General features: G+C 69.3%; 415 protein-coding genes, 8 tRNA genes, 3 rRNA genes, 30 pseudogenes and 3 riboswitches (2 of these 459 cut by a window edge). Of the genes and pseudogenes, 186 read left to right on the top strand and 270 right to left on the bottom strand.

The genetic code is table 11. The features are described from left to right. The 4 genes from OG953_RS36535 to OG953_RS36520 form a co-directional block, all read left to right on the top strand. Positions 1-727, top strand: partial view of a tyrosine-type recombinase/integrase gene (locus OG953_RS36535; protein ID WP_405689640.1) — the 3' portion only. It extends 461 nt beyond the left edge of the window; the window shows 727 of its 1,188 coding nt (coding positions 462-1,188); its start codon lies beyond the left edge, outside the window; it ends in the stop codon at positions 725-727. 187 nt (positions 728-914) lie between these two features. Beyond that, entirely contained in the window at positions 915-1,550 is a 636-nt protein-coding gene (locus tag OG953_RS36530; protein ID WP_405692266.1) for an ATP-dependent Clp protease proteolytic subunit, read from the top strand. Between the two features lie 7 nt (positions 1,551-1,557). Further along, a complete protein-coding gene (locus OG953_RS36525; protein WP_405689638.1) occupies positions 1,558-1,866 on the top strand; it encodes a hypothetical protein in 309 nt (102 codons plus the stop codon). A 448-nt stretch (positions 1,867-2,314) separates the two neighbouring features. After that, a riboswitch (cyclic di-AMP (ydaO/yuaA leader) is annotated at positions 2,315-2,487 on the top strand. A 3-nt stretch (positions 2,488-2,490) separates the two neighbouring features. Further along, the gene (locus OG953_RS36520; RefSeq protein WP_405689637.1) at positions 2,491-2,964 is read left to right on the top strand and encodes a C40 family peptidase; all 474 of its coding nucleotides are present in this window, start codon (positions 2,491-2,493) and stop codon (positions 2,962-2,964) included. An 83-nt stretch (positions 2,965-3,047) separates the two neighbouring features. Here the strand turns inward: OG953_RS36520 and OG953_RS36515 are convergent, their stop codons facing one another. Further along, positions 3,048-3,683 (bottom strand): LysE family translocator, encoded by a 636-nt coding sequence (locus OG953_RS36515; RefSeq protein ID WP_405689635.1) that lies wholly within the window; start codon positions 3,681-3,683, stop codon positions 3,048-3,050. A gap of 72 nt (positions 3,684-3,755) precedes the next feature. Between OG953_RS36515 and OG953_RS36510 the strand changes: the two genes are divergently transcribed. Then, positions 3,756-4,694 carry a LysR family transcriptional regulator gene (locus tag OG953_RS36510; protein WP_405689633.1) on the top strand — a complete coding sequence of 313 codons (939 nt, stop codon included), beginning with the start codon at positions 3,756-3,758 and terminating at the stop codon, positions 4,692-4,694. 43 nt (positions 4,695-4,737) lie between these two features. Here the strand turns inward: OG953_RS36510 and OG953_RS36505 are convergent, their stop codons facing one another. Further along, the gene (locus OG953_RS36505) at positions 4,738-5,169 is read right to left on the bottom strand and encodes an ATP-binding protein (RefSeq protein WP_405689631.1); all 432 of its coding nucleotides are present in this window, start codon (positions 5,167-5,169) and stop codon (positions 4,738-4,740) included. 204 nt (positions 5,170-5,373) lie between these two features. On the opposite strand from OG953_RS36505, the gene OG953_RS36500 reads away from it, so the two are divergent. Beyond that, complete coding sequence (locus OG953_RS36500) at positions 5,374-6,234, top strand: helix-turn-helix domain-containing protein (protein ID WP_405689629.1); 861 nt, start codon at positions 5,374-5,376, stop codon at positions 6,232-6,234. A 24-nt stretch (positions 6,235-6,258) separates the two neighbouring features. After that, complete coding sequence (locus tag OG953_RS36495) at positions 6,259-6,465, top strand: DUF397 domain-containing protein (RefSeq protein ID WP_114243303.1); 207 nt, start codon at positions 6,259-6,261, stop codon at positions 6,463-6,465. Here OG953_RS36495 and OG953_RS36490 read toward each other — a convergent pair. Continuing rightward, positions 6,458-7,600, bottom strand: a complete 1,143-nt coding sequence (locus OG953_RS36490) for an 8-amino-7-oxononanoate synthase (RefSeq protein ID WP_405689628.1) — start codon at positions 7,598-7,600, stop codon at positions 6,458-6,460. The two genes, OG953_RS36495 and OG953_RS36490, sit on opposite strands and share 8 nt — an antisense overlap. A 142-nt stretch (positions 7,601-7,742) precedes the next feature. Here OG953_RS36490 and bioB point away from each other — a divergent pair, with 142 nt between their 5' ends. From bioB to OG953_RS36470, 4 genes are all read left to right on the top strand, one after another. Continuing rightward, positions 7,743-8,909 carry a biotin synthase BioB gene (bioB, locus tag OG953_RS36485; protein ID WP_405689626.1) on the top strand — a complete coding sequence of 389 codons (1,167 nt, stop codon included), beginning with the start codon at positions 7,743-7,745 and terminating at the stop codon, positions 8,907-8,909. Next, positions 8,902-10,206 carry an adenosylmethionine--8-amino-7-oxononanoate transaminase gene (locus OG953_RS36480; protein WP_405689624.1) on the top strand — a complete coding sequence of 435 codons (1,305 nt, stop codon included), beginning with the start codon at positions 8,902-8,904 and terminating at the stop codon, positions 10,204-10,206. Before bioB ends, OG953_RS36480 begins: the two co-directional genes overlap by 8 nt. 1 nt (position 10,207) lies before the next feature. Continuing rightward, positions 10,208-10,897 (top strand): dethiobiotin synthase, encoded by a 690-nt coding sequence (bioD, locus tag OG953_RS36475; protein WP_405689622.1) that lies wholly within the window; start codon positions 10,208-10,210, stop codon positions 10,895-10,897. An 80-nt stretch (positions 10,898-10,977) separates the two neighbouring features. Further along, on the top strand, positions 10,978-11,655 hold the full coding sequence (locus OG953_RS36470) for a class I SAM-dependent methyltransferase (RefSeq protein WP_405689620.1): 678 nt from the start codon (positions 10,978-10,980) through the stop codon (positions 11,653-11,655). A 30-nt stretch (positions 11,656-11,685) separates the two neighbouring features. Here OG953_RS36470 and OG953_RS36465 read toward each other — a convergent pair whose 3' ends face one another. Beyond that, positions 11,686-12,057 carry a fic family toxin-antitoxin system, toxin component gene (locus OG953_RS36465; protein ID WP_405689618.1) on the bottom strand — a complete coding sequence of 124 codons (372 nt, stop codon included), beginning with the start codon at positions 12,055-12,057 and terminating at the stop codon, positions 11,686-11,688. Then, on the bottom strand, positions 12,054-12,281 hold the full coding sequence (locus OG953_RS36460; protein ID WP_405689616.1) for an antitoxin: 228 nt from the start codon (positions 12,279-12,281) through the stop codon (positions 12,054-12,056). Before OG953_RS36460 ends, OG953_RS36465 begins: the two co-directional genes overlap by 4 nt. A 271-nt stretch (positions 12,282-12,552) precedes the next feature. Here OG953_RS36460 and OG953_RS36455 point away from each other — a divergent pair, with 271 nt between their 5' ends. The 9 genes from OG953_RS36455 to mug all read left to right on the top strand — a co-directional run bounded on the left by OG953_RS36455 (position 12,553) and on the right by mug (position 21,976). After that, positions 12,553-15,282 (top strand): SpoIIE family protein phosphatase, encoded by a 2,730-nt coding sequence (locus tag OG953_RS36455; RefSeq protein ID WP_405689615.1) that lies wholly within the window; start codon positions 12,553-12,555, stop codon positions 15,280-15,282. Continuing rightward, positions 15,266-15,475, top strand: coding sequence for a hypothetical protein (locus OG953_RS36450; RefSeq protein WP_405689613.1), 210 nt, complete (start codon positions 15,266-15,268; stop codon positions 15,473-15,475). The genes OG953_RS36455 and OG953_RS36450 overlap by 17 nt, the downstream gene beginning before the upstream one ends. A gap of 87 nt (positions 15,476-15,562) precedes the next feature. Further along, complete coding sequence (locus OG953_RS36445; protein ID WP_405689611.1) at positions 15,563-15,988, top strand: GNAT family N-acetyltransferase; 426 nt, start codon at positions 15,563-15,565, stop codon at positions 15,986-15,988. Positions 15,989-16,162: 174 nt separating this feature from the next. Continuing rightward, entirely contained in the window at positions 16,163-17,500 is a 1,338-nt protein-coding gene (locus OG953_RS36440; protein WP_405689609.1) for a hemolysin family protein, read from the top strand. Continuing rightward, a complete protein-coding gene (locus tag OG953_RS36435; RefSeq protein WP_405689606.1) occupies positions 17,497-18,516 on the top strand; it encodes a hemolysin family protein in 1,020 nt (339 codons plus the stop codon). Before OG953_RS36440 ends, OG953_RS36435 begins: the two co-directional genes overlap by 4 nt. 190 nt (positions 18,517-18,706) lie before the next feature. Then, on the top strand, positions 18,707-18,949 hold the full coding sequence (locus OG953_RS36430) for a LysE family translocator (RefSeq protein WP_405689604.1): 243 nt from the start codon (positions 18,707-18,709) through the stop codon (positions 18,947-18,949). Positions 18,950-19,042: 93 nt separating this feature from the next. Then, positions 19,043-19,891: an SGNH/GDSL hydrolase family protein gene (locus OG953_RS36425; RefSeq protein WP_405689602.1), complete on the top strand. Its 849-nt coding sequence runs from the start codon at positions 19,043-19,045 to the stop codon at positions 19,889-19,891. Between the two features lie 59 nt (positions 19,892-19,950). Further along, entirely contained in the window at positions 19,951-21,393 is a 1,443-nt protein-coding gene (purB, locus tag OG953_RS36420; RefSeq protein ID WP_405689600.1) for an adenylosuccinate lyase, read from the top strand. A 19-nt stretch (positions 21,394-21,412) separates the two neighbouring features. Continuing rightward, on the top strand, positions 21,413-21,976 hold the full coding sequence (gene mug / locus OG953_RS36415) for a G/U mismatch-specific DNA glycosylase (protein ID WP_405689598.1): 564 nt from the start codon (positions 21,413-21,415) through the stop codon (positions 21,974-21,976). 208 nt (positions 21,977-22,184) lie between these two features. Here mug and OG953_RS36410 read toward each other — a convergent pair. Further along, positions 22,185-22,373: pseudogene (locus tag OG953_RS36410) on the bottom strand (ABC transporter permease); the annotation flags it as partial. Between the two features lie 69 nt (positions 22,374-22,442). On the opposite strand from OG953_RS36410, the gene OG953_RS36405 reads away from it, so the two are divergent. The 3 genes from OG953_RS36405 (at position 22,443) to OG953_RS36395 (ending at position 25,528) form a co-directional block, all read left to right on the top strand. Further along, positions 22,443-23,615, top strand: coding sequence for a histidine kinase (locus tag OG953_RS36405; RefSeq protein WP_405689596.1), 1,173 nt, complete (start codon positions 22,443-22,445; stop codon positions 23,613-23,615). A 4-nt stretch (positions 23,616-23,619) separates the two neighbouring features. After that, positions 23,620-24,270 (top strand): response regulator, encoded by a 651-nt coding sequence (locus OG953_RS36400; RefSeq protein ID WP_405689594.1) that lies wholly within the window; start codon positions 23,620-23,622, stop codon positions 24,268-24,270. A gap of 100 nt (positions 24,271-24,370) precedes the next feature. Beyond that, positions 24,371-25,528 carry an ROK family protein gene (locus OG953_RS36395; protein WP_405689592.1) on the top strand — a complete coding sequence of 386 codons (1,158 nt, stop codon included), beginning with the start codon at positions 24,371-24,373 and terminating at the stop codon, positions 25,526-25,528. Between the two features lie 49 nt (positions 25,529-25,577). On the opposite strand, the gene OG953_RS36390 is transcribed toward OG953_RS36395, so the two are convergent. Both OG953_RS36390 and OG953_RS36385 read right to left on the bottom strand, forming a co-directional pair. After that, on the bottom strand, positions 25,578-26,345 hold the full coding sequence (locus tag OG953_RS36390) for a GntR family transcriptional regulator (protein WP_405689590.1): 768 nt from the start codon (positions 26,343-26,345) through the stop codon (positions 25,578-25,580). 306 nt (positions 26,346-26,651) lie between these two features. Continuing rightward, a complete protein-coding gene (locus OG953_RS36385) occupies positions 26,652-27,536 on the bottom strand; it encodes an RNA polymerase sigma-70 factor (protein WP_405689587.1) in 885 nt (294 codons plus the stop codon). 153 nt (positions 27,537-27,689) lie between these two features. Between OG953_RS36385 and OG953_RS36380 the strand changes: the two genes are divergently transcribed. The 5 genes and pseudogenes from OG953_RS36380 to OG953_RS36360 all read left to right on the top strand — a co-directional run bounded on the left by OG953_RS36380 (position 27,690) and on the right by OG953_RS36360 (position 34,887). Continuing rightward, positions 27,690-28,520: an alpha/beta fold hydrolase gene (locus OG953_RS36380; RefSeq protein WP_405689585.1), complete on the top strand. Its 831-nt coding sequence runs from the start codon at positions 27,690-27,692 to the stop codon at positions 28,518-28,520. Positions 28,521-28,602: 82 nt separating this feature from the next. After that, positions 28,603-29,030 (top strand): annotated as a pseudogene (locus OG953_RS36375) (alkaline phosphatase D family protein); the annotation flags it as partial. 72 nt (positions 29,031-29,102) lie between these two features. Then, a complete protein-coding gene (locus tag OG953_RS36370; protein ID WP_405689583.1) occupies positions 29,103-30,476 on the top strand; it encodes an SWIM zinc finger family protein in 1,374 nt (457 codons plus the stop codon). After that, positions 30,473-33,145 (top strand): DUF6493 family protein, encoded by a 2,673-nt coding sequence (locus tag OG953_RS36365; protein ID WP_405689581.1) that lies wholly within the window; start codon positions 30,473-30,475, stop codon positions 33,143-33,145. Before OG953_RS36370 ends, OG953_RS36365 begins: the two co-directional genes overlap by 4 nt. Positions 33,146-33,453: 308 nt before the next feature. Continuing rightward, positions 33,454-34,887, top strand: a complete 1,434-nt coding sequence (locus OG953_RS36360; RefSeq protein WP_405689578.1) for a GNAT family N-acetyltransferase — start codon at positions 33,454-33,456, stop codon at positions 34,885-34,887. Here the strand turns inward: OG953_RS36360 and OG953_RS36355 are convergent. After that, a complete protein-coding gene (locus OG953_RS36355) occupies positions 34,823-36,097 on the bottom strand; it encodes a trans-sulfuration enzyme family protein (RefSeq protein WP_405689576.1) in 1,275 nt (424 codons plus the stop codon). The two genes, OG953_RS36360 and OG953_RS36355, sit on opposite strands and share 65 nt — an antisense overlap. 59 nt (positions 36,098-36,156) lie before the next feature. Here OG953_RS36355 and OG953_RS36350 point away from each other — a divergent pair, with 59 nt between their 5' ends. Together OG953_RS36350 and OG953_RS36345 are read left to right on the top strand one after the other, a co-directional pair. Then, the gene (locus tag OG953_RS36350) at positions 36,157-36,654 is read left to right on the top strand and encodes an Lrp/AsnC family transcriptional regulator (RefSeq protein ID WP_405689574.1); all 498 of its coding nucleotides are present in this window, start codon (positions 36,157-36,159) and stop codon (positions 36,652-36,654) included. A 48-nt stretch (positions 36,655-36,702) separates the two neighbouring features. Beyond that, positions 36,703-38,388: a DUF885 domain-containing protein gene (locus OG953_RS36345; RefSeq protein WP_405689572.1), complete on the top strand. Its 1,686-nt coding sequence runs from the start codon at positions 36,703-36,705 to the stop codon at positions 38,386-38,388. Positions 38,389-38,469: 81 nt separating this feature from the next. Here OG953_RS36345 and OG953_RS36340 read toward each other — a convergent pair. Next, positions 38,470-38,565, bottom strand: a pseudogene (locus OG953_RS36340) (rhodanese-like domain-containing protein); the annotation flags it as partial. 1 nt (position 38,566) lies between these two features. Continuing rightward, a complete protein-coding gene (locus OG953_RS36335) occupies positions 38,567-39,565 on the bottom strand; it encodes a hypothetical protein (protein ID WP_405689570.1) in 999 nt (332 codons plus the stop codon). A gap of 57 nt (positions 39,566-39,622) precedes the next feature. Here OG953_RS36335 and OG953_RS36330 point away from each other — a divergent pair, with 57 nt between their 5' ends. The 4 genes and pseudogenes from OG953_RS36330 to OG953_RS36315 all read left to right on the top strand — a co-directional run. After that, a complete protein-coding gene (locus OG953_RS36330; protein WP_405689567.1) occupies positions 39,623-39,763 on the top strand; it encodes a hypothetical protein in 141 nt (46 codons plus the stop codon). 397 nt (positions 39,764-40,160) lie between these two features. Next, entirely contained in the window at positions 40,161-41,534 is a 1,374-nt protein-coding gene (locus tag OG953_RS36325) for a hypothetical protein (protein ID WP_405689565.1), read from the top strand. 69 nt (positions 41,535-41,603) lie between these two features. Beyond that, positions 41,604-41,676, top strand: a tRNA-Gln gene (locus tag OG953_RS36320). Between the two features lie 301 nt (positions 41,677-41,977). Next, positions 41,978-42,070: pseudogene (locus OG953_RS36315) on the top strand (Lrp/AsnC family transcriptional regulator); the annotation flags it as partial. Here the strand turns inward: OG953_RS36315 and OG953_RS36310 are convergent. From OG953_RS36310 to OG953_RS36295, 4 genes are all read right to left on the bottom strand, one after another. Continuing rightward, positions 42,060-45,251 (bottom strand): AAA family ATPase, encoded by a 3,192-nt coding sequence (locus tag OG953_RS36310; protein ID WP_405689563.1) that lies wholly within the window; start codon positions 45,249-45,251, stop codon positions 42,060-42,062. The pseudogene OG953_RS36315 and the gene OG953_RS36310 sit on opposite strands and share 11 nt — an antisense overlap. Further along, positions 45,248-46,414, bottom strand: a complete 1,167-nt coding sequence (locus OG953_RS36305; RefSeq protein ID WP_405689561.1) for an exonuclease SbcCD subunit D — start codon at positions 46,412-46,414, stop codon at positions 45,248-45,250. The genes OG953_RS36310 and OG953_RS36305 overlap by 4 nt, the downstream gene beginning before the upstream one ends. 181 nt (positions 46,415-46,595) lie before the next feature. After that, on the bottom strand, positions 46,596-47,543 hold the full coding sequence (locus OG953_RS36300; RefSeq protein WP_405689558.1) for an ornithine cyclodeaminase family protein: 948 nt from the start codon (positions 47,541-47,543) through the stop codon (positions 46,596-46,598). An 81-nt stretch (positions 47,544-47,624) separates the two neighbouring features. Next, the gene (locus OG953_RS36295) at positions 47,625-48,251 is read right to left on the bottom strand and encodes a YigZ family protein (RefSeq protein ID WP_405689556.1); all 627 of its coding nucleotides are present in this window, start codon (positions 48,249-48,251) and stop codon (positions 47,625-47,627) included. A gap of 58 nt (positions 48,252-48,309) precedes the next feature. On the opposite strand from OG953_RS36295, the gene OG953_RS36290 reads away from it, so the two are divergent. Both OG953_RS36290 and OG953_RS36285 read left to right on the top strand, forming a co-directional pair. Continuing rightward, positions 48,310-48,720, top strand: a complete 411-nt coding sequence (locus OG953_RS36290; protein WP_405689554.1) for a CoA-binding protein — start codon at positions 48,310-48,312, stop codon at positions 48,718-48,720. A 73-nt stretch (positions 48,721-48,793) separates the two neighbouring features. Continuing rightward, positions 48,794-49,645, top strand: coding sequence for an aminoglycoside N(3)-acetyltransferase (locus OG953_RS36285; RefSeq protein ID WP_405689552.1), 852 nt, complete (start codon positions 48,794-48,796; stop codon positions 49,643-49,645). Between the two features lie 5 nt (positions 49,646-49,650). Here OG953_RS36285 and OG953_RS36280 read toward each other — a convergent pair whose 3' ends face one another. Beyond that, positions 49,651-50,211 (bottom strand): YbaK/EbsC family protein, encoded by a 561-nt coding sequence (locus tag OG953_RS36280; protein ID WP_405689550.1) that lies wholly within the window; start codon positions 50,209-50,211, stop codon positions 49,651-49,653. Positions 50,212-50,255: 44 nt separating this feature from the next. Then, complete coding sequence (locus tag OG953_RS36275; protein ID WP_405689548.1) at positions 50,256-50,828, bottom strand: helix-turn-helix domain-containing protein; 573 nt, start codon at positions 50,826-50,828, stop codon at positions 50,256-50,258. A gap of 93 nt (positions 50,829-50,921) precedes the next feature. Between OG953_RS36275 and OG953_RS36270 the strand changes: the two genes are divergently transcribed. Continuing rightward, positions 50,922-51,788, top strand: a complete 867-nt coding sequence (locus tag OG953_RS36270) for a DMT family transporter (protein WP_329839981.1) — start codon at positions 50,922-50,924, stop codon at positions 51,786-51,788. 22 nt (positions 51,789-51,810) lie between these two features. Here OG953_RS36270 and OG953_RS36265 read toward each other — a convergent pair whose 3' ends face one another. Then, positions 51,811-52,566, bottom strand: coding sequence for an acyltransferase (locus tag OG953_RS36265; RefSeq protein WP_405689545.1), 756 nt, complete (start codon positions 52,564-52,566; stop codon positions 51,811-51,813). Positions 52,567-52,748: 182 nt separating this feature from the next. On the opposite strand from OG953_RS36265, the gene OG953_RS36260 reads away from it, so the two are divergent. Further along, positions 52,749-53,279 (top strand): gamma carbonic anhydrase family protein, encoded by a 531-nt coding sequence (locus OG953_RS36260; protein ID WP_405689543.1) that lies wholly within the window; start codon positions 52,749-52,751, stop codon positions 53,277-53,279. A gap of 109 nt (positions 53,280-53,388) precedes the next feature. Here the strand turns inward: OG953_RS36260 and OG953_RS36255 are convergent, their stop codons facing one another. Together OG953_RS36255 and OG953_RS36250 are read right to left on the bottom strand one after the other, a co-directional pair. Continuing rightward, a complete protein-coding gene (locus tag OG953_RS36255) occupies positions 53,389-54,048 on the bottom strand; it encodes a DedA family protein (RefSeq protein WP_327276521.1) in 660 nt (219 codons plus the stop codon). Positions 54,049-54,205: 157 nt separating this feature from the next. Next, on the bottom strand, positions 54,206-54,643 hold the full coding sequence (locus OG953_RS36250) for a DUF4442 domain-containing protein (protein ID WP_114243348.1): 438 nt from the start codon (positions 54,641-54,643) through the stop codon (positions 54,206-54,208). Between the two features lie 158 nt (positions 54,644-54,801). Between OG953_RS36250 and OG953_RS36245 the strand changes: the two genes are divergently transcribed. Next, positions 54,802-55,845 (top strand): hypothetical protein, encoded by a 1,044-nt coding sequence (locus OG953_RS36245; RefSeq protein WP_405689541.1) that lies wholly within the window; start codon positions 54,802-54,804, stop codon positions 55,843-55,845. Positions 55,846-55,958: 113 nt separating this feature from the next. Continuing rightward, positions 55,959-56,930 carry an MFS transporter gene (locus OG953_RS36240; protein ID WP_405692264.1) on the top strand — a complete coding sequence of 324 codons (972 nt, stop codon included), beginning with the start codon at positions 55,959-55,961 and terminating at the stop codon, positions 56,928-56,930. Here the strand turns inward: OG953_RS36240 and OG953_RS36235 are convergent. The 4 genes from OG953_RS36235 to OG953_RS36220 form a co-directional block, all read right to left on the bottom strand. Then, positions 56,892-57,737, bottom strand: a complete 846-nt coding sequence (locus OG953_RS36235; protein ID WP_405689539.1) for a spermidine synthase — start codon at positions 57,735-57,737, stop codon at positions 56,892-56,894. The genes OG953_RS36240 and OG953_RS36235 overlap by 39 nt on opposite strands. 22 nt (positions 57,738-57,759) lie before the next feature. After that, on the bottom strand, positions 57,760-58,605 hold the full coding sequence (locus OG953_RS36230) for a patatin-like phospholipase family protein (RefSeq protein ID WP_398632492.1): 846 nt from the start codon (positions 58,603-58,605) through the stop codon (positions 57,760-57,762). A gap of 74 nt (positions 58,606-58,679) precedes the next feature. Then, on the bottom strand, positions 58,680-59,849 hold the full coding sequence (gene tuf / locus OG953_RS36225) for an elongation factor Tu (protein WP_398632491.1): 1,170 nt from the start codon (positions 59,847-59,849) through the stop codon (positions 58,680-58,682). 92 nt (positions 59,850-59,941) lie between these two features. After that, positions 59,942-60,085, bottom strand: a complete 144-nt coding sequence (locus OG953_RS36220; RefSeq protein ID WP_189280386.1) for a hypothetical protein — start codon at positions 60,083-60,085, stop codon at positions 59,942-59,944. A 206-nt stretch (positions 60,086-60,291) separates the two neighbouring features. Here OG953_RS36220 and OG953_RS36215 point away from each other — a divergent pair, with 206 nt between their 5' ends. Both OG953_RS36215 and OG953_RS36210 read left to right on the top strand, forming a co-directional pair. Beyond that, on the top strand, positions 60,292-61,005 hold the full coding sequence (locus tag OG953_RS36215; protein ID WP_405689536.1) for a TVP38/TMEM64 family protein: 714 nt from the start codon (positions 60,292-60,294) through the stop codon (positions 61,003-61,005). A gap of 212 nt (positions 61,006-61,217) precedes the next feature. Further along, positions 61,218-62,090 carry an undecaprenyl-diphosphate phosphatase gene (locus tag OG953_RS36210; protein WP_405689534.1) on the top strand — a complete coding sequence of 291 codons (873 nt, stop codon included), beginning with the start codon at positions 61,218-61,220 and terminating at the stop codon, positions 62,088-62,090. Positions 62,091-62,127: 37 nt separating this feature from the next. Here OG953_RS36210 and OG953_RS36205 read toward each other — a convergent pair whose 3' ends face one another. Together OG953_RS36205 and OG953_RS36200 are read right to left on the bottom strand one after the other, a co-directional pair. Then, complete coding sequence (locus tag OG953_RS36205) at positions 62,128-62,382, bottom strand: LapA family protein (protein WP_405689533.1); 255 nt, start codon at positions 62,380-62,382, stop codon at positions 62,128-62,130. Positions 62,383-62,504: 122 nt separating this feature from the next. Beyond that, positions 62,505-62,774 carry a hypothetical protein gene (locus tag OG953_RS36200; RefSeq protein WP_405689531.1) on the bottom strand — a complete coding sequence of 90 codons (270 nt, stop codon included), beginning with the start codon at positions 62,772-62,774 and terminating at the stop codon, positions 62,505-62,507. 427 nt (positions 62,775-63,201) lie between these two features. On the opposite strand from OG953_RS36200, the pseudogene OG953_RS36195 reads away from it, so the two are divergent. The 4 genes and pseudogenes from OG953_RS36195 to lnt all read left to right on the top strand — a co-directional run. After that, positions 63,202-63,533 (top strand): annotated as a pseudogene (locus tag OG953_RS36195) (MATE family efflux transporter); the annotation flags it as partial. A gap of 229 nt (positions 63,534-63,762) precedes the next feature. Next, positions 63,763-64,626, top strand: a complete 864-nt coding sequence (locus OG953_RS36190) for a universal stress protein (protein WP_405689529.1) — start codon at positions 63,763-63,765, stop codon at positions 64,624-64,626. Positions 64,627-64,695: 69 nt separating this feature from the next. Continuing rightward, the gene (locus tag OG953_RS36185) at positions 64,696-65,193 is read left to right on the top strand and encodes a nuclear transport factor 2 family protein (RefSeq protein ID WP_405689527.1); all 498 of its coding nucleotides are present in this window, start codon (positions 64,696-64,698) and stop codon (positions 65,191-65,193) included. Between the two features lie 99 nt (positions 65,194-65,292). After that, entirely contained in the window at positions 65,293-66,936 is a 1,644-nt protein-coding gene (gene lnt / locus OG953_RS36180) for an apolipoprotein N-acyltransferase (protein ID WP_405689525.1), read from the top strand. A gap of 18 nt (positions 66,937-66,954) precedes the next feature. Here lnt and OG953_RS36175 read toward each other — a convergent pair whose 3' ends face one another. From OG953_RS36175 to OG953_RS36160, 4 genes and pseudogenes are all read right to left on the bottom strand, one after another. Beyond that, complete coding sequence (locus OG953_RS36175) at positions 66,955-67,302, bottom strand: hypothetical protein (RefSeq protein WP_405689522.1); 348 nt, start codon at positions 67,300-67,302, stop codon at positions 66,955-66,957. Between the two features lie 149 nt (positions 67,303-67,451). Next, positions 67,452-68,351: a Gfo/Idh/MocA family protein gene (locus tag OG953_RS36170; protein WP_405689520.1), complete on the bottom strand. Its 900-nt coding sequence runs from the start codon at positions 68,349-68,351 to the stop codon at positions 67,452-67,454. A gap of 42 nt (positions 68,352-68,393) precedes the next feature. After that, a pseudogene (locus OG953_RS36165) lies at positions 68,394-68,870 on the bottom strand (FAD-dependent oxidoreductase); the annotation flags it as partial. Next, positions 68,840-69,037 (bottom strand): FAD-dependent oxidoreductase, encoded by a 198-nt coding sequence (locus OG953_RS36160; protein WP_405689519.1) that lies wholly within the window; start codon positions 69,035-69,037, stop codon positions 68,840-68,842. The pseudogene OG953_RS36165 and the gene OG953_RS36160, both read right to left, overlap by 31 nt. A 35-nt stretch (positions 69,038-69,072) precedes the next feature. Here OG953_RS36160 and OG953_RS36155 point away from each other — a divergent pair. Further along, positions 69,073-69,304 (top strand): annotated as a pseudogene (locus OG953_RS36155) (TetR/AcrR family transcriptional regulator); the annotation flags it as partial. Positions 69,305-69,379: 75 nt separating this feature from the next. After that, complete coding sequence (locus OG953_RS36150) at positions 69,380-69,832, top strand: hypothetical protein (protein ID WP_405689517.1); 453 nt, start codon at positions 69,380-69,382, stop codon at positions 69,830-69,832. A gap of 54 nt (positions 69,833-69,886) precedes the next feature. Here OG953_RS36150 and OG953_RS36145 read toward each other — a convergent pair whose 3' ends face one another. The 8 genes from OG953_RS36145 to OG953_RS36110 form a co-directional block, all read right to left on the bottom strand. After that, entirely contained in the window at positions 69,887-70,372 is a 486-nt protein-coding gene (locus OG953_RS36145) for a hypothetical protein (RefSeq protein ID WP_405689515.1), read from the bottom strand. 136 nt (positions 70,373-70,508) lie between these two features. Beyond that, positions 70,509-71,192 (bottom strand): uracil-DNA glycosylase, encoded by a 684-nt coding sequence (locus OG953_RS36140; protein WP_405689513.1) that lies wholly within the window; start codon positions 71,190-71,192, stop codon positions 70,509-70,511. An 87-nt stretch (positions 71,193-71,279) separates the two neighbouring features. Beyond that, positions 71,280-72,860 (bottom strand): ABC transporter substrate-binding protein, encoded by a 1,581-nt coding sequence (locus OG953_RS36135; RefSeq protein ID WP_405689511.1) that lies wholly within the window; start codon positions 72,858-72,860, stop codon positions 71,280-71,282. 118 nt (positions 72,861-72,978) lie between these two features. Continuing rightward, positions 72,979-73,734 (bottom strand): SDR family oxidoreductase, encoded by a 756-nt coding sequence (locus OG953_RS36130; protein WP_405689509.1) that lies wholly within the window; start codon positions 73,732-73,734, stop codon positions 72,979-72,981. Positions 73,735-73,754: 20 nt separating this feature from the next. Then, positions 73,755-74,516 (bottom strand): 3-oxoacyl-ACP reductase FabG, encoded by a 762-nt coding sequence (fabG, locus tag OG953_RS36125; protein ID WP_405689507.1) that lies wholly within the window; start codon positions 74,514-74,516, stop codon positions 73,755-73,757. Between the two features lie 235 nt (positions 74,517-74,751). Further along, positions 74,752-75,135, bottom strand: coding sequence for a DUF3037 domain-containing protein (locus OG953_RS36120; RefSeq protein WP_405689505.1), 384 nt, complete (start codon positions 75,133-75,135; stop codon positions 74,752-74,754). After that, the gene (locus OG953_RS36115) at positions 75,132-75,986 is read right to left on the bottom strand and encodes a HipA family kinase (protein ID WP_405689503.1); all 855 of its coding nucleotides are present in this window, start codon (positions 75,984-75,986) and stop codon (positions 75,132-75,134) included. Before OG953_RS36115 ends, OG953_RS36120 begins: the two co-directional genes overlap by 4 nt. A gap of 79 nt (positions 75,987-76,065) precedes the next feature. Continuing rightward, on the bottom strand, positions 76,066-76,770 hold the full coding sequence (locus OG953_RS36110) for a site-specific integrase (RefSeq protein WP_405689501.1): 705 nt from the start codon (positions 76,768-76,770) through the stop codon (positions 76,066-76,068). A gap of 2 nt (positions 76,771-76,772) precedes the next feature. On the opposite strand from OG953_RS36110, the gene OG953_RS36105 reads away from it, so the two are divergent. From OG953_RS36105 to OG953_RS36085, 5 genes are read left to right on the top strand one after another with little or no spacing between them, the layout of a single operon-like run. Further along, positions 76,773-80,537 carry a hypothetical protein gene (locus tag OG953_RS36105; RefSeq protein WP_405689500.1) on the top strand — a complete coding sequence of 1,255 codons (3,765 nt, stop codon included), beginning with the start codon at positions 76,773-76,775 and terminating at the stop codon, positions 80,535-80,537. Beyond that, the gene (locus tag OG953_RS36100; protein WP_405689498.1) at positions 80,534-81,097 is read left to right on the top strand and encodes a DEAD/DEAH box helicase; all 564 of its coding nucleotides are present in this window, start codon (positions 80,534-80,536) and stop codon (positions 81,095-81,097) included. Before OG953_RS36105 ends, OG953_RS36100 begins: the two co-directional genes overlap by 4 nt. Next, positions 81,098-83,911 carry a helicase-related protein gene (locus OG953_RS36095; protein WP_405689496.1) on the top strand — a complete coding sequence of 938 codons (2,814 nt, stop codon included), beginning with the start codon at positions 81,098-81,100 and terminating at the stop codon, positions 83,909-83,911. A gap of 35 nt (positions 83,912-83,946) precedes the next feature. After that, entirely contained in the window at positions 83,947-86,970 is a 3,024-nt protein-coding gene (locus OG953_RS36090; RefSeq protein ID WP_405689494.1) for a DUF1998 domain-containing protein, read from the top strand. Beyond that, a complete protein-coding gene (locus OG953_RS36085; RefSeq protein WP_405689492.1) occupies positions 86,967-89,279 on the top strand; it encodes a UvrD-helicase domain-containing protein in 2,313 nt (770 codons plus the stop codon). The genes OG953_RS36090 and OG953_RS36085 overlap by 4 nt, the downstream gene beginning before the upstream one ends. 58 nt (positions 89,280-89,337) lie before the next feature. Here OG953_RS36085 and OG953_RS36080 read toward each other — a convergent pair whose 3' ends face one another. Then, the gene (locus OG953_RS36080; protein WP_405689490.1) at positions 89,338-90,225 is read right to left on the bottom strand and encodes a hypothetical protein; all 888 of its coding nucleotides are present in this window, start codon (positions 90,223-90,225) and stop codon (positions 89,338-89,340) included. A gap of 122 nt (positions 90,226-90,347) precedes the next feature. Between OG953_RS36080 and OG953_RS36075 the strand changes: the two genes are divergently transcribed. Continuing rightward, entirely contained in the window at positions 90,348-90,887 is a 540-nt protein-coding gene (locus tag OG953_RS36075; protein WP_405689488.1) for a winged helix-turn-helix domain-containing protein, read from the top strand. 28 nt (positions 90,888-90,915) lie between these two features. Then, a complete protein-coding gene (locus OG953_RS36070; protein ID WP_405692262.1) occupies positions 90,916-91,410 on the top strand; it encodes a transposase in 495 nt (164 codons plus the stop codon). Positions 91,411-91,506: 96 nt separating this feature from the next. On the opposite strand, the gene OG953_RS36065 is transcribed toward OG953_RS36070, so the two are convergent. Continuing rightward, positions 91,507-93,159, bottom strand: coding sequence for a serine/threonine protein kinase (locus OG953_RS36065; RefSeq protein WP_405689486.1), 1,653 nt, complete (start codon positions 93,157-93,159; stop codon positions 91,507-91,509). Between the two features lie 173 nt (positions 93,160-93,332). Here OG953_RS36065 and OG953_RS36060 point away from each other — a divergent pair, with 173 nt between their 5' ends. Further along, entirely contained in the window at positions 93,333-93,509 is a 177-nt protein-coding gene (locus tag OG953_RS36060; protein ID WP_405689484.1) for a hypothetical protein, read from the top strand. Between the two features lie 16 nt (positions 93,510-93,525). Here OG953_RS36060 and OG953_RS36055 read toward each other — a convergent pair whose 3' ends face one another. Beyond that, the gene (locus OG953_RS36055) at positions 93,526-93,681 is read right to left on the bottom strand and encodes a hypothetical protein (protein WP_405689482.1); all 156 of its coding nucleotides are present in this window, start codon (positions 93,679-93,681) and stop codon (positions 93,526-93,528) included. Between the two features lie 153 nt (positions 93,682-93,834). Here OG953_RS36055 and OG953_RS36050 point away from each other — a divergent pair, with 153 nt between their 5' ends. Beyond that, positions 93,835-94,674, top strand: a complete 840-nt coding sequence (locus tag OG953_RS36050; RefSeq protein WP_405689480.1) for a hypothetical protein — start codon at positions 93,835-93,837, stop codon at positions 94,672-94,674. Here OG953_RS36050 and OG953_RS36045 read toward each other — a convergent pair. From OG953_RS36045 to OG953_RS36025, 5 genes and pseudogenes are all read right to left on the bottom strand, one after another. Beyond that, positions 94,662-95,015, bottom strand: a complete 354-nt coding sequence (locus OG953_RS36045) for a hypothetical protein (protein ID WP_405689478.1) — start codon at positions 95,013-95,015, stop codon at positions 94,662-94,664. The genes OG953_RS36050 and OG953_RS36045 overlap by 13 nt on opposite strands. A gap of 99 nt (positions 95,016-95,114) precedes the next feature. Then, positions 95,115-95,306, bottom strand: a pseudogene (locus OG953_RS36040) (aldo/keto reductase); the annotation flags it as partial. 30 nt (positions 95,307-95,336) lie between these two features. After that, positions 95,337-95,741: a hypothetical protein gene (locus tag OG953_RS36035; protein WP_405689476.1), complete on the bottom strand. Its 405-nt coding sequence runs from the start codon at positions 95,739-95,741 to the stop codon at positions 95,337-95,339. Then, a pseudogene (locus OG953_RS36030) lies at positions 95,738-96,124 on the bottom strand (IS5/IS1182 family transposase); the annotation flags it as partial. The pseudogene OG953_RS36030 and the gene OG953_RS36035, both read right to left, overlap by 4 nt. A gap of 225 nt (positions 96,125-96,349) precedes the next feature. After that, positions 96,350-96,838, bottom strand: coding sequence for a MarR family winged helix-turn-helix transcriptional regulator (locus OG953_RS36025; RefSeq protein WP_405689474.1), 489 nt, complete (start codon positions 96,836-96,838; stop codon positions 96,350-96,352). A gap of 104 nt (positions 96,839-96,942) precedes the next feature. On the opposite strand from OG953_RS36025, the gene OG953_RS36020 reads away from it, so the two are divergent. The 3 genes and pseudogenes from OG953_RS36020 to OG953_RS36010 form a co-directional block, all read left to right on the top strand. After that, positions 96,943-98,013 carry an ABC transporter permease gene (locus tag OG953_RS36020; protein ID WP_405689472.1) on the top strand — a complete coding sequence of 357 codons (1,071 nt, stop codon included), beginning with the start codon at positions 96,943-96,945 and terminating at the stop codon, positions 98,011-98,013. Between the two features lie 51 nt (positions 98,014-98,064). Beyond that, positions 98,065-98,829, top strand: coding sequence for a pentapeptide repeat-containing protein (locus OG953_RS36015; RefSeq protein ID WP_405689470.1), 765 nt, complete (start codon positions 98,065-98,067; stop codon positions 98,827-98,829). A gap of 547 nt (positions 98,830-99,376) precedes the next feature. Beyond that, positions 99,377-99,829, top strand: a pseudogene (locus tag OG953_RS36010) (transposase); the annotation flags it as partial. Positions 99,830-99,982: 153 nt separating this feature from the next. Here OG953_RS36010 and OG953_RS36005 read toward each other — a convergent pair. The 4 genes and pseudogenes from OG953_RS36005 to OG953_RS35990 all read right to left on the bottom strand — a co-directional run bounded on the left by OG953_RS36005 (position 99,983) and on the right by OG953_RS35990 (position 103,060). Then, a complete protein-coding gene (locus OG953_RS36005; RefSeq protein WP_024757633.1) occupies positions 99,983-100,360 on the bottom strand; it encodes a nuclear transport factor 2 family protein in 378 nt (125 codons plus the stop codon). A gap of 280 nt (positions 100,361-100,640) precedes the next feature. After that, a pseudogene (locus OG953_RS36000) lies at positions 100,641-101,240 on the bottom strand (IS701 family transposase); the annotation flags it as partial. Between the two features lie 174 nt (positions 101,241-101,414). Beyond that, positions 101,415-101,819, bottom strand: coding sequence for an NUDIX hydrolase (locus OG953_RS35995; protein WP_405689468.1), 405 nt, complete (start codon positions 101,817-101,819; stop codon positions 101,415-101,417). An 11-nt stretch (positions 101,820-101,830) separates the two neighbouring features. After that, positions 101,831-103,060, bottom strand: a complete 1,230-nt coding sequence (locus OG953_RS35990; RefSeq protein WP_405689466.1) for a damage-control phosphatase ARMT1 family protein — start codon at positions 103,058-103,060, stop codon at positions 101,831-101,833. A gap of 238 nt (positions 103,061-103,298) precedes the next feature. On the opposite strand from OG953_RS35990, the gene OG953_RS35985 reads away from it, so the two are divergent. After that, entirely contained in the window at positions 103,299-103,766 is a 468-nt protein-coding gene (locus OG953_RS35985) for an NUDIX domain-containing protein (RefSeq protein WP_405689464.1), read from the top strand. A gap of 485 nt (positions 103,767-104,251) precedes the next feature. Next, positions 104,252-104,779 carry a helix-turn-helix domain-containing protein gene (locus tag OG953_RS35980; protein WP_405689462.1) on the top strand — a complete coding sequence of 176 codons (528 nt, stop codon included), beginning with the start codon at positions 104,252-104,254 and terminating at the stop codon, positions 104,777-104,779. A gap of 82 nt (positions 104,780-104,861) precedes the next feature. On the opposite strand, the gene OG953_RS35975 is transcribed toward OG953_RS35980, so the two are convergent. The 3 genes from OG953_RS35975 to OG953_RS35965 form a co-directional block, all read right to left on the bottom strand. Then, positions 104,862-105,524 carry a transposase gene (locus OG953_RS35975; protein WP_405689460.1) on the bottom strand — a complete coding sequence of 221 codons (663 nt, stop codon included), beginning with the start codon at positions 105,522-105,524 and terminating at the stop codon, positions 104,862-104,864. A 56-nt stretch (positions 105,525-105,580) separates the two neighbouring features. Beyond that, the gene (locus tag OG953_RS35970) at positions 105,581-105,862 is read right to left on the bottom strand and encodes a hypothetical protein (RefSeq protein ID WP_405689458.1); all 282 of its coding nucleotides are present in this window, start codon (positions 105,860-105,862) and stop codon (positions 105,581-105,583) included. A 62-nt stretch (positions 105,863-105,924) separates the two neighbouring features. Further along, on the bottom strand, positions 105,925-106,305 hold the full coding sequence (locus tag OG953_RS35965) for a hypothetical protein (protein WP_405689456.1): 381 nt from the start codon (positions 106,303-106,305) through the stop codon (positions 105,925-105,927). Between the two features lie 320 nt (positions 106,306-106,625). On the opposite strand from OG953_RS35965, the pseudogene OG953_RS35960 reads away from it, so the two are divergent. Continuing rightward, positions 106,626-107,281: pseudogene (locus OG953_RS35960) on the top strand (alpha/beta hydrolase family protein); the annotation flags it as partial. Between the two features lie 72 nt (positions 107,282-107,353). After that, positions 107,354-107,830 carry a Rieske (2Fe-2S) protein gene (locus OG953_RS35955; RefSeq protein WP_405689454.1) on the top strand — a complete coding sequence of 159 codons (477 nt, stop codon included), beginning with the start codon at positions 107,354-107,356 and terminating at the stop codon, positions 107,828-107,830. Positions 107,831-107,861: 31 nt separating this feature from the next. Here the strand turns inward: OG953_RS35955 and OG953_RS35950 are convergent. Continuing rightward, a pseudogene (locus tag OG953_RS35950) lies at positions 107,862-108,853 on the bottom strand (IS5 family transposase). A 100-nt stretch (positions 108,854-108,953) separates the two neighbouring features. Beyond that, the gene (locus OG953_RS35945) at positions 108,954-109,601 is read right to left on the bottom strand and encodes a cysteine hydrolase (protein ID WP_405689452.1); all 648 of its coding nucleotides are present in this window, start codon (positions 109,599-109,601) and stop codon (positions 108,954-108,956) included. Between the two features lie 112 nt (positions 109,602-109,713). Between OG953_RS35945 and OG953_RS35940 the strand changes: the two genes are divergently transcribed. Then, positions 109,714-110,190 (top strand): pyridoxamine 5'-phosphate oxidase family protein, encoded by a 477-nt coding sequence (locus OG953_RS35940; RefSeq protein WP_405689450.1) that lies wholly within the window; start codon positions 109,714-109,716, stop codon positions 110,188-110,190. Positions 110,191-110,207: 17 nt separating this feature from the next. On the opposite strand, the pseudogene OG953_RS35935 reads toward OG953_RS35940, so the two are convergent. Then, a pseudogene (locus OG953_RS35935) lies at positions 110,208-110,624 on the bottom strand (LysR substrate-binding domain-containing protein); the annotation flags it as partial. On the opposite strand from OG953_RS35935, the gene OG953_RS35930 reads away from it, so the two are divergent. After that, positions 110,612-111,610, top strand: coding sequence for a DMT family transporter (locus OG953_RS35930; RefSeq protein WP_405689448.1), 999 nt, complete (start codon positions 110,612-110,614; stop codon positions 111,608-111,610). The pseudogene OG953_RS35935 and the gene OG953_RS35930 overlap by 13 nt on opposite strands. On the opposite strand, the gene OG953_RS35925 is transcribed toward OG953_RS35930, so the two are convergent. Next, positions 111,601-112,932, bottom strand: a complete 1,332-nt coding sequence (locus OG953_RS35925) for an aminotransferase class I/II-fold pyridoxal phosphate-dependent enzyme (protein WP_405689446.1) — start codon at positions 112,930-112,932, stop codon at positions 111,601-111,603. The two genes, OG953_RS35930 and OG953_RS35925, sit on opposite strands and share 10 nt — an antisense overlap. A 35-nt stretch (positions 112,933-112,967) precedes the next feature. Here OG953_RS35925 and OG953_RS35920 point away from each other — a divergent pair, with 35 nt between their 5' ends. Beyond that, positions 112,968-113,663, top strand: coding sequence for a pyridoxamine 5'-phosphate oxidase family protein (locus OG953_RS35920; protein ID WP_405692260.1), 696 nt, complete (start codon positions 112,968-112,970; stop codon positions 113,661-113,663). Between the two features lie 55 nt (positions 113,664-113,718). Here OG953_RS35920 and OG953_RS35915 read toward each other — a convergent pair whose 3' ends face one another. The 3 genes from OG953_RS35915 to OG953_RS35905 all read right to left on the bottom strand — a co-directional run bounded on the left by OG953_RS35915 (position 113,719) and on the right by OG953_RS35905 (position 116,383). Further along, the gene (locus OG953_RS35915; RefSeq protein ID WP_405689444.1) at positions 113,719-114,675 is read right to left on the bottom strand and encodes a DMT family transporter; all 957 of its coding nucleotides are present in this window, start codon (positions 114,673-114,675) and stop codon (positions 113,719-113,721) included. A 157-nt stretch (positions 114,676-114,832) separates the two neighbouring features. Beyond that, positions 114,833-115,861, bottom strand: coding sequence for an EamA family transporter (locus OG953_RS35910; RefSeq protein WP_405689442.1), 1,029 nt, complete (start codon positions 115,859-115,861; stop codon positions 114,833-114,835). A 63-nt stretch (positions 115,862-115,924) separates the two neighbouring features. Then, complete coding sequence (locus OG953_RS35905; protein WP_405689440.1) at positions 115,925-116,383, bottom strand: nuclear transport factor 2 family protein; 459 nt, start codon at positions 116,381-116,383, stop codon at positions 115,925-115,927. A gap of 103 nt (positions 116,384-116,486) precedes the next feature. On the opposite strand from OG953_RS35905, the gene OG953_RS35900 reads away from it, so the two are divergent. Beyond that, entirely contained in the window at positions 116,487-117,053 is a 567-nt protein-coding gene (locus tag OG953_RS35900) for a TetR/AcrR family transcriptional regulator (RefSeq protein ID WP_405689438.1), read from the top strand. A gap of 23 nt (positions 117,054-117,076) precedes the next feature. Here the strand turns inward: OG953_RS35900 and OG953_RS35895 are convergent, their stop codons facing one another. Beyond that, the gene (locus tag OG953_RS35895; RefSeq protein ID WP_405689436.1) at positions 117,077-117,646 is read right to left on the bottom strand and encodes a Clp protease N-terminal domain-containing protein; all 570 of its coding nucleotides are present in this window, start codon (positions 117,644-117,646) and stop codon (positions 117,077-117,079) included. Between the two features lie 246 nt (positions 117,647-117,892). Here OG953_RS35895 and OG953_RS35890 point away from each other — a divergent pair, with 246 nt between their 5' ends. Both OG953_RS35890 and OG953_RS35885 read left to right on the top strand, forming a co-directional pair. After that, positions 117,893-118,114, top strand: a complete 222-nt coding sequence (locus OG953_RS35890; RefSeq protein ID WP_405689434.1) for a hypothetical protein — start codon at positions 117,893-117,895, stop codon at positions 118,112-118,114. A gap of 61 nt (positions 118,115-118,175) precedes the next feature. Next, positions 118,176-118,607 carry an SRPBCC family protein gene (locus OG953_RS35885; protein ID WP_093893207.1) on the top strand — a complete coding sequence of 144 codons (432 nt, stop codon included), beginning with the start codon at positions 118,176-118,178 and terminating at the stop codon, positions 118,605-118,607. 68 nt (positions 118,608-118,675) lie between these two features. On the opposite strand, the gene OG953_RS35880 is transcribed toward OG953_RS35885, so the two are convergent. Then, positions 118,676-119,290 carry a PadR family transcriptional regulator gene (locus OG953_RS35880; protein WP_405689432.1) on the bottom strand — a complete coding sequence of 205 codons (615 nt, stop codon included), beginning with the start codon at positions 119,288-119,290 and terminating at the stop codon, positions 118,676-118,678. Between the two features lie 370 nt (positions 119,291-119,660). On the opposite strand from OG953_RS35880, the gene OG953_RS35875 reads away from it, so the two are divergent. From OG953_RS35875 to OG953_RS35860, 4 genes are all read left to right on the top strand, one after another. Then, positions 119,661-120,149 (top strand): DUF4265 domain-containing protein, encoded by a 489-nt coding sequence (locus tag OG953_RS35875; protein ID WP_405692258.1) that lies wholly within the window; start codon positions 119,661-119,663, stop codon positions 120,147-120,149. A 342-nt stretch (positions 120,150-120,491) separates the two neighbouring features. Further along, positions 120,492-121,088, top strand: a complete 597-nt coding sequence (locus OG953_RS35870) for a transposase family protein (protein WP_405689430.1) — start codon at positions 120,492-120,494, stop codon at positions 121,086-121,088. Further along, entirely contained in the window at positions 120,985-121,212 is a 228-nt protein-coding gene (locus tag OG953_RS35865) for a transposase (protein WP_405689428.1), read from the top strand. The genes OG953_RS35870 and OG953_RS35865 overlap by 104 nt, the downstream gene beginning before the upstream one ends. 34 nt (positions 121,213-121,246) lie before the next feature. Continuing rightward, on the top strand, positions 121,247-122,101 hold the full coding sequence (locus OG953_RS35860) for a transposase (protein WP_405689426.1): 855 nt from the start codon (positions 121,247-121,249) through the stop codon (positions 122,099-122,101). Positions 122,102-122,141: 40 nt separating this feature from the next. Here the strand turns inward: OG953_RS35860 and OG953_RS35855 are convergent, their stop codons facing one another. Continuing rightward, a complete protein-coding gene (locus tag OG953_RS35855) occupies positions 122,142-122,624 on the bottom strand; it encodes an Imm21 family immunity protein (protein ID WP_331734568.1) in 483 nt (160 codons plus the stop codon). 396 nt (positions 122,625-123,020) lie between these two features. Between OG953_RS35855 and OG953_RS35850 the strand changes: the two genes are divergently transcribed. Next, positions 123,021-124,004, top strand: coding sequence for a hypothetical protein (locus OG953_RS35850; protein ID WP_405689423.1), 984 nt, complete (start codon positions 123,021-123,023; stop codon positions 124,002-124,004). Between the two features lie 645 nt (positions 124,005-124,649). On the opposite strand, the gene OG953_RS35845 is transcribed toward OG953_RS35850, so the two are convergent. Together OG953_RS35845 and OG953_RS35840 are read right to left on the bottom strand one after the other, a co-directional pair. Then, positions 124,650-126,038: an IS1380 family transposase gene (locus OG953_RS35845; RefSeq protein ID WP_405689421.1), complete on the bottom strand. Its 1,389-nt coding sequence runs from the start codon at positions 126,036-126,038 to the stop codon at positions 124,650-124,652. A 162-nt stretch (positions 126,039-126,200) separates the two neighbouring features. Then, positions 126,201-126,353: a hypothetical protein gene (locus OG953_RS35840; protein ID WP_405689419.1), complete on the bottom strand. Its 153-nt coding sequence runs from the start codon at positions 126,351-126,353 to the stop codon at positions 126,201-126,203. Positions 126,354-126,687: 334 nt separating this feature from the next. Between OG953_RS35840 and OG953_RS35835 the strand changes: the two genes are divergently transcribed. The 6 genes and pseudogenes from OG953_RS35835 to OG953_RS35810 all read left to right on the top strand — a co-directional run bounded on the left by OG953_RS35835 (position 126,688) and on the right by OG953_RS35810 (position 132,769). Continuing rightward, complete coding sequence (locus tag OG953_RS35835) at positions 126,688-127,890, top strand: IS110 family transposase (protein WP_405689417.1); 1,203 nt, start codon at positions 126,688-126,690, stop codon at positions 127,888-127,890. Positions 127,891-128,170: 280 nt separating this feature from the next. Beyond that, positions 128,171-128,806: a hypothetical protein gene (locus OG953_RS35830; RefSeq protein ID WP_405689415.1), complete on the top strand. Its 636-nt coding sequence runs from the start codon at positions 128,171-128,173 to the stop codon at positions 128,804-128,806. Between the two features lie 86 nt (positions 128,807-128,892). Next, complete coding sequence (locus tag OG953_RS35825) at positions 128,893-129,054, top strand: hypothetical protein (protein ID WP_405689412.1); 162 nt, start codon at positions 128,893-128,895, stop codon at positions 129,052-129,054. 415 nt (positions 129,055-129,469) lie between these two features. Continuing rightward, positions 129,470-129,601 (top strand): annotated as a pseudogene (locus OG953_RS35820) (XRE family transcriptional regulator); the annotation flags it as partial. Between the two features lie 796 nt (positions 129,602-130,397). Continuing rightward, entirely contained in the window at positions 130,398-131,789 is a 1,392-nt protein-coding gene (locus OG953_RS35815) for an RNA polymerase sigma factor (protein ID WP_405689410.1), read from the top strand. Positions 131,790-132,499: 710 nt separating this feature from the next. Further along, the gene (locus tag OG953_RS35810; protein ID WP_405689408.1) at positions 132,500-132,769 is read left to right on the top strand and encodes a hypothetical protein; all 270 of its coding nucleotides are present in this window, start codon (positions 132,500-132,502) and stop codon (positions 132,767-132,769) included. 398 nt (positions 132,770-133,167) lie between these two features. On the opposite strand, the gene OG953_RS35805 is transcribed toward OG953_RS35810, so the two are convergent. Next, on the bottom strand, positions 133,168-133,491 hold the full coding sequence (locus OG953_RS35805) for a hypothetical protein (RefSeq protein ID WP_405689406.1): 324 nt from the start codon (positions 133,489-133,491) through the stop codon (positions 133,168-133,170). Positions 133,492-133,664: 173 nt separating this feature from the next. Here OG953_RS35805 and OG953_RS35800 point away from each other — a divergent pair, with 173 nt between their 5' ends. Next, complete coding sequence (locus OG953_RS35800) at positions 133,665-133,853, top strand: hypothetical protein (RefSeq protein ID WP_405689404.1); 189 nt, start codon at positions 133,665-133,667, stop codon at positions 133,851-133,853. A 158-nt stretch (positions 133,854-134,011) separates the two neighbouring features. On the opposite strand, the pseudogene OG953_RS35795 reads toward OG953_RS35800, so the two are convergent. After that, positions 134,012-134,155 (bottom strand): annotated as a pseudogene (locus OG953_RS35795) (IS5/IS1182 family transposase); the annotation flags it as partial. A gap of 839 nt (positions 134,156-134,994) precedes the next feature. On the opposite strand from OG953_RS35795, the pseudogene OG953_RS35790 reads away from it, so the two are divergent. Beyond that, positions 134,995-135,423 (top strand): annotated as a pseudogene (locus OG953_RS35790) (RHS repeat-associated core domain-containing protein); the annotation flags it as partial. 79 nt (positions 135,424-135,502) lie between these two features. Then, entirely contained in the window at positions 135,503-135,934 is a 432-nt protein-coding gene (locus OG953_RS35785) for a hypothetical protein (RefSeq protein ID WP_405689402.1), read from the top strand. Between the two features lie 149 nt (positions 135,935-136,083). On the opposite strand, the gene OG953_RS35780 is transcribed toward OG953_RS35785, so the two are convergent. Beyond that, a complete protein-coding gene (locus tag OG953_RS35780) occupies positions 136,084-136,236 on the bottom strand; it encodes a hypothetical protein (protein ID WP_405689400.1) in 153 nt (50 codons plus the stop codon). A gap of 648 nt (positions 136,237-136,884) precedes the next feature. On the opposite strand from OG953_RS35780, the gene OG953_RS35775 reads away from it, so the two are divergent. Next, positions 136,885-137,163: a hypothetical protein gene (locus OG953_RS35775; RefSeq protein WP_405689397.1), complete on the top strand. Its 279-nt coding sequence runs from the start codon at positions 136,885-136,887 to the stop codon at positions 137,161-137,163. A 151-nt stretch (positions 137,164-137,314) separates the two neighbouring features. Here OG953_RS35775 and ltrA read toward each other — a convergent pair whose 3' ends face one another. Together ltrA and OG953_RS35765 are read right to left on the bottom strand one after the other, a co-directional pair. Next, positions 137,315-138,709, bottom strand: a complete 1,395-nt coding sequence (ltrA, locus tag OG953_RS35770; protein WP_405681812.1) for a group II intron reverse transcriptase/maturase — start codon at positions 138,707-138,709, stop codon at positions 137,315-137,317. 709 nt (positions 138,710-139,418) lie between these two features. Then, positions 139,419-140,809, bottom strand: a pseudogene (locus OG953_RS35765) (IS1380 family transposase). A gap of 700 nt (positions 140,810-141,509) precedes the next feature. Between OG953_RS35765 and OG953_RS35760 the strand changes: the two are divergent. The 3 genes and pseudogenes from OG953_RS35760 to OG953_RS35750 form a co-directional block, all read left to right on the top strand. Next, a pseudogene (locus tag OG953_RS35760) lies at positions 141,510-141,809 on the top strand (class I SAM-dependent methyltransferase); the annotation flags it as partial. Between the two features lie 317 nt (positions 141,810-142,126). Then, entirely contained in the window at positions 142,127-142,261 is a 135-nt protein-coding gene (locus OG953_RS35755) for a hypothetical protein (RefSeq protein WP_405689395.1), read from the top strand. Positions 142,262-142,363: 102 nt separating this feature from the next. Further along, positions 142,364-142,732 (top strand): DUF3995 domain-containing protein, encoded by a 369-nt coding sequence (locus OG953_RS35750; RefSeq protein WP_405689393.1) that lies wholly within the window; start codon positions 142,364-142,366, stop codon positions 142,730-142,732. A 169-nt stretch (positions 142,733-142,901) separates the two neighbouring features. On the opposite strand, the gene OG953_RS35745 is transcribed toward OG953_RS35750, so the two are convergent. Further along, positions 142,902-143,339: a VOC family protein gene (locus tag OG953_RS35745; protein ID WP_405689390.1), complete on the bottom strand. Its 438-nt coding sequence runs from the start codon at positions 143,337-143,339 to the stop codon at positions 142,902-142,904. Between the two features lie 211 nt (positions 143,340-143,550). Here OG953_RS35745 and OG953_RS35740 point away from each other — a divergent pair, with 211 nt between their 5' ends. Further along, complete coding sequence (locus OG953_RS35740; protein WP_405689388.1) at positions 143,551-144,372, top strand: PhzF family phenazine biosynthesis protein; 822 nt, start codon at positions 143,551-143,553, stop codon at positions 144,370-144,372. A gap of 123 nt (positions 144,373-144,495) precedes the next feature. Here the strand turns inward: OG953_RS35740 and OG953_RS35735 are convergent, their stop codons facing one another. Further along, positions 144,496-145,275, bottom strand: coding sequence for a CPBP family intramembrane glutamic endopeptidase (locus OG953_RS35735; RefSeq protein ID WP_405692256.1), 780 nt, complete (start codon positions 145,273-145,275; stop codon positions 144,496-144,498). 122 nt (positions 145,276-145,397) lie between these two features. Here OG953_RS35735 and OG953_RS35730 point away from each other — a divergent pair. After that, positions 145,398-146,078: pseudogene (locus OG953_RS35730) on the top strand (VWA domain-containing protein); the annotation flags it as partial. Between the two features lie 51 nt (positions 146,079-146,129). Here OG953_RS35730 and OG953_RS35725 read toward each other — a convergent pair. Then, positions 146,130-147,635 carry a glutamate-cysteine ligase family protein gene (locus OG953_RS35725; protein ID WP_405689385.1) on the bottom strand — a complete coding sequence of 502 codons (1,506 nt, stop codon included), beginning with the start codon at positions 147,633-147,635 and terminating at the stop codon, positions 146,130-146,132. Between the two features lie 483 nt (positions 147,636-148,118). Here OG953_RS35725 and OG953_RS35720 point away from each other — a divergent pair, with 483 nt between their 5' ends. Both OG953_RS35720 and OG953_RS35715 read left to right on the top strand, forming a co-directional pair. Then, complete coding sequence (locus tag OG953_RS35720; protein ID WP_405689383.1) at positions 148,119-148,712, top strand: hypothetical protein; 594 nt, start codon at positions 148,119-148,121, stop codon at positions 148,710-148,712. A 323-nt stretch (positions 148,713-149,035) separates the two neighbouring features. Further along, positions 149,036-149,242 carry a DUF5999 family protein gene (locus OG953_RS35715; protein WP_093897298.1) on the top strand — a complete coding sequence of 69 codons (207 nt, stop codon included), beginning with the start codon at positions 149,036-149,038 and terminating at the stop codon, positions 149,240-149,242. Positions 149,243-149,328: 86 nt separating this feature from the next. On the opposite strand, the gene gcvP is transcribed toward OG953_RS35715, so the two are convergent. Next, on the bottom strand, positions 149,329-152,214 hold the full coding sequence (gene gcvP / locus OG953_RS35710; RefSeq protein WP_405689381.1) for an aminomethyl-transferring glycine dehydrogenase: 2,886 nt from the start codon (positions 152,212-152,214) through the stop codon (positions 149,329-149,331). A 193-nt stretch (positions 152,215-152,407) separates the two neighbouring features. After that, a riboswitch (glycine riboswitch) is annotated at positions 152,408-152,504 on the bottom strand. A 113-nt stretch (positions 152,505-152,617) separates the two neighbouring features. Between gcvP and OG953_RS35705 the strand changes: the two genes are divergently transcribed. Next, positions 152,618-152,986, top strand: coding sequence for a PRC-barrel domain-containing protein (locus OG953_RS35705; RefSeq protein WP_405689379.1), 369 nt, complete (start codon positions 152,618-152,620; stop codon positions 152,984-152,986). Here the strand turns inward: OG953_RS35705 and OG953_RS35700 are convergent. The 13 genes from OG953_RS35700 to OG953_RS35640 all read right to left on the bottom strand — a co-directional run bounded on the left by OG953_RS35700 (position 152,911) and on the right by OG953_RS35640 (position 168,122). Next, a complete protein-coding gene (locus tag OG953_RS35700) occupies positions 152,911-154,371 on the bottom strand; it encodes a DNA polymerase IV (protein WP_405689376.1) in 1,461 nt (486 codons plus the stop codon). The two genes, OG953_RS35705 and OG953_RS35700, sit on opposite strands and share 76 nt — an antisense overlap. A gap of 57 nt (positions 154,372-154,428) precedes the next feature. Continuing rightward, complete coding sequence (locus OG953_RS35695) at positions 154,429-155,046, bottom strand: MerR family transcriptional regulator (protein ID WP_405689374.1); 618 nt, start codon at positions 155,044-155,046, stop codon at positions 154,429-154,431. 168 nt (positions 155,047-155,214) lie between these two features. Next, the gene (locus OG953_RS35690; RefSeq protein WP_006123076.1) at positions 155,215-155,688 is read right to left on the bottom strand and encodes a bifunctional nuclease family protein; all 474 of its coding nucleotides are present in this window, start codon (positions 155,686-155,688) and stop codon (positions 155,215-155,217) included. Between the two features lie 53 nt (positions 155,689-155,741). Further along, the gene (locus OG953_RS35685) at positions 155,742-156,473 is read right to left on the bottom strand and encodes a MerR family transcriptional regulator (protein WP_405689372.1); all 732 of its coding nucleotides are present in this window, start codon (positions 156,471-156,473) and stop codon (positions 155,742-155,744) included. Positions 156,474-156,490: 17 nt separating this feature from the next. Further along, complete coding sequence (locus OG953_RS35680) at positions 156,491-157,279, bottom strand: FHA domain-containing protein (protein ID WP_405689370.1); 789 nt, start codon at positions 157,277-157,279, stop codon at positions 156,491-156,493. A gap of 199 nt (positions 157,280-157,478) precedes the next feature. Further along, the gene (locus tag OG953_RS35675) at positions 157,479-158,258 is read right to left on the bottom strand and encodes a DUF881 domain-containing protein (protein WP_405689368.1); all 780 of its coding nucleotides are present in this window, start codon (positions 158,256-158,258) and stop codon (positions 157,479-157,481) included. 5 nt (positions 158,259-158,263) lie between these two features. Next, positions 158,264-158,596, bottom strand: a complete 333-nt coding sequence (locus OG953_RS35670) for a small basic family protein (RefSeq protein WP_003970459.1) — start codon at positions 158,594-158,596, stop codon at positions 158,264-158,266. Further along, positions 158,593-159,516 carry a DUF881 domain-containing protein gene (locus tag OG953_RS35665; RefSeq protein WP_405689366.1) on the bottom strand — a complete coding sequence of 308 codons (924 nt, stop codon included), beginning with the start codon at positions 159,514-159,516 and terminating at the stop codon, positions 158,593-158,595. Before OG953_RS35665 ends, OG953_RS35670 begins: the two co-directional genes overlap by 4 nt. Before the next feature lie 98 nt (positions 159,517-159,614). Further along, entirely contained in the window at positions 159,615-162,110 is a 2,496-nt protein-coding gene (locus OG953_RS35660) for a sugar phosphate nucleotidyltransferase (protein WP_405689363.1), read from the bottom strand. Positions 162,111-162,224: 114 nt separating this feature from the next. After that, positions 162,225-162,833, bottom strand: a complete 609-nt coding sequence (locus OG953_RS35655; RefSeq protein WP_405689361.1) for a CDP-alcohol phosphatidyltransferase family protein — start codon at positions 162,831-162,833, stop codon at positions 162,225-162,227. A gap of 146 nt (positions 162,834-162,979) precedes the next feature. Then, positions 162,980-163,096: ribosomal RNA gene (gene rrf, locus OG953_RS35650) — 5S ribosomal RNA — on the bottom strand. Between the two features lie 79 nt (positions 163,097-163,175). Further along, positions 163,176-166,300, bottom strand: a 23S ribosomal RNA gene (locus OG953_RS35645). A gap of 296 nt (positions 166,301-166,596) precedes the next feature. Beyond that, a 16S ribosomal RNA gene (locus OG953_RS35640) occupies positions 166,597-168,122 on the bottom strand. Together the 16S, 23S and 5S rRNA genes form the textbook arrangement of a ribosomal RNA operon. 699 nt (positions 168,123-168,821) lie before the next feature. On the opposite strand from OG953_RS35640, the gene OG953_RS35635 reads away from it, so the two are divergent. Beyond that, a complete protein-coding gene (locus OG953_RS35635; protein WP_405689359.1) occupies positions 168,822-169,271 on the top strand; it encodes a PTS glucose transporter subunit IIA in 450 nt (149 codons plus the stop codon). A gap of 76 nt (positions 169,272-169,347) precedes the next feature. Continuing rightward, positions 169,348-171,018, top strand: coding sequence for a phosphoenolpyruvate--protein phosphotransferase (ptsP, locus tag OG953_RS35630; protein WP_405689357.1), 1,671 nt, complete (start codon positions 169,348-169,350; stop codon positions 171,016-171,018). Positions 171,019-171,080: 62 nt separating this feature from the next. Here the strand turns inward: ptsP and OG953_RS35625 are convergent, their stop codons facing one another. Then, positions 171,081-172,007: a hypothetical protein gene (locus tag OG953_RS35625; RefSeq protein WP_405689355.1), complete on the bottom strand. Its 927-nt coding sequence runs from the start codon at positions 172,005-172,007 to the stop codon at positions 171,081-171,083. Positions 172,008-172,074: 67 nt separating this feature from the next. Next, complete coding sequence (locus OG953_RS35620) at positions 172,075-174,051, bottom strand: acetoacetate--CoA ligase (protein ID WP_405689352.1); 1,977 nt, start codon at positions 174,049-174,051, stop codon at positions 172,075-172,077. A gap of 223 nt (positions 174,052-174,274) precedes the next feature. Here OG953_RS35620 and OG953_RS35615 point away from each other — a divergent pair, with 223 nt between their 5' ends. Further along, complete coding sequence (locus tag OG953_RS35615) at positions 174,275-176,626, top strand: glycoside hydrolase family 31 protein (protein WP_405689350.1); 2,352 nt, start codon at positions 174,275-174,277, stop codon at positions 176,624-176,626. Between the two features lie 36 nt (positions 176,627-176,662). Here the strand turns inward: OG953_RS35615 and OG953_RS35610 are convergent, their stop codons facing one another. Beyond that, positions 176,663-177,205: an NUDIX domain-containing protein gene (locus OG953_RS35610; RefSeq protein WP_405689348.1), complete on the bottom strand. Its 543-nt coding sequence runs from the start codon at positions 177,203-177,205 to the stop codon at positions 176,663-176,665. Between the two features lie 57 nt (positions 177,206-177,262). Here OG953_RS35610 and OG953_RS35605 point away from each other — a divergent pair, with 57 nt between their 5' ends. From OG953_RS35605 to OG953_RS35590, 4 genes are all read left to right on the top strand, one after another. Then, positions 177,263-178,069 (top strand): M15 family metallopeptidase, encoded by an 807-nt coding sequence (locus OG953_RS35605; protein ID WP_405689346.1) that lies wholly within the window; start codon positions 177,263-177,265, stop codon positions 178,067-178,069. Positions 178,070-178,185: 116 nt separating this feature from the next. After that, a complete protein-coding gene (locus OG953_RS35600; protein ID WP_327276372.1) occupies positions 178,186-178,533 on the top strand; it encodes a DUF962 domain-containing protein in 348 nt (115 codons plus the stop codon). A 49-nt stretch (positions 178,534-178,582) separates the two neighbouring features. Next, positions 178,583-179,080 (top strand): Zn-ribbon domain-containing OB-fold protein, encoded by a 498-nt coding sequence (locus OG953_RS35595; protein WP_405689344.1) that lies wholly within the window; start codon positions 178,583-178,585, stop codon positions 179,078-179,080. Continuing rightward, the gene (locus OG953_RS35590) at positions 179,077-180,267 is read left to right on the top strand and encodes a lipid-transfer protein (protein ID WP_405689342.1); all 1,191 of its coding nucleotides are present in this window, start codon (positions 179,077-179,079) and stop codon (positions 180,265-180,267) included. The genes OG953_RS35595 and OG953_RS35590 overlap by 4 nt, the downstream gene beginning before the upstream one ends. Before the next feature lie 193 nt (positions 180,268-180,460). Here the strand turns inward: OG953_RS35590 and OG953_RS35585 are convergent, their stop codons facing one another. The 4 genes from OG953_RS35585 to OG953_RS35570 are packed head-to-tail and all read right to left on the bottom strand — an operon-like array spanning position 180,461 to position 184,819. Further along, positions 180,461-181,066, bottom strand: coding sequence for a GTP-binding protein (locus OG953_RS35585; RefSeq protein ID WP_405689340.1), 606 nt, complete (start codon positions 181,064-181,066; stop codon positions 180,461-180,463). Continuing rightward, a complete protein-coding gene (locus tag OG953_RS35580) occupies positions 181,047-181,469 on the bottom strand; it encodes a DUF742 domain-containing protein (protein WP_405689338.1) in 423 nt (140 codons plus the stop codon). The genes OG953_RS35585 and OG953_RS35580 overlap by 20 nt, the downstream gene beginning before the upstream one ends. Positions 181,470-181,478: 9 nt before the next feature. Then, positions 181,479-181,922 (bottom strand): roadblock/LC7 domain-containing protein, encoded by a 444-nt coding sequence (locus OG953_RS35575; RefSeq protein ID WP_327276367.1) that lies wholly within the window; start codon positions 181,920-181,922, stop codon positions 181,479-181,481. Beyond that, the gene (locus OG953_RS35570; protein ID WP_405689336.1) at positions 181,919-184,819 is read right to left on the bottom strand and encodes a nitrate- and nitrite sensing domain-containing protein; all 2,901 of its coding nucleotides are present in this window, start codon (positions 184,817-184,819) and stop codon (positions 181,919-181,921) included. Before OG953_RS35570 ends, OG953_RS35575 begins: the two co-directional genes overlap by 4 nt. Before the next feature lie 402 nt (positions 184,820-185,221). Between OG953_RS35570 and OG953_RS35565 the strand changes: the two genes are divergently transcribed. Continuing rightward, entirely contained in the window at positions 185,222-185,704 is a 483-nt protein-coding gene (locus OG953_RS35565; protein ID WP_405689334.1) for a hypothetical protein, read from the top strand. An 89-nt stretch (positions 185,705-185,793) separates the two neighbouring features. On the opposite strand, the gene OG953_RS35560 is transcribed toward OG953_RS35565, so the two are convergent. From OG953_RS35560 to OG953_RS35525, 8 genes are all read right to left on the bottom strand, one after another. Next, positions 185,794-190,626 carry a hypothetical protein gene (locus tag OG953_RS35560; RefSeq protein WP_405689332.1) on the bottom strand — a complete coding sequence of 1,611 codons (4,833 nt, stop codon included), beginning with the start codon at positions 190,624-190,626 and terminating at the stop codon, positions 185,794-185,796. A 58-nt stretch (positions 190,627-190,684) separates the two neighbouring features. Further along, complete coding sequence (locus OG953_RS35555; RefSeq protein WP_405689330.1) at positions 190,685-191,617, bottom strand: hypothetical protein; 933 nt, start codon at positions 191,615-191,617, stop codon at positions 190,685-190,687. A 178-nt stretch (positions 191,618-191,795) separates the two neighbouring features. Next, on the bottom strand, positions 191,796-193,322 hold the full coding sequence (locus OG953_RS35550; protein WP_405689328.1) for a hypothetical protein: 1,527 nt from the start codon (positions 193,320-193,322) through the stop codon (positions 191,796-191,798). Positions 193,323-193,404: 82 nt separating this feature from the next. Next, positions 193,405-197,061: a hydantoinase B/oxoprolinase family protein gene (locus tag OG953_RS35545; protein ID WP_405689326.1), complete on the bottom strand. Its 3,657-nt coding sequence runs from the start codon at positions 197,059-197,061 to the stop codon at positions 193,405-193,407. Continuing rightward, a complete protein-coding gene (locus OG953_RS35540; RefSeq protein ID WP_405689325.1) occupies positions 197,058-198,233 on the bottom strand; it encodes a glycosyltransferase in 1,176 nt (391 codons plus the stop codon). The genes OG953_RS35545 and OG953_RS35540 overlap by 4 nt, the downstream gene beginning before the upstream one ends. Then, positions 198,230-199,381, bottom strand: a complete 1,152-nt coding sequence (locus tag OG953_RS35535) for a glycosyltransferase family 4 protein (protein WP_405689324.1) — start codon at positions 199,379-199,381, stop codon at positions 198,230-198,232. The genes OG953_RS35540 and OG953_RS35535 overlap by 4 nt, the downstream gene beginning before the upstream one ends. Before the next feature lie 154 nt (positions 199,382-199,535). Further along, a complete protein-coding gene (locus OG953_RS35530; protein WP_405689323.1) occupies positions 199,536-200,954 on the bottom strand; it encodes a HEAT repeat domain-containing protein in 1,419 nt (472 codons plus the stop codon). Between the two features lie 219 nt (positions 200,955-201,173). Beyond that, complete coding sequence (locus tag OG953_RS35525) at positions 201,174-201,566, bottom strand: ankyrin repeat domain-containing protein (protein WP_405689322.1); 393 nt, start codon at positions 201,564-201,566, stop codon at positions 201,174-201,176. A 314-nt stretch (positions 201,567-201,880) separates the two neighbouring features. On the opposite strand from OG953_RS35525, the gene OG953_RS35520 reads away from it, so the two are divergent. Next, a complete protein-coding gene (locus tag OG953_RS35520) occupies positions 201,881-202,075 on the top strand; it encodes a hypothetical protein (protein WP_037696696.1) in 195 nt (64 codons plus the stop codon). Between the two features lie 37 nt (positions 202,076-202,112). Continuing rightward, positions 202,113-203,729: a hypothetical protein gene (locus tag OG953_RS35515; RefSeq protein WP_405689321.1), complete on the top strand. Its 1,617-nt coding sequence runs from the start codon at positions 202,113-202,115 to the stop codon at positions 203,727-203,729. Positions 203,730-203,798: 69 nt separating this feature from the next. Here OG953_RS35515 and OG953_RS35510 read toward each other — a convergent pair whose 3' ends face one another. Then, complete coding sequence (locus OG953_RS35510) at positions 203,799-205,298, bottom strand: PLP-dependent aminotransferase family protein (protein WP_405689320.1); 1,500 nt, start codon at positions 205,296-205,298, stop codon at positions 203,799-203,801. Between the two features lie 102 nt (positions 205,299-205,400). Between OG953_RS35510 and OG953_RS35505 the strand changes: the two genes are divergently transcribed. From OG953_RS35505 to OG953_RS35490, 4 genes are all read left to right on the top strand, one after another. Then, positions 205,401-206,126, top strand: coding sequence for a YitT family protein (locus OG953_RS35505; protein WP_405689319.1), 726 nt, complete (start codon positions 205,401-205,403; stop codon positions 206,124-206,126). Then, positions 206,123-206,887: a glycerophosphodiester phosphodiesterase gene (locus tag OG953_RS35500; RefSeq protein ID WP_405689318.1), complete on the top strand. Its 765-nt coding sequence runs from the start codon at positions 206,123-206,125 to the stop codon at positions 206,885-206,887. The genes OG953_RS35505 and OG953_RS35500 overlap by 4 nt, the downstream gene beginning before the upstream one ends. A 46-nt stretch (positions 206,888-206,933) precedes the next feature. Then, positions 206,934-208,307: an MFS transporter gene (locus OG953_RS35495; protein WP_405689317.1), complete on the top strand. Its 1,374-nt coding sequence runs from the start codon at positions 206,934-206,936 to the stop codon at positions 208,305-208,307. 274 nt (positions 208,308-208,581) lie between these two features. Continuing rightward, positions 208,582-208,956: an RNA polymerase-binding protein RbpA gene (locus tag OG953_RS35490; RefSeq protein ID WP_114243432.1), complete on the top strand. Its 375-nt coding sequence runs from the start codon at positions 208,582-208,584 to the stop codon at positions 208,954-208,956. A 90-nt stretch (positions 208,957-209,046) separates the two neighbouring features. Here the strand turns inward: OG953_RS35490 and fxsA are convergent, their stop codons facing one another. From fxsA to OG953_RS35470, 4 genes are all read right to left on the bottom strand, one after another. Further along, the gene (gene fxsA, locus OG953_RS35485; RefSeq protein WP_405689316.1) at positions 209,047-209,637 is read right to left on the bottom strand and encodes an FxsA family membrane protein; all 591 of its coding nucleotides are present in this window, start codon (positions 209,635-209,637) and stop codon (positions 209,047-209,049) included. A gap of 85 nt (positions 209,638-209,722) precedes the next feature. Then, on the bottom strand, positions 209,723-210,490 hold the full coding sequence (locus OG953_RS35480; protein WP_405689315.1) for a polyprenol monophosphomannose synthase: 768 nt from the start codon (positions 210,488-210,490) through the stop codon (positions 209,723-209,725). A gap of 550 nt (positions 210,491-211,040) precedes the next feature. Continuing rightward, entirely contained in the window at positions 211,041-212,687 is a 1,647-nt protein-coding gene (locus tag OG953_RS35475) for an amidohydrolase (RefSeq protein ID WP_405689314.1), read from the bottom strand. Positions 212,688-212,733: 46 nt separating this feature from the next. Further along, positions 212,734-213,174, bottom strand: coding sequence for an Lrp/AsnC family transcriptional regulator (locus OG953_RS35470; protein WP_405689313.1), 441 nt, complete (start codon positions 213,172-213,174; stop codon positions 212,734-212,736). Between the two features lie 203 nt (positions 213,175-213,377). Between OG953_RS35470 and OG953_RS35465 the strand changes: the two genes are divergently transcribed. After that, a complete protein-coding gene (locus tag OG953_RS35465; protein WP_405689312.1) occupies positions 213,378-213,776 on the top strand; it encodes a hypothetical protein in 399 nt (132 codons plus the stop codon). Positions 213,777-214,230: 454 nt separating this feature from the next. Here the strand turns inward: OG953_RS35465 and OG953_RS35460 are convergent, their stop codons facing one another. After that, on the bottom strand, positions 214,231-215,403 hold the full coding sequence (locus OG953_RS35460) for an acyl-CoA dehydrogenase family protein (RefSeq protein WP_405689311.1): 1,173 nt from the start codon (positions 215,401-215,403) through the stop codon (positions 214,231-214,233). Between the two features lie 267 nt (positions 215,404-215,670). Here OG953_RS35460 and OG953_RS35455 point away from each other — a divergent pair, with 267 nt between their 5' ends. Beyond that, positions 215,671-216,261 carry a right-handed parallel beta-helix repeat-containing protein gene (locus tag OG953_RS35455; protein WP_405689310.1) on the top strand — a complete coding sequence of 197 codons (591 nt, stop codon included), beginning with the start codon at positions 215,671-215,673 and terminating at the stop codon, positions 216,259-216,261. A 293-nt stretch (positions 216,262-216,554) separates the two neighbouring features. Here the strand turns inward: OG953_RS35455 and OG953_RS35450 are convergent, their stop codons facing one another. From OG953_RS35450 to OG953_RS35440, 3 genes are read right to left on the bottom strand one after another with little or no spacing between them, the layout of a single operon-like run. Then, positions 216,555-217,760 carry a cytochrome P450 gene (locus OG953_RS35450; protein ID WP_405689308.1) on the bottom strand — a complete coding sequence of 402 codons (1,206 nt, stop codon included), beginning with the start codon at positions 217,758-217,760 and terminating at the stop codon, positions 216,555-216,557. A 13-nt stretch (positions 217,761-217,773) separates the two neighbouring features. After that, positions 217,774-219,165 (bottom strand): NAD(P)/FAD-dependent oxidoreductase, encoded by a 1,392-nt coding sequence (locus tag OG953_RS35445; protein WP_405689307.1) that lies wholly within the window; start codon positions 219,163-219,165, stop codon positions 217,774-217,776. Continuing rightward, entirely contained in the window at positions 219,162-219,389 is a 228-nt protein-coding gene (locus OG953_RS35440; RefSeq protein WP_405689306.1) for a ferredoxin, read from the bottom strand. The genes OG953_RS35445 and OG953_RS35440 overlap by 4 nt, the downstream gene beginning before the upstream one ends. A 692-nt stretch (positions 219,390-220,081) precedes the next feature. On the opposite strand from OG953_RS35440, the gene OG953_RS35435 reads away from it, so the two are divergent. Next, the gene (locus tag OG953_RS35435) at positions 220,082-220,921 is read left to right on the top strand and encodes an SDR family oxidoreductase (protein WP_405689305.1); all 840 of its coding nucleotides are present in this window, start codon (positions 220,082-220,084) and stop codon (positions 220,919-220,921) included. A 308-nt stretch (positions 220,922-221,229) separates the two neighbouring features. Here the strand turns inward: OG953_RS35435 and OG953_RS35430 are convergent, their stop codons facing one another. After that, positions 221,230-223,050 (bottom strand): glycoside hydrolase family 15 protein, encoded by a 1,821-nt coding sequence (locus OG953_RS35430; RefSeq protein WP_405689304.1) that lies wholly within the window; start codon positions 223,048-223,050, stop codon positions 221,230-221,232. 138 nt (positions 223,051-223,188) lie between these two features. Here OG953_RS35430 and OG953_RS35425 point away from each other — a divergent pair, with 138 nt between their 5' ends. Then, positions 223,189-223,326, top strand: a complete 138-nt coding sequence (locus tag OG953_RS35425) for a hypothetical protein (protein ID WP_405689303.1) — start codon at positions 223,189-223,191, stop codon at positions 223,324-223,326. 202 nt (positions 223,327-223,528) lie between these two features. On the opposite strand, the gene OG953_RS35420 is transcribed toward OG953_RS35425, so the two are convergent. The 5 genes from OG953_RS35420 to OG953_RS35400 form a co-directional block, all read right to left on the bottom strand. Beyond that, positions 223,529-224,503, bottom strand: coding sequence for a methyltransferase domain-containing protein (locus OG953_RS35420; protein WP_405689302.1), 975 nt, complete (start codon positions 224,501-224,503; stop codon positions 223,529-223,531). A 21-nt stretch (positions 224,504-224,524) separates the two neighbouring features. After that, positions 224,525-224,851, bottom strand: a complete 327-nt coding sequence (locus OG953_RS35415) for a hypothetical protein (protein WP_405689301.1) — start codon at positions 224,849-224,851, stop codon at positions 224,525-224,527. Positions 224,852-225,008: 157 nt separating this feature from the next. Beyond that, a complete protein-coding gene (locus OG953_RS35410) occupies positions 225,009-225,272 on the bottom strand; it encodes a hypothetical protein (RefSeq protein ID WP_405689300.1) in 264 nt (87 codons plus the stop codon). Next, positions 225,269-225,805 (bottom strand): HAD domain-containing protein, encoded by a 537-nt coding sequence (locus tag OG953_RS35405; RefSeq protein WP_405689299.1) that lies wholly within the window; start codon positions 225,803-225,805, stop codon positions 225,269-225,271. The genes OG953_RS35410 and OG953_RS35405 overlap by 4 nt, the downstream gene beginning before the upstream one ends. 459 nt (positions 225,806-226,264) lie before the next feature. Next, complete coding sequence (locus OG953_RS35400) at positions 226,265-227,581, bottom strand: MFS transporter (protein WP_405689298.1); 1,317 nt, start codon at positions 227,579-227,581, stop codon at positions 226,265-226,267. An 89-nt stretch (positions 227,582-227,670) separates the two neighbouring features. On the opposite strand from OG953_RS35400, the gene OG953_RS35395 reads away from it, so the two are divergent. After that, positions 227,671-228,651, top strand: coding sequence for an ArsR/SmtB family transcription factor (locus tag OG953_RS35395; RefSeq protein WP_405689297.1), 981 nt, complete (start codon positions 227,671-227,673; stop codon positions 228,649-228,651). A gap of 366 nt (positions 228,652-229,017) precedes the next feature. Then, a pseudogene (locus tag OG953_RS35390) lies at positions 229,018-229,365 on the top strand (trypsin-like serine protease); the annotation flags it as partial. Between the two features lie 402 nt (positions 229,366-229,767). On the opposite strand, the gene OG953_RS35385 reads toward OG953_RS35390, so the two are convergent. Beyond that, positions 229,768-230,634 carry an RNA polymerase sigma-70 factor gene (locus OG953_RS35385; RefSeq protein ID WP_405689296.1) on the bottom strand — a complete coding sequence of 289 codons (867 nt, stop codon included), beginning with the start codon at positions 230,632-230,634 and terminating at the stop codon, positions 229,768-229,770. After that, positions 230,631-231,209 (bottom strand): carboxymuconolactone decarboxylase family protein, encoded by a 579-nt coding sequence (locus tag OG953_RS35380; RefSeq protein WP_405689295.1) that lies wholly within the window; start codon positions 231,207-231,209, stop codon positions 230,631-230,633. Before OG953_RS35380 ends, OG953_RS35385 begins: the two co-directional genes overlap by 4 nt. Positions 231,210-231,723: 514 nt before the next feature. Between OG953_RS35380 and OG953_RS35375 the strand changes: the two genes are divergently transcribed. Then, positions 231,724-231,846 carry a hypothetical protein gene (locus tag OG953_RS35375; RefSeq protein ID WP_405692486.1) on the top strand — a complete coding sequence of 41 codons (123 nt, stop codon included), beginning with the start codon at positions 231,724-231,726 and terminating at the stop codon, positions 231,844-231,846. Further along, positions 231,833-232,288 carry a tyrosine-type recombinase/integrase gene (locus tag OG953_RS35370; protein ID WP_405692254.1) on the top strand — a complete coding sequence of 152 codons (456 nt, stop codon included), beginning with the start codon at positions 231,833-231,835 and terminating at the stop codon, positions 232,286-232,288. The genes OG953_RS35375 and OG953_RS35370 overlap by 14 nt, the downstream gene beginning before the upstream one ends. Here the strand turns inward: OG953_RS35370 and OG953_RS35365 are convergent. Next, positions 232,194-233,561 carry a peptidase C39 family protein gene (locus OG953_RS35365; protein ID WP_405689294.1) on the bottom strand — a complete coding sequence of 456 codons (1,368 nt, stop codon included), beginning with the start codon at positions 233,559-233,561 and terminating at the stop codon, positions 232,194-232,196. The two genes, OG953_RS35370 and OG953_RS35365, sit on opposite strands and share 95 nt — an antisense overlap. Before the next feature lie 175 nt (positions 233,562-233,736). Between OG953_RS35365 and OG953_RS35360 the strand changes: the two genes are divergently transcribed. Both OG953_RS35360 and OG953_RS35355 read left to right on the top strand, forming a co-directional pair. Continuing rightward, positions 233,737-234,366: a uridine kinase gene (locus OG953_RS35360; RefSeq protein ID WP_405689293.1), complete on the top strand. Its 630-nt coding sequence runs from the start codon at positions 233,737-233,739 to the stop codon at positions 234,364-234,366. A 360-nt stretch (positions 234,367-234,726) separates the two neighbouring features. Beyond that, positions 234,727-236,634, top strand: coding sequence for an AAA family ATPase (locus OG953_RS35355; RefSeq protein ID WP_405689292.1), 1,908 nt, complete (start codon positions 234,727-234,729; stop codon positions 236,632-236,634). An 83-nt stretch (positions 236,635-236,717) separates the two neighbouring features. Here OG953_RS35355 and OG953_RS35350 read toward each other — a convergent pair whose 3' ends face one another. The 10 genes from OG953_RS35350 to ribD all read right to left on the bottom strand — a co-directional run bounded on the left by OG953_RS35350 (position 236,718) and on the right by ribD (position 245,284). Next, positions 236,718-237,818: a hemolysin family protein gene (locus OG953_RS35350; RefSeq protein WP_405689291.1), complete on the bottom strand. Its 1,101-nt coding sequence runs from the start codon at positions 237,816-237,818 to the stop codon at positions 236,718-236,720. Beyond that, positions 237,815-239,185 carry a hemolysin family protein gene (locus OG953_RS35345; protein ID WP_405689290.1) on the bottom strand — a complete coding sequence of 457 codons (1,371 nt, stop codon included), beginning with the start codon at positions 239,183-239,185 and terminating at the stop codon, positions 237,815-237,817. Before OG953_RS35345 ends, OG953_RS35350 begins: the two co-directional genes overlap by 4 nt. A 185-nt stretch (positions 239,186-239,370) precedes the next feature. Next, positions 239,371-239,835 carry a PH domain-containing protein gene (locus OG953_RS35340; RefSeq protein ID WP_405689289.1) on the bottom strand — a complete coding sequence of 155 codons (465 nt, stop codon included), beginning with the start codon at positions 239,833-239,835 and terminating at the stop codon, positions 239,371-239,373. 35 nt (positions 239,836-239,870) lie between these two features. After that, positions 239,871-240,719, bottom strand: coding sequence for an ATP phosphoribosyltransferase (hisG, locus tag OG953_RS35335; RefSeq protein ID WP_405689288.1), 849 nt, complete (start codon positions 240,717-240,719; stop codon positions 239,871-239,873). Between the two features lie 81 nt (positions 240,720-240,800). After that, entirely contained in the window at positions 240,801-241,073 is a 273-nt protein-coding gene (locus OG953_RS35330) for a phosphoribosyl-ATP diphosphatase (RefSeq protein ID WP_018524273.1), read from the bottom strand. A gap of 35 nt (positions 241,074-241,108) precedes the next feature. Next, positions 241,109-241,594, bottom strand: coding sequence for a 6,7-dimethyl-8-ribityllumazine synthase (gene ribH, locus OG953_RS35325; protein WP_351084345.1), 486 nt, complete (start codon positions 241,592-241,594; stop codon positions 241,109-241,111). 29 nt (positions 241,595-241,623) lie between these two features. Continuing rightward, a complete protein-coding gene (locus tag OG953_RS35320) occupies positions 241,624-242,928 on the bottom strand; it encodes a bifunctional 3,4-dihydroxy-2-butanone-4-phosphate synthase/GTP cyclohydrolase II (protein WP_405689286.1) in 1,305 nt (434 codons plus the stop codon). Then, positions 242,925-243,569 (bottom strand): nicotinamide riboside transporter PnuC, encoded by a 645-nt coding sequence (locus OG953_RS35315; RefSeq protein ID WP_405689285.1) that lies wholly within the window; start codon positions 243,567-243,569, stop codon positions 242,925-242,927. Before OG953_RS35315 ends, OG953_RS35320 begins: the two co-directional genes overlap by 4 nt. Further along, on the bottom strand, positions 243,566-244,183 hold the full coding sequence (locus tag OG953_RS35310; protein WP_405689284.1) for a riboflavin synthase: 618 nt from the start codon (positions 244,181-244,183) through the stop codon (positions 243,566-243,568). The genes OG953_RS35315 and OG953_RS35310 overlap by 4 nt, the downstream gene beginning before the upstream one ends. Then, positions 244,184-245,284, bottom strand: a complete 1,101-nt coding sequence (gene ribD / locus OG953_RS35305; RefSeq protein WP_405689283.1) for a bifunctional diaminohydroxyphosphoribosylaminopyrimidine deaminase/5-amino-6-(5-phosphoribosylamino)uracil reductase RibD — start codon at positions 245,282-245,284, stop codon at positions 244,184-244,186. 156 nt (positions 245,285-245,440) lie between these two features. Beyond that, positions 245,441-245,571, bottom strand: a riboswitch (FMN riboswitch). A gap of 267 nt (positions 245,572-245,838) precedes the next feature. On the opposite strand from ribD, the pseudogene OG953_RS35300 reads away from it, so the two are divergent. After that, positions 245,839-246,433: pseudogene (locus OG953_RS35300) on the top strand (glycosyl hydrolase family 18 protein); the annotation flags it as partial. A gap of 250 nt (positions 246,434-246,683) precedes the next feature. Here OG953_RS35300 and OG953_RS35295 read toward each other — a convergent pair. After that, positions 246,684-247,874 carry an ROK family protein gene (locus tag OG953_RS35295; RefSeq protein ID WP_405689281.1) on the bottom strand — a complete coding sequence of 397 codons (1,191 nt, stop codon included), beginning with the start codon at positions 247,872-247,874 and terminating at the stop codon, positions 246,684-246,686. Between the two features lie 146 nt (positions 247,875-248,020). On the opposite strand from OG953_RS35295, the gene OG953_RS35290 reads away from it, so the two are divergent. The 3 genes from OG953_RS35290 (at position 248,021) to OG953_RS35280 (ending at position 249,825) form a co-directional block, all read left to right on the top strand. Next, positions 248,021-249,253, top strand: a complete 1,233-nt coding sequence (locus OG953_RS35290; RefSeq protein ID WP_405689280.1) for an MFS transporter — start codon at positions 248,021-248,023, stop codon at positions 249,251-249,253. Positions 249,254-249,484: 231 nt separating this feature from the next. Next, positions 249,485-249,667 (top strand): DnaB-like helicase N-terminal domain-containing protein, encoded by a 183-nt coding sequence (locus tag OG953_RS35285; RefSeq protein WP_405692252.1) that lies wholly within the window; start codon positions 249,485-249,487, stop codon positions 249,665-249,667. Beyond that, entirely contained in the window at positions 249,661-249,825 is a 165-nt protein-coding gene (locus OG953_RS35280) for a helix-turn-helix domain-containing protein (protein ID WP_405689278.1), read from the top strand. Before OG953_RS35285 ends, OG953_RS35280 begins: the two co-directional genes overlap by 7 nt. Before the next feature lie 41 nt (positions 249,826-249,866). Here the strand turns inward: OG953_RS35280 and OG953_RS35275 are convergent, their stop codons facing one another. From OG953_RS35275 to OG953_RS35265, 3 genes and pseudogenes are all read right to left on the bottom strand, one after another. Continuing rightward, entirely contained in the window at positions 249,867-254,234 is a 4,368-nt protein-coding gene (locus OG953_RS35275) for a S8 family serine peptidase (RefSeq protein WP_405689277.1), read from the bottom strand. Positions 254,235-254,647: 413 nt separating this feature from the next. Then, positions 254,648-254,833 (bottom strand): annotated as a pseudogene (locus OG953_RS35270) (SAM-dependent methyltransferase); the annotation flags it as partial. A gap of 687 nt (positions 254,834-255,520) precedes the next feature. Further along, positions 255,521-256,897, bottom strand: coding sequence for a uracil-xanthine permease family protein (locus OG953_RS35265; RefSeq protein ID WP_405692249.1), 1,377 nt, complete (start codon positions 256,895-256,897; stop codon positions 255,521-255,523). A gap of 191 nt (positions 256,898-257,088) precedes the next feature. Here OG953_RS35265 and OG953_RS35260 point away from each other — a divergent pair. Continuing rightward, positions 257,089-257,301 (top strand): annotated as a pseudogene (locus OG953_RS35260) (solute carrier family 23 protein); the annotation flags it as partial. A gap of 44 nt (positions 257,302-257,345) precedes the next feature. On the opposite strand, the gene OG953_RS35255 reads toward OG953_RS35260, so the two are convergent. The 6 genes from OG953_RS35255 to OG953_RS35230 form a co-directional block, all read right to left on the bottom strand. Continuing rightward, positions 257,346-258,278 (bottom strand): GNAT family N-acetyltransferase, encoded by a 933-nt coding sequence (locus tag OG953_RS35255; protein ID WP_405689276.1) that lies wholly within the window; start codon positions 258,276-258,278, stop codon positions 257,346-257,348. After that, complete coding sequence (locus OG953_RS35250) at positions 258,275-260,434, bottom strand: peptidase C14 (protein WP_405689275.1); 2,160 nt, start codon at positions 260,432-260,434, stop codon at positions 258,275-258,277. The genes OG953_RS35255 and OG953_RS35250 overlap by 4 nt, the downstream gene beginning before the upstream one ends. Positions 260,435-260,491: 57 nt before the next feature. Continuing rightward, positions 260,492-261,331, bottom strand: coding sequence for an SDR family NAD(P)-dependent oxidoreductase (locus OG953_RS35245; protein ID WP_405689274.1), 840 nt, complete (start codon positions 261,329-261,331; stop codon positions 260,492-260,494). A gap of 157 nt (positions 261,332-261,488) precedes the next feature. Further along, on the bottom strand, positions 261,489-262,334 hold the full coding sequence (locus OG953_RS35240; protein ID WP_405689273.1) for an amidohydrolase family protein: 846 nt from the start codon (positions 262,332-262,334) through the stop codon (positions 261,489-261,491). Further along, a complete protein-coding gene (locus OG953_RS35235) occupies positions 262,331-263,518 on the bottom strand; it encodes a mandelate racemase/muconate lactonizing enzyme family protein (protein ID WP_405689272.1) in 1,188 nt (395 codons plus the stop codon). Before OG953_RS35235 ends, OG953_RS35240 begins: the two co-directional genes overlap by 4 nt. Next, the gene (locus OG953_RS35230; protein ID WP_405689271.1) at positions 263,518-264,888 is read right to left on the bottom strand and encodes an aspartate aminotransferase family protein; all 1,371 of its coding nucleotides are present in this window, start codon (positions 264,886-264,888) and stop codon (positions 263,518-263,520) included. Before OG953_RS35230 ends, OG953_RS35235 begins: the two co-directional genes overlap by 1 nt. Before the next feature lie 290 nt (positions 264,889-265,178). Here OG953_RS35230 and OG953_RS35225 point away from each other — a divergent pair, with 290 nt between their 5' ends. From OG953_RS35225 to OG953_RS35180, 10 genes are all read left to right on the top strand, one after another. After that, positions 265,179-266,036, top strand: coding sequence for an IclR family transcriptional regulator (locus OG953_RS35225; RefSeq protein ID WP_405689269.1), 858 nt, complete (start codon positions 265,179-265,181; stop codon positions 266,034-266,036). A gap of 208 nt (positions 266,037-266,244) precedes the next feature. Beyond that, the gene (locus OG953_RS35220; protein WP_405689268.1) at positions 266,245-268,395 is read left to right on the top strand and encodes a peptidase C14; all 2,151 of its coding nucleotides are present in this window, start codon (positions 266,245-266,247) and stop codon (positions 268,393-268,395) included. Positions 268,396-268,427: 32 nt separating this feature from the next. Then, positions 268,428-269,684 carry a Gfo/Idh/MocA family protein gene (locus tag OG953_RS35215; protein ID WP_405689267.1) on the top strand — a complete coding sequence of 419 codons (1,257 nt, stop codon included), beginning with the start codon at positions 268,428-268,430 and terminating at the stop codon, positions 269,682-269,684. Between the two features lie 47 nt (positions 269,685-269,731). Next, positions 269,732-270,988, top strand: a complete 1,257-nt coding sequence (locus OG953_RS35210) for an ABC transporter substrate-binding protein (RefSeq protein ID WP_405689266.1) — start codon at positions 269,732-269,734, stop codon at positions 270,986-270,988. Between the two features lie 85 nt (positions 270,989-271,073). Then, positions 271,074-271,979 carry a carbohydrate ABC transporter permease gene (locus OG953_RS35205; RefSeq protein ID WP_405689265.1) on the top strand — a complete coding sequence of 302 codons (906 nt, stop codon included), beginning with the start codon at positions 271,074-271,076 and terminating at the stop codon, positions 271,977-271,979. Between the two features lie 2 nt (positions 271,980-271,981). Beyond that, the gene (locus tag OG953_RS35200; RefSeq protein WP_405689263.1) at positions 271,982-272,929 is read left to right on the top strand and encodes a carbohydrate ABC transporter permease; all 948 of its coding nucleotides are present in this window, start codon (positions 271,982-271,984) and stop codon (positions 272,927-272,929) included. Between the two features lie 6 nt (positions 272,930-272,935). Then, positions 272,936-273,964, top strand: a complete 1,029-nt coding sequence (locus OG953_RS35195) for an NAD-dependent epimerase/dehydratase family protein (protein WP_405689262.1) — start codon at positions 272,936-272,938, stop codon at positions 273,962-273,964. Positions 273,965-273,972: 8 nt separating this feature from the next. After that, positions 273,973-275,028, top strand: coding sequence for a dihydrodipicolinate synthase family protein (locus OG953_RS35190; RefSeq protein WP_405689261.1), 1,056 nt, complete (start codon positions 273,973-273,975; stop codon positions 275,026-275,028). Continuing rightward, complete coding sequence (locus OG953_RS35185; protein WP_405689260.1) at positions 275,012-276,034, top strand: hydroxyacid dehydrogenase; 1,023 nt, start codon at positions 275,012-275,014, stop codon at positions 276,032-276,034. Before OG953_RS35190 ends, OG953_RS35185 begins: the two co-directional genes overlap by 17 nt. A 77-nt stretch (positions 276,035-276,111) precedes the next feature. After that, positions 276,112-276,960, top strand: a complete 849-nt coding sequence (locus OG953_RS35180; RefSeq protein ID WP_405689259.1) for a fumarylacetoacetate hydrolase family protein — start codon at positions 276,112-276,114, stop codon at positions 276,958-276,960. A gap of 28 nt (positions 276,961-276,988) precedes the next feature. Here OG953_RS35180 and OG953_RS35175 read toward each other — a convergent pair whose 3' ends face one another. The 5 genes from OG953_RS35175 to OG953_RS35155 form a co-directional block, all read right to left on the bottom strand. Next, complete coding sequence (locus OG953_RS35175) at positions 276,989-278,695, bottom strand: flavin monoamine oxidase family protein (RefSeq protein ID WP_405689258.1); 1,707 nt, start codon at positions 278,693-278,695, stop codon at positions 276,989-276,991. Positions 278,696-278,743: 48 nt separating this feature from the next. Further along, on the bottom strand, positions 278,744-279,541 hold the full coding sequence (locus OG953_RS35170) for a carbon-nitrogen hydrolase family protein (RefSeq protein WP_405689257.1): 798 nt from the start codon (positions 279,539-279,541) through the stop codon (positions 278,744-278,746). A 288-nt stretch (positions 279,542-279,829) separates the two neighbouring features. Next, complete coding sequence (locus tag OG953_RS35165) at positions 279,830-280,285, bottom strand: Lrp/AsnC family transcriptional regulator (protein WP_114243475.1); 456 nt, start codon at positions 280,283-280,285, stop codon at positions 279,830-279,832. 112 nt (positions 280,286-280,397) lie between these two features. Continuing rightward, entirely contained in the window at positions 280,398-281,855 is a 1,458-nt protein-coding gene (locus OG953_RS35160; protein WP_405689256.1) for an aldehyde dehydrogenase family protein, read from the bottom strand. Between the two features lie 198 nt (positions 281,856-282,053). Next, on the bottom strand, positions 282,054-283,520 hold the full coding sequence (locus OG953_RS35155; protein ID WP_405689255.1) for a GuaB1 family IMP dehydrogenase-related protein: 1,467 nt from the start codon (positions 283,518-283,520) through the stop codon (positions 282,054-282,056). Between the two features lie 306 nt (positions 283,521-283,826). On the opposite strand from OG953_RS35155, the gene OG953_RS35150 reads away from it, so the two are divergent. Then, positions 283,827-284,849: a terpene cyclase gene (locus OG953_RS35150; protein WP_405692247.1), complete on the top strand. Its 1,023-nt coding sequence runs from the start codon at positions 283,827-283,829 to the stop codon at positions 284,847-284,849. Between the two features lie 140 nt (positions 284,850-284,989). Here OG953_RS35150 and OG953_RS35145 read toward each other — a convergent pair whose 3' ends face one another. The 4 genes from OG953_RS35145 to fmt form a co-directional block, all read right to left on the bottom strand. Then, positions 284,990-286,006, bottom strand: a complete 1,017-nt coding sequence (locus tag OG953_RS35145) for a sugar-binding transcriptional regulator (RefSeq protein WP_405692244.1) — start codon at positions 286,004-286,006, stop codon at positions 284,990-284,992. A 164-nt stretch (positions 286,007-286,170) separates the two neighbouring features. Continuing rightward, positions 286,171-286,854: a ribulose-phosphate 3-epimerase gene (rpe, locus tag OG953_RS35140; protein ID WP_405689254.1), complete on the bottom strand. Its 684-nt coding sequence runs from the start codon at positions 286,852-286,854 to the stop codon at positions 286,171-286,173. Between the two features lie 319 nt (positions 286,855-287,173). After that, positions 287,174-288,607 carry an RsmB/NOP family class I SAM-dependent RNA methyltransferase gene (locus OG953_RS35135; protein WP_383975316.1) on the bottom strand — a complete coding sequence of 478 codons (1,434 nt, stop codon included), beginning with the start codon at positions 288,605-288,607 and terminating at the stop codon, positions 287,174-287,176. Positions 288,608-288,680: 73 nt separating this feature from the next. Then, entirely contained in the window at positions 288,681-289,613 is a 933-nt protein-coding gene (fmt, locus tag OG953_RS35130; RefSeq protein WP_405689253.1) for a methionyl-tRNA formyltransferase, read from the bottom strand. A 229-nt stretch (positions 289,614-289,842) separates the two neighbouring features. Between fmt and OG953_RS35125 the strand changes: the two genes are divergently transcribed. After that, positions 289,843-290,391 (top strand): hypothetical protein, encoded by a 549-nt coding sequence (locus OG953_RS35125; protein WP_405689252.1) that lies wholly within the window; start codon positions 289,843-289,845, stop codon positions 290,389-290,391. Between the two features lie 82 nt (positions 290,392-290,473). Here the strand turns inward: OG953_RS35125 and OG953_RS35120 are convergent, their stop codons facing one another. From OG953_RS35120 to pyrR, 14 genes are all read right to left on the bottom strand, one after another. Next, positions 290,474-292,618 (bottom strand): primosomal protein N', encoded by a 2,145-nt coding sequence (locus OG953_RS35120; protein WP_405689251.1) that lies wholly within the window; start codon positions 292,616-292,618, stop codon positions 290,474-290,476. 125 nt (positions 292,619-292,743) lie between these two features. Continuing rightward, entirely contained in the window at positions 292,744-293,967 is a 1,224-nt protein-coding gene (gene metK / locus OG953_RS35115; protein ID WP_114243484.1) for a methionine adenosyltransferase, read from the bottom strand. 241 nt (positions 293,968-294,208) lie between these two features. Beyond that, positions 294,209-295,411, bottom strand: coding sequence for a bifunctional phosphopantothenoylcysteine decarboxylase/phosphopantothenate--cysteine ligase CoaBC (gene coaBC / locus OG953_RS35110; RefSeq protein WP_405689250.1), 1,203 nt, complete (start codon positions 295,409-295,411; stop codon positions 294,209-294,211). Between the two features lie 132 nt (positions 295,412-295,543). Next, the gene (rpoZ, locus tag OG953_RS35105; protein WP_003970369.1) at positions 295,544-295,816 is read right to left on the bottom strand and encodes a DNA-directed RNA polymerase subunit omega; all 273 of its coding nucleotides are present in this window, start codon (positions 295,814-295,816) and stop codon (positions 295,544-295,546) included. Positions 295,817-295,896: 80 nt separating this feature from the next. Continuing rightward, positions 295,897-296,514, bottom strand: a complete 618-nt coding sequence (gmk, locus tag OG953_RS35100; protein ID WP_266363178.1) for a guanylate kinase — start codon at positions 296,512-296,514, stop codon at positions 295,897-295,899. A gap of 38 nt (positions 296,515-296,552) precedes the next feature. Next, complete coding sequence (locus tag OG953_RS35095) at positions 296,553-296,876, bottom strand: integration host factor (protein WP_014157387.1); 324 nt, start codon at positions 296,874-296,876, stop codon at positions 296,553-296,555. Positions 296,877-297,120: 244 nt separating this feature from the next. Continuing rightward, positions 297,121-297,960 carry an orotidine-5'-phosphate decarboxylase gene (gene pyrF, locus OG953_RS35090; protein ID WP_405689249.1) on the bottom strand — a complete coding sequence of 280 codons (840 nt, stop codon included), beginning with the start codon at positions 297,958-297,960 and terminating at the stop codon, positions 297,121-297,123. Beyond that, complete coding sequence (locus tag OG953_RS35085; protein WP_405689248.1) at positions 297,957-299,066, bottom strand: quinone-dependent dihydroorotate dehydrogenase; 1,110 nt, start codon at positions 299,064-299,066, stop codon at positions 297,957-297,959. Before OG953_RS35085 ends, pyrF begins: the two co-directional genes overlap by 4 nt. 65 nt (positions 299,067-299,131) lie before the next feature. Next, on the bottom strand, positions 299,132-302,440 hold the full coding sequence (gene carB, locus OG953_RS35080) for a carbamoyl-phosphate synthase large subunit (RefSeq protein WP_405689247.1): 3,309 nt from the start codon (positions 302,438-302,440) through the stop codon (positions 299,132-299,134). Continuing rightward, entirely contained in the window at positions 302,433-303,575 is a 1,143-nt protein-coding gene (gene carA / locus OG953_RS35075; RefSeq protein ID WP_405689246.1) for a glutamine-hydrolyzing carbamoyl-phosphate synthase small subunit, read from the bottom strand. Before carA ends, carB begins: the two co-directional genes overlap by 8 nt. Continuing rightward, entirely contained in the window at positions 303,572-304,153 is a 582-nt protein-coding gene (locus OG953_RS35070) for a hypothetical protein (RefSeq protein WP_405689245.1), read from the bottom strand. The genes carA and OG953_RS35070 overlap by 4 nt, the downstream gene beginning before the upstream one ends. After that, complete coding sequence (locus OG953_RS35065; RefSeq protein ID WP_266363167.1) at positions 304,150-305,436, bottom strand: dihydroorotase; 1,287 nt, start codon at positions 305,434-305,436, stop codon at positions 304,150-304,152. The genes OG953_RS35070 and OG953_RS35065 overlap by 4 nt, the downstream gene beginning before the upstream one ends. Positions 305,437-305,438: 2 nt before the next feature. Beyond that, on the bottom strand, positions 305,439-306,440 hold the full coding sequence (locus tag OG953_RS35060) for an aspartate carbamoyltransferase catalytic subunit (protein ID WP_405692242.1): 1,002 nt from the start codon (positions 306,438-306,440) through the stop codon (positions 305,439-305,441). Between the two features lie 114 nt (positions 306,441-306,554). Further along, complete coding sequence (pyrR, locus tag OG953_RS35055; protein WP_405689243.1) at positions 306,555-307,139, bottom strand: bifunctional pyr operon transcriptional regulator/uracil phosphoribosyltransferase PyrR; 585 nt, start codon at positions 307,137-307,139, stop codon at positions 306,555-306,557. Positions 307,140-307,361: 222 nt separating this feature from the next. Between pyrR and bldD the strand changes: the two genes are divergently transcribed. Further along, positions 307,362-307,862: a transcriptional regulator BldD gene (gene bldD / locus OG953_RS35050; protein WP_014044812.1), complete on the top strand. Its 501-nt coding sequence runs from the start codon at positions 307,362-307,364 to the stop codon at positions 307,860-307,862. A gap of 159 nt (positions 307,863-308,021) precedes the next feature. Here the strand turns inward: bldD and nusB are convergent, their stop codons facing one another. The 13 genes from nusB to OG953_RS34985 form a co-directional block, all read right to left on the bottom strand. Further along, entirely contained in the window at positions 308,022-308,453 is a 432-nt protein-coding gene (gene nusB, locus OG953_RS35045) for a transcription antitermination factor NusB (protein ID WP_072484538.1), read from the bottom strand. Positions 308,454-308,455: 2 nt separating this feature from the next. Next, a complete protein-coding gene (efp, locus tag OG953_RS35040) occupies positions 308,456-309,022 on the bottom strand; it encodes an elongation factor P (protein ID WP_405689242.1) in 567 nt (188 codons plus the stop codon). A 50-nt stretch (positions 309,023-309,072) separates the two neighbouring features. Next, positions 309,073-310,179 carry an aminopeptidase P family protein gene (locus tag OG953_RS35035; protein WP_405689241.1) on the bottom strand — a complete coding sequence of 369 codons (1,107 nt, stop codon included), beginning with the start codon at positions 310,177-310,179 and terminating at the stop codon, positions 309,073-309,075. Positions 310,180-310,281: 102 nt separating this feature from the next. Further along, complete coding sequence (locus OG953_RS35030) at positions 310,282-311,082, bottom strand: Pro-rich N-terminal domain-containing protein (RefSeq protein WP_405689240.1); 801 nt, start codon at positions 311,080-311,082, stop codon at positions 310,282-310,284. Between the two features lie 138 nt (positions 311,083-311,220). Next, entirely contained in the window at positions 311,221-311,661 is a 441-nt protein-coding gene (gene aroQ, locus OG953_RS35025; RefSeq protein ID WP_405689239.1) for a type II 3-dehydroquinate dehydratase, read from the bottom strand. After that, positions 311,658-313,304 carry a 3-dehydroquinate synthase gene (gene aroB / locus OG953_RS35020; protein ID WP_405689238.1) on the bottom strand — a complete coding sequence of 549 codons (1,647 nt, stop codon included), beginning with the start codon at positions 313,302-313,304 and terminating at the stop codon, positions 311,658-311,660. The genes aroQ and aroB overlap by 4 nt, the downstream gene beginning before the upstream one ends. Further along, entirely contained in the window at positions 313,301-314,485 is a 1,185-nt protein-coding gene (gene aroC / locus OG953_RS35015) for a chorismate synthase (protein WP_114243501.1), read from the bottom strand. The genes aroB and aroC overlap by 4 nt, the downstream gene beginning before the upstream one ends. Positions 314,486-314,633: 148 nt before the next feature. Next, a complete protein-coding gene (locus tag OG953_RS35010) occupies positions 314,634-315,470 on the bottom strand; it encodes a shikimate dehydrogenase (protein WP_405689237.1) in 837 nt (278 codons plus the stop codon). Continuing rightward, positions 315,457-317,178, bottom strand: coding sequence for an endolytic transglycosylase MltG (gene mltG, locus OG953_RS35005; protein WP_405689236.1), 1,722 nt, complete (start codon positions 317,176-317,178; stop codon positions 315,457-315,459). The genes OG953_RS35010 and mltG overlap by 14 nt, the downstream gene beginning before the upstream one ends. A 95-nt stretch (positions 317,179-317,273) precedes the next feature. Further along, positions 317,274-317,747 carry a Holliday junction resolvase RuvX gene (gene ruvX / locus OG953_RS35000; protein ID WP_326769964.1) on the bottom strand — a complete coding sequence of 158 codons (474 nt, stop codon included), beginning with the start codon at positions 317,745-317,747 and terminating at the stop codon, positions 317,274-317,276. Between the two features lie 8 nt (positions 317,748-317,755). After that, positions 317,756-320,425, bottom strand: coding sequence for an alanine--tRNA ligase (gene alaS / locus OG953_RS34995; RefSeq protein ID WP_405689235.1), 2,670 nt, complete (start codon positions 320,423-320,425; stop codon positions 317,756-317,758). Further along, on the bottom strand, positions 320,425-320,787 hold the full coding sequence (locus tag OG953_RS34990) for a DUF6167 family protein (protein ID WP_405689234.1): 363 nt from the start codon (positions 320,785-320,787) through the stop codon (positions 320,425-320,427). The genes alaS and OG953_RS34990 overlap by 1 nt, the downstream gene beginning before the upstream one ends. A 7-nt stretch (positions 320,788-320,794) precedes the next feature. Next, positions 320,795-321,244 (bottom strand): DUF948 domain-containing protein, encoded by a 450-nt coding sequence (locus OG953_RS34985; RefSeq protein ID WP_405692238.1) that lies wholly within the window; start codon positions 321,242-321,244, stop codon positions 320,795-320,797. Between the two features lie 183 nt (positions 321,245-321,427). Here OG953_RS34985 and OG953_RS34980 point away from each other — a divergent pair. Next, positions 321,428-321,766: pseudogene (locus OG953_RS34980) on the top strand (regulator); the annotation flags it as partial. Positions 321,767-321,783: 17 nt separating this feature from the next. On the opposite strand, the gene rpsD reads toward OG953_RS34980, so the two are convergent. Beyond that, positions 321,784-322,398 carry a 30S ribosomal protein S4 gene (gene rpsD, locus OG953_RS34975; RefSeq protein ID WP_030918857.1) on the bottom strand — a complete coding sequence of 205 codons (615 nt, stop codon included), beginning with the start codon at positions 322,396-322,398 and terminating at the stop codon, positions 321,784-321,786. A gap of 188 nt (positions 322,399-322,586) precedes the next feature. On the opposite strand from rpsD, the gene OG953_RS34970 reads away from it, so the two are divergent. Then, on the top strand, positions 322,587-323,285 hold the full coding sequence (locus OG953_RS34970) for a DUF2470 domain-containing protein (RefSeq protein ID WP_405689233.1): 699 nt from the start codon (positions 322,587-322,589) through the stop codon (positions 323,283-323,285). Positions 323,286-323,313: 28 nt separating this feature from the next. Here OG953_RS34970 and OG953_RS34965 read toward each other — a convergent pair whose 3' ends face one another. Further along, entirely contained in the window at positions 323,314-324,672 is a 1,359-nt protein-coding gene (locus tag OG953_RS34965; protein ID WP_405689232.1) for a replication-associated recombination protein A, read from the bottom strand. A 69-nt stretch (positions 324,673-324,741) separates the two neighbouring features. Continuing rightward, positions 324,742-325,377, bottom strand: a complete 636-nt coding sequence (locus OG953_RS34960) for a vitamin K epoxide reductase family protein (protein WP_405689231.1) — start codon at positions 325,375-325,377, stop codon at positions 324,742-324,744. Between the two features lie 15 nt (positions 325,378-325,392). Between OG953_RS34960 and OG953_RS34955 the strand changes: the two genes are divergently transcribed. From OG953_RS34955 to OG953_RS34945, 3 genes and pseudogenes are all read left to right on the top strand, one after another. Beyond that, complete coding sequence (locus OG953_RS34955) at positions 325,393-325,575, top strand: hypothetical protein (RefSeq protein WP_405689230.1); 183 nt, start codon at positions 325,393-325,395, stop codon at positions 325,573-325,575. Then, positions 325,576-325,857 (top strand): annotated as a pseudogene (locus tag OG953_RS34950) (ATP-binding cassette domain-containing protein); the annotation flags it as partial. Continuing rightward, a pseudogene (locus OG953_RS34945) lies at positions 325,841-326,284 on the top strand (ABC transporter permease); the annotation flags it as partial. The pseudogenes OG953_RS34950 and OG953_RS34945, both read left to right, overlap by 17 nt. A gap of 78 nt (positions 326,285-326,362) precedes the next feature. Here the strand turns inward: OG953_RS34945 and hisS are convergent. After that, positions 326,363-327,625, bottom strand: coding sequence for a histidine--tRNA ligase (gene hisS / locus OG953_RS34940; protein ID WP_405689229.1), 1,263 nt, complete (start codon positions 327,623-327,625; stop codon positions 326,363-326,365). A 13-nt stretch (positions 327,626-327,638) separates the two neighbouring features. Further along, a complete protein-coding gene (locus OG953_RS34935) occupies positions 327,639-328,325 on the bottom strand; it encodes an MBL fold metallo-hydrolase (protein WP_405689227.1) in 687 nt (228 codons plus the stop codon). Positions 328,326-328,474: 149 nt separating this feature from the next. Here OG953_RS34935 and OG953_RS34930 point away from each other — a divergent pair, with 149 nt between their 5' ends. Both OG953_RS34930 and OG953_RS34925 read left to right on the top strand, forming a co-directional pair. Beyond that, positions 328,475-329,257, top strand: coding sequence for a peptidylprolyl isomerase (locus tag OG953_RS34930; RefSeq protein WP_405689226.1), 783 nt, complete (start codon positions 328,475-328,477; stop codon positions 329,255-329,257). Between the two features lie 194 nt (positions 329,258-329,451). Next, positions 329,452-330,681, top strand: coding sequence for a DUF349 domain-containing protein (locus tag OG953_RS34925; RefSeq protein WP_405689224.1), 1,230 nt, complete (start codon positions 329,452-329,454; stop codon positions 330,679-330,681). Positions 330,682-330,776: 95 nt separating this feature from the next. On the opposite strand, the gene OG953_RS34920 is transcribed toward OG953_RS34925, so the two are convergent. The 15 genes from OG953_RS34920 to pgsA all read right to left on the bottom strand — a co-directional run bounded on the left by OG953_RS34920 (position 330,777) and on the right by pgsA (position 346,319). Next, on the bottom strand, positions 330,777-333,320 hold the full coding sequence (locus tag OG953_RS34920; protein WP_405689223.1) for a RelA/SpoT family protein: 2,544 nt from the start codon (positions 333,318-333,320) through the stop codon (positions 330,777-330,779). 170 nt (positions 333,321-333,490) lie between these two features. Then, complete coding sequence (locus tag OG953_RS34915) at positions 333,491-334,045, bottom strand: adenine phosphoribosyltransferase (protein WP_405689222.1); 555 nt, start codon at positions 334,043-334,045, stop codon at positions 333,491-333,493. After that, on the bottom strand, positions 334,045-335,148 hold the full coding sequence (gene secF, locus OG953_RS34910; protein WP_405689221.1) for a protein translocase subunit SecF: 1,104 nt from the start codon (positions 335,146-335,148) through the stop codon (positions 334,045-334,047). The genes OG953_RS34915 and secF overlap by 1 nt, the downstream gene beginning before the upstream one ends. Position 335,149: 1 nt before the next feature. Next, a complete protein-coding gene (gene secD / locus OG953_RS34905) occupies positions 335,150-336,889 on the bottom strand; it encodes a protein translocase subunit SecD (RefSeq protein WP_405689220.1) in 1,740 nt (579 codons plus the stop codon). Positions 336,890-337,036: 147 nt separating this feature from the next. Continuing rightward, positions 337,037-337,516: a preprotein translocase subunit YajC gene (yajC, locus tag OG953_RS34900; RefSeq protein WP_405689219.1), complete on the bottom strand. Its 480-nt coding sequence runs from the start codon at positions 337,514-337,516 to the stop codon at positions 337,037-337,039. Positions 337,517-337,680: 164 nt separating this feature from the next. Continuing rightward, entirely contained in the window at positions 337,681-338,742 is a 1,062-nt protein-coding gene (ruvB, locus tag OG953_RS34895; RefSeq protein WP_405689218.1) for a Holliday junction branch migration DNA helicase RuvB, read from the bottom strand. An 84-nt stretch (positions 338,743-338,826) separates the two neighbouring features. After that, positions 338,827-339,453 (bottom strand): Holliday junction branch migration protein RuvA, encoded by a 627-nt coding sequence (gene ruvA / locus OG953_RS34890; RefSeq protein ID WP_405689217.1) that lies wholly within the window; start codon positions 339,451-339,453, stop codon positions 338,827-338,829. Continuing rightward, positions 339,450-340,025: a crossover junction endodeoxyribonuclease RuvC gene (gene ruvC / locus OG953_RS34885; RefSeq protein ID WP_405689215.1), complete on the bottom strand. Its 576-nt coding sequence runs from the start codon at positions 340,023-340,025 to the stop codon at positions 339,450-339,452. The genes ruvA and ruvC overlap by 4 nt, the downstream gene beginning before the upstream one ends. Before the next feature lie 123 nt (positions 340,026-340,148). Beyond that, a complete protein-coding gene (locus tag OG953_RS34880) occupies positions 340,149-340,901 on the bottom strand; it encodes a YebC/PmpR family DNA-binding transcriptional regulator (protein ID WP_327276260.1) in 753 nt (250 codons plus the stop codon). A gap of 61 nt (positions 340,902-340,962) precedes the next feature. Continuing rightward, the gene (gene pdxT, locus OG953_RS34875) at positions 340,963-341,556 is read right to left on the bottom strand and encodes a pyridoxal 5'-phosphate synthase glutaminase subunit PdxT (protein ID WP_266363102.1); all 594 of its coding nucleotides are present in this window, start codon (positions 341,554-341,556) and stop codon (positions 340,963-340,965) included. 6 nt (positions 341,557-341,562) lie between these two features. Further along, positions 341,563-342,483 carry a pyridoxal 5'-phosphate synthase lyase subunit PdxS gene (gene pdxS, locus OG953_RS34870; RefSeq protein ID WP_405689214.1) on the bottom strand — a complete coding sequence of 307 codons (921 nt, stop codon included), beginning with the start codon at positions 342,481-342,483 and terminating at the stop codon, positions 341,563-341,565. Positions 342,484-342,651: 168 nt separating this feature from the next. Continuing rightward, complete coding sequence (locus tag OG953_RS34865) at positions 342,652-343,149, bottom strand: hypothetical protein (protein WP_176740353.1); 498 nt, start codon at positions 343,147-343,149, stop codon at positions 342,652-342,654. Positions 343,150-343,555: 406 nt separating this feature from the next. Further along, positions 343,556-344,716 carry a glycosyltransferase family 4 protein gene (locus OG953_RS34860; protein WP_405689213.1) on the bottom strand — a complete coding sequence of 387 codons (1,161 nt, stop codon included), beginning with the start codon at positions 344,714-344,716 and terminating at the stop codon, positions 343,556-343,558. Further along, on the bottom strand, positions 344,713-345,648 hold the full coding sequence (locus OG953_RS34855; RefSeq protein ID WP_405689212.1) for a phosphatidylinositol mannoside acyltransferase: 936 nt from the start codon (positions 345,646-345,648) through the stop codon (positions 344,713-344,715). The genes OG953_RS34860 and OG953_RS34855 overlap by 4 nt, the downstream gene beginning before the upstream one ends. Further along, positions 345,645-346,319 (bottom strand): phosphatidylinositol phosphate synthase, encoded by a 675-nt coding sequence (pgsA, locus tag OG953_RS34850; protein WP_405689211.1) that lies wholly within the window; start codon positions 346,317-346,319, stop codon positions 345,645-345,647. The genes OG953_RS34855 and pgsA overlap by 4 nt, the downstream gene beginning before the upstream one ends. Positions 346,320-346,586: 267 nt before the next feature. Between pgsA and OG953_RS34845 the strand changes: the two genes are divergently transcribed. Then, positions 346,587-348,812, top strand: coding sequence for an elongation factor G-like protein EF-G2 (locus tag OG953_RS34845; RefSeq protein ID WP_405689210.1), 2,226 nt, complete (start codon positions 346,587-346,589; stop codon positions 348,810-348,812). A 147-nt stretch (positions 348,813-348,959) separates the two neighbouring features. Further along, the gene (locus tag OG953_RS34840) at positions 348,960-350,630 is read left to right on the top strand and encodes a hypothetical protein (protein ID WP_405689209.1); all 1,671 of its coding nucleotides are present in this window, start codon (positions 348,960-348,962) and stop codon (positions 350,628-350,630) included. A gap of 63 nt (positions 350,631-350,693) precedes the next feature. Here the strand turns inward: OG953_RS34840 and OG953_RS34835 are convergent, their stop codons facing one another. After that, a complete protein-coding gene (locus OG953_RS34835) occupies positions 350,694-351,254 on the bottom strand; it encodes an HIT family protein (RefSeq protein ID WP_405689208.1) in 561 nt (186 codons plus the stop codon). Positions 351,255-351,320: 66 nt separating this feature from the next. Here OG953_RS34835 and OG953_RS34830 point away from each other — a divergent pair, with 66 nt between their 5' ends. After that, a complete protein-coding gene (locus tag OG953_RS34830; RefSeq protein ID WP_405689207.1) occupies positions 351,321-351,998 on the top strand; it encodes a potassium channel family protein in 678 nt (225 codons plus the stop codon). A gap of 29 nt (positions 351,999-352,027) precedes the next feature. Here OG953_RS34830 and thrS read toward each other — a convergent pair whose 3' ends face one another. From thrS to OG953_RS34815, 3 genes are all read right to left on the bottom strand, one after another. Beyond that, positions 352,028-354,013, bottom strand: a complete 1,986-nt coding sequence (gene thrS, locus OG953_RS34825; protein ID WP_405689206.1) for a threonine--tRNA ligase — start codon at positions 354,011-354,013, stop codon at positions 352,028-352,030. A 138-nt stretch (positions 354,014-354,151) separates the two neighbouring features. Beyond that, positions 354,152-355,429 carry a hypothetical protein gene (locus tag OG953_RS34820; RefSeq protein ID WP_405689205.1) on the bottom strand — a complete coding sequence of 426 codons (1,278 nt, stop codon included), beginning with the start codon at positions 355,427-355,429 and terminating at the stop codon, positions 354,152-354,154. Then, on the bottom strand, positions 355,429-355,995 hold the full coding sequence (locus OG953_RS34815) for a DUF4365 domain-containing protein (RefSeq protein WP_393695446.1): 567 nt from the start codon (positions 355,993-355,995) through the stop codon (positions 355,429-355,431). The genes OG953_RS34820 and OG953_RS34815 overlap by 1 nt, the downstream gene beginning before the upstream one ends. 192 nt (positions 355,996-356,187) lie before the next feature. Here OG953_RS34815 and OG953_RS34810 point away from each other — a divergent pair, with 192 nt between their 5' ends. Further along, positions 356,188-356,913: a 3'-5' exonuclease gene (locus OG953_RS34810; protein ID WP_405689204.1), complete on the top strand. Its 726-nt coding sequence runs from the start codon at positions 356,188-356,190 to the stop codon at positions 356,911-356,913. Between the two features lie 79 nt (positions 356,914-356,992). Here OG953_RS34810 and OG953_RS34805 read toward each other — a convergent pair. Continuing rightward, positions 356,993-357,064 (bottom strand) — tRNA-Val (locus OG953_RS34805). A 39-nt stretch (positions 357,065-357,103) separates the two neighbouring features. After that, entirely contained in the window at positions 357,104-357,550 is a 447-nt protein-coding gene (locus OG953_RS34800; RefSeq protein ID WP_405689203.1) for an SRPBCC family protein, read from the bottom strand. 83 nt (positions 357,551-357,633) lie between these two features. Between OG953_RS34800 and OG953_RS34795 the strand changes: the two genes are divergently transcribed. Then, positions 357,634-360,198 carry an SCO7613 C-terminal domain-containing membrane protein gene (locus tag OG953_RS34795; protein WP_405689202.1) on the top strand — a complete coding sequence of 855 codons (2,565 nt, stop codon included), beginning with the start codon at positions 357,634-357,636 and terminating at the stop codon, positions 360,196-360,198. 430 nt (positions 360,199-360,628) lie between these two features. Here the strand turns inward: OG953_RS34795 and OG953_RS34790 are convergent. Both OG953_RS34790 and OG953_RS34785 read right to left on the bottom strand, forming a co-directional pair. After that, positions 360,629-360,700 (bottom strand) — tRNA-Val (locus tag OG953_RS34790). A 54-nt stretch (positions 360,701-360,754) separates the two neighbouring features. Continuing rightward, a complete protein-coding gene (locus tag OG953_RS34785) occupies positions 360,755-361,246 on the bottom strand; it encodes a TIGR02611 family protein (RefSeq protein WP_405689201.1) in 492 nt (163 codons plus the stop codon). Between the two features lie 190 nt (positions 361,247-361,436). Between OG953_RS34785 and OG953_RS34780 the strand changes: the two genes are divergently transcribed. Both OG953_RS34780 and OG953_RS34775 read left to right on the top strand, forming a co-directional pair. Further along, on the top strand, positions 361,437-361,850 hold the full coding sequence (locus OG953_RS34780; RefSeq protein WP_003959770.1) for an SsgA family sporulation/cell division regulator: 414 nt from the start codon (positions 361,437-361,439) through the stop codon (positions 361,848-361,850). Positions 361,851-362,197: 347 nt separating this feature from the next. Further along, positions 362,198-362,785, top strand: coding sequence for a CGNR zinc finger domain-containing protein (locus OG953_RS34775; protein ID WP_405689200.1), 588 nt, complete (start codon positions 362,198-362,200; stop codon positions 362,783-362,785). A gap of 4 nt (positions 362,786-362,789) precedes the next feature. Here the strand turns inward: OG953_RS34775 and OG953_RS34770 are convergent, their stop codons facing one another. From OG953_RS34770 to OG953_RS34760, 3 genes are all read right to left on the bottom strand, one after another. Further along, a complete protein-coding gene (locus OG953_RS34770) occupies positions 362,790-362,945 on the bottom strand; it encodes a hypothetical protein (protein WP_327366311.1) in 156 nt (51 codons plus the stop codon). 357 nt (positions 362,946-363,302) lie between these two features. Further along, positions 363,303-364,322 carry a LacI family DNA-binding transcriptional regulator gene (locus OG953_RS34765; protein WP_405689199.1) on the bottom strand — a complete coding sequence of 340 codons (1,020 nt, stop codon included), beginning with the start codon at positions 364,320-364,322 and terminating at the stop codon, positions 363,303-363,305. Between the two features lie 236 nt (positions 364,323-364,558). Continuing rightward, positions 364,559-365,020: a hypothetical protein gene (locus OG953_RS34760; protein ID WP_405689198.1), complete on the bottom strand. Its 462-nt coding sequence runs from the start codon at positions 365,018-365,020 to the stop codon at positions 364,559-364,561. 202 nt (positions 365,021-365,222) lie between these two features. Here OG953_RS34760 and OG953_RS34755 point away from each other — a divergent pair, with 202 nt between their 5' ends. Next, complete coding sequence (locus OG953_RS34755) at positions 365,223-365,738, top strand: DsbA family protein (RefSeq protein WP_405689197.1); 516 nt, start codon at positions 365,223-365,225, stop codon at positions 365,736-365,738. Between the two features lie 13 nt (positions 365,739-365,751). On the opposite strand, the gene OG953_RS34750 is transcribed toward OG953_RS34755, so the two are convergent. From OG953_RS34750 to OG953_RS34740, 3 genes are all read right to left on the bottom strand, one after another. Continuing rightward, the gene (locus OG953_RS34750) at positions 365,752-366,588 is read right to left on the bottom strand and encodes a GNAT family N-acetyltransferase (protein WP_405689196.1); all 837 of its coding nucleotides are present in this window, start codon (positions 366,586-366,588) and stop codon (positions 365,752-365,754) included. A gap of 64 nt (positions 366,589-366,652) precedes the next feature. Continuing rightward, on the bottom strand, positions 366,653-367,474 hold the full coding sequence (locus OG953_RS34745) for an aminotransferase class IV (RefSeq protein ID WP_405689195.1): 822 nt from the start codon (positions 367,472-367,474) through the stop codon (positions 366,653-366,655). Further along, positions 367,474-368,508: a chorismate-binding protein gene (locus OG953_RS34740; protein ID WP_405692235.1), complete on the bottom strand. Its 1,035-nt coding sequence runs from the start codon at positions 368,506-368,508 to the stop codon at positions 367,474-367,476. The genes OG953_RS34745 and OG953_RS34740 overlap by 1 nt, the downstream gene beginning before the upstream one ends. A gap of 163 nt (positions 368,509-368,671) precedes the next feature. Between OG953_RS34740 and OG953_RS34735 the strand changes: the two genes are divergently transcribed. From OG953_RS34735 to OG953_RS34715, 5 genes are all read left to right on the top strand, one after another. Beyond that, positions 368,672-368,744, top strand: a tRNA-Gly gene (locus OG953_RS34735). Positions 368,745-368,781: 37 nt separating this feature from the next. Continuing rightward, positions 368,782-368,855 (top strand) — tRNA-Cys (locus OG953_RS34730). A gap of 1 nt (position 368,856) precedes the next feature. Continuing rightward, positions 368,857-368,928 (top strand) — tRNA-Val (locus tag OG953_RS34725). Positions 368,929-368,947: 19 nt separating this feature from the next. After that, a tRNA-Val gene (locus tag OG953_RS34720) sits at positions 368,948-369,019 on the top strand. 23 nt (positions 369,020-369,042) lie between these two features. Further along, positions 369,043-369,117, top strand: a tRNA-Val gene (locus OG953_RS34715). A gap of 153 nt (positions 369,118-369,270) precedes the next feature. On the opposite strand, the gene OG953_RS34710 is transcribed toward OG953_RS34715, so the two are convergent. The 3 genes from OG953_RS34710 to OG953_RS34700 all read right to left on the bottom strand — a co-directional run bounded on the left by OG953_RS34710 (position 369,271) and on the right by OG953_RS34700 (position 371,007). Beyond that, on the bottom strand, positions 369,271-369,543 hold the full coding sequence (locus OG953_RS34710; protein ID WP_114243545.1) for a zf-TFIIB domain-containing protein: 273 nt from the start codon (positions 369,541-369,543) through the stop codon (positions 369,271-369,273). Positions 369,544-369,611: 68 nt separating this feature from the next. Then, the gene (locus tag OG953_RS34705; RefSeq protein ID WP_405689194.1) at positions 369,612-370,583 is read right to left on the bottom strand and encodes an aminoglycoside phosphotransferase family protein; all 972 of its coding nucleotides are present in this window, start codon (positions 370,581-370,583) and stop codon (positions 369,612-369,614) included. A 214-nt stretch (positions 370,584-370,797) separates the two neighbouring features. Continuing rightward, positions 370,798-371,007: a hypothetical protein gene (locus tag OG953_RS34700; protein ID WP_327276234.1), complete on the bottom strand. Its 210-nt coding sequence runs from the start codon at positions 371,005-371,007 to the stop codon at positions 370,798-370,800. A 606-nt stretch (positions 371,008-371,613) separates the two neighbouring features. Here OG953_RS34700 and OG953_RS34695 point away from each other — a divergent pair. Beyond that, positions 371,614-372,936, top strand: coding sequence for a serine/threonine-protein kinase (locus OG953_RS34695; protein WP_405689193.1), 1,323 nt, complete (start codon positions 371,614-371,616; stop codon positions 372,934-372,936). Positions 372,937-372,940: 4 nt separating this feature from the next. Here OG953_RS34695 and OG953_RS34690 read toward each other — a convergent pair whose 3' ends face one another. From OG953_RS34690 to OG953_RS34650, 9 genes are all read right to left on the bottom strand, one after another. Continuing rightward, positions 372,941-373,759 (bottom strand): TrmH family RNA methyltransferase, encoded by an 819-nt coding sequence (locus OG953_RS34690; protein WP_405689192.1) that lies wholly within the window; start codon positions 373,757-373,759, stop codon positions 372,941-372,943. Between the two features lie 99 nt (positions 373,760-373,858). Next, the gene (gene cobA / locus OG953_RS34685) at positions 373,859-375,121 is read right to left on the bottom strand and encodes a uroporphyrinogen-III C-methyltransferase (protein WP_405689191.1); all 1,263 of its coding nucleotides are present in this window, start codon (positions 375,119-375,121) and stop codon (positions 373,859-373,861) included. A 255-nt stretch (positions 375,122-375,376) separates the two neighbouring features. Then, entirely contained in the window at positions 375,377-378,631 is a 3,255-nt protein-coding gene (gene cobT, locus OG953_RS34680) for a nicotinate-nucleotide--dimethylbenzimidazole phosphoribosyltransferase (RefSeq protein ID WP_405689190.1), read from the bottom strand. Positions 378,632-378,964: 333 nt separating this feature from the next. Then, positions 378,965-380,203, bottom strand: a complete 1,239-nt coding sequence (cbiE, locus tag OG953_RS34675; protein WP_405689189.1) for a precorrin-6y C5,15-methyltransferase (decarboxylating) subunit CbiE — start codon at positions 380,201-380,203, stop codon at positions 378,965-378,967. Positions 380,204-380,310: 107 nt separating this feature from the next. Beyond that, positions 380,311-380,997 (bottom strand): GNAT family N-acetyltransferase, encoded by a 687-nt coding sequence (locus tag OG953_RS34670; RefSeq protein ID WP_405689187.1) that lies wholly within the window; start codon positions 380,995-380,997, stop codon positions 380,311-380,313. Between the two features lie 101 nt (positions 380,998-381,098). Beyond that, a complete protein-coding gene (locus OG953_RS34665) occupies positions 381,099-381,965 on the bottom strand; it encodes a MetQ/NlpA family ABC transporter substrate-binding protein (RefSeq protein ID WP_405689186.1) in 867 nt (288 codons plus the stop codon). A 73-nt stretch (positions 381,966-382,038) separates the two neighbouring features. Beyond that, positions 382,039-382,710 (bottom strand): methionine ABC transporter permease, encoded by a 672-nt coding sequence (locus tag OG953_RS34660; RefSeq protein WP_405689185.1) that lies wholly within the window; start codon positions 382,708-382,710, stop codon positions 382,039-382,041. Beyond that, positions 382,707-383,768 (bottom strand): methionine ABC transporter ATP-binding protein, encoded by a 1,062-nt coding sequence (locus OG953_RS34655; protein WP_405689184.1) that lies wholly within the window; start codon positions 383,766-383,768, stop codon positions 382,707-382,709. Before OG953_RS34655 ends, OG953_RS34660 begins: the two co-directional genes overlap by 4 nt. A 395-nt stretch (positions 383,769-384,163) precedes the next feature. Continuing rightward, on the bottom strand, positions 384,164-384,811 hold the full coding sequence (locus OG953_RS34650; RefSeq protein ID WP_405689182.1) for an HAD family hydrolase: 648 nt from the start codon (positions 384,809-384,811) through the stop codon (positions 384,164-384,166). A 92-nt stretch (positions 384,812-384,903) separates the two neighbouring features. Between OG953_RS34650 and OG953_RS34645 the strand changes: the two genes are divergently transcribed. Both OG953_RS34645 and OG953_RS34640 read left to right on the top strand, forming a co-directional pair. After that, on the top strand, positions 384,904-385,263 hold the full coding sequence (locus tag OG953_RS34645) for a hypothetical protein (protein WP_072484474.1): 360 nt from the start codon (positions 384,904-384,906) through the stop codon (positions 385,261-385,263). Positions 385,264-385,265: 2 nt separating this feature from the next. Further along, positions 385,266-385,703: a hypothetical protein gene (locus OG953_RS34640; protein ID WP_405689181.1), complete on the top strand. Its 438-nt coding sequence runs from the start codon at positions 385,266-385,268 to the stop codon at positions 385,701-385,703. A 25-nt stretch (positions 385,704-385,728) separates the two neighbouring features. Here the strand turns inward: OG953_RS34640 and OG953_RS34635 are convergent, their stop codons facing one another. The 3 genes from OG953_RS34635 to OG953_RS34625 form a co-directional block, all read right to left on the bottom strand. Beyond that, a complete protein-coding gene (locus tag OG953_RS34635; protein ID WP_405689180.1) occupies positions 385,729-386,232 on the bottom strand; it encodes a GNAT family N-acetyltransferase in 504 nt (167 codons plus the stop codon). Continuing rightward, positions 386,223-386,837 carry a sigma-70 family RNA polymerase sigma factor gene (locus OG953_RS34630; protein WP_405689178.1) on the bottom strand — a complete coding sequence of 205 codons (615 nt, stop codon included), beginning with the start codon at positions 386,835-386,837 and terminating at the stop codon, positions 386,223-386,225. Before OG953_RS34630 ends, OG953_RS34635 begins: the two co-directional genes overlap by 10 nt. 94 nt (positions 386,838-386,931) lie before the next feature. After that, positions 386,932-388,146 (bottom strand): glycerophosphodiester phosphodiesterase, encoded by a 1,215-nt coding sequence (locus OG953_RS34625; RefSeq protein ID WP_405689177.1) that lies wholly within the window; start codon positions 388,144-388,146, stop codon positions 386,932-386,934. Positions 388,147-388,380: 234 nt separating this feature from the next. On the opposite strand from OG953_RS34625, the gene OG953_RS34620 reads away from it, so the two are divergent. Then, positions 388,381-389,052 (top strand): lysophospholipid acyltransferase family protein, encoded by a 672-nt coding sequence (locus tag OG953_RS34620; RefSeq protein WP_405689176.1) that lies wholly within the window; start codon positions 388,381-388,383, stop codon positions 389,050-389,052. A 102-nt stretch (positions 389,053-389,154) separates the two neighbouring features. Here the strand turns inward: OG953_RS34620 and OG953_RS34615 are convergent, their stop codons facing one another. Then, the gene (locus OG953_RS34615; RefSeq protein ID WP_405689175.1) at positions 389,155-390,699 is read right to left on the bottom strand and encodes an MFS transporter; all 1,545 of its coding nucleotides are present in this window, start codon (positions 390,697-390,699) and stop codon (positions 389,155-389,157) included. Further along, on the bottom strand, positions 390,696-391,247 hold the full coding sequence (locus tag OG953_RS34610; RefSeq protein ID WP_405689174.1) for a TetR/AcrR family transcriptional regulator: 552 nt from the start codon (positions 391,245-391,247) through the stop codon (positions 390,696-390,698). The genes OG953_RS34615 and OG953_RS34610 overlap by 4 nt, the downstream gene beginning before the upstream one ends. A 92-nt stretch (positions 391,248-391,339) precedes the next feature. Between OG953_RS34610 and OG953_RS34605 the strand changes: the two genes are divergently transcribed. Continuing rightward, complete coding sequence (locus OG953_RS34605; RefSeq protein ID WP_405689172.1) at positions 391,340-391,864, top strand: hypothetical protein; 525 nt, start codon at positions 391,340-391,342, stop codon at positions 391,862-391,864. Positions 391,865-391,887: 23 nt separating this feature from the next. Here the strand turns inward: OG953_RS34605 and OG953_RS34600 are convergent, their stop codons facing one another. The 4 genes from OG953_RS34600 to OG953_RS34585 form a co-directional block, all read right to left on the bottom strand. Continuing rightward, a complete protein-coding gene (locus OG953_RS34600) occupies positions 391,888-392,787 on the bottom strand; it encodes a sigma-70 family RNA polymerase sigma factor (protein ID WP_405689171.1) in 900 nt (299 codons plus the stop codon). A gap of 102 nt (positions 392,788-392,889) precedes the next feature. Next, positions 392,890-393,900 (bottom strand): aldo/keto reductase, encoded by a 1,011-nt coding sequence (locus OG953_RS34595; protein ID WP_405689170.1) that lies wholly within the window; start codon positions 393,898-393,900, stop codon positions 392,890-392,892. Between the two features lie 125 nt (positions 393,901-394,025). Beyond that, complete coding sequence (argH, locus tag OG953_RS34590; RefSeq protein ID WP_405689169.1) at positions 394,026-395,459, bottom strand: argininosuccinate lyase; 1,434 nt, start codon at positions 395,457-395,459, stop codon at positions 394,026-394,028. Positions 395,460-395,547: 88 nt separating this feature from the next. After that, a complete protein-coding gene (locus OG953_RS34585; protein ID WP_405689168.1) occupies positions 395,548-396,741 on the bottom strand; it encodes an argininosuccinate synthase in 1,194 nt (397 codons plus the stop codon). Between the two features lie 208 nt (positions 396,742-396,949). Between OG953_RS34585 and OG953_RS34580 the strand changes: the two genes are divergently transcribed. The 3 genes from OG953_RS34580 to OG953_RS34570 all read left to right on the top strand — a co-directional run bounded on the left by OG953_RS34580 (position 396,950) and on the right by OG953_RS34570 (position 398,557). Then, positions 396,950-397,156, top strand: coding sequence for a hypothetical protein (locus OG953_RS34580; protein WP_405689167.1), 207 nt, complete (start codon positions 396,950-396,952; stop codon positions 397,154-397,156). Between the two features lie 43 nt (positions 397,157-397,199). Continuing rightward, the gene (locus OG953_RS34575) at positions 397,200-397,793 is read left to right on the top strand and encodes a pyridoxamine 5'-phosphate oxidase family protein (RefSeq protein WP_405689166.1); all 594 of its coding nucleotides are present in this window, start codon (positions 397,200-397,202) and stop codon (positions 397,791-397,793) included. Between the two features lie 62 nt (positions 397,794-397,855). After that, positions 397,856-398,557, top strand: a complete 702-nt coding sequence (locus OG953_RS34570) for a L,D-transpeptidase (RefSeq protein ID WP_405689165.1) — start codon at positions 397,856-397,858, stop codon at positions 398,555-398,557. Positions 398,558-398,580: 23 nt separating this feature from the next. On the opposite strand, the gene OG953_RS34565 is transcribed toward OG953_RS34570, so the two are convergent. From OG953_RS34565 to OG953_RS34540, 6 genes are all read right to left on the bottom strand, one after another. Further along, a complete protein-coding gene (locus OG953_RS34565) occupies positions 398,581-399,117 on the bottom strand; it encodes an arginine repressor (RefSeq protein WP_398257381.1) in 537 nt (178 codons plus the stop codon). A 10-nt stretch (positions 399,118-399,127) separates the two neighbouring features. Beyond that, complete coding sequence (locus tag OG953_RS34560) at positions 399,128-400,324, bottom strand: acetylornithine transaminase (RefSeq protein WP_405689164.1); 1,197 nt, start codon at positions 400,322-400,324, stop codon at positions 399,128-399,130. Then, on the bottom strand, positions 400,321-401,235 hold the full coding sequence (argB, locus tag OG953_RS34555; RefSeq protein WP_322108782.1) for an acetylglutamate kinase: 915 nt from the start codon (positions 401,233-401,235) through the stop codon (positions 400,321-400,323). The genes OG953_RS34560 and argB overlap by 4 nt, the downstream gene beginning before the upstream one ends. Further along, positions 401,232-402,386, bottom strand: a complete 1,155-nt coding sequence (gene argJ / locus OG953_RS34550) for a bifunctional glutamate N-acetyltransferase/amino-acid acetyltransferase ArgJ (RefSeq protein WP_405689163.1) — start codon at positions 402,384-402,386, stop codon at positions 401,232-401,234. Before argJ ends, argB begins: the two co-directional genes overlap by 4 nt. Beyond that, the gene (gene argC, locus OG953_RS34545) at positions 402,383-403,411 is read right to left on the bottom strand and encodes an N-acetyl-gamma-glutamyl-phosphate reductase (protein WP_405689162.1); all 1,029 of its coding nucleotides are present in this window, start codon (positions 403,409-403,411) and stop codon (positions 402,383-402,385) included. The genes argJ and argC overlap by 4 nt, the downstream gene beginning before the upstream one ends. Positions 403,412-403,479: 68 nt before the next feature. Beyond that, the gene (locus tag OG953_RS34540; protein ID WP_405692232.1) at positions 403,480-405,339 is read right to left on the bottom strand and encodes a glycoside hydrolase family 15 protein; all 1,860 of its coding nucleotides are present in this window, start codon (positions 405,337-405,339) and stop codon (positions 403,480-403,482) included. A gap of 170 nt (positions 405,340-405,509) precedes the next feature. On the opposite strand from OG953_RS34540, the gene OG953_RS34535 reads away from it, so the two are divergent. From OG953_RS34535 to OG953_RS34525, 3 genes are all read left to right on the top strand, one after another. Further along, a complete protein-coding gene (locus OG953_RS34535; protein WP_405689161.1) occupies positions 405,510-406,007 on the top strand; it encodes a peptidylprolyl isomerase in 498 nt (165 codons plus the stop codon). A gap of 175 nt (positions 406,008-406,182) precedes the next feature. Continuing rightward, positions 406,183-406,644 carry a hypothetical protein gene (locus OG953_RS34530; protein WP_405689160.1) on the top strand — a complete coding sequence of 154 codons (462 nt, stop codon included), beginning with the start codon at positions 406,183-406,185 and terminating at the stop codon, positions 406,642-406,644. 90 nt (positions 406,645-406,734) lie between these two features. Beyond that, positions 406,735-407,478: a Clp protease N-terminal domain-containing protein gene (locus OG953_RS34525; protein WP_405689159.1), complete on the top strand. Its 744-nt coding sequence runs from the start codon at positions 406,735-406,737 to the stop codon at positions 407,476-407,478. Positions 407,479-407,523: 45 nt separating this feature from the next. On the opposite strand, the pseudogene OG953_RS34520 reads toward OG953_RS34525, so the two are convergent. The 4 genes and pseudogenes from OG953_RS34520 to OG953_RS34505 all read right to left on the bottom strand — a co-directional run. Beyond that, positions 407,524-407,889, bottom strand: a pseudogene (locus OG953_RS34520) (serine hydrolase); the annotation flags it as partial. A gap of 75 nt (positions 407,890-407,964) precedes the next feature. After that, positions 407,965-408,540 carry a histidine phosphatase family protein gene (locus OG953_RS34515; RefSeq protein WP_405689158.1) on the bottom strand — a complete coding sequence of 192 codons (576 nt, stop codon included), beginning with the start codon at positions 408,538-408,540 and terminating at the stop codon, positions 407,965-407,967. 59 nt (positions 408,541-408,599) lie between these two features. Next, positions 408,600-408,707: pseudogene (locus OG953_RS34510) on the bottom strand (GNAT family N-acetyltransferase); the annotation flags it as partial. An 84-nt stretch (positions 408,708-408,791) separates the two neighbouring features. Beyond that, positions 408,792-410,249 (bottom strand): PLP-dependent aminotransferase family protein, encoded by a 1,458-nt coding sequence (locus OG953_RS34505; RefSeq protein WP_405689157.1) that lies wholly within the window; start codon positions 410,247-410,249, stop codon positions 408,792-408,794. Between OG953_RS34505 and OG953_RS34500 the strand changes: the two genes are divergently transcribed. Both OG953_RS34500 and OG953_RS34495 read left to right on the top strand, forming a co-directional pair. Then, complete coding sequence (locus OG953_RS34500; protein WP_405689156.1) at positions 410,248-411,186, top strand: DMT family transporter; 939 nt, start codon at positions 410,248-410,250, stop codon at positions 411,184-411,186. The two genes, OG953_RS34505 and OG953_RS34500, sit on opposite strands and share 2 nt — an antisense overlap. 85 nt (positions 411,187-411,271) lie before the next feature. Beyond that, positions 411,272-411,484: a DUF1918 domain-containing protein gene (locus OG953_RS34495; protein WP_405689155.1), complete on the top strand. Its 213-nt coding sequence runs from the start codon at positions 411,272-411,274 to the stop codon at positions 411,482-411,484. Positions 411,485-411,591: 107 nt separating this feature from the next. Here the strand turns inward: OG953_RS34495 and OG953_RS34490 are convergent, their stop codons facing one another. Then, the gene (locus OG953_RS34490; protein ID WP_405692229.1) at positions 411,592-412,857 is read right to left on the bottom strand and encodes a glycoside hydrolase family 10 protein; all 1,266 of its coding nucleotides are present in this window, start codon (positions 412,855-412,857) and stop codon (positions 411,592-411,594) included. Positions 412,858-413,073: 216 nt separating this feature from the next. Between OG953_RS34490 and OG953_RS34485 the strand changes: the two genes are divergently transcribed. After that, positions 413,074-413,934: a 3-hydroxybutyryl-CoA dehydrogenase gene (locus OG953_RS34485; RefSeq protein WP_405689154.1), complete on the top strand. Its 861-nt coding sequence runs from the start codon at positions 413,074-413,076 to the stop codon at positions 413,932-413,934. A gap of 96 nt (positions 413,935-414,030) precedes the next feature. Here OG953_RS34485 and OG953_RS34480 read toward each other — a convergent pair whose 3' ends face one another. The 6 genes from OG953_RS34480 to OG953_RS34455 form a co-directional block, all read right to left on the bottom strand. Next, positions 414,031-414,561: an NUDIX domain-containing protein gene (locus tag OG953_RS34480; RefSeq protein ID WP_405689153.1), complete on the bottom strand. Its 531-nt coding sequence runs from the start codon at positions 414,559-414,561 to the stop codon at positions 414,031-414,033. 87 nt (positions 414,562-414,648) lie between these two features. Further along, positions 414,649-415,998 carry a transcriptional regulator gene (locus OG953_RS34475; protein WP_405689152.1) on the bottom strand — a complete coding sequence of 450 codons (1,350 nt, stop codon included), beginning with the start codon at positions 415,996-415,998 and terminating at the stop codon, positions 414,649-414,651. Positions 415,999-416,349: 351 nt separating this feature from the next. Next, the gene (pheT, locus tag OG953_RS34470) at positions 416,350-418,902 is read right to left on the bottom strand and encodes a phenylalanine--tRNA ligase subunit beta (protein ID WP_405689151.1); all 2,553 of its coding nucleotides are present in this window, start codon (positions 418,900-418,902) and stop codon (positions 416,350-416,352) included. Further along, positions 418,902-420,029, bottom strand: coding sequence for a phenylalanine--tRNA ligase subunit alpha (pheS, locus tag OG953_RS34465; protein WP_405689150.1), 1,128 nt, complete (start codon positions 420,027-420,029; stop codon positions 418,902-418,904). The genes pheT and pheS overlap by 1 nt, the downstream gene beginning before the upstream one ends. A gap of 146 nt (positions 420,030-420,175) precedes the next feature. Next, complete coding sequence (locus OG953_RS34460) at positions 420,176-421,339, bottom strand: ATP-binding protein (RefSeq protein WP_405689149.1); 1,164 nt, start codon at positions 421,337-421,339, stop codon at positions 420,176-420,178. A 138-nt stretch (positions 421,340-421,477) separates the two neighbouring features. Further along, positions 421,478-421,798, bottom strand: coding sequence for a hypothetical protein (locus OG953_RS34455; RefSeq protein WP_405689148.1), 321 nt, complete (start codon positions 421,796-421,798; stop codon positions 421,478-421,480). 16 nt (positions 421,799-421,814) lie between these two features. Here OG953_RS34455 and OG953_RS34450 point away from each other — a divergent pair, with 16 nt between their 5' ends. Further along, positions 421,815-422,345: a helix-turn-helix domain-containing protein gene (locus OG953_RS34450; RefSeq protein WP_405689146.1), complete on the top strand. Its 531-nt coding sequence runs from the start codon at positions 421,815-421,817 to the stop codon at positions 422,343-422,345. Here the strand turns inward: OG953_RS34450 and OG953_RS34445 are convergent. The 4 genes from OG953_RS34445 to infC all read right to left on the bottom strand — a co-directional run bounded on the left by OG953_RS34445 (position 422,342) and on the right by infC (position 424,805). Then, the gene (locus OG953_RS34445) at positions 422,342-423,175 is read right to left on the bottom strand and encodes a TrmH family RNA methyltransferase (protein ID WP_405689145.1); all 834 of its coding nucleotides are present in this window, start codon (positions 423,173-423,175) and stop codon (positions 422,342-422,344) included. The two genes, OG953_RS34450 and OG953_RS34445, sit on opposite strands and share 4 nt — an antisense overlap. A gap of 125 nt (positions 423,176-423,300) precedes the next feature. Beyond that, positions 423,301-423,684, bottom strand: a complete 384-nt coding sequence (gene rplT, locus OG953_RS34440; protein ID WP_405689144.1) for a 50S ribosomal protein L20 — start codon at positions 423,682-423,684, stop codon at positions 423,301-423,303. Positions 423,685-423,790: 106 nt separating this feature from the next. Next, positions 423,791-423,985: a 50S ribosomal protein L35 gene (gene rpmI, locus OG953_RS34435; RefSeq protein WP_030918579.1), complete on the bottom strand. Its 195-nt coding sequence runs from the start codon at positions 423,983-423,985 to the stop codon at positions 423,791-423,793. A 121-nt stretch (positions 423,986-424,106) separates the two neighbouring features. Beyond that, complete coding sequence (gene infC, locus OG953_RS34430; RefSeq protein ID WP_405689143.1) at positions 424,107-424,805, bottom strand: translation initiation factor IF-3; 699 nt, start codon at positions 424,803-424,805, stop codon at positions 424,107-424,109. 342 nt (positions 424,806-425,147) lie between these two features. Here infC and OG953_RS34425 point away from each other — a divergent pair, with 342 nt between their 5' ends. Then, on the top strand, positions 425,148-425,510 hold the full coding sequence (locus OG953_RS34425; RefSeq protein ID WP_093896122.1) for a DUF1844 domain-containing protein: 363 nt from the start codon (positions 425,148-425,150) through the stop codon (positions 425,508-425,510). A 116-nt stretch (positions 425,511-425,626) separates the two neighbouring features. Here OG953_RS34425 and OG953_RS34420 read toward each other — a convergent pair whose 3' ends face one another. Beyond that, complete coding sequence (locus tag OG953_RS34420) at positions 425,627-426,355, bottom strand: SseB family protein (protein ID WP_405689142.1); 729 nt, start codon at positions 426,353-426,355, stop codon at positions 425,627-425,629. Between the two features lie 130 nt (positions 426,356-426,485). Between OG953_RS34420 and OG953_RS34415 the strand changes: the two genes are divergently transcribed. Continuing rightward, entirely contained in the window at positions 426,486-427,397 is a 912-nt protein-coding gene (locus tag OG953_RS34415) for a serine hydrolase (protein ID WP_405689141.1), read from the top strand. A 29-nt stretch (positions 427,398-427,426) separates the two neighbouring features. Here OG953_RS34415 and mycP read toward each other — a convergent pair whose 3' ends face one another. Continuing rightward, positions 427,427-428,626 carry a type VII secretion-associated serine protease mycosin gene (gene mycP / locus OG953_RS34410; RefSeq protein WP_405689140.1) on the bottom strand — a complete coding sequence of 400 codons (1,200 nt, stop codon included), beginning with the start codon at positions 428,624-428,626 and terminating at the stop codon, positions 427,427-427,429. Then, positions 428,623-429,525, bottom strand: coding sequence for a hypothetical protein (locus OG953_RS34405; RefSeq protein ID WP_405692227.1), 903 nt, complete (start codon positions 429,523-429,525; stop codon positions 428,623-428,625). The genes mycP and OG953_RS34405 overlap by 4 nt, the downstream gene beginning before the upstream one ends. A 579-nt stretch (positions 429,526-430,104) precedes the next feature. On the opposite strand from OG953_RS34405, the gene OG953_RS34400 reads away from it, so the two are divergent. Beyond that, the gene (locus tag OG953_RS34400; RefSeq protein WP_405689138.1) at positions 430,105-431,307 is read left to right on the top strand and encodes an amino acid deaminase/aldolase; all 1,203 of its coding nucleotides are present in this window, start codon (positions 430,105-430,107) and stop codon (positions 431,305-431,307) included. Positions 431,308-431,309: 2 nt separating this feature from the next. On the opposite strand, the pseudogene OG953_RS34395 reads toward OG953_RS34400, so the two are convergent. The 4 genes and pseudogenes from OG953_RS34395 to OG953_RS34380 all read right to left on the bottom strand — a co-directional run. Next, a pseudogene (locus tag OG953_RS34395) lies at positions 431,310-431,663 on the bottom strand (DUF2510 domain-containing protein); the annotation flags it as partial. A gap of 81 nt (positions 431,664-431,744) precedes the next feature. Further along, positions 431,745-432,536 (bottom strand): 3-oxoacyl-ACP reductase, encoded by a 792-nt coding sequence (locus tag OG953_RS34390; protein ID WP_405689137.1) that lies wholly within the window; start codon positions 432,534-432,536, stop codon positions 431,745-431,747. 6 nt (positions 432,537-432,542) lie between these two features. Further along, positions 432,543-433,922: an aldehyde dehydrogenase family protein gene (locus OG953_RS34385; RefSeq protein ID WP_405689136.1), complete on the bottom strand. Its 1,380-nt coding sequence runs from the start codon at positions 433,920-433,922 to the stop codon at positions 432,543-432,545. 8 nt (positions 433,923-433,930) lie between these two features. Next, on the bottom strand, positions 433,931-435,298 hold the full coding sequence (locus OG953_RS34380) for a glutamine synthetase family protein (RefSeq protein WP_405689135.1): 1,368 nt from the start codon (positions 435,296-435,298) through the stop codon (positions 433,931-433,933). A gap of 108 nt (positions 435,299-435,406) precedes the next feature. Here OG953_RS34380 and OG953_RS34375 point away from each other — a divergent pair, with 108 nt between their 5' ends. Both OG953_RS34375 and OG953_RS34370 read left to right on the top strand, forming a co-directional pair. Further along, positions 435,407-436,102, top strand: coding sequence for a FadR/GntR family transcriptional regulator (locus OG953_RS34375; RefSeq protein WP_405692224.1), 696 nt, complete (start codon positions 435,407-435,409; stop codon positions 436,100-436,102). Between the two features lie 120 nt (positions 436,103-436,222). Beyond that, positions 436,223-436,993, top strand: a complete 771-nt coding sequence (locus OG953_RS34370; protein ID WP_405689133.1) for a gamma-glutamyl-gamma-aminobutyrate hydrolase family protein — start codon at positions 436,223-436,225, stop codon at positions 436,991-436,993. 86 nt (positions 436,994-437,079) lie between these two features. Here OG953_RS34370 and OG953_RS34365 read toward each other — a convergent pair whose 3' ends face one another. Continuing rightward, entirely contained in the window at positions 437,080-438,003 is a 924-nt protein-coding gene (locus OG953_RS34365) for a LysR family transcriptional regulator (RefSeq protein WP_405689132.1), read from the bottom strand. Positions 438,004-438,073: 70 nt separating this feature from the next. Between OG953_RS34365 and OG953_RS34360 the strand changes: the two genes are divergently transcribed. Further along, positions 438,074-439,225 carry a TDT family transporter gene (locus OG953_RS34360; protein WP_405689131.1) on the top strand — a complete coding sequence of 384 codons (1,152 nt, stop codon included), beginning with the start codon at positions 438,074-438,076 and terminating at the stop codon, positions 439,223-439,225. On the opposite strand, the gene OG953_RS34355 is transcribed toward OG953_RS34360, so the two are convergent. The 5 genes from OG953_RS34355 to OG953_RS34335 all read right to left on the bottom strand — a co-directional run bounded on the left by OG953_RS34355 (position 439,164) and on the right by OG953_RS34335 (position 443,757). Beyond that, positions 439,164-439,871 carry a helical backbone metal receptor gene (locus tag OG953_RS34355; protein ID WP_405689130.1) on the bottom strand — a complete coding sequence of 236 codons (708 nt, stop codon included), beginning with the start codon at positions 439,869-439,871 and terminating at the stop codon, positions 439,164-439,166. The genes OG953_RS34360 and OG953_RS34355 overlap by 62 nt on opposite strands. A gap of 15 nt (positions 439,872-439,886) precedes the next feature. Beyond that, the gene (locus OG953_RS34350; protein WP_405689129.1) at positions 439,887-440,432 is read right to left on the bottom strand and encodes a helix-turn-helix domain-containing protein; all 546 of its coding nucleotides are present in this window, start codon (positions 440,430-440,432) and stop codon (positions 439,887-439,889) included. 165 nt (positions 440,433-440,597) lie between these two features. After that, on the bottom strand, positions 440,598-440,753 hold the full coding sequence (locus OG953_RS34345) for a hypothetical protein (protein ID WP_405692221.1): 156 nt from the start codon (positions 440,751-440,753) through the stop codon (positions 440,598-440,600). Positions 440,754-440,792: 39 nt separating this feature from the next. Further along, positions 440,793-442,700, bottom strand: a complete 1,908-nt coding sequence (locus OG953_RS34340; protein WP_405689128.1) for an ABC transporter permease/substrate binding protein — start codon at positions 442,698-442,700, stop codon at positions 440,793-440,795. Next, on the bottom strand, positions 442,693-443,757 hold the full coding sequence (locus tag OG953_RS34335) for a glycine betaine/L-proline ABC transporter ATP-binding protein (RefSeq protein WP_405689127.1): 1,065 nt from the start codon (positions 443,755-443,757) through the stop codon (positions 442,693-442,695). The genes OG953_RS34340 and OG953_RS34335 overlap by 8 nt, the downstream gene beginning before the upstream one ends. A 334-nt stretch (positions 443,758-444,091) precedes the next feature. On the opposite strand from OG953_RS34335, the gene OG953_RS34330 reads away from it, so the two are divergent. Both OG953_RS34330 and OG953_RS34325 read left to right on the top strand, forming a co-directional pair. Next, on the top strand, positions 444,092-445,000 hold the full coding sequence (locus OG953_RS34330) for a 5'-3' exonuclease H3TH domain-containing protein (protein WP_405692219.1): 909 nt from the start codon (positions 444,092-444,094) through the stop codon (positions 444,998-445,000). Positions 445,001-445,046: 46 nt separating this feature from the next. Then, positions 445,047-445,889, top strand: a complete 843-nt coding sequence (locus tag OG953_RS34325) for a siderophore-interacting protein (protein WP_405689126.1) — start codon at positions 445,047-445,049, stop codon at positions 445,887-445,889. 63 nt (positions 445,890-445,952) lie between these two features. Here the strand turns inward: OG953_RS34325 and OG953_RS34320 are convergent, their stop codons facing one another. Beyond that, entirely contained in the window at positions 445,953-446,636 is a 684-nt protein-coding gene (locus OG953_RS34320; RefSeq protein ID WP_405689125.1) for a MerR family transcriptional regulator, read from the bottom strand. A 153-nt stretch (positions 446,637-446,789) separates the two neighbouring features. Here OG953_RS34320 and OG953_RS34315 point away from each other — a divergent pair, with 153 nt between their 5' ends. Further along, entirely contained in the window at positions 446,790-447,719 is a 930-nt protein-coding gene (locus OG953_RS34315) for a hypothetical protein (RefSeq protein ID WP_405689123.1), read from the top strand. Then, entirely contained in the window at positions 447,716-448,186 is a 471-nt protein-coding gene (locus tag OG953_RS34310) for an ABA4-like family protein (protein ID WP_405689121.1), read from the top strand. The genes OG953_RS34315 and OG953_RS34310 overlap by 4 nt, the downstream gene beginning before the upstream one ends. Positions 448,187-448,195: 9 nt before the next feature. Here OG953_RS34310 and OG953_RS34305 read toward each other — a convergent pair whose 3' ends face one another. The 3 genes from OG953_RS34305 to OG953_RS34295 form a co-directional block, all read right to left on the bottom strand. Further along, a complete protein-coding gene (locus tag OG953_RS34305) occupies positions 448,196-448,975 on the bottom strand; it encodes an ABC transporter permease (RefSeq protein WP_405689120.1) in 780 nt (259 codons plus the stop codon). After that, the gene (locus OG953_RS34300; protein WP_405689119.1) at positions 448,972-449,985 is read right to left on the bottom strand and encodes an ATP-binding cassette domain-containing protein; all 1,014 of its coding nucleotides are present in this window, start codon (positions 449,983-449,985) and stop codon (positions 448,972-448,974) included. The genes OG953_RS34305 and OG953_RS34300 overlap by 4 nt, the downstream gene beginning before the upstream one ends. A 214-nt stretch (positions 449,986-450,199) precedes the next feature. Next, positions 450,200-450,862 carry a helix-turn-helix transcriptional regulator gene (locus tag OG953_RS34295; RefSeq protein ID WP_405689118.1) on the bottom strand — a complete coding sequence of 221 codons (663 nt, stop codon included), beginning with the start codon at positions 450,860-450,862 and terminating at the stop codon, positions 450,200-450,202. A 190-nt stretch (positions 450,863-451,052) separates the two neighbouring features. Between OG953_RS34295 and OG953_RS34290 the strand changes: the two genes are divergently transcribed. From OG953_RS34290 to OG953_RS34265, 6 genes are all read left to right on the top strand, one after another. Further along, positions 451,053-451,637 (top strand): sigma-70 family RNA polymerase sigma factor, encoded by a 585-nt coding sequence (locus tag OG953_RS34290; RefSeq protein WP_405689117.1) that lies wholly within the window; start codon positions 451,053-451,055, stop codon positions 451,635-451,637. Continuing rightward, positions 451,634-452,431, top strand: coding sequence for an anti-sigma factor domain-containing protein (locus tag OG953_RS34285; protein ID WP_405689116.1), 798 nt, complete (start codon positions 451,634-451,636; stop codon positions 452,429-452,431). The genes OG953_RS34290 and OG953_RS34285 overlap by 4 nt, the downstream gene beginning before the upstream one ends. Positions 452,432-452,516: 85 nt before the next feature. Continuing rightward, on the top strand, positions 452,517-453,881 hold the full coding sequence (locus tag OG953_RS34280; RefSeq protein ID WP_405689115.1) for a cryptochrome/photolyase family protein: 1,365 nt from the start codon (positions 452,517-452,519) through the stop codon (positions 453,879-453,881). A 421-nt stretch (positions 453,882-454,302) separates the two neighbouring features. Then, positions 454,303-455,931 (top strand): molybdopterin-dependent oxidoreductase, encoded by a 1,629-nt coding sequence (locus OG953_RS34275; RefSeq protein ID WP_405689114.1) that lies wholly within the window; start codon positions 454,303-454,305, stop codon positions 455,929-455,931. A gap of 244 nt (positions 455,932-456,175) precedes the next feature. Continuing rightward, positions 456,176-457,156, top strand: a complete 981-nt coding sequence (locus OG953_RS34270) for an ADP-ribosylglycohydrolase family protein (protein ID WP_405689113.1) — start codon at positions 456,176-456,178, stop codon at positions 457,154-457,156. 98 nt (positions 457,157-457,254) lie between these two features. After that, a complete protein-coding gene (locus OG953_RS34265; RefSeq protein WP_405689112.1) occupies positions 457,255-457,698 on the top strand; it encodes an SPW repeat protein in 444 nt (147 codons plus the stop codon). Between the two features lie 193 nt (positions 457,699-457,891). On the opposite strand, the gene OG953_RS34260 is transcribed toward OG953_RS34265, so the two are convergent. Then, on the bottom strand, positions 457,892-458,053 hold the 3' end of the coding sequence (locus tag OG953_RS34260; protein WP_405689111.1) for a hydantoinase/oxoprolinase family protein. The gene runs 435 nt beyond the window's last position; 162 of the gene's 597 nt are visible here — the last part of the coding sequence; the start codon falls outside the window, past its right edge; the stop codon is at positions 457,892-457,894.

Raw genomic sequence — 458,053 nt, 5'->3', positions numbered from 1 at the left:
GGCCGTCGTACGGAAATTGGTGCATGTCAACGTCGCCGAGTACGTGAAGATCCCTCGCCGCGCCCGCAAGGAGGACAAGCGCACCAGCAAGCGTCCCGCCCCGTGGAACATCGTCGAGGTCAAGGACTTCCTTCTCGGCATCAAGGACGAACGCCTGTTTGCCCCGCTGATACTCAGCCTCATGGGCCTGCGTCCTGCTGAGGTCGCCGGTCTGCGCTGGGAGGACATCGACTTCGACGCCGAAACGCTGGTCATCGCCAACACCAGGACGATGATCGGCAACGCCCGGGTGCTGGAGAAGGACACCAAAACCGAGGCGGGCGAACGCACACTGCCGCTGCCGCTGCCGGTGAAGCAGGCGATGCTCGCCTTTCAGGTGACGCAAGAGGTAGAGCAGATGTCGATGGGCGCGGTCTATCAGCGCTCTGGCTACATGTTCGTCGACCACCTCGGCCAGCCCCTCACGACTCGCCACCTGCGTGAGGCCGCGTACTCCCTGCAGCGGAAGCTGGAGCTGCGGAAGGTCCGGCTCTACGACGCGCGCCACTCGTGCCTCACGTTTCTTGCCGTCAACGGCGTGCCGGACGTCGTCCTCGCCGCATGGGCCGGGCATGCCAACGCCAACTTCACCAAGCGGGTGTACGTCCGCCCGAGCCCCGAGGACCTCCGCGTCGCCTCGGACCACCTCACTTCTCTACTCGGTTTCAGTGAGGGCGAAGCAGCCTGATGATCAAGACGTCGTGACAGATTGTGAGATACCTGCCCTCGGCGAACAGCTAAAACAGCCTCTGGCCTGGGAATTTTAGTGGATCACTAGGATGTGCTCCCCATCATAACCTTCTGTACGTCCTGTACATTTTCTACAGATGCTTGTGCAGATCCCCGTACAGCCCCGGAGGAAAGGCAACGCCATGCTGCTCCGCCCCACCGCCCGTTACGTGCTGCCCGAGTTCACCGAGCGCACGACCAACGGGACCCGCACCCTCGACCCGTACTCCAAGCTGCTCGCCGAACGGATCGTCTTCCTCGGTACCCCGGTCGACGACACCGCGGCCACCGATCTGATCGCCCAGTTCATGTATCTGGAACACGACGCCCCGGACCGGCCCATCTCGCTCTACATCAACTCCCCCGGCGGCTCGTTCGGAGCCATGTCCGCGATCTACGACACGATGCAGTACCTCGCCTGCGAGGTGGAGACCTACTGCCTCGGCCAGGCCGGTTCCTGCGCGTCCGCACTGCTCGCCGCGGGCGCTCCCGGCCGGCGGCACGCATTGCCCGGCGCCAGAGTCGTCGTGCAGCAGCCCGAGCTCACCGAGCCGGTTCAGGGCCAGCCGTCCGATCTGCAGATCGAGGCACAGGAATTGGAGCGGGTCCGCGAAATGATCACCACACTGTTGGCCCGTCACACGGGCCGCAGCACAGGGCAGATCGCCACCGACATCGAGCGCGACCTCATCCTCGACGCGGCGGGCGCCAAGGCGTACGGTCTGGTGGACCACATCACGGAGAACCGGAAGTCGTCACTCCCGCCGCACAGCGCGAGGTGAACACCCTGTGCATCCACCGGAGTTGCCGCCGCTCCCCGCACTGACGTGCGCCGAGGGGGAGTTCATCGACTGCTATCTCGAAGTCCTGGACCAACTGGGCCGGATCAACCCGGCCCGCGGCAGCGACACCTACGCCGCACTGCGCGCCGCACAGGCACTGGCCTCACGGGCGGGTGCGCTGCGGGACGCCCTCGCATTGATGCATGAGCGCGGCGAGGCGCAGATCCACGCCGCCACCTTGGCGCGGGCGCTGCGCGTGCTGGACGGGGAACGGCGGGCGGGACGCGTCACCGTACCCCCCGCTCAGGCGAGTTGATCAGCCAACTTCGCCTCCGGCCGCGGCCGGGTCCGGCCAACTCCCCCTGCCTTCACCTCCGACGGGGTTTGCTCAGCTCACTCCGACCCCGACCCCGACCCCGACCCCGACGGACTTCGCTCAACTCCCCTGCACGACACGCCCGGCAGGCAAATCGAAATTCCTAGCTCGTTCGGCGTAGGGATTCCCCCTCGCGAGCGACATCTCAACTTGCGTTTTTTTGCGAGGGCAGCGAGCGGAATCCGTCATTCCGTCCCTGGTACGAGACCGGTCCGAGTGACCGGCGCGGTCTTCGAAATCATCAGCCCCACTCGAACGGATCATCCGCGAGGAGACTCACATATCGTCGTTTCCTTTCGGAAATCCGGCAGTCGGTGCGTCAAGATCCCTGGGACGACAAGCCCCCGCCACCGCGGCGGGGCGGTCCGGGCGGACGCCGAGTCCTGCCGCCGTCCGGATGCCTGGTCGACAGAAGTGGATCGGCAGGAGTGGAGGACCCGAGCACAACGGGTCGACCGGAACATCGGTCGACCCTCGGGGTGAAGCCGCCGAGCGCGGCCGGGCAACTTCGCCAGCCCGAACCCGACAGGTCACCCTTCACAGGCGGCTGACGAAGGGTTGCGCATGACTGCGCAGGTTCATGTCCCGTCTCTGCTCGCCCGGGCCGGCACGGCCTCGGTTCTGACACTGGCCGCCGTCGGCGGCACCATGCTTGCCCCGGGCGCCACGCCGCAAGCCCGGGCAGCGACCCTCTCGATGAAGGCACTCAACATCGCCGCGTCGAAGAAGGGATCGCCGTACGGGTGGGGGGCCACCGGCCCCAACCGCTTCGACTGCTCGGGTCTGACGGTCTATTCGTTCAAGAAGGCGGGCAAGAAGCTCCCGCGCACGGCCCAGCAGCAGTACAACAAGACCCGCCATATCTCGGCCTCGCACAGGCAACGCGGCGACCTGGTCTTCTTCCATTACGGCCGCAGCATCTACCACGTGGGGATCTACGCCGGTAAGGGCAGGATCTGGCACTCGCCGAGGACCGGCGCAGTGGTCCGGCTGGAGAAGATCTGGACGAAGGGCGTCTATTACGGGCGGGTCCGCTGATGCCTGTCCGGCGGATCAGGCCCGCGCCCCCGGCCGTGATCCGCCGGACAGGCCCTGGTCCCCGCCGCCGACCCGCTCGTTACTCAGTGCAGCAAGGGGCCGGACACCAGCACCAGCCCCAGACCGGTGAGCGCCGCGCCGCTGCCGCCCTCGATGGCGCGGGCGGTACGCGGCCGACGCAGCCATCGGCCCAGCCGGTCCACCAGGAGGGCGACCGCGGTGAACCAGATCAGCGCAAGCAGCACCACGATCATTGCGAGCAGCAAGGTTCTCGGGAGCGGCGGCTGCCCGTCGGGAACGAACTGCGGCAGCAGGCTCAGGAAGAGCACCGGCGCCTTGGGATTCAGGGCGTTGGTGAGGAAGCCCTGGCGCAGCGCGCCTACGGTTCCCTGGCCCGCTGGTTCGCCCTCGGCTTCCCCCGCCCTGCCCGTGGTGCGGCGCCGTGCCGCGTACAGGGCGCTGATGCCGAGGTAGAGGACGTAGGCCCCGCCGAGCAGCTGAACGGTGCGGAACAGGACGGGCATCGTCACCAGCACAGCGGCAAGCCCGGCGACGGCCAGCGCGGTGTGCACGAGGAGTCCACCGGCAACACCCAGCGCGGTCGCCACCCCCGTTGACCGGGAGGCGAGCGCGTTGCGTACGACGACGGTGAAGTCCACGCCCGGCAGCGCGACCATGCCGGCGGCGACCCCGATGAAGGCGATCAATTGTGCGTCCATGGATCCACCCTGGCCCGGCAGAGCCTTTAGCGTGTACTTGCAATCTTCTGGGTCTGCCAAAAGGAACGCTTAATGTACGACCCGACACGGCTCGCGGCGCTGGTGGCAGTAACGGAGGCCGGATCGATCACCCGGGCCGCCGCCCGACTCGGCTACACCGCGCCCGCGCTCTCCCAGCAGATCGCCAAGTTGGAGCGGGAGGCGGGCGCCGCACTGCTGGTGCGCCACCACCGAGGGGCCCGCCTCACGGCCGCCGGTGAGCTGCTGGTCGGACGCGCACGTCGGATCCTCGACGAGATGGACCTGGCCCGCCACGAACTGGCCCGTCTCTCCGGACTCTCCGGCGGACGCCTCCGGGTCGGCACGTTCACCACTGCGGGCATCCATCTGTTGCCGCCGGTGTTGAGCGCCTTCCGTCGCGCCCACCCGGATGTGGAGCTGGCGGTCACCGAGTACGAGCCGCCGGACGGGGTCGCGGCGGTGGCCGCGGGCGAGGTCGATCTCGCGCTGACCCATGTGTACGAGCCGGCTGCCGCAGCGGCCTGGCCCTCCGGGGTATTCGCCGAACCGCTGCTGGTCGAGGAACTGGTCCTGATCACGGCGGTCGGGCAGATGCTGTCCGAGGCCACCGGGAGACTGCCGGTGACGGAACTTGCGGGGCGGCCTCTGATCAGCAGCGCGCCGACGCATCCACCGCGCCGTGGGGTGGAGCAGGCGTTGGCCGAAGCAGGTGCGACACCCGCCGTGGTCTGCGAGTCGCCCGGCTACGCGCTGGTATGTGCGCTGGTCAGCGCGGGCATCGGAATGGCGGTCGTACCTGAGATGGTGGCCGCGATGTCGTCGACGCCGTTGTCCGTGCGGCGGCTGGAACCCGCTTCGTTCCGGCGGACGATCTCGATGGTGCACCGCGGCGACCGGGCGAGCGCCGCGGCGGCAACACTCCAGGCGCTGTTGCGCAGTGGGTTCGGGCGCGCGGCCTCGGCGCAGCGGTCGGGCGGCGAGGGCGGGTGATCACGCAATCGGGAGACGGGGAGGCGGCGGATCGAAGGGTCGGTCAGCTCTGCACGGGGATGCTCCATGGGAGCGCGATCCAGACCGTCTTGCCGCCGTCGGCAGTGGGGGTGACGGTGAGCCGGCCCCCGCACTCCTTGGCCAGACAGCGAATGATCACCATGCCGCGTCCGTTGTCCTGCTGAACGGCGGCGGGCAGCCGCCGGGGCCAGCGCGGGTGACTGTCCGTCACACCCAGATGCAGCTGTTCCTCCCGCTCCAGCCTCAGGTCCACGGTGAAGGTGGGCGACTGTCCGAAGGTGTGCTGGACGGCGTTGGTCGCGAGTTCCGAGACGATGAGTCGGATGCTGTCGGCGAACTCCGTGTCGATGGCCAGACCCCATTCGGTCAGCACCCTTGCCACATATCTCCGGGCCGACGAGACCGAGACCGGATCGCTCGGCAGAGTGACGCTTGCTTCCTGATGGTCTGCCATGGCGAGCCGTCCCTTTCCCACTTGGACCGACCCGCGACCGGTCCCGGTTGTGCTTCGCGCCAGATTGCCACCGATGCTGGCCTCCGTTACGGCGATCCACCAAGATATGCATATATCTGTCGCTCAATGCGGTGAACCCTGCCACGCAAGACCGTATGCGGGCGTCACACTGTCCGCTCGGCAGAAGAGGGAGGGAGGCCGCAGATGCAGCACGGCCCTGCGGTGAGGCGCCGCAAGCTCGGGGAGGAGCTCCGGAGTCTGCGCCACGCGTCCGGACTGACGAGCCGGGACGCCGCACGGATGCTCGGCTGGCACCAGTCGAAGGTGAGCCGGATCGAGACCGGTGTCAGTGGGGTGCGACCGGCCGATGTGACCCGGCTGCTGGACGCGTACGGCGTGGACGACCCGCAGCTGCGGACGCTCCTGGCGGCGCTGGCGGGTTCGGCGGGCGGTGGCGGCACCGGGTGGTGGCATGCCTATCGCGGTCTGATCCCGCCGCAGTACCGCGACTTCATCAGCCTGGAGTCCCAGGCGCGGACCGCGCGGACCCTGGAGACCTCGGTGGTGCCGGGGCTCCTGCAGACGGCCGACTACGCACGTGCGGTGACCCGGGCCGCGCTGGACGGGTTACCCACCGGCCAGCTGGACTCGCTGGTGGAGGTGCGGCTGGCCCGGCAGGGGGTGCTGCGGACCGATCCGCCACTGCGACTGAGCGCGGTGCTCGACGAGGCGGTGCTCCGGCGCGAGGTCGGCGGGCGCCGGGTGATGAGAAACCAGCTGCGCCATCTGACTCGCGTGGCTCAACTTCCCCACGTAGAACTTCAGTTGCTGCCTTTCTCGGTCGGTGGCTACGCCGGCCTCACCGGCCCTTTCGTTATCTTCTCATTTCCGAACACTTCTGATCTGGACGTGGTAGTTCTCGACCATTTGACGAGTAGCCTCTATCTGGAGCGGAAAGAAGACCTTGAGGCGTACAGCTCGGCCTTCCGCACGATGCAGGCGCACGCGCTGTCGCCGGAGCACTCGTTGGACCTCATCGCCGCGATCGACCGCGACGGTCGGTGACCCCGGACTGCCCGAGGGGGGCTCATGTCGGATTGCCTCGCACAGCACGAGTTACGGTGGCGGCGCAGCAGCCGCAGCACGGGTATGAACAACTGCGTGGAGGCCGCGCCGTTCGGAGACGGGCGGCTGGCCGTGCGGGACTCCAAGGATGTATCCAGGCCACCGCTGCGGTTCTCCGCGGCGGCCTGGACATCTTTCGTCTCCGGTCTGCACCGGGGTTCGGTCAGCTGACGGGAGCGGTCCGCCGTACGATCGCCACGGCGGTGGCGATCTGCTCCTGGGTCAGATCGGCTCGCGCTGTCAGCCGCAGCCGGGAGACACCGTCCGGCACCGATGGCGGCCGGAAGCATCCCACCGCGATTCCCGCGGCGCGACAGTCGGCCGCCCAGCGCACCGCCGCGTCCGCCGAGGGTGCCCGCACCGAGACCACGGCCGCGTCGGGGCGAACGGCGGTCAGACCGGCCTCGGTCAGCCGCTCGTACAGAGCGGTGGCGACCGCACGGGCCCTGCCTGCGCGTGCCGGCTCGCGACGGATCAGCCGCAGGCTCCCGAGAGCCGCGCCCGCCGCGGCCGGTGCGAGGCCTGTGTCGAAGATGAACGTACGGGCCGTGTTGACCAGGTGTTCGATGACCCGGGCCGGACCGAGGACCGCCCCGCCCTGGCTGCCCAGGGACTTGGAGAGGGTGAGCGTGGTGACGATTCCCTCGCCGCCCGCGAGACCGGCGGCGGCGAGCGCACCCCGGCCGCCTTCGCCCAGCACTCCGAGGCCGTGCGCGTCGTCGACGAGCAGTGCGGCGCCCTCCGTCCGGCAGGCATCGGCCAGTTCGGGCAGCGGCGCGGCGTCGCCGTCGACCGAGAAGACCGAGTCGGTGACCGCCAGCGCGCGTCCCCCGTGTGCCTGCAGGGCCTTGCGCACGGCATCGGGATCGGCATGCGGTACGACGGCGGTCTGGGCCCGGGAGAGCCGGCAACCGTCCACGATCGAGGCGTGGTTTCCCGCGTCGGAAACGATCAGCGAGCCGCGGCCTGTGAGCGCGGTGAGGGCGGCGAGATTGGCCGCGTAGCCCGATGACAGCACCAGGGCCGCCTCAAAACCGCAGAAATCGGCCAGCTCGCGTTCGAGTTCGGCGTGCAATGCGGTGGAGCCGGTGACGAGCCGCGATCCGGTCGCCCCCGCTCCCCACCGGCACGCGGCCTCGGCCGCGGCAGCGGTGATCTCGGGGTGCCGGGTCAGGCCCAGATAGTCGTTGCTCGCGAGGTCCAGAAGTTCTGGTTCGGCGGGCCGGGGGCGGAGCGAGCGGACGAGTCCGGCGTCCGCGCGGCGGCGCGCCTCGTCGTCGATCCAGTCGAACGGGGCGAAGGGCATGAGCGGTCCCTTTTGTAGGCAGCTCACAGACCCTAACCGGGCGCGCAGCAGGTCATGGTGTGGCAATACACACACCCCAGACGGGCTCTCTTGTCCGGTTCCTCCTTGGCTGCGGGCGGTGCCGTAGGCCAGGATCAACGCCATGGACCTCCTGAACACGCTGGTGGACAAGGGACTGCGGCGCGAACTGCCGACCCGCGAAGAAGCACTCGCCGTACTGGCGACCTCCGACGACGACCTGCTCGAAGTGGTGGCCGCGGCCGGAAAGGTGCGCCGTCAGTGGTTCGGGCGGCGCGTGAAGCTGAACTATCTGGTCAATCTCAAGTCCGGGCTCTGCCCCGAGGACTGCTCGTACTGCTCGCAGCGGCTCGGCTCGAAGGCCGAGATCCTCAAGTACACCTGGCTGAAACCGGACGAGGCGTCGAAGGCCGCCGCCGCCGGGGTGGCGGGTGGCGCCAAGCGGGTGTGCCTGGTGGCCAGCGGTCGCGGTCCGACGGACCGGGATGTCGACCGGGTGTCGGAGACCATCGAGGCGATCAAGGAGCGACACGAGGGCGTCGAGGTGTGTGCCTGCCTCGGTCTGCTCTCCGACGGACAGGCCGACCGGCTGCGGTCGGCGGGCGCCGACGCGTACAACCACAACCTCAACACGTCCGAGGGGACGTACGGGGACATCACCACCACCCACACCTATGCGGACCGGGTGGAGACCGTGCAGCAGGCGCAGGCCGCCGGGCTCTCGGCGTGCTCCGGGCTGATCGCCGGGATGGGTGAGAGCGACGCCGATCTGGTCGATGTCGTCTTCTCGCTGCGCGAGCTCGACCCGGACTCGGTGCCGGTGAACTTCCTGATCCCGTTCGAGGGCACTCCGCTGGCCGAGGAGTGGAACCTCACCCCGCAGCGGTGTCTGCGCATTCTGGCGATGGTCCGGTTCGTCTGCCCGGACGTGGAGGTGCGGCTCGCGGGCGGGCGCGAGGTGCATCTGCGCTCGATGCAGCCGCTCGCACTGCACCTGGTCAACTCGATCTTCCTGGGCGACTACCTCACCAGTGAGGGACAGGCGGGGCAGGCGGATCTGGACATGATCGCGGACGCCGGTTTCGAGGTGGAGGGAGCGGGGACGACGACGTTGCCTGCGCACCGTGCGCAGGCGGGTGGCGGCTGTGGTTCGCACGACGGCGGGTGTGCACCCTGTGGCGACGCACCCGCAGAAGCCGCTGCCGAGCCCAGCGAGATTCCGGCTGCACGCACGGATCTGGTGGCGGTCCGCCGTCGCGGCGCGGGTACGGATCTCGCCCCCAATGCCTGAGGCCCTCTCCCCGGCCGAACTGCGGTCTCTGGACCGGGCCCACGTCTGGCATCCGTACGGCCCGATGCCGGGGCGCCAGGAGCCGCTGGTCGTGGAGTCCGCGTCCGGGGTACGGCTCCGGCTCGCCGAACCGGCCCACGGGCAGCACGAATTGATCGACGGCATGTCGTCCTGGTGGTCGGCGGTGCACGGCTACAACCATCCGGTACTCAATGAAGCGGCACGCGGTCAGCTGGACCGGATGAGTCATGTGATGTTCGGCGGGCTCACCCATGAGCCCGCCGTGCGGCTGGCCACGCGGCTGGTCGAGATCACCCCGGAGCCGCTGCAGCATGTCTTCCTCGCCGACTCCGGGTCTGTGTCGGTCGAGGTCGCGGTGAAGATGTGTCTGCAGTACTGGCGCTCGGCCGGGCGGCCGGCCAAGCAGCGGCTGCTGACCTGGCGCGGCGGCTATCACGGGGACACCTGGCAGCCGATGTCGGTGTGCGACCCCGAAGGTGGCATGCACGAGCTGTGGTCGGGCGTACTGCCCCGGCAGATCTTCGCGGACGAGCCGCCGGCCGGCTTCGACGCGGAGCCGGATGCCACGTACGTACGACACCTGTGGGAACTGATCGCGGAGCACGCCGACCGGCTGGCCGCGGTGATCGTGGAGCCGGTGGTGCAGGGCGCGGGCGGAATGCGGTTTCACTCCCCCGCCTATCTGCGAGTGCTGCGCGAGGCGTGCGATGCGCATGACGTGCTGCTGGTGTTCGACGAGATCGCCACCGGTTTCGGCCGTACGGGGAAGCTGTTCGCCGCGGAGCATACGGGGATCTCGCCCGACGTCATGTGCGTGGGCAAGGCGCTGACCGGCGGCTATCTGACGATGGCGGCGACGCTGTGCACCGCACGGGTGGCGGAGGGCATCTCGCGCGGCGAGGTGCCGGTGCTGGCGCACGGGCCCACGTTCATGGGCAATCCGCTCGCCTCCGCGGTGGCGTGCGCCTCCATCGACCTGCTGCTCGGCCAGGACTGGGAGAAAGAGGTCGAGCGGATCGGCGGCGGGCTGCGGGACGGTCTCGCCCCGGCGGCGGAGCTGCCCGGGGTACGGGATGTGCGGGTGCTGGGCGCTGTCGGCGTCGTACAGCTCGATCACCAGGTGGACATGGAGACCGCGACCCGGGCGGCGGTACGGGAGGGCGTGTGGCTGCGGCCGTTCCGCGATCTCGTCTACACGATGCCGCCGTATGTGACCGGTGACGAGGATGTGGCGCGGATCTCCCGCGCCGTGTGCGCGGCTGCGCGGGAGGGCTGAGATGACGGTTCTGGTGGTGACGGGTACGGGCACGGAGATCGGCAAGACGGTCGTGACCGCGGCCGTGGCGGCGGCGTGCCGGGATCGCAGTGTCGCGGTGCTCAAGCCCGCCCAGACGGGCCTGGCCCCCGGCGAGCCCGGGGATGCCGCAGAGGTGGCACGGCTGGCGGGCGGCCATGTGACCGCGGTCGAACTGGCCCGGTTCCCCGAGCCGTTGGCGCCTGCCACGGCCGCCCGCAGGGCAGGTCTCCCGCCGGTACGGCCGTACGAGATCGCCGAGGCGGCCGAGAAGCTGGCGACCGAACACGATCTGGTGCTGGTCGAGGGTGCGGGCGGACTGCTCGTACGGTTCGACGACGACGGCGCGACCCTGGCCGACGCGGCACGACTGCTGGGCGCACCGGTCCTGGTCGTGGCGGCGGCCGGACTGGGCACGCTCAACACGACCGCACTGACCTCGGAGGCCCTGCGGGCCCGGGGGCTGGAGTGTCTCGGCGTGGTGGTGGGCAGCATGCCCGCCGAGCCGGACCTCGCGGCGCGCTGCAATCTGGCGGACCTTCCGGTGGCTGCGGGCGCCCCGCTGCTGGGTGCCGTACCGGCCGGTGCGGGGGCGCTGGCGCCTGCCGACTTCCGTGTCCTGGCCGGGAGTTGGCTGGCTGCGGAACTGGGCGGCAATCGGCCGGCCGATTGAGCGGCTGAGCCGCCCGGGACGGGGGGAGAATCGAAGTAGCCGTACCTTTCCGGTCGAGCGCCGTGTCGAGGAGGCCCGTCATGCGTCTGCGCAGCACAAAAATCCCGGAGGACGCGGTGCACCACCCCGTCTTCGCCCGGTTCTACGCCCGGATGAGTGTGGCCGCGGAGACCGGAGCGGGGCTGGGCGCGGTGCGCTCGGAGCTGCTGGCCGGTATGTCCGGCCGGGTCATCGAGATAGGTGCGGGCAACGGCCTGAACTTCGCGCACTACCCGCCCGCGGTGTCGGAGGTGGTGGCCATCGAACCCGAGCGCAGCCTGCGGCAGTTGGCGGTGCGGTCGGCGCTGCGTGCCGGAATTCCGGTGGATGTGGTGCCGGGCGCGGCGGAGGCCCTGCCGGTGAAGAGCGAGGCGTTCGACGGGGCCGTCACTTCGCTGGTGCTGTGCACCGTACGGAATGTGGAACGTTCACTCGCGGAGATCGCACGGGTGCTGCGGCCGGGCGGCGAGCTGCGCTTCTTCGAGCATGTGCGGGCCGATGACCGGGCCATGGCAGCGGCCCAGCGGGCGCTCGACCGTACGGTCTGGCCGCTGGTGACGGGTGGGTGCCACACGGCACGCGACACCCTGGCCGCCATCGAACGGGCCGGGTTCACGGTGGAGACCTACCGCAGGGTCAGAATGCCCGACTGGGGAATCCGGCTGCCCACGTCCGCATGCGTGCTGGGCGTGGCGCGGCGGCCGGCCGTGCTCGACTGACTCATCGGCCACCACCGCGTACCGGCGGTGTCACAGACTCCACTGGCGCAGTTCGTCGGCGATGGCCCGGACGTCCGCCTTGCCCTCCTTCACCAGTCGAGCCAGGTCGCGCACCTGCTCGGGCGAGGTGATGACCTTCTGCCCGGAGGCGACGAGATAGCCGTATGCGACGGCCGAGGAGAACATCGCGTTCGAGTGTTCGAGCGCTGGAACATGGAGCAGCAACTGCAGAAGGGCAGCGGCCCTGGAGTGCGGGTCGCTGTAGACAGGGCTGCCGAAGATCTCGGCCTCATGACGGGCCACCGCAGCCACGAGCGCACCCCAGTCGACGACCTGCGGATCGCCGGGAGTCTTGTGCTCGGCCACCATGAGCAGCCAGGAAAGGTCGATCTGGAGGTTCAACGCGTGCCTTTGCGCTCCGGGCCGAACTCCTCGGCGAACACCGCCTCGTACTGCTTCATGAAGTCGGCCGCGGCTTCGACAAAGGTGTGTCCGACCTCGCCCGCATCCTGCTTCACGAGCTCCTCTATGTAGCGGTTCACGCTCATTCCCCTCTGCAGCGCGCGCTGTCGCGCGGCCTCGGCGGTGGCCTCGTCCACTCTCACGTTCAGCTGAGTCTTGGGCACGGAAACACGCTAGCGCGGGTGCGCTAGCACCGGCAAGGGGAGCCCTCCGGTGCCCCGTACACCGGTCGCCGGTGACCGCATGGCGCAATTCGTCCTCCGCATTCTCCGTCGGCTCTGCGAGGGCGCCGCCCAGGGCAAGGACAACCGTACCGCCGGGATGCGGCGGCCCCTCGGAAGCGGATTGCGACGGCCGTGTGCCCCCACCCGAAAGGCCCTCCCCGGCCTGCCTCGCCTCACGCGCCGTCGACCCTGCGGTGTTAAAAAGGGCAATGTGGCCAGACGTTTCGGCCGATTCCGGAACGCACCGGTTCGGTCACTCACGGAGAAACACCCCTGGAGCCTCGCCGGGCAGGTCTTCGCCCTGCAGGTGGCTCTGGTGGTGCTCCTCGTGGCGGCCGCGGTGCTGGCACTCCTGCTGCAGTCCCGGCACGACACCAACGCAGAGGCGAGACAGCGCTCGATTGCCGTCGCAGAGACGTTCGCGCACTCACCGGGCGTCCTGGCCGCGCTGAAGTCACCCGATCCCTCCAAAGTGCTCCAGCCGCTCACCGAGGCGGCTCGGAAAGCGGCCGGCGTCGACTTCATCGTGGTGATGGACACGACGGGGATCCGCTACACGCATCCCCAGCCGAGCCAGATCGGGAAGAGGTTCGTCGGCACCATCGGGCCATCGCTGGCCGGCCATGTGTACACCGAGACCGTCAAGGGCCCGCTCGGCCGCGAGGTGCAGGCGACCGTCCCCATCTACGACCTCGGTCACAAGGTCGTGGGCCTGGTGTCGGCCGGCATGAAGGTCCAGAAGGTGGCCGGCGCGGTGTCCCGGCAGATTCCGATCATCATCGGCACCGGAGCCGCCGCGCTGGCCGTGGCCACGGCCGGGACGGCGCTGGTGGCCAGGCGGCTGCGGCGGCAGACCCACCGTCTGGGCCCCGCCGAGATGACTCGCATGTACGAGCATCACGACGCGGTGCTGCACGCCGTACGCGAAGGCGTGCTCATCGTCGGCAACGACGGTCGGCTGCTGCTGGCGAACGACGAGGCCAGACGGCTGCTGGATCTGCCGCACGACGCCGAGGGGCGGCACATCTCGGACTTGCCCGGCCTTGATCCCGGCACGGTGGAGCTGCTGACCTCGGGCCGTGCGGCCACGGACGAAGTGCTCCTTGCGGGGGACCGCTTGCTGGCGGTGAACCAGCGACTCACGGCTCGTCACGGTGGCCCCGAGGGCACGGTCGCGACCTTGCGTGACTCCACAGAGCTGCGGGCGCTGTCCGGAAAGGCCGAGATCGCCCGCCAGCGGCTGAGACTGCTGTACGACGCCGGGCTCGGCATCGGTACCACCCTCGACGTGGTGAGTACGGCCGAGGAACTGGCGAAGGTCGCGGTCCCCCGGCTGGCCGACTTCGTCACCGTCGATCTGGCCGACCCGGTCCTGCGCGGGGACGAGCCGTCCAGTACGGGCGCGGACATGCGCCGCGCCGCCGTCCAGGGCATCCGGGATGACCATCCCCTCTATGAACGCGGCCGCCTGATCGACTTCCTCCCCTCCACGCCGCAGGCACGGGCCTTCGGCAGCGGCCGGCCGGAGCTGGTGCCCGACCTGTCCGCCGCACCCGGCTGGCTTGCCCAGGACCCGGAGCGGACACAGAGGATCGTCGAGTACGGCATCCATTCGCTCATGACGGTGCCCCTCCAGGCGCGGGGCGCCATCCTGGGCATGGCCAATTTCTGGCGCTCGGAGAAGCCCCAGCCGTTCGAGGAGGACGACCTGTCCGTGGCCGAAGAACTGGTCGCCCGGGCGGCGGTCAGCATCGACAACGCCCGCCGCTACACCCGTGAGCACGCCATGGCCGTGACTCTGCAGCGCAGCCTGCTCCCGCGGGCCCTGCCCGAGCAGAGCGCACTCGAGGTCGCCCATCGTTACCTGCCCGCGCTCTCCGGGGTGAGCGGCGACTGGTTCGATGTGATCCCGCTCCCGGGCAGTCGGGTGGCTCTGGTCGTCGGGGATGTCGTCGGCCACGGCCTGCACGCGGCCGCCACGATGGGACGGTTGCGCACAGCCGTGCACAACTTCTCCACGCTCGACCTGCCGCCCGACGAGATCCTCGATCACCTCGACGACCTGGTCGGGCGTATCGACCAGGAGGAGGTGGAGGCGACCGCCGGTGCGGTGATCACAGGCGCCACCTGCCTGTACGCGATCTACGATCCCGTCTCCCGCCACTGCGCCATGGCGCGGGCCGGGCATCCCTTGCCCGCGCTGGTCCAGCCCGACGGCAGTGTGTCGTTCCCCGATCTGCCGGCCGGGCCACCCCTGGGCCTGGGCGGTATGCCCTTCGAGACCGCGGAACTGGAGCTGGCGGAGGGCACGCAGCTCGTCCTCTACACCGACGGGCTCATCGAGGACCGCACCCGGGACATCGACGTGGGGATGGAGCTGCTGCGTCAGGCGCTGGCGTCCCATCCCGACCGGCCGCCGGAGGAGAGCTGCCAGGCAGTGCTCGACGAGCTCCTGCCCAGCCGGCCGAAGGACGATGTGGCGCTGCTCATCGCTCGCACACAGGCGATCCCGCCCGACCACGTCGCCAACTGGGACGTGCCGTTCGATCCCGCCGCCGTGGCGGGGATGCGCGCCGCCGTGGCCGAGAAGCTCGACGACTGGGGTCTGTCCGAGCTTGCGTTCGCCATGGAGCTGGTGCTCAGTGAGCTGATCACCAACGCCATCCGCCACGGTTCCGCACCGGTCAAGATACGACTGCTGCGCGACCGCACCCTGACCTGTGAGGTGGCCGACAGCAGCAGTACCTCGCCCCATCTGCGGTATGCCGCTGCATTGGATGAAGGAGGCCGCGGCCTGTTCCTCGTCGCGCAACTGACCGAGCGCTGGGGCACCCGCTACACCCCCACGGGAAAGGTCATCTGGGCGGAGCTGGCACTGCCCCGACCCGGCGGGAGCGTGGACGGCACGGCGTTCTTGAACATTCTTGACTCGGAACTCTGACGGCCTGCACCGGCATCCGAAGTACGAGGGGGTCCAGGCTGTCTTCGACAGTGACGACATCGGCTGGGAACGATGGACCCAGTTCCATACGGTCTTCGTGCACGTGACCAAGTTCGGTGACCTCGACCGATCGGAGTACCTCGCTTCTCAGATCGGCAGCAAGGTACTGGGGGACGCTGTCACCGGCTGGTGAACACGGCAGTGGGCAGATCGGACGCCGCCCGGATCTCCGCGCGGAAACCGTTCGCCGAGCGGGCCGTCCCTCTGCTTGGCTCGCCCCATGAGTGATCTCCACATCCGCTGCGCCGGCCTCGCCGATATCGACCCCGTGTTGCGGTTCTGGCGCGAAGCCGCGGAAGGGACGAGCGTCAGCGACGACCACGACGGAGTGGCGCAACTCATCTCAAGGGACCCCGGGGCCCTGCTTCTCGCAGAGCGCGACAGCCTTCTCGCGGGAACCGTCATAGCCGGTTTCGATGGTTGGCGATGCTCCGCCTACCGGCTGGCCGTACATCCGGACTGCCGCCGGCAAGGCATCGCCACCGCCTTGATGGCAGCAGCGGAACAGCGGTTCGTCTCTCTGGGCGGGCGACGGGTGGACGCCATGGTCCTGGAAGCCAACGAACGGGCGCACCACACGTGGGCTGCGGGTGGCTACCACCGCGAGGATCACTGGCGGCGCTGGGTGAAGCCCCTCACGGACTGACGCGATCACACGAAAGGGCGGACGACTTTGCAGATCCTTTACGATGGGTGGTCTCCTGACCGATCCTTCCGAAAGGTGTGAACGTCCGCCCATGGGCGAGCCTCCCAGTAGTCGACATCGCCGGCACCGAGCGATCCTCCTGCCCCTGCCCGATCATGGGACGGAGGTGAACCGATGACCGAAGTGCTTCTGCTGCTCGTGGCGGTACTGCTCTCGCTCGCCTGCGGCGCCTTCGTCGCGGCTGAGTTCTCCCTGACAACCGTCGAGCGCGGTCAGCTCGAACGGGCCGTGGAGCAGGGTGAGCGCGGCGCGGCGAGCGCCATGAAGGCCGTACGCAGCCTGACCTTCCAGCTCTCCGGCGCACAACTCGGCATCACCGTCACCAACCTGGTGGTCGGCATGCTCTCCGAACCGTCGATCGCGAAGCTGATCCGCGGTCCGGTGGAGGCCGTGGGCCTGTCCCCCAGCGTGGCGTCCTCCCTGGCCCTCGTCCTGGGAACCGCACTGTCCACCGTGTTCCTGATGGTCGTCGGCGAACTCGTCCCGAAGAACTGGGCGATCTCCTCCCCGCTCGCCGTGGCGAAGGCCGTGGCGACCCCGCAGCGGGCCTTCACCGCCATCTTCCGGCCGTTCATCAGCCACCTCAACAACACCGCGAACCGGATCGTGCGCCGCATCGGCCTGGAACCGGCCGAGGAGCTGGCCTCCGCCCGCAGCCCGCAGGAGCTGGTGGCGCTGGCCCGGCACTCGGCGAAGGCGGGCGCACTGGAGGCCGACACCGCGGAACTGTTCGTCCGCACCCTCAATCTGGCGGAGCTCACGGCGGAGAACGTCATGACCCCGCGGGTGCAGGTCACCGCACTTGAGGTGCAGGCGACCGCCGAGGACGTCGCGAACGCCACCCGTGCGACCGGGCTGTCCCGCTTCCCCGTCTACCGGGGCAACCTGGACACCGTCGTCGGCGTGGCACACATCAAGGACGTGCTGGCCATCCCGGTCGAGCAGCGGCACCGTACACGCGTCTCGGAGATGCTGCGCGAGCCCCTGCTCGTACCGGAGACCCTCACCGTGGACCGGCTCCTGGACCGGCTGTCCGGCAAGCTCGCCATGGCCGTCGTCATCGACGAGTACGGCGGGACAGCCGGCGTCGTGACTCTGGAGGACATCGTCGAGGAGGTGGTCGGCGAGGTGCGCGACGAGCACGACCCGCACGAGACGCCGGACCTGGCACCGGCGGGTGAGGACGCCGACGGACGGACCCTGTGGTCGGCCGACGGCGCCGCCCGCCTCGATCAGCTGAAGAGGATCGGACTTCGGGTGCCGGACGGACCGTACGAGACACTCGCCGGACTTGTCGCCACCGAGGTCGGCCGCATCCCTGCCGTCGGTGATTCGATCGAGCTGGCCGGCTGGCGGGTCGATGTGGTGGACGCCTCCGGGCGCCGTGCCGCGCGAGCCCTGCTGCATGCGCCACTGCCCGGCGACGACGAGCAGACGGAGGAAGCACGATGACCGCCGTCCAGCTCTTCATCGGACTGATGACCCTGGTCGTCAACGCCTTCTTCGTCGGCGCGGAGTTCGCGCTGATCTCCGTACGCCGCAGCCAGATAGAGCCCGAAGCCGAGAACGGGAACCGGCGGGCGCGAAGCGTCATCTGGGGCCTCGAACACGTATCGGCGCTGCTCGCGGCGGCACAGCTGGGCATCACCCTCTGCACGCTGGTCCTCGGCATCGTCGCCGAACCGGCCATCGCGCATCTGCTGGAACCCGTCTTCACCGCGGTGGGTGTGCCGCACGGACTGATCCATCCGATCTCCTTCGTGATCGCGCTGTCCGTGGCGACTTATCTGCACATGCTGCTCGGCGAGATGGTGCCGAAGAACATCGCTCTGGCCGAGCCCGTGCGGACCGCGCTGCTGCTCGGACCGCCGCTGGTGACCCTCGCCAGGGCGCTGCGCCCGGTGATCTTCGCCATCAACGCCTTCGCCAACGCGCTGCTGAAGCTCCTGCGGGTGGAGGCGAAGGACGAGGTGTCCGCCACCTTCTCCGACGACGAACTGGCCCGGCTGGTGAAGGACGCCGGGGACGCCGGGCTGGTCGACGACCGCGCGGCCGAGCGGCTGCACCACGCCCTTGAGCTGGGCCGTCGCCCGGTACGTGATGTGGTGATGCCGGTGGAGCGGGTGGTGTACGCGAGGATCGGGACGACGCCGGAACAGCTGGAACAGCTCTCGTACGAGACCGGTTTCTCGCGTTTCCCGGTGATGGACAGCGAGAAGCGGATCCTGGGCTACCTCCATGTGAAGGATGCCCTGGACGCGGCACCGCGCGATGTGCCGTTCCCCGTGTCGGCAATGCGGCCGATCGCCCGGGTACGGGCCGCCACACCGCTCGACGACGTGCTGACCGCGCTGCGGCGCAGCCGCACACATCTGGCGGCGGTTGTGGACGAGGACGATCGACTCGCAGGAATGGTCACGATGGAGGACGTGCTGCGCGAGTTGGTGGGCCGACCGCAGGCACGCTGACCGGTGGGCGGGGGCCGCTGGGGGCCAGGTGCGGGTTCAAGCGCAGGCAGGCTGACCGGTGGTCGGCGGGGCGGGGCGCCGAGGGGGTGGAGGTGCCGGGGGCCGAGGCTCGTGCCCTGACTTCTCCAGGAACCGACGGCTTGCTGCGGGGTGGCGGCAGGACGCCCTGACCAATCTACTCAATCCGAAGATGGGCGTGTTCTACGTGGCCGTCCTGCCCCAGTTCATCCCGGCAGGCGCCCCGCACTTCGCCAAAGGACTCCTGCTGACCGGGGTGCACATCGTGCTCGGCCTGCTCCGGTCGGCGCTGCTGGTCGCCTTCGCCCAGGTGCTGCGGGGCTGGCTGCAGCGCCCGCAGGCCCTTCGGCTGCTTGACCGGATCACCGGGACCGTCATCGCCGGGTTCGGCCTGCGGCTGGCCCTGAGCGACTGAGGACGCGACCGCCGAGAGCGCACTACGACGCTCGGTACCTGGCCGGCGCCTTCTGGAAGGGGTCGGACCCCACCGCGATACGATCGCATCGCCATGGAAATGAATGCCTCCTACACCAGTCTCGTCGCGGTCGGCGACTCGTTCACCGAGGGCATGTCGGACCTGCTGCCCGACGGCTCGTACCGGGGCTGGGCAGACGTCCTCGCCGGACGGCTCGCGGTCCGCACTCCGGGATTCCGCTACGCGAATCTCGCCGTACGGGGCAAGTTGATCGCCCAGATCGTCGACGAGCAGGTCGATGCGGCCGCCGCCATGCAGGCGGATGTCATCACACTCGTCGGCGGTCTCAACGACACGCTGCGGCCCAAGTGCGACATGGCCATGGTCCGCGGAAGGCTCGAAGAGGCCGTGGAGCGTCTCGCGCCCTCATGCAGGAAGCTTGTGCTCATGCGCAGCCCCGGTCGCAACGGCCCGGTGATGGAACGTTTCCGTCCGCGGATGGAGGAGTTGTTCTCCCTGGTCGACGAGTTGGCTGCCCGCCACGGAGCGTCGGTCGTCGATCTGTACGGAGCACCGACCCTGGGTGATCCCCGCCTGTGGGACGTCGACCGGCTGCATCTGACGGCCGACGGCCACCGCCGGGTGGCGGAGGCGGTCTGGCAGACGCTGGGGCTGCCGCCGGAGAACGACTGGCGGACGCCGCTCCCGGCCTCCGCACCTCCGAAATGGGCGATACGACGCGTCGACGACTTCCGCTTCGCCCGCCGGCACCTCATACCGTGGATCGGCCGCCGTCTGACCGGCCGTTCGTCCGGAGACGGGCGGACGGGCGCCCAGTACAGCGCCGAACTGGGGAGAGCGTTCTGGGTCACCCCCGAGGATGCCCACGCCCCTGGCCCGGTGGCGACGTGGCGCCAGGTGGATGCGACTCCGCTCTCGTAGCAACCCACAAACCGGACCGCGGCGTCGGCCTGCACAAACCGCCAGTAGAATCTGGACACGTGACTGCTGTGTCTGCGAAGCCTCGCATCCCCAATGTCCTGGCCGGCCGCTACGCCTCCACGGAGCTGGCCGTCCTCTGGTCCCCCGAGCAGAAGGTGAAGCTGGAACGCCAGCTGTGGCTGGCGGTGCTGCGCGCTCAGAAGGACCTCGGGATCGAGGTGCCGGACGCCGCCCTCACCGATTACGAACGTGTCGTCGGCCAGGTCGACCTGGCCTCGATCGCCGAGCGCGAGAAGGTCACCCGTCACGACGTCAAGGCCCGCATCGAGGAGTTCAACGCCCTCGCCGGCCATGAGCAGGTCCACAAGGGCATGACCTCCCGTGACCTCACCGAGAACGTGGAACAGCTTCAGATCCGGCTCTCCCTGGAGCTGATGCGCGACCGCACGGTGGCGGTCCTGGCCCGGCTCGGCAAGCTGGCGGGCGAGTACCGCGAGCTGGTCATGGCCGGCCGCTCGCACAATGTCGCCGCGCAGGCGACCACGCTCGGCAAGCGCTTCGCGACCGCGGCGGACGAACTGCTGGTGGCCTACGGGCGGCTGGAGGACCTGCTGGGCCGCTACCCGCTGCGGGGTATCAAGGGCCCCGTGGGCACGGCCCAGGACATGCTCGACCTGCTGGGCGGCGATGCCGGGAAGCTCGCCGAGCTGGAGCAGCGCATCGCCGGGCACCTCGGTTTCGCCCAGGCCTTCACATCGGTCGGCCAGGTCTACCCGCGCTCACTCGACTACGACGTGGTGACGGCACTGGTGCAGCTGGCCGCGGCGCCCTCGTCGGTCGCGAAGACGATCCGTCTGATGGCCGGGCACGAGCTGGTGACCGAGGGCTTCAAGCCGGGTCAGGTCGGCTCCTCCGCGATGCCGCACAAGATGAACACCCGCTCCTGCGAGCGCGTCAACGGCCTGATGGTCATCCTGCGCGGCTACGCCTCGATGACCGGCGAGCTGGCCGGCGACCAGTGGAACGAGGGCGATGTGTCCTGCTCCGTGGTCCGCCGCGTGGCGCTCCCCGACGCGTTCTTCGCATTCGACGGTCTCCTGGAGACCTTCCTGACGGTGCTCGACGAGTTCGGGGCATTCCCGGCCGTCGTCGCCCGCGAGCTGGACCGCTACCTCCCGTTCCTTGCCACGACCAAGGTCCTGATGGGTGCGGTGCGCGCCGGTGTCGGCCGTGAGGTCGCCCACGAGGCGATCAAGGAGAACGCGGTCGCCTCGGCCCTGGCCATGCGTGAGCAGGGCGCCGAGCGCAACGAGCTGCTCGACAAGCTGGCCGCCGATGTGCGCATCCCGCTGGACCGCGCACAGCTGGACGCGCTGATGGCCGACAAGCTCTCCTTCACAGGAGCGGCGGGCGACCAGGTCACCGCGCTGATCTCCCGCATCGAGGAGATCACCAAGCAGCACCCCGAGGCCGCCGCATACACGCCGGGCTCCATCCTCTGACGGCCGCCACCGCAGCCGGATGACACCCGAAGAGCTCCAGGCCGCCCGCGACAGCACCGTTCCCGATGTGGTCGCGGGCGGCCTGCGTGTGCTGTTCTGCGGGATCAACCCGAGCCTGATGACAGGGGCAACGGGCCACCACTTCGCCCACCCCGGCAACCGCTTCTGGCCGGTACTCCACCGGTCCGGCTTCACCCCTCGGCAGCTGAAGCCGGCAGAACAGACCGAACTGCTGCGATACGGCCTGGGCATCACCAATGTGGTCGCCCGGGCCACCGCACGGGCGGACGAGCTGTCCACCGAGGAGTTCCGTGAGGGCGGACAGAAGCTGGCAGCCAAGGTCGAGCAGCTGCGACCGCGGTGGCTGGCAGTCGTGGGGGTCACTGCGTACCGCACCGCCTTCGGGATACGAACCGCCCGGATCGGTCCGCAGGATCACACGATCGGCGACGCCCGCGTCTGGGCCCTTCCCAACCCCAGCGGCCTGAACGCCCATTGGAACGCTCAGACGATGGCGCAGGAGTACGGACGCCTCCGCACCTCTGTCGAATGCGACGGCATCAGCACCACCGAAGGATCCTGACTCCCCGGCGCCTGCACGGCGGCTCGACGCCGATGGTCGTGGTTGTGGTTGCGGTTGCGGTTGTGTCCGTGGCAGGAGGCTGGCGCCTGGCCCATCACGGCGAGCGATGGCGGGGCCGTCGCGGAGGGTTGGTGGCGGGACCCGTCCGCAGGAGGCGGATACCGTCGTCCTGCCTCGTTTGCTCCACCTTTGAGGACGTGGCAGCGGGCTATACGTCCCTTCGCCGGATCGTCCACCAGCCTGCCGGCTGTGCGGCCGCTGCCCACGCCGCTGGCACCGCGAGTCCGCTCCACGGTCCGAGACTGCCTTCGGGATTCTGGTGGAGCACCAACTGTCCTGCCCTGTCGGGCAGATATTGTGCCGCGCCACCGACGACGTCGCCGATCACGAAGGAGACGCCCGCCGACCGCGCCGAGGCCTGCCTCGAGGGAGCCACCGGGCCCGTGCGGGCTGACACGATGGCAGCATGTTCCGCCTTCTCCGCCCGCTCGCCACACCTGTCACCTACACCCGGTGGCTGCATCTCCTCATCCCGGGTGCGGTCTACAGCGTGTGGGTGTTCATCTCCCCGGACACTCCGTGGGCGCCCGTGGTCCTCGCTGTGCCAGTGGGGTTGTTGCCCGCCGTGCGGCTGGCCGAGGGTGTTCAGGCACAGCTCCTGCTCACGCCTGCCGAGCGGGGCAGCCCCCACGCGGCGATCTCCGCAAGCGCTGCGGCCACTTGGGCGGATCGCTGGCGAACCGTGTTGTGGCTGGAGATACGACTGCTGCTCTGCGTCGCCGTGGGGTTCTCAACAGTGTGGCTGCCGGCGACCGCGGTTGATCTCGTCCTCACCGCGGCGGGCGACGTCCCGAGCGGCGAATGGCTGGTCCGCGGGGTGGAGCCGCACTGGTGGTACGCCCTGCTGGCGCCTCTGCCCATCCTGGTGCTGCTTGCCGTGGTCGCGGCGAACGGAGAGCTGATCACCGCGACCGCCCGTCGGCTCCTCGGTCCCTCACCGGTGCAGCGGTTGACCGCTCTGGAGGAGCGCACCGAGCAGTTGCTGGAGCGCAATCGCATCGCACGGGAGCTGCATGACTCGATCGGACACGCGTTGACGGTCGCGGTCGTACAGGCGGGTGCGGCCCGGGCGGCTGACGACCCGGAGTTCACCGAGCGGGCACTGGCCGCGATCGAGGAGACCGGCAGGGACGCGCTCGACGATCTGGAGCGGGTTCTGCGGGTGCTGCGCGAATCGGGAACACCGGTGGGGCAGCGGCCGACGCTCTCGGAAGCGGACCGGCTCCTGGACTCCGCGCGTGGTTCGGGGGCGAAGATCGATGCGGACGTCTCCGGTCCGCTGGAGCAGGTTCCGGGGGCGGTCTCCCGCGAGGGGTACCGGATCCTTCAGGAATCTCTCACCAATGTGCTACGTCACTCCGGGGCGGTTCCCGTCCGGGTGCGGATCAGCGTCACGAGCGGCCGGCTGGAGATGGAGGTAACCAATCCGCTCACTGATTCCGTGGGAACGCCGGGCGGTGGGAGCGGGCTGCGGGGCATCCGCGAGCGGGCCGCGCTGCTGGGCGGAAAGGCCAAGACAGGTCCGCACGACGGCGAATGGAGGGTGCACGCAAGTCTTCCGTTGAACGGCCTAGGCTGACCTGATGCCGGTTACCGTTCTTCTGGTCGATGACGAACCCCTCGTCCGCGCGGGGCTGCGCGCGGTTCTTGAGGCTCAGCCCGATATCGAGGTGGTGGGCGAGGCGGGTGACGGCGCCGCAGTGATCCCGTTGCTGCATCAGCTGCGCCCCGATGTGGTGGCCATGGACGTCAGGATGCCGCTGATGGACGGCATAGAGGCGACGCGGGTGGTGCTGCGGACCGTACCGGAACCACCGAAGATCCTGGTGGTCACCACATTCGAGAACGACGAGTACGTGTACGAGGCGCTGCGCGCCGGAGCGGACGGTTTTCTCCTCAAGCGTGCCCGGCCCGCCGAGATCGTGCATGCGGTGCGCCTGGTCGCAGAGGGCGAGTCGTTGCTGTTCCCGGCGGCCGTCCGGCAACTCGCCGCCGAGTACGGCACGAGCAAGGCGCGCGCGGCCATGGACCGGGCGTCGCTGACCGAGCGTGAGGCTGCGGTCCTCCGGCTGATGACCCGTGGCCTGTCGAACGCGGAGATCGCCGCCAAGCTCGAGGTCGGTGTCGAGACGGTGAAGACCCATGTCAGCGCCGTACTGGCCAAGTTGGGTGCGAGGGACCGTACCCAAGCGGTGATCGCAGCGTACGAGTCCGGGTTCGTCGCTCCGAGCTGAGGGCCGCCGGCCCCGGATACCCGTTCCGGCCGGCAGTCGCCCTGCACCCGGGCAGCGAGTACCATCCGCCTGACATGCGCACGAGCTGGGAGGACACACCGTGAGTCGGCTGACCGGTGGGGATCCGTCACTGCTGCGACGGATCAATTCCGCGGTGGTGTTGCATGCCCTCCGGGGCGCCGACTCCCCCACCCTCACGGACCTGACCCGGATCACAGGTCTGTCCCGGCCGACGGTCGAGGGCGTCATGGAGGGGCTCTTCGAGGCCGGACTGGTCGTGGAGTCGTTGCCCGACGGGGGCGAGACCCGACGTCAGGGGCGGCCGGCCCGCCGGTTCCGGTTCCGCGCCGAGGCCGGGCATCTGCTCGGCATCGAGATCGGCCCGCGCCGGATCTCCGCACTGCTGTCGGGGCTGGACGGCCGGATCATCGGGGCGGGCTCACGCGAGGTGTCGGAAACAGCCTGCGCCGACGACCGGCTCGACAAGGTCAGGGCCGTGGTCGCCGATGTCCTGCGGCGGACGGGCGTGGCCCGGAGCAGTCTGCGCGCGGTCGGGGTCGGCAGCCCGGGCATCGTGGAGGCCGACGGGACAGTACGGCTGGGCACCGCACTGCCGGACTGGACCGGTCTGGCGCTGGGTGAGCGGCTGAGGCGCTCCTTCCGCTGTCCCGTCCTCGTGGAGAACGACGCCAATGCCGCGGCGGTCGCGGAGCACTGGAAGGGTGCGGCCACCGAGTCCGACGACATCGTGTTCGTCCTGGCAGGGCTGAGCCCGGGCGCCGGTTCGCTGATCGGCGGGCGGCTGCACCGCGGTTTCGGCGGTGCGGCGGGTGAGATCGGCGCACTGCATCTCCTCGGCAGCGAGGCGACGCCGGAGAAGCTTCTGTCGACGACGGACACGCCATTGGACCCGTTGGACGAGCCTGCGGTCGCCGCCGTGTTCGCAAAGGCACGGCATGGCGATGTCCGGGCGCAGGCGGCGGTCGAGCGGTTCATTCAGCGCCTGGTGCACGATGTCGCGGCGCTGGTGCTGGCGCTGGACCCCGAGCTTGTGGTGATCGGCGGCTGGGCCGCGGGGCTGGACGGTGTGCTGGATCCGCTCCGCCGTGAGCTGGCCCGCTACTGCCTTCGGCCTCCGCGGGTCACGCTGTCGCTGCTCGGCGAGGCGGCGGTGGCCACGGGGGCTCTGCGATTGGCTCTCGACCATGTCGAGGAGCAGCTCTTCGCGGTGGAGGGAACGGTGACGGCCCGCCGCTGAGGGCGACGGGCCGTACGCAGACATGGCAGACCGGCGGAGCCGGTCGTGCTCAGGAGGCCTGGCGCTCCTGGCCGCGATGGCTGATCTCCAGGTCGCCCGAGTCACCGAAGGTGAGTCGGCACGTGTCGGCCCGGTAGGTGGCGACGGAGAGCGCCGCGGTACCGCCCGCCACGAGATACCGGGTGGTGACGACGAGAACAGGGGCGCCGGGAAGCCGGTCGAGCTCCTTGGCGTCGTCCACGCGCGCCGAACCGAGCTCCACCGAACGGTCCTGGCCGTCGAGGCCGAGGCGGTGCAGTTCACGCAGGACGCTGCGGGCCCGGGCGGGGCCGGACGGGGCGTCGATCGCGGAGAGTTCGGGCACGGACGCCGACGGGACGTACAGCAGCTCCGCCGCGACCGCCTGACCGTGGGTGACCCGGATCCGGCGGACGATGTGCACCGGCTCGTCGCCGTCCACGTCGAGCATGGCCACCACTGATGCCGGTGCGACCGCCGTCGTGCAGTCCACGGGTTGCCACGCCTCGCCGACACCGCCGTCGGACCAGTCCCGCTGTGCCGTGGAGACGGCGACTCCGACGCGCGGCGGGGCGACGGTGGTTCCGACGCCGCGGCGGCGCTGCAGCCTGCCTTCGAGTTCGAGCTGTTCCAGAGCCTGCCGGAGCGTGGCTCGGGCGACTCCGAACCGGGCGGCGAGCTCGCGCTCGTTGGGCAGGATCTCGCCCACCGCGAAGTCCGAGTCGAGTGCCTCACTGAGCACGGTCTTGAGGTGCCAGTACTTCGGCTCCTGCACCGTTTTCAGCTGCGTGGTCCCCACCCTGTCCTCCGCAATCGCCCAGCGGCTTTTCCGCGACGTTATTTATTAAAGGTTCCTGTCTTAACGCTGAGACCATAGGACGGGACACCCCCTTGGTCAAGACCAATCCTCCTTCGGTCACGCAGCGAAACGGTCCTCTGCCGCAGAGCGTTCACAGGACGTTCGTGGTGCCGCGAGCCGCCCGCAGCACAAGGCCCCACGGCCGGGCGGACCGTGGGGCTTCGGGCAGGGACGGCAGAGGGATTCCTGGGCAAACCTGAGGCGCTTGCGACGGTTGGGAGCGCGACCAGCCGCCGGGAGGTCCGGCTACACGCCGGCGAGGTTGGCGAGCTTGTCGGGATTGCGCACGATATATACGCACTGAATGAGCCCGTCCTTGACGTCCACCTGGAAGACGGAGTCGGGCTTTCCGCCCAAGAGCACCAGCAGGCTCGGCGCACCGTTGAGCTCCAGGAACCGGATGTCGAGGTCCTGGACCTGGTCGTGGGCCACGGCATAGAGGAAGCGGCCGACCTTGTCGGCGCTCTCGATGACCCGCAGCGGCGCCTTGCACTTTCCGTCGCTGTCGCCGACGAGGCGCACATCGGGCGCGAGCAGGGCCAGAAGCTCCTCGATGTCACCGCCCGCCGCCGCGGCGAGGAACCGTTCCGTGAGGTCACGGCGCTGGGCCGGGTCGACGTCGTAGCGCGGTTTACGCTCCTCGACATGGTGCCGCGCACGTCCTGCGAGCTGCCGCACCGCGGCCTCGGTCCGGTCCAGGGTGGCGGCGATCTCGGCGTACGGGAAGCCGAACGCCTCGCGCAGGACGAAGACGGCCCGCTCCAGCGGCGACAGCGATTCGAGGACGACAAGCACAGCAACCGATACGGAGTCGGCGAGAACCGCCTGTTCCGCGGTATCGGGCACGGCCGGCCCGAAATCGGTGACGAGGGGCTCCGGCAGCCACGGTCCGACGTACGCCTCGCGCCGCGACTGCACCTGCCGCAACCGGTCGATGGCGAGACGGGTGGCGATCCTCACGAGAAAGGCGCGCGGCTCCCGTACATCCTCACGCGATGCGGACGACCAGCGCAGCCATGCCTCCTGCACCACATCCTCGGCATCGGCGATCCTGCCCAGCATGCGGTAGGCAACCCCGGTGAGCACGGGGCGGTGGTCCTCGAAGACGTCGGTCGCGGTGTCGGCTGTCACCCCTCCATCCCAGCCGAGACTCCGCAGTCTGTCCAGCACGAACCGCCCGGCCTCTTGAACTGCAAGCTACTGAGCGGTAATTGTTGTTGACGAGACGTCTAAGTCACCTTCAGGGATGGCCCGTTCATGCCGGATCACCCCGGGAGCACCGGCATGGCCATCACGGTCTCGTTCAGCGTCGACTCACCTCAAGGACCTCGGGCCATGTCCGTCGCGTATGAACGGACCGGTTCCGGGGAGCCGTTGCTCCTGCTCCACGGCATCGGCCACCACCGTCAGGCCTGGGATCCGGTAGTGCCCGTCCTGGCCGTGGAACGGGATGTGATAGCCGTGGACCTTCCCGGTTTCGGTGCCTCCTCGGCACTGCCCGACGGTGTTCCGTACGACCTGGCTAGCTTGGTCCCGGTGCTCGGAGCGTTCTGCGAGGAGCTCGGCCTGGGCCGGCCGCATGTGGCAGGCAATTCGCTGGGCGGTCTGCTGGCCCTGGAGCTGGGCCGCTGGAAGCTCGTGCGGTCGGTGACGGCTCTGTCGCCCGCCGGTTTCTGGACGGAGAGCGAGCGGCGCTATGCCTTCGGGACGCTGCGGGCGATGCGGCGGGGCGCGCTGTCGATGCCCATCCCGCTGATCGAACGGCTCTCGCGCAGCGCGGCCGGACGTGCGGCGCTGACCAGCACCATCTATGCCCGGCCCGGCCGCCGTTCACCCGGTGCCGTTGTCGCGGAGACCATCGCCCTGCGCGAGGCGACCGGTTTCCACCAGACGCTTGCCGTCGGGCGGAGTGTCACGTTCACCGACGACGTGCCGGGGCTGCCCGTGACCGTCGCCTGGGGCAGCCGCGACCGGCTGCTGCTGCGTCGCCAGGGGATCAGGGCCAAGCACACCATTCCCGGTGCCCGGCTGGTGCGGCTGCCCGGTTGCGGACATGTTCCGATGAACGATGATCGGGCGCTCGTGGCGCGCGTCATTCTCGACACCAGCCGCTGATTCGGCACCCCGCGCCGCGCCACTCCGAGGCAGGACGCCCGAGCCGAGCACCACACCGAGCCCGACCAGAAGGCTGCCGCGCGAAGCGGTCGCACAGGGCGATCCCGGAGCCCCGCTCGGCCGTGATCTCCAGATCGCGGAACTGGGTACATCAAGCACCGGCGGATCACCGGCACGATCTGGCTGACGGCCGATGTGCACTACACATCGGCGCAGCACTACGAGCCCGAGCGCGCAGCGTTCAAGGACTTCGCACCGTTCTGGGAGTTCGTGTCCGGACCACTGGCGGCCGGTCGGTTCCCGGCCAATGCACTCGACGCAACGTTCGGTCCCGACCAGGTCTTCGTGCGGGCGCCCGTCCGCGCGAACGTGTCGCCGATGGAGTCTCCGCAGTTCTTCGGCGAGGTCGACATCGACGGCGGCAGCGGCGAGTTGACCGTGCGGCTGCGGGCGCAGGGCGGTTCTGTGCTGTTCAGCAAGGTGTTGCAGCCGGGGCGCGTCGGACAGTGAACCGGCACGCTGACAGTCGGCCCCGGGAAGCGGTCGGGGCCGACTGTCAGTGGTGGGTTCTACGGTTCTTGCATGACCCGATCCGTTCAGGCATTGGCCTACTCACGCCCGTCCGCTCTGGAGTCCTCGCAGGCCGGACAGCTCCTCGGCCTGGAGACCGCCGGTGGTCACACGCGGCGGGGCACCGAGCCCCACCCCCGGTTCTTCTCCGGTTTTCTCACATCGCCGAGGATCGCTGCCCGCGGCCTGCTGGCCGTGGCGGACGTGGCATCCGCGCGCTATTACCAGCGCACCCTGCCCTCGTCGCTCGACCCGGTGGTGACGGGCAACGGTGACCGGTTGCGCTTCGAGTCGTTCTCCGGCTGTTGCGGGGTGTATGCGCGCCTCGATGTGCTGCGGGACGGTCTGGACGGTGCGCAGACGGGTCACGGTACAACGAATGTGGATGTGAACAATCCGCTGCGGGAGGCGCTTTCGCGGATAGCGGGGGACGATCCGTTGCACATGCGGGTGGGCCCGGACGAGTTGGCCGTCACCACCATGGACGGTCCGGTCGTGGAGAAGAAGGTGCCCCTGCCCGACCGGTGGTTGCGCGGCTTCGCCGAGGCGCAGGTGGTGTCCGCCGGATTCGATCTGCGGGCCGAGCTGTCGGCCGCGGAGGCTGTGCGGTTCCTGCGTTCGCTGCCTCGTTCGTCGGGGAATGCCTCGCGCGGCACGCAGTGGGTGGTTCCCGCCGGGAAGACGTTGCGGCCGACGACACGGCCGGTGGCGGGGGCAGTGTGTCTGCCGGGCCCCGAGCGGCTGGCGGCACTGCAGCGGGTGTTGCGTCATGCGACATCGCTGCGGGTGTACGGGCCGGTGGCCGACGGGGCGGCGACCGCGAGCGCCTGGGAGGTGGTGCTGCCGGGCATGCGGCTCACCCTGACGCTGTCGCCCGATGCCTCGCGCGGGTTCTCCGGCGAGGGCGGGGTGCTCGATGCGCTGGCCACCGACGATGCCGCGGCCGACGCCGAGCTGGTCTCCGTGCTCCTGGCCTGGGAGCCGCGGATCGAACCCGCCGATCTCGCGGAGCAGTCGGGTCTGACGGTGGAGCGGGTACGGGCCGCGCTCACCCGGCTGGGGACAGCGGGCCGGGTCGGCTACGACCTCGCCGACGCGGCCTACTTCCACCGCGAGCTGCCGTACGACGCCGACCGGGCCGAGCGGCTCAATCCGCGGCTGGTGGCGGCCCGGCAGCTGGCCGGCTCTGGCGCCGTCGTGCTCGACGGGGACGTGGCGGCCGTGGCCTCGGGAGAGCACCGCTACCAGGTGAGGGAGAAGGACGGGATGCTGAGCTGTACGTGCCAGTGGTGGGCGGACTACCGCGGGCGACGGGGCCCGTGCAAGCACACGCTGGCCGTCCGGATGGTCCGTCGTGGTGCACCGGTCGCCGGAGGCGTGCGATGAAGGAGCTGCTCACCGCGGTACGGGAAGGTCGCAAGCAAGACGTGTCGGCGCTGCTGGCCCGGCTGGACAATGCCGAACGCAGGTCGGCGCTGGCGGAGTTGAAGGCGCTCCGCAAGGAGGCGCGGAGCTGGCACTGGCGCGAACAGGACAAGATCCGGAAGGCCCTGCTGGTGGCCGGGGCGGGCTGTCACACCGGCGCCGCGGGCTGCGCCACCTGGATCGGCGGCCGGGATCTGCTGGGCTGGGCACGGCCCCCGTACCCGCTGGTTCTCGAAGTCCTGGCAGACCGTGACCCCGCCTGGCTCGGTGACGTCGCGCATCGGCTGGCGGGGCGGGCCGCGACGGCGGAGACCACGTACGAGCTGATCGCCGGGCTGGTGAAGATCGCTCAATGCCCGGTGCCCACCACTGATGGCTTCGTGCAGAGCTGGGCCGAGACAGTATCGACCGAACCGTGGCGGCGGCAGAGGACGCGACCGCTGCGCGACATCCTCCGTGCCGACCCGCATCTGACCGTCATGGTGCCGCGGCTCTTCGAGGTGGCGGAACTGCCGCCACAGGTGACCTGGATCGACGAACCCGACAACCCGTGCCACTGGCCCGAGGCGCTGGCCGCCCTCACGGACGAGGGCCTGCTGGAGCGGTTGGTACTCGTCAACGGTTGCGTGACCCGGCTGCTGCGCGGCGGAAAGCCCGGCAGTCTCCGGTTCTTCCTGGCCGTGTTGCGCCGGCTCGCGCTGACCGAGCAGGAGGAGGCCGAGCGGGTCGACGACTGGATCGCAATGGCCGCGGACGGGATCTCCACCGTGGCCGGCCTCGCCCAGGAGGTGCTCGGTCGTCTGGACGAGCGCGGAGAACTGCCCGTGCGGGCCCTGGCGGACATGTCGGGTTCGGTGCTGTTCCGCACCGAGAAAAAGCTGGTCCGGGCCCAGCTCGTGCTGATCGGCAAGGCGCTGCGCCGCGATCCGTCGACGGCCGACGAACTGCTGCCCGTCGTCGCGGAGGCCTTCGGGCATGAGGACATCGCCGTCCAGGAGCGGGCGCTCAAACTCGTGGCGCGGTATCTGCCCGCCGTCGGTGGCGCGGTGCGGGAAGAACTTGCCCTGTCCGCCTCGCTGTTGGGACCTGCGCACCGCACCGCTGCGGCCGAGGTGTTCGGCGACCTGCTGGACAACCGGTCGGCTGCTGAGCCGTACGAGGAGCTGCTGCCACCCGCTCCGCCCCTGCAACATCTCGAACCGGCACCGGTGACGCTGCCCGAGCTCGTCGAGGACGTGGTGGTTCTGGCGAGATCCGCATCGAGGGATGTCACCGCGTTCGAGCGGGCGCTGGACGGGCTGGTCCGCCATGCCCACACCGATCGGTCGGCGCTGACCGACGCGCTGCGTGATGCGCTGGCGGGTCAGTGGTGGCTCGACGACGAACCGTTGCCGGAGGTCGAGCGGCGGCTCCGCTCGGACGCGGGCATCGAGCTCGTTGTGGCCGTACTGCTCGGACGGGTGTCGGAACAGGCCGTGCAGGACGGGCGTGCCGCCTGGACCGGCACCGGGACCTGCGTCCACGCCGCACTCAAGGGGGTGATGGAGGCCCGGCTGTGGGAGGCCGCCGACGTCGTGCTGACCGGCAGCGCACCGTTCCTGCTGGCCTTCCCGACGTGGCACACCGGCTCACTCGACCCTGCTGTGCTGGTCGAGCGACTGCGTACGTACCAGCAGCTCGGAATCTCGCCCGGGGACGCCGACTTCGCCCAGGCCCTGCTGCGCGTACGGCGCGACGGTCAGCACGAGGCCGCGGCGGCGGCCTCCCTGCTCGGCACCCCGGAGGGTGACCGGCTGGCCGCCTGGCTGCAGGCCGACGAGCCGCTCGCGCCTGTGTTCCGGTTCGATCTGGAGAAGCAGCAGTCCTTGGCCCATGGTTGGGAGATGCGACAGCCGGCCGACTGGACGCGGCGCGTCCTGATGGCCAGCAATGAACGCCCGGTCATCCAGCGCGAGTTCCCTCGTTCCTTCCACTGGCTGGGCCATCCGCATACCCCGCGCCATCGCATCTGCTACCACTGGGGCGACCACCCGGGGGCCTGGCTCGCCACGCTGCCCGAGGACGGCGAGACACTGGCCGCATGGCTGCTGCCGACCATCGCAACGTGTGCGACCGATGAACTGAGGGGCGCGGCCCAGCCGCTCACCGCACTCGTCGAACTCGGCGGGCCCGCCTCCGAGGCCACACATCTGACCGTGGCATACGGGCTGGGAGCCCGGTATCCGGAGGACCGACTGTCGGCGGTGGACGCCCTACTGATGCTCGCGGCCCAGCAACGGCTGGACGCGGCGTTGCTCGGCAAGGAGCTGGCGCTCCTCCTCGGATACAACCTGGTGAAGCCCAATCGACTTGCGGACTCCACCCGTACCGCGGCCGCCACCGGCGCATACCGGACAGTGCTCTCCGTGCTGGCCGTCGTTCTGCCGGGGCTGCTGGCGCACAAGAAGGGACCTCGCGGGCTGAGCGACCTGCTCTCCGTGGCCGCCGAGTGCGTGGAGCACTGTGGTGCGACAAGTACCGAGCCGATACCCGGGCTCGCCGAAACTGCCGCGCGCGGCGGATCCTCGCAGCTGGTACGTCAAGCAGCGCGCCTGAAGGCGGCCTGGGAACAAGGTTCGGTACTGGCATGACCGCCCAGGACATCCTGCCGTAACCCGCGGCAACCTGTCCGGGCCGATGGGTTCTGCCCGCGCCGGGCAGGTCCCGTCCGGCGCGACGGCCCCTGTCCGGGCCCGACGCTCGGGGTCCGGGCCCGGACGGGAGCTGCCGCGCCACCGGCTCATGGCCCGGGCCCGGAGGAGGCTGCAGTACTCCTGCGAACCACAATCGATCAAGACATTAATCCGCCAAACCGGATGATAGAGGACTAGATCCACACTTAACCCATCAGTCACAGAGCGTTCGTGATCAGGCAACACCGCTCAGTCACAGTGAAGGCATGACTGATGTGACATCCGCCAAGACTGCCCGCCGCTCCCACCACTGGCGGCGGGACGTGACCGAACTGGCCGCACTGTTCACCGCGGTCGCGGTGGCCGACGCGATCGCCAACCTGATCGGACACCAGCCGGACGGACCGTATCTCCTGATCGCCTCGGCCGTGGCCCTGGCCGTCACAGCCGCGTTCCACACCTGGTGGGCACGTCGCCACAGCCACGCCCCGCCACCGACCCGCAACGACATCATCTCCGACAGCGACAGCCTGTCGCACCGCACCGACGCCGCCGCGACCGTGCTCGTGACCACGCCCACCGCCGCCGGCCCGGCCCTGTCCCCCGAAGGCACGGTGCTGTGGCGAATGCGTACCACCGTTCGGGACATCCCGGGCAGTCTGGCCGCGCTGTGTGTCGCGCTCGCCCGGCACCGGGTCGACATCCTCACCCTGCAGACGCACCCGCTGGCAGAGGGCACGGTCGACGAGTTCCTGCTGCGCGCCCCCGCCCCGCTCCAGGCACAGCAGCTGAGTCGGGCGATCTCCGCCGCGGGAGGCGGCTCCACCTGGATCGAGCGGGCCGACGCGCACGACCTGGTGGATGCGCCGACGCGCATTCTGGGCCTCGCCACACGCGCAGCCCTGGACGCCGCCGAACTCCCCCTCGCCCTGCGTCAGCTGCTCGGCCGCTGCACCATCCACTCGCTGCCCACCGTCTCGATCACCGGCCGCGCAACCGGTGAGACCGCGCCCGCCGAGGGCATGCCGGCTGAGACGGTGATGCGGCTGCGCGACCCGTCCGGCGGCGCCATCACCATCGAACGGCCCTACCTTCCGTTCACCCCGACCGAGTTCGCCCGGGCCCGCGCCCTGGTAGAGCTCGACGCCCGGCTCGGCCCCCGTGCGCCGCGCAGCAAGCAGGTGCTCACTCTTCCCGAGGGCAACGAGATCACCGTGCGCCGCGCGGACGGCAGTGACGTCGAAGCGGCCCGCGCCATGCACGACCGCTGCTCCGAGCACACGCTGCGGCTGCGGTACCACGGACCGGTCCGTGACGCCGACCGTTACCTGGACCACCTGCTGAGCCCTCGCTTCGGCCGCACCCTGGCAGCGCAAACGGCCTCGGGCCGGCTGGTCGCCCTCGGCCACCTCCTCTGGGACGGCGACGAGACCGAGGTCGCCCTCCTGGTCGAGGACGAATGGCAGTGCCGTGGGATCGGCTCCGAGCTCCTCGGACGCCTGGTGACGCTCGCCATCGAGGCAGGCTGCGAGAGCGTCTACGCCGTCACCCAGGCGTCCAACACCGGCATGGTCGCGGCCATGCGTGCGCTGTCCCTGCCGCTCGACTACCAGATCGAGGAGGGCACGCTGGTCATCACCGCACGGCTGGACGCGACTCCGGTTCGTTCGCTGCCGCCGTACGAGCAGGCCGGCCGCTGACACCCTGACGACCGAAGCCGTGAGGACCGATCTCCTTGCGGCCGCCCGCCTCCTGTGAGCTCAGCGCCTGGCACAGATCGGCCCACAGATCCTCGACATCCTCCAGACCGACCGACATCCGCAGCAACCGGTCCCCGACGCCGGACGCCTGCCGGTCTCCCTCATCCACAATGCGGTGGCTGATGGAGGCCGGATGCTGAATCAGGGTGTCCACACTGCCGAGACTGACCGCGGGTGTGATGAGACGTACGGCCGAAATCACCTGGTGCGGATCCCCGTACACCTCGAACGAGACCATCGCCCCGCCAAGCTTCGGGTAGTGGACCCTGACGACACGCGGATCGGCCGTCAGCCTGCGGGACAGTTCGGCGGCGCTCGCGGAGGCCGCCCGCACCCGGACCGGGAGCGTGGCGAGGCCGCGGAGCAGCAGATACCCGGCCATCGGGTGCAGCACCCCGCCGGTGGCGAAGCGCACCTGTCGCAGGCGGGCGGCGAACTCCTCGTCGCAGGCGATGACCCCGCCCATCACATCGCCGTGCCCACCGAGGTACTTGGTGGCGCTGTGCAGCACGATCCGTGCACCGTACTCGACGGGTCGCTGGAGTACGGGCGTGGCGAAGGTGTTGTCGACGAGCAGCGGCACGGAACCGCAGGAGTGCGCGATCGCGCGGATGTCGACCTCGGCGAGCGTCGGGTTGGCGGGCGTCTCCACCATCACCAGCCCGGTGTCCGGACGGATGGCCTCCGCAATGCCCGCAGGGTCGGTCCACGTCACTTCGGTGCCCAGCAGACCGGCGCCGAGAAGGTGATCGCTGCAGCCGTAGAGCGGTCGGACGGCGACCACATGGCGCAGTCCCATGCTCGCCCGGACCAACAGGACGGCGGTGAGCGCCGCCATTCCGCTGGCGAACGACACGGCACTCTCCGTTCCTTCGAGCCGGGCGAGGGCGGTCTCGAAGCGGGCCGTCGTCGGGTTGTCCAGCCGTGCGTAGACGGGCGGTCCTTCGAGCCTGGCTCCGGTGGCGGCGAAGGTGTCGATCCGCTCGGCCTCGCCCCTGGAGTCGTACGAGGGGTAGGTGGTGGACAGATCGATGGGCGGGGCATGCAGGCCCAGGGCCGCGAGATCGTCGCGGCCTGCGTGCACGGCTTCGGTGGCCAGCGCCCTGGAGCGGGTCGTCGTCGAGGGCGCCATCGAGGATTCGGTGTCCATGACACGACTCTGAACAAGCACCGGGTCTTCATGCGAAAGCCCCGTGCTACGTTCGGCAGATGACCGATTCAGTCGTTCTGGACCCGGTGGACCTGCACATTCTGCGACTGCTGCAGAACGATGCCCGGACCACCTACCGCGAACTGGCCGCCGAGGTCGGGGTCGCACCGTCGACCTGTCTGGACCGGGTGACCAGGCTGCGCCGCTCCGGCGTCATTCTCGGCCATCAGCTGCGTCTGGACCCGGCGAAGCTGGGCCGCGGCCTGGAGGCGCTGCTCTCCGTACAGGTCCGTCCGCACCGCAGAGAGCTCATCGGCCCGTTCGTCGAACGCATCAGGACGCTGCCCGAGTCCCGCGCACTCTTCCATCTGACCGGGCCCGACGACTACCTGGTCCATGTCGCGGTCACCGACACCGCGGATCTGCAACGCCTCGTGCTGGACGAATTCACCTCACGCCGCGAAGTGGCCAGGGTCGAGACCAGGCTGATATTCCAGCAGTGGGAGTGCGGACCGCTGCTGCCACCGTCCGCAGGATCGGCCGGGACAGGCAACTGAGACCGAAGAATGATGACGCGGAGGCCCCCGCCGTACGAGGATGTCCGCATGTCAGACATTCCCAGCAGCGCGCTGCCCCGTCAGGTCGCCGACGCCTACGTCGACGCATTCATCGAACTCGACCCGATCGCCGGCACCTATCTGGGTGTCGCGGAGAGCTCGCGCCGCCTTCCCGATTTCTCCCCCGCGGGGCAGGAAGCTCTTGCCGAGCTCGCCCGCACCACCCTGGCGAAGCTCGATGCCGCCGAGCAGTTGCCCGGCGCGGACAGCGATGCCGAGCGCCGATGCGGCCGCCTGCTGCGCGAGCGCCTCACGGCGGAACTCGCCGTCCATGAGGCCGATGAGGGGCTGCGCACGGTCTCCAACCTCGCCTCCCCGGCGCACAGCATCCGTGAGGTGTTCACGGTGACGCCGACCGAGACCGACGAGGACTGGGCAGCGGTCGTGGACAGGCTGCGAGCGGTTCCCGCCGCGCTGGAGGGCTACCGCGAGTCGCTCGCGCTCGGCCTGGAGCGCAAGCTGTTCGGCGGTCCGCGCGCCACGGCCACCTTCATCGACCAGCTCGACGATTGGTCTGGCGACGGCGGGACGGGATTCTTCCAGGACTTCGCTGCCGCCGGCCCGGCGTCTCTGCGTACCGATCTGGACGACGGCGCCCGCCGTGCCACGGAGTCGGTCGTGGCGCTGCGCGACTGGATGCGCGATGTGTACGCCCCCGCGGTCGAGGGCGCGCCGGACACAGTGGGCCGTGAGCGGTACGCGCGCTGGTCGCGCTACTTCAACGGCACCGACCTGGACCTCGATGAGGCGTACGCGTACGGCTGGTCCGAGTACCACCGGCTGCTCGCCGAAATGAAGACCGAGGCCGAGAAGGTCCTGCCCGGCGCGGGTCCCTGGGAGGCGTTGGCCCATCTCGATGTGCACGGAAAGCACATCGAGGGGGTCGATGAGGTCCAGGCCTGGCTGCAGAGTCTGATGGATGAGGCGATCGAGGCCCTCGACGGGACGCACTTCGAACTCGCCGAACGCGTACGGAAGGTGGAGTCCCGCATCGCCCCGCCCGGCGGCGCCGCGGCCCCGTACTACACGGGCCCGTCCGAGGACTTCTCGCGCCCCGGCCGCACCTGGCTGCCCACCATGGGCGAGACCCGCTTCCCGGTGTACGACCTGGTCTCCACCTGGTACCACGAGGGTGTGCCGGGCCACCATCTGCAGATCGCCCAGTGGACGCATGTCGCCGACAGCCTCTCCCGCTACCAGGCGTCGATCGGCGGTGTCAGCGCCAATGCCGAGGGCTGGGCGCTGTACGCGGAGCGGCTCATGGACGAGCTGGGCTTCCTGCCGGACGCCGAGCGCCGCCTCGGCTATCTGGACGCGCAGATGATGCGGGCCTGCCGGGTGATCGTGGACATCGGCATGCACGCGGAGATGGAGATCCCCGCGAACTCCCCGTTCCACCCCGGCGAGCGGTGGACCCCTGAGCTGGCCCAGGAGTTCTTCGGCAACCACAGCGGCCGTCCGGCCGACTTCGTGGAGAGCGAACTCACCCGCTATCTCTCGATGCCGGGGCAGGCCATCGGCTACAAGCTGGGCGAACGCGCCTGGCTGCTCGGCCGGGAGAACGCCCGCAAGGCACACGGCGACGCGTTCGATGCCAAGGCCTGGCACATGGCCGCCCTGTCGCAGGGGCCGCTCGGACTCGACGATCTCGTGGACGAGCTGTCCAAGCTCTGACCCGCCTCTCGCCCCCTCCCCTCCTGCTTTCGGCACTCCTGATAGAGCGGCCGGGAGGGGGCATTCGTCCGGCCCGGCCGGTCAGCAGCCGCAGTCGTCGGAGGCGACCGGTGCGGTGAGCGGGTCGGCGTCGCGCCGCTCGCGCCCCTCCCAGGTCTCGAACTCGAACCGTTCCTGGCTAGAAGGGCGGACAGTCGCTGTAGCCCGTCGGCTCCGGCAGTGGTACGGCGGGGCGCGGCGTCCGCAGCAGCGCCACGGCCTCCTCGACCCGGCCCAGCTCCACCAGCAGCGGGCCGAGAGCCCGTCGGTGGTCCAGGCGGTCCGCGTCCAGGAGGGCGACAGCCTCCTCCGGGCGTCCGGCGTCGGCCAACAGGCCGGCCAGGCTCTTCACCGCGTACGGACTCCCGCCCTCGGGGTGCGCCCGGGCCTCCTCCACCGCCTCGTCGAGCTGTCCGCAGGCGGCCAGGAGCGGGCCCCGCAGCCGGAACAGCTCCCACTCCTCCTTGTCCCGCCGGGCCTTGAGGGCGTCCAGGTGGGCGAGGCCCTCCTCGGCGCGGCCCTCGGCGGCGAACAGCCCGCACAGCAGGTCGACGACCCAGTCCTCGGCGCTGTCCAGCGCGCGCATCACCTCGATGGCCTCGGCGCCCCGCCCGTGCCGGGCAAGCAGCTGCGCCAGCAGTGTCGGCGCGTGCCAGCCGTCGTGCTCCGCATGCCGCCTGTACACCTCGACCGCGCCCGCCACGTCGCCGCGTGCCTCCAGTAGCTCCGCCATATGGCGGACGGCTTCTGGCCGGTCCGCGTCGGCCGCGTAAGCGCGCAGTTCGTCGATCCGGCTGTGCCGCACCAGCAGTTCGGCCAGCGGGTCACGGTTGTTAACCGGCGTGGAACCGTACGTGCGCAGCACCTCGACCGCCTCATCCGTGCGGCCCTGCCCCTCGCGAACGGACGCCAGTAGGTTCACCGCGTTGAACGGCTCCGGGTACCGCCCGCCGCACTCCGGGCTGCCGCACCGCGCGCACGGGCACCTCGGCGCGAGCCGGGCCGTCAGCAGGGCCGCAACCTCCTCGCCCCGGCCCAGGCCGACACCCACCTCGACCAGGGCCTCGGCGAGGGACCAGTCCGCGACGTGCGGCAGGAGCAGCTCGTAAGCCTCCTCCGAGGGCGAGGAGACGGTCAACGAGATCCGGCGGTATGCACTCGTCGTGCCGCTGCGGTACGCGCATGGGAGGCGACGATGACCGCAGGTGGTGAGCAACTGATGGTGAGCGCTGCCGTGCACTCGGCCTCTGGCGAGGTCGTCGCTGCCACAGTGGCCACCGTCCCGGCGAGCGGCGGCCCCGTGGCTGACCAGCACGACACCGCCGTCCTCCCCTGAACATCGACGACAAGGACTGGCTCGATGGATCAAGGCTGAACAAGCCATCTGGCTCCACGAGCACTTCCCTGGAGTCCGCGCCGTCATCTCGACCGTCAACCAGGAGAACCTGCGCATGACAGCGGTGAACCGATCGCTGGGATACCGACAATACGGCAGCTGCAGAACATGGGTACTCCGCCAATATCACGGGCTGGCATGTCCAGCCATTCCCGATGCTTTTACCAGCAGTCTTCCGGAAAACGTGGATGAATGCCGTGCGGAACAGCGAGGCCGTCCTGTCGCAACGCTGGCGTCCGGTCTCAATCCCGCCATTACGGCTCCGGGGCGCGATCCATGGCCACGGCCTGCAGATATCCAGTTGGTCAGTTGGTCAAGGACTGACAAGGTGAGGCTTATGTCGTCGTCCACAGTCGAACAAGTGCTCCGTGAACTGCACGCCTCGCTCACACTGCGCAAGCGCCCGGAGGATGTAGCCCGGCTGATCCAGGATCTTTATGCGGCCCAGAACACCGAGCTCGACGCGGCCACTGAGGCGGCACTCGCCAAGGCCGCCGAGCACTCGCTGCGCAACCTTTGGCACGGCTATACCTCCATGCTGGAGGATTTCGCCCGACCGGTCGGCGCACAGCGCCAGCTCGCCCGTGCGGCAAGCCTGTTCGTGAACGTGCCGGAACTCCCGGACAGTGCGGGAGACGATCCGGAGCGGATCGAGGCAGTGATCCGGCGTGCAGGTGAGTCCATAGGCCGCGCGTACGGGCAGAACGACTTCGGCATGGACCGCCTCGACCGGACCGAGCGAACCGCTGCCGGCCTCGGCGAGGTCTCCAAGCGCCAGTACAACAAGCGCTTCCGTCTTCTGCGCCGCATGGAGGCCAAACTGGCGCGGCTGATCCACGAGCAGCGCCGCCGCAAGGTGACCATGACGGGCAAGGGAGCGCTCGCCCATACATTGCCGTACGGTCTCTTCGTCGCGGACGCGGACACGGCGGCTTTCATCGCGTACATCACAGCGCGGGGCTACATGCGCAGCGTCTTCACCAACGGCCGCCAGCGCCAGGTCTACGACGAGGTCGCCGAGGCACTGTTCCAGCGCTTGCGCGATCATCCTGAGCGGACCTGCTGGTCTGCGGTCGCGCATGTGCATCCCACGGCAGAGGTGCTGGCCGCGGTGTCCGACGAGGACCTCACTCAGCTGTTGGTCCGGTGGAACGGCTTCCTGCGCCAGGTGGCGGAACTGCTGGAGGACGCCTGGAACCGGCATCCCCTGGAGCGCGACACGATGATCGTGCGCCGCGGCGACGACTCGTCAACGTGGAACCAGGCCGCACAGGCATGGAACGCGGCCCGAGCGCACTGGTTCGCAATCCTGTCCGAACTGGGCCAGGAGAAGATCCTGGACCGGGTATGCCCGGGTAAGGTGCCCCGGCTGATGGCTGCCGATGTGGCGTACTGGCATCGCATGAGCGGCGGCGGCCTGCACCCGGACACCTACATCTGGGCAGAGCTGCCGTTGCCTTGGGAAGTACTCCGGGGCGAAAAGGAATGTCCACGCTCGCTGGTCGAGTCAGTCTGCGCCCGGCATCGGGTAGACCCGGTTGTCGGAGCCTGGACCGCCCCCAGGCCGGCGGCTGAGGCTGTGGCCTTCCGTCGGACGCCCGAACTCGTACACGGTGTCGCCGTTGCGGACCCTCTCATGGCCAGCGCCCTCCGGTCGGCTGGAGTCTTCTCCGGCAAGGGCAAGCGCGCTGCGGCGAGAGAGTGGCTGTGATCGACGGTCCCAGGTCCCTCGGGAAATCGGTTGCCCCAATACGGCGGCCCCAGCCATGATCGACGTGGCGACGAGGAAGCTCTGCGGAGGAGCGCCCGGCTCTGATCCCGGGTGGACGTAGGTTCGAATCCTGCCCTCGTCGCCTCTTTCTTGCCGTCCTCTTTGGTCAGTCCTGCTTGCGGCTGGCGATGTAGTCGAGCCAGTCACGTTTGGCGTAGCCGGTCCAGCGGGTGGCGTTGCTGATGCTGGTCCCGGTGAAATCGCGCGAGGACCGATGCCGGCAGGTCGGCGGCCAGGGCGAGGCGAGCACTGTTTCGGCCTGCAAGGGGTCGATTCCGTGTTGCCGGAGCTTCAGGCTGAGGTAGGTGGCGCCGAGGGGGCGCGCGGGCTCCTGTCCGGGGAACAGCCAGGGTGTGGTGCTGGCCGTCTGATCGAGCTGCCAGCAGGAGGTCACGGGGAAGATCGGTGCCCTCGGCTCCGTGACCACGAGCGTCGTCCACTCCTCGCCGCTCCCCCGGCGTGCCATCAGCCGCTGACCTCGCCCGTGGTGCGGTGCCGTACCGCCGATCCGTGCCGCTCCTTCACCACTTCGAGCTGTGCGGGGATACGGCGGCGCAGATCGGCGACATGGCTGACGATGCCGACGCTGCGGTCCCGCTCGCGCAGCGAGTCCAGTACGTCGAGCACCTCGTCGAGGGTCTGGTCGTCCAGACTGCCGAAGCCCTCGTCGATGAAGAGGGTGTCCAGCCGTACGCCGCCCGCCTCGTCGGTGACGACATCGGCGAGGCCGAGCGCGAGGGCGAGCGAGGCGAAGAACGTCTCGCCGCCCGAGAGCGTCGCCGTATCGCGCTCGCGACCGGTCCACGCGTCGACAACATGCAGACCGAGGCCCGACCTGCGGCCTCCGGCGCGGGCATCGGAGTGGACCAGCGTGTAGCGGCCGGACGACATGCGCTGCAGCCGTGCGGTGGCGGCTGCGGCGACCTGTTCGAGCCGGGCCGCGAGCACGTACGACTCCAGCCGCATCTTGCGTTCGTTGTCCGCGGAAGTACCAGCGGTGAGCCCGGCCAGCCGTGCCACCCGGTCGTACTCCTCGCGCAGCGGACCGAGCCTGCGCACCTCGTCCGCGGCGCTGCGCGACAGCCGGTCGAGCTCGGCGCAGCGCTCGCGTGCGGCGGCCAGTGCCGCGGCGGCGTCCCGCACCTGCCGCTCGGCCCTGTCATATGCGGCCCGCGCGACGTCAACCTCGGCTCGCGGGCCGTCGGCTGCTGCTCGGATCGCGGTCTCGGCGAGACGGTCGGCGACGGCGGCCGCCTCGGACTGCCAGGCGTCGATGAGACGCTGGAGTTCGCGCTGTTCGGCATCGGTGAGGAGGGTCGCGGCCGCGGCCTGCGGGGTGTCGAACCCGGCCCGGAACGCGGCGTCCGCGAGCCGGCCGTCGGCCTCCTTGCGGCGCTGTGCGGCCGTCTCCTCCTCCCGTACCGCCTCGGCGGCCGCAGCGAGCAGACCGACCCGGCGCTCCAGCAGCTCGGCGCGCTCGGCGACGCTGCCGGAATCTCCGCGGGCGGTCGCCAACTCGGCCTCCAGTGCGACCTGTTCACGGTCCAGACCTTCCCGCAGCGAAGTGCGTGCCGCGGCCCGGCGCTCGGCCAGCTGCCGGCTCTCAAGGCGGTCGGCCTGTTCCCGCTCGGCGGCTGTGAGGGCCTCGCGCGCCGCGTGCATACCGGCGGCGGTCCGGTGCGCCTCTGCATGCATGCGCGTCAACCGGTCGACGAGTGCGCCGAGTTCGGCGATGGTGGGGTCGGCGAGGGGCTCGGGGGCGGAACCGGGAAGGGGTTGCTCGGAGTCGGCCACATCGGTGGCAACCACCTCAGCCCCGGCCACCGGCTGCCGCGCAGCCGACTCAGCGGCAACAACCCCGGCCATCCGCCCGGACACAGCCGGCTCAGCGGCATCAGCGCCGTCCCTCGGCTGCGGCACGGCCGACTGTGCGGCAACCCGGGCCGCCATGTGCTTCTCGCGTACGACCCCGAGCTCCCGGTCCGCCTCCGTGCGCGCCTCCTCGGCCCGCCGGTACGCGTCGAGAGCCCTCTCCTCGGTGGCCCGGTCGACATGCCCATCGGCCGCGCGGGCGGGCTTGGGGTGGTCGGCCGAACCGCACACCTTGCAGTCCTCGCCGTCCACCAGCTCCGCAGCCAGCTCCGCGGCGATGTCGCGCAGTCGTCGTTCGCGAAGCTCCAGCCACGACTCGTGGGCGCCCGAGGCCTGCTCACGGGCCGCGGCCAGCCGCTCGGCGGCGGCCGACGCCTGGATGGCCAGCGCGTCGCGGCGGCGGGCCGCTTCCAGCCGTGCGCGGACCGGCTCCAGCCGCCCGGCAAGCTGTTCGGCTCGAGTGGCGGCTTCCTGGGCCTCCTCGATGCGTGCCCGCAGGTCGTGGCGTGTCGATTCCCAGCCGGCCAGCCAGCCTCTCGCCTCGTGGATCAGCTCGTCGTCGGCCCGGGCCTGGCGCTCCAGTCCGGCCCGCTCGGCGTCGATCTCCGCGCTGCGCCGCTCGGCGCGCTTCGCGGCGTCGAGCCCGCCGAGCTCCTTGCGCAGCCTTCGCTCCAGTTCCGCCAGTTGTTCGGCACCGGCGTCGGCCAGGGTGTCGGGCAGCAGTGCACGGGCGCGGTCACGGACCTCGCGGGCCGTGCGGTAAGCGCGCTCGGCATCGTCGCGCAGCTCCAGCCCGGGGGCGACGAGGTCCGCCTTGCGGGCCCGCGCCAGCCGTTCGTGGTGTCGGTCGTGGTCGGGGCGGCCGGCTTCGATTGCGGTGGCGCGTCGCTGCGTCTCCTCGTAACGCTGCTGGAGCCCGGCGAGTTCGCGCTCGCTGTCGAGGGCCAGGCGTGCGGCCGACTGCCGGCCTTCGGCCATGGCCAGTACGGACTCGGCGATGTCGAACAGTTCCCGGGAGTTGCTGCGGGCCGTCGCGGCCCACTCCAGCACACCGCCGGCGAGCCCCGGTTCGCCGGGCTGGATGTCGGGCAGCGGCGATTCACGGGAGGCCGGTCCGGCGGCCTGGGCGATCCGCTGGGCGACCGCGAGGATGCGTTCGTCCCCGGCCCTGACCTGTGCTTCGGCGGTACGGCGCAGCTCGGCCAGGCGCTCCTCGACCGCGGCGAACCGGCGGGTGTCGAAGAGCCTGCCGAGCAGTTTGCCGCGCGCCTCGGCATCGGCGCGCAGGAAGCGTGCGAAGTCGCCCTGCGGCAGGAGCACCACCTGACAGAACTGGTCCCGGCTCATCCCGATGAGCTGGGTGATCTCCTCGCCGATCTCCTGGTGCGAGCGGCTCAGCGGCTGCCAGCCGTCGTCGGGGTCGTATTCCCGCAACCAGCTCTGGGCCTTCTCCGTCGTGAAGCCGTTGCCCTTCTTCTTGGGGCGGGGCTGTGCGGGGCGCCGGGTGACTTCGAGGCGCCGGCCGCCGACGGTCAGTTCCAGCTTGACCTCGGTGGAGAGGTCTGCCGGGGCGTGGTCGCTGCGCAGCGAGGTGCCAGGGCTCTGGCGGGCGCCGGGCACCGCGCCGTACAGGCCGTAACAGACGGCGTCGAGGACCGAGGTCTTCCCTGCGCCGGTCGGCCCGTGCAGCAAAAAGAGCCCGGCCGAGGAGAGTGCGTCGAAGTCGATGTCCTGGGTGGCGCCGAACGGCCCGAAGGCGGTGAGGCTGAGCCTGTGGAGTCTCAACGGTTCACCTCGCGCGCGCTGTCGTCCACCCGCACGTGGTCGAAGGCGCCGCGCAGCACCGTTCGCTCCCGCTCGTCCGCTGCGGACCCGCCCCGCACATGTGCCACGAAGTCCTCCGCGATCTGCTGGTCGTCGCGCCCCTTGAGGCGCTGTGCGTACGAGGCGAGCGGGTCGTCGGGGGCCCGGTCGGGTTCGAATACGAGACTGAGTGTGTGCGGGAACCGCTCGATGAGGCGGGCCATGGGCTCGACCGGGCGCACCGGGTCGGTGAGCGTGGCCTCCACCCAGGATTCCCGGTGCTGCTCCAGCGCGGGGTCGTCGATGAGGGTGTCCAGGCTGCCGCGGAGTCTGGCGAGCGGACGGGGCACCGGGCAGTCGATGCGCTCGGCGGCGATCGTTCCCGAGGCGTCGAGGTCGATCAGCCACATCGTCTTGCGGTGGGCGACCTCGGAGAAGGAGTACGCGAGCGGCGAGCCCGAGTAACGGACCCGATCGGTGACGGTCTGGCAGCCGTGCAGATGCCCGAGCGCCACGTAGTCGACGCCGTCGAAGACTCCGGCGGGTACGGCGGCCACCCCGCCGACGGTGATGTCGCGCTCGCTGTCGCTGGGCTCGCCGCCCGCGACGAAGGCGTGGGCGAGCACCACGGACCGGGTGGTGTCCGGGCGGCTCGCGAGGTCGGCGCGTACCCGGTCCATGGCTGCGGTCAGCACCGCCTCGTGCCCGGCGCGCTCCGCCTTGAAGACGTCCTTCACCAGGGCCGGTTCCAGGTAGGGCAGCCCGTAGAACGCCACGTCGCCGTGTGCGTCGCGCAGGACGACGGGTGTGGCGCAGTGGGCGGGGTCGGTACGCAGATGGATTCCGGCCCGCCCGATCAGGCCCGCGCCGACGCCCAGCCTGCGTGCGGAGTCGTGGTTCCCGGAGATCATCACGGTGGGCACACCGGCGGCGGCGATCCGGTGCAGCGCGTCGTCGAAGAGCTCGACCGCGGACAGCGGCGGCACGGCCCTGTCGTACACATCACCCGCAACGAGGACCGCGTCCACCTCGTGCTCGCGCACCGTCGCCACCAGGTGGTCCAGGTACGCGGTCTGGGCTTCGAGCAGGGAGACCCGGTGGAACGACCGCCCCAGATGCCAGTCCGATGTGTGCAGAATTCTCAAGAGCCGACTCCGACCTGCATTGTTCTCTTCCTCCGCCCCCGGGGCCCGTGTCTGCCGCGCACCGTGATCACACCGGGTCGGCACGGACCCTCGTCGTCTGCACCGACCACGTCGACACCGGTGAGCCCCTGTTTCCTCACCGGCCCCAGTCTCCCACCACCGCCGACCGTAGCCGGGGCCTTCAGCCGAGAAGATCGATCCGGGTTCCGACCGAGAGCCGTTCCGCCTGCCGGTACGCGTCCCAGGCGACGGCCAGGTCCTGCCAGGGGAGCCCGACGGGTGCGTAGACGGAACGGGTCGTGGCGGAGGTGCGGCCGGGATGCGCGCCGCCGAGCAGTTCGCCGAGGGTGGCGTCCGCGGCGGTGGTCGGCAGCCCCGCTGCGGCGAGGGCGCCCATCGCCGCGGCCTGCTCACGGTCGTCGACGACGAGGAGGGCAGCGGCGAGCAGGTCGGCGGAGAGTTCCTGCTTGCCGGGTTCATCGGCGCCGAGCGTGGTGAAGTGCTGTCCGGGGCGGCTGTGGGCAAGGCTCAGCACAGGTGTGCGTGACCAGGTGGAGAGCAGGACGACATCCGTGGCCGCAGCGATTTCGGTCGCGGAGCCGAGGACCCGGCCGTGGTGCCGGGCGGCGAATTCCGCTGCGCGTCCCGGATCGGTGTCGTGCACCACGAGATCCCGGAAGCTCCGCAGGCTCCGCAGTCCGCGGACCATGATCTCGGCCTGTGCGCCCGCGCCGACGACGCCCAGCACGGCTTCGCCCGCAGGGTCGGGAGCGGCGATGACATGAGTACCGAGGGCGGCGGCCAGTCCGGTCCGCCACGCCGTGATGGTGGCGGAGTCGAGAAGGGCGAGGAGTTCGCCGTCCCGGCCGCTGTGCAGACAGATCACACCACGCAGCGCCGGCCGGGCGCCCGGGAACTTGGCATTGACCTTGACGGTGTACGCATCAATGCCCGGCAGCAGCCCGGGTATCAGAACCGTCGCCGTGCCCGGGAAGGGAAGATCCGTGCGCACGCGCTGCCCGGTGACCGTCGAGGAATCGGCGTGGCGGAACCCCTCTCGCAGGGCCTTCAGTGAGGCTTCCGGATCGAGGACGGCCGAGAGATCACTGCTGGTCAGGAGTCGGGTCATGCGCCCATTGTCCCGTGGGGCGGATCAGGCCCCGGCAGCACCCGGGGGGCCGGAGACAGCTGTGGGGACGTGGAGACCCGGTCAGGCGTCCCCGTACGCCTCGCCACCCAGTTCCAGCTCGGCCTCGCCCGCTGTCGCGTCCGCCAGCCAGCCGCGGAACGCCTCGACATCGGCGTCCGGCAGCCCGATCTCGATGACGACAGCCTCCGCGTAGCGGACCTCGCGGACACTCCGCCCGGTGGCTCGCAGGTCGTTCTCCAGCTTGCCCGCGCGCTCATGGCCGACGGTGATCGTGGCAAGGCGGAACCGCTGCCGGATGATGGTGCCGAGTTCGTCGAGGGCCTCCCCGACCGCTCCCCCGTACGCCCGGATCAGTCCGCCCGCACCGAGCTTCACACCGCCGTAGTAGCGGGTGACGACGGCGACGACGTACCGCATCTCACGGCGTGTCAGCATCTGCAGCATGGGTACGCCCGCGGTGCCACCGGGCTCTCCGTCGTCGCTCGCCTTCTGTACGGAGGCGTCGGCGCCGATCACGTAGGCGAAGCAGTTGTGGGTGGCGGTCGGGTGTTCCCTGCGGATGCGTGCGACGAAGTCCTGCGCCTCCTGCTCGGTGGCGGCTGGGGCGAGCGCGCAGATGAAGCGCGACCTGTTGATCTCGGTCTCGTGCACGCCCGCTCGGGCGACTGTCCGGTACTGCTCCTGCATCCGGCCACCCTATGCCCCGGCCGGGAATGGTCCGGGGCCACCGTCCGTTGTGCCGATCATGTACGCAGACGCAGAGACGATCCGCAGGATTCTCCGGGACACGGGCGAGACCTGGGCGGTGGTGGGCCTGTCCGACAACCGGTCGCGCGCGGCCTACGGCGTCGCCGAGGTGCTTCAGCGCTTCGGCAAACGGGTGGTCCCGGTGCACCCGAAGGCGGAGCGGGTCCATGGCGAGGACGGCTACGCCTCGCTGGCCGACATACCCTTCCCGGTCGATGTGGTGGACGTCTTCGTCAACAGTGAAGTTGCCGGCGGCGTGGCCGACGATGCGGTGGCGGCGGGCGCGAGGGCGGTCTGGTTCCAGCTCGGCGTGGTCGACACCGAGGCGTACGACCGCACGCGCGCGGCCGGGCTCGACATGGTCATGGACCGCTGCCCGGCCATCGAAATTCCCGCGCTGAGCCGGTAGCCGCAGCATCCCCGTCTCTCGTCCGAATGTGCGTGGTGTCACACTCGGCGCCCGGCTGGGAGAATGACCCGCTGTGAGTACTAGGACTGCGCCGACCGTCCGCCACAGCCGAACAGCGCTGGCCGGGCAACTGTCCGAGCTGGGCGTGGAGCGCAACGGCGTCCTACTGGTGCATGCGTCGATGCGTGCGGTGGGGTCGGTGAGCGGCGGGGTCCGGGCGGTGGTCGCTGCGTTACGGGACGCCCTCGGCAGGCACGGCACCCTCGTCGTCCCGGCCTTCACCCCGGAGAATTCCGACTCCTCCCAGCACTACCTCGACCGGGTGCGCGGTCTCACCGACCGGGCCCGGGACGCCGTACGGGCGAGTATGCCGCCCTTCGACCCGGCGACGTCGGCCGCGCCGTCGATGGGCCGCCTCGCGGAGGCCGTGCGGCTCACCGAGGGGGCGGCGCGCAGCGTCCACCCCCAGACATCCTTCGCGGCGCTCGGCCCCTCGGCCCGGAAACTGGTGGCGCACCACCGGCCCGACTGTCATCTCGGCGAGGACTCCCCGTTGGCCCGGCTCTACGGCCTGCGGGCCCAAGTGCTCCTGCTGGGCACCGGGTTCGACACCTGCACCGCGTTCCATCTCGGCGAGTACCGGATGCCCGCCCCGCCCCGCCGCACCTATCGCTGCGTGGTGAGCGCCGGGGGCCGGCGCCAGTGGTGGGAGTACGAGGACGTCGCGCTGGACGACACCGACTTCGCGGCCCTGGGAGCGGATTTCGCCCGCTCGGACAACGGTGCGGCTGTCCGCATCGGACCGGTGGGGTCATCAACGAGTCGACTCTTCCGCTTCACCGACGCCGTCGACTTCGCGTCCCGCTGGCTGCCGTCACATCGGGGCGGGGTGCCTGTTCAGTCCCTCTGCCGAGCGCACGGCTGAGAACCTCAGACCCTGACGCCCAGACCCTCGACGACCACCGCGCCCGGCAGCGCCGCCAGCGCCTTGCCGGAGACGATCAGCTTGCCCCGCCGGCTGCCGCTGCCGATCAGCACCCATTCCTCGTCGACGACGGCGGGATCGATCAGCAGTGGCCAAGCGGCCGGGAGTCCGATCGGCGTGATTCCGCCGTACTCCATGCCGGTCTCACCGACTGCCGTGTCCATCGGGGCGAAGGACGCCTTGCGTGCGCCCAGGTGCTTGCGGACCGCGCCGTTCACGTCGACACGGGAGTGGGAGAGGACGAGGCAGGCCGCCAGTGTCACTTCGCCGCCGCGCTTGCCCGCCACCACGACGCAGTTGGCCGACCGGTCGAGCAGTTCCGCGCCGTGGTGCTCGACGAAGACCGCCGTGTCGGCGATGGCCGGATCCGTGTCGACGTGGATGATCTGCGCGGCGGGGACACCGCCCCAGCCTTCGCTCACGGCTGCGGCGACGGGCTCGGTGAGCAGGTCGAGGCGGTCGACCGCCGGGCAGGCATTCTCGAAGGATCCGATGGGTGCGCGCATGCACGCAACGCTAACAGCGTCTCGAAGGCGGCCGGTTGACCGTCTCACCGTACGGGCGGGATGGAGATCGCCATGGTGACCTCGGTCGGCTCGGAGCCGTCGTTGCGGTAGGCGTGCGGGTGATGCGCCTCGAACGTGGCGGACCCACCGGCGGGTACGGAGTACGAGGTTCCGTCGACGACCAGGGTGAGCTCGCCCGCGGTGACGTGGAGCAGCTCGACCGTGCCCTCGGGGTGCGGATCGGAGGCGCTGCCGTCGCCCGGCATCAGGCGCCACGACCACAGTTCGAGCGGCCCCCTGGCCTCCGTACCGACGAGCAGCGTGGTGGAACTGCCCGACTCCGTGGACCACATGCGCACCGCCTGGCTCTCGGGCACCAGCCGGACCGGTGAGCCCTGCTCGTAGTCGAGCAGTGTGGTGATGCTGACACCCAGCGCGTCGGCGAGCTTGACCGTAGTGCCGACGCTCGGGTTGGTGCGGGCCTGCTCGATCTGAATGATCATGCCGCGGCTGACCCCGGCACGGGCGGCGAGTGCGTCCAGAGTGAAGCCGCGTTCCCCCCGCCAGCGCTTGAGATTGCGCGCGAGCGACTGGGTGAGCTGATCGAGGTCAGACACGTTCCGTCCAATATTTTGGATGACGGGGTAGAAAATACTGCACTACGGTGTGGTGTACCCAACCGTTCATCGCACTGTACTGCGAGGCGTGCAATGACAGCACTGTTCGCCCTGGCCACCAGCCTGCTCTGGGGGCTGGCCGACTTCGGCGGCGGGCTGCTCACGCGACGTACGCCCGCGCTCACCGTGGTCGTCGTCTCGCAGACCGCCGCGGCCGTGGTGCTCGGCGTCATCGTGATCGCGACCGGCGGATGGAGCGAGGCGGGCCCGCAGCTCTGGTTCGCCGTCGCGGCGGGCGCCGTCGGGCCGGTTGCGATGCTGAGCTTCTACAAGGCCCTGGCGCTCGGCCCGATGGGCGTCGTCTCCCCGCTCGGATCACTGGGTGTCGCCGTGCCGGTGAGCGTCGGGATCGTCGTCGGGGAGCGGCCGGGGCTGCTCCAGTTCGCGGGGGTCGGCGTCGCCGTGGTGGGCATCGTGCTGGCCGGTGGTCCGCAGTTGCGCGGGGCGCCGGTGCAGCGCCGGGCGGTGCTGCTGACCCTGGTGGCCGCGTTCGGCTTCGGGTCGGTGATGTCCCTGATCGCGGAGGCGTCCACGACGGTGACCGGGCTGTTCCTGGCGCTCTTCGTCCAGCGCCTCACCAATATCGCGGTGGGCGGCGGCGCCCTGTACGTATCGGTGCGCCGCGGGGCACGCGCGCTGCCGGAGGAGGGCGGGGCCGCCGTGGTGCTGGCCGCGCTGCCCGCCCTGGTATTCGTCGGGCTCGCGGATGTCGCGGCCAACGGCACGTACTCGATAGCCGCACAGCACGGCCCGGTCACCGTGGCCGCCGTACTCGCCTCGCTCTATCCGGTGGTCACGGCCCTGGCCGCGCGCGGAGTGCTCAAGGAACGGCTGCGTGGGGTGCAGGCGGCCGGGGCCGGTCTCGCCCTGGTGGGCACGGTGCTGCTGGCGACCGGCTGAGTATCCGACGCCCCACCGCCCATCAGTCGCCGGACGGGCCCGATGTCTCGCCCGGTTCCGCCAGGGCCAACAACTGCTCGGGCGTGACGCCCGACGGGATCGGCACCGGAGCTGGGGTGCGCAGCGGCGGTTGCCAGCCCTTCTCCGGATCCCAACTGCGTACGACACGGGCGGGAGCACCGGCCACCACCGCATGGTCGGGCACCTCACCCCGCACCACCGCGCCCGCGGCGACCACCACATTGCGCCCGAGCGTGGCCCCGGGCAGGATCACCGCTCCGGTGCCGATCCAGCAGCCCGGCCCGATGGCGACCGGCTCCATTCGGGGCCACTGTCTGCCGACCGGCTCGTGCGGATCGTCGTAACTGTGGTTCGTGGACGTGATGTAGACATACGGCCCGCAGTACGTGTCCGAGCCGATGGTCACCTTGGTGTCGGCGACGACATGGCTGCCGCGGCCGAGCACGACCCCGTCCCCCAGGGTCAGGATCGGCTCGGATCCGAGGTCCAGGTCCGGCATGAGTCCGGCCGTCAGTGTGACCTGTTCACCGATCACGCAGTGGGCACCGAGCTCGATCCACGGCTCCCCGAAGACCGTGCCCTGCGGGAAGGCCAGCCGGGTGCCTGCGCCGATCCGGCCGAACCGCAGCCGGCCCGGGTGTTCCGCGGTGACCGCGCCCGACTCCTGCACCCAGCGCCAGCCGCGGTGGACGGCCCGGGACAGGGCGCGCCGCCGCCAGGCGGCGAGGGAAGAGAACGTGTTCCTGTTCTTGGGCACTCGCACACGGTAGTCGGCGGCGCCCGGCGTGATCACCGCGGCAGCCTGTGATGTTCACCCCACTCGGCGGCGCTCCACCGCCCGTCGCATACCGTTCCTCTGACGCGATCGAACAGCGGCGCCCGAGTTGCTGCGATCGGACGACCGCGACCGCACAGCACCGGGGCACGGAGGAACGGGCGATGGCAGAGCAGGCGTTGATCACGGGAATGGGCGGCAAGGAGCCGGACATCGATGCGGAGGCCTTCACCGCACCGACATCGGTCGTGATCGGTGAGATCGCTATGGCCGCGGGTTCCAGCGTCTGGTACCACGCAGTACTGCGTGCCGACTGCGGTCCCATCGTCATCGGCGCCGACAGCAACATCCAGGACAACTGCAGCGTCCACGTCGACCCCGGGTTCCCCGTCACGGTCGGCGAGCGCGTCTCGGTCGGGCACAACGCCGTACTCCACGGCTGCACCATCGAGGACGACGTTCTGGTCGGCATGGGGTCCACCGTGCTCAACGGTGCCCGCATAGGCGCCGGTTCACTGATCGCGGCACAGGCGCTGGTCCCGCAGGGGATGCAGGTGCCGCCGGGGTCGCTCGTCGCGGGCGTACCCGCCAAGGTCAAGCGGCAGCTGACCGAGGAGGAGCTGGACGGGATCAAGTTCAACGCGGTGGGCTATGTGGAGCTGGCCAAGGCACACCGTCAGGCACATGAGAGCTGAGCGGAACGCGACAAAACCAAGGAGCGGGGGCGGTCGGACGAACGGAAGCGTCGGCCGTTTCCGCGCGCCCGCACCGTCCCCGGTCAGTCGGTCGCAGCGGTACGACCGGTCAGTCCGCCACCGGTACGGTCCCCGTGTCGGGCGCGGAGACGACCGGCCCCTGTGCCGCCGCCTTCTTGGCCCGGTTCTTCAGCACCAGCATCGAGGTCACGCCGATCAGCACCGCGACCACCAGACCGAGGTAGGAGAACCGCTTGAGCCAGGCCTCGGCGACGACTCCCACCGAATAGACGACGGCCGTGGTGCCACCGGCCCAGACAATGCCGCCGAGCAGGTTGGCGATCAGGAATTTCCAGTACGGCATGTGCAGGACGCCGGCCAGCGGACCCGCGAAGATCCGCAGCAGTGCGACGAAGCGGCCGAAGAACACCGCCCACATGCCCCACTTCTGGAACGACCGTTCCGCCATGCCGATCTGGCTCTCCCCGAAGTGTTTGGGGAACTTCCCGCCGAGCCGGGCGAGGAGCGGCCGTCCGCCCTTGCGGCCGATGGCGTATCCGACCGAGTCACCGATGACCGCGCCCGCCGAGGCGCAGGCCCCGAGGATCCAGGGGTTGATTCCGTCGTGCCCGGCGGCCAGCAGCGCCGCGCTGACCAGGACGATCTCGCCAGGCAGCGGAATTCCGAGGCTCTCCAGCCCGATGACAACGCCCACCAGGACGTAAACGCTGACCGCGGGGACGGTCTCCAGCCATTCCTGGATGTGCAACGCCGGTTCCTCCCGTACTGATCTCCCGTTGCCCGCCGGCCAACTCCTCGGCGCACGGCGGGAATGCTACCTGTCCCGCCAACTGCCCGAACAGCGCGAAAAGCCGCCACGCCCCCCTCATGGGGTGCGCGGCGGCCCTTCACGGAGCCGTCCCGGATCAGGCGTTCGGACGCAGCGTCCAGACGACCGTCATCTCACCGGTCACCGCACCGTCCGCGCGCTGGATCTCGATGACCACGGGGAACTCGGGCCGCTTGCCCTCGTCGAGTTCGGCGACGACATCGGCCACCGGGCGGCCGAGGGTCGCCGTCGCGGTGACGACACCCATGGCCAGCTTCTTGTAACCGATCTCCGCCTTCACCGCCAGCGGCACGGCACGCGACATCTGGTCGCCGAAGGCGGCGATGACGATCGCACCGCTCGCCGACTCCGCGAGCGTGAACATCGCACCGGCGTGGGGTCCGCCGATGTGGTTGTGGTAGTCGGCCTGGTCCGGCAGACGGACCACCGCACGCTCGGCGGTCGTCTCCAGAAACTCGAGATTGAGGGTCCGGGCCATCGGAACCGTCGCGGCGAGCATCTCGCCGACGGTCATCTGTTCAGCGCTCATGACCAGATGTTACTCACGAGTAGATCTGTTTGACCATCCCCGGATCGATCCCCCCATGCCCCATCCACTGATCGCATCCTTCACCGTCCGCTCACGGGGGCGGGCGTAGCAGACCGGCCACCACCCCTCTATCGTTACTCGCCATGTGGCCAGGACAGCAGCCGCCCGGGGGCGAGCAAAACCCGCAGGACCAGAATCAGAACCCGTATCAGCAGCCGGGGTACCAGCAGCCGAATCCCTATCAGCAGCCGGGCTATCAGCAGCCGGGCCAGCCCGGACAGCAGCCGGGATATCAGCAGCAGGGCCAGCAGCCCGGCTACCCGCAGCCGAACCCGTACCAACAGCCGACCGTGCCGCAGTACGCGGTCCCCGGTCCGCCCGGTGGTCCGCAGCCCGACGGCAGCAAGAAGAAGACCACCGCCATCGCAATCGTCGCGGCCACCGCCGTCGTCGTGGCTGCCGTGGTCACCGGCGTCGTCGTGATGAACAAGGACGACGACAAGAACTCGTCGGCGCGCGCCAAGCCGTCCGATTCCGCGTCCTCGCCCGAGGCGAACCCGCGCGGCACCGACGGGGACGCCAAGCCCCTGATCGCGGGCTGGAAGGTCGTCACCAACCCCAAGTGGGGGACCCAGTTCGACGTGCCCGGCGACTGGAAGGTCGGCTCTCCCGGCACGCTCTCGTTCTTCGAGGACGACAAGAAGGGTGACGGCTCGCCCTACATCGGTTTCTCCGCACCGTCGTACTACCAGAGCAAGTGGTGCGTGGACGATTCCGACAAGGACGGCACCAAGGAGGACATGAGCCTCGCCAGTGCCGGCACCAGGGGCGCCCAGGGCGCCACCGACGCGGCCAAGAACGCCCGCAACGAGGCCGGCGACTGGGCGTGGGCCGCCTACGCGCAGCACATGCCGAAGAGCACCATCAAGTTCACCGAGGCCAAGCAGTACACCACCAAGTCGGGTCTCACCGGCCAGGTCGTCACAGCCACCGCCCCGAATGTCACGAAGCGGACGAAGTGCGACAGCGACGGCAAGACGATCGCCTTCACCTTCAAGAACAAGAAGGGCGACTTCGCGTCCTGGATCCTGTACGGAGCCGATTCCGTCAAGGACGAGCTCCCGGACACGACGATCCAGCAGATCCTGAGCACCGTGCGGCTGGTGGACGTCGCCCCATCATCCTGACCGTGTTCGCCGCCTCCGGGAAAGCATTTGGCAGGGTGGGGTCGCAGCGGCGATAGTCCCTTGGTGACTGCCGCTTCCGCACCCCTCATGAGCCGCCCGGCCGCAATTACCGTCTGCTGACCGCCGCCGCGATCATCACGGGCCTGGGTACCCATGGCGCGCTGATCGCGGCGGCGTTCGCGGTTCTGGAGTCGGGCGGTGACGGCGGCGACGTCGGTCTGGTGGCCGCCGCCAGGACCGCACCGCTGGTGCTCTTCCTGCTGATCGGCGGGGCGATCGCGGACCGGCTGCCGCGCCACCGGGTGATGGTCGCGGCAAACGCCCTCAACTGCGTCTCGCAGGCCGCCTTCGCCTGGCTGGTCCTGGCCGGCGATCCGAAGCTGTGGCAGATGATGCTGCTCACCGCGTTGTGCGGCACCGGGCAGGCGTTCTTCAACCCGGCGGCTGAGGGCATGCTGATGTCGAGCGTCAGCCGTGAGCAGGCGAGCCGCGCCTTCGCCCTCTTCCGGATGTCCATGCAGGGCGCGGCGATCGGCGGTGCGGCGCTCGGCGGCGCCCGCCCCTGGGGCTTCGCGCTCGCCGCGTTCGGAGTCGGCACGCTGGGCGGGGCGTTCTTGATGACGCGCTGGAAGCCCCGGCGGCTGCTGCTGGCCGGAACCCTCTGTGTCTTCCCGCTGGCCATGCCGTCGGCGGGACTCGCGGTGCCGCTGCCGGTGGCCGGGCTCTGCGTGGTGATGTTCGTCAGTGGGGTCGCCATCGAGGTGTTCGGGGTCTCGTGGATGACGGCCATGCATCAGGAGATCCCGGAGGAGAAGCTGTCGCGCGTCTCGGCGTACGACTGGTTCGGCTCGGTGGCGATGATGCCGGTCGCCACCGCGCTCGCCGGTCCGGTGGAGGCCCTGGTCGGGCGCAGTGAGGCCCTGTGGGGCTGCGCGGGGCTGATCTTACTGGTCACCGGCGCCGTGCTGTTCGTACCCGAGGTACGCAATCTGACCCGTGCCACCGTCACCACCGAGGTGGTGACAGCCAAGGCGCAGGAGCCGGCCTCAGCCGATGCTGAAGGCTCCGTCGGGCGGCTCGGGTGAGGCGACCGCCTCGCCGTCCCTGACCGGCCGGGCGGCTTTGACGAGCCGGTCCAGCGAGGTCCCGTGCTCGACCCTGGCGGGGAAGGCGTCGGCGGCACAGCGGCGGGTCAGCGTCGCCGTGTCGATGGGGCTTCGGGACGCGACGAGGACGACGTTGCCGAAGCGCCGGCCGCGCAGCACCGCCGGTTCGGCGATCAGTGCGAGTTCCTCGAAGACGGCCGCGAAGGTGGCCAGTTGGGAACGGAGGAAGCCGAAGGGTGCGCCGTCCGCGAGGTTGGCGGCGTAGATTCCGCCGTCGCGCAGCGCCCGGCGGGCAGCCTGTGCGTACTCGACGGTGGTGAGGTGGGCGGGCACTCGCGAGCCGCCGAAGACATCCGCGATCAGGACGTCGACGGAGCCGGGCGGGGTCTGTTCCAGTCGGCTGCGTGCGTCCGCGCCGTGAACGGTGATCCCGCTGCCGTCGGGGACCGGCAGATGCTCGGCGACCAGGGCGAGAAGCCCGAGGTCGGCCTCGGCGACGTCCTGGCGGGAGCCCGGCCTGGCCGCGGCGACATAGCGGGGCAGGGTGAGCGCACCACCGCCGAGATGGAGTACGTCCAGCGGTGCGCCCGGTGCCGCGGCGCCGTCCACGACATGGGCGAGCCGTCGCGCGTACTCGAATTCGAGGTGGTCCGGCGCGTCGAGGTCGACGTACGACTGGGGCGCACCGTCGACGGTGAGCAGCCAGGCCCTGTCCCGGTCCACGTCGGGCAGGAGTCTGGCGGTGCCCTGGTCCACGTCCCGGATGACAGGTATTGACTCGTTCACTCCCCCATTGTGGGGTGCCCGATCAGTTGCTCACGACCGCGGCGACGGCTTCGGTGTGCGCCGCCGACTGGGCGAGCCCGGCACGGGCCGCCGCGGCCCGTCGGCTGGGGTCGAGGGAGTTGCGGCCGAATGCCTTCTTCGCCGCCGCGTCCGGGGTGATGACCTCCACACGGGCGCCCTTCGCGGCCAGCTCGGCCGCCTGCGAGCGCGGCGAGACGATGACCTTGTTGCCACTGGCTGTCGGAGCGATGACGACGACGCGCCCGTAACCTGCGGCGAGATGAGCATTGGCCGGGGAGTGCACCCCGCCGTCGATCCAGGACCGTTCCCCGAAGGTGGCGACGGGCCATACGGCCGGGACGGCGGAGCTCGCGGTGACGGCGTCCACGAGGGGAACTCCGCTGTCCTTGTCGAACGTGTGGAGCTCACCGGTGGCCGCGTCGACCGCGGTGATGCGCAGGGGACGCCCGGGCCAGTCGGGTGACAGGAGACGGCCGGCGATCGCCGCACGCCGTTCCTCCGCCGTGATGCCGAGGTGGGCGTCCTTCGCGATCCGGGCCAGCTTCCGCCCGTACGCCTCGGGGGTACGGGCGGACAGCACGGCCCCCGCATAGCGCAGGAACGTCAGCGCGCCGAGCTTGCCGCCGGTCATGCCCTGCGGATCGGCGAGCTGGAGTTCGTACAGTTCCGGAAGGCCGAGCAGTCCGGAGGCCAGCTGCGCGCCGACCACCGCGCCCGCCGAACTGCCGATGATCAGATCGGCGGTGGACAGGTCCACGCCCGCCTTCGCGAGCCCGTACAGAATTCCGGTCTCCCAGGCGCCGCCCGTGACGCCGCCGGCACCGAGCACCAGTGCTGTGTCTGTCATACCGTCAGTCTTGCTTACGGCACCGGGCCCGCCTCCCGTGGGGTACGGAAGGCGGGCCCCTGGTGCGACACGGCTCAGAGCAGTCCGGTGACGGTGCCCGCGCCGACGGTGCGGCCGCCCTCGCGGATCGCGAAGCCGAGTCCGGTCTCCAGCGGGACGTCGCGGCCCAGCTCGACGGTCAGGTCGACCGTGTCCCCGGGTCGCGCCACCGCCACCGCACCGAGGTCGACGTCGCCCACGACGTCCGCGGTGCGGATGTAGAACTGCGGCCGGTATCCGGTGGTCACCGGGGTGGTCCGGCCGCCCTCCCGCGCCGACAGGACATACACCTGCGCGGAGAAACGGCGGCTCGGCGTCACGCTGCCGGGCGCCGCGACCACATGGCCGCGACGCACCCGGTCGCGCTCCACCCCGCGCAGCAGCAGGGCCACGTTGTCTCCGGCCTCCGCGGACTCCATCGGCTTCCCGAAGGTCTCCAGACCGATGACGACCGTCTCGATGTCCGGGCCCAGCACCGACACCCGGTCACCGACCCGCACAGTGCCGCGCTCGACGGCTCCGGTGACGACGGTGCCCCGGCCGGTGATGGTCAGGACGTTCTCCACCGACAGCAGGAACGGCGCGTCGGTGTAGCGGACCGGCATCGGCACATACGTGTCGACGGCGTCCAGCAGCGCCTCGACGGCCGCGGTCCACCGCGGGTCGCCCTCCAGGGCCTTCAGGCCCGACACCCGTACGACGGGGACACCGTCGCCGCCGTAGCCGTGCGCGGAGAGCAGCTCGCGGACCTCCAGCTCGACCAGGTCGGTCAGCTCGGGGTCACCCGCGTCCGCCTTGTTCAGGGCGACGACGATGTGGTCGACACCCACCTGACGGGCCAGCAGGACGTGCTCGGCGGTCTGCGGCATGATCCCGTCGAGCGCGGAGACGACGAGGATCGCCCCGTCGAGCTGGGCGGCGCCGGTGACCATGTTCTTGATGTAGTCGGCGTGCCCCGGCATGTCGACATGCGCGTAGTGACGGGTGTCGGTCTCGTACTCGACGTGCGCGATGTTGATGGTGATGCCGCGCCGGGTCTCCTCCGGCGCCCGGTCGATCCGGTCGAACGGGACGAACGTGCCGGTTCCGCGGTCGCTGAGGACCTTGGTGATGGCGGCGGTCAGGGTGGTCTTTCCGTGGTCGACGTGGCCCATGGTGCCGATGTTGAGGTGCGGCTTGGTGCGCACGTATGCCGTCTTGGGCATGGCTCATTCCTTGGAATTCGAAGCTGAGAGAGAAGACCCCAGGGACTCGCCGACCCTCCCCTTACGGGGTCCGCCGGACTGTCGGGGGAGGGTCAGCTTCGTGCGCCGCCGATGGGCGCCGCGGCAGCGGAGAACGCTGCCGCTGCGACAAGTGCCGCTGCGGTGACGGGGTTCACGGCAGCCTTCGGCGCGTCCGCGACTGCGGACTGCGCTGCGAGGAAGGCGTACCGGAACATGGGTCCGATCATGGCCGACCGGCACGGCCACGTCGAATGGTTTTCCGGCGGACACTGCAAGCCGGACACGGGAGTTCGGGTTCCGCCCCGCCGTCGCAGATGCCTGGTCCGCGGGACGCCGGCAGCGCGCGGGAGCGATATCGGCCGCCTGGCTCGCACCGTGCACATTGCGGCGATCACCCCCGGGCGTCGGTTAGTCTCCCCGCATGCTCGACCCCGTCCCCGCCGCCCGGCCCACAGGCGGCCTCGCCGTGCGCTGCACGAGGGCGCTGCTCTCGCCCTGGTCCCGGTTCTCGCTGCTCGTGGCGGTGCTGCTGGCCGCCGCGGCGACGATGCTGTTCCTCGAACCCCAACGGTTGCTCGCCACCGGCTGGCCTGCCCAGCTGAGCGGTGGCGCCGCCGCGGTCGTGCTGTTCGGTGTCGCGTACGGCGTGTGCACCGTGGCCTTCGTACCGCGGCCACTGCTCAATCTCGCCGCCGGTGCGCTGTTCGGCTCGCAGGCGGGGCTGGCCGCGGCGCTGGCGGGTACGGTGCTCGGCGCGGGCATCTCGTTCGGGCTGGGCAGGGTGCTCGGGCAGGACGCACTCCGTACGCTGCTGCGCGGGCGCTGGCTCAAGGCGGCGGACGGTCAGCTGAGCCGGCACGGTTTCCGCTCGATGCTGGCGCTGCGGCTGTTCCCCGGTGTGCCGTTCGCGGCGGCCAACTACTGCGCGGCCGTCTCGCGCATGGGGTATCCGCCGTTCCTGATGGCCACCGGGCTCGGCTCGGTCCCGAACACCGCCGCGTATGTCGTCGCGGGCAGCGAGGCCTCGTCACCGACGTCGCCCGCGTTCCTGGCCGCGATGGGCTTCATCGTGCTGACGGGGCTCGGCGCGGCCGTCGTCGCCTGGCGCAAGCGCCATCGCCTCGTCGCCGAGTGATCCGGTACGCGTGGGAGCAGGCACCGGGGCGGTGGGCGGGCGCGGGGGTACGCGTAACGCTGTTCATCTGAGGGCGATACCCTGCCCGCGACCGACCGAAGATCTCCGGGCCCGGCACGGCCCTGCCCTCATTTGACCGCAATGCGCACGTTGCCGACGGCCCTTACTGCCGTCGGTCGATGCACGATCACCTCCGGGATGGCCAAAGCCCCATGAGCTGGTTCGAATCGTTCGTCCTGGGCCTCGTTCAGGGACTGACCGAGTTCCTGCCGATCTCCTCCAGCGCACATCTGCGGCTCACTGCAGCGTTCGCCGGCTGGCACGACCCGGGTGCGGCGTTCACCGCCATCACCCAGATCGGCACGGAGGCAGCAGTCCTCATCTACTTCCGCAAGGACATCGTCCGGATCGTCTCGGCCTGGTTCCGCTCGCTGACCAACCGGTCGATGCGCAGCGACCACGACGCCCAGATGGGCTGGCTGGTCATCGTCGGCTCCATCCCCATCGGTGTGCTCGGCGTGACGTTCAAGGACCAGATCGAGGGGCCCTTCCGCGATCTGCGGCTGATCGCCACCACCCTGATCGTCATGGGCATCGTGCTCGGCATCGCCGACCGTCTCGCCGCCCGCGACGAGGCAGGCGGCAGACACCGGGCCGCCAAGGAACGCAAGACGCTGAAGGAACTCGGCGTCAAAGACGGCCTGATCTTCGGCTTCTGCCAGGCGATGGCCCTGGTCCCGGGCGTCTCCCGCTCCGGCGCCACCATCAGCGGCGGTCTGCTGATGGGGTACACCCGCGAGGCGGCAGCCCGTTACTCCTTCCTGCTCGCGATCCCGGCGGTGCTCGCCTCGGGTGTCTTCGAGCTCAAGGACGCGGGCGAGGGTCATGTGTCGTGGGGTCCGACGATCTTCGCGACGTTCATCGCATTCGGCGTGGGCTATGCGGTCATCGCCTGGTTCATGAAGTTCATCACGACCAAGAGCTTCATGCCGTTCGTCATCTACCGCGTGCTTCTCGGGCTGCTCCTGTTCGCCCTGGTGACGGCAGGGGTGCTGAGCCCGCACGCGGGCGAGTCGGCGGGCTAGCGCCACGTACGCGCGCCCGCGAGGCCCGGGGGCCGGCTCAGCGCTTCGCCCTGCGGTGGGCCAGCAGCCCGCCTATCACCAGCCCGACCAGCAGGGTCACGGTCAGTACCGCCCAGAGCGGCAAGGTGACGGTGGGTATCCACAGCCGGATGCCGACCGATTCGGTGTTCGCGGCGATGAACCAGATCGCAAGACCGATCAGTACCAAGATCCCGATGGTGCGTATCCGCACGTCCCGGCCCTTGACGGAGAGGGTCGGCGGGGCGTGCGGTCGAGACGTCTTCTGTGCCATGAATCCAGTATCGAGCGATTCAGGCGATTAGTCCCGACAGGTCTCATTCATCACGCTCTGTGCAGCGGGCTCGGCCCCGGCCACCGCCACACCATCTCTACGAAATGGCGTGGCGGTGCGGGTCAGAGTATGTCGCCCTGCCAGTCCCACCGGTCGAAGTCGCCGTCCCTGGGTCCGTACTCCGCTCGTCCGCCCGGGCCGAACCGCCCGATCTCCGTGTTCAGCGCCGCCCCCTCGCGCAGTGCCGTCTCCGTCCAGCCGGTCACATCGAGGAGCAGCCCGTCGAGCGGGCCGCCCACCAACTCCCGGTAGGAGTGCCCCGGCTGGGGCCCCGGGTCCGGATCGTCATGGTCGGCGCCGTACACGCGCCGCTGCCGCATCAGCTCGTCCATGGGGGCAGGATCGCATCCGGCACTGACAATCGCAGTGGGCCGGAAGCCTCACGGCCCGCACAGGCGTCAGGCGCGCCTCGATGCCGGTGGTCGTCTGTGCGTTGGACTCGAACAGGAGCCCACGCATACCGGCCGCTTCCGCCGCGGTGACGTCGACCGCGAAATCGTCGATGAAGGGACAGTCCGTGGGCTTCACCTCCAACCGGGCACCAGGTCACTTCGAACGCGCCCGCTTCAGGCTTGCAGATGCCGATCTCGTGCGAGTAGACGATGTCGTCCACCAGATCGCCGAAGCCGTACAGCCTCTGTGTGCGCCCGGCGGGCGTCGTACCGGCGGCGCGGGGCCGGCCGTCGGCGCTGCTGCGGATCAGCGTCGCCGTCAACGCGGGCCTGAACCGGGTTCTGATCCACGGGAACTTCGGGCTGCGGGTCGTTCGGACCTGCCGCGCTCGCCGCGCACACCGCGGTCGACCACTCGTCCACATCGTCTTCCAGGTCGCCGTCGGCCTCTCGCACGCAGCCGGACTCCTGCGGGGTCTCGACGACACCAGGAGCGGTTTCCGCATCACGCTCATCGGCTACTGGGCCGTCGGCCTCCCCGCTTCCTGGCTCCTCGCTCATCCGCTCGGCCTCGACACCCCGGGAATCTGGCTCGGTCTGCTCATCGGCCTGGCGACCACAGCCGTACTTCTGCTCCGCCGCTACTCGGACTCCCTCTCCACCCACGCCAGGCATCGTCGGGCCGTGGCGGAGGCCTGAGTCCGTCCGGGCGGTCCGGGACCCCAGCCGCCGCCTGCCCGTTCACCGCACGGCCACGGGCGGCCGGCCGAGCGATCGACGCCCGTGTTGAAGTGTGTCAGGGCGCGGCATGTTGCGCGTGGTGGCATCTGCCCGGATCTTCCCGGGCAGATGAGGCCGAAAGGCCCTGCCGTAAGACGTCTGCGCGTACCAGCCTGGGACATGTACAGCCGGAACCCGGAGGGAAATCATGACCATCACCGAGCTTCCCGTGATCGCAGCCGTCGACGGCTCGTCGCACAGCCGTGAGGCACTCGACTGGGCCGCCCGCGAGGCCGCCCGCCGGGGGCTCCCGCTGGTGATCGTGCACGCCCGGACGCCGAACCGGCGCACCGGTCAGGAGACACCGCAGCGCGAGGCTGAGGAACTGCTCACCCAGTCCGTGCGAAGGGTGTCCGAGATCGTTCCGGATCTGCACCCGTCGACGCTCGCACCGCTGGACTTCCCCTCGGCGGCACTCACCTCGCTGAGCCGTGATGCGTCGCTGGTGGTCGTCGGCTCGCGCGGTCTGGGCGGTTTCCGGTCCCTGATGCTCGGCTCCAACAGTCTGGCGACCGCCTCAATGGCCCAGTGCCCCGTCGTCGTCATCCACAGCGGACCGTCGGACGAGGACGAAGGGGAGGCGGCCGAAGCGTTTCCCGACATTGTCGCGGGCGTGGCCGCCGACGAGAGCAGTGAAGCGGTGCTGGAATTCGCCTTCGCGACGGCCGCTTCCCGGCCCGGTGCGCGGCTGCGGATCGTGCACGGCTGGACGATGTTCTCCTCGATGCTGTCCGGCGGCCCCGTCTTCGACCGGGACGCGGCGGCAGGTGCGGCCGAGCGGACCCTCGCCGAACTGACCGCCGGCTGGCGGGAGAAGTACCCGCAGGTCGAGGTCGTCAGGGAACCGGTCGGCGGCTCCGCCGCACGCACCCTGGTCACGGCCTCGGCGACCGCGGCGCTGACCGTGATCGGGCGGCGCAAGGGCGGTGAGTCCCTCGGGCTTGGGCTCTCCCCCGTCGCACAGACCACGCTCACGCATGCGCTCGGCCCGGTGGCCGTGGTGCCCTGCTGACGGTTGTGCCGGCCCGTCGTGCGTGCACGCCCCTTGGCCTCGGCCGCCAGGCGGGCAGACACTGACCCGATGACGCAGCGTGTGGATCTCTCGACCGTGATGGACCAGCTTTCCATCGATGCAGTGATCACCGGCTATGCGATGGCGGTGGACGACGGCGAATGGATGGACTACCGGGCCCTGTTCACCACGGACGGCCGCGCCGACTACCGCAGCGCGGGCGGTATCGAAGGGCCTGCCGCCGAGGTCGCCCAGTGGCTCGCGGAGACCATGCGGCTCTTCCCCGTACGCCAGCATCTGATCGTCAACCGCCGGCTCGACATCCAGGACCTGGGCGGCTACCCGGGCGACCGGGCCGAAGTGCGGGCCGACTACCTCAACCCGATGCGGCTGGACAGCACGGCGGGCGGCGAAGGCGGCTCCGGGGCAGGGGCGACCGCGCCGAACTTCGTCTCCGGCGGGAGGTACGCCTTCACACTGTCGCGTACGGGGAACGGCTGGCGGATCCGGACCGTGACCGTGCACGAGAAGTGGCGCGGCACAGCTGACGCGCTCACCCCCTCCTGAGCCGGCCCACCGGTGCTTCCGACCTCCCGCGCCGGGAAAGAACTGCGGAACGGGTGACCACGGGGGACACTGCTGATCAGCAGGACGAGGAGGCGCGGCATGCGGATTCCGGCCGGTCGGCGCGAGCAGTGGGAGCGGAGGCTGCGGTCCGGCCGGTGGCGCGCCTGCGTCGCACTGCTCGCCGGTGCGCTGCCCGCGCTCGCGTTCCCGGCGCCTTCCCTGTGGTGGCTCGCCTATGTCGGTCTGGTGCCGTGGCTGCTGCTGATCCGGTCCGCCGGTACGGGGCGCCGGGCAGCGCTCGACGGCTGGCTCGGCGGGATCGGCTACCTGCTCGCCGTGCATCACTGGCTGATGCCGAGTCTCCATGTGTTCATCGTGGTCCTGGCGGCCCTGCTCGGTCTGCTGTGGGCGCCGTGGGGTCTGCTGGTCTTCCGGGTACTGCGCGCGCCGGTTTCCGTCGCAGCTGCCATGGCCGCGGTCGTCGTCGTGCCGTGCGGCTGGCTGATGATCGAGCTGGTCCGCTCCTGGGAGGGCCTCGGCGGTCCCTGGGGGCTGCTCGGCGCGAGCCAGTGGGAGGTGGCTCCGGCACTCCGCGTGGCATCCGTCGGCGGGGTGTGGCTGGTGAGCCTTGTGGTGGTAGCGGTGAACACCGCCGTCGCTCTGCTGTTCGTGGCCGCCGCCGCCCGTACGGTCGCCGTCGTCGGCATCATGGTGTGCGCCCTGGCCGTGGGGGCGATGGCGCAGTGGGCACCGCAGCCCGAGCGGTCGGGCGTGGCCAGGATCGCCGTCGTGCAGCCGGGTGTGATCGCGGGTCCCCACAGCGTGGAGCGTCGGCTCGCCATCAGCGAGCGGCTGACCGGTGAGCTGGCGGGGCGCGATCTCGATCTGGTGGTCTGGGGCGAGAGCAGTGTCGGTGTCGATCTCTCCCGGCACCCGGAAGTCACCGCCCGGATCGCGGCCCTCTCGCGTCGGGTGGGCGCGGATGTGCTGGTCAACATGGACGCCCGGCAGACCGGCGGACCGAGTCGGACGGGGATCTTCAAATCCGCGGTGCTGGTGGGTCCGGACGGACTGACCGGGGACCGGTACGACAAGATGCGGCTGGTGCCGTTCGGCGAGTACATCCCGGCCCGTTCGGTGCTCGGGTGGGCCACGTCCCTGGGCAAGGCGGCGGGCGAGGACCGACTGCGGGGCACCCACCCGGTGACGATGTGGCTTCCCGGGGCCGCCGGAGGGAGGGGTCTGCGCATCGGGCCGCTGATCTGCTTCGAGTCCGCGTTCCCCGACATGAGCCGGCGGCTGACCCGGGACGGAGCGCAACTGCTGATCGACCAGTCGTCGACCGCGACGTTCCAGCACAGCTGGGCTCCCGAACAGCACGCCTCGCTCGGGGCGCTGCGGGCTGCCGAGAACGGCCGCCCGATGGTGCATGCGACGCTCACCGGCGTCAGTGCGGTGTACGGCCCGCTGGGCGAGCGGATCGGTGCCCCGCTCGGTACGGATACGAGCGGCGCGGCCGTCTTCGATGTACCGCTGGCGTCCGGTACGACGCTCTACGTACGGCTGGGCGACTGGCCGGTGCACGGGGCGTCGGCGGTGCTGGCCGTGTTCTGCGTCTTCGAAGGGGTGCGATCGCTCCGCAGGCGCCACCGGGGCGGGCCGGCCGCTACGAGGGGTGCGGCGGCTCCGGCGGTTGCCTCACCCGCCGAATCCGACGAATCCACCGGTCGCTCCAGGCCGTGAGCCCGGAGACCGGCCGGACTATCCGGGGCCGTTCACGGAGACGATACGGCCCTGGGCGTCGACGGTGAGCGAGATCCGCTCGACCTTGTTGGTCACGGCGAGCACCAGCCACACGGCGCCCCAGAGAAAGCAGGTGAACACCATCAGGATGGCGTGAAGCACGTGGTTCAGCGGCCGGCCCCGGACCATGACGACCTGTGTCTCGGAGCGTGATTCCACTCGCCAGCCGCTCGCGATCCGCTGGTTGACCGCCCAGTCGAGGATCAGCCCGCGCTGCATCGCGTCGGGCGGCCGCCCGTCGGCCGAGTAGTAGCCGGGCGGCGGCTGGAGTGCTCCCCAGCCCTTTGGCTCGTCGTGGGGCCTCACGAGGTCACCTCCACGGGCCGGTGGTCATCTCCCCAGCCTGCATCGGAGCGGGGCCCGACGCATCCCGAGGCCGAAGGGCCCCTGGCCGGACACGGCTCCAGAGCCTGTCCGGCCCTTGACCCGCCGGAAATCCGCCGGACAGACCCTGGCTAGGCGCAGTCCAGGTCGCGCAGGATGCGCTCGCACAGCTCATGCGTCTGCAGGGCGTCGTCGGCGCTCAGCACCTTTCCGGCCCGCACGGCGTCCAGGAAGGACAGCACGCTCTGCTCGATGCCGCGCTGGCGGGTCACCGGCATCCAGTCGCCACGCCGTCGTACGCTCGGCTGCCCCTTGTGATCGATCACCTCGGCGAGGTTGACGACCTCGCGCTTGGAGTCCTGGCCCGAGACCTCCAGCCGTTCCTCGTTCGAGCCGCTGAGCCGGTTCATCGCGCCGACGGCGGTGAATCCGTCACCGGCCAGTTGCAGCACGACATGGTGCATCAGACCGTCGCGGATCCTGGCCTGTACGACGGTGTGCTCGATCGGCCCCGGAGCCAGGAAACGCAGTGTGTCGACGACATGGATGAAATCGTCGAGCACCATGGTGCGTGGATCCTCGGGCAGGCCCACCCGGTTCTTCTGCATGAGGATCAGCTCGCGCGGGTGCTCGGCGCACTGCGCGTAGCCGGGCGCGACCCGGCGGTTGAAACCGACGGCGAGGCTCACCCCGCGTTCGTCGGCCAGGCTCACCAGCCTCTCGGAGTCGGCGAGTTCATAGGCCAGTGGCTTGTCGACGTACGTGGCGACGCCCGCGTCCAGCAGCCGGCCCACGATCCCCGGATGCACGGCCGTCGGGGCGTGGACGAACGCGGCGTCCAGGCCCTCGGCGAGCAGCGATTCGAGGTCGGTGTGGCGCTGCCCGGACGGGATCCGGTGGCTCTCGGCGACCGCGGCCAGGGTGGCGGGGGTACGGGTCTGCAGATGCAGTTCGACCCCGGGCAGGGTCGTCAGAACCGGCAGATATGCCTTCTGCGCGATGTCGCCGAGCCCGATGCAGCCGACCTTCACAGGGGTCTCCCTCTCACTGTTCAGCGCCGACCGGCGCGGTGTTCACCGGTTGAGGGTGCCCCGTCGAGCTCTTCGAGCCGATGTCTGCCGCGGTGACCTGTGCGCGTCCTTCGTCGGGGCAGCATACGTGTGCTGCGGCGGCTGCCAGTCCGCGATGCCGTCGAAGGTGCGCAGGACGAGAGTGGGCCCGAGCCGCGAGACGGTGCCCCGGCCGTCGCGCAGCGCCACGGCCGGGGCACTGGTCAGGCGCATCAGCCGGGAGGCCTGTGCGGCCTTGCGGACGATGGCCGATGTTCGGGGCAGCCGGTCGGCGGTGTACACCGCCGGACCCGCGCCGAGGTCCCTGCCCGGTGTCACATGGTGGGCGAGCACGATCGCGTCCTCGACAGCCTGGTTGCCGCCCTGACCGAGGCTGGTGGGGGCCATGGCGTGGGCGGAGTCGCCGACGAGGGCGGTGCGGCCCCGGTGGAAGGGCGGCAGGGGGTCGGTCAGCTGGTACACGTCGTTGCGGAGTACCTGTCCGGACTCGGCGCCGATTTGGGCGCGAGGGCAATACCGGCGCCCACGGGTTCCAGGGAGGCTGCGCGCTCCAGGACGGTGACCCGCCAGCCGCAACCCTGCAGGGCCACCGCCGCGGTGAGGCCGCCGATTCCGCTGCCGATGACGACGGCATGGGGCTTCTCCATCACCCCTCCCCGAAACTACATCTGCAGTGACAGCCTTCGACGCGACGGGCCGGCAGTTCCGCGAGCCGCTGATGGCGCTGATGACGGCGGCTCGGGTCGGCCGAGCCCGAGCGGCACACCCTGTCCCTGATGGCCTGGTGCGAGGGGCTGATGTTCTCGTGCGCCGCGGGGTCGTACCACCGCTCCGTACCGACCGAGGAAGAGCTGCGTACCGGCTTCACCGAACTGCTGCGCGGGATGCTCGGATCGCAGGCGGCATTGAGCTGACCGGCGTCACTCGTGCGGGCCAATCATGGCTTTCCGGCTCACTCAAAACCGGGTCCGCACAGCAGAGTTGATCAGGTGCAACGAACCCGAATCACCGTGAAGCTCCTGGTCGGCGTGGCGGTCACGACACTGTCCGGCTGTGTGTCCGTGGCGCCGCAGCCGGACGTGCCGTCCCGGCCCGGGACCAGCAGGCCCGCCCAGGATCTGGCGCCACAGATCGTGCGGCCGCCGGTCCACGACAGCCTGGGAGTCGTACCGGCCCCCGAGCCGTCCGCCTCCGCATCCGCCCCGGCGCGTGGCGCACCGCCGGACACCCGCCGCGCCACGCCCCGCGCACCACAGCAACGGAAGCGCCCCGGGGCGGCACGGCTTCGGCCGCGTCAGGCCCCGCCCGCCGTGACCGCGCCCGTCCCGGACCTGCCGCCCCCCGTCACCGGGAAGGACGTCTGCGCACTGGGACGGGGATACGGGCACTGGCCGGCGGGCAGTCCGCAGTCCCGGATCTGTGAGAACACCTACGGCCGCTGAGCCCGGTAGGAGAGAGCCGAGCGGGTGGCCCGTCCGTCGCGGACGGGTCACCCCTCACAGCTCCCGCAGCCTCAGCTCCAGTCGCGCGATCGCCGCGCGGACTCCTCCCCCGTACCCGTCATCCGCCCCGTCGTCCGCGAGCACACCGGACGCGGCGCGCGCCCGGTCCAGATGGATCCGGGCCGCCTCGGGACGGTGGAGCTTCACATAGTCCGCCGCGAGATTGAGATGGAGCGAGGGATAGAACGCCCGCACCGCGAGCGCATCGGAGTGCTGTGCCGAGCACTCGTCGGTCAGGCTGCCGGCCGCGGTCAAGGCCCTCAGGTCCCAGGCCAGCTCATCACCGGGGTCGTCCTGCGTGTCGGCCATGTAGTGGGCAAGGGTGCACCGGTGCAAGGCGTCCCCGTCCTCGCCGATCTCCGACCAGAGCTCGCCGAAGCGATTGCGGGCCTCCTCCCGGTCGCCGCCGTGCAGCAGCATGATCGCCTGGCCGATCCTGGTCAGGACGGCATCCTTCGACGCCTCCCGCTGCTCCGTCACTGCGGCCTCCCTGTCCACGTCCACCCGGTTCCGTTCGACGCTAGCCGCAGCCGCGGTCAATCCCGCTGAGGCTCGGGCGGGCGGCCCGGACCTGTCCACCGGGCGCCCGCCGCCGGCCCGGGCCGAAACCGCAGCGTCAGCCCAGGTCGGGGATGCGCCAGTCGATGGCCTCGTGCCCCTGCGCCGCCACCGCCTCGTTGATCTGCGTGAACGGACGGGAGCCGAAGAACTTCTTGGCGGACAGAGGTGACGGGTGCGCACCCTTCACCACCACATGGCGCTCCTCGTCGATCAGCGGAAGCTTCTTCTGCGCGTAGTTGCCCCAGAGCACGAAGACCGCCGGATCGGGCCGCGAGGCGACCGCGCGGATCACCGCGTCGGTGAACTTCTCCCAGCCCTTGCCCTTGTGCGAGTTCGCCTCGCCCGCGCGCACCGTAAGCACGGCGTTGAGCAGGAGCACGCCCTGCTCGGCCCACGGCATCAGATAGCCGTTGTCCGGGACCGGCAGGCCGAGCTCGTCCTTCATCTCCTTGTAGATGTTCCGCAGGGAGGGCGGCGTCTTCACGCCCGGCCGCACGGAGAAGCACAGCCCATGTCCCTGCCCCTCCCCGTGATACGGGTCCTGGCCGAGGACGAGGACCTTCACCTTGTCGTAGGGCGTGGCATCCAGGGCTGCGAACACCTGGTCGCGCGGCGGATAGACCGGCCCCTTGGCCCGCTCCTCCTCGACGAACTCGGTGAGCTCCTTGAAGTAGGGCTTCTGCAGCTCATCGCCGAGGACGCCGCGCCAGGACTCGGGCAGCAGGTCGGTGTCGGTCACGTCAACAACCTCCGGTAAGTAATCAGTTCTTCAACCGAGAACCTACCGGGGGCCACTGACAACGGACCCTGCGAGCCCTGCCGGGGCCTACCAGCTGGCCTTGCGGTACAGCTCCCACATCTGCATGACCGTCTGCGGGTCCAGGGCACGCTCGCCGCCGCCGATGTCCTCGCCCGCCGCGACGTACAGCTTGCCCTGCCACAGCGGCAGCAGCCGCACGTCGTTGACCAGGATCTGCTGGGCCCGTTCGAACTGCTTGCTGACCGCGCCCCGGTCGCTCTCCTTGCGGGTCTGCGGCAGCAGCCGCTCGGTGATCTCGCTCTTCATGTACGGCACCCCGGTAATACTGTCCTCGCCCACGAAGGGTGCGATGAAGTTGTCCGGGTCCGGGAAGTCCGGGAACCAGCCGCGGCCGAAGACGGGGTACTGGCCCTTGTTGAAGCCTTCCTGGAACTCCTTCCAGGGCTTGCTCTTCAGCGTGATCCGGAACAGCCCGGAGGCCTCCAGCTGTCGCTTCAGCTCGTCGAACTCGAGGGCCGTGGACGAGCCGTACCGGTCGGTCGTGAACCAGAACGTCATGGAGACGGGCTTGGTGATGCCCGCCTTGGCGAGGATCTGCTTCGCCTTGTCCTTGTCCGGATCACCGTAGGCGTCGAAGAAGCTGGTGGTGTGTCCGGCGATGCCCTTGGGGACCATGGAGTACAGCGGCTCGGCCGTCCCCTGGTAGACCTTGGCCACCAGGGCGTCACGGTCGACGAGCTGGGCGATGGCCTGCCGTACGGCCACATTCCCGGTGTCCGGATCCTTGGGGTTGAAGACCAGGAAGCGGATGTCCGCGCCGACCGTCTCGACGATCTGCAGATTGCTGTTCTTGTCCTTGTTGTCTTCCAGGCTGACGACCTCCTCGGCGGTGAGGCCGCGGTAGATCGCGTCGATCTCGTTCTTCTTCAGCGCCGCGACCACGGGGGCGGAATCCTTGAAGTACCGGATGGTCACAGCGTCGTTCTTACGGTTGGCGAAACCCTTGTAGTCCGGATTCTTCACCAGTTCGGCCCGGTTCCCCGGCTTGTACGAATCCAGGAGATAGGGGCCGGATCCGGTGACCTTTCCGTCGCTGCGGACCTTGTGCTTCGAATAGTCGCTGGGCGCCACCAGCGACATCGCTGGCGTGGCGAGGATGAACGGGAATGTGGCGTCCGGCTTGGTGAGATGGAAGACGACGATGTCGTCCCCCTTGGTCTCGACCCGGTCGAGCGAGCCGAGCATGCCGACAGGACCGCCCTTGACCTTGATGGCCGTGATCCGGTCCATGGAGTACTTCACGGCCTCGGCGTCGAGTTTGTCGCCATTGGAGAATTTCAGGCCCTTGCGGAGTTTGCACCGGTAGGCCGTGCTGGTCATGTCGGTGAACTTGCACCATTCCGCTGCATCGGGCTCGGGGCTGGTGCTGCCTGTGGGGAAACTCACCAGGGTCTGGAAGACATTCCGCATCAGTTCCCAGGAGTTGTCCCACGCCGCCGCCGGATCGAGGGTGGAAAGCTCGCTGGTCGTACCGACGACTATCTTCTGCTCCGCTTTCGAGCCACTGTCGGAGAGAAGGCCGCAGCCTGCCAGCAGAGAGAGGGAAGCAAGGGCTGCAGCGGCCTGCAGACTGGCCCGGTAGAACACGTGAACGCTCCTCGATCAGCCATGGGTCGGCAGACCATACCGCAGTGCCCCGTCGGGTCAATCCACAGGCCCGACAGGGCACTTGAGTCAATCAGGGCCAAACCCGCTCAGGCCGCTCTCAGCTCACGCCCGCATTCAGGAGGATCCCGCCGTCGACCACCAGGGTCTGTCCCGTGATCCAGTCGCTCTGGCTCGACGTGAGGAACGCGGCAGCGCCGCCGATGTCCTCGGGGACCCCCAGCCGGCCGAGCGGATAGGCCGCGGCGGCCTCCGCCTCGCGGCCCTCGTACAGCGCCTGGGCGAACTTCGTCTTCACGACCGCGGGGGCGATCGCGTTGACCCGGACGACCGGCGCGAACTCGTGCGCCAGCTGAAGGGTCAGGTTGACCATGGCGGCCTTGCTCATGCCGTACGCGCCGACGAAGGGCGAGGCGGAGATACCGGCGACCGAGGCGATGTTGACGATCGCCCCGCCGTTCTCCTTCTGCCAGGCCTTCCAGGTCCGCTGGGCGAAACCGAGCGCCGAGATCACATTCGTCTCGAAGACCTTGCGGGCGACATTGAGGTCGAGCTCCGCGATCGGGCCGAAGACCGGATTCGTACCGGCATTGTTGATCAGAAAGTCGACACGGCCGAACGCATCCATGGTGCGCTCGACCGCCGCCGCCTGGTGTGCCTCGTCGTGCGCCTTGCCCGCGACGGCGATGACCCGGTCGACGCCCAGCTTCTCGACGGCCTCCTTGAGGGCGTCCTCGCCGCGCCCGGTGATGCACACCCGGTCACCGCGGGCGACGAGCGCCTCCGCGATTCCGTAACCGATCCCCCGGCTCGCGCCCGTGATGAGCGCGACCTTTCCGCTGTCCTGCACAGTCATGATGTCTGCTGCCCTTCGGGTCAGTTGAGCGGTCCGCCGGCGACGTACATGACCTGGCCGGAGACGAAGCCCGCGTCGTCTCCGGTGAAGAAGGCGATGGCGTTGGCGATGTCCTCCGGGCGGCCGACGCGCTGCACGGGAATCTGGGTGGCGGCGGCGGCCTGGAACTCCTCGAAGCCCATACCGACCCGGGCCGCGGTCTGCGCGGTCATCTCGGTGACGATGAAGCCGGGGGCGACGGCGTTGGCGGTGATGCCGAACTTGCCGAGCTCCTTGGCGAGGGTCTTGGTGAAGCCTTGCAGACCGGCCTTGACGGCGGAGTAGTTCGCCTGGCCGCGGTTGCCGAGTGCCGAGGACGACGACAGCGAGACGATACGGCCGAAGTTGGCGTCCACCATGTGCTTCTGGACGGCCTTGGCCATCAGGAACGCGCCCTTGAGGTGCACGTTCATCACGGTGTCCCAGTCGGACTCGCTCATCTTGAAGAGCAGGTTGTCGCGGAGCACGCCCGCGTTGTTGACGAGAATCGTCGGCGCGCCGAGCTCGGCGGCGACCCGCGCAACCGCGGCTTCCACCTGGGCGCTGTCCGACACATCGCAGCCGACGGCAAGGGCGGTGCCCCCGGCGGCGGTGATCTTCTCGACGGTGTCCTTGCAGGCCGCCTCGTCGAGGTCGAGTACGGCGACGGCGCGGCCCTCGGCCGCCAGGCGTACCGCGGTGGCGGCGCCAATGCCCCGCGCCGCTCCGGTCACGATGGCGACGCGCTGCTCGGTGGTGGACATGCTTGGTTCTCCTCGCCCTTGGATCGCGGCTCAGCGGACGTCGGGGCACCCCCGGCACGGAACCTTCGCGTGCGCGGAGCCTTCCCGATAACTGAGCAACCGCTTAGTACCTTCAGCAGACGAGACGCTAGAAGCCCTGGCACTCGGTGTCAACGGCCCACGGCCGCAGGGGCGCATGTCACACCCGGCGGCGCCGCTGCCGCAGTGGCTGCGGGCGGCGCCGCCGGGCGGCGGATCAGCGCACCAGCAGGTCGAGCAACCGTTCGACCTCGGCCTCCGGGTCGGTCGTGAGACCGCTGTGCACGGGGCTCGGCTGGACAACGGTGGAACGCGGGGCGATCAGCCAGCGGAACCGACGGCCTGCGTCGTCGCGGGCCGCCTGGCCCGCGTCCCTACCGCCGCGGCACACACCCTCGACGGCGTGCAGGGCGGCCCGTACACCGACCACATCGGCGGTCGGGTCCAGAGCCTTCAGCTTGGTCTCGTCGAGATGGGTACGGGCGGCGACGAAACCCTGCGCGTGGCAGTAGACGACCACTCCCGCGTTGAAGAACTCGCCGCGCTGTACTCGCGGCACCACGCGCAGCAGCGCGTACTCGAAGACATCGCGCTTGGTCACCGCTGGCCGTCCTTGTCGTTCTTCTTGGTGGGGTGCGGCCAGGGGGTGAGGTGCTCGGTGAGCCAGCCGGGGGCCTGTGACGGCTTGGGCTCGGTGGGGCCCTCCATCGTGATCCGTTCATGGATGGTGGCGGCGCGCGGCAGCAGCGCTTCCACATAGGCGCGGCGCAGCTCGTCGGTGGAGTCGAAGCCGGGCTCGTCCACCAGCCACTCGTCGGGGACATCTGCCGCGACTTCGGTGAGCAGTTTCTCGGTGACCAATGGGGCGAGCTCGGCGGCGGCCGTCGCGATATCGGGGGCGAACGGGGCCAGCGCATGGTCCGATGCGTTGTACGGCTTGGCGGCGGAGGCCTGGGCGCCGGGCCAGTTGTGGTGCCAGATCATGGTGGCGCCGTGGTCGATGAGCCACAGGTCGCCGTGCCAGATCAGCATGTTCGGGTTGCGCCAGGACCGGTCGACGTTGTTGATCAGCGCATCGAACCAGACGACACGTCCGGCTTCCCGGGAGTCCACCTGGTAGGCGAGCGAGTCGAAGCCGATCGAGCCGGGCAGGAAGTCCATCCCGAGATTGAGCCCGCCGCTGGCCTTCAGGAGTTCCTGCACCTCCTGGTCGGGCTCGGCGAGCCCGATGACCGGGTCGAGCTGGATCTGTACGAGGTCGGGAACGCGAAGGCCGAGCCTGCGGCCGAGCTGTCCGCAGATGACCTCCGCGACCAGTGTCTTGCGGCCCTGTCCGGCGCCGGTGAATTTCATGACGTAGGTGCCGAGGTCGTCGGCCTCAACGATCCCGGGCAGAGATCCGCCCTCCCGCAAGGGCGTGACATAGCGGGTCGCGATGACTTCGGTGAGCATTTCCCCAGGCTATACGGCTCAGATCCCTGGAGATCCACGGACCGAGGTCAGGGCCGTACAGCCTGGGGAATCACCCCGATCAGCCCTGGGGAGAATCTGGGGAGTTTTGGCCGACGACCCGCTTTCCGAGGAAACCGTCGATCACAGCCCGGCCCCGGTTCCCCGCCTCCGGCATGAAGTGCGCGTAGTAACCGAGCGTAATCGTCGGCGATGAGTGCCCCAACCGCTGGGCCAGGGTGACGACAGACTCGCCTGCCTCCAACATGATCGAGGCGTAGGTATGTCGCAGCACGTGGAAACCGTCCTTTGGAGCTGCAGCCCACTGCCAGGGCTTGGCTCCCTCGGGCCGCTCGGGGATGACCTCAGCCTTGGCCAGAGCAGGCTTCCACGTATAGGTGTTCCATGTATTGACCGCGATGGCGTTGCCAAATCGCGTGGTGAGCAGCAGCGAGAACTTTTCCGTCGGCCTGTCCTCCCCTGGCCGCCCCCAGGGAAGCTCAACCGCTGCGGGCGGGAAATCCCTCACATGCCTTTTCAGCTCTTCAGCCACGGACGGCGGCATGTCGACGACGCGGGCCTTCCGAGACTTCGGGAGCGCGTAGTACAACTTCCCGTCGATCGTCTGAGTCTGCCGACGAACGTGGAGGACACCACGTGCGTAGTCAATATCATCAGGACTCAGCCCGAAGACCTCCCCTTGCCGGAGACCACACCCCAGGCCAAGGACAACGGCGATCCTGTTCCGCTCATTGATGACATCACGTACTCGGAGGGCAGTCTCCAACCGTGAGTCCAGGGTTAAATCAGGGTTTTCACTCGCAGACCTCCTTCGTATACCGTCTGGCGGGCCGCGACCGGGAGACCTCCGCCTCGTACTACACGCCCGAGTCGCTGACGCAGGTTACCGTCGAGCTGACCCTCAAGCACCGCCTCGACCAGGAACGCGACGCCGGGGGCAACACCGTCAAGACCCGGGCGTCCGAGCTGCTCAAGTACAAGATCTGCGAGCCGGCCCTCGGCTCTGGCGCCTTCCTCAACGAGGCAATCAACCAGGTCGCCGAGGAGTACCTGCGCCGCCGCCAAGACGAGCTCGGCACCAGCATCCCGACAGCCGACGCTCTCACCGAAAAGCAGAAGGCCAAGGCGTACATCGCCCTCCACAACGCGTACGGCGTCGACCTCAACGCGACGGGTGTCGAACTGGCCGAGATGTCGCTGTGGCTCAACACCATGCACCCCGGCATGCGCGCCCCCTGGTTCGGCCTACACCTGCGCCGAGGAAATTCCCTCATCGGCGCCCGTCGTGCCGTCTACGCGGCTGACGACGTCACCGGCAAGGAATGGCTCAAGGCCAAGGGTGCCCTCGCTCCAACCCCGCTGCCGTTCCTTAATGGAAGCGAGCCTCAGCCCCTCCCCCAGGACGCGGTGCACCAGTTCCTGCTGCCGAGCCCCGGCTGGGCGGCGGTCGCGGGCTCAAGGGAGGCCAAGGAGCTTGCGAAGGAGGACATCAAGCAGCTGGCCGCCTGGAAGAAGGGCATCCTCCAGCGTCCGAAGCGCAGCAAGGGCAGTAGAGCAAAGACGGAGCCGGTATCGCAGTTCACCAAGCTGCGGGACGCCGCCCGGCGCGCTGAGTTCCTCTGGTCCCTGGTCGTCAAGCGCATGGAGCTCTCCGAGCAGGCGATCGCCCGCCGAATCGAGGTATGGGGAGCCGACCCGGCCGACCCCGAGTACGGCTTCCTCCAGCGCCCCGACCGGGTCGTGCCCAAGGAGAAGGTCCTCGAAGACCTCTTCAACGCCGCGGACACCCCATACTGGCGATTGAAGAAGATCATGGACGCCTGGTGCGCCCTGTGGTTCTGGCCCGCAGACAAGGCCGGACTGCTCGACGGCACCGTCGGCGAGTACGCGGCGCACTCGATGGTCACCGAGGTGGACAGCCTCTCCCGGCTACTCGACAGCACACCACTGACCGACGAGCGGCCGGCTCCTGCGGCTGATCCGAAACCGTCAGGCTCCCCCACGCCTCGACCGGCACCGCGATTCGTCGAGGCGACAGCTCTGTTCTCGTTCGGCCCCGAGCAGACAACCTTCGAGGACCTTGAGCTGACTGCGGACGACGACGCGGTCGTGGAAGTGAAGCAGGTTGGGCCAACGGCCAGGAAGGCCGCGGCGCCAAGACCCAAGACGACATCGGAGCGGCGGCAGATCGTCCCGCTCAAGGACCTTGATGACTGGTTGGAGTTCCTTGAGGCCATGCTGGGCACGGCCGACGTGCCCGAAGGCACCCTCATCGACAGCTTCACCAGCCTTGACGCCCTCAAGACCTTCGAAGAGACGCTTCCCGGCTTCATGGGAATGGACGCTGGCAACCCGGAGGACCACTTCCCCTGGCTCCGTGAGGTTCGCGACATCGCGGAGGAACAGGGCTTCCTGCACTGGGAGCTGGAGTTCGCGCTCGTCTTCGCACGCGGAGGCGGCTTCGACCTCCAGGTGGGCAACCCGCCATGGGTGCGGCCCCGCTGGAACGAGGCAGCTGTCCTCGCAGAGCGCGAGCCGTGGTTCGAACTGGAGGACAAGGCATCCACGTCCGAGAAGGACCGCCGACGTCGCGAAGTTCTGAAGTCCTCAAATGCTCATCGGTACATCCTCGGCGAGCTGACGAACACAACCGCGCAGGTCGCCGTGTTCGGCTCTCCGCAGATGTATGCGTTGCTCACGGGAACCCAACCTGATCTGTATCGAGCATTCGCGTGTCAGGTATGGGCCCATATGTCAACAGCTGGAACCGCAGGGATTTTGCATCCGGATACGCATCTCACGGGGGAGAAGGAGGGAGCACTCCGGCAGGCAGCGTACCGGCGACTCCGGATTCACGGAGACTTCGTCAACGCAGTCTGGCGATTTTTCCCTAAACCCGTTGGGCACACTACCCACTTCGGGATCCACATTTATGGCCAGCCGCAGGAGATCAACTTCGATCATCTGTCTTGGCTGGTCTCCGTGGACGCCTTGCGGTACTCCGCTGAGCACGACGGTTCGGGGGACGTACCGGGGGTCCGCTACCGCAACGGCGAGTTCGACGAGCGTCCGCACAAGGCCCGCGTCGTCCAGGTCGACACTCCCCTGCTCTCAATCTGGCAGCGTCTGCTGGACGAGGCCGACCACCCCGTCGAGCAGGCCCGCCTGCTGTTTCCCGTCAGCACGGGAGAGGCGGCAGCCATCGAGGCGCTGGCGGACTACCCGCTGCGACTCGGTGCGCTGGCTCCGCAGATCTCACCCGGATACCACGAGAGCGGGGCGAAGAAGGACAACCTGATCGACTACAACCGTCCCGACCCGACCGCGGGCCAGGAGAACCAGCCGGACCGCTGGCGCCATGTCATTCTCAAGGGAACTCAACTGAGCGTTGGAACACCCGTGTTCAAGCACCACGCCGCGAGCACCAACGACCCATACGGCGCTGATCTCGTCACCCTTCCTCCGAACTTCGTACCCGACACCGAGTATGTGCGGCCGGGGGGCAGAAGTCAGGCCTATCTCGCCGCCCAGGACCGCTGGGTCGATCACCAAGCACCGGCCCGGCTACGCGTCAGCAAGAAAGCTGTCGCTCGCGCTCGCGAGCAAATCGCGCGCACTGACGGCGTCCCGGAATCACAAGTCGCTCCAGACAAGATCGATACCGCGCTACGGCAAAGAGCACGTCGTCGTTACGTGACGTTCTATCGACTGGCCTGGAGAGAAATGATCGCTCCAGACACTGAACGTAGCCTGTACGCAACCATCATTCCGCCTGGCGCAGCACATACGAATGTGATTCGCAGCGCGTGGATCCAGGACAACCGCACAACGGTTCTCCAGGCTGGCATGTGGGCGGCTCTGCCCATCGACTACCTTCTGCGTGTAACAGGTACAGGCCACCTCGATGTCGGCCGCGCCAGTGGCTTGCCCGCTCCCCACCCCGATCACCCCTTGGCCCCGGCGCTCCTCCTCCGCACCCTCCGGCTCAACTGCCTCACCCGCGCATACGCCGGCCTCTGGACCGAGTTGTACGACCCGACATGGCCTGCCTACGAGCCGTGGGCGTGTGAATGGCCCGGCCTTCAGGAGCTGCACGGCGTGACCCTGGACTGGCGTGCCGAAACGCCCCTCCGTACCGAGCGGGCGCGCCGGTCCGCCCTGGTGGAGATCGACGCGCTGGTCGCCGTGTGGCTCGGCATGGATGCCGACGCGCTCGTCGCCGCGTACCGGGGCCGTTTCCCCGTGCTGCAGAAGTACGAGGCGGTTACCTGGTTCGATGCCGATGGCTGGAAGATCGCGGGCAACGCCCGCACGATCGGGCAGCGGCAGACGAAGGAGAGCTGGGCGCAGTTCGAGGCGTACCAGGCCAATCCGTCCAACGCCCCGGTGCCGGAGGGCTACACCGCGCCCTTCTACAAGGCGGATCGCGAGGCGGAGATGCGGGCAGCGCACGCCGTCTTCAAGAAGCGGCTCGATGACGCCGTCGCCCGTGGTGAGTGGGATCCGGTCAAGCAGGAGGTTCCGAAGCCGTGAGGCCGACGCTTCAAGCACGCGGGCTCAAGGAGAGCCTGCTGCAGTATCTGTCGACGACGTACGCGCTCACCGACGAGGGCGCGCGCGAGGCCCTGCACCGGTTCCTCGGGGACGAGACCTCGGGGATGTTCCGCGGGCCGTACCTGCGGATCCGCACGCCGTTCACCCTGGCAGGTGAGCAATGGCGGAAGCATCTGGAGTGGCAGCGGGAGGGGTTCAGGCCGTACGCGCACCAAGCAGTCGCCTTCGCGCGGCTGACTTCCGCGCACGGGCACACGCCGCAGCCGACGCTGGTCACCACCGGTACCGGGTCCGGAAAGACGGAGTCGTTCTTGTACCCCGTGCTCGATCACTGCCGACGCGAGCGGGAAGCAGGAAAGACCGGCGTCAAGGCGGTCTTCCTGTACCCCATGAACGCCCTCGCCACCGACCAGGCGCAGCGCATCAACGATCTACTCACCCAGAACACCGAGCTGGCAAAGCTGTCCGCCGGCCTGTACATCGGCGAGCGGGCCGCGACCCAGTACGAGAAGGTGCGTACGCGGCGTTCGGACATATAGATGTCGCCGCCGGACATCCTGATCACGAACTACAAGATGCTGGACCTTCTGCTCCAGCGGGCCGAAGACGCCCCGCTCTGGCGGGAGTCGGACATCCGCTACGTCGTCGTGGACGAGTTCCACACCTACGACGGCGCGCAGGGTACGGACGTCGGGATGCTGCTGCGGCGGCTCGCCGCCGCGGTCGGCGCGACCGAGGACGGCCGTCCACTGGGGAAGATCTGTCCGGTGGCGACATCGGCGACCCTCGCCTCGGGGACGGACGAAGACGGTGTGGCCCGTCTGTTGGACGTTGCGACTCACGTTTTCGGTACAGCGTTCACGGCGGACTCGATCGTCGGGGAGAACCGGCTGTCGGTCGAGGAGTTCATCCCGCTCGGTGATGTGACGATGCAGCCGATGCCGACGCCTGACGAGCTGCTGGCTCTGCCCGATCCGACGAGCGGCGGCGAGGCGCTGCTGGACCTGATCGAGAAGGTGACGGATGTCCGTGACCTCGATCCTTTCGTGCTCGGCGGGAACCTCAAGCGGCATCTGTTCACGCGTGCGGTGATGCAGGCACTGGGCGGTGAGGTGAAGACCAGCGCCGAGGTGCTGGATGTGATGTGGCGGGCCGGTGCGGCCGGCTGGTCGGAGGCGGTTGCCCGGCAGCCGGAGAAGGCCACCGAGGCACTGGCACGGTTCGTCGCGCTGCTGTCGCACGCCCGGGATCCGGAGTCCTCGCCTGCCGAGCCTCGGCCGTTTGTTCATGTCGAGGTGCATCAGTGGGCGCGTTCGGTGTCGCATGTGCTGCGTGGTGTGCTGCCGTGGCCGAAGGCTGAGTTCCGCTGGGATGCGGCGGGCATGGCGGACGCGAGCGCTGCTGATGGCGGCCGTACGGCGCCGGTGACGACGGCCACCTCGGGCCAGAGCGCGAACCTGTTCCTGCCGGCGATCTACTGCCGCGACTGCGGGCGGTCCGGCTGGGCGGTGTTCTCGCCGGAGAGCGATGACCACGACGTCCAGTTCGACACGTACAAGATTCGCCGGGCCTCTCTCGGTCAGGACAAGGCGCGGGTGCGGAACCTGATCGCCGCCACGGACCAGCAGGCCCGCGAGGGCTCCGGCGCGGCGCCGATGACGGCGACCAGCGGCAAGGCGGGCTCGGCTGCGTCGCAGGGGGCCGGTGGGATCCTGATGGTGCTCGACGGCACCCGTAAGCGGCTGCGGCTGCCCGATCCGCTGAACGACTACGACCGGGAGAGCAAGGAACCCCGGCTGACGGCCCGTGACTCGGCCTTCATGCTGGTGAACTTCGGGGAGACTGCGAACACCGCGGCCAAGGAGGACTGGTGCCCAGCGTGCGGTGAGCGCAACGCGATCCGCTACCTCGGAACCGGTGCCGCCGCGATGGCTGCCGCGTCGATCACGCAGCTGTTCACGGGTGGGGAGCTCGACAAGGAGCTTCGCGAGGACAAGACGCTGATGTTCAACGACTCGGTGCAGGATGCCGCGCACCGGGCCGGGTTCGTCGCGAACCGCTCGTACACCTTCTCGCTGCGCGCGCTGCTGGCCGACCATCTGCGGCACGACGAGCCGACCGCGCTGAACGATCTGATCGCGAACGTGGTCGAGGCGACGACGGACAAGGACACCCTGTCAGCGGTGGTGCCGCCGGACCTGCACGGGTTCAAAGGTGTGGACCGGCTGCTGTCCGGGCAGGGCCGCGGCGGGGACTTGAAGACGTGGCGGCTGATCGGCCAGCGGCTGGCGTTCGAGGCGCTGATGGAGTTCGGGTTCCGGTCGCGCAACGGCCGTACGCTGGAGCTGACCCGGACCGCCGCCGCCCAAGTCCGCATCGACAATCCGGTAGCCGTGATCGCATTGGTCAAGCAGCTGCACGAGGAATGTGTCCGTGACGGCCTTCCGCTGGTCGCGCAGGACGATGCCCGATACCTGGCGTTCGTCCGCATCTTCCTGGAGCGACTGCGTACCCGCGGCGCGGTCGCCCACCGGTGGTTGGACAAGTACATCGACGAGGCGGGCACCAGCCGGTACTACATCTGGGGCAAGCGGGCGCCGGGCATGAGGGCGTTCCCCAAGGGGATTGCCGCTCCGGTCTTTCTGCTCGGGCAGACGAAGAACGGCAGCGAGTTCGACTTCGCGACCGGCCGGTTGTCGTGGTACGAGCGGTGGGCCGGGCGGTGCCTTGAGCTGCCGCGTGAGCTCGCACCGGAGCTGTGGAGCCGGCTGCTCCCCGAGCTGGCCGCGATGGGCCTCCTGTCTGTCCGTACCCCGAACGACACCTCGGTGCGGGTTTACGGGCTCAAGCCCGGCAACATCGAGGCCCGGCTCCTGGACGACGAACAGGTCCGGTCCTCCTATGTGCGCTGCCCGGTGTGCTTCTGGGAACAGACAGTCCACCCGTCGCTGCTGGACCAGTGGCACGACCAGCCCTGTCCCTCCTACCGATGCCGCAAGGGCCGCCTGGTGGCCGGCGACCGGCCCGAGGGCCTGGGGATACACCACCGTGACCGTGACTACACGCACGACTACTACCGGCGCCTGTACCGCGGTGCGGGTACGTACCAGGTGGTGACCGCCGAGCACACCGGCATGCTGACGCGACCTCAGCGAGAGAAGGTCGAGGAGGCGTTCAAGCGCGGCGGCGGGTTCAAGGACCCCAATGTGCTCTCCTGCACGCCGACGCTGGAGATGGGTATCGACATCGGTGACCTGTCTGCGGTCGTGCTGGCCGCGCTGCCTCGCAGGCCCGCCTCGTACGCGCAGCAGGTCGGCCGGCCGGCCGACGAACCGGAAACGCCTTCTTGTTGACCATCCCGGACCGGCGGCGTCGTGACCTTTACTTCTTGGAGCGGCCGAAGGATCTGATCGCCGGCACCATCGTCCCGCCCGGCTGCCATCTCTCGGCCATCGAGATCCTGCGCCGCCAGTACCTGGCGCACCTGTTGGATTTGGCCGCCGCAGGGCGCCTGATTCGGGCGGACGGCATCGTGCTGCGCGCGCTACCGCACAAGGCGCCCCGCTTGTTCGGGCCGTCCGGCTCCTTGACCGATCTGGTGGAGCTGGCCATCGACCAGGGCGAGGAGCTAGTCAAGGGGTTCCTGCGGCTGTTTCCCACCGGCGTCAACGACCAGGCCAAGGCCGATCTGGAGGAGTACGCGACGCACGGTTTGCGCAGCAAGGTGGAGGATGCGGAGCGGGAGTGGCGGCGGAGCGAGGACGCACTTCGAGCGCGGCTGCGTGAGATCGACGAGGCGCACGACGAACTACACGACTCCGACCCTGACCAGGCCCGGCAGAAAGCCGAACTGGACGCCGAACGGCGAGGAGTGGGCAGGCGTCTGCTGCATCTGGGCGAGACCTCTGCACAGAATGCGCTGTGCGACCTGGGCCTGCTCCCGAACTACGCACTGATCGACTCAGCGACGACGCTGTCGGCGACCCTGTACGGGGAAGACGGTATCGATCCGAAGACGGGGAAGGTGCGGTTCACCTCCGAGACCCTCGCCTATGAGCGGCCGCGTCGCTTTGCGCTCGAGGAACTGGCGCCGGGCAACACGTTCTACGTCAACGGCTACCGACACGAGATCACGGGGCTGGAGCTGTCCACGGGCGGGCGTCAGGAGTGGCGTACTTGGCGGGTGTGCCCGGGCTGCGGATATGTGCGGACCGAGAACGCCGCAACGGATCGCTCGGCGTGCCCGAGGTGCAAGACGAGTCAGATCGCCGATGATGGCTCCTGCCTGTTCCAGATTGTCGAGCCGGCCACGGTGACCTCACGGGACAAGCGTGAGGACGCCCGGATCCGCGACGACAAGGACGATCGTGACCGCCGCTCGTACACCGTCGTGGACGCAGTGGACATCCCCGTCGAAAAGATCGAGCGGGGCCTGTCCTGGCGACACGACCGTGAGACCTTCGGTGTCGACTACTGCCGCAGTGCGTTGATCCGCCGGATCAACCTGGGGCCGGTCCGCTACGACGCACCCGCCCGCGACGACTTCGCCGGGCACCTGGTGCGGCTGAACCCGTTCCACGTGTGCACCGCGTGCGGGGCGGCCACGGCGGACGGCAGGCCGATCTTCGACCATGACACCGAGCGCCGCTGGTTCCTGGTCCTCTTCGACTCGCTGCCCGGCGGCACCGGCTACCTGGACCGACTCACCGACCGCAACGCCTTCCGTGACACCCTCGCCCGAGCGTACGAGCAGCTCAGGGCATGCCCGTGTGCGGAAGAACAGCGCCGGGCATGCCACCGCTGCCTGCACCGCTACACCCCCGAGCAGTTCCAGGACGACGTCTCCCGCCAGACCGCGCTGACGATGCTCGAATCACTGCTGTTCAAGGGCGAAGGCGAGGACGGCTGGGACACCAGCGAGGTGGAACACACCGGTCTCGTGGGACTGGATGCCCAGGTCGAATCCGACCTGGAGGCCCGCTTCCTGACCGCGCTGCGGGACTGGGTGAAGGTCACGGACGACGCCGCCCTGGACGAGGACGGCCACGCCAGTGGCCACCTGCGGTTCACTGACGGCTCCGACGTGATGCACTGGCGGCTCACTGCCCAGCGACAGCTCGAAGGCACCCGTACCGACTTCACCTTCACGCGCGTGGGCGGCCCGACGCAGAGCGTCCACGTCTATCTCGAAGGCTTCCGGTTCCACGCCAGCCGGGAGCACAACCTCATCGCGAAGAACGCAGCCCAGCGCACCGGGCTCCGCGCCGACGGCAAGGTCGTCTTCCAAATCACCTGGGCCGACATCGACCTGTTCGAGGGCCGTCCGGGGCGGACCCGACCGGCCTGGCCGCCGTACAGGGGCACCGCCCAGGAACAGGCAAAGGCGGCGTACGAGCAGTACGGCGGTAACCGTGCTCACTTCGGTGAAACGGTCTTCGCCAACCCGATCGACACACTGATCGCCTACCTGCGTGACCTGGACGCCACGCGCTGGTCCCGTCGGGCGCGCGCCCTGGTCACCGGGCTCACGGGCGTCCCCGCGACGACCGCCGTCGCCGCGACGGGAAAGCGCAGCGAACTTGTCACCGCGCTGCGCAGTCAGCTCTCCGCCCTCGGGGCCGGCGAGCGGCAGGACAAGCCGGTCGTTCCCAACTCCGCTGACATCGGCCCCGTCCACGTCTTCCGTACCCAGGACGAGCACGGCCTGCCGATCCTCTTCGCGCTCGATGCCGCGGACCCCGAGAACCTGCGGTGGACCGCGCTGACAGCCTTGGACGACAGCGACGCCGTCCTTGAAACGGACGAGCACAAGCTGCGTTGGCGGTCCTGGCTGTACTGGACCAACATCACCCAGTTCCTGTCCTTCGCCGGCGGCGACGGCGTCCAGCTCGCCACCAGCCGGGCCGCGGACTTCGAGGTCGAAGTACTCGCCGTATGCGGCGGACTTGGCGAACTCGACTCCATCACCGCCGAACTCGCGCCAGCACGCGAAGCACGGGCCCAGCCCGCTGCCCCGGAGCACCCAGGCGACTCGGCGGCCGAGGCCGCCCTGCGTCGGATCATCCGGGACAGAGCCTGGGACGAGGACATCCTGGAGATCCTGCGCGAGGACCCTGAGGAGGCTCCCGACCTCCTCCGCCTCGCCGAGACCCTCGCCGACCACGGCAAGCAGGCACCAGTCTTCGGCTTCGAACTGGGCGCGAGCCGCTGGCAGGCAGATTTCGCCTGGCAGATCCCCGGCTTCAAGATCGCAGTGGTGACCGCCCACAACGGGGCCGACGACCCCGAGGCCCAGCGTCGCGATGTCGCGTACGCCGAGGACGGCTGGACCGTACGCACCGCCGCCGACTGGCTCAACCGCCTCGACACCCTGCTCGACCAGCTCCCCGATACGGAAGGCACCACCCGATGACCGCCCGGCTCAGCCTGTACCGCAAGGCCGAACACGAGCTGTACAAGCTCGACCGCTCGGTCACAGCGCAGTTCTACGACTTCTGCCACGTCTTCCGGAACAACTCGAAGCAGCCCGGCCTCAAGCTCAAGAAGCTCAAGGGCGACTCCCGGATCTGGTCGGCTCGCGTCAACGACTCCTACCGTGCTCTCCTCACGCCCACAGGCGTCGATGCCGACGGTATCGAGAGCTGGCTGGTCATCGCCGTCCGCCACCGCAAGGACGTCTACGAGGAACTCCAAGTCGCGGTCAACCGCGTCACCGGCGAGATCGAGTTCGTCGACCTCGCCGTCGTCGGCGACAGCGCCCTACGCCGCGCCGGCATCACCCTCACCCCGGCCGAGCCCGACAAGGCCACAGCACCCGCCGCACCCACCGCAGAGCCCGCACAGCCGCAGACGGACCCGCCGCTGCTCGCCGCCTACACCGCCGGCCAGCTGCGCGAGCTGGGTGTCGCCGATCAGCTCATCGAGCTGGCCCTGGCGGTCACCGACAGCACTGAGCTGGACCAGCTCGTCGAGGGCTCGCCGCTGCTGTCCAAGGACGTCCTGTACGGGCTCGCCGCCGGCATGAGCATCGAGGAGGTCCGCAAGGAGATCACCCAACCGGTCGAGCTCAGCCACGAGCCCGACCTCGGCGACTTCGCCGCGGCCCTCACCCGCACCAAGGTCACCGCCGTCGACGATGACGTGCAGGCCGCGATCGACGAAGGCGACTTCCGTGCCTGGAAGGTGTTCCTCCACCCCACCCAGGAGCGCATCGTCCACCGCCACTACAACGGCCCCGCCCGCGTATCTGGCGGCCCCGGCACCGGCAAGACCATCGTCGCCCTGCACCGCGTCAAACACCTGGCCGAGCAGCTGCCGCTCGGCCTCAACAAGCCGATCCTGCTCACCACGTTCACCAAGAACCTCACCACGGACCTGCGGCTGCGCCTGTCCTCCCTCATCGAGCCCGAGCTCCTCGCACGCATCGAGATCGCCCACATCGACCAGCTCGCCGCCCGCGTCCTGGGAGAGAACACCGCTCCTGGCCGCGGCAGACAGCGCGTGTACGACCACGTGGCGCTGAACGAGATGCGCCAGCTCCTCGCCGAACTCGACGACCGTCGCTGGGAGCCGGAGTTCCTGCTCGAGGAGTGGGAGCAGGTCATCCTCGGCCAGTCCGTCCCCAACCGGTCCGCGTACTTCCAGGCCCGCCGCGCCGGCCGTGGCCGATCCCTGACCCGTCCCGAGCGCAACCACATCTGGAAGCTGATCGAGCAGTTCACCGCCCGCCTCGACAAGCTCGGCGTAGAGACCTGGGGCCAAGCCTCCGAGCGCGCGGCCCGCTTCGAGATCGAACGCGCCGCGAAAATCCGGGCCCGACGTGAGTACAAAGAGGAGGTTGGCGGCAAAGACCTCATTCACCGGGACGACAGCTCTGGCATGCGCTACCTCGGCTACCGCTACCGCCACATCGTCGTCGACGAGGCGCAGGACCTCAGCCCGGCGCACTGGAAAATGCTGCGGGCCATGGTCGACCCGGACCTGCCCAACGACATGTTCATCGCCGGCGATGCCCACCAGCGGATCTACGACCACCAGGTCGCCCTCGGCGCCCTCGGCATCAACATCCGCGGCCGCTCCTCTCGCCTCACCCTGAGCTACCGCACCACCAAGGAGATCCTCGCCGACGCCCTACGTGTCGTCGAACCGAGGAAGTCCGGCCAGACGATCAACTACGACGACCTCGACGACGGCACCGACACCCTCTCCGGCTACCGGTCCGTCCTCCATGGCCCCGCCCCCGCCTTCACCCCGTACGACAGCTGGGACGACGAACTCGCCGGCCTCGCCACCACCCTGGCCGCTTGGCGCAACGAACTCTCAACGGACGACAACGGCTCTCCCCGCGACCCCAGCGGTCACGTCGCCGTCTGCGTCGCCGACCGCGACATGGTCAGCCAGACCATGTACTACCTGATCACCAAGGCCGGCATCACCTGCGCCGAACTCACCAAGGACGGCCCCAAGGGCGACGGCGAAGTCCACGTCGGTACCATGCACCGTTTCAAGGGCCTTGAATACCAGCGCCTCGCCATTGTCGGCGCCAGTGACGGCATCATCCCCCGCACCAGCGTTATCGAGCGCTTTCGCACCGAAGACCCGCCGCGCTACGAGCGCGAGCAGCGCAAGGCCCGCTCCCTGCTGTTCGTGGCGACCACCCGGGCCCGCGACGCGCTGAACATCAGCTGGCACGACAAACCCAGCCCCTACCTTCCGATCTGACCTCGGCGCCGCCCTCCCCACTCGGGGGAGGGCCGCATTGGCAGTTCTCGGTTCGCTCTCAAGCGCGTGAGAGGGAGCTCGCCTCATAGCGCAGCTGATAGGCACGCACTCCGCCGCCGTTCATCCGATAGATCGTGATCGCGGACAGGAACTGCTCCTTGACCTCCATCGTGCGCCGTCGTTCCTTCTCGGCGATTCCGCTGATCCAGTCCTCCACGTGCTCGGGCAGCTTGAACGCCAGTTCGTAGGCGCCCTCCGCACTCAGCGGCGACAGCGTCCACTCCGCCGAGCTGCCACTCCCCCGGCGCCGGATCCGCACCGCATGGTCCGGCATGGCATCCGCGTACTCAACGAACGCCTGCTGATCAGCGGCAGCCAGCGGCAGAATGAACGGAGCCGCCGGGAACCCGAGCAGCAGCTCGGCGTCGCTGTGCTGGCGCAGCACGGCGACGAAGTCCGCGATCGCAGCGCTGGCGGCCTGCTTGAACTTCCCTTCAGGGACCGTCACCGTAGGCAGCAATTGGGCTGGCGAGGTCTCCAACGCCTTTCGCAGCTCGGTACGCAGCCAGGTCATGGGGAACGTCTCGGAGGGGCCCTGGTACTTCTGAGCCTCATGCAGTGTCCAGGCCGTCGTGCCGATGGCGCCGAGCAGCCAGGCGAATGACGCGCCGGACAGGTCCACGAGCGAGATCTGATGGGCGAGTGCGTACTTCTGCGCGTCCGCCGTAAACCCGTTCGCCGAAAACAACGCGTACGAGTACTGGTACCGCTGGCGCGGCCGTGTCCCGGCGTGCGTCATGAAGTTCTCATTCACGTCGTGCAGCACACCGTGAGCGTTCCGCACGATCTCCAGCCCGCAGCGCTCCTTGTGGAACTTGGCCTCCAGGAAGAGCCGCACCGGCATGGAGAACACCGGCGTGAAGGCGAACTCACCCAGCGCATCCACTTGATGCAACGCGCCCCGGCCACGCACCCGCAAAGTGCCGCCGTGAGTCACTACTGAACTTGATTGGGTGATGTCGGGCCGTTCGCCTGACATCGGCTGAGTCGGGTCGGTAGCTGTGGGGCGTGAGATACGCGCAGGGCGGCGGTTTGACCGATGCCAAGAGGGCGGCAAGAGAGCGGATCCGGCTGGAAGCGGTCGGTCACTTCGAGAGCGGCGCGAAGAACCGGGACATCGCGGCCGCGCTGCGGGTGAGCGAGCGGTCGGTGGAGCGCTGGCGCCGTCAGTGGCGTGAGCGGGGTGAAGAGGGTGTCCGGTCGAAGGGATCGCCAGGGCGTCCGAGGCTTTGGATAGACCAAATTGCCAAACTGGAGCGGGAGTTGGAGCGCGGCCCGCTCGCCCATGGCTGGGCTGACCAGCGGTGGACACTGGCCCGGGTAAAGACTCTCATCGGACGGTTGTTCCACGTCGGCTACACGGTGGAGGGGACATGGCGGCTGCTGAAGCGCCATGGCTGGTCGTGGCAGCAGCCGGCCCGCCGGGCGATCGAACGTGACGACGGAGCTGTGGAGTTGTGGAAGAAGGAGGTGTGGCCGCAGGTAAAAGTACGGTGGCGGCCTGCGGGGCCTGGATCGTCTGTGAGGACGAGGCCAGCCAGTCGCTGAGCCGCCACGCGCGAGGTCCTGGGGCCGCATCGGCCAGACGCCGGTCGTCCGCGTCCGGGGCAGGGGTTCCGGACGGGTTTCGATGGCGGGAATGGTCTGCTTCCGACGCGGAGACCGGTCGAGGCTGATCTACAGCTTTCGCGTCCACCGGGGCCGCAAGGGCGAACCCAAGGGATTCACCTGGCAGGACTACCGCGACCTCATCGTGCGGGCGCACAACCAGCTCAAAGGCCCCATCGTCCTGGTCTGGGACAACCTGCGCACCCATCTCATGCCGCAGATGAAGGACTTCATTGCTGCGAACGAGGACTGGCTGACCGTCTTCCATTTCCCGTCCTACGCACCCGACCTCAACCCGCAGGAGGGCATCTGGTCCCTGGTGAAACGGGCGATCGGCAACCTCGCCGCCGCGAACCTCGACCAGCTCGCCGCCGCCGTGAAGCGCAGCCTCAAGAAGACCCAGTACCGACCGCACCTCATCGACGGCTGCCTCATAGGCACCGGCCTGACCTTGACCAGCTGACACGATCAGGTCGACATCACACATTCAAGTTCAGTAGCCGCTCAACAATCCCCACGATGAACGACAGCCTACCGAGTCCGCAAAATGAGATGACTTCTAAATGGGCCAGTGGTTCCACCACTTCATTAGCGCTCCTCTGTCCTTGCTCTTGGCCATGACGATGAAGTACTCATCATGTGCGCCGACGTAATAATCATTCGTAAACGTCCAAGTGATCGTGGAAAATTCCCATACATTCTTGTGTGTGAACACTTCACCAATCGGCTCTCCTTTCTTATTTTCCACCGGACCCCGGTACGGGAAGTCGCTCACGCTCAAGAGAGGGAGCGCGCTCGGGTCGTCTTTTTGCTCGCTTCGCGTTCCGTCATCCTGAACTTCCTTTTCCTCGCTTTTGACAAACGATTCGTATTCGTCTGAGCCCTTCGGAAATGAAGCGACAGTCACGGTGGTTTGGTTGGCTTCGGACTCCGAGATCATCATGCCTGGACCGTACTTTGGTTTGCATGAGAGCGTGGCTTTTGCCCCTTTGATCCGGTAGAGGCTTTTTGCGCTTTCGCAATCCATCAACCCTTTGTCGACGCGGTCCTTAAGGTTTATTTCGTCCTCCTCTTTACTGGGAGGCTTTTCTGTCGGGGATTCATGGGTAGTCGCTTCCCTGCTCGGCTTGTTGTCCGAGGCATGGTTTCCTTCGTCGGTGTTGCTGCTCCAGGGGCCAATCCAGACGATGAATGCTGCAATTCCTGCGACAGCAAGTACCGCTGAACCTGCGGCGAGCTGCTTTCTCGAAGTCCTGGCGGCAGGTGCCGGCGGTGCCGGCGGAGGCGGAACTGCGAGATTACCTGCCGGAATGGGCGAGTGCTTCGGTGCCGATACTGAAACCACAGTGAACTGCTCGGGCAGCCACCCGGCCTCGGGCAGCACCTCGGTCAGGCCGAGCCGGCTGCCCACCTCCCGGCACATGGCAACCACCTCAGTGGCTGTGGGGCGATCAGCGGGGTTCATCGCCAAGCAGCGGCCAAGCAGGGGCCGCAGCGGGGCCGGACAAGCGGTGAGGTCCGGTGCGGTGTCCTGAAGATAAGGAACAGCGGCGAATAATTCCTTCTCGAAGGGGTGGAGTCCCGTCGAGGCGACATGGACAGTCAATCCCAGGGAAAACACGTCGGCGGCCGACGTGGTCGGTGCGTTCCCCTTAATTTGTTCCGGAGCCATGAAGGCTGGGGTGCCGATGCGGGTGTTGGCGCCCGTCAGAGAATCTGAGTCGATAGCTCGTGCGATACCGAAGTCGATCACGGACAAGCCGTTTTGCGTCAGGACGACGTTGCCCGGCTTGAGGTCTCGATGAATGACGCGGGCGGCGTGGATGGTTTCCAGGGCGCTCGCAATGCCGGCCGCCACCCCCAGACATGTTCTGAGCGGGAGCGTGCCATGAGCGGAAATGGCCTGTGCCAGCGATACACCCGGAACGTACTCTGTGGCCAGCCAGGGCATAGGTCCTTCGGTATTGCTGTCCAATACGTTTGCGATATAGTGCCCCCGCACGCGCCGAGCAGCCTGTACTTCCTGTTCGAACCGCTGCCGAAAACGCGGGTCCATCGCAAGGTCCGGGCGCACTGTCTTGATGGCGACCGGTTGTCCCCCGCGCGTGGTCGACAGGTATACGGTTCCCATTCCGCCAGTTCCCAGCCGGCCCTGGAGTACGTACCCCGAGATAACATCCGGGTCCCCTTGAATCATCGGATGCACCACCATGCATTTCCCTCCCGATCTCGCCACGGCTGGACGCGCCACCCTATCCAGGGCAGGGCGTGAGCGTTCTCGTGTGACGAGACGTCACTCTACAGATTCGGAACGACAAATGTGGGTGGTCTACGACGCCTTCTGTCGTGACCGCTGGCCCGTGTACTGGCGCTATGGCGCAGTGAGTGCGGGATCCCTCCCCGTCGGCGTCGAGATCGCACTGGCAACGGGCGATCGGCAACCTCGCCGCCGCGAACCTCGACCAGCTCGCCGCCGTGAAGCGCAGCCTCAAGAAGACCCAGTACCGACCGCACCTCATCGACGGCTGCCTCATAGGCACCGGCCTGACCTTGACCAGCTGACACGATCAGGCCGACATCACACATTCAAGTTCAGTAGCTCCACGGGATCCTGATCCTCGTGTACCAGAAGACGGTAGCCGGAGAACCGCAACAGCCATGCCAGCGACTCCTCCAGCAGATAACCCCGCAACGCGGAATCCTTGACCATGCCCGCCCCTCGCCTCTCGTTCACTCCACGGCCCCTCGTGATCTTCTCACTTCACGCAAAAGCAACCGAACGTGAGGACAAAACCAGACGCAGACCGTCCCTCGTGGGCCCAGAGGAAGAAGAGTGGCAGGTGGAATCTCCCTCGAAGTACGACTGGGACTTGGTACGTTCGGGCGCATGACGCTGCGTTCGGTGGATCTACGCAAGGAACCCGTAGAAGAGGTACTGAACCGTGTGGAGCGATCGCTGGAGGTGCGCCTGGACCAGGAGCCGGTGGTGCGTAAGCGCCGCTCTCTGGGCGCGCGTACGGACCGCGGTACATGGGTGCGCATCGAGCGGCGCGGGCTCGACCGGATCGGGGTTCAGGGTGGGGATGGCACCGCGTCCGCCGAGGCCCTACTCGGGATCGCGAAACCGGCCTGGCTCGCCGGCGTCGCGTGGCGGGACGAGACGGAGCCGGTGATGTGGCGGGCCGACGAGACGGAGCTGCTGCCGGGGCCGCCGGTGGGCAGCGCAGTGGTGACGGAGGATCCGCAACTGTCCGAGGAGTGGTGGGCCGCGATGAACGCCTCCCTGGATGCCCTCGCCTCGCAGCACACCAACCGGTTCGCGACACCGGATACAGAGACCCTCACACAGGAGCTGGTCACGGGAACGATCCACAGTGTCTTCCCTGGCGGCGATACGGCCGTGGTCGAATGGCGTCCCGCCCATGCGGATTTCAACTGGGCGAATGTGACGGGGCCTGTGTTCTGCGTGTTCGACTGGGAGGACTGGGGCATGGCCCCGTGCGGCTTGGACGCGGCGAATCTGTGGGGCGCTTCCCTTGCCGTCCCGGCTCTGGCCGACCGCGTCCGCAGCGAGCGGCGCGCCGATCTGGAGAGCCGGGACGGCAAGCTGATGACGCTGTTCGTCGCTGCGAAGATCCTTGGCCCATACGCCGACCCGGACGATCCCCGGCTGGGGGCCGCCCGGGAGACGGCGGAGCGAGTGGTGAAGGAACTTCAGACGGGTTGACGGCGGGCCTGGAGGAGCTGCCGGTACTCCTGGACCACCTGGTCATCGACCTCGTATGCCAGGGCGTCGATCAGCTCCTGCAGGTGGTCGACGTTGTCCGTTCCGACCGCGACCGCGTCGACCCGGGGCAGGCCGTAGGCGGAGCGGAACGCCGCCTGGACCCTCGTGGCCGACAGGGCATCCCGCAGGAAGATCCGCGGGTCGAACTTCCCCCACACCGCCGCGGTCGTACTGCCGCCGAAGGGGCTCATGCCCCACACCTCCGACGGCCGCCACCGCGTCACGATGGCCTCGGCCGCTTCGAGGACGTCGACACCCACCAGCAGCCCTGACCGGACCATGAGGACATCAGGGCGGGGTGCGCCGAAGTCCACAAGCGGGCGCGGATCCCAACTCGATACACCACACCCCCCGCACAACCCCGCCTGCGCAGCGCCAGCCAGGACCGCGCACGCCTGCGCCAGCATCTCGGCGTCGGGGTGGGAGTGCTCGGGGTTGTGGAGGAGCACTGTGTCCGGTTCCCGTCCCAGGTCCTTCGCAGCCTGCTCGACTCCGGCGCGCAGCCGGGCGGGGGCGAGGGAGTGTTCCCCAGGGAAGTACCCGACCTTGGTGGAGACCGAGAATTTCGGCAGGAGATCGCCGGCCTGCGTCTTCAGAGGGCGTTAAGTCCGTTTCTGGTAGCGGCCGCGTCCGGGTTGCTCGAGGAATCCCTGACGGGCGAGTCGTCCCAGGTGGGAGCGGGTGACGTTGATCGAGGGCTCGTCGGTGGGTAGGCCGAGGTGCTCGTGCAGATCGTGGACGCGGAACACCTTGCCGGGGTGCTCGTTGAGCGCGGTCACGATGCGCTGGTAGACGGTGGCGGTGGTGGTCTGCGCGGGGGCCGGTTCGTGGTCGGGTGGGGTGAGGCCGTCGATGACCTTGCGGGTGGCGGTGAGCTCGGCCAGGCGGGCTTCGGTCTCGGCGAGGGCGGTGGTGAGCCGCTCGATCTGCTCGCGCAGGTTGTCGGCTCGTGCGGCGGTCTCATCGTGTTCGGTCTGCAGCAGCCGCAGGAGTTCGCAGACGTTCACGCGGCCAGCTCCACGTCGTCACGCCATGTGGGGGTAGGGGTGGTGAGGCGGCGGAGCATGCCGGCGGTGGAGGCCCAGTAGACGCGGGAGGCCGCGTTGTCGGGCCGGTGGTCGTAGTCGCGGGCGAGGCGCCGGTGCAGCATGAGGGTGCCGTTGACCTGCTCGACCACCCATCGTTTCGGTTGCGGGACGAAGCCTTTGCCCTTGTCGTCGGGGTTGCGGCGGACCGCCTCGACGGTGATGTCCTTCACCGCCCCGTGGATGATCACGGCGTCTTTGAAGCCCTGGTCGACGAGGACTTTTTCCAGGCGCATCCCGCATCGTTCGGCCGCCTGGTCCAGCAGGGCGATACCGGCCTCGTTGTCGTGCGCGCTCGCGGCGAGGGGGCTCGTGGCCGGTCAGGCTTCATGCCTTTGGACGAGATCGCATCCGACGAGATCGTTAGTGACCAGCGGCGGCAGGTGGCATTCAGCCTCCCGGCCCGGCTGTAGAAGTTCGAAGCCCCGCACATGGGTGACCCGTGCGGTGAGGCGTGTAGAGGCTCGCGGTCTGTTGCACCGAGTAGCCGGTCAGCAAGGCAGACGGGTACCACTTGGAAGCATGCGCCCTTACTCTGGGTGACCGCTCGACTGGGGGTCAGTGCCGCTGGAGGTGTCTGGCGGCGCCTCGCTCAGGGCGCTGTTGAGCGTTTTCAGTGCGGCGATCACCGCGTCGACCTCCGTGTCGGAGAGTGCGGGGAGGATCTGTCGCAGAGTCGGTTCCGCGTCCCGGTTCCTGGCTTCCCGGGCCTGGGCGCGGGCATGGTCGGCGATCTTGGCGACAGTGCGGCGCCGGTCGGCGGGGTCGGCTCCCAGTTCGACCAGGCCCCGCTTGTGCAGCGCCGCCACCACGGTGGATACCCGACTCTGGGCGAAGCCGGTGCGCCGGGCGATGGCACCCACCGGCTGCGGACCGGCGGTGTAGAGCTGCTCCAGCACCAGCAGCTCGGTCGACCCCAGGTCGGAGGCGTCCTTCATCGCCGACGTCGCGGCAGCGGTGAGCCGCCGGCCGAGATGGTGCAGCTCAGCAAGGTCTAGGGAACTGGTCGGCGATGCCACGTACATCCTCCTCAGGAACATCTCCCATGATACATCTCCCATGATGCATCATGGGAGATGCATCTTGGTGGGCGCATTTGCCCCGAGACGCCCTAGGAGGAGACATGACCCGACCGATAGCCCGAGTGCTGCTGTTCCCGCTCGCCATGGCCGCACTGCTGGTCGGCATCTACACCGCCGCCATGCATGCCCCGGCCCCGCACCACCTGAAGATCACGATCGCCGGACCATCTGCGCAGACGGAACCACTGGCCGCTTCCCTGCGCGGGGCTCTGGGCGACGCGTATGACGTCAGCACCGTCACCTCCACCGAACAGGCCCGGCAGCTGGTAGCGCACCGGACCGTGGCCGCCGCCTACGTCCCCACGCCGACTCCCGGTGACCGCAGCGCCGGTACGGCGGGCATCGCCTTCGCCCAACCGCAGCACCCAGACGGCCCCGTGCTCTACATCGCCTCAGCCGCCGGTGCCGCCCAAGTCAACCTGGCCGCCCTGCCGTTCCAGAACGCCGCCGTCCAGCAGCACCAGTTCCTCCAGGTCCGCGACCTGGTCCCGCTCAGCGCCCACGACACCAGCGACACCAGCACCCTGTACGCCGCGATCGGCCTGACCCTCGCGGGCTACCTGTCAGCCGTCATGCTCTCCACCGTGTTCGGCACCGCCCTCACCCTCAAGCGCACGGTGGCCACGCTCGCCGCCTTCGGCGCCGTCGCCGCAGCCGCCGTCTGGCTCATCACCGGCCCCCTCCTGGGCGCCATGCACGGCTTCGCCCCCGCCATCCTCGTCACCGGCTGGCTCACCGTCATGGCCGTTGGCATGGCCACCTTGCTCCTGTCCCGCTTCTGCGGGCGCATGACCGCGTTGCCCGCCGTCGGGATCTTCATGTTCCTCGGCATGCCCGCCTCCGGAGCCGCCCTGCCCATCGAGACCATGCCCGCACCCATCCGCGCCCTGCATGACCTGCTGCCGATGACCTCAACATCCGGCAGCCTGCGCCAGATCATGTACTTCGCCGGCGACGGCATCGGCCGCTACTGGCTCGCCCTCACCCTGTGGGCCGTCACCTGCCTCGCCCTGACGCTCACCTACGACGCCATCAAGGCCCGCCACACCGCCCACCGCAACAACACAGACACCCTGCCCCGGCAGACCGCCGAGCCCATCCCCTCCCGCTGATCGCACCCCCAGCACACATCCACCGCCACACCCCAGAACGAGGACGAACCCGTGACCGAAGCACCACCGCCGTTCAACGACCACAACACCGACCCAGCCGGTCCGCCAGGCGACCCACTGACCCTGCTCGCCACCGAAACCGAACTGACCGGTCTCGACTTCACCGGCCTGGACCTGCGCCCAGCCCTGCGCCGCGATTCGCACCCCCGGACATTCACGCGCTGCACCTTCACCGAAGCCAACCTACGCGGCGCCCAACTCGCCGAGGCCGTCTTCACCGACTGCACCGCCGTGACAGCCGACTTCACCGGCGCCCTACTCGATCAGGCCCACTGGAAGGGCGGCAGCGCCGCCGGCGCCAACTTCACCGACGCCGACTGCGGCGACCTCACCTGCGACAGCGTCGACCTGGCCAACACCAAATGGGGCGGCGCCATGCTCACCGACGCCACCTTCACCGGATGCCGCATGATCGGCGCCCGCCTCACCGGCCACCGCGGACTCGGCCTCAACCTCACCCGCTGCAACCTGGCCGTCGCCAACCTCAACGGCCTGAGCCTGCGCGGCACCCACCTCGTCGGCATCCGCTTCACCGAAGCCGACCTCGGCGGCGCCGACTTCCGCGACTCCACCCTCGAAGACTGCCGACTCGCCGACGCCAACCTACGGGCCGCCACCTTCACCGACGCCGACCTACGCGGCGCCGACCTCGGCGAACTCACCCTCGCCACCGCCGCCCAGTTCCGCGGCGCGGTCATCTCCCCTGACCAGGCCGCCCAAATCTGCGCCGCCCTCGGCCTGAACGTCATCGGCTGATCCCCAATGGCAAGACAGGCACTGGCCTCCCCGGCGATCACAGAACGTCGCGACTCCATGATCGCCAAGACCTGTGCTGTTTTGCTGTCGGGATACCACCACCGTGCCTATCTGCGCGGCCTCTTAATCAGTTATGACGGGCGACCAGAAGATTGACCGACGGAGTCGACATGAGCCCCATGACGGGCAGGAGCACGAGAGTCGCATCCAGCCTTCCTGGCTATAGATGCAACGATCATCAGACAGTCGGGACACCCGCAGGCAAGTCCGTACGAGCGATCGAGTCGCCACTCTTAATCAGCAGTTACGGGGCGTCCCGGAAGGCCGGCCGACGGAGTCGTGAAGAGCCCTTTGATGGGCAGGCTGCTACGAGTCGCATCCGGCCTTCCTGGCCGGACGCGGAGTTTACCGCCCGACCGGGTGCCCACCTGCACGCCCGTACTGTAGCGATCCTGATCGCAGCTCTTAATTAGCAGCGAGGGCGAGCAGCGGCACCGGCGTCCCGGGGCTGCCGCTCATGCCCGATCGAGCCTGCTTGAAGCGTACGGGCTGCTACTCGGTCGGCGACGACATGTTGTGGGGCGTCAACCGCCGCAAGAAAGGCGCCGCGAACACGCTGGCCGCGCTCAAGTCGATCCGCGCCGCCCGGCCCGACGGCGCCCCCATCTACGTGATCCTGGACAACCTGTCCGCCCACAAAGGCACCGACATCCGCCGCTGGGCTACAAAGCACAAGGTCGAGCTGTGCTTCACCCCGACCTACGCCTCTTGGGCCAACCCCATCGAGGCCCACTTCGGACCGCTGAGGCAGTTCACCATCGCCAACTCCAACCACCCCAACCACACCGTGCAGACACGAGCCCTGCACGCCTATCTACGCTGGCGCAACGCCAACGCCCGCCACCGCGACGTCCTGGCCGCCGAACGCAAGGAACGCGCACGCATCCGAAGCGAGAAGGGCATCCGTTGGGGCGGACGCCCCCTCAACACCGCAGCCTGACCAACCGCGAACTTACACAGCCACAGCGCATCATCGGTCCGCTCGTGGCCAAGCGCGGACGACCGAAGCGTTGTGAAGATGATCTCGGCTGGGCAGACCCGGAGCCCCGAACGGGGCCGGTTCAGGAGAAGGACGGCGCCAGAGGCGAATGACTCAAGAGGCGGACGGCTCGATCTCCCCCGCGAAGACGATGACCTGGTCGATGAGGCTCCGCCGCAGATGGACGACGTCCGTTCCCGCCAGGCGGGGGCCTCCATCCGGCGTCGTGAAGACCCACTGGTACCGGGCCCACTCGTCCGGCATGTCCACCGCCGAACAGCGCACCATCGTGCCGGTCCCCGCGGGGTGGCGCCGGATGTCCAGCACGAACCGCTCGACCGCCTCGATCCCCTCACTGCGGCCCAACGGTCCCCAGAAGACCACGTCCGAGGTTAGGGCCTGGGAGAGCAGCGCAGTCACATAGCTGTCGTCCGAGGCGTTGAACGCGGAGATGAACGTGTCGATCGCGGACCGCGCGGTCTCTTCCTGCATGCACCAGTAATACCAGAGTCGCCTCGCGGACCGCGCTCGTCCCGTGAGCCGTCTCCCGACCACGGTAAACCATCCCGGTCACAGCACTAGCGGCCCCCGGTCGCTCGTCGTCCCCGCTGATCCAGGCCAGGGTGGGAGGAGCACCTGGGTCTTTTGCTGATCACGCTGGGCTGGCGGGTTCTCCAAAGTGTGACTTGGGACTACAGGTTCGAGTTCACCTTGGTGACGTTCGCGGCTTGTGGCCCTCGTGGCCCGTCCACGATGTCGAGCTCGACTGACTGTCCGCGGTGACCCAGCCGACGGGCAGGGGCGAGGTGAGAGCCCGCAGGATGATGGCCCGCGCCAGTTCGCCCTTGGTGGCGAACACGCGGTCGTCGGGGACGCCGGCGGCCCGGCAGCGTTCGCGGTCCTCGGTCCAGGACTTGGGCAGGTAGAGCTCGCGGTCGACCAGAGTGTGGCCGCGGAAGGTGGCGTAGGCGGCGAAGACCCCGATCTGGCAATTCTCGGTGCGGCCTGCGGTGCCGGAATACTGGCGCTGGACACCGGCGGAGGTAGTGCCCTTCTTCACGAAGCCTGTGTCGTCGATGATCAGCACGCCGTTGTCCGCGCCGAGGTACTCGGCGACGTAGGGGTGCAGGTCGTCGCGGACCTCGTCGGCCTCCCATCGGCTCCGGGACAGGAGGTGCTGCAGCGCGTCGGGGGTGGCGTGACCTGCGTATTCGGCGAGCTGCCAGCCGTTCTTGCGGACCACCGGACCAAGGAGCCCACGGACGTAGTCCCGCACCCGGCGCCGAGATTCCACGCGGGCAAAACGTCTTCCGATCCGCAAGAGCAGCTCAGCAAGTCCCTCTTCCCACACGCCCGTTGGTTCATCACTCATGCGAGCGAGCTGCCCGGAACGTTGCCACGACAAGCAGCGCGGCCACGCGTTCGTGGGACGGCCCGGCAAAGACCGCCCCACCCCTATTCCAGCCCGCTACACTCCCCACACCCAAGGCGCTGACCAGCGCTAAAGAAGTCCGGCTGGAGTACTAGGGAGCTGACCCATGGGTGCTCACGAGAGCAGAGCCTCGTCGAGGTAGTTTTGCACTGGTTCGAATAGCCCATACGGAACGTACTGCGGGATTTGGCCGTGAGTGGCCCACGCCAGTTCGGCGAGCTCTTCGACGCTCGCGACAAACGCCGTGCCGCTGAGGGGTCGGCATGCGATGTAGTGAATCTCCCGGCCCGTCACAGGGTGAACCCGTTGTCCCAGCACACTGGTCGGGGTCACCAGGAGCCCCGTCTCCTCCTGGGTTTCACGCACTGCAGCCTCTTCGGGAGCTTCGCCAGGCTCGATCTTCCCTGCCGGGAACTGCCACGAGAGTACGCCTTCCGCGACTCGTCGCCGCACGAGCAAGACTCGCTCGTGCTGAACAACGATGGCAGCGGCGACTGCTGTCTGAGTCTCTATCGTCACGGGCATTCCCCCTACCGTCGCACCTGAATCAGCGCGTGAGTTCCACTAGTACGCCAGGCAGCTCCGGACCGTTCGAGAGCGTCCAGCATTCCCTGCTCAAGGCCGACGATGACGTCGGACTTCAGGGTCCGCAGCGCCGCGACGGCCCCCGGGAAGTACGCGGCGAGATCGGCGAAGGGCACCGTGGGGTGCCACAGCTGGTCGCCCACCAGGCGACGGTAGTTGAGGTCGCCCTTCAGGATGGTGAGCGTGGCGCTCGCGAACTCGCCGCGAAGGTTCTCGGGCATCTCCTCGTACGGCAGCGGAGCGCAGAAGAACGGGTGGGTGCGGACCTCCAGGCTTCCTGCCGTCATGGCCTTCCACAGTCGGCCGCCGATCCGGCCGGCTTCGCCGGGCGCCTCGGTGAGGCGATGGAGGCAGTCGACGACGTCAGCCGTCATCGCGTCGGAGACGTAGTAGGGGTAGGGCTTGACGTGAAGCACGACCCGTTCGGCATGCCGGTGTTCGAGGAGGTGGTCGATGAGGAGCAGATCCGGGATGAGCTCTCGTCCAGCGTTGTCCGCCACAACGGCGACTGTGGAGGACGCTCCGGCGGGCAGGAGCTGCCACACCACCGCGCTGTCATCGGCCACCAGCGCGGAGGCAGCGGCGTCACCGATCGCCGGCTCCCCCGCCGAGACGCGGAAGCCGAGATCCGCACGGTTGCCCCACAACGAGGCGTGGAGCAGGGCCGTGGCCCGCTCGTCGGCCGGAGCGCTCGCGAGAGCGTCCAGGGCCAGTAGCTCCTCCTTGACCGCGTCGCCTCGCAGTTCGGCCTGCTTGAACGGCGCGAACGGATCGACTCCCTGCCACGGCCCGGTACCGAAGTACTCGACCGCGCCGAGCAGCCTGCGATAGAAGTAGCTCTCTGCCCACAGGAACGGGGCGTCGTACCACGAGCGCCCGAAGTACTCCTGCCCCCAGTCCGCCCAGCGGACATGGTCGTGTTCCGCAGGGGCAATCGGTTTGACGACGCCGTTGGTGATCTCATCCAGCAGGGCGTCGAGGGCCCCGTGCTGTCGACGTCCGTACGGGAAGGCGTCTCGTACCTGCTGGATGAGGGAAGGGTGGCGCTTGGCCAGCACACCCCAAGAGAACGAGCCGGGCTCGTTGCTCAGGATGACCGGCGCGCTGGCCGCGGCGGCCGGCCCGGAGCCGCGAACGGCCTTTTCGCCCGAGGCGCGGGAGGTCTTCTCTGTCATGGTGTCCACTCCCGTTTCTTCTCGCTCGTCACGGCGAGTCCTCCCTGAACAGCATGCCGAAACGCCCAGCGTAGCCAGTCGTGTTCGGCAGTGGTGCGGCATTGCTGCAGCACTCGGACGACACACCCTGCCCTCGGCCTGCACCATGCTGAGTCCCCCTGAGCCGGAGATGCCCACCGCCACCAGGCGGGCCTCCGCCCGTTCTCTCCTATATCCACGATCAGAAGGAGCCAACGGCATGACCGACATCATCAAACGCAACGCCCGCGCCATCCTCCTCGACGGCGACGAGCTGGTCCTGATCAAGCGCACCAAGCCGGGCAGGGAGCCGTACTGGGTGTCGGTCGGCGGCGGGGTCGAGGAGGACGACACGACCATCGAGGCGGCCCTGCACCGCGAGGTATTCGAGGAGCTGGGCGGCAAGCTGCAACGTGCCGAGCTCGTCCACCTGATCACCGACGAGCTGGAGGGCGGCATCGGAGTTCAACACATCTTCGCCGCGCGCCTGGAGTCGATGAACCTGACCGCACGCACGGGTACGGAGTTCACCAAGCCGGAGCGGGGCGGGTACGAGGTGGTCCGGGTTCCGTTCACCGCCGAGGCCGTCCGGGGGCTGAACCTGATGCCACCAGAGCTGGCCGACTTCATCACGGCGAACAGGGACGCGATCGTCTCCGTCCTCGACACCCCGATCCGCGAGGGATAGCGCGCACATCCTTGGCTTCGTCAGCCTCAACAGCCGACCAGCATGGGCAAGACAACCCATCTCGTGCGGCCGGCCGATGGGTGTGGCGATTTGCCGCAGCTGGGCGCTGTCGCCATGAGCCGCCGACGCCCCAGGAGCCATCCATGCACGGATCGGGCACAGTCGCGACGCCGAGTCTTCCCTGTCTCCGGCAACGGTCGGCCGCACGAATGGACGCATATTAATCAGACAAGCGCGCAGACTGCTTCGAAGCGAAGCAACATAGCGCAGGATCGCCGGTTAGCCAAACCGGCGATGCTGCGCATCATTGATGGTCCACCGCCACTACCTGTCCGTAAGTCGAAAGGCGTCGCCAAGACCAGCATCTATCCAACTCGCCGCGCATCGTCGGCGCTTCACACTGCCGCATAGCTCGTGAGGAACAGGCCCCGGTCGCGCTCCAGATCTTTCGAGACACGCAGTTGGACCGCTAATTCACTGTCGCCGTGGTGGCCGAGTCTTGTCACGTCCTGGGTAGAACCGACAGCGAGTTCGATCTGGATGGCCTGCACATCGGCATCGACCTCAGCACACGATGCGGCGTTTCCCCGCTCACACCTGCTGGTCTGATCAGTTGCTGGCCCGACTCCGCGGTCCACTTACCCGCCATAGCGTTAGAGCCAGATGTTTCCCGCAGACTCAGCACCAATCGGCTGCGCGCAAGCAGCGTCGCCTTGAAAGGGATCGAAGAAGCCGAAATGCACACGCAGAGCAACGAGTTGCAGGGCACGCAATACAGCCCTACGCGCATCCGTGCCACCTGGGACGGAACGGGGAGCGTGGAGGACGCTTCCAAGGCGTTGGGGTTCTCCAGGGCGAAGGGCTACGACCTGGTTCGTCGCGGGGAGTTTCCGTGCCGCGTGCTACGCGTCGGCCGTACCACGCGTGTCGTCACCGCCTCCTTGCTCCGCGTGCTCGAAAGCGGAGAGCCGGAGTACAACGGCGCCCGCAGGACACCATCGACGCCGGCGTAGTCCACCGGGCACAGAAGCCCCGCCGGTATCCCGGCGGGGCTTCCTTGTCGCACGCGCTCTCACAACAGCCCCTATGACTGGGTTACGACTGTATGGCCCTGACCAGGTGGAATACCTCACGGGCGGCGTAGCGTTTGAGGCACCGGATGATCTCGCGGCGGGTCTTACCCTCCTTGAGTCGGCGTTCGCAGTACTCCTGGGTGCGTGGATCGCAGCGCAAGCGGGTCTGCACAATCCGGTGCAGGGCGGCGTTGGCCTGCCGGTCGCCGCCGCGGTTGAGGCGACGGTATTGCCGGGTGCCCGAGGAACGCTCGACCGGGCTGACTCCGCACAGCGCAGCAAACGATGCCTCACTGCCGAGGCGCTCCGGGTTGTCCCCCATAGTGATCAGCAGAGTGGCGGCAGTGTCCGGGCCGATGCCCACCACAGCAAGCAGCTGCGGGACGTGGCGTTCCGCGAGCCGGGCCAAGCGGCGTTCCAGGTCCTGGATCTGTTCGGTGAGTTGCTCGATCCGGTGGGCCAGCAAGCGCAGGGTGGTGCGGGTGGCCTGCAGCACCGTCTCCTCCTCGCCCTCGTCGTTCTTGCTGTCGTCAGCGAACCGTGCACAGGTACGGAAAAGCTCCGGGTTGTTCAGCCCGGCCAGCTCTTCCCGCAGGTCCGGGTGGGCGGTGATGAGGACGGCCTTGAGCTGGTTGATCGCCTGGGTGCGGGCCTTGACCGCCGACCCCTTGGTGAGTTTGTACATCTGGGCTATCTGTACGGGGCCGTCGCCTGTTTTGGCCCGGGCGCGTGCCCGCCCGCTCAGTACCGCCCGGGCGGCGTTCTGGGCATCGAGGGGGTCCGACTTGCCTCGGAGACGACCAGACTCTCCAGGCGGGCACCATCCGCGCCCGGCTGGTCATCGAGGACGAGCACTCCACGATCACCACGGTGGAGGCGGACACCCACTTCGATCTGGACGACTACCAGCAGGGGTACGGCGACGGCGTACAGGAGCCGCTGCGCGAACTTTTGGTGGACGAGGTGTTCAGCAACGAGGACGAGGAGCAGCTGGACCGGACCCTCCTCTTCGCTTCCGCGCAAACGACGCGACAGCTCGCTGACCCCGCATCGTCACTGCACGGGAAACCCCGGAGACGTATCGCCTACGAACACAGCTCCGCCACGACTCGGCTGCGGAGAAGCTCATACTCCTCACGGAGCCGCACGATCTCCGCAGGCCGTTCAATCACAACTCTGCCGACGACTGTCTCATCGGGGCCGAACTGCTCGCGGGTGAGATCGATTTCGATCCCCATGCCCAGACGGTTCCACCAGTGGTAGTCCACTCGCTCGCCATTGACATGAACCTCACCGCGGATCAGGTCACCGCCCAACAGGTCGTGCACCACCAGGGCGGTGACACCGCACTGGTCACGCGCCGGATTGTCCGGGGTCCAGTTCGGACGGTGATCCGGCGTCGTGGTGTCCGCGCCCCAACCGCCGCGAATGGCCCGCTCAAGGTCGTTGAAGTTCCTCAGTGTCATACCGCTCAGCCTTGCAGATGCCTCTGACAGTCACGCGCAATGCGTGGCCTCCCCGTAGCCCGGCCCGTGCCTGGGCAAGGGCCGGTCGGTCCGGATTCCGCCTGTCATGGTGTCTCCATCACTCCCCCATTCGGCTCCACGGCTGACGACGCGCTCGACAACACCCGGTGACTCCCCCGGCAGTTCGCCCGCACCCTCCGCTGCTCGCTCGGAGTGCCCCGACAGTTCGCCGTCTCACCGGACGGCGCCCGGGTGCTCCTCGTACGGACCACGTCCGGCACGGGTCAGGTCAGCCGGCTCCGGCTGTACGAGGACGGTGACGTGAGCTGCGCGGCAGGCCGTATCTGCCGTCGTGGCACCGGCCGGGGGACGCCCAGTTGCCCGTACTGCTCAACCCGTTCGCGGGCCACGGCATGCGAATCATTCTGAAGGTGCGTATCCGGTGGGTCGCGGTCGCCCAGTGGTTCGCCGAACAGATTTTCGCGGTGCTGGTCACGGATGGCCGCGGCACTCCGGGGCGTGGGAAAGCCTGGGAGAAATCGGTATACGGAGACCGGCTGACGGCCGTTCCGGAGGACCGGACCGACGCGCTGCACGCGGCTGCCGCCGTGCTGCGTCACCCGGAGGTCTTCCACGCGGCGGTCGCCTGTGCTGCGCCGACCGACGGCTCTACGACACCCATTGAGAGGAACGGCTTCTCGGCCATCCGGATGTATTTCCGGAGAACTGCGACCGCAGTTCACTGCACTCGGAGGCGGCCGGGCTGACACGCCCGCTCATGCTGGTGCACGGACTTGCCGATGACAATGTGGCCGTCGCCCACATGCTGCGGTTCTCCGCCGCGCTGCTGGCCGCGGGCCGGTCGCACACGGTTCTGCCGTTGTCCGGGTCCGGCCATCTGGTCACCCGGGAGGAGACGGTCAGCAATCTGTTGCTGCTGGAGCGGGACTTCCTCAAGAAGTCCCTGGGGCGTTGAACGCGGGCGTTCCGCTGCGCGTACCCCTGGTAGGACACCGAAGTCATGAACATCGCGGAAGGGAAAGTCAGCATGAGCGCATCGCAGGACCACGAGGTCCGTCCCGGGCGTCGGGCCGTTGTCGCAGCGGTCGGGGCCGTCTCGGTGGCTGCCGTACTCACCGCGTGCGGCAACCAGAAGGACTCGGGCGGTTCGGATGCGGTCGACGCAGGCGGTTCGCATGCGGTCGAGCCGACCAGTGACGGATCCGACGGCGGCGGACCTGCTCTGGCCAAGACCGCCGACATTCCGGAGGGCGGCGGAATGATCTTCGCCGACCAGGACGTCGTGGTGACCCAGCCCAAGGCCGGCGAGTTCAAGGCGTTCTCGTCGAAGTGCACCCACCAGGGATGCGCGGTGTCGAGCGTGTCGGACGGAACCATCAACTGCCCCTGTCACGGAAGCAAGTTCGATGTGGCGACGGGCAGTGTGGCGGCGGGTCCGGCCACCCAGCCGCTGCCCGCCCGGCCGATCACGGTCGAGGGCGACTCGATCACGCTCGTGTCCTAGGGCGTGTGTGAGGTCGTGATCATCGGGTCGTCTATGTGAGGTCGTTGATCCAGATCATGGAGGCCCGGAGGTGGAGGCCGGCGTCGTAGCTCTCGGGGCTCTTGTCGTAGCGGGTGGCGATGCCTCGCCAGGCTTTCAGTTTGTTGATCATGCGCTCGACGGTGTTGCGGTCCTTGTAGAGATCCGCGTCGTGGGTGACGGGCCGGCCGCCCCTGCTGCCTCTGTTCTTGCGGTGGGTGGACTGGTCCTTCTTCTCCGGGATGACGGCCTTGATGCCGCGTCTGCGCAGGTAGGCGCGGTTGGCGCGGGAGGAGTAGGCCTTGTCCCCGGCCACGGCGGCGGGCCGGGTGCGCGGGCGGCCGACGGGTAGCCGGACGCGGACCTTTTGCAGGACGGGGACGAACTGCGGGCTGTCGGCGGCCTGTCCGGCGGTCACCACGATCGACAGCGGCCGACACCTGCGGTCGGAGGCGAGATGGATCTTGCAGGTCAGGCCGCCTCTGGATCTGCCGAGCAGGGCCTGTTTCAGGCGGGCTCTGCGTCTGCGCCGGACGCGTCGCCGTTCTTCCCGCCCGGGGTCGTCTCCGTCGTCCTGTCCGTTCTGTTCCTCGCGGCCGCCCCCTTTTGCCGGGCCTGCTCCTGTTCGCGCACGGCTTCCTCCAGGGCCTCCATGACCTCGGGACCGATGCGCATCCCCGCGGCGTCGTGATGCGCGCGGGCGGTCGTGGAATCCACGCTGACCAGCGACAGGTCCGTCTTCCCCTGCCGGGCGGCCTCAGCGATCAGCCCTTCCAGCAGCGCGGTGAACACCCCCGCGTCCCGCCATACCCGGAAACGGCCGTAGACGGTGGGCCAGGGGCCGAACTCCTCGGGCATCTCCCGCCACTGAGCGCCGGACCGGAAGCGCCAGATCACTCCCTCGAACTGGTCACGCAGCCTCACCGGGTAAGGGCCGTACTCGCCGATCGGCAGGTACGGCTCGATGAGTTCCCACTGGTCATCGCTCAACTGTCGGCGCGTCACACCGTCGTCCTATCGCGATCCACCCCGGCGCGGCAGCAGAATACGAATACTGATCACGACCTCACACACGCCCTAGGGCCGTTCCGGCCTGATCCGCCGATCAGGCCCTGGCCCGCCCTCGGCTCCGCCAGCAGCCGAGTACGTCATCGGTGGTCGTGATGGTGGCGACGAGGGCGAGTGTGTTGCGGATCATCGCGGGGGTGTAGTCGGCCGGCACCCCCGCGATGGCGTCGGACGGCACCACCGCCGTATATCCGAGATTCACCGCGTCGAACACGGCGTTGGGGATGGCGACATTGGCCGAGACCCCGGTGACGACGAGCGTCCGGCAGCCGAGGTTGCGGAGCAGTGCGTCCACATCCGTGCCGGCGATGGGCGAAAGACCGTGCAGTCTGCGCACGACGAGGTCTTCGTCCGCCACCTCGATGGGCGCGGCGATCCGTACCGCCGCGGTGCCCGAGTGCTGTTGTACGGGCAACCGGCCGGCGGCCCGGAAGAGGCGGGCGTTGTCGTTGGCGCCCCGCCCGTCGGGACGTCGTTCGGCCACCGCGTGCAGTACCTGGATCCCGGCCTCGTGGGCGGCTGCGACCAGTCGGGCGACGCGGTGAAGGGCGCCGGAGGACCTGACCTCCTCGGCCAATTCGGGCAGTGCGCTGCCCGGGCCCACGACGCCCTGCTGGCATTCAACCGTCAGAAGCACGGTGGTGGCCGGATCGAGCTGCTCGGCGAGCTGTTCCTTCGACGGCACGGCTGTCCCTTTCGGTGGCGGATCGGGCGCGCGAGGTTAACCGCCATTGCGTGATGAGGGAAGAGGCCCCATGATCTCTGACACAGAGTCAGCTATCGGGAGGGGGCGTCCCATGGCCGCCATTCAGCGACGGGGCCGTCGGATCATGATGACGGACGCGGAACGCGACACCTATCTCGCCGAGCAGCGCACCTGCCGGGTCGCCACCGTTTCCGCGGACGGCCGCCCGCATATCGGCGCACTCTGGTTCGCCTGGGACGGCACCTCGATCTGGCTGTACTCGATCACCCGCAGCCTGCGCTGGTCCCAGCTGCGCGAGGACCCGAGGATCGCGGTGGTCGTGGACGACGGGGTGGAGTACGCGGATCTGCGCGGCATCGAACTCTCCGGCGCGGCCGTCCCTGTGGGCGAGGCACCCCGTACCGGCGAACCGTGCCCGGAACTCGACGTGCCAGAACGGCTGTTCACGGCGAAGTACTTCGGGATGGACGCCATGCCGCACGACGGCCGGCACGCCTGGCTGCGGCTCACCCCTCAGTCCATCACCTCCTGGGACTTCCGCAAGCTCGCAGGACCGTCCGCGACCTGAGGACACCCTTTCCCGTCCTACGACGACGGCACATCCAGCCCCCGACCGGCCATCCGCAGCGCCGCCACCGCCGCCCTGATCGACGGACGCCGGTCCGCGTCGGTCCGCCACACGGCATGGACGTGCCGTCGCATCTTCTGCCGTACGGGCACGAGCCGCACTCCGTCGGGTACCGGTCCTCGGCCCAGCCGCGGCGCCACACAGACCCCCATCCCTGCGGCGATCAGGGCGAGTTGGGTGTGGTGCTCGCCCGCCAGATGCGCGATGCGCGGTTCGATGCCCTTCGAGCGCAGAGTGAACATCAGCCAGTCGTAGCAGAATTCACCCTCCGGCCATGAAACCCATTCGTCGTCGGCGAACTCCTCCAGGTCCACCTCCGCCCGGTCCGCGAGCCGATGACCGGCCGGCATCGCAATGTCCGGTGCGTCCGAGAACCACTCCTCCCGCCAAGCCCTCCGCCCCTGCCCTACCGGCCGGGACGACCGCTCCGGCTCCGGTCCCGGCGCCTGCCGCGCGCCGGGCGCCGGACTGGCGCATCCGGTTCGGGACGCTCTCGCTGATCTGGGGGTTCAGCTTCCTTCTGATCAAGGTCGGTACCGAGGGGTATGCCCCGTTCCAGGTCACTCTCGGCCGCCTCCTGTCGGGCACGGCGGTGCTTGCCGTCGCGATGGCGGTACGGCGTGAGCGGCTGCCGCGCGGCGCCCGCACGTGGGGACACCTGGCCGTCGCCGCGTTCTTCCTGAACGCACTGCCGTTCTCGCTCTTCGCGTATGCCGAGCTGAGTATCCCGTCGACGCTGGCCGGAATCTGCAATGCGACCTCGCCCCTGTGGGGCATGGCACTTTCACTCGTCGCACTCTCCGAGGACCGGCCGACCCGTCGCCGCGTCGCCGGACTCGGGCTCGGATTCCTCGGTGTGCTTACCGTGCTGGGCGCCTGGCAGGGCTTCTCCGGGCTGGACTTCAGCGGTACGGCCATGGCCCTGCTCGCTTCCCTCAGCTATCCGGTCGGCTGGATCTACGTCCGCAGGACGCTGGCAGGCAGCAGTTCGTCCACGCTCGCCCTGACCGGCAGCCAGCTCTTTCTCGGCACCGTTCAGATCGCCCTGGTGACCCCTCTGTTCACATCGGCTCCCGATGGATTCCCGCTGCTCCCGACACTTGCCGTGGTCGCCCTGGGGGCGCTCGGCACGGGCCTCGCGGTGCTGATGCAGTACGGCCTGGTGGCAGAGGTCGGACCGACGACCGCACAGATGGTGACCTACTTCATTCCGGTGATCGCCACCGCGGCCGGAGTCGTCGTGCTCGGCGAGCAGCTGAGCTGGAACACTCCGGTCGGCGCGCTCGTGGTCCTGGCCGGTGCCGCTCTCACCCAGAACAGGGTCCGCAGCGGCAAGGCCAGGACCGAGGCTCAGCCGTAGTTCAGCGGTTTCGCCGGTCCCGCCGCTGCCGCCACCGCATCGGCCAGCGGCCCGATGTCGGCCCCGGTCAGCGGTGAGATGGTGAGCCGGATCCCCTGGGGCGCGGTCACCCGGAATCGCGCCCCGGGCGCCACCGCCCAGCCTGTGTGCAGCAGCCGCGCCACCGCACCGGTCTCGTCACTGACCGGTACCCATACGTTCATGCCACTGCGTCCGTGCGCCTCCACGCCCCGCTCCTCCAGTGCCTTCACGAGCGCGTCCCGCCGCTCTGCGTACGCCCCTGCCACCTCGCCCGAGTCGACCGCACCCGAGGACCACAGGTGCACCACGGCCCGTTGCAGCAGTCTGCTGACCCAGCCGGGGCCCAGCCGTTGCCGGCCCGACACCCGGTCGACCGTGACCGGGTCGCCGGTCAGCACGGCGACCCGCAGATCCGGTCCGTACGCCTTGGCCACGGACCGCACGAATGCCCACCGGTCCGTGGCACCCGCCAGCGGGTACAGCGGCAGATCGACGATGGCGTGCCCGTGGTCGTCCTCGATCAGGAGGACGCCGCGGTGTCCGGCAAGAACACCCCGCAGCTCAAAGGCGCGCCCGGCGCTGATCGCGGCCCCGGTCGGATTCTGCGCGCGGTCGGTGACCACGAGGGCGCGGGCACCGGCGTTCAGCGCGTGCTCGACGGCATCGGGCAGCGGTCCCTCGTCGTCGAGCGCGACGGGCACTGGGCGCAGCCCGAGCGCCGGTACGAGATCCAGCAAGCTGCCCCACCCCGGGTCCTCGATGGCCACCGCGTCACCGGGCTTGAGATGCGCGACCAGGACGCGCTCGATCGCATCCAGCGATCCGGAGGTCGCGACCACGGATCCGGCCGGCACTCCGTCGGCATCCAGTGCGGCGCGGGCGAGCGCGGCGAACTCCGGGTCCACCGGTGCCTGTCCGTACATCCCGGGCCGCCGCGCGTACTCGCCCGCGGCCGCCGCGAACGCCTCCCCCAGCGCGGGCAGCAGCGCCTGATCAGGGTTCCCCTCCCCCAGGTCCCGCACCCCGGGCGGCGCCTCGACCCGGAGCGAACCGCGCGCCGTACTCGCGGGTCGCGGCCGCACCCTGCTGCCCCGGCGCCCGGCCGTCTCGATCACTCCGCGCTCGCGGAGCGTGCGGTAGGCGGCCGCCACCGTATTGGGATTCACCCCCAGCTGGTCCGCCAACTCCCGCATGGGCGGCAGCACTTGTCCGGGCGTGAGCTCTCCCGAACCGACCCCGCGCTCCACACTGGCGGCAATTTCCGCTGCACGCCGCCCGACGATCCGATATTCTCCTAGCACAAACAAGATTATGCACTAGTGCAATGGAGTACGCAATGCCGGACACCGCACCGCCGCAGACCACGGGCCCGGACGCCGCGGCCGGATACCAGCCGACCGAGCGCACCGCCCCGACCCGTTCCCGCGATCGCGCGGCGTACGACCGGGAACTGGTCCACTCGATACTCGACGAGGCGTACGTCTGCCATCTCGGCTTCGTCCGTGACGGCTCACCGGTCGTTCTGCCGACGCTCTTCGGCCGGGTCGGCGAGCGGCTCTACGTACACGGCTCGACCGGCTCCCGGCCGCTGCGGGAGGCCGGCCGGACCGATCCCGGCCTGCCCGTCTGCCTGACGGTGACGCATGTCGACGGGCTGGTGCTCGCCCGTTCCGCCTTCCACCACTCGATCAACTACCGCTCCGTGGTGGTCCACGGCATCGCGCGCACGGTCACCGACCCGCAGGAGCGGCGGGCCGCTCTCGACGCGATCGTCGACCACGTGGTGCCGGGCCGGTCCGCGGACTCGCGGCCCGCCGACGAAAAGGAGCTGGCCGCGACAGCGGTCATCCGTCTGGACCTCCAGGAGGTCTCAGCCAAGATCCGCACCGGTGGCCCCAACGACGAACCCCGCGACCTCGAGCTGCCCCACTGGGCGGGCGTCGTCCCGCTCGCCCACGGCTACGCGGCGCCGCTCCCCTCGAACGACCTCGATCCCGCCATCGGAGTGCCGGACTACATCGCCGCGCTCTGACCCCTCCCGGGGTGGCCGAGCCCGCCGCCGGGTACCCGCCCGGCCACCCCGTCGGTCAGGCCGGTACGGCCGCCCGGCGGCGGGCGTGCGCGGCGCTGCGCGCCTCGGCGAACGCCAGCCCCGCCACGGCCGCGAGGAGCAGCAGTGTCCCGACGACGGTGGCCGCGGTGAGCTGTTCGCGGAGCACCACCACGGCGATGACCGCCGCACTGACCGGTTCGAGCAGCATGATCACGGACACCGTCGCGGCACGCACCGCCGCGGCGCCCGCGAAGTAGAGCGCATAGGCGAGCGCGGTCGGTACCGCCGCCACGTACACCAGCAGCGTCACGACCTGCGCGACCTGAACGGTATGCGGTACGAGCCCTTCGGCCGCAGCCATCGGCAGCAGTCCGACGGCTCCGATCCCGAATGCCCATGCGCTGGTGGCGAGCGAGTCGGCGGCGCCGCCGTCGCGGCCGAGCCATCGGGTCAGCAGGGTGATCGTCGCGTAGCCGGCCGCGGAGAGCAGTGCCAGGGCGACTCCGGCGGGGCGCACGGTGGCCCCGTCGCCGCCGAGCACCAGTACGGCGAGCCCTGCCAGCGCGCCCACCACCGCGGTGAGGCCGCCGCGGCCCAGCCGCTCCCCCATGGTCAGCCGTGCACCGACCGCGATGAGCACGGGGCCCGCTCCAAGGGTGACGACGGTCCCGACCGCGAGACCGGTCGCCTCGACGGCCGCGAAGTACGCGCTCTGGAAGACGGTGAGACCGACGCCGGTCCCCAGGACGCGCAGCAGCCGACGGCGGCGCGGTTCGGCGGGGACGGCCGCGCGTCGGGGCCGTAGCGCCAGCGCGGCGAGCAGCAGCACGAGGCCGCCCAGGCAGCGCCAGAACGACAGGGCGAGCGGGCCCAGATCGCTGACCTCGAAGATCAGCGAAGCGGCGGCCCCGGCAGTGCCCCAGGCAACACCGGCGACGATCAGATAGAAGAGGCTCCGCCCGACGGGCAGGCCGGTAGCAGGGTTCGACACGTGACTTCTCCGGATGAGGACAGGACGGTGGTCGCTCGGCTCCATACACGGGCAGCGACGAACCGCTCGGGACTGCCCGAGCCCGGTCTTCGTCAGGAGTGGCCGCCCGCGCTAGGCGGCAGGCGGCGGAAGTACGGTCGAATGCATGATCGGCACACTACGTCGCAGTACGACCCGCGGACAACTCCTCCTCGGCAGCGGCACGGCCTTCGTCCGATCCCGCAGTGCGCCCCTCGCCCCGTCCGGATGCGACGGGACCGGAGGACGTCTTCGGTGTCGCCGACTGGGCGATGAAGGCACCGATCAGCACCATGGAACCGCCGATGAGCTGCGGCGCCGACAGGTGCTCGCCGAGCATCACCCAGGCGAGCACGGTGGCGATGACCGCCTCCAGACAGGCGACGACACCCGCCACCGCGGGTGAGAGCAGCCGCACCGAGATCACCCCGGTGACGTAGGCGATCACCGTCGATATCAGCACGATCCAGACGAGCAGCAGCCAGGCGGGTACATCCATGCCGTCCATGCCCGCGCTGCCGCCCAGAACCGACCAGTCCATGCCCCAGGGCCGTGCGACCACGGTGAGGACGACCGTGCCGATCAGCAGCCCGTACGCGATGACACCGACCGGATGCGGAGGTTCGACTCCTTCCGCGCTGTCCGCGCTGCCCTGGTCCGACAGGACGAAGTAGCCGACCTGACAGCAGGCGGCGCCGAGCGCGAGCAGCAGCCCGACCATGTCGAAGCTCAGCCCCGACCAGATCTCGACCACGCAGGTGAGTCCCCCGACGGCGAGCATCACACCGACCGCGGCACCCCGGGTGACCGGTCGGCGCTGGACGAAGCGGACCCAGCCGAGGACGAGCGCGGGCGCCAAATACTCGACGAGAAGAGCGACTCCGACGGGGACACGGGAGATCGCAGCGAAGTAGAAGGCCTGCACACCGGCCACGGCGAGCAGCCCGAACCCCAGCAGCAGGATTGGCCGGCTGCGCACGAGAACCCGGTGGCGCCAGGCGACGGGCAGCATGACAAGGGCGGCACCCGCCACCCGTAGCCACACCACATGGAGCGGATCGAGTCCTGCCTCGATCAACGGCTTGGCCGCCACCCCTGAACCGCCGAATGCGAACGCCGAGGCCAGGGCAAGTCCCAGGCTGGCGCTTCTCCCCTGAGACGCGTGCATCGGCACATCATGACAGCTGTGGTCAGTAGCGTCACCCCTGTGACCCCTGACGTGCGCTCTCCGTCAGACGCTCGGCTCCACCGCAGCTTTCGCCATCAGCTCGCCCAGCCCGGCGACGGCCAGTCCATCCATGTAGTCACGGACCCGCACGATCAGTCCGTCATGGACGCGGACGATCAGCACACCGGGCACGGTGAAGGTGCCACTCCCGGTCGGCAGTGCGCCGACCACGACGTGCTCGCCAATGATCACTTCCGGATCGGCGGTCTCGTGGATCTCCAGGTCCTCGATGGCCTCCACCCGGACGGGGCTCGCGCCCCAGGCCGCCCGGTATCCGGCACGCACCTCCTCGCGCCCCTCATAGCGCGAGGGGAACCCGGGGGAGGAGAACGGGAACTCATGCACCGCGTCCGCGGCGTACAGGTCGGCTAGGTCGTCCGCGGACTTGTCGAGCATGGCCTGGTGGTAGCGGCCCAGCACCTCGCGGGGCGTACAGGCCGAGGGCTTCTGCAGACCTGACACGGAACTCACTCCATCCACTACTCACTCCGTTCACTCAACGGATGTTGACCCAATCAACGTACGAGCCCGCCAAGGCTTCGGTCAACGGCTGTAGAGTGAAATCGTGACCGTCCCTCACATCTCTCGCGCCGACCGCCGCCGAGCCACCGAGGCGCGCATCCTCGACAGCGCCCGTGAGTTGTTCGCCGAGCGGGGCTTCGATCGCACCACCATCCGTGCCGTGGCAGCCACGGCAGGCGTCGATCCGGCTCTGGTCATGCAGTACTTCAGGTCGAAACGCGAGTTGTTCACCCATGCCGTGCAGGCATCCCCCGCGCCACCGACCGACACCGACGGCGACGCGCTGGTGGATCAACTGATCGCCACGCTCGGCCTCAAGCTCGGTGGCCTTCCCGACGGCACGCTGGCGATGATGCGCTCCATGCTCACCGATCCGGCCGCAGCCGATCACACCCGCGCGAGCCTCGACCGGCAGATCAGCAGCATCGGCGCGGCGCTGCCGGATGTCGAGGACCCCGAGCTGCGCGCCGCACTGGTCATCACCACCATGGTCGGCGTCACCATCGGCCACCAGCTCCTCGGCCTCGACGCCCTCCGCGACGCTCCCGCCGAGCGCATCGCCACCCTGCTCCGCCCGGCCTTCAAAGCCCTGACCGAACCGCCACGCTGAATCGGCGCCCGCACGTCAGGCCGTCAGCCCCCGGCTCCCCGCCACCCCTGGCCGGACGCCCCCACGATCCGGGCCGCAAGCTGCTCCGCGTCGACGCCGGCCCGCTGCAGCACCTCGACGGCCCGGCACTCGTGGTCCGAGGCCAGTGCCGCCAGCAGATCGAGCCCTCCGACCCGCACGTCGCCGCGCAGCTCCGCCCGCTCACGGGCTTCGGCCATCGCCGAAGCGGCCGAGGGCGACCAGCCCTCCACCCCCGTCTCCCGCACCGCGGAATCCGGGTCCTCGACAACCGGGACAGCACGGGAGTCCTCCACCGCACCCTGCCAGCGCAGCCCGTATCCGATACTGCGCTGGACGAGATAGCCGAGCACCTTGGCCAGTTGGGGTCCGCCCTCGAAGGCCGCCCGCACCTCGGGCTCCGATTCGATGAGGGAGTGCAGCAGATGTGCGGTGTCGATCTGCCGGTCGCCGTCGCGCAGTGCGCGCCTTCGGGCACCCGTCACCACGGCGGCCAGCTCCACAGTGAGTCTGGCGTCGAACTCAGCACGGTTCGGTGCGGGCTGCTGAGGGATCCGCGGCGTCCGGTTTTGCACACCTCTTACCCCATCAGTCCCACCGCGCCGAAGCATCGCCGGAGGGGCCCATTTAGGCATCCCACGCAAGTTGGGCACACCCGAGCGGCTCCTCCTCCTTACGGATGAGATCTCGCCATTCTCGGATCCGATCCGGGAAAACGGCGCGCGCCGCCTTGCACCGCACCCCCGGAGCAACCGCGAGCCTCCCCCGTACGTCCCACAGGCCACACCACCCGTACGGCAGCTGGAAGGGAGTCCGCGGACGTGTCCTGGTTGGTCGCCCTACCGGCGCTCGACGGACGGGAGTACGTATACCGGATCCGCGCACCGGCGGACGCCCTGCGCGCCGATCTCTTCTGGGCCGCGTTCCACTGCCATGACGACGGCCCGCACCCGCGCGCCTCCGACCGATTCGATGCCGCACTGATCTGGCTGGTGGGAGCGGAGGGAACGGACCACACAGATCTGACAGTTCATCAGTATTGAATGTTCACGTCGCTGCGACTACGTTCCGCGACACCGTAACCCGCCGAGAAGGGGTGGTCGCATGGCCGAAGTCAGCGCAGAAGCACGCATCGAAGCACCGGCCGAGAAAGTCTGGGCCCAGCTGACGGACTTCACCGCGTACGGCCAGTGGAACGCCACCCACACCAGTTTCCCCAAGGGCGGCCCCACGACACTCGAACTCGCGGCCACCTACGAGGAGAACATGAAGCTCATGGGCTTCCCCGCCGAGGTGACCTGGACGGTGGCGGAGCTGGAGACCGCGCGCCTGCTGGCCACCAAGGGCAAGGGGCCGATGGGCGTCAACCTGGCCATGCGCTACTCACTGACCCCCGACGGGGACGCGACCACAGTACGCATCGACGGGGAGTTCACCGGCGCTGCGGTCTCCCTGATGGCGGGCAAGCTCAAGGACTCGGCGACCGCCGCGCTCGTCGAGTCGCTGCGCAAACTGGGCGGGCTCGTCGCCGCCTGACCGCCACCGGAGCGGCGGGAAGGGCCTCGCGGCTCGGCCACGAGGCCCTCGGCACCCCGCCCACGGGCTCAGTCCTCGTCGGCGAGAATCAGATAGAGCTTCTTACGGGCGTCATTGATGACCGTGAGCGCCTTCTGGCGCTGATCGACCGAGCCGGTCTTCCAGACCTGACCGAACGCCTCCATCAGACCGAAACCGGCCTGCCGGATCTCGTTGACGCTCTCCCAGTCGACTCCGCGCCCGGCTTCCTCCCAGGGCGCGTCGGGACCCGACTCCGCCTCGGTGCGGCCGGTGTCGGTGAGCGTGAACAGCTTCTTGCCGCCCTCGCTCGCGCTGACGATCAGACCCTCGTCCTCCAACAGCTGGAGGGTCGGATAGACCGAGCCCGGGCTGGGCCGCCAGGCCCCGCCGCTGCGCTCACCGATCTCCTGGATCATCTCGTACCCGTGCATCGGCCGGTCCTTCAGCAGCGCCAGGATCGACGCACGTACGTCACCGCGGCGCGCCCTCCCCCGGCCACTGCCCCGGCCGCGTCCGCCACCGAAGGGGCCGCCCCCGAAGGGACCGCCACCGAACGGCGGACCGAACTGCCCGAAGGCCGCCCGCCGCCCCTCGAAGTCGCCCCGACCTTGATGACCGGGCCCGCAGTGCCCATGTCCGTGCTCGTGTCCATGTGAACGCATCGCTACGCTCCTTCCATCGTTGATCTGTCGCGATGCGTCAACGATATATCGGAACCGATCGCTTGACAAACACCTTGATCGGCCTTCGGTTGACCTGTCTCGGTGAAGGGTGATGCGATCTCAAGCAATCTGCGCTGATCCGCTTCCGTCTCGGCGAAGGTTGACGCTTGCCCGTTCGTCTCAGTGAAGGTTGATCGCCTCGGCGCCGACCGTCTGGGACCGTGATCGATCGCCTGCGGTCGTGTTTTAGAAGCCGATCATCTGGAGGCTGTCCGTCGGCGATCATGGCGGGCTGCCAGCCGGACCCGAAGGCGCCCGCCTTCCGCACTCCGCAGTCCGGTCTGGTGGATGCGAAGTGGATGATGGTTCGGTGACGAACATCAGTGACGACCACGTGAAGGTCCATTTCCGCATGGACATAGACGAGGACGGCTGGCCGCCGGCGAGTGTCGAGAGCCTGTGGGCCGTAGACCTCGGCGACAGTACGGTGCGGCTGGACAACACGCCCTGGTTCGTCCGCGGAGTCGCCAGCGGAGACATCATCAGGGTTCAACCGGATGACGAAGGTGTTCTCTGGGCCGGGGAAACGGTGCAGCCCTCGCAGAACTGCACCATTCGGCTCATCGTGCTGAAGGACGGCGGCTCGGCCGCCGCCCGGCAGAGCGTGCTTGAGGTCTTCCACCGCCTCGGCACGACGGGCGAAGGCATCGAGCAGTTCCGGATGGTGGCCTTGGATGTCCCGCCGCAGGCAGACCTGCCGAAAATCCGCGAGCTGTTGGAGCACGGCGAGACGAAGGAGTGGTGGCACTGGGAAGAAGGGTGTGTCACTACCGCCTGGAAATCCGCTGCGCGAGCGTGAGAACAGCGGTGCCCCGTTCAAGCCTGCGGTGAGCCCAGGGCTGCATCGTTCTCGTGCAGGAACCGGCCGCTCAGGTCCGCACGAAGCAAGGTTGGCTCTGTAGGTGGGTTTCGAGAACGTCTGTTGCTCGGCGGCAGGAACGCTCCTGGTTATGTCCATGAGAACGAGGTTCTGGCACAGATCTTGGGGAGCGGTCGCTGAGCGTCACCTTGGTGTTCGATTGTGAGGGGCTGGGTCGCGTGAGACCGCGTACGCCTGGTCGTCCGGTAGCCGAGAATGACGCTCCGTCAAGTCTTTGGTCGTCTCTGCCGTGGTCGGCCGTGAACGGTGATCGTGCTGGTCATGCAGACCGATGCATCATTCTGGGACTCGCTCGTGTTCGACGGTATCGACGAGGTGGACGTCGAAGCGGTGACCGCTGTCTTCGGCACAGTCGAGGTGGTGGCGAGAGGCCGGGTGGCCGGGGCGGAGTGTCCCGACTGCGGCCGCTTCTCAAACCGGGTGCACGACCGCTATCACCGCAGGTTGAAGGATCTTCCGCTCGCTGAGCAGGGCTTCGTGATCCGGTTGATGGTCCGGCGTTTCATCTGTAGGGCGGCGGACTGTCCGCGCCGGACGTTCGCCGAGCCGTTCTCACGGTTGGCCGCCCCGTACGCACGGTTCACCACTCGGCTCAACCACGCCCTGGAGCGAGTAGGGCTCGCCCTGGCCGGGCGGGCCGGCGCCCGGCTGGCTGGCTGGCTGGCTGGCTGCCCAGCTGGGCTTCGGCGCGGGAAGGATGACCTTGCTACGCAGGGTCATGGCATTGCCCGATCCGCAGTTCAGCACGCCGCGTGTGCTGGGCGTGGACGACTTCGCGATCCGCCGCGGGCAGACCTACTCCACCGTCTTGACCTGCGTGGAAGCCCATCGCGTGGTCGATGTGCTCCCGACGCGTGAAGCCGGGCCGCTGGCCGCGTGGCTGATCCGTCACCCCGGCGTGGAGATCATCTGCCGGGACCGATCCGGCGCCTATTGTCGAAGGTGCCCGGCGCGGTGCCCCCGATGCCCTGCAGGTCGCTGACCGGTTCCATCTGTGGCAGGGCCTCGGCCGGGCCGTGGAGACCTGCGTCGCCGCCCACCGCGACTGCCTGCGCAGCCCGTCGCCCAGCGGCACACTGCTGGAGGCGATCAGCCCAGAGTCCAGTCGGCCGCAGGACGACTGCGAACCCATCGGCCGGCGGGCCGAGCGCAAGAAGGCCGCACACGCCCTGGTCCACCAGATGCTCACCCAAGGCCACTCACGCCGGGCGATCGCCCGGCACCTGGGCTGGGGCCTCAACACCGTGCTCCGGTACGCGACCGCCGCACGCTGGCAGGACACCATCCGCGAGAACCGGCCCCGGTCCAGCAGGCTGGACCCCTACAAGCCCTACCTGGAACGGCGATTTGCCGAGGGATGCACCAGCGTCACCCACCTCCACCGTGAACTCCTCGCCGACAACGCGCCCGTCACCTACCAGATGGTTCGCGCCCACATCGCCACTTTGCGCACGGCTCCGGCCAGCGCGCCGCCGCGGCCTCCGACAGTGCGGCAGGTAACCGGCTGGCTCACCCGTCACCCCACGGCCCTGACCGAGGAGGAACGTACCGCCCTGAAGAATGTCCTGGCTCGCTGTCCCGAACTGGACGTGGCCGCCGGGCATGTCCGTGGCTTCGGAGAGTTACTCACGGGCCGCCTCGGCGCCATGCTCCCTGCCTGGATCGACGCGGTCGAGGCCAGCCAACTACCCGGCCTCACCGGCTTCGCGCTTCACCTGCTCCGTGACCGCGACGCCGTGACAGCCGGCCTCACCTTGGACTGGAGTTCCGGCAGCATCGAAGGCGCCGTGAACCGCATCAAGAAGATCAAGAGGCAGCTCTACGGGCGAGCCGGATTCGAACTCCTACGCAAGATGATCCTGCTTCAGTGACCCTCAGCCACGACTCCCCAGGATCTGTACCAACGTCGGGTCAGGCCAGCTCGACAAATCGGTGGACACGAAAGGACGTCAGGTGATCGGGTTCGACGCTTGCCGAGTCCACCCGGTAGCGGCCAGCACCGAGTTCGAGAGCGGTGCTGGCCGTGAGTGTCCCTACTTCGGTGCCGAAGTAGGCGGCATCGAACATGACGAGCTCGCCAGTAGTGCTCAGTTCAGGCCCTTCCTCCCACTCTGCGGTGAGAAGTCCAACCCGGATGATGTCAGCGACACCTTCCTCGCTCTCCGCGTAGCACCAGCGGACGAGGACTCGGTACTCAGGAAGGTAGGCGGTGGACAGAGGTTCGTCCCCGAGGACGAGCGCCTCGGCTCCGTCGGCCAGTGCGAGGACTCCAACGAGATCCATCACCTCGCAGGCCCGGTCGTAGTCGCCCTCCGTTCCCGACCAGTGCACCAGCGCGGAGCGTGGAACCACGATGAACGGGCCGCCCTCCGTCTCCAGCCACGTCAAAGACACGCCGCCTCCAGCTTCAGGATCTCAGTTTCGTGGCGACAGCGTATGTGCCGGGTCGGACAGGGCGGCCTCATGCCTGTGGTGGTCGGGGTGCGCGGTGACGGGCCCGAGGTCCGCGACTATCCCTTGCAATCGAACGATGCCGTCACCCTCCGCGATCGCTCCCCAAGATCTGTGCCAGAACCTCGTTCTCATGGACATAGCCACGCTCCCCTCCCCCGGAAAGTGATGTTGCCGAGTTCCGAGAACGCCTCAGTGCTTGCTTCAGGACCGTGGTTGCGCTCAGCACGATGTACCGAGGAGAACTCGGCCTGATGTGACCAGGCGCCGTGTGTCATCACGGACGGGCTCGCGGCAATCCGTTCGCGTGGCGTCTTCCCGGCCACGTACGGTCTGCGCATGACCAGGACCACGCCGACCAGACCGGCATCCGTGGAAGCCGTCTTCCCGGAGCTGGCCGCCCACCGAGGCCGGACGACCCGGCTGCACCCCAGGCCGGGACGGCCCGGCATGCGCGACAGCCATGTCGGCGGGCCGATCCTGTGGCCGGACCTCGAACCGTGGCCGGTCTGCCACGAACCACACCAGCGCGAGACCGAGGGGTACGTGCCGGACGAGATCCGCAGCGCCCGGGCCGCGGGCGTGTGGCCGTGGCCCGGCGCCGGAACGCCTGGGCAGGACGGACCGGCGCCGTTCGTGGGGCTCGCCCAGTTCTTCCGCCGGGATGTCCCGGGCCTGGCTGCCGGGCCTGACGGTGCGGACCTGGTGCAGCTCTTCCGCTGCCCGTTCACCCACGGTCCGTACCTGGAGCGCCGCTACCGCCTGCAGTGGCGACGGGCCGAGGAGACCGAGCGCGCGGAACGCTTCCTCGCCGCCCCGCCCGAAGTGCCCCTGCTGCGATGGGAGCACGAACTCCCCGAGCCGTGTGTCCTGCATCCCGAAGAGGTGGACACCTATCCCTGGGCGGAGGACGACACGCTGCCCGCCCCACTGATCGCCCTCATCGACTCCTGGGACGACGCCCAGGCGGCGGAACACGGCCCCGACGCCCCCAGCTACCAGTCCGACCTTTCGATCCCGCCCGGATGGCGGGTCGGTGGCTTTCCCAGCTGGGCGTCTACGGGCCCGATGGCTATCGGCTGCGCATCCTGCGCGACCCCGATGCGGCTGCTGCTGACCGCCGGCGGCGATGAGATGGACGCCGACTCGCACAGCTGGATGCCGCTGGAGGACCGCGACCCGTCCCTGCGAGGGAAGGCCTCGATCCAGGGCGGTCCGTCCATTGCCCAACCCACTCGGCTGCGCTTCGGCCGGGACCGGGACCTGCACGTTTTCACCTGCCCGGCCGACCCCGGACACCCGCCCCAATGGGTGCTTTCCTAGGGCGCTTCAGGGCGACGGACTTGACCAGCGAGCTGGCTGCTGCAGGCTGCCGTCCCACGACACGCGCAGCGCCCTGTTCCTACTTCTCGCCAACATTTCCCACAGCAGCCGTCCGCGGTCGTTCCCAGAATCCGGCAACAACCGTTTCTGCATGTGGCCTACGTAGCCACAAGGTCATCTAGCCACTTTCAAAACACGGCCTAGCTCCGCTGCGGCTGCTCAGGCCAGCCGCGGGACAACCGGTAGCACTTGCGCGAGCACCATCGCCGAGTCCAGCCATCCTTTCGGCGGTCTAGTGGCTTCTGGCACTGTCCGCAGGCCACCGGCTTGAAGAAGATGGATGGGTCAACACCCCCAGACGACCATGTGCGGCAACGGCGGCTGCACCAGCGGCGAGGGGGATCGGTGAGCGATTTCGCTCCTAGTCGCCGTCACCTGCGGATCACGGTCAAGCAGGATCAACCGGTCTCGCTCCAGCCACGACTCAGCCCGGATCCACCGGCTTGATTGTGGTGTGATTGGTTCGGGGTCGTGCAGGGCGTGTCGGGGCTGAGTTGCGGATTCGGGCGTGAGGTGGCTGGTCTGTCCAGCTTTTCCACTTTTCCGCAGGTGTCGGGCCCTTTCGGGCAGGTCGGTCAGGGAGTGTCAGAGGGCTGGTGGCGCGTGCACGATGCTGAAGAGCTGGGTGAAGTCCGTGCTCCAGGGCCAGCGTTCGGGTAGGTGCAGGGTGAGGCGGCGGGCCGAGCGGGCCAGGCGGGCGGGCACGTTGATCAGGTGGTCACGGATGGTGGCGGTGGTCGCTCTGGCATGGAACGTTCCGGCCAGTGCGCCGGCGGCGCGGGTCAGGTTGTGTGCCAGGGCTGCCAGGGCGAGCCACGCGGCATTGGCCTGGAAATGTCCGGAGGGCGCGTGGGCGAAGGCGCTGTTCTTGACATCCGCGATCACCTGCTCGACGACAGCGTGCCGTCGGTGATCACGCTCGGCATTGTTCAAGGAGAGCGGGGAGTCGGTGAACGCGGCGTGGTAGCGCCAGGTGTCAAACAGCGTGCCCTGTCCGGCGGGGACGGCTTCAGCGCTCAGGCGTTTGACGCGGCGCACGATCAGACGGGCGGTGACCTGCTGCTTCTTCGGCTTGGAGGTGAAGGCGGTGTAGCCGGTCTCGGCTATCTCGGCGTCGGAGATCCAGCACTGGCCCTCCTCGTCCCAGACCGCCTGGGGGTACTTGATCGGCGTCCAGGCGTCCTCATCGATGCGGGCGATGGCGGCCTTGACGGAAGCATTCATCCGCACGGTGATGGAGAACCGCGCGCCCAGCGCCCGGCAGGAGTTGACGACATCGGCGCCGTAGAACGCCGAGTCCGCCCGCATCACCAGCAGGCCACTGGCGCCGCAGGCGCGAGCGGTGCGGATGGTCTCGGCGACGAATGCCGCCGCCCCGCGCGCGGAGTTCGATGGTCCCTTGCGCAGCCTCGTGGCGGCGATCACCGGGGCGGCCAGGGGTGTGGAGACGATGCCGAGCAGCGCGTTCAGGCCCTTGACCTTGCTGTATCCGTAACCGGCTCCCTGCTTGGCGTAGCCGTAGGTGCGGCGGATGGTGTCGTCGATGTCCACGTAGGCGACCTGGCCCGCGCCGGGCAGCAACGGCGCGTGACGGGCCAGTTCGGGAAGGAACCGGCGGGCCACAGCATGCAGTTGCTTCACATGCCCGTGCGTGAAGGAACGCAGAAACGACCCCAGCGTGGACGGGGCCCGCACACCGGAGAAAAGGCGGCCCATCGCGCCGTGCCGTAGCCGGTGCATGTCATCGATGCTGTCGGCGCCCGCGACCATGCCGCCCACCAGCGACATCACTTTCGCCGCGGGGAAGGCACCGGTGCCGTCCTTCGAGGCCGGCAGACGGATGTATTCCCCGACCAGTGCGGGCAGACCGCACCGCTCGGCCAACCGCACCACCGGCTCCAGGCCGCCGTACGCGATCAGGTTCGGGTCGTCGAACGCGGATGAGACCGCCGCTGCGGCATGGGAAGATTGCATCTCGGAAGTGCCTTGCTGATCGTGCCTGATGTGGTCCTAGAGAAACCCCATCATCGCAGGTCACAAGGCACTTCTTCGTTCCCCGAGAAACTGTCCACAGACATCAAGCCGGTGGATCCAGGCTGAATCGCACCGTCCGCTCCGGACAGAGTGTTGCTCCGGTCAGTCGTCGGGGGTGGTGTTGACGGCGCCGCATGACCAGCAGTTCCATTTGCCGGGTAGTTCGTAGTGGGTCGTTGTCCAGAACCCTTTGGGGCGGCCCTTGATGTAGTTGGTCTCCCAGCAGTCCCAGCACTCGAACTCGAAGTCCTCCATGTGCCAAGGATGATGCCGCCGAAAGCCGGTTGGGGCTCGATCACGGCAGAACGCGGAGGGTCCTGGGGGCGCCTCTCGCTGACGATCAACCATCCTGGTCCCCCCGTTACCTTCTTCGTGGCCCCGCAACGGGGCTCCCGGCCTCCGGCTCGGCATGACTGTTCCCCCCTGTAGTTCGCATGATCCGGGGGTGGTGTCACCGGGCCGGAGGCACCGGTAGACCGCTGATAGGGGCAGGACCACCAGCTCGCTGGGAGGCTCTTCGTAACGTGGATGCCGGCGACTGGTGCCACGCCAACGAGGCCGGGACAGCACGACCTCGTAAGGGACCAACGTGATCGACACCGGTGATGTGGACGTCTTCCTCGGCCTGGACGTCGGCAAGGGAGAGCACCACGGGACCGCCCTGACCCCAGCTGGCAAGCGGGTCTTCGACAAGCGGCTGCCGAACAGCGAACCCAAGATGCGGGCCGTGCTGGACAAGCTCTCCGCCAAGCACGGAACGGTCCTGGTGGTGGTCGACCAGCCGGCCTCCATCGGCGCCCTGCCCTTGGCGGTCGCCCGCGACGCCGGATGCCGCGTCGCTTACCTGCCTGGTCTGACGATGCGCCGCATCGCCGACCTCTACCCCGGCGAGGCCAAGACCGACGCACGCGACGCCGCGATCATCGCTGACGCCGCCCGCACCATGCCGCACACCCTGCGCGGCATCGAGCTCACCGACGAGACCATCGCCGAGCTGGAGATGATCGTCGGCTTCGACGACGACCTCGCCGGCGAGGCGACCCGCATCGCCAACCGCCTGCGCGGACGACTCACCCAGATCCACCCGCACCTGGAACGCGTGCTGGGCCCCAGGCTCGACCACCCGGCGGTCCTCGCCCTGCTGGAGCGGTTCGGCTCACCGGCAGCACTCCGCAAGGCCGGACGCCGCCGCCTCCTCAGCGTCGCCCGGCCCCTGGCCCCGCGCATGTTCGAACGCCTCATCGAGGACGTCCTTGCCGCGCTCGACGAGCAGACCGTGGTCGTCCCGGGCACCGAGGCGACCGCGCTGATTGTGCCGAGCCTGGCCGGCTCACTGCGAGCCGTTCTCGACCAGCGCAAGTTCCTGGAGAAGCGCATCCAGGAGCTGCTGGACGAGCACCCGCTGTCCAAGGTCCTCACCTCCATGCCCGGCATCGGCACCAGGACCGGCGCCCGCGTCCTGATCGACGTCGGCGACGCGAGCGCCTTCCCGACCGCCGCCCACCTCGCCTCCTACGCCGGGCTCGCCCCCGCCACCCGCAGCTCCGGCTCCTCCATACGCGGCGAGCAACCCTCCCGCCGAGGCAACAAGCAGCTGAAACGCGCGTTCTTCCTGGCCGCGTTCGCCTCGCTCAGCGACCCGGCCTCCCGGGCCTACTACGACAAGAAGATCAACCAGGGAAAGCGGCACACCCAGGCCCTCCTCTGCCTGGCCAGACGCCGGGTCGACGTCCTGTTCGCCATGCTCCGCGACGGCACCTTCTACGAACCCCGACCCGCCGGGTCAGCCTGAATCAACAAGACTCAGGATCCCCGCACACCGGACAGTCGTACTCGTCCCTCGAATCCATGACGACTGGGTGCCCACAGAAGACACAGGGACGCATGCCCTCGTCCGCAGGCACCACCACAGCTGGCTCATCCTCCATGCCGACCACAGTGCCAGCCGATCCCCCCGACAGTCACCAACCCCCTTGACCAAACACATAGGGGCACCCCCCCGAGGATCGAGCGCCGGGACTGCAGTCAAGGCCCTGGACGACCATCTTGCCGGAGAACTCCAGCCGGCCTGCATGAAGGCAGCCCTACAAGAAGACCTTCTCGCGCTCGCGCAGGAGCTCATTGCCGGCGAGGCGCTCCGCTACTTCACCAACCGGCTGGATGAACTCAACCTGCCGGACGTACCCGCCAACCACACCGTTCGCCTGGTCGACGCCGTCGGGAAAGTTTCAGCACACCGCCCTCTCGGTGAGATCTACAACCTGGCGTGGCGCGCGACGCGTGCCGCCGCCGAGGCGACGCAGAAGAACCCCCGAGCGTCGCGGGCGAACATGACCACCTTCGCGGTGAACCAGCTCGAGTCGCTCGCGAAGCGTGCCGTCGACGAGCCCGACTGGTCGATCAAGCCGTTCAGCGAGAACCAGCGCTACGGTGCGGCCGCCATGACCCGAGTTCTGTTCTTCAACGTGCTCGACGCCAACCCCTCGATGCAGCGCTTCCCTCGCTCCGGGCATCTCTTCCCGCGCCCGTTCCGGAGTATGACGACGGCGGTACTGCCGAGCCCGACAGCGCCCCAGGTCCGGAATGGGAAACTCCCGCTGATCTCGCCTGGCTGGGCGCCAACCAGCAATCATGGAACCCTATGGGGGTTCCGCGGCTTCTCAACGCGATCAACAAGAAAGCGAGCGACTCGCCCGACCCGCAGGTAGACGACCGGGTCCTGGCCCGCGGAGCGACACATCTGAAGGTCCTGTACGAGAACCTCATGCCGCACCTCGGCGCACACCATGCGGCCATGGCAGTGTTCGGTGCCGCGCCACTGCTGACCCACCCGCTGAGCTTCACCGACGAGCCGTGCACGAGTGGTGAATTCCTTCAGGAGCTGATGTCAAACTTCCTGGTGAAGATCAAGGAAGAGCAGGATGCCATTGCCCCGACCGACGACGTGCCGGACTAGAAAGCGCATGTACGACGGGATCTCCGATGTGCTGGACGGCATCAAGAGGCGCCGGCGGGCCGCGGCGGGTCCGCCAGCGTCGTCTGGAAGAGCGCGGAAATCAAGATTCCCCAACAGCGTCAGGTACCCAGGCGAGCACAACCTCGTCCGTGCTGGCCGCAGGCCGGTACGGCTGGCCTGGTCCTGCCGTACCGAGCTTGGTTGGGCCACCCCCGGAAGCAGGGCAGGTCGACGAGTGCCGCCAGGACCCCGCTCGAGCAGTATCACCGCATCAAGTGGGCCGAAGTACTTGATCTGGCGGCAGACTCAGCTCGAACCAGACCACTTTGCCGGTCGAGAGGCGTGCCCCCCACCACCTGGCCAGGTGGTTCACGACCAAGAGGCCGCGTCCGCCTTCGTCCATGTCGCGTGCCCGGCGCTGTCGGGGCAGCTGCGGGGCGTCGTCGCCGAAGGACTCCAGGAGCAGTACTTCAAGGACCGCGGTCGCCGCGCCGCCGGGCTCCAGGTGGAGCTCACCGACATCGACTACATCGAGCTCGACTTCTGAAGCAGATCGCGAGAGGCCGGACCCGGCGTGCCGGGTCCGGCCTCTTCGGCGTCCTCGTGCGCCAACACGAGGATGCAAGGTCCCTTGTCAGCAGTGGTTGGAGCCATTCGCATCAGGGGAACGCCGTGCATCGGAGCAACGGTCATCCGGATCGTGACAGCCCACCCACGCAGCGGCAAGTGAAATTGGGACAGCCGTGCACCAACACATACCTCACGGAGAAGCGGGAGTCCGAGGGGGCTCAGCGGCAAAGCTCCCGGTGCAGCTCACAGGCAGGCCACGAGGTTGATGCGCAGCGTCTCAGGGTTATAGCGACTGTCCTATCTTCAGGTCCGACTATTTCTGCTCTGAGACGGCTACGCAACAAAGGCACCCCGGAGAGTAATCAGACTGGCACGATGCTGTGTACATCACATGACGGCGCCAACCGTCTGTGATGGGGATCGAGTTGGAGCCATCCGCATCACACAGTGCCGGCGCGTAAATGCGCCGACGAAACCTTTGGAGAACGCCTTGCTGCCGTACTGCACGACGACGACCTGCGTCATGCCCGCCCCGGCCACTGCTGTCCGGCTGGGTGGCACAGAGGCCGCCGTACTCATCGTGATCATTATTCTTGCTGCCGTCCTTGCCAGAACAGGGACTCCGCCCACCGAAGTCATTGCGTTGCTTACCGGGGCCGGCCTGGCCGGTACAACCGTCACCACACTCACCGCGCGCGGTCCTGAGTCAGCACTCAGGACCCTCGTCCAAAGAATCCTGGGACCCGCGCAGCGGTAACGAACGCCGATAGCCCATGGGTCGCCCGGAAAAAGACATCCCTTACCCAAACAGCGCTTTAGGGAAGCTTGCTACGCACCTTCGTTTACAACGGGCACGTATGGGCCTCGCATACAGCCAGTTGGAGGCGCTCACCCAGGTGAACGCCTCCAACCTTTCGCGCGCCGCCAACGGCATAACGCTCCCCACTCTGGAGGTGGTGCTTGCCTACGACCACGCCTGCGGTGGGGGCACTGGCAATGTCCGTGAACTGTGGGAGATGGCTCAAGCGGAGAAACGGCGGCGCACTCATGGGCCTACTGTGTCTGCGCCGCGCCTGGACCTGGTACGCGACCGCGCGGATCTCAGCGCCGTGCTCGTGAGGGCATACAAGCAATGCGGCTCACCCAGCATGAGGGTCATGGAGCAGCGTGCGAATACCAGGGGGAGGGAATTCGGTCCGCTCTCCCGCTCAAGCGCGCATCGCATCGTCAACCGGCAGACGGTTCCGACCACCTTGCACCAATTACATTCTTTTCTCCACGCATGCGGCATCCCTGACGCAGAGTTCGCGCCTTGGACGCAGGCGTGGAAACGGGCACAAGGCCAGCAGCATGTCGAGCGCTCAGAGAAGAAGGCTCCGGCATCTCCGCTCAGGCAAGTGACGTTGAAGCCCATCGACATGATGCGCTCGGCGGGCTTCAGCCCCGAAGAGGACTACCGGAGCTTCACTCGTCCATGGACCTGCCGCTGTCTGTTGTGCCGTGCGATCGTCCGCGTCCGGCTCTCGGACGCCTCTGAAGGAAACGCTCGCTGCCCTGTGTGCTCACGAGACGGCAGCACACAGACCGCCCGCTCCCATGACGTCGTCGGCCGTCGGCTCCCGGCTGCCACGGCAGCGGATGATTTCACGCTGTTCTTCACGGCGCACAAGCAAAATTTCATGCGTATCGCTGTGGCTCGGCTCCGCAATCTCCACGATGCTGACGAAGCACTCATGGACGCCGCCATAAAGATGCACTTCAATTGGCACCGCATCAGGTCCCATGGCAACCCCATCGCCCTTGCCTACGCGATCCTCAACAGCGCGACCACGGACTTCTACCGGCGACGCGCCCGCCACGCCGCCCGCGAGATCCCCGTGTCAGGCATGTCCCCCACGACGTACACGGCCATGCCCCCCGTCGACGCCGTGCACAATTTCGACGGGCTCGAACGCGCTCTGGCCGGCCTCGAAGGCCGTTGGCCCTTGCAGGCCGCGTGCATCAGGCTGAACTACCTCGCCGACAAGAACCTCACCGAGATCGCCGCCTACCTCGACATCACGGAAGGTGCCGCAAAAACAAACATCCACCTCGGACTCAGGACTCTGCGCGCACTGATGGACCTTCCCAGACCCGGCGCGTCGCGCTTCAAAGACCAGTCCTGATCGTCCGGGCCAACCTGAACGGAGAGCAGGATCCGCGGACCCTATCGACAGGGGAACCCTCCGAGGCTTCGGTCATGACCGAACGCGATGCGCCTCGGCACGTCCCGACGCGAGCACGGCGCGGGCAGATCTCAGCGTGCCGAGAATGGGAGCGGGCTCAGGAACCGGTGACGTTCTGGCGCTTCAGCTGGTCGGGGGCGCCATTCGGCCGGATCTTCGGATCGCCCGTGGTGGGTGGTGCGCCGGTGGCACACCTGGAGAGAGTGGTGTGAGCTGCGTCACATGGCGGTGCAGGTGGGGGCACCGTGTGTAACCGGATGGGCATCTTCCGCACAGAACGCGTATCTCAGAGGTAACCCTGACGGGGCTCCGATTCGGTGAGTAAGGGTGAGAACACGTTGTGTTCTCCCCTTGGTCGCAATGACGCGGCCCGGGGAGCCCCAACTGCCCAATGAAGGAGGCTTCGTGAAGCTCCACCAGACCCGATACGCGCTCGCTCTCGCCCGCGCCTTCCGGACGCTCGCCGTGTGCTTCGAAGCCGTCGTACGACGCTCTGACCGCATCGGCCGACGCGCCTGCGGACCCCGCCCGACACCACTGTCCCTCCGGCCCGTGCGGTTGGCCCAGAGTGAACCTGGAGCCACCCTCGTCCGCCGTCAGGCTCTGCTCCGAACCGCAGCCGCCGGTCCGGGAGCCGCCTGGAGGAGCCAGTGACCGACACCTTTGGCCGGGAATACGACCTGGCCAACCCCGAACCGGAACCCGATCCTGAGCCCGAGCCGGTCAAATTGCCGCCGGACTTCGATGCCTTCTTCCGCATAGCCCTGAACCGGCTGCACGACCCCCGCGACGCGGACGAGGCCCTGAGCGACGCGGCGATGGTGATGTACAAGAAGTGGGAGCGCATCCTCGCCCACCCGAATCCGATCGCGCTGGCGCACCGGATCCTGGACAACAAGCTCACCGACTTCGGGCCTTGACCCAAGGCCGGGTAGTTAACGTTTTCGCAGGTCATGCAAGGGGCGTTGGTGACCATGTCGTGGCGGCTTAGAGCCCGGGGCCGAGCTTGTGGATGAGGCCGGTCTCGGCCCATCTGGAGAGCTGTCGATACATGGTTTCCATGGTGATGTCGCCGAAGTGGGAGGCGATGTCGCGGGGGCGCCAGAGGCGGGTGGGGTCTTCTTCGAGCAGAGCCAGGATCCGGTGGCGGCGGCGATCGGCGGGGGCGGTGTGCCGGTCGTCGCGGGAGACGGCGGGGAGCTGGGGTGCGCTTCGCAGGGCTCGAGGACGCTGATGTCGAGACCGGTGATGGACCTCTCGGCCTCGGCCGCCAACTTTGGGGGAGTAATTGTCAATTCCTGTGGAGCGGTGGTGCGCTTCAGCCTTCCTCAGGCTTCTGACCGTTGGCTTCGAGGAGGCGGCGGAGACGTCGGATCTCGGCGATCAGGCGGGGAATGTCCTGGCGGGCGTTGGCGATGAAGTTGGCGTTCTCGTCCCAGCGTTCGTCCGCGACGTCGACATATCGTGGCTGCTGAACCAGGGTGGCGGCCACGATCTGCCGGTGGTAGAAGTCTGGCCAGCGTTCGCCGGCTCCGGTGTCGGGGACAGTGCTGATGGCGACGAGGCTCATGGCAAAGTCGTCGTCCAGTTGGCGCACGTGCCAGGGGCCGGGAGTCGCAGCACCGGCAAGCTCCTCGATCACGGCGAGTTCCTCGTCGGCCGACTGCCTGGTAGACCTCGGAGCGGGAGAGGATCTCGCCGGTGGCGGGGAAGTCGAGCCAGGACTGCAGGACGGCCGCGGGGTCAGGGTGCTTGCCGAGTTCGTCGTCGCTGAGCAGCCGCAGCACACTGTCGTCTTCGTCCTCGGCGGCCGGGATGGCCGCCGCCGTGTTCAGGAACCGGTCGGGGCGCGTCCGGCTCGGCGACGCGCAGCCGCTGTTCGAGGAGGCCCGGCAGGCGGTGCGCGAGACCCGGGCGCACCACATGGCCGACAACGGTCCGCGCGTCCGCATTGTTGACCGGTGTCAGGCCCTGCTCGACAACCGGGGCCTGCAGTCGTCGTGACTCATGACGGTGAGGAATCGGATGGTGCGTCGTCCGTGCGGCCAGCTCCGAGAGTGCGTCGTGGGGTCTGCGGGGCCGGGATAGGGGCCCCAAGCACTCCACGGGCCCGCAACTCGCTGAGGTCTGAGAGAGTGGCGACGCTTCCACATCTTGAGGCGCCGGCCGCGAAACGGAACTCGGACGGGTCCGCCGGCGCCTTGATACGCCTTGTCCGCCCAACACCGGAGTCCTGCTTCGGTAAGGGCTTCGATGATCCCGTGCTGTCGCGCGGCGGTCAGGTCGTGAGCCGATCCGGGCGTGGCGAGCGGTGTAGCCAGGGTGGTTGGGTTTACTGACGGGCTGCGGAGAGGCGGCCGTCGAAGGTGATGTCGAAGGCGTTGAGTGCGGTCTTCCAGCGAGAGACTGTGGCCCCGCCTACTGGCGGAGCCACAGTCAGGGAGAGACGCAACGGGGCTCAGTGCCGTCGCTGGGAGTGATTTGTCTGGGTCATTTCCGCGTGCAACGCTTGAGGATCATCCGAAATATTTCGCAAACCACGGCCGCAGTGAGGATGACGAAGATTGATTGCTGAGCTATGGAGGCATAGCCCGGCCCGTCAGGGGTGTCCAGAGCCATCGCTCCTACCAGGAGCCAACATCCCAAGAGGGCAAGGGTTCCCTTGCTTTCATTCTCCCGCATCAGAATCGTCCTCTCCACGACCGGTATGTGTATCGGGGATACCAGCGCGGGGTGACACTGTTGTGCACGTATGCAAGCCCGTTCCACACAAACCTCTTGGCATGCCGGTAGGTGTTTCGCCCGTACCAGTAGGTGTCAGCAACGCTGGCCACACCGGTAGCGCCCCATACGCACTTAGCTTTGCCCCATCCGCCCCTGCAAGCTCGCCGAATATTGCGGAGTTTCCAGGCGCTCTTAGCTGAACTGCGCCCCCAGCCCCCCGGCGAGAACCCGAGGCCGAAATTTACGGCTGAGTGCAGCATGTCAGCGCTGGCGTGTCGCTGTCGGTGCTTCCGCCATTTCCTCACCCAGTGCACCGGGTTCCACCAGGCTCGTCCGTCGAGGTCGTATTGGTTGATGGGGTCGCCGGGGTAGGCGTAGCGGTTGTCGCCGCCGCCGTATACGGGGTCGGTGGAGAGGAAGCGTCCGCCTCTACAACCCCACCACCGGACGCTTCCTCTCCACCGACCCCGTATACGGAGGTAACGCCAACGCCTACGAATACGTCCACGCCGACCCCCTCAACAAATACGACCTCGACGGACGGCGATGGGGTTGGGCCAAGCGGGGCTATCGTTGGGCGAAGTCGGGTTACCGGTCTACCCGATCGTTCTTCCACCGCACCCCGAAAAAGTGGATGGTCTTCGGGCAAAGCAACCGACATTTCGTCATGCGGAAGCACAAGCCAGGCTTCCACTGGGGTAACCACCAGAACCGCATCGAGTGGGACAAGCACCACGGCTGGCACTTCAACAGGGCAGGTAGCAAGGGCCACTACAGTGTGAAGCGTGGTTTTTGGAACCTCGGCAAGGACAGTGTGCGCTGGGCCTTGCGCCGTGGCTGGCGCCGCTAGTGTCTGCCGATGTCTTGGGTGGCCGGGTTAAACCGCCGGCCACCCGATCCCTGACCACGCAACACCGAAGGAAAGCACATTGAACTTCACGTCCTCCAGCGACGCCGACATGGAAGTCTTCCTGTCCGTGGTCGGCAAGCATCTGGGCAAGATCGGCGCGGATACCGTGATCGATCTGTATGTGGATGTAGCCATCACTGATCCGGAGTCGAAGCGTGTCTTCGAAGAGATGATCAAGGAGGCAAGGTCTGCTCAGGGGCCGGGATCCGACAGACGTAAGGACCGTCTCATGGCGGTGCCACTCGATCTGCTCTCTGAAAAGGGACTGAAACGCTTCTCACTCCTCGCGCATCGCACCATTGGATGCGAAGCATCTCTGGGCAACGAGCTTGTCTTCTCGACCGTTGAGAACGAGCGTATTGTCTGCCTCGATCTGCCGCAGGCTGACATCGAGGCGCTCGAATCACAGGCTCGACAGGCTGGCGCGGAGTCTCTGTCACACGTCGCCTAGCAACAATGAGGCTTGCTGCCTGAGCATCAGAACCACAAGGAACAGCCCCCGGTCTGGGACTACCCCAGACGCTGTTGGTTAATTCGGTGGCTGGTCCTGCTTCGCCCCGTCGAGCATGAGCTCGGCGGGGCGAAGTGCTGCGAAGCGGCCTAGCCGATCGCGGCGACGGCGGGTGCGATGCGTTCGGCGATCTGGTGGGTGTAGCTGACCGGGTGCCGGTCGGGCAGCACCTGGATCTCGCTGATGCCCAGGGCGGCGTACGCCTCGGCGTCGGCGAGGAACGCGGCCGGCTTGTCCAGCACCGGCCGTTGTACATCACGGTCTTGGTGATGGCGTCGTAGTCGCGGTCCTCCGCGGCGCAGTGGGCGCGCAGCACGTCGAGCTTGTGGGCCACTTCCTCCTGGCCGATGGCGAAGAGATTGCAGGCGTCCCCGTAGCGGGCGACCAGGAGCAGGGTCTTCTGCTCGCCCCGCCGCCGATCATGATGGGCGGGTGCCCGCCGATCGGTTCGGGTACGCACAGCGTCTCGGCCAGCTGGGCCTGCCCCGGGGGCGACCGGTCTTGGTCAGGACTTGCACGGTGGGAGATCCTGCGCGGTCAGTAGCCCTCGAACGGTTCTCAGTATGTCCTTCGATGCGCCGGTGAGCTCATCGTCGCTACGGTTTCCTCGGCGCCAGTGTGGGAACCGTCCACTGCCTGTACGCCCGAGCCTGGGGACACTGCGGCACCTACATCACCATGTGGACCGGCATCAGAGCCGGTCTGGGCACCGCGCGAGGATGGGGCGGAACAGTCCGCCACGCCTGGAAGTGGTGGCGCGGCCGTCGCGGCTAATGTGACGCCCAGCTACCTGCGGTAACCACGCACACTACAGCAAAGCGAGTCGCGGGTGGGCAGAAGAGCCCTCTGCCCACCCGCGAACTCCGCCCAAAAACCCGGGAGAGCATGACATGTCCACATGGCAGATAACGGCCTTCCTCCTCGCTCACTCGTCAGGGGTCCAAAGCCTCAACCACATCGAGGAGTTTTCTGGCACAGCAGAGGAAGCGCAAGAGCGTCTGCTCCAGCAGACGAAGACCTGCACCAATGACGTTTCCAAAGAAGTACGCAGGCGGGTCTTTGCCCATCAGCACAAGACGGCGTACCGCGTTGAGGTCGAAGGAAAATGGTCCACGGAGGAGTACCTCTTGGAACTCTCCGAGCTCGTATTCGACTCTCAACTGCAATGACGCCTAAAGATAACGAGCAGAAGGCTGAGGTTGTTGGGCAGCTGGTTCAGTAGGGTCGGGGACTGGCGCGGTGGCCTGTGAGGCTCCGTTTCCAGCCCCCGCCCGTCAAACCGTGCATGCGCTTCTCGCGCACACGGCTTACCGACATCGTTCACCGGCTGGCATGCACCGCCACCCTGCGCACGTTTCCAGACAGGCGAAAGGCTCCGAGCCTGGCGAACCACGCGCCATCGTGGCGCTTGCCCCACTTTCTGCCCGGGATGCCGCGCTTGCGATTGTCGAAGATCGCGAGACGCTCGTGGACGTAGCTGTCGATCGTGGAGAACTTCCCGGCGGAATTGCCGTTACGGAAGTACGCCGCCCAGCCTCGCAGGACCGGGTTCAAGTCGGCGACCACGGCCGACAGCGACCGTCCCACGTGCCGACGGTCGGTCGCCGCCCGGATCTTGTCCCGCAGCACCCCCATCGCCCGCTGAGACGGCCATCGTTGCAGGTGGAACCTGCCACGGCGGCGCCACGATTCCACCTTCCGGTGGTGGAAGCCGAGGAAATCGAAACCCTGCCCACCCCTGGCGAGATGGACGATGCCGGTCTTCTCCGGATGCAGCTGCAACCCGAGGCCGACCAGCACCGTCCCGGCCAGTTCCCGCGCCTGCACGGCACGTTCCCTGGTCGGGCACAGAATCACGAAGTCGTCGCAATACCTCACCAACACCCCGAGCCGGTGCCCGTCTCGCTGCCATGCCACGTCCAGGACGTGCAGAGCAATATTGGCGAGCAACGGTGAGATCGGTGAGCCCTGTGGGGTCCCTGCTCCTGGTGAGCCGGTCGCCCCGTCCTCCAGAACCCCCGCCCGGAGCCACATCCGGATCAGCTTCAACATCGGGCCGTCCACGACGCGCCGGGCCACCTGGGCCACGAGGGCGTCATGCCGAATCGATCCGAAACAGTCGCGGATGTCGGCCTCAAGCACCCACTCCCGGCCCCGGTTCGCCTCCACGCGCACGCTCTCGCACGCGTCAATCGCGGACCGCTTGGGCCTGAACCCATAGCTGACCGGCAGGAAGTCCGCTTCGAAGACCGGTTCGAGAACCAGTTTCGCGGCGGTCATCACCACCCGGTCCGCCACCGTGGGGATCGAGAGCGGCCGGAACTCTCCCGGCCGCCCCGGCTTGGGGATCAGGACCTGCCGCAGCGGTGACGGGCGATACGTATGCGCCCGCAGTTGCTGCGACAAGTCGTTGAGGAACTCCTCCACCCCGGCGGCGGCCACGGCATCGACGGTCACCCCGTCCACGCCGGGAGCGCCCCGGTTCGCACACACGCCGGACCAGGCCCGCCACAAGACATCTCTGCGGGAGACATGGCCGTACAGGGAATGAAACCGACGTTCAGGATCTTGCTTGGCACAGCGGTAGAGCGTCCACTGCAAGGCACGGACCTTGTCCAAAGGCCGGCCATCCAGTCGTGCGACGCCTTCCTTCCGGCGGGCGGAACTAGCCACTCCGGCACTCACCCGAGCCACCTCCTCACACGCGACACGCATCGATGAAGCAGGGGCCCTTCGCTCCTGACGGGTTGTGTTGTCCCGCCGATCGGCACTACTACGACCCCCTCCGACTGCCTCTCGGCAGCCCGCCACTTCCCGGCTCCACCGGTTATAGGCGGGCCCTGCTTCCCGGGCCGCAGACCCGGGGCCGAGGAGGCCCTCTCCAGTTCCCAGGACAACCTTCCGGCCGTTCCACGCCCCTTACGCCGGGAGGTTCTTCGACGCCCGCTCCAGATTCCCAGGCGTCTTCCCTGGCCTTCGCCCTCTAAGGCACGGGCTCGGCTCCTCCTTGGCCCCGCTCACGCGGGTCGGTGCTGACGACGCTGCAGGCTTCACTTGATGTTGCGGACCGGCCGGTTGCGCACCCCCAAGGGGTGATCGTCGCTCCACTTCGACACCGGCCTCTCGACCGATGCCGGGAGCCCCGCTACCGAGGACTCTGGCGTCTCCTCGGACCGGACTTGCACCGGCTGGCTGCCCTGAACTTGTCGCCCGAATTACATCGAACCTCCTTCGCGTCCGACGTTTCGGACTGCTGGACGTACGCCCGGATCCACCGGCTTGATTGTGGTGTGATTGGTTCGGGGTCGTGCAGGGCGTGTCGGGGCTGAGTTGCGGATTCGGGCGTGAGGTGGCCGCTGGTCTGTCCAGCCTTTCCACTTTTCCGCAGGTGTCGGGCCCTTTCGGGCAGGTCGGTCAGGGAGTGTCAGAGGGCTGGTGGCGCGTGCACGATGCTGAAGAGCTGGGTGAAGTCCGTGCTCCAGGGCCAGCGTTCGGGTAGGTGCAGGGTGAGGCGGCGGGCCGAGCGGGCCAGGCGGGCGGGCACGTTGATCAGGTGGTCACGGATGGTGGCGGTGGTCGCTCTGGCATGGAACGTTCCGGCCAGTGCGCCCAGGCGGCGCGGGTCAGGTTGTGCGCCAGGGCTGCCAGGGCGAGCCACGCGGCATTGGCCTGGAAATGTCCGGAGGGCGCGTGGGCGAAGGCGCTGTTCTTGACATCCGCGATCACCTGCTCGACGACAGCGTGCCGTCGGTGATCACGCTCGGCATTGTTCAAGGAGAGCGGGGAGTCGGTGAACGCGGCGTGGTAGCGCCAGGTGTCAAACAGCGTGCCCTGTCCGGCGGGGACGGCTTCAGCGCTCAGGCGTTTGACGCGGCGCACGATCAGACGGGCGGCGACCTGCTGCTTCTTCGGCTTGGAGGTGAAGGCGGTGTAGCCGGTCTCGGCTATCTCGGCGTCGGAGATCCAGCACTGGCCCTCCTCGTCCCAGACCGCCTGGGGGTACTTGATCGGCGTCCAGGCGTCCTCATCGATGCGGGCGATGGCGGCCTTGACGGAAGCATTCATCCGCACGGTGATGGAGAACCGCGCGCCCAGCGCCCGGCAGGAGTTCACGACATCGGCGCCGTAGAACGCCGAGTCCGCACGCATCACCAGCAGGCCACTGGCGCCGCAGGCGCGAGCGGTGCGGATGGTCTCGGCGACGAATGCCGCCGCCCCGCGCGCGGAGTTCGATGGTCCCTTGCGCAGCCTCGTGGCGGCGATCACCGGGGCGGCCAGGGGTGTGGAGACGATGCCGAGCAGCGCGTTCAGGCCCTTGACCTTGCTGTATCCGTAACCGGCTCCCTGCTTGGCGTAGCCGTAGGTGCGGCGGATGGTGTCGTCGATGTCCACGTAGGCGACCTGGCCCGCGCCGGGCAGCAACGGCGCGTGACGGGCCAGTTCGGGAAGGAACCGGCGGGCCACAGCATGCAGTTGCTTCACATGCCCGTGCGTGAAGGAACGCAGAAACGACCCCAGCGTGGACGGGGCCCGCACACCGGAGAAAAGGCGGCCCATCGCGCCGTGCCGTAGCCGGTGCATGTCATCGATGCTGTCGGCGCCCGCGACCATGCCGCCCACCAGCGACATCACTTTCGCCGCGGGGAAGGCACCGGTGCCGTCCTTCGAGGCCGGCAGACGGATGTATTCCCCGACCAGTGCGGGCAGACCGCACCGCTCGGCCAACCGCACCACCGGCTCCAGGCCGCCGTACGCGATCAGGTTCGGGTCGTCGAACGCGGATGAGACCGCCGCTGCGGCATGGGAAGATTGCATCTCGGAAGTGCCTTGCTGATCGTGCCTGATGTGGTCCTAGAGAAACCCCATCATCGCAGGTCACAAGGCACTTCTTCGTTCCCCGAGAAACTGTCCACAGACATCAAGCCGGTGGATCCAGGCTCATAGCCCACGTGATCCCGCGCGGTCACCGAGTAGTACCAGCCGGCGAATCCCGGCGTTTCCTTGTCCCAACGGAACGGCCGGACAGGTTCGACCGCCTCGAAGGAAACCTGCCAACTCGCTCCCAGAGGGAGCCTGCGACGCTCTCCGTCGCTGAGAAAGTCCAGTTCAAACGCTGCTAACGCCTCATCGCCGTACGCACGCGACAGAGCTTCCACCGCACCCCCAGCCCCCAGGCCAAGCAGGTGCTCAACCTTCGGTGAGATTAGGAGTCGTCCATTCACCTTCGCTGAGAATCGCGGAATCTTCACTGAGACGGGTCATCGGTGTCCCGTCTCACTCCATCGAGTCGCTTTCTCAGAGAACCGAGTCGTTCGGGCTTCTCTCTCAGCGAACCCGGTCGCGCGGCTGAGTGCGCTCAGGGTGCTGGGTGGCGGTACAGGCGGGAACGGATCCAGCAGGGCCGCGGAACAGGCCCACTGGCGGAAGGGGCACTACCCCCACCACCGCTGCTGATCCCGCACCGGTCCCAAGACCCACCGCCTGGCTGTCAGCACCTTCCTCTGGGGTCGCCCGCGTGACCGAGCCCTCCCGCCTTGCAGCGGTCCGGGAGCCGCACAACACCGTCGCTGCCCCCCTACGTGGAACTCATCAAGACCCCGGCGGAGCTGGTTCCGTTGTCACGCGCGATGCCGGCCGCGTTCGTCGAAGTCGTGCAGGCGGCCGACCGCGGGCCGGTCGCAGACCTGGGATGCGGCCCCGGCCTGGTCACGGTGCATCTGCAGACCTGGGAGTGCCCGTATTCGGCATCGACCTGTCCCCGAAGATGATCGAGCTCGCCCGGCAGGCACATTCGGGCCTGAACTTCACGGTGGGCCGGACTCGCCATCACCACGCAACTCGTACAGGAGCCGGACAAAGGAGCGAAGAGGACGATCGCCACCTCTCTGGCTCGGAAGCCCGAACTACCGTGAGCACAAACGCATCTCCAAGCAACCGACGGTAGCGGCAGCAAGGGCATGGTGCAGAGGCCTGGCAGGGGTCCATTCAGGATGCTGATCGGGCGCCACACATGCGACTGCCGCCTGCACCGCCTGTTGGAACCCTGACCCCAAGTCGCCTGACCGCACTGGGTGTTCTGTCCGCTCACGCCCCCTGCGGGTCGGTGACTTGGCACGCGGCATGGGCCTCAGCATGCCCAGCGCCTCCCGACTGGTCGACATCCTGGTGGCCGCCGTCCCGACCGGCACGACCAGCGCGCTCCCCTCCTCGCCCTCACCGGACCGGCACAGCCGTCCTGGACGGCCCCATCACACCTCCGCCGCTTGACAACACCACCCCTTGCCAACCTGACGATTCCTTGAGGATCGCGGCACACCGGGAGCAGCACCGTACGGTCTCCACGGCCCGGGCATTCCTCGGCCACAACTGTTGGGCGATGCTGAGCAGGGAAGGCACATTTGGCCGCTCCCCGACCGGCAAACCTTCTCGGACGTGGTGACCGGCCGCCCGGCCCCGCCCGGCCCCGTGGCGTGCTTCGCGGTGGCAAGCGCGTTGGGGACTGCGGCGCTGTTGGTCGCGGGGCGGTCCCGGCGGAGCCCGGCGCTGTCCCGGATCGGCACGGCCGGCGTCGCGGCCGTGCTCGGCGTGCGCGGTGTGGCCGGGCTCTCGGGGCGGACCGACCTACTGTCCCCGGGATCGGTCTCGGCCCGCTTCCGGCGTCTTGACCGGCTCACCTGTTCGCCGCTGTGCGTCGCACTCGCGGCCTCGACCGCGATCGCCGCCCGGCGCAGCCGGTAGCCGGCTTACCCCAGGGCGAAGTGGCGGCGGCAGCGGTCAAGAGCGGGGGCCGGTACGCAAGATCTGCGGCCAAAACCCCTGCGGTGTCTTCAGCGACACCACCGCAAGCTCCGACAAGCCTTCTGCACCCCAGCGTCGTTCAGCATCCGCAACGGAGCAAAGGCCGCTGTCAGACCAGGCAGAACTCGTTGCCCTCCGGGTCGGCCATCACCACATGATCGGGCCTGCCCTGCAATTCGTCCACGCGGATCACGGTCGCACCCGCAGCAGTCAGCTGCTCCAACGCCTCGACCACACGCGGCCATCGCGCCTCCCAGGGCGTGTCACGACCACCACCGACCTGCACGTCCAGATGAAGTCGGTTCTTCACCACCTTCGACTCCGGCACTTGCAGGAGGGACACACCGGGGCCCACCCCGTCCGGATCGCACAGGTAGGCGCCCTGATCCCACTCGTCCTGCGGAATCTCATGATGCGCAAACCATTCCTCCCAGCTCCCGAACCCTGCCGGCGCGGGCTTTGCCGTATAGCCCAGTGCCAGCGCCCAGAACGCGGCCAACTTCGCCGGGTGCGCGCAATCGATCGTCAAGCTCCACCTGGTCGTCATGAGGCCTCCTCGGTCCAATGTACGAAACGTACCGCCCGCCTCTGACGCACACGGTGCGCCGCATCGAGCCCGGCGCTCAAGGCCTGATGAACAGAGCAGCACCCGGAATCGGTGGCGGACGGTCGACGTCCTTGTCACCGTCCGGGCTTTCGGTCCAGCGACACGGAATTGGCCTTGGTCTGCGGCTTTCCGCCGCACGTACGGTCACGTCATGAGGATCCGAATCGTCGATACGTTCACCGACCGCCCCTTCACCGGCAACCCTGCGGGAGTCCTGCTGCTGGACTCCGACGCCTTTGCCGACGACGAACAGCTCCAGCGGATCGCCATGGAGCTGAACCTCTCCGAGACCGCCTTCGCCCACCCGCTGCCGCCGGGTGGCGACGCGGACTGGGCACTGCGCTGGTTCACCCCGACCACCGAGGTCGACATGTGCGGGCATGCCACCCTCGCGACCGCGTACATCCTGCACACCACCCAGGCGGCGAGCGGCACGGTGCGTTTCGCGGCGCGGTGCGGCATCCTCACCGCGACCGCCCACACCGACGGCAGGGTCACGCTCGACTTCCCCACAGCCCCGCTGGCACAGGAGACCGCCCCGGCCGGGCTGGCCGTCGCCCTGGGCACGGAACCGCTCTCCGTCCACGACACCGGCCCCCACATCGGCGGCCTGGTCGTCGAACTGGCCGACGAGGCGACCGTACGAGGACTGACCCCGGATCTCACCGCACTGACCCGACTCTCCCGACGGGGCATCATCGCCACAGCCGCCGCCGAAGACCCCGCCCGCGGCTACGACTTCGTCTCCCGCGCCTTCTTCCCACGCGTCGGGATCGACGAGGACCCGGTGACCGGCAGCGCCCACACCGCGCTGGCCCCCTTCTGGTCGGCCCGCTTCGGCAGTGACGAGCTGACCGGACTACAGGCCTCCGCCCGTCCCGGTCTTGTCCGCACCTCGCTGCGCGGCGACCGCACCCTGCTGACCGGCAACGCCGTGACGGTCATCGACGGCGAACTGCTCGCGGCGCCCTGAGCCTCCCGATGACAGCGCAGAGGGCGTACGGACCATTCCCGTACGCCCTCTGCGCTGAACACCGCCCACGGACCACTCCCGTACGCCCCGTCGGTGAACACCACCCAGCGATGCCCACCCCACTCACGGTGTGGGAAGCCACCCCACCTTCCCCGCCAGCAGGGCGTATCCGACAAAAGCCCCGATATCGAGCAGTGCATGCGCCGTGACCAGCGGACCGACACGGCCCCAGCGCCGGTACAGCAGCACGAAGACAACACCCATCACCATGTTGCCGATGAAGCCGCCGACGCCCTGATACAGGTGGTACGAGCCACGCAGCAACGAGCTCGCCACCAGGGCCGCCACCGGCGTCCACCCCAACTGCCCGAGTCTGCGCAGCAGATACCCGACGACGATCACTTCCTCCACCACGGAGTTCTGGAGCGCGGAAAGGATCAGGACCGGAAATTTCCACCACACATCGGGCAGTGATTCCGGGACCACGGTCAGATTGAAGCCGGCTGCCCGCGCCGCCAGATAGAAGGCGAGTCCGGCGCTTCCGATACCCGCCGCGACCATCGCGCCGCGCCCCAGGTCCAGCCATGGCCTGGTCCGGTCGAAACCGATGGAACGCAGGCCGACCCCCTCCCTCATCAACAGATGCGCGACGAGGGCGACGGGCACCAGAGCCGTCGCGATTCCGAAGAGTTGCCAGGCGAGATCCAGCCATGGACGCCCTGGTGCGTACGAGCTGTTGAGCGTCGCAGCCTGTTCTTTCAAACCCCCTGGTTTCGTCAGTGATCCGACAAAACTGATCAGGGCAGACACCCCGCTGGCACCCAATGAGAGAGCCAGTACCAGCACCGTTTCGGACCGCAGGATCCGTCGCGACACAGCCTCTTGGGGGAAAGATTCAGCCACGCGCCCCGCCTCCACCTGTACACCTGACTTGAGTTGTGCATTCACACCCCGTCCCGCTCCCCGTCCCGCTAAGGTCTCGAATGCAGGTACGAAGATCATGCGCGACAGGCCGGGGGACGAGGCTCCAGCAGACGCTCGGCATGTGGACGATCACGGTGCAGAGCGCCCGGCTGACGACGGTCGTCGATGCCTCGGGTTCGATGGCCACGATCGTGCCGGGGCGCAACCAGTCCCGGATGGACGTCACGAAGGCGTCCCTGATCCAGGCCCTCAACCAGTTCGCCCCGAACGACGAGATCGGGCTCTGGGAGTTCGCCACCACGCTCGACGGCGAGAAGGACTACCGCAGGCTGCTGCCGACGGGCCGACTCGGGGACCCGGCGAAGGGCGGCGGCACCCACCGCGAGAGGCTCGCCGCGGCCTTCTCCGCGCTGCAGCCGGTGCCAGGCGGCGCGACCGGTCTGTACGACACCATTCTGGCCGCGTACAAGGATGCCCAGGCAACGTATGTGAAGGGCAAGTTCAACGCTGTGGTGATCCTCACCGACGGCTCGAACCAGGACAACCGCTCCATCTCCCGCAGTGCCCTGGTCGCGGAACTGAACCGGATCGCCGCCCCGGAACGTCCGGTGCCGCTCCTCGCCATCGCGGTCGGCCCCGAGGCCGACCGCGAAGAGGTGAACGAAATAGCGAAGGTCACCGGCGGCGGGGGCTACCAGGTCACCGATCCCGCCGAGATCCAGGCCGTGATTCTGCAGGCCGTCATGACGGCCGGGCAGAGCAACCACGCCGCCCGGGAGTAGCACTCGGCGCGGTCCGGAACGGCAGCGGTTGGCGGCTCCCGCCACGACGGGTCACAGTGCGGGGACACCCGTCGGCCAGCTGTGCACGGGTTCGCCGCTGTGCATCAGCTCGGCGTACCGGCGGGTGGTCGCGGCCAGCGCCGCATGCCGGTCGAGTCCGGCCTCCCGTGCCCGGTGGTAAGTGTCCACCTGCCAGGACGCTCCATTCACCCGCCGTTTGCAGCGCTCCTCGATGACCCCGAGGTAGCGGTCGCGGTCCGTGGGCTCGATGTTCCAGGCATCGAGCCCTGCAGCGGCCAGCGGCAGCAGTTCGTCCCGTACGAGCTTGACGGCCGGCACCCGGGTCAGCCCGCCCGAACGCCCGGGACGGGGCCAGATCAGCTCCGCGTCGATGCCGTGACGGCAGGCGGCGTCGAAGTTCTCGGCCGCTGCTGCGAACGGGAGCCTGGTCCACACCGGACGGGATTCCTCGGCAAGCGCCCGCACGAGCCCGTAGTAGAGGGCGGCGTTGGCAATCACATCGGTGACCGTGGGGCCTGCGGGCAGGACCCGGTTCTCCACCCGCAGATGGGGTACGCCGTCGGCCAGTCCGTACACGGGCCGGTTCCAGCGGTAGACCGTACCGTTGTGGAGCACGAGCTCCTGCAGCCGCGGCACCCCGCCCTCGTCGAGCACCCGCAGCGGGTCCTCCTTGTCACAGATCGGCAGCAGCGGGGGGAAGTAGCGCAGATTCTCCCCGAAGAGCTCGTACGCCGAACCGACCCACCGCTCACCGAACCAGGTCCTGGGCCGCACCCCCTGGTTCTGGAGTTCGGGCGGCCTGGTGTCCGTGGCCTGCTGGAAGAGCGGCGGCCGCGATTCCCGCCACAGCTCCCTGCCGAACAGGAAGGGCGAGTTGGCACCGAGAGCGATCTGGACCCCGGCGACAGCCTGGGCCGCGTTCCATACGGCCGCGAAGCGCGCCGGTGTCACCTGCAGATGCAGCTGGACCGATGTGCAGGCGGCCTCAGGAGTGATCGAGGAGGAGGTAGAGACCAATCGTTCCACGCCTTGGATATCGAGGGAGAAAACCTCGCCCCGCGCAGCCACCATTTGATCATTCAGCAGTGTGTAGCGGTCCACGTCCGAGAGGTTCGCCGCAACGAGGTCCTGACGGCCCAGGGTGGGCAGAATTCCGATCATCATGATCCCGGCATCGACCTCCCCCGCCTTCCGATGGGCATATCCGAGGCCGGTCCTGAGCTCTTCCGCCAGCTGATCGAAAACGCGTCCGTCCAGGCGGTGCGGGACTATGTTCACCTCCAAATTGAACATCCCGAGTTCGGTCTGGAAATCACGGCTCGCGATGCGCGGGAGCACCTCCCCATTCATCATCTTCGGCATACCGTCGGAGCCTGCCAGATTCAGCTCGATCTCCATGCCCATGAGGTTGCGGGGGCGGTCGAACCTCCGCTCCGCCAGGAGCCTCTCCAGCCCCTCCAGGCACTGGTGGAGCTTCCTCCGGTACCTCTGCCGATCGGACAGATCAAAGGCGCCCGCCACGACCTTCTCCCCCATCGAAGCGTCCCTCTCTCAAGTGGGCGGCCCGCGGCCCAGGCCGCTCGCATCACGATCGATAATGCCCAGGCCGGGTGATCCATAACGCCCCACGAACGCCGCGCACCCAGTAATCTGAGGGCGGCCGTCCGGGGCACATTCCCTCGGCATGGTGCAGTGCGCAGTTTCCGCCGCCCGGCGCGTGGTGAAAACGCCGACGCGTTTCGGCCGACCGCGTCCAGGGAAAAATCCCTGGCGGTGGCTGCGCCGCTGACGACGAATCAGCAGAATCTCCGCATAATAAAGTCTTGATACCGCCTTGTCGGCAATACCTGCGACGGCTAGTGGAATCACTGCGTGAACACGTGTCGTATAAACTTCGCGGACGAGGCAGAGAGTTGACGCACCGGCCCAGTCACCGGCCTCCTCTGGCCCCGCACGCCGACAGCGCCGTCTGCACCCGCCCACGCATCACCGTGTCTCCGAAGTGAGAGGCGACCCACTATGCCGCTGCATGTTCCCCCGGCTCCCGCGCCCGCTCTGCGCAGCGTTCTCGCGGCACTCGGTTCACCCACCGCAGTCCGCGAGGCCCGCACACCTGCCCTCCGAGCCGCCCAGGGACCACTGAGCCCCGAACTCCCGCTCCCCGTCCATGTACTGGACCGGATCGACCCGAGCGGGCTCGCACCCGCCACCCGGCTTGCCGCGTGGCGGTTCCTGATCCGCAGCTCGGAGCAGGCCGTCGCCGCGGCAGACACCATGCTCACTCCGGACGGCTGGACCTTCTCGCACTTCTTCGAGGGCCCCTACATCGCCTCGACCGAACTCGCCGTGCGCCAGGCCGAGACGGTGACCCCGCACTACCAGCCACGGCTGCTGTCCATCCCGGAGCTCTACATGCTGGCGCTGTGGCTGCACGCCGACACCGAGGCCGACGCCTCCGGCGGGGCACTCGCCCCCGCCGATCTCCTGGTACCGCTGGCACCCGCACCGCCGGGTATCGCGGCGCATCGCCCGCACCGGGTCGCCGATCTGCTCCGCGTGATGACGCTGCGCATCACCCCGGGCGCCGGCCCCCTGCTCGGATCACCGGCCTGACGACAACCGCACCCCACATCACCGCGCTGTGCCCCGCCACCGTCCCTGGTGGTGGGGCACAGCGCTGCGGGGCGCACATCCTGCCCATCTGGACTAGCCCGGTCCGGCCACCCCGAACCACCCGAAGTGACAGTTCGGTTGCGGTGAACCGTCCGGCCGGGTGACACGTCCTTGGAGTAAGGAGAAGTGCTGCTGCGAAATCCCTGCGGATTGACGCCCGTGGGGCAACACTGGGACCGGACCGATCGATACGGGGGGGGGCGGCCATGAAAACCTCATCAAGCCGCAGGACATTCACCACAACGCAGCGAAAGAACCCATCCATGTGCCAGCACCAGCCACCATGCCCGACCGCCGACTCAGCCGACCGGGAAGCCGCCCGCCTGACGGCACACCATCCGGAACAGGGCTGGAGCCTGCTGTGCAACGGCGTCCTGCTCTTCGAGGACACCGGTGAGCTGCTCCCGGACGGGCAGATCATCGCCCCGCACCGGCCCCTGGAGACCGGCCGGGTGATGAAGGCCGCCTGACGCGGCAGGTACGAACTGGGGCCGGCCCGGAGAACTCTCCGCACCGGCCCCGACGCATGTCCGCGTCACGCCCTACCGCTCATGGCTCAGTTGTCGTACTCGTCCAGCGGCGGGCAGGAGCAGACGAGGTTGCGGTCACCGAAGGCACCGTCGATCCGGCGCACCGGCGGCCAGTACTTGTCTGCGGCCGAGACTCCGGCCGGGAAGACCGCTACCTCACGGCTGTAGCCGTGGTCCCACTCCCCGCCCACCATCGCCGCGGTGTGCGGAGCGTTGCTCAGCGGGTTGTCGTCCGCGCTCCACTCGCCGGAGGCCACCTTCTCGACCTCGCCACGAATGGCGATCATCGTGTCGCAGAATCGGTCGAGCTCCGCGAGGTTCTCGCTCTCGGTCGGCTCGATCATCAGCGTCCCGGCGACCGGGAACGACATGGTCGGCGAGTGGAAGCCGTAGTCGATCAGACGCTTGGCAATGTCGTCGACGCTGACGCCGGTGGCCTTGGAGATCGGCCGCAGGTCCACGATGCACTCGTGCGCGACGAGCCCCGCCGGGCCGTTGTACAGGATCGGGTAGTGCGGTTCGAGACGCTTGGCGATGTAGTTGGCGGCGAGTACGGCAACCTGCGTCGCACGCTTCAGGCCCTCCCCGCCCATCAGGCGTACGTACGCCCAGGAGATGGGGAGAATACCGGCCGAGCCCCACGGAGCGGCCGAGATCGGTCCGACACCGGTCTCGGGGCCCGCCACAGGCTGCAGCGGGTGGTTCGGCAGGTACGGCGCGAGGTGCGCGCGGACACCGACCGGGCCGACGCCGGGACCGCCGCCGCCGTGCGGGATGCAGAAGGTCTTGTGCAGGTTCAGGTGCGAGACGTCGCCACCGAACCGTCCCGGCTTGGCGAGGCCGACCAGCGCGTTGAGGTTGGCACCGTCGACGTAGACCTGACCGCCGGCGTCGTGCACCTCGGCGCAGATGTCGGCGACGTGCTCCTCGAACACACCGTGCGTCGACGGGTACGTGATCATGAGCACGGCGAGCTCGTCGCGGTGCTTCTCGATCTTGGCGCGGAGGTCCTCGATGTCGACCTCGCCGTCGTCGGCGGTCTTCACCACGACGACCTTCATGCCGGCCATCACGGCGCTGGCGGCGTTGGTGCCGTGCGCGGAGGACGGGATGAGGCAGATGGTCCGCTGGTTGTCGCCGTTGGCCCGGTGGTACGCACGCACGGCCAGGAGGCCGGCGAACTCGCCCTGCGATCCGGCGTTCGGCTGGATCGAGACCGCGTCGTACCCGGTGACCTCGGCGAGGCGCTCTTCAAGCTCACGGATGAGGGTGAGGAAGCCCTGCGCCTGCTCGGCCGGCGCGAAGGGGTGCAGTGCGCCGAACTCGGGCCAGGTGATCGACTCCATCTCGGTGGTCGCGTTCAGCTTCATGGTGCAGGAGCCGAGCGGGATCATTCCGCGGTCCAGTGCGTAGTCCCGGTCGGCGAGCTTGCGCAGGTAGCGCAGCATCGCGGTCTCGGAACGGTGCTGATGGAAGACCGGGTGGGTGAGGATCTCGTCGGTGCGCAGCAAGCCCTCGGGCAGCGCGTCGGCAGCCGCGGCGTCCAGTGCCTCGATGTCCCCGTCGGCGCCGAAGGCGGCCCAGACAGCGGCGATCTGCGTACGCGTGGTGGTCTCGTCGCACGCGAGGGAGACCAGGTCTGCGTCTACGAGCCGCAGATTGACACCGCGCTCGCGGGCGTCGGCCACGACATCGGCGGCCTTCCCCGGGACACGCACGGTGAGGGTGTCGAAGTAGGCGCCGGTCACGACATCGATGCCGGAGGCACGCAGGCCCTCGGCCAGGATCGTCGCGTAGCGGTGGGTGCGCTGAGCGATCGTCCGCAGCCCGTCCGGGCCGTGGTAGACGGCGTACATCCCGGCCATGACGGCAAGCAACACCTGAGCGGTACAGATGTTGCTGGTGGCCTTCTCGCGGCGGATGTGCTGCTCGCGGGTCTGCAGGGCCAGCCGGTATGCCTTGTTGCCGTCCGCGTCGACGGAAACGCCGACGAGGCGGCCCGGCAGGCTGCGGGCGAACTTCTCGCGTACGGCCATGAAGCCTGCGTGCGGTCCACCGAAGCCCATCGGTACACCGAAGCGCTGCGTGGTGCCGACCGCGATGTCCGCGCCCAGGTCGCCCGGTGAGGTGAGCAGGGTCAGGGCCAGCAGATCGGCGGCGACCGTGACGATCGCACCGAGCTCGTGGGCCTGCTCGATGACGGGCTTGATGTTCCGTACCGCCCCGGAGGCGCCCGGGTACTGCACCAGGACACCGAAGACGCCGCGCTCGGCGACCTCCGCCGGGATGCCGTCGGAGAGGTCAGCGACGACGACCTCGACGCCGGCCGGCTCGGCGCGGGTCTCGATGACGGCAATCGTCTGCGGCAGGGTGTCGGCGTCGACCAGGAAGACGCCGTTCTTGACCTTGCCGACGCGCCGCGCCAGCGCCATCGCCTCGGCGGCCGCGGTGCCCTCGTCGAGCAGCGAGGCGCCGGAGGTGGGCAGCCCGGTCAGCTCGGCGACCATCGTCTGGAAGTTGAGGAGGGCCTCGAGTCGGCCCTGCGAGATCTCCGGCTGGTACGGCGTGTAGGCCGTGTACCAGGCGGGGTTCTCCATGACGTTGCGGAGGATCACCGGCGGGGTGAAGGTGCCGTAGTAGCCGAGCCCGATCATCGGGGCGAGGACCTGGTTGCGGTCGGCGAGGGAGCGCAGCTCGGCCAGGACCTCGGCCTCGGTGCGGGCCGTCGGCAGCTGCAGCGCCTCCGTGCTCTTGATGACATCGGGCACCGCGGCCGCGGTCAGGTCGTCGAGCGAGCCGTAACCGACCTGGGCGAGCATCTTCGCCTGCGCCTCGGCATCGGGTCCGATGTGGCGCTGTTCGAAGGGGATGCCCTGCTCCAGCTGGGAAAGCGGAGTGCGACGGGGGGTCATGGTGGAGGCCTCCTGGTCTGTCACGACCTGCGAGGGGCACCACGGCGTGGGTGCCCGAACGGCCTCCCCCTCTGTCATCTCAACCTGAGAGCTTCACCGGCGCGCCCTGCGGCGTACCGGCTTTCACCGTCGGTGAGGAAGGGAACCGTACCGGCACTGGCCGCACGAAACCCGCCCTGCTTTCCAGAGTGACCTCGTCCGTGCGGTACGGGGGCCTGAGAGATTCCGGGGAGGATTTGCTCCTTCGGCGCCTTCGGATTCGCTCCGGAGGACTCTCCCGCACGGGGTCAGCAGCCATCACCAGCCTACCAGCGGGGTTCGCGGCGGAATTCTCGAGTGGCCAACCCCCCGGATCTGCACTTCTGTAGTGCTTGTGGAGTAGCCGCGACCAGTGGGAGGGACCGTGCAGACCGACATCGATCCGCGCCGCCTGATCGGCCGCAAAGCGTTCGACCGGAAGGGCACCAAGATCGGAACCGTGGACGAGGTGTACCTCGACGACGCGACCGGTGTGCCCGAGTGGGCGGCCGTACGTACCGGACTGTTCAGCCGGGACGCCTTCGTTCCGCTGGAACCCAGCGAATTCGTGGAGGATTCGCTCCGCGTCCCCTTCGACCGTGCGCTGATCAAGGACGCGCCTGACTTCGGCGTAGGCCGCCATCTCTCACCGGAACAGGAACTCCAGCTCTACCGGCACTACGGTCTGGACTCCCCGCCCGAGGAGACCGGCCCGGACAAGGATTTCGGCAGACTGGCCGGCCAGGACGAGTAGTCCACCGGGTTCCGCACCAGCGGCAGCGGATCGGCCGGCTGCAGTTCCGGATCGTCGATGCGGAACGTACGCACCCGGCCGGGCGCGGATCCGGGTTCCTCGAACCGCACCGTCACCCGGCCGACACCGCTGCCCTGCACCCAGCCATGGCCGTAGGTGTCATGACGTACGTCGTGTCCGGCGGGCCAGCGCCGTGCGGCGAGCTGCTCGGCGGTCTCCTGGACCTCCTCCCGCGCACCGTCCACCAGCTTGTTCCCATCGCCCCCCGGCGCTGTCTCCTCCTCGGTGGCTTCCCCGGTTGCGGCCTGCTCACCGGCGGCCTGGGCGAAGAGGTCTTCCTGCGTGTAGTCGGCAAGCCCCGTGACGCCCACCCCCAGGAGCCGTACCCCTCCGGTGGTGTCCACGGCCTCCAGGAGCCGTGCGGCGGCCTCCCGGACCACTGCCGGGTCGTCCGTGGGCCCACGCAGCGTCTCGGACCTTGTGAGCGTGGAGAAGTCGTACCGCCGTACCTTCAGCACCACCGTCCGCCCGGAGCGCCCCGCGCCGCGCAGTCGCTGGACGCATCGGTCGGCCAGCCGTTCCACCTCCGTCCTGACCCGCACCCGGTCGTGCAGATCCGCGTCGAAGGTGTCCTCGACCGACACCGATTTCGCGTCCCGCTCCGCGACCACGGGCCGGTCGTCGTACCCGAACGCCATACGGTGCAGCGAGCCGCCGTGCGCCTTCCCCAGCAGGCGTACGAGCTCCGCCTCACCCGCCTCGACCAGGTCATTGACCGTCGTCATCCCGGCGCGGCGCAGATGGTCCGCCGTCGCAGGCCCGACGCCGGGGAGGATCCGTACCGACATGGGCGCGAGCAGTTCCCGCTCCGTCCCCGGCTCTATGAGCAGCAGCCCGTTCGGTTTCGCCTCCTCCGAAGCGATCTTGGCCAGCATCTTGGAACCGGCGAGCCCGACCGAGCCGGTGAGCCCTGTGACCGCCTTGATGGCCGCACGCAGCTGCTCACCGATCTCCAGCGCGGAAGCGGTGTCATCGGCCGTGCCACCCGCTTCGAGGTCCACAAAAGCCTCGTCCAGGCTGAGCGGCTCGACCAGCGGGGAGAGCCGCCCCAGCAGCTCCATCACCTGGTCACTGACCGTCCGGTAGAGCAGGAAGCGGGGCACCAGATAGGCCGCGTTGGGAGCCAGCCGCCGCGCCTGCGCCGTGGGCATCGCCGAGTGCACCCCGAAGCGCCGTGCCTCGTACGACGCGGTGGCGACGACTCCGCGCGGTCCCAGTCCGCCCACCACGACCGGTTTGCCGCGCAGGCTGGGCTTCGCCGCCTGCTCGGCAGAGGCGTAGAAGGCATCCATGTCCAGATGCAGGATGGTGGGCGCGGCTCTCACATCAATCGATGCTGCCCTACGGCACTGACAATCGCCGCACCCGATTCCCCAGCCAAATCAGCCGGCGCGGTTGCGTCGGCGCGCGAGCTCATCGGTGGGGTTGTTCCCGACCAGCGTCTCGCCGGTGTCCACCCGCTCACCGTGCAGCTGTGACAGGGCGGCGTCGACGTCCTGCCACACCACACCCACGGCGATACCGAAGACCCCCTGGCCGCCCTGGAGCAGATCGACGACCTCGTCGGGCGAGGAGCACTCGTAGACCGTCGCCCCGTCGCTCATCAGCGTCATCCGCTCAAGATCCTGGAAGCCGCGGGCCCGCAGGTGCTGAACCGTGGTGCGGATGTTCTGCAAGGCGACGCCCGTGTCCAGGAAACGCTTCACGATCTTCAGCAGGACAACGTCCCGGAAGCTGTAGAGCCGCTGTGTGCCCGAGCCGTATGCCGGACGCACGCTCGGCTCGACCAGCCCCGTGCGCGCCCAGTAGTCGAGCTGCCGATAGGTGATCCCCGCGGCCGCGCAAGCTGTCGGCCCGCGATAGCCGATGTCGTTGGCCGATGCCACGCCGCCCCCCGCCACCGCCGCCGGTTCAACCGGTTGCCTGATGGTGTGGCCGGCTTTACTCCCCTGCTGCGGATACGGCCCACCCACTGCCGTACCGTCGCCGCTGCTTCTCACGCCGACCTCCGTCCTTGACCTGCCATCTCGAAGGTAGGCAGTCACTCGGGGTGCGTCAACGATCGCCACACTCGGCACGCCGAGTGATAATCACCCTGAGAGTGGTTTCCCGTGTCTTGCAAGCGGGAAGGGCTTGTCGGATGCGCTGACTGCGACCCCGTAGAACGGTTACTGACTGTTGGTACCGAAGTCCTCCGGTGAGATCTGGTCGAGGAACTCGCGGAACTTCTCCACCTCGTCCTCCTGCTCGTCCGGGATGGCGATGCCGGCATCGTCGAGCACCCCGTCACTGCCGTAGATGGGCGTTCCGGTGCGCAGTGCGAGCGCTATGGCGTCGGACGGCCGCGCACTCACCTCGACCCCGCTGGCGAAGACCAACTCCGCGTAGAAGACCCCTTCCCGCAGGTCCGTGATACGGACCTCGGTGAGCTCTTGGCCGACGGCCTCGAGCACATCCTTGAAGAGATCATGGGTCAGCGGCCTGGCCGGAGCCATGCCCTGCTGGGCGAAGGCGATCGCGGTCGCCTCACCAGGACCGATCCAAATGGGGAGGTACCGATCGCCTCCCACTTCACGCAGGAGCACGATCGGTTGGTTGGAGGGCATTTCCACCCGGACACCCACAACGTCGAGCTCGTTCACACAGCAACCCTAGGACGTGCTCGGCAGGTTTGGGTAGTCGGGCACCGACATGATCAGTGGAGCCGGACCCGCAGAGCGGTCTGCACAAGCGCCGAATGAAGCCGTACGGACAGCTCTGCGAGCTCCCTCGCGGTGGCCTCCGCATGCGCTCTGGTCTGCGGATTCCGGTGCCGGCGCAGGGGCGCGACCACTTGCTCGATGAGTCCCGCCTCACGGTCCGCGGCCGCCCGAATGGCACGCAGGTGACGCGGTTCCAGACCGAATCGACCCAAGTCCGCCACAAGCTTGGCCACCGTGACCATTTCCGCGTCGTAACCGCCCTCGGCGGTCGGAGCGACCAGGCCGTACGACTCCCACTCATCCAGGTCACTCTCGGTGACCTCGGCGGCCGCCAGCAGCTCGGCACGGCCGATACAGGCCGCGGTCGCCCGTCCGGAGCCGACGTCGGTCAGATCCCGCGGGTCGCCCCCGGACGGCAGGGTGGACTGTTCGCCACGGGCGAGGGCATCCAGATGCTCTCGGATGACCTTCAGCGGGAGGTAGTGGTCCCGCTGCATACGTAGCACCTGAGCGAGCCGCTCCACGTCGGCCCCACGGAACTTGCGATAGCCGGAGGGGGTCCGTTGCGGCTCGATGAGACCTTCGGCCTCCAGGAAACGAATCTTGGAGATCGTGACTTCGGGAAACTCGTCCCGCAGTTGCAGGAGCACCGTGCCGATGCTCATCGGGCGGTCGTCGGCAGTGGCGGTGCCGTGACCGGCACCGCCCGTCGGTGTTCTCAGCATGGACCTTCCCTGACGGGTCAGATGCCCCGCTGGCTCGCGTAGAAGACCAGCCGGTACTTGCCGATCTGCACTTCGTCACCATTGGACAGGGCGACGGAGTCGATGCGCTCGCGATTGACGTAGGTGCCGTTCAGGCTGCCCACATCCCCGACCGTGAAGCTGCCGTCGGGGCTCCTGCGGAACTCCACATGCCGCCGCGACACCGTCACGTCGTCGAGGAAGATGTCGCTCTGCGGATGACGGCCGGCCGTGGTCAGCTCACCGTCCAGCAGAAAGCGACTGCCAGAGTTCGGACCACGTCGCACCACCAGGAGTGCCGAGCCGAGCGGAAGAGCATCGACTGCGGCCTGCGCCTCGGGCGAGAGGGACGGTACGGACGTCTGCCCGGTGGCCTCCGCCTCGTATGCCTCAAGACCGGAGATGGAGATGGTCGAGGTCGTCTCCGAGGCACGCTCGGGAATTCCACCCCTCAGCGGCGTACCGCAGTTGGAGCAGAAGCGACTGGCCTCGGCGTTGCGATGCCCGCACCTCGAACAGACCGGCATGGACGAACCCTCCTGCCCCGGGGCGAGCCCTCCACCCGTACCTGAGGTTGACGGTTCTGAAAAACCTATGCGGCCGACACCGGCAGGGTCAACAGACGACGCGCCGGAAGCGCCCGAATTGTTACTGCCCGAACCGGACATCTGATCGCGGAAGAGCGGGCGCTCCGAGCCCTGCTCCTCTGCCTGGCCATGGCGCGGTGCGCGATGGCGGGCAGCTTCATCGCGAGCGCTCTTGCCGAACAACTTCCCAAACAACTTCACGGGCGATTCCCCTTGACCGAAATAGACCCGCCCGTGGGGCAGGACGAACCCTGAACGAACACACCTGCCGACCCGGACATCTTCACAACGTCCGTATCCACTCGACAGTTTCCACCACGCACCACCATTACGATGCGGCGACCCCCCGCAACCTCCTGCCCGTGTCCTTCGACCCCTCCGTGGCGCGGCCTCACGAGGATTACGGCCGAGCGTAGTCAGGCCGCTTCGCCGGTCGCAAGACGTCCACGACGATGTCGTCGGCCTGCTCCACATGCACAGTGGCCTGCTCCTTCTCCAGTGTCTGCACCACACCGCCAGGAATGTTCAGCGCCGGCTCCAGATCCTGGGGCTTACCGATCACCTTGAACACGTACGGCGCGGTGATCTTACGGCCGTCAACCTTGATGTTGCCGCCGTCACCGGAGAAGAACGTATTGGCCACCACTCTCACTCCGTTGACCTCGATCGCCTCGGCGCCCGCCGCACGCAACTCCTGCAGCGCGTCGAGCAGCATGTCCGCCTTGATCCCGTCTCCCGGGTCATTGACGGTGAGCGTGATCCCGGGCCCGTGTGCCGCCACGGTGCCAGCGAGAATACCGAGTTGCCGCTGCTTCTCCACCGTCTGCTTACGTGCCTCCTCAGCCTGGTCGGAGCTGTTCTCCAGCTCCGTACGCTGAGCGTCGAGGCGCTGCTTCTCGTCCTCCAGACGCTGTGTTCGGTCGTCCAGCTCATCGAGAATGCGGACCAGGTCCTCCTGGCGGGCACCCCGCAGTGCGCTGTTGTCGCTGTTCGAGCGCACCTGAATGGCCAGCCCGAGACCGAGGACGAACAGCAGGACCGCAACGATGAGTTGGGCTCGCGTCACCCGCGGCGGCCAGAGTCCGGCGATCAGCCGCTGACGTCCGGTGAGCTCCTTGGTGGCGTCGGTCGGCTGCTCGCCGATGCGCCCCTTGTCGCTGGGAAGTTCCTCGTTGCTCATCGGCCTCAGGCCCGGAAGACGTGCCGGCGGATGGCCGCGGCGTTGGAGAAGATCCGGATCCCGAGCACGACCACCACACCGGTGGAGAGTTGCGCTCCCACGCCCAGCTTGTCGCCCAGGAACACGATCAGTGCGGCCACCACGACGTTCGACAGGAACGACACGACGAACACCTTGTCGACGAAGATTCCGTCGAGCATGGCCCGCAGACCCCCGAAGACTGCGTCGAGGGCAGCCACGACGGCGATCGGAAGATAGGGCTCGACCACCGCCGGCACCTCGGGTCGGACCAACAGTCCGACCACGACTCCCACGACGAGGCCCAGTACGGCGATCACGATGTGCCCTTCCCTGTGTCTGCCGCACCACTGCCGGTGTCTGCGGCCTTATAAGGCTCTGCTGTCCGTACGATCAGGCTCGGCGCAACCGGAAGGTTCACCTTCTCCTGGACGGACATGCTCGTCCGGATGTCGAAGGTGTCCTTGAGCGCCTGCAGATACTGGCCGTCAGCACTGTCCTGGAATGCGGTGCTGAGCTGCTTCCCGTTCCCCACCGCCAACAGCGTGTACGGCGGCACGAGCGGTCTGTTGTCGACCAGTATGGCGTCGCCGGCTGCACGGATCGCCGACAGGGCCGTCAGACGCTGCCCGTTGATCGCGATCGCTTCCGCACCGGACTGCCAGAGTCCGTTGACGACCCGCTGCAGGTCCCGGTCGCGGACCCGCCCGGTGTCGGCGAATCCGCTGGTCTCCCTCGGCCCGCCACCGCCCTGGTCAGTGTCCTTGGCGTCGTCGACGACGAGTTTCACTCCGGGCCCCTCCACCGCTGTCGCCCCGGCGAGCAGTGCCACCAGCTCCCCCTGGTCCCCGCCGTGCTTCTCCAACGCCTTGCGCTGGCGTCTGCCCACGTCGTCCCGGAGCTTGTCGACCTGCGACTCAAGGGTGTCGGCCGCCGCCGTCTCCCCGTCGATACGATCGATCAACTCCTGGCGCTCCTTGGCGAGGACCGGCGCGGAGACACGTGCCTGCGCAGCCCCGAGCGTGACCACAAGTGCAGCAAGCACCAGACATGCGGCGAGGCCGAGTCTCGACTTGAGCGTGCGGGGCATGCCCGCGCTCCCGTCGGCCTCCCGACGCGCCGATGCCTCGGCGTATCCGTCGTCCAGGCTGTGGTCCATCACATTGGTCAGCAGCGACATGGACGCGTCGGGGCGCGCAGGAGGCGAGGCGGTACTCCGATCGGGGGGCTGCTGCGACATGCCGCACATCGTCGCACGTCGCCACTGCTACCGCCGAATGGCCCCACCTGTGTGCCCAAAGGCGCCGCCGGACGCCGCCGGGAACACCGGTGGAACCCTCAGTGACCTGCGCTCTCCACGACCGCCGCCCATTCGTCCAGCAGCGCCTGCGCGGAGGCGTCGTCCGGACCCTCAGCCCACAAATGGGTGACCGCTTCGGCAGGGTCCGGCAGCACCATCACCCATCGCCCGTCGGCCTCCACGACCCGTACACCGTCCGTCGTATCGACACTGCGGTCACCGGCGGCCTCCACGACCCGCCGCATGACCAAGCCCTTGACGGCCCAGGGTGTGGCCAGATCACGGCGCAGGACATGGGCACGGGGAATACGGGCATCGATCTGGCTGAGAGTGAGCTGGGTCCTGGCGACGAGCCCGATGAGTCTCACGAAAGCAGCCGATCCGTCGAAGACGCTGCTGAATTCGGGAACGATGAATCCACCGCGGCCGTCTCCACCGAAGATGGTGCCTTCCTCGCGTCCCACACGAGTCAGATCGTCGGGCGATGTCGTCGTCCATTCGACCTGCGTGCCGTGGTACGCCGCGACCTGCTCGGCGACCCGCGTCGTGGTCACCGGCAGCGCCACCCTGCCGCTGCGCCGCTCGGCCGCCACGAGGTCGAGCATCACCAGGAGCGCCCGGTCGTCCTCCACGATCCTGCCCCGTTCGTCGACCAGGGAGAGCCGCTCGCCTACCGGGTCGAACCGCACGCCGAACGCGGCCCGTGCCGAGGAGACGATCTCGCCCAGCCGCACCAGTCCTGAGCGCCGGGTCTCGGCGGATTCGGTGGGCCGTGATTCGTCGAGGCCGGGGTTGATGGTCAATGCGTCCACGCCGAGCCTGCCCAGCAGGCTGGGCAGGACAAGCCCGGCACTGCCGTTGGAGGCGTCGACGACAACCTTGAGACCCGCGTCGGCAATCCCCGCAGTGTCCACGTTCCGCAGCAGCGATCCGGTGTACGAGTCGAAGACGCTGGACGGGAAGTGCAGGTCCCCGATCTCCCCCGGGAAGGCACGGCGGTATTCCTGTCGCGCGTAGACCCGGTCCAGCTTCCGCTGCCGCGCCTGGGAGAGGTCCGCGCCCCGCTCGTCGAAGAACATGATGTCGACCGAATCGGACACGCCGGGGGACGTACGGATCATGATCCCGCCGGCGCTGCCCCGCGCGGTCTGCTGGCGTGCGACGGGCAGCGGTACGTTCTCCAGGTCCCGGACATCGATGGCACTGGCCTGGAGCGCCGAGATCACCGCTCTCTTCAGCGCACGGGCACCGCGGGAGTGGTCACGGGCGGTGGTGACCGTCGAGCCCTTTTTGAGGGTCGTGGCATAGGCTCCGGCGAGCCGGACCGCCAGCTCCGGCGTGATCTCGACGTTCAGAATCCCGGACACACCACGGGCCCCGAAGAGGTGGGCCTGTCCGCGAGATTCCCAGATCACCGAGGTATTCACGAAGGCGCCGGCCTCAATTGTCTTGAACGGGTAGACGCGGACATTGCCCTGAATGATCGATTCTTCACCGATCAGGCACTCGTCTCCGATGACCGCGCCGTCCTCGATGCGGGCGGCCCGCATGACGTCGGTGTTCTTACCGATCACGCATCCGCGCAGATTGCTGTGCTGGCCGATGTAGACGTTGTCGTGAACCACTGCCCTGTGCAAGAAGGCGCCGCTTTTCACCACGACGTTCGACCCGATGACTGTGTGCTCGCGAATCTCCGCTCCGGGTTCGACCTTTGCGTAGTCCCCGATGTAGAGGGGTCCCCGCAGTACCGCGTCGGGATGTACATCCGCGCCTTCTGCGACCCATACACCCGGCGAGATCTCAAAGCCGTCGATCTCGACGTCGACCTTACGCTCAAGAACGTCTGCCTGGGCCTTCACATAGCTCTCGTGGGTACCGACATCCTCCCAGTAGCCCTCGGCGACATAGCCGTAGATGGGCTTTCCTTCCTTCATGAGCTGCGGGAAGACATCACCGGACCAGTCCACGGAGACGTCAGCCTCGACATAGTCGAACACTTCGGGTTCCATGACGTAGATGCCCGTATTGACGGTGTCCGAGAAGACCTGGCCCCAGGTCGGCTTCTCCAGGAAACGCTCGACCTGGCCTGCCTCGTCCACGATGGTGATGCCGAACTCCAGAGGATTCGGCACACGGGTCAGGCACACCGTCACCAGCCCGCCCTTTTCCTTGTGGAAGGCGATGAGGTCGGTGAGATCGAAGTCGGTGAGCGCGTCACCGGAAATAACGAGGAAGGTGTCGTCCTTCAGCGCTTCCTCGGCATTCTTCACACTCCCCGCGGTGCCGAGCGGTTTCTCCTCATTGGCATAACTGAGCTCCATCCCGAGCTCTTCGCCGTCCCCGAAGTAGTTCTTGACCAACGAGGCCAGAAACTGGACCGTTACAACGGTCTCGTTGAGCCCGTGCCGCTTGAGCAACCGAAGCACATGCTCCATGATCGGCCGATTGGCGACGGGCAGAAGCGGCTTGGGCATGCTTGAGGTCATGGGGCGAAGACGAGTGCCTTCGCCGCCAGCCATCACGACGGCCTTCATGTCGGAAACGTCCTCCTTGCAGAGACGACGGTTTAGCCGACTTCGCCCGTCAGGGCACCACCCGGGTCATCAGCGGCGGGCCGGCCACACTGCACGGCTCCCGCATCAACGAGCTCAATCGGCTGCTACATCCGCCTTGACGAGCCGGCGGACCTGAACCACGTAGAGGATCCCTGCCCACCAATAGAGCGTTGTACCCCAACCTGCGAACGCCCATCCGAAAATGGCGGCCAGCGATGCAAGCCAACCACTTCCGTCGCTGAGCAGCAACAAGGGGAACGCGTACATCAAGTTGAACGTGGCAGCCTTCCCCAGAAAGTTCACCTGGGGCGGCGGATAACCGTGGCGGCGAAGGATTCCTACCATCACAAGGAGCATCAGCTCGCGGGCCAGAAGTGCTGCAGTGAGCCAGAGCGGCAGGATCTCCCGCCAGGTCAGGCCGGCGAGGGTCGACAGGATGTAGAGGCGGTCTGCAGCAGGGTCCAGAAGCCGACCGAGGCTGCTGATCTGGTTCCACCGGCGGGCGAGCTTACCGTCGAGGTAGTCGCTGATGCCACTGAACATCAGCACCAGCAAGGCCCAGCCATCGCTTTTGGGGCCGCCGAACACGGGGCGAAGAATCAGCCACAGGAAGAGCGGAACCCCGACAAGGCGAGCCATGCTGAGGATGTTGGGGATGGTGAGTACCCGGTCCGTCTGAACCCGAGTCTCCTGGACCTCCACCCGGGGGCCTCCTGTGTGAAGAACGTGCCAATGATGCCCCCTGACCTTACCCTCAGCCACCGCTGGCAGGTGCACAGGGGTAACGCAAGACCTCGTGAACGCAGAAAAGCCCCGCACCAGAGGTGCGGGGCTTTCCCGTAAAAGGAGTTCGGCGGCGTCCTACTCTCCCACAGGGTCCCCCCTGCAGTACCATCGGCGCTGAAAGGCTTAGCTTCCGGGTTCGGAATGTAACCGGGCGTTTCCCTAACGCAATGACCACCGAAACACTATGAAATTAACCAACACCGGAACACAACACGGCCGTTCGTTATTTCAGAACTAACACAGTGGACGCGAGCAACTGAGGACAAGCCCTCGGCCTATTAGTACCAGTCAGCTCCACCCGTTACCGGGCTTCCACATCTGGCCTATCAACCCAGTCGTCTACTGGGAGCCTTAACCAATCAAGTTGGTGGGAATACTCATCTCGAAGCAGGCTTCCCGCTTAGATGCTTTCAGCGGTTATCCTTTCCGAACGTAGCCAACCAGCCATGCCCTTGGCAGAACAACTGGCACACCAGAGGTTCGTCCGTCCCGGTCCTCTCGTACTAGGGACAGCCCTTCTCAATATTCCTACGCGCACAGCGGATAGGGACCGAACTGTCTCACGACGTTCTAAACCCAGCTCGCGTACCGCTTTAATGGGCGAACAGCCCAACCCTTGGGACCGACTCCAGCCCCAGGATGCGACGAGCCGACATCGAGGTGCCAAACCATCCCGTCGATATGGACTCTTGGGGAAGATCAGCCTGTTATCCCCGGGGTACCTTTTATCCGTTGAGCGACAGCGCTTCCACAAGCCACTGCCGGATCACTAGTCCCGACTTTCGTCCCTGCTCGACCCGTCGGTCTCACAGTCAAGCTCCCTTGTGCACTTACACTCAACACCTGATTGCCAACCAGGCTGAGGGAACCTTTGGGCGCCTCCGTTACTCTTTAGGAGGCAACCGCCCCAGTTAAACTACCCATCAGACACTGTCCCTGATCCGGATCACGGACCCAGGTTAGACATCCAGCACGACCAGAGTGGTATTTCAACGACGACTCCACAACCACTGGCGTGGCTGCTTCAAAGTCTCCCACCTATCCTACACAAGCCGAACCGAACACCAATATCAAACTGTAGTAAAGGTCCCGGGGTCTTTCCGTCCTGCTGCGCGAAACGAGCATCTTTACTCGTAGTGCAATTTCACCGGGCCTATGGTTGAGACAGTCGAGAAGTCGTTACGCCATTCGTGCAGGTCGGAACTTACCCGACAAGGAATTTCGCTACCTTAGGATGGTTATAGTTACCACCGCCGTTTACTGGCGCTTAAGTTCTCAGCTTCGCCGACCCGAAAGTCAGCTAACCGGTCCCCTTAACGTTCCAGCACCGGGCAGGCGTCAGTCCGTATACATCGCCTTACGGCTTCGCACGGACCTGTGTTTTTAGTAAACAGTCGCTTCTCGCTGGTCTCTGCGGCCACCCCCAGCTCATGGAGTAAATCCAATCACCAGTGATGGCCCCCCTTCTCCCGAAGTTACGGGGGCATTTTGCCGAGTTCCTTAACCATAGTTCACCCGAACGCCTCGGTATTCTCTACCTGACCACCTGAGTCGGTTTAGGGTACGGGCCGCCATGAAACTCGCTAGAGGCTTTTCTCGACAGCATAGGATCATCCACTTCACCACAATCGGCTCGGCATCAGGTCTCAGCCTTAACGTGTGACGGATTTACCTACCACACGGCCTACACCCTTACCCCGGGACAACCACCGCCCGGGCTGGACTACCTTCCTGCGTCACCCCATCGCTTACCTAGTACAAGTCTGGTTCGTCGGCTCCACCACTACCCTCAACTCCGAAGAGATCGGGCCGGCTTCACGGACTTAGCATCGCCTGATTCAGTATTGGGCGTTTCAAAGCGGGTACCGGAATATCAACCGGTTGTCCATCGACTACGCCTGTCGGCCTCGCCTTAGGTCCCGACTTACCCTGGGCAGATCAGCTTGACCCAGGAACCCTTAGTCAATCGGCGCACACGTTTCTCACGTGTGTATCGCTACTCATGCCTGCATTCTCACTCGTGAACCGTCCACAACTCGCTTCCGCGGCTGCTTCACCCGGCACACGACGCTCCCCTACCCATCCACACAGGCGTTAGCCCTTAACGTATGAATGACACGACTTCGGCGGTACGCTTGAGCCCCGCTACATTGTCGGCGCGGAATCACTTGACCAGTGAGCTATTACGCACTCTTTCAAGGGTGGCTGCTTCTAAGCCAACCTCCTGGTTGTCTCTGCGACTCCACATCCTTTCCCACTTAGCGTACGCTTAGGGGCCTTAGTCGATGCTCTGGGCTGTTTCCCTCTCGACCATGGAGCTTATCCCCCACAGTCTCACTGCCGCGCTCTCACTTACCGGCATTCGGAGTTTGGCTAAGGTCAGTAACCCGGTAGGGCCCATCGCCTATCCAGTGCTCTACCTCCGGTAAGAAACACACGACGCTGCACCTAAATGCATTTCGGGGAGAACCAGCTATCACGGAGTTTGATTGGCCTTTCACCCCTAACCACAGGTCATCCCCCAGGTTTTCAACCCTGGTGGGTTCGGTCCTCCACGAAGTCTTACCTCCGCTTCAACCTGCCCATGGCTAGATCACTCCGCTTCGGGTCTTGAGCGTGCTACTGAAACGCCCTATTCGGACTCGCTTTCGCTACGGCTTCCCCACACGGGTTAACCTCGCAACACACCGCAAACTCGCAGGCTCATTCTTCAAAAGGCACGCAGTCACGACTGCATGTGCAAGCACATACAGCGACGCTCCCACGGCTTGTAGGCACACGGTTTCAGGTACTATTTCACTCCGCTCCCGCGGTACTTTTCACCATTCCCTCACGGTACTATCCGCTATCGGTCACCAGGGAATATTTAGGCTTAGCGGGTGGTCCCGCCAGATTCACACGGGATTTCTCGGGCCCCGTGCTACTTGGGTGTCTCTCAAACGAGCCGTTGATGTTTCAGCTACGGGGGTCTTACCCTCTACGCCGGACCTTTCGCATGTCCTTCGCCTACATCAACGGTTTCTGACTCGTCTCACGGCCGGCAGACCGTGAAAGAGAGATCCCACAACCCCGCATGCGCAACCCCTGCCGGGTATCACACGCATACGGTTTGGCCTCATCCAGTTTCGCTCGCCACTACTCCCGGAATCACGGTTGTTTTCTCTTCCTGAGGGTACTGAGATGTTTCACTTCCCCTCGTTCCCTCCACACTGCCTATGTGTTCAGCAGCGGGTGACAGCCCATGACGACTGCCGGGTTTCCCCATTCGGACACCCCCGGATCAAAGCTCGGTTGACAGCTCCCCGGGGCCTATCGTGGCCTCCCACGTCCTTCATCGGTTCCTGGTGCCAAGGCATCCACCGTGCGCCCTTAAAAACTTGGCCACAGATGCTCGCGTCCACTGTGCAGTTCTCAAACAACGACCAGCCACCCATCACCCCACCCCTGAGGGCGAGTTCACTGGGGCCGGCAACTGAAGGCGACCTCACGGCCGTACCCTCAGATACCCAACAACGTGCCCGACACAACCGATCCCTTCCCACGTTCCACGCCGAAGCAGTACTAGTGAAAAACAACCTGTCGTGCCGAATAGTCAACGTTCCACCCATGAGCTGACCACCGTCGAACATTTGCCGACGTAGTGGCTCTGGATTCCTTACGGAATCTAGATGCTCCTTAGAAAGGAGGTGATCCAGCCGCACCTTCCGGTACGGCTACCTTGTTACGACTTCGTCCCAATCGCCAGTCCCACCTTCGACAGCTCCCTCCCACAAGGGGTTGGGCCACCGGCTTCGGGTGTTACCGACTTTCGTGACGTGACGGGCGGTGTGTACAAGGCCCGGGAACGTATTCACCGCAGCAATGCTGATCTGCGATTACTAGCAACTCCGACTTCATGGGGTCGAGTTGCAGACCCCAATCCGAACTGAGACCGGCTTTTTGAGATTCGCTCCGCCTCGCGGCATCGCAGCTCATTGTACCGGCCATTGTAGCACGTGTGCAGCCCAAGACATAAGGGGCATGATGACTTGACGTCGTCCCCACCTTCCTCCGAGTTGACCCCGGCAGTCTCCTGTGAGTCCCCATCACCCCGAAGGGCATGCTGGCAACACAGAACAAGGGTTGCGCTCGTTGCGGGACTTAACCCAACATCTCACGACACGAGCTGACGACAGCCATGCACCACCTGTATACCGACCACAAGGGGGGCACCATCTCTGATGCTTTCCGGTATATGTCAAGCCTTGGTAAGGTTCTTCGCGTTGCGTCGAATTAAGCCACATGCTCCGCTGCTTGTGCGGGCCCCCGTCAATTCCTTTGAGTTTTAGCCTTGCGGCCGTACTCCCCAGGCGGGGAACTTAATGCGTTAGCTGCGGCACCGACGACGTGGAATGTCGCCAACACCTAGTTCCCAACGTTTACGGCGTGGACTACCAGGGTATCTAATCCTGTTCGCTCCCCACGCTTTCGCTCCTCAGCGTCAGTAATGGCCCAGAGATCCGCCTTCGCCACCGGTGTTCCTCCTGATATCTGCGCATTTCACCGCTACACCAGGAATTCCGATCTCCCCTACCACACTCTAGCCTGCCCGTATCGACTGCAGACCCGGGGTTAAGCCCCGGGCTTTCACAACCGACGCAACAAGCCGCCTACGAGCTCTTTACGCCCAATAATTCCGGACAACGCTTGCGCCCTACGTATTACCGCGGCTGCTGGCACGTAGTTAGCCGGCGCTTCTTCTGCAGGTACCGTCACTCTCGCTTCTTCCCTGCTGAAAGAGGTTTACAACCCGAAGGCCGTCATCCCTCACGCGGCGTCGCTGCATCAGGCTTTCGCCCATTGTGCAATATTCCCCACTGCTGCCTCCCGTAGGAGTCTGGGCCGTGTCTCAGTCCCAGTGTGGCCGGTCGCCCTCTCAGGCCGGCTACCCGTCGTCGCCTTGGTAGGCCATCACCCCACCAACAAGCTGATAGGCCGCGGGCTCATCCTTCACCGCCGGAGCTTTCAACCCCGTCCCATGCGGGACAGAGTGTTATCCGGTATTAGACCCCGTTTCCAGGGCTTGTCCCAGAGTGAAGGGCAGATTGCCCACGTGTTACTCACCCGTTCGCCACTAATCCACCCCGAAGGGCTTCATCGTTCGACTTGCATGTGTTAAGCACGCCGCCAGCGTTCGTCCTGAGCCAGGATCAAACTCTCCGTGAATGTTTTCCCGTAATCGGGACACACATCACGAGAGCGGAACGATCAGCCGGAATAAGACCGATCGTTCACAGCGTCCTCGCTGTGTAAATTGCCTACCGGAACCGTGAGGCCCGGCAGGACTTTCAAAGGAACCACCAACCTGCCGAAGCAGGCCGGGGTATCAACATATCTGGCGTTGACTTTTGGCACGCTGTTGAGTTCTCAAGGAACGGACGCTTCCTTTGTACTCACCCTCTCGGGCTTTCCTCCGGGCTTTCCCTTCTGTCTTGCATTTCCGACTCTATCAGACTCTTTCGTGTCCGATTCCCGGTCGAAGCGGCCCCCTGCGGAGCAGGAGAATTTTTACTGCGCTTTCCAGTTCTTCGCTTTCGCGTTTCCCTTTCCGGCGAGTCCGACTCTATCAGGCCTTTTCATTTCCCTTGACCAACCTCCTGCAGGCATGCAGGTGCCGATCCGGGTTAGAGTCAAGGCTTAAAAGTCGCCGCCGACCCCCGACTTAAAGTCGTGCTGGGGCCAGGCAGGAGTACGACAGTACAGGCCGCCGGGAGTTGAGGCAAATCGTTTCCGGTACCCCTCTAAGGCCGCGAATCATCAGGACTCAGGCGGAACCGGATTCTTATGACTTACCCTGCTGAACAGTACGCCGTCGCCCACAAGCTGTGACGGCGCCATTCCAGCTCCACCCCTGGGAGGTTCCCCATGACCACTGTGACGTCCCCTCTTGCCGGACGTGCCATCGGGCTCGCTGCCGTACCGGACCCGGTCTTCTCCGGCGCGATGGTGGGTCCTGGAACCGCCGTTGATCCCGTACGCGAGCCGTCCGAGGCCGTATCGCCGGTCGACGGCATCGTTGTCTCCCTGCACCCACACGCGTTCGTCGTCGTGGACGACCACGGGCGCGGCGTTCTCGTGCACCTCGGCATCGACACCGTTCAGCTCAATGGTGAAGGTTTCGAGCTGCTCGTGAACAAGGGGGACACAGTCACGCGCGGTCAGGGCATCGTGCGTTGGGATCCTGCGGGCGTCGAGGCGGCCGGCAAGTCCCCCGTGTGCCCGATCGTCGCGCTGGAGGCCACCGCTGATTCCCTCTCCGACGTCCGCGAGGACGGGGACGTGAAAATCGGCGACACATTGTTCGGTTGGCAGTGACGGACTCGGCGCAGTGAAAGCCGACTGGATATCCACCGCGGAGGCACGGGCCGCCGCACAACCGGGGACGGGTGAAATGGAGACAACGCTGCGAGGCGTCGGTGTGAGCCACGGAGTGGCGATCGGCGAGGTGCGCCATATGGGCACGGCGGTACTCGAACCGCCGGCCAAGCAGATTCCGGCCGAGGAGGCGGAGCGCGAACAGGGGCGCGCTCGCCAGGCTGTGGAGGCTGTGGCGGCCGACCTGATTGCGCGCGGCAATCTGGCCGGTGGCGAGGCCCAGCATGTGCTCGAGGCCCAGGCCATGATGGCTCAGGACCCCGAGCTGATGGCTGATGTGGAGCGGCGCATTGCCGTCGGCAGCACCGCCGAGCGCGCCGTCTACGACGCGTTCGCCGCCTACCGGGCGCTGCTCGCCAACGCCGGGGAGTACCTTGCGGGTCGGGTTGCTGACCTCGACGACGTGCGCAACCGGATCGTGGCTCGCCTGCTCGGTGTGCCGATGCCAGGTGTGCCGGACAGCGACGATCCCTATGTGCTGATCGCACGGGATCTCGCGCCCGCCGACACTGCGCTGCTCGATCCGGCTCTGGTGCTCGGCTTTGTGACCGAGGAGGGCGGGCCGACCAGTCACAGCGCGATTCTGGCGCGGGCGCTCGGTGTGCCTGCCGTGGTGGCGCTCCCCGGCGCCGGTGAGCTGGCCGAGGGCACGGTCGTCGCGGTGGACGGCAGCACCGGTGAGATCTTCGTCGAGCCCAGCGCCGAGAAGCGTGCGGAGATGGAGAGCGCCGCTGCGGCGCGCAAGGCCGCACTGTCCGCTTCGACCGGTCCCGGCGCTACCTCCGACGGCCACAAGGTCCCGCTGCTCGCCAATGTCGGTGGGCCGGGCGATGTGCCGGCGGCGGTCGAGGCCGGTGCCGAGGGCGTGGGGCTGTTCCGTACCGAGTTCCTGTTCCTGGACGACAGCAAGCAGGCACCGTCCGAGGAGAAGCAGGTTGCGGCGTACCGGGCCGTGCTTGAGGCGTTCCCCGAGGGGCGTGTCGTGGTGCGGGTGCTGGATGCCGGCGCCGACAAGCCGCTGGACTTCCTGACGCCGGCGGACGAGCCGAACCCGGCGCTGGGCGTGCGCGGGCTGCGGAGCCTGCTGGACCACCCCGAGGTACTGCGGACCCAGCTGACCGCGTTGGCGAAGGCGGCCGAGGGTCTGCCTGTCTACCTTGAGGTCATGGCTCCCATGGTGGCCGACCGTAAGGATGCGAAGGCCTTTGCCGATGCCTGCCGTGAGGCCGGGCTGCGGGCGAAGTTCGGCGCGATGGTCGAGATTCCGTCCGCGGCGCTGCGGGCACGCTCGATCCTGCAGGAGGTGGAGTTCCTCTCGCTGGGCACCAATGACCTCGCGCAGTACACCTTTGCCGCCGACCGTCAGGTGGGGGCGGTGTCCCGGCTGCAGGATCCGTGGCAGCCTGCGCTGCTCGACCTCGTGGCGCTGTCGGCGGAGGCGGCCAGGGCCGAGGGCAAGAGCTGTGGTGTCTGTGGTGAAGCCGCCTCCGATCCGCTGCTCGCCTGTGTCCTGACGGGGCTGGGTGTGACGTCGTTGTCGATGGGGGCCGCGTCCATTCCTTATGTCCGCGCCACGCTGGCGAAGTACACGCTTGCGCAGTGCGAGCGTTCCGCTTCCGCCGCGCGTGCGGCGGACTCCGCCGAAGAGGCACGGGTGGCGGCTCAGGCGGTGCTGTCGGGCGAGTAGCTCTGCGGCGTCAGTGGTGAAGGGGCTCCCCGCCGATGGTGGCGGGGAGCCCCTTCGATTTGTCAGTGGTGTGATTCCGGTTCGTCCGCGCCCAGGTCGAAGCCCGCGCAGTACTCCACATGTGACTCCGGGGCGACCGGTTCGCCGGTGTCGGCGTCGGTGCAGTAGGCGCTGAAGACCTCACCGGCGGTGAGCGGGACCAGGCTGCCGCGGGCCAGCCGCCAGCCGTGGACCCGGTCCTGGGTGCCGGGGTTGCTCGTACGGAGTACGACTCCCCCGGGCTTGTCGAGGGCGATACCGACGGCGAGCACCGTGACGAACTCGGCTCCTTCCGCTGTTTCGAGGCGGGCGGGTCCCGTGGTCTCGCGCTCGGTGTGCAGGACGGCGAGCAGGTGCTCGTTCTCGGTGTGGGTGCTGCAGACGAGGTGGTGGGTGCCCGGGCCTGCCGTCTCCAGCATGCGCAGCAGCAGGTGGGAGGCCCGGTCGAAGGCGGCGCGGCCGATGTCCTGGCCGCAGTCCGCGCAGTCTCCGAGACCGGCCAGGGTCATCGTGGTGTACTCCCAGGTGGCCTGGCGGACGGCTCGGCTGACGAGGAGCGGGATCAGGGTGTCGATGGGCTGCCCGGCGTACGCGACGGTGGCCCCGGCTGAGGCGATCTCGGCGGTGAAGCGGCTGCGGCTGGCGGGAGCGTCAGGAGCGATTCCCGACTCGGTGCAGAACTCCGCGTACTCCTCCGGGTCGAAGAGAGCGACCCTGGCGTGCATGCCCTGTGCGGCGAGGGCTTTGAGCAGGCCCTCGACCTGCTGCAGATAGACGGTGTGGTCGTCGAACGTGAAGGTGCGGTAGTGCTGCATCGCCGCGAAGTCCTGCTCGTCGGCCAGGAGGCCGATGGTGCTGGGTGCTTCGCGGCGCAGCGTACGTCGCATGGATGTGCCGGAGCGGCTGTACCCGGCGGTCGTGCTGTGCTTGGTGTTCCTGGTGTGCGCCATGACTCCCCCAGTGCGCTGTCGATCATTGCTCACTCAGAGTAATCATGGGCACTGACAATGCGGACGGTCAGGCACGCTTGCGGGCGAGGTCCTCGTAGAAGCGGAGGAGTTCGAGGTTGTCGATCGAGCCGGGATTGACCGCCTTGGCCAGGGCCGTGCCCTGCAGAAGGCGTTTGACCGGAACCTCGATGCGCTTGCCGGTGAGGGTGTGCGGAATGCCCGGGACCTCGATGACCTCGTCCGGGACATGGCGCGGGGACAGGTTCTCGCGGATGGTCTGCTTGATGCTGTTGCGCAGGTCGTCGTCGAGCGCGGCCCCGTCGGCGAGGTGGACGAAGAGCGGCATCCAGTACCCGCCGTCGGGCTCCTCGATGCCGATGACGAGGGATTCGCGGATCTCGGGGAGCCGCTCGACGGCTTCGTAGATGTCGGCGGATCCCATCCGTACACCCTGGCGGTTGAGGGTGGAGTCGGAGCGGCCGTGAATGACGACCGAGCCGCGTTCGGTGATCGTGATCCAGTCGCCGTGGCGCCACACACCGGGGTACATGTCGAAGTAGCTGTCGTGGTAGCGGCTGCCGTCGGGGTCGTTCCAGAAGCGGATCGGCATGGAGGGCAGGGGTGCGGTGACGACGAGTTCGCCGACTTCGCCGATGAGCGGCTTGCCCGTGGGGTCCCAGGACTGGAGGTCCGTGCCGAGGCACGGGGCCTGGAGTTCGCCGATGTGCACGGGGAGGGTGGGGACCGCGCCGGCGAAGCAGCTGCAGACGTCCGTGCCGCCGCTGACGGAGGCGATCCAGAGATTGTCGGCGACTTCGTCGTGGAGCCAGCGGAAACCGTCGGGCGGGAGCGGGGAGCCGGTGGTGGCGACGCACTGGATGCGGGAGAGGTCGAAGTCGCGGCCCGGGTGGATGCCGGCCTTGCGGCAGGCCATGACATAGGCGGCGGAGGTGCCGAAGAGGGTCGCTCCGGTCTGTTCGGCTACGCGCCACTGGGCGCTGACGTCCGGATAGCCCGGGCTTCCGTCGTACAGCACGAGTGTGGTCCCGGTGAGCAGGCCGGAGACGAGGAAGTTCCACATCATCCAGCCCGTGGAGGTGTACCAGAAGAACCGGTCGTCGGGGCCGAGGTCGCAGTGCAGGCCGATCTGCTTGAAGTGTTCCAGCAGGATGCCGCCCTGGGACTGGACGATCGCCTTGGGGAGTCCGGTCGTGCCGGAGGAGTAGAGCACCCACAGCGGGTGGTCGAAGGGGACCTGTTCGAAAACGGGCTCGGTGTCCGCGGATGTGAGGGCGGACCATTCGAGGGCACCTTCCGGGGCCTCGGTTCCCAGCAGCGGGATGTGGACGACGGCGCGCAGAGTGGGGAGTTCGCGGCGAAGCTCCGCGACCGTGTCGGCGCGGTCGTGTTCCTTGCCGCCGTAGCGGTAGCCGTCGACGGCGAAAAGGACGACGGGTTCGACCTGCTGGAAGCGGTCGAGGACACTGCGGGCGCCGAAGTCGGGGGCGCAGGAGGTCCAGACGCCGCCGACGGCCGCGGTGGCGAGGAAGGCGACAACGGCCTGGGGGACGTTGGGGAGGTAGGCGCTGACACGGTCACCCGGTTCGACGCCGAGGGCACGGAGCTCGGCGGCGAGCGATCCGACCCGGCGGCGGAGTTCGGACCACGAGATGGGGACCTGGGTGTGGGTCTCGTCGACGTGGAGCAGGGCGGGGGCGTCTGCGCGCAGGGGGTCGTCCGCAGTTCGCAGCGCGTGTTCGGCGTAGTTGAGGGTGGCACCGGGGAACCACTGGGCGCCGGGCATGGTGCGGTCGCCGATGACGGACTCGTACGGGGTGGAGAACCGTACGTCGAACCAGTCGGCGACGGCCTGCCAGAACGCGTCGAGCTCATCGACCGACCAGCGGTGCAGGGCCGGATAGCCGCCGTCGGCCGGTGCTCCGTACCGCTCGGCCGCCCAGTTCTGGAAGCGGGTGACGGCCGCGGCCGCGATGCGGTCGGGGCCGGGCTGCCAGAGGGGGGCTTCGTAGGCTGCTGCGGTCATGGGGCGGCTCCCTGGCTGTACGGGTACGCGGGATGGGCGTGGGTCGCGCGCACACGTGCTGGGGTGTGCGCGTGAGGCGGCTTTTACGGACGATGCCATGTGATCGTCTTTCGCACCAGGGTTCGCCACCCATGGTCACGTGTCCGGATATGTGGTCCGGCCACGGGTGAACGGAAGTTGAACGGAGCCCGCACCCGCCCTGTCGGGTGGCAGGGTGAACCGCATGAACGGTCGTGACCTGGTGCGCTCGGTGAAGATGGTCGGTTCGGTGCAGGGGCTGCGCGCGGTGCGCTCCTCCTTGCGGCGTCGGAATGCGGATGCGCGGGCGCTGCCGCGGCGCGGCGCGGAGCGGGCGAGAGTGCCGGGACTTGTGGTGGGGGCGGATCCGGGGCCGGGCGGGGGTGTGGTGCGGTTCGCGCGTTCGGAGTTGCGGGTCCGGGTGGCGGTGGGCGGTGCGGTGTTCTGGGGCTGGGACGGCGCGGAGCCGTTGCCGTCGTACGCACTGGCCGGTGCGGCGCCCGAAGCGGATCCGCGGGCCGAGCTGGAACCGGACAAGGACGGCGGCTGGAAGGTGGTCTCGGAGCGGCTGACCGTTGCGGTGTCGCGGCACGGGGCCGTGGAACTGCGTACTCCTGGCGGGGTGGTGCTCCGGCGCGAGTTGCCGCCACGCTGGTGGGAGCCGGTGGCGGGTGGTGCCGCTCGGTGGGTGCAGCGTTCCGAGGTGCCGGCGGACGCCCGGTTCTTCGGGCTCGGCGGACGTGCGTCGGGGCCGCGGCTGCGGGACGGTGTGTACGAGCTGTGGAACACCGATCCGGGTGGGCACTTCGGGCCGAATGACGATCCGCTGTATCTGACGATGCCGGTGCAGATGGTGATCTCCGATGCAGGGACGCATCTGGTGTTCCACGACAACACCTGGTCGGGGCGGGTGACGTTGCGCGAGGGCGAGGAGGGTGCCGGATCCGGCCATGACCGTCCGGGGATGTGTGAGGTACGGATGGACGGGGGGCCACTGCGCTGCTGGGTGATGGCCGGTACGCCGGCCCGGGTGCTGCAGTGCTGGACGACGCTCACGGGTGCGCCCGCGCTGCCGCCGTCCTGGGCGTTGGGTCCGCAGCATGCCCGTTGGGGGTTCGGGAGCGAGCGGGAGGTGCGGCGGATCGTTGCCGGGTACCGGGAGCGGGGGCTGCCCTTGTCGGTACTTCATCTGGACATCGACCACTACGACGCACATCGGGTGTTCACCGTCGACCGTGAGCGTTTTCCCGATCTGCCGGGGCTGGCGAAGGAGTTGCGGGAGGACGGGGTGCGGCTGGTGTCGATCGTCGATCCCGCGGTGAAGGCGGAGCCGGGGGATGCGGTGTTCGACTCGGGTAGGGCGGTCGGGAGCGGCGGGGCGTTCATCCGGGATGCGCGGGGGCGGGCGGTGCGCGGGGAGATGTGGCCGGGTGAGTGCGTATATCCGGACTTCACCGATCCGCAGGTGCGGGAGTGGTGGGGCGGTCTGTACGAGGAGCGGCTCGCGCAGGGGTTCTCCGGTGTGTGGCACGACATGAACGAGCCGGTGTCGTTCGCGGCGTTCGGGGATCCGACGCTGCCGCGGTCGGCGCGGCACTCTCTGGAGGGCCGCGGGGGTGATCATCGCGAGGCCCACAATGTGTACGGGCTCGCGATGGCGCGTGCCGGGTACGAAGGGCTTCGCCGACTGCGGCCGGAGGCGCGTCCCTTTCTGTTCTCGCGTTCCGGTTGGGCGGGGATGCAGCGTTACGGGGGCACCTGGTCCGGTGATGTGGAGACCGGCTGGCCGGGACTGCGGGCCTCGCTGGCACTGGTGCTGGGGCTGGGGCTGTGCGGGGTTCCGTATTCGGGGCCGGATGTGGGCGGGTTCGACGGCTCGCCGTCGCCGGAGTTGTATCTGCGGTGGTTCCAGCTGGGTGCGTATCTGCCGTTGTTCCGTACCCATGCGGCAATCGACGCGGGACGGCGGGAGCCGTGGGAGTTCGGACCGCAGGTGCTTGAGCATGCGCGGGCCGCGCTGGAGGAGCGGGAGCGGCTTCACCCGTACTTCGTGACGCTGGCGCAGCTGGCCCGGCTGACGGGTGCGCCGTATGTGCGACCGCTCTGGTGGGGTGCACCCGGGGAGCGGGCATTGCGGGAGTGCGAGGACGCGTTCTTGCTGGGCGACGCCTTGCTGGTGGCGCCGGTGCTGGAGCGTGGTGCGGATCGCCGGGCCGTGCGGTTGCCGCGGGGGCGTTGGTATGACACGGCGACGGGTGAGATGTACGAGGGGCCGGGGCAGGTGTTGCTCGATGCTCCGTTGTCGCGGGTGCCGGTGTTGGCGCGAGCGGGTTCGGTGCTGCCGGTGCGGGGCGCGGACGGGGGTGTGGAACTGGAAGTGTGGGCTCCGGCCGCGGGGCGCAGTGGGGGCGGTCTGGTGGTCCGGGATGCGGGTGACGGCTGGGAGCGGGCGGAGGTCGAGCGGTATACGTCGCGGCTGGTGGACGGCGAGGTTCGGGTGGAGCGGGAGGGCGAGGAGGGGCCGGTGAACCACCCGGTGCGCGTGCGGGGGTTGTAGGTCGGGTCGCGGTGTGCGCAGGGGCCGTCGGTCCGGTCAGTGGTAGCCGCCTTCGAACCACGTGCGGGCGGCCCGGGTGTGCAGGGGGAAGGCCGGCTCGGTGGGTGTGCGGAGCAGCTGGAAGCCGGAGGTCTCGTCGGTCGGCCCGGAGGGCGGGAAGCCGGCCGCGGGGCGTTCCGGAAGCAGGCCGAAGAGGAGCAGGTGGCCGTCCGGGGTGCTGAGGGCATCGGCGAGGCGGACGTCCTGTTCGTCGGCCTCGATGCCGGTCTCCTCGTGGAGTTCACGTACGACTGCGTGTTTCCAGTCCTCGTCGTGGTCGATGAAGCCGCCGGGAAGGGCGAGGCCTCCGCGGTGGGGCGGGATGGTGCGGGTGATGACGACGAGTCCGGTGCCGTCCCGGTCGGTGACGGTGAGCAGGGCCACTGCGACGGGCAGCGGGTTGCGGTAGGCGGTGTCGCCGCAGACGGTGCAGGTGCGGGGCCAGGCCGTGGGGGACACCGAGGCGGCGTACGGCGCTCCGCAGGTGCCGCAGTAGGAGTCCTTGACCGGCTTGTCGGGGTTGCTCGTGGGCACAGACACGCGCGGACTGTATCCGATCGCCTGCCGGCTTCCCCCACAGTGCTGGATTATGTGCTCATGACAGGTCTCCCTTCCGCTTTCCGTGTCCTGGCAGCCGCTGCCGCCACCCTGCTCGCCGTCACCGCCGCCGCCCCTGTGGCGCAGGCGAAGCCCGAGCCGAAGGCCCCCGAGGAGTTCGTCGCGCTGCGTTCGGTGGATCCGACGATCATCCAGGAGATGCGCTACCCCACCGCACACAACTTCATGGGCGTACCGGTGGACGGCTACCGCCGGCCGCTCTGCATCCTGACCCGGCCGGCGGCCCGTGCGCTGCACCACGCGCAGACCCGGCTGCTCAAGCAGGGCTACTCGCTGAAGGTGTACGACTGCTACCGGCCGCAGCGGGCGGTCGACCACTTCGTGCGGTGGGCGAAGGATCTCGACGACGAGACCATGAAGGGCGAGTTCTACCCCCGGGTCGACAAGACGCGGCTGTTCGCCGACGGTTACATCGCGGAGAAGTCCGGGCACAGCCGCGGCAGCACGGTGGACCTGACGCTGGTGAAACTGCCCGCCGCGCCGACCGGACCGTACCTGCCGGGCCAGAAGCAGGTGCCCTGTTACGCGCCCGAGGCCGACCGTTTCCCGGACAATTCCGTCGACATGGGCACGGGATTCGACTGCTTCGACACGCTCTCGCACACCGATGACCCGCGCGTCCAGGGAACTCGGCGCGCCAATCGACAGTTCCTGAAGAAAACACTCACCGATGCCGGCTTTGTGAATCTGGCCGAGGAATGGTGGCACTACACCTTCAAGCCCGAGCTGTTCCCGGACACCTACTTCGACTTCCCGGTGGCCAGGAGGTCCGTCGCGGGGCACTGACGCGAGCGCGGAGAAAGGGCGGCCGGGACCACCCCCCTGAGTTCCGGCCGCCCATTCTTCTTCTCGGACGCGGATCGACCGTTTCCGGTTGTCACTCAAGCCATTACGGTGCCCGTATGTCACAGCAGACGTTCGATTCATACGAAGAGTTCTGGCCCTACTACGTCGCGATGCACTCCAGGGCCGCCACCCGCTGGGTCCATCTGACGGGCACCCTCACCGGCCTCGCGGTCACCGCGTACGGCCTGGCACGGGGGCGCAAGAGGTACGCGGCCGCACTGCCGCTGATCGGGTACGGGACCGCCTGGCCCGCCCATTTCCTGATCGAGAAGAATAATCCGGCCACCTTCGGGCACCCCGCCTGGTCACTGCGTGGCGACGTACAGATGATCCGGATGATGCTGGCGGGCCGCGACCGGGAGCTGGCAGAGACCGCCGCCAAGTGGCTCGCCGACAACCGCTGACCGTGGCACACTTCTGACGTTCCGTCAGAACTCATGCCGGGGAGGGGTTTTGCCGCAGACGCGCACACCAGTGGTGGCCGGATGGTTCACCGAGGACAGCACCGACCAGGACTTCCGACTGCTGGGCACCCGCTGTTCCGCCTGCTCGTCGGTCTTCTTCCCGCGTCAGGACGTCTTCTGCCGCAATCCGCAGTGCGAGGGCGGTGAGCCGGCCGAAGTGCCACTCTCCCGGCGCGGCACGGTCTGGTCGTACACGGACTGCCGCTACCGGCCGCCTGCCCCCTACCTCTCCGACCCCGACGTGCCCTGGGAGCCGTACACGCTGGTGGCCGTCGAGCTGGCGGCCGAGCGCATGGTGGTCCTCGGCCAGGCCGCGCCGGGGATGGGCGTCGCGGATCTGGCGGTCGGGATGACCGTCGAGGTGGTGCCGGGCGTGTTGAGCGGAGGCGCCGCCGCCGGGACCGATTCGGCCCCGGTGTGGACGACCTGGCACTGGCGGCCGGTGCCGTCCGAGGGCACCGGCGGGGCCGGGGGCGGTGCGGCATGACCGGGGAGGTGGCCGTCCTCGGCGCCGGGATGCATCCGTGGGGCAAGTGGGGGCGCAGCTTCGTCGAGTACGGCACGGTGGCGGCCCGGACGGCGCTCGGTGACGCTGGGATCGGCTGGCGGGACGTGCAGTCGGTGGTCGGCGCTGACACCGTGCGCGGCGGCTACCCGGGCTATGTGGCCGGTGCGACGTTCGCGCAGGCACTCGGCTGGCAGGGGGCGAGGGTCGCCAGCGTGTACGCGGCATGTGCGTCGGGTGCCCAGGCGATCAACACTGCCAGGGCACAGATCCTCGCCGGCCTGGCGGAGGTGGTGCTCGTGGTGGGTGCGGACGCCGCACCCAAGGGGTTCTTCGCCCCGGCGGGCGGCGACCGGCCGGACGACCCCGACTGGCTGCGCTTCCGGGTGCTCGGCGCGACGAACCCCGCGTACTTCGCGCTGTACGCCCGCCGACGGATGGCCGTGCACGGAGACACCCCGGAAGACTTCGCGCTGGTCAAGGTGAAGAACGCGGCAGCCGGTGCGCTGAACCGTAACGCCCGCTACCGCGCGCCCGTGACCGCCGAGCAGGTCGCCGCCTCCGCCGTGGTCGCCGATCCGCTGCGGCTGCTGGACATCTGTGCGACGTCCGACGGCGCGGCGGCGCTCGTGCTGTCCAGCATGGAGTTCGCACGGCGTCACGGGGCCGCGGATCCGGTCCGTATCCGCGCCGTCTCCACCGTGACGCCGACCTACCCGAAGGCCGTACTCGACCTTCCGGACATCGCGACCGATTCGGCGGTCGCCGTGGAGCCGGCCGCGGAGAGCTTCCGCGCCTCGATCGCCCGGGCGGCGTACGAGGAGGCGGGCGTCGGGCCCGAGGATCTGTCCCTGGCCGAGGTGTACGACCTGTCGACCGCTCTTGAGCTGGAGTGGTACGAGGACATCGGGCTGTGCGGTGCGGGTGAGGGCGCCAAGCTCGTACGTGAGGGGGCGACGGCACTCGGTGGCCGTATACCTGTCAATCCGAGCGGCGGACTCGCCTCCTTCGGGGAGGCCGTGCCCGCGCAGGCCATCGCCCAGGTCTGCGAGCTGACCTGGCAGCTGCGCGGCACTGCGGGCCGACGGCAGGTTCCGGGCGCGCGGGTCGGGATCACCACGAATCAAGGGCTGTTCGGCCATGGTTCCGCAGTCGTCGCGGTCCACTGAGCGCTTTCCCATCCGATTTGCAGTGTGCGACGGCCCGTACGGCATCTGTCGTGAACAGCGCTTGCCGTCAACAGGCTTGACGATCCATCACACAGGATGAAAAATCCTTGCCCAGTCAGGCAACAACACGCGGCCCGTACCCCGGTCGGCGGGGGTGCGGGCCACGTTCCCGGCGCTGTGTCGGCCGATGGGCCTACGTCGTTGCGGGCTGGCGGGGACGCTCCGCGCGGGCCACTGCGTGCTCGACGACCGCCACCAGTACGTCCCGTGCGGAGGAGCGGTCGCGCGCGTCGCACATGAGCACCGGCACCTCCGGGTCGAGGTCCAGCGCCGCCTGCACCGTCTCGGTGGGGAACTTGCCGGCTCCCTCGAAGCAGTTGACGGCGACGGCGAACGGAATCGCGCGGCGCTCGAAGTAGTCGACCGCCGCGAAGCAGTCCGCCAGCCGGCGGGTGTCCGCGAGCACGACCGCTCCCAGCGCGCCCTGGGCAAGTTCGTCCCACAGGAACCAGAAACGGTCCTGCCCCGGGGTGCCGAAGAGGTACAGCACCAGGTCCTCGCGGAGTGTGATCCGGCCGAAGTCCATGGCCACGGTGGTGGTGGTCTTCGCCTCCACACCCGCCAGGTCGTCCACCGGGCGGCCCACCTCGCTGAGTCTCTCCTCCGTACGCAGCGGCCTGATCTCACTGACCGCGCCGACCAGAGTCGTCTTGCCCACTCCGAAGCCGCCCGCCACCAGGATTTTCAGGGTAACGGGCTCAACGGGCCGCCTGTTGCGGCTAGAGCGCCCGAAGGCCATTGATCACCTCGCGAAGAATGTTCACGTCCGGCAGCTCGGCCGGCGGAACGGGACGGGTTACATGCACCAGCTCGTCCTCGACGAGATCACCGACCAGCACCCGGACCACCCCGACGGGAAGATCCAGGCCGGCCGCGAGTTCGGCGATCGACTGGGGCATGTCACTGCAGAGTTCGACGATCTCCACATGTTCCGGGGAGAGCGTCTGGTTCCGGCCGGGATCGTCGGCCGCGGGTTCCGGGAAGACGATCGCGATCAGGTCGAGCCGATGACGGGAGGCGCTGCTGGTACGGCCCCGGGTCATCGCGTACGGACGGACCACAGGGCCCGCTTCGGCGTCGTACCAGCGCGATGCCTGCGGGTCCGTGGGCGTTGCCGGAGATCTGGAGGAGTCAGCACTCATGCCGTCCACTCACCCCCCGGCGGTCAGACCGGTCGTCCGGGGGGCGTTGGCCAGGTGGGCGCCGACGCGCTTGACCATCAGCGTCATCTCGTACGCCACCTGGCCGACGTCGGAGTCGGCGTCGGCCAGCACGGCGAGACAGCTGCCGTCACCGGCCGCCGTGACGAAGAGGAACGCCTCGTCGAGTTCGACGACGGTCTGGCGGACCCGGCCCGCGTCGAAGTGGCGTCCCACGCCCTTGGCGAGGCTGTGGAATCCGGAGGCGACGGCCGCCAGATGTTCGCTGTCTTCGCGGGTCAGGTCCTTGGACGTGCCGGTGGCGAGGCCGTCGCTGGAGAGCACCAGCGCCTTGTGGATGCTGGCGACGCGGTCGACGAGTTCGTCGAGCAGCCAGTTGAGCTGGCCTGAGCCCTGGCGTGCGGCATTGGGTGCTGCGGCGTTCGGTGCGGTCATCGACCGTCCCCTCCCGGAGTGGTTCCTTGTGCTGTTTCACCGGGACCGGTCACGTCCTCGGCGTTCTGCCGACGGCCGCGCTGCCAGCCGCGTTGGAGCGAAGCCATGCGGCTGCGTACCTCGTCCGCATCGCGCTCGAAGTCCTGAGACGGTTCCGTCACGGCCGGCTCCGCATCGCGGCCGCCGGAGACTTCGCGAAGCTGCGGGGCGAGGCTGGCCTGCCGGATGCGCCGGGGCAGACCACCCACGGTCTCCCGGGCCGCGCTCGGCGCTGTCGGAGGCGCGGGCTCAGGAGGTGTGGCCGGCTCGGCGGCTTTCCGGAAGCCGGTGGGCTGCCGGGGTTCGGTGGGGTGCCGCGGCCCGGTGGGTCTGCCGGTGTCGACGGCGGAGGGCCACGGGACGGCGGCCGACAGCCTGATCCCGGCGTCCGTGGTGGGACTGCCGGTTTCGGCCGGACCGGGTGAGGAGTCGTGCTCGGCGGTTGCGGGGTGGGCGCGGCCCGCCTCGTCGACCCGGCGTCCGTTGTCGGCGACCAGGGTCGGCGGTTTGCGGCGGGGCAGCGGCACCGGGCCGCCGGGGCGCATCGCCCGTACATCGGCTGCGGACTCCCCTGCCTGGTCGGACGCCTGCTGGTGCTGTTCGCGGTCACCGTCGCGCCGGGGGGCGCGGGCGCGGAAGATGCCGCCGCGTTCACTCTCGGTGTCGCCGATGTCGGAAGCACCGCCAAGCAGAGGGTCGATCAGCGGATCGAGTACGGGGTCGTTCTCGAAGCCCAGCGCTCCGACGGGTCCCTCCAGCTCGACGGGCCCGTCCAGGAGGGCCGGGTCCACGAGGCCGGTGGGGACGGGGGCGAGGCCGGAGGACCTGCCGGTGGCGCGACGGTCCGGCACGCCGTCCCTGCGACCCTTGTCGCTGCCCGGTCCCTGGCCGGCTGCTCTTCCGCCGCTGCCGATCGACTTCTCGGACCGGCGGTCGAGGCGGAACCCGGCGCCGTGCGTCTCCGGAGCGTCGGTGAGCAGCGCCACCGGGATGAAGACGACGGCGGTCGTGCCACCGTACGGAGAGGTCTGCAGCGAGACACGGACGTTCTGCCGCTGAGCCAGACGGCTGACCACGAAGAGACCGAGCCGGTCGGTGTCGGAGAGTTCGAATTCGGGGGTCTCGGCGAGCCTCAGGTTGGCGTCGAGGAGGATGTCGGGAGCCATGCCGAGACCGCGGTCGTGGATTTCGAGCGTGAAGCCGTTGGCGACGCGTTCGCCGTGCACCTGGACCGCGGTGTGCGGCGGCGAGAACACGGTGGCGTTCTCCAGGAGTTCGGCGATCAGATGGGTGAGGTCGGCGACGGCGGGGCCGCCGACACCGATGCGGGGCAGCCGGCGGACCTCGATCCGCTCGTAGTCCTCGACCTCGGCGACCGCTGCCCGTACCACGTCCATCAGCTGGATCGGCTTGCGCCACTGACGGGACGGTGCGGCACCGGAGAGGATCACCAGGCCCTCGGCATGGCGCCGCATGCGGGTGGTCAGGTGGTCGAGGCGGAAGAGGTCCGCGAGTTCATCGGTGTTCTCGGTGCGGCGCTCCATGGTGTCAAGGAGCGTCAACTGCCGGTGCAACAGGACCTGGTTGCGGCGGGCGAGATTGACGAAGACCTCGGAGACCCCGCGGCGCATGTCCGCCTGCTTGACCGCGGCTTCGACGGCGGCCCGTTGCAGGGTGTTGAGGGCCTGGCCGACCTGGCCGATCTCGTCCCGTTCGTACTGGAGGTGCGGCGCCTCGGTCTCGACATCGACCTGTTCACCCGCGGCGAGCCGGCGCATCACGCTCGGCAGCCGTACGCCGGAGACCTCATGGGCGTCCTTTCGGAGCCGGGAGAGGTCACGGATGAGCTCGCGGCCGATGCGTACGGAGACGAACACCGAGGCGAGCAGGGCGAGGAATCCGAGGACACCCGCGACCCCGGCCTTGATCAGGACGCTGTAGCCGGCGGGCTTGCCGCGGTCCTGGAAACGGTTGTTCATCTCGGTGGAGTCGTTGGCAAGCCGGTCCAGGACCGGCGGGGCCACTTCCTGCCAGCGCTCGGCGTCGACCGCTCGCGGGTCCTTGGTGGGACCGCCGCTGATGAGGGTGTTCTCCGCGGTCCTCAGCGCTTCGCTGTCCGGGCTCGCCCAGTACTGCTCCACGCGTCGGCGCTCCGACGAGGGAAGCATCTCGCCATTTATCTCGTAGAGCAGCTTGCGATTGGCGACGAGGTCGGAGATCTGGCGCAGTTCGGAAGCGGTGAGCCGTCCGGCGATGAGTGACGAGGCGACCAGAGCGTCTTCGCGGGAGAGCATTTCGCGGGCTCGTGAGACGCCCACGAGCGCGCGGACCTGCTTGTCCATCGACACGTTCTCCATCGTGCGGAGGCCGGTCAGAAAGCGGTAGCAGGGGTCTATGAGACGGTCGTAGAACTCCATCGCCTTGAGGCGGTCGATGGTGCGTTTCTCGACCGAATCGCGGAGTGCGCCAAGGCCCTCGACCGTGCCGAGGACCGCGTCCAGCTGTGATTCGTCCTCGGGCCGCAGTGCATCGCGGATGTCCTTCTGCCGTGCGCTGTCCCTGACATCCGCCATGACACGGTCGGTGGCTGCTCGTTGGCGTTCCAGCAGAGGCAGAGCGTTGGAGGCCCTGGGGTCGGCAAGGAAGACAAGGGTCTGACGGCGCTCGTCCTGAATGGCACGGACTGTACCCTCCAGAGGATGACCGACCTTCTCCACGATGGTGCTCGCACTCATCAGATGGCCGGCCTCGCGCCCCGTCAGGAAAGTGGCAAAACCCCAGAGTCCGGTGAGGGAGACGAGCGGCACCAGCAGCAACGCCACGATCTTCCTGCGGATGGATTTCCCGCGAAAGCGCATGGCCTCCTCCAGCCCGGCCCCACGGGGCGTTGGTCGTGTTCCGTCAACAAACGGCGCGAGCCTACTACCGACAGTGAGACAACTCGAAGGGATGTCCGGACGATTTTCAGCCGCACTCTCCGGCGTTGATCACGAGTTGTCCCGGTATTCCGGGCAATGAAATTCACGAAAGCGGCAGAAGAGACCTGTCAGAGCATCACACTGTTCGGTACGGCAGTTGGCTGGAATTCTTCGTTCGGTGGTGGGTCGAGGGAATCTTCACAGCTGGTCACTCGTCTCTCTGTACGGGTCAGAGGGAACACGGGGAACGCTCAGGGCAGGACGGTCCGGTCCGCCCGCGTAGAAACGGCGCATGCCGGGCAGCAACCTTGAAGTCGGACATTGGTGGGGAGTTGAGAGTCCTTGGATACGGAAGAGCGTCGGAGTCCGGTGTCGTCGGCACCGGCTGCGACGGCGGTCTCGGCGGCGACCGGCGGGGCGAAGATCCCGTGCCAGCAGCACCGGCAGCTCTGGGTGGAAGAACCTGCGATACGGCGGCGGATGCCGGACCCGGTCCGTAAGGCTGCCGTGCGTGCCGTGCTCATCATGTCGCTGACGATCATCCAGGCCATGGTGGCGTTCCTGTGCACGCTGGCGGGGTCCTGGCTTGCCTTTCCGATGGTGCTGAGCAGTGTGGGCAGCACGGTGGTTACGACCTGGTCGGTGCTGGATGTCTGGGTCACCCGGCAGGTCTGGAATCAGCGCAACGGCGTGGTGTCCGTGCCGAGCAGTTCGGCACGGCAGTTGCGCCGTGAGCGGCGCAGAGCCCGGCGGGCGGCGCGGACCACGCAGCGGGACGATGCGCGGATACGCCGCCGGGGCGCGGGCAGCCTCTCGCGGGCCTGAGCACCGCCCGACCTGTCCCATGGATCGAGCAGGGCTCTCGCGGCCTGCGGCCGCGCTGTCTCCTTACTCGTCGTTCCTGCTCGTCGTCCTTACTCGTCGGACGGGCCCTGAGCGGGAACCCGGGCGGTGTCGGGCGGTGTCGTGGCGCGCTTGAACATGCGGGTGGCGGTGATCTCGCCGTGCACCGCCGTCTCGCCGTTCGGGTCCTGCTGCGGCAGCCCGGGGCGAAGGTGCTCCTCCACGCTGATGTACTTCAGCCCGGCCCGCAGGTCCGCGTCATTGCGCAATCGGATGACCAGCGGGAATTCGGCGAGCGCCGTGGTGTCGAAGAGTCCGGTCGTGTAGAGCAGTTGTACGCCGAGGGCGTCCGACACCGCTCGCTGGAGCTCCAGCAGATAGGTGGCATTGGCCCGGCCGATGGGGTTGTCCAGGAACAGCGTGCCCGCGTGCCGGTGCTGATGCCGGTCGCGGCCCCGGTCGTTGCTGCGCAGTGCAGCCATCGTGCAGTACAGGGCGATGGCTGCGGTGAGCAGCTGACCACCGGAGAAGACGTCGCCCATCTGTCCGACCGGGACGCGTTCGGCACGGAGCACCGCGTCCGGCTTGAGGATCTCCACGGCAATGCCCTTGGGCTCCAGCGCCGCCTGCACACCGCGCAGCAGGAGGGACATGCCGTCCCTGCGCAGATCGGAGTTCTTCTTCAGGGCGGCGCGGGTGGCCTCGTCGATTACCTCGCCGAGGCGCTCGGTGAGCGTCGCCTGATCTGGTTCCTCGAAGCGGATCCGGAGGAACTCCTGGCCTGACCACTCCCCCAGTCCTTCGGGGAGCTGGGAGAGCCGCTGGGCGGAGCGGAGGGTGGTGAGCGCGGACTCCACGAGCCCTCGGAGCCGGTCGACGATGGAGTCGCGGTTGCGCTCCAACTGGGCCAGCTCGTCGGTGAGGACACGGAGCCGGGGTGCGAAGGCGGCGGCCCACTTCTCGGCGTGCTCGGGCAATGCCGCGGCCGGCAGTTCGCGGATCTGCTGGCGGGCGGGGGTGCGCACCTGTTCGTAGCGGGTGGAGTTGGCGTGCCGTACGAGGACGTCGCTCGCTTCCCGTACGGCGCTCTCCGCGGCGGACAGGTCGGCGGCGCAGCCGCGCAGTGAACGGCGGGCCTCTGCGGCGGACTGCCGGGCCTCGTCGAGGCTGCCCGGGTACGGCTCGGGGGCCTCGGTGTCGTCGTCCGCGCCGTGGTCCCTGAGGAGATCGCGCAGGAGTGCCGCGGTCTCGTCGAAGCCGCCTGCGGAGTCCTCGGCGGTGCGGTGGGCGTGCAGCAGCTCGGCGTGGGCGGCGCGGGCGGTGTCCAAGGTTGCGGTGGCGGAGGCCAGTTCGGCCGTGGCGGTACGCAGGAGGGCCTGGGCCTGCTCGGCATCGGCGGGGACCAGCTCGTCGGGGAGTTCGGTGTGATGGGTCTCGCCGTCGACCGGGGCCAGGCGCTCGGCCTCCCCCCGCAGTCGGCCCAGCTGCTCGCTCGCGGTGGAGGTCCTGGTTTCCAGGAGCTGGACCAGGGATTCGGCACGGGCGGCGGCCGCCTGCCTGGAGGGGCTGTCGGCGCCGTCGGTGCCTTCGAGAAGCTGGGCGGCCCGGGTGCGGACCTTGTTGGTGAGCCGGTCCAGCTCGGCGAGGGCGGCGCTCTCGTCGCTCTCCGCGCGGGCCTGTTCGGCGCGCAGGTCGGCGCCGACGCCCACCTTCTCGTACAGCTGGGATGCGGCTCGGTAGGCCTCCCGAAGCGCGGGAAGCGCGGGGCGTGGGGTGTCGTCCTCGGGCTCCGGGAGGTGCTCGGGGGCACCTGCGATCTCGGCACGTTCGGCGCGCAGGGCGCGGGCGGTGCGGCGGGCGTCGTCGGCGGCGCGCTGAGCGGCCCTGCGGTCCTCGTCGGCGACACGGGCCCGCTCCAGGCAGACGGTGGCGCGGGCCTCGGACTCCGCTGCCTCGTCGATCAGTTCGCGCAGTTTCGCCTGCCAGCCCGCGCGTTCGCGGAGCCGGTGGGCGAGGCCCGCGAGGGCGTCGGCGGCGCGGCGAGCGCGCTGGGCGGCCTCCTGGCGTTCATCGCGGACGCGGGCGGTGTCCGCGGCGGCCTCGTCGGCCTCGGCGCGCAGGGCACGGGCTTCGGCGAGTGCGGCCTCTGCCGCCTCGGCGGCCGAACGGGCGGTGCGGGCTGCTTCGGCGAGCTCGGCGAGCATGCCGGGCGGGCAGTCGGCGCGCCAGGAGCCGATGCGGGCAACGAGGGAGCGGTCGGCGGTGAGGCGGGCCGCGAGGGTGCGGATGTCCTCGTCGCGGGCGGCGGCCCTGCTCCTGAGAGCCTGCCGCTCCTCGTCGGCCGCGTGTTCGTCGTGCATCGCCGGGTTCGGCGGAACGAGGAACACCCCTTCCGTGCTCGCGGCCGACCCCGTGCCGGTGGCCGGGACGGGGGCGAGCAGTGCGGCGGCGGTGCCTACAGCGACGGCGGAGCGCGGCAGAAGGGCGGCGCCGCTCAGGACGTCCCGGGCGCGGGCGTGCGAGTCGGGGTCGGTGATGACCACGCCGTCGACAAGTTCGGGACGGGCGGCGAGTACGGCCGCGTGGTCGGCGGGGTCGACAGCCTGGGCGAGGTATCGCCAGCCGGGAAGGGCGGGGATGCCGTGCTCGCCGAGGTATTCGACGGTGGCCAGGACATCTGGGCCGGGCGGCAGCAGTCCGCCGTCGCCGAGTGCGCCGAGGATGCGGGAGTCGTCGGCGGCCGCGGTGCGCAGTTCGAAGAGGCGGCGCTCGGCGGAGGCGATGCCCTGGTCGAGCAGCTCCCGCAGTTCGTCGGCGCTGCGGTCCAGCTCCTGGGCGGTGAGCGGCTGTTCGTGGGCGGCGGGTTGTTCGGCAGTGACGGTGTGCGTGGCGTGGGCGGCCCGGTCCGGCCGGCCTGTCTGGCCTTCCTGACCCGCCTGGCCCCTCTGGCCTGCCTGTTCCTGGTGCCGGTCCTGGGGGTCCGGACTGTGCGGGGCGTCCGGGTCCGTCTCCGTTTCGGCCGCTCCGCGGCGGGGCCGGGACACGCCTGTGCCGTGTGTGGCGGGCAGGCCCAGCAGGTCGGCCAGGCGGTCGTCGGCGGCGATCGACTCGGCGGCCCTGAGCTCGGCCTCGTACGACTGATCCGCGGCCTGTGCGGCATCGGCGGCGCGCGCCGCGGCGAGTTCGGCGCGGCTCTCGGCAGCTGCGGCTTCCCTGGCCAGGTCGGCCGCCGAGCGGGCGGCCTCCCTGGCGGTGTCCCACGCGGCGACGGCGGACTGTTCGGCGTCGCTCGCGGCGAGGGCGGCGCGCGCCGGGTCGGCGTCCGGCGCGGTGTTGTCGAGCCAGCCGGCCCGTACCGCCTCTGCTGTCTCCTGCTCGACCTCGGCAAGTCGCTGGCGCAGATGTCCGGCCTCGCTGCGGGCGCGCTGGGCCTCGGTGGCTGCGGTGGTGGCATCGCGGTGGGCGGTCTCGCCCGCCGTCTGAAGGGTGTCGGAGCGCTCCTCCTCCTCGTTGGCCAGGGTCTCGCCGGCCTCCGCCGCGGTGTGCAGGGCCCGTACGAGATCGGCGGCGGCTTTGGCGCGGGCGGCGAGCGCAGGCGCGGCGTCGCGCTCCGCCTCGCGGATGGCCACGGCTACACGTGCGGAGCGGTCGGCGGCGGCGCGGTGTCGCAGTACCGCCTCGGCGGCCTGCCAGGCGGAGTGCAGAGTGCGGGCGTCGACCAGTTCGCGACGCTGGGCGGCCGCGCCCTTCTCCGCCGCGGTCAGGGCCAGGGAGGCGTGCCGGTAGGCGAGTTCGGCCGCGATCAGGGCTCTGCGGCTGCGGGCCTCCTCGGTGGTGGTGACGGTGTGCGCGGCGCCCGTCACCTGTTGGGCGAGCTCGGCGGTCCGGCCGCGCTCCTGGCCGGCGCGGGCGGAGAGCCTGCGGGCGAGCGTACGGGTGCGGCGCTCGGCGCCCGCGTGGATGTCCCTGGCGCGGGACCGGGTGCCGGCGGCCTCGACGATCCGGCCGAGCAGATCGACCGAGCCCGCGGTGAAGTCACGCTCCGCGGTCAGCTCGGCTCGGCGGCCGAGCTTGTTGCCGAAGCCGCTCACCAGGTCGGCGAGCCCGTCCGTGTCACGGGTGTCCGTGACGGCGCGGAGGAGGAGGTCGGTGAAGTCGGAGTCCTTCTTGACCGCGAAGAGGCCGGCCGCCTCGCCCTCGTCGGCGTTCATCTCGCGCTGGTAGCGGAAGAGTTCGGGGTCGAGACCGAGGTCACCGAGGTGCTCGTTCCAGCGGTCGTGGATCTCTTCCCAGTGCACGTCGAGGTGCTGGTAGAACTTGCCCGCCTCGGTCAGGGCGTCGCGGAAGCCCTTCATCGTGCGCCGTCGGCCCTGCGCGCCGGAGACGCCGTCGACGGGGCGGTGCACGGAGGTGGCCTCGGCGACCGGCAGGGAGTCCAGGCTGAGACCGGGGCCGGGGCGGAAGGAGTACCAGGCCTCGGCGAACTTCCGCGGGTCGTTGGAGACCTGCCGTCCACGCCACTCGCTGACCTTGCCGACGACGACGCACTCGCCGGTGAGGGTGTGCTGCCACTCCAGGGCGACATGCCCGCAGTCGTCGGCGAGCAGGAACTTGCGCAGGACGCCGGAGCTGGCGCCGCCGAGGGTGTTGCGGTGGCCGGGCAGCATCACCGAGAAGATCAGCTTCAGCAGCACAGACTTGCCGCCGCCGTTCTCCAGGAAGAGCACACCGGCAGGGGCGGGGCGGCGCGGCGGGCCGACCGGCTCCTCCTCGAAGAACTCCGCCTGTGCCGGGGCGGGGTTGGGCACGGGCTCGCCCACTCCACGCAGGTCAAGCACGGTGTCGGCATAGCGCGCACCGGCAGGCCCGATGGAGTAGAGGCGGACCCTGGACAGCTCGTACATGGCGGCGGACTCTCGTCGTTCAGACAGCGGGGGAGACGGCGGTGGTGGGGCGGGCCGGTCAGGCGTGGAAGGGCAGACCGGCGTCGGCGACCAGCTCCAGGTCGTCTGGGTCGGGCGGCGGCAGCAGCGTCGCTGTTCCGTCGGTCACCGGTACGACTCCGAGTTCCAGCAGTTCGGCCATGGCGGCGTTGCCGGCCATGTCGCGGACCTGGAGCTGGTAGCGGGCGGTGGTACGGAAGGCGCCTCCGGCGTCGTCCCCGGTGCGCTGGAGGAAGCCGGAGTCGGTGAGGAAGGCGACGGCCTTGCCGACGATGCCGGTGGTGGAGCCGGCCAGCCTTCGGGCGTCCTTCGTGGCTCCGGTGGAGCTGCGCCGGGCGTAGATCCGCCAGGCCGCCTCCAGTCCGGGGGCGTCGGTGGCCGGGTCGGTGTTGTCGCCATGCTCCTCGGCGCGCTCCTCCAGGCGGTGGCACGCCTGGCGTACGAACGAGTCGACGCCGTTGACGGTGATCCGGCCGATGTACGCGTCGTCGGCGAGGTCCTCGGGGCGGGGGAAGGCCATCGCGGCAACGGCGAGGTGCGCGAGCCCGTGCAGGAAGCGGTCGGCGGAGTCGGACGAGGCGCGGCGGGCGTAGTCGCCCATGCGGACGGCGAAGACCGAGTCCTCACCGGCGGTCACGGCCATGCCGGCGCGGGTGGACACTTCCAGGACGACCAGGCCGAGTCCGGTCGCCACTGCGTCGGCGAGCCGGGCGAAAGTGGGCTCCTCCCGGTACCGGCGGAGCAGTTCGGCGTATTCGGCGTCGCGTGCGGGCAGCAGTTTGGGCTGCAGCCCGAAGGCGACGAGCCGGGCGGCGTCGGCTGCGTCGGCCGGGGTGACGGGTGCGGCGGCGGCTGTGGGCCCTGCCGGGTCGGCGGGCGTCGGGCTCTCGGTCGCGTGCGCGGCAGTCGGCTCGCTCCACGCGTCGGCGTGCTGTGCGCGGTGGTCGCTCACGACTGTCGCTCCTCGATGCGGAAACTCTTCGGTACGGGGTGGACGGCGCCGGTTCTCACGGCATCCGTCCTGGGCGGCACCGTCCTGCCCGCGCACACCGCGCGGGCAGGCCGGCGAAGTCCATGGCCGACGTGCGCCGACCCGGTCGGCGAGGCGTGTGCCTCACGGGGCGCGCCGCTCATGACGCCTCCGAGCGGTCCGCGGCCATTCCGACCGCGTCCAGCAGGGCCGTACCCACTATCAGGTCCGCACCGCCGAACTCCGGGTCGTCGAGCTGTGTCCCGTCGTCGACGGAGAACAACAGGCGCTGCTCGCCCTGCCGGTAGGCGGTGCCGACCGGCGGACTCGCGGCGTGCACCGCGAGCAGAGCGACCAGATAGGGCAGTTCGGGATCGCGGCCCCGGGCCTCCGCGAGGAGTCCGGAGAGCCGACGCGGGGCGTCGTGCTCCAGGTCGAGGAGTTCCATGGCGCTCGCGAGCTGCTCCTCGCTGAACCTGCTGTCGTCCGGGGTGGCGATCAGATCGGGTTCGGGCATTTCGGCGCCCAGGTGTTCCCGCTCCAGGGGTGGGGTGAGCAGCATGTCGACGAGGTCGCCCACCCGTACCGAGGTGGGGGTGCGCAGTCCGGTGCCGTGGGCGAAGAACGCGTCCGTGACGCGGATGGCCTGTTCGACGGGGAGCGGCAGCAGCGGGGCGACCAGCTGACCATAGAGATCGAGGCCTGTGCGGGCCGTGGGGGTGGCGAACGCCTGCCGGTCCTGTTCGGCGCGGAAGAGCGGTCCGGCTTCCAGCAGGCGGGACTGCAACTGGGTGTGGCGGCGGATGCAGTCCTTGACGATGTCGACGAGCTCGGCGGCGCGCCGCTTGTGCTCGGGCTCCTCGGCCTCGTCGCGCGCCTTGCGGATGTTGGTGAGGATCGCGTTCTCGTGGCGGTAGCGGTCGGCGACGTGATCGAGTGCTTCGGCGATCATGTCGGGTACCGCGTTGAGCCAGTCGACGGCCCGGACGTTGCGCCGGGTGGCCTCCAGCGTCTTGCGGAGGGTCTCCGCGTACTGCACGGTGCGGTAGCGGGCCTGCTCGGCGGCGAGCTGTGCGTCCGCCAGGCGGCCCCGGCTGATGAGGACCTCCAGCTTCACCTCGGCGGCGATCTGGGCGCTGGTGACGTCCGTGTCGAGGGCGCCGACCAGAACGTTGACCGCCTCGTCGGTGGCCCGGAGATAGACGGTGCCGCCGTATCCCGGGACCTCTTCGATCAGCTTGAAGTCGTAATCGCGACGGACATACACCCCATCGGGGCCGAAAGTGCCGTACACCGCACGGAATCCGCGGTCGACGCTGCCGACATTGATCAGGTTCTCCAGCACCCAGCGGGCGACCCGCTCGTGCTCGGCGGCCGGGCGGCGCGGGGCCTGCGCGGCGACGCGGGGAAGCAGCCTGGTCACTATCTGGTCGTGATCGGCACCCGTGTCGAAGTCCATGTTGAGGGTGACGAGGTCGATCGCGGCGAGTGCGACCTCGGCCATCGCGTAGACGGTGTACTCACCGGCCAGATTCGCCTTTCGCACATCGAGGTCGTGCAGTGGCGCCGTGCAGGCGAGCGCGCGCAGCCGCCGCGAGAGCCCCTCGTCGGCGGCCGGGCCCGGGGCAGGCCGCGGCCCCGCGCTGAGCTGGGGCGCAGCGTTGTCCATGTAGGCAGGCGAAGTCACGCTGCACAGATTAGGTCCTCACACTGACAACGGTCGAAACGGCGCAGAAGCGACCCTTGCCCGGCGCCGGCCGGCGCCGACTTCACAGCCGTTCCCCGGTGCGTTCCGGGCGGTCGTTCCGGCCCGGCTCCGGGGTTCCGTAGCCCCCGCCGCCCGGTGTGCGGAGCACGAGTACGTCCCCCCGCTCCACCTCGGCCGTGTCACAGCCGCGCAGTGGTGTGACCGTCCCGCCGCCAGAGCGCTCGATGTGCTGCTCACCCAGCGCGCCGGGTTCACCGCCCGCCATGCCGTACGGCCGGACCCGGCGGTGGCCGGAGAGCAGCGCCAGGGTCACAGGTTCGAGGAAGCGGATTCGCCGCTCCACACCGCAGCCGCCGTGCCAACGCCCCGTACCCCCGCTGCCGTCCCGTACCCGGAAGCTCTCCAGCAGCACGGGGTAGCGCCATTCGAGGACTTCGGGGTCGGTGAGGCGGGAGTTGGTCATATGGGTCTGTACGGCGTCGGCGCCGTCGAAGCCGTCGCCCGCGCCCGAGCCGCTCGCCACGGTCTCGTAGTACTGGACCCGTTCGTTGCCGAAGGTGAGGTTGTTCATGGTGCCCGAACCCTCGGCCTGGATGCCGAGCGCCGCGTACAGAGCACCGGTGACGGCCTGGGACGTCTCCACGTTTCCCGCGACGGTGGCCGCCGGATGGACGGGGGACAGCATGGAGCCCTCCGGAATTCTGACCTCCAGGGGCTTGAGGCAGCCGCTGTTGAGCGGGATGTCGTCCGCGACCAGGGTTCGGAAGACGTACAGGACAGCCGCCATCACCACGGATTTCGGCGCGTTGAAGTTACCCGGCTGCTGCGGTGAGGTGCCGGTGAAGTCGACGACTGCGCTGCGGGTGGCCCTGTCCACGGTGAGGGCGACCTCGATGACCGCGCCGTTGTCGGTCTCGTAGCGGTAGGCGCCGTCGTGCAGTTCGGCGATGATCCGGCGGACGGACTCCTCGGCGTTGTCCTGTACGTGCCCCATGTACGCGGCTACGACCTCGGTCCCGAACTGTTCAGCCATGCGCCGGAGTTCGGCGATGCCCTTCTCATTGGCGGCGATCTGGGCGCGTAGATCGGCGAGGTTGGTTTCCGGGTCACGGGAGGGGTACGCGGCGGTGGTGAGCAGTTCGCGCGTCTCGGTCTCGCGGAGTCTGCCGTCCCGTACCAGCAGCCAGTTGTCGAACAGCACGCCTTCCTCGTGGATGGTGCGGCTGAAGGCGGGCATGGAGCCGGGGGTGATGCCGCCGATCTCGGCGTGGTGTCCACGTGAGGCAACAAGGAAGCGCAGCTCCGGCTTCTCACCACCGGCCTCGTCGAACACGGGTGTCACCACGGTCACATCGGGCAGATGTGTGCCCCCGTGGTACGGGTCGTTGATGGCGTACACATCGCCTGGCCGCATCGTGCCACTGTTGCGCCGCAGCACCTCCTTGATGGACTCCCCCATCGAACCGAGGTGCACGGGAATGTGCGGGGCATTGGCGATCAGATTGCCGTTCGCGTCGAAGAGGGCGCAGGAGAAGTCGAGCCTCTCCTTGATATTGACGGAGTGGGCCGTGTTCTCCAGGCGCACACCCATCTGTTCGGCGATCGACATGAAGAGGTTGTTGAAGACCTCCAGCATGACGGGGTCGACCCGGGTACCGACAGCCGTGCGATCCGGGCGCGGGCGGACCCTGGTGAGCAACAGATGGCCGGTGCCGGCGAGAGCGGCCTGCCAGCCCGGGTCGACGACAGTGGTGGCATCCGCCTCTGCGATCACGGCAGGGCCGGTCACGGTGTCCGCAGGGCGCAGTTCCTCGCGCCGGTGGAGCGGGGTGTCCTGCCATCGGCCGTCGGCGAACATCCTTACGGTTTCGTGCGGTTGAGGTTCTACGCTCTCACGGGGCGTGCGGTCGGCCGGGCGCGGTTCGTGCTGTCCCGCCGTTCCGATCGCCTCGACCGACACCGCCTCGACGACCAGGGGTTTGTCCATGGTGAACGCATAGCGTGCGCGGTGCTCCGCGGTGAACGCCTCGGCCATGGCGGGTGCGTTGTCCAGGCCGACGGGCAGGCTCGAGTCCGTACCGGCGTAGCGCAGGAGCACGCGGGCGTGCGTGCTGATCGCGCTGTCGGGGATGGCGTCGGCGCGCAGTTCGGCGCGGGTGCGGGCGGCGAGTTCGTCGCAGAGTTCGCCCACCGCGGTACGGGTCGCCTCACTCAGTTCCGCCTCGACGGACTGTTCGCGCATCGCGGTGGCGTCGGCGAGACCGATGCCGTACGCGGAGAGCACGCCGGCCAGGGGCGGTACGAGGACCGTGTCGATGCCCAGGGCGTCGGCAACGGCGCAGACGTGCTGGCCCCCGGCGCCGCCGAAGCCGGTCAGGGCGTAGCGGGTGATGTCGTGTCCGCGCTGCACGGAGATCTTCTTGACCGCGTTCGCCATGTTGAGCACGGCGATCTCCAGGAACCCGGCGGCGACCTCGGCCGCCGTGCGCCGCGTTCCGGTGGCGCGCGCCACGTCCTCGGCGAGCGCGTCGAAGCGTTCGCGCACGAGGTCCGCGTCGAGTGGAAGGTTGCCGTCCGGTCCGAAGACGGCCGGGAAGTGCGCGGGCTGGACCCGGCCGAGCATCACATTGGCGTCGGTGACGGTCAGCGGTCCGCCGCGTCGGTAGCAGGCCGGGCCGGGGATCGCGCCCGCCGAGTCGGGGCCGACGCGGTAGCGGTGGCCGTCGAAGTGCAGGACGGAGCCGCCGCCGGCGGCGACGGTGTGGATGTTCATCATGGGGGCGCGCATCCGCACACCGGCCACCTGAGTGCCCAGTTCGCGCTCGAACTCGCCCGCGTAGTGCGACACATCGGTGGAGGTGCCGCCCATGTCGAAGCCGATGACCCGGTCGAATCCGGCCTGTCCGGACGTACGGGCCATGCCGACCACGCCACCGGCGGGGCCGGAGAGCACCGCGTCCTTGCCCCGGAAGTGGGAGGCTTCGCGCAGCCCGCCGTTGGACTGCATGAACATCATCCGGATGCCGTCGAGTTCGAGGGCGACCTCGTCGACGTACCGACGCAGGATCGGTGAGAGATACGCGTCGACGACGGTGGTGTCGCCGCGTGGTACGAGCTTCATCAGCGGGCTCACCTCGTGCGAGCAGCTCACCTGGGTGAAGCCTGCCTCGCGGGCTGCGGCGGCCACGGCGCTCTCGTGTCCGGGGTGGCGGTAGCCGTGCATCAGGACGACCGCCGCGCTGCGCAATCCGTCGGCCCGGGCCGCCATCAGTCGCTCGGCCACCGCATCCCTGTCGAGCGGTGTGACGACCCGGCCGCGGGCATCGATCCGCTCGGGGACCTCGATCACCCGCTCGTACACGGCCTCGGGCAGCAGGATGCGTCGGTCGAAGAGTCTCGGCCGGTTCTGGTACGCGATGCGCAGCGCGTCGCGGAAGCCTTCCGTAATGACCAGGACGGTCGGCTCACCGCGCCGCTCCAGCAGGGCGTTGGTGGCGACCGTCGTGCCGATCTTCACCGTGCCGACCCGGTCGGCGGGGACCGGGTCGGTGGGGCCGAGGCCCAGCAGCCCCCGGATTCCGGCCACGGCGGCGTCGCGGTAGCGGTCCGGGTCGTGGGAGAGCAGCTTGCGGGTGACCAGGTGCCCATCGGGATCCCGGCCCACGACATCGGTGAACGTCCCGCCACGGTCGATCCAGAAATCCCAGCGTCCGGTCATCCCTCCATACTGACCCGTGGCACGGACAACGGCCCAGACGGCGCAGCCTGTTCCCCCGCCGCCGCACCGGCCGGCTGCACGGCGGCCAGCGCGCTCCGCAGCGCCTCCTCGGCCCGCCGGTCCAGGCGCCCGCCGGTGCCGCACACGCGGTGCTGTATCTCCGCTCCGGCCAGGCACAGCAGCTGGGGCAGCAGATCGGTGCTTCTTCGGGGGCCGGCCAGCCGGTGCCGGCGGTGGCCAGCCAGAGCCATGTGTCGGCGCGGCTCGGGGGCGGCTGCTGGGCTTCGAGCCCCGGCGTGGCGCCGTGTGCCAGACCTCGGGCGGCCAGCAGATTGTGAAATCCGGCCGCGACCGTCCGATGACCGTGTTCGGCCGGGTGGAGACGGTCGGCGCTCCACAAGGAGCGGTCGCAGACCCAGGCCCGGTCCGCCATGTGCAGATGAACGGCGTCGTAGCGTTCGGACAGTGCGTGCACGACGGCGTTCACCGGGGCCTGGCGCCGGGCGAGCGGCCTGCCCAGGGGCGCGGGGAGCCCGAGTACGGCGCCGGGGTGGGCTGCCGCGGACGTGCCGGGCGCGCAGCACCGTACTGCGCCGGTGGGGGCGGCAGCGCCGCAGGTCCACTCCGAGCGGGGCGCGCACGACATTGCGGGCGCCGATGCGCAGGAACTCGCGCTCCGCCCATTGCGTGGTGCACACGATCCGGGTGTACGCGTGGGCGCTGCGCGCGTTGAGGCGGTCGGCCGTACGCCCGGCCGCACCGGCCGGGACGCCCCAGGTGCGCAGCACCCCGTAGGCCGTCTCGTGGGAGACCATCACTGTGGGCACCCTGGCACAGCGCGCCCACTCCCCCGTCCATCGCAGCGTGGTCCGGTCGGAGACCTCAAGACGGTCGGGCCGCAGCGTTTCCAGGAGGCGGCGGAGGCTGCGCCGGCCTGCCAGTACGCGGTAGCCCCCGCTGCCCGGCAGGACCGACCCGGGGAGCGTGATCACCCTGCCCTGCTCCGTCCGCTCGTCGCTCCGTATGTCGCCGGGCACGATGAGCACCGGCTCGTGCCCGGCCGCGAGATAGCCGCGGCCGAGTTCCTCAAGGGCGGTGCGCAGTCCGCCCGATGACGGGGTGATGAAGTTCGCCAGCCGGACGATGACCGCGCGCCGTTCGCGGCCGGTCATGCCGCCACCGCCGTCCGGTCGCGCAGCACCTCGTCGTAGTGGTCCAGGAGTTGATCACCCACGGCCTGCCACGTGCGTCCCTCGACCGTGGCCCGGCCGGTGGCTCCGTAGGCCGCCGCGAGCGCGGGGTCCGCGGCGAGTGCGCCGACTGCCGCCGCCACAGCACCGGTGTCGAACGGCGGGACCAGCAGCCCGGTCCGCCCGTGGTCGACGAGGTCGAGCGGTCCGCCCGCCGCCGGGGCGATCACGGGTACTGCGGAGGCCATGGCCTCCTGCACCGTCTGGCAGAACGTCTCGTACGGTCCCGTGTGCACGAACATGTCCAGCGAGGCGAAGAACCGGGCGAGGTCGTCCCCGGTTCTGCGGCCGAGGAAGACCGCGCCGGGCAGGGCGGTCCGCAGCGATGCATCACTGGGTCCGTCCCCGACGACCACGACCCGGACCCCGGGTGTCGCGCAGGCCCCGGCGAGGAGTTCGACGTGTTTCTCCGGGGCGAGCCGTCCGACGTACCCGACGATCCGCTCCCCGCCGGGCGCGAGACGACGGCGCAGTGCCTCGTCGCGCAGTCCGGGCCGAAACCGTGCGGTGTCGACGCCGCGTGGCCACAGCCGTACCCGGGGCACGCCGTGTTCGGTGAGGTCGCGGACGGCGGCGGTGGACGGGGCGAGCGTGCGGTCGGCGGCGCTGTGCACGGCGCGCATCCGGTGCCAGGCGGTGTTCTCGCCGGTGCCGAGATACGTGCGTGCGTAGCCGGCCAGGTCGGTCTGGTAGACGGCCACGGTCGGCAGCCGGAGCCTGGTCGCGGCTGCCATGCCCCGTACGCCGAGCACGAACGGTCCTGCCAGATGGACGAGTTCGGCGCGGTGCGCGGTGAGGGCGGCCGTCAGCCGCCGGCTCGGGAGTGCCACCCGGACCTGGGGATAGCCGGGCAGGGGAAGTGAGGGGACCCGCACCACGGGGCACGGTGCGTCGGCTTCGAAGGCGTCGGAGAGGTCCGAACGGGGTGTGGTCGTCGCGCCGGCCGTGGCCGGGGCGACGACGAGCGGTTCGTGGCCGCGGCCGGCGAGATGCCGGGCCGTCTGCAGGGTGCAGTGGGCCACACCGTTGATATCGGGCGGGAAGGATTCGGTGACGATGGCGACACGCATACCTGTGTTGTCGCCACGCCGGACGTGTCCGGGTCGACTTGGATCTTTCCGCCCGGAAAACGCCCCATGAGCGTTTGAGCCGAGCGCGCCCCCGACGCGCTGCTCGCCCGTTCGCGCCGCGCACCCCCGACGCGCGCCGCTGTGCGTACTCCGGTCAGACCGCGGGAGTGTCGGGCCCGATCCTGCTGCGTACCGCTGTCTGAACCTCGGCCTCCTCGGCCGGGTCCGCGGCAAGTCGGCGCAGTCGCTCGGCGACCCTGATGTCGCCGGTCTCAGCGTGGAGTGCGGCGACCTCGCGGGTGGTCTCCTCGCAGTCCCACAGGCATTCGACGGCGAATCCGGTGGCGAAGGAGGGGTCGGTCGCGGCCAGTGCGCGGGCCGCTCGGCCGCGCAGGTGCGAGGAGGACGTCTCCCGGTAGACATGGCGCAGTACGGGGGCCGCACAGGCGATGCCCAGCCTGCCCGTGCCGTCGACGAGGGTCCACAGGCGTGGTGCGTCCGGGCCCTCGCCCCGCACGGCCTCGCGGAGTGCTCCGAGGACCAGTGAGGCGTCCTGGGCGCCGCCCCGGCAGGCGAGCACACCGGCCGCGGAGGCGCCGAGCGCGTCGGGCCGTCGGGCCCAGCGCCGGGCACGCTCCACCGCCGCGTCGCCGCACATCCGCTCGAAGGCGGCGACGGCCGCGTCGGCGACGATGCGCGAGGCACCGACCGCTGCGATCTCGATCAGGTCGAGCACGGCAGGATCCCTGGCCTCGACCAGAAAGTGCAGGGCGGCGCAGCGTGCGCCTTCCGGGCCGCTGCGGGCGGCCTCGGTGATCGTGGACCGGTCCTCGGGTCCGGCGACGGCGGTGAGACAGCGGGCGGCCGGGACATGGAGGACGCTGCCGCGTTCGAGTCCCTGCTGGGCCCAGTCGAGGACGGCCTGGACGCTCCAGCCGGGGCGGGGGCCGCCGGGCCGCATCTGCCGCTGCCAGCGGTCGAAGGAGCCCTGTTCGGAGGCGGCCCTGACCCTGGCGCCGACCTCTTCGCGCGGGTCGTCCGCCCAGAGCCGCCAGGGGCGGGGTTCAAAGGCGTCCCGTACGGCGGCGGCCAGCTCGGCGGCCCCCTCCTCAGTGGCCGGGAACCGGCCGAGCACGGGTACGGCGAGGGCTCGAAGCCCCGCGTCGTCGTCACGCAGGGCGAGCTCGTCGAGGGCCCAGGCCCAGTTGGCTCCGGTCGCGGCGTACCGCCGCAGCAGGGCCAGCGCGTCGTCCCGTCCGTACGAGGCGAGGTGGCCGAGCACGGCGAGGGCCAGCCCGGTGCGTGAATCGTCGGTGTCGAGGTGGTCGTCGGGATCGCACAGATGGCGCTCGATCTCTTCGATACCGCCGTCGAGGTCGAGATACAGGCGTGCGTAGTAGAGCGAGCGGTTCTCCACCTGCCAGTCGTGACGCGGATCGCTCAGGACGCAGTGGTTGAGAGCCGCCAGGGCCTCGGGGCGTGGTGCGGCGAGCGCGTGGAGCGTGCCGTCGCCACGGCCCCTCTGCAGCAGGCCGAGCAGAGTGCCGCTCGGCGCTATGAACGGATCAAACATGGAAAAAGCCTCACATCAAGCTGTCGACGCAACCGGGACTGTGCAGTTCCAAGTGCCGGGTGGGGCACTACGCCGCGCAGCAACATGATCGGCCGACCGCCGTCTTCTGCTTGGTGTAGACCATCTTCCTCTGCCTCTCGTCGGTGGCCCGAACCGGGCCCGCGACGTCATGATGACCCAGCCATTTCGCCACCGCGACCACATTTACGGCGTACCCGGTCAGCGGGGGCCGAAGAGTTCCAGCAGGTCGGCCTTGCCGAACATGCGTGCAGTGTCCAGTGCGGAGGGGGTTCCGGCCGACGGGTCGGCCCCTGCGGCGAGCAGCGCCTCGATCACCGCGTCCTCACCCTTGAAGACGGCTCCGGCCAGCGGTGTCTGTCCGCGATCGTTGGCCCGGTCCGGGTCTGCGCCACGGCCGACGAGGGCGGCGACCGCGGCGGCGTGCCCGTGATAGGCGGCGAGCATCAGCAGCGAATCGCCCCGGTCGTTGGTGAGGTTCACGGGAACACCCGCGTCGACATAGGCGGCGAGTGCTTCGGTCTCACCGCGGCGGGCCAGGTCGAAGACCTTCGTCGCCAGCTCGACCACCTCGGGATCGGGGGTTTCGCTCATCGGACGGACCGCCTTCCATCAACCGGATTCACACTGTCGACCTGCTGGGGCGTACGGCGTCGGGGCCGTACGAGTGAATCGACAGGGTACTGCTCAACCGCGCACATGACCCGGCCCGCCCATGGCAAGAGATCACGTCCGGTGACGGCGGAACAGCGCGTGACGTCGAGGTTTTCGCCCTGCCCGCACTCTCGCATGGGCCAAGCAGGTGAAAATGAAGACTTTTCACCCAAATGCAGCTTTTATCGTATAGATACTTCCGGTGAACCTGGAAGGACTCATGGTGACCGTCCCTCTAACCAGGAGAACTTCTCATGATCCTGTCCATGTCAGGCGTAGTCATCCTCGGCATCATCGTCTTCCTGTTCTTCAGGAAGGACGGCCTCAAGGCATCGCACGCCGTCGTCACTGCCATGTTCGGCTTCTATCTGGCAGGCACCGCCATCGCACCGAGCATCACCGCGGGCGGCGCGAGTCTCGCCGGCCTCTTGGGCGGGATCAAGTTCTGACCCTCCGCGACCACTCCCACCCCATCAGGAGACCGACGTGGCCCGGCGACCACTCCCCCGCATTCTGAGCAGCGGCAGCGCCTCGATCACTCGCAGTCGCGAGTTCGCGCGCACGGCCGCCGACAACACCACCGACGTCCTCCATCCGCTGATCATGATCACTCGTGGTCTGCGGCTGCTGGCCGGAGCCGGACGGCAGAAGTGGGCCGCGACACCCAAGGACAAGCGTGGTCCGACGCTGTTCTCCGTCGCGGCCTGCGTATTCGTGGTCGCGCTCATCCCGTACGGGTCCGTGCTCGCCCTGGTCACGGTGATGGGCGCAGCCGCATGGAAGGGCCGGGAGCGGACTCCTGCGAAGACCGGCCCCGACGAGGCGCAGACCGGGCGGTTGCGGTCCCTGTACGAGGCGCTCGTGCCGTACTTCTCCGTGGCCGACGACCCCAGTCCGCTGTTCGCCCACGGTGGCGACTGGGACAAGGTCTTCAGCGGTTACGAGTTCGACAGCAACGGGCGCCTGACCCACCTCAGGGTGACGTATCCCCCTTACTTCACCGACAGCGAAGCCGACTCCCGCATCCGGATCGAGCAACTGCTGCACGCAAAGTCGGGCCGTGGCCGCGAGTACCACTTCGCCTGGGACGAGGAAGGCAACCGGCTCGTCATGAGCGTGCTCGACGCCCTGCCCACCTCGATCGGGGCCCAGCGCTTCGTCACCGCCCCCGGCGAGACCGTGCTGGGTTTCACCGACGGCGACGCGGTGCAGCGCACCGTTCCGGTGAACGACGGCGACGTGACCCGCGACGCACCTCCAGTCGTCTGGCGGACCGGCGCCCGCTCCACCGAGCCGCATCTGCTGGTCGTCGGACAGCCCGGCAGCGGCACCACCACACTGATGCGCTCCATCGCCCTGCAGGCGCTCCAGCACGGCAACATCCTGATCATCGAAGGCAGCGGAACCGGCGAGTACGCCTGCTTGAGCGGGCGCGACGGCGTACTGGCCGTGGAGTGCGGTCTGGCGGGCGCGCTGGCGACCCTGGAATGGGCGGCCCACGAGACGGAGCGACGGCTGATCGCGGCGAACCGGGCCCGGCAGTCCGGCCACCCCGCCCCCGACGACATCAAGCGCCCGCTCTGGATCCTGCTGGACCGGCCCAGCGTCCTCGGCCACCTGGCGGCCGCCGACGGCAAGCCCGACCCCCAGGAACTGCTCCAGGTGCCGCTGCGGCACGGCAGGGCGGCCAACGTCACCGTGGTCATGACCGATCAGTTCGACAGCCTGGACACCCTCGGCGAGACCGTACGGACCCACACCAGGGCCCGGGCCGTGCTCGGCCACTGTTCCCGCGACCAGGTCGAGTCGGTGCTCGGCACGGAGCCGCACACAACGCCGACACCGGACGTCCCGCCCGGCCGGGGGTACGCGCGGCTCGGCACCGGTCCCGTACTGCGGCTTCAGGTCCCGGCCACACCCGATCCGTACGACGAGGCGACCAGCGAGGCGCAGCGGCAGGCGGTCCTCGGTCTGCTCCCCGGGCTGCAGGCGCCGGCCGAGGCGACCACACCGGTCGGGGCGAGCGTCCCGGACCCGGCGATGCCGCCTACCGTGACCGCGGCCGTGGCTGTGGCTGTCGAGGGCATGGCGGTCGCCGACTGAACAGACGGCACAGGGCTGCTCAGGGGTGACGGATCGGCTGATCCGTCGCCGACCGAGCAACCCTGTCGATCAGGCGACGAAGGTCCGCGGCGCCTCCACCCCCGCGCCCGCCCCCGAACCCACCAGCTGGGCCGCCGCCGCGAGCCGTACAGCCGCCTCGTCCGCGACCGGCCCGGCAACCGTGAACGGCAGCCGTACGTACCCCTCGAAGGCGCCGTCGACACCGAACCGGGGGCCGGAGGGAACGCGTACGCCGACCCGCTCCCCCGCCACAGCGAGCCGGGAGCCGGAGAGGCCGCCGGTACGCACCCAGAGGGTCAGACCACCGCGCGGAACCGAGAACTCCCAGTCCGGCAGCTCCCGGCGGACCGCGGCGACGAGCGAGTCCCGGTTCTCCCGCGCCTGTTCGCGCCGGACCTGCACGGCCTGCTCCCAGCCGCCGGTGCGCATCAGCCAGTTGACGGCGAGCTGCTCAAGGACGGGCGTCCCCATGTCGGCATAGGCGCGGGCGGCCACCAGGCTGCGGATCACATCCGGGGCGGCGCGCACCCAGCCGATCCGCATACCGGCCCAGAAGGCCTTGCTCGCCGATCCGACGGTGAGCACGGTGGAGCCTGCCGGATCGAAGGCGCAGACCCGGCGCGGCATCTGCACATCGGCGTCGAGACACAGCTCGTTCATGGTCTCGTCGACGACCAGGACCGTGCCGGCGGAACGGGCGGCTTCCACCAGGTCACGTCGCCGGTCCTCGTCGGCCAGCGCACCGGTGGGGTTGTGGAAGTCGGCGACGACATAGGCGAGCCGCGGCGCCGCGTCCCGCAGCACCTGCCGCCACCGGTTCATGTCCCAGCCGCCGAGCCCCTCCTCCATCGCCACCGGCACCAGCCGGGCGCCCGCCTCCCGCATCAGCTGCAGGATGTTGGCGTAGCTCGGGGACTCCACCGCGATCCGTTCGCCGCGGCCCGCGAAGAGGTGGCAGATCGCGTCGATCGCGCCCATCGCCCCGGTGGTGACCATGATCTGTTCGGGCATGGTCGGGATGCCGCGCTCGGTGTAGCGGTCAGCGATCATCTGTCTCAGTGCGGGCAGACCGGCAGGGTAGTCGCCGTGGGTGTGGGCGTACGGTGCCAGCTCCTCCAGGGCGCCCTGGACCGCCCGGGTCAGCCACGGTTCGGGGGCGGGCAGCGAGGCGCAGCCCAGGTCGATCATCGAACCGAGCGACTCGGGGGGAAGCGGTTCCAGCCCGCGTGCGGGCAGCGGATTGCCCGCGGGCACGGCGGTCCAGCTGCCGGCACCCCGGCGGGACTCCAAGAACCCCTCGGTCCGCAGGGCCTCGTACGCGGCGGCGACGGTGGTGCGGCTGACGGACAGGGCGAGCGCCAGTTCACGCTCGGCGGGGAGCCGGGCGGCCACCGGCACCCGGCCTTCGAGGACGAGCAGACGGACTCCGTCGGCCAGCGCGCGATAGGCGGGCGGCCTGCGGGCACCCGGTCCGGCAGGCCGGGGCTGTTGGGCCTGGAGCTGCCGGGCGAGCTGTGCCGCACCGACTGCCGAAGTCCACTGCGCCATGAAAATCAGTCCACCTTCCTCGGATTGGCCATAGTTGGCGGCCAATCCCCTGCCACAGAGTGACATGCGGCAGTCCACTACCACCACTCCAGGGGGCACTTCTTGTCCATCACCCCTGTCCCTCGCGGGGCGCACCTCACTCGAAGGCTGATTCAGCTGTACGTCGGCCTCGCGCTGTACGGGGCGAGCTCGGCGCTCCTGGTCCGCGCCGGTCTCGGCCTCGAACCCTGGGGAGTGCTGCACCAGGGACTCGCCGAGCGCACCGGACTTTCCATCGGGATCGTCTCGATCATCGTCGGCGCCGCCGTTCTGCTGCTGTGGATACCGATCAGGCAGCGTCCCGGCCTCGGCACCGTCTCCAATGTCTTCGCCATCGGCATCACCATGGACGGCACGCTGGCCCTCGTGCCCGATGTGCACGGCCTCGCCGCGCAAATCGCCGTGATGGTCGCCGGTGTCGTGGTCAACGGTGTCGCGACGGGGCTGTACATCGCGGCACAGTTCGGCCCGGGACCGCGCGACGGGCTCATGACCGGTCTGCATCTGCGTACCGGCCGCTCCGTTCGGCTCGTCCGCACGCTGATCGAGGTGGCGGTCGTGGTGACCGGCTTCGTGCTCGGCGGCTCGCTCGGCGCGGGCACGGTGCTCTACGCCCTGGCCATCGGCCCGCTCGCCCAGTTCTTCCTGCGCTTCTTCGCAATCGGCGGGAAGCCGGCAGCAGCGGCCGCCGCCGGGTCCGATGACGAGGCGGCCGTCGCACCCGAGTCGAGCAGCGTCGACACCACCGTCACCGCCCGGACATCTGAGCAGGCCATACTGCCGCAGTGACCTCTGTACGCCACCCCTATCTGGACCACCCCGCAACAATCCCCTTCGCCCATCGAGGCGGTGCCGCGGACGGGATCGAGAACACCACGGCCGCGTTCCGCATGGCCGCCGACGCCGGGTACCGCTACTTCGAGACCGATGTGCACACCACGGCGGACGGCCGTCTGGTGGCCTTCCACGACGCCACTCTGGACCGGGTGACGGACGCCCGGGGCCGGATAGCCGAGCTGCCGTGGAGCGAGGTGCGGCAGGCCAGAGTGGCGGGCCGGGAGCCGCTGCCGCTGTTCGAGGAGCTGTTGGAGACGTTCCCCGAAGCCCGCTGGAACGTCGACATCAAGGCCGAGTCCGCCCTGGTCCCGCTGATCGATCTGATCCGCCGGGCGGATGCCTGGGACCGGGTATGCGTCGGCTCGTTCTCGGAGACCCGGGTCGCCAGGGCCCACCGTCTTGCCGGGCCCCGGCTCGCCACCTCCTACGGCGTCCGCGGCGTGCTGGGCCTGCGGCTGCGCTCGTACGGAATTCCGGCGGCGCTGCGGGCCGGCGCGGTGTGCGCGCAGGTACCGGAGAGCCAGAACGGCGTCCGAGTGGTCGACCGGCGCTTCGTACGCGAGGCACACGCACGCGGACTCCAGGTGCACGTCTGGACGGTGAACAAACCCGATCGGATGGCAGCGCTCCTCGATCTCGGTGTGGATGGCATCATGACCGATCACATCGAGACGCTGCGTACGGTGCTGAGCGAGCGGGGGGCCTGGGCCTGACGCCGGTCGTGCGAGGTCTCCACGGGGAGAGACGAGGGGGTGCGGGTTGAGCGCCGAGACCGCGGACACCGCTGAGCCGACTGGACTCACGACGGGTTCCGCCGACGCCGCGAGCCGCAGACGTGAACAACGCGGCTGGTATTTCTACGACTTCGCCTGCTCCGTCTACTCGACGAGCGTCCTGACAGTATTCCTCGGCCCCTATCTGACGTCGGTCGCCAAGGCGGCCGCCGACGCCGACGGTTTCGTGCACCCGCTCGGCGTACCGGTGCGCGCAGGATCGCTGTTCGCCTACGCGGTCTCCGTGTCCGTCGTGGTCGCGGTGATCGTCATGCCGGTCGTGGGCGCCGCCGCGGACCGTACAGGGCGGAAGAAGCCGCTGCTGGCGGCCGCCGCCTATGTGGGGGCCGCCGCGACCACCGGAATGTTCTTCCTGGACGGCCACCGCTATCTGCTGGGCACGTTCCTGCTGATCGTGGCGAACGCCTCGATCTCGGTGTCGATGGTGCTCTACAACGCCTATCTGCCTCAGATCGCCGGACCGGACGAGCGGGACGCGGTCTCGTCGCGCGGCTGGGCGTTCGGATACACCTCGGGTGCGCTCGTCCTCGTCCTGAATCTGGTCCTGTACACGGGCCACGACTCCTTCGGCCTCTCCGAGTCCGACGCAGTGCGGATCTGTCTCGCATCGGCCGGCGTCTGGTGGGGCGCCTTCACCGTCGTACCACTGCGACGGCTGCGCGACCGGCGGGTGACGCCGGGCGGCGAGGGGGCGGTCGGCTCGGGGTGGCGGCAGCTGATGGCCACCCTGCGCGACATGCGCCGCCATCCTCTGACGCTCTCCTTTCTGCTGGCGTACCTCGTCTACAACGACGGCGTGCAGACGGTGATCTCCCAGGCCTCGGTGTACGGCTCCGAGGAGCTGGGCCTCGACCAGACGACGCTGATCACGGCCGTGCTGCTGGTGCAGGTGCTCGCGGTGGCCGGAGCGCTGGGGATGGGCCGGCTGGCGCGGGTGCACGGCGCGAAGCGCACGATCCTGGGCTCGCTCGTCGTCTGGACGCTGATTCTCGTCGCCGGCTATTTCCTGCCCGCCGACGCGCCGGTGTTCTTCTATGCGCTGGCCTCGGCGATCGGTCTGGTGCTCGGCGGCAGCCAGGCGCTGTCGCGCTCGCTGTTCTCCCATCTGGTGCCGCACGGCAAGGAGGCCGAGTACTTCTCCGCGTACGAGATGAGCGATCGCGGACTGAGCTGGCTGGGGCCACTGGTGTTCGGTCTCGCGTATCAGCTGACCGGGAGCTATCGGGATGCGATCATCTCGTTGGTGATCTTCTTCGTGGTCGGTTCCGTACTGCTCGCGAGGGTGCCGATCCGACAGGCCGTGGCGGCTGCGGGGAATCCCGTTCCGGAACGGATTTAGACGTTGAAGTGAAAGGCCGGTAGTGTACGCCTTTGGCCTGCCCGGAGGACCGTTACTGCGAGTGGAAGAAGCCAAGCCGTTGGGTGACAACTTCTGCCAGACGTGACAAACCGGGCATTGGCGGGTACTTGAACCCTGGGAAACCTGATAAAGCAGCGGCACGACGGGCGACGCATGACCGGCAACGGGAATCTTTGCCGCCGACCGGACGTTGACCGGATGACGACGACAGCGACACCTGTCCTGTGGGCGACAAGCCCGGGAGGCACGATTCATGAGTGAGCGAGCTCTCCGCGGCACGCGACTCGTGGTTACCAGCTACGAGACGGACCGCGGCATCGATCTGGCCCCGCGCCAGGCGGTGGAGTACGCATGCGAGAACGGACATCGATTTGAGATGCCGTTCTCGGTAGAGGCGGAAATTCCGCCGGAGTGGGAGTGCAAGGCGTGCGGCGCCATGGCACTCCTGGTGGACGGGGATGGCCCCGAGGAGAAGAAGGGCAAGCCTGCGCGTACGCACTGGGACATGCTCATGGAGCGGCGCACACGCGAGGAGCTGGAGGAGGTGCTGGCCGAGAGGCTGGCGGTTCTGCGCTCCGGAGCCATGAACATCGCCGTGCATCCGCGGGACAGCAGGAAGTCTGCCTGACCGCGTAACACCGCAATACGACGGAGCCGCGGGCTGTGACACACCGAGCGTGTGTCACAGCCCGCGGCTCTGTCGCGTCACGGTCCGTTATCAGGGGGTCAGCGGCGGCCGGGGGCCCTCGTCGGGCCGGGAGCCCGGCTGCGTGCCGTCCTGGCGGATGACCTCACCCTGCACGATCTTTCCGTCCGGCCGGTGAATCCGGGCCTGCTGGAAGGCGTCGGAGAGGCTGCCGGGGTTCGCGGCGCGCATGCGGCGCTCCAGCGACCGCTCCGCGTACCGGCCCATCATCGAACGGACCGGCGGCACGAGCAGCAGAAGCCCCGCCGCGTCCGAGATGATCCCGGGGATCATCAGCAGCAGCCCGGCCAGCATCAGGAAGCCGTTGCCCTTGCTGCCCGATGGGGTGGCCTGGGGAGCTGCTGCGGCACCGGGCTGCCCCGGCATCTGCTGGAGCGTCTCGGTGAGGTTACGGAAGGCCCGGCGGCCGGCCCGCTTCATCACCACGGCCCCGAGCACGATCCCCGCTGCCAGGAGCAGCAGCACGGTGAACCCGCCCGCCGTGTCGGCCACGACGGTGAGCAGCCAGATCTCCAGCACCGCCCAGGCGGCGATGGTGAGGGGGACGAAGGTACGGGCGCGTGAGCGCGTGGGGGCGGTCGGGGGCGGTGTGCCGGTCGTCATGGTCCCCAGTGTGCCTGTACAGGCGTCCGATCGGCGTATGGGGGTGATCATGAGCGGCTGACGGGCGCCCGCCGCCCTCGGTGGATCAGGTCGCCTTGCGGCCGAGGACCCGGTTCGTACGAGAGGCGACACCCCAGGAGGTGACCCGCCAGAGCGCCTCGACCAGGATGTCGCGGCTCATCTTCGAGTCGCCGATCTCGCGGTCCACGAACGTGATCGGAACCTCGACGACGTGATACCCGGCGTCGATGGCGCGGCGGGCCAGGTCGACCTGGAAGCAGTAGCCCTGCGAGGCGACCTGGTCGAGGCCGATGCCCTCCAGGGTCTCGGCGCGGAATGCCCGGTAGCCGCCCGTGACGTCCCTGGTCCGCAGCCCGAGGAGGAGCCGGGAGTACGTACTGCCGCCGCGGGAGATCATTTCCCGGGACTTGGGCCAGTTGACCACCCGCCCGCCCGGCACCCAGCGGGAACCGAGCACCAGGTCGGCACCCTTGAGCGCAGTGAGCAGACGGGGCAGCTCCTCGGGCTGATGGGAGCCGTCGGCGTCCATCTCCACGAGCACGCCGTAACCGTGCTCGATGCCCCAGCGGAAGCCCGCGAGGTAGGCCGCTCCCAGCCCTTCCTTGCCCTTGCGGTGCAGCACCTGGACCTGGTCATCGGCCGAGGCGAGCTCGTCGGCGATCTTGCCGGTGCCGTCGGGGCTGTTGTCGTCGGCGACAAGGATGTCGGCTTCCGGCACAGCGGCGCGCATCCGGCTCACGATCGGCTTGATGTTCTCGGCCTCGTTGTAGGTCGGAATGATCACCAAGGTTCTGCCGAGCGGGCCGTATCGCCTCTGACCGCCGTCGTTCACTTACTGCCCCTTAAGTCCGTACGCAGGTGCACACCATATCCAGCGGGCGGGGGCCCGATACCGACGCGGTCGGGCGGGATCGGACACCGCCACGGACAGAAGGAGGGAAGTACGGACAGACCCCCTGACGGGAACCGACGGGAACTACGGATGGGGGCCCAGCGCCCTTCGGGCCGACCTGGGACCCGCTGGCTGCGGGTCGACCTAGAGCCGTTGTCTACTGAACGTCCGGGCCCCACCCGGGTCGCACCTACCGTCCGGCTGAAACCTTCCCTCGCCCCCGAGGCGCGGGCGCTGAACCTGGCTGTCAGTGGTGGTGCGCCGGTGCGGCACACCCCCCCATGACCCAGCGGCGTTCGACGACTGCGTGGAGGTTTAACCGGTCGGACGTCCTGTGGTGGACTCGGCCGAACCTACCGGCCGGTGGGCGCGTTCTGTCAATAGCCGCCTGACCTGCAATGTTTACGGAACTTGCCTGGTCAGTAGTGAAGATCCGCAGGTCGCGACGGAGCGGGGACGTCTTCGATCGGCGGTACGAAATGTCCGGACGTCACTCGTTCGGCCGCACGTAGACATTTTGTCCGAAGACTGCGGTGCTCAGGCAGACCGGGAGCTCGGCGCCCGGGGTGAGGTCCGGCAGGCCGGGCGTTCCCGACCTCGGGTCGGTCGACCAGCGGGCGACCCGGTCGTCCGGGGCCTGGACCACCAGGTCAGCGGTGCGCCAGATCGCATAGTCGGCCGGGGCGCCGGGTACGAGGATCCCCGAGTCGTCGCGGCCGACGGCCCGCCAGCCGCCCCTGGTGTGGGCGGTGAAGCCGGCCCGCACGGAGATCCGGTGCTCGGGCGTGCGATGGAAGGCGGCGGCCCGTACGGTGCCCCACGGGTCCAGCGGGGTCACGGGGCTGTCCGAGCCGAAGGCCAGGGGCACACCGGCCCTCAGGAGCGCCGCATACGGGTTGAGGGTCCTGGCCCGCTCGGCACCGAGCCGCTGCGCGTACATGCCCTCCTCGCCGCCCCAGGCCGCGTCGAAGGCAGGCTGCACGGAAGCGGTCAGACCCAGCTCCGCGAAGGCGGCGACGGTCTCGGGGGTGAGCATCTCGGCATGCTCGATACGGTGCCGGGCGGCCCGGATCCGGGCCAGACCGAGCGTCTCGGAGGCGGCCCGGACGCCCTCCACCACGGCGGAGACCGCCGCGTCGCCGATGGCGTGGAAGCCGGCCTGCAGCCCGGCCTCGGTGCAGGCGGTGACATGGGCGGCGATCCGCGCCGCGTCCAGGTGGGCGGTGCCCGTGTGTCCGGCCGGACCGTCGGCGTACGGCTCATGCAGGCAGGCGGTGTGCGAGCCGAGCGAGCCGTCGACGAAGAGGTCCCCGGCGGCGCCGATCGCACCGAGTTCCCGGATGCGCCGGGCGTCCTTCTCGTCGCCGACCTGCTCGGCCCAGTAGCCGAAGACCCGTGGCCCGCTCTCCTCCGCGGCGAGCTTGAGCAGCGCGACGAAGTCCTCCTCGTCGGAGATGTCCGGGCCGCCGCACTCGTGGACGGTGCCGATGCCGAGCGACGCGGCGTGGCTCAGAGCGGCGCGCTGGGCGTCGGCGCGCTGCTGCGGCGAGACGGCGCCGTGGGCCGCGGAGCGCACGGCGTGGTGGGCGGCGCCGGTCAGCGGGGCGTCGGGGTGGTACCCGGTCAGTTCGGTGACGCCCGGGACCAGATCGAGCAGGGCGGTGGTGACGACTGCGGAGTGCACGTCGATACGGGGCAGGTACACCGGCCGTCCGCCGGCGGCTGCGTCGAGCTCGCCGCGCGACGGCGGGCGTTGCTCCTGCCAGCGTGTGGCGTCCCAGCCGTGGCCGAGGACGACCCGGTCCGCGGGGTGCGCCGCCACGTAAGCGCGCAGGAGACCGAGCGCCTCGTCGAGGGTCCGGGCACCGGAGAGGTCGAGGCCGGTGAGGGCCAGGCCGGTCGATGTGGTGTGGACGTGGGCGTCGGTGAACGCAGGGGTGACCAGCGCACCTTCGAGGTCGATCACTTCGTCGACGCCGCTCGCGAAGGCGTCGGCGGCCCCTTCCGAGCCCACCCAGGCGACATGGCCGCGTTCGACCACCATGGCGGTGGCGAAGGGGTCGGCGGGGCTGTGGACGTCTCCACCGCGCAGCAGCACGGTGCGGTGTTCGCTCTGGGGGGCGGTGCTCTCGGTCATGGGACCAGTCTCGCGCCTGCCCGGACCCGCGCGTTCCGCGGCCCCCTCAGATCTGCGGGGGCCGGGCCTCGTACGGCGTGGAGAGTACGACGGTGGTCCGGGTGGAGACACCGGCCAGCGAGCGGATCCGGGTGAGCAGGTGTTCCAGCTCCAGCGGGGTCGCGACACGCACCTTGAGGATGTAGTTCTCGTCACCCGCGACGCTGTGACACGCCTCCAGCTCCGAGACGCCCGCGAGCCGCTCCGCGATGTCGTCCGGCGCGCTCGGGTCGAAGGGTTTCACCGAGATGAACGCGGTGAGCGGCAGGCCGACGGCCTCGGGGTCGACGACCGCGGCATAGCCCCGGATCACCCCGCGCTGCTCCAGCCTGCGGACACGCTGATGAACTGCCGAGGTGGACAGGCCCGTGGCCTTGCCCAGGTCGGTATAGCTCATCCGCCCGTCCTTGACGAGCAACTCCACGATCTGTCGGTCCAGCTCCTCCATACGGATCAACCTATTGCCCCAGGCCCCTCCAGGCACAGCGGTGAGGGCTCCCGAAGGGCCCCCGCGGCGGTCATGTGACGAATGCCACAGGTTTACGGGTGGGTAGTCGACCCCCTCGTGGTTACGGCCGATGCGCGACGGGAAGTGCTTGCTGTGGTCGAGGCCGTGGCGCCTTGTCGGCCCACCCGAGGGGGGAATTTCCCATGCAGAGCCTGAAGCTCACCGGACGTACCGAACCGGAGCCTGTTGATCCGGTCGAGGACACCGCTCCCGACGCGTACGACATGTTCGAGATGTACCGGGTGATCTGCCCGGACTGCGCGCAGCCGATCGCGCTGCTGGCGGACGAGGACGTACTGCCGGAGCACGCGCTGTGCCCGACTCCGTGGAATCCGTTCGTCCTGACGGTCTGTGCCGGTACCGGGCGCGCGGTGTCCCAGACGCGGCCCGCCGACGAGTCGCTCGGCCTCCAGGAGCAGGAGACGGCCCTGCTGTTGACGCTCCCTCAGGGACTCGACTGGCGAATGCAGCCGTTCTCGCATGCCGGCGGCCCCGGCTCGCGCCCGCTGCGGGTGCCGCAGATGCGGCGCGACGCCGCCTGAGGACCCTTCCCGCACCTGCGCGGGACCGCCCGGACGCATCCGGCGCATCTGCGCTGCACCACGCCGGCCCGGCCGGCGTGGTGCCCGCGGTCGATGAAACTCCGCCCCCGGGGACCCGGCGAACGGGCTCGCGAATCGGCCAAGCAGTGACCCGGGCCCGCCCCGCACCGTTGGCCAGGCATGACCCTGCTGCACTCAACGGCCGGTCCCGGTCACCGCCGTCTCAGCGCTCCGACCGCCGAAGAATCGGTTCCGCAGCCCGGTTCACAGCCGGTGCCGCAGCCCGCGCCTCCCCGGTCCACGCCGCGACCGGCGCCGCACTCCACCGATCCGCCCATCTACCGGTCCCTGCTGCGTCGTTGGGAGGGCACGGGACGGACCCTGCCGGGCCGCCATGACCAGGAGTGGAACCGGATCATGACGACGCCCGTGTGGTCGGAGCGACCGCTGCGGGTCAGCGCGTCTCAGGACCCGCGAGGTGGCGCGCGATGACCATCCGCTGGATCTGATTGGTACCTTCGACGATCTGCAGCACCTTGGCCTCGCGCATCAGCCGCTCGACGGGGAAGTCGAGGGTGTAGCCGTATCCGCCGAGCACCTGGACCGCGTCGATGGTCACCCGCATGGCCGCGTCCGTGCAGAACAGCTTGGCCATGGCCGCCTGGCGCGAGAAGCGCCTGCCCTCGTCGCGCAGCCGGGCCGCCTCCAGGTAGAGCGCCCGGCCCGCCTCGATCTGGGTGGCCATGTCGGCGAGCATGAAGCGCAGGCCCTGGAAGTCCGCGATGGGCCGGCCGAACTGCTGCCGCCCGGTGGCATAGGCGACGGCCTCACTCAGAGCGGCCTGGGCGACGCCGATCGCACAGGCGGCGATGCCCAGGCGTCCGGAGTCGAGTGCGGACAGGGCGATCGCGAAGCCCTGGCCCTCCTCGCCGATCCGCCGGGCGTCGGCGACCCGTACGCCGTCGAAGTTCAGCTGGGCGGTGGGCGAGCCCTTCATACCCATCTTCTTCTCGGGGGCGGCCGCGTTCAGCCCCTCGGCGTCGCCGGGGACCAGGAAGGCCGTGATGCCGCGGGCGCCCTCGGCTCCGGTGCGGGCCAGGACCGTGTAGAAGTCGGCGATGCCGCCGTGGGTGATCCATGCCTTGGTGCCGGTGATGACCCAGTCGTCGCCGTCCCGCACGGCCTTCGTACGGAGCGAGGCGGCATCCGAGCCCGAGGCGGGCTCGGAGAGGCAGTAGGCGCCCAGCAGGCCACCTCCCAGCATCGACGGGAGGTGTTCGGCCTGCTGCTCCTTGGTGCCGTATCCGGCGAGCGCGTGGCAGGCGAGGGAGTGGACGCTGACACCGAGACCGACGGTGAGCCGGGCGGCCGCGAGCTCTTCGAGGACCTGGAGGTAGACCTCGTACGGCTGGTCACCACCGCCGTGGGCGGAGTCGTAGGGCAGTCCGAGCAATCCGGACTCGGAGAGCAGAGTGAAGACTTCGCGCGGGAACCGGCCGGCGTCCTCCTCCTCGGCCGCCCGTGGCGCGATCTCTCGCTGAGCGATGTCGCGTACGAGCGCGACGAGCTGCCTGGACTCCTCGGTGGGCAGACGGCGTTCCACCAATTGCGGGGCACGGTCGGTCATGACGGCGCTCTCCTCCCTGTCGGGCGTTGCGACGGTCGCGCGCGCGGGGTGTGGGCGGCGCCGCCGGGGGGCTTCCGGGCACGGCCCGGAGAAGCACTGCTACCCAACCGATGCCGGTCTCCCGGATTTCGGGAGTCGCTGGCCAGCGGCTGTGGCGGCTTGAGTATGCCCGATCGGACGATATCCGTCACGGGGTGACGGAGCGACTCGGCGGCGAGCGGGTCCATCGCGCTGGAGGAGCAGCGCACCACCCAGGTGCTGCGGACCGTGGTCCACGACACCAGTGTCGGCATCCATCTCTCCTTGTCGGCCCGGACGGTGCTGGAGGACATCCGGGTGACCGGCACGACCGGGCCGGGCATCGTCCTGTCGGGCGGTACCGATCCGCTGCTGCGCCGGTGCCGTACCGCCCGGACGAAGGGTCCTGGGCTGCTCGTCTCGGACCGGGCCCGGGGTACCTTCGAGGACTGCCGGCTGGACTCGGCCGAGGACGCCGCGCTGCATGTACGGGGCTCGGCGTCCCCGGTGCTGATCGGTCTGACCGTCCGGGACTGCGCGCGGACGGGTGTGCTGCTGGAGGAGGAGTCGGTCGCCGAAGCTGGACCGCCTCGAAGTGCTCGACGCGGGCAGCACGGGCGTCCGGACAACGCAGCGGCGCCAACCCGCTGGTGCGCAGGGCCAGGATCGGCGGCGCCAAGGTCCCGCACACAAGGGTGCTCGCCACTGGGCACCTGCGCGTCGAGGATCAGCGTGCGGCGGTCGCCGGTGAGGCGGGCTCCGGTGACCGTGGAGGACTCCATCGAGGTCCACGGGATCGGCGCGGTCGCCGTTGGCGACGGTGACGTCTCTCCCCCTTGACCGGCCACCTGTGTCCCGCACGCGCCGAGGAACAGTACGGCGACAGCGGAGAGCAGAGCGGCCACGGCCGCTCCGTGCGTTCCACCTGATCGCAGGAGCGCTCAATCTCCCTGCACTGCACCGACGTTGCCCCAGGCCGATATAGAGCTGCGATCGGGAAGGTTCACCGGAGGCGGTGGGTTTCGGTCGTCGTACACCCGGTGCCGCCGTGGAGCTGACCGGCCACGAGGTTGACTCTCACCGCGTGGCTCCGGCTTGCACCCCACGCGGTGAGGGCCTCGGCCACAGTCCCATCACCTCTGCTCGATGTGCAGATGAATCGGACCTCGCAGGACCGGGCTGGGCCGGTACGGCGGCGGGTCGGCTACCAGCCTGGGCCGGTCGAGTCGGCGGACCAGTTCGCTGAGTGCGATCTGGGTTTCCAGCCGGGCCAGCGGGCCGCCGAAGCACAGGTGGATGCCGCTGCCGAACCCGAGGTGCTGGTTGTCCTGTCGATCGGGGTCGAAGCGGTCGGGATCGTCGAAGCGGTCCGGATCGCGACTGCCGGAGGCGAGCATGAGCATGATCTGGGAGCCCTTGGGGATGACGGTGTCAGCGATGGTGATGTCGCTGTACGCCGCCCGCCAGGGGATGATGTGGACGGGAGGCTCGTAGCGAAGCAGCTCCTCGACCAGTCGCACGATCAGGTCCGGTTCGTCGCACAGCCGTTGGAGCACGTGCGGGTGGCGCAGCAGCGTCAGCATGCCATTGGTGATGAGGTTGACGGTGGTCTCATGGCCGGCGATGAGCAGCAGGTTGGCGGTGCTGATTATTTCCTTGTCGGTCATCCGCCCATCGGGCCCGTCATCGTTGGCCAACCGTGACAGCAGGTCGTCGCCGGGCCGGTCGTGGCGTGGCTCCAGCAGCCCACCGAGATACTGACGGATGTCCTTGGTGGCCTGCACGCCATCGTTCAGTTTCTCCGGCGGGTCGGTCTTCGGGTCGTAGTCGAGCGAGTCGATGATGGCGTTGACCCACTGGTGGAACCGTGGTTCGTCCTCGCGTGGCACGCCGAGCAGGTGGCAGATCACGGTGACGGGGAACGGGTAGGCGAAGTCGTCGACGATGTCGATCAGTTGCCTGTCCGCGAAGTCGTCGATCAGGCTGCTGACGATCGCGGTCAGGTCGGGTTGCATGCCGGTCACCAGCCCCGGGGTGCGCGGGGGGCCGAAGTGGCGCATCGCCAGGCGCCGTAGGCGGTCGTGCTCGGGCGGGTCGATGTTGATGAACGAGGGCGTGTCCCGCCCTTCGGCCGAGGGCATTGGTCGCGACAGGTTGCGGACGTCCGAGCTCAGGTGCGGGTTGTGGAGTATGTCGGTGATCTCGCGGTAGGTGCTGATGACGTAGCTGCCGTCCTCCTGCGGGGCCACCGGGGTCTTGCGCAGCTCGGCGTACAGCGGGTACGGGTCGGCGCGGGCGGAGTAGTCGAGGATTCGGTGCAGGGTGCTGGTCTCGGTCATGTTGCTTTCCCTCCTACCGGTGGGTCCGCACGGCCGTGACGTGCCGCTCGCTCGGTTCATGGCCGGTGACCACTACGGTGGCGCCCTGGCTGAGCAGGGTGGGGCCGGGGAAGTCGACGGGCACCGGCTTCGCGTCGACAGGTTGATCGGGTGTGGGGCAGGGTGGCGGGAAGGGCGCGGCCGTCTCGATCAGCTTTCGGTAGTGGTCCAGCCACTTCGCGTTGTTGAAGCTGACCGCCGCGGTGACGCGGCCTTGGTAGCCGTACGCGGCGACGAAGCGGTGGTCGGGCACTGAGCCCTGGGTGACAACGACCTCGTCGGCGAAGGTCGGCACACCGACGGACTTGATGTTGACACCGAACTGGATGGACCAGAACGCCGGGATGGCCAGGTGCGGCCAACGGTCCGACTGAGCGTTGACCATGTTGTGTGCCGCGATGTCGGCCTGTTCCACGGCGTTGGCCCAGTGTTCCAGTGAGATGAAGCGGTACTCGTAGACCGGGTGCGGGCAGCGTGCCACGTCTCCGGCGACGAAGACGTCATCGGTGACCAGGCCGTTGAGGTCGAAGGCGCGACAGCCCGAGTCGCAGGCGATTCCCCATACGCCTACCGCCAGTCCTGAGTCCTGCAGCCAATCGGTGTTGCGAATGCCGCCCAGCGCCACCACCGCCACGTCGGCGTCGACGGTGCTGCCGTCGGAGAAGTGAGCGCGGCACAACCGCCCCTGCGCATCACCTTCCAACTGGGTGACCTTGACACCGCAGCGCAGGTCGACGCCGTGAGCACGCTGCATGCCGGCGGCAACGTCACCGATCATGGCGCCGAGCGCCCCGACGAGCGGGGCGGGTCCGAGCTCAGCGACGGTGACCGGAATATCGCGCTCGCGGCAGATGGAGGCGATCTCGGAGCCCGTGAAGCCCGCGCCGATGATCAGTACGCGGGAGGGGCCGGCGGCGAGTGCTTGCTGCAGGCCGTCGGCGTCCCCGCGCGTGCGGACGACGAAGACGCCGTCCAGGGAGGCTTCTGCCCCGACGGGCCAGGGCCGGGCGCGTACTCCAGTGGAGATCAGCACTCGGTCGAAGGCAACCTCGTTGCCGTCGGCGAGGTGCACATGATTGGTCGCCAGGTCAAGGCCGCTGGCGGGCACGCCCAAAAGCCACTGCGCGTCGATGTCGCGACGCCGCGGCAGCGTGGTGCCATCGGTCGGCACCCACCCGGTCAGCACCTGTTTGGACAGGGGGGGCCGGTCGTAGGGCTCACCCAACTCGTCGCCGATCATGGTCAATGACCCGGTGAATCCCTCACCGCGCAGAGCCTCCGCGGCCCGCAGTCCTGCCAGTGAGGCTCCGACGATCGCGATACGGCCTTCGCGCTTGAACCCCTGGAGGGTGTGAGCGCTGCTCATGACAGCGACGCCTCCACCGGCGCGTCCCGCTCTTTCAGCTGCTCGACGAGAATGGCCTGGAGCGGGCAGGCTGCCGCAGCGCGTTCCACCTGTTCGCGCTGGGCGTCGTCGGGGTTCGGGTGATACATCAGCGCTTCCTCGCCGTGCATCCGGAACACGTCTGGGGCAAGGAATGCGCACTGCGCGTAACCCTGGCATCGGGAAAGATCTACGACAACCCTCATGCCGACCCTCCGTTTCAGGGGCTGCAGAGCTGCGGTCCCTGAGGTAACGCCGCGTCGGCCCGCAGAACGCGAGGGTGGGTCTCCGAAGGAGAAATTCGGCTGTTGCCCGCCCCTTCGAATGCGAAGGTGACAGCGGTGCTCATCAAAGGTCTCCGCAGGTAGGACTCGTCGTCTCGAACCTGGTGACCGGTGTCTGCGACACCGCCTGGAGAACCTGACTGTCCTCAACAGCGTATCCCTCGCGTATATCACTCGCATGCCGGAAAGGGGGCCGGCATCAGGCGATGGCCGCGTAGATGGCCATCGCCTGTGCGGGAGGAACGCCCTGAAAGCAATCGTCGCGGGCCCTCAGCCGCAGGCTGCCTCTGATACCCGATGTGACTGGGGAACGTCCGGTTGCCGTGCGTCAGACATGACTGACCGGCCTTGACCGCAGGAACAGCCGGTAACGGCCGAAGCAGCCCGTAACCCGACCGTGTGACGTGCCCGTCCGAAACACGGCTGCGTGGCGCGGCGATCCGTCCGCCCGCGGCACAGAGTGCTTTCGTCTGGTGCGCAGGTCTGCGTCGGCTCCTGTGCGCCCGTCCCGGTGGGCAGGCCGAGCAGCCCCCCTGCCTCATGTGCGTCGTCTGTTCCCGTAGGCGTTTATCGCGCGGGTGGGGGCACCCTTCAAAATCGCCTGAGGAGAGATCGTGGCAGGTAGCGTCGACGAGAGCCGCAGGATCGTGTCCGCGCAACTTCTCAGAGGTCAGAAGGCGCTGGTGACCGGTGCCAACTCGGGTATCGGCCTGGCGACCGCCATCGCCCTGGGCCGGGCCGGAGCGGACGTTGTGGTGAACTACGTCGCCGGCGCGGACGAGGCCGAAAAGGTCGTGACGCAGATCAAAGACTTCGGGGTCCGTGCCTACGCCCACGAGGCCGACGTGTCCGACGAGACCCAGGTGGTCGCCATGGTCGCCCGGATGGTCGAGGAATTCGGCACCATCGACATCATGGTGGCCAACGCGGGGCTCCAGCGGGACGCGGCCGTGACGGAGATGACGCTCGCCCAGTGGCAGAAGGTCATCGACGTCAACCTGACCGGCCAGTTCCTGTGCGCCCGGGAAGCCGCCAGAGAGTTCGTCCGGCGCGGCGTGGTGGAAGAGGTGTCCCGCGCGGCCGGGAAAATCATCTGCATGAGCTCGGTCCACCAGATCATCCCGTGGTCGGGACATGTGAACTACGCCTCTTCCAAAGGCGGTGTGGCCATGTTGATGCAGACCCTCGCCCAGGAGCTCGCCCCCCAGCGGATCAGGGTCAACGCGGTTGCGCCCGGCGCGATCCGCACGCCGATCAACCGCGACGCCTGGTCGAGCCCCGAGGCCGAGGCCGATCTCCTGCGGCTGATCCCGTACCGCCGCGTGGGCGACCCTGGGGACATCGCCAACGCCGTCGTCGTCCTCGCGTCCGACCTGCTCGACTACGTCGTCGGCGCCACGCTCTACGTCGACGGGGGAATGACGCTCTTCCCCGGCTTCGCCACCGGCGGCTGACTGCCGATGCAAGACCGTGTCACTGCCCGCCGGGTGATTCTCCTCGGCGAGGGCACCGGGCCGATCGCCGTCGCTCCCCGCGGCAGTCACCGGTCACGGTGACCCCGTTCGGCCGCAGAGACGCTGTACGGCGCCGCCGTCATCGACATCGTGTGTCGGACCTGTTCTCGGCTGCGGCCGGCAGCACGCGACGTGGCGTGACATCGTCAAAGGCGCTTCGGTAGGCAAAAGCGTGGACGGCACCGACCATGCGGCGGACGCGTTCGCAGAGTTCGGCGAACGCGTCGCCGCTCAGCCGCGGCATGCGGTCAGCGCCCCTGCTCATGGTCGAGCGCCTCATCGAGGGTGACGGCGGCCATGATCAGCGACAGGTGGGTGAACGCCTGTGGGAAGTTTCCCAGTTGCTCCCCACTCGGACCGACTTCCTCGGAGAAGAGTCCGACGTGGTTGGCGTAGGTCTGCATCTTCTCGAAGGTGTAGCGGGCCTGGGGCAGCCGGCCCGCCCGGGCGAGCGCGTCCACGTAGAGGAAAGTGCACAGACTGAAGGTGCCTTCCGAGCCGCGCAGCCCATCCGGCGATGCTGCCGGGTCGTAGCGGTAGACAAGGCTGTCGGAAACGAGCCTGCGGTCCATCGCATCGAGTGTCGCCAGCCAGGAGGGGTCTCTGGGGGCGATGAACCCGACCCTCGGCATGAGCAGCAGCGAGGCGTCCAGGACGTCGCCGTCGTAGTGCTGGATGAATGCGCGCTCCGTCTCGCTCCAGCCGCGTTGCATGACCTGCTCGAAGACGGCGTCTCTTGCCCTGCGCCATCCTTCCAGGTCAGCGGGCCTGCGGAAGGACTCTGCCAGGCGAAGCCCGTGGTCGAAGGCGACCCAGGACATCACCCGGCTGTAGGTGAAGTCCTTTCTGCCGCCGCGGGTCTCCCAGATGCCCTCGTCCGCTCTGTTCCAGTTCTCGGTGAACCAGTCCAGTGTTCTGGCCAGTGCCGTCCACCCGTGGTAACTGGCCTGCTGCGCGATCTCGCCCCCTTGCGCCAGTGCGTACACCGCCTCGCCGTAGATGTCGAGTTGAAGCTGGTCGGCAGCGCCGTTTCCGATGCGGACGGGGAAGGAACCGCGGTAGCCCTCGAATTGATCGAGTGTCTCTTCCGGCAGTTCGGGGTTGCCGTCGATCCGGTACATGGTCTGCAACGGCTCTCCGTCCTTGCCCTCACGTTCGCGCAACCTGTCCACCAGCCAGTGCACAAAGGCTGTGGCTTCCTCGACGAAGCCGAGGTCCAGCATGGCCCGCACGGACAGCGCGCCGTCACGCACCCAGGTGAACCGGTAGTCCCAATTGCGCTCTCCGCCGACCTGCTCGGGCAGACCCGTCGTGGCCGCCGCGATCAAGGCACCGGTTGGGGCGTAGGTAAGGAGCTTGAGGGTGATGACCGAGCGGTGCACAAGCTCGGGCCAACGGCCCCGGTAGCGGGACTGGCACAGCCACTGCTGCCAGAAGCGGACGACCTCCTGAAGCTGTTCTGTCAGCCCGTCGACGGTGGGGAAGGCAGGCACCTCGGCGCCGGACGCGCAGACGGTGAAGACCGCACCGTGGGACTCACCGGCCCTCAGCGTCACCTTGCCGCGCACGTCCTGGCCGTCCCGCTCCAGAGGGAAGGTGGTCTGCAGGTGCCCATCGATCCCCGGAGCCCGGAACAGGGCGCCTTGGCCGTCGAGTTCGAGCTGATGCTCGGCCCGGCCGTAGTCGAAGCGCGGACGGCACTCGAGCGTGAAGTCGACGGTGCCGCGCACGGCGCGTACACCGCGGATCAGGGTGTGGCGGTCCGTGGCGGTGCCGGTCTGGTCCGGAGGCATGAAGTCGACCACTTCGCCCACGCCGTCCGGCGACATGAACCGCGTCACCAGGACGGCCGTGTCGGGGTAGTAGAGCTGTTTGCAGGTAACGTCGGGGTCCTCGGGAGCCAGACTGAAGTACCCGCCGCGGTCGTGGTCGAGCAGGGCGGCGAAGATGCTGGGAGAGTCGAACCTTGGAGTGGCGAACCAGTCGACGACACCCTGCGACGAGACGAGCGCCGCGGTTTGCAGGTCACCCACCAGACCGTGCTCGGCGATGGGGGGATAGCGGTCCATGGCTGCTCCGGAGTCTCGAAAAACACCCCACCATCCACCATCCCTCACCCCAGTCGTCCCCACCAATTGCAGTCTCACGCCATCACCAGTGTCATGTGACGCGAAAGCTACCTCGTACTCCCGCGAGGGCATGACCACATGACACCCGGCAAGAACGAGAAGGAAGCGGGTGCCGCCACCTCGCGGTCGATGGTGGTGTCGGCGCTGATCTCCGCGACCAGCTCGGAGGCGACCAGGACGGGTTCGAGGGTGTCCCAGGTCCCCAGCCGACACTGAACTGGAGATCGGTCCGCAGGTGCGCAGCTGCGGGCGGCCCGGCGCTCGATCCTAGGTGAGCAGCCCGGTCCCGGAAGCGATGCCAACGGGCGCGGCCCCACAGTCCGCGGTCGGTGCTGATGGCCGCGGCCATCAGAAGATGCGGAATGTCACCGCGGCATCTCCCTGCGTGCTGTCGAGGAGATGGAGCTCGGTCCCGACCTCACGGAATCGGGGCGAGGTGCCATGGTGCATCAGGGAGCGTGGAGCGCGCGGCTGCGGCCAGCCGGAACGCGTACACCTGGCGTGCTCCGGACATGGGGCCGAGATAGTCGTGGCCGACCATGTGGCACCAGGCCGGCAGGTCGAGGGGCGCGGCCGGATCCGTCGCGATCACGTGCACCACGGTGCCCGGTGGCGCTCCCTCGATCTGCTTGCGGAGGCGCAGCAGGAGCGTGACGCACAGCAACCCGGTGCCGTCGACGGTGATGTCCGCTGCGGGTATCGGGTCGGGGCTCACCGGGGCAGAGGTCTGGGTGACGCGCCACAGTCGGCGGGGCAGGTCGCCTTCCTCGAACGCGTGGACTTCGTCGAGCGTCCAGCCGTCGGCAAGGAAGTCGACGAGGCGACGGGGAAAGAAGTGCACGGCGAAGCCGCCGTGTTCGTAGATGTCGTCGCCGTGGGCGGTGCCGGCGCCGTAGTGGGCGTCGCCGGTGTGCCGGGCGGTGTGGACGAGTACCCCGCCGGGCCGCAGCACGCGGCGGACCTCGCCCACGAGGGTGTGGATCGCCTCGGTGGACAGGGCCATGCACAGCAGCATGTGTGCGAAGACTGCGTCCACGGAGGCGTCTGCCAGGGGCAGCGGCTCTCGTACGTCGTGGACCGCGATGGATACCCGCTCGGCGACATCCTGGGATCGGGCGGCCTGACGAAGCTGTTCCAGGCCGACGGGGCTGAAGTCGGTGGCCTGGACGGTGAAGCCCTCTCGGGCGAAGTAGAGAGCGTCGCGGCCGTGCCCGGCGCCCAACTCCAGCACGTCCTTGGCTCCGGCCGCGCGGAAGACCTGGGCGGCGTGGACGGCGAGGGCGGAGGGCTCCTCGCCGTACAGGCCCGGGTGGGCGGTGTAGGTGTTCTGCCAGTGCTGCAGCTGTGTCTCCGCAGGCTCCTTGGCGTCGTCGCGCATGTCTGTTCGCTCCACTTGCCGGATTCGACCGTCAGCCTAGAGGGCGTTGGACAGGGCTTGGCGCAGCTGGTCGGTCGCTGGTACGCCGGTCAGACCGTCCGGGGTCGCGTATACCCGACAGGTCAGTCCCGCGGCCCGGCCGGGCTCGGCAAAGGGGTCGCGTCCGTCGATCAGGAACGTGGGCGATCCGGCGAAATGCGCTGCTTCGGCCTCGGCCTGGTCGGCTACTGTGTGTGTCTGGAACGTCACGTCATGCAGGCCCAGCCCGTCAAGCGTCTGGCGGAGCCGGTCGGCTGCGAGCCGGGTGTTCGGGCAGTCGGGTACGACCAGCAGTTCGATCTTCATGGCTTGAGCATTACTCATGTCGGGTCTCCGAGCACCTCGCCGCTCACGAGTGTCCTCACAGCGCACTCCCCCTTGTCCGAAGCAGCAACTGGCCCCGGCTTCCCCGCGGGCCCGAATCTGGGGCAATCATCTCGGCTCCCACTGACAACGCCGGCACGTCCCCAACTTGCTCGCCTCAAGCTGTGGCCCGACCGGTCGGCGTGCCGCGGGTGGCTGCGGTGGCGGGGATCTGGAGCTGAGTACAGAACGCGGTCCAGGTCTTCCAGTCGGCCCGGTAGGCCAGGGTGGTGTTGTCGGGCCACTGTTCCTGGGCGTGGGCGTCACTTGCTGTGTCGAGCGCGGCGAGGCGAGCACGTAGGCCGCCGCCGTATTCGGCGGACAGTAGCGGGCGGATGGGAGCGCCGGTCGGCAGTCGGCCGTCGAGGGTGTGCTCGGTCACACTGCAGCCTCGGGCAGAGCCGTAGCCCAGTTCGTGAGGACAGCGAAGTCATCCGGCAGGAGACCGAGACGCGGATTGATCCAATGCAGAAGCGTGGGCGCGCCATGGTGAGCTGCGAGCCATTCCCGGTCCTCGGGGCCGAGTTCATCGTCTACCCAGGCGAACGGGCGGCCGGCGGCGTACTGCGCCAGTGCTTGAGTCTTCCAGTGCAGGCGTGCGTTGGTTTCCGGTGTCGCGGGCCAGTCCACGAACGGCAGTGTGGGTAGCCCAAGATGCGGACCGATCCACTCGTTCGCCTCTGCCCTCCATGTGGTTGCCCATACCAACTCGTGAGGCAGCGCGAGGAGCTGTGCGCCATGGTCGTGGTTCAGCCACACCCTCAGGGGCTTTGTCCACGGGTTCTCCCAGCCGGTCGGCCGCATGCGATGCGTGCTGTACCCCTCAGGCCGCTTGTGCGATGCAGCGTCGTACGGGTTCAGCGGGCCGTCTACATCCAGGAAGAGCAGTGGGCGCGAGTCTCCGTTGTTCGGCATGTTCTCTCCCCTCGACATGACTCTTGACATGTCTGCTCATCGTGGACCAGATCGCGCGTCCCGGACTGATCTACCGTCAAACTCCTACGTGTGTACGGGCTTGGGCGTCTGAAGACGAGCCCCGGACCGACCACTGCGGCCTCCTCGTTAGAAGTGCGTCTAAGACCGACCGGCAATTGGGGGGTGGGTGAAGGAGCGGGGCCGGGGTGCGTGCATCGCAAGGCGGAGGATTGAGCCATGGCGCATGGGGCCTCCCCTGCTCGAGCGAAGCCGAGAGCTCGGGGAACATGGTGATTGACGACAACGCCACGAGGTGCGTGCCCCAGCCCCGTGACGCCCCCCCAATTGCCGGTCGGTCTAAAGGACTCCTAACACAATGAGCTATCGGGAATGGCTGTCTGTCAGAGAGACGCGGGGGTGGGGTGCGTGACGGCTCGCGGCCGACCCGACCTGCGACGGTTACTGCGCAGGAGAACTACACGCATGCTGTTCGGTGCCGTTCTCTGATCCCGTTGAGCAGTTCGGGACGGGGACCGGGGAGGTGGGCGGGTGCCAGCTGAGAATCCAGCCGGCGGTCAGCGTCGCCGCGCCGCCTGCCAGGGCGATTGCGCCGCCTGTTCCGATGCCTGCGGCCACCGAGCCGAAGCAGACCGGCCCGACGCCCTGCAGCGTCATGTTGCCGGAGCCGAGCAGACCGAAGGCCTGGCCCTGGCCATCCTGCGGCAGGGCGTCCAGGAACGGCCGTTGCAGGCCGAGACCGTAGGCGAATCCGAAGCCGCAGAGCAGCAGCAGACAGGACGAGACGCCCACTCCGGGCTCGGCGGCGAAGCCGACCAGCGGCAGTCCCATCAGCGCAATCAGCGGGACCACCAGTCGCTCCCGGGTGGGTGGCCGTAGCAGTCGGCCCACCAGCAGGTCGCCGACAAGCATGCCGACCGGCAGACAGCCCATCAGCACCGCGTACCAGCCGGGCGCGAAGTGGCGTCCTCCCGCGTAGGCGACGATCAGACCTTCCGCGCCCGCTACGAACGCGGGCGGTAGCCACTGGGCCAGCATCAGTCGTCGTACCGTGTGTCCGCGCAGCAGCAGGCCGGCACCGTGCAGGCTTGCCCGGACGGCCCCGCCATCGCCCCGAGCGCTGCCGGGTGTGCTGCCGAACGCTCCCGGCTGCAGCCGGGGTAGCCGGAGGCGGATAGCGAGCGCGCAGCCGAGGTAAAGGGCGGCGCTTACCGCGAGTGCCCGGTGTGGGCCGAGTACCGCGACGGCCGCACCTCCCAGCGCCAGACCGAGCAATTGCGCGCCGGAGGAGGCGATGTTGTTCAGTGAACGGCCCAGTACATAGGCGTCGCCCTCCAGCGACTGCGCGACCAGCCGACTCGACGCGCCGTGAAACACCGGTGTGGCGAGGGCGACCAGCGCCACGACACCGAGGCTTGCCGCGACCGGCATCCGCACCAGGGCGAGCAGCAGGGCGGCGGCGCACGTCAAGGCGTAGCCGCCGGTGATGAGCGCGCGGGGCGGCAGTCGGTCGGCCAGTGAGCCCAGCAGCAGCGAGCCGAACAGCTGCGGGATGAAGCCGATGCCGAAGGCCAGTGCGCTCAGCAGCGCGGAGCCGGTGGCCGAGAAGACCAGCACCGAGAACGTGGTGATCCGCAGCGCGTCCGCAGTGATCGCGACGGTGCGGGTTGAGAAGAGCAGCCGGAATCGTGGCTCGGCCAGCACCTCCCGGTAGGTGGCACGGTGGTTGCCCTGCGCGGGTTCGGCGGTTGGGGTCATGACGCGCAGCCTCGCCGTGCGCCCACGCCACTCACCAATGATTCGTCGCTGGACGAATCGGAACAGACGTCCTTCGGTAGCATGGCGCGGTGCTCCGCTTCGAAGTCTCCGTCGAGGACCTGCTGCGCAGCCGCTTCGCACTGTCGCCCGCGATGGACCTGTGCTTCCTGCTACGCTCGCTCGCCGGCCAAGACAGGCCGCTGCCGCGAGCCTGGGCCACCCGGCTCCTGCCGGCCTTCGAACGGCTTCGCCGCGAGAGCGAACTGAACGCCGCCCTCGCCCTGCACACCCCGCAATCCGGACCGAACTTCGTCGCCCCGCCCCCGCGCGGCCTCAACCAGACCTGGGCAGACGACCTCGCCATTATCCGGGCCACACCGCTGGAAGCGGCCCGCCACGAAATCGCCACCAACGCGACCGGCCCGTCCGCCCGTGATCCCCGCGTACGCGCAGTGCTGGACTCGACGGACGCCGTCTCCAGGATCGCCGAGGCGATGGACCAGGCGTGGCACGAGCTGCTCGCCACGGACTGGCCGCAACTGCGCGCGATCTGTGAGCGCGACGTCGTGCACCGGGTGGGTGTGATCGGCGAACACGGCTGGGTCACGACCATCGAGAGCCTGCACCCGAGCATCGCCTGGCAAGCCGGCAGTATCGAGATCGGCCACTTCCCCCAAGTCGGAACAGTCCGCCTCGCCGGCGACGGGCTCCTGCTGATCCCTTCGGTCTTCGTCGCGAATATCGCCGCCCACCTGGAAGACCCCTGGCCCAGGACCTTGATCTATCGTGCCCGCGGCACCGCCGCCCTGTGGGGCGAACAGGAGAGCGTCCCCCGACCGGACGCGCTGACCGCTCTGGTCGGCCGGTCCCGAGCCCGGCTGCTGGTGGCGCTGGACGCCCCGGCCAGTACCAGCCACCTCGCCCGAAGCCTCGCCATGGCACCCGGCGCGGTGGGAGACCACCTCGCCATCCTGCGAGGCGCGGGGCTGCTCGTCCGCGCCCGGTCCGGACGGTCGGTGCTCTACCGGCGCACCCCGCTCGGCGAGGCGCTGGTCAGCGGTTCGGGCTGAGGGCTCAGATCAGCACTATTTTTTGAGGCGCCGCCAGCAGATGATTCCGCAGCCGAGGGTGACGAAGGCCTGGTGGATGTCGGCGCGGATTTCCCAGCGGATACGCAGCCGGCGGAACCAGCGCAGAAGTGCGAAGGCCGCTTCGACGACCCACCTTTGGCGGGGGTGTATGTCTCGGACCGGGTGCGGCGGGCCGCCGAGGAGTACGCGGCGCGCACCCTGCGGCTGGCCCTGCACCGCCGCAGTGTCGTGACCGCGGTCCTGGCCACGTGGCCCGCCGATTCGCGGCGGCGCACCGAGGCGGAATGGGCGGCGTTGCGGACGGTGCTGCCTGCTGGGGTCAGTGGTGCGGAGATCCGCAACCGCACCCGGCTCCTTGGCTTCGGCACCGTCGTCGACACGAACGACCTGTCCAAGGCGGTGTTCACCAACAGGCTCCAGCAGCTCGAGACCCGCAGGGGCGCCGAAGCCGAGTGCGCGCCCGGATACGCGGACAAGACCCGGCTGTGCACGATCAGCCGGGTGCCCAACGCCATGGCGTGCGTCGGGGACTCCGGCGGACCGCAGATCCAGCGGGGCAGGGGCGGGCGGTGGGAACTCATCGGAACCACGTCGGGCCCCGGCGCCCCGAGCCTGAACTGCGCGAGCGGGCCGGGTCTCTACAGCAGCGTGCCCGCCTATGCGGGCTGGAACCGGAAGACCATCGGCACGAACGGCTGCCATCGCGCCGCAGGGCCCACGGACACCAGGGCAGTGCAGGAACTCCAGGCTACTCAGAACCTACTGACGGCATCGCGTATCACGATGTCGTGCGTTGGGGGTCGGGTAGGAACGGACCAGGAACTGCAATTCGGTGTCACAAGAGTTGACACTCCCTGGAGTGACGACGAACTCGGCCCGCATCCGCTCGGAGCGGCGCGCGACCTTCAGGGGGCGTGGTCATATCCGGCCGAGAACTCCCGCCAAGGGCTGCGCGGCGCGGTGGCACGCGGGTGCTGTGATGCCGCGCAGGTGCCCGGGTCGCCGGAGCAGGTGATCGACCGGATGATGCCGTCGTGAGTGTTCCGGGCGGTTGGAACCGCCCGGAACACTCACGACACGAGAGCAGCAGCGGCCTTACCTGGCGAGTTCGGCCGGTTCGTCGAGCCGCGTCAGCTTCCGCGGGTTTCGCACCACATAGATCCGGGTGACCCGCCCGTTCTCCACCACGAGGCTCACCGCAGCCGGCTCGCCGTCGATCTCGATCCGGCCCGCGGGCGCGCCGTTGAGCCACACGGCCGTCGCATCGAACCCGGCCACCACCCGGTTCGCGCGCGCGAGCAACTTCGCCACTGGTTCGACCCCGTGGATCGGGGCCGGAGCGGCGGCCACAACCCCGCCACCGTCGGCGATCATGACCACGTCCGGCGCCATGACCTCCATCAGCTCCTGCAACTGCCCGGTTCGCAAAGCGAGCAGGAACCGCTCCACCACGGCCTGCTGCTCCGACCGGCTCACCTGCACCCGCGGCCGCCGTGCCGCCACGTGCTCGCGTGCCCGCCGCGCGATCTGCCGCACCGCGGCCGCGGACTTCCCGATGGCCTCGGCGACCTCGCCGTACGGCATATCGAAGACCTCGCGGAGCACGAACACCGCCCGCTCGGTCGGCCCGAGCGTTTCCAGGACGGTCAGCATCGCGATCGAGACGCTCTCCGCGAGTTCGACGTCCTCGGCAACATCAGGGCTGGTCAGCAGCGGTTCCGGCAGCCACTCGCCAACGTATTCCTCGCGGCTGCGCGAGAGCGTGCGCAGGCGGTTGAGCGCCTGCCGCGTGACGGTTCGGACGAGGTAGGCCCGCGGGTCACGCACCTGCGCACGGTCGACGTCGGCCCACCGCAGCCAGGACTCCTGCAGCACGTCCTCCGCATCGACCGCCGACCCGAGCATCTCGTAGGCGACCGTGAACAGCAGGCTGCGATGGGTGACGAACGGGTCCTGGGTCATGTCGTCGACGCCACGCCGGAGTTCTGCGGACGCGCGGCCAGCGGAATCTCGCAGGCCTCGGAGTAGCCCTGCGACGTGATCCCGTGCGCCGTATTGCACCTGGTCGCCATGTTGGCGAAGCCGATGAACACGGTGAGTTCGACCAGCGCCGCGGGGCCGAGCCGGTCGAGCAGACGCTTCGACAGCTCGTCGGTGACGGTCGGTGGCGTGTTCGTCATGGCCTCGGCGTAGTCGAGCACGTCGCGCTCCAGCGGCGTGAACACCTCCGACTGCCGCCAGCGCGGCACCTGGCTCGCCTTGGCCGGGTCCAGGTTCTGGTTCAGCGCGTGGAAGTAGTTGATGTCGAGGCACCAACTGCAGCCGACCTGTGCCGCGACGGCCATGTGCGCGAACGTCTTGAGGCTCGCGTCGGCCGTGTCCCACGCGCCCACCTTGGCCGCGAACTCCTGGTTGGTCTCGGCGAGCTCGGGGTTGTTCCACAGCACCTCGACGGGCTCGGGCACGGCCCCGAGCTGCTTGATCATGCTTTCGCGGAGCTCGGCGGTGAGCTCGGCCTTCGGGACGCGTAGCGTCATGGTGTTCTCCTTGTACGTGTGCCTGTTTGGCCGTTCGGCATGAAGACACCGCCGGACCCGCGCATGTGACAACCGTCGACACCGCGCATGGATCGTCAGCGCAGGGGCCGCCGACAGCGCCTTCGCCGCGATCGAACTGCTCATGCCGGGACGTGCTGCGGCTCTCACCGGTGCATGGGCGTCGGGGGCCGTACTCTTCGCCGCACTCGCCTGCGCTGGATTCATCCGCTCCGGTATCGGCAGCCACCTCGCACAGTCGGCTGCCCGGCTTGCGGGCAGTGGCGAGCGTGCAGTCATGGTGAGCCTCGGCACCAGCGCGAGCTTCTGCTCGGCGCCACCGCAGCGTCCACGGCAGCGGGCTCCATAGTCCTCGCCGCCAGCTCCTCCGTGCCCGCCGACGTCAGAGCCCGGCCTGGCGGAGCACCCGGAGCACTCGGTCCGATGCGGGGTCGCGAGCGTCGCGGACGAACCGCCGGGGTTGCCGGCCCGGTCGGCGGACGCTCCGGATCCCTCCGTGAGGTCGTTTCTCGCGATGAACGACCATCTGCCGCCAGAGCTGCTGACCCGCCTGGCCGCAGACCCGGAGCCCAGTGCACAGTCGTCGATCAGCCAGCACTGGCGCGATGCCCCGGACTGAAGCGAAAGAAGGCGAGTGGCGCAACATACCCGCGCCCGCTTCCCTTCAGCCCTTCATCGATGGGCTTCCGGTCCGCAACGCGAGTGGCGGCCTGCCGTACCCCGATCTACCGCGCAAGTCGTGGGATCGGGCCATCAGGCGGCTCGGGCTGCCTGAATACAACCCGCACGACTTGCGACACAGATGGACCACCGTGACCTCGACGAGCGGCGTGTCCATCCACGAGGTGTCTCGCCGGCTCGGGCATCGCTCGATCAAGGTCACGGTGAACAAGTACAGCCACCTCACCCAGGACGGCCGGGAACGCTGCCGTCAGGTGGTCGAGGCGGCCGTGGCGCCGCACATGCTCACAGCAGGCCGAGTGACTTCAGAACCCGGCGCTGACTCGGTGCCGGGTGAGCGGGCCAGTAGATGTAGCAGACACCGCCCGTACCGCTTCTGACCTTGCCGTTCGCGTCATAGCGCTTGGTGCGGAGCCAGATCGTCTCCCACTCCTGGCGCTTGTAGACCCGCCGCACGGCCTCGTTGCTCGGCGAGGCCGGGTCGTTCGCGATCACGTCGCCGTCCGAGGTGAACCCCATCACGGTCATCAGGTGGCCGGAGGTCCCGTACCCGGCGCCGGTCAACTCCTCCTTGAGGAACGACTGCGACGTCATGACCGGGATACCCGCCCGGATCAGCTTCTCCAGGTCCGTCAGCGAGCCGAGCCGGGTCACCGCCGCGCTCATGTCGTCGTACGTCGCGGCGTACGCGGCGTTGAACGGCCAGTTGCCGCAGCCCTCGTACTGGTAGTCGTATGTGAACCGGGCGGCATGGCAGACCTGCGGGTCGGCCAGGCCCGGCTTGACCCAGGCAAGCTCCTCGGCGGTGGGCCTGCGCCCCCAGTACTCGATGATCATCTGCGAGGAGGTGGGGCTGCACCAGGCCTCGCCGCCGTTGTCGTACTCCGGGTACTGGCCCGCGTGCACATTCTGCGAGTAGCGCGGCACCGGCAGTTCCCGGGCGAGGCCGGGGGTGCTGGCGGGCACGGTGAAGCGGTCCGGGACGTCGGAAGCCATCGCGCCGAGCCGCCAGACGGTGGGCGTGAGGCGGCTGCCCGAGGGGCGGTGGAGCGTGAGCCGCAGCCGATAGGAGACCAGCCGCAGCCCGCTCGCCGCGTCGTCCACCGAGAAGGTATCGGTCCAGATGGAGCTCTTGCCGTCGGTCTGGTCGTCGACGGACGTCCGGCGGATGTCGGCGTCGCCCGCGGCCCAGCGGCCCATCACGTACCAGGGTGTCGACGTGGCGTCCGAGTAGCGGCCCTGCAGCTCGATCTGGATCCAGGTGCCCGCCGGGGTGTCGGCGTTCCAGGAGGCGATCACCTCGGTCGCCGGGACGGCGGACCGGTGGACCGGCGAGGTCCAGGTCGCGTACTCCCAGTCGGCGGTCCGACCGGTGTGCGGATCGGTGTAGTCGGTGACCCCCACGGCGTGGCCGATCACCAGACCGGGCCGCCCCCCCGCGACGGCGCGTGTCCCGGCGCCGCAACCACTGCGCCAGTCGGTGTACGTGTGCCAGGAATGGTTCTCGACGAGAGAAGCGGTTGCCGAGGGGGCGGAGAGCGGGGCGGCGGGAACTGCGGCGGTTGCGGAGCCGGCGGACGACACCGTGCCGGCGGCGGCCGCTGCCGCGAGCGCGGCGGTCAGCATGGTTCTGCGCGAGGTCGGTCTGTTCATGGGCGAGACCCCCGGTCGTAAGCGGAATGGGGCTGCAAGTGCACGACAGTGGGCCAACTATCGCGGGTAGTGGCCGGGTTCGGCCAGCGATTCGACTTGCGCCAATAAACCAATATTGGTCTGGTCCACTGGCGTGACCTGCGATTGCTTCGGATCGACTCGTAGGCTGGGGCGCATGAACGACCTCACGCTCCTCGCCGCGCGGCTGCGCACCCTGGCGCCGTCCTGCGGACCGGTGCGGCTGATCGCCGTCGACGGCCATGCGGGATCGGGGAAGAGCACCTTCGCATCCCGCCTCGCGGCCGTGCTCGACGACGCCCCCGTACTGCATCTGGACGACCTGGCCACCCATGAGTCCTTCTTCACCTGGGTGGACCGGCTGCGGGAGCAGGTGATCGGGCCCCTGTCGCGCGGTGAGTGCGCGCGCTATGCGCCGTACGACTGGACCGCGCGGACGTTCGCGGCGCCGCGCAGCCTGGAGCCCGCACCGGTCGTCCTGATCGAGGGGGTCGGGGCGGGCCGCCGGGCGCTGCGGCCCCATCTGGCGCGGCTGTTGTGGATGGATCTCGCTGCCGACGAGTCCTGGGAGCGGGGCCGCCGTCGGGACGGACCGGCTCTTTCGGCCTTCTGGGACGGGTGGACGGCGGCCGAGGCGGAACACTTCTCGGCCGATCCCTCGCGCTCCCACGCCGATGCTCTGGTACGGCAGTTGCATGTGGGGTACGAGTGGCTGGAGGGGCCTGACGCGGCAGCAGGAGTGAACCATTCCGTCACAGAACGTGATCACATTGCGCTGCCGTACTGAGTGGTGAGAAATCGGCCTGGAAGTACCTCAACTCTGCTTGACCCGAGGGCGGTACAGGTCTTACGTTCTCAATGTGCGGCTTTTCGGAGCCCTCGCGGACACGAAGCCCCCGGTTGTTCCCCCGTGATCGGGGGCTTCGTTCTGCCCTCGCACCCTCTTTCCCACGCCGGTTCGGCGGATTCTGCTTACCCTCGGTCACGGTCTCCCTTCCGCCTGCGGCGCTCTTAGTCGCACACTCCCTGCGCAGGTACGATGCCTCTCGGTGCGGTCAATTCCCGTCCGTGGCACAGTGATTCAGCGCGCCTCGGCGGGCAGGTCGTGCGGCGGGACATCCTGGGGGCACGGTTTGTGGGGGACCAGATGGACATCGGCACGCAGGGCGCACAGGCCCCGGCCGACCTCGCCTGGCTGCGCGGCGTGGACGCCTACACCATGGGCGCCTACCCGCAGGCCGAAGAGGAGTTCAGGGCTGCGGTACGGATCGATCCCGGCATGGCGGACGGCTGGCTCGGCCTTCATGCGCTGAGGGCCGACACCACGACGGCGCTCCTGAGCATGTACCGCCATCGCGAACGCTTCGGCGAACAGCGCACCCGCCATCGGCGCACGCTCAACTCCTGGTACTGGCTGGGCTGGTGGGTTCAACCGGTGCTGGAGAGCCCGCGCGATCTGCTCCTCGCGCACGCCTCGCACTGGCTGGATGGGCGCCATGTCCCCGAGCTGGACCGTGCGCTGGCCGGTCTGCCGCCGGTGGACGCGGACCCACAGGTGCGCTTCCTGCACGCCTGCCGCTCCTATCTGGTCAAGGACTGGGAGCAGCTCGTACGCAACACCGAGCAGCTGATCGACGATCCGATGCTCGGTATCGAGGCGGGGCTGTTCGGCGGGATGGCGCGGGTGCGGCTGGAGATGTACGGGCAGGCCGAGCCGCTGCTCTCCGCCGCACTGATGCGCTGCCGCAGCGAACAGCCGCAGCGCAAGGAACTGCGCTACTGGCTGGCCCGCGCACACGAGGGCACCGGCCGCAGCGCGGCCGCCCTGCCGCTCTACCGGGCGGTGTACCGGATCGACCCGGCGTTCATGGACACCTCGGCGCGGCTCGCCGCGATCGCGGACTACGACGGCCTCGAAGGCACCGACGAGGCCGCCGGTCTCACCGCCGTGTCGCTGACCGGGTTCGGCACGGACGCCGTGGCGGAGGCGCAGCCGGACGGGGATTCGCTGCTCGGCACCGATCTGGTGGACGGCCGGGAGCTGCGGCCGGGCGGCGAGACCCCGGGACTCGTGGGCATCGGGGTGCCGCCGTCCGACGGGGCACGGCGGAAGACCGCGGTGCCCGGCCAGCCGACAGCCCCCTTCCCGGCCGGGCCCAGCGATCCGGTGCTGCTTGCCGAGGCGCTGGCGGAGCTGGAGCGGATGGTCGGCCTGGAGCCCGTCAAACGCCAGGTCAAGGCGTTGTCCGCGCAGCTGAACATGGCCCGGCTGCGGGCCGGCCAGGGGCTTCCCGTGCAGCCGCCGAAACGCCATTTCGTCTTCTCGGGCCCATCCGGCACCGGCAAGACCACGGTGGCCCGCATCCTCGGCCGGGTCTTCTACGCTCTCGGTCTGCTCGGCGGCGACCATCTCGTCGAGGCCCAACGGGCGGATCTGGTGGGCGAGTTCCTCGGCCAGACCGCCGTCAAGGCCAATGAGCTGATCGACTCGGCGCTCGGCGGGGTGCTCTTCGTCGACGAGGCGTACAGCCTCTCCAACACCGGCTACAGCAAGGGTGACGCGTACGGCGACGAGGCCCTCCAGGTCCTCCTCAAGCGCGCGGAGGACAACCGGGACCATCTCGTCGTCATCCTCGCGGGCTATCCGGAAGGCATGGACCGGCTGCTGGCCACCAATCCGGGGCTCTCCTCACGCTTCACCACCCGGGTGGACTTCCCGAGCTACCGGCCGCTGGAGCTCACCTCCATCGGTGAGGTGCTGGCCACGGAGAACGGTGACGCGTGGGACGAGGAGTCCCTGGAGGAGCTGCGCTCCATCAGCGGCCATGTCGTCGACCAGGGCTGGATCGACGAGCTGGGCAACGGGCGGTTCCTGCGCACCCTGTACGAGAAGAGCTGCGCCTACCGCGATCTGCGGCTCTCCGGCTATGCGGCCGTGCCGAGCCGGGACGATCTGGCCACGCTGCGGCTGCCTGATCTGATGCAGGCGTACGGCGAGGTGCTGTCCGGCCGGGGGCCGGTGGGCCGGGGGCCGCAGGAGCCGCCGCCGTTGTGAGGGCCGGCTGCCGGAGTCACCCGGTGGCCGTTGTCCTCGATCGCCGGACGGACTGGAGATCAGCCCGTCCGGCGGTCGAGACCCTAATGGACCGACGCGGTGAGTTCGCCGGTGACGGCGGCCGTCGTGTCCGTCGTCCGGCGCGGGACCGAGACCCGGTGAGCCGGGTCGCGTACCTCACCGACCAGCATCTCCAGGACGTCCTCCATGGCGACCAGACCGAGGACCCGGCCCGATGCATCGGCGACCTGCGCCAGATGCGTCGCCGCGCGGCGCATCACGGTCAGGGCGTCGTCCAGGGGCAGCTCGGCCCTCACGGTCGCCATCGGGCGCCACACGTGCTGGGGGACGGCCCGCTCACCGTCCTCCAGGTCCAGGACATCCTTGACGTGCAGATAGCCCATGAACGGGCCGCCGCCCTCCGCGCACACGGGAAAGCGCGAGTAGCCGGTCCGTACGGTCAGCTCCTCGATCCGGTGCGGGGTGACGGAGGGGTCCACCGTCACGAGGGAGGCCAGGCTGAGCAGCACATCGGTGACGGGCCTGCTGCCCAGCTCCAGTGCGTCCTCCAGCCGCTCCCGCGCCTCCGGCTCCAGCAGTCCGGCCTGGCCGGAGTCCTCGACGAGCCGGTTGAGCTGCTCGCTGGTGAAGACGGCCTCCACTTCGTCCTTCGGTTCGACGCCGAAGAGCCGCAGCACCAGCCGGGCGCAGGTGCCCAGTGCGGAGGTGACCGGACGGCAGACGCGGGCGAAGCCGACGAGGCCGGGGCTGAGCCAGAGCGCGGTCCTCTCCGGCGCCGCCATTGCGAGGTTCTTCGGGACCATTTCACCGATGACGAGATGGAGGAAGACCACGAAGACGAGCGCCAGCACATAGCCGAGCGGATGGATCAGGCCCTCGGGCAGGTGGACCGCTTGGAAGACCGGCTCCAGCAGATGGGCAACGGTCGGTTCTGCGACGGCGCCGAGGGTCAGTGAGCAGACGGTGATACCGAACTGGGCGGCAGCCATCATCTGCGGCAGGTTCTCCAAGCCGTACAGCACCTGGCGGGCCCGGCCCGACCCTGCTGCCGCGAGGGGTTCGACCTGGCTGCGCCGTACGGAGACGAGGGCGAACTCGGCACCGACGAAGAAGCCGTTCGCCAGCACGAGGAGCGCGGCGAACAGCAGCTGGACGAGGCTCATCGCACGGCCTCCAGGACGCCGTGGGCCACCGATGCCTCGGTGACGGGGTCGGTCACCTCGGCGGCGCGTACGAAGCGGACCTTCTCGGCGCGGTAGTGGCCGACCTGGCGGACGGAGATCCGCCAGCCGGGCAGTTCGGCCCGGTCGCCGGGGGCAGGGATGCGCCCCAGCAGATCGGCGACGAGTCCGGCCACGGTCTCGTACGGTCCGTCGGGTACGTCGAGCCCTATCCGGCGCAGGGTCAGGACCCGGCAGCTGCCTTCGGCGTCCCAGGCCGGGCGGTCGTCCTCGGGAGCGGCGGGGGCCAGTTCGGGCCGGTCGGCGCCTTCGGCGTCGTGCTCGTCCCTGACCTCGCCGACCAGTTCCTCGATGATGTCCTCCAGGGTGACGACCCCGGCGGTGCCGCCGTACTCGTCGACCACCACGGCGATCGGCTGCTCGTTGCGCAGGCGCTGGAGCAGCTGCTCTACGGGCAGTGTCTCCGGCACCAGCAGCGGCGGTACGGCGATCCGGCCCGCCGACGTGCGCAGCCGGTCCTGGGCGGGCACGGCGAGCGCGTCCTTGAGGTGGATCATGCCGACGACCTCATCGATGCGCTCCCGGTAGACGGGGAAGCGGGAGAGGCCGGTGGCGCGGGTGAGGTTGAGGACGTCCTCCGCGGTCGCCGAGGACTGCAGGGCGCTGACCTTCACCCGTGGGGTCATGACGTGCTGAGCGGTGAGTCCGGCGAGCGACAGGGTCCGTACGAAGAGATCCGCGGTGTCCTGTTCGAGGGTGCCGGCCTCGGCCGAATGCCGGGCCAGGGAGACCAGTTCCGCGGGGGTGCGGGCGGAGGCCAGCTCGTCGGTGGGTTCGACACCCAGCAGTCGTACCAGCCGGTTGGCGACGGCGTTCAGCAGGCTGATCACCGGCCGGAGCGCGGAGGAGAAACGGTGCTGGGGGCCGGCGACGAACCGGGCGACCTGGAGCGGCCGTGAGACCGCCCAGTTCTTGGGCACGAGTTCGCCGATCACCATCTGGACGGCGGAGGCCACCATCATCCCGATCACCACGCTGATGCCGGGTACGGCGCCGTCGGGCAGACCGGTCGCGGTGAGGGGGCCGTCCAGCAGCTGGGCGAGTGCCGGTTCGGCGAGCATGCCGACGACCAGTGACGTGATGGTGATGCCGAGCTGGGTGCCGGAGAGCTGGAAGGAGAGTTCACGCAGGGCTTCGACGACGGTGCGGGCCCGCCGGTCGCCCTCGGCGGCGGCGCGCTCGGCGTCCGGCCGCTCCACCGTGACGAGCCCGAACTCGGCTGCCACGAAGAATCCGTTGGCGAGGATGAGAAGGAATGCTGCACTCAGAAGCAGCAGGGGGGTGGTCATGCCGCCGCCTCCGGGGAAGGGGCGGCGCAGGTACTACCGGACGATCCGTCCATTGCTGGAAGGAGTCACTCCTTGGGTCGCAGGAAAGCCCCGCAGGCCTCATGGACCCTCTGGTGCGGGGCGGGGCGCACGGGGCGCCGCCGTCCTCCAGAGTAATCAAGAAGAGGCCCTGCAGGGCAGGGGGCTCAGCCGTTGTCCGTGCCGGTGCCGTGGTTCTCGGCGAGGGCGCGGAGCGTACGGGCGTCGCGGATGGCCTGCTGCTTGGCGATTCCCGGCTGGATACCGAGGGCGGGCATGCTGGTCCCGTCGCTCAGGTCGAGAAAGACCCAGGGGTCGCCGACGCGCAGGTTGACACCGAGAATCTCCGCCCAGGAGAGCCGGCGCGTTCGGGTGAGATTGACCACCGTCACCCCGTCCTCGTTCGCGACGACCTTCGGTCGGCTGAGCAGCGCGAGCACGCCGAAGAACAGCAGTGCGGTGAAGATGAAGCTGGACCGCTCCCCCGCGCTCAGCTGCTCCAGGGTCAGGGCGATGACGGTGATGACGACGAACATCGCCGCCCCCACGGTCAGCAGGACCACCCGGGTTCGGGTCGGCCGGAACGTGACCGGGAGCGTAGGGAGTTCGGACCGGGGCGCGGGGGCGGACATGGTGTTCTTCTGTCTTCCGGGTGGTCGCCCGGCCGTCAGAGGCGGCAGGCGTGGATGGCGGTGGTGAGGATGGCGCGGGCGCCGAGGTCGTACAGATCGTCCATGATCCGCTGGGCCTCCCGGGCGGCGACCATGGAACGGACGGCGACCCAGCCCTCGTGGTGCAGCGGGGAGATGGTCGGCGACTCCAGGCCCGGGGTGAGGGCTACCGCGCGCTCCAGGTGCTCGACGCGGCAGTCGTAGTCCATCATCACGTAGCTGCGGGCGACCAGGACGCCCTGGAGGCGGCGGAGGAACTGCTGCACCTTGGGGTCGTCGTCCGGTGCGCCGGTGCGGCGGATGACGACGGCCTCCGACTTCATGATCGGCTCGCCGATGACTTCGAGTCCGGCGTTGCGCAGGCTGGTGCCGGTCTCCACGACATCGGCGACGACCTGGGCGACACCGAGTTCGATGGCGGTCTCGACCGCGCCGTCGAGGTGGACGACGGAGGCGTTGACGCCGACATCGGCGAGGTGCTTGGCGACGATGCCCTCGTAGGAGGTGGCGATCGTCTTGCCGTCGAAGTCCTGCGGACCCTGGGCCGTGCCCGGCTTGGTGGCGTAGCGGAAGGTGGAACGGGCGAAGCCGAGCTGGAGGATCTCCTCGGAGTCGGCGCCGGAGTCCAGCAGCAGGTCGCGGCCGGTGATGCCGATGTCGAGGCGGCCGGAGCTGACGTAGATCGCGATGTCGCGCGGCCGCAGGTAGAAGAACTCGACCTCGTTCTCGGGGTCGACGAGGACGAGCTCCTTGGACTCCTTGCGCTGCTGGTAGCCGGCCTCATGGAGCATCGCCATCGCAGGCCCGGAGAGTGAACCCTTGTTGGGGACGGCGATGCGAAGCATGAGGCCAGGTTTCCTTTGCGAGGAGGGAGTCTTGTACGGATGTGCGGATGTACGGAGTGCTACGTGGTGCTCAGGTCGTACTCAGAGGTGAGCGTAGACGTCGTCGAGGGAGATCCCGCGGGCGACCATCATCACCTGGACGTGGTACAGCAGCTGGGAGATCTCCTCGGCGGCGGCGTCCTTGCTCTCGTGCTCGGCGGCCATCCAGACTTCGGCGGCCTCCTCGACGACCTTCTTGCCGATGGCATGGACACCCTTGTCCACCAGCTCGGCGGTACGGGAGGTGGAGGGGTCGCCGTTGGCGGCCTTGAGCTGCAGCTCGGCGAAGAGCTCTTCGAAGGTTTTGTTCGCCATGATGGTCCTTAGAGTACGGGGTCCACGCCCCCCACTCAGCGCCAGGGCTCGCTGACCGTGCGCAGCGTGGCGGCGGTGGCGACGGCCGCGGTGACCGCTTCGTGCCCCTTGTCCTCGTTGGAGCCGTCCAGTCCGGCCCGGTCGAGCGCCTGCTCCTCGGTGTCGCACGTGAGTACGCCGAAGCCGACCGGGACTCCGGTGTCGACGGCGACCTGGGTCAGGCCGTTGGTGACGCCGTGGGACACGTACTCGAAGTGCGGGGTGCCGCCGCGGATGATCACGCCGAGGGCGACGATCGCGTCGTAACCGCGACCGGCGAGGACCTTGGCGACCACCGGGAGCTCGAAGCTGCCGGGCACTCGGAGCAGGGTCGGCTCGTCGATGCCCAGCTCGTGCAGGGCGCGCAGCGCGCCGTCGACGAGTCCGTCCATGACCTTCTCGTGCCACTGGGCGGCGACGACCGCCACACGCAGGTCACCGCAGTTGCGTACGGACAGTTCGGGTGCGCCTTTGCCGCTCATGTCTCTCCTACCGCTCGTTTCCGTGATCGTCACTGATTGCCGCAGGTCGACGCCGTGGCGGCGTCGAGCCAGGGCAGGTCGTGCCCCATGCGGTCGCGCTTGGTGCGCAGGTAGCGCAGATTGTGTTCGCCGGCCTGGACGGGCATCGGCTCGCGGCCGGTGACGGCCAGACCGTGCCGCAGGACCGCGGCCGTCTTGTCGGGGTTGTTGGTCATCAGCCTGAGGCTGTGGACGCCGAGGTCCTTGAGGATCTGGGCGCCGGCCGCGTAGTCCCGGGCGTCGGCGGGCAGGCCGAGCTCAAGGTTGGCGTCGAGGGTGTCGCTGCCGCGCTCCTGGAGTTCGTAGGCGCGCAGCTTGGACAGCAGGCCGATGCCCCGGCCCTCGTGGCCGCGCAGATAGATGACGACGCCGCGGCCCTCCTCGGTGATCCGGCGCATGGAGGCGTGCAGCTGGGGCCCGCAGTCGCAGCGCTGCGACTGGAAGATGTCGCCGGTCAGGCACTCGGAGTGGATCCGCACCAGGACGTCGTCGCCGTCCCCGATGTCGCCGTGGACGAGCGCGACGTGCTCGACGCCGTCGGTCGTGGAGCGGTAGCCGTACGCGGTGAATGCGCCGAAGCTCGTCGGCAGCCGTACCTCGGCCTCGCGGCGGACGGTCGGCTCCGAGCTGCGGCGGTAGGCGATCAGGTCCTCGATGGAGATGATCGTGAGGCCGTGCTTGCGGGCGAACGGGACCAGCTGGGGCAGTCGCAGCATCACGCCGTCCTCGCCGGCGATCTCGACGATCGCGCCGGCGGGCCGCAGTCCGGCGAGCCGGGCGAGGTCGACGGCGGCCTCGGTGTGGCCGTTACGGACCAGCACACCGCCGGAGCGGGCGCGGAGCGGGAAGATATGGCCGGGCCGTACGAAGTCGCCGGGGCCGGCCTCGCCTCCCGCCAGCATCCGGAGCGTGGTGGCCCGGTCGGCGGCGGAGATGCCGGTGGTGACGCCGTGCGCTGCCGATGCGTCGACGGAGACGGTGAACGCCGTGCGCATCGATTCGGTGTTGTGGGCGACCATCTGCGGCAGTTCGAGCCGTTCCAGCTCGTCGTTCTCCATGGGCGCGCAGATCAGACCGCGGCATTCGCTCATCATGAACGCGACGATCTCGGGGGTGGCCTTCTCGGCCGCGATGACCAGGTCGCCCTCGTTCTCCCGGTCCTCGTCGTCGACGACCACGACGGGCCGTCCGGCGGCGATGTCGCGGATCGCCTGCTCGACGGGGTCGAGGGTGAGGTCCTCGACGGCGCTTTTGCTTTCGTGTTCCCGGTGCAACCAGGTGGGCTGGGCAGTCATGCCGTGGCTCCTTCCAGAGCGGGTGTCCGCGAACGCAGCCACCAGTCGCGCATGCCCCATAGGACGAGGGCGCCGTACACGACGTAGATGAGACCGGAGAAGGCGAGACCGCTGTGGAAGTTCAGCGGTACGCCGACCAGGTCGACCAGGAGCCAGGCGAACCAGAACTCGACCATGCCGCGGGCCTGGGCGAGCATCGCTACGAGCGTGCCGGCGAATATGTACGCGTCCGCCCACGGGCTCCAGGAGAGCGAAGGAAACGCGGTGAACAGGCCGCCGACCGCGAGGGTGCCGAGTGCGGCGCCGCCCAGCAGGTAGCCGCGCTCGCGCCAGGTGGCGAACCGTACGGCGATGGAGCCGTCCTGGGCCTGCTGCCTGCCCCGGGTCCACTGCTGCCAGCCCCAGACGGCCACGGCGATGACAACGAGCTGCTTGCCGACGCTGCCCGCCTGGTGCACGGAGACATTGGCGGCGACCAGGACGACTCCGGACAGGAGCTGGGCGGGCCAGGTCCAGATCGAGCGGAGCCAGCCCAGGGTCAGCGCGATCAGACCGACTGTGTTGCCGATCATGTCGGACCAGATGATGCGCTGCCCGAAGACGGTGAACGCCTCCGAGTTCAGCCAGTTCAGCGTGGTCACCTCGCCGGCTCCTCGGGTTCCTGCGCGGTATTGCCGAGCAGCCGCTCGACGTACTTCGCGATGACGTCCACCTCGAGGTTGACCGGGTCGCCGGGCTCCTTGATGCCGAGCGTGGTCAGGGCGAGGGTGGTGGGGATGAGGCTGATGGTGAAGTAGTCGGGTCCGGCGTCCACGACGGTCAGGCTGACACCGTCGACGGTGATCGACCCCTTCTCCACCACGTAGCGGGTCAGGTCCGCGGGGAGGGAGATCTTCACGATCTCCCAGTGCTCGGAGATCTTGCGCTCGACGATGCGGCCGGTGCCGTCGACATGGCCCTGGACGATGTGGCCGCCGAGCCTGCCGCCGACCGCCATGGGGCGCTCCAGGTTGACCCGGGAGCCGACCTCCAGGGCGCCGAGGCTGGACCGGTTCAGGGTCTCGGCCATCACATCGGCGGTGAACTCGTGCTCGCCGAAGTCGACGACGGTGAGGCAGACGCCGTTGACGGCGATGGAGTCGCCGTGCTTGGCGCCTTCGGTGACGACGGGACCGCGCAGGCGGAAGCGGGAGGCGTCGCCGAGCTTCTCGACAGCGGTGACTTCACCCAGTTCTTCGACAATTCCGGTGAACACTCAGTTTCCCTTCCGGGCAGGGCTGGGGACAGCGGTGATGCGCAGATCGGGGCCGATACGGACGGTCTCGGTCACATCGAGGCGCAACGCATCGGCGATGGTGGAGATTCCGGCGTCGGCGAGGGCCGCGGGGCCGGCGCCGAGGAGCACGGGAGCGAGATAGCCGACGACCTTGTCGACCGTTCCCGCCGCGACGAAGGCCCCGGCCAGGGTCGGGCCGCCTTCGAGGAGTACGGAGCGGATGTCTCGCCCGTACAGGGCGGTGAGCAGGGCGGGGACGTCCAGGCCGGGGCCGGTGGCGGCGCGCGGCAGCCGCAGGACGGCCCCTTCGGGGAGATGGCGGGCGTCGGCGTCGGCGGCGACGGCGATCAGGGTGGACGCGGTGTCGTCGAGGACGCGGGCGCCGGGGCGTACGGCGGTGGCACCGGTGTCGACTACCACCCTCAGAGGCTGTACAGCGCCTTCGATGCCCCGTACGCCGAGTTGCGGGTCGTCAGCACGGGCGGTGCCGGAGCCGACCACGACGGCGTCGGCCTCGGCGCGCAGCCGGTGGACGTCGGCGCGGGACTCGGGAGAAGTGATCCAGCGGCTGGTGGCGTCGGCGGCCGCGATCCTGCCGTCGAGGGTCGCCGCGTACTTCCACAGGACGTACGGGCGGCCCAGGCGCACCGAGGTCAGCCAGGCCGCGTTGCCCGCCTCGGCCTCGTCCGCGAGGAGCCCCTGATCGGCTTTGACCCCGGCCGTGCGCAGGGTGTCCGCACCGCCGGTGGCCTGCGGGTTCGGGTCGCCGACGGCGTAGACGACGCGGGCGACACCGGCCTCGATGAGCGCCTGGGCGCAGGGGCCGGTGCGGCCGGTGTGGTTACAGGGTTCGAGGGTGACGTAGGCGATGCCGCCCCGGGCCCTGTCGCCTGCGGCGCGCAGGGCGTGGATCTCGGCGTGCGGCCCGCCGGCGCGCTGGTGGAATCCTTCACCGGCCTGCCGGCCTGCGGCATCGAGGATGACGCAACCGACGACCGGGTTGGGGCTGGTGGAGCCGAGACCGCGCGCTGCGAGCGTGATCGCTCGGCGCATGGCGGTGATGTCGGCTGCGGTGTCCACCGGGTCCTCCTGCCTCTTCGGGCACGGACTCCGGGGCCTGTCGACGACGACAGATGAAGCGGGAACGCAACAGGGGGACGCCGAATGCCGAATACACGGATGGATCGGTTGCCCGAAGACCATCCGCCGACGGCGGCGTACCCGTGAAACGGCCCGCCGCGCACTGCCTCCCATCCGGACTTTAACCGTCGGTCCAGGAATCTCACCTGGTCAACCGGCCGCTGGATGCGGACGGGTCGCGGACTATAACCGCCGGTTCGGAATTGCACCGACCCCGGAGTGCGCTGCTGCTGGTACACGATCAGTGTGCCACGCCTGCTCATGGGCCATACGGGTGAGCACCTGTGGAGTGGCTCACAAGGAGCCCGAACGGACTCCGCAACGGGACAGTCGGGCATTAAAGGTCCAGACCTACTGACTCAATGGTCTAGTCCTCTTAATCTCTGCGTCACCTCCGAGGAGCGATCCTGCGGCGTGCGCACACCGCGGGACATCAACACGACCCACCTCCTTGTCAGTTGTGTTCTGCCGAACCTCCCCGGGAGGAACCGAACGTGCTGTCCCCCACCCGTGCGAGAACCACCCTGCTCGCAGCCGACGTAGCCGTCGCCGGACTGCTCATGGGCTCGCTCGCCGCCACCCCGTCGGCCGCCGCCGACCAGGAGTCCTGTCGGCCGGACGGGCTCTACGAGACCCTTGGTGTCGCCGTCCCCCTACTGCTCCGTCTACGACACCGAGGGCCACGAGAAGATGGGCGCCGACCCGCCCGGACAACGCCTCGACCGGCATGACCTGGCCGGGTGTCGCGGGCGCCGAGATGGACCCGGACCTCCCCTACAAGTGCCATGTCAACCTGCTCAACAAGTTCAAGAAGAAGTACCCGAACGTGAAGACCATGGTGTCGGTGGGCGGCTGGGCCGAGACCGGCGGTTACTTCGACGCAGCGGCAAGCGGGTGGACTCCGGCGGCTTCTACTCGATGGCGACCAACGCCGACGGTTCGGTCAACCAGGCCGGCATCGACACCTTCGCCGACTCGACCGTCGCCTTCATCAAGAAGTACGGCTTCAATGGCGTCGACATCGACTACGAGTACCCGACAACCATGAAGGACGCGGGCAACCCGCTGGACTGGACGCCGTCCTCGGGGCCTGCCGACCCTCCCCCGACCGCCCGGCGGTGACCGGTTCACCCCCGGTCACCGCCGGGCTCACCCGCGCTCTGAGAGGGCGGGCCCATGACGGCGATTCTGGTGACCGGCTGAACCGGAACACTCGGCCGGCAGGTCGCGGACCGGCTGCGGGCGGGCAAGGCGTACGCCGGATACCGGCGCGGAGACCATCTGAGCCCCGAACGGGCCGTGGGGAAGGTGACGTTCGAGGAATTTCTCGCCGAGCGGTTCAGCCGGCCGGAGTGAACAGCTCGTCCTGAGCCGCCTCCCGGGCGGCGAGCAGCGCGCCGCGGAGCACCGCGGCGCCGCCGAGACGGCCGGCCCTGACCTCGGTGCGAAGCGGGGACATCGTGGCCAGCCGCTCCTCGACCCGTGCCGCGAGCGCGTCACCGCCCGCGTGGCCGACCTCGCCCGCGAGCAGCACACAGCCCGGGTCGAGGACGGAGGCGATGGCGGCAGCGCCGAGCGCGAGACGTTCGGTGAGGGCGTCCAGGAAACCCTCGCTCTCCCCCTCCCCCGCAAGCGCGGCCCGTACGGCGAATGCGGCGCCCGGCTCCTTGTCCCCTTCGGCCGCGCCCGGGGGCACGTATATGCCGTGGGCGGCGGCCAGTTCGCAGACCGGGGCGGAGCCCACCAGCGAGTGGAACCCGCCGTCGCAGTTGACGGCCGACGGGGTGCCGATCGTGCCGGGCACCGGCAGGAAGCCGATCTCGCCCGCGCCTCCCGAGGCGCCGCGGCGGAGCTTCCCGTCCAGCATGACGGCGGCGCCGACGCCGTGGCCGAGCCAGAAGAACACGAAGGTGTCACGGTCACGGACCGCGCCGATGCGCTGCTCGGCGACGGCGGCGAGATTGGTCTCGTTCTCGACCAGCACGGTGGCGGGCAGCCGCTGCTGCAGCACCCTTACCAGTCGTCGGTGCCAGGCGGGCAGCCCGGTGGTGTCGCGCAGTTCGCCGGTGACCGGGTCGATCAGACCGGGCGCGCCGATGCCGACGCTGTGCAGCGGGGCGGCACCCGCCTCCCTCGCGGTGCGTTCCAGCAGCGCGGCGGCCTGTTCGGCGGCGGCCTCGGTGTCGGTGTCGCTGCCGATGGGCAGAGTGGCCTCAGCGAGCGTGGCGCCGAGGAGATCGGCGACGACCACGGCGACACTGCCGGTGCGTATGTCGAGCGCGGCAAGGTGGGCGCGGTCGGCGGCGATCCCGTACAGCCGGGCGTTGGGGCCGCGGCGCTCGGAGCCGGCCTCACCGACCACCCGGATCAGACCGGCCCCCTGCAGCCGTTCGACGAGGTCGGCGACGGTGGGGCGGGAGAGACCGGTCAGGGTCTTCAACTGCGTGGCCGTCAGCGGGCCGTCCTGCTGCAGCAGTCGCAGGGCGAGCCGGTCATTGATGGCCCGGGCAGTGCTCGGTGATGCGGGCATGCCGGGATCCTTCCAGATCACTGCCGCACGGGATGAAAGGATGGACTATTTATCAGGCAGGGTTCCTGATATTTTACGGCCCGCACTGCGGAGACGGGCGCCGGGGGCGCCGGTGACAGAGGATTCCCAGGGGAGGGCGCGGCGGTATGAGACCGGATTCCACAGAGACGGCCTTCGGCATGGAGCAGGTGAGGCGGGCCAGGTTCGCCGTCGCCGCGGTCTTCGCCGTGCACGGCGCGGTGACCGGCAGCTTCGCCACCCGGGTGCCCTGGATCCAGGACCACGCGGGGGTCAGCGCCGGGCAGCTCGGCCTCGCCCTGGCCTTCCCGGCGATCGGTGCGTCCCTCGCCATGCCGTTGGCCGGTGCGATCAGTCATCGCTTCGGCGCCAGGACCGCGCTGCGCGGACTGCTCGCCCTGTGGACGCTGGCGCTGATCCTGCCCGCGCTGGCACCCAACCTGCTGACGCTGTGCGCCGCGCTCTTCGTGTACGGGGCATCGGCCGGCATGTCGGATGTGGCGATGAACGCCCTCGGTGTCGAGGTGGAGAACCGCCTCGACAAGTCGATCATGTCCGGGCTGCACGGAATGTGGAGCGTGGGCGCCCTGGTCGGTTCGGCGGCGGGCACGGTGGCCGCGCATCTGGGCTCCGACGCCCGGCTGCACCACACGATCGCCGCTCTGGTGCTCACGGCACTCGGGCTGATCGTCTGTCAGGGCGTACTGGATCTGCGCAGCGAGCCGGACGAGGAGCCGCCGCCGCGCTTCACGTTGCCGCCGAAGTCGGCGCTGATCATCGGCGCGGTGGGCTTCTGCGCGGTGTTCGCGGAGGGCGCCAGTCTGGACTGGTCGGCGGTCTACCTCCGGGACATCATGGACACCTCCGCCGGGCTCGCCGCGGCGTCCACGACGGCGTTCGCGCTGACGATGGCGGTCGCCCGGATCGCCGGTGACAAGGTCGTCGACCGCTTCGGGGCGGTCAGGACCGTACGGGTCGGCGGTGTCCTCGCGACGGTCGGCGGACTGCTCGTGGTCGCGTCACCGAACGCGGTACTGGCGATGTGCGGTTTCGGGCTCCTCGGCCTCGGTGTCGCCGTGGTCGTCCCGCTCGCCTTCGCGGCGGCCGGACGCAGTGGCCCGAACCCGAGCCAGGCGATCGCGGGCGTCGCCACCATCACGTACACCTCCGGGCTCATCGCCCCGTCCGCGATCGGCTCGCTGGCCGAAGCGACCTCGCTGGTCGTGTCGTTCGGCCTGGTGACGGTGCTGGCGTTCGGCCTGGTGCTGGGGGCCGGGGTGCTGCGGGCGGGCGACCGCAGGGCCGTGTCGTCCTCGGCCGCCGCCGCTCCGAGCGCGGCGGCGGCCGAGCCGGGCCCCTGAGCCGACGGCTGCACGGGGCACCGGCCGGTCGAGGAACGCCTGCCTGTTCGGAGTGACGATGCTTTGCGCACGAGTCATGTTGGCCTCGGACCCCGTCTTCACCGGTGAGCTGGACCGCTTCGCCGCCGACCTGGCCGCGGCCGACCGCACGGTCGCCGAGATTCGGGACCAGGGCGCAGCCGAGCGCAAGGCGCGGTCGTCACTCCGCTCGTCCGTGCCGAGCAGGCCGTTCTGGGCGCGGTCTTCCCCGGCCAGCTCGACCGGCTCTCGTCCTGGCTGCGCCCGGAACACTTCTCCCGTCCCGCGCACAAGGCGATCTACGCCGCGATGGTCCAGCGGCACCGGGTCGGCGGCTCGAGCCGCATCCGGCGTCGGTGGACGACCCGGGCGATCCGATGGATCGGAAGGTGCTGACCTTGCTGCTCGCCGGGCACACCGACGCGGCGGTGGCGGCTCGGCTCGGCGTCAGCCTGCGGACCGTGCAACGCCGGGTGCGGCATCTGATGAATCTGGCGGGCACCGACTCCCGGATTCTGCTCGGCTGGTACGCACGCGACCGTGGCCGGCTCTGAGTCGCCTCAGGCCGGCCACGGTCGCGGTCGGTACGCAAGAGCTATTCGGAGATCTGATCCGGTATGTGCAGCAGGACAGTGCTCGACGAGGATCCGGTGGGCCCGCCTTCGCCGTAGACCATCAGATCGTGGTTTTCGTTGATGCCGAAGCTGTAGGTCGGCAGGAACCAACCGTCCCCGGGGATCATCGCCGACAGATCCCAGAGCCGGCCCTGCGGATCCCACAGCGCCGAAACCTCGAAGTCGGGCTGCAGTTCCACGGTGCCGAGGATCCAGCCGTCGGTGGTGATCTTCTCCGCCTTGGCGTTGAACCCGTAGTCGGGCAAGCGTTTCATTCCGGCTGCCGGCGTCCAGACGAACGCGTCGTCTCCGCTGGCGCCGACCACCGAGCCGACCTCGTTGACGCCCAGGGCAACCGAGTTGAACTGCCCGGGAAGGGTGCCGAGATCGGTGATCTTCCCGGTTGAGGTCTGCCAGGTGACGGCTCGCGATTGACCCTCAGCGTTGAGCGACGACCCGACCGCAGTGCCTTGGGCGTTGATCGCTCTCGGCTGGGTCTCCGTGGTGTTGTCCGACAGGTGGGCCAGCTTCGCGTATCCGCCGTTTCTGGTCCAACTGAACGGGTCCACGTAGGTGTGTCCCTGTCCGTTCTCCCGGTACTGAAGGCTCGCGAACCCGACGACGGTCCCGCTGTCGCTGATGCCGGTGGCGAACCCGCTGCCGTAGGCCCTTTCCCGCCAATCCGGCAGCCCGAGGTCCGTCACACTGCCGTCGGCCGCCCACGCGGCCGGACGGGTGCCTCCCCCACCACCGTAAGAGAGCATCCCGGCCGCTTCCTGGCGCTCATTCATGTCCAGCGCCGAGCCGTTCTTCGCCGTCCCCAGGGCCAGGTCGGTGAACCCGGCCTCCTTGGTCCAGGTTGTCGGCGTCATGTTGGCGTTGAACTGTCGATCGCCTGCGACAACGCCGCTGTTGGTGAGTTTGGCACCGACAAAAGGCTTTTCCCATTTCACCGCCGCCAGCTTCGGCGCGACGACTCTGTTGATCCTGACCTTCGCTGCGCCGACGATGGTGCCGTCCGTGTTGGCCACTCGGACCCGGCCGATCACCGGCTCACTCGTCCGGGTGACCGCGCTCAGGTCGATGTCGGCGCCCACCGGCATCGACTGTCCCGGCTTGAGCCGGAACGCCTTGTCGGACTGTGCCGTGATGGTCCCGATGCCGCGGGAGAACATCTCCTCGTGATAGTCGAAGGTAACCGGGCCGGACGGGACGTTGGCGCCGGTCACCACCACGTAGTAGGTGCCAGGTGCCGGATCGTCCAGGACGATGCGCTCCACGCCCGGGCCGATGTTCATGCTGGTGGCTGCGATGCCGCGGGCTCCGACGATGTACATGTCGAGATCGGCATCGCCGGAGCGTGGGGTCAACGTCACGTCCAATCGCGTCGACTGCCGCGGCACGTCGACCCGATTCGCCGTGAGCTGTCCGTTCGCGACGGTGGAGAACAGGTTCCGGACGAACCCGAGCTCACCGTCGGTGGCCTTGAGCTTCGCCGTGCCCCAGGTGTTCGTCCCGGTGAACTCGACCGACGCCTTCTGGTGCACGGTGGCCGACGGCAAGGTCGTCACGTCCGGCGCAAACGACATTCCCTGCAACGAAATCGATGCGGCGAAGGGGTTCTCGGCGGTCTTGGAGGTGCGTCGGGCTTCCACGACGAACTCCCAGATGCCCGCCTTCGGCCGCAGCACGGCCCTGGATCGCGGATCGCATCCGGCCGGATCGCTGTATCCGGTGTAGCAGTGATTGCTGGCGTTGGAGTCTGCCGGGATCCCGTCGGGACCGATGGGCAGGACTCGCATCTGGCTGCCCTTGGCCAGTCCGCCAAGGTTCAGCTGCAGGGCTTCGACGCCCTGCGGCACCGCAACCAGGAACGACGTCGCTTGGGCGCGACCAAGGGTTCCGGTCCTGCTGACCTGATATGTCGGGCCGCGCAACGGATCCGCCGCCAGCACGGTAACCGCTACGAACCGGTCGATGCCGGCCGTCGTCGGATCGTCGATCGTCATGATCGCGCTGTGCACACCGGTCGTCGCCGGAGTGGCGGTCACCGTCACGGTGTTCGAGGCGCCGCGCCGCGACGAGAGGGTCTTCGGCGCCCGGAACGTGCCGTCGTTGCCGATCCAGCCGATCCGGCTCCTGGTGCTTCCGGCCTCTCCGCTGGTCCTGGTCACCGTCACCCGGTAGGACTTGCCGGTCGCGACCGGCTGCCCACCCGACCCGGGCAGGCACCGGTTGTAGATCCCGGCGCCGCTGTTCGGCGTGGCCAGATTGCCCGACAGCGCCGTGCACACCGGAGCGGAGACGTCATAGTTGTTGACCCGCACGCCCTTCGAGAGCTGCTTCCAGGCGGCCGGGACGTCGACCAGTCCGGCGCCCTGGGCGGTGGTCGGCACTCCGTCGATGTGTGTCGCCGTTCCTGTCAGCACGGCGCGCAGCGCCGTTGGGCCGGATTCGACGTTCCGGGACTTCGCCGCCGACAGCAACAGGGCAGCGGCTCCGGCCACCTGGGGTGCTGCCATAGAGGTTCCGTTCGCCATGCCGTAGCCGACCGGCAGTGAGTAGCGCGCTTCCGGCACGGCCTCACCTTCCAACCAGCCGGGGATCGAGGAAATCGCCGACCCCGGGGCGCTGACCGCGGGTGCGAGCGCACCGTCCTCGGACGGGCCGTGGGAGGAGAACCCGAACAGTCCCTGCGGTGCATCGACCGCGGAACCGTAGTTGGCCCACCAGGTTTCCTTGCTCACCGAGGCTGCAACGGCCAGCACCGACGAGGAGACCGCCGGGGAGCCGACGGTGTTGGTGCCCGCGCCCTCGTTACCGGCCGCCACCACGATCTGCACGCCGAAGTGGCCGGTCAGCTTGTTGTACAGCTGGGAGATCACGTCGGATCCGTCGTTGAGCGCCGGCAACCCGCCGATCGACAGGTTCACCACATCGACGCCGCGATTGACAACCAGGTCGATCATGCCTTCGGTGAGCGCCGCCTCTGTGCAACCGCCGCCCCAGGTGCAGGCCCGGGACGAGACGATCTGCGCGCCGGGAGCCACACCGTGCATCGCGCCGCCGAACAACGACGTGCCGGCGGTGATTCCCGCGACATGGGTGGCGTGCGACCCCGACGGCAACCCGATGTTCACGTAGTTCGCCACCTTGCCGACGGAACTGCCGCCCAGCGGCGACAGGTCGACGTTGTCGCGGTAGTCCACGACGAACGGAATCCGCTCGGTGACAGCGGTTCGCGGATCTTCGGTACCGAAATGGCCGATCTGCCGCTGCTGGCCGTACGGCAGCATCGCCGGCGCATCGGTGAAGTCGTGGTCGCCGTCGGCATCCACCCACACCTGGTGGGTCTGCGGGTCGTACAGCGCGCCGAACCTATCGGTGGTGGTGCCATTGTTGTTGAGATCGCCACCGAAATCGCTGTGGGTGGTGCTCATCTCGTAGAACAGGCCGAGTTGGAATGATCCCTCCGGGGCCGTCCATGCGGCCCCGGCGTAGTCGAACCGGGGACCAGTCACTGCCTTGCTCATCTGCACCCAGGTTCCATCGCCGTCCGTCACCGGATCGGTGGCCGTCACCCAGTCGACCACCTTCGGCCGCCCGTCGCTGGTTTTCTGCAGGGCCGGATGATCGAGGTCGACGCCGGTGTCGAGCACTCCGACAGTGATCCCGCGCCCGTCCCACTTCTGGTGCGCCGCAACGAAATCGACGGCACCGATGTCGTTGACCGGCATATACGGATTGTCGGCCGGCGTGGTCGCGTTCGGCGCCGCCGGATGAGCAGCCCTCGCCTCGGCTCCGGCCGGGCTGACGGCGTTGCCCAGCTCCGGGCTCGGCACACGGAACGTCTTGTCCAGATCGATGGCCTTCACCACCGGGAGCGCGGCCAGGCTCTGGACCTTGCCGGTCGGGACAGTGGCCCGCACGTAGCCGATCTCGGGCCGGACCTTGCCTACGGCGCCGCCGGCCTTGGCGACGGCCGCCGTTACCTCCTTGGTGTTGCTTGACTTGGCGAGCAGCATCACCGTGACGGTCTTGGTCTTGGTGGCCTGCGCCTGCTGCAGCACCTGGGTGTCGTGGACGCCGAGCTTCTCCGAACTTCTGCCGACGGACGCCGTGGCGTCCAGCGGCTGGAATCCCTTGTCGTCCGTGGGCGGCTGATACGGATCGTCGGCCGCCGGCGACGGCTCCGCAACGGGCACCCGCGGGACGCTCGTCCCCCGTCCGTCGCTCCCCGGACTGTCCGTCGCTGCCGCGGCGATGGGCGGCTGGCCGATCATCAGGACCGCAGCTGCCAACACCGCTGCGCCGATCGTAGTGAGCGGTTGGGGTCGCTTGCGTCTCACGCTGCTCCTTCTGGTGACGTGTCCCGGCTCGGTCGCGAGCCCGTCCCGGAATCTCGCAGTCGGAACCAGTGCGCAGCAATGGGCCGGGCCCGGCGGATTTGTGACATGGCGGCATTCCGCCTGCATCAACCCGCCTGTTGTTGGCGCTACAGCAGCACGGCCGATCATTGAGCACGTTTCAACTTGAAGTTGCTGGTCACGGGGCTGATGTGGACTGGTAATCGGGTGCTCGCGCAGGTCGTGGGCGGCGGCTAGCCATCTCGGATGTGGGGCTGGTCCCGTACCGCACCGGGGCCACATCACCGCGGTCCGGGCGCGCTGTCACGCGCACATCCTTTTCCCGCTGGTGTACGCGGCCGGTGCTCGACACGCTGGTCCTTGCGTACGGACGTACAGACCGCCCGCGCCCGCCCTCACTTGCGGCCGACGCCCGCGTACATCGCAACGTCCGGCGTCGGTGTCTCCGGCCGGCACGCGGAGCACGACACCACCCCGGGCTCGAGTAGCTCCAGGCCGTCGAAGTAGCGCGCGACGGCAGCAGGGGTCCGCTGGGTGAGCTTCGGGGTGCCGTGCTCGTTCCAGAACGCCACTGCCGCGTCTTCACGTGCGTGAAGTCGGCCACCCAGCTGCGGTTCGGCGCCGATGCGACGAAGTCGCGGTCACGGAAGTTGGCGTGGCAGACCTCGCCGATCAGCCCCTTGAGTCCGGCATCCCGGACCCGCCGGGCCGAGGGGGCGGCCTGGCGCTTCTTCGCCGCGTAGTAGGTGGAAGGGGCGATGCTGCAGTCGTGCTCGGTGAGCGTCCTGCAGATCGGCTCGACGCCGCCGAAGCGGTCCCGGTGCTCGTCGATGAACGCTACGAGCGCGTGTGTGGCCGGTCGGTGAAAGTCGGTCCGGGGCGCGGTTCCGGCCTTTCGACCGGTCCGTTTCCCCGGACCGCTTCCCGAACCCGGCGGGCACCTTTCAATGCACCGGGCTCTCCACAAGTCCCGTAGTGAGCCGCGTGTTGGATTTTCTCATCCCGTGACAGGCCAGGGAGTCGGGATAACGGAGCCCCGATACCGGTAGCGGGTCGTTCCTGCCTTCTCGGGGTCGTGCAGCTCCCTGTTCTCACTGGCGGGCCACCATCCGCCGCCGCAATAGCGGTTGCGGAGTTCCTTCCAGGTTGACCGGCGGTGTTTGCGCCGAATCCGCCCGCACCTCGCCCAGCAGGGGGGCGGGCGCGAACGGCGGCTGAAGCAGCGCCGCCCGCGCCCGGCACGTCTCAGTCAGCGCGCGTTCCCCTTCTTACATCGCCGAGTCGTCGTACCTCGTCGTGCCCTCGTCCAGCAGCGCTCCTTGCGGCGCGGCCGCTGTTTTGGAGAGCCAACGGAGGGAGTGGTAGCCGGTGAGCACCAGAAGGGTGCCGAGGGCGATGCCGCTGAGCTCGAAGTTGTCGGTGATCTTCAGCGACACGTCGCCGATGCCGACGATGACGCCGGCTGCAGCCGGAATCAGGTTGAGCGGCTGGCTGAAGTCAACCTTGTTGCGGACCCAGATCTGAGCGCCGAGCAGACCGATCATGCCGTAGAGGATGACGGTGATGCCGCCCAGCACGCCGCCCGGGATGGCGGCCACAAACGCCCCGAACTTCGGGCACAGACCGAAGAAGAGCGCGAAGAACGCGGCGCACATGTAGGCGGCGGTCGAGTAGACGCGGGTGGCGGCCATGACGCCGATGTTCTCGGCGTAAGTGGTCGTGGCTGGGCCACCGGCAACCGTGGAGAGCATGGTGGCCGCGCCGTCCGCGGCGATGGCAGTGCCGAGCTTGTCGTCGAGGGGGTCGCCGGTCATCTCGCCGACCGCCTTGATGTGGCCGGTGTTCTCGGCCACCAGAGCGATCAGGACAGGGAGGGCGACGACGATCGCCGACGCACTGAACGAGGGCGCGTGCATGTCAGGGAAGCCGATCCAGGCGGCGTCCTTGACCGAGCTCAGGTCGAGACGCCAGTGGTCCACAACCTTGCCGCTGGCATCGGCGGAGTGGATCTTGCCCAGGGTGAGGTCAAGGATCCAGGAGAGCGCGTAACCGAAGACCAGCCCCAGGAAAATGGCGATACGTGACCAGAATCCGCGCAGGACGACGAGCGCGAGGCCGGTGAACAGCATCGTGGCGAGCGCCGTCCACTGGTCTTGCGGCCAGTAGGTCCCCGCAGCCACCGGAGCGAGGTTGAAGCCGATCAGCATGACCACGGCACCAGTGACCACCGGCGGCAACACCGCATGGACGACCCGCGCGCCCAGGAACTGGACCACGACACCGACCACGGCCAGAGCGAGGCCCACCACGAACAGGGCGCCGGTGAGTTCCGCCGGCCCACCGCCCTGGCTTCCGATGACAGCGGCGACACCCACGAAGGAGAGCGACGATCCCAGGTAGCTCGGAACTCGTCCGCGCGTGATGACCAGGAACAGCAGGGTCGCGACACCCGAGGCCATGAGGCCAAGGCTCGGATTGAGCCCCATGAGCACCGGGGCGACGAAACAGGCACCGATCATCGAGACGACGTGCTGCGCACCCAACCCGACCGTCCGGGTCCAGGTGAGCCGCTCGTCGGGCTTGACGACCTCGCCTGGTTTCAGATGCCGGCCATCCCCGTGCAGCTTCCACCCGAAACCTGACATTAAGCACTCTCCATTCGTGTACTTGCCGAATGGAAAGTACAAGATCAGCGGTCAACCATTCGCACCACCCCGTGCCGAACCCACCCGGACTGCCATCCGCGTGACCTGTCCCGCTCGTAGAGGACCTACGAGGGGTTGCACGTCGATAATGGTACGAGGGCCCGTTCGTACACCCGTGGTGCAATCAGGTTGCGACGTTCGTCGCCCCGGTGCTCATGGGCCTGGACCCGAACCTGGCGATCATGGTGTCGGGTGTCGCGACGGCCATCTTCCTGCTGGCCACGCGCGGCCAGGTGCCCAGCTGCCTCGGCTGTTCGCTCTCCTTCGTCGGGGCCGCCGCGACAATCCGGGCGAGCGGCGGCAGCAGCGCCGTGGTGACTGGTGCGGTATTCGCCTTCCCTGTTGCTGACGGCGCCCCGGCCTCCTGGAAACAACCGCGCCGTACCAGTCAGAAGCAGTCGCCGTACCAGTGGACCGCGCCGGGCGCCGTGACCGTGGCCCGCACCGAGTCGGCGGTGGCGTGCAGCGGGCGCGCCATGCCCACGTGTTCGTCCACCGACCGGGGGTCCGCCAGCAGGACCGGCAGTGCTGCCCGGACCCCGGGGCCGTCGGGAATCCGGACCCGGGCCCGACTCAGCCCCGCGGCCCGGCCCCGTTCGCCGACGGCGGCGAACAGCTCTCCCAGGCACCCGGGTACGCCCGCGAATTCGCGTACCTCCACGCACTCCCTCTCGTGCTGGGCCACCATCCAGCCGACGAGCGCCCCCGACCCGGGGTCCTCCGCCACGAGCGACCGGTCGACCGGGCCGTACCAGGCGGGCACGCGCTCCGCCCAGTCCTCCGGAGCCCGCAACGAGCTGAGCGGTCTGTTCGCGTTGTACGCATGGTGCAGGGCGGCCACCTCCACGGCGTCCTCCGCGGTGGCCTCGCGGACCCGGAACGCCCCGGGGGCAGCCGGGGGCGCAAGCGTCCCCTCGGTGTACGCACTGCCGAATTCCTGCCATCCCGAGCCCCGGTAGACCCCGGGCGTCCCGGTGAACAGCAGTGACCAGGCGCACTGTTCGGCCATCATGGTGCGCTCCGCCTCCACCAGCAGCCGCCGCACCAGCCCCTGCCCCCGGGCCTCGGGACGGGTGGCGACGCTGCCGATGCCGCCGACCCGCTGCGGGGTGCCGTGTGCGTCGCGGATCAGCCTCGGTACATAGACGACGACCGCGTCGATCCCACCCCCCGGACCGTTCTGCGCGACGAACGTATGACGGTGGCGGTCCGGGTCGAGGGCATGGAGGGCGGCGATCTGCGGGGCGTCGAAGCACCGCTGCCACAGGGCGGCCAGGGCCGGATCGTCGGCCGCCGTCGCGGTCCTGATGACGGCGGTCACAGCGTCAGGTTCCCGTCCGTGCGCACCGAGTCGCTGTTCGCGGGCATCACGCTGCGCTTCGTACCGTCCTCCACGCACGCGGTGTGCAGGGCCGAATCGAGTGCGTCCGGGGCGAGGTGGAGCGTGCCGCCGGTGAAGCGGCTGCCGGTCGCCGCGTAGTGGTTCGTGCCGTCGGCGATGCGCACATGGGCGGTGTCCGGTCCCAAGGCGGCGCTGCTGAGCGCGTTGATGTCCCAGGTCACCTTCCCGGGGCCGACTGCGCGGCCGAGAAGCACCTTGGCCTTGTTGCTGCCGGTGAGGCGGGTGCCGCCGGTGACGGTGATCCGCTGGTCGCGCACGGCGCTGAGTTCGACGCCGGTGTTGTCGTAACTACCGCCGTCGATCCGTAGATCCGCCGATCCGACCGAGAGCGGGGCCGCGTTCTCGGCGCCGGTGACGGTGCAGTCGGTGAAGTGGACGGGCCCCGCACCGCGCAGGATCGCGCCGTCGACGCCCTTGAAGGTACAGCGTACGAAGTGGACGGGAGCGGTGACCGGAGTCTGGACGAGGACAGCGCCCGCGGGCGGCTCGAAGGAGCAGTCGCTGATGGTGGTCGGCCGGGTGGAGCGGGCGGAGCGCTGGGCGACGGCGAAGGTCTTGGCGGTGCAGCCGCGCACCTGGGCTCCGTCGGCGTTGACGGTGAGGGTGCCGGCCTGGTCGAAGGTGGGGCGCGCGATCACCGTGATGTCTTCGAGGGTCAGGTCGGTGATCTTGGTGTTGGCGGTGAACCAGGAGCAGACGTGTCTGCGTACGGTGATCCGCTTCGCGGAAATCCCCCACTGCGAACCGGAGTTGGCTATGTCCATCAGTCCGGAGTTGCCGTCGAAGAGCAGATCGTGCTCGTACTGCCCGTGCGTCGTGAAGGGGTTGCCGCCCGCGTCGTCGCCGTCGCCGTGGCAGTTCACGACGGTGCAGTAGGCGGAGGCGGTGAGGTCGTTGAGATGACGGACGTTGCTGGTCGTGCAGTCCGCGACCCGTCCGTACAGGCAGTAGATCTGCTGCGTGAGATAGCCCGCGCCGCCGTACTCGACGGTGGGCGGGTTCTTCAGGGAGCACTCCTCGGTACGGAACCGGGTGCACCAGCGGCGCATGATGACCGGCCAGAAGGAGCCTGTGGCGTGGATCCCGGAGACGTCGCAGCCGACGGCGTACTCGAAGCTGACGGGGTGGGATCCTGTGTACTCGTCGGGGCCGGCGCCCTCGAAGACCAGATTGCGGATGTGGGTGTTGTGGACCGGCTCGATGCGGGTCCAGGTGAGGTTGCGGCCCGCGGCGAGTTCCCAGCCGTTGAGGTAGCCGATCCGGATGTGGTCCGCGTCGATGATCTCGGTGATCTCGACCAGCTTCTGCAGCTCGCGTTCGTCACCGCCGCCGCCCGCGACCGGATCGACCTGCACGGCCCACCACTGGCCGACCTCGAACGCCCTGGCGTCGGGAACCGGGAAGGTGTCGGTGAGCTCGATGACCTTGCCGGAGAGCACGTGCGCGACGGTGGTGTCGGTGACGGTGCCGCGGAAGGAGAGGACGGCGCCGAAGGGGTTGTCGTGGGTGTTCTTCTCGATGCCTTCGGTGCGCATGCGGTGGCCGCCGAAGTCGAGTTCGATGTGGGAGCGGTCGAAGAGGTGGCGTTTGGTGAAGAGGAGGTCGGTGTGGGCCTCGATGCGGTGGACGCTGTTGTCGGCGATCATCGCGTCGAGGGCGGCGTCGGCGGGTTCTTCGGCGTCGAAGTGGCCGAAGGTGCGGAAGTCGAGGGTTCCGGTGTGGAGCTGGAGCCAGCGGCCGGTCTTGGTGGCGGTGGGTGCGATGACGGTTCCGCCGTTGTGCGCGGCGTCGGACTTCCGGTCCCAGCGCACGGCCATCGTGCCGCCGTCGCCGGGGGCGTGGTAGCCGGCGACCAGGACCTGGGTGCCGTCGTCGAGCGGCTCGGTGTTCAGCGCGCGCAGCTCGGCGACCGTGTCGACACGCAGCACATCGCCTGCGTGCGACGGTGCGGCCTGCGCCGAGCCGGAAGCCACGGCCGAACCGGCCATGACCAGACCGGCCAGCCCCGAAGCCCGCAACAGACTACGACGGGACGAAGCGGAGGACTTGGCTGGGGACGATGCATGGACGGACATGGCGGAGGTACTCCTCGCGTTGTCGATGCGTGCTCGATGAAGACCGGTCGGTCGCACTCAGATCGTGTTGCGGTACGGCGGCATGAATCGCATGCGCGGCATCTGGTCGGCGAGGACTCCCCCGTCGACGACGATGCGCGCCCCGGTGAGGTACGCCCCGGCATCGGAGGCGAGCAGCAGCAGTGCGCCCACGCATTCGTCGGGCTGTGCGTACCTGCCGAGCGGGATGCGCTCGTGGTACGCGGATTCGAAGGCCTCCCGGTCGAAGGGGAATTCGCCGTCGATGGGGGTCTCGACCATGCCGGGGGCAAGGGTGTTGGCGGTGATGCCATGCGGGGCGAGTTCGACCGCCAGGGTCTCGGTGAGCAGTTGGGCGGCGGCTTTGGAGGCGTTGTAGTGGGCCAGGCCCGCCTCCGCCACCAGGGCGTTCTTCGACGTGATGGTGATGACGCGGCCGGCGACGGAGTCCGCCGTCATGTGTTCGGCGATGCGCTGGCTGAGGAAGAAGACTGCGTCGACATTGACCCGCATGATGCGCGACCAGCTTGCGGGGGTGATCTCGTTGAAGCGTTCCAGTGCCGCCGTTCCCGCGTTGTTGACCAGGATGTGCAGCGGTCCTGCCTCGGCGCGTACGGCATCGACGAAGCCGGGCAGCGCGTCGATGTCCGCGAGGTCCTGTCCGTACGTCCGGCACCCGCGGCCGAGTGCCCCGACCGCCGCCGCGGTCTCGGTGACGCCCTCGGCACCGGGCAGGTCGACGAGGACCAGATCGGCACCCGCCTCGGCGAGCCCGACGGCGAAGGACCGGCCGAGGCCCCGGGCGGCTCCGGTCACGACCGCGGTGCGGCCGGTCAGGTCGAAGCGGTCACTGCCGCGGGGCGGGACGGCTGTGGTCATGGCGTGGGTTCCTCCAGGCTGAGAGGTACGGAGAAGGGTGGGCCGCCGCGCAGGGACACAGGGTGGGAGCGCGGCGGCCCGGCTGCCGGTACGGCGCCCGGGTAGCAGGGGGGGGCACCCCGTGCGGCGTATCGGCAGATCTGTGGGGACAGCGCGGTCAGCCGTTCAGGCCGAGCAGCTCCAGCGACGGCCGGTGGATGATCTCCTCCACCGCGTCCGCATCCAGCGGCGGCAGTCCGGGGATGCCGGGGATCCGCGCGATCTCCCGCAGCCCCTTCACCGAGTCGTCGACCGTCGTGAACGGGTAGTCGCTGCCGAACATCAGCTTGTCGAAGACCCCGTAGTCCTGAACCAGCCGGAGGCTGTGCCAGAGCTGGAAGGGCCGGTAGTGCAGGGCGCTGATGTCGGCGTAGACATGCGGGTGCTTGCGGATGACCGCGATGCACTCGCCCTCGAAGGGGTGGCCGAGGTGGGCGAGGACCATCCGCAGTTCGGGGTGCCGGATGGCGACTGCGTCCAGGTGCCGGGGCATCGCCCATTCCAGCGGCGCGTTCGACACGAAGGTGGTGCCGGTGTGCACCAGGAGCGGGAGTCCGTGCCGTTCGGCGTAGGTGTACAGCTCGTCGTACTCCTCGGCGGCCGGGTCGAAGCCCGCGTACATCGGCATCAGTTTGATGCCGCGCAGTCCCAGTTCCTGGTGGCCGTAGCGGAGTTCTTCCTGCCAGCCGGGCTGGGTGGGGTCCAGGGAGAGGTAGCCGATCAGCCGGTCGGGGTGCGCTCCGGCGTACGAGGCGACGGCGTCGTCGTCGACCCAGAGGCCGCTGCGCCGCGCCTTGCCGCCGACGACGATCGTGCGGGTACCCTCGGGTGCCGTTGCCGCGTACTCCTCCCACTTCACCGTGAGGTCGACCTCGCCCGCGTGGGCGCGGGCGGAGTCGGACTTGAACGGGTCGGTGAAGTCGTGGCTGTGCCGGAAGAGATGTGAGTGGACGTCGACGATCATGTCCGGTTCCGCTTCTCCCAGCCGTCCGCGAACATGTTCCAGAAGCGGTGGCTGGGCGGGTGTTCCTCGAAGACCTCGTCGACGAGCTCGACACCGAGTCCCGGAGCGGTCGGCAGGCCGATGTGGCCGTCGACGATCGGGAGGGTGCCCTTGAGTGCGTCGAAGACGTAGTCCTCCAGGAGTCCGTCGAAAGTTTCGAGGATCTTGAAGTTGGGGATTCCGAGCGTCGCGTGCACCGAGACGGTGGTGCAGAGCGGCGAGTTGGAGTTGTGCGGGGCCACGAGCATGCCATGGGTATCGGCGATCGCGGCGAGCTTCCTGACCTCGGTGAAGCCGCCGGCCATCGAGAGGTCGGGCTGGATGATGTCGACCGCGTCGGTGGCGAAGAGCTGCTTGTACTCGTAGCGGTTGTGGAAGTGCTCGCCGCCGGAGATCGGGAACGCCGCGCGCCGGCGCAGCTCCGCGTACCGCTCGATGTGGGTCCAGGGCATCGGCTCCTCGAACCAGCCGATGTCGAAGGGCTCCAGCTCCCGCACGAGGCGGGCGGCGGTCGGCATGGCGAACCGGGCGTGGCCCTCGATGAACAGGTCGACGTCCGGCCCGATGGCTTCGCGGACGGCGGCGACGAGAGCGATGGAGCGGCGCAGTTCGGCGCGCTCCAGCTCGTGCAGCCCGGGGCCGAACGGGTCGAACTTGAGAGCGGTGAAGCCCTTCGCCACGGTCTCCTTCGCCTTGGCGGCAAAGGTCTCGGGCTCGCGTTCGCCGGTGTACCAGCCGTTGGCGTACACGCGTACGTCGTCCCGGCAGGCGCCGCCGGTCAGCCGGTACGCGGGGACGCCGAGCGCCTTGCCCATCAGGTCGTACATCGCCTGGTCGAGGCCGGACAGGGCGATGCCGCCCATGTCGCCGCCACGCAGGAAGTCGCCCTGGTAGACGCGGAGCCAGAGCTCCTCGATGTCGAAGGGGTCGGCGCCGATGAGATGACGCTGTGCGAGGGCCTCGGTGAGGGCGCAGACCTCGCTGACCCGGTAGGGGTGGGTGATCTCACCGATGCCGGACAGGCCCTCGTCGGTGTGCACCCGGACATAACCGAAGTCGCGCCAGGAGGTGCCGAGCATCAGGGTCTCGACCCGGGTGATCCGTCCGGCGGGGCCCGCGGGGCGGGTGCGGTTGACAGTGAGCATCAGCGGGTCGCTCCGCCCATGGTGGAGGTGTTCTCCAGGTCGCGCGCGCCGCCGTCGGCGAGAACGGCCTTGACCGCGGCCTCGGTACCCTCGATCAGACGGTCCACGTCGGCGTCGGTGTGGGCGTAGCTGATATGGCTGCGCTTGAGGTTGAGCGGCAGCTCGAACAGACCGTGGTCGAGGAGCTTGCGACGGTAGCCGACGAACAGCGAGGCGTCGTTGTTCAGCAGGTCCGCGTAGGTACGGGGGGTCTCGCCCGCCATGAAGTAGCTGACGAAGACGGAGCCGTAACCGGTGACGACGGCGGGAACGCCGAGGCGCTCGTACAGTCCGGTCAGTTCGCTGCGGACACGGTCGCCGAGCCGGAAGACGTGCTCGTGGACCGGCTCCTCACGCAGCTTGCGCAGGGTGGCGAGGGCGGCGGCGACGACGGACGGGTGGCCGTTGTACGTACCGGCGAAGAAGGCGGGGGCGCCGGGGCGGGTGGAGAAGAGGTCCATCAGGTCGGCACGGCCGCCGATCGCGCCGACGGGGGCGCCGTTGGCGATGGCCTTGCCGAGGGTGGTGAGGTCGGGGGTGATGCCGGAGATCTTCTGCCAGCCGCCGATGTCGTGGCGGAAGCCGGTGATGACCTCGTCGAAGATCAGGACGCTGCCGGCCCTGGTGGTCTCCTCGCGCAGCGTGGTGAGGAACTCCTGGTACGGCAGGAGCGTGCCGACGTTGTGCGGAACGGGTTCGACGATGACGGCGGCGATGTCGGAGCCGTGCTCGGCGAAGGTGCGGCGGACGGCTTCGCTGTCGTTGAAGGGCAGGACGAGGGTGGCTTCGAGGACCTCGGGCAGGATGCCGGTCGAGATCGGGTCGTGGCCGCCGACCATCGAAGGGGCGGAGATGACGTTGAGGCTGACCGCGTCGTGCCAGCCGTGGTAGCAGCCCTGGAACTTGACGACCAGGCGGCGGCCGGTGGCGGCGCGGGAGACGCGCAGCGCGTGGAACGTGGCCTCGCTGCCGGTGCTGGTGAGCAGCACCTTCTCGAGCGACGGGATCAGCTCGGTGAGCTGTTCGGCGAGGAGGACCTCGCCCTCGGTGACGCCGACACCCATGTGGCCGAGGGTCGCGCCGGCCTCGGCGGTGGCACGGGCCACGTCGGGGTCGTTGTGACCGAGCAGGGGCGGGCCGAACGCCGAGTGGAAGTCGGTGTACTCGCGTCCGTCGGCGGTACGGAACCGTGCGCCGTCGGTTCCGGTGACGACCAGGTCGGTCAGTCCGGGAACGCTGCGCTGACCGCTGTTCACGCCGCCGGGTACGACCTGGCGGGCGCGCTCGGCGAGTCGGGCTCCGGATTCGTTGCCTACCGGGCCTGAACTCATATCGCTTGCTCCTTGCGTCGAGAGTCGTCGGTATTCGCAGGCCCTGCCCGGCCTGTGAGTCCCTGGCGCCATCCGCCCGGCAGTCGCCGCAGGAAGAGGGTGATCCGTGGTGCTTGGGTGGTGCGTTGCGCTTTTTCCGAACGCTGTTCTGTAGAGCAGAACAGTGCCTGGATATTACGTGCGGCGTCAGGGTCGGTCAACCCCTTTCCGGACACCAGAAGGCCCGTTCCCAGGCTTTCTTCACAGAGAAAGCGCAATCCGACCCCCTGGAGGCACTAGGCTGTTCTGCTATGACGAACAGTGCTGCCTCAGAAGAACCGAAGTACTGGGTCAAGAGCGTGGCCAGGGCAGCGGACATCCTCGAAGCGCTCGCCGCCCCCGCACAGGGGAACGGCCTGAGCGTCACGGAGGTCGGCCAGGCCTGCTCCATCTCCAAGAGCGCCGCCTTCGGCATGCTCCAGACCTTGCGTGCCTACGGCCTCGTCTCGGACGACGGCGAAGGCATGAACCGCCGCTACCGGCTCGGCATGAGCCTGGCCCGGCTCGGCGACCGGGCCCGCTCCCAGGTGTCGCTGCGCGGAGTCGCCCACCCCGTCCTGCGCGAGCTCACCCGGACCACCGGCATGGCGTCCAGGCTCGCCGTACCCGAGGACGGCCATGCGGTCGTCGTGGACCAGGTCGAGCTCGACCAGCGCGTCCGGCTCGATCTGCGGATGGGGCAGCGTGAGCTGCCGCACTGCACGGGCCTGGGCAAGGCGCTCCTCTCCGCCGTGCCGCAGAGCGAGGCCGCCGCGGTCGTCGAGCGGTTCGGGCTTCCCCGTCGTACGTCCCGCACGATCACCGACCCGGCCACTTTCCTGTCGCATCTGCGCGACATCGCCCGGGTCGGCTACGCCCTGGACGACGAGGAGGACGCCGAGGGCATCATCTGCATCGGCGCGCCGGTCTTCGACGACCGTTCGGCGTGCGCCGGAGCCATCTCCATCACCGGCCTCAAGCTCGGTCTGCCGGCCTGGCGCTACCAGGAACTGGGCGGCCAGGTACGGGACGCGGCGCGGCGCATCAGCGTCTCGCTGGGCTGGGTCGACGACGCGCAGGACGACACATCCGACACCGACACCTCGCATTCCGACGGATTCGGGTCTTGACCAATCGGCGTAACCCGCCGTAGGTTCCCTGCCAACCGCGGTGACGCTCACTCGTCACCGACGATTTACCCCTTCCGGTCCGCTTCCGACGCCTGCCCACCGCGTCGTGAACATCCGACGACCGGACCCTTTTCAGCCATCCGCCTCATGGCAGTCCACCGCAGGAACGCTCCCTCATTTTCGGCACTTCTCGGAAGGCGAAGTCCGCATGAGCGCTCCGCACCCACACACCTCCGCTTCGTCCCGTCGTAGTCTGTTGCGGGCTTCGGGGCTGGCCGGTCTGGTCATGGCCGGTTCGGCCGTGGCTTCCGGCTCGGCGCAGGCCGCACCGTCGCACGCAGGCGATGTGCTGCGTGTCGACACGGTCGCCGAGCTGCGCGCGCTGAACACCGAGCCGCTCGACGACGGCACCCAGGTCCTGGTCGCCGGCTACCACGCCCCCGGCGACGGCGGCACGATGGCCGTGCGCTGGGACCGGAAGTCCGACGCCGCGCACAACGGCGGAACCGTCATCGCACCCACCGCCACCAAGACCGGCCGCTGGCTCCAGCTCCACACCGGAACCCTCGACTTTCGCACCTTCGGCCACTTCGACGCCGAAGAACCCGCCGACGCCGCCCTCGACGCGATGATCGCCGACAACAGCGTCCACCGCATCGAGGCCCACACCGACCTCCTCTTCACCAAACGCCACCTCTTCGACCGCTCCCACATCGAACTCGACTTCGGCGGCCACCGCATGCGCACCGAAGGCATCGAGAAGAACACCCACGACAACCCCTTCGGCGCCGTCCTCTCCTTCCGCGGCACCGTCACCGACACCACCGTCGCGCACACCCTGAGCGCGGCGATGCCGGATCTCTCGGACCTCTTCGAGGTCGGCGACTCGACAAAGTTCTCAGTCGGCCAGTGGTGGGCCGTGGAGATCAACGCCCTGTCGGGGAAGTACGAGAAGGAGATCCAGCGCCTCGTCCAGGTCACCGATGTCGTCGACCCGACGCACATCCGGGTCAACTACCAGATCGGCTGGGACCTGGCCGCCGGCCGCACCCTCACCTGGACCCGGATCGAGCCCGTCGACCGCGCCCACGTCCGCAACCTCGTGTTCGAGGGCTGGGGCGAGGACGAGATGACCGGCTCACACCCGGTCGCGTACGAGTACGCGGTGCGCTGCGACGTCTCCGGGATCGAGGCCATCGGCACCTTCTGGCCGGTGGTGATGCGCCGCTGGTGCACGTACTACCGCACCGAGCAGTGCTCGCTGACCAACCCCAAGTCCGTCACGTACGGCGGTGCCGGATACCTCACCCAGCAGATCTACTGTCTGTACGGGCACGTCGAGGACTGTCACACCTCCAACGCCCGTCATCTCAACGACTTCACGGCCTCCGCCTACTGCTATGTCACCAACTGCCACGGCGACGGTGACGACGAGGGCCCGTTCGTGACGCACGGGCAGTTCGAGCACGACCTCGTCTACACCGGCAACTCCGGTCTGATGACCTTCGCCAACTCCGGTGCGGCGTGGGGCGGCAGGGCCAAGCGGATCACGGTACGCAGGCACGCCTGCTCCTGGTTCGTGGCCCGCGTCAAGATCACCGATCTGACGCTGGAAGACGTACTGGTCATCGGCAAGAAGTCCCTGGCCGGCTCGGGAATGCTCTGGGTCAACGCCGACGGTGTGCAGATGCGCGGATGTACGGCCTCCGGCCCGCTGATCGTCTCCCGGGCCTCGGACCTGTCCGCCCGCCCCAATGTGATCGCCGACTCCTCGTTCGCCTTCGCGGCGGGCGCGGAGATAACCCAGGCCGGTGTCACCGTCCCGCTCACCCTTCAGCGCAGCACGCTGAAGGGCGTCGACGGCGCGGTCTTCAACGGCACCGGCCCGCTCGTCCTGGACCAGTGCGCCCTGACCGGCTCCAAGGACACCGCCCCGGTCTCGCTCGCACACGCCGACATCACCGTGCTCGGCGGCGAACTCCGCGACACCGGCCTCAAGTTGACCTCGGTGAAGAACCAGCGACTACGCATCGACGGAACGCGCCTGGCCGGCACCAACAAGGACGGCGCCCTGCTGGCCCGTACCGGCTCCGGACGGACCGTCGACTGGCAGCTCACCGGCCTCGACTCGACCGCCCCCGAGGGCACCGCCCATGTGCTGGTCACCGAGGGCCCCAACCGCTACCGGGCCACCGGCTCCACCTTCACCGGCGGCCGGCTCGAACTGCGGCCGGCGGCGTTCAGCGGCAACTCCAGCCATCTGCTGCACACCGGCTGCGTCGAGGACGGCACCGAGCGCACCGCGCTGCCGGACGAGGGCGACCGTGTCGCCCACACCGCGGCCACGCTGCGCTTCTGACCACTTCGCCCATCGATTACCAGGGATTCCCCGTGCCCACGCATACCCCGATCAACGGCCGGCCCGTACGGGTCGCGCTCGTCGGCGCCGGCAACCGCGGTCTGACGTACGCCGAGTGGATCAAGGCGCACCCCGAGCGCGCCGAACTCGTCGCCGTCGCCGATCCGCGCCCCGCGGCGCGGGCCGCCGCCGGTGCACCAGTCGAGTTCGACGACTGGCGGCCGCTGGCCGAGAACCGCATCGCCGACGCCGTCATCGTCGCCACCCAGGACCGTTTCCATGTGGAGCCGGTGCTGGCCCTGGCCGAGGCCGGATACGCGATCCTCGCCGAGAAGCCCCTCGCCCCGACCGAGGACGAGACCCGGCGGATCGTCGAGGGTGTGGAGCGGGCCGGGGTCCTCTTCGCGGTGTGCCATGTCATGCGGTACACCCCCTACACCGACCTGGTGAAGGAGGTCGTGGACTCCGGCGTGCTCGGTCAGCTGGTCTCCCTCGACCATCTGGAGCCGGTCGGCTGGTGGCACTACGCCCACAGTTATGTGCGCGGGCCGTGGCGCAGCGAGAAGGACTCCTCCCCGATGCTGCTCGCCAAGTCCTGCCACGACCTGGACTGGATCACGTATGTCATGGGCGGCCGGATCGAACAGGTCACCGGTTTCGGCGGGCTGAAGCACTTCCGGCCGGAGAATGCTCCGGCCGGGTCCGCCGACCGGTGTCTCGACTGTGCGGTCGAGTCCGCCTGCCCGTACAGCGCACTGAAGCTGTACATGCCGACGCTGCGCGAGAAGGGCGCGGTCTGGCCGGTCACCCATGTCACCGAGGCGACCGACGAGGCCGGGCTCGTGCAGGCGCTGCGCGAGGGGCCGTACGGCGTCTGCGCGTACCGCAGCGACAACGACGTGGTCGACCACCAGGTGCTGGCGATGCAGCTGACGGACGGGGTGACCGCGACCTTCCAGATGGTGGCGTTCACCGAGCAGACGCATCGGCAGACGCGGATCTTCGGCTCGCACGGCTGGCTGATCGGCGACGGTGAGCGGGTCACCGTGCAGGACTTCCGGACCGGCGGGAGCACCGTCCATGAACTCGGCGCCTCCGGTTCGAACGCGGCCGACGGGCACGGCGGCGGGGACGCCGCGCTCGTCGAGGCGTTCGTCACCGCCGTCGCCACCGGTGATGCCGGGGCCGTCCGCTCCGGTCCCGCCACCTCGCTCGGCAGTCATCTCGCGGCGTTCGCCGCCGAACGCGCCCGGCACACCGGCACCGTCCAGACGGTGCCCGCCAAGTGACACCCCCTCTCCCCCGCCCCACCCTCACGTCCTCGGAGGACCACCTCATGTCCCGTCTGTTCACCCGCCGTTCCAGAGTGCGTGCCGTCGCCGCCCCCGTCCTGGCCACCGCGCTCGCCGCCGGTGTGCTGGCCGGCTGTTCCGGCAGCGGCAGCGACGACAACACGGTCACCATGTGGACCTACCCGGTCATCTTCGACGAGGCCAAGAACAAGGCGTACTGGGACGGCCTGGTCAAGGCGTTCGAGAAGGAGCACTCGGGCGTCAAGGTGAAGGTGGAGACCTTCCCGTGGGCCAACCGCGACACCGCGCTGGCCACCGCGATCGCCTCCGGCAAGGGCCCGGACGCGGTCTACCTGATCCCGGACCAGCTGCCGAAGTACGCCAAGAGCATCGTCCCGGCCGACGACTACATGCCGGCCGACGCCAAGTCGGACTACACGGACTTCGCGCTGAAGTCCGTCGCGGTCGACGGCAAGGCGCTCGCCACCCCGATCCTGACCAGTGCCAACCCGCTGATCTGCGACAAGCGGGTGTTCGCCGCGATCGGCGAGAAGAACTACCCGACGAGCTGGGCGGACCTGGAGGCGCTGGCCCCGAAGCTGAAGGAGAAGGGCTACTACGCCACCAGCTACAGCGGTGACACCCAGCAGACGCTGAACATGACCTTCTACCCGCTGCTGTGGCAGGCCGGCGGCGACGTCTTCTCCGAGGACGGCAGGAACGTCACCTTCAACGACGCGGCCGGCGTCAAGGCCCTGACGTATCTGAAGAAGCTCGTCGACGGCGGCTACACCGACAAGGACCTGGTCACGACCACTCCCAAGCTGGAGCAGACCCCGACCGCCAAGGGCAAGACCGCCTGCACCTGGCAGAACACCCCGGCGGACGTGGAGCCGTTCTGGGGCAAGGAGAACATCGTCGTCCAGCCGCCGCTGAAGGACGCCGAGTCGGTCGGTTACGGCACCGTGGGCGCCCTGTCGATGCTGAAGGGCGCCGACAAGAAGAACACCGGCGACTGGCTGAACTTCGTCGCCGAGTCGAAGAACGCGGCCGGTCTGCAGAAGGCCGCGGGCTACTTCCCGGCCCGTAAGTCCGGCGGCGACCTGTACCCGGACGACGCACTGCAGACGGCGGTCGGCGCCACGCTGCCGAGCATGACCGTGGGCCCGCTCCAGGACAAGGCCCGTGAGGTCCAGGGCGTGCTCGCGCCGGAGATCCAGGCAGCGCTGCTGGGCAAGAAGAGCCCGCAGGAGGCGCTGGACGCCGCGCAGAAGGCCGCACAGGCGATGCTCGGCCGCTGATCGTCCGCGGGGCCGGGGTCCGGCCGCACCGGACCCCGGCCCCGCACCCTCCCCCGCAATTCCCCCGTACCGCAAGGAGATCCCCGTGGCAGTCGTCGCGGAACCCACCCGCCGGGGCCGTCGCAGCGGGCCGCAGGCGCGCCGCGAGGCCCGGATCGGCCTGCTCTTCGTCCTTCCGTGTTTCCTGCTCTTCCTCGCCTTCCGGTTCGGTCCGGGCGTCGCCGGTGTGCTGATGAGCTTCACCGACTACTCCCTGACCGGCGGCGGCAGCTTCATCGGGCTGGACAACTTCACCCGTCTGTGGGACGACCCGCTGTTCTGGCAGGCGCTGAAGGTCACGGTCCTCTACACCGTGCTCGCGGTGCCGGGCACGCTGATCGCGTCGGTGTCCCTGGCGCTGATCACCCGCCGCGCGTTCCGCGGCGCCAAGTTCTTCCGTTCGGTGTTCTTCCTGCCGGTCGTCACCTCACTGGTGCTGGCCGCCACCGTGTTCGTCTGGATCTTCTCGACCGGCGGCCCGTGGTCCACTCTGATGGGCTGGTTCGGGATGTCCGAGGGCTCCTGGCTCTCCGACGACGTGCTGGTGCTGCCCGCGCTCGCGATCGTCGGTGTCTGGTCCCGCTTCGGGTACGGGATGCTCATCCTGCTGGCCCGGATGCAGGACATTCCCCGTGAGCTGGAGGAGGCGGCCCTCACCGACGGTGCGGGCCCCTGGCAGCGGTTCCGGTACATCGTGCTGCCGCAGCTCAAGCCCGCCCTGTTCTTCCTCGCGGTGATCGAGACGACCGCCTCGTTCCAGGTCTTCGACGCGGTCTACACGATGACCGGCGGCGGCCCCGCCAACGCCAGCTACACGCTCGTCTTCCAGCTCTACGACGCGGGCTTCAAGTACTTCGACCTGGGTTACGCCTCCGCCATCGGCGTCGCGCTCTTCGCGCTGACCGTGGTGGTCGCGGTGATCCAGCGGCTCGTGATCGGGAAGGACCAGTGACCATGACCGCAGCACCCGCCCAGACCGAGACCCCGCCCGCGCCGAAGGCACCCGCGGCCCCCGACCGGGCCGCGCGCCGCGCCGAACGCAAGCTGCGCAAGCTCTCGGAGCAGGACACCGTTCCGCACGGCATGCGGCCCACCCGGGCCGGCCGGATCGCACGCGCCGCGCTGCTGACGGTGGCCGCGATCGTGACGGTCTTCCCGTTCTACGCGATGGTCGTGCTCTCCCTGAAGCCGTCCGCGGCGGTCGAGTTCCCCGGCAGTCTGCTGCCGTGGCCGCTGACCGGCGAGGCGTACGACACCGTCATGAACTCCCAGGACGTGCCGCGCTGGCTGTTCAACACCCTGATCTACTCGGTCGTCTCGGTCGTCGGCGTGCTGCTGCTCGCCTCGCTCGCCGGGTACGCCTTCGCCAAGAAACGCTTCCCGGGCCGGGAGACGATGTTCTGGTCGTTCCTGTCGATGGTGATGGTCCCGTACCACGTCACGATGATCCCGACCTTCGCGATGATCGCGAAGCTGGGCGGCGTGGACACGTACTGGGGTCTGATCGTGCCGACCCTGGCCAACGCCCAGGCGGTGTTCCTGATGCGCCAGTTCATCCAGGGTCTGCCGGACGAACTCTTCGAGGCGGCCCGGCTCGACGGCTGCAACGAGTGGCAGATCTTCTACCGGATCGTGCTCCCGCTGCTGAAGCCGATCCTCGCCACGCTCGGCGTCTTCGTCTTCCTGTGGCACTGGAACGACTTCCTGTGGCCGCTGATCATCGGCCAGTCCACCGACATGCGCACCCTCACCGTCGGCATCGCCTCGCTCCAGCAGCAGAACGTGCCGCTCAATGTGGTGCTCTCCGGCTCCGTCATCGCGTTCGTGCCCATCTTCGCCGCGTACATGGTGGGCCAGCGCTACTTCACCGAGGGCGTCACCGCGTCCGGAATCAAGGGATAGCTACGAATGTTCACCGATGAGGCCGCTCTCGAAGAGCGGCTCGCCACCCCCTCCCCCGCGCTCGTCGCCGACCTCGGCCGCCTCGAAGGCGATCTGCTGGTACTCGGCGCCGGCGGCAAGATGGGCCCCAGCCTGTGCCGGCTGGCCCGCCGGGCGCTGGACGCCGCGGGCCGCCAGGACGTGACCGTGTACGCGGTCTCCCGCTGGTCCGACAAGTCCGCCGCCGACGAGCTGGAGGCCGCCGGGGTCTCCACCGTGGCCTTCGACCTGATGGACCCGGCCGCCGATCCGGCCGAGCTGCCGGATGCCGGGAACGTCGTCTTCATGGTCGGCGCCAAGTTCGGCTCCGCCGGAGCGCCTTCGTACGCCTGGGCCGTGAACGCCGCGATGCCGGACCGGGTGGCGCGCCGCTGGTCGGGATCGCGGATCGCCACGTTCTCCACCGGCAATGTGTATCCGCTGGTACCGGTCCCCTCCGGCGGCTGCACCGAGTCCGACCCGGTCGGCCCGGTCGGCGAGTACGCCATGTCGTGCCTCGGCCGTGAGCGGATCTTCGGCCATGCGGCGCTGACCCGTGGCACCAAGGTCGCCAACATCCGCCTCAACTACGCGGTCGATCTGCGCTACGGCGTCCTCGCCGACATCGCGTACCGCGTACAGGCTGGTGAGCCGGTCGATGTGACGACCGGTCATGCCAATGTGGTGTGGCAGGGGTACGCCAATGAGGTCGCCCTGCGTTCCCTGCTGCACGCCACCGACGGCGAGGCGTTCACCCTCAACCTCACCGGTCCGGAGACCGCTTCGGTGCGCCGCATCGCCCAGTGGTTCGGCGAGGAGTTCGACCGGGAGCCGGTCTTCGCGGGCGAGGAGGCGCCCACCGCGCTGCTCTCCGACGCGAGTCGCTGCCATGCTCTCTTCGGGTACCCGGATGTCGCTCTGCGCACCCTCGTCGAGTGGCAGGCCGACTGGCTGCGCCGCGGGCTGCCGCTGTCCGGCAAGCCCACCAAGTTCCAGGTCCGTGACGGAAGGTTCTGATCCACTCCATGTCCACTCCCTCCCTCCTGTCCACCCCCGCCCTGGACGCACTCGCCCACGGTGCCGTGATCCCCGCCCATCCGCTCGCCCTGCACGTCGACGGCTCCTTCGACGAGCGTCGGCAGCGTGCGCTGACCCGCTACTACCTCGCCTCGGGCGCGGGCGGGGTCGCCGTCGCCGTACACACCACCCAGTTCGAGATCCGCGAGCCGGAGGTCGGTCTGTTCCGGCCGGTTCTGGAGCTCGCCGCCGAGACGATCGACGCCGAGGCCGGCCGGCCGTTCGTCAAGGTAGCCGGTGCCTGCGGATACACGGCGCAGGCCGTCGCCGAGGCCGAGACCGCCGCCGAGCTCGGCTATGACGCGGTGCTGCTCAGCCCGGCCGTGCCCGGTGCGGACGAGAAGGGTCTGCTGGAGCGGGCGCGGGCGGTCGGCGAGGTGCTGCCGGTGATCGGCTTCTATCTCCAGGAGGCCGTCGGCGGAAGGTACTTGTCACCGGGCTTCTGGTCCGCGTTCACCGATCTGCCGAACACGGTCGCGGTGAAGATCGCCCCGTTCGACCGGTACCGCACCGCCGATGTCGTACGGGCGGTGGCCGCCGCGGACCGCGCCGACGAGGTGGCGCTGTACACGGGCAACGACGACGACATCATCGGTGATCTGCTCACCCCGTACGAGACTGCGGGTGGCACACCACGCTGGTTCGCGGGCGGCCTCCTCGGCCAGTGGGCCGTGTGGACGAACTCCGCGGTGACGCTCCTCGACGACGTCCGCAAGGCGCGCGGCGGGGACCACGAGGCGATGGTGCGCTGTCTGGCGCGTCGCTCCGAGCTGACCGATGCCAACAGCGCGGTCTTCGATGTGCGCGGCGCGTTCCGCGGCTGCATCGCCGGGGTGCACGAAGTGCTGCACCGCCAGGGCCTGTTGGCGAACATCAGGTGCCTGGACCTGACCGAGACGCTCTCCCCCGGGCAGGCGGAGGAGATCAGCCGGGTGGCCGCGGCCTACCCTTGGCTGACCGATGACGCCTTCGTTGCGGAGCACCTCGATGCCTGGCTCTCCTGATCCTGCCGACCGCCCCCGGGTGGTCGTCGCCGTACCGCCGGGCCTGCGGGCCCAGTTCTTCACCACCGAGGTGTGGCGGGAGCTGGAGCGCGCGGCAGAGCTGACGGTCCTGGACAACCACTCCGACCGGGCGGCGGTGGCTGCGGCGCTGCCCGGCGCCCGCGCACTGATCACCTCGTGGCGGGCGCCCAAGGTGGACGCCGAACTCCTCGCATCGGCCGACCGGTTGGAACTGGTGGCGCACACCGGTTCGGCGGTCGCGCCCTATGTCACCGAGGAAGTGTTCCGGCGGGGCATCCTGGTCACCCAGGCGGGTGACGAGATGGCCCGCCCGGTCGCCGAGGTGGCTCTCGCGTTCACGCTCTCGCTGCTCCACCGCATCCAGCGCTTCGACCACGCCCTGCGCGGCGGGCTGGAGTGGGTGGCGGCGAGCGAAGCCCCTCCGCGCCATGAGATCCACGGCAGCGACATCGGCGTGATCGGCGCCTCCCGCACCGGACGTGCCTACATCGCCCTGGTGCGGGCGATGGGGGCACGGGTCAGCGTCACCGACCCGTACCTCTCCGATGCGGACGCCGAGGCGCTCGGCGTGAAGTCCGTACCGCTTCGGACTCTGCTGTCGCGCAGCAGGATCGTGGCCGTGCACGCGCCGGTCACCGAGGAGACCCACAGGATGATCGGCGCCGAACAGCTGGCGCTGATGCCGGACGGGGCCGGACTGGTGAACACCGCCAGGTCGTGGCTGGTCGACGAGGACGCGCTCATCACCGAGCTGGCATCGGGCCGGCTGGATGCGGCAATCGATGTCTTCGACGCCGAGCCGCTGCCCTCCGGCCACCCCTTCCGCTCCCTGCCGAATGTGCTGCTCACCCCGCACCAGGCAGCGGGCAGCGTCGAGTGCCGGCAGCGGCTCGGAATGAGTGCCGTCAACGAGGTGCTGCGGCTGCTCGCCGGACGCCCCCCGGTCCACGCGGTCACCGCCGACGCCCTCACCCGTCTGCGCTAGGGCTGTCCGGCGGATCAGGACCAAAGAGGCCCTGCCCCCTACCCAACCCCCATATTTTTCAGGAGAGTTCACCCGTCATGCGACTGATGCGCATCGGCGAGCCGGGCCATGAGCGCCCCGTTGCCGTCTGCCCCGAGGGCCATCACCACGACCTGTCCGGCATCACCCACGACATCGACGGCGCGTTCCTCGCCGCGCTCGCCGACAATCCGCACCTGGTCCCCACCGAGCCGGCGCTCCCGGAGATCGACATCACCGGTCAGCGGATCGGCGCTCCGGTGGCCCGTCCCTCCGCACTGCTCTGCATCGGCCAGAACTACGCGGCCCACGCGGCGGAGTCGGGTGCCGAGCCGCCCGCGCAGCCGATCCTCTTCTACAAGTCGCCGAACACCGTCGTCGGCCCGTACGACGACGTGCTGATCCCGCGCGGCTCGAAGAAGACCGACTGGGAGGTGGAGCTGGCCGTCGTCATCGGCCGCCGCGCCTCCTACCTGGACTCCCCCGCCGACGCCGCCGCGCACATCGCGGGCTACGCCGTCAGCAACGACGTATCCGAGCGTGCCTTCCAGCTGGAGCAGTCGGGCGGCCAGTGGTCCAAGGGCAAGAGCTGCGCCACGTTCAACCCGCTGGGGCCGGTGCTGGTGACGGCCGACGAGGTCGGTGACCCGCAACAGCTGCAGCTGCGCAGCTATGTGAACGGGGAGCCGAGGCAGGACTCCAGCACCGCGGACATGATCTTCAGCGTGGCGCATCTGGTGCACCATCTGTCGCAGTATCTGGTGCTGGAGCCCGGCGACATCATCAACACCGGTACTCCGCAGGGTGTGGCGCTCTCCGGCCGCTTCCCCTACCTGGGTCCGGACGATGTGATGGAGGTCGAGATCTCGGGCCTGGGCCGACAGCGCAGCGTCTGCCGGCCCGCGTAACACCGAACGGGTCTCGGACCGAGCGGTCTCAGTCCTCCGGGAGTTCGACCGGGGCGATGTCGTCGAAGACATCGCCGGGGCCGGGGTTCGTCGCATCGGTCGCGCCGCCGAACTGGGTCATCACACCCCACACGGCGTTGAGTGCGGTCTGTACGGCGCCCTCGGCCCATCCGGCCGTCCAGGAGATGTCGTCGCCCGCGAGGAACAGACCCCGCCGGTCGGCGGGCAGCCGGTCCTGCATGAAGTGGGTGAACAGCCGCCGCTGGTAGCGGTAGTGGCCCGGCAGATTGGCCTTGAACGCCCCCATGAAGTAGGGCTCGTTCTCCCACGAGACCGTCACCGGGTTGCCGATGATGTGCTTCCTGATGTCGACGTTCGGGTAGATCTCGCCGAGCGACTTGAGCATGACGTCCATGCGCTCGTTCGGGGAGAGCGGCAGCCACTTCAGGCTGTCGTCGCACCAGGTGTACGAGAGGCAGATGACGGCGGGCCGGTCGGGGCCGTCGTCCAGGAGGTACGTCCCCCGGGTCATCCGGTCGGTGAGCGTCATCGACATGGTGTCCCGCCCGGTGATCTCGTCCTTGTCCAGCCAGAACGGCCGGTCGACGGGGACGAACAGCTTGGACGACTCCATGTAGTGGGTGCGCTCCATCGCCGTCCAGTGGTCGATCGGGAAGAGCGCGTCGTCGCAGTCGATCTTCGAGAGCAGCAGCCAGGACTGCCCGGTGAAGATCGCAGCGGGGTAGGTGCGGATGTCACCGGTGGCGTCGGTGACGGTGATCCGGTTTCCGGCGGTGCGGTTCAGCCGGGTCACGGCGGGGCGCGGCTCGCCGTTGTGCAGCGAGGACAGCGACGTGCCGAGCGGCCAGTGGACGATCTTCTGCGGTTCGCGGTCCCAGAGCCGCAGCGGAAGCTGCTGGCTGCCGCCGACGATGCCCCGGTGGTGGTCGTCCGCCTCGGTGTAGACGACGCGCAGGATCTCCAGGATGGAGTTGGGGAAGTCGGTGTCCCAGCCGCCGGTGCCGAAGCCGACCTGGCCGAAGATCTCACGGTGCCGGAACGACTTGAAGGCGTCGGAGTCGCAGAGGAATCCGTAGAAGGTCTGGTTGTCGAGCTTCTGGACGAGCTTCGCCCAGATCTCCCGGATGCGGGGCACATCGCGTTCGCGCATCGCGCGGTTCATGTCGGAGAAGTCCGCGCCCTCCTCCAGACACCGGTTCCAGGCGTCCATCACATCGCGGTAGACCTGCGGCAGATCGGCGATGGTCCGCGCGTAGTGCGACTCACCCTTGAGGTCGACGACGGTGGACGGGGTGGCCGGGGAGAGCGGGTTGGGGAACGGCTTCGTCTCCAGGCCGACCAGATCGATGTAGTGCTGGAGCGCGGTGGAGGACGGCGGGAAGCGCATCGCGCCCATCTCGGCGGTGAGCTCCCCTTCTTCGCCTGCGGCGGAGCAGCCGTCGAATCCGACGGTACGCAGCCGGCCGCCGATCTCGTCAGCTTCGTAGACGACGGGCTTGAGCCCCATCTTCATCAGCTCGTACGCGGCGACGATGCCGGAGAGCCCGCCACCGATGACGGCGACCTCGGTGCCGTGCTCGGTCGCCGGTATCTGCCCGATCCCCGCGGGGTGCGCCAGGAAGTCGTCGTACGCGTAGGGAAAGTCCGGCCCGAACATGGTGATCGGCTCGGCCGCGTCGGTGTGCTGGACGGCGTTGGGCACCGTGGACGTCATGGGGTACGGACTCCTTGCACGAAAAAGGTGGAACGAGGGGTGGCGGGCTCAGACGAGGGAGCCGTAGAGACCGGGGCGGCGGTCGTTCAGATACGGGTTGGCGGCGCGCGACGCGCTCAGGAACTCGGGGTCGACCTCACCGATGACCAGTTCCTCGCCGCGTCCGGCACGCGTGCGGACGGTGCCGTCGGGACCTGCCAGGCAGCTCAGCCCGACGAACTCGAACTCGCCTTCCGGGCCGGTCCTGTTGACGTACGCCACGTACATCTGGCTCTCGAACGCGCGGACCGGTACGACGGACTCGGCGACGAACTGGAAGGGGTGCATCTGCGCGGTGGGCACCAGCAGCAGATCGGTGCCCGCGAGGGCGTGCGAGCGGACGTTCTCCGGGAACTCGACGTCGTAGCAGATCATGATCCCGATGCTTACGCCGTCCAGCTCGGCCTGGACGACGGGCTGCTCGCCCGGGGTGAACCACTCCTGCTCGAAGCAGCCGAAGAGATGGGTCTTGCGGTAGTTCGCGAGCGCCGACCCGTCCGGCCCGATGAGCTGCGCGGCGTTGAAGATCTGCTCGCCCACGCGCTCCGGGTAGCCGTAGAGGACCGCGAGCCCGTGCCGTGCGGCGATCTCGGCGACGGCCCGGGCACCAGGCCCGTCCGCCGGCTCGGCCAGCCGGGGCACGTCGGCCCCGATCGCGTACCCGGTCAGGAACAGCTCGGGACAGACGAGCAGCCGAACCCCGGCGTCCGCCGCCCGCCGTGCGGCTCCGTCGAGCACCTTGATGTTCTCGTCCACGTGCCCGGGTCGTCCGGAGCTCTGGAGCAGGGCGGTACGCAACGGCGGCATGGCTGACCTCGGGCGGTGCGGGCGGGGCGGGGACGTATTGACGGTACGGTCCGCCACTGGAACCGGACAAGGCGCGACCGTTGCGCGTACACCGTCGATCCATTGCGCGCCGACGGCCTGTGGCGGCGATTCATTGCGCTTGACGTCTTTGCAGGTCAAGCAGGTGACACAGGTCTCAGCCCGACGCCTCGTCGAAGACCCGCAGCCCGGGCATCACCAGCCCGCCCGGCAACTGCCGGCCCGTCCGGCGATTGAGGACAAGGCGGCAGCCGGACGCAGCCCGGCACCCTACTCCGGCGACCCCGACGAGTACCGCCGCAACAATGGCGACAGCACGAGCACGGACTTCGTCCGCTCCACATACGGCTCGCCCGCAATCCGCTCGAGCACCTGCTCGAAGTGGCGCATGTCCGCGGCGAAGACCTGCACGATCGCATCGGCCTCCCCCGTCACCGTGGAGGCCGACGCGATCTCCGGATACCGTGCAAGCCCCTGCTTGATCGCCTCCGGCGATGTGTTGCGGCTGCAGTAGATCTCGATGAACCCCTCGGTCTCCCACCCCAGCGCCGCCGGGTCCACCCGCACCGTGAAGCCGGTGATCGCACCCTCGGCGCGCAGCCGGTCCACGCGGCGCTTCACGGCGGGCGCGGACAGGCCGATGAGCGCGCCGATATCCGCGTAGGAGCGCCGGGCATCTTCGGCGAGGGCGTGGACGATGCGTTCGTCGAGGTCGTTCAGGCGCACTTCGGGCGGTTCACTTCTCTGCGATGGCCGACGTCGGGGGCGGCAGGATGCCGCCCCCGAAGTAGACCATGGCCCCGCCCCGCCGGGCGCGCTCAGCGCATCCGGTGACCGGTCAGAACGGGAACTGCGAACGGCCGTGCTGCACCGAGATCCACTTCTGGGTGGTGAAGGCCTCGACCATCGACTCGCCGTTCAGCCGGCCGAGGCCGGAGCTCTTCTCGCCGCCGAACGGGACGATGGGCTCGTCGTGGACCGTGCCGTCGTTGATGTGGATCATGCCGGTGTGGATGCGCTGCCCGATCCGTACGCCGCGCTCGATGTTGCCGGTGTGCACCGCGCCGCTCAGACCGTACGGGGTGTCGTTGGCGATCCGTACCGCTTCGTCCTCACCGTCGAACGGTACGAGGAGTGCGACCGGCCCGAAGATCTCCTGGGAGAGGACGGGGGAATCGGCGGCCAGACCGGTCAGCACGGACGGGCTCACCAGATTGCCGTCGGTGCTGCCGTGCAGCAGGGCCGTCGCGCCGGCCTCGACGGTCTGGTCGACGAGCGAGGAAATGGCCTCGGCCTGCGAGGAGTTGATCAGCGGGCCGATCTGGGTCTCCGGGTCGGCCGGGTCCCCCACCCGCAGCGAAGCGACCTTGGCGACGAACTTCTCGGTGAATTCCTTCTCCACCGCCCGGTCGACCAGGATCCGGTTCGCGGCCATGCAGACCTGGCCCTGGTGCACGTACCGGCTGAAGACGGCCGCGTCCACGGCGTAGTCCAGATCGGCGTCGTCGAGGACGATGAGCGCACTGTTGCCCCCGAGTTCGAGCACGGCGCGCTTGAGGTTCGCCGCGCAGACCGTGGCGACGTGCCGTCCCACCTTGTCCGAACCGGTAAAGGAGATGACCTGCGGAATGGGGTGCTCCAGCAGTGCGTCACCGATCTCCGCGATGTCGGTGACCACGACGTTCAGGAGCCCGGCCGGCAGCCCCGCCTCCTCGAACACCTTCGCCACCAGCGTGCCGCCGCAGACCGGGGTGTTCTGGTGCGGCTTGAGCACCACGGCGTTACCGAGCGCCAGGGCGGGGGCGACCGACTTCAGCGACAGCAGGAACGGGAAGTTGAAGGGGCTGATGACACCCACGACACCGACGGGCACCCGGTAGACGCGGTTCTCCTTGCCCTCGGTCGGCGAGGGCAGTATCTGCCCGGAGGGCCGCAGCGCGAGCTGGATCGACTCCCGCAGGAACTCCTTGGCGAGATGCAGCTCGAAGGCCGCCTTCAGCCGGGTGCCACCCAGTTCCGCGACGATCGCGTCGCTGATCTCGGGCTCGCGCTCCTCGACGACGCGCAGCGCCCTCTCCAGCACCAGCCGGCGGGCATACGGATTGGTGTCGCCCCACGCCCGCTGGGCGGCCTCGGCGGACCGGTACGCCTGGTCCACCTCGTCGGCCGTGGCGACCGTGATCGAGGCGAGCTTCTCCCCGTTGTACGGATTGAAGTCGATGATGTCCCAGGACCCCTTGCCCGGCCTCCACTCTCCGTCGATGTACTGATGGGCCAGGTCAGTGAAGAAGGACATGAGATCCCTTACCACAGAGAGGAGGGCAGCTGATTGCGCTTCATATTACTTACATCTCAATGGGTTTGGAGCGGATCACCATGGTAACCGGGGGCCGGAATCGGACATCCCTGACGTCACGCGAGGACACCCGAAAACGCCGTTGCCCCTCACGGCACGAACGGCCGTGAGGGGCAACGGTGTTGCGGGACTTCGGAATCAACTCCAGCTGGCGTGAAGCGGCTTGCCCTCGGCGTAACCGGCGGCGCTCTGCACCCCGACGACCGCCTTCTCGGCGAACTCCTCCAGGGAGGCCGCGCCGGCGTAGGTGCAGGACGAGCGTACGCCCGCGATGATCGAGTCGATCAGGTCCTCGACGCCGGGCCGGGCCGGGTCGAGGAACATCCGCGAGGTGGAGATGCCCTCCTCGAAGAGCGCCTTGCGGGCCCGGTCGTACGCCGACTCGTCCGACGTACGGTTCTTCACGGCGCGCGCGGACGCCATGCCGAAGGACTCCTTGTAGAAGCGGCCGTCGGCGGACTGCTGGAGGTCACCCGGCGACTCGTACGTACCGGCGAACCAGGAGCCGATCATCACGTTGGACGCGCCCGCGGCGAGCGCCATGGCCACATCGCGCGGGTGACGGACGCCGCCGTCCGCCCAGACGTGCTTGCCGTACTTCTTCGCCTCGGCGGCACACTCCAGGACGGCGGAGAACTGCGGCCGGCCCACACCGGTCATCATCCGAGTGGTGCACATGGCGCCGGGGCCGACACCGACCTTGATGATGTCCGCGCCGGCCTCGATGAGGTCGCGCACGCCCTCGGCGGCGACGATGTTGCCGGCCACGATCGGCACCTGCGGGGCGAGCGCACGGACCGCGCGGACCGCGCTGATCATGGACTCCTGGTGGCCGTGCGCGGTGTCCACGACGAGGGTGTCGACGCCCGCGTCGAGGAGTTGCTCGGCCTTGCCCGCGACATCGCCGTTGATCCCGACGGCGGCGGCGATCCGCAGCCTGCCGGCCGCGTCGGTGGCGGGGGTGTACAGAGTGGCGCGCAGTGCGGCCTTACGGGTGAGGATGCCGACGAGCCGGCCGTCCGCGTCGACCGCGGGGGCGAGCTTGCGGTGGGCTCCGTCGAGCTTGTTGAACGCGTCGCGCGGGTCGATGTCCGCGTCGAGGAGCACCAGATCCCTGGACATGACCTCGGAGAGCTGGGTGAAGCGGTCGACACCGGTCAGGTCATGGTCGGTGACGACACCGAGGGGCCGCTGCTCCTCGTCGACGACCACACCCGCGCCGTGCGCGCGTTTCGGCAGCAGGGACAGGGCGTCGGCGACCGTCTGGCCCGGGGCCAGCACGATCGGCGTGTCGAGCACGAGGTGGCGCGTTTTCACCCAGGAGACGACATCGGTGACGACGTCGATCGGGATGTCCTGAGGGATGACGACGAGCCCGCCGCGGCGGGCGATCGTTTCGGCCATCCGGCGACCCGCGATGGCCGTCATGTTCGCGACGACGAGCGGGATGGTGGTGCCGCTGCCGTCCGGCGAGGAGAGGTCGACACCCTGGCGGGAACCGACCGCCGAACGGCCCGGAACCATGAAGACATCGTCGTACGTGAGGTCGTACGGGACCGAGGGAGAGTCTGTGTAGCGACCGGTGCCGGGCTCAAGAAAACGCATAACGCTTATTTTTTCATACGAAACGGAGCAGGTCGCTTCCAGGAAGACACAGCAAATTGCCCCCGCATTCGTACGTTCCGCCGAAGGAACGGAGCGGGAGTTCCGGGCAAGTGGAACCTGCCTTGCCCGCGGACCCTACCCGTACGGCAACCGAATCATTCGCGATGATCTTCCCTGGACCTGGTGACAAGGGGTCGGGTAGCTTCAAATCCGCAGGTCCCGCGGGTCACGAATACGCCCCGGAGGAACAGGCGGATGGTCACAACTTCCGTCACACGTACGACCGGAGAGGATCACGACCCACCCGTGGAGAGCGAACTGCCGGACATCTACTGCCCGTTCCCCCAGCGGACGAGTCCGCACGTCGGGCACACCCGAGTCCACCTCGACAGCTGGATCCGCAACACCGGTCTGGTACACGGTGATTCAGCCAGGGATCGCTTCGAGCAGGCGGACTTCGGAGCGTTCGTCGGCATGGTGCATCCGACCGCCGACAGCAAGAATCTCGACCTCGTCGCCGACTGGTTCGTATGGCTGTTTCTCGTCGACGACCAGCTGGACGACGGTCACCTGGGCCGCAGCCCGGAGCGGGTGCGGGACGTGGTCGCGGTGATGCGGTCCGTGATCGAGGGCGCCGGTACGGCCACCCTGTCCGACGAGGACCTTCCCGCCGCCGTGGTCGCCCTGGTCGATCTGTGGGAACGGACGACACCGACCACGGCCGCGCACTGGCGCACCCGGTTCGGCCGGCACCTGACCACGTATCTCACGACGGCCACCACCTGGGAGGCCGGGAACCGAGCCGCGGGGGTGGTGCCGTCCGAGGAGACGTACATCGCCAAGCGTCGCCACACCGGCGCGATACATGTCTGCATGGACCTGATAGAGATCGTGGCCGGGATCGAGGCTCCCGAGTCGATCCACAACGATTCCCGGTTCATCGCCGCGCTGGAAGCGTCGTGCAATGTCGTGTGCTGGGCCAACGACGTGTACTCGTACGAGAAGGAGCAGGTGCTCGGCGAGATCCACAATCTCGTCCATCTGGTCCGGCACCACCGCGGTTACGGCAAGCAGGAGGCGCTCAAACACGTCTGCGCGGAGATCGCCACGGAGACGGAGCGGTTCCTCACCGCCGAGGCCGAGCTGCTGGCCGCGTACCCGCAGCTGTCCTGGATGCTCGCACCGTACCTGGACGGGATGCGGAGCTGGATGCGCGGCAACCTGGACTGGTCACGGCAGACCCCCCGCTACAACCCGGCCGATGTGAGCCAGTACGAGGAGCCGGAAGAGTACCTGGAGGCAACGGTCCTGGGCGTGGCCCAGCACTGAACCACCGGACTAGTCGGTCAAGGCCCACTCAATCGCCGGGCGGCAAAATCAACCCCGTCCGGCGGTTGAGGACACAGCGGCCACCGGGCGGCCCCGGCAACGGTCTCCGCGACCACCGCTGCCCGCCTCCCGGCGCCCGCTCAGGCCCCGTCCGGATCCGCCCGCTCCAGCGCCGGCCGCCGCGGCGCCGCCGACTCGGTCAGCAGATAGTCGGCCGCCGCCGTATCCGTCACCAGGCTGGTGACGAGCCCGGACCGCAGCACCGCCCCGATCGCCGCAGCCTTCCGCTGGCCGCCCGCGATCGCCACCACCTCGGGGATCCGGCGCAGCCGGTCGGCCTCGACCGTGATGCATCGCTCCCCCAGGTCCCGGCCGACCCGCCGCCCCTCCTTGTCGAAGAGGTGCGCGGACATCTCGGCGGCGACGCCGAGCGACGCGTAGTGCGCCCGCTCCTCGTCCGTGAGCATGTCGTGGACGGTGGAGATGCCCGGCTCCCAGGAGCCGATGGACACCGCGGCGACCGTCACCTTGTCGAAGTACTCGAAGGCGCGGGCGATACCGGTCTGGTGGCGCAGCGCGGCGGCCGTGGCCGGGTCGGGCAGCAGCATCGGCGCGTAGATCGGGTGGGCCTCACCGCCGGCCACCTGGGCGGCCCGCCGGACCGCCTCGACCGAGCCGCGCTCGGCCGTCCCCGCGTCGTACACCCCGGTGAGCTGCACGACCGTGCACGGCGGCAGCCGGTCGAGCGCCGCCGCCATGTGGATGGTGGACCGGCCCCAGGCCAGGCCGAGCACATCGCCCTCGTTCACCAGTTCTCCGAGGAGATCCGCCGCGACCTCACCCAGGTTCTCCGGGTCCGGTGCGTCGTCCTGCTCCTCCGCGGGAGATTCGACGACAACCGCGTGACGCAGCCCGTAGCGGGCCCTGAGCGCGTCGGAGCGCTCGGCGTCCAGTTCGGCGGGGACGCGGATCTCGATGCGTACGAGGTCGCGCTCAAGAGCCGTCTCCAGGACCCGGGCCACCTTGAAGCGGCTGACGCCGAACTCCTCGGCGATCTGGATCTTCGACTTTCCTTCGAGGTAGAAGCGGCGGGCCATGGCCGCCGCCTGCACCAGCTCCGCGGGCCCCATCCGCAGGGCGGACCGTCCCGCCGACATTGCAGACACCGCGATCTCCTCACTGCTGTTCACACTCTCGATACGCCGTTCATCCTGTCAGATCCGGCGATCCTTGATCGGTCCCGTCGGACCGCGTTCATCTGCCCTTGGCCGGCCCGACCTGCAATCGGGGGCCGGAGCGGGTTCCGGCGCCGGTTTCCGCTTCAGTGGTGGCACGCCCAGGCCGCCGAGGCGGTGGCCGCTTCCGCCTTGGCACGCAGGGTGCGCACCGCTTCCGCCGGGTCCGCGGCCCCGTACACCGCCGAACCCGCGACGAAAACATCCGCACCGGCGTCGGCGCACCGCTCGATGGTGGACTCGGAGACGCCGCCGTCGATCTGGAGCCACAGTTCGAGGCCGTGCTTGGAGATCAGCTCACGGGTGCGGCGGATCTTCGGCAGCATGATGTCCAGGAAAGCCTGGCCACCGAAGCCCGGCTCGACCGTCATGATCAGCAGCATGTCGAGTTCGGGGAGCAGGTCCTCGTACGGCTCGATGGGCGTCGCGGGCTTGAGCGCCATGGAGGCGCGGGCACCCTTGGCCCGGATCTCCCGCGCCAGCCGTACGGGGGCTGCCGCGGCCTCCACGTGAAAGGTGACGGAGCCGGCGCCCGCCTCGACGTACTGCGGCGCCCAGCGGTCCGGGTCCTCGATCATCAGATGGCAGTCCAGCGGAGTGTCCGTGGCCCGGCTGAGCGATTCCACGATCGGCACGCCGAGGGTCAGATTGGGCACAAAGTGGTTGTCCATCACATCGACATGGAGCCAGTCGGCACCTTCGACTGCCTTCGCCTCCTCGGCGAGACGGGCGAAGTCGGCGGACAGGATGCTGGGGTTGATCTGGGCCATGTGCCAAGCCTGCCATGTTCCGCGCCACTTCCCCGCCCTGGTGCGGGCCAAAGCCTCACGGGATCATTACAGTTCGCGGAATCCAAGCCTCCGGCCGTGCGATACGGGCGTTTCAGCCCGCATCGGGCCCTTCGGGGGCGGTACGGGGCCCTGAGGCGGCGGGCCTGCTGCCGGCAGACGGCGGAGGGCCTCCCGCCTACGGGCCGGGCACCGAATCCGGCGGGCGGCCCGTCCGGGCGGCGGCCAGTACCCGTGCCCGGTCGCACATGCCGTCGGCCCCTGGCCGCTCTGCCGGCCTCGCGCGGCCCCCCGGCCTGCCTCAGGCGGTCCGGCGCAGCAGTGCCAGGTACATCGCGTCGGTGCCGTGCAGATGCGGCCACAACTGGACGTCGGGACCATCGCCCAGCGCGGGCACTCCCGGCATCAGCGGGCGGGCATCGACCCACTCCGCATCGACCGGCTGGCCGCCACGCCCCTTGAGCACGTCCTCGACGACGACCCGGGTCTCCGCGAGATGCGGTGAGCAGGTCGCGTAACCGACGATGCCGCCGACCCGCACCGCCTTCAAAGCCTCACGCAGCAGACCGCGTTGCAGCGGTGCGAAGCTCTCCAGGTCCTCCGGGCGGCGCCGCCAGCGCGCCTCCGGGCGACGGCGCAGCGCGCCGAGGCCCGAGCACGGGACGTCCATCAGGATCCGGTCGAAGGTGCCGGGCTGCCACGGCGGGCGGGTTCCGTCGGCGGTGATCACCTGGTACGGGCCGGGGTTGCCGGCCAGCGCGCGCTCTACGAGGCGGGCCCTGTGCGGCTGCTTCTCGGCGGCGAGCAGGGCGGCACCTCGTCCGGCGGCGAGTGCGCCGAGCAGGGCGGCCTTGCCGCCGGGCCCGGCACAGCCGTCGAGCCACCGGGTGTCGCTGCCCTCCAGCGGTGCGTTGGCGAGGGCGGCGGCCACCAGCTGGCTGCCCTCGTCCTGGACCCCGGCCCGGCCCTCCTGCACGGCGGTCAGCGCACCGGGCTCGCCGCCCTCCGCCATCCGTACGGCATAGGGCGACCAGCGGCCGGGCAGGCCGTTCTCGTCACCGAGGGCGGTGAGCAGTTCGTCGGTGGTGGAGCGGCCGGGGCGGGCGACCAGAGTGACCTCGGGCCGTTCGTTGTCCGCTTCGAGGAGGTCCTCGATCCCGGCGCGGCCGCCGCCCAGTGCGTCCCAGAGTGCAGACACGACCCAACGCGGGTGCGAGTGCACGACCGCGAGGTGGTCCTCGGCGTCCTCGTCGTACGACGGGGCGACGCGCGCCACCCAGCCGTCGAGGTCGTCCGCGGAGACCTTCCGAAGCACGGCGTTGACGAACTTGGCCCGCCCTTCGCCGAGCACCACACGGGCCAGCTCCACGCTGGCGGAGACCGCCGCGTGGGTGGGGATACGGGTGCCGAGCAGCTGGTGCACGCCCATGTTGAGCACATCGAGGACCGGCGGGTCGACCTCGCGCAGCGGCCGGTCGATGCAGGCCGCGACGATCGCGTCGTACGTCCCCTGGCGGCGCAGTGTCCCGTAGACCAGTTCGGTCGCCAGCGCCGCGTCCCTGTTGTCGAAGTCTCCCTTGGCGCGGGCCTTCTTCAGCAGCGGAGGAAGGACGAGGTTGGCGTACGCATCGCGTTCGTCGACGGCCCTGAGCGCTTCGAAGGCGAGGAACCGGACGGGGTCCTTCTTGGGGCGGCGATGCGGCTTGGCGGGACGGCGACGCTGCTGGTCGTTCACGTGAAAGGTGCTCCGCTGATGGTGAGAGGGCGAACCCTCCCAGCGTACGTCGCCGCCCAGGCCCGGGATTCCGCTAGATCCCCAGCAGCTCGCCGTGGACGATCCGCACCCCGCGGGCCCAGTCCGCGGCCCGCATCGGCTTCTTGCCCTGCGGCTGGACCCAGAGCAGCTCGACGGCGTGCGATCCGGTGCCCACGTACACATTGTTCTTGGCCGCCGACAGCTCGCCGGGCGCCAGATCGGCACGGTCCAGCACGGGCACCGCCTGAATCACCTTCAGCCGCTCCCCGCGGAACAGCGTCCACGCCCCAGGAGCAGGGGTGCAGCCGCGCACCACCCGGTCGACCCGCAGGGCAGGGGCGGACCACTGCACCTGGGCGTCCTCGACGGTGATCTTCGGTGCGAGGGTGACGCCCTCGGCAGGCTGAGGTACGGCGTGCAGCGTGCCGTCCTCGATGCCGTCCATGGTCGCGACGAGCAGTCCCGCACCCGCGAACGCCAGCCGGGTGAGCAGGTCACCGCTGGTGTCGGTAGGCCGTACCTCTTCGGTGAGGACGCCGTACACCGGGCCGGAGTCGAGCCCCTCCTCGATCAGGAAGGTCGATGCACCGGTCACCTCGTCCCCGGCCATGATCGCGTGCTGTACGGGGGCCGCGCCGCGCCAGGCGGGCAGCAGCGAGAAGTGGAGGTTGACCCAGCCGCGGGCGGGCACGTCGAGCGTGGTCCTGGGCAGCAGCGCTCCGTAGGCGACGACCGGACAGCAATCCGGGCCGATCTCCCGCAGCCGCGCCAGGAAGTCCTCGTCGCGCGGCCGGGCGGGCTTGAGCACCTCGATCCCGGCCTCCTCGGCGCGCTCGGCGACGGGGCTGGCGACCAGGCGGCGGCCTCGCCCGGCAGGGGCGTCGGGCCGGGTGACGACGGCGGCCACCTCGTGCCGGTCGGAGGCGATCAGGGCGTCCAGGGCGGGTACGGCTACCTCGGGGGTGCCTGCGAAGACGAGCTTCATGGGTGGCTGACTGCCTCTCGGGCCGAAACGTACGGTGACGAGCAACGCACAAGTCTATGGGCCGGGCGACCGGGGGGCGTACGCATGACTGCGCGCCCCTTGGATATGCACACGCGCCCCTGCACCGTGACCAGATCCCCGGCTGACGCGTTGGTCAAGAGAGATTGACCGAAGCGAGCCGCCACGATGCGGCCCGATCCCTTTCAATGCCGGTTCGAGAGGCTTCTTCATGGCCGACCACGCAACCCACGACGCCCAAGCGCGGGCCAGCCTGCATCTGTTGGTGCGGGACATCGAGCGGGTCCGGCGGCAGGTGGACGCGCTGCGCACGCTCACCGCCCAACTGGGCAACGTCTACCGTCCGCGCCGCTCCGGCCCGTCCACGGGCTTCGTCGTCTACGGCAGGGCCCCGGCCCCCACCGTCAGGCTGGCCCAGGAGTTGCGGGACAGTGTCGAGACCCTGGTCACCGCGGCAGTGGACTTCGACCGCTCGCTGGGCTTCTCCTGGGACGCGGTGGGCTCCGCGCTCGGGGTCACCAAGCAGGCGGTGCACCGCCGCTACGGCGCCCGCCGCAACGCCCGGCAGCCGGGAACGGCCGAGGCCACCGCGGAGACCGCTGTGCCACGCCCACTGCCCATTGCGCCCGGCTCCGCCAATGCGCCCGCGCTGCCCGCCGTACCCGCCGCACGCTCCATGCCCCCGCAGCCGTCGGTGGACCGCCCGTCCCTGCGCGAGGACGTGCGCCCGGGCATCTTCCCCGGCCCGCGCAACGGCTGACCACCCCACCCCCCCTGCCCCGCCGCGCCCGATGCACGGCGGGGCAGCCGCATCTCCCCCTCCGGCCTCATCCACCGAGCCGTCACCCGATGTCCGGCGGATCCACCCTGATCCGGACCTGCGCACCGCCTCCCCGGGACATCCGCGCCGCCTGCGCCGCCTTCAGCGCGGCCGCAAGCGCCGCCCCACTCCCCGGTGGCACCCTGAGCAGCGCCCGCTCCCAGAACTCCCCCGGCGGTGCGTCCCAGGGCCTGCGGGGCCTGCCTGGCTCGGCGCCCGGCACCGGGACCGGGCCGAGCACCTCGGCCTCCGGCGGCAGTTCGGCGGCCGTGAGAAACGCGGCGAGCGCCTCCGGCGAGCCGGTCACCGAGGCCATCCGGGACACCGGGGGGAAGCCGAGCTCGGCCCGTTCCGCCAGCTCACGGCGGGCGTGTCCGACCGGGTCCCAGCGCACCAGGGCCTGCACGGGCCGCAGCGTCGGCTCGGCGACGATCACCACCGTGCCGCCCTCCGGCTGCCCCCTCACCAGCGAGGCCGCGGCCGTCCAACGGCGCAGCGCCTCCTCGCCGGCCCGCAGGTCGGGGCGCCCGACCATCGCCCAGCCGTCCAGCAGCAGCGCCGCCGCGTAGCCGCCCTCGGCGACGGGTTCGGCGCCGGGGGTGCTGACGACCAGTGCCGGCGCGTCCGGCACCGAGTCCAGGATGTGGTCGCGGCCCGACGTCCGTACCGGTACCGCGGGAAACGCCCGGCCGAGCTCCTCGGCGGTGCGGCGGGCGCCGACGATCTGGGCCCGCAGCCGATGGGAGCCGCAGGCGACGCAGTGCCAGGCGGTCTCGGCCCGCCCGCACCAGGCGCAGTCGAGATCCCGCTGGTCCGGTGCCTGAAGCGGTCCGGCACAGTGCCGGCACCGGGCGGGTTCACGGCAGCGCTCGCAAGCCAGCCGCGGTGCGTATCCGCGGCGCGGCACCTGGACCAGGACGGGGCCGATGCGCAGCCCGTCCCGTACTGTCTGCCAGGCCAGGCTGGGCAGCCGGGCCGCCCTCGCGGCCCCGTCCCGCGCCAGCTCCCCGTCGCCGACCGTACGCACCAGGGGCGCCGCGATGCGCAGCTGCTCCCGGTCCGCGCGCAGCGGCAGCGCCCAGCCGCTCTCCACCAGCTGGGCGGCCTCCACCGTGCAGTTCGTACCACCGAGCAGGAATGCGCACCGGCCGTGCGCGGCCCGCAGTTCGAGCACCTCGCGGACGTGCGGGAAGGGGGCATTGTCGTCGCTGTGGCTGGAGTCCCCGTCGTCCCAGACGGCGACCAGGCCCAGATCGGCGACGGGTGCGAACATCGCGGCCCGCGTCCCGACGACCGCCCGCACCGAGCCGCGCCGAACGGCGAGCCACTCCCGGTACCGCTTCTCCGGTCCGGAGTCGGCGGTCAGCAGCGCATGGCGGCCCTCGCCGAGAAGCTCGGTGAGCGCGGCATCCACCCGCCCCGCGGTCCGGCCGTCCGGCACGACGCCCAAAGCGCCGCGCCCGGAGGCGAGCGTCGCGGCCATGGCCCTGGCGATCTCCTGGGGCCAGTGCGGTCCGGGCAGGGCGGTCCATACGGCCCGGGGCGCACCGCCCTCGGCCAGTGCCCGCAGGAACGCGGGCCCCTGGGCGTACCGCTCCCAGCTCCCCGCCGACGGCGCGGGCGGCGGTGGCAGCGGCTCGGGCGAGGGCTTGGACTCGGCCCGTCCGTTCCTGGGCGGCACGGCGAGCTGCAGCACATCGGCGAGGCTGCCCGCGTAACGGTCGGCGACAGCCCGCGAGAGGGCCAGCAGCTCCGGTCCCAGCACCGGTTCGGGCGACACGACATAGGCGAGCGCGGCCAGGGCTCCCGTGTAGTCCGATTCGGCGAGCCGCTCGACGAGGAACCCGTCGATCAGGCCGCCCCCTTCGCGCCGCCCGCCGCGGACATTGCGCCCCCCTGCCCCGAATCGCACCCGCACCCGCACTCCGGGCTGTGCGTCGGCGTCGAGCTCCTCGGGCACGGCGTAGTCGAAGTACTGGTCGAGATGGAGCACGCCCTTGTTGACCAGCACCCGGGCGACGGGCAGCTCCTTGGCGAGCGCGGCGCCGCGCCAGGTCCGCGGCTTGGCCCGCGGCACGTTGGCCTTCCGTACCGTCTCCCGAATGAGCGCAAGCTGCTCCGGGGCCCCGCCCGCGGGGTCCTCGGATCGCTCGTTGTCGCTGCTCACAGCCAAATTCCTACCAGACACCACTGACACCGGCCCCTGCGAGAGCAAACCGGCGGCCGCACGCGCCGGGGCCCGGACACCGCGTGCGGCGTCCGGGCCCCGGCGTACGGACTGGGGCGGCAGGCTTACAGCCCGGCCGCCGTACGCAGCGCGTCCACGCGGTCCGTGCGCTCCCAGGTGAAGTCGGGAAGCTCACGGCCGAAGTGGCCGTACGCCGCGGTCTGGGCGTAGATCGGGCGGAGCAGGTCGAGGTCGCGGATGATCGCGGCCGGGCGGAGGTCGAAGACCTCGCCGATGGCGTGCTCGATCTTCTCGGTCTCGACCGCGGCGGTGCCGAACGTCTCGACGAACAGACCGACGGGCTCAGCCTTGCCGATCGCGTATGCGACCTGCACCTCGCAACGGGCGGCGAGGCCCGCGGCGACGACGTTCTTGGCGACCCAGCGCATGGCGTACGCGGCCGAGCGGTCGACCTTCGACGGGTCCTTGCCCGAGAAGGCGCCACCGCCGTGGCGGGCCATGCCGCCGTAGGTGTCGATGATGATCTTGCGGCCGGTCAGGCCGGCGTCGCCCATCGGGCCGCCGATCTCGAAGCGCCCGGTCGGGTTGACCAGCAGCCGGTAGCCGTCGGTGTCCAGCTTGATGCCGTCCTCGATCAGCTGCGCGAGCACGTGCTCGACGACGAACTCGCGAATGTCGGGCGCGAGCAGCGAGTCGAGGTCGATGTCGCTGGCGTGCTGCGAGGAGACGACGACCGTGTCGAGACGGACGGCCTTGTCGCCGTCGTACTCGATGGTGACCTGGGTCTTGCCGTCCGGGCGCAGGTACGGGATGGTCCCGTTCTTGCGGACCTCGGAGAGCCGACGCGAGAGCCGGTGCGCGAGGTAGATCGGAAGCGGCATGAGTTCGGGCGTCTCGTCGCAGGCGTACCCGAACATCAGGCCCTGGTCGCCGGCGCCCTGCTTGTCGAGGTCGTCCCCTTCTTCACCTGCGGCGGAACCCTCGACCCGCTTCTCGTACGCGGTGTCGACACCCTGCGCGATGTCAGGCGACTGCGCACCGATGGACACCGAGACGCCGCAGGAGGCGCCGTCGAAGCCCTTCTTGGAGGAGTCGTAGCCGATCTCGAGAATCTTGTTGCGCACGAGGGTCGGAATGTCGGCGTAGGCCTTGGTCGTGACCTCACCCGCAACATGCACCAGACCGGTGGTGATCAAGGTCTCGACGGCGACGCGGGACCGGGGGTCCTCGCGGAGCAGCGCGTCGAGAATGGTGTCGCTGATCTGGTCAGCGATCTTGTCGGGGTGACCCTCGGTGACAGACTCCGAGGTGAAGAGACGGCGGGACACATCGCTCCCTGGGGTTGCAGCGGCTGCTGGCTGATCATTTGGCGGACGGCCGGGAGCTGCGCCCGGCACGGTCCGGAGTCAGTTTATCGGTCGCTGCCGCTCGGCGGACAACGTGTCTCGCCCTTTGGGAGTTCTGTGACCTGCGGCACGACCCGTCACTGTACGAAAATCGCCTCCCGAAAAAGCCATTTGCGCCCATATTTCAGGGGTTTTGGCTTGCGCGATGGCGTGAAACGAGAATTCATCCGAGCCGCGACGACACGAGATCCCAGACCGTGTCGGCGAGCGCCTCCTTGGGACCGAACGGCACCGGGGTCTCACCGCCGTCGGCTGCGAGGACCACCGCTTCGTTCTCCTCGGAGCCGAATGTCCTGCGCTCCCCCACCTCATTGACGACGAGGAGATCGCAGCCCTTGCGGCGGAGCTTCTCGCGGCCGTTGGCGAGGACATCGTCGGTCTCGGCGGCGAAACCGACGACGATCCGGTCCGGCCGGGCGCGTTCACCGGCGACCTCGGCGAGGATGTCGGGATTGCGGACGAGCTTGATGGGCGCGGGCTCCTGACCGTCCTTCTTCTTGATCTTCCCGGTCGCGTACTCGGCGGGGCGGAAGTCGGCGACCGCCGCCGCCATCACGACCACATCGGCGTCCGCGGCGGCCTTCAGCACGGCCTCGCGCAGCTGTATGGCGGTCCCTGCGTGCAGGACGTCGGCGCCGGCCGGGTCCGGCAGACCGGTGTTGGCCTCGATGAGCGTGACCCGGGCGCCGCGGGCGACCGCGGTGCGGGCCAGCGCGAAACCCTGCTTGCCGGAGGAACGGTTGCCGAGGTAGCGCACCGGGTCGAGCGGCTCTCGCGTACCACCCGCGCTGATCACGACGTGACGGCCGGCCAGGTCGGCTTCGACGGGCCCGCGGGCCAGCACCCGGCGGCAGACCTCGAAGATCTCCCCGGGGTCGGGCAGCCGGCCCTTGCCGGTGTCGACGCCGGTCAGCCGGCCCACGGCGGGCTCGATGACGACGGCGCCGCGACGGCGCAGCGTGGCGACGTTCTCCCGGGTGGCGGGGTGCTCCCACATCTCGGTGTGCATGGCAGGCGCGAAGACGACGGGACAGCGGGCGGTCAGGAGCGTGTTGGTGAGCAGGTCGTCGGCGAGACCGTGGGCGGCCTTGGCGAGCATGTCGGCGGTGGCCGGGGCGACGACGACCAGGTCGGCTTCCTGCCCGATCCTGACGTGCGGCACCTCATGGACGTCGTTCCAGACCTCCGTCGACACCGGGTGGCCCGAGAGTGCCGACCAGGTGGCCGCCCCCACGAAGTGCAGCGCCGACTCGGTCGGGACGACCCTCACGTCATGACCGGACTCGGTCAGCCTGCGCAGCAGCTCGCACGCCTTGTACGCGGCGATGCCTCCGCTGACCCCAAGAACGACCTTCGGCTTGTCCACTGCGTCTCCCCGCACTCGGATACGAACACCCCCATGCTGCCTCACCGCACCCGGTCCAATGGTGTCGCCCCGGACACACCACAGGCCCGGCAGCCGTGGCCGCCGGGCCTGTGGTGAAGGTGCAATTCCTGCTTACTGCGCGGGGCCCTCGATGGCCTCGGAGGTGAGCAGGCCCGCGTTGATCTCGCGGAGCGCGATCGAGAGCGGCTTCTCGTGCACGTGGGTGTCGACGAGCGGACCGACGTACTCCAGGAGACCCTCGCCGAGCTGCGAGTAGTACGCGTTGATCTGGCGCGCGCGCTTGGCGGCGTAGATCACGAGGCTGTACTTCGAGTCGGTGGCCTCAAGGAGCTCATCAATCGGCGGGTTGATGATGCCCTCGGGCGTGGTGATGGAAGAGGACACTCTCTGCCTTCCGAAGGGGGTAAAGATCAAAGAAATCTTTGACAGTGCGGAGTTCCGTACTGCCGCGCGTGTCGGCTGCGTCAGTCGCTGTCGGCACGGTGGCCGGAAGCCTCCAGCATCAAGGCTAGCAGCTCACGTGCCACGTCCTCGACGGAGGTGTTGACCAGAGTCGTATCGAACTCGGACTCGGCAGCCAGTTCGATCCTGGCGGCGGCGAGCCTGCGCTCGATCACCTCGGCGGATTCGGTCCCTCGGCCGGTGAGCCGGCGCACCAGCTCCTCCCAGCTCGGCGGGGCCAGGAAGACGAGCTGGGCATCCGGCATCGACTGCCGGACCAGCCGGGCGCCTTGGAGATCGATCTCCAGCAGCACCGGCTCGCCCGCCTCCAGGCGGTCGAGCACGGCACGGCGCGGCGTGCCGTACCGGTTGCCGGCGAACTCGGCCCACTCCAGCAGCTCGCCATTGGCGATCAGCTTGTCGAACTCGTCGTTGTCCACGAAGAAGTAGTGGACACCGTTGCGCTCGCCGGGGCGCGGCTTGCGGGTCGTCGCCGACACCGAGAGCCATACCTCGGGGTGGGCCTTGCGCATATGGGCGACGACCGTGCTCTTGCCGACCCCCGAGGGGCCGGAGAGCACGGTCAGCCGCGGACGTACGTCCGGGGGTACGGGGGACGTCCCCCGGGATGTTGCAGCCATGAAGCGATTATCCAGGTTCTCAGGGGTGCCTGAGAACGTCAGGCGGCGCTGCCGCCGAACTCGCGCTCCAGGGATGCGATCTGGTTGGAGCCGAGACCCCGGACCCGGCGGCTCTCGGAGATGCCGAGCCGCTCCATGATCTGCTTGGCGCGGACCTTGCCCACGCCCGGCAGGGACTCCAGGAGGGCAGAGACCTTCATCTTGCCGATGACGTCGTTCTCCTGGCCCTGCTTGATGACCTCATGGAGGGAGGCGCCGGAGTGCTTGAGTCGATTCTTGACCTCGGCCCGCTCCCGGCGAGCCGCGGCGGCCTTTTCGAGCGCGGCTGCGCGCTGTTCAGGGGTAAGGGGCGGAAGAGCCACGCCTACGTCACCTCGGATGTCGATCTGTCGGATACGGACCGGTGAGGAAGCTGGACGCTCCACACCAGGTGAGCGACGGACAACTTGTGTACGTCGGCTCTCGACGGAGACTAGCCGCCAAGACCGCTCGAGTCAGCGAGAACCAACGAAAAGTCCTGGTCAGCCTCAGCCGACCAGGACATTTCAGGCATAACAACCGAGTTTTTTGGTCAGGATTCAGTCAACACGCTGTTACGTGGCATGTTCACCTACCTGCGACGGCTGCCCGGACCTCGTCCGTGAGCCGTTCGGCGGCTGCGCGCAGCCCCGCGACGTCCGGTCCCTGGCTCAGTACGCCGCGGCTCACACTGGGCACCACATTGCCCACCGCGTCGCCGAAGACACCGGGCAGATCCGCGGGCGTCGCGCCCTGGGCCCCGATCCCGGGGGCGAGCAGGGGGCCGTTGATGGCGAGATTGACGCCCGCGTCCCCGAGCGTGGCACCGACCACCGCGCCGACGGAGCCGAGCGGGGTGGCCCCCTCGTTCTCTGCGGCCATGTGGTCGAGCATCAGCTGGGCCAGCGAACGGCCGTCGGCGGCGGTGGCGCGCTGAACCTCCGCTCCCTCCGGGTTGGAGGTGAGGGCGAGCACGAAGACGCCCGCGCCGGAGAGGACAGCCGCGTCGAGCGCCGGCCGCAGCGAACCGAAGCCGAGGTACGGCGAGACGGTGACCGCGTCCGAGAACAGCGGCGAGTCCTTGTCCAGGAAGGTCGCCGCGTAGGCGCCCATGGTGGAGCCGATGTCGCCGCGCTTGGCGTCCATCAGGACGAGTGCACCGGCCGCCCGCGCCTCCTCGACGGCCTTCTCCAGGACCGCGATGCCGCGCGAGCCGAAGCGCTCGAAGAACGCGGACTGCGGCTTGAGGACGGCGACCCGGTCCGCCAGTGCCTCGACGACCGTACGCGTGAAGTGCTCCAGACCTGCGACGTCGTCGTTCAGGCCCCAGGCGGTGAGGAGCGAGGCGTGCGGGTCGATGCCTACGCAGAGCGGCCCGCGGGTGTCCATGGCGCGGCGCAGGCGTGCGCCGAACGGTTCCGGGATCATGCGGTGGCCTTCCTGGTTTCTGCGCCGACGGCTTCGGCGAGGGTGGCGTACGGGGAGGCTGCCAGGCGCGCGGCCAGGCCCTTGTGGATCGCCCGGGCGTAGAACGGGCCCTCGTAGATGAAGGCGCTGTAGCCCTGGACGAGCGTGGCACCGGCGAGAATGCGCTGCCAGGCGTCCTCGGCATTCTCGATGCCCCCGACACCGACCAGGGTGATCCGGTCGCCCACCCGCGCGTACAGGCGGCTCAGGACCTCCAGGGAGCGTGCCTTGAGAGGCGCACCGGACAGCCCGCCGGTCTCCTTGACCAGGGACGGCGAGGACTTCAGGCCGAGGCCGTCCCGGGCGATGGTGGTGTTGGTGGCGATGATGCCGTCCAGACCCAGCTCGACCGCGAGATCGGCGACCGCGTCGACGTCCTCGTCCGCGAGATCGGGGGCGATCTTCACGAGCAGGGGGACCCGCCGGTCGGTGACGGTCCGGTCGGCTGCCTCGCGCACGGCGCTGAGCAGGGGCCGGAGCGCCTCGGTGGCCTGGAGATTGCGCAGGCCGGGGGTATTGGGCGAGGAGACGTTCACGACGAGGTAGTCGGCGTGGCGGGCGAGCCGCTCGGTGGACTTCACGTAGTCGCCGACCGCTTCGGCCTCGGGCACGACCTTGGTCTTGCCGATGTTGACGCCGACCGTGGTCCGGAAGACCGGCTTGCGGGCGGCCAGGCGCTCGGCCACGGCCGCGGAGCCCTCGTTGTTGAAGCCCATGCGGTTGATCAGCGCGCGGTCCGCCACGAGGCGGAAGAGACGCTTCTTGGGGTTGCCGGGCTGCGGCTCGCCGGTGACCGTACCGATCTCGATGTGGTCGAAGCCGAGCATCGACATGCCGTCGATCGCGACGGCGTTCTTGTCGAAGCCGGCGGCGAGGCCGAAGGGGCCGTGCATCCGCAGGCCGAGGGCCTCGGTGCGCAGCTCCTTGTAGCGGGGGGCGAGCGCGGCGGCGGCGAAGGTGCGCAGCACGGGGATGCGGGCGGCGAGGCGGATCCACCGGAAGGCCAGGTAGTGCGCCTGCTCCGGGTCCATCCGCTTGAAGACCAGCTGGAAGAAGAATTTGTACATCGGGGTGTCCTCGGTGTCCTCACAGAGAGGGGGACACCGTTTCCGGTGTCCCCCTGCTGGGCCTGCTAGTCGCGCGCCGCGGTCAGATGTTCCGCGTGTTCCTGGAGGGAACGTACGCCGACGTCTCCGTGGTTGAGTGCGTCGATGCCCTGGACGGCCGCGGCGAGTGCCTGGACCGTCGTGAGGCACGGCACGGACCTGGCGACGGCCGCGGTACGGATCTCGTAGCCGTCGAGGCGGCCGCCCGTTCCGTACGGCGTGTTGACGATCAGGTCGACCTCGCCGTCGTGGATGAGCTGGACGATGGTCTTCTCGCCCTGCGGGCCGACGCCCTCGGACTGCTTGCGCACGACCGTGGCGTGGATGCCGTTGCGCTTGAGCACCTCGGCGGTGCCGGAGGTGGCCAGCAGCTCGAAGCCGTGGGCGACCAGCTCGCGCGCCGGGAAGATCATCGAGCGCTTGTCGCGGTTGGCGACGGAGATGAACGCGCGCCCCTTGGTGGGCAGCGGGCCGTACGCGCCGGCCTGCGACTTGGCGTACGCCGTGCCGAAGACCGAGTCGATGCCCATGACCTCGCCGGTGGAGCGCATCTCCGGGCCGAGGACGGTGTCGACACCGCGGCCGTGGATGTCGCGGAACCGTGACCACGGCATGACGGCCTCCTTGACGGAGATCGGCGCGTCGAGCGGCAGGGTGCCGCCGTCGCCGTTCTTCGGCAGCAGACCCTCCTCGCGCAGCTCGGCGACGGTCGCGCCCAGCGAGATGCGGGCGGCGGCTTTGGCGAGCGGCACCGCGGTCGCCTTCGAGGTGAAGGGGACGGTGCGCGAGGCGCGCGGGTTGGCCTCCAGGACATACAGGATGTCGCCGGAGAGCGCGAACTGGATGTTGATCAGTCCGCGTACGCCGACGCCCTTGGCAATGCCCTCGGTGGAGGTGCGCAGCCGCTTGATGTCGTAGCCGCCGAGCGTGATCGGGGGCAGCGCGCAGGCGGAGTCACCGGAGTGGATACCGGCCTCCTCGATGTGCTCCATGACGCCGCCGAGGTAGAGCTCGGTGCCGTCGTAGAGCGCGTCGACGTCGATCTCGATCGCGTCGTCGAGGAAGCGGTCGACCAGGACCGGCCGGGTGGGGCTGATCTCGGTGGACTCGGCGATGTACGAGGAGAGCCGCGTCTCGTCGTACACGATCTCCATGCCCCGGCCGCCGAGCACGTAACTGGGGCGTACGAGGACGGGGTAGCCGATCTCGTCGGCGATGGCCTTGGCCTCGTCGAACGTGGTGGCGGTGCCGTGCTTCGGGGCCGGGAGTCCGGCCTCGGCCAGGACGCGGCCGAAGGCGCCGCGGTCCTCGGCGGCGTGGATGGCCTCCGGGGACGTACCGACGACCGGCACGCCGTTGTCCTTGAGCGCCTGCGACAGACCCAGCGGCGTCTGGCCGCCGAGCTGGACGATGACACCGGCGACCGGGCCCGCGAGGGACTCGGCGTGCACGATCTCCAGCACGTCCTCGAGCGTCAGCGGCTCGAAGTACAGGCGGTCGGAGGTGTCGTAGTCGGTGGAGACGGTCTCCGGGTTGCAGTTGACCATCACGGTCTCGTAGCCCGCGTCGCTCAGGGCGAAGGAGGCGTGGACGCAGGAGTAGTCGAACTCGATGCCCTGGCCGATGCGGTTGGGTCCGGAGCCGAGGATGATCACCGCAGGCTTGGTGCGGGACGCGACCTCGCTCTCCTCGTCGTAACTGGAGTAGAAGTACGGCGTCTTCGCGGCGAACTCGGCGGCGCAGGTGTCGACCGTCTTGTAGACCGGACGGATTCCCAGGGCGTGCCGCACCTCGCGCACGACGTCCTCGCGCAGGCTGCGGATGTCGGCGATCTGGGCGTCGGAGAAGCCGTGTCGCTTGGCCTCTGCCAACAACTCGGGGACGAGCTCGTCCGCGGCGGCCAGTTCGTCGGCGATCTCCTTGATCAGGAAGAGCTGGTCGACGAACCAGGGGTCGATCTTCGTGGCGTCGAAAACTTCTTCCTGGGTGGCCCCGGCCCGGATCGCCTGCATGACGGTGTTGATCCGGCCGTCGGTCGGGCGGACCGCCTCGGCCAGCAGCTCGGCCTTGTCGCCGGTCTCACCGGTGAAGGAGAACTGCGAGCCCTTCTTCTCCAGCGAGCGCAGTGCCTTCTGGAGCGCCTCGGTGAAGTTCCGGCCGATCGCCATGGCCTCGCCCACCGACTTCATGGTGGTGGTGAGGGTGGAGTCGGCGGAGGGGAACTTCTCGAAGGCGAACCGCGGGGCCTTGACGACGACATAGTCGAGGGTCGGCTCGAAGGAGGCCGGGGTCTTCTCGGTGATGTCGTTCGGGATCTCGTCGAGCGTGTAGCCGACGGCCAGCTTGGCGGCGATCTTGGCGATCGGGAAGCCGGTGGCCTTCGAGGCGAGCGCCGAGGAGCGGGAGACGCGCGGGTTCATCTCGATCACGATGACTCGGCCGTCGGTCGGGTCGATGGCGAACTGGATGTTGCAGCCGCCGGTGTCGACGCCGACCTCGCGGATGATCGCGATGCCGATGTCGCGCAGTCGCTGGTACTCGCGGTCGGTGAGCGTCATCGCCGGGGCGACGGTGATCGAGTCACCCGTGTGGACGCCCATCGGGTCGAAGTTCTCGATGGAGCAGACGACCACGACGTTGTCGTGCTTGTCGCGCATCAGCTCCAGCTCGTACTCCTTCCAGCCGAGGATGGACTCCTCCAGGAGCACCTCGGTGGTCGGGGAGAGCATGAGGCCCTGACCGGCGATCCGGCGCAGCTCCTCCTCGTCGTGCGCGAAGCCGGAGCCGGCGCCGCCCATGGTGAAGGAGGGGCGGACGACGACGGGGTAGCCGCCGAGCGTCTCGACGCCCCCCAGGACGTCCTCCATCGAGTGGCAGATGACCGAGCGGGCGGACTCGCCGTGGCCGATCTTGGCGTTGACGGCTTCGACGACGCCCTTGAAGAGGTCGCGGTCCTCGCCCTTGTTGATCGCCTCGACGTTGGCGCCGATGAGTTCGACGCCGTACTTCTCCAGGACACCGTTCTCGTGCATGGAGATCGCGGTGTTGAGCGCGGTCTGGCCGCCCAGCGTGGGGAGCAGCGCGTCGGGGCGCTCCTTGGCGATGATCTTCTCGACGAACTCGGGGGTGATCGGCTCGACGTACGTGGCGTCGGCGATCTCCGGGTCGGTCATGATCGTCGCCGGGTTGGAGTTGACCAGGATGACGCGCAGGCCCTCGGCCTTGAGGACGCGGCAGGCCTGGGTGCCTGAGTAGTCGAACTCGGCGGCCTGTCCGATGACGATCGGGCCGGAGCCGATGACCAGGACGGACTGGATATCGGAGCGCTTAGGCACGCTGGCCCTCCATCAGGGATACGAAGCGGTCGAAGAGGTACGCGGCGTCGTGCGGGCCCGCGGCTGCTTCGGGGTGGTACTGGACGCTGAAGGCCGGCTGGTCGAGGAGCTGCAGCCCCTCGACGACCTGGTCGTTCAGGCAGACGTGGGAGACCTCGGCGCGGCCGAACTTCGTGTCGGACACCTTGTCCAGCGGGGCGTCGACGGCGAAGCCGTGGTTGTGCGCGGTGACCTCGACCTTGCCGGTCGTGCGGTCCTGCACCGGCTGGTTGATGCCGCGGTGGCCGTACTTCAGCTTGTAGGTGCCGAAGCCGAGGGCGCGGCCCAGGATCTGGTTGCCGAAGCAGATACCGAAGAGTGGCGTCTTCCGCTCCAGGACGCCCTGCATGACGGAGACCGGATGGTCGGCGGTGGCCGGGTCGCCGGGGCCGTTGGAGAAGAAGACTCCGTCGGGCTCGACCGCGTACACCTCGTCGAGGGTGGCGGTGGCGGGCAGGACGTGCACCTCGATGCCGCGCTCGGCCATCCGGTGCGGGGTCATGCCCTTGATGCCGAGGTCGATCGCGGCGACGGTGAACTTCTTGGTGCCGATCGCGGGGACGACATACGTCTCCTTGGTCGCGACCTCGGCGGAGAGGTCGGCGCCCACCATCTCGGGGGCCTCCTTGACGCGGGCCAGCAGCGTGGCCTCGTCGGCGACGGCGTCACCGGAGAAGATGCCGACGCGCATGGCGCCGCGCTCGCGCAGGTGGCGGGTGAGGGCGCGGGTGTCGATGCCGCTGATGCCGACGACGCCCTGCTGCTCCAGCTCCTCGTCGAGCGAGCGCTGCGAGCGCCAGTTGGAGGGCACCCGGGCGGGGTCGCGGACGACGTATCCGGCGACCCAGATCCGCTTCGACTCCGGGTCCTCGTCGTTCACACCGGTGTTGCCGACGTGCGGGGCGGTCATCACGACGACCTGACGGTGGTACGAGGGGTCGGTCAGCGTCTCCTGGTAGCCGGTCATACCGGTGGAGAACACCGCCTCGCCGAAGGTCTCCCCCACAGCCCCGTAGGCGCGGCCGCGGAAGGCGCGGCCGTCCTCCAGGACGAGTACGGCGGGAGCTTTGGCGGCTCCCCGGGTGGAGATCGTCATCGTGCGGTGCCTTCCGTAGTGCTGGTGAGTTGTTCGATGGCCTCGACCCAGGCCGGGTGCTCGGCCGAGTGGTCGGAGCGGAAACCGGAGTCGATCAGCTTGTCGCCGTGCGCCCAGGTGATGATCAGCAGGCCGCCCTCGGGGAGGACCTTGCCCGCGATGCCCTTGTCGAGCCGGGCCTCACGCAGTGCGGCGGCCGGGACGAAGAAGTCGGCTGCCCCGGGTCGTACGACGTCGAGGCCCTGGTCGGTCAGTGTGAGCTCGACGCGACTGCGGGTACCGAGGCCGTGGGCGACGATCCGGTCAAGCCACTGCCCGGCGGTCGTCGAGGCGTGGTACCTGCCGGTCAGCGTCAGCAGCTTCTCACCGTCCGCGAACCCCTCCGGGGTGGAGCTGAGTTCCGGCAGATCGGACTGGAGACTCCCCCGCCACTTCCATCCCTGGCGCATCAGCCAGTAGAGGAAGGCGATGAAGACGATCAGTCCGATGACCCAGCTGATGCGAGCGGGCCAGTCGGTCACTTCGGCCGACTTCTGCTCGGCGGCGAGCTGGAGGTACAGGGGGGTGAGTGATGTCACGCGAGCTTCCCGTCGACGACCGTGGCACGGCCCCGCAGGAAGGTGTGGGTGACACGCCCGGGCAGCTCGCGACCCTCGTACGGAGTGTTGCGGCTGCGGGAGGCGAAGCCCGCGGGGTCCACCACACCACGGTAAGCCGGATCGACCAGCGTGAGGTTGGCGGGCTCACCGGCCGAGACGGGCCGACCGTGTCCGTCGAGACGGCCGATGGCGGCCGGACGGAACGACATCCGGTCGGCGACACCCGCCCAGTCGATGAGGCCGGTGTCGACCATCGTCTGCTGGACGACGGAGAGCGCGGTCTCCAGGCCCACCATGCCCATGGCGGCGGCTGCCCACTCGCAGTCCTTGTCCTCGTGCGGGTGCGGGGCGTGGTCGGTGGCGACGCAGTCGATGGTGCCGTCGGCGAGCGCCTCGCGCAGGGCCATGACGTCGGCCTCGGTGCGCAGCGGCGGGTTCACCTTGTAGACCGGGTTGTAGGACCGTACGAGCTCGTCGGTGAGGAGCAGGTGGTGCGGGGTAACCTCGGCGGTGACGTTCCAGCCCTTGGACTTGGCCCAGCGGACGATCTCGACGGAGCCGGCGGTCGACAGGTGGCAGATGTGCACCCTGGAGCCGACGTGGGCGGCGAGCAGTACGTCGCGGGCGATGATCGACTCCTCGGCGACGGCGGGCCAGCCGCCGAGACCGAGTTCCGCGGAGACGATGCCCTCGTTCATCTGGGCGCCCTCGGTGAGGCGGGGTTCCTGGGCGTGCTGCGCGACGACGCCGTCGAAGGCCTTCACGTACTCCAGCGCACGGCGCATGATCACCGCGTCGTCGACGCACTTGCCGTCGTCGGAGAAGACTTTCACTCCGGCGGCCGAATCGTGCATGGCGCCGAGCTCGGCGAGCTTCTTGCCCTCCAGGCCGACAGTGACGGCGCCGATCGGTTGCACGTCGCAGTAGCCGGACTCCTTGCCGAGCCGCCAGACCTGCTCGACGACACCGGCGGTGTCGGCGACCGGGAAGGTGTTGGCCATGGCATGCACGGCGGTGAAGCCACCGACGGCCGCCGCCTTCGTCCCGGTGAGGACGGTCTCGGAGTCCTCGCGGCCGGGCTCGCGCAGGTGGGTGTGGAGGTCGACCAGGCCGGGCAGCAGGATCTGGCCCTCGGCCTCGACGACGGTCGCGTCACCGGCCTCGATGCCGGTACCGACTGCGGCGATGGTTTCGCCGTCGATCAGGACGTCCTGGGATTCGCCGCCGAGGACCTTCGCGCCGCGGATAAGGATCTTGCTCATGGTTACTTGTTCTCCTCGGTACGGGCTGAGGTGGCGGGCGACGGGTGAACCGGGGCGGCGGGCTCGGAACCGCCCAGCAGCAGGTACAGGACGGCCATGCGGATCGAGACGCCGTTGGCAACCTGCTCGACGACCGTGCACCGGTCGGAGTCGGCAACCTCGGCGGTGATCTCCATACCGCGGACCATCGGGCCGGGGTGCATGACGATGGCGTCCTCGGGCATCTTCGCCATGCGGTCGGCGTCCAGGCCGTAGCGGCGGGAGTACTCGCGCTCGGTCGGGAAGTACGCGGCGTTCATCCGTTCGCGCTGCACACGCAACATCATCACCGCGTCGGACTTCGGCAGCACCTCGTCGAGGCTGTAGCTGACGTCGCACGGCCAATGCTCGACGCCGACCGGGACGAGAGTCGGCGGGGCCACCAGGGTGACGTGGGCCCCGAGCGTGGTCAGCAGGTGGACGTTGGAGCGGGCCACCCGGCTGTGCAGGATGTCGCCGACGATGGTGATCCGGCGGCCTTCGAGGTCCCGGCCGAGACCGGTGTCGGCCCCGACGAGACGGCGGCGCAGGGTGAAGGCGTCCAGGAGGGCCTGGGTGGGGTGCTCATGGGTGCCGTCACCGGCGTTGACAACGGCGCCGTCGATCCAGCCGGAGGTGGCGAGGCGATACGGGGCACCGGAGGCACCGTGCCGGATGACGACGGCGTCGGCGCCCATCGCCTCCAGGGTCAGCGCGGTGTCCTTGAGCGACTCGCCCTTGGAGACGGACGAGCCCTTCGCGGAGAAGTTGATGACATCGGCGGAGAGGCGCTTGGCGGCGGCCTCGAAGGAGATGCGGGTACGCGTCGAGTCCTCGAAGAACAGGTTGACGACGGTACGGCCGCGCAGGGTTGGGAGCTTCTTGATCGGCCGGTCCGCGACCCGTGCCATTTCCTCGGCGGTGTCGAGGATCAGGACGGCGTCGTCGCGGGTGAGGTCGGCGGCCGAGATGAGGTGACGCTTCATCTGGGTGTTCTCCGGGTGGCTGGAGGGTTCAGGCATGCGTGCGTGCGGAAGCTGCCCTACGGGTTCGAGGTACTCCCGTACAGGTTCGAGGTACTCCGTACGGGTGAAGTACAGCTACTGCTCGCGCGCCGGGGCGGTCTGCTGGACACCGAGCAGCACGGCGTCGCGGCCGTCCTCCTCGGCGAGCTGGACCTTGACCGTCTCCCGCAGCGACGTGGGGAGGTTCTTGCCGACGTAGTCGGCACGGATCGGGAGTTCGCGGTGACCGCGGTCGACGAGGACCGCGAGCTGCACCGCGCGGGGCCGGCCGATGTCACCCAGCGCGTCGAGCGCTGCGCGGATCGTGCGGCCCGAGAAGAGGACATCGTCGACGAGGACGACCAGGCGGCCCTCGATGCCCTCGCCGGGGATCTCGGTGCGGGCCAGGGCGCGCGCAGGACGCAGCCGCAGGTCGTCGCGGTACATCGTGATGTCGAGTGAGCCGACCGGCATCTTCCGGCCGGTGATCTCTTGGAGTTTTTCGGCGAGCCGGCCGGCGAGGAAGACGCCCCGCGTCGGGATACCGAGGAGCACCACGTCGTCGGCGCCCTTGGCGCGTTCGACGATCTCGTGGGCGATTCGGGTCAGTACTCGGGCGATGTCGGGAGCCTCGAGAACGGGGCGTGCCGCATTGCCGGTGGCTTCGTGCTGTGCGTCCATAAGAAACGGACCTCCTTCTCCGCCTCACTGGACGGACCTTAAAGGACGTCGAAATTGCGTCATCAACGTTACCAGGGCTTGCACAGCGCCCTGGTCACACCCCCGGGAGGTGCCGGTCCGAACCATTCGGCTTGACGCATCCAAGTAACGCTGCGTAACCTCACAGTGAGTTACCAGCCACGCGGCGCAGCCGCAAAAATGTTCCAGCGTCCGGGGAGCCTTATGTCCAGCGAATACGCAAAACAGCTCGGGGCCAAACTCCGTGCCATCCGCACCCAGCAGGGCCTCTCCCTCCATGGCGTGGAGGAGAAGTCCCAGGGCCGCTGGAAGGCCGTCGTGGTCGGTTCGTACGAGCGCGGCGACCGTGCCGTGACCGTGCAGCGCCTCGCCGAGCTCGCGGACTTCTACGGAGTCCCGGTGCAGGAACTCCTGCCCGGTACGACGCCTGGCGGGGCCGCCGAGCCGCCGCCGAAGCTCGTTCTGGACCTGGAGCGCCTCGCCCACGTCCCGCCGGAGAAGGCCGGGCCGCTGCAGCGCTACGCCGCGACGATCCAGAGCCAGCGCGGCGACTACAACGGCAAGGTGCTCTCGATCCGCCAGGACGATCTGCGCACGCTGGCCGTGATCTACGACCAGTCGCCGTCCGTGCTCACGGAACAGCTGATCAGCTGGGGCGTGCTGGATGCGGACGCGCGTCGCGCCGTCGCCCACGAAGAGGGCTGACACCCCTCGCAGAAACGTACCGCCGTGTCGGCGCGGATTCACCCTTTCGGGTGCCCGCGCCGACACGGCTCTTTTGTTGCCGACAACTGGCCTCCCACACGCCGAAGGGCCCACGGTCAAAAGACCGCGGGCCCTTCGTTGGCTGAACGCCACCGGAGGCTACTGCTCCCGGCGGAGGTTCGGCTTGAGGTCCTTGAACCGGGCCAGCAGCCCGTTCACGAAGGATGGGGAGTCATCGGTGGAGAACTCCTTGGCGAGCTGGACCGCCTCGTCGATCACCACTGCGTCCGGGGTCCCGTCCACCCAGATCAGCTCGTACGCACCGAGTCGCAGGATGTTCCGGTCGACGACCGGCATGCGGTCGATCTCCCAGTCCACGGCGTAGGTCACGATGAGGTCGTCGATCCGGTCCGCGTACTGCGCGTACCCCTCGACGAGCTCCATCGTGTACTCGGTGACCGGCGGCTGACGGTTGTCGGCCCGCGAGTGCCGCACCCAGTCCGCGAGGACCGTCTGCACGGACTCACCGCGCTGGTCGGCCTCGAAGAGGATCTGGAAGGCGCGCTTGCGGGCCTTGTTCCGGGCAGCCACGGTTAGCTGTTCACCCGGCCGAGGTAGTCGCCCGTGCGGGTGTCGACCTTGATCTTCTCACCCGTGGTGATGAAGAGCGGGACGCCGATCTCGTGGCCGGTCTCCAGCGTGGCGGGCTTGGTGCCACCGGTGGAGCGGTCGCCCTGGACGCCCGGGTCGGTGTGCTGGACGGTCAGCTCGACGGCGGCGGGCAGCTCGACGTAGAGCACCTCGCCCTCGTGCTGGGCGACGGAGGCGGTGAAGCCCTCGATCAGGAAGTTGGCGGCGTCGCCGACAGCCTTGCGGTCGACCATGAGCTGGTCGTACGTGTCCATGTCCATGAAGACGAAGTACTCGCCGTCCATGTACGAGAACTGCATGTCGCGACGGTCGATGGTGGCCGTTTCGACCTTCACGCCGGCGTTGAACGTCTTGTCGACGACCTTGCCGGAGAGCACGTTCTTGAGCTTGGTGCGCACGAAGGCCGGGCCCTTGCCGGGCTTGACGTGCTGGAACTCGACGACGGACCAGAGCTGGCCTCCGTCGAGCTTGAGCACCAGGCCGTTCTTGAGGTCGTTCGTGGAAGCCACGGTTGCGGAATCTCCTGGACTGAAGCTGGTGGAACGACCGAGGATGCGCGCTAGAGCGCGAGCAGCTCCTTGGTCGTAATGGTGAGTAGCTCGGGTCCGCCGTCCGCCTCGGGGCGCACGACGAGCGTGTCATCGATCCGGACCCCGCCCCGGCCCGGGAGGTGGACCCCCGGTTCGACGGTGACCGGCACACAAGCGTCCAGTTTACCCATGGCTGCAGGTGCCAGCTGCGGGTCCTCGTCGATTTCGAGCCCCACCCCGTGCCCGGTCCATGGTGCGAGGCCCCCGCCGTGGCCCGCGGAGTCCAGGAGATAGCGGGCCGCACGGTCCACATCGCGGTAGGCGGCCCCCGGCACGAGAGCCTCGCGCCCGGCCCGCTGAGCGGCGAAAACCAGGTCGTAGAGCTCGATCTGCCAGTCGGCGGGCGCGGTCCCGATGACGAACGTACGGCCGATCTCGCAGCGGTAGCCACGATAGTTCGCGCCCAGGCAGACGGAGAGGAAATCCCCCTCCTCCACCCGCCGGTCCGTGGGGCGGTGACGGCCCTGGCCGGAGTTCGGCCCGGTGGCCACGGAAGTGGCGAAGGCGGGGCCGTCGGCACCGTGGTCCACCAGGCGGCGCTCCAGCTCCAGGGCGAGATGCCGCTCGGTGCGGCCCACCAGGATGGATTCGAGGAGTTCGCCCAGGGCCTGGTCGGTGATCTCGGCGGCGATCCGCAGACAGGCGATCTCCTCCTCGTCCTTGACGACCCGCAGCTGCTCGACGGTGGCACCGAGATCGGCGAGCCGGAGCCGCGGGGCGACCGAGCTCATGGCCCGGTGGCGGGAGACCGTCAGATGGTGTTCCTCGACGGCCAGGGACTCCGCACCGAAGGAGATGGCCAGACCGGCGGCCGCGACCACCGGATCGCCGTCGGTGGCCGGCATCAGTGACACCCGCAGCTGATCGTCGGTGCGCCCGTCGGCGGGATCGCCGGTCGGGGCGTGGGGGCAGAGCAGGGCGTCCTCACCGGGGCCGAGCAGCAGCACGGCGCCCGGGGGCGCTCCGCCCGCGAGATAGCGGACGTTGGCGGGGCGGGAGACCAGAGCGGCCGCGGATCCGACGGCGGCGCACCGGTCGCGGAGCAGCCCGCGGCGGACGGCGTACACGTCTGACATGTCACGAGCCTACGAGCGGCGGCGCAGGCCTGCTCGGTCAGCGCATCCGACCGGGGCCGCGGCCGGGCCCGTCACCGGACCGGGAACACCGCCCGATGGCGGTCACCAGGCCGGGGGGCTGGCTATGGAGCGGGCGAGTATGTCGTCCAGGACGCGGGCGGTGGTCTCCACGTCGTACGTCGAGTTGTCGATGATCGGCAGTCCGGAGCCGTACCACCCGGCCATCCGGCCATGGATGCGGGCGACCTCCTCGTCCGAGAGGCGGCGGTTCCCGCTGCGGGCGGCGTTGCGCTCCAGCACGATCTCCAGGCCGGGCAGCAGAACGACGGGCAGCAGTCCGGGGCCAACATGGCGCTTCCAGCCGCCGAGGCCGACGACCGGCCGGTCCGGAAAGACGGCGTCGTCCAGGATGCAGGAGATCCCGTTGGCGAGGAAGTTGCGGGCGGCGAAGCCGCAGGTGCGACGGGCAAGACGGTACTGGGCCTCGGAGTGGTCGTTCCACCCGGCCTGCGGGTCGGCGAAGCCGGAGCGGACCCATTCGCGGACGTCGTCGAGGCTGACGTGAGCCGTGGGAACCCGGCGGCGGCTGGCCCAGAGCTTGGCCACGGTGGTCTTGCCTGCGCCCGCTGGGCCGATCAGGAGAACGGCGAGGGTCGCGCCGCCGGTGCCGGGCTCGACGGGCGGCGCGGGCAGCGGGACGGGCCCGCCGGGGGGCAACTGGATGTGCCCGGTGGTCTCCCTGGAGACAGGCGCCGGGGCGGGTCCGCTCCAGCCCTGGGGCGTGGGAGGGGTGGTGGGCGGCGGCCCCGGCGGTCCGGGGTGCTGGGCCTGGTGCGTCCAGCCGACAGGTCCGTTTCCGGGGCCTTGGGGCGGCGGCAGCGGGGCCCCCACTGCGTGCTGCATCCGGTGCCACTCCGTCTCGTACAGGCAACTGGCGCTGGTGGAACGGCAACCGTACCGTCCCCGGCCGCCGCTGAAGGAACGGTCGGGGACGGTCCACAGTGCCCGGTCGGCCGGTCGGCCGCCCGGTGTACCGGTCCGTCAGTCGGTCAACTCGTCCGCGAGGGCGCGCAGAGCGAGGCGGTAGGAGCCGATGCCGAATCCGGCCACGGTCCCCGTGGCGACCGGCGCGACCACGGAGTTGTGGCGGAATTCCTCCCGTGCGTACGGGTTCGAGATGTGCACCTCGATCAGCGGGGCGGTGCGCTGGGCCGCCGCATCCCGCATTCCGTACGAGTAGTGGGTGAAGGCCCCCGGGTTGAGAACGACCGGAATTGAACTGTCCGCGGCCTCGTGGAGCCAGCGGATCAGCTCGCCCTCGTCGTTGGTCTCCCGGACGTCGACATCGAAGCCGAGCTCCTTGCCGAGGGCCTGACAGGTCTCTACGAGTCCGGCGTACGACGTGGCGCCGTACACATCGGGCTCGCGGGAGCCGAGGCGGCCGAGGTTCGGCCCGTTGAGGACGAGGACCCGGCGGGTCACGCCGACACCTCCCCGTAGGCGGCGAGCAGCACCGCCGGGTCGGGTCCCTCCAGGACGGTGGGCTTGCCCAAGCCGTCGAGGACGATGAAGCGCAGCAGGTCGCCGCGGGACTTCTTGTCGATCTTCATGTTCTCCAGCAGCCTGGGCCACTGGTCGCCGCGGTAGGTGAGCGGCAGTCCGACGGACTCCAGGACGGTGCGGTGCCGGTCGGCGGTGGCGTCGTCGAGGCGTCCGGCCAGCCGGCCCAGCTCGGCGGCGAAGACCATGCCGACGGAGACGGCCGCGCCGTGGCGCCACTTGTAGCGCTCGTTCTTCTCGATGGCGTGGGCGAGGGTGTGCCCGTAGTTGAGGATCTCGCGCAGCCCGGACTCCTTGAGGTCGCTGGAGACGACCTCGGCCTTGACCCGGATGGAGCGCTCGATCAGCTCGGCGGTGTGCGGACCGGCGGGCGTACGGGCGCCTTCCGGGTCCGCCTCGATGAGGTCGAGGATCGCGGGGTCGGCGATGAAGCCGGCCTTGATGATCTCGGCCATGCCGCTAACGTAGTCGTGCACCGGCAGCGAGTCGAGGGCGGCGAGGTCGCAGAGCACCCCGGCCGGCGGGTGGAAGGAACCGACGAGGTTCTTGCCCTCGGCGGTGTTGATGCCGGTCTTGCCGCCGACGGCCGCGTCGACCATGGCAAGCACGGTCGTCGGTACGGCGATCCAGCGCACCCCGCGCAGCCACGTCGCCGCGACGAACCCGGCCACGTCGGTGGTGGCGCCGCCGCCGACGCCGACGATGACGTCGGTGCGGGTGAATCCGGTCTGCCCGAGCGCCTTCCAGCAGTACGCCGCGACCTCGACGGTCTTGGCCTCCTCGGCGTTCGGCAGCTGGATGGCGATGGCCTCGTACCCCTGGTCGGCGAGGTCCTGACGGACCGCCTCACCGGTCTCGGCGAGCGCCTCGGGGTGCAGCACGGCAACCCGCTTGGCGCGGTCGCCGATGAGTGTGGGCAGCTCGCCCAGGAGCTGCCGGCCGACCAGCACCTCGTACGGGTCGGTGCCCGCGCTGCCTGCGATCTGGATACGGGTGGGGCCCTGCTCGGTCATACGTGTGTTCTCCACGCCGGGGGTGACGGGGTCGTCCGTGCGCTCCGGCAGTTCCAGTGCGTCGAGGACCGCCTGGGCGACCTCTTCGGGGGTGCGCTCGTCGGTGGCGACGGTCGCTTGGGCCACCTCGGTGTACAGATGGCGGCGGGCGTCCATCAGCTCGCGCCACTGCCGACGCGGGTTGACGGCGAGCAACGGGCGGGCGGTGTTCAGGCCGACTCGCTTGACGGCCTCCTCCACGTCCATCGAGAGATAGACGACGGGGTGGTCGGCGAGCAGCGCGCGGGTCGTCTCGTCGAGCACGGCGCCGCCGCCGAGGGAGAGGACACCCGTGTGCTCGGCGACGGCGGTGTGCACCGCCTGTCGCTCCAGCTCGCGGAAGTGTTCCTCGCCCTCGTCGTAGAAGATCTCCGAGATCGGCTTGCCCGCCGTGGCGACGACGTCCGCGTCGGTGTCGCGGTAGGTGGTGCCGAGCCGGTCGGCGAGCAGCTCACCGACCGTGGACTTGCCGACGCCCATCGGGCCGACGAGGACGATCAGCGGGCCGCTCATCGGATCTGGAGGTGGTCGAGGTACGACTGAACGTTGCGGTGGGTCTCGGGGACGCTGTCGCCGCCGAACTTCTCGGCGACGGCATCGGCGAGGACCAGGGCGACCATCGCCTCGGCGACGATGCCGGCGGCCGGCACGGCACAGACATCGGAGCGCTGGTGGTGGGCCTTGGCGGGTTCGCCGGTGACGACGTCGACGGTGGCGAGCGCGCGCGGCACCGTCGCGATGGGCTTCATCGCGGCGCGGACCCGCAGCAGCTCGCCGGTGGTCAGACCGCCCTCGGTGCCGCCGGAGCGGCCGGAGGCGCGCTTGATGCCGTCCTCGGTGACCAGGATCTCGTCGTGTGCCTTGGAGCCGGGGACCCGGGCCAGGTCGAAGCCGTCGCCGACCTCGACCCCCTTGATGGCCTGGATGCCCATCAGGGCCGCCGCGAGCCGGGCGTCGAGACGGCGGTCCCAGTGCACGTGCGAGCCGAGACCGACGGGCACGCCGTACGCCAGCACCTCGACCACACCGCCGAGGGTGTCGCCGTCCTTGTGGGCCTGGTCGATCTCGGCGACCATTTCCTTGCTCGCGTCGGCGTCCAGGCAGCGCACCGGGTCGGCGTCGAGCCTCTCGACGTCCGCGGGTGTGGGGTAGACGCCGTAGGGCGCCTTGGCCGCGGCCAGCTCGACGACGTGGCTGACGATCTCGATGCCCGCGGTCTCCTTGAGGTACGACCGCGCGACGGCACCGAGCGCGACCCGGGCCGCGGTCTCCCGGGCGCTGGCGCGCTCCAGGATCGGCCGGGCCTCGTCGAAGCCGTACTTCTGCATGCCGGCGAGGTCGGCGTGGCCGGGTCGCGGGCGGGTCAGCGGGGCGTTGCGGGCCAGCGCGGCCAGTTCGTCGGGGTCGACCGGGTCGGCCGACATGACCTGCTCCCACTTGGGCCACTCGGTGTTGCCCACCATGACGGCGACCGGAGAGCCCATGGTCAGCCCGTGGCGTACCCCGCCGAGGAAGGTGACCTCGTCCTTCTCGAACTTCATGCGAGCGCCGCGGCCATAGCCGAGCCGCCGCCGGGCCAGCGCGTCCGCCACCATCTCCGTGGTGATCGGGACACCGGCGGGAAGACCCTCCAGCGTCGCCACCAGTGCGGGGCCGTGCGACTCCCCTGCGGTCAGCCAGCGCAACCTGCTCAACGGTGCTCCTCATGCTCGCGCCTGAAACTGCAACGGCGCGACCGGGTGCGCGGCCCTGGCCCGCCGCCTTTGATCCTCCCACGCCCGGGCACCCGAACCGGCCGCCGGTCCAGCAGACGGACGGATCGGTGCCCGCACATGCGTGTGGTCAGCGTGCGGCCAGTGCCTCTTCGCCGGCCTGCCGCATCGCCGCGAGCGGGGCGGGCGAGTGGCCCGTCATCTGCTCGACCTGGAGGACGGCCTGGTGCACCAGAAGGTCGAGACCTCCGACTACTGCGCCGTTACGGGCCGCCCAAGCTGCCGCGAGTCCGGTCGGCCAGGGCTCGTACAGCACGTCGAAGAGCGTGCCGGGCCGGTCCGGTACGGCATCGGTCAGCGCGTCCGTGGCGCCGGCCGGGGTAGTGGCGATGACCAGCGGGGCGTGCAGCGCCTGCTCGGCCTCCGCCCAGTCGGAGATCCTGACGTCGACGCCGAGGCGTTCGCCCCAGCCGCGCATCTCCTGGCCGCGTTCCCGGCTGCGGACGTATGCCGTGACCGGTCCCGTACAGATCTCGGACAGCGCGGCGAGCGCGGAGGAAGCGGTCGCTCCGGCACCGAGCACGGCGGCGGATTCGGTCTTCTCCACACCGCGTTCGCGCAGCGCGGCGATCATGCCGGGGATATCGGTGTTGTCGCCGGTCCTTCGCCCGTCATCCGTGAAGACGACCGTGTTGACGGCCTCCACCGACGATGCGGTCTCGCTGATGGAGTCCAGCAGCGGGATGATCGCGCGCTTGAGCGGCATGGTCAGCGACAGGCCGGCCCACGAGGTGTCGAGCCCCTCGATGAAACCGGGCAGCCCCGCCTCGTCCACTTCGAAGCGGTCGTACGACCAGTGGGAGAGGCAGAGTTCGGCGTACGCGGCCCGGTGCAGGACCGGGGAGAGCGAGTGGGCGATGGGCGAGCCGAGGACGGCTGCCCGGTGGCGCCCGTCAGTCGAGGCCATGCTGTTCCCTGAACTTCTTGTTGAGCCTCTCGTGCTCGGCGGCCGTCTTGGTGAAATCGGTCTTCTTGCCGTCGAGCGAGATGAAGAACATCCACCCGTCACCAGTGGGATTGAGCGTGGCTCGCAGGGCTTCTTCACCCGGATTGCTGATCGGACCCGGCGGAAGGCCCGCATGGTAATAGGTGTTGTAAGGGTCCGGATTGCTCCGGATCTCACTCGTGCTGATCTTGATCTTGCTCTGGTTCGTGAGGTAATTGAATGCGGAGTCGAATTCAAGCTTACGGTTCGTGACCGTGTTGTCCGGCTCCAAGCGGTTATAGACGACTTCAGCCATCTTGCGGAAGTCGTCGTGCGTGAGGCCCTCCGCCTGGACCAGGCTGGCGACGGTGAGAACCTGCCATGGGCCGTCCAGCTTGTACTTCTTGGCCGTTCCCTCGAGGTCGAGCTTGTCGTACTCCTCGTTGGCACGGGAGACCATCTTCTTCAGGATCGTCTCCGGCTTGGTTTCCTTGGTGACCGGATAGGCGGCCGGGTACAGGAATCCTTCCAGCGGGTCCTTGATGTCCTTGTCGTTGATCGCCCAGTCGGGCAGACCGAGGTCGGACGCCTCGGACGTGGCAATTCCCTTGGTCGTTCCCTTTTTGAGGTCCAACTTCTTGTCGACCATCTCGTAGATGGTGACATTGCGGTAACCCTCGGGAATCACGAGAAGATTCTGGCTGTTGGGGTCGACCATCATCTTCACGGCCTCGGCCGCGGACATCTTCTCGTGGAGCAGATAGACGCCTGCCTGGATCGAGTTCCCCTTGGGGTTCTCGGTCTGCGCGGCGACGAAGGCGTCGACGCTCTTGACGACGCCCTTCTCCTTCAGGATGTTGCCGATCTTATTGCCGAGGGCGCCCTTCGGGATCTCGACCTCGACCGAGCCGGAGCCTGTGCCCGAGTAGTCGGGTGCGGCGCCGAATTGTTTCTGCCAGTAGGTGTAACCGACGTAGACCACCCCGCCGAGACCACCGGCAAGGACCAGAGACACGACAAGGCAGGCCAAACCGTTGCGGCTCTTCTTCTTGCCCTTGCCGCCCCGGCGCTCGTTGCCACCGCGACCGCCGCGGCGTGACTCACGCGAGTCGTCGTCGTGCTCGTCGTCGTTGTCGTTGTCGTCGCGGTCGTCGGCGCCCGTGAAGAAGGGGTGGGTCTCCTCCGGCTGGACCTCCGGGTCCCAGTCGGGATTCTGCGTGGGGGCCTGCTCGGCAACGGCCTCGCGGCGGCCCGGGGGCTGCGGCGGCGGGTAGGCCTCCGGCGTGCCGTAGTAGTCGTGCGTCTCGCCGTAGCCGACCTGCGGGCCGCCGTACGGGTCGGCCTGCTGGGCTTCGTACGGCGTCGAGGCGGGTTGTTGCCCGGCGTCCCAGCCGCCGTTGTTGTACTGGGGTTGCTGGGGCTGGGGCTGGGGGTGCGCATACGGGTCCTGCGGGACTCCGTACGCGGGCTGCTGCTGGTAGTGCTGCTGCGCGTACGGGTCCTGCGGCGGCTGCTGCGCGTACGGGTCCTGGGGCTGCTGCTGCGCGTACGGGTCCTGGGGGTAGGGCTGCTGGCCGCCGTACTGGTTCTGGCCGTGGGCAGACTGCTGTCCGCCCCATCCCTGCTCCCCGTACAAGGGGTCCTCGGGATGCCACGGTTCGGAGCCGGGGCCCCGGCCATACTCAGTCATCGATCCCCTAGAGCCGCGAGACGACATTCCGTCTCTTTGCTGTGCGGTGTTTGTTCGAACACCGCCGCATCGCGCGGAACGTTACCGTATCGCGATCAGACAACCACTTCGACGCCTTCGCCGGGAGCTTTACCCGACGCCCGTTCGGACTCCAGAGCGTTCTGAAGGATCACCACAGCGGCAGCCTGATCGATGACGGAACGGCCCTTCTTGGACTTCACGCCCGAGGCGCGCAGTCCTTGACTGGCCGTCACTGTGGTCATCCTCTCGTCCACGAGTCGCACCGGAATGGGCGCGACCGAGCGCGCGACCTCCTGGGCGAAGACCCGGATCTTGGCGGCGGCGGGGCCTTCACCGCCGCCGAGGGACCGCGGCAGGCCGATGATGATCTCGATCGGCTCGTACTCCTCGACGATCTGCCCGAGCCGCCGGTGGGCCGCCGGGACATCGCGTCCCGGAACGGTCTCCACCGGCGTGGCGAGGATCCCGTCGGGGTCGCACGAGGCGACCCCGATCCGGGCGTCCCCGACGTCGATCGCGAGACGACGACCGCGGCGCATCTGCGTCATCCCCGCCGTCACGCCGTCTCGGTGACGAGGCGTTCGACAGCGGCCACGGCGGCGCCGATGGCCTCGGGGTTCTGGCCGCCGCCCTGGGCGACGTCCGGCTTGCCGCCACCGCCGCCGCCGAGGGTCTTGGCGGCCGTACGGACCAGGTCACCGGCCTTGAGTCCGCGCTCACGGGCGGCCTCGTTGGTGGCGATCACGGTCAGCGGGCGGCCGTTGGCTGTGGTGAACAGGGCCACGACAGCCGGGCGGCCGCCTTGGATGCGTCCGCGGACGTCGAGGACGAGCCTGCGCAGATCGTCGGCCGAGGTGCCGTCGGGGACCTGACCCGTGACCAGGGCGACGCCCCGTACGTCCTTGGCGGAATCGGCCAGTCCGGCGGCAGCCTGGAGGACCTTCTCCGCGCGGAACTTCTCGATCTCCTTCTCGGCGTCCTTCAGCTTGCCGAGCATTCCGGCAATCTTCTCCGGGAGCTCCTCGGGACGGCCCTTGACCAGCTCCTGGAGCTGGGCGACGACCGTGTGCTCCCTGGCGAGGAAGTTGTACGCGTCGACACCGACGAGGGCCTCGATACGGCGCACACCGGAACCGATGGACGATTCGCCGAGCAGCTTCACCAGACCCAGCTGGGCGGTGTTGTGGACGTGCGTACCGCCGCAGAGCTCCTTGGAGAAGTCGCCGATGGTGACGACCCGGACCCGCTCGCCGTACTTCTCGCCGAACTCGGCGATGGCTCCCTGCTTCTTGGCCTCGTCGATCGACATGACCTCGGCCTGGACGTCGAGTTCGCGGGCGAGGACCTCGTTGATCTTCTGCTCGACGTCGGTGAGGACCGTGCCGGGTACGGCGGCGGGCGAGCCGAAGTCGAAGCGGAAGCGGCCCGGCGAGTTCTCCGAACCGGCCTGGGCGGCCGTCGGGCCCAGTGCGTCGCGCAGCGCCTGGTGCGTGAGGTGCGTGGCGCTGTGGGCACGGGCGATGGCGCGGCGGCGGGTGTTGTCGATGGCGGCGTAGGCAAAGGCGCCGACGGTCACCTCGCCGACCTGCACCGAGCCCTTGTGGACGGAGACGCCGGGGACCGGCTGCTGGACGTCGCGGACCTGGATGACCGCGCCGCTGTCGAGCCGGATCCGCCCCTGGTCGGCGAGCTGGCCGCCGCCCTCGGCGTAGAACGGGGTGCGGTCCAGGACGACTTCTACGTCGTCGCCCTCGGAGGCGGCGGGCGAGGGCACACCGTCGACGAGCAGGCCGACGATGGTCGACTCGCCCTCGGTGGCGGTGTAGCCGGTGAACTCCGTGATGCCGGAGTTGTCGGCGACCGCGCGGTAGGCGGACAGGTCGGCGTGGCCGGTCTTCTTGGCCTTGGCGTCGGCCTTGGCGCGCTCCCGCTGCTCCCTCATCAGGCGGCGGAAGCCGTCCTCGTCCACCGAGAGGCCCTGTTCGGCGGCCATCTCCAGGGTGAGATCGATCGGGAAGCCCCAGGTGTCGTGGAGCAGGAACGCCTTGTCGCCGGCGAGGACCTTGCCGCCGGCGGCCTTGGTCTCGGTGACGGCGGTGTCAAGAATGTTGGTGCCGCCCTTGAGGGCCTTGAGGAAGGCGGCCTCTTCGGCGAGGGCGACGGTCTCGATGCGCTTGCGGTCGGTGATCAGCTCCGGGTACTGCTGCCCCATCGTGTCGATCACGACGTCGACCAGGTCCTTGACCACCGGTCCGGTGGCACCCATCAGGCGCATGTTGCGGATGGCGCGGCGCATGATGCGGCGCAGCACATATCCGCGGCCCTCGTTGCCGGGGGTGACGCCGTCGCCGACGAGCATCACGGAGGTACGGATGTGGTCGGCGACCACGCGCATCGAGACGTCGGATTCGTGCTTGTCGCCGTAGCGGACACTGGTCAGCTCGGTGGCCTTGTCCATGACGACACGCAGGGTGTCGGTCTCGTACATGTTCTGTACGCCCTGCAGGATCATGGCGAGGCGTTCCAGGCCCAGACCCGTGTCGATGTTCCTCGACGGCAGGTCGCCGAGGATCGGGAAGTCCTCCTTGCCGTCACCGGCGCCCCGCTCGTACTGCATGAAGACCAGGTTCCAGATCTCGACGTACCGCTCGTCGTTGACGGCCGGGCCGCCCTCGACGCCGAACTCGGGGCCGCGGTCGTAATTGATCTCGGAGCACGGGCCGCATGGACCCGGGACACCCATGGACCAGAAGTTGTCCTTCTTGCCCAGGCGCTGGATGCGCTCGGCCGGTACGCCGATCTTGTCGCGCCAGATCTGCTCGGCTTCGTCGTCGTCGAGGTAGACCGTGATCCACAGCCGCTCGGGGTCGAGACCGAAGCCGCCGTCCGCCACGGAGCTCGTCAGAGCCTCCCAGGCGTAACTGATGGCGCCTTCCTTGAAGTAGTCGCCGAAGGAGAAGTTGCCGCACATCTGGAAGAACGTGCCGTGCCGGGTGGTCTTGCCGACCTCTTCGATGTCCGGCGTACGGACACACTTCTGCACGCTGGTGGCGCGCGGGGCGGGCGGCTTGGTCTCGCCGAGGAAGTACGGCTTGAAGGGGACCATGCCCGCGTTGACGAGCAGCAGAGTCGGGTCGTCCGCGATGAGCGACGCCGAAGGGACGACGGTGTGACCGCGCTCCTCGAAGAAGCTCAGCCAGCGGCGACGAATTTCAGCCGACTCCATCAGTGGTCCTCATTCCGGTTGTACGAGTTGTAGGGGAGCTTGCGGTAGTTGGTGGCCTCGAGGGACCTGTCCGGTCCGACGGGCTCGGCCGCCTCGACGGCGAAATGACGCCGTACGGGGAGGTCGGGGTCGACCGGTGCCTCCAGGCCCAGCGCCTCGCCCAGTTCGGCCTCGCGCCGAGCCATGGACTCACGGACGTCCAGAGCGAAGTCCTTGAGCTTGTGGCCCGTTTCGATCGCCTTGTCCGCGGCCTGCGCCGCGAGACTCTCGGGAGTCAGCTGCTTGAGCTTCCGGTTGACCTTGGTGGTGGCCCAGACACCGGCGGCGGCGCCGGCGGTGAACCAGAACGTACGGCGGAACATCGCTGCGTCAGTCCTTCGATCCGCGGGATTTTCTGCCGTTGCGCTTCCTGCCGCGCGCGGCAGGCACGGTGCGGCCGACGATCACCTGACGACGGGCCGGCCGACGAGCAGGTTCCGGTTCCGGATTGGTCTTGCGGCCGATGGCCTGCCGTACCCCGTAACCGAATGCGGCGACCTTGACGAGCGGGCCGCCGAAGGCCGAGGCGACAGTGGTGGAGAGCGCCGAGGCGTTCGAGGTGACTTCCTGGACGTCCGTGGCGATCGCGTCGACCTTGTCGAGCTGGGTCTGCGCGGAGCGCACGGTGGCGGAGGCGTCGGCAAGCAGCGGAACCGCCTGCTCGGTCACATCCGCCACGAGCTTGGTGGTCGCCCTGAGCGTCTGGGCCAGCCTCACCAGTACGACGGCGAGGAACGAAACCAGGATCGCCCAGAAGACGGCCACCAGGATCCCGGCCACCTCTCCACCGGACACAGTGCACCGCTCTCTGCCTTGTCGCTGTCTCTGTACTGTCTCTGTCTGCATCTGCCAGGTCCGGCGACCGCTGTCGCAACAGCCGATCGTCGTCTCCCGAGCCTATCGCGCCGGTGGTCGCGCCCTGTACCGCATTACCGGCGGCAAGGACCGCAGTTGCCATAAGCCACGGCGGTCGACGGGGATGCGGCGGTACTGCAGGGGGCGGCCGACCGGATCCGGCGGTCGGTGGGGCTGCCGCTGTTCGGTTCCGCGTACTACGGGCAGCCGCGTGCCCGGTGCCAGGAACTGGCCCGCCGCGAGCTGGGCGACGGCCCCTATGAATCGGGACTGCGGGCGGGCGGCCGGCTGGATCCGGACGCGGCGGTGGCCAGGGCCCCGGCGAGCGGGCCTGCGGACCGTCCGGGGACGCCGGGGCGGCGGTCCGGGCCCCTGCCGGGCCCCGGGAAAACGCGGAGGCCCGCCGCCTCCCGTACATCGGGAAGGGGCGGGCCTGAGCGCTGGTGAGAGCGGCTACGCCTGGATCAGCGGGCGTAGTACTCGACGACGAGCTGCTCGTCGCAGATCACGGGGATTTCCTTGCGGTTCGGGTCCCGGTCAAGGCGGAAGGCCAGGGCCTTCAGGTTCACCTGCAGGTAGCGCGGGGTCTCACCGTCGGGGGCGTAACCACCCTCGCGGGCAACCTGGAAGGGGTGCTTGTCGCGGCTGCGCTCGCGGACCATCACGATGTTGTCGGGACGGACACGGAAGGACGGCTTGTCGACCTTGCGGCCGTCGACCTCGATGTGACCGTGCACGACCATCTGGCGGGCCTGGTAGATGGTGCGGGCGATGCCCGAACGCAGGACCAGGGCGTCGAGGCGACGCTCGAGCTCGACGACAAGCGCCTCACCCGTCTTGCCCTCGGCCTTCTTGGCGCGGTCGTAGGCACGCGCCATCTGGCGCTCGCTGATGTCGTACTGGGCGCGCAGACGCTGCTTCTCGAGCAGACGAACCTTGTAGTCCGAGTTCTGCTTGCGGCCACGGCCGTGCTCGCCCGGCGGGTAGGGGCGGGCCTCGAAGTACTTGACAGCCTTCGGCGTCAGCGCAATGCCGAGCGCGCGGCTCTTCTTGACCTTGGGACGCGACTGGTTAGGCACGTTCTCCAGACCTCCGTTGTAGGTTAGGTTAGGCTCACCTTACTTGAGGAGATCGCATGTCTCGCCCGGGGAACACCACACACGTCACGGACAGCACTGACAGCGTCGACACCCCTCAGGGTGCCGATACGACGGAGGACCGATCAGATCGTGGTCAGCCGCGTCCCGGCGGGCTTGAAAACACTCGGATGCCGTCAGCAGCCGAGCGCACACGAACTCTCGTACAGAGTACCTGTTCGGCAGTACTGCTCGTCCCCGGGCTGAATGCACCCGGCTCCGATCAGCTGATGCCGCTGACCAGGAACGTGGGCCCCGGCGGGGATCTGTTCCTCGAACTCCCCGCTGATTCCCCGGCCGTGCGGGCCGCGACGCACGCCGAGGACGACGAACTGACCGCTGTGCTGGAGATCACGGACATCGCCCCGGTCTCCGTACCGCACCGCATCCGCGGCCGCGCCTGGGTCTCAGGCTGGCTCACCACCGTACCCGGCATGTCGGGGCCCGGCCGGATGACGCTCCGGCTGGAGACGGGCGAGGCGTACGTCGACGATCTGTGGGGCGCCGAGGAGGTCGAACCCGACGAATTCCGGGACGCGGCCCCCGATCCGCTCGTCGGACACGAGGTGGAGCTGCTGCAGCATCTGCACGCGGTGCACGGCGAACAGCTGAACGCGCTGTGCGGGCTGCTCGGTGAGCGTGCGGCCCGTCGCTGCGCAGCTCGCCGGCCCTCCGTCGTACCGCTCGCGCTGGACCGGTACGGGCTGCGTGTGCGCTTCCGCGAGGACGGGGGGTGCTTCGACGCACGCTTCGAATTCCCCGAGCCGGTGCGGGACGTCGGCGAACTGCGCCACGCCATGCACACGCTCTTCGAGGCGGCGGCGCACTGAACGGGGGGACGGCCCCTGCGCGTCCTCCTCAGTCGGCGGACGGGCCGGAGAGCCGCTCGCGGACCCGCTCCACCACATCCGCATAACGCGCTTCCGCGCCGTAGCGCGTGGGCTGGTAGTAGTGCTTGTCGCGTACGGCGTCCGGGGCGTACTGCTGAGCGGCGATACCGCCGGGGACATCGTGCGGATACACATAGCCCTGGGCGTGGCCCAGCTTGGCGGCGCCCTTGTAGTGGCCGTCGCGCAGATGGGCCGGGACTGGGCCCGCGAGCCCCTTCCGTACGTCCTCCTGGGCAGCGAAGATCGCCAGTGTCGCCGCATTGGACTTGGGGGCGAGAGCCAGGGCGATCGTGGCATGGCTCAGGGTGAGCGCCGCCTCGGGGAAACCGATCATGGCGACCGCCTGGGCGGCCGCGACAGCGGTGGGCAGTGCCGTGGGGTCGGCGAGACCGATGTCCTCGCTGGCCGAGATCATCAGCCGCCGGGCGATGAACCGCGGGTCCTCCCCCGCCTCGATCATCCGGGCCAGATAGTGCAGCGCGGCATCCACATCGGAGCCGCGGATCGACTTGATGAGCGCACTCGCCACGTCGTAGTGCTGGTCGCCGTCCCGGTCGTACTTGACGGCGGCTCGGTCGACGGTCTCCTCCAGGGTCAGGAGGGTGATCTCCTTCTCCTGTTTGGCCAGCGCCGCACCGGCCGCGGCCTCCAGCGCCGTGAGCGCCCGGCGGGCGTCGCCGCCCGCAATGCGCAGCAGATGCGCCTCGGCGTCGCTCGGCAGCACCACTGCGCCGCCGAGTCCGCGCTCGTCGGTCAGGGCACGCTGCAGCAGGCCGCGCAGATCGTCGTCGGTGAGTGATTCCAGGGTGAGCAGCAGCGAGCGCGACAGCAGCGGCGAGATGATCGAGAAGTACGGATTCTCGGTGGTCGCCGCGATCAGCGTCACCCAACGGTTCTCCACCGCCGGGAGCAGCGAGTCCTGCTGCGCCTTGGAAAAGCGGTGGATCTCGTCGAGGAAGAGGACGGTCTCCTTGCCGTAGCCTCCGGTGGCGCGGCGGGCGCCCTCGATGACGGCCCGCACTTCCTTGACGCCCGCGGTGATCGCGGAGAGCTCGACGAAGCGCTTGTTGGTGGCGTTGCTGACCACGTACGCCAGAGTCGTCTTCCCGATGCCGGGCGGGCCCCACAGGATCACCGACGGCGGGCCCGCGGGCCCGCCGTTCCCCTCGCCGACGAGGCGGCGCAGCGGCGAGCCCGGCTTGAGCAGATGCTGCTGGCCGACGACCTCGTCGAGGGTGCGGGGACGCATCCGGACAGCCAGTGGGCTGCTGGACGGGTCCTTCTCCTGGCGGTCTTCGGCAGCTGCGGTAAAGAGGTCGGGCTCCACGTTTTGAAGCCTATGTCACGGCACCGACATCCCTGCCGGGCCGGTTGCCCGGCAGGAGCGACGGGCCGGTCAGCTGGTCCAGAAGTCCCACCAGCGAGTCAGGATCAGCATGCCGATGATGCCGATCCACAGGATCGGCGGCACCCAGTGGAACTCCATCAGTCCGTTGCGCAGCCAGTTCGGCGCGGGCAGGATCCGGTGCTCGATGTTGTGCGTGGTGACGTAGCAGAACATGAAGATCGTGGCGACCCATGCCAGGCAGCACCACAGGCAGAGGGAGTTGATGGTGTAGAGCGACTGGTACTGGAGCCAGGTACAGAAACCGACGCCGAACAACGTGCCGGCGTTCATCCCGAGCCAGTACCAGCTGCGGAAGCGCGCGCCCGCGAGGAGCGCTAGGCCGATGCCGATGATCACGGAGTAGGTGACCAGACCGAGCATCGGGTTCGGGAAGCCGAAGGCGGCCGCCTGCTCGCTCTTCATGATGTTGCTGCATGCGACAACCGGGTTGAGACTGCAGCCCGGTGTGAAGTTGGGGTCCTCCAGCAACTTGAACTTGTCGATGGTGATGGCCCAGGCGGCGAGGAGTCCGGCGGCGCCCGTGATCACCAGCATCAGTGCGAGCGCCCGACTGCCGCCGATGGTCCTCTTCCCGCCGTCCTCGTCCTGGTCGGAGGAGGGATGGTCAACCGCTGCAGTCGTCATATCGCCGTTCCATCAGTGAGTGGCCTGCTGGGCACGGTCATTGTGCCGCACCGCACCGCTGACCTTCTGTTCGATGGACATAAAGGTGTACGCAAAGCTCCGCGCACGGCCGGTACGGAACACTCGGTCCGCGAGACGCTCCGGACCATGACCGAACTTCTGGTGGAGGTGCGCGGCCCGCGCAAGCGCTACGGCTGAGTGACCGCGGTCGACAGCCTGGACCTGGGCATCCGGCAGGGCGAGGCGTTCGGAATCCTCGGACCGAACGGGGCCGGGAAAAGCACGACCGTCGAAATCCTGCAGGGCCATCGCAGCCGCGACGAAGGGACCGTTTCGGTGCTCGGCGTGGACCCGGCATCCGCCGACCGCTGTTGGCGTTCCCGGGTCGGAACCGTCTGGCAGGATGAATCCGCGCCCGCCGAGTTGACAGTGTGCGAGACGGTGACGCACTTCGCCCGCGGCTGCGGTCCTGCTCCTGTTCGGCACCGCGCTGTACGACGTCGATCTGCCGACGAGCGCCGTCAAGTGGCCGGCCTTCGGTTGAATCTTCCTTTTGGGGATCACTGCCTGCGCGCTGCTGGGTATGGCCATCAGCAGCGTGCCGAGGTCGGGACGGAGTGCGACCTCGGTGGTCGTGCTGCCCTTCCTCGTCCTGCAGTTCATCTCCGGTGTCTGCATTCCGGTCGACACGCTGCCCGAGTGGACGCTGAACATCGGCGCGCTGTTCCCGCTGAAGTGGATGTGCCAGGGCTTTCGCGGAGTGTTCCTGCCCGAGTCGGCGGTCGTGATCGAGCAGGCGGGGAGCTGGGAGTACGGGAAGGTCGCGCTGGTGCTGGGTGCCTGGTGCATCGGCGGTCTGGTGCTGTGCCTGCTGACCTTCCGCTGGAAGGACCGGCGCGACGGCTGACCGGGGTGGGCCGGTGAACCCTGTGCTCGTGGTCGCCGGACGGGCCGGTGTTCCGGTCCGTCCGGCGACCGAAAAGCTCTAGGCCAGGCGCCCGCAGATCGCCTCGGCCACGTCCGGCAGAGGTACCGCCGCCTGCTCGCCGGACTCCATGTCCTTGAGCTGGACGACGCCCTCGGCCAGGTCCCGCTCACCCGCGACGATCGTGAACCGCGCGCCCGACCGGTTCGCACTCTTCATCGCACCCTTGAGGCCGCGGTTTCCGTACGCGAAGTCCGCCGCCACACCCTCGCGGCGCAGCTGCGTGACGATCCCGAAGAGCACCCGCCGGGCCTCCTCGCCGAGCGGTACCGCGAAGACGCTGGTGGCCGCGGGCAGTTCGAGCTCGATGCCCTCCGCCTCCAGCGCGAGCACTGTACGGTCCACGCCGAGTGCCCAGCCGACCGACGGGAGCGCCGGGCCGCCGATCATCTCGGAGAGGCCGTCGTAGCGGCCGCCGCCGCCCACCGCGGACTGCGAGCCGAGTCCGTCGTGGACGAACTCGAAGGTGGTACGGGTGTAGTAGTCGAGACCGCGGACCAGCTTCTCGTCGTCCTCGTACACCACACCTGCCGCGGAGAGCAGGTCGCGCACCTCCTCGTGGTACGCCTTGCAGGCGTCGCACAGATAGTCGCGCAGTACCGGGGCGCCGGTCAGCTGCTTCTGCACCTCGGGCCGCTTGTCGTCGAGGACCCGGAGGGGGTTGATCTCGATGCGGCGACGGGTCTCCTCGTCCAGGTCGAGCTCGCGCAGGAAGCCCTGGAGCGCGTCCCGGTAGACGGGGCGGCACTCCTTGTCGCCCAGCGAGTTGAGCAGGATGCGGAAGTTCTGCAGACCCAGCGTGCGGTACGCCTGGTCGGCCAGGATGATCAGCTCGGCGTCCAGCGCCGGGTCCTCGGCGCCGATCGCCTCGGCACCGACCTGCGAGAAGTGCCGGTAGCGGCCCTTCTGCGGGCGCTCGTAGCGGTAGTACGAGCCGGAGTACCAGAGCTTCACAGGCAGGTTGCCGAGCTTGTGGAGGTTGGCCTCCAGCGCGGCGCGCAGCACGGACGCGGTGCCCTCGGGGCGCAGCGCCAGCTGGGAGCCGCCCTTGGTGGTGAGGGTGTACATCTCCTTGGTCACGATGTCGGTGGACTCACCGACACCGCGCGAGAAGAGGGCGACGTCCTCGAAGCCGGGCGTCTCGATGTAGCCGTAGCCGGAGTTCTTCAGGGGTTCGGCGATCGCCTCGCGCACCGCGAGGTACTTCGCGGAGTCGGGCGGGGTCAGGTCGTACGTGCCCTTGGGGGCCTTGAAGGTGCTCACGGAATTTCTCTCGTCACATTCCTCGTCGGGGCGCGTCCATACCGTGCAGATACGGATTCGAGGCGCGCTCGCGGCCGATGGTCGTCTGGGGGCCGTGGCCGGACAGCACCACGGTCGAGTCGTCGAGCGGCAGGCACACACGGGCCAGCGACTCGAGCAGCTCGGCGTGGTCGCCGCCGGGCAGGTCGGTGCGTCCGACGGAGCCGGCGAAGAGCAGGTCGCCCGAGAAGAGGATCTGCGGAACATCCGCGACCTCGGGCAACCTGAACGTCACCGACCCCTTGGTATGGCCGGGCGCATGCGCGACACCGAACTCCAGACCGGCCAGCTTCAGCCGGGCGCCGTCACTCAGCTCCTTGACGTCGTCCGGCTCCCCCACCGTCAGCTCGCCCATGAGCGGCATCCCGATGGAGCGGCCGAGGGCCTTCTCCGGGTCGCTCATCATGTACCGGTCCTCCGGGTGGATCCAGGCAGGGACGTCGTGCGCGCCGCACACCGGGACGACCGAGGCGACATGGTCGATGTGGCCGTGGGTCAGTACGACGGCGACGGGCTTCAGCCGATGCTTCTTCAGCGCTTCCTCGACTCCGGATGCGGCCTGATGGCCCGGGTCGATGATCACGCACTCCTCGCCCGCGGCCGGGGCAACCAGGTAACAGTTGGTCCCCCAGGCCCCGGCGGGGAACCCGGCAATGAGCACGATCGTCCTTAATGGTCGTCCGACGGTGGATTGCGACTGAGAAGGTCGCGGCAGTTCAGAGCCTACCGGCGCTCCTCATTTCACAGCTAACCCATATACGGTACGGGGCAGCCCAGGCCTCATCACACGACCTACAAGGAGATCACCCGGTGGTCAGCAGCGATCAGCGGCGGCGGCAGCTCGCCAGGGAGAAGTTCGAGCGGCAGCAGCAGCGCCGGGAGGAGGCCCGCCGCAGGACGAGGCGTCTGACGGTCGTCATCGCGTCCGTGGTGGCCGTAGCGGCGATCGTCGGGGTGGGCTCGTATCTCGCCCTCGACGACGACGGCAAGAAGGACAAGAGCGACGCGGCCGCGAGCCCGTCGGATTCGCCGTCGGCGAGCGAAAGCAGCGCGCCCGAGCCCGCGCTGAAGATCGACAAAAAGGCGAAGTACACGATGTCGCTCAAGACGAGCCAGGGCGACATCGCGTTCACGATGGACGCGGCGAAGACGCCGCACACCACGAACTCCTTCAAGTCGCTGGCCGACAAGGGCTTCTTCGACGGTACGAAGTGTCACCGGCTGACCACGCAGGGCATTTTCGTCCTGCAGTGCGGTGACCCCAAGGGCGACGGCACGGGCGGCCCCGGCTACACGATCCCGGACGAGAACCTGACCGCGCTGGGCAAGGCGGGCAAGGACGGCACGGTGACCTATCCGGCGGGCACGGTGGCGATGGCGAACACCGGCCAGCCGCACACCGGGGGCAGCCAGTTCTTCCTCGTGTACAAGGACAGCAAACTGCCGCCCACCTACACCCCGTTCGGCACGATGGACGATGCCTCGCTGAAGGCGGTCAAGGACATCGGTGCGGCGGGTGTGGCCGGCGGTGCGGCCGACGGTGCGCCGAAGAAGGCCGTGAACATCTCGAAGGCCGCTGTCGACAAGTCGTGACGCGGCCGGACCGGGCCGGCCGGTGGTGACGACGAAGGGCGGGCCGGATTATTTTCGGCCGCGCTGAGTGCGGACAGCCGGGCGGCCGGTCGCCTAGATTGGCGTTGTGCAGGGCGGGCGCTGCCCGCCCCAGGAAACTGTGGACGATGCCAGGGGGGCGAACCCTCTCGCAGGCATCAGGTGGAGGAGGCGCTGTGAGCAGCGACCCGTGGGGCCGCGTCGATGAGACGGGCACCGTGTACGTGCGTACAGCCGATGGCGAGCAGGTCGTCGGATCGTGGCAGGCGGGTTCCCCCGAGGAGGCTCTGGCCTACTTCGAGCGCAAGTACGAGGGCATTATGGTCGAGATCGGCCTCCTCGAACGGCGGGTGAAGACCACCGACCTGTCGGCGAAGGACGCCACGACCGCCATCGAGCATCTGCGTCTGCAGGTGGAGGAGCATCACGCCGTCGGTGACCTCGACGCGCTGCGCAAGCGACTCGACGCGCTGGTCGCGACGGTCGACTCGCGGCGCGAGGAGCGCAAGGCCCAGAAGGCGAAGCAGACCGACGAGGCGAAGCACGCCAAGGAGGCGCTGGTCGCCGAGGCCGAAGAGTTGGCGCAGAGCGAGCAGTGGCGCTCCGCGGGCGAGCGCCTCCGTGCGCTCGTCGACACGTGGAAGGGCCTGCCGCGACTCGACCGCAAGTCCGACGACGAGCTGTGGCACCGCTTCTCGCACGCCCGCTCGGCGTTCTCCAAGCGTCGCAAGGCCCACTTCGCCTCGCTGGACGCCCAGCGCGAGGAGGCCCGCAAGGCCAAGGAGAAGCTGGTCGTCGAGGCCGAGTCGCTCTCCGGCTCCACGGACTGGGGAGCGACGGCCGCCCGCTATCGCGACCTGATGACGGAGTGGAAGGCGGCGGGCCGCGCCCAGCGCGAGGCCGAGGACGATCTGTGGAACCGCTTCCGCGGTGCTCAGGACGTCTTCTTCGCCGCCCGCAGCGGGGTCTTCGCAGAGCGGGACGCGGAGCAGGGCGAGAACCTCAAGCTCAAGGAGGAGCTCGCGGTCGAGGCCGAGAAGCTGGTGCCGGTGCAGGACCTGAAGGCGGCCAGGGCCGCGTTCCGGGCCATCAACGAGCGCTGGGAGGCCATCGGCCATGTGCCGCGTGACGCCCGCCCGAAGGTCGAGGGGCGGATGCACGCGGTGGAGCGGGCGCTGCAGGAAGCTGAGGAGTCGGAGTGGCGCCGGACGAACCCGGAGGCGCGTGCGCGCGCCGCGGGTCTGACCGGTCAGCTGCAGGCGGCCGTGGACAAGCTGCGTACGCAGATCGACACGGCCCGCGCCTCGGGCAACAACGCCCGGGCCGACAAGCTGGCCAAGGAGCTCGAAGGCCGACAGGCGCTGCTGGACCAGGCGCTCAAGGGCCTGGAGGAGTTCGGCGGCTGAAGCAGCACCTGCCGCTGACCGGCTTGTGACAAGGCCCCCTGGGCCCGTCCCTCGGGACGGGCCCAGGGGGCCTCTCGTATGCGCGGGGTGGTCGGTCAGGGCCTGCGGGCTGAAGTGACGCGGTAGACGTCGTAGACGCCCTCCACGCCCCGTACCGCCTTCAGCACGTGTCCGAGGTGCTTCGGGTCGCCCATCTCGAAGGTGAAGCGCGAGGTGGCCACCCGGTCCCGGGAGGTCTGGACGGCTGCCGACAGGATGTTGACGTGCTGGTCGGACAGGACGCGGGTGACGTCCGAGAGCAGCCGCGACCGGTCCAGGGCCTCGACCTGGATGGCGACCAGGAAGACCGAGGACTGGGTGGGCGCCCACTCGACGTCCAGGATCCGCTCCGGCTGCTGCGACAACGAGTCGACGTTGACGCAGTCGGCGCGGTGCACGGAGACGCCGCTGCCGCGGGTGACGAAGCCGATGATCGGGTCGCCGGGGACCGGCGTGCAGCAGCGGGCCAGTTTGACCCAGACGTCCTCGACGCCCTTGACGACCACACCCGGATCGGCGTTGGAGCGGCGCTTGTGGCGGCTGCGCGAGGGCGGCGCGCTCTCCGCGAGGTCCTCGTTGGCGGCATCCTCGCCGCCGAGCGCCTGCACCAGTTTCTGCACGACGCCCGCAGCCGCGACATGGCCCTCGCCGATCGCCGCATACAGCGACGAGATGTCGGGGTAACGCATCTCGTGGGCGAGCGTGACCAGCGAGTCGCCGGTCAGGATCCGCTGGATCGGCAGATTCTGCTTGCGCATGGCACGCGCGATGGCGTCCTTGCCCTGCTCGATCGCCTCGTCGCGGCGCTCCTTGGAGAACCATGCACGGATCTTGTTGCGGGCGCGGGGCGACTTGACGAAGCCCAGCCAGTCCCGGGAGGGTCCGGCGCCGGCCGCCTTGGAGGTGAAGACCTCCACCAGATCGCCGTTGTCGAGGGTCGATTCGAGCGGTACGAGCCGCCCGTTGACCCGTGCTCCTATGGTCCGGTGGCCGACCTCCGTGTGCACGGCGTACGCGAAGTCCACCGGCGTCGCACCCGCGGGGAGCGCTATGACGTCGCCCTTGGGCGTGAAGACGAAGACCTCGTTGCGGGAGAGGTCGAAGCGCAGCGACTCCAGGAATTCGCTGGGGTCCTCGGTCTCCTTCTGCCAGTCCAGGAGCTGGCGCAGCCACGCCATGTCGTTGACGGTGTCCTGGCCGCGGCCGGTGTTCTTGGGCACGTCGGTACGCACCTTGGAGGCGCCCGCGACGGCCTCCTGCTTGTACTTCCAGTGCGCGGCGATGCCGTACTCGGCGCGACGGTGCATGTCGAACGTGCGGATCTGCAGCTCGACGGGCTTGCCGCTGGGACCGATCACCGTGGTGTGCAGCGACTGGTACATGTTGAACTTGGGCATCGCGATGTAGTCCTTGAACCGGCCCGGGACCGGATTCCATCGCGCGTGGACGGTGCCGAGCGCCGCGTAACAGTCGCGGACGGTGTCGACGAGGACCCGAATGCCCACCAGGTCGTAGATCTCGGCGAAGTCCCGGCCCCGCACGATCATCTTCTGGTAGACGCTGTAGTAGTGCTTCGGCCGGCCGGTGACGGTGGCTTTGATCCGGGCGGCGCGCAGGTCGGCCTGGACCTCGTCGGTCACTATGGCGAGGTATTCGTCGCGCTTGGGGGCCCGTTCGGCGACGAGGCGGACGATCTCGTCGTACATCTTGGGGTAGAGGATCGCGAAGGCGAGGTCCTCCAGCTCCCACTTGATGGTGTTCATGCCCAAGCGGTGTGCCAGTGGGGCATAGATCTCAAGCGTCTCGCGGGCCTTCTTCTCCTGCTTCTCCCGCTTGAGGTAGCGCATGGTGCGCATGTTGTGCAGCCGGTCGGCGAGCTTGATGACGAGGACCCTGGGGTCCTTGGCCATGGCGACGACCATCTTGCGCACGGTCTCGGCCTGTGCGGCCTCGCCGAACTTGACCTTGTCCAGCTTGGTGACACCGTCGACGAGCAGGGCGACCTGGTCGCCGAAGTCGCGGCGCAGCGTGTCGAGGCCGTACTCGGTGTCCTCGACCGTGTCGTGCAGCAGTCCGGCCATCAGCGTCGCCGGGTCCATGCCCAGCTCGGCGAGGATCGTCGTGACGGCGAGCGGGTGCGTGATGTACGGGTCGCCGCTCTTGCGCTTCTGGCCGCGGTGCCAGCGCTCGGCGACCTGGTAGGCGCGCTCGATCTGGCGCAGCGTGGACGTCTCGATCTTGGGGTCGTTGCTGCGGACCGCCCGCAGCAACGGTTCGAGGACCGGGTTGTACGGGCTGGAGCGCTGCACACCGAGGCGGGCGAGCCTGGCCCTTACCCGGTTCGAGGAGCCGCCGGAGCGGGTCGCGGGAGCGGCCGGGGTGACCGGCTTCGCCGGGGGCTTCGGTGCGGACGCAGCCGTGGAAGTGGGGGCGGACTGCTGAGTGGGCGAGGCGGGCGCGGGCCGCAGCGCCGGGGCGGTACCGGGCTCAGGGGCCGGCGGCTTCGGCTTCTCTGTGGGCTGCTTCTTCCCGGGCGTGGCTGGGGCCGCCGCGGGCTTTTCGGGCTGCGGGGCGGCGACTGGCTGGGCCTCGTCTGGCAAGAGCACTCCTCGTGCGGATCCGGGATACCCCGGAAAGGCCATCGTATCGATCCTGTGGCCGGTCCTCCCCCGGGGACCGTGAGAGCCCTCACAACGCGGGACGGGCACCCGGTTGTTCCCGGGTGCCCGTCCTTCGCGCGTGAGCCGTTGCTGCGTACGGTCGCTGCCGCTCAGACCGTGATCAGTACTTCCAGCGGGGCGCCGCGCAGGCCCTGCTCCAGACGGGCGCGCCCGGGCAGGAAGCCGAGCTCCATGAGGACCGCGACACCCGCGACCTCGGCACCGGCCCGCCGGATCAGCTCGAGCGAGGCCTCGGCGGTGCCACCGGTCGCGAGGATGTCGTCGATGACCATGATCCGGTCGTCGGCGGACAGGTCCTCCGCGTGGATCTCGATCTCGGCGGTGCCGTACTCCAGCTCGTACGCCTGGCTGAGGGTGGCTCCGGGCAGCTTCCCCACCTTGCGGACGGGTACGAAGCCGAGCCCGGCCCGGACCGCGACCGGGGCGGCCAAAATGAAGCCTCGCGCCTCAAGGCCGACGATTTTCGTGGCGCCGTGCCGTACGCACAGCTCCGCGAGGGTGTCGGTGAGGGCCGCGAACGCCGTCGGGTCCGCGAGCAATGGGGTGATGTCCTTGAACATCACACCCGGCTTCGGGTAGTCCGGCACATCACGGATCCGGCTGAGCAGGAGCTCACGGGTGCTCTCGGTAGTGCTGCTGGTCATCAGCGCTTCCCCGGGGTCCGGCCGTGGCCCCTGTGGGGCTGCTGGCGCTGGCCGACGACCGCGGCGGTGCGTGCGACGTCCTCCGGGAAATCGTCGTCCTCCTGCTCGTCCTCGGCGGACTCGCCCTTGGCGGCGGCTGCCGCGCGCTTGGCGAGGACCCGCTTCTTCAGGGCCTTCATCTGCGGGTCGCGTTCCTTGAGGTCGGCGACGAGCGGGGTGGCGATGAAGATCGAGGAGTACGCACCGGCCGCGAGGCCGACGAACAGCGACAGCGAGATGTCGTTCAGCATGCCGGCGCCGAGGACGCCACCGCCGATGAAGAGCAGACCGGCGACGGGGAGCAGCGCCACGACGGTGGTGTTGATGGAACGGACCAGCGTGCCGTTGATCGAACGGTTGGCGATCTCGCTGTACGTCCAGCGGGTCTGCTTGGTGATGCCGTTCGAGCTCTCCCTGAGGCTGTCGAAGACGACGACCGTGTCGTAGAGGGAGTAGCCGAGGATGGTCAGCAGACCGATCACGGTGCCCGGGGTGACTTCGAAGCCGACGAGGGCGTAGACGCCGACCGTGATGGTGATGTCGTGGATCAGCGCGACCAGGGCCGCGACGGCCATGCGCCACTCGAAGGCGATGGCCAGGTAGATCACGACGAGGACCATGAAGATGCCGAGGCCCGTCCAGGCCTTGTTGGCGATCTGCTCACCCCAGCTGGGGCCGACCAGGTCGGCGGCGATCTTCTCCGTCGGGATGTCGAGGCCCTTGGAGAGCTCGTCCTTGATCTGGTCGGACTTCGCGGTGTCGACTCCGCTGACCTGAATACGCAGACCACCGCTGCTGCCGAGCTTCTGGACGATCGCCTGGTGACCGGATGCCTCCGTCGCCAGGTCCTCCGCCTCGGAGACGCTGACGCTTGTCTTCGGGGTGGTGAAGACCGCGCCGCCCTTGAACTCGATGCCCATGTTCAGGCCGCTGACCGCCAGGCCGACGATGGCCGTGATGGTGATCAGGATCGAGATCCCGTACCAGATCTTGCGCTTGCCGATGAAGTCGTAACCGACCTCGCCGCGGTAGAGACGGGCGCCGAGAGTGCCGAGTCGCGACATCTCACGCCTCCTTCGGGTCAGTGGGGGCGTTGACACGGCGCGAGCGGCGCAGCGGCGGCTTGGCGCCGAGCCGCTTCGGGTCCAGACCGGACCACGGGTGACCGCTGGAGAAGAACTTCGTACGAGCCATCAGTGTCATGACGGGCTTGGTGAAGAGGAACACCACGACCACGTCGAGCAGGGTGGTGAGACCCAGCGTGAAGGCGAAGCCCTGGACCTTGCCTACGGTGACCACGAAGAGCACCGCCGCGGCGAGGAACGACACGAAGTCGGAGACCAGGATGGTGCGCCGGGCGCGCGGCCAGGCGCGCTCGACGGCCGGGCGGAGCGTACGGCCCTCGCGGATCTCGTCGCGGATTCTTTCGAAGTACACGATGAAGGAGTCGGCGGTGATACCGATAGCCACGATGGCTCCGCAGACCGCTGGGAGGTTCAGCGCGAAGCCGATGGCCGGGCCGAGCAGCGACATGATCGTGTAGGTCAGGATGCCGGAGACCATGAGGCTCAGGAGCGCGATGAGCGCCAGTCCGCGGTAATAGGCCACCAGGTAGATGACCACCAGGGCGAGACCGATGGCGCCGGCGATCAGACCGGCCTGGAGCTGCTCGCCACCGAGCGCGGCGGTGACCGAGGTGACGCTCGCCTCCTTGAACGAGAGCGGGAGCGCACCGTAGGAGAGCACATTGGCCAGGTCCTCGGCGGACTGCTGGGTGAAGCTGCCGGAGATCTCGGCGCTGCCGCTGAGCGTCGTGTTCACCTGGGGCGCGGAGACGACCTCGCCGTCCAGGGCGATGGCGAACTGGTTCTGCGGGGGCTGCTGTGCGGAGAGCTTCTGGGTGATCGTCTGGAACTGCTTGGAGCCCTTCTTGGAGAACTCCATGTTGACGATCCACATGCCGCGCTGCTGGTCGAAGCCGGCCTTGGCGTTCTCGACCTCGGTGCCGGAAACCTCGGCCGGGCCGAGGACGTACTTGGCGTCGCCCTCGGAGCTGCACGCGACGACCATGTCGGTGGGCTTGGCGCCCAGTGCGGCCTTGGCGCGGGAGGCCTTGCTGGAACAGTCGAGCTCCGCGAACTGCTTCTGCAGCTTGGCGGCGGCCGCCTGGTCCGCAGCGGATGCCGACGGCGTGGCGTCGGCCTTCGGCGTGGTGCTCGCCTTGGGGGTGGGCGAGGAATCGGCCGTGAGGGCGCCGGTGACCGCGCGGCCCTGGGTGGTGGCGCTCGCGCTCGGCGTCGCCGACGACTTCCCGTTGTCCGACGCCGAGGCGCTCGGGCTCGCGGACGGGTTGGGCTTGCCGGACGACGAGGCGCTGGGCGTCGGGGTGGGCGTGCCCTGGGCGACGGTCAGCACCGGCCGGAAGTAGAGCTTGGCGGTGGTGCCGACCTGCTCGCGGGCCTGGGCGGAGTTCGTGCCCTTGGGGATGTTGACGATGATGTTGCGATCGCCCTGTGTCTGGACCTCGGCCTCGGAGACGCCCAGACCATTGACACGGCGTTCCATGATCTGGACCGCGGTGTCCATGTTGGTCTTGTTGATCGCCGATTCCTGGCCCGGCTCGCTCTTCGCCTCAAGCGTGATGGACGTGCCGCCCGCCAGGTCGATGCCCAGTCGTGGGGTCGGCTGATCGGCAAGGAACATCCCGCCGGTGAGCGCGACCATGGCGATCAGGATCAGAGCCAGGGATCGCCCCGGCCTGCCCTGACCGCCGGCCGGCCCTCGGCTCTTCTTCGGTGCTGCCACCTTCTCGTTTCTCCCTGTCCAACCGCCCCGCGCCGGGTACGCGCCCGAGCGGCCACGAAGTGTAGTGGGGACCCGCCCCCGCAGAAGATCGCACGGTCCGGGGACTGCCGGATGCCGGTAGGGCTCGCGGCATCCCCGGGTCGTGGGCTACTTCGCGTCGGCCTCGCCGTCGGTCTTGCTCTCGGACTTCTTGCCGGACTCGGCATCCGCCGGCTCGGCATCGTCGGACTCGGTCTTCTTGCCCAGGTCGATCTTGGCGTCGTCCGAGGTGTCCTCGTCGGCGTCGGCCTCGGTCAGCGAGGAGGCGTCGTCCGGCACGACCGTGCCGTCGAGGGCGTCCTCGTCGTCACCGTGGACGATGCGGTTGTACTCCGCGTCGTCCAGGACGGCGCCGATGGCGTTCTTGGCGTAGACGGCGTGGACGCCGGGTGCGATCTCAAGGAGAACGGTGTCGTCGTGAAGCTCCTTGACGGTGGCGTACATGCCCCCGATCGTCCGGACGCCGGTGCCGGGCTGCATCTCATTGCGCATCTGGGCAGCGGCCGCCTGCTTCTTCTTGGCGGACCGCGTCATCAGGAACATGGCCCCGATGAGCACGATGAAGGGGAGGAGAGACAGGGGATTCACGGGACGAGTTTCCTTCGCACGACCGCGTTGGAAGGCGGCCTGATCTACGGGGGTGGGTACACCGACCTGTACGGGCGGCATCGGCGGAGTCTAAGCGAGTCCGCATCGATGGAACAACGCCCGGAGTCCCTCGGTGGTTCCTGTCCGGGTGAACCTGTGACGCATCACGCCCCGAACAGGCCTTGTTGTCCCTTTCCTCCGTGCTGGGGAGGTACGAGGCCGAGGTGGGCCCAGGCCGCGGGTGTCGCGACGCGCCCCCGCGGCGTCCTGGCCAGTAGTCCTTCCCGTACCAGGAAGGGCTCCGCGACCTCCTCGACCGTCTCGCGCTCCTCGCCCACGGCGACGGCGAGGGTGGACAGCCCGACGGGGCCGCCGCCGAAGAGCTTCAGCAGTGCGCCGAGCACCGCCCGGTCCAGCCGGTCGAGGCCGCGGGCGTCGACCTCGTACACCCCGAGGGCCGCGGAGGCGACGGCGCGGTCGATCCGTCCGTCGGCCTTGACCTGGGCGTAGTCCCGGACGCGGCGCAGCAGCCGGTTGGCGATACGGGGGGTGCCGCGGGAGCGGCCGGCGATCTCGGCGGCGCCGTCCACGTCTATCTCCACGTCGAGCAGGCGGGCGGAGCGATGGATGACGCGTTCCAGTTCGGTGGGGGCGTAGAACTCCATGTGGCCGGTGAAGCCGAACCGGTCGCGCAGCGGGGGCGGCAGCAGTCCGGCCCTGGTGGTGGCACCGACCAGGGTGAAGGGCGGCAGTTCCAGCGGGATGGCGGTGGCTCCGGGGCCCTTGCCGACGATGACATCGACCCGGAAGTCCTCCATCGCCATGTAGAGCATCTCCTCGGCGGGCCGGGACATGCGGTGGATCTCGTCGAGGAAAAGGACCTCGCCCTCCTGAAGGGAGGAGAGAATCGCGGCGAGATCACCCGCATGCTGGATGGCGGGGCCCGAGGTGATCCGGATCGGCGCGCCCATCTCGGCTGCGATGATCATGGAGAGAGTGGTCTTGCCGAGGCCGGGGGCGCCGGAGAGCAGGACGTGGTCTGCGGTGGCGCCGCGGGCCCTGGCCGCCTTGAGGACCAGGTCGAGCTGTTCGCGCACCTTCTCCTGGCCGACGAACTCGTCGAGGTCCTTCGGCCGAAGCGCCGCCTCGACCGCGGTGTCCTCGCCGTCCGCGTCGGCGTCGACAAGGCGCTCGTCGGTGTCGGGTCCGGTCTCGTCCCAGTTCATTCAGTCTGTCCCGCCTCGGGTGTTTCGGTGCCGTGCGATGCCCGGCCCGGCGTCGGGGTGTCCCCCAGGAGTGTCGCGCTCCGGTCAGCGCGCGCGGTTGAGCGTCTGCAGCGCGGCGCGCAGCAGCTGCGGCACGGGGGCCTGCCCGCCCTCGGCCAGGGCCGCCTCGGCCTGCGGGGCGACAGCGGTGACCGCTTCGTCGGCCTCGCGGGTGGCGTAGCCGAGACCGATCAGGGCGGCCTGCAGCTGATCGCGCCAGGAGGAGGTGACGGCGGTGCCGATGCCCTGTCGGCCGATGTGGGCGCCTACGGGCTCGCCGAGTCTGTCCTTCAGTTCGAGGAGGAGTTTCTGCGCGCCCTTCTTGCCGATGCCGGAGACGGCGGTGAGCGCCTTCTCGTCCCCGCCGGCGACCGCAATCCGCAGGGCGTCCGGACTGTGCGTGGCGAGCATCGCCTGGGCGAGCCGCGGTCCGACTCCGCTCGCGGTCTGGAGCAGCTCGAAGACCTGCCGCTCGTCGTCGTCGGCGAAGCCGTAGAGGGTGAGCGAGTCCTCCCGTACGACGAGGGAGGTGGCCAGCCTGGCCTCTTTGCCGATCCGGAGGTCGGCGAGGGTGTTCGGCGTGCACTGGACGGCCATGCCGATGCCGCCGACCTCGATCACGGCCGTGGTCGGGGCGAGTGCGGCCACGGGGCCGCTGACGAAGGCGATCATCGAGGGACCTTCCGGACGGGAACTGTAGGTGTACGGGGAACGCGCGCGGTACGGGCTGCGGCGGCGGCAGCCGCGTGTGCCTGCTGGAGGCGGTTGACGGCGGGGGCGCGCCAGATGTGGCAGATGGCGAGCGCGAGGGCGTCGGCCGCGTCGGCGGGTTTCGGCGGGGCGTCGAGCCGCAGCAGCCGGGTGACCATGGCTCCGATCTGTGCCTTGTCGGCACGACCGCTGCCGGTGACGGCCGCCTTGACCTCGCTGGGGGTGTGCAGGGCGACCGGTATGCCACGCCGGGATGCGCAGAGCATGGCGACCGCACTGGCCTGGGCGGTGCCCATCACCGTACGGACGTTGTGCTGGCTGAACACCCGCTCCACGGCGACGAATTCGGGCCGGTGCTCGTCGAGCCATTCCTCGATGCCGCGCTCGATGGCCACCAGCCGGTGGCCGAGCTCCGCATCGGCCGCGGTGCGCACGACTCCGACGCCGAGCATCGTCAGGGGCCGGCCGGCGACGCCTTCGACGACGCCGACACCGCACCGCGTCAGCCCCGGGTCGACGCCGAGTACCCGCATGGGAGGCCCCTCCGTACCGATCGGTCAACTGTTCCCGCAGGCTATCGGCTCGCACTGACAATGCGACGGGCCGACGGGGTGTGTCCCCGTCGGCCCGTCCGTGAAGGCTGTGCTGAGCGTGGCTCAGGCGTCGACCTTCTCCATGACCTCGTCCGAGACATCGAAGTTGGCGAAGACGTTCTGCACGTCGTCGCTGTCCTCCAGCGCGTCGATCAGCTTGAAGATCTTGCGCGCGCCCTCCTCGTCCAGCTCGACCTGCATGGTGGGCAGGAAGTTGGCCTCGGCGGAGTCGTAGTCGATGCCGGCCTGCTGGAGCGCGGTACGGACCGCGACCATGTCGGTGGCCTCGCTGACGACCTCGTAGGTGTCACCGAGGTCGTTGACCTCCTCGGCGCCCGCGTCGAGCACGGCACCCAGGACGTCGTCCTCGGTCAGCTCGCCCTTGGGGACGATGACGACACCCTTGCGGTTGAAGAGGTACGAGACCGAACCGGGGTCGGCCATCGAACCACCGTTGCGGGTCATCGCGACACGCACGTCGGATGCGGCACGGTTGCGGTTGTCGGTGAGGCACTCGATGAGCACCGCGACACCGTTCGGGCCGTAGCCCTCGTACATGATCGTCTGATAGTCGACGCCGCCCGCTTCGAGACCGCCACCGCGCTTGACCGCGGAGTCGATGTTCTTGTTCGGTACGGAGCTCTTCTTCGCCTTCTGGATCGCGTCCACGAGGGTCGGGTTTCCCTCGGGGTCCACACCGCCGGTGCGGGCCGCGACCTCGATGTTCTTGATCAGCTTCGCGAAGAGCTTGCCGCGCTTGGCATCAATCACGGCCTTCTTGTGCTTCGTCGTAGCCCATTTAGAGTGGCCGGACATCTGCCTTCTCCTTCGCGTCACCAAATTCGATCCGAACCCGAGAGATCCTACCGGGATCGAGTCAGCCGACTGCGCGCACCATGTCCACGAACAACGCGTGAACCCTGTGGTCCCCGGTCAGTTCCGGGTGGAATGACGTCGCCAGGGCGTTTCCCTGACGTACGGCGACGATGTGACCACCGTGCTCCGCCACCACCTTGGCCTGCGCGCCGACCGATTCCACCCACGGGGCGCGGATGAAAACGCCCTCGACCGGGCCGCCCTCGATACCGGCGACCTCGACGGCCGCCTCGAAGGACTCGTTCTGCCGCCCGAAGGCGTTGCGGCGCACGATCATGTCGATCCCGCCGACCGTCTCCTGGCCCGAGCGCGGGTCGAGGATCTTGTCGGCGAGCAGGATCATTCCGGCGCAGGTGCCGTAGACCGGCATCCCGTCCCGTACCCGCTCGCGCAGCGGTTCCAGCATGCCGAACAGGGAAGCCAGCTTGGACATCGTGGTGGACTCGCCACCGGGAATGACCAGGCCGTCGACCTCGGCGAGTTCCTCGGGACGCCGGACCGGCCTGGCCAGGGCATCCGCCGAGGCCAGGGCGATCAGGTGTTCCCGTACGTCGCCCTGGAGAGCCAGGACTCCGATCACAGGGGTGTCGCTCATCAGTGATTACCAGCCACGGTTGGCGTAGCGCTCGGCCTCGGGCAGGGTGTCGCAGTTGATGCCGACCATGGCCTCGCCCAGGTTCCGGGAGGCGTCCGCGATGATCTTCGGGTCGTCATAGAAGGTGGTGGCCTTCACGATGGCGGCGGCGCGCTTGGCCGGGTCGCCGGACTTGAAGATGCCGGAGCCCACGAAGACGCCCTCGGCGCCGAGCTGGCGCATCAGCGCGGCGTCGGCGGGGGTGGCGACGCCGCCCGCGGAGAACAGCACGACGGGCAGCTTGCCGAGCTCGGCGACCTCCTTGACCAGCTCGTACGGGGCGCGGAGCTCCTTCGCGGCGGCGTACAGCTCGTTGTTGTCGTAGCCGCGCAGCCGGGCGATCTCGTTCTTGATCTGGCGCAGGTGACGGACCGCCTCGACGACGTTTCCGGTGCCGGCCTCGCCCTTCGAACGGATCATGGCCGCGCCCTCGGCGATGCGGCGCAGGGCCTCACCGAGGTTGGTGGCGCCACAGACGAACGGGGTGGTGAAGGCGAACTTGTCGCTGTGGTTGACCTCGTCGGCCGGGGTGAGGACCTCGGACTCGTCGATGTAGTCGACACCGAGAGACTGCAGGACCTGAGCCTCGACGAAGTGTCCGATGCGGGACTTCGCCATCACCGGGATGGAAACGGCCTCGATGATCTCTTCGATCATGTTCGGGTCCGACATCCGGGCCACGCCGCCGTCCTTGCGGATGTCGGCCGGCACCCGCTCCAGGGCCATGACGGCCACGGCGCCCGCATCCTCGGCGATCTTCGCCTGCTCGGCATTGACGACGTCCATGATCACGCCGCCCTTGAGCTGCTCGGCCATGCCGCGCTTGACGCGAGCGGTGCCGGTGGCCGGGGAGTCGGCGGACTGCGGGATGGTGGGAAGCGTGGACACGGATCGACCTCACTCGGAGAAAAAGTTACTGAAAGCGCTGATTGGTGCAGTGCTGAGCAAACTCTCCGGAACCAGTCCACAGCAAGGGCCAATGGAAGGCCTGTGGATCGTTTTGCACGCGTACGAAACGGGCTGTGATCCCGGTCATGTACGAGCTCGGCCGCCTGGTCAGCTGACGGGGCGGTCCGCCAGGGCGACAGGCGGTTCGTCGTCCATCTCGAAGGCGAGCGGGAACGGGGCGTGCCCTGCCAGCCGGAACCACCGCACCGTACGGTGCCGGCGCAGCGCACGCGCCGCGCGCACCGCGTCGTTGTGGAACCGCCGGGCCATCGGGACACGACGCACGGCCGCGGCGAGTTCGAACGCCGCCTCCTCGCCGCCGGGGATCTCCTTCACGGACTCCACCTGCGCCGTCTCACCGAACACCGCCCGCAGCGCGGTGCTCAGCTCGCTCTCCGCGACCTCGCGGTTCTCCTCCTCCGCCTGACGGGCGGCGTGCGCGGCCTCGTACAGCACGATGGACGCGGCCGGGTCGAGGACACCCGATGTCGCCAGTTCCTGGGTGACCGAGGCGCGGCGCAGGAGCTGCGCGTCGAGGGCGGCGCGGGCGGCGTCGATGCGCGTGTGCAGCCGGTCCAGCCGCCCGGCGGTCCAGCTGAGGTACATACCGATCGCGACGATCGCGACGGCGATCCAGATGAGGGTTTCGATCACGGGCGGCAAGGCTACCGTCGGGGCGCAGGCGGTGTGGCCGTCCGGTCCTGGGTGCGGAAGCGGGGGCGGGGCTGGCGGGCTGCCCTCAATCGCCGGACGGGCTTGATTGAACTGCTGCGCGCCTCGCTCTGCGGGCTCGACGCGAAACGCAGATCGCCCGGCGTGCTCGAACCGGCGCCCCTGGGGCCTGTCCGGCGGATCTTCGCGGATCAGCCCGCGGCGTCTGGTGCGGTGCATCGCAAGGCGAAGGATCGTCCTCGTACTGGACGTACTTGGACGACTCCGACAACGCAGCGAGGTGCCGTGCCCGGCGTCGCGGGCCCGCGAAGATCCGCCGGACAGGTCCTGGTCCAGTTAGCTAGTCCCGTGCCAGTCCGAAGCGTGCGCGCAGGCCCGTGCGTTCGTCGGCCGCCACCGACGCCGCACCGTCCGTCACCGTCTCGTACACCGCGAGGATGTCCGCTCCGACCGTCGACCAGTCGAAGCGCCGCACGTGCGCGGTTCCCCGTTCGCGCAGCTCCGTGCGCCGCTCCGGGTCGCCGAGCAGCCGGATCGCCGCCGACGCCAGCGCGTCCGCGTCCTCGTTGGCGAAGAGTTCGCCTGCCGCGCCCAGGTCCAGGACCTGCGCGAACGCGTCCAGACCGCTGGCCAGGACCGGCGCACCGGCCGACATCGCCTCGACCAGGATGATCCCGAAGCTCTCGCCGCCCGTATTGGGCGCGACGTACACATCGACGCTGCGCAGCAGCCGCGCCTTGTCCTCGTCGCTCACCATGCCGAGGAATTCGACGCGCTCGCGCATCTCCTCGGGCAGCGAGGCGACGGCCTCCTCCTCGTCGCCGCGGCCCGCCACCAGCAGCCTGGTGTCCGGACGTGCGGCAAGGATCGCGGGCAGCGCCCTCATCAGGACGGGCAGGCCCTTGCGTGGCTCGTCGATACGCCCGATGAAGCCGATCGTGCCGCCCTGCCACTCGGCCCTGGGCTCGGCCGCGGCGAAGAAGCCGACATCGACCCCGTTGGGGATGACGACCGCGTCGCCGCCCAGGTGCTCGACCAGGGTCCGGCGTGCGTACTCGCTCACCGCGATGCGCGCGCTGATCTTCTCCAGCGCGGGCTGCAGGATCGGGTACGCGGCGATCATGGCCCGGGAGCGCGGGTTGGAGGTGTGGAACGTGGCGACGATCGGCCCCTGCGCCGCCCAGCAGGCGAGCAGCCCCAGCGACGGCGAGGTCGGCTCATGGATGTGGATCACGTCGAAGGTGCCGTCGTGCAGCCAGCGGCGCACCCGGGCGGCCGAGAGGAAGCCGAAGTTCAGCCGGGCCACGGAGCCGTTGTACGGGACGGGCACGGCCCGGCCCGCCGAGACCACGTACGGCGGCAGCGGTGTCTCGTCGTCGGCGGGTGCCAGCACCGACACCTGATGTCCCAGACGGATCAGGTGTTCGGCCAGGTCCCGGATGTGGAACTGCACACCGCCCGGTACGTCCCAGGAGTACGGGCAGACGATGCCGATCTTCACGGCCGGTCCTCCCGGTTCTCCAGGTCGGCCAGCCAGAGCCGTTGCAGCATGTGCCAGTCCTCCGGATGCTCGGCGATTCCGACGGCGAAGGCATCGGCCAGCGCCTGTGTCATCGAGGACGTTTTCTCCGTACGACTGCCTGACTCGGGCACCTCGACCGGCGGATGGATACGCGCCTTCATCACGGGCGTGTCGGCGTACGAGAGTGTCACCGGCAGCAACAGCGCCCCGGTCTGCTGGGCCAGTAGCGCCGGCCCAGCGGGCATGCGTGCGGTGTCGCCGAAGAATTTCACCTCGACGCCGGACGCCGACAGATCACGGTCGGCGACCAGGCAGACCAGGCCGCCCGCGCGCAGCCGGCGCGCCAGGATACCGAAGGCGGCGCCGCCGCTGTGCGGCAGGACCTCCATGCCGAGCCCCTCGCGGTAGGCCACGAACCGGTCGTACAGCGTCTCGGGCTTGAGCCGCTCGGCGACCGTGGTGAAGGGCACCTTGAGATCGGTGGTGACCCAGGCTCCGGCCAGGTCCCAGTTCCCCAGGTGCGGCAGGGCGAGGATGACACCGCGGCCGGTTGCCAGCCCGTCGGTCAGCCGGTGCGCGTCCGTCACGTCTATGGACGCCTTGATCCGCGCCGGACTCCAGGTGGGCAGCCGGAACGACTCCATCCAGTAGCGCATGTACGAGCGCATCCCGGCCTTGGAGAGCGCGGCGAGCCGGGCCGGGGAAGCCCCGGGCACGACCCGTGCCAGATTCGACTCCAGCCGCAGCACGCTCTTGCCCCGCCGCTTCCACACCTGGTCGGCGATGGTGCGGAAGAGGGCCCGGGCGACCGGTTCGGGGAGCTTCTTGACGGCGGTCCAGCCGAGCCCGTACAGCCCGTCGGTCAGCCGGTCCCTCAGGCCGGACTGCGTGTCACCCGGTGCGCCGCTCACCGTGCGGCCCCGCTCCCCCGGCCCGCAGCAGCGGCCTCGGCCGCGTCGGCCTCCGCGGCCTCGCGGCGCACCGTCACGACCCGCTGCACGAGAGTCACCAGGCTGCCCACGGCGACGATCCACAGTGCGATCGGCAGCAGGATCTGGATACCCGGAACACCGAACTTGTGGAGACCGGCCAATCCGGCCGCGACCAGCGAGATGACCAGCCGCTCGGCGCGCTCCACAAGACCGTTGACCGCGACCGGCAGCCCGATCGACTCACCGCGCGCCTTCGTGTACGAGACCACCTGGCCGCTCGCCAGGCAGAAGATCGCGACCGCGCACATCACGTTGTCGTCGCCGTTGCCCGCGTACCAGAGCGCGAACCCTCCGAAGATCGCCCCGTCGGCGACCCGGTCCAGGGTCGAGTCCAGGAACGCGCCCCAGCGGCTGGAGATACCGGCCTGCCGGGCCATATTGCCGTCGACGAGGTCCGAGAAGACGAAGACCGTGATGACGATCGTGCCCCAGAAGAACTCCCCCATCGGGAAGAAGACCAGCGCACCTGCCATCACCCCGGCCGTACCGATCAGAGTGACCGCGTCAGGGCTCACGCCGAGACGGAGCAACAGTGCGGCGAACGGCGTGAGGACACGCGTAAAAAATGCACGCGCGTACTTGTTCAGCATGGCCTTCCCGAGGGTCGGTGGGCCGAGCGGCCCCTACGGCCACCGGCTGGCCCATCGTAGTCACGCCCGCCGGACTCCACCGTCCGGGCATCCGGCATCGCGCCGCGGTGCACGACGTATGGACGCAACCTGACCTGAGTGGAAAGCTCGAATTACCGCGGGCGTCGCCGTAGCCGCCGCGGCGGCTCCCCCGTGCCCGTGCACCTTCTCCCCACACCGCGCCGGCTTATCTTCCCGCTCCGCGCCACTATCTGGGAGGCACGCATCATGGGCGACAAGGCACACGCACACACCGGGGCCGCCGGCAGGGCAGCGACGGCCGACCAGCCCTCATCCATACGGAACGTGGTGCTGGTCGGCCACAGCGGCTCCGGCAAGACCACCCTCGTCGAGGCCCTCGCACTGACCGCGGGCGCGGTCAACCGGGCCGGCCGGGTCGAGGACGGCGCCACGGTCTCCGACTACGACGAGATCGAACACCGCCAGCAACGCTCCGTACAGCTCTCGCTCGTCCCCGTCGAATGGGGCGGGTACAAGATCAATCTGCTGGACACTCCCGGATACGCCGATTTCGTCGGGGAACTCAGGGCCGGTCTGCGGGCAGCGGACGCGGCCCTGTTCATTGTGTCCGCGGCTCAGGAGGCCGACGCCGTGGCGGGCGCCACCCGTCCCGTGTGGGAGGAGTGCGCCGCCGTCGGCATGCCGCGCGCCATAGTCGTCACGCACCTCGACACGGCGCGCACCTCGTTCGACGAGATGACCCGGATCTGCGGCAAGATCTTCGGCGGCGACGACCCCGACGCCGTACTCCCGCTCTACCTGCCGGTGCACGGCCCAGAAGGCCCGGACGGGCACGCTCCGCTCACCGGGCTCACCGGACTCCTCACCCAGCGGATCTTCGACTACTCCTCGGGCGACCGGCAGGAGAACCCGCCCGCCGACGCCCAGCAGACCACGCTCCAGAAGGCCCGAAGCCGGCTCATCGAGGGGATCATCGCCGAGAGCGAGGACGAGACCCTGATGGACCGCTACCTCGGCGGTGCCGACATCGACATCAAGACACTCATCGACGACCTGGAGCGCGCTGTGGCCCGAGGCGCCTTCCACCCCGTCCTCACTGCGGCCCCCGCCGCCGAAGGCGCCCGCCAGGGCATCGGCACCGTCGAACTCCTGGACCTGATCACCGGCGGCTTCCCCACACCGCTGGAGCGCCCGCTCCCCGAAGTCACCCCCCTCCATGGGGCCCCGCGACCGGTCCTGACCTGCGACCCGCACGGCCCGCTCGTTGCCGAGGTCGTCAAGACGGCCTCCGACCCGTACGTCGGCCGGGTCTCGCTCGTACGCGTCTTCTCCGGCACCCTTCGCCCCGACGAAACCGTCCACGTCTTCGGCCACGGCCTCAGCGACCCCTGCCACGAGACACGTCCCTTCCACGAGGCGGAGGTACGCGTCGGCGCACTCTCCTCCCCCTTCGGCAAACAACAGCGCCCCCTCACCACCTGCATCGCCGGAGATCTGGCCTGCGTCGCCAAACTGGGCAGCGCCGAGACCGGGGACACCCTCTCCGCCAAGGACCAGCCGCTGCTGATGGACCCCTGGACCACACCGGACCCACTGCTGCCGCTCGCCATCGAGGCGCACAGCAAGGCGGACGAGGACAAGCTCTCCCAGGGGCTCTCCCGGCTGGTCGCCGAGGACCCGACCATGCGCCTCGAACAGAACCAGGACACGCACCAGGTGGTCCTGTGGTGCCTCGGTGAGGCCCATCAGGATGTGGCGCTGGACCGCCTGCGCAGCCGCTACGGCGTCCAGGTCGACGCCGTACCGCACAAGGTGTCGCTGCGCGAGACCTTCGCCGGCCCGTCGACCGGGCGCGGCAGGCATGTGAAACAGTCCGGCGGCCACGGCCAGTACGCCATCTGCGAGATCGACGTGGAGCCGCTGCCACCGGGGTCGGGCATCGAATTCGTCGACAAGGTGGTCGGCGGAGCGGTACCGCGCCAGTTCATCCCGTCCGTCGAGAAGGGCGTGCGCGCCCAGGCCGCCCGAGGAGTCGCGGCCGGACATCCGCTCGTCGACGTACGCATCACCCTGCGGGACGGGAAGTCCCACTCGGTGGACTCCTCCGACGCCGCGTTCCAGACCGCGGGCGCGCTGGCCCTGCGCGAAGCCGCCGCGGACACCCGTATCCAGCTGCTCGAACCCGTCGCCGAGATCCAGGTCCTGGTCCCCGACGACTACGTCGGCCCGGTGATGAGCGATCTGTCCGGGCGGCGCGGCAGGGTGATCGGTACCGAGCAGGCCGGCCCCGGACGCACCCTCGTCAGGGCCGAGGTCCCGGAGCTGGAGATCGGCCGGTACGCGATCGACCTGCGCTCCCTGTCCCATGGCGCCGGTCGCTTCGACCGGGCGTACGCCCGGCACGAAGCCATGCCCCCACAGCTCGCGGAACGCATCCGCGAGCAGCTGGAGAACAACCCGAATGACGCGTAATCGACTGTGTCGCCCGCCCTTGTCCACAGAGGCGGGCGGCGTATTGATCCGGACGATACGCTGTGGTCCCAGCTCAGAAGGTGTGCCGGGCACAACAGTTGGGAAACAGCCGCAGGAGCAGATCCTTGGCGGCGAGTGGGGGCGACAGTGGCCAACGACGGATTCGATTTCTCTCCCGGAGCGCAGATCCCGCTCCAGGGCGCAGGCTCACAGGCGGTGGCGACGAACGCCCTCGCCTCCGCCGCGTACCGCGACAGCCCGGTGGAGAAGATCCTTGAAGCCAACAGCGAGTGGCACAAGTCCGAAGTGAAGGCGGGCCGTTCCAAGCTCTTCAAGTCCGACTACTTCAAGCCCGACCTCGGCGAGGCATTCTCCCGCGCCGTCCAGGAACGCATGCTGGGCGGCGCCCGGAAGGCCCTCATCCAGTCCTTCGGAACCGACCCGCAGACCGTCGTCGAGCACTGCCTGTCCGCGACCCGCCTGCGCAGAGCACGCGACACCAAACTGACCGCCGTCACCGCCCTGTTCGGCTTTCTCTTCCTGCCCGGGATGCTCCTGTGGGTCATCGCCTTCCGACTGCGCGACTCGCTCGGCAACACCAAGGACAAGGCCCTCGCCGCCCTGGGCAACGCCCTGCTCCCGGTCATCGGCATCGTGGCCCTGTTCTTCCTGATCAAGCTGCCGCTCACCGGATTCCCCGCACTCTACGTACGGGCGATGATCGTCGCTCCCGTCATCGGCTGGCTCATCGCCAAACGGATCGCCGAGTCCTCCGCCAAGGACATGCGCGCCCGCTGGGAAGGACTGCTCTCCGGCGGCGGCGTCATCGCCAAAATCCCCGAGGCCGTACCCAAGAACCCGAACGAGACCTCCCGCGAGGCACTCCGCCAGGGCCTGGAGAAACTCTCCGCCGAGCAGCAGTCCAACTCGGTCTTCTACGCGGGCCCCAAGGGAATCCTCGGCATGGGAACCCGCTGGGGCAGCTGGCAGCTCGCCGAACAACTCGTCTCCAAGGAACCCGGCAAGGAATTCCACCAGTTCCGCAGCTGGGACCTGATACGGGTCATCCACGACCAGCTCAAGGTGCTGGAACGCGGCCCGCTGAACACCGGAGGGTTCCCCACCCCGTCGGTCACCCACTGGATCGTGTCGCCCGTCGGCGAGAACGCCGACTCGGTCTCCAGGCCCGACGGCGAGGACGTCGCCACCTTCCAGGTCAAGCCGCACGAAATACAGCGGATCTGCAACCACCAGCAGTTCGGCGGCGGCGACCGGCACTATCTGGGCGTCCAGTTCACCCTCTGGGACGGCCAGTTGGTCATCACGATGATGATCACGGTCACGGTGCTCTACGAAACCCTGCGCATCGAAGTCACCGGACACGCACTCGGCCCGGTCCACTCGCTCTTCACCAGCAAGCCGGCGGCCAAGACCAAGACGGTAAACAAGACCGTCCGCTTCTGGGAGACCCGCGACATCACCCTCGCACTGGTCGAACCCCGCGAAGTCGTCCGCCTCGCCCTGCGTGCCCCCTTCACCTGGTACCCGCCGCTCCTCGACTACCTGGGTGGCAAGATCGCCCTGCCCGAGCCGTTCGGCCTGCGCCACGCCTGGGCCGAGAAGCCATGGCGCCACCGCTTCATGGCCGACGACGCGATGCGCGCCGCCACCCCCGTCCTGCGCGCCGTGCACAGTGCCGCCCTGCGCGTCCTGGAGGAGAACGGCGTCGATACCGAACGCTTCGACAACCGCTCGATGATACTGAGCGGACTGGTGCAGGACCCGACCCCGCGCAAGGCCGACCTGTACGACGCATAGACATGCGCAGGGCGCCCCGGCAAAGCAGAAACCGGGGCGCCCGCCCAGAGGCAACAGCTCGGATCAGGCCGCCGGCCAGGCGTCGGCAAGCATCTTGCGCGTATCGGCGAGCAATTGCGGCAGCACCTTCGTATGCCCGACCACCGGCATGAAGTTGGTGTCACCACCCCAGCGCGGCACCAGATGCTGATGCAGATGGGCCGCGATACCGGCCCCCGCCACCGAGCCCTGGTTCATACCGATATTGAACCCGTGGGCCCCCGACGCCGCCCGCAGAGCCGCCATCGCCCGCTTGGTGAAATCGGCCAGCTCCATGGTCTCCGGACCGTCCAGCTCCGTGTAGTCGGCGACATGCCGGTACGGCACCACCATCAGATGCCCGCCGTTGTACGGATACAGATTCAGCACGGCGTACACCTTCTCGCCGCGCGCGACGACGAGTCCGTCCTCGTCCGATTTCGCCGGGATCGCACAGAACGGACAGCCATCGCCGGCCTCCGGACCGGACGGCTTGTTCTCGCCCTGGATATACGCCATCCGGTGGGGCGTCCACAGGCGCTGGAACGCGTCGGGCGTCCCCACTCCGATCTGCTGCTCCGGCTCACTCGTCATGCCGATCAGCATATTGCTTCGCTCCTGGGCAGCGTGTCGCCGGGGCCGCACCGGTCGGCGCACGGCGATGCTGAGGCGATGACCGACCAGCCCGCGGACTCCACCCCTCTTCGTTTCAGGCGCTGGGAGCAGCGCACAGAAGTGCCGCTCTTCGGCGCCTCGCTGCTCTTCCTGCTCGGTTACGCGGTCCGCGTCCTCGCCCCCCACGACGCCGAGCCCTGGCGCAGCCTCGCCCTCGCCCTGGTCGGCGCCACCTGGCTGGTCTTCGCCGTGGACTACGTCGTACGGCTCCGTCTCAGCGGCCTCGGTCACCGCTTCATCCGCGTGCACTGGCTGGACGCCGTCGTCCTGCTGCTTCCCCTGCTGCGGCCACTGAGCCTGATCCGGGTCTACGCCGCGGTCCAGCAGCGCAGGGAGCAGCCACGGCTGAGCCTGCACGCCCGCGTGATCACGTATGCCGGTGCGACCGCCCTGCTGCTCGGCTTCTCCGCCGCGCTCGCCGTCTACCACCAGGAACACACGGCGAAGGGGGCTTCGATCCGTACCTTCGGCGACGCGGTGTGGTGGGCGTGCGAGACGCTCACGACGGTGGGGTACGGGGATACGGTGCCGGTCACGGCAGGAGGCCGGGTCGTGGCGTCGGGCCTGATGGCCTGCGGGCTGGCGCTGCTGGGGGCGGTGACGGGTTCGTTCTCGTCGTGGCTGTTGCAGGTGTTCACACGGGAGGACGAGAAGAGGCCCCCGGAGGGCACGTAGCTCTCCGGGGGCCTCTCACTCCGTACCTGTCAGACCTGGACGCGGTCCTCGACGGCCTTCTGGATCTTGGCGATGGCGTCCTCGACGGGGATACCGTTCTCCTGCGATCCGTCGCGGTAGCGGAAGGAGACGGCGCCGTTGGCCATGTCCTCATCGCCCGCGATGATCATGAAGGGCACCTTGGCCTTCTGCTGGTTCCGGATCTTCTTCTGCATCCGGTCGGACGAGGCATCCACCTCGACCCGCAGGCCCTTCTTCCGGGCCTTGGCCGCGAACTCCTGGAGGTACGGGATGTGCGCGTCACCGATCGGGATGCCGACCGCCTGGACGGGAGCCAGCCACACCGGGAACGCACCCGCGTAGTGCTCGAGGAGCACCGCGAAGAAGCGCTCGATGGAACCGAACAGGGCACGGTGGATCATGACCGGGCGCTGCTTGGTGCCGTCGGGGCCGGTGTACTCCAGGTCGAAGCGCTCCGGCAGGTTGAAGTCGAGCTGCACGGTCGACATCTGCCAGGTGCGGCCGATGGCGTCCTTGCACTGCACCGAGATCTTCGGGCCGTAGAACGCGGCGCCGCCCGGGTCCGGGACCAGGGGCAGCCCCTGCTTCTCGGCGACCTGTCGCAGCGTCTCGGTGGCCTCTTCCCAGACCTCGTCCGAGCCGACGAACTTCTCCGGGTCCTTGGTGGAGAGCTCCAGGTAGAAGTCGGTCAGACCGTAGTCGCGGAGCAGGTTCAGGACGAAGGTGAGCGTCCGGTCGAGCTCCTCCGCCATCTGCTCCTTGGTGCAGTAGATGTGCGCGTCGTCCTGCGTGAAGCCGCGCGAGCGGGTCAGGCCGTGCACGACGCCGGACTTCTCGTACCGGTACACCGTGCCGAACTCGAAGAGGCGCAGCGGCAGTTCACGGTAGGAACGCCCACGCGCATCGAAGATCAGGTTGTGCATCGGGCAGTTCATCGGCTTGAGGTAGTAGTCCACCCCGTCGTCGAGCTGCATGGGCGGGTACATGCCTTCGGCGTACCAGTCCAGGTGACCGGACTTCTCGAAGAGCTTGCCCTTGGTGGCGTGCGGCGAGTAGACGAACTCGTAGCCCTCCTCCTCGTGCCGCTTGCGCGAGTAGTCCTCCATGGCCCGGCGGATGATGCCGCCCTTGGGGTGGAAGACGGCGAGGCCGGGGCCGATCTCGTCGGGGAAGGAGAAGAGGTCCAGCTCGTTGCCGAGCTTGCGGTGGTCGCGCTTGGCGGCCTCCTCCAGGAACTCCAGGTGCGCCTTGAGCTCGTCCTTGGTGGGCCAGGCGGTGCCGTAGATGCGCTGCAGCATGGGGTTCTTCTCGCTGCCCCGCCAGTACGCCGCGGCGTTCCGCATCAGCTTGAACGCCGGGATGTTCCGGGTGGTGGGCAGGTGCGGACCACGGCAGAGGTCCTTCCAGCACAGGTTGCCGGTCTTCGGGTCGAGGTTGTCGTAGATGGTCAGCTCGCCGCCGCCCACCTCGACATCCGCGCCGTCGCCGGCGTTCTCGACGGAGTCGGAGCCCTTGATGCCGATGAGCTCCAGCTTGTACGGCTCGCCGGCCAGCTCCTCGCGGGCTGCCTCGTCCGTCACGACCCGGCGGGAGAACTTCTGCCCCCGCTTCTGGATCTCCTGCATCTTCTTCTCGATGGCCTTGAGGTCCTCGGGAGTGAACGGCTTCTCGACATCGAAGTCGTAGTAGAAACCGTCCTTGACCGGCGGACCGATGCCCAGCTTGGCCTCGGGGAAGAGCTCCTGCACGGCCTGCGCCATGACGTGCGCGGTGGAGTGCCGGAGGATGTTGAGGCCGTCCTCGGAGGAGATCTCGACGGGCTCGACGACCTCGCCGTCGGCGACGACATACGCGAGGTCCTTCAGCTCACCGGCGACCCGGGCGGCGACAACGGTGCGCTCGCCGGGGAAAAGCTCGGCTGCCGTAGTGCCCGTCGTCACCACGCGCTCTTCCCGCTCGGAATCGCGTTGGATGATCACACGGACGTCTGACACCGGTCTCTCCTGACTCAGGGGGTACGCACGCATTCGTGGTGCGCGTGCGATACGAATCGTACCGAGCCGTGGGCCCCCTCTGCGAAACGGTTGAGCGCGAAGGGCCGCCCCTTGCCCGCGGCCCGCCCCCTGCGCCCCTCATTCGCCGGTGCACGCCTCCTCGAAATAGTCGACGTTCTCCTGGAGCGACTTCATCAGCCGGTCCCGTTCCGCCTCGTCCACCTGCACGGGCACAACCTGTGAGGTCCGGGTCAGCCGCCGGAAGCCGCCGCGGCTCTCCAGCCTGCCCTCCACCCGGATCGGCAGCCCCACCAGGTGGGCGTGGCCGGCGATCCGGTACGCCTCCTCGTCCAGCTCCAGCCGTACGTGCGGCACATCGGCGCCGGCCAGCACCCGCAGCCGTACGATCCCGGCGCCGCACGGTCCCGAGCGGCGCAGCCGGACGACGGCGCCGGTGATCCGTACCGTCACGACGGGTTCGTCCTGGAGGTAGCGGGCGCCCGCCCGGCGCAGGGAGGGCAGGTCGCCCGGGGAGAATTCAACCGGCTCGGGGCGGACCGGGCAGCCCTCGGGGATCCCGGCGGCGGGCGCCCATTCCAGGGCGATCCCGGCCCCTTCCGAGCCCCGGACCAGTGCGATGACGGCTTCGGTGAGTTCCCGGCTGACACCTGCCTCGACAGCGGTGTCGAAGGCTTCGAAGCCACCGGTGGCCCGCTGGTAGTCCACTGCCTCGCGAGTGGCGTGCAGGGCGTGGTAGAGCCGTACGGCGACGGCACGGCCCGGTTCGACGGGGACGAAGGCGGTGAGATCGCGGCCTCCGGGCGCGGGCCCGACGAGGATGCTCTCGAGGGCTGCCAGGGCCCTGCGGCGGTGGCGTGCGCCGTGGTAGCCGGTGCGCCCCCGTACGGCGAGCGCCCCGGCGAGCAGGATCTGCCGGGCGGCGGTGTGCAGCTGCTCCGCCCCCGTCCAGCTGGCGGCCCCGGCCACTCCCGCGACCGGTTCGGGGACCTCGCGCCACCAGCGGATCTCGTCGCTGGGTACAGCGAGGGAGACCAGGACTTCGCGGGCGGAGGGGGCGGCGCTGCGGGCGAGCGCGGTCAGCGCCTCGCCGAGGAGGTCCTCGCTGTCGGGGAAAGCGGTGGTGTCGGGGACGAGGAGACTCGTACCGCCGCCGGGCGGGGCCGGTGGTCCCGGCGGGGTCCAACGGCTGTAGCGTCCCGCCGCCCCGCCGCGGCGGTGCCAGCCGTGCCGGTCGAGCAGGGCGCCGAGGACCGCGGGGTCGACACGGGCGGGGTCGGGGATGTTCCCGACGAGCGGCTCGGGAGCGACGGGCCACGGCACCGCGGATTCACTGGGGTGCGGGCGTGTCGCTGACGGGATCGCTTCGTTGACGGACTCGTCCATCGGCCGGTGCATCAGGGTCTCCCTCCCGCCCCTACGCGGGTCATGATCTCGCAGAGCGCCCGGTCGTCGAATATGCGCGAGGTCGGGATCCGCACAGTGGTCCTGTGCCGGCCTGTCACCGCGTGGCCGGCCAGGTTGATCCAGTAGCAGCAGTGCCGCAGGTCGAGCCGGTCGTGTCCGGCGCGCAGCCAGTCGTCCTGGCTGCGCGGCACGATCATCACGACCAGGATCTTGTGCACAGACACGGGGGTCCGGGCGAGCTTCACGAGGTGTGCGTTGTCGAGCGTGAAGGAGAACGTCGGTCCGGGCGGGTGCGGCGGGATCTGGTAGGTGCATTTGAGCTGCACCTTTATGGTCACTTCGTCGTCCACGGTGTGACCGGGGGCGCCGTGGCTGACGTGCCAGTCGATGCCGTTGTCGGGAAAGGGCTGTGACAGGGAGCACCCCGCCGCGGCCGCGACGGCGTGCAAGTAGCCCACCTGGAGGGTCTCCATGCAGGCGGTGGTGGCGAGTGTGCCGCGCAGCGGTGCGATCCGCTGGGGCAGCAGCCCGCTCGGTTCGGGCTGCGCGAGCGCCATGGCTGCGTGTGCCTTCCGGGCTGTGCCGATCGGTTCTTCGTTGCAGGGGTGACGGACAACTTCCGTTCCCGTCACCTGTGTTGTCACCGCACAGGGCGGCCCGCAAACGGCGTATCAGGCAAAGGGTGCGGGTATCACCGAACCGGGCAGGGGAATCACGCCATCTGCCGTTCGGGCACGAGGAGTTCGGGGATGACTCACTGGTACGAGGGGCCGCTGGCCGCTTTTGACACCGAGACAACGGGAGTGGACGTCGAGGAGGACCGGATTGTTTCGGCCGCCCTGGTCGTCCAGGACACGACAGGCGGGCGGGTGCGTGTCACTCGCTGGCTGGTGAATCCAGGGGTGCCGGTGCCCGCCGGGGCGACCGAGATCCATGGTCTGACCGACGATCATCTTCAGCGCAACGGCCGCTGGCCGGCGCCCGTGGTGGAGGAGATGGCCCGGGCGCTGGCCGATCAGTGTGCGGCCGGCCGTCCGCTCGTCGTGATGAACGCGCCGTTCGATCTGACGCTGCTGGACCGGGAGCTGAAGCGTCATCGCGCGTCGTCGCTCGCCGGTTACCTGCAGAACGCACCGCTGTGTGTGCTGGATCCGCGCGTACTCGACAAGCATCTGGACCGTTACCGCAAGGGCCGGCGGACCCTCACCGATCTCTGCGAGCTGTACGGGGTGGTGCTGGACGGTGCACATGACGCGGCGGCCGATGCGACCGCCTCGCTGGAGCTGGTACGGGCGGTGGGGCGGCGGTTCTCGTCCCGTCTGGAGCGACTGACGCCGGCGGAGCTGCACACCTTGCAAGCCGTGTGGCATGCGGCACAGGCGCGCGGCCTGCAGGCGTGGTTCGCGAAGAACGGCACGGCGGAGGCGGTGGATCCTGCGTGGCCGCTGCGCCCGGACCTTCCTGCTGCGGCGTGATCGGTCACGGCCCGGAGCCTCTTCCCGGACATGCAGAAGCCGGTCCGTCGATTCTGCTGACGGACCGGCCTCTTCCGGGTGGGCGATACTGGGTTCGAACCAGTGACCCCTTCGGTGTGAACGAAGTGCTCTCCCACTGAGCTAATCGCCCGGGAACGGGTTGAACCATACAGGGCTCGGAGGGTCTGGTTCAAACTCCTTCCAGCCGGGCCGTGAGGCCCCGCCGTCCGGCACGCATCATCAGGGCGTGGTTGGCCCGGAACACGGCGCGTCCGGGCACCGCGAGGAGCCGCATCAGCCGTCTGTGCACCTCGACCTCCTGCTCGTAGGTGGCACGGCTCCCGGTGCCATGTGCGGTGACCGTCCACCGGGCCCAGCCGTCGAGGTCGCCGCTGAGGGTCGCTTCGAGGACCCTGGCCCGGGGGTCGCGGCGGCGTTCGCGGACGGTCATGACGAGGTCGTACGGGAGGAGGGAGCGGATGCGGGTGGTTCCGGCGGTGCCGTCGACCGAGGTGACCTCACGGATCTGCGGCCACCATCGCGGGTAGTCATCGGCGCGTCCGAGGATCTCGTACACGGCATCGGGTGGGCCGGGAAGATCCCAGATACTCACAAATCGGTAGTGACTCCAGTCCATGGACCCAGTCTGCGCGTACTCGGCCGGAGAACTGAGTATCCGAGCGCATGTCCGAAACCGTGGCTCGCGCCACACTCCCGTTCATGGAACATGTGCCGCCGCCCGCCGAGGAATTGGCGCTCCTCGATCGCGAGCTGGCCCGGCTGGATGCCCGCCGGTCCCAGTTGCTGGTTCGTCGTGCCTGGCTGCTGAGTGTGCTGACGCCGCCCGTCGCGCGCCCTGCCGCCCCGCCCACACCGTCGTTCGCCGCTCCGTTCGGGCCGCCGTCGCCGGTCCGGCCGTCGGCGCCGTTCGCGGCTCCGTTCGGGCCTCCTGCCGCGCCTGTCGGACCGCGCGGTGCGCAGAATGTGCTGCTCACCCTGGGCGGTCTGCTGCTGACGATCGCGGCGATCGCGTTCACTCTGGTCAGCTGGGGCCACATGGGCATCGGTGGCCGCTCGGCCGTGCTCGGGGTGGTGACGGTCGCGGCGCTTTCCGCTCCTGCCGTGCTGCTGCGTCGTGGGCTGCCCGCGACAGCCGAGTCGCTCGCCGCCCTGGCTTCGGCGCTGATGGTGCTGGACACGTATGCGCTGCACCGGGTGGTGGTGCCGGAGGCCGACGGACGAGGTTTCGCCGCGGTCGCCGCGGCGGTGCTGGCCGTGCTCTGGGGCGCGTACGGGCTGCTGCTCGACCGGCTGCGGCTGCCGCTGCCCCTGGCGGTGGTGAGTGCGCAGCTGCCGCTGCTGCTGTGGGCGTGGGCGGCGGGTGCGGGAGCCACGGTGTTCGGTTGGGCGTTGCTGGTGACGGCGGCGTTGGACTGCGCGATCGCGGCGTGGGGCAAGGGTGTTGCCGTACGGGTGACGGCCTGCGTCTGCTGCTGGGCGACGGGTCTGCTGGGGCTGCTGGTGGCCCTGGCGCAGTCCGTGTCCGCCGATGCGGCGTCGGCCGCGCTGGCGCCGGGTGTGCTGTTGCTCGTGGGTGCGCTGATCGCGGTGTCCGGGGCGTGGCGTGCACCGGCGGGGCTTGCGGTGGCCGGTGGTGTGGTGGCCGGGTTGTGCGGGGTGGCCGCCGTGGGTGGTGTGCTGCGTGCCGGGGTGGCCTGGGGCTGGTCGGTGCCCGTGTATCTGCTGTGCGGTGTGGTGCTGTTGGTGGCGGTGCGCGCTCCGCTGCCGCGCCCGGTCGGGCAGGGGCTGGTGTGGGCTTCGTCGACGGTGACCGTCGGAGCGGTACTGACCGCGGCGCCGCCGGTCGGCCTGTCGCTGATGGGTGCGGTGTCGCAGGTGACCCGGGTCTGGTCGGGGACGCCGGACGGTGGCGTCCGGGGCGCGCTGGGCGTGGAGAGTCCGGCGTGGTCCCAGATGGCTGCGGCACCGGTGGTGCTGCTGGTGGTGGCCGGTCTGCTGGGGGCGGTGTACCGGTCGCGGGAGTGGCTGGTGCGGGTGGCCGGGCCGGTGCTGTCGCCGGGTGCGGCGGGGCGGGGTGCGGTGGGGGCGGGTGCGGTGGCGCTCGGCTGGGCTGGGATCACCGTGCTGCCCGCAATGCTGGGGATGTCGTACGCGGCCGCCGTGTCGGTGCAATTGGCTCTGGTCGCCGGGGTGTTCGCGGTGGCGGTACGAGGTCTGCGCCGCATGGATGGTGTGGGGCTGACTGCGCTGGCGTGCGGTCTGGCCGGCGCGGTGAGTGCGGGAATGCTGTCGCTCGCGGCGGAGGCCGCCACGTACGCGGTGTTCGCGGTGCTGCTGGTGGTGTTCGGCGGGGCCGCGGTGATGCTCGGCGGCGCTGCGGCGTCGGCGGCGCGGACATTGCCGCCGACGCCGTCCGTTCAAGCGGCGCGGTCCGTAAGGGCGTTGCAGATCGTGCAGGCGGTACCGGCGTGCGGTGCAGTGGTGTGCGGGATGGTGCTCGCCCGTGCGGTCGGGGCGTCGCTGGGGCTTGCCGCGCATCAGGCGGCGCCGGTCATGCTGGCCGTCCCTGCGGTGACGGTGTTGCTCGGAGCTCGGCTGCGGGGTCTCCCGTCGGCTCTGCCCGTCGAGCTGACCGGGGCCGTGGCGGGCGTGGTGGCGGTGGGCATGGCAGTGACGGACCGGCCGTTCCTGGCGTTGGTGCTGGCGCTGTGCGGGGTACTGGCGGCGGGTACGGCCGTACGGGCCGAACGGCGGCCGGTGGCCGGGTATCTGGCGATGTCGCTGTTCGTCCTGGCAGCCTGGCTGCGGCTGTCGGCGTCGGGGGTGTCGGCCCCGGAGGCGTACACCTTGCCGGTGACGATGCCCGCTCTGGCAGTCGGTGCGCTGCGCCGGCGCCGTGATCCGGAGGCGTCGTCGTGGACGGCGTACGGTGCGGGCCTCGCGGCGACGCTGGTGCCGAGCCTCTTCACGGCATGGGCCGATCCGCACTGGGTGCGGCCGCTGCTGCTCGGTGTGGCGGCACTGGTGATCACCCTGTCGGGCGCGCGGCTGCGGCTGCAGGCGCTGCTGCTGCTCGGTGGTGCGGTGCTGGCTCTGGACGCCCTGCACGAACTCGCGCCGTACGTGGTCCAGGTCGTCGGCGCCCTGCCGCGCTGGCTGCCGCCCGCACTGGCCGGGGTGCTGCTGCTGGTGGTCGGGGCGACGTACGAGCAGCGGCTGCGCGACGCCCGGCGGCTGAAGGACGCTCTGGGCCGGATGCGCTGACCGGTGTGGCCACATGGCCGGCCCGGGTCGCCCTCATGGGCCTCGGGCCGGCCTGTGGTCATCACGTCGCCGTCAAAGGCGTACCGGACAAGGAAGTTGTCGCAGCCGAACTGCCCCTCGGAGTCGCGCAGTACGCGTTTCCCGCCGTACCTGCGCAGAAATTCGACGGACTTCCGGAAGGCATCGGAAGATGCATTTGCCCACGGGGGCTCGGGTGTTGAACTCTTTCCAGAAATTCTCGTAGTCCTGGATGGCGGCCCTGGCAGCCCGCCCCGACCCCGATATCCGGATGCCTCTTCCCGAAGAGCGAATCACGGCGTCACCCGCTGCCACGATCGATTGAATCGTTCACGGAGACGTCGCAACGAGTGAACGCGGAAATACAGAGGGCCCGTGAGACTCTGCGGTCTCACGGGCCCTCTGTCCGGGGTGGGCGATACTGGGTTCGAACCAGTGACCCCTTCGGTGTGAACGAAGTGCTCTCCCACTGAGCTAATCGCCCGGGCGCAGGCCAAACATTACCCCATGTCAGCGGCACCCCATGACCATCCCCGGGTCACTCGTGGATCTTCCACGGCATGGTGACGCCGAACTTCCAGACGTAGATCCCCACCAGCACCGCGATGATCACCAGACCGATCACGGTGAGGATGATGTTGCGACGCCGGACCTTGGGGTCGAGCGCCCGCTGAGCGGCCTCAGTGACCTTCCGCCGAGTCCAGCGCAGCACCAGCTGCGCCCAGACGAACTCGGTCGCCCAGATCGCCATGCCGCCGAAGATCACCACCCAGCCGGGGCCGGGCAGCGGCAGCATGATGATGCCCGCCACGACCACCGCGAGGCCGACCATGAAGACGCCGACCTGCCAGCTCAGATGCAGCGCCCTGGACGCTTTGATGAACCCGGGCGCCCTGGAGCCGAGCTCCCGGCCCTCCTTCGTCACATCCTCCGTGACATCTCCTGCCACACCTTCTGTCACATCCCCCGTGGCGGACACCGGATTCGCCGGTACGGCGCCCCCGCCCCGCTCGTCACTCTCCGCATTCATGGGACCCAACCTACCGGAAAGGTCTTCATCACCGGAATGGCCGCTTAACCCAAAGTTACACACCGCCGTACGAGCTACCTGAAGGAACACAAAAAGGCCAGAGGGGTTTACAACGCCACCGTAGGTGGCATGTCGATTTCGCCGACGTGCGAATCCCCGAGCGCACACTGAGCGAAAGGCCCTGGCGCTTATGAACACCACGGTCAGCTGCGAGCTGCACCTGCGCCTCGTTGTGTCGAGCGAGTCCTCACTGCCTGTACCTGCGGGCCTGCGGTATGACACGGCCGATCCTTATGCCGTGCACGCCACCTTCCACACCGGAGCGGAGGAAACGGTCGAGTGGGTTTTCGCCCGCGACCTCCTTGCCGAGGGGCTTCATCGGCCCACCGGCACCGGAGACGTCCGCGTCTGGCCATCCCGTAGTCACGGCCAGGGCGTCGTCTGCATCGCGCTGAGCTCCCCAGAGGGCGAAGCCCTGCTCGAGGCCCCGGCGAGGGCCCTGGAGTCGTTCCTGAAAAGGACCGACGCCGCGGTTCCGCCGGGCACCGAGCATCGTCACTTCGACCTCGATACGGAGCTCTCCCACATCCTGGCCGAGAGCTGAGCCAGGCCGAGAGCTGCACGGCGCCGTCCGACTCGGGGAGGCGGCGCCGCGCGGAAAACCTCATAGGGCTGACACCGACGCCGTCGCCACGGAATCCACCGTGGTGACGGCGTCGGCGCGTTCCCCGCAGCCGCGCCCGCCCCGCACACCGGCGGGCGGCCCGGGGCCCCGGGCCGCCCGCCCGCGGCCCGGACAGGCGGCCTCCGGCCACGGATACCCACAGGTGGCCGGTAAGCGCTCCCCACGCCCCTCATGGACCCTCTCGGGCCTCTGTGCGCCGACGCCGAGCCAGTAGAGTCAGCCGGCATCGGCGAGCACCCGCCCGCCGGAGGCCAGGGAGCGAAAGCGTGCTGATCCCCCACGACACCCGGATCGCCCTCGACACGGTGGTCGATCTGCTGAACACCGCACCGGAGAGCGAACCCCCGGGAAGCGGACAGCCGGAAGGCGAGCCGATCGACGGTCTCGCCGACATCACAGCGCTGTACGACTTCGCGCAGCGCCATCGCATCAGCGGCGTGGGTGAGCTCCACGAGAAGGACCTGCGCGCCGTACAGGACGTACGGACGCGCTTCGCCGCGATCTTCGCGACGGACGACGCCCAGATCGCCGCCCGGCTCGTCAACGCCCTCATCGCCGCCGCCGGCACCACACCGCAGCTCAGCAATCACGACGGCTACGACTGGCATGTCCATTACTTCGCACCGGACGCCTCGATCGCCGACCACCTCGCGGCCGACTGCGGCATGGCGCTGGCCTTCATCGTGGTGGCGGGCGAGCAGGAGCGGCTGCGGCGCTGCGAGGCGCCGGACTGCCGGCACGCCTTCGTCGATCTCTCCCGCAACCGCTCCCGCCGCTACTGCTCCAGCCGGACCTGCGGTAACCGTCTGCATGTGGCCGCGTACCGGGCACGCCGCAAGGAAGCGGCCGGCTGACCGCTCACAGCATGAAGAGATCATGCAGCGCTGCCATCAGCAGCAGACTGCCGATCACCGCGAGGAAGATCATCAAAGGGGGCTGGGAAAGCGCGAAGAGGCAGCCGCGCGGCTCTTCGGCAGGGCTTGCGGGGGCATCGCCCCGGGAGGTGTCCACCATCTCGGGACGATCATGACTCAGTCCGGGCCCCGTTGGCGATCAACACGCCTTCTTCGTGCGGGGAGTTCACCCACCTCGGGGGCCGGGCACGATTCGCTCCGGCGTCCGATCGGCCGTCACATTTTCGGTACAACAGCCGACGCGCACTTCCATCGCAGGCAACACATCGCGGACGTCGACGTTGCTCAACACCGCGCTGCGCACGCTGAATTCGAGGCCCGGCAAGTAAGCGGCCGGCTGGTCGCTGATGCGCCGCCAGAAGACATCGAAGTCCTCCAGCTCACCGGACTCCGTTCGACAGTGGCCGAGTTGGGCCAGGAACGGCGCGAAAGAGGCCGGGGGGATGGGGCCGCGGCCTCAGCGCGGCGTCGCGCTGGAGGCGCGCACCACGAGTTCCGGCTGGAGCACCACGCTGCGGTGCTCATGCGTGCCGCCCTCGTCGTCCGCCTCCTCCAGCAGGAGCTCCGCGGCCATCCTGCCCATGACGACCGCGGGTTGGCGGACCGAGGTGAGCGGTACGGCAGCGGCGGCGGCGAATTCGATGTCGTCGTAGCCGACGATGGCGATGTCGTGCGGCACCCGCACGCCCGCCGCGTACAGCGCCTGAAGCACACCGAGGGCAAGCAGGTCGTTGGCGCAGAACACCGAGGTCGGCCGCGGCACAAGACCGAGCAGCCGGGCCCCGGCGTCGCGGCCCGCCGCCACGTCCAGGCGGTCGGAGGGGATCTCGACGAGTGCCTCGGGCGGCAGGCCGGCCTCGGCGAGGGCCGACAGGGCGCCTTCGCGCCGGTCCCTGATCTGATGCAGGTCGCCGGGGCCGCTGACGTACGCCACCGAGCGGTGCCCGGCCGAGACCAGATGACCGACGGCGAGAGCGCCGCCGCGGACGTCGTCGACGGAGACCGCGCAGGTCCCCGTGCCGGACGCCACCCGGTCCACCAGCACGAAGGGAATCCGGTGACGGCTGAACGCCTCCAGGTTGCGGCCGGTCGCATCGGCAGGGGTGACCAGGACGCCGCACACCCGCTGCTCGGCGAAGAGCCCGAGGTACTCGGCCTCCTCCGTCGGGCTCTGGCCGCTGTTGCAGACCATGACCCCGAGGCCGGCCGCTCGGGCGGCGCGCTCGGCGCCACGGGCCACGTCGACGAAGAACGGGTTGCCCATGTCGAGGACGAGCAGTGCCATGATCCGGCTGCGGCCCGCCCTGAGCTGGCGGGCCGATTCGCTGCGCACGTACCCGAGCTCCTCGATGGCGGCCAGCACCCTGGCACGGGTCTCCGGCAGCACCGCCTCGGGCCGGTTGATCACGTTGGACACGGTGCCCACGGAGACTCCGGCCTGCCGGGCCACATCCTTGATCCCTGCCACACGCGCCACTCGCCCTGCCCCACTGATGCCCTCGGCCGCACCGGCCCCCGGCGTCACCCCATCGTACGGACGCCGTTACGAGGCACTCCGTCGCCGCGGGCCGGTTTCCCGGGGATCACCCGCAGCGGAATGAATTGTTTCAATCCGATCGGGACGCTAGCTCCATCCCCGTACACCGTCAAGGTGAGTCATGAATCGGTTCACTCGCCGAGGATGCAACACCCCGGAAGAGGGCGGGGTGCGGGTCAGATTCCGTGTTTCTTCAGGATGGCCTCGATGTCGCTGAAGTCCTCACCCGCCGAGGCGGACTGCTGATTCGGCTTCGCCTTCGGACGCGCCCGCGTCTGCGTCGCCGGGAGCCCGGACCCCAGGGAGGGCGCCGAAGCCGCGGGAGCGATGGCCTCGCTCCGCGCCGCCCGGGCGGCGGCCTTGCGTTCCTTACGGGTACCGACGCCGCGGCGCTCGATCGCACGAGTGGTCATGAACAGCAGCCAGGCCACAGCGAGCAACCCGAAGCCGATCCAGACGCTCGGCTTGAAGGCGATTCCGGCGACCCAGTCCACGACTCCGGTCAGCACCAGGCCGATCGGCACCAGGGAGTAGGCGGCGATCCGGGCCGCGGTGAGGAAGCGCTTCCGGTACGCGGTGACGGCGGCGATGCCCAGGCCCGCCGCGGACGCCGCGGAACAGATGGTCTCGGCAAGCATCGGAGCCTCCAGGCGCAAGGGGAAACGTCCCTTCCATCCTGCACCGGCCACCGCCCGGGCGGCCACGATCCGGGACCGCATCAGGGACATTTCAGGGCCGGGATCCTCCCCAGGTGCCGATCGGAAGCGATCCGGTCGTACGGAGCCGGAGCTGATCGGCTGCCGATTGGGACGCTCGCGCGGGCCCTGGGAGACTGGCCGCATGAGCGATTCCACCCCCGCAGCGCCCGTCGCCCTCGACGTCTGGTGCGAGCTCCAGTGCCCCGACTGTCACCAGGCCCTCACCGATGTGCACGCCCTGCGGGCCAAGTACGGAGACCGCCTCGAGGTGCGGCTGCGGCACTTCCCGCTGGAGAAGCACAAGCACGCCTACGCCGCCGCGCAGGCCGCCGAGGAGGCGGCGGCCCAGGGCAAGGACTGGCCGTACATCGAGGCGGTTCTCGCCCGTACCGACGACCTCGGCCACACCGGCGAGCCGCTGCTGATCGAGGTGGCGCGGGAACTCGGCCTGGACGCCGAGGAGATGGACACCGCCCTGATCGACGGACGCCACATGCTGATCGTCGACGCCGACCAGGCCGAGGGCAAGGCAATCGGGATCACCGGCACGCCGACGTATGTGATCGGCGACGAGCGGCTGGACGGCGGCAAGAGCCAGGACGGGCTGCGCGAACGGATCGAGAAGATCGCCGACCGGCTGCTCGCCGAGCAGGGCTGAGCCGAGGCGGCCGCTAGAGCGTCTTGGCCAGGTTGTACTGAGTCGTTCGGTAACCGAGCGACTCGTACAGCCGCAGGGCCGGTGTGTTGGAGGCGAAGACGTGCAGCCCGAGGTGGTGGGCGCCCGCGTCCAGGGTGATGCGCTCGGCCTGCCGCATAAGGGCACGTCCGTACCCACGGCCCCGGCTCTCCTCGCTCACCTCGACATCGAAGACGAATCCGGTTATTTCACCCGGGCGGTCTTCGCGCACCGACACCCATACATGGCCGACGACCGCGCTCTCGTGAACGAGGACGTGGAAATGCATGCCCGCGGTGTCCATGCCGTTCGGCAGGTTCCGGGCATGGTCGGACCGCGACTTCTGCATGGCCTGCTCGACCGGGACGCCCTGGTCGATCCAGGACTGCGCATACGTGTCGACGCTGGTGCGCTGCCAGTGCGCGAACTCCTCGGCGCTCATCGGCCGGGCGACGACACCGTCCGGGGGCGCCGGAGCCGTCCGGTCGAGGTCCTTGAGCATGTTCCGGCTGCGTTCGGTGTAGCCGAGTGCGGCTGCCAGCCGCTGGGCCCCCTCGTTGCCCGCAGGTGCTGTGAGGAACACCTGGTTGCATCCCCATCCGCGCAGCACCTCTTCGGCGGCGAGCGCGGCAATGGTGCCACGGCCCCGCCGCCGGCTCGGCTCGTCGACGCTCAGGGAACGCAGCACACCGGCCGACGCACCGAACCCCGGATCCGTGCCGATCTCGACGGCGCCGACGGGCCGCCCGTTGTCGCACACGTCGTACGCACGGCTCTTCGCGCCGTCGGCGCCTTGCTGGATCGGCCCGGTCGGCCGGAGGGTCGTGGTCATCGGAGATGTTTTATCCGCTGAGCCCCGGCCCGTCACCCTGTTTTACGGGTTCGAGGTACGGGTTCTACGGGTCGAGGTCGTTCCCGGCCCGCTCGTCGAAGATCCGCATGGCCTTGGCGGTCACCGGTCCGGGCCCGCCGGGCAGCTCCCGGCCGTCCACCCGGTGGACGGCCTGCACATCACGCAGCGTGGAGGTCAGGAAGATCTCCTCGGCCCGTTCCAGGACATCGAACGGAAGGTCGGTCTCCTCGGCCCCAGTCCACTCCACGGCCAGTGCGCGGGTGATCCCGGCGAGGCAGCCGGAGGCGACCGGCGGGGTGTGCGCCTGCCCGTCGAGGACGACGAAGACATTGGACCCGGTGCCCTCGCAGAGCTGTCCGACCGTGTTGGCGAAGAGCGCCTCCGACGCACCGTGCTCATGGGCGCGGGCGAGCGCGACGACGTTCTCGGCGTACGAGGTGGTCTTGAGCCCGGCGAGCGCACTGCGTTCGTTGCGCGTCCAGGGAACGGTGATCACGGCGGTGGTGTCGGGGCGGCGCCCCGCCTCCCCCAGGGCGACCACGAGGCCGGGGCCGACGTTGCCGCGGTCGGAGCCGAGCGGGGAGAGTCCTCCGGTGTAAGTGATGCGCAGTCGGCCGAGCGCCATCGGGTTGGCGTCGATGACGGCGGTGCAGGCGCGGCGCACCTCGTCGAGGTCGGGGTCGGGGAGGCCGAGGCCGCGGGCGGAGCGGGTCAGCCGGTCGAGGTGGCGGGTGAGGGCGAAGGGCCTGCCGTCGACGGTCTTGACCGTCTCGAAGATGCCGTCCCCCACGGTGAGTCCGTGGTCGAGCACGGACACCCGGGCGTCGTCGGCGTCCCGTAGTTCGCCGTTGACCCAAATCCTCATTACGCGGTCCTTCCAGTCGCTTCGTAAGCGCCCGACGCTACAGCGAGCAGCCGGGAGGCCTTGAGTTCGGTCTCGTCCCATTCCCGCTCCGGGTCGGAGCCCCAGGTGATGCCGGCCCCGGTGCCGAAGCGGAGTACCGGTGCGGTCCGGGTCCGGTCGATCCAGAAGGTCCGTATGCCGACGGCCAGGGAGGCGGTGCGGCGGTCGGCATCGACCCAGCCGATGCCGCCGCAGTAAGGCCCGCGCGGTGCGGTCTCCAGTTCCTCGATGATCCTGAGGGCGCTGGACTTGGGTGCCCCGGTGACGGAGCCGGGCGGAAACGCCGCGTTGAGGAGTTCGGGCCAGCCGGCGCCCTCGGCGAGCTCTCCGCGCACGGTGGAGACGAGGTGGACGAGGCCCGGGTGCTTCTCCACCACGCAGAGGTCGGGGACCGTGACCGATCCGGTGGCGCAGACCCGGCCGAGGTCGTTGCGGACCAGGTCGACGATCATCACGTTCTCGGCGTGGTCCTTCTCCAACAGATCGTCCTCGGTCCGTCCGGTGCCCTTGATCGGTCCCGACTCGACGATCCGACCGTCACGCCGCAGAAAGAGTTCGGGGGAGGCTGTGGCGATCTCCACGCCGTGCGCGGGCAGCCGAATCGTTCCTGCGTACGGGGCGGGGTTGCCGCGTGCCAGCAGCGCGGTCAGCGCGTCCACGTCCGCGGCGGCCCGGTCGGGCAGTGGCGCGGTCATCACCCGGCAGAGATTGGCCTGGTAGACCTCGCCCGCCGCGATGTACTCGCGGATCCGCCGTACACCCGCGGTGTACGCGGCACGGTCCAGGGACGAGTTCCAGTCACCGGCCGCGGGGCCACGCCAGGCGCCACGTACCGGGGCGGGCACCGCCTCGGTACGTACGGCGGCGAAGCGCGCGCAGACGAGGCGTCCCTCGAAATCGGCGGATACGGCCCAGAAGCCGGACGAGTCGAGGGCTGCGGGATCACTGGTCACGTCCTGCAGATCGGACGCGACGAGGCCGCCGAAGCGGGCCATTGGAACGAGGTCGTGCACGCCGTTGAGTCTAGGACGGCGTGCGATGACCTGCGCCGTGGCGAACGCACCTCAGCACGCTGCACAAACGCGTTTTTGTACTGGCCCGGGAATCCGCTAGAGTTCAACACGTCGCCGGGACGCGCAAGCAGACCGGGAAAGACAAGCGGACGTAGCTCAGTTGGTAGAGCGCAACCTTGCCAAGGTTGAGGTCGCCAGTTCGAACCTGGTCGTCCGCTCGCAGAAAGTGGGGGATCTTCCCGAACCCTCACTCCTGGTGGAGTGGCCGAGAGGCGAGGCAACGGCCTGCAAAGCCGTCTACACGGGTTCAAATCCCGTCTCCACCTCCAAGGACGATTAGCTCAGCGGGAGAGCACTTCCCTGACACGGAAGGGGTCACTGGTTCAATCCCAGTATCGTCCACTGATCCGCAAGGATCCCCGCGCGATTAGCTCAGCGGGAGAGCGCTTCCCTGACACGGAAGAGGTCACTGGTTCAATCCCAGTATCGCGCACGCAGTACACGCAGGTTCACCCTGCGCGATTAGCTCAGCGGGAGAGCGCTTCCCTGACACGGAAGAGGTCACTGGTTCAATCCCAGTATCGCGCACCAGCAAAAGCCCCGGTCGTCTCGGCGACCGGGGCTTTGTCGTTTCCGCGATCAGCAGCGGTGGGTATCGGTGAGCGGCCGGACGGCGGAACGCACCGCGGGCCCGGACGGAAGTCGTCCGGGCCCGCGGTCAGACGCTCATCGGTGTCGGCCCGCTCAGGACGAGAAGAGCATGCGGCCGAAGCTCTTGTGCCGGTAGTGACCGCCGTGGTGCTGCGGGGCGCCCCAGGCGGGCGCCGGGGCCGCCGGGTAGGCCTGCGGGGCGGGCGGCGCGGGCGGGGCCTGCTGCGTCCACTGCGCCTCGATGCGGGTCAGGGACTCCAGCTCGCCGTAGTCGAGGAAGATCCCCCGGCAGCCGCTGCACTGCTCGATCTGTATTCCATTGCGGTTGTACGTCTGCATCTGTGCGTGGCACTTGGGACACTGCATGGTTCGGCTCACTCCTCGCCGTCGGGTCGCCGTCGCCGGAATACATGCCCGCCGACGGTCGGTCCAGCCTACGACGAGGGCTCGGCGGCCAACTCGGGCGGGAGGGAGGCAATTCGGACACAGGCGTCGATCATCGTCTGTTCCACCTCATCCGGAGCTCGGCCCTCCGCCGCGGACTTGGCGAATGCCAGCGCCGCGGTCTGAACGGTCAGGGCCCGGGCCGGGACGTCCAGTTCGGGCCAGGGGTCGCCCTCGGCTCGCACGGCAGGTCCGCCGGCTGCCCGGTAGGCGTCCAGGAAACGGAGCCAGACCTCGGGCGGCAGCAGCCCGGCCGCGTACCAGGCTGCGGGGCGGGCGAGGTCCCATGCGGGGTCGCCGAGGCCGGCGTCGTCGACATCGATGAGCAGCCAAGGGCCGTGCGGGGCGGGGTGGCGGACGAGTTGCCCGAGGTGCAGATCGCCGTGGCACAGGAACCGGGAGCGGTGCGGGGGCGCGGCGGCTTCGTCGCGGGCCCAGGCGGGCAGGCGGTGCCACGCTTCGCGTACGGGGGCGGTGGCCGGGTCGCCGGGCCGGGCGGCGCGCATCCGGGCAACCGCGAGCGAGGCCTTGGCGGGGCCCCGCATGGGCGGGAGCGCGAGGGAGAGCGGGGTCGGGGTCAGGTGCAGCCCGGCCAGCAGGACGGCGGCCTCTTCCCAGGGGGCGGCGTCGGGGTCGCCGGGGTCGACGGGCTCGCCGTGGGGCCACAGGGTGACCGGGCGGCCCTGGATGGTGGTGGAGGGGACGGGGGGCCGGGGCTGCAGGGGTGCGAGGAGGATGCCGGCCAGGCGGGGGTCGCTCGCGAGGGTCAGCCGGGTCAGCAGGTCGGGGGTGTCCGTGCCGGGGGCGTGTGCCTTGGCGACGACGGGCCCGCTGCGGACCACCGTGCCATCCGCACGGTCGGCAAGCACTGCTGGTGGCGGGCAGGCACAGATGTCCTCGGGATGGGCGTGGGCGGCCCGGTGGGCGAGGGCGCCCAGCGCGCGTACGACTGCGGTGGTCACGGTCTCCCCCGGTGGCGGACAGGTGCGGGCGGCCCGATACGCGCCGGGCCCGCCGATGAGCGTACGCGCGTCACGATAAGACCCCGGACAGCGCGATGTCCGGTCAGCTCCCCAGCTGACCGGACAAACGCTGCCGTCCGCCGCACCCCCGTCCCCACGGGGTTGTTGGCCGGATGTCCCGGTCCGGACCGCTCTTCCGGACCCGGGGCGCCGCTCAGCGCCCCAGCATCACGCCCACGGACGACGCCTGCGTGACCACTGCGTCCCAGCCGCCGAAGACGACTACGAGCAGGGCCGCCAGAGGAAGAACCATCGCCGTCGCCACCAGCGGGTGGCGCGTACCGGACGACGGGCGGCTGCCGAACGAGGCATGCACCCTGCGTCCCCGCGTGCGGATCATGGTCCGCGCTGCCGTGTCCGCCATGGTTCCTCTCCTGACTGGATCTGGAGCGGCGGGCGTGTGACCTCGGGGGACGAGTGCTGCGCCCGCCGCTTGACTTCAACATTAAGGACGCGCAAGGCGTACGACGTCATGCCCGCGTACCGAATTCCGGGCCTCCCGGAGGATGAGCCCCGGGTAGTCGATGTACTCCCCTGGGTGGAGATCGGGCGCCTGATCCCGGGGTCATCCCGGAGGGGTGCCCGGAATGTTGTGGATCAGGTGGGCGGAGGGATGCGGCAGCAGGTGGGACGGCGACCGTGACTTCACTCACTCGCCCGCGCCGCCGCTCCCGGCCGCGGGTCGTGGGTACGTCGCCCCAGTCGCCGCGGCCCCCTCCCCACGGGGTCCGTGTCGCGCCCCCACTCGTCGGGTCCGCAGTCCTCACAGCTCCAACCCCTCGTCAGCACAGCCACTTTGATGACCCGACACCGCTCGGTGCGAGACCGGCTGTGGCCCCACTCGCCGTCATGGACCGTGCCGCGCACTGACAATCGATCGGTGGGCGAGGGCGCGGCCTCTGAGCGCCCCGGGCGCCGGGTACGTAAGCTGTGCCTCGTCAGGCGTACCAGGCAGCGGGGATGGGCAGACATGGCGATGATGCGGCTCCGGCGCGAGGACCCGCGTGTCGTCGGCTCGTTCAGGCTGCACCGGCGGCTCGGAGCGGGCGGCATGGGTGTCGTCTATCTCGGTTCGGACCGGCGGGGCCAGCGGGTGGCGTTGAAGGTGATCCGGCCGGATCTGGCGGAGGACCAGGAGTTCCGCTCGCGCTTCGCGCGCGAGGTGTCCGCCGCGCGGCGGATCCGCGGTGGCTGTACGGCGCGTCTGGTGGCCGCCGATCTGGAGGCGGACCGCCCGTGGTTCGCCACTCAGTACGTCCCGGGGCCCTCGCTGCACGACAAGGTGGCCGAGGAGGGTCCGCTGTCGGCGGCCGAGGTGGCCTCGATCGGGGCGGCGCTCTCCGAGGGCCTGGTGGCGGTGCACGAGGCCGGTGTCGTCCACCGTGACCTGAAGCCGTCGAACATCCTTCTCTCCCCCAAGGGCCCCCGGATCATCGACTTCGGGATCGCCTGGGCGACCGGGGCGAGCACGCTCACCCATGTCGGTACGGCGGTGGGCTCGCCAGGATTCCTGGCGCCCGAGCAGGTGCGCGGCGCGACCGTTACGCCCGCGACGGACGTGTTCTCGCTCGGTGCCACGCTGGCGTATGCGGCGACGGCCGACTCGCCTTTCGGGCACGGCAGTTCCGAGGTGATGCTGTACCGAGTGGTGCACGAGGAACCGCAGTTGTACGACGTGCACGATGCGCTCGCGCCGCTGGTGAGCGCCTGCCTGGCGAAGGACCCCGAGGAGCGGCCGACCACGCTTCAACTCTCCATGCGGCTCAAGGAGATCGCGGCGCGGGAGGCGCAGGGTCTGCACGAGAGCCGTCCACCCGTTCAGCGTTCGGCACAGGAACTGGACCGGCCGACCGGACGTCTCGACGGCCCGTACACCGAGCAGCAGACCCGGCGTACGGCTCCTCCGGCACCCCGTCAGCAGAAGCAACCTCGGAGCAGCCGGCAGGCCACGTCATCGAGGGCCGGGTCGCCCCGCACCGGTGGTTCGCGCCGTCAGCAGCATCAGCCTCCGCGCAACACAACACGGTCCGGCAAGCGCCCGCAGGGCACGAACGGGACGAACGGCCGGCCGGGAACGCGGCCCGGGGCCCGTAAGACTTCGACGGGGCGGCGTCCCGCCAACCCGCGGCTGCTGCGGCAGCGGCTCGTCGTCTTCGTCGTGGTCACGCTGCTGGTCGCGCTGGGCATCGCTGCGGCACAGGGCTGCGAGGGTCCGGCCCGCGGGCTGGGCACGAGCGAGAGCCGGACGCAGCCCCAGAACCAGGGCGAGGGCCAGGGCCTGCAGCCTCAGTAGGCGGTCAGTTCCGCGGGCGGCCTGATGCCACCGCGTAGAACGCGACCGCGGCGGCCGCTCCCACGTTCAGCGAGTCGACGCCGTGCGCCATCGGGATGCGCACCCATTCGTCGGCGGCCACCAGAGCCTGGGTGGACAGTCCGTCCCCCTCGGCGCCGAGCATCAGCGCCACCTTGTCCATCCGGTGCGGTGCCGCCTCGTCGATGCTGCTGGCCTTTTCGTCCGGGGTCAGTGCGAGAAGTTTGAAGCCCGCTTCCCGTACGGTCTCCAGGGCCTTGGGCCAGGTGTCGAGACGGGCGTAGGGGACGGAGAATACCGCGCCCATCGAGACCTTGACGGAGCGCCGGTAGAGCGGGTCGGCGCAGTCCGGGGAGAGCAGTACGGCGTCCATGCCGAGGGCGGCGGCGCTGCGGAAGATCGCCCCGATGTTGGTGTGGTCGTTGACGGCCTCCATGACGACCACCCGGCGGGTCGTCGCCAGCAGTTCGTCGGCCGTCGGCAGCGGTTTGCGCTGCATCGAGGCGAGGGCGCCGCGGTGGACGTGGTATCCGGTGACGCGCTCGGCGAGCTCGGGAGTGACCGCGTACACCGGGGCCGGTACCTCGTCGATGACGTCGCGCATCAGATCGATCCACTTCGCCGAGAGCAGCATCGACCGCATCTCGTACCCGGCGTGCCTGGCGCGTCTGATCACCTTCTCGCCCTCGGCGATGAAGAGGCCCTCGGCGGGCTCTCGCCTGCGCCGGAGTTCGACATCGGTCAGTCCGGTGTAGTCGTGCAGGCGGGGGTCGTCGGGGTCGTCGACGGTGATGAGATCAGCCACGGGTTTGATACTGCCTTGTCCGGTGTGTGGTGCCAACGGCTTGGGAGAAGATCCGTTACTGCTGGTTACTCGGCGGGGTGCGGGCGGCGCTCGCGCCGGCTATCCGGCGGGGAGCGATACGGAGCTCGCGCCGACCGCGACGACATCGCCGATGACGATGACGGCCGGGGAACGCACGTCTTCGGCGACAGCCCGTTCGGCGACGGTCGCGAGCGTTGCGTCGACCCGGCGCTGGGCTGCCATGGTGCCCTCCTGGACCAGGGCGACCGGGGTCTCGGGTGCCTTGCCGTGGGCGATGAGGGTACGGGCGATCGCGCCGATCTTGTCGACCGCCATCAGGAGCACGAGCGTGCCGCGCAACTGGGCGAGGGCCGGCCAGTCGACCAGTGAGCGCTCGTCGTCCGGGGCGACATGGCCGCTCACGACGGTGAACTCATGGGCCACACCGCGGTGGGTGACGGGGATTCCGGCCGCGCCGGGCACGGAGATCGAGCTGGAGATGCCGGGGACGACGGTGCAGGCGATGCCTTCGGCGGCGAGCGCCTTGGCCTCCTCCATGCCGCGGCCGAAGACGAACGGGTCGCCGCCCTTGAGCCGCACGACGGCCTTGCCCGCCTTGGCGTGCTCGATGAGCGCCTGGTTGATCGCCTCCTGGGCCATGTAGCGGCCGTACGGGATCTTCGCGGCGTCGATCACCTCGACGTGCGGCGGGAGTTCGTCGAGCAGGTCGCGCGGGCCGAGGCGGTCTGCGATGACGACGTCGGCCTCTGCGAGGAGGCGGCGGCCGCGCACCGTGATCAGGTCCGGGTCGCCGGGGCCGCCGCCGACCAGGGCGACGCCGGGGGTCCGGGTGCGGTGGTGGGGTGCGGCGAGGGTGCCGTCGCGCAGGCCCTCGACGATGGCGTCGCGGACGGCGGCACAGTGGCGCGGGTCGCGGCCGTGGGTGTCGGTGGTGAGGACGGCGACGGTCACGCCCTCGCTGCGGCCGGTGGCCGGGGTCCAGGCGGTGGCGGCGTCGGCGTTGTCGCTGCGGACGCACCAGGTGCGGGTGCGCTCGGCCTCGGCGGAGGCGGCGTCGTTCGCCGTGGTGTCGTCGGACGCGATGAGTGTGTACCAGGTGTCGGCCAGGTCCCCTTCGGCGTACGGGCGGCGCTCCCAGCGGATCTCGCCGGCGTCGGCCATCGCCTCGACGGACGGGGTCGCGGCCGGCGATACGAGGACGATGTCGGCGCCTGCCGCGATGAGCGCGGGGAGGCGACGCTGGGCGACCTGGCCGCCGCCGACCACGACGACTCGGCGGCCGCTGAGACGCAGTCCGACGGGGTACGCAGGGTGATCGGCGTGATCTGCGTGCTCGGCCATGGCGGTGCGGGCTCCTCGTACGGTGCGGGGTGCGGGCCGCTGCGGCGGTGGAGCGGCGGTGACGTGCGGGTTTGTGGGGCGGGGTCCACGATACGGGGTGGGGTGCGGGGGTGCGTGGGGCGCCTGCGGCAGGCCTGTTCCCCTGCCCGCCCTTTCCCGTGACCGGGGCTCCGCCCCGGACCCCGCGCCTCGAACGCCGACGAGGCTGGAAAACAAGCCCTTCGGTGATTGAGGAGCGGGGGTCCGGTGGAGGAGCTACTTCTCCGTGACGCCTGCCGAGTCGAACGTCGCCACCTCATGCATCGCCCGCGCCGCACTCTGCACGATCGGCAGCGCCAGCAGCGCACCCGTGCCTTCGCCGAGGCGGAGGTCGAGGTCGACCAGCGGGCGCAGCCCCAGCTTGTTGAGCGCGGCGACATGGCCGGGCTCGGCGCTGCGGTGGCCGGCGATGCAGGCGGCGAGGGACTCGGGGGCGATCGCCCGGGCGACCAGGGCCGCGGCGCCCGCGCTCACGCCGTCGAGGATGACGGGCGTACGGAGCGAGGCACCACCCAGCAGGAAGCCGGCCATCGCCGCGTGTTCGAGGCCGCCGACCGATGCCAGGACACCGATCGGGTCTGCCGGATCGGGCTGGTGGAGTTCGAGGGCCCGGCGGACCACGTCGACCTTGCGGGCGTGCATCTCGTCGTTGATGCCGGTACCGCGACCGGTCACCTCGGCCGGGTCCATGCCCGTGTACACACAGATCAGTGCAGCCGACGCGGTGGTGTTGGCGATGCCCATCTCACCCGTGAGCAGGCCCTTGTTGCCCGCCGCAACAAGATCACGGGCGGTTTCGATGCCGACCTCGATGGCCGCGAGGACCTCTTCGCGGGTGAGGGCCGGGCCGGTCGTGAAGTCGGCCGTTCCGGCACGCACCTTGCGGGGAAGGAGGCCGGGGGTCGCGGGCAGCTCCATGGCCACGCCGACGTCGACCACGCACACCTCGGCGCCGACCTGGGCCGCGAACGCGTTGCAGACCGCGCCGCCGCCGAGGAAGTTGGCGACCATCTGGCCGGTGACCTCCTGCGGCCAGGCCGTGACGCCCTGGGCGTGCACCCCGTGGTCACCCGCGAAGATCGCGACGGCCGCGGGCTCAGGGATCGGCGGCGGGCACATCCGGGAGAGTCCCGACAGCTGCGCGGAGATGATCTCCAGCATGCCGAGCGCACCAGCGGGCTTGGTCATCCGCTTCTGGCGTTCCCAGGCCTCGCCGAGCGCCTTGGCGTCCAGCGGACGGATATTGGAGATGGTCTCCTGCAGCAGGTCGTGCGGCTCCTCGCCGGGCAGCGCGCGGCGGCCGTACGTCTCCTCGTGGACGACCCAGGACAGCGGGCGGCGCTTGGACCAGCCCGCCTGCATCAGCTCGGGCTCCTCGGGGAACTCGTCGACGTAACCGACACAGAGGTACGCGACGACTTCGAGGTGCTCGGGCAGGCCCAGGGCACGGACCATCTCGCGCTCGTCGAAGAAGCTGACCCAGCCGACGCCGAGGCCTTCGGCGCGGGCGGCGAGCCAGAGGTTCTCGACGGCGAGCGCCGAGGAGTACGGGGCCATCTGCGGCTGGGTGTGCCGACCGAGGGTGTGGCGGCCGCCGCGGGTGGGGTCGGCGGTGACGACGATGTTGACCGGCGTGTCGAGGATGGCCTCGATCTTCAGTTCCTTGAACTGCTTGGCCCGGCCCTTGGGAAGCGACTTGGCGTAGGCGTCGCGTTGACGCTGTGCCAGTTCGTGCATGGAACGACGGGTCTCCGCCGAGCGGATGACGACGAAGTCCCAGGGCTGCGAGTGGCCGACGCTGGGCGCCGTGTGCGCGGCTTCGAGGACGCGGAGCAGGACCTCGTGCGGAATCGGGTCGCTGCGGAAGCCGTTGCGGATGTCGCGGCGCTCGCGCATGACCCGCAGGACGGCCTCGCGCCCGGCATCGTCGTAGCCGGGGGCGGGTGCGGAGGCGGGGGCCCCGGTCTCGTCGGAGTCGGACGCCTCGGGAACTTCCGCTTCCTCGGCCTGGAGCTCGGGCTCGGGCTGGGCCTCGGGCTGTACGGACTCCACGGGCGCGGTCTCCGTGGCCTCTGCGCTGTCCGTGGGGGCCGTGATGTCCGGTGTCTCGATGACCTCCGGGCCCGGCTCGGGCTCGGGGTCGGCCACCGTCGGAGCCTCCGCCTCGGGGACGGGCGCGGGGATCGGCTCAGAAGTTTCGGCGGGCGCGACGTTCTCGACAGTCTCGACCACGTCTGCGGCCTCGGCGGCCTCGGGCTGAGCCGGCTCCATCGCGAACACCACGCGCTCAGGCTCGGGCTCGGTATCCACGGCCTGCTCCACCACGGGGGTCGGGGCCAGGTGCGGGGTCGTCGGCACCGAACCCTCCACGGGCACGAACTGGCCCATGGGAGCGGCTTCCGCGACGTCCTCCGATGCGACGACAGCGACTTCGGCAGGCACCTCGGACACAGCCTCTGCCTGTGCACTGGCAGAAACCTCCGCCGGAACCTCGACGGGCGTCTCGACAGTGGTCGTCACCGCATCGGCCTCGGAAGCACTCACGGCCTCTGGCACCACTACCGGAGCGACCTGCACCGGCTGCACCGGCTGTGCCTGCTGTGCCGCCGGTACCGGCTCGGCGACCGGCTCCGGCACGACCGTTTCTGCCGCCACCGGGGGAACGACCGGCTGCGGCGCCTCGGCCGACCAGGGGCTTCCGCCCTGCGGCAGGATCTCACCGAGCTGCGGGCCCGGCAGTGCGGCCGCCTCGTCAACCGGCATCTCGAAGTACTCGGGCCCGGTGGTCGGCGGTCCGGCGTGCCGTGCGGGGGCCTGGGTCTGGGCCTGCGCCTGGGGCGCGCCCGCCGGTCCGCGGTCGGCGAGCGAGCGGACCACACCGCCGCTCGGCGTTCCGCCGTAGGACGGCCCGCCGTCTGCCGCGACCGGGCCGCGATGCAGCGGTCGGCGCACTGGGGCCTGGGCCTGGGTCTGCGCTGCCGTGGCCGGGGTGGGCGACGGGATACGTACGCCCCCCAGGTCGACCGAACCGGAGTCGCGGCCACCGGTCTCGTGCGTCCCCTGGCCGGTCTCGGGCAGGGTTTCGGCCACCGGCTGCTGGGCGGCGTATGCGTCCGCGACCTGCACCTGGACGGGTTCCTGCACCTGCACGGGCCCCTGGGGCTGAGCGGGAGCCTCACCGACCGGCTGGGAGTGGGCCGCGTGTGCCGAGGGCTGGGCCTGGTAGGCGCCCTGTTCGGGCAGCAGCGCCTGCGCGGCGACGCCCTCGGGGTACTGACCGGGGGCCGGTACCGCCTGCGGGTCGCCCCAGGCGCCCTGGGGGCTCGGCATCAGCAGGAGATCCTCGTCCTCGGACACATGCTCGGAGGGAGCGAGGTAGGTGTAGGCATCCGGGGCGGCGATGCCCGGCTGCTCCACCATGCCTGCGTTCTCCGGCAGTCCCTCACCCGGGATCTGGCCGGTGTCACTCATGCGTACCCCTCGCCCATCGTCAGTGCTCCTTCGGCCCATCGCCCGGGACGCCCGACCACGGCACGCCGGCGCTCGTCAACAAGAACGAGCGGTCGCGCCGCGCGGCACGAAACGGTCGCGGACGTACTGCATTCTCGCGGCCGTTCGCCGCCGCGGCAGCTCATTTCGCCACGGCCCGCTGTGGACTGCGCCACGTCGCGCATCCCCCGGTTCTGCCGTACCACAACGGGGGCCAAAACGATCCCCTTTTCCGGACATTGACGAACGAAACGACGAACGTCCAGCCGCGGTGCAACGATCGGCCAGCCTACCTCGCGCTGTACGCCGACCGGGTCAGGGGGCGAGGTCCGAACGCAGCGCCGAGAGCAGGAACACGACCGAGCGTTCGCGCTCCGACCATGCGGCCGTGTCGAGTTCGACGGACTGGAGGAGCGAACACCGGACGGTGTACCCGTTCCCGGTAAGTGCCGCGCCGAGTGCCTCGGCCTCGTCGCGCGTCGACGCATGGGTCACGATGCGCTCGGGCCGGCGCTCGGTGACGGCGGTGACGACGGGAACTCCCCCGCCCCCGATCCGTACGACATCGGGCTCCGGCAGCCGTTCCAGCACATGCGGCGCCCTGCCCTCGACGACCTGGAGCTGGACTCCGAAGGACCGGGCCGACGCCTCGGTGCGGGCGCAGGCCGCCGGGTCGCTGTCGACCGCCAGGACCGCCGCCCCGAAACGGGCGGCCTCCACCGCCAGGGCCCCGCTGCCGGAGCCGATGTCCCACAGAAGGTCTCCGGTGCGGGGGCCCAGGCGGGCCAGTTGGGCGGCGCGCAGCCCCGGGGACTCGCCCTCGCCGCTCTCGTCCCCGGCGTCCGTGGCGCCGCCCGGGTGTGCCTGAGGGGGCAGTGCCCAGCCGCGTACGCCACGGGGGTAGGCGGGGTGACGGCCGGCAATCCAGGCGCCGGTGGCCTGCGGTTCGGGGCCGCCGCCGATGACGATCACCACGTTGGGGTCGCGCCAGACGTGGTCGGCGGCCTTTTCGGATGTGACGACGCTGACCTGTTCGCGTGCGGTGCCGAGTTCCTCGCAGATGACGAAGGTGCGGTGGACGCCTTCGAGGAGCAGGGCGAGTTCGGCGGGGCCGGCGCCGGGCGAGGTGAGGACGGCGACCTTGTGGTGGGCGCGGCAGACGTTGACGGCGCGCCGCAGGGTGCGGGAGTGGGCGACGACGATCTGGGCGTCCTCCCACGGCATCCCGGCGCGGGCGAACGCGGTGGCGACGGAGGACACGGCGGGCACCACTTCGACTTCGAGGCCGTGCTCGGGTGCGCGGAGATTGCGTACGACCCCGAAGAAGCCGGGGTCTCCGTCGGCGAGAACCACGGCGCTGCCGCGGTGTCCGGCGATCCGGCGGGCGGCCAGGTCGATGGAGCCCAGGCGGATCCGTTCGGCGTTCGCCGGGACTTCGGGGAGTGCGAGGTGGTGGGCGGCTCCGGCGACGAGCGTGGCGGCCGAGAGGGCGGCCGTGGCCGCTCCGGTCAGTGGCGAGCCGTCCCAGCCGATCACGGTGACCCGATCGGCCATCTGTCGTCAGTCTCCTGGATTTGTCGCAGGTGGGAATGCCCGTGAGGGGCGGGCAGGGTGAGAGTACCCGGTTCGTACCAGTACGGTGCCGGGACCCCTTCGAGGGGTCAATTCCAGTCGTTGTAGGTGCCGTAGCCGCCCGCGTCGGCGAGCTGCTCGGCGACCCCTTCGAGGTCCTCGGGAAGCAGGCCCCAGACGATCAGGTCGGTCCTGATGTCGGTCCAGCCTCCGTCTGTGCCGTTCTCGGTCCGGGTGCGCGCTATGCAGGCGTTGCGCAGCACTCCCTCGCTGATGCAGCCGAGCTTCTGGGCGACCTGCTGGGAGGCGGTGTTGTCGGCGGCGGTGCGCAGTTCGATGCGCTCGAAGCCCTGGTCGCGGAAGAGCCACTGGGCCAGCGCCAGCACGGACTCGGTGGCGTATCCCTCGCCGCGCGCCCAGGGGGCGGTGATGTACGCGGCCTCGGTGGCGAGGGTGCGCCAGTCGGTGTTGCGCAGGCGGACCGAGCCGACGAGTCGCTGGGTGAGGAATTCGGTGACGGCGAAGACGATGCCGTCACCCGTGGTGCGCTGTGCGGGTGCGATCCTGCGGACCCAGCGTTCGGCGTCGACCTGGGTGTAGGGATGAGGGGCTTCGGTCCAGGCGGTCACGAGTTCGTCGTTCATCATCTCGATGTACGCGGGGATGTCCGCCATGTCGAAGGGGCGCAGCACCAACCGATCCGTGCTGATGGAGATGTCCGGAAAGATGGAAGTCATGCGCAGCTCCATGCCGAAGACCGTGTAAAGGCACAGCATGCAGCATCGGGCCGACGTTGTGCATGGGCGGGTCCGTACGACGGAGCCCGCGCCCCCCTGGTGGGGTGCGCGGGGCTCGTCGGACAAATTCCGTGCGGGTGTCAGGACTTGGCGGCGGTGCCGAAGGCCGGGACGACCGAGCCCTGGTAGGTGTCCTCGATGAACTTCTTGACCTCGTCGGAGTGGAGGAGCTTCACGAGCTTCTGGACGCGGGCGTCCTTCTCGTTGCCCTTCTTCACGGCGAGGATGTTGGCGTACGGGTTGCCGTCGGCCTTCTCCAGCGCCAGGGCGTCCTTGGCGGGCTTGAGATCGGCCTCGATGGCGTAGTTGCCGTTGATGACGGCGGCGTCCACATCGTTCAGGGCGCGGGGCACGGTTGCGGCCTCCAGCTCCTTGAACTCCAGGCCCTTCTTGTCGGTGATGTCGCTCAGCTTGGCGTCGGTGCCGACACCGGACTTGAGGGTGATCAGACCGTTCTCGGCGAGCAGCTGGAGGGCGCGGCCCTCGTTCGTGGTGTCGTTGGGCACCGCGATGGTCTGGCCGGACTTGATGTCGCCGAGGTCCTTGACCTTCTTGGAGTAGAGGCCGAGGGGCTCCAGGTGGACGGTGCCGACGGAGACGAGGTGGGTGTTGTTCTTCTTGTTGAAGTCGTCGAGGTACGGCTGGTGCTGGAAGAAGTTGGCGTCGACCTGGCCGGTCTCGGTGGCGGTGTTCGGCAGGACGTAGTCCGTGAACTCCTTGACCTCCAGCTCGAGGCCCTCCTTCGCCGCCAGGTTCTTCTTGACGAAGTTCAGGATGTCGGCGTGCGGCGTCGGGGACGCGGCGACGACGAGCGCCTTGGAGGTGTCGGCCTTGGCGCCGGTCTCGCCCTTGGACGCAGGGTCGGACGACGTGCCGCAGGCGGTGAGGCCGAAGGCCAGGGCGGCGGTGGCGGCGGCAGCTGCGGTGATCTTGATGTTCCTACGCACGAAAAGTGCCTCTTTCTGGTGGTGAGGGTGGTGCGCCCGGACAAGGAGTTCGGGCTTGAGCTGAGAGGAAGTCTCAGGTGGTGGTGCGGCCCCGGCGGGCCAGCAGGCGTACGGCTCCGTCGCCGATCAGCTGGATCACGGTCACGATGACGATCAGCAGCGCGACGGTGATGAGCATGAACTGGTTGTCGAAGCGCTGGAATCCGTAGGTCACGGCCTTGGAGCCGAGCCCCTCGCCGCCGACCGCACCGGCCATCGCGGAGTAGCCGATGAGCACGATGACGGTGGTGGTGACGCCGGAGATGAGCGAGGGCAGTGCCTGCGGCAGAAGCGCCTTGCGCACGATCGTCGGGATGGATCCGCCCATCGACTGGACGGCCTCGACGAGCCCGTGGTCGACCTCGCGGACGGCCGTCTCGACGAGCCGTGCGAAAAACGGGATGGCGCCGACGGCGAGCGGCACGATCATCGCGGTCGGGCCGATGAAGGTGCCGACGACCCAGGTGGTGAAGGGGATCAGGGCGATCAGCAGGATGATGAACGGCAGCGAGCGGCCGATGTTCACGATCACGCCGATGACCTTGTTCACCGGGGTGTTCTGGAGCAGTCCGCCCTTGTCGGTGAGGACCAGCAGGACGCCGAGCGGCAGCCCCACGAGAACGGTGACGACCGCGGACCAGAGCACCATGTAAAGGGTGTCGATGGTTCCCTGGGTGAGCAGCGGCTGCATTTCGGACCAGGTCACTTCGCCACCTCCTTGGTGAGCGGGGCGGGGGTCTGTACGGGGATGGAGGCGGCGTCGTGCTCCACGACCTCGGCCTGCAGGCCCTGCTCCCGCAGGAAGCCGATCGGGACGACGTTCTCCTCGAAGCGGCCGGGCAGCTCGATGCGCATCCGGCCGATCTGATTGCCGCCGACGGTGTCCATCGCGGCGCCCAGGATCGAGATGTCGATGTTGTACGTACGGGAGAGCTGCGAGATCACCGGCTGGGTGGCGGCCTCCCCGTGGAAGGTGACGTCGACGACCGTGCGGTCGGGGCCGGAGGCCGTACCGCCGACGGGGAACAGCTCGTGGGCCAGTTCGGAGCCGGGGGTGGCGAGCAGTTCACCGACGGTGCCCGACTCGACGATGCGCCCCTTCTGCATCAGCGCGGCCGAGTCGCAGATCGTCTTGACGACGTCCATCTCGTGCGTGATGAGCAGAACGGTCAGGCCGAGCTGCTGGTTGAGGTCGCGCAGCAGCTGAAGGATGGAGCGGGTGGTCTCGGGGTCGAGGGCGGAGGTCGCCTCGTCGGAGAGCAGCACCTTGGGGTCTCCGGCGAGCGCGCGGGCGATGCCGACGCGCTGCTTCTGCCCGCCGGAGAGCTGGCCGGGGTAGGCCTTGGCCTTGTCGGCGAGGCCTACCAGGTCGAGGAGTTCGAGGGCCTTGCGGGAGCGGTCCTTGCCAAAGACGCCGAGGATCTCCAGCGGGAGTTCGACGTTGTCCTGGACGTTGCGCGAGGCCAGCAGGTTGAAGTGCTGGAAGACCATGCCGATGCGGCTGCGCGCCTCGCGCAGCTCCTTGCCGGCCCGGCGGCCCCGGCCCGCGAGGGCGGTGAGGTCCTGGCCGGCCACGGTCACGGTGCCCGAGGTGGGGCGTTCCAGGAGGTTGATGCAGCGGATGAGGGAGGATTTTCCGGCGCCACTCTGTCCGATGACGCCGTACACCTCGCCCTCGCGGACGTGCAGGTCGACGCCGTCCAGGGCGGTGACCTCGCGGCCGCGCGACTGGTAGACCTTCGTGAGGCCCGAAGTGGTGATCACAGGGGTTTCCGTCACTGTCGAGTGCGCGGCGCGGTGTCCGCCGGGCACGGGGCATTCGTCTGATGAGACTCTTTGGACGTTTCGATCGGACGTTCCAAGCGGGGGTCTCGGCACGGCTGGGTGCGGCAGGTGGCCGGGACAGCGGTGCTCGGGCAGGCTCGTTCCGCCGGGTGCGGACGGCTCGGGCTCGGTCTCGCTTCGGGGCGCGAGGCTCAGGCGGGGGCCCTCAGAAGGCGCGCATTCGACACATACAACGAGCACCGGGCGTCGTGATCGCCTCGGTCGCAAGGATGCGGTTGCTCGTCGTGGTCATGCGCCAAGTAAAACAGACGTAACGTTCCGTCCGGTCCGCCCGTCCGAATAGCGGACAGCCGTGGATGGCGGTTCGAGCCGGCTCAGCCGACCGCCGTGATTTCCACTCCCTGGACTGTGACCTGCACCGATATGGCGGAGAGGTCATCGATGACGACATCCGCGTCCAGCGCGGAACGGTCGTGCGTTGTGGCCAAGGCCACGGTCTTCATGCCTGCCGCCCGTCCGGCCCGCAGCCCGGCGGGGGCGTCCTCGAAGACCACACAGCGGGCCGGGTCGACGCCGAGGCGCGCGGCGGCCAGGAGATAGGGCTCGGGGTCGGGCTTGCCGCGGGTGACGTCCTCGGCGGCGATCATCACGGGGAAGTCGATCCCCACCTCGCGCAGCCGCGCCTCGCCGAGCGGCCGGGTGGCGGAGGTGACGACGGCCCAGCGGTGCACGGGCAGCACACCGAGCAACTCCTTGGTGCCGGGCAGGATCACGACTCCGCCGGAGGCGTCCTCGACCTCCAGCTGTTCTATACGGGCCAGGGCCCCGTCGACCCGGTCCGCGGGAAGCAGCTCGGCAATGATCTCGCCTGCCGTCCGGCCATGCAGTTCGATGCCCTGGAAGTCCTCCGCCGTGATCCCGTACTCCTGGGCCCACCGGGTCCAGCAGCGGTACACCGACTCGATCGAGGAGAGCAGTGTTCCGTCGTTGTCGAACAGCAGGGCTTCGGCATGGATCTTCATGTGCATCGACACTAGGGCCTTGCCCTCGGGTCATGTCCTCCGGGTACGGGGGCGAACGCAGGGGGCCTTTTGGTCCGTAATACCCTCACCTCATGCTTGACGCCCTGACGGTCGCGGTCGCCGTGACCGCGCTCGCCCTCGCCGCCTGGTGCGGATTCGCCGCATACCGTGACCAGCCGACCAAGGACTGGCACTTCATCGGGATGGCAGTGGTCTCCCTGCTGGCGCTGGCCCAGCTGGTGGTGGGCATCGTGCAGCTGTCCCGGGGCGAACGGCCCGAGCAGGGCATGACGATCTTCATCGCGTATCTGATCGGGGCCTTCCTCGCCGTGCCCGCGGCCGGTTTCCTGTCGCTCACCGAGCGGACCCGATGGGGTTCGGTGACGGTGGCGGCGGGCGCGGTCGTGCTGGCCGTCCTCGAAGTACGGCTCTACGACATCTGGGGAAACTGACCGTGACCGACACCGATCGCACCCCCGCAGCGGCCACCGGCGAGAAGCAGCCCTTCGACCTGGGCACCGGTCCCGGCCGGGTACTGGTCTGGTTCTACGGGGTGTTCACCGTCGCGGCGGCCTCCCGCTCGATCGTCCAGATGATCCTGGACTTCGACAAGGCGCCGCTCGCCTATGCGCTGTCGGCCGTCGCCGCCCTCGTGTACGGATTCATCACGTACTCGCTGGTGCGCGGCGGCGAGAAGGCGCGCAGGTCGGCGCTGGTGTGCTGCGCCGCCGAGCTCCTGGGTGTGCTGGTCGTGGGGACCTGGACGATGGTGGAGCCCTCGGCGTTCGCGGACGCCACCGTCTGGTCCGACTTCGGTATGGGCTATCTGTTCATCCCGGTGATCCTGCCGATCACCGGGATGATGTGGCTGCGCCGGGCGAAAAACGCGTAGGCGGGGCGAGAACGCGTAACCGGCCCTACGCACTGGTCACATAAACGGGGGCGGTCGCGTCCTTCTCCAGCAGGATCATCCGGACGCCGTCCTGACCGGTCGCGTTGCCCACGGGGGCGTAACCCGCCCGCTTGTAGAGCCGCAGATTGCTCTCGCTGCGATGGCCGGTGTGCAGCCGGAAGCGAGTGGCCGACCGCTCGTCTACGAGTCCCGACTCCGCGGCCCGCAGCAGCCGGGCGCCGAGCCCGTGCCCCTGGAGCCGCGGGTGGACGCAGAGCCTCCCGATCTGCCCGGTGCCGTCCTGATCGGTGGATCCACGGACCGAACCGACGACTTCGTCCCCCAGCCGCGCCACGAACACCAGATTCGTGGCGATCTCCGCGCGCACCGAATCGAGGGTCTGGACGAGCGGGTCGATCCGGTAGTTCCCGTACAGCTCCGCCTCGCCCTGGAAGCAGAGGTACTGAAGTTTCAAGATCTGTTCGGCGTCCTGTGCCGTCGCCGCCGAGATGATCACGCTCATGCCCATGTGCGCATGCCTCCGCCCACCTGATCCACCGGTTGTTTCTCACGCTCCTTTCCCCGCGGTTCAGGAGCTACAACCTCCGCCGCGAGCATTCTGCGCAGACATCCAAGGCATCGGGAACGGATCGGACCCAAACTCCCCTGTGACATACCCAACTTCCCTGCGATTTCCCGGTAGGTGGGATCACCGGGCGCGAGCATCGCCGCCAGCAGCCGGGCGCACCGGCCGGGCAGCCGGTCCACCGCGGCGCGCAGCGCCCGGCGTTCGTCGGCGCCGACGGCGATCCGCTCCGGGCAGCCGGCCGGATCCGCGGAGGTCTCGTCACGGTAGGGGCGTTCGCGCCGGGCGGTACGGCGGGCCCTGCGGGCCTCCGCCCGTACGGCGTCCCGCACCCAGCGCGCCGTGTCCACCGGCGGCCCGTCCTGCGCGAGCCGCTCCAGCAGCCGTAGCCAGACGGCCTGTTCGAGATCGGCGGGTTCGATCGCCGCGCCTGTTGCCGAGGCTGCCGCCTCGGCCGCGGCCTCGGCGCTCACCAGTGGATACAGGGAATGGACGACCGCCGCAGGGCCGGCGGCGGTCCCCGCGGGGACAAGATCGATAAGCGTCATGCCCCGGCCGACGCACCTGTGCCGACGGCCGGTTGCCGTAGCCGGCGAGCACCACCCGACCGGGGCACGCCCCGGCCGGGTGCTGACGCAGGTGTCACTTCGCGGCGAAGTCCGCCACAGCAAGAAGAGCGGTGTCTGGATTGTCGGAGAAGATCCCGTCGATGCCCGTCACGAAGTACGCCTGGAACGCACCGAATGCGTCACCGTACGCGTTGGGGTCCGTGCCGCGTCGGAAGTCGGCAGGCAGGAAGGAGTTCTCGTTGCGCATGGTGTACGGGTGAAGGACCAGGCCCTGGGCATGAGCGTCCTTCACCAGGGTGGTCGGTGCGGTGAGCCGGCCCGCGGCGTCCTTGGGAATGATCAGGTCCAGGGTGGGTCCGATGCCCTGGGCGAAGGACGCCATCCACTTCAGGCCCTCGGGCTTCACCAGGTCGGCGACGGTACGCGGATCGCCGGACGTCACGAAGTCCCAGGGCCGCGAGCCCGCGCCGGAGAGCAGTACGACGCGCGGGGTGGCGACGAGTCCGGCCAGTCGCTGGATGCTGCCGGGCTCGAAGGACTGGAGGATGAGCGGCGACTGCTTGCGGTGGCGGTTGTAGCGGCGCAGCAGCTTGGCGAGGGGCTCTTCGAGTCCGAGGCCGAGGCCGCGGAAGTAGGTGGGGTGCTTGGTCTCGACGTACAGCCAGACCGGCTTGCCGCGCTTGCGGCCCTCGCGGTCGGCCCACTGGAGCACCTCTTCGAACGTGGGGACCTCCCAGCGGCCGTCGTAGAGCGTGTTCTTCTGACGGGTGCCGGGGATGCGCTCCTTGGCGCGGAGTGTCTTCAGCTCGGCGAGGGTGAAGTCCTCGGTGAACCAGCCGGTGAGGGAGACCCCGTCGACCTTCTTCGTGGTTTTGCGGCTCGCGAACTCGGGGTGGGCGGAGACATCGGTAGTGGCGGTGATGTCGTTCTCGTGACGGCAGACGAGGTGGCCGTCCTTGGTCGGCACCAGGTCCTGCTCGATGACGTGCGCGCCCATGTCGAGGGCCAGCTGGTAGGAGCCGAGGGTGTGCTCGGGCCGGTAGCCGCTGGTACCGCGGTGTCCTATGACGGTGGGCACCGGCAGGTCGAGGCGGAAGCCGTGGCCCCCGCCGTGGCCGCCGGACCGCTCGGAGGCGTTCCCGGAGGCGTTCTCGGCGGCGTTCTCGGCGGCGTTCTCGGCGGCATCGGCCGGTCCGCCGGCCAGTCCGAGGGCGGCCGTGCCCAGTGCGGCGGCCCCCGCTCCCAGCAGGGTTCTGCGGCCGGGACCTGCCTGCGCGCGCTGTGTCATGAATGCTCCTCGCGTGTGATGTCTCGCACCTGTCGGGCGAGGCCCGAGCGTAGGGAGTCGTACCGTCGTAGGAGCAGCTCTTGGACGAACTTGGCGGAAACACACGTCAACACTGCGTATCCAACCTGTGAACCCGATGTGCGATCTGCGAGTACCCGCGAGTATCGTCCTCACCTGCATGGACCGTCACGATCCCGCGCCCCGGCCGGCCCGGCCACTACACCGGAGGAACCGTTGTCCCGACACGCACTCATCAAGGCAGTGCTCGGACCGATCTTGCGTCTGATGTTCCGCCCCCAGGTGGAGGGTGCGGAGAACATTCCCGGGGACGGCCCGGTGATCCTCGCGGGCAATCATCTGACGTTCATCGACTCGATGATCATGCCGATCTGCTGCGACCGGCAGGTTTCCTACATCGGCAAGGACGAGTACGTGACGGGCAAGGGGCTCAAGGGCCGGGCGATGGCCTGGTTCTTCACGGGCTGCGGCATGATCCCGGTGGACCGGGACGGCGGCCGCGGTGGTGTCGCGGCGCTGATGACGGGCCGTCGGGTGCTGGATGAGGGCAAGGCGTTCGCCATCTACCCGGAGGGCACCCGCTCCCCCGACGGCCGCCTCTACCGGGGCCGCACGGGCATCGCCCGGCTGACACTGATGACGGGTGCACCGGTGGTGCCGTTCGCGATGATCGGTACGGACAAGCTGCAGCCCGGTGGTGCCGGCCTGCCCCGTCCCGGCAAGGTGACGGTTCGTTTCGGTGCTCCGATGGAGTTCTCCCGCTACGAGGGCATGGACCGCGACCGCTATGTGCTGCGGGCGGTGACCGACTCCGTGATGGCCGAGGTGATGCGGCTGTCGGGTCAGGAGTACGTCGACATGTATGCGACGAAGGCCAAGGCCGCGTGAGCTGACGCGCGGCGCAGGACATACGGAAGGGCCCGTACCCCGGTTGGTGGTACGGGCCCTTCCGTATGTCATCACAACTCGTACGGCCCAAGGCGCGGGCAGCTACTGGTGGACGATGCCGTCCTCCAGCTTCTGACCGCGCAACAGGAACCAGGCGGCGACGGCCGTCGCCAGCAGGACCGCCGCGCCGATACCCGCCGCGAGCCGCAGTCCGTCGACGAACGACTCCTGTGCCGCGGAGACCAGCGCGCTCGCCTGCTGCGCCGGAAGGCCGTGGGCCGCTTCGACGGCGCCGCCCAGCGACTCATGGGCCGCTGCGGCGTCGGCGGACGGAACGCCCTTCGGGGTGGCGAAGTCCTGGTAGACGCCGGTGACGATGGAGCCGAGCAGGGCGATGCCGAGGGCCGCGCCGAGTTCGTACGCCGTTTCCGAGACCGCGCCCGCGGACCCTGCCTGCTCCTTCGGGACGCTGGAGAGGATCACATCGGAGGTGACGGTGAAGGCGAAACCCGCACCGACGCCGACGACCAGCAGCACCGCACCGATCAGCGGATAGGCGGTCTCCTTGTGGATCAGGGTGACCGCGGTGAGCGCCAGGCCGATCGCCCCGAGACCGCCGGACACCACCAACCGCACCGAGTAGCGCCGGGCTGCCAGGCCGGCGATCAGACCCGCGGTGACCGCACCGACGGCCGCGGGCAGTTCGGCGAGCCCGGCCTCCAGCGGCCCGCGCCCCTGCACCAGTTGCAGGAACTGGGAGAGGAAGAAGACCAGCCCGGACAGACCGAGGATGGTCAGCAGATCGGCGAGGACCGCACCCGAGAAGCCCCGGTGGTGGAAGAGCCGCATGTCCAGCAGGGGTGCGGGGAGCGTGAGTTGTCTGCGTACGAACCAGCAGAGCGCGGCCAGGCCGCCGATGCCCGCGACGGCGACCCCCCAGCTCGTACCGTGCGCGGCCAGTTGCTTGACGGCGTATACGACTCCGATCATGCCGATGAAGGAGAGCACCACGCTGACGAGGTCCCACGGGCCCGGTGCCGGATTCTTCGACTCGGGGATCATCTTGGCGCCGACGACCACGAGGACGGCCATGACCGGCAGGTTGATCAGGAAGACCGAGCCCCACCAGAAGTGCTCCAGGAGGAACCCGCCGACGACGGGGCCGACGGCCGCACCCGCGGAGGCCATGGCTCCCCAGATACCGATGGCGAGGCTGCGCTCGCGCGGATCGTGGAAGAGGTTGCGGATCAGGGCGAGCGTGGACGGCATCAGGGTGGCGCCGGCGACACCGAGCAGCGCCCGCGCCAGGATCATCATCTCGGGCGTGCTCGCGTACGCGTTGAGCACGGAGACCGCGCCGAAGGCGACGGCACCGGTCAGCAGCAGCTTCTTGCGGCCGATGCGGTCACCGAGGCTGCCCATGGAGACGAGGAGCCCGGCGATGACGAAGGAGTAGACGTCGCCGATCCAGAGCAGCTGGGTGCCGGACGGCTTGAGGTCCTCGGTGAGGAAGGGGGTGGCGAGGCCGAGGACTGTGGCGTCCACGGCCACGAGCAGCACAGCGAGGACGAGGACGGCCAGGGCGATCCACCGCCCCGGACGGCGCAGCTCTTGGGAGGTTTCCGCGTGCTGTTCGAGACCGCTCATTGCTCCACGCCCCGGCGTGCACCGCCGAGCAGCAACTCGACGATCATGTACTGGAAATCCTGCCCGGCGACCCGGCCCACGTGGACGGCCCAGGCGCCGGTGGAGACGAGTCCGTAGAGGGCCTCGGTAAGCCACGCGGGGGTGAGGTCGATCCGGAATTCGCCGCGCTCCTGGCCGCGCCGGAAGAAGGCGGAGACCCGGGCATCGAGCCGGTTCCAGCCTTCGTTCACCTCGTCGCCCTCGAAGAGCTGGTTCTCGGTGACGAGGAAGGAGAGCAGTCCGGCGCTCGGCTCGACGGCCGCGACGAGTCGGCGCAGCGCCTCTTCGCAGCTCCCCTCGTCGAGCGCGGCAGCGTCCAGGGCCGCTTCGAACTCCTGGATTCCCAGGTTCTCCAACGCTTTGACCAGGGCGTCCCGTCCGGCGAAGTGCCGGTGCAGGGTGGCGCGTCCGATGCCTGCGGCTCTGGCGACCTCGTCCATGGTGGCGGTCGATTTACGGGTCAGCAGGGCTGCGGCGCTGCGCAGCACCTGCTCACGGTCGAAAGTCATGAGACAACAATAGACCATATGAGACAAGAATGTCTCACTGGTCTCACTGCAGGGGCACTGCCCCCGTGGAAGGGAGAGAGGACGATATCGGCATGAAGCCGCTGCTGCTGATCGACATCGACGGTCCGCTCAATCCGTACGCGGCACTGATGCGCCGCCGGGTCCCGGACGGCTATGCGCTGTATCTGATGCGGCCGACGGGGTGGGACTACGGGATGCCGCTGCCCGTCCTGCTCAACCCGGAACACGGCCGGGCGCTGCTGGCCCTCGCCGGGCGTTTCGAACTGGTCTGGGCGACGACCTGGAAGAACGAGGCCAACGAGTGGATCGGGCCGCGGCTCGGGCTGCCCCCGCTGCCGTACATCGACTGGCCGTCGCTGCATGGCGGCGCACCGGACGGTACGTACTGGAAGACGCAGTACATCGTGGAGTACGCGGCCGGCCGGCCGTTCGCCTGGATCGACGACGAGATCGCCGAGCAGGACCGGGAGTGGATCTCGGGGCAGGGGGCGGCCGAGACGCTGCTGATGTGGATCGACCCGCGGATCGGACTGCTGCCGGCCGATTTCGAGAAGCTGGCCGAGTGGGCGGACGGCCGCCGGGGCGGCGGACCCTGAGCCCGCAGTACGGCCGCCCAGGGTCAGTCGTTGAGGACGGTCAGATCCAGGTCCGGGAGGCGGGCCGGGTCGTTGATCACGGACATCCCGACGACCTTCCCCCGCGCGATCGTGAAGATCATGACCGAGAACCGCCGGCCCTCGCGCGTGGAGATGACGGCCACGTTCCCGTCGACCAGTGCCGGCTGCGACGACTGGGCGAACGGCGCGAACATCATCGCCTGACGGGCCACGGCCGCGGCGCCCCGCACCAGGGTCGGCGCACCGACACCACCGGCGCCGATGTCGGAGCGCACCACTACATCCGGGTCGAGTACGGCGACGAGGGCCTCGAAGTCACCGCCGCGGGCAGCGGCCAGGAAGGCATCGACGACCTCGCGCTTGCGGGTGAGATCGGGGTCCGGATCCGGATCCACCCCCTGCACCCGGCGACGGGCCCGGCTGGCGAGCTGCCGGGCCGCGGCCGGGGTGCGGTCCACGATGCGGGCGATCTCGTCGAAGGGCACGGCGAACATGTCGTGCAGTACGAAGGCGAGCCGCTCGGCGGGGTCGAGCGTTTCGAGGACGACCAGCATCGCGAGACCGACCGAGTCGGCCATCAGGGCCTGCTGCTCGGGATCGGCATCCGGCTGAGCGCCGAGCACCGGTTCGGGGGCGTGTGCCTCGGGTGCCTGTGTGTCGAGGGGCTCCTCGCGGCGGGAGCGGCGTGAGCGGAGCACGTCCAGACACACCCGCCCGACGACCGTCGTCAGCCAGCCGCCCAGGTTCTCGATCGCCCGGCTGTCGGAGCGGCTGAGCCGGATCCAGGCTTCCTGGACTGCGTCCTCCGCCTCGCTCGCCGAGCCGAGCATCCGGTAGGCCACGGCCTGCAGCTGAGTCCGGTTCTCCTCGAAGCGTTCTGCCAGGAACTCGATTCCGTCCACAGTCACATTCCTCCGTAGTGTTCCGTCAATGCGATGACGAACCGGATCTCGTAGATGTGACAGGTGGATCAGCGCCGCTCCACCGGCGCCGGGCGCGCCCGCTCAGCTCCACGGCAGCCCGGCACGATGACGCCAGTACGCCTCCGGCTCCTCCACGAGCGCATCGAGCCGGGCACGCCGCTCCTCGTCGAGGTCGACAAAGGCCGCGTGCAGGTTTTCGGCGAGCTGGTCGACGGTCGCCGCACCGGAGAGCACCACACCGGCCCACGGCTGGTGCAGTACGAGCGCCAGGGCGATCGCGTCACTGCCCAGGCCGGCCTCGGCGGCGATCTCCTGGACAACGGCGGGGGCTTCCGTTCCGGCGAGCCGGCCGTTGGCCATGGCTTCCTTGACGATCACGGTGAGCCCGGCGTCATGGGCCTCGGCGAGCGCCGCTCCGGCCGAGGTCTCCAGGGCGTTGTAGGTGGCCTGGACCGTACGGAAGAGCGGCTCGCCGTCGACCGTGACGGCAAGAGCGGCCCGGATCGCATCGGCCTGGGCGGGTCCGCTGGTGGACAGGCCGACGCTGACCCCCTCCGCAGCGAGTGCGGCGAGCCGTGCGTGCAGATCCTTGTCGGTGAGGGCCGGACTGTCGGCGGTAACCGAGTGGATCTGGTAGAGGTCGAGGCGGTCACCGAGCAGCGCGTCGGTCTCTGCGCGCTGGCGTTCGAACATGGCGAGGCTGTGGTCCTTGACCTCGTGTGCCTCGGCTTCGACGCTCCAGTCGGCGGTGTAGGTGTAGCCCCACTTGCTGCCGATGACGACGTCGCGCACTTCCGGGCGGACCGTCAGCCACTCGGCAAGGAACTCCTCCGAACGGCCGTAGGAGCGGGCCGCGTCGAAGTAGCGGACGCCCTGCGCATAGGCGGCGTCCAGCAGTTCGTGGGTGCGCTCGCGCAGCGCCTCGACGCTGCGGTCACCGGGCAGATCGCGGTCGCGGTGGAGGTTGATGTAGCCGGGCCTGCCGACCGCTGCCAGGCCGAGCCCGATGTGGGCGGTCGGAGTAGTCGCTGTGGCCGATGGGGCCTCCCCTGGTCGAGCGAAGCCGAGAGCTTGGGGAAGGGCGAAAGGCATCGTGGGCTCCTCGTCGATCGGGTGCGCTCCCCGTCAACGTAACTCAGCTCGGGAAAACCGGAAGGCGGGGAGCGTACGGCCGCTCCCCGCCTCGATTCGCCTTCGGCGCTGCCGGTTCTCCGCCGTCAGTTCTTCGCGGTGGCCCACGCCTGCTGGACGGCGAGGTCGGCCTTGACCTCGGTGAGCTGTACGGCCACGGCCGACGGGGCCGTACCGCCGCGGCCGCTGCGGGACGCGAGCGCACCGGCCACATTGAGGACCGTTCGGACCTCGGGGGTGAGGTGCTCGGAGATCTTCGCGAACTGCTCGTCGGTCAGCTCGTCGAGCTCGATGCCCTGCTGCTCGCACTCCTTGACGCACTCGCCCGCGACCTCGTGCGCGACGCGGAACGGCACGCCCTGCTTGACCAGCCACTCGGCGATGTCGGTGGCGAGCGAGAAGCCGGCCGGGGCCAGCTCCTCCATGCGCTCGCGGTTGACGGTGAGCGTGGCCATCATTCCGGTGAAGGCGGGCAGCAGGACTTCGAGCTGGTCGCAGGAGTCGAAGACCGGCTCCTTGTCCTCCTGGAGGTCGCGGTTGTACGCGAGCGGGAGCGCCTTCAGCGTGGCCATCAAGCCCGTCAGATTGCCGATCAGCCGGCCGGACTTGCCGCGGGCCAGCTCGGCGATGTCCGGGTTCTTCTTCTGCGGCATGATCGAGGAGCCGGTGGAGAAGGCGTCGTGCAGGGTGACGAAGGAGAACTCCTTCGTGTTCCAGATGATGACCTCCTCCGCGATCCGGGAGAGGTTGACGCCGATCATCGCGGTGATGAACGCGAACTCTGCGACGAAGTCGCGGGAGGCCGTGCCGTCGATGGAGTTGGCGACGGAGCCGTGCTCGAAGCCGAGGTCGGCGGCGACCGCCTCCGGGTCGAGCCCGAGGGACGACCCGGCCAGCGCGCCGGAGCCGTACGGGGAGACGGCGGTCCGATCGTCCCACTGGCGCAACCGCTCGGCGTCCCGGGAGAGGGACTGCACATGGGCGAGGACGTGATGGGCGAAGAGCACCGGCTGGGCGTGCTGCAGATGCGTACGACCGGGCATCGCGACGTCCGGATGCGCCTCGGCGAGGCCGACCAGGGCGCCCTGCAGCTCGGCGATCAGACCGCCGATGATCCGGGCGTGGTCGCGCAGGTACATCCGGAAGAGCGTGGCGATCTGATCGTTCCGGGACCGGCCGGCCCGCAGCTTGCCGCCGAGGTCCGGGCCGAGGCGCTCAAGCAGGCCGCGCTCCAGCGCGGTGTGGACGTCCTCGTCGGCGACGGTTCCGGTGAACGAGCCGTCGGCGACATCGGCTTCGAGCTGGTCGAGACCGGCGATCATGCGGTTCAGCTCGTCCTCGGTGAGCAGGCCCGCCTTGTTCAGCACTCGCGCGTGGGCGCGGGAGCCGGCGATGTCGTACGGCGCGAGCCGCCAGTCGAAGTGGACGGAGGCGGACAGCTTGGCCAGCGCCTCGGCCGGACCGTCGGCGAAGCGGGCGCCCCAGAGGCGTACGTCGCTGTTGCCGTTGCCGTTGCTCACTGCGTGCTCCTCGGAAGTACAAGGGGGTGGATGTGCAACCGCCTCCCCGCACGGAGGGTCGGGGAGGCGGTGACGTAACTACTGGGGGTCAGGCGAGGTCACGCTTCGCGGCGATCTTCGACGAGAGGCCGAAGATCTCGATGAAGCCCTGCGCCTTGGACTGGTCGAACGTGTCGCCCGAGTCGTAGGTGGCGAGGTTGAAATCGTAGAGCGACTGCTCGGACTTCCGGCCGGTGACGACGGCGCGGCCCGCGTGCATGGTCATCCGGATGTCACCGGTGACGTGCTGGTTGGCCTCGTTGATGAAGCCGTCCAGGGCGCGCTTGAGCGGCGAGAACCACAGGCCGTCGTAGACCAGTTCGCCCCAGCGCTGCTCGACCTGCCGCTTGTAGCGGGCCAGCTCGCGCTCGACGGTGACGTTCTCCAGCTCCTGGTGGGCGGTGATCAGTGCGATCGCGCCCGGGGCCTCGTACACCTCGCGGGACTTGATGCCGACGAGACGGTCCTCGACCATGTCGATCCGGCCGATGCCCTGGGCGCCGGCCCGCTGGTTGAGCTGCTGCACCGCCTGGAGGACCGTGACGGGCTTGCCGTCGATGGCCACGGGCACGCCCTCCTTGAAGGAGATGACGACCTCGTCGGCCTCGCGCGGGGTGGCGGGGTTCTCGGTGTACTCGTAGATGTCCTCGATCGGCGCGTTCCAGATGTCCTCCAGGAAGCCCGTCTCGACGGCACGCCCGAAGACGTTCTGGTCGATGGAGTACGGGGACTTCTTGGTGGTCGCGATCGGGAGATTCTTCTCCTCGCAGAAGGCGATCGCCTTGTCCCGGGTCATCGCGTAGTCACGGACCGGGGCGATGCACTTCAGGTCGGGGCCGAGCGCGGAGATGCCGGCCTCGAAGCGGACCTGGTCGTTGCCCTTGCCGGTGCAGCCGTGGGCGACGATGCCGGCGTTGTGCTTGTTGGCGGCGGCGACGAGGTGCTTGACGATGGTCGGCCGGGACAGGGCCGAGACGAGCGGGTAGCGGTCCATGTAGAGGGCGTTGGCCTTGATCGCCGGGAGGCAGTACTCCTCGGCGAACTCGTCCTTGGCGTCCGCGACCTCGGCCTCGACGGCACCGCAGGCGAGCGCGCGCTTGCGGATGACGTCCAGGTCCTCGCCGCCCTGACCGACATCCACTGCAACGGCGATGACCTCGGCGCCCGTCTCCTCGGCGATCCAGCCGATGGCGACGGAGGTGTCCAGGCCGCCCGAGTAGGCGAGTACGACACGCTCGGTCACGGGTTTCTCCTTACGGTGCAATCACTGATAGGTATAACTATGCAGCCCTCCGTATGGTTTGTCAAAGGCGCAGGTGGGCGGCGCGCCGCCGGGCCCGTGCGTGGGCGGAAAATGCCGGACTCGAACGGTCCGGGCCCTCTGGGCTCGGCCTCCGACCACACACCGGAGGCGGGTCCACTCCGTCGTCGGCCTGCGGGCCCTCGACGCCGTGGACCGCGAACGGCTGGCACCCCTCCTCGACGATCCGTCGTCCGCCGTGGTCCGTGCGGCCACCCGGGCGCTGCTGCCGGACGCGGCCGGATTCCCCGAGGAGTGGCTGCGCATCCGCACGGCACAGGACCGGCCACGCGCGGTGCGTGTGGCGGCTCGGCGACTGCTGCGCGCGGCAGGCCTGCACCGGCGTCCCACCAGCTGAAATTGCCCCACCGTCATCGGAGTTGGCGACGACAATGGCCACCATGGGTAAGACGTACGAGCGTATCGACGGACGGATCAGGACCTTCATCGAAGAGCAGCACATCTTCTTCACGGCGACCGCGCCGCTGAACGGAGAGGGCACGGTCAACCTCTCCCCCAAGGGGGTCAGCGGCTCCTTCGCCGTCATCGACGAACTGACCGTGGCCTATCTGGACTTCGCGGGCAGCAATGCGGAGACCGTCGCCCACCTCCGCGAGAACGGGCGCATCACGCTGATGTGGTGCGCCTTCCAGGGGCCGCCGAACATCGTGCGGGTGCACGGTCGCGGTGAGCCGGTCTTCCGTGACGATCCGCGGTTCGGCGCGCTGCTCGCCCGTTTCCCCGCTGTGGACCCCGGCCCGCACGGGCTGCGCGCCATCATCGTGGTGAAGGCCGAGCTGATTCGGGACACCTATGGATTTGCCGTGCCCTTCATGTCGTACGACGAGGACCGGCCACTGCACGCCCAGCGCTTCGCCCGCGAGGACGACGCGTCGCTCAGTGTCTACTTCGAGAAGAAGGAGCACGTCGCGACGAGTATCGACGGGCTGCCGGGGCTGCCGCTCCCGTTGCCGGCCATGCCGCGCGCGGAATGAGATCGAGCCGTACGGAGCAGGTCCGGGGGTGACACGCCGCCGGACGGTCCAGCGTCCGGGACATGCGCAGATCCCTGGTGATCGGTTCGGTACTGCTCGCGCCGGCGGGCTCGGTCGCGGCCCGGCCCGCCGTGGCGCCGGCTCTCCCGGGGCGGATGGCCGACACCGGGGGTGGTACCCAGTTGATCACGGCCGAGGCCCCGGCCAAGGGTTCCACGACGGGCACCGTCACCTGGTGGAATCTGCGCCGGGGCATCTGGGTGAGGGGCGGGTCCGCACCGGCCCGGTTCGGTGCGAAGGGTCTGGCCGAGGGGACGTCGCGCAAGCAGGGCACCGACACCACACCCACCGGCCTGTACGACCTGCCGTACGCCTTCGGAATCAAGGCGGCACCGACCGGCACCGTATATCCGTACCGCCGGGTCAACAGCCGGTCGTGGTGGTGCGAGGACACCGAGGCGCGGGCCTACAACCGCTGGGTGGAACCGCGGCCTGCGGACTGCCGGGCGGGTGAGTCGGAGCATCTGGCCGCGTATCCGACGCAGTACGCCCGCGCGCTCGTCATCGGCTTCAACTACGAGCGGCCGGTACGCGGACGTGGCGCCGGCATCTTCCTCCACGTCAACGGGCGTGGTGCGACCGCCGGTTGCGTCTCCGTACCGGCGGCCGCGATGGACCGGATCCTCGACTGGGTGGGCCCGGCCCGCAGTCCACACATCGCGATCGGGACCCGTTCGGGCCCGACCGCGATCACGCGCTACTGACGGACGCGGGGTACCCCGGCCGTTCAGCGCTCGTTCTGGGCCAGTCGCAGCAGGTGGTCGGCGAGCGCCTGACCGCCCGCCGGGTCACGGCTGATCAGCATCAGTGTGTCGTCACCCGCGATGGTCCCGAGGATGTCATGGAGTTCGGCCTGGTCGATGGCCGAGGCGAGGAACTGGGCCGCGCCCGGAGGCGTGCGCAGCACCACGAGGTTGGCCGAGGCCTCCGCCGAGATGAGCAGTTCGGCGGAGAGGCGCCGCATCCGCTCCTCCTTCGCGGACTCGCCCAGTGGTGCCTGCGGGGTACGGAAACCGCCCTCGCTCGGTACCGCGTAGATCAGCTCGCCGCCGGTGTTGCGGATCTTCACCGCACCCAGCTCGTCCAGGTCGCGGGAGAGCGTCGCCTGGGTGACGCTCAGCCCGTCGTCGGCGAGAAGCTTGGCCAGCTGACTCTGCGAACGCACCGGCTGCCGGTTCAGGATGTCCACGATCCGGCGGTGGCGTGCGGTGCGGGTCTGCGGCACGGACGGCCCGCCGTGCTCGGTCTCCTGCGCCTCGGTCATCGTCGTCGCCTCATTCTCCGGATCGTCCGTCCCCTTTTGCCGCGTCGAGAGCGCCGGGCAGCGCCTGGAGGAACGCGTCCACCTCCGTGTCACCGATGATCAGCGGCGGCATGAGCCGCAGGACATCGGGGGCGGGTGAGTTCACCAGGATTCCGGCTCCCTGAGCCGCCTGTTGCACCTGAGGTGCGAGGGGCTCGGTGAGCACGATACCCAGCAGCAGCCCGGAGCCGCGGACATGGGACACCAGCGGGTGCCCGAGACCCTCCACGCCGTCCCGGATCTTCTCGCCGAGCCGCTTCACCCGGTCCAGGGCACCATCGGCCGCCAGCGTGTCCAGGACGGCGAGACCTGCGGCGCAGGCGATCGGGTTGCCGCCGAACGTCGTGCCGTGCTGGCCCGGCTTCAGCAGATCGGCCGCCGGACCGAACGCGACGGTCGCGCCGATCGGCAGTCCGCCGCCGAGGCCCTTGGCGAGGGTGACGATGTCCGGCTCGACACCCTGGTGGGCCTGGTGCTCGAACCAGTGGCCGCAGCGGCCGATACCGGTCTGCACCTCGTCGAGGACGAGCAGGGTGCCGGTCGCCCGGGTGATCTGCCGGGCGGCCTCCAAGTAGCCCTTGGGCGGCACGACCACACCGTTCTCGCCCTGGATGGGCTCGATGATCACCAGCGCGGTATCGGTGGTCACGGCGGCCCGCAGCGCCTCGGCATCCCCGTACGGGACATGTGTGACATCGCCGGGCAGTGGCTCGAAGGGCTCGCGCTTCTCGGGCTGACCGGTCAGCGCGAGTGCGCCCATGGTCCGGCCGTGGAAGCCGCCGTCGGTGGCGACCATGTGGGTCCGCCCGGTCAGCCGGCCGATCTTGAAGGCGGCCTCGTTGGCCTCGGCACCCGAGTTGGCGAAGTAGACCTTGCCGCCCTGGCCGAAGAGCTGCAGCAGCCGTTCGGCGAGGGTGACGGGCGTCGGTGCGATGAAGAGGTTGGAGACATGGCCGAGGGAGGCGATCTGGGTGGAGACGGCCTCGACGACGGCGGGGTGGGCGTGGCCCAGGGCGTTCACGGCGATACCGCCGACGAAGTCGAGGTACTCGGTGCCGTCGGCGTCCCACACATGGGCGCCTTCGCCTCGGACGAGGGACAGCCGGGGGGTGCCGTAGTTGTCCATCAGCGCGTGGCTCCAGCGCTGCGAGAGCTCCTGGTTGCTCATGACTCCCCCTGTGCGTCGGGCTGTGCGTCGGGCACGACCATCGTGCCGATTCCTTCGTCGGTGAAGATCTCCAGCAGGATCGAGTGCTGGACCCGGCCGTCGATGACACGGGCGGTCTCGACGCCGTTGCGTACGGCGTGCAGGCAGCCCTGCATCTTCGGGACCATGCCGCTGGACAGCTCGGGAAGCAGCTTCTCCAGCTCGGTCGCGGTGAGCCTGCTGATCACGTCGTCGCTGTTCGGCCAGTCCTCGTAGAGGCCCTCCACGTCCGTGAGGACCATCAGCGTCTCGGCGTTCAGCGCGGCGGCGAGTGCGGCGGCCGCGGTGTCGGCGTTGACGTTGTAGACGTGGTTGTCGTCGGCGGAGCGCGCGATGGAGGAGACGACGGGGATCCGGCCGTCGTCCAGCAGCGCCTGGATCGCCCCGGTGTCTATGGCGGTGATCTCGCCGACCCGGCCGATGTCGACGAGTTCGCCGTCGATGGTCGGCCTGTGCTGGGTGGCGGTGATCGTGTGGGCGTCCTCGCCGGTCATGCCGACGGCGAGCGGGCCGTGCTGGTTGAGCAGGCCGACGAGCTCGCGCTGGACCTGTCCGGCCAGCACCATCCGCACGACGTCCATCGCCTCGGGCGTGGTGACGCGCAGACCGGCCTTGAACTCGCTGACCAGGCCCTGCTTGTCGAGCTGGGCGCTGATCTGCGGGCCGCCGCCGTGCACGACGACGGGCTTGAGGCCGGCCTGGCGCAGGAAGACGACGTCCTGGGCGAAGGCCGCCTTCAGCTCCTCGTCGATCATGGCGTTGCCGCCGAACTTGATGACGACGGTCTTGCCGTTGTGCCGGGTCAGCCAGGGCAGCGCCTCGATGAGGATCTGTGCCTTCGGGAGTGCGGTGTGCTTCCGCGCCGTGGTCATGAGCTGTACGCGCTGTTCTCGTGGACGTAGTCGGCAGTGAGGTCGTTGGCCCAGATGACGGCCGACTCGCTGCCGGTGGCCAGGTCGGCGGTGATCTTCACTTCCCGGTAGCGCATGTCGACCAGGTCGCGGTCCTCGCCGACGCCGCCGTTCCTGCAGACCCATACGCCGTTGATGGCGACATTCAGCTGGTCCGGTTCGAAGGCGGCCTTCGTCGTGCCGATCGCGGAGAGGACCCGGCCCCAGTTGGGGTCCTCGCCGTGGATGGCGCACTTGAGGAGGTTGTTACGGGCGATGGACCGGCCCACCTCGACGGCGTCGTCCTCCGTCGCGGCGTTGATGACCTCGATCCGGATGTCCTTGGAGGCGCCCTCGGCGTCACCGATGAGCTGCCGGGCGAGGTCGGCGCAGACGGTCCGTACGGCCTCGGCGAACTCGTCCTGCTCCGGGGTGATCCCACTCGCGCCGGAGGCCAGCAGCAGCACGGTGTCGTTGGTCGACATGCAGCCGTCGGAGTCGACCCGGTCGAAGGTGGTGCGGGTGGCGGCGCGCAGCGCGGTGTCCAGCGCCGGCGCGTCCACGTCGGCGTCGGTGGTGAGAACGACCAGCATGGTGGCGAGACCCGGGGCGAGCATGCCCGCGCCCTTGGCCATACCGCCGACGGTCCACCCCTCGCCGCCCGCGACGGCGGTCTTGTGGACGGTGTCGGTGGTCTTGATCGCGATGGCGGCCTTCTCGCCACCGTGCTCGCTGAGGGCGGCGGCTGCCTTCTCGATGCCGGGCAGCAGCTTGTCCATCGGAAGCAGCGTGCCGATCAGCCCGGTCGATGCGACCGCGATCTCGCCCGCGCTGTGACCGGTGAGGACCTCGGCAGCCTTCTCTGCGGTGGCGTGGGTGTCCTGGAAGCCCTGCGGGCCCGTACAGGCGTTGGCGCCACCGGAGTTGAGAACGACGGCACTGACCTCGCCGCCCTTGAGTACCTGCTCCGACCAGAGGACGGGGGCAGCCTTGACGCGGTTGGAGGTGAAGACGCCCGCGGCGGAGCGACGCGGACCGTGGTTGACCACGAGGGCCAGGTCCGGGTTACCGCTCTCCTTGATTCCCGCGGCGATGCCCGCCGCCGAGAATCCCTGTGCTGCCGTGACACTCACGGTGCGACTCCGATCGTGGAGAGACCTGTGTCCTCGGGAAGTCCGAGGGCGATGTTCATGCTCTGCAGGGCGCCGCCGGCAGTGCCCTTGGCGAGGTTGTCGATGGCACTGATGACGATGATCCGGCCTGCCGCCTCGTCGTGGGCGACCTGGATCTGTACGGCGTTGGAACCGTGGACGGACGCTGTGGCGGGCCACTGCCCCTCGGGGAGCAGGTCGACGAACGGCTCCTCGGCGAACGCCTTCTCGTACACGTCACGGACGGCCCGGGCGCTCACGCCCGGCTTCGCCTTCGCGCTGCACGTCGCGAGGATGCCGCGGGGCATCGGTGCCAGGGTCGGCGTGAAGGAGACCGTGACCGGTTCACCGGCCGCAGCGCTGAGGTTCTGGATCATCTCGGGGGTGTGCCGGTGGACCCCGCCGACGCCGTACGGGGACATGTTGCCCATCACTTCGGAGCCGAGCAGATGCGGCTTGGCCGCCTTGCCCGCCCCGGATGTACCGGACGCGGCAACGATCACGGCCTCGGGCTCGGCCAAGTGGGCGGCGTACGCCGGGAAGAGCGCGAGAGAGACGGCGGTCGGGTAGCAGCCGGGCACCGCAATGCGCTTGGACCCCGCCAACGCCGGGCGCCCGCCCGGCAGTTCGGGCAGACCATAGGGCCAGGTCCCGGCGTGCGGCGAGCCGTAGAACTTCTCCCAGTCCACTGCGTCCCTGAGCCGGAAGTCGGCGCCCATGTCGATCACGAGCACCTCGTCACCGAGTTGCTCGGCGACGGCGGCGGACTGCCCATGCGGAAGGGCGAGGAAGACGACATCGTGCCCGGCGAGGACCTCGGGCCCGGTCGGCTGAAGCACACGGTCGGCAAGCGGCCGCAGATGCGGCTGCAACGCACCGAGCTTCTGCCCCGCGTTGGAATGGGCGGTGAGGGCCCCGATCTCGACCTCGGGGTGGACCAGCAGGAGACGGAGCAGCTCCCCACCGGCGTATCCGCTCGCCCCTGCCACTGCTGCACGTACCACCATCGAAATCCTCCTCGTTGATGGCATGACTATACGCAGCTATGCACTTTTATGCAAAAGTCAACTCACGCCTAGCCGAGCGCCCGGTCGAGACCGAAGGCCGCACTGATCAGCGCCAGGTGGGTGAAGGCCTGAGGGAAGTTCCCGGTCTGCTCCCCGGTGTGGCCGATCTCCTCCGCATACAGACCGAGGTGGTTGGCGTACGTGAGCATCTTCTCGAACGCGAGTCGGGCCTCGTCCAGGCGGCCGGCGCGGGCCAGCGCCTCGACGTACCAGAACGAGCAGATCGAGAACGTGCCCTCATCGCCCCGCAGTCCGTCCGGGCTGGCCTGCGGGTCGTAGCGGTAGACCAGCGAGTCGGACACCAGGTCCTCGCCCAGCGCGTCCAGCGTGGCGAGCCACTTCGGGTCGGTCGGGGAGACGAACTTCGCCAGCGGCATCATCAGCAGGGACGCGTCGAGGACGTGGCCGTCCTCGTACTGGACGAAGGCGTGCCGCTCGTCGGACCAGCCATGGCGCATGATCCGGCGATAGATCGCATCCCGGGCCCGCCCCCACCGCACGATGTCGACGGGCAGGCCGCGATGCTGGGCCAGTCGCATGGCGCGCTCGATGGCCACCCAGCACATCAATCGCGAGTAGAGGAAGTTCTTGCGCCCGCTGCGCGTCTCCCAGATCCCCTCGTCGGGCTGGTCCCAGTGGTCGCACACCCAGTCGACCACCTCGCTGATGCTGTCCCAGTGCGCACTGGAGATGGGCTGCCCCCACTTGTTGTAGAGGTAGAGGGCGTCGGTGAGCGCCCCGTAGATGTCCAGCTGCAACTGGCCGACGGCATCATTGCCGACGCGTACGGGGGCCGAGCCCCGGTAGCCCTCGAGATGGGTCAGCTCGCGCTCGGGCAGCTCACGGCGTCCGTCGATGCCGTACATGATCTGCAGCGGGCCGGTCGTCTCGGTCACTTCGAGGGGGACATGCTCGGAAAGGAAACCCATGAAGGCCTCGGCCTCCTCCGTGAAGCCGAGCCTGAGCAGCGCATACACGCAGAACGCCGCGTCACGGATCCATACGTAGCGGTAGTCCCAGTTGCGCTCGCCCCCGATGCGTTCGGGCAGGCTGGTGGTCGGCGCGGCGATGATGGCGCCGGTCGGGGCGTAGGTGAGCAGCTTCAGGGTGAGGGCGGAGCGGTGCACCATCTCCCGCCAGCGACCGCGGTACCGCGACCGGGACAGCCACCGCCGCCAGTACCCGACGGTGGCGTTGAACTGCTGCTCCGCCTCGGACAGCGGGCAGAAGCGGGGCGCCACGTCGCCGCCGACCCGGTCGAGGGCGAAGACCGCGGACTCGCCCTCGTGCAGCTTGAACAGCGACCATACGTCCTGGCCGGCGACCTCGAGCGGCACACTCGACGTCAGCGCGAGAGTGAGTGAGGGCGATTCGAAGACCGCCTGGCCGTGCTGTACGTGCACGGTGTGCGGCTGCGCCCCGTACTCGAAACGGGGGGCCACCCGGGCGCGGAACGGCAGCGATCCGCGGACGCACACCACGCGGCGGATCAGACGGTGCCGGTCGGCCTCGCGCGAATCGTCGAGTACCGGCATGAAGTCCTGGACCTCGCCGACCCCGTCCTCCGCGAAGAAGCGGGTGATCAGCACATTGGTGTCGGGGAAGTAGAACTGCTTGGTACGCGTCGGGGCATCCGCCGCGAGCTCGAAGTACCCGCCACGGTCGGCGTCGAGAATCGAGGCGAAGACACTGGGTGCGTCGAAGCGCGGGCAGCAGTACCAGTCGATGGTGCCATTGGTGCCCACCAGCGCCGCGCTGCGCAGATCGCCGATCAGGCCGTGCTCGGCAACCGGCAGATAGCGGGGCGCGCCGACACCCGGGGATACATCGAAAGCACTGAACGTCCCGGTGCTCGCATTGGCCTCCACAGTCACAACGGACCTCCCTGAGCCTGCGCACCCCTTCTTCAGGCTAACCAGTCGTCGACGCGCAGGACAGCGGGAGTGGGCGCCGCGGTGTCCACTCCCGCTGCCACGTCGACGGGCCCGGCACCATGCCCGCCCGTCGGCGCCGAGCGCATCGATGTCAGGATGGTTCCATGACGAGCAACGTTTACTTCGATATCACCATCAATGACGAGCCCGCTGGGCGGATCACGTTCAAACTCTTCGACGACGTCGTTCCCAAGACCGCGGAGAATTTCCGTGCGCTGGCGACCGGCGAGAAGGGCTTCGGCTACAAGGGATCGTCCTTCCACCGGATCATCCCCGACTTCATGCTGCAGGGCGGCGACTTCACCCAGGGCAACGGCACGGGTGGCAAGAGCATCTACGGGGCGAAGTTCCCGGACGAGAACTTCAAGCTCGCGCACACCAAGCCGGGCCTGCTCTCCATGGCCAACAGCGGCCCCCACTCCAACGGCTCCCAGTTCTTCATCACGACCATCGTGACGTCGTGGCTGGACGGCAAGCACGTGGTGTTCGGTGAGGTCGACAACCAGGAGAGCATGGACCTGGTCAAGAAGATCGAGGCCCTCGGCTCGCAGAGCGGCCGGCCCCAGGCGAAGATCACCATCGCGGACAGCGGCGTCCTCTGACCCGCATACGGAACCGCTGAACGAGCGCGCCGTCCGACGGACTCCGTCGGACGGCGCGCTCCGTCGTATCCGGCCGGCGCAGGGACGGCCACGGCCGACCGGCCGGCGGTGCGAATCCGCTCGATAGGGTGTCGGGATGGGGAACGTGTTTCACGGCGGGGGCCGCAGTCTGTCCATGTCCAACGGAAGCACGGACGTCTTCGTCGACGTGCTCATGCTGGCCGTGTCCGAGCTCGCCGACAGCGCCTGGGACCACCGCTTCGCCACCCTGCTGACCTTGCAGGACCAGAGCGTCATCGGGCGCGGAGTGGTCGGGTTCGACCTGGAGGACGTCGACTGGGGCCGCTCCCCTCACGAGCAGGCCGCGGCCAAGGACTTCGTCCTGCGGGTGCTCGATCTCGCCCTGCGCAGGCACCGGTGGGACGAGCTGGGCTACGAGCCGCCCTTCGCCGAGGGGTTCCTGCGGCAGTACCGGGAGATGGTCGAGGCGTTCGATCCGGCCGACGTGGAGCGGCCGAGCGACGGCTTCCCCTTTCCGGGCCCGGAGGAAGCCGCCATGGCCTCGTGCGTACGGCACCGCGTCCTGTGCGCGCCGGTCCATTGGGAAGCGTGCGTCTTCTGTACGGCGCTCTGGTGATCTCACACTGCCCATGCGACAGCGCGCCTTCACAGCCCCCAATGTCAACTGTCGGTTGACACCCCCGGACTGTCAACCTAAGGTTGACGCATGGTGAAACCTGTGCGTCCAACCAATCCCGTACGCCTCGACGACCTGATCGAGGCCATCAAGAAGGTCCACACCGACGCTCTCGACCAGCTCTCCGACGCGGTCATCGCCGCGGACCACCTCGGCGATGTGGCCGACCATCTGATCGGGCACTTCGTCGACCAGGCCCGGCGCTCGGGCGCTTCCTGGACGGAGATCGGGAAGAGCATGGGAGTGACCAGGCAGGCGGCCCAGAAGCGGTTCGTCTCCAAGGACCCCGGCGAGCCCTCGGACCTGGACCCCGGCCAAGGGTTCGGCCGCTTCACCGAGCGGGCCAGGAACGTCGTGATGACCGCGCAGAACGAGGCCCGCGCCGCAGGCAACAACGAGGTGCGCACCGAGCACCTGGTGCTGGGGCTGCTCGCCGAGCCGAAGGCACTGGGTCCCGCGTTCATCAAGTCCCAGGGCGTGGCGCTGGAGGCCGTCCGTCAGGCCGCGACCGAGGCTCTGCCGGCCGCGGTCGACGAGCTGCCGGACCTCATCCCGTTCGACGCCGGGGCCCGCAAGGCACTGGAGCTGACGTTCCGGGAGGCCCTGCGGATGGGCCACAACTACGTCGGCACGGAACACATCCTGCTCGCCCTGCTGGAGCAGGAGGACGGCGCGGGTGTGCTGACAAACCTCGGCATCGACAAGGCGACCGCCGAGACGGGCATCGCCGAGGCCCTCACGCACATCGCCAACGCCTCGGACAAGGAGGCCTGACCGAAGCAGCCCGTCCGGGGTATGCGCGGCGAGAGCCGGTGCCGGTCATCCGGTGCCGGCCTGCGCGCGTCGGCCGGTCACAGTTGCCCCGTACACCGCCTCGATCAGGGCCGTCTTGCGCAAATCGTCAAAGATCCGGGGGCCCATCCGGTTCATCACTTAGCCCAGGGCGAGATCGGCCTCCGGGTCGGCGAGGCCGCAGGAGCCGCCCGCGCCGTCATGGCCGAAGGCCCGCGGGTTGGGACCGTACGAGCCCTCGGGGCCGCTCAGCCACAGCCCGAGCGAGATCTCCGTGTCATGGCCGATGCCCGTACCGAGCACCAGGTCGCGACAGGACCCCTGTCCCTCGCGGGCGCGCTCGACGGCCTCCTCGGAGAGAAACCGCCGGTCGCCCGATCTGCCCCGTCCGGCGGACTCGATGGGTACGCAACGTACCGACTGGTCGGACCGGCGGGAAGACTTCATGCGCCCACGAGAGGCGGCCGTTCAGCGAGCTCCCGCTTCGAGCCTGAGGCTCCAGCGGCCCGGCATACCGGTGAGCGTGACCGTGGACAGCGGTCGGACGTCGACGTTCCAGTACGTCGACGGCGGGGCCTTGAGCGCATAGACGAGGGCGGCCCGGACGACTGCCGGTTCGGCGACGGCGACGATGGCTCCGTCGCATGCGGGGCGGGTGTCCAGCCAGCCCCCTATCCGCGAGATGAAGGCGAGCAGCGGTTCACCGCCGTGCGGGGCGGAGCGCGGGTCCGCGAGCCAGGCGTCGACGGCCGCGGGTTCGTATGCCGTGACATCGGCGAGGGTGCAGCCGCGCCAACGGCCCATGTCGCAGTCGCGCAGGGCGGGCTGGACGAGCGGGGCGTAACCGAGCGCCTCGCCGGTGGCGCGGCTGCGTGGGGTCGGTGAGCAGTAGCGCAGTTCGGCGGCGCCCAGGGGAACCAGGGTGTGTGCGGCGAGCTGTACCTCGTGCCAGCCGGCGTGGTCGAGCGGCCGGTCGTCGTCGAAGCGCTCGGCAAGCAGTGCGGAGCTGCGCGCCGCGGCAACGAGCGAGACTCGAACAGTCATGGCGGTGATCGTGGATCCCAACGCCACGCGGGTCAAGGGCCTTCACAAGCGCTTCCGGCTCAGCCGAGCAGGATGTACATCCACTTGTGCGGGTCCTTCAGTGGCTTGAAGCCGACCTTCTCGTAGACCCCGTGGGCGTCCTCGGTGGCGAGCGTGAACCTGCCGTGGTGGATACGGGCCGCGTCCGGACGGGACGGGTCGGACGAGATCTCGTGACGCTGCTGGGGCGTGTCGTCGTTCACGGCCGGAGGTCATCCCCCCAAGCCGGTCAGGACTTCGCCGCAGGCGGTGCGCAGGCGTCGGACCCCCTCGGCGATCTCGGCCGCTCCGGCGGCCGCGGCGAAGCTCAACCGGATCTGCGGGAAAGGGGGTTCGGCACAGAAGTACGGGCGGCCGGGTGCGATGGCCACGCCCGCGCGCAGGGCCGCCGAGACCACCGCGGACTCGTCCGTACCGGCTTCCGCGTCGGGCAGGCGCAGCCACAGGCTGCCGCCGCCCGCGGGGATGTGCGGGAGCGCGAGGACGGGCAGCTCCTGCCGCAGGGCCGTCGTCATGGCGGTGCGCCGCTTCCTCAGCTCGGTCGATACGGAACGCAGATGGTGACCCCACGCCGGGGAGCCGACCAGTTCGAGCGCGGCCTCCTGGAGCGGTCGGGGTACGAAGAAGCTGTCGACGATCTGGATGGCGCGCAGCCGTCCCAGCACCGGACCGCGGGCGGCGAGCGCGCCCACCCGCAGGCTGGGCGAGGTGACCTTGGTCAGGGAGCAGACGTGGACGACCACACCGTCGGGGTCGTCGGCGGCCAGGGGTGCGGGCAGTGGCCCGGCGTCGTCGTGGACCAGGCGGCGGGCGAAGTCGTCCTCGATGACGAAGGCTCCCGCCGCACGGGCGATCCGCACGACCTCGCCGCGCCGTTCGGGGGCGAGGACCGCGCCGGTCGGGTTCTGGAAGAGCGGCTGGCAGACGAAGACGGGCGCGCCGGTGGCCCGGAAGGCGGCGGCGAGCAGCTCCGGCCGCACACCGTCGGCGTCGACGGGTACCGGTACGGGCCGCAGTCCGGTGGCGCGGGCGGCGGCCAGCATTCCCGGGTAGGTGGGCGATTCGACCAGGACCGGGGCGCCGGGCGGGGCGAGGGCGCGCAGTGCGGTGGCCAGGGCACTCTGGCCGCCCGCGGTGATCAGTACGTCGGCGGCGGTGAGTGCGGGCCCGACCTCCCGGGCGAACCAGGCACGCAGTTCGGTCAGACCGTCGGTGGGCGGGCGGTCCCAGGCGCCGGGGCGGCGGCCGGCCCTGGCGAGGGCGGCGGCGAGCGCCCGCTCCGGCTGGAGCGAGGAGTGGAGGTAGCCGCCGTTGAGCTCGATGACGCCTGGCGGCGGTGCGGTGAGCGTGACCAGGACACCGGAGGCGTCGACGGTGCGCGGCACCGCTTCGTGGCCGCCGTCGCCGCTGAGGGAGATCTCCTGCCAGGAGGTGTCGCCCGGCGGGGGCACATCGCTACGGGGCGGCGCCCGGAAGGCGCCGGAGCCGGGGCGGGTGACGACGAGACCCTCGGCGGCGAGCTGGGCAATGGCCCGGGAGACGGTGACGGGGCTGACCCGGAAGCGCTCCACGAGGGCCCGGCTCGACGGCAGCTTTCCACCTGGTGAGTAGCGGTTCAGTTCACCGCGGAGAGAATCAACGAGTTCAGCGACACTGCTACGCTCTTGCATGAAAGTTAAGGATAGCGCTACCCCCGAAAGCACGATAGCGGTTGACTCATCGACGGCTGGCACGGCGAACCGCGGTGGCATGGTTCTCGCCGGGCTCGGTGTCGTCGCCTTCTCGCTGACCTTCCCGTCCACGGCCTGGGGGCTGGAGAGCTTCGGCCCCTGGTCGCTGGTGGCGCTGCGCACCCTGCTCGCCTCCGCGATCGCGGGTGGTGTACTGCTGGCGGGCCGCGTCCCGGTGCCGGACCGCCGGCACCGGGCCGGGCTCGTCGTCGTCGCCGCCGGTGTGGTGGTCGGCTTCCCGCTGCTGACGACGCTGGCGCTGCAGACGTCGACGACCTCGCACGCAGCCGTTGTGGTGGGGCTGCTGCCGCTGACCACCGCGGTGTTCTCCTCGCTGCGGACCGGGGAGCGGCCGCCGCGTGCCTTCTGGATCGCGGCGCTCGCCGGGGCGGCCGTGGTGATCGCGTTCACCGTGCAGGAGAGCGGTGGTGCGCTGTCCGGCGGTGATCTGTATCTGTTCGGTGCACTGCTGGTGTGCGCGGCGGGATACACCGAGGGCGGCAGGCTGGCCGGGATCATGCCGGGCTGGCAGGTGGTCGGCTGGGCTCTGATTCTCTCTCTGCCGCTCGCGATGGCGGGGGCGGCCATCGCGTTGCCGTTGGAGCCGGTGCGGCTGACCGCGCACGGGGTGATCGGACTGGTCTGGGTGGCGGCCGGGTCCACCTTCTTCGGCCTGTACGTCTGGTACCGCGGGATGGCGGAGATCGGGGTTCCGCGGGCCAGCCAGCTTCAGCTCGCGCAGCCGTTGCTGACACTGGTGTGGTCGTTCTTCCTGCTCGGCGAGGAGGTCTCGGCGGCGGCGCCGGTGGCGGCAGTCGCGGTGCTCGTCTGCATCGCGGCCACCCAGCGGACGGGGCGCGCCCGGCGTCCGGGGTGAGAACCACGCACCTTCCACCGGGCGAAGTCTCTTTTCGGTCATAGACTTGTCGACAAGGACCGCACCCGTGAGGAGGTCACTCCCGATGGAGGCACACGCGGGCGACCGGCTGCTGACGCACGGCAGGACCGTGGGACAGCACGACCGGGTCGCAGAGATCGTCGAAGTGCTCGGGGCCGGGGGCACTCCCCCGTACCGCGTCCGCTTCGAGGACGGACACGAACACCTGATTTCGCCCGGTCCCGACAGCGTCGTACAGCACACCGTCGTCCGGAAGCAGGCACAGGAGACCCCGTAGCGGCCTCCGGCGGACGGCACTGCTCTTCGCCCCCCGGGCCCTGGGCGGGCCGATAGGTTCCCGGCAGCCCGCCCACAACACCGGGTGCGTCCACTCCGCTTCTTCTGTCAGCGGGGTGGACGCACCCTGTTGCGATAGTGGTCGGCCACCACCCGGTCCATGGTTCCGATCCGGTCCGTGACCACATTCTTTCCGGAGAAGTAGACATGGCCGCGCACCTGGTCGTAGGTGGCGGCGAAGTCGAGGTGGCGGGAGAGTTCGGCCGGGTCCTGCCAGGCTGCGGGCTGGGCCGGGTCACCGGCCTTGTAGAGCGCCTCGCCCACGAACAGATCGACGCCCGTGCCCCGTACGACCGCGTCCCACCAGGGCAGCAGCTTGGCGTAGTCGGCGGCGGCGAAGCCGATGTTCCAGTAGATCTGCGGGCAGATGTAGTCGATCCAGCCCTTCTCGACCCAGCCGCGGGTGTCGGCGTGCAGATCATCGTAGGTCTGCACACCCGCCTTCGTGTCGGAGCCGAGCGGGTCGGTCGCGACGTTGCGCCACACACCGAACGGGCTGATCCCGAACTGGACGTTCTTCTTGATCTTCTTGATCCGCTCGGCCGTCTCGCGCACCAGCTTGTCGGTGTTGTCGCGCCGCCAGGCGGCCTTGTCCGGGAAGCCCGCACCGTACTTCGCGTACGTGGCGTCGTCGTCGAAGACCTGCCCGGCCACCGGGTACGGGTAGAAGTAGTCGTCCCAGTGCACGGCATCGATGTCGTAGCGGCGGACCGCGTCGAGCATCGCGTCCTGGACGAAGCGGCGGACCTCGGGGATTCCGGGGTTGTAGTACAGCTTCCCGCCGTACGGCAGGACCCAGTCGGGGTGCAGCCTGGCGGGGTGGGTGGCGACCAGACGGGACGGATCGGTGTGGTTGGCGACCCGGTACGGGTTGAACCAGGCATGCAGCTCGAGCCCGCGGCGGTGCGCCTCGCGGACGGCCGTGCCCAGCGGATCCCAGCCGGGGTCCTTGCCCTGCACCCCGGTGAGGTACTGGGCCCACGGTTCGTAGGCCGAGGGCCACAGCGCGTCGGCGGTCGGCCGGACCTGGAGCATCACGGCGTTCAGCCGCCGGTCGACCGCCTCGTCGAGGTACGCGATCAGCTCGGCCTCCTGCGCGGCCGCTGTCAGACCGGGCGCGGAGGGCCAGTCGATGTTGGCGACGGTGGCGACCCACATGCCGCGCAGTTCGCGCCGCGCCACATGGTGACCGCCCTTGCGCGATGCTGTGTCCGCCGGTCCGGTGCTGGCCTGCCGGGACGGAACCGCGATGGCATCACCGGCCATGGTGATTGTGCTCACCACCCCCGCGACCACCCCGGCCGCACCCGCCACAAAGCCTCTTCTGGCCATTTGCCGCATTTCGTTGCACCTGCCGTCTCTCTGCCCTCGTCCGTCGCCCCGGTATCCGGGCGTAACGCAGAGCATGCCCGCCCCGGCCCGCAATGACTCGTAGGTCGCGGAGTAACGTCGGGGGGTCGGGGCGGGCACCGGAATCAGACGGGAACCTGCGACACGCAGAACAGCGAAAGGCACGAGGTGACGGACTCTATGGCCGACATTGCACGCGTCGGAGTGGTGGGCTGTGGCCAGATGGGCGCGGGTATCGCGGAGGTGTGCGCCCGCAGCGGTCTTGAGGTCAAGGTGGCCGAGACCACCGGCGAGGCGCTGGAGATCGGCCGCACCCGGCTGCACAACTCCCTCTCGAAGGCCGCCGAACGCGGCAAGATCACTCCGGAGGAGCGCGACGAGACGCTGGCTCGTCTGAGCTTCACCACCGACCTCGGAGAGTTCGCCGACCGCGATCTCGTCATCGAGGCCGTCGTGGAGAACGAGCAGGTCAAGACCGAGATCTTCCAGGTGCTCGACCAGGTGGTGACCCGGCAGGACGCGATCCTCGCCTCGAACACCTCCTCCATTCCGCTGGTGAAGCTGGCCGTGGCGACCTCTCGCCCCGACCAGGTCATCGGCATCCACTTCTTCAACCCGGCCCCGGTGCAGAAGCTCGTCGAGCTGATTCCTGCGCTGACGACGTCCGACGAGACGGTGACGCGCGCCGAGGCCCTGGTGCAGGACGTGCTCGGCAAGCACCCGATCCGCGCCCAGGACCGCTCCGGCTTCGTCGTCAACGCGCTGCTGATTCCGTATCTTCTCTCCGCGATCCGGATGTTCGAATCGGGGATCGCCAGCCGTGAGGACATCGACAACGGCATGGAGCTCGGCTGCGCCCACCCGATGGGCCCGCTCAAGCTCTCCGACCTGATCGGTCTGGACACCGTGGCCTCGGTCGCCGACTCGATGTACGCGGAGTTCAAGGAGCCGCTGTACGCCGCTCCCCCGCTGCTCCAGCGGATGGTGGACGCGGGCCGGCTCGGCCGCAAGACGGGCTCGGGCTTCTACCCGTACGCCTGATCCGTCTCTCGTGCCCGCACGGGGCCGGCCGGGAAACCCCCGGCCGGCCCCTTTTCGCGGTTCCGGGAGCTTCATCCCGGCCTCGGTCCGGGGGTCTCATCCCAGCCGTAAGTGATGGAGCATCATCAGCCCGGCCACCATGCCCGCGGCCGGGACCTCGCCGCGGGCGATCATGTCGGGCACCAGCTTGAGCGGTATCCACTCGCGGCGCGAGGACTCGAAGTCGTCGCTGGGGTGGCCGGTCCAGATGGCCTCCTCGGACCAGTAGAGGTGGTGCCGGGCGTCGGTGAGGCCGTTCGACGGCTCCACGGTCAGCAGCGGACGCAGCGGTCCGGGGCGCCAGCCGGTCTCCTCCTCCATCTCCCGGGCGGCGGCCGCTGCGATGTCCTCACCGTCCTCGACGACGCCCGCGGCGATTTCCCAGCCCCAGCTGTCGGTGATGAACCGGTGCCGCCAGAGCAGCAGTACCTCGTTGGCCTCATTGACGACGGTGGCCGCCGCGACGGGGCGGAGCCGGATGAGGTAATGGTCGAGATGGCGGCCGTCGGGGATGAGCACATCCGCCAGATTGACCCGGAACCAGCGGTTCTCATACACGTTTTGCTCGTTCAGATTCGTCCACTGCACAGTTTTGCCACCTTCTGACAAGTAGGTGACAACATCGCAGCAGGAGCGGGATCGGAGGGGAACGCACCGGTACCCGCGGGTACGAACTCACAGCGGTACGCGCAACGCCCCGTCGATCAGTTCGGCGGCCCGCCCCGCGTCGGCGCAGCCGCTCGCGATCAGATCCTCGCGCACCGCACGCAGCCGGTCGCGCAGCCGTTGCGACTCCATGCCCCTGGCCTGCTCCGCCATCTCCACGGCCGTGGCCGCCGCCCGGTCCGCCTCGCCCTGACGCAGCTCGATATGGGTCAGCATGGCCAGCCGGTGCACCCGGCCCCGGTCGTGCGCCGGGGTCCGCACGGCCGTCACCGCGTGTTCCCTGGCCCCCGGCAGATCGCCGAGGCTGAGCAGGGCCTCGGCCACCTGCACATCGACCAGGCCCGGCTGGACGTACCCCGTCTCGTCCGGTTCATGGCCCGGCCGGATGCGTCCGGCCTCCGACTCGGCGCGCCGGATGCACTCCAGGGCGCTTGTGGCGTCGCCGATGTGGGCGTACGCCTTGGCCTGCATCGCGTACAGATCGGCGGCCAGCGCGGGAGTGATGTGCCGGCCGGCGGCCCGTAGTGCCGCCTGCGCGAAGGCCACCGACTGCCGGTAGTCGGCGAGGAACAGCGACTGGTTGACCAGCAGGGCGATCACATAGCCGCCGAGACCCCGGTCACCGCTCGCCTTGGCAAGCCGCAGGGCCTGGTGGAAGTAGCGCTGGGCGAGCCCGTGCGCGTCGGAGTCGTAGGCGCAGATGCCCGCGACCGCCACCAGCCCGCCCGTCGCCCGGTGCAGTTGGCGCCCCATCGCGTCGCTGTAGCCGCCGCGCAGCAGCGGGGCGGTCTCGGTGTTGAGGAAGCCGACGATGCGGGAACGGGTCGCGATTCCGCCTGCCCTGCGGTACATCAGTTCGTAGTGGGCACGGGCCGCGCGCAGGGTCATTATGTCGGCCACGCAGACCCGGGTCGTGCCTCTGCGGGAGACGTCGACGTCCTCCGGCGGGTTCTCCCACTCCCAGACGGGCATCACCGCAGTGGTGCCCGTGACGGCGGCCGAGGCGAGTATGTGCGGGCGCTGCTGGTCGTCGGAACGCCACAGCGCGGTGGCCCGCTCGACGAATCCGGTGAGCGTGGATCCGGTCACGGCCGCGCCGACGCCCGGGGTCGCCATGCCGATGTCGTCCAGCGAAAGAGACCTGTTCAGCCGGTTCCCGAGCACTTCACAGATCAGGTCCGGCACCTGGCCGCGCGGGCGCTGCCCCTTCAACCACCTTGCCACCGCGGTGTGTTCGTACCGCAGGCACAATCCGCGGGAACGGCCGGCCCGGTTGATGTGCGCGGCGAGGCCCGCCCGGGAGACGGCCGCCTCCTCGATCAGGGCCTCCAGCAGAATGTTGGGCTCCGTTGCCCCCATTTGCCCCTCCGGTGGTTCGGCACGCCGAGGCGTGTCGAACCAGTGGAGCACGATTCACACGGGGGTGTGAACGCAACGCCCGAACCGTCCCGCTGCGCGCTCTGTTGCGCCGGTGCGCGGATCGGTTGAATCAGTCGTCTCGCAAGAGGCGGCCGGGTCGTCTGCTCCCCCTCGTACAGTCGACGACCCGCACCCGCGCCGTCCGTTTCCGCCGACCTGCCCGACACTCCGTGGCGGCGCGGACGGTGCGGGGAACGCCCGCGAGCGGTTCTGTGCCGCTCGGCGAGCACAGGAGGGGCGTATCCGGTCAGCGGATACGCCCCTCTTTCATGATGTGTGCCGCATGAGGCGTTACGCGCCCCGCAGCACCGCGCCCGTCCGCTCGGCGGCCAGGGCCACCGCCGCGTCGCGGGCGGCCGTGGCCTCGTCCACGGTCAGCGTGCGGTCCGCCGCGCGGAAGCGCAGCGCGTACGCCAGGGACTTGCGGCCCGCACCGATCTGGTCGCCGGTGAAGACGTCGAACAGCCGCAGCGACTCGAGGAGTTCACCCGCACCCGCACGCAGCGCCTGCTCCACCTCGGCGGCGGGGACGCTCTCGGCGACGATCAGCGCGACGTCCTGGGTCGCCACCGGGAAGGCGGAGATCCGGGGCGCCCGGAGCGCGCCGTCGACGGCCTGCTCCAGGACATCGAGCTCGACCTCCATGGCGCAGGTGCGCTCCGGCAGGTGGAGCTCCTTGATGACGCGCGGGTGCAGCTCACCGGCGTGCCCGAAGAGGGTCTCCTCGCCGTTCACCGTGACGTACAGCGCGGCGCAGCGGCCCGGGTGCCACGGCGCGTGCTGGTCGCTCCGGACAATCACCTCGACGCCCGCTTCACGGGCGATCGTACGAGCGGCCTCGATGGAGTCCGCCCAGTCGGCCGGGCGGCCCTTGCCCCACCAGCCGGCCTGCTCGCGGGCGCCCGCGAGGACGACCGCGGCGCGGCGCGGCTGACGCGGCAGCGTGGCGTCGAGCCCCGCGATCTCCTCGTCGGTGGGACGGCGGTCGACGGGCAGCCGTACGGCCTTCGTCTCGCTGCCGGTCAGTGGGGTCTCCCCTGCTCGAACGAAGCTGAGAGTTTGGGGAATGAAGGCCAGGCCGGTCTCGAAGAGCGCGAGGTCGTGGCTGCCACGGCCGTCGTTGCGCCGCAGTGCGCCGAGCAGGCCCGGCAGCAGCGTGGTGCGCAGCGCCGGCTCCTCGTCGGAGAGCGGATTGACGAGCTCGACCGTACGGCGGCGGGCGTCGTCGGTGTCGATCCCGAGCTGGTCGAGCACGGCGTCGCCGATGAACGGGTAGTTCAGCGCCTCGACGTAGCCGGCTCCGGCGAGCGCCCGGCCGATCCTGCGGTGCAGCCGCTGGCGGTCGGTGAGCCCGCGGCCGGACGGCGGCGTCGGGAGGGTGGACGGGAGGTTCTCGTAACCCTCAAGACGGATGACCTCTTCGGCGAGGTCGTTCGGCTCGCTCAGGTCGGGCCGCCAGGACGGCACGGTGACGAGGAGCTCGTCCTGCCCGTAGACGTCGCAGCCGACCTGCTGGAGGCGGCGTACGACAGTCTCGCGGCCGTAGGCGACACCGGCCACCCGGTCGGGGTGGTCCGCGGGCATCGCGATGGTGCGGGGCGCGGACGGGGCGCTGACCTCGGTGACCCCGGCCTCGGCGGTGCCGCCGGCGAGCAGTACCAGCAGGTCGACGGTGCGTTGCGCGGCCGCGGCCGCGGCCTGCGGGTCGGCGCCGCGCTCGAAGCGCTTGGACGCCTCGGAGGACAGCTTGTGGCGGCGCGCGGTCCGGGCGATCGAGATCGCGTCGAAGTGCGCGGCCTCGATGACGACCTCGGTGGTGCTGTGCGCGTCTTCCTGGACGTCCGCGATCTCGGTGTTGGCTCCGCCCATGACGCCCGCGAGGCCGATCGGCCCGCGGTTGTCGGTGATGACCAGGTCCTCGGCGTCCAGGACGCGGACCGTGCCGTCGAGGGTGGTGAGCTTCTCGCCCTGCTGGGCGCGGCGCACCCCGATCGGCCCGTCGATGCGGGTGCGGTCGTAGGCGTGCAGCGGCTGGCCGAGCTCCAGCATCACGTAGTTGGTGATGTCGACGGCGAGCGAGATCGGGCGCATCCCGGCCTTCTGCAGCCTGCGCTGCAGCCAGATCGGGGAGCGTGCCTCGGGCTGCAGGCCGACGACGGTACGCGCGGTGAACCTGTCGCAGCCGATCGGGTCGGCGACCTTGACCGGGTAGCCGTACGCGTTCGGCGCGGGCACGTCGAGAAGGGCAGGGTCGCGCAGCGGCAGCCCGTACGCGATGGCGGTCTCGCGGGCGACACCACGCATGGACAGGCAGTAGCCGCGGTCCGGCGTGACGGCGATGTCGAGGACCTCGTCGACGAGCTGGAGCAGCTCGATCGCGTCGGTGCCGACCTCGTGCTCCGGCGGCAGCACGATGATGCCGTGCGTGCCGTCGTCGCCCATGCCGAGCTCGTCGGTGGAGCAGATCATGCCGTGCGAGGTCTTGCCGTACGTCTTGCGTGCGGCGATCGCGAAGTCGCCGGGCAGGACGGCGCCCGGGAGGACCACGACGACCTTGTCGCCGACGGAGAAGTTACGGGCTCCGCAGACGATCTCCTGCGGCTCGCCGGTGCCGTTGGCGTTGGCGACGTCGACCGTGCAGAAGCGGATGGGCTTCTTGAAGCCCTCCAGCTCCTCGATGGTCAGTACCTGTCCGACGACCAGCGGGCCCTTGAGGCCGGCACCGATCTGCTCGACGGTCTCGACCTCCAGACCCACGGCGACGAGCTTGGCCTGTACATCACGGCCGGTCTCCGTCGCCGGCAGGTCGACGTACTCCCGCAGCCAGGAAAGCGGGACGCGCATCAGATCTCCATCCCGAACGGCCGGGTGAACCGGACGTCACCCTCGACCATGTCTCGCATGTCTTCGACGTTGTGGCGGAACATCAGCATCCGTTCGATGCCGAACCCGAAGGCGAATCCGCTGTACTTCTTGGGGTCGACACCGCAGGCGATGAGCACCTTGGGGTTGACCATGCCGCAGCCGCCGAGCTCGATCCAGCCCTCGCTGCCGCAGGTGCGGCAGGGGCGGTCCGGGTTGCCCACGGAGGCACCGCGGCAGACGTAGCAGACCATGTCCATCTCGGCGGACGGCTCGGTGAACGGGAAGAAGTTGGGCCGGAGCCGGGTCTTCATGTCCGGGCCGAAGAGCGCCTGGACCATGTGGTCGAGGGTGCCCTTGAGGTCGGCCATGGTGAGGCCCTCGTCGACGGCGAGCAGCTCGATCTGGTGAAAGACCGGGGTGTGCGTCGCGTCGAGCTCATCGGTGCGGTAGACGCGGCCGGGGCAGACGACGTAGACGGGGGGCTCACGGTCGAGCAGGGTGCGGGCCTGTACCGGCGAGGTGTGCGTACGCAGCACGACACCGGACTCGTCGTTCTTGGCACCGTCGGCGCCCTGGACGAAGAAGGTGTCCTGCATCTGCCGGGCCGGGTGGTCGGGCACGAAGTTCAGGGCGTCGAAGTTGAACCACTCCGCCTCGACCTCGGGGCCCTCCGCGACCTCGTAGCCCATGGCCACGAAGACGTCCGCGACGCGCTCCATGAAGGTCGTCAGCGGGTGGCGGGCGCCGGCCGGGATGCGGTCGTAGGGCAGCGTGACATCCACCGCCTCCTCGACCAGCACGCGGGCGTCCCGCTCGGCCTCCAGCTCCGCCTGACGGGCGGCGAGGGCCTTGCTCACGGCGCCGCGGGCCTGGCCCACGCGCTTGCCCGCCTCGGCCTTGGCCTGCGGCGGCAGGGCGCCGATCTCCCGGTTGGCGAGCGACAGGGGCGAGGTACCACCGGTGTGCGCGGTCTTCGCCTGGGCGAGCGCGTCGAGGTCACCGGCGGCGGCGAAGGCGGCGAACGCCTCGTCCCGCATGCGCTCGATCTCTTCCGGTTTCAGTGCCTCGACCTCGACTGGGTCGTACGACTTGTTCGGTGCCGACATCTCTTCCCGTGCTTCCGATTGGCTGGTACTGCGCTTACCGGGGGATTCCCCCGGACCCCCATGGCCCCGCTCGACGACTGGAGGACGCAAAGGTGCCAAAGGTCGAGTCTAAGGGTCACAGGATGTGTGGGAGGCCCGTGGGCTGCTCAGACCAGGTAGGCCGGCGTGCTCACAGGCAGAATAAATCGGAATTCCGCGCCGCCACCGGGGCCGCGGCCGACCGTGATCGTGCCGCCGTGCGCCTCGACGATGCCCTTGACGATGTAGAGGCCCAGGCCCGTACCGCCTCGCTTGCTCCCCCGCCAGAAGCGGGTGAAGACACGGCTCATCGACTCCTCGGGGATGCCGGGGCCTTCGTCGCTCACGGTGACGGCCGTTCCCTTCTCGTCGCTCTTCGCGGGTGCGGGTGCGACTTCGATGGTGACGGTTCCCTCGCCGTGGCGCACCGCGTTTTCCAGCAGGTTGCCGAGCACCTGGTCGACCTTGTCCGGGTCGGCCCAGACCGCGGGCAGCGGCTGGCAGGTGCGGACGAGGAAGCGGTCGGGGGTCTGGCCGTTCGCGGTGAGGGCCTGGATGTGGCGTTCGACGGCGGCGGAGAGGTCCACGGGCTGCCGTCGCAGCTCCAGCCGGCCGGAGTCGATCCGGGAGATGTCGAGCAGTTCGGCGATGAGCCGGGTGACGCGGCCCGCGTCGGCGTCGACGGTCTCCAGCATCAGGCGCTTCTGGTCGTCGGTGAACCGTTCCCATTTGGCGAGGAGGGTCGCGGTGAAGCCCTTGACGGAGGTCAGCGGGGAGCGCAGCTCGTGGGCGACGATCGCGATCAGCTCGGCGTGGCTGCGTTCACTGCGGCGGCGGGCCTCGGTGCCACGCAGCGAGACCACCAGACGGCGTACGGGACCGGTCGGGTGCTCTCGTACATACCGTGCGGAGACCAGGACCTCGCGGCCGCCGGGCAGCAGCAGATTGCGCTCGGGCTGACCGACCCGGGTGGCGAGGCCGCCGTACGGATCGGTCAGCGCCCACCAGCGGCGGCCCTTGAGGTCCTCCAGCGGCAGCGCGTGTTCCAGGGGGCGGCCGAGAGCGGCGGTCCGGGGCACGGCGGTGATCCGGGCGGCCGCGGAGTTGAAGCAGATGACCCGGCCGGTCTCGTCGGCGATGACCAGGCCGTCGGGGAGGTCGTCGGGATCGACGGTCGCATCGACGGGTCCGAGGTCCGGTCCTTCGGCCGGTTCGCCCGCCGTGCCGGGGCCTTCACCGGCGCGCGCGACGGCCACGTGTGTCTCGCGCGGCCTGCTCATGCCGACAGCCATATCCCGTACCCCACCTCTCGAACCGGTGCAGTGGGCCCCCGAGTTCGTCACCCTACTAGTCGTCGGTGACGGAGCGACACCCTGCGGGGGCGCACTGCTGCGGTCCGCCGTTCGGCGGGGTACGGGGCGTGGCGTCGGTCAGACGGCGAACTCGACGCGGTCCCCGGCCGGCCGGGCCGCCCGTTCACGCCTCATGAGTGATCCGGAGGCGAACGATCCGGCGGCCGTGCAGGCCGCGATCACCATCAGGAGCAGGGCCGCACCCCACGAGGCGCCATTCGCCGCGCCGGTCATCGCGACGGCGCTGTAACGGAACGCCTCGGGGAACATTCCGGAGACCACGGCGCCGATGGGGGCGTACGGAATCGAGAGTGCGCCGATCCCGAGCCCCACCCCGAGGTAGACCAGTGCGGGTTTGCCGGTGTCGACGAGCCAGAAGGCCGGGAAGGCGACGGCCATCGTGATGAGGCCGCCGATGGCACAGACCGTCCAGACGCCGATCCGGTCGGCGATCCGCCCCGCCACGACGAGCAGCTGGCTGGATGTGCTGGTGCGGCGGGCCGGGGACTTCGGCACGGATCTGGCCGCCGATGTGCTGGGCGGTCTCGACGGCCCCGGAGTGTCGGCCACGGAGGCGGCACGTCTACTGGAAACCGTCACCGAGCATCTGCGCGGCAGCGGCTCCATCGCGGACACCGCGGCCGCGCTGTACTGCCACCGCAACACGGTCCAGCACCGCTTCGCCCGCTTCCACGAGCTGACCGGCCGCGACGTCCGCCGCCCCGACGACGCGGCACTGGTCGCGGTGGCCCTGCGGGCCAGGACCGCTGCCACGGATCAGGGCCTGTCCGGCGGATCTTCGCGGGCCCGCGACGCCTGGCACGGCACCTCGCCGCGTTGTCGGAGTCGTCCAGGTACGTCCAGCACGAGGACGATCCTTCGCCCTGCGATGCACCGCACCGGACGCCGCGGGCTGATCCGCGAAGATCCGCCGGACGGGCCCTAGCGGCGCGGGCGCTGGGCCCGTGCGGAGGCGTACAGGCAGACGGCCGCCGCCGTCGCCAGATTGAGGCTCTCCGCCCTGCCGTGGATCGGCACCCTCACGACGGCGTCGGCCAGCGCCCGGGTCTCCTCCGGCAGGCCCCAGGCCTCGTTGCCGAAGACCCAGGCGGTCGGCCCGCCCATGGTCCCCGCGTCGAGCTCGTCGTCGAGGTCGTCGTCGCCCGCTCCGTCGGCGGCGAGAATCCGTACGCCCGCGTCCCTCAGCCCCTGCACGGCCTGCTCCACCGGAACACCGACGGCGACCGGCAGATGGAAGAGCGAGCCGACCGAGGCCCTGACGGACTTGGGGTTGTAGAGGTCCACCGAGGCATCGGTGAGCACGACGGCGTCGGCACCCGCTGCGTCGGCGCAGCGCAGCACCGTACCGGCGTTCCCCGGGTCGCGTACGTGGGCGAGGACGGCGACCAGCTTCGGCTTCGCGGCGAGGATCGCGTCGAACGGCGAGTCGAGGAAGCGGCAGACACCGATGAGGCCCTGCGGGGTGACGGTCTGCGACACCTCGGCGAGCACATCGCCGTCCGCGAGGTGCACCCGGGCACCGGCGGCGTGGGCGGCGTCGACGATGTCGGCGTACCGCTCGGCCGCCTCGATGGTGGCGAACAGCTCGATCAGCGTCGCCACGCCGTCGCTGCCGCGGTGCCCGGCGGCCTCGCGCACGGCCTGCGGCCCCTCGGCGATGAACCTGCGCTCCTTGCCGCGGAAGTTGCGCTTGGCCAGCCGCCGGGCGGCTGTGACGCGCGGCGATCGCGGGGAGATCAGTTCGGGGGTGCCCATGGTCGGCGGCGAGCCTCTCTGCGTACGGAGGTGACGGACGTACGGAACATGTCGTGCAACGCACCGGACCCGCAGACGACGAGCGCCTGCGGGTCCGGCTCAGAAGACAGGAAGTGCGACCTGGATCAGGCGGCCTTCGGGGCGTTGACGTCGCTCGGGAGGGCCTTCTGGGCAACCTCGACGAGGGCGGCGAACGCGTTGGCGTCGTTGACCGCGAGGTCGGCCAGGATCTTGCGGTCCACCTCGATGTTGGCGGCCTTCAGACCCTGGATGAGGCGGTTGTACGTCATGCCGTTCTGCCGGGCAGCGGCGTTGATGCGCTGGATCCACAGCTGACGGAAGTCGCCCTTGCGCTTCTTGCGGTCGTTGTAGTTGTAGACCAGGGAGTGGGTGACCTGCTCCTTGGCCTTGCGGTACAGGCGCGAGCGCTGACCGCGGTAACCGCTGGCGGCCTCGAGGATTGCCCGGCGCTTCTTGTGGGCGTTGACTGCCCGCTTGACGCGTGCCACTTGTTAACTCCTTGTAGCGGGGCCGTGGTTGGACTCACACGGCCCGGAAACGAATTGGTCCCGGTGTGATCGAGGTCGCGCCCCCGGATTCACCGGGGGCCGAGCCTCACTTGCCGAGAAGCTTCTTGATCTTCTTGGCGTCGGCCGGAGCCACGACGACCGTGCCGGTCAGCGAGCGGGTCTTCTTGGACGACTTGTGCTCGAGCAGGTGGCGCTTGCCGGCCTTCTCACGGAGCACCTTGCCGGAGCCGGTGATCTTGAAGCGCTTGCTGGCACCGCTGTGCGTCTTGTTCTTCGGCATCGCGCCGTTCTCTCCTCGTCAGTGGCGCCCCTCGCGGTGCGGGCACCGGACAGCAGGGGCGTCAGATCTTGGTGGGAATTCCGGGGAGACCCGGGGCCGCCTGGATGGCGGCCCCCTGAGGTCACGCCTCGGAAGGTGTCTCGGCCGGAGCCTCGGACTGCGCTTCGGCAGCCTCGCCCGCAGCTTCGGCGTCGGGGGTGGAACCCTGACGCCCCGCCTTGCGGGCGGCCTGGGCCTCGCGGGCCTCGGCCATGGCTTCAGTCTTCTTCTTGTGCGGGCCCAGAACCATGATCATGTTCCGGCCGTCCTGCTTCGGGTTGGACTCGATGAAGCCGAGTTCCTCCACGTCCGAAGCGAGACGCTGGAGCAGTCGGAAGCCCAGCTCAGGACGGGACTGCTCACGACCACGGAACATGATCGTGATCTTGACCTTGTCGCCCTGCTTGAGGAACCGGACGACGTGACCCTTCTTGGTGTCATAGTCGTGCGGGTCGATCTTCGGCCGGAGCTTCATCTCCTTGATGACCGTGTGCGCCTGGTTCTTGCGCGCCTCACGGGCCTTCATGGCCGACTCGTACTTGAACTTCCCGTAGTCCATGAGCTTGCACACGGGCGGACGGGCGGTCGCCGCCACCTCGACCAGGTCGAGGTCGTACTCCTGTGCAAGTTCCAGGGCCTTGGCAAGCGGAACAATCCCGACCTGCTCGCCGCTGGGACCGACAAGTCGCACCTCGGGAACGCGAATCCGGTCGTTGATGCGGGGCTCGGCGCTGATGGATCCTCCTCGGTAGCACCACGCGGCCGCCTGGCGGACAGCCACGTAACGTCTGTTTCGTGAGACCAACCGCACCAGCACATCAAAAATGCCCCGGACGGGACACAGGCGGGGCTCCTGGAAAACCGGAACACCGCCGCGGTCAACCGCGGGGCGCATCGGGTGGCTCCATCGTCCGTACGGAACGATGGGCGCCACCTGACCGGTGACCTGCCGTCCCGGAGGATGGCCAGGTGGGAGATCGGAGCCTCCACTTGTGGGCCGAGCACATAGGTGCCCAGCCGGTCGTTACACAAGGTTAGCAGCTCCCCCGGGCGTGCGCGAACCAGCTCTCGCCCATCGCTCCCGCAGACAGGGCGGCACCGGAGTGGGCCTATCGTATGGCGCATGAGTGACGCGACCCCCACCACCGATTCCCCCGGCTTCGACGACATGGCCCGCGACATCGCGGAGGTGCCCGCGGTCGAGGTGATCGTGACGGTCGCGGTCAATCTGATGAGCGCCGCCGCCGTGAAGCTCGGGCTGACCGAGGACGGCGACGAGCACAAGGACCTCGACGAGGCCCGCAAACTGGTACATGCGCTCGCCGGTCTGCTGGACGCCAGCACCACCGAGATCAGCTCCTTCCACGCGGCTCCGCTGCGTGACGGCCTGAAGTCCCTGCAGCTGGCGTTCCGCGAGGCATCGCTCGTACCGGACGAGCCCGGCCAGGGCCCCGGCGAGAAGTACACCGGTCCCGTCTTCGGCTGAGCCCGCCCGCCTTCCCTTTCCTACGACTTCTGACGACCGTGAGCCCCCCTCCCCGTCCCGGGCAGGGGGGCTCACGTCGTCGCGCCGAAGCCGGACGGTGCCCATCAGCCGGGGGATCAGCGCGTGAACAGGGCCTCACCGGGCGTGGTCGCATCGGCCGGGAGCAGCGCCAGGTCCAGGCCGCGCACCAGGCGGGCGCGCAGGACGTCATCGGCCGCCAGCAGTTCCGCAACCCGGCGGGCCGCGTCGGCGGGGTCCGCATCGGGTGCGAGGACGAGGGCCAGGGTGCCATCGGCCCGGCCGGGGCCGAGGTGGGCGCGGAGCACCGCGGGCTCGGCGGCGACCGCGTTCCGTACGGCCGAGGTGACCGTGGGGTCGTCCAGCGGATCGGCGCTGGTGCGACCCTCGGCGAGGGCGAGCAGTGCGGAGCCGGTCAGCTCGAATGGGACCGGGCCGGCGAGATCGAGGACGACCGTGTCCGCCTTCTCGTGCGCGGCGGCCTGCAGCGCCTGATGCAGGGGTACGGCGACGGGGCGGGCCTGCGGATCCCAGCGGGCCAGTGAGGCGGTCGAGGTGAAGGCGGGCAGGGCGCGACGGTCCCCCGCCTGAAGGGTGGGGACGGCCATGTCACTGGTCTTCTCGCGACGCAGTCCGTTCTCGTCCTCCTCCACCTCCCCCAGGACGGCGACGACAGGCACCAGGAGCCGGGCTCCCTTGAGAGCTTCGAGTACCGGGCCGATGGCCTTCCGGTCCTCGGCCCAGGCGGCGAGTGCCGCGGTGAGGGCCGGGGCGGCCGTGCCGTCGTCGTCGGAGTAACCGGGGTCCGGAATGTTCTTCAGCGCCACAGGGCGAGCGTAGTGCCTGGGGTTTCTTACCCTGGCAACCGGGGGTTTCTTACTGGCAACTGGGGGTTTCTTACCCTGACAACAGGTCGGACCCAGCCTGTTCTCAGGTGCCGTTCCTAACGTCCGGGGCATGTCCCGAAACAGATTCCGCGGCTCCGCCCTGTCCGCATCCGTGACGGCCGTGCTTCTGCTGGCGGGTTCGGCCGCGGGTGGCATCTGTCTGGCCGGCCGGTCGTCGGATCACGCTCCCCGCGCCTCGGCGTCCGTATCGTCCGTACCGGCCGCCGGGAGCACTCCGGTCCCGGCAACGACGAGTGAGGAGCCGACGGTGGATCTCGACGCGGCGCTGGCCGCGGCGGTGGAGCCGCTGCTGACCGACGTGGGTGACGCGGAGGTGTCCGTCGCGGTGCTGGACACCGGGAGCGAGGCGCGGGCGGTCTACGGGGACGGGGCGTACGACACCGCCAGCATCGTCAAGGTCGACATACTCGCGGCGCTGCTGCTCAGGGCCCAGGACGAGAAGCGCGCGCTCACCGCCGGCGAGCACGGCCACGCGACCGCCATGATCGAGTGGAGCGACAATGCCTCCGCCACCGCGCTGCTACGGGCGATCGGCGGGGCGCAAGCACTCGACGCGGCCAATGAACGCCTGGGCCTGACCGGGACGACGGCGGCGCACGCATGGGGGCTGACCCAGACCACGGCGGCGGATCAACTGGCTTTGCTGCAAGCGGTGTTCGGTACGGAGTCGGAGCTGAGCGAGGGTTCCCGTACGTATCTGCAGGGGCTGATGGGGCGGGTCGCGGCCGACCAGCAGTGGGGGGTGTCGGCGGCGGGCAGCAGTTGGGCCCTGAAGAACGGCTGGATGCCCCGGACGACGACCGGGCTGTGGGACATCAACAGCATCGGGCGGGTGAGGGCGGAGGGCCGCACCTATCTGGTGGCGGTGCTCTCGGGCGGGCAGCGGACGAAGGAGACGGGGATCGCGCTCGTGGAGTCGGTGGCGAAGGCGGCGGTGGGCGTGCTCGACGCCGCCCGGTGAGCGCGGCCTGAGCGTTGCTGGAGCTGCGTTCAGCGCCGTACGGTGGCCGGTCTGTTGCCCCTGCCTCTCCACAGCACCACGGCCAGTGCCAGCAGGACCGCTCCGAGGCCGCCCGCGACGGGGGCGAGCCAGCCTGCGGGGCTGCTGTCATGGTGCTCGGGGGTGGGGCCGGGGCCGAAGTACCGCTTTCGGTATCCGGCCTCGGCGGAGTCGGCACGCAGGCCGGCGGGCCGGAGCGTGGCTCCGGCCTTGATCGCCGCGGCGGGGTCGACGATGCCGTACCCGCGGGCGTCGTCACGGCCGGACGCCGGGGCGCTGCGGGCCGTGTCCGTGAGCAGTTGCTTGATCTGGGCGGGCGTCAGTCCCGGATGTGCGGCGCGGACCAACGCGACCGCGCCCGAGACGAACGCGGAGGCGGCGGAGGTGCCCCACTCCACGTAGTACTGATGGTCGGGGGCGGCGACGACTATGTCGACTCCGGGGGCGCTGACGGTGGCGTACCAGCGGCGGGTGGAGAACGCGGCATGTGTGCCGTACCGGTCGACGGCGGCGACCGCGATCACGCCGGGGTACGCGGCGGGGTACGAGATGTGGTCGCCCTTCTCGCCTCCGTTGCCCGACGAGGCGACGACGACGGCCCCCTTCTTCAGCGCGTACTGGATGGCGGCGTCCTCGCCCGATTCGGGGTGCGCCGACTCGCTGTCGTCGCCGAGCGAGAGGTTGATGACGTCGGCGCCGTGGTCGGCGGCCCAGCGGATGCCGTCGGCGAGGGCCGTGCCGCGGGACTCCCGGGCCTTGGCACGGGCCGGATCGGAGGCTTCGAGGATCACCCGGACCGGGAGGATCTTCGCCTCGGGCGCGATGCCCATCACTCCGTCGCCGCGTCCTGCACCATGACCGTGACCTGCGATGATCCCAGCCATCGCGGTGCCGTGCCGGGCCCAGGACCGATCGCCGCGGCCGGCACCGAAGCCGATCATGTCCTTGCCGGGCAGCACCTGGCCCGCCAGGTCGGGGAGGCTGCCGTCGACCCCGGTGTCGACGACGGCGACGGTGATCCCCCCGCCCTTGGTGGTTCGCCATGCCTGATCGGTGTGGAGCGCCTGAAGGCCCCACTGCTGGTCCCGGATGGCATCGGCCCTGGCCGGCGCCGCGGGCAGGAGCGCGAACGCGGTGGCGGCGCAGACCGCACCCAGGGCGCGGCGGTGGCGGCGGGTGCGGCGGCTCATTCCGGCTTCTCCGTGAGGTCGGTGATGGTCCGGCGCAGGCCGCGCTCGATCCGGTCGGCGATTCCCTCCGCCTCGTGGCCGAGCCCGGCCTGGGCGGCGGCCGTGGTGGCGTTCGCGGCCATCGCCTTGTCGACGGGTTGCGGATCGGTGACCGTACGCCCGTCGGCGAACCCGGAGACGGCGAACACGACGACGGGTACCTCGGTCAGTACATGGATGGTCCAGCTGGCGCGCTGCCGGTCGCCGAACCCGGCGGCGACCGTTCCCTTGACGGGGTACGTACGGGGCATCAGGTCGGTGCGCCGGTCGAGGTGCTGGTCGGTGAAGCGGCTGCTCAGCGCTCTCATGGCCTCGGTGTCGACCTCGGTGAAGATCACCCCGACCGTGGTGACACTGCTGCTGGTGGCGTCGGTGTAGGTGGCGCGGAGCATGCGCTCGCATCCGACCGGGCCGAGTGTCCTGGCCAGCAGCGGGTCCAGGGCCGACGTACAGCTGCTGTCCGGGGCGACGCCGACCCGGGTCCAGACCCGGTCGGCACCGCCGGGCCCCGCTCCGTCGCCATTGAGCGTGCGCGGGAAGAGAGTGTCCACGGGGACGCTGTGCCAGGCCGAGCGGCCCACGGTGTAGGCGCTGTGGGCGGCGGGGTCGGCCGAGGAGTCCCTGGTGAGCCAGGCGCCGGTGGCCGCGCCGCCGATCAGTCCGAGCCCGAGCACGACGCAGGTGGCGGCGGTCGCGGTCCTGACAGGGTGGCGGGTACGGATGGGGCGCAGCCGGGTGGTGGTCTCCACGGGTGTCTCGGGGAGCGGATGGCGGTACGGGTGCGGCTGCGGGTACGCGTGCGGGACGTGCACCTGCCCGGGCGGTGGCGGGGTCGCTCCTGGACGCGGGGTGAGGTCCACGGCGCCGACGGGCCGTCGACGGGTCGCGGCGGGCGGCTGCTCGGGGCGGGGCGGGGCGGTGGCGGGCGCGGGCGCGGCGGGCACGGGAGCGGCGGGTACGGGTCGGAGCCGCGCTGTGGTCTCCACGGGCGGGACTTCACAGGCGTGCGTCGGCTGAGGGGGCGCGACCGGCTTCGGGTCCGGCTCCTGCCGCTGAGGTACGGGCATCGGTACCGGGGCGGCCGATCCCACTGGCGCCGCTGGGCCGGGCATCGGCGCCGGTACTGCGGGCGGTGGCGTCTTCGGGCGGGGCGGAACGGGCACGCTCGCGGAGGCCGCGGAAGGGGCCTGCGCGGGCACCGGTGGTGGGGTCGTGGGGCGGGGCGGGACAGGAGCACGCTGCGCCTCGGTACTCATCCGCCCCCCTGGTCCTGTTCCGTACCGCGCGCGGATCGACGTCACAGGCAGGCCCGTTGGTAGCCGCGTGCCCGTCACTCTACGGGGTGGAACGGCCCCGGTGGGAGCGGGACGCCCTGCCCCTGGGCGATCTGCACAGATCATCCCCTACCCAGCGGTACGGCCGTCTGGCAAGCTGCGGCCATGACTGCGCGTGCCGCTGACCGGACCCGCTACGACCGGGCCACCGCCCATCTGGACGCCCCGATCGCCATCGTCGATCTGGATGCGTTCGATGCAAATGCCGACGACCTCGTCCGCCGGGCCGCAGGGAAGCCGATCCGGGTGGCGAGCAAGTCGGTGCGCTGTCGGGCCCTGCTGGAGCGGGTGCTCGCGCGGCCCGGGTTCGCCGGGATCATGTCGTTCACACTGGCCGAGTCGCTGTGGCTGGCGCGGGCCGGTTTCGACGACGTACTGCTGGCCTATCCGTCAGCCGACCGGTCCGCCTTCGCGGAGCTGGCCGCCGATCCGAAGCTGGCCGCTGCCGTGACGGTGATGGTGGACGATCACGCACAGCTGGAGCTGATCGACGCGGCACGGGCCGGTGGCCGCGAGGAGATCCGGGTCTGTCTGGAGCTGGACACCTCACTGCAACTGCTCGGCGGACGGGTCAGGATCGGCGCCCTGCGTTCACCGCTGCGCTCCCCCGCCCAACTGGCCGAATTGGCAAGCTCGGTGGCGCGCAGGCCCGGCTTCCGGCTGGTGGGTCTGATGGCGTACGAGGGTCATATCGCCGGGGTCGGGGATTCGGTCGCGGGACGGCCGCTGCGCTCCAGGGCGATCCGGCTGATGCAGGCCGCGGGCCGCAAGGAGCTGGCCGCCCGGCGGGCCGAGGTCGTACGGGCGGTACGGGCGGTGGCGCCGGACCTGGAGTTCGTGAACGGCGGCGGCACTGGCAGTGTGCAGCACACCGCGGCGGAGCGCGCGGTGACCGAGATCGCGGCCGGATCGGGGCTCTACGTACCGCGGCTGTTCGACAACTACACGTCGTTCACGGCGCGTCCGGCGGCACTGTTCGCCCAGCCGGTGGTGCGCCGGCCGGGTGTGGGTGTGGTGACGGTCCTCGGTGGCGGCTATCCGGCGTCCGGGCCCGCGGGTGGGGACCGGCTGCCCGTCCCGTATCTGCCGGTGGGACTGCGCTACGACCCGCAGGAGGGGCCGGGCGAGGTGCAGACCCCGCTGCTCGGCGCCCCGGCCGACGATCTGCTGATCGGCGACAAGGTGTGGTTCCGGCACGCGAAGGCCGGTGAACTGTGCGAACGCTTCGACGAGTTGCAGCTGATCGAGGGTGACCGGGTGACGGCGACCGTGCCGACGTACCGCGGCGAGGGCCGTACGTTCCTCTGAGCTCAGGGAGCCACGGAGCTGCCCACGCCGCCGCTCGTCCCGCTGTCGCCTATCGGCCGGATCGCCTCGGTGATGGCGCCCATGAGGGAGAGCGGCACGACGATCAGTGATTCGCTGCCGACCGTCCCGCCGTCGGGAATCGGCAGCGTGATGCCGTTGAGCTGGTGACGAGGACCTTGGGGTCGCCTCCGGCCGGTGACCCGCTCGGCGACGGGGAGTTCTGGTCCGCGGTGGGGAGCGGCGCGGAACTGCTCGGCCCGGCCTTCGGCTGCGTACCGCCGTCGCCCCCAGGCGATCGGGCGGCTGTGCGCGGTCCATCCCGTACCGTCCCACCACCGCTCGGTGCCCGATGTCGCGGCGTCCGGCGTTACTCATCCCACCACTCCAGGGTTCCGCCGCCGACGGGATCCCCACGAGCCCCTGTTGGCGGTGGAACTCTAGAGCGGTGTGACGTACGCCCCGGAGATACCGCCGTCGACGAGGAAGTCGGTGGCGTTGACGAACGAGGAGTCGTCGCTCGCGAGGAAGGCGACGGCTGCCGCGATCTCCGTGGCTTCGGCGAACCGCCCGACCGGGATGTGCACGAGCCTGCGGGCCGCGCGTTCCGGGTCCTTGGCGAACAGCTCCTGGAGAAGCGGGGTGTTGACCGGTCCCGGGCACAGCGCGTTGACCCGGATGCCTTCGCGGGCGAACTGCACACCGAGTTCGCGGGACATGGCGAGGACGCCGCCCTTGGACGCGGTGTAGGAGATCTGGCTGGTGGCCGCTCCCAGGATCGCGACGAAGGACGCGGTGTTGATGATCGAGCCCCGACGCTGGCGGCGCATGTAGGGCAGGGCGGCCTTGCAGCAGAGGTAGACGGAGGTGAGGTTGACGTCCTGGACGCGCTTCCATGCCTCCAGTCCCGTGGTGAGGATGGAGTCGTCGTCGGGCGGGGAGATGCCCGCGTTGTTGAAGGCGATGTCGACGGAGCCGTAGGTGTCGAACGCGGTCTTGAAGAGCGCCTCGACCTGTTCGGGGTCTGTGACGTCGACGCGCACGAACGTGCCGCCGACTTCCTCGGCCGCGGCCTTGCCCGCGTTCTCGTCGATGTCGCCGCAGACGACACTGGCGCCCTCCGACGCCAGCCGGCGTGCGGCGGCGAGGCCGATGCCGCTGGCGGCTCCGGTGATGACGGCGGTGCGGCCGACCAGGCGGCGGCAGATGTTCTCGCTGTCGGTGGTGGTCATACTGGCTCAGGCCTCCGTGCTGATGAAGACGTTCTTGGTTTCGGTGAATGCGGCAAGCGCGTCGGGGCCGAGTTCGCGGCCGAGTCCGGACTGTTTGTAGCCGCCGAACGGGGTCCAGTAGCGGACGCTGGAGTGGGAGTTGACGGAGAGGTTCCCGGCCCGGACCGACTGCGAGACGCGCAGTGCGCGGCCCACGTCGCGGGTCCAGATCGACCCGGCGAGACCGTACTCCGTCGCGTTGGCGAGCCGGACGGCGTCGGCCTCGTCCTCGAAGGGAAGAACGACGGCGACCGGCCCGAACACCTCTTCGGTGGCGACGGGTGAGTCCGGGCGGGCGCCGGTGAGGACGGTCGGCGGGAACCAGAAGCCGGGCCCTTCGGGTGCTTTGCCGCTGAGGGCGGTCGCGTCCTCGGGGACGTAACTGCGCACCCGTTCCAGTTGCGCCCGGGAGATCAGCGGGCCCATCCGGGTGTTCTCGTCGGACGGGTCGCCCACCACGACCGATTCGATTGCGGGTGCGAGCAATTCCAGGAAGCGATCGTACGCGGATCGCTGGACCAGGATGCGGGTACGGGCGCAGCAGTCCTGGCCGGCGTTGTCCAGGAACGCCATGGGTGCGGCGGCTGCGGCGGCCTCGATGTCGGCGTCGGCGAAGACGATGTTGGGGCTCTTGCCGCCGAGTTCGAGGGTGAGCCGCTTCACGCGGTCGGCGCACTTGGCCATGATCTGCTTGCCGACCCGGGTGGAGCCGGTGAAGACGATCTTGGCGACGCCGGGATGCTCGACCAGGGCGTTTCCGGTCACATCGCCCGCGCCCGGCAGGACCTGGAGGAGGTGGTCGGGAAGCCCTGCGTCCAGGGCGAGCCGGGCCAGCCGCAGGGCGGTGAGCGGGGTCGTCTCGGCGGGCTTGAGGAGTACGGCGTTGCCGGCGGCGAGGGCGGGGGCGAGGCCCCAGGCGGCGATCGGCATGGGGAAGTTCCACGGTGCGATCACGCCGATGACGCCGAGGGGTTCGAGGAGGGTGATATCGAGTCCGCCGGGGACCGGGATCTGTCGGCCGGCGAGTCGTTCCACTCCCCCGGCGGCGTAGTCGAGCAGATCGCGAACGTTGGCCGCTTCCCAGCGGGCGTTGCCGAGGGTGTGGCCGGCCTCCTGGACCTCCAGACGGGCCAGCTGTTCGGCTTCGCCGTCGACGGCGGTGGCGAAGCGGCGCAGCAGCCTGGCGCGGTCGGCGGGGGCGAGGGCGGCCCAGATGCGCTGGGCGGCTGCGGCCCGGACGACTGCCGCGTCGACTTCGGCGGCGGTGGTGGACGGGACGGTGGCGAGGAGTTCTTCCGTCGCCGGGTTGAGTACGTGGTGTTCCACCGGGTGGTCGGGCGTGGTCACGGGGTGCCTCACAGGCGTTCGAAGGAGCGGCGGAGCTCCCAGTCGGTCACTGCGGCGTCGAAGGCTTCGAGTTCGACGCGGGCCATGTTGCGGTAGTGCTCGACGACGTCGTCGCCGAAGGCCGCCCTGGCGATCTCGCTCCTCTCCCAGAGTTCGGCGGCCTCGCGCAGCGTGGTGGGGACGTGGTCGTAGTCGGCGGTGTAGGCGTTGGTCCCGCACGGCTCGGGGAGTTCGAGGCCCTTCTCGATGCCGTGGATGCCCGCTGCGATCAGTCCGGCGACGGCGAGGTACGGGTTGACGTCACCGCCGGGCAGCCGGTTCTCGAATCGCATCGAGCGGCCGTGGCCGACGACACGGAGCGAGCAGGTGCGGTTGTCGTGGCCCCAGGCGACGGCGGTCGGGGCGAAGGAGCCCGGCTGGAAGCGCTTGTAGGAGTTGATGTTCGGTGCGTAGAGGAGGGAGAAATCGCGCAGGGCGGCCAGCTGTCCGGCGAGGAAGTGGCGCATCACCGGTGACATGCCGCCGCCCTTGCCCGCCATGACGCTGTGCCCGGCCTCGTCGGTGGACCGGAGTGAGAGGTGGATGTGGCAGGAGTTGCCCTCGCGCTCGTTGAACTTGGCCATGAAGGTGAGTGCGACGCCCTCCTGGGCGGCGATCTCCTTGGCGCCGGTCTTGTAGACGGCGTGCTGGTCACAGGTGACCAGGGCCTCGTCGTAACGGAACACGATCTCGTGCTGGCCGGGGTTGCACTCGCCCTTCGCGGACTCGACAGTGAGACCCGCGGCGGCCATTTCGTTGCGGATACGGCGCAGCAGCGGCTCTACGCGGCCGGTGCCGAGGACGGAGTAGTCGACGTTGTACTGGTTGGCCGGGGTCAGATCGCGGTAGTTGCGGTCCCAGGCCTGTTCGTAGGTGTCCTTGAAGACGATGAATTCGAGCTCGGTGCCGACATGGGCCGTGTAGCCGTGCTCGGCCAGGCGTTCCAGCTGGTGGCTCAGGATCCGGCGGGGCGCGGCGGCGACGGGCGATCCGTCCTCCTGGGTGAGGTCGGCCATGACCATGGCCGTGCCCTCGTTCCAGGGCACCAGGCGCAGGGTGGAGAGGTCGGCGTGCATGGCGAAGTCGCCGTAGCCGCGCTCCCAGGAGGACATCTCGAATCCGTCGACGGTGTTCATGTCGGTGTCGACGGCGAGCAGATAGTTGCAGGCCTCGGTGCCGTGCTCCACGACCTCGTCGAGGAAGAAGTGGGCAGCGAACCGTTTGCCCTGCAGCCGTCCCTGCATGTCGGGGAAGGCGAGGACGACGGTGTCGATCTCACCGCTTGTGACGAGGACGCGCAGCTCCTCGATCCCCAGCGGTGGTGTTCGGTCTGCCACGGGATACTCCTCCTTCGGTCAGCCGGAAGGCTTAAGGTATGCGAGAGAACCATTAATTGTGAAGGGGAACGGGACGTGGCCGAGGAATGCGAGTTCACCGACCGTCCGATGCCCGTACTGCGGCCCGTCCGGGCTGGGAACGGCTTCGAGGAGGCGCTGGAGCAGATCCTCCAGGTGGTCAGGCTCGGGCTGGTGCCGGGCGGCGGGCGACTGCCGGCCGAGCGCGAGCTGGCCGAGCTGCTGGGGATCAGCCGGGTCACGCTGCGCGAGGTGCTGAAGGTCCTGCAGGACCAGGGCCTGGTGGAGAGCAGGCGTGGGCGGTACGGCGGTACGTTCGTGCTGTCCCGCACCGGCAGCCCCGGCGAGGACGAGCTGCGCCGGAAGGTGGAGTCGGTCGACATCGAGGACATGCTGCGCTTCCGCGAGGTGCTGGAGGCCGGGGCGGCCGGACTGTGCGCCACGCAGGGGCTGACGGACGAGGGGGCGGACCGGCTGCGTACGGCTCTGGCGGCAACTCACGAAGCACCTCTGCCCGACTACCGCAGGCGCGACACCCTGTTCCATCTGACCCTGGCGGAACTCTCCGGCTCCGCATCCCTGGCAGCGCAGTACGCGGCCGTCCGGGCCACCGTGAACGACCTGCTGGACTGCATACCGCTGCTCGTGCGGAACCTGGAACATTCGCAGCATCAGCACGCGAGTCTCGTCGAGGCGGTTCTCGACGGGGACGCGGAGGCTGCGCGCGCGGTGATGCGCGAGCACTGTGCGGGTACGGCCGCGCTGTTGCGCGGATTCCTGACCTGAGCGACGTGCCACCGATTCCGCTCCGGTGACAGCCTCCGGAAACGTAAAGGTATTCTCTGCCACCATTGACATCATGGAACCGAGCCCGCCCGCGCAGGCGGCCGACCGGAGGGACCCCCCGTGTCCGAACCTCTCATCGGCGTCTCCACCTATCTGGAGCCCGTGACCCGCTGGGGTGTCTGGGAGCTGCCCGCCACCCTCCTCCCGGCCGCCTACCCGCGGATGGTCCAGCAGTCCGGCGGCCTGGCCGCCCTGCTCCCGCCGGACGCCCCCGCCCGGGCCGGGGCCGCGGTGGCCCGGCTGGACGGCCTCGTTGTCGCGGGCGGCGCCGATGTGGAACCCGGACTGTACGGCGCGGAGCGCGACTTCAGGACCGGCCCCCCCGCACAGGAACGCGATGCCTGGGAGCTGGCCCTGATCAGGGCCGCACTGGAGTCCGGTACCCCACTGCTCGGCATCTGCCGCGGCATGCAGCTGCTCAATGTGGCACTCGGCGGCACCCTGACCCAGCATCTCGACGGGCACACCGGCCCGCTGGGCGCGGCCGGAGTCCTCGGCGCACACCCGGTGAAAGCCGTACCGGGAACGCTCTGCGCATCGATCGTGCCGGGGGAGTCGGCCGTCCCCACCTACCACCACCAGTGCGTGCAGCGGCTCGCACCGGGACTCGTGGCTTCGGCGCACGCGGTGGACGGCACGGTCGAGGCGATCGAACTACCGGGACCGCAGTGGGTGCTCGGGGTGCAGTGGCATCCGGAGATGGGCGACGACCCACGGCTGATGCAGGCACTGGTGGCGGCATCGACGGCCGGGCTGATCCCGGCCCGTACGCCGTCCGAGGACCTCGCACCGCCGCGGACCACGGGGGCCCGCGAGCGCTTGCGGCGTTAGCGGGTGTCGGCGGCCTCGGGGGAGCCGCAGCCTTGAAGGAGCCGTCAGCAGGACGAACCGGCGCGGGCCGGACACGATATTCCCCGCTACGTGTCCCGCCCCGTCAGCGACAGCAGATCGCGCGCCGGACCCGTCGGACGGTGGCCCGAGGGCCATACCGCGCGCAGCTGGCGCCTCAGCCGCACCCCTGCGATCGGAATCTTGACGAGGCGCCTGGAGGACAGCTCCTCGCCCAGCGCCAGTTCGCTCAGCACGCACGGCCCCGCCCCGCTCTCCGCCGCTCCCTTCACCGCGGTCGTCGAGGAGAGTTCGAGCAGTGGCTGGGCGAGACCGCCGTGCACGGCGAGGGCCGCGTCCAGGACCTGACGGGTGCCGGAGCCGTGCTCGCGCAGGATCAGCGGGGTCGCGGCCAGTTCCTGCGGGGTCAGGGACGCACGCCGGCGGGCCCACGCATGGGACGGGGCGACCACGACAACCAGGCGGTCATGGGCGATGACCGTGCCGTCGAGCCCTTCCGGCACGGACAGGCCCTCCACGAATCCGAGGTCGGCCTCGCCGACGAGCAGCCGCCCCGCGACCGCCGCCGAGTTTCCGGCGAGCAGCGAGACCGCGGTGTCCGGCCGTTCGGCACGCAGCGCTATCAGCCAGCCCGGCAGCAGGTATTCAGCGATGGTCATGGAAGCGGCCACCCGCAGTCGGGAGTCCCGCCGGTCGCGCAGCGCCTGCGCGCCCGCGTCGAATGCCTCGGCCGCCTCGACGATCCTGCGCGCCCAGTCGGTGACCAGCGCGCCCGCGTCGGTGAGCCGGGAGCCGCGCGGTGAACGGTCCAGCAGAGCCAGGCCGAGCTGCCGTTCCATCGACCGGATGCGGCTGCTGGCCGCGGGCTGGCTGACGCCGACCTCCCGGGCCGCGCGCCCTAGACTGCCGTGCCGGGCGACGGCGAGCAGCAGCTCCAGCGCACCGAGGTCGGGGACCCGGTGGGAGAGGGAAAAATGTTCTTCACCGGTCATAAAGCCACCTTATGACCTCATAGACACGGAGTCCCTGGTGGGGCCCGTCCCACGCCACGAAAATCGTGGCATGGCCATATTTCCGCAGACGCAGCAATCCCCAGCCCCGTGTTCAGCCGCCCCCCGGCTCCCTCACCTGCGGCACATCGGTCCAAACTGGTACGCGAGCGTCATGGGTACCGCGATCGTCGCGAGCGCGGGTGTCGCGCTGCCCGTCCACATCCCGGGACTGCGGGGTGCCTGCACGGTGGTGTGGGCGCTCGCGACGGTCATGCTCGCCGCCGTGCTCACGGCCCGTACCGGGCACTGGATCGCCCATCGCGACCAGGCCCGCACCCACCTGCTGGACCCCGCCGTCGCCCCGTTCTACGGATGTCTCTCGATGGCACTGCTGGCGGTCGGCGGCTCGTCGATGGTGGTCGGCCGGGACGTCATCGGGCATCAGGCGGCCCTGGCCCTGGATGTGGTGCTGTACACGGCCGGCACGCTGATCGGGCTGGCCGCCGCGGTCGCGATTCCGTATCTGATGGTCGTGCGCCACCGGGTCGAGCCCGGCACCGCGTCGCCGGTGTGGCTGCTGCCGGTGGTGGCCCCGATGGTCTCCGCGGCGCTCGGTCCGCTGCTGGTGCCGGAGCTGCCCGCCGGTCAGTGGCAGGAGGCGATGCTGCTGGCCTGCTACGCGATGTTCGGTCTGAGCCTGCTGGCCACGCTGGTGATGCTGCCGCTGATCTTCGCCCGGCTCGTCCACCAGGGCCCGCTGCCGCTCGTGCTGACGCCCACGCTGTTCCTGGTCCTCGGCCCGCTGGGCCAGTCGACGACCGCGGTCAATCAGCTCGCCGATGTGGCGCAGGGCGCGATCGGGGAGCCGTATGCCTCCGGGTTCGAGGCGTTCGCCGTGCTGTACGGGGTGCCGGTGATGGGCTTCGCGCTGATGTGGCTGGCGCTGGCCCTCGCGCTGGTGGTGCGCGCCGTACGCAACGGAATGACCTTCGGCATGACGTGGTGGGGATTCACCTTCCCGGTCGGTACATGTGTCACGGGCGCCGCGGGTCTGGCCCGGCACACCGGTCTCACGGCGTACACCTGGCTGGCCGTCGCGCTGTACGTGCTGCTGGTGACGGCATGGGCGGTGGCCGGGGTGCGGACGCTGCGCGGGCTGCTCAGCGGAGCGCTGCTCGCAGCGCCGCAGGCGCCTGCGCCAGCGACGGCCCGTACCACGTGAGGAATCGCCCGTCGACAAGCGCGGCGGGCAGTGCGGGGAACGCTTCGGGCCCGTCGTCCGCGGTGAAGCGGTACGGCTCGTCCGGCAGGACGACCAGATCGGCGCCCACCGTGTTGAGTACGTCGAGCGGGATGCAGGGATAGCGCTCGGCGTGGTCCGCGTAGACGTTCTCGATGCCCAGCCTGGCCAGCAGATCTCCGGCGAAGGTATCGCGCCCCAGCACCATCCAGGGCCTGCGCCAGACCGGTACGACCGCACGGCGCGGGGCGCGGGGTGGCGGGAGCGCGGCCCAGGCGGCCTCGGCCTCGTCCAGCCAGCGCGGCCTGGCCTGTCCGCAGGCGGTGACCAGGACCCGTTCCAGTTCCTCGAAGGCCTGGTCGAGGGTCCGGACATCGGTGACGAGCACCTCGATCCCGGCGGCCCTGAGGGCCGCGAGGTCGGGTTCGCGGTTCTCCTCCTCGTTGGCGACGACGAGATCGGGCCGGAGCGCGACGACCGCGGCCACGTCGGGATTCTTGGTGCCGCCGATACGGGCGGCGGTCGGACCGGCCGGGTGGGTGCACCAGTCGGTGACGCCGACCAGCAGGCCGGGGGCGGTGACGGCAACGGCCTCGGTGAGCGAGGGGACCAGGGAGACGACTCGCACGGCGGGAAACCCCTCTCAGCGACGCGGGTCGAAGGTGGCGTCGATGTGCTCGGCGACCGCGACGACCAGCAGCCGCGTACCGGGCATCGTGGCCCGCCAGCGGTGCCGCACTCCGCCGGACAGAAAAAGTGTGTCGCCCTGCTCCAGCCGGTACGCCTGCCCCTCGGCCTCCACCTCCGCGGCGCCCTGCACCACGTACATCACTTCGTCGTTGCGGTGCTGGAACTCGCGCCCGAGGTCGAGTTCACCGGTGAACTCCAGGGCGCTGAGCTGATGACGTCCGCGCACCACCCTGCGAACCCCGTCGCCCTCACCCGCCCGTACGACATCGACGGCGCGCGCCGAGTCCGCGGCGGCGCGCAGCCGCGCCGTGGTGGTCTCCAGGGCCTCTGCGACCCGGTCCAGGGACCGGGCGCTGGGCCGGGCCCGCTCGTTCTCGATCTGGCTGAGGAACGGCACGGACAGACCACTGCGGGTCGCGACCGCGGCCAGTGTGAGCCCCAGGGATCTGCGCCGTCGGCGGACCGCGGCGCCCACGCGGAGTGCTTCCTTGTCGTCCATGTCCGGCTCCCTCCCTCCCGACTCGTCATCCTTCCGGCTGCCAGCACATTACGCACACGGTTACGCAAGGTCGGCCGGTTGATGAACGTCTTCCGGACAGCCGGAAGGGGCGGGCCCGCCGCCGGCGGCGCCCACCCCTTCCCGTGCAGAGACCCTGTGGGAGCCCTACTGCGGAGCCATCGTGTCCACGATGCCCGGGTTCTTCTCCATCCAGGCCTTCACGGCCTCTTCCTCGTGCCCCGTGCCGCGCTTCTGGATCTGGTTCTCCAAGCCGGCAAGCTCGTCCTCGCTCGGCTTGAAGTTCTTGAACCACTTCGTCAGCTGCGGGTACCGCGTAGCCGCGCTCCTCCAGGACGGCCTTCACGAGTACGTGGCGGCGATGTCCTCCTTCCGGGCGAACCCGGCCATCCCGACGGCACGGTCACGCTCGTCCTTGCCGCCCGCTTCCTTGGACGTTTTGGCCTCGGCGACGGGGGTCCACTTGTCGGCGACGCCCGGGTTGGCCTTCAGCCAGGTGCGGACGGCCTCCTGCTCGTTGCCGGAGCCGGCCTTCTGGATCTCCGCCTCGAGGCTGGTGAGCTGGTCCTCGCTCATCTTGAAGTTCTTGAGCCAGGTGCCGACCTCGGGGTTGTCGGCGGAGAAGCCCTTGCGGGCCAGGGTGTGGATGCCGTCGCCCTTGCCCCAGAGGTTCTTGGGGTCCTCGAGCTTGGTCAGTTCGAACTGGTTGTACGCCCAGTGCGGCGACCAGAGCGGGACGACGATCGGTTCCTTCTTGGCGTACGCGCGCTTCAGCTCGGCCAGCATCGACGGCGTGGAGCCGTCGACGACCTTGTACTCCTTGTCCAGGCCGTAGCCCGGCAGGATCTTGTCCTTGAGCAGGCCCATCTCACCGGCGCTCGGCTCGATGCCGACGATCCGGCCCTTGAACTGCGAGGACTTGCCCTTGAGGTCGTCCAGCGACCGGACGTCCTTCATGTACGAGGGGACGGCCAGCTCCAGCGAGGTGGGGCCGTACCAGGAGCCCATGTCCTCGAGGCGGTCCTGGTACTTCTTCCAGTAGCTGGCGTGGGTGACCGGAAGCCAGGAGTCGGTCTCGAAGTCGATCTGGCCGTTGGCCATACCGGTGTAGAGCGCACCGGCCTCGTACTGCTGGACGTCGACCTCGAAGCCGCGCCGCTCCAGCAACTCCTTCCACAGGAAGGTGGAGGCGATGCCCTCGTCCCACGGGATGTAGCCCATGCTGATCTTCTTGCCCGCACCGATGTCCGAGGCACCGGCGGTGGTGGCCTTGTCCGAGTCGGACGAGCCGAAGAGGCCCATGCCGCCCGCGACGAGTGCGAGGACGACGATGCCGACGACCGCGACGACGGGCTGCGGGCGGTGGTTCCAGACCTTCAGTCCGCCGGCCGTCGACTGCGCCCTGGCGAGGGCTCGGCGGGCGAGCGGGGAGACCTCACGGCCGAGCGCGCTCGTCATCCGGTCCAGGTACATCGCCACGATGACGATGGAGATGCCGGCCTCGAAGCCGAGGCCCACATCGACGTTGCCGATGGCGCGGTAGACGGCGCCGCCGAGGCCTCCGCCGCCGACCATGCCGGCGATGACCACCATGGACAGGCCCAGCATGATGACCTGGTTGATGCCCGCCATGATCGTGGGCAGGGCGAGCGGCAACTGCACCCGCAACAGGGTGTTGCGCCGGGTGGTGCCGAATGCTTCGGCCGCCTCGACGAGTTCGCCGTCGACCTGGCGGATGCCGAGCTCGGTCATCCGGACGCCCGGGGCCAGCGAGAAGATGATGGTGGCGATGATGCCGGGGACCACGCCGACGCCGAAAAAGATGACGCCGGGGATCAGATAGACCATGGCGGGCATGGTCTGCATGAAGTCCAGGACGGGCCGGGTCACCGCGCTGACGGTCTTGGAGCGGGACGCCCAGATGCCCAGCGGTACGGCCATTACCAGCGCGATGATGGTGGCGACGAGCACCAGGGTGAGGGTGTCCATCGCTTCGTCCCACAGCTCGACGGAGTCGATGACGGCGAAGCCGACGAAGGCGAGCACACCCGCGAGCAGACCGCGCAGCCACCAGGCGATGACGGCGACGATGCCCGCGAAGAGCAGCGGTGCGGGGGCGGAGAGCACGGCGGCTATGCCGTCGAACATGCCGCTGACGATCGAGCTGATCGCGTCGAACAGCCAGGAAAGGTGGGTCTGCAGCCAGTCGACCGCGGAGTCGACCCAGTCACCGAGAGGAAGCCTAAACATTGGCCACCTTCTTCGCGGTGGTCGTGACGTCCTGCGGGGCCTCGGCGGGGCTCATCGGCTCACCGAGGACGGCGAGCAGCCGGGCGCGCGGTACGACACCGACGAGCTTGCCCTTGGCGTCGGTCACGGCGACCGCGACTCCGCTCTGCGAGCAGGGCGTGAAGAGCTCGATGATCGGCGTGGACTCGGTGACGGTGGCCGGGGCGGCCCTGAGGACGTCGTCGGCGGTACGCAGTTCCTCGCCGTCGTCCGTCCTGGTGCCCATGACGGTGTGCGGTTCGGCCATGACGGCGCCCGCGGTCAGCACCCGGGTGCGGTCGACGTCCTGGGTGAAGGAGGCGACGTAGTCGTTGGCCGGGGTGACGAGGATGTCCTCGGCGGTGCCGAGCTGGACGATCTTCCCGTCGCGCATCACGGCGATACGGTCGCCGAGGCGCATGGCCTCGTTGAGGTCGTGGGTGATGAAGACGATCGTCTTCTTCAGGCGCTTCTGCAGTTCGAGCAGCTGGTCCTGCATGTCGCGGCGGATCAGCGGGTCGAGCGCGCTGAAGGACTCGTCCATCAGCAGCAGGTCGGCGTCGGTGGCCAGGGCGCGGGCCAGGCCGACACGCTGCTGCATACCGCCGGACAGCTCGTCGGGCCAGGACTTCTCCCAGCCGGCGAGCCCGGTCAGCTCCAGCGCCTCGGCGGCGCGCTTCTCGCGCTCGGCGCGCGGCACACCCTGCACTTCGAGGCCGTACGCGGCGTTCTCCAGCACGCTCCGGTGAGGGAAGAGCGCGAAGTGCTGGAACACCATGCTGATCTTGGAGGACCGGACATGGCGCAGTTCTGCGGGGCTCAGGGCGGTCAGGTCCTGGCCGTCGAACAACACGCGTCCGGCTGTGGGCTCCAGAAGCCCGTTGAGCATGCGCAGCAACGTGGACTTTCCGGACCCGGACAGACCCATCACGACGAAGATCTGTCCCGGTTCGACGGTGAACGAGGCGTCGATCACCGCTGCGGTCGTTCCGTCGGCGCGCAGCTCGTCGCGGTCGGCGCCGCTTTCGAGCTTCTGCACGGCTTGATCGGGTCGTCTGCCGAACACTTTGTACAAGTGCTCAGCTTGCAGCCTTGACACATACACCTCGCGGGTTGAACCGAAAAACGGTCTGCCACCCCCTCCGGCAGACCGTGGAGCAGCGCGGATTCGGTCCGCATGGCACGTGCACTGGTTGAAACTGCTACGTGATCCGCTCCGGCTGCGCGCCTGCCCTCGCTTGCACAAGCCAAACACGAGAGTGACCCAGGTCACCCATGAGCGGCCGCCGCCGGGGGCCCGCCTCATCGCCCCGGTGTCCGCGACGGCCGGTGTCAGTGAGGTGCGGCATCATCGGGGTGTGACGCGACGCCTGATGCTCCTCGACACCGCCTCCCTCTACTACCGCGCCTACTTCGGGGTTCCCGATTCGGTGCGTGCCCCGGACGGGACCCCGGTCAACGCCGTGCGCGGGCTGCTCGACTTCATCGGGCGCCTGGTGCAGGACCACCGGCCGGACGACCTGGTCGCCTGTATGGACGCGGACTGGCGGCCGCACTGGCGGGTGGAGCTGATCCCTACGTACAAGGCGCACCGCGTCGCGGTGGAGACCGCCGAGGGGCTGCCCGACGAGGAGGAGACCCCCGACACACTGGCCCCGCAGGTGCCGATCATCGAGGATGTCCTCGATGCGCTCGGCATCGCCCGGGTCGGCGTCGCGGACTACGAGGCGGACGATGTGATCGGCACGCTCACCACCATGGCCACCGGCCCCGTGGACATCGTCACCGGCGACCGGGACCTCTATCAGTTGGTCGACGACGCCCGTGGGGTGCGGGTGCTCTATCCCCTGAAGGGGGTCGGCTCGCTCCAGCTGACGGACGAGACGTGGCTGCGGGAGAAGTACGGGGTGGACGGCTCCGGCTATGTCGATCTGGCCCTGCTGCGCGGCGACCCGAGCGACGGGCTGCCGGGCGTTCCCGGCATCGGTGAGAAGACGGCGGCGAAACTGCTGGACGCCTTCGGCGATCTGGCCGGGATCATGGCCGCGGTGGACGATCCGGCCGCCAAGCTGACGCCCTCGCAGCGCAAGCGCCTCGACGAGGCCCGGGACTATGTGGCCGTCGCACCGAAGGTGGTCCGCGTCGCCGGTGATGTACCCCTGCCCGAGTTCGACCCCGCGTTGCCCACCGAGCCACGCGATCCCGCCGCCCTCGAAGCCCTCGCGAAGCAGTGGGGGCTGGGCGGTGCCCTGCAACGCCTTCTCTCCACACTGCGCGACTGAGGTGCTAGCTTAGGTAAGCCTAAGCAATCGGAGCAGGGAGAACCTCGTGGCAGAACGACCGGCACGGCAGGCACCCAAGGCGCAGGGGGCCAAGGTTCTGCGCACCGAGCAGATCACCCCTCACATGGTGCGCGTGGTGCTCGGCGGTGACGGCCTCGCCGGCTTCGGACTCTCCGGGTTCACCGACCACTACGTGAAGCTCTGCTTCGCCCCCGAGGGTGCGGACTACGCGCACCCGTTCGACATGGCCCGCATCCGCGAGGAGCAGCCGCGGGAGCTGTGGCCCACCACCCGCACCTACACGGTGCGCTCCTGGGATCCGGTCACCCGGGAGCTGGCCATCGACTTCGTGGTCCACGGCGACGAGGGCCTCGCCGGGCCCTGGGCGATGCGGGCGGTCGCGGGCGACCAGGTGACCTTCCTCGGCCCGGGCGGGGGCTACGGCCCGGACACCTCGGCGGACTGGCACCTCCTGGCCGGCGACGAGAGCGCCCTCCCGGCCATCGCCGCCGCCCTGGAGCAGATGCCGGCAGGTGCGGTGGTGCACGCGTTCGTCGAGGTGGCGGACGCCTCTGAGGAGCAGAAGATCGTGACGCCCGACGAGGTCGAGGTGACCTGGCTGCACCGCGGTGAGCGCCCGGTCGGCGAGGCGCTGACGGCCGCGGTAAAGGAGCTGGAGTTCCCGGCGGGCGAGGTCCAGGCATTCATCCACGGCGAGGCGGGCTTCGTGAAGGAGATCCGCCGCCATCTGCGCCTGGACCGCAAGATCCCGCTTCCCCGGCTGTCCATCTCCGGCTACTGGCGGCTCGGCCAGAACGACGACGCCTGGCGCTCGGTCAAGCGCGAGTGGAACGCACAGGTGGAGCGCGAACAGGAGAGCGCGGCGTAACACCGGCTCACTCGTGTACGCCCCGGTCCCTGACCGGGGCGTACGTGTTCCCGGGGCGCCGGCTCATCCACCGGCGGCATGCACCGCCGCTCCGTCGCCGCCGCCCGAACCCCCCTCGCCGTCGCCGTCGTACGCGCGCGAGGACGCGTCCACATGCGCGAGCCGCCGCAGTGCGCTGAACATCGCCTCCCCCAGCACCGTGCCGACGACCACGCTCTCCACCAGGTCCTCGCGCGCCACCCGCCGCCCCACATAGTCGAGGTCGGCCCGCGCGACCGGTTCGGCGGCGGCCGCGTAGTCGTCGAGCAGCTCGACGAACCCGCCGTGCCCGGCCCGCCGCAGTGCGACGATCACCCCGGCCAGGCACTCGCCGGCCGGACCGTGCGCCTCGGCCCGCCAGCCGCGCCGCTCCACCAGCTCCGCCACCTCTTCGCGGGCGTCATCCAGTTCGGGCCCCGGCTCGTCCCCCTGCAACGGGGTGAGTCGCTTCGCCGCGACACCCAGCACCTTGTGCACCGGCTGCTCCGGGTCCTCGACCGCCCGGAGCACATCGCCGATGGCCGCGAGCGAGAGCCCGCCGACATCCAGCAGGGCCCGGATCAGCCGCAGCCTGCGCTCATGGCCGGAGTCGTAACTCGCCTGGTTCGGGCTGGTCAACTGCCCGGCGGGCAGTAGCCCTTCACGTACATAGAACTTGATCGTCGGCACCGGAACCCCGGACCTGCGACTCAACTCGCCGATGCGCACCGCGTGTTCTCCCTTCCGCGCTTGCCAACCCCCGACCCATCATAGATAGTTCCACTATCGGATAGCGGAAAGTTCCACTATCCATAATTGAGGGGGGTCCTCATGCCTTCATGGCGTTCATGGCACCGGCCGTTAGTTCTCTTCGCTGCCGCGATGGCCGTCATGGCGGTCGTCTCGGCCGCGGGACTGCTGGTCGACGACCGGGTCCTGGCGGGCTCGGCGATATGGTTCAAGCCGTTCAAGTTCGCGGTCTCGTTCATCGTGTACGCACTCGCACTGGCCTGGATGCTGACGCTGGTCACCCGCGGCCGGCGCGTCGGCTGGTGGGCCGGAACCGTGGTCGCCCTGTCCAGCCTGGGCGAGATGGTGATCATCACCGGCCAGGTGATCCGCGGGAAGCGCAGCCACTTCAACCACGCCACCCCGTTCGACGAGACGCTGTTCAGCGCGATGGCCGTCACCGTCGTCGTGCTCTGGACCGGAACGTTGGTCATAGCCGTCCTGCTGATGCGCGCCCGTACAGCCGACCGCGCCGCTGCCCGGGCGATCCGCTCGGGCGTGCTGCTCGCCCTGGTGGGTGCCGGATTCGGTTTCCTGATGACACAGCCCACGCCCGGGCAGCGGGCGGCCGGGGATCTCGACACCGCCGATGTGATCGGCGCGCATTCCGTCGGCGTACCGGACGGCGGCCCGTCGATGCCCCTCACCGGCTGGTCGACAACGGGCGGGGATCTGCGCATACCGCACTTCGTCGGCATGCACGCGCTCCAACTGCTGCCGCTCTTCCTGCTCGCGCTGGTCGCCCTGGCCCCGCGATTCCCCCGGCTGCGCGACCCGCAGGTCCGGCTGCGGTTGGTGCTGGTCGCCTCCGGTGCCTACGCGGCGGTCGTCGCACTGGTCACCTGGCAGGCGCTGCGCGGTCAGCCGCTGATCCACCCGGACGGTGCGACGCTCGTCGCCGCGGCCCTGATCGTGGCGGCGACCGCCGTCTTCGGCTATGGGGCGCTGAGGTCAACCGCCGTACCACAGAAGGCCGATTCAGATTCCGCCTCCGAATTCGCCGACAAGGAGCTCGTGGCATGACCGGTGCACTCTTCGAGATCTCGTTCTTCCTGGCAGCCCCGTTCTGGCTGCTCATGATCCTCGCGCCGAACTGGCGTCCCACGGCGCGTATCGCCGCATCCCCGCTCACCGTCCTGCCGGTACTTGCGCTCTATCTGGTCATGGCCGTGCCGGTCTTCCCCGAACTCTGGGACGCGGTCCGCAGCCCCGACATCGACACCTTCCGCGATCTGACGGCCCTGGCGAACGGGGCGGGGGCGATCTGGGCGCAGGTCATCGCCTGGGATCTGCTGCTGGGCCAGTGGATGTTCCTGGAAGGACGCCGGCTGGGGATCTCTCCGCTGGTGATGGGGCCACTGCTGGTGCTGACGATTCTGCTGTCGCCCTTCGGGCTGCTGGTCTTTCTCGTGCTACGGGCGGTGCTGCGGCCGAAGACCCGGTCCGGGAGCGGAATCCCGGACCGGGCCGGTCACGCGTCGCTGCGGTAAGGGCGCCCGTCAGACGGACTTCTGGTACGAGCGGAACGTCCGGGTCGACAGCCAGACCGCCGCCGCCGCAAGGACCAGAAGGGCTCCCCCGCGGCTGAGCACCAGACTCCGGTCGGGGTCGGCGGTCAGCGCCGAACGGCCTGCCACCATCGCCCAGTTGACCGGGTTGAAGTCGGCGATGTGCCGCATCCAGGACGGCATCTGGCTCGGAGCCATGAAGGAGGAGGAGAGGAAAGTCAGCGGCAGCAGCAGAAAGGTGTTGATGCCGATGATCGACTCGCGCTGGCGGACCAGCATGCCGAGCGCGTTGGAGAGCGCACCGAAGACCGTGCCGAGCAGGATCGAGGCGACGACCAGGATCAGCAGCCCGCCCGCACCGCCGGGGTAGGTGGCCCCGGCGGCCCAGCCGAGCAGCACGATGATGACGGACTGCACGGCGGTGCTGATGCCGTTCTGTACGACATTGGCGTTCATCAGCGCGTTGCGGCTGACCGGCGTCGTCAGGAAGCGGTTGAGCGTGCCCCGCTCGATCTCCTCCAGGGTGCCCATACCGGCCCACATGCTCGATCCGAGGGCGCTCATCACCACGATGCCCGGGATCAGGTAGTCCAGATAGGACGTGGTACCGAAGCCTCCGAGCTCGACGACGTTCTTGAAGAGGTTGCCGAACAGGAACAGCCAGATCACCGGCTGGATCAGCGAGATCGCCAGGAAGACCGGCTGCCGGATGATCGCCGTGAGCTGACGCTGGGTCATGTACCAGGTATGGGCGAGAACTTGACTGTTCATCGGGTGCCCCCTGCGGGGGTGAGGGCAGGGACCTGCCGGGCGTCCGCCGCTTCGGCCTCGGAGAAACGGCGTCCGGCATAGCGCAGATAGACGTCGTCGAGGGAGGGTCGGGCCACGGTGGCGGCGGCGACCGCCGCACCGGCCCGCTCCAGCGCGGCGAGCAGCACGGGGACGCCCGCGGCGCCGTCCTCGGCGCGGACGCTCACCCGGCGGCCGTCGACCAACACCTCGTACACCCCGGGCAGTCCGGTCAGCAGGGCGGTGATCGCCCTTGCATCACCCTCGGCGCGCAGCTCCATGTGGACGGCGTCGCCCCGTAGTTCGCCCTTGAGTTCGTCGGGGGTGCCCTCGACGACGACCCGGCCGCGGTCGACGATCGCGATGCGCTCGGCGAGCCGGTCGGCCTCCTCCAGATAGTGCGTCGTGAGGACGATGGTCAGCCCCTCGTCGCCGGCCAGCCGGGAGATCTCGTCCCACATGGCCGTGCGGGCCTCGGGGTCGAGTCCCGTGGTGGGTTCGTCGAGGAAGAGCACCTCGGGGCGGTGGACCAGGCCGAGCGCCACGTCGAGGCGTCGCTGCATCCCGCCGGAGTACCCCTTGACCTGGCGCTTCGCGGCGTCGGCGAGGTCGAAGCGGTCCAGCAGTTCATCGGCGCGGCGCTGGACGGCGGCGCCCCGCATCCCGTACAGCCTGCCCTGGAGCAGGAGGTTCTCGCGGCCGGTGGCGACCGGGTCGGCGCCGGACTTCTGGGCGACGACGCCGATCGCGCGGCGGACCCGGTCGGGGTGGCGCAGAACGTCGTGTCCGGCGACGGTCGCGGTGCCGGAGTCGGGGCGGGCCAGGGTGGTGAGGATCTTGACGGTGGTGGACTTTCCGGTGCCGTTGGGGCCGAGGAGTCCGAAGACCGTGCCGGCATCGACGTCGAGGTCCATGCCGCCCAGTGCGGTGACATCGCCGGGATAGGTCTTGATCAGATTTCGCGCCGCTACTGCGGGCGCACGGGTGCTCATGACAGAGCTCTCCTGTGGTCGGCGGGGTACTCGGGTCCACCGAGCACTCGGGTATGCCGAGCCGATCCGCGTGAAGAGCGCCGGGCTATCCTGGGTGTGCCGCACCTCGATCGCCTGGCTCGCCTTCACGGCATGGCCGGTCCGGGGTTCGAGACCCCGGCGGTTGCTGCTCCAACAGCTCCCACCGGGGTCTTTTTCTGCGGTGTCGCTTCTGCTACGCCTTCCGCTCAGGGTCGAGAACGATCTTCTGTTGGTCCAAGTCCTGCCATTTCTGCGGGACTTCACCGGTTTCATGGAAGGACTTCCACTCCTCGATGCCGCTGATCGAGGCGTCGGTGAGTTCCTTGTGGAAGTTCTTGATCCACGCCAGCTGTGCGTCGATCATGTGGAGCTGATACTCGGTCTCGACGACGAAGACGCGGGGCAGCTTCTCCCCCAGCTGACCGAGGGCCCCCCGGAGAGTCGCGGCCTGAACCGCCAGCGCCGCCTCCCGGGTCTCCATCAGCTCCGCCACATCCTCCGGCGGCAGCACCGGCAGAAGCGAGAGGGCCGTCTCGAAGACCGGGTACTCGACGGCCGGAACGGCGAGCAGATCGGAGAGCCAGTCGAGCATTTCCGCACGCCCGGCCTCGGTGATGCCGTAGAGCGTGCGCTCGGGGCGGTTGCCCTGCCGCTGGACGCCCGCAACCTCGACGTAACCGTGCTTCTCCAGGTTCTGGATGACGGTGTACAGCGAGCCGAAATTGATCTTGACGCTGTGTTCCTTGCCGCGCCGACGAAGCGTCTGGGCGATCTCGTACGGATGCATGGAACGCTCGGCGAGCAGCACCATGACCGTCAGCGCCAGTGGATTGCCGAGCTTGCGCCGCTTGGCCACCCACCCCCACCACCCTTCACTCCGTCTTCGAATACTCGTGAGCGAATATATCGCGTTCATCCGGACGCGTCAACCACGATGTATCGCGAATTTCGGGATGCGTGGAAGGATCTCGCGCACTGACCAATCCGTGCTGCCGTCGGCTCCGGATCACTCGGAGAACCGATGTGCGATCAGGGAGGAAGCCCGCGTGAAAGAAGCCGTGTACATCAGCGGAGCGCCCTCGGCGGGGCCCGATCTCCAGGAGCTGCTGGGGCTGGTCGCCCGGGGCGACCAGGATGCCTTCGCCAAGGTGTACGACGCGGTCAGCGGGCCCGTCCTCGGGCTGGTACGGAGCGTGCTGCGCGATCCCGCCCAGTCGGAGGAGGTCGCACAGGAAGTCCTGGTGGAGGTGTGGCGGACGGCCCCTCGCTTCCGGGCCTCCCGCGGCAGCGCGATGAACTGGGTACTGACGCTCGCTCACCGCCGGGCCGTGGACCGGGTGCGCTCGGCCGAGGCATCGGCGGCCCGTGAGCACAGGGCGGCGCTGCTGGACCGCACGCCCGCCTTCGACGAGGTCACCGAGCAGGTGGAGAGCCGGCTGGAGCGCGAACAGGTCCGTCGCTGCATGCGGACGCTCTCCGAGCTGCAACGGCAGTCCGTGACCCTCGCCTACTACCGGGGGCTGACCTACCGCGAAGTGTCGGAGCTGCTCTCCGTACCGCTCGGGACGATCAAGACACGACTGCGCGACGGGCTGATCCGGCTGCGCGACTGCCTCGGGGTCAGCGCATGAGCAATGCCGAACTGCACACGCTGACCGGGGCGTACGCCCTGCACGCACTGCCGGACACCGAGCGGGTGGACTTCGAACGGCATCTCGGCGACTGCGAGGCCTGCGCCGTCGAGGTGCGCGAGCTGTCCGAGACCGCCACCCGACTCGGGCTCGCAGTGGCCGAGACCCCACCGCGCGGGCTGCGGGACAGGGTGCTGCGGGAGATCAGGGCCGTACGACAGGAGTCGCCGTCGGGCTCCGGTCGGGGCCACTCGGACGGCGCGGCGGCCCAGGGCGACGGCACAACGGGGCGGGGCGTCGGCGGTGCGGGGCGGGGCGGCCGGTGGCCGAGGTACGCGCTCGCCGCCTGTCTCGCCGCCGCCGTCGGATTCGGCGGGATCGCCGTCCGGCAGCACCGGGCGGCCCAGGACGCCCGGCAGGAGGCGCGGGCGGCGCAGCAGCGGAACGAGCAGCTGGCCCAGGTCATCGCCGCTCCGGACGCCAAGGCCTCCTCCGGCACGATGAAGGGCGGCGCGAAGGGAACGGTCGTGGTCTCGCAGAGTGAGAACCGGGCCGTGTTCATGGCCTCGGGGATGCGGCAGCCGCCCAGTGGCAAGGTGTATCAGCTGTGGTTCGACGACCACGGCACCATGCGTTCCGCCGGGCTGATGAACATCCCGGCCGCGAGCGACGCCGTCCTGCTGGACGGCCCGGTCGACGGTGCATCGGGCATAGGAATCACGGTGGAACCGGCCGGTGGCTCCGCGCAGCCGACGTCCGCGCCGCTGGCGCTGATGAACTTTCCGGCAGCATGACCGGGGCCGGTCCGCCGGGCAGAGCCGTGACAACCCGTTGCGTGGGCGCGGCATGACCGACCGACGCCGGGAAGGGCACACCTCCATGACCGTCTCCGTGGCACTGTTCACCTCCGACCTGCGAGTGCACGACAATCCGGTGCTGCGGGCGGCGGTGCGGGACGCGGATGCCGTCGTTCCGCTGTTCGTGCGCGACAAGGGCATCCACCGGGCCGGCTTCGACGCGCCGAACCGGCGGGCGTTCCTCGCGGACTGCCTCGCCGACCTCGACGCGGGGCTGTGCCGCCGCGGCGGACGGCTCGTCGTCCGGGACGCCGACGTGGTGGCCGCTGCCCGTGCCGTGGCCGTGGAGACCGGTGCGCGGAGCCTGCACATCGCCGGCGGTGTGAGCGGGTACGCGATGCACCGCGAGGGGCGGCTGCATACGGCTCTGGCAGCCGTCGGCTGCACCCTGCACGTCCACGACGCAGTGGTCACCGCGATCGCCCCGGGCCGGATCGTCCCGGCGGGCCGTGATCACTTCGCGGTGTTCACCCCGTACTTCCGCCGTTGGGAGGCGGCAGGAGTACGGGGAACACTGACCGCGCCACGCGCGGTACGGCTGCCGGACGGCGTGAAGTCCGAGCCGTTGCCGGAACGGGCGGAGGTGACCGGGGTCTCCCCCGGGCTCGCCAGGGGCGGCGAGTCGGCCGGACGCCGACTGCTGTCCTCCTGGCTGCACGGCCCCCTGGCCGACTATGAGAGCGGTCACGACGATCTGGCCGGTGACGCAACCTCCAGACTCTCCCCGTACCTCCACTTCGGCTGTCTCTCGGCGGCCGAAGTGATCAACCGGGCGAGGCAGCGGGGCGGACCGGGCGCCGACGCGTTTGTACGGCAGCTGGCGTGGCGGGACTTCCATCACCAGGTGCTCGCCGCACGGCCGGACGCCGCCTGGGAGGACTACCGCACGCGGCACGACCGCTGGCGGTCCGACGAGGACGAGGTCGAGGCCTGGCGCGCTGGGCGCACAGGCTATCCGCTGGTCGACGCGGCGATGCGACAGCTGGCGTACGAGGGCTGGATGCACAACCGGGGCCGGATGCTCGTGGCCTGCTTCCTCACCAAGACGCTGTACGCGGACTGGCGGGTGGGTGCCCGGCACTTCCTGGACCTGCTGGTCGACGGCGACCTGGCGAACAATCAGCTCAACTGGCAGTGGATGGCGGGTACCGGCACCGACACCCGCCCCAACCGGGTCCTGAACCCGGTGATCCAGGGCAAGCGGTTCGATCCGCGCGGCGCCTACGTGCGCCGCTGGGTGCCGGAGCTTGCGGAACTGGCGGACGGCGAGATCCATGAGCCGTGGAAACTGACCGGTCCGCGCCGGGCCGCGATCGACTACCCGGATCCGCTCGTCGACCTGGCAGAGGCACGGGCCCGGTTCGAACGGGCACGCGGCCTGGACTGACGGCGCCTCCGCCACCCGCCGGTCGCGGACGGCAGGTGGCGAGGCGCCGCTCTCCCGCTCGGCCCGACGGGCGGCAGGGGGACGAATCCGCTGGTCCGGGCGGCGTACTCGGCGAAGCCGGGCAGTCGGCCATATGGCGTTCCAGCAGGATCTTTCCGCTCCCGCCGATCAGCAGGAAGCTCATCAGCAGCGGTGCCGCCGGCGTCGCCGCTGCCGCGACCGGCGCGGCCGTGCGTCGCCGCTGCCCTGTCATGCCCCTCCCTCCGGTCGCAGGCACCGACCGGACCCCCTCCGTCTCCGGGGGCTTCCGGATGCCTCCCGGCCGTGATTCGTCACAGGTGCCGTCCCGGATTGACGGGAAAACTCGCACCCGATCGAGTGACAGACCAATCCGTCCGGCGCAGGGCGACGAATCCCGGTTGTGAGTGAAGATCGAGACGATTCGAAGCGAACCGGGGCCACTTGGTCCCGGCGACCGGGCTGGGCGCGCGCCGCCCTCGCCGCGCTCAGCGGTCTGATCGCCGGATTCTGCGCCCTGGCGGTCGCCGAGCTGGTCGCGGCTGTCGTACGTCCCGAGGCAGGCCCGGTCACGGCAGTGGGCAGTGCGGTGGTCGACCGCACTCCCCCGGCCGTGAGGGACTTCGCCGTACGGAACTTCGGCACCGCCGACAAGCTGGTGCTCCAGCTCGGAATCCTGATCCTCCTGGCGCTCTTCGCCATGGCCGTCGGGGTGCTGGCGCTGCGACACCGGCGGCTCGGTTCAGCTGCCGTCCTGGTCTTCGGTCTGGTCGGGGCAGTGGCAGCGGCAGGGCGTCCGGAGGGCACGCCTGCCGACGCGCTGCCTTCGGTGGCGGGTGCCGTGGTGGCCGCAGGAGTGCTGTATCTCCTGATCGGACGGCTCACACCGGCTCTTCGTCCCTCTCCCGCGGCTGGGGAGAGGGACGAAGAGGTGAACGGCGTCTTCGACCGCCGTGGCTTCGTGGTCGCGGCGACCACTGCGGCGGTGGCCTCCGCCGGCGCGGGACTCCTGGGGCGGCGGCTCACGTCCTCCGTCCAGGCCGGAGCCTCCGCTTCACGTCATGACCTGGTCCTACCGGTACCCCGTTCCGCCGCACCGGCAGTTCCGGCGGGCGCCGATCTGAGGCTCCGGGGGCTGAGCTCGTTCATCACCCCGAACCAGGACTTCTACCGGGTGGATACGGCTCTGGTCGTGCCACGTGTCGATGCCGGCACATGGCAGCTGGAGATCCATGGCAGGGGTGTGACGCGACCCGTCACTGTCGGTTTCCACGACCTGCTGCGAAGGGAGGTCATCGAGCGCGACATCACGTTGACCTGCGTGTCCAACGAGGTCGGCGGCCCTTACGTCGGCAACGCCAGGTGGCTCGGCGTACGACTGGCCGATCTGTTGCGCGATGCGGGGGTACGCCCCCCGTCGAAGGGCGGGCCCGCCGACCAGATCGTGGCGCGTTCCGTCGACGGCATGACGATCGGCACACCGGTCGAGACGGTCATGGACGGGCGCGACGCGATGCTCGCTTTCGGCATGAACGGCGAGCCACTGCCCTTCGAGCACGGCTTCCCGGTCCGGATGGTCGTTCCCGGCCTGTACGGATACGTGTCCGCCTGCAAGTGGATCAAGGACATCGAACTCACCACGTTCGATGCCTACGACGCCTACTGGGTCAGACGGAGCTGGTCCCAGGAGGCACCGGTCAAGACCGAGTCGCGGATCGACACCCCCCGTCCGTTCGCCTCCCCGAAGGCCGGCATCGTGCCGGTGGCCGGGGTGGCCTGGGCCCAGCACCGCGGTATTTCCCGGGTTGAGGTCCGGGTGGACGGCGGGGAGTGGCACACGGCACGGCTGGCTGCCGCGGACACCCAGGACACCTGGCGCCAGTGGGTGTGGGAGTGGCCCGCCACATCCGGCCATCACACCCTTGAGGTTCGCGCCAGCGACGGAACCGGCGCCATCCAGACCGGCGATCGCGTAGGCACCGTGCCCAACGGTGCGACCGGCTGGCACTCGGTGGCGGTCGACGTGCCCTGAGCCGGGGCACACCGAGCCGGGGCGCGCCCCGACCGCACCACCGCACCACCCGCTCCACGGAGCACCCACCTGGCGTCCCCGGAGGCGTTCCTGGCGATCGGCACCACTTGTATCGCGATGCTCCATCCGGCGTACGGGATGGTCACGAGCCCGATGCTGCTGCGCCGACTGCGCGGCACGACGGTGCCGCTCGGTGCGGTCTATCGCGTGTACGGGAGGAGATCGTCCTCCGTATGCTGGCCGGATGAACCGTCTGAGCGTCGTGGATCGGCAGGACCGGGTGGCGGGTGCCGTCGTCGGATCGGCGGTCGGTGACGCGCTGGGGGCGCCGTTCGAGTTCGGTCCCGCCGGTGTGTACTCGGCCCGCTTTCCGGACGGCGCCGGCACGATGTGCGGGGGTGGCGGCTGGGATCCGGGCGAGGCCACGGACGACACCCAGATGGCCGTTCTGGTCGCGGAGTCCCTGCTGGAGCAGGACGGCCTCGACCTCCCCGACATGTTCGGCCGGTTTCGCCGGTGGGCGGCGGGTGGGCCGAAGGACATCGGCCTGCAGACCGAGGACGTCCTGACGAGTGGTGCCCCCTGGGATCTCGCGGCAGCGCTGCACTTCCAGGTCAACGGGCGCGCGGCGGGCAACGGTTCGCTGATGCGGGCCGCCGCACCGGCGGTGCACTTCGCGCGGGCGGGGCAGGTGGCGACGATGGACGCCGCCCGCCGGATCGCCGCGCTGACGCACGGCGACCGGGCCGCCTGGGAGGGCACCGCCGTGTTCCATGAGCTGATCCGGGTGGCACTGGACGGCGACGATCCGCTCGCCGCCGTCCCGGGCGCCCTGGACCGCGTACACGAGGATCACCGTGCGCGCTGGGCCACCGTCCTCGCGCCAGACTGGCATCCGGACGCGGCAACGGAGTTCAACGGTGCGGTGTGGCCGTGTCTGGGCACCGCGCTCTGGGCACTGCGCACGACACGTACGTACGAGAACGCCCTGGCCGCAGCGGTCGACGTGGGTGGGGACACGGACACGGTCGCGGCCGTGACCGGTGGTCTGGCGGGGGCGGTGTACGGCTTCGAAGCGATTCCGTCGCGCTGGACGGGGCCCCTGCACGTGCCGCTGCCGGGGTACGGGGACCGTGTGCTGCGGACGCCCGATCTGCTGGCCCTGGCCCGGCGGCTGGACAGTGCCCCACCCGGTGCGATTCCCACAGATATTCACATGTCTTGAATCTACATATAAGGGCTAGATAAGCGCAGAATGACATAGCAGGCCGCTTATCACACAAAAGCGGCGTTCGGGTCTGCAGGAGCGAAGGAGACGAACCCATGTCAAACCTCTCGCACACCGGCCGTGACATTGCCAGTCACCCCGATGTCTCTGAAATGCGCGATCGCTACGCCCGAGTGCTCGGCGGCCGTGACGTGGCCCTCGTGGACGCACCGGTGTTCCTCATCGGTCTCTACTGCGCCATCTCGCCCTGGGTGCTCAGCTTCACGGCAAGTCAGCCCGCACTCGTGACGCACAACCTGATCATGGGTATCGCGATCGCCGCGCTCGGTCTCGGGTTCACCGTCATGCCGGAGCGGATGTACGGCCTGAGCTGGGCCATCTGCGCCATAGGTGCCTGGATGATCATCTCGACGTGGGTCGTCGGCAGTAGCCCGGACCTCGGCGTCACCCTCAACAACGTCATCATCGGCGGACTGACCGTGCTGCTGGGGTTGGTCTGCGTAGGGGTGTCGATGAAGAGCGGCAAGCACTCGGCCTGAGACAAGGACACTCGGCCGGTCCGCGTGACACGGACCGGCCGAGGTACGCATCCGGTCGACGGTCTCGGCCGGCCGCTCGGCGATCCGGTCGAGCGCACGGGCGGTGAACTCGCCGTCCAGGTGCGCGACACGGGAGCGGTCGCCGATGTCGGCGCGGCCCGCGGCGACCGCGAGACCGGTCGCGGTCAGGGTCCTACCACCGACGACCAGCGCCTCCTCGGTGAGCCGGAAGCCGACCGAGCGGGGCCGTCTCGCCGTCGGCCGACACCAGGGATCCGCCGCCGATACCGAGCGAGAGGACGTCGGGGATAAGGAAGTTGGTGCGAGTGCCCGCGGCCTCGCTCTCGCCTGCCGC

This window comes from Streptomyces sp. NBC_00057, from assembly GCF_045041165.1.
In the GTDB taxonomy this organism is placed as follows: domain Bacteria; phylum Actinomycetota; class Actinomycetes; order Streptomycetales; family Streptomycetaceae; genus Streptomyces.
The sequence above is the reverse complement of the archived record's forward strand: the minus strand, read 5'-3'. Positions and strand labels throughout refer to the sequence as shown.

Coding starts and splice junctions, on each gene's coding strand:
- OG953_RS34265 (WP_405689112.1), top strand. CDS start 457,255: ATGTCAAACCTCTCGCACACCGGCCGTGACATTGCCAGTCACCCCGAT.
- OG953_RS36115 (WP_405689503.1), bottom strand. CDS start 75,986: ATGCTCACCGAAGTCATCGCGACCCGCTATGTCACGCCCTTGCGGGAG.
- OG953_RS35445 (WP_405689307.1), bottom strand. CDS start 219,165: ATGAGCAGCGCTCACACCCTCCAGGGGTTCAAGCGCGAAGGCCGTATC.
- OG953_RS35345 (WP_405689290.1), bottom strand. CDS start 239,185: ATGACCACCCCCCTGCTGCTTCTGAGTGCAGCATTCCTTCTCATCCTC.
- OG953_RS34645 (WP_072484474.1), top strand. CDS start 384,904: ATGCTTGACGCCCTGACGGTCGCGGTCGCCGTGACCGCGCTCGCCCTC.
- mycP (WP_405689140.1), bottom strand. CDS start 428,626: ATGAGCCGCCGCACCCGCCGCCACCGCCGCGCCCTGGGTGCGGTCTGC.
- OG953_RS35620 (WP_405689352.1), bottom strand. CDS start 174,051: ATGACCGCAGCAGCCTACGAAGCCCCCCTCTGGCAGCCCGGCCCCGAC.
- OG953_RS34670 (WP_405689187.1), bottom strand. CDS start 380,997: ATGCTGTGCCTTTACACGGTCTTCGGCATGGAGCTGCGCATGACTTCC.
- OG953_RS34760 (WP_405689198.1), bottom strand. CDS start 365,020: ATGCTTGCCGAGACCATCTGTTCCGCGGCGTCCGCGGCGGGCCTGGGC.
- OG953_RS35965 (WP_405689456.1), bottom strand. CDS start 106,305: ATGACACTGAGGAACTTCAACGACCTTGAGCGGGCCATTCGCGGCGGT.
- cbiE (WP_405689189.1), bottom strand. CDS start 380,203: ATGGCCGATCGGGTCACCGTGATCGGCTGGGACGGCTCGCCACTGACC.
- OG953_RS34835 (WP_405689208.1), bottom strand. CDS start 351,254: ATGCTGATCGGCATGACGAGTGAGCCGGAGCAGCAGATCGGAGTGGGG.
- OG953_RS36290 (WP_405689554.1), top strand. CDS start 48,310: ATGTACGCAGACGCAGAGACGATCCGCAGGATTCTCCGGGACACGGGC.
- lnt (WP_405689525.1), top strand. CDS start 65,293: ATGCGGATTCCGGCCGGTCGGCGCGAGCAGTGGGAGCGGAGGCTGCGG.
- OG953_RS34525 (WP_405689159.1), top strand. CDS start 406,735: ATGGTGAAACCTGTGCGTCCAACCAATCCCGTACGCCTCGACGACCTG.
- OG953_RS35330 (WP_018524273.1), bottom strand. CDS start 241,073: ATGGCGAACAAAACCTTCGAAGAGCTCTTCGCCGAGCTGCAGCTCAAG.
- ruvX (WP_326769964.1), bottom strand. CDS start 317,747: ATGACGCAGATGCGCCGCGGTCGTCGTCTCGCGATCGACGTCGGGGAC.
- OG953_RS34830 (WP_405689207.1), top strand. CDS start 351,321: ATGACCGACCAGCCCGCGGACTCCACCCCTCTTCGTTTCAGGCGCTGG.
- OG953_RS34625 (WP_405689177.1), bottom strand. CDS start 388,146: ATGACACAGCGCGCGCAGGCAGGTCCCGGCCGCAGAACCCTGCTGGGA.
- OG953_RS34515 (WP_405689158.1), bottom strand. CDS start 408,540: ATGACTGTTCGAGTCTCGCTCGTTGCCGCGGCGCGCAGCTCCGCACTG.
- pgsA (WP_405689211.1), bottom strand. CDS start 346,319: ATGCTGAACAAGTACGCGCGTGCATTTTTTACGCGTGTCCTCACGCCG.
- OG953_RS35365 (WP_405689294.1), bottom strand. CDS start 233,561: ATGAACAGACCGACCTCGCGCAGAACCATGCTGACCGCCGCGCTCGCG.
- mltG (WP_405689236.1), bottom strand. CDS start 317,178: ATGACTGAGTATGGCCGGGGCCCCGGCTCCGAACCGTGGCATCCCGAG.
- OG953_RS34390 (WP_405689137.1), bottom strand. CDS start 432,536: ATGACCACCACCGACAGCGAGAACATCTGCCGCCGCCTGGTCGGCCGC.
- OG953_RS34750 (WP_405689196.1), bottom strand. CDS start 366,588: ATGACCACGACCCTCCGGCCGACCGGGCCGATCCAGCAAGGCGCCGAC.
- OG953_RS34990 (WP_405689234.1), bottom strand. CDS start 320,787: ATGTTCCGCCGTACGTTCTGGTTCACCGCCGGCGCCGCCGCCGGTGTC.
- OG953_RS34740 (WP_405692235.1), bottom strand. CDS start 368,508: ATGGCCCGCTTCGGCGGCCTCGTCGCGTCCGATCTGCAGGACGTGACC.
- rpe (WP_405689254.1), bottom strand. CDS start 286,854: ATGGCCCAGATCAACCCCAGCATCCTGTCCGCCGACTTCGCCCGTCTC.
- OG953_RS35460 (WP_405689311.1), bottom strand. CDS start 215,403: ATGACCGACCGTGCCCCGCAATTGGTGGAACGCCGTCTGCCCACCGAG.
- OG953_RS35240 (WP_405689273.1), bottom strand. CDS start 262,334: ATGATCGTCGACGTCCACTCACATCTCTTCCGGCACAGCCACGACTTC.
- hisG (WP_405689288.1), bottom strand. CDS start 240,719: ATGCTTCGCATCGCCGTCCCCAACAAGGGTTCACTCTCCGGGCCTGCG.
- OG953_RS34710 (WP_114243545.1), bottom strand. CDS start 369,543: ATGCAGTGTCCCAAGTGCCACGCACAGATGCAGACGTACAACCGCAAT.
- pheT (WP_405689151.1), bottom strand. CDS start 418,902: ATGCGCGTCCCGCTTTCCTGGCTGCGGGAGTACGTCGACCTGCCGGCG.
- OG953_RS36295 (WP_405689556.1), bottom strand. CDS start 48,251: ATGCAGGAGCAGTACCGGACAGTCGCCCGAGCGGGCGTGCACGAGACC.
- OG953_RS36370 (WP_405689583.1), top strand. CDS start 29,103: ATGACCCGATCCGTTCAGGCATTGGCCTACTCACGCCCGTCCGCTCTG.
- OG953_RS34315 (WP_405689123.1), top strand. CDS start 446,790: ATGGCCGTCATGGCGGTCGTCTCGGCCGCGGGACTGCTGGTCGACGAC.
- OG953_RS34880 (WP_327276260.1), bottom strand. CDS start 340,901: ATGTCCGGCCACTCTAAATGGGCTACGACGAAGCACAAGAAGGCCGTG.
- OG953_RS36510 (WP_405689633.1), top strand. CDS start 3,756: ATGTACGACCCGACACGGCTCGCGGCGCTGGTGGCAGTAACGGAGGCC.
- OG953_RS36350 (WP_405689574.1), top strand. CDS start 36,157: ATGACCGATTCAGTCGTTCTGGACCCGGTGGACCTGCACATTCTGCGA.
- OG953_RS34360 (WP_405689131.1), top strand. CDS start 438,074: ATGGCCATATTTCCGCAGACGCAGCAATCCCCAGCCCCGTGTTCAGCC.
- OG953_RS34350 (WP_405689129.1), bottom strand. CDS start 440,432: ATGGACGACAAGGAAGCACTCCGCGTGGGCGCCGCGGTCCGCCGACGG.
- aroB (WP_405689238.1), bottom strand. CDS start 313,304: ATGAGCGGCCCGCTGATCGTCCTCGTCGGCCCGATGGGCGTCGGCAAG.
- OG953_RS35600 (WP_327276372.1), top strand. CDS start 178,186: ATGTCACAGCAGACGTTCGATTCATACGAAGAGTTCTGGCCCTACTAC.
- OG953_RS34595 (WP_405689170.1), bottom strand. CDS start 393,900: ATGCCTTTCGCCCTTCCCCAAGCTCTCGGCTTCGCTCGACCAGGGGAG.
- OG953_RS34310 (WP_405689121.1), top strand. CDS start 447,716: ATGACCGGTGCACTCTTCGAGATCTCGTTCTTCCTGGCAGCCCCGTTC.
- OG953_RS34695 (WP_405689193.1), top strand. CDS start 371,614: ATGGCGATGATGCGGCTCCGGCGCGAGGACCCGCGTGTCGTCGGCTCG.
- ptsP (WP_405689357.1), top strand. CDS start 169,348: ATGGAGACAACGCTGCGAGGCGTCGGTGTGAGCCACGGAGTGGCGATC.
- bioD (WP_405689622.1), top strand. CDS start 10,208: ATGACGGTTCTGGTGGTGACGGGTACGGGCACGGAGATCGGCAAGACG.
- OG953_RS35545 (WP_405689326.1), bottom strand. CDS start 197,061: ATGACCGGACGCTGGGATTTCTGGATCGACCGTGGCGGGACGTTCACC.
- OG953_RS35380 (WP_405689295.1), bottom strand. CDS start 231,209: ATGACGCTACGCGTCCCGAAGGCCGAGCTCACCGCCGAGCTCCGCGAA.
- OG953_RS35615 (WP_405689350.1), top strand. CDS start 174,275: ATGAACGGTCGTGACCTGGTGCGCTCGGTGAAGATGGTCGGTTCGGTG.
- OG953_RS34375 (WP_405692224.1), top strand. CDS start 435,407: ATGCCCGTACTGCGGCCCGTCCGGGCTGGGAACGGCTTCGAGGAGGCG.
- OG953_RS34560 (WP_405689164.1), bottom strand. CDS start 400,324: ATGAGCAACCAGGAGCTCTCGCAGCGCTGGAGCCACGCGCTGATGGAC.
- OG953_RS35745 (WP_405689390.1), bottom strand. CDS start 143,339: ATGACGACCAGGTGGAGCTTGACGATCGATTGCGCGCACCCGGCGAAG.
- OG953_RS35845 (WP_405689421.1), bottom strand. CDS start 126,038: ATGCAATCTTCCCATGCCGCAGCGGCGGTCTCATCCGCGTTCGACGAC.
- OG953_RS35470 (WP_405689313.1), bottom strand. CDS start 213,174: ATGGAGGAGCTGGACCGACAGATCGTGGAGTTGCTCGTCAAGGACGGG.
- OG953_RS36365 (WP_405689581.1), top strand. CDS start 30,473: ATGAAGGAGCTGCTCACCGCGGTACGGGAAGGTCGCAAGCAAGACGTG.
- ruvC (WP_405689215.1), bottom strand. CDS start 340,025: ATGCGGGTACTCGGCGTCGACCCGGGGCTGACGCGGTGCGGTGTCGGC.
- OG953_RS35405 (WP_405689299.1), bottom strand. CDS start 225,805: ATGCCGAACAACGGAGACTCGCGCCCACTGCTCTTCCTGGATGTAGAC.
- OG953_RS35625 (WP_405689355.1), bottom strand. CDS start 172,007: ATGGCGCACACCAGGAACACCAAGCACAGCACGACCGCCGGGTACAGC.
- OG953_RS35440 (WP_405689306.1), bottom strand. CDS start 219,389: ATGAGGGTTGTCGTAGATCTTTCCCGATGCCAGGGTTACGCGCAGTGC.
- pdxT (WP_266363102.1), bottom strand. CDS start 341,556: ATGAGCGACACCCCTGTGATCGGAGTCCTGGCTCTCCAGGGCGACGTA.
- gmk (WP_266363178.1), bottom strand. CDS start 296,514: ATGGCTGCAACATCCCGGGGGACGTCCCCCGTACCCCCGGACGTACGT.
- OG953_RS35065 (WP_266363167.1), bottom strand. CDS start 305,436: ATGAGCAAGATCCTTATCCGCGGCGCGAAGGTCCTCGGCGGCGAATCC.
- OG953_RS36095 (WP_405689496.1), top strand. CDS start 81,098: ATGTCGCCGCCGGACATCCTGATCACGAACTACAAGATGCTGGACCTT.
- OG953_RS34960 (WP_405689231.1), bottom strand. CDS start 325,377: ATGACGACTGCAGCGGTTGACCATCCCTCCTCCGACCAGGACGAGGAC.
- OG953_RS35490 (WP_114243432.1), top strand. CDS start 208,582: ATGAGTGAGCGAGCTCTCCGCGGCACGCGACTCGTGGTTACCAGCTAC.
- argC (WP_405689162.1), bottom strand. CDS start 403,411: ATGGTGGTACGTGCAGCAGTGGCAGGGGCGAGCGGATACGCCGGTGGG.
- OG953_RS36190 (WP_405689529.1), top strand. CDS start 63,763: ATGACCATCACCGAGCTTCCCGTGATCGCAGCCGTCGACGGCTCGTCG.
- OG953_RS36405 (WP_405689596.1), top strand. CDS start 22,443: ATGTTCCGCCTTCTCCGCCCGCTCGCCACACCTGTCACCTACACCCGG.
- OG953_RS35425 (WP_405689303.1), top strand. CDS start 223,189: ATGACACCCGGCAAGAACGAGAAGGAAGCGGGTGCCGCCACCTCGCGG.
- OG953_RS36260 (WP_405689543.1), top strand. CDS start 52,749: ATGGCAGAGCAGGCGTTGATCACGGGAATGGGCGGCAAGGAGCCGGAC.
- OG953_RS35235 (WP_405689272.1), bottom strand. CDS start 263,518: ATGCTCACTGTCAACCGCACCCGCCCCGCGGGCCCCGCCGGACGGATC.
- ruvA (WP_405689217.1), bottom strand. CDS start 339,453: ATGATCGCCTTCGTCAGCGGCCCCGTGGCCGCACTCGCCCCGACCACG.
- pyrF (WP_405689249.1), bottom strand. CDS start 297,960: ATGATCCCGGAACCGTTCGGCGCACGCCTGCGCCGCGCCATGGACACC.
- OG953_RS36360 (WP_405689578.1), top strand. CDS start 33,454: ATGACTGATGTGACATCCGCCAAGACTGCCCGCCGCTCCCACCACTGG.
- OG953_RS35590 (WP_405689342.1), top strand. CDS start 179,077: ATGACCGGGGAGGTGGCCGTCCTCGGCGCCGGGATGCATCCGTGGGGC.
- OG953_RS36085 (WP_405689492.1), top strand. CDS start 86,967: ATGACCGCCCGGCTCAGCCTGTACCGCAAGGCCGAACACGAGCTGTAC.
- OG953_RS34605 (WP_405689172.1), top strand. CDS start 391,340: ATGAAGCCGCTGCTGCTGATCGACATCGACGGTCCGCTCAATCCGTAC.
- OG953_RS35685 (WP_405689372.1), bottom strand. CDS start 156,473: ATGCTGAGAACACCGACGGGCGGTGCCGGTCACGGCACCGCCACTGCC.
- OG953_RS35060 (WP_405692242.1), bottom strand. CDS start 306,440: ATGAAGCGTCACCTCATCTCGGCCGCCGACCTCACCCGCGACGACGCC.
- OG953_RS35800 (WP_405689404.1), top strand. CDS start 133,665: ATGGCCGCCGCCGTGTTCAGGAACCGGTCGGGGCGCGTCCGGCTCGGC.
- OG953_RS34425 (WP_093896122.1), top strand. CDS start 425,148: ATGAGTGACGCGACCCCCACCACCGATTCCCCCGGCTTCGACGACATG.
- fxsA (WP_405689316.1), bottom strand. CDS start 209,637: ATGACGACCGGCACACCGCCCCCGACCGCCCCCACGCGCTCACGCGCC.
- OG953_RS35160 (WP_405689256.1), bottom strand. CDS start 281,855: ATGTCCTTCTTCACTGACCTGGCCCATCAGTACATCGACGGAGAGTGG.
- OG953_RS34610 (WP_405689174.1), bottom strand. CDS start 391,247: ATGACTTTCGACCGTGAGCAGGTGCTGCGCAGCGCCGCAGCCCTGCTG.
- OG953_RS34445 (WP_405689145.1), bottom strand. CDS start 423,175: ATGGGCACCCCCGAACTGATCTCCCCGCGATCGCCGCGCGTCACAGCC.
- OG953_RS36270 (WP_329839981.1), top strand. CDS start 50,922: ATGACAGCACTGTTCGCCCTGGCCACCAGCCTGCTCTGGGGGCTGGCC.
- OG953_RS34700 (WP_327276234.1), bottom strand. CDS start 371,007: ATGGCGGACACGGCAGCGCGGACCATGATCCGCACGCGGGGACGCAGG.
- OG953_RS35290 (WP_405689280.1), top strand. CDS start 248,021: ATGAGACCGGATTCCACAGAGACGGCCTTCGGCATGGAGCAGGTGAGG.
- OG953_RS34495 (WP_405689155.1), top strand. CDS start 411,272: ATGGAGGCACACGCGGGCGACCGGCTGCTGACGCACGGCAGGACCGTG.
- OG953_RS34630 (WP_405689178.1), bottom strand. CDS start 386,837: ATGACGCTTATCGATCTTGTCCCCGCGGGGACCGCCGCCGGCCCTGCG.
- OG953_RS35465 (WP_405689312.1), top strand. CDS start 213,378: ATGCAGAGCCTGAAGCTCACCGGACGTACCGAACCGGAGCCTGTTGAT.
- OG953_RS35870 (WP_405689430.1), top strand. CDS start 120,492: ATGCAGACCGATGCATCATTCTGGGACTCGCTCGTGTTCGACGGTATC.
- OG953_RS35570 (WP_405689336.1), bottom strand. CDS start 184,819: ATGCGCTTTCGCGGGAAATCCATCCGCAGGAAGATCGTGGCGTTGCTG.
- OG953_RS35210 (WP_405689266.1), top strand. CDS start 269,732: ATGTCCCGTCTGTTCACCCGCCGTTCCAGAGTGCGTGCCGTCGCCGCC.
- OG953_RS36435 (WP_405689606.1), top strand. CDS start 17,497: ATGACCGCCGTCCAGCTCTTCATCGGACTGATGACCCTGGTCGTCAAC.
- OG953_RS35715 (WP_093897298.1), top strand. CDS start 149,036: ATGTGCCAGCACCAGCCACCATGCCCGACCGCCGACTCAGCCGACCGG.
- OG953_RS35230 (WP_405689271.1), bottom strand. CDS start 264,888: ATGAGTTCAGGCCCGGTAGGCAACGAATCCGGAGCCCGACTCGCCGAG.
- OG953_RS35170 (WP_405689257.1), bottom strand. CDS start 279,541: ATGCCGCCGTTGCGTACCGCCCTGCTCCAGAGCTCCGGACGACCCGGG.
- OG953_RS35660 (WP_405689363.1), bottom strand. CDS start 162,110: ATGAAGGCCGTCGTGATGGCTGGCGGCGAAGGCACTCGTCTTCGCCCC.
- carA (WP_405689246.1), bottom strand. CDS start 303,575: ATGACGATCTCCACCCGGGGAGCCGCCAAAGCTCCCGCCGTACTCGTC.
- OG953_RS34755 (WP_405689197.1), top strand. CDS start 365,223: ATGAGCGATTCCACCCCCGCAGCGCCCGTCGCCCTCGACGTCTGGTGC.
- OG953_RS35200 (WP_405689263.1), top strand. CDS start 271,982: ATGACCGCAGCACCCGCCCAGACCGAGACCCCGCCCGCGCCGAAGGCA.
- OG953_RS36220 (WP_189280386.1), bottom strand. CDS start 60,085: ATGTTCCGGTACGCCTTCCTCGCAGCGCAGTCCGCAGTCGCGGACGCG.
- OG953_RS35370 (WP_405692254.1), top strand. CDS start 231,833: ATGCCCCGGACTGAAGCGAAAGAAGGCGAGTGGCGCAACATACCCGCG.
- OG953_RS35295 (WP_405689281.1), bottom strand. CDS start 247,874: ATGCCCGCATCACCGAGCACTGCCCGGGCCATCAATGACCGGCTCGCC.
- ltrA (WP_405681812.1), bottom strand. CDS start 138,709: ATGCGTGTCGCGTGTGAGGAGGTGGCTCGGGTGAGTGCCGGAGTGGCT.
- rpmI (WP_030918579.1), bottom strand. CDS start 423,985: ATGCCGAAGAACAAGACGCACAGCGGTGCCAGCAAGCGCTTCAAGATC.
- OG953_RS34475 (WP_405689152.1), bottom strand. CDS start 415,998: ATGGGGGCAACGGAGCCCAACATTCTGCTGGAGGCCCTGATCGAGGAG.
- OG953_RS35340 (WP_405689289.1), bottom strand. CDS start 239,835: ATGTCCGCCCCCGCGCCCCGGTCCGAACTCCCTACGCTCCCGGTCACG.
- OG953_RS36515 (WP_405689635.1), bottom strand. CDS start 3,683: ATGGACGCACAATTGATCGCCTTCATCGGGGTCGCCGCCGGCATGGTC.
- ruvB (WP_405689218.1), bottom strand. CDS start 338,742: ATGAACTGGGACGAGACCGGACCCGACACCGACGAGCGCCTTGTCGAC.
- gcvP (WP_405689381.1), bottom strand. CDS start 152,214: ATGACCCCCCGTCGCACTCCGCTTTCCCAGCTGGAGCAGGGCATCCCC.
- OG953_RS34530 (WP_405689160.1), top strand. CDS start 406,183: ATGTCCAACGGAAGCACGGACGTCTTCGTCGACGTGCTCATGCTGGCC.
- OG953_RS35775 (WP_405689397.1), top strand. CDS start 136,885: ATGTCCACATGGCAGATAACGGCCTTCCTCCTCGCTCACTCGTCAGGG.
- bioB (WP_405689626.1), top strand. CDS start 7,743: ATGGACCTCCTGAACACGCTGGTGGACAAGGGACTGCGGCGCGAACTG.
- OG953_RS35010 (WP_405689237.1), bottom strand. CDS start 315,470: ATGGCCTCGACTGACGGGCGCCACCGGGCAGCCGTCCTCGGCTCGCCC.
- OG953_RS36215 (WP_405689536.1), top strand. CDS start 60,292: ATGCTCGACCCCGTCCCCGCCGCCCGGCCCACAGGCGGCCTCGCCGTG.
- OG953_RS35665 (WP_405689366.1), bottom strand. CDS start 159,516: ATGTCGCAGCAGCCCCCCGATCGGAGTACCGCCTCGCCTCCTGCGCGC.
- OG953_RS35755 (WP_405689395.1), top strand. CDS start 142,127: ATGCCCAGCGCCTCCCGACTGGTCGACATCCTGGTGGCCGCCGTCCCG.
- cobA (WP_405689191.1), bottom strand. CDS start 375,121: ATGGCCGAGCACGCAGATCACGCCGATCACCCTGCGTACCCCGTCGGA.
- OG953_RS36425 (WP_405689602.1), top strand. CDS start 19,043: ATGGAAATGAATGCCTCCTACACCAGTCTCGTCGCGGTCGGCGACTCG.
- OG953_RS35415 (WP_405689301.1), bottom strand. CDS start 224,851: ATGAGTAATGCTCAAGCCATGAAGATCGAACTGCTGGTCGTACCCGAC.
- OG953_RS36330 (WP_405689567.1), top strand. CDS start 39,623: ATGACCGCAGGTGGTGAGCAACTGATGGTGAGCGCTGCCGTGCACTCG.
- OG953_RS35720 (WP_405689383.1), top strand. CDS start 148,119: ATGCCGCTGCATGTTCCCCCGGCTCCCGCGCCCGCTCTGCGCAGCGTT.
- OG953_RS36205 (WP_405689533.1), bottom strand. CDS start 62,382: ATGGCACAGAAGACGTCTCGACCGCACGCCCCGCCGACCCTCTCCGTC.
- OG953_RS36245 (WP_405689541.1), top strand. CDS start 54,802: ATGTGGCCAGGACAGCAGCCGCCCGGGGGCGAGCAAAACCCGCAGGAC.
- OG953_RS35985 (WP_405689464.1), top strand. CDS start 103,299: ATGACCGACATCATCAAACGCAACGCCCGCGCCATCCTCCTCGACGGC.
- OG953_RS34970 (WP_405689233.1), top strand. CDS start 322,587: ATGCCGTCAGCAGCCGAGCGCACACGAACTCTCGTACAGAGTACCTGT.
- OG953_RS35885 (WP_093893207.1), top strand. CDS start 118,176: ATGGCCGAAGTCAGCGCAGAAGCACGCATCGAAGCACCGGCCGAGAAA.
- OG953_RS36505 (WP_405689631.1), bottom strand. CDS start 5,169: ATGGCAGACCATCAGGAAGCAAGCGTCACTCTGCCGAGCGATCCGGTC.
- OG953_RS35740 (WP_405689388.1), top strand. CDS start 143,551: ATGAGGATCCGAATCGTCGATACGTTCACCGACCGCCCCTTCACCGGC.
- OG953_RS36520 (WP_405689637.1), top strand. CDS start 2,491: ATGACTGCGCAGGTTCATGTCCCGTCTCTGCTCGCCCGGGCCGGCACG.
- OG953_RS35605 (WP_405689346.1), top strand. CDS start 177,263: ATGACAGGTCTCCCTTCCGCTTTCCGTGTCCTGGCAGCCGCTGCCGCC.
- OG953_RS36200 (WP_405689531.1), bottom strand. CDS start 62,774: ATGGACGAGCTGATGCGGCAGCGGCGCGTGTACGGCGCCGACCATGAC.
- ribH (WP_351084345.1), bottom strand. CDS start 241,594: ATGAGCGGCAAAGGCGCACCCGAACTGTCCGTACGCAACTGCGGTGAC.
- OG953_RS34795 (WP_405689202.1), top strand. CDS start 357,634: ATGGAACATGTGCCGCCGCCCGCCGAGGAATTGGCGCTCCTCGATCGC.
- OG953_RS36495 (WP_114243303.1), top strand. CDS start 6,259: ATGTCGGATTGCCTCGCACAGCACGAGTTACGGTGGCGGCGCAGCAGC.
- OG953_RS35450 (WP_405689308.1), bottom strand. CDS start 217,760: ATGACCGAGACCAGCACCCTGCACCGAATCCTCGACTACTCCGCCCGC.
- OG953_RS36500 (WP_405689629.1), top strand. CDS start 5,374: ATGCAGCACGGCCCTGCGGTGAGGCGCCGCAAGCTCGGGGAGGAGCTC.
- OG953_RS35675 (WP_405689368.1), bottom strand. CDS start 158,258: ATGAGCAACGAGGAACTTCCCAGCGACAAGGGGCGCATCGGCGAGCAG.
- OG953_RS34305 (WP_405689120.1), bottom strand. CDS start 448,975: ATGAACAGTCAAGTTCTCGCCCATACCTGGTACATGACCCAGCGTCAG.
- fmt (WP_405689253.1), bottom strand. CDS start 289,613: ATGAAGCTCGTCTTCGCAGGCACCCCCGAGGTAGCCGTACCCGCCCTG.
- OG953_RS34810 (WP_405689204.1), top strand. CDS start 356,188: ATGACTCACTGGTACGAGGGGCCGCTGGCCGCTTTTGACACCGAGACA.
- OG953_RS35510 (WP_405689320.1), bottom strand. CDS start 205,298: ATGGCGCAGTGGACTTCGGCAGTCGGTGCGGCACAGCTCGCCCGGCAG.
- OG953_RS36050 (WP_405689480.1), top strand. CDS start 93,835: ATGACGCTGCGTTCGGTGGATCTACGCAAGGAACCCGTAGAAGAGGTA.
- OG953_RS34285 (WP_405689116.1), top strand. CDS start 451,634: ATGAGCAATGCCGAACTGCACACGCTGACCGGGGCGTACGCCCTGCAC.
- OG953_RS35530 (WP_405689323.1), bottom strand. CDS start 200,954: ATGTTTGATCCGTTCATAGCGCCGAGCGGCACTCTGCTCGGCCTGCTG.
- OG953_RS35190 (WP_405689261.1), top strand. CDS start 273,973: ATGTCCACTCCCTCCCTCCTGTCCACCCCCGCCCTGGACGCACTCGCC.
- OG953_RS34575 (WP_405689166.1), top strand. CDS start 397,200: ATGGGTAAGACGTACGAGCGTATCGACGGACGGATCAGGACCTTCATC.
- OG953_RS35830 (WP_405689415.1), top strand. CDS start 128,171: ATGAAGGCAGCCCTACAAGAAGACCTTCTCGCGCTCGCGCAGGAGCTC.
- OG953_RS35250 (WP_405689275.1), bottom strand. CDS start 260,434: ATGTCCGTCCATGCATCGTCCCCAGCCAAGTCCTCCGCTTCGTCCCGT.
- OG953_RS35225 (WP_405689269.1), top strand. CDS start 265,179: ATGACGAACAGTGCTGCCTCAGAAGAACCGAAGTACTGGGTCAAGAGC.
- OG953_RS34915 (WP_405689222.1), bottom strand. CDS start 334,045: ATGACCAGCAGCACTACCGAGAGCACCCGTGAGCTCCTGCTCAGCCGG.
- OG953_RS36250 (WP_114243348.1), bottom strand. CDS start 54,643: ATGACCGTCGGCGAGATGCTCGCCGCGACGGTTCCGATGGCCCGGACC.
- OG953_RS35350 (WP_405689291.1), bottom strand. CDS start 237,818: ATGAGCCTCGTCCAGCTGCTGTTCGCCGCGCTCCTCGTGCTGGCGAAC.
- alaS (WP_405689235.1), bottom strand. CDS start 320,425: ATGGAGTCGGCTGAAATTCGTCGCCGCTGGCTGAGCTTCTTCGAGGAG.
- OG953_RS34615 (WP_405689175.1), bottom strand. CDS start 390,699: ATGAGCGGTCTCGAACAGCACGCGGAAACCTCCCAAGAGCTGCGCCGT.
- OG953_RS34400 (WP_405689138.1), top strand. CDS start 430,105: ATGACTGCGCGTGCCGCTGACCGGACCCGCTACGACCGGGCCACCGCC.
- OG953_RS36185 (WP_405689527.1), top strand. CDS start 64,696: ATGACGCAGCGTGTGGATCTCTCGACCGTGATGGACCAGCTTTCCATC.
- OG953_RS34820 (WP_405689205.1), bottom strand. CDS start 355,429: ATGCACCGGCCGATGGACGAGTCCGTCAACGAAGCGATCCCGTCAGCG.
- OG953_RS35245 (WP_405689274.1), bottom strand. CDS start 261,331: ATGACCACAGCCGTCCCGCCCCGCGGCAGTGACCGCTTCGACCTGACC.
- OG953_RS34845 (WP_405689210.1), top strand. CDS start 346,587: ATGGGCGACAAGGCACACGCACACACCGGGGCCGCCGGCAGGGCAGCG.
- OG953_RS35850 (WP_405689423.1), top strand. CDS start 123,021: ATGACCAGGACCACGCCGACCAGACCGGCATCCGTGGAAGCCGTCTTC.
- OG953_RS36065 (WP_405689486.1), bottom strand. CDS start 93,159: ATGGTGGTGCATCCGATGATTCAAGGGGACCCGGATGTTATCTCGGGG.
- OG953_RS35725 (WP_405689385.1), bottom strand. CDS start 147,635: ATGGGGGAGAAGGTCGTGGCGGGCGCCTTTGATCTGTCCGATCGGCAG.
- OG953_RS34365 (WP_405689132.1), bottom strand. CDS start 438,003: ATGACCGGTGAAGAACATTTTTCCCTCTCCCACCGGGTCCCCGACCTC.
- OG953_RS36440 (WP_405689609.1), top strand. CDS start 16,163: ATGACCGAAGTGCTTCTGCTGCTCGTGGCGGTACTGCTCTCGCTCGCC.
- OG953_RS36470 (WP_405689620.1), top strand. CDS start 10,978: ATGCGTCTGCGCAGCACAAAAATCCCGGAGGACGCGGTGCACCACCCC.
- OG953_RS35385 (WP_405689296.1), bottom strand. CDS start 230,634: ATGACCCAGGACCCGTTCGTCACCCATCGCAGCCTGCTGTTCACGGTC.
- OG953_RS34300 (WP_405689119.1), bottom strand. CDS start 449,985: ATGAGCACCCGTGCGCCCGCAGTAGCGGCGCGAAATCTGATCAAGACC.
- OG953_RS34500 (WP_405689156.1), top strand. CDS start 410,248: ATGAAAGTTAAGGATAGCGCTACCCCCGAAAGCACGATAGCGGTTGAC.
- argB (WP_322108782.1), bottom strand. CDS start 401,235: ATGACCACGGCGCGGAAGCACACCGCACTCCCGAAGGCACAGATCCTC.
- OG953_RS36160 (WP_405689519.1), bottom strand. CDS start 69,037: ATGGAGAAGCCCCATGCCGTCGTCATCGGCAGCGGAATCGGCGGCCTC.
- OG953_RS35840 (WP_405689419.1), bottom strand. CDS start 126,353: ATGGAGGACTTCGAGTTCGAGTGCTGGGACTGCTGGGAGACCAACTAC.
- OG953_RS35220 (WP_405689268.1), top strand. CDS start 266,245: ATGAGCGCTCCGCACCCACACACCTCCGCTTCGTCCCGTCGTAGTCTG.
- OG953_RS36045 (WP_405689478.1), bottom strand. CDS start 95,015: ATGGTCCGGTCAGGGCTGCTGGTGGGTGTCGACGTCCTCGAAGCGGCC.
- OG953_RS35920 (WP_405692260.1), top strand. CDS start 112,968: ATGCCGGACACCGCACCGCCGCAGACCACGGGCCCGGACGCCGCGGCC.
- OG953_RS34455 (WP_405689148.1), bottom strand. CDS start 421,798: ATGGCCGTCGCCTTCCCGGCCTTCTGGCTCGTCGACACCGGCAAACCC.
- bldD (WP_014044812.1), top strand. CDS start 307,362: ATGTCCAGCGAATACGCAAAACAGCTCGGGGCCAAACTCCGTGCCATC.
- OG953_RS34330 (WP_405692219.1), top strand. CDS start 444,092: ATGCTCCTCGACACCGCCTCCCTCTACTACCGCGCCTACTTCGGGGTT.
- OG953_RS35540 (WP_405689325.1), bottom strand. CDS start 198,233: ATGACCGGCCGCGAACGGCGCGCGGTCATCGTCCGGCTGGCGAACTTC.
- OG953_RS35125 (WP_405689252.1), top strand. CDS start 289,843: ATGGCCGACCACGCAACCCACGACGCCCAAGCGCGGGCCAGCCTGCAT.
- OG953_RS36210 (WP_405689534.1), top strand. CDS start 61,218: ATGAGCTGGTTCGAATCGTTCGTCCTGGGCCTCGTTCAGGGACTGACC.
- OG953_RS36445 (WP_405689611.1), top strand. CDS start 15,563: ATGAGTGATCTCCACATCCGCTGCGCCGGCCTCGCCGATATCGACCCC.
- OG953_RS35265 (WP_405692249.1), bottom strand. CDS start 256,897: ATGTCAGGTTTCGGGTGGAAGCTGCACGGGGATGGCCGGCATCTGAAA.
- OG953_RS35430 (WP_405689304.1), bottom strand. CDS start 223,050: ATGGACCGCTATCCCCCCATCGCCGAGCACGGTCTGGTGGGTGACCTG.
- tuf (WP_398632491.1), bottom strand. CDS start 59,849: ATGCCCAAGACGGCATACGTGCGCACCAAGCCGCACCTCAACATCGGC.
- OG953_RS35825 (WP_405689412.1), top strand. CDS start 128,893: ATGGCAGTGTTCGGTGCCGCGCCACTGCTGACCCACCCGCTGAGCTTC.
- OG953_RS34450 (WP_405689146.1), top strand. CDS start 421,815: ATGGCACAGACCGTCCAGACGCCGATCCGGTCGGCGATCCGCCCCGCC.
- OG953_RS34485 (WP_405689154.1), top strand. CDS start 413,074: ATGGCCGACATTGCACGCGTCGGAGTGGTGGGCTGTGGCCAGATGGGC.
- pheS (WP_405689150.1), bottom strand. CDS start 420,029: ATGTCGGCACCGAACAAGTCGTACGACCCAGTCGAGGTCGAGGCACTG.
- mug (WP_405689598.1), top strand. CDS start 21,413: ATGACACCCGAAGAGCTCCAGGCCGCCCGCGACAGCACCGTTCCCGAT.
- OG953_RS36130 (WP_405689509.1), bottom strand. CDS start 73,734: ATGACTGTGCAGGACAGCGGAAAGGTCGCGCTCATCACGGGCGCGAGC.
- OG953_RS35580 (WP_405689338.1), bottom strand. CDS start 181,469: ATGAGTGCTGACTCCTCCAGATCTCCGGCAACGCCCACGGACCCGCAG.
- OG953_RS34780 (WP_003959770.1), top strand. CDS start 361,437: ATGAACACCACGGTCAGCTGCGAGCTGCACCTGCGCCTCGTTGTGTCG.
- OG953_RS36480 (WP_405689624.1), top strand. CDS start 8,902: ATGCCTGAGGCCCTCTCCCCGGCCGAACTGCGGTCTCTGGACCGGGCC.
- OG953_RS36280 (WP_405689550.1), bottom strand. CDS start 50,211: ATGCGCGCACCCATCGGATCCTTCGAGAATGCCTGCCCGGCGGTCGAC.
- OG953_RS36400 (WP_405689594.1), top strand. CDS start 23,620: ATGCCGGTTACCGTTCTTCTGGTCGATGACGAACCCCTCGTCCGCGCG.
- OG953_RS34770 (WP_327366311.1), bottom strand. CDS start 362,945: ATGGTGGACACCTCCCGGGGCGATGCCCCCGCAAGCCCTGCCGAAGAG.
- OG953_RS36020 (WP_405689472.1), top strand. CDS start 96,943: ATGACCCGACCGATAGCCCGAGTGCTGCTGTTCCCGCTCGCCATGGCC.
- OG953_RS35990 (WP_405689466.1), bottom strand. CDS start 103,060: ATGACAGAGAAGACCTCCCGCGCCTCGGGCGAAAAGGCCGTTCGCGGC.
- fabG (WP_405689507.1), bottom strand. CDS start 74,516: ATGTCCACCACCGAGCAGCGCGTCGCCATCGTGACCGGAGCGGCGCGG.
- OG953_RS36300 (WP_405689558.1), bottom strand. CDS start 47,543: ATGACCCGACTCCTGACCAGCAGTGATCTCTCGGCCGTCCTCGATCCG.
- OG953_RS34570 (WP_405689165.1), top strand. CDS start 397,856: ATGCGCAGATCCCTGGTGATCGGTTCGGTACTGCTCGCGCCGGCGGGC.
- OG953_RS35195 (WP_405689262.1), top strand. CDS start 272,936: ATGTTCACCGATGAGGCCGCTCTCGAAGAGCGGCTCGCCACCCCCTCC.
- OG953_RS35180 (WP_405689259.1), top strand. CDS start 276,112: ATGCGACTGATGCGCATCGGCGAGCCGGGCCATGAGCGCCCCGTTGCC.
- OG953_RS35145 (WP_405692244.1), bottom strand. CDS start 286,006: ATGTCGGCGGGACGGTCCGCCCTGCGGATGGGGCCCGCGGAGCTGGTG.
- OG953_RS35575 (WP_327276367.1), bottom strand. CDS start 181,922: ATGACCGCACCGAACGCCGCAGCACCCAATGCCGCACGCCAGGGCTCA.
- OG953_RS35185 (WP_405689260.1), top strand. CDS start 275,012: ATGCCTGGCTCTCCTGATCCTGCCGACCGCCCCCGGGTGGTCGTCGCC.
- OG953_RS34535 (WP_405689161.1), top strand. CDS start 405,510: ATGACGAGCAACGTTTACTTCGATATCACCATCAATGACGAGCCCGCT.
- OG953_RS34565 (WP_398257381.1), bottom strand. CDS start 399,117: ATGACCGAGGCGCAGGAGACCGAGCACGGCGGGCCGTCCGTGCCGCAG.
- OG953_RS35955 (WP_405689454.1), top strand. CDS start 107,354: ATGAGCGCATCGCAGGACCACGAGGTCCGTCCCGGGCGTCGGGCCGTT.
- OG953_RS36355 (WP_405689576.1), bottom strand. CDS start 36,097: ATGGACACCGAATCCTCGATGGCGCCCTCGACGACGACCCGCTCCAGG.
- OG953_RS36230 (WP_398632492.1), bottom strand. CDS start 58,605: ATGACAGACACAGCACTGGTGCTCGGTGCCGGCGGCGTCACGGGCGGC.
- OG953_RS36380 (WP_405689585.1), top strand. CDS start 27,690: ATGGCCATCACGGTCTCGTTCAGCGTCGACTCACCTCAAGGACCTCGG.
- OG953_RS34815 (WP_393695446.1), bottom strand. CDS start 355,995: ATGGCGCTCGCGCAGCCCGAACCGAGCGGGCTGCTGCCCCAGCGGATC.
- OG953_RS35520 (WP_037696696.1), top strand. CDS start 201,881: ATGATCCTGTCCATGTCAGGCGTAGTCATCCTCGGCATCATCGTCTTC.
- OG953_RS35085 (WP_405689248.1), bottom strand. CDS start 299,066: ATGTACAAATTCTTCTTCCAGCTGGTCTTCAAGCGGATGGACCCGGAG.
- OG953_RS35585 (WP_405689340.1), bottom strand. CDS start 181,066: ATGGCCTTCGGGCGCTCTAGCCGCAACAGGCGGCCCGTTGAGCCCGTT.
- cobT (WP_405689190.1), bottom strand. CDS start 378,631: ATGAGTGACACCGGCCAGATCCCGGGTGAGGGACTGCCGGAGAACGCA.
- OG953_RS35355 (WP_405689292.1), top strand. CDS start 234,727: ATGGACATCGGCACGCAGGGCGCACAGGCCCCGGCCGACCTCGCCTGG.
- OG953_RS36430 (WP_405689604.1), top strand. CDS start 18,707: ATGGGCGTGTTCTACGTGGCCGTCCTGCCCCAGTTCATCCCGGCAGGC.
- pyrR (WP_405689243.1), bottom strand. CDS start 307,139: ATGGACGCACAGCACGAAGCCACCGGCAATGCGGCACGCCCCGTTCTC.
- OG953_RS35635 (WP_405689359.1), top strand. CDS start 168,822: ATGACCACTGTGACGTCCCCTCTTGCCGGACGTGCCATCGGGCTCGCT.
- OG953_RS34270 (WP_405689113.1), top strand. CDS start 456,176: ATGAACCGTCTGAGCGTCGTGGATCGGCAGGACCGGGTGGCGGGTGCC.
- OG953_RS34460 (WP_405689149.1), bottom strand. CDS start 421,339: ATGGCTGTCGGCATGAGCAGGCCGCGCGAGACACACGTGGCCGTCGCG.
- OG953_RS35320 (WP_405689286.1), bottom strand. CDS start 242,928: ATGACTGCCCAGCCCACCTGGTTGCACCGGGAACACGAAAGCAAAAGC.
- OG953_RS35155 (WP_405689255.1), bottom strand. CDS start 283,520: ATGCGTTTTCTTGAGCCCGGCACCGGTCGCTACACAGACTCTCCCTCG.
- OG953_RS35880 (WP_405689432.1), bottom strand. CDS start 119,290: ATGCGTTCACATGGACACGAGCACGGACATGGGCACTGCGGGCCCGGT.
- OG953_RS35525 (WP_405689322.1), bottom strand. CDS start 201,566: ATGAGCGAAACCCCCGATCCCGAGGTGGTCGAGCTGGCGACGAAGGTC.
- OG953_RS35560 (WP_405689332.1), bottom strand. CDS start 190,626: ATGTACGAGCTGTCCAGGGTCCGCCTCTACTCCATCGGGCCTGCCGGT.
- OG953_RS35400 (WP_405689298.1), bottom strand. CDS start 227,581: ATGACCCCAACCGCCGAACCCGCGCAGGGCAACCACCGTGCCACCTAC.
- OG953_RS36005 (WP_024757633.1), bottom strand. CDS start 100,360: ATGCAGGAAGAGACCGCGCGGTCCGCGATCGACACGTTCATCTCCGCG.
- OG953_RS34415 (WP_405689141.1), top strand. CDS start 426,486: ATGTCCCGAAACAGATTCCGCGGCTCCGCCCTGTCCGCATCCGTGACG.
- OG953_RS34505 (WP_405689157.1), bottom strand. CDS start 410,249: ATGCAAGAGCGTAGCAGTGTCGCTGAACTCGTTGATTCTCTCCGCGGT.
- OG953_RS34865 (WP_176740353.1), bottom strand. CDS start 343,149: ATGTACCTCAGCTGGACCGCCGGGCGGCTGGACCGGCTGCACACGCGC.
- OG953_RS35940 (WP_405689450.1), top strand. CDS start 109,714: ATGGCCGCCATTCAGCGACGGGGCCGTCGGATCATGATGACGGACGCG.
- OG953_RS34340 (WP_405689128.1), bottom strand. CDS start 442,700: ATGTTTAGGCTTCCTCTCGGTGACTGGGTCGACTCCGCGGTCGACTGG.
- OG953_RS35475 (WP_405689314.1), bottom strand. CDS start 212,687: ATGACCGAGAGCACCGCCCCCCAGAGCGAACACCGCACCGTGCTGCTG.
- OG953_RS34745 (WP_405689195.1), bottom strand. CDS start 367,474: ATGAGGATTTGGGTCAACGGCGAACTACGGGACGCCGACGACGCCCGG.
- OG953_RS34280 (WP_405689115.1), top strand. CDS start 452,517: ATGACCGTCTCCGTGGCACTGTTCACCTCCGACCTGCGAGTGCACGAC.
- OG953_RS35360 (WP_405689293.1), top strand. CDS start 233,737: ATGAACGACCTCACGCTCCTCGCCGCGCGGCTGCGCACCCTGGCGCCG.
- OG953_RS34800 (WP_405689203.1), bottom strand. CDS start 357,550: ATGGACTGGAGTCACTACCGATTTGTGAGTATCTGGGATCTTCCCGGC.
- OG953_RS34785 (WP_405689201.1), bottom strand. CDS start 361,246: ATGAATGCGGAGAGTGACGAGCGGGGCGGGGGCGCCGTACCGGCGAAT.
- OG953_RS34650 (WP_405689182.1), bottom strand. CDS start 384,811: ATGAAGATCCATGCCGAAGCCCTGCTGTTCGACAACGACGGAACACTG.
- OG953_RS36490 (WP_405689628.1), bottom strand. CDS start 7,600: ATGCCCTTCGCCCCGTTCGACTGGATCGACGACGAGGCGCGCCGCCGC.
- OG953_RS35030 (WP_405689240.1), bottom strand. CDS start 311,082: ATGCAGCACGCAGTGGGGGCCCCGCTGCCGCCGCCCCAAGGCCCCGGA.
- OG953_RS35975 (WP_405689460.1), bottom strand. CDS start 105,524: ATGTACAAACTCACCAAGGGGTCGGCGGTCAAGGCCCGCACCCAGGCG.
- OG953_RS36345 (WP_405689572.1), top strand. CDS start 36,703: ATGTCAGACATTCCCAGCAGCGCGCTGCCCCGTCAGGTCGCCGACGCC.
- secF (WP_405689221.1), bottom strand. CDS start 335,148: ATGTCGCGACTCGGCACTCTCGGCGCCCGTCTCTACCGCGGCGAGGTC.
- OG953_RS35535 (WP_405689324.1), bottom strand. CDS start 199,381: ATGCGTGTCGCCATCGTCACCGAATCCTTCCCGCCCGATATCAACGGT.
- OG953_RS35175 (WP_405689258.1), bottom strand. CDS start 278,695: ATGACGTCCACGGTGCCCAACGCCGTCCAGCACACCGACGCGGCCGAG.
- OG953_RS36325 (WP_405689565.1), top strand. CDS start 40,161: ATGTCGTCGTCCACAGTCGAACAAGTGCTCCGTGAACTGCACGCCTCG.
- OG953_RS34635 (WP_405689180.1), bottom strand. CDS start 386,232: ATGGGCATGAGCGTGATCATCTCGGCGGCGACGGCACAGGACGCCGAA.
- OG953_RS35815 (WP_405689410.1), top strand. CDS start 130,398: ATGGGTCGCCCGGAAAAAGACATCCCTTACCCAAACAGCGCTTTAGGG.
- OG953_RS35035 (WP_405689241.1), bottom strand. CDS start 310,179: ATGTCAGACGTGTACGCCGTCCGCCGCGGGCTGCTCCGCGACCGGTGC.
- OG953_RS35910 (WP_405689442.1), bottom strand. CDS start 115,861: ATGCACGCGTCTCAGGGGAGAAGCGCCAGCCTGGGACTTGCCCTGGCC.